The organism is Dickeya oryzae (genome assembly GCF_009372235.1).
Lineage (GTDB): Bacteria > Pseudomonadota > Gammaproteobacteria > Enterobacterales > Enterobacteriaceae > Dickeya > Dickeya oryzae.
In genome coordinates this window covers 57,672-387,993 of sequence record NZ_SULL01000006.1, presented here as the reverse complement: position 1 = coordinate 387,993, position 330,322 = coordinate 57,672, and the positions used below count along the sequence as shown (strand labels likewise).

Sequence of the window (330,322 nt, the reverse complement as noted above, 5' to 3'; positions counted from 1 at the left end):
TACGCTGATTTATACGCGAGCCTCTTCATCCGGGCATCGGTTCCACCGTCGCTTTCATACCTCATCGCTTCTCCTCTATATACCCCTGCTGTTTTATGCTGTGTGCATGAAAACATCTTCAGCGGACAGTGCTGTCCACCGAAGAGTATTTATCGCTGATTTTAATATGCAAAATGGGGACATAAAAAAGCCCGCACATCGTGGGCGGGCTGGGTCGTTGTGTATTGTGGGTATGCGGTGATCAGTGCAGGATTTGCGCCAGAAACGTTTGTGTGCGTTCTGAACGTGGGCTACCGAAGAAGATATCCGGTGGCGCTTGTTCAACGATCTCACCCTGATCCATAAAGATCACCCGGTTAGCTACCGTGCGAGCGAAGCCCATTTCATGGGTAACGCACAGCATGGTCATACCATCTTCTGCCAGACCTAGCATGGTATCCAGCACCTCTTTTACCATCTCCGGATCCAGTGCGGATGTCGGCTCGTCAAACAACATGATTTTCGGTTTCATGCACAGTGAGCGGGCAATCGCAACGCGCTGTTGCTGGCCGCCGGAAAGCTGGCCCGGATATTTATGGGCATGGGCGGCGATACGAACACGCTCCAGGTAATGCATTGCTAATGCTTCAGCTTCTTTTTTCGGCATATTACGCACCCAGCACGGGGCCAGCGTACAGTTTTGCAGAACCGTCAGATGCGGGAACAGGTTGAAATGCTGGAATACCATGCCGACTTCTGTTCTGACTTTCTCAATATTACGGCTGTCATGATTGAGTTCGATGCCGTCAACGACGATCCGACCTTGTTGGTGCTCTTCCAGATGGTTGATACAACGGATTGTGGTTGATTTACCAGAGCCAGACGGCCCACATAACACGATACGCTCGCCTTGGCTGACCTGCAGGTTAATGTCTTTCAGTACATGGAACTGCCCATACCACTTATTCACATTTTCCAGTGTAATCATGTGGTTGGATGAAGATGTCAATGTGTCCTGGTTCATGGATAACCTCAATGGGACTTATGTCCAGTATCAAAACGTTTTTCTAAATGCTGGCTATAGCGCGACATGCTAAAGCAGAAGATCCAATAGATAATGGCGGCAAAAACATAGCCTTCTGTGGACATCCCCAGCCAGGCCGGGTCAACGGTTGCCTGCTGAATACTGCTAAACAGGTCGAACAAACCGATGATGATTACCAGACTGGTGTCTTTGAACAGGGCGATAATGGTGTTGACCAGACCGGGGATCACCATTTTCAGCGCCTGGGGCAGAATGACCAATCCCTGCATACGCCAGTATCCCAGTGCCAGAGATTGCGCTGCTTCATATTGTCCTTTCGGGAGTGCCTGTAAGCCGCCACGCACCACTTCTGCGACATACGCGGACTGGAAAAGAATTACCCCCACCAAGGCACGCAGTAGTTTGTCGATGTTGGTGCCTTCCGTCAGGAACAACGGCAGCATGACTGAGGACATGAACAGCACTGTGATCAGGGGAACGCCGCGCCAGAACTCGATGAAAATCACGCAGAGCCCACGTAGCACCGGCATGTTGGAACGGCGTCCCAGTGCCAGCAATATTCCCAGCGGTAACGCACCTGCGATGCCGATCGCCGCGATGATGATAGTCAGTGTCAGACCACCCCACTGACGGGTTTCCACCCGACTCAGGCCACCAAAGCCGCCGAACAGCAACCACCAGGCAAGTAGCGGATAGACTACGCACCAGATGGCGATATAACGGCCACGGCGCGGCAGATTACGCCAGAACATCGGCAGGATGCTGATTAACGCCAGTACCAGCGCGAAGTTAATGCGCCAGAGCTCTTCCCGTGGATAAAGCCCGTACATGAATTGCTCGAAACGAGCATGGACGAATACCCAGCAGGCACCATCACTGGTGCAGTCTGCACGGGTTGAACCAACCCAATTGGCCTTGAAGATAGCCCAATTGAGTAACGGTGGGATCAGAGTCCACAGTAACCACAGGCAGACCAACGTCAACACGCTGTTGGTGACATTGGAGAACAGGTTCCGCCGCGCCCAGACGATGGCGTTGCTAATGGGCGTCGGATTGGATGGTGTGTGTGTTGTCATAGTCATCCTGTTCCTTTAACGCTCAATTAAGGCGATTTTCCGGTTATAGATGTTCATCAGTAATGAGATCAGCAGACTGATAATCAGGTAGACCGACATGGTGATGGCAATAGTCTCAATGGCTTGTCCGGTCTGGTTCAGTACCGTACCGGCGAACAGCGACACCATATCCGGGTAACCAATGGCAGCCGCCAGTGACGAGTTTTTCACGATGTTCAGATACTGACTGGTCAACGGCGGAATGATGACGCGCAGTGCCTGTGGCAGGATAACTTTGCGTAAGGTGACCGGTTTTGGCAGACCCAGCGACAGTGCCGCTTCATGCTGCCCGTGAGAAACAGACTGGATACCTGAGCGAATGATCTCGGCAATAAACGATGAGGTATACACCGATAACGCCAGCGCCAGCGCTGCCAGTTCCGGAATAAGCACCATGCCACCGCTAAAGTTAAATCCTTTCAGGACCGGGAAATCCCAGTGCAGTGCCCGGCCAAAAACCAGATGAGAGAGGCCCAGCAGTACCGCCAACATTGCGATAGGAATGGGCCAGTAGCGGCGTTGCTGACCGGTTAGCTCATGGTAGCGTTTATTCCGACGATGCAAGGCTATCGCACATCCCAGAGAGATGAGCAGCGCAAGCAAAGATGGGAGTGCGCCTGGGCCAAACTCCGCAGCCGGAATGTACAGGCCGCGGTTGCTGAGAAAAAAGGTATCGAACGCGCTGACAGCCTGACGAGGGCCGGGCAGATTGCGTAATACCGCGAAATACCAAAAGAAGATCTGCAGTAACGGTGGGATGTTACGAAACGTTTCGATATAGATCGTTGAAAGTTTACGCAGCAGCCAGTTATCAGACAGACGAGCCAGACCGACGATAAACCCCAGCAGTGAGGCGCAGATAATACAGATAGCTGAAACCAGCAACGTATTAAGCAGGCCAATAACAAAAACGCGGGCGTAGGAGTCATCCTGATCGTAGTCAATCAGGTGCTGAACGATACCAAAGCCAGCGTTGTTATTTAAAAAGGCAAAACCTGATGTAATTCCACGCTGTGAGAGGTTAGTGACGGTATTGTGCAGCAGGTAAGCGGCGGCAACCACCACGATGATGACAGCAAGGATTTGATACAACCAGGCGCGCACCGCTGGATTAGTCAGTGATAAATCACCTTTCACGGTTGGGCGTTGCAGCATGTTGGAGCCTCAGTGACGGATAAAGCAAGGGCACGGCTGGTTCGCAGCACGTGCCCGTTTTTGCATCAGGAATTAGCGAACAGCAGGGGCGTACTGGATACCGCCTTTGTTCCACAGTTCGTTCAGGCCGCGCTTGATTTTCAGCTCACTGCCCTGACCTACGTTACGCTCGAACACTTCACCGTAGTTACCGACCTGCTTAACGATTTTATACGCCCAGTCATTCGGCAATTTCAGATCTTTACCGAAGTTACCTTCTTTACCCAACAGGTGCGCCATGTCCGGAGTGGTCGGCTTGGCAGCCATCTGATCGACGTTTTGAGAGGTCACACCCATCTCTTCGGCGTCCAGCATGGCAAACAGCGTCCAGCGAACAATGGCAAACCAGTCTTCGTCACCACGACGTACAACCGGTCCCAACGGTTCTTTGGAGATAACCTCCGGCAACACGACGAAGTCTGCCGGTTTACCCAGTTTGATACGCAGAGCGTACAACTGAGACTGATCGGAAGCCAGCGTATCGCAACGGCCTGAGTCCAGTGCTTTGGCGCTTTCGTCAGAACGGTCAAACGTCACCGGGGTGTACTTCATATTGTGGGTCTTGAAGTAGTCGGCTACGTTCAGCTCGGTGTCAGTACCGGCCTGGATACACACGGTGGCACCGTCCAGTTCTTTGGCGCTTTTCAGTCCGGCTTTGTTATGAGCGAGGAAGCCGATACCGTCGTAGTAGGTCACGCCGGTGAACAGCAGGCCCATGCTACCGTCACGGGATGAGGTCCAGGTGGTGTTACGGGACAGCACATCCACTTCGCCAGACTGCAGGGCGGTGAAACGCTCTTTAGCTGTCAGTGGGGTGTATTTGACTTTGTTGGCATCACCAAAAATGGCAGCTGCGACGCCACGGCAGACGTCAACATCGATACCGGAGTATTTGCCGTTGGCATCGGCATACGAGAAACCAGGAAGCCCATCGCTGATACCACACTGTACGAAGCCTTTCTTCTGAATGGCATCAAGCGTTGCGCCCGCGTGTGCCTGATTGATGAAGGCAAACAGTGAAGCGCTGGCTACCAGCGTGGACATAATCACTTTTTTCATAATCATCGTATGTGCCTAATGTAATTGTAATGTGCTTGTTGTGTTGTGGCGCAGTCATGGCTGCGCCTGCTCTGTCTGTCAGTGGGCCGGCATGATGAACCGGACACCGTCATTAACAATAAGCAAAAACAGTGCCAGCTTGTCATGATGGTGAGATGGGCAGAAAACTAAATCCTATCCGTGGCGAATCGGGATAAATGGGTGGTATGGGGGGATAAAGCAAAGGCATAGGGTGCACCAAAATGGTGGAACTGTTCTTCTGTTGATCTAATTTGGTGCAACTTGTGTAAAAAACTGCGGTTAATGCGCTGCCGCTGCCTCAAGGAGAGCAATAGCCAGCGGTGGCGTTATCTGTTTTAGTGCAGCGCGTTCCGGCTGAAACAGGGTACCAACGAAAAAGGGATGATCGATTATTTCGACAGCACGAATATCGCCGTTGCCATCCACACCAGACACCCGGATACCGGCTGCGGTGAACGCATCCCGAAACGCTTCATTAATGCCGTAGCGGCAACGGTAGCCTTCGGTAATCGCCTCATGGCCGTAGGCGCGGGCGATACGTGAATCAGGCAACAGACGGATATCACCCTCTTTTTCCACCATTTCGCACTGTAACGGGGTAATTACCGATCGGCCTTCCTGTGTGACTTCCGCGTTGTTGGCGTCGTGCCATCCCAGCGCATGGCGGGCATATTCCAGCAGGGCGTACTGGCAACCGCCACAGGTGCCCAGAAAGGGGATAGGCGTTTCGCGGGCAAACCGAATGGCTTGCAGGATGTTGTCGTCGTGACGGTATGGGCTGGCAGGAACGCACCACATTGCATCGAAGGCGTGAAGCTGGGCGATCGACAACTGTTCACTGTCTATCCATTGGTAGTGCATCGTGAGATTTAACTGGCGGGCAGCAAGGGCAAGAGCAGGGGGAATAGCCTGATGGGCGGTGACGGTTGGGGTGTAATCACCTATCAGCGCGATATTGACAGTCTGTTTCATGACATTCTCCGGCTGGTAAAAAAGAAGGCTACAGAAAACCGGGGAGAATGTCGAGTTTGTCTGATGATGAGCGTGGCAGGCTGGACAGCCTGCCGAGCGAGGATTAATGCTCTCTACGCTGATTAATGCACGACGTGACGCTGGTAGTATTTTTCCAGTCGCGCCTGCAATTTACTCAATACCGTACTGAACATCAGGTAGATGAGTGCGGCTTCGATATACAGAATGAGTGGTTCATAGGTGACCGAGACGATCCGTTGCGCGGCCAGAAACATTTCAGGCACCGTGATCACGGCGGCCAGTGAGGTATCCTTGACCAGTGAAATAAAGGTGTTAGCCAGCGGTGGCAGTGATACGAATACCGACTGCGGCACAATCACCCAGCGAATAGCCTGTGCGCCGCTCATACCCAGCGAATAGGCCGCGTTCCACTGACCTTTGGGCACGGAAAGAATCGCACCACGTACTATCTCTGAGCTATAGGCACCCACGTTCAGGCTAAAGCCAATCAGCGCGGCCGGAAAGGCATCCAGCGTGATACCGGCACTGGGCAAGCCATAGAAAATCAGAAAGAGCTGGACCAGCAGCGGCGTACCGCGAATCACCCACACATAAAAGTCACAGATCTTTTTGAGCGGTGTGGCACCGTACAGGCGTAACAACGCCACCAATACGCCGATCATCAAACCGAGAATAAAGGAGAGAATCGCGAGAGGAACAGTGAAAGTCAGCCCGGCGGAAAGCAGACTCCAGAAGGAGTCTGCCATAAGTTGTAGCCATGATGGCATATCTACAATAGCTCCGATATCAATGCATTATTTGGAAACGTCTTGTCCAAAGTATCGCACAGAAATCGTCTTATAGGTGCCGTCTGCTTTGATTTGATCCAATGCTTTATTGAGTGCATCAACCAGTTGCGGCTGGTCTTTGCGTACCAGAATGGCGGACGGATCGCCGCTTTCTGCGGTGGCGACCACTTTCACATTGGCGTCAGGTTTGTGTTTTTTGAAGTCCAGGAACGACAGGTTATCGTTCAGGGTCGCTTCCGCTCGACCGCTCAGCACCAGCTCCAGCGACTGGTTAAAGCCATCGGTCGGGACGATTTCTGCACCGTAGCTGGTGGCCAGTTTAGAATAGTTACTGGTCAGGCTTTGGGCTGATTTATGACCTTTCAGATCGTTGAACGATTTGATGCTGGTGTTATCACCCCGTACGATCAGTACAGATTTAGCGTCAATGTACGGTTTGGAGAAGTCATATTTTACCTGGCGCTCTTTGGTGACACCCACCTGGTTGATGACGGCGTCATAACGTTTGGCGTCCACACCCGCGATAAGCCCATCCCAACGGCCTTCAACAAATTCCGCTTTTACGCCCAGTTTTTCTGCTACCGCACGGCCGACGTCTACGTCGAAACCCACTAACTTGCCGGAGGCATCGTGGTAAGTGTAAGGCGCGTAAGTGCCTTCCGTACCGAATTTAATCACACCGGCGGCTTTGATAGCGCTAAGGTCGTCCTGTGCCTGAGCCAGTACGCTGGTAACCAGTAAAGCGCCGGTAAGTAATGCTAAGCGAGATTTTTTCATCATTGTTCCTGCCAGATATGGGCTGTTGCCGTTGTGAGTCAGAAATGCTGCGAATTTACGTGATGTCGTGATGTTTGCCAAGTCCATAAAGACATGGCTTATATCTGCTATGAATATAGTGAGTACTAGTGAATATAGTGAGTAGCAGTATTTTTTACCACAGCGTGTCACAGGTCGGTGTGACGGGCGGTCGTGATATACGGTGGTAACAATTGATTGCCAGACTCGTTATTTCCCGCCATAGCCTGTTGCCTGAGGAGGAGCTATGAAGCTCAGACTTGCCAGCTATAACGTCGAAAACCTGTTTCATCGTACCGCGATTCTTAACCTGCCTGACCCCCAGCAAAGCAGTGAACTGCTTGAAAAAGTACGCCAGCTACAAACACTGCTGGAAAATGATAACTATGACGATGCCTTGAAAGAGCGGGTTTTTACCCTGACCAGTAATCTCCAGCCTTATATCGACCTGCGTGTTGATGGCGGCTCGCTGGGTAGCTGGAAAAGTGAAGCTGGCAAGACCGGCTTTCGGATTAACAAAAGCTGCCGGGGACGCGGTGATTGGTTAGGCGAGTTGGTTTTTCGTTCCGAGGCGTTTAGCGACCAGCAGCGAAAAAATACCGGGCTGGTGATCAACGCGCTGAAGGCTGACATCCTGTGTGCGGCCGAAGTGGAAAATATGGCGGTGCTGCATGATTTCAACCAGCAGATTCTGGCAGACCAGGCCTTTGCTCAGTATGTCATGATAGATAGCCCGAATGATCCGCGAGGCATTGATGTGGCCTGCCTGACGCGCCACCGCATTACCCAACTACGCACCCACATTTTTGATACCAGCGCGTCGTTTTCCCCGCTGTTTAGCCGTGATTGTCTGGAAGTAACGATCGACATTGGCCTGACGCAGCCGGTGCATGTGCTGTGTAACCACTTCAAAAGCCAGAACGGGCGTAACGATGAAGAACGCGAGCGGGCTGCCAGACGGCGGCTCGCCCAGGCGGAGCGTGTGGCCGATATCGTGCGCGGATACAACCTGCAGCAAGAGTATGTGGTGGTAATGGGAGATCTGAACGAGGATAGCGCCAACCCCTGGCACAGCCTGACGCCGCTGTTTTCCGTGCCGGATTTGCACCCGGTGGTCGATCCCGCTTTGCCGGAAACAGCACGCTATACCTATTATTTCTCCGGCGGTAAGTCTGGCGAACGTTTGAACCAACTGGACTATATTTTCATTTCCACGCCGTTACATCAGGCAAAGGTCGACTGGGGCATTGAACGGCGCGGTATCTATAACATCGATAAGATTGCCGCGAAAGAAGGGGCGGATCCGGTGACGCCGTTCCCGACGGTGACCTCCTGGGATACCGCCGCCTCGGATCACGCCGCTATCTGGGTGGAATGTGATCTGAACTGAGCAGGATGAGTACTGCGAAAGCAACGGGCTCGCTTTTTGGCAGGCCCGTTGTTCTTTGTCAGTGTCGTCTGTAGGTGTTCGCTGTGTTTTCTCTGTCAGTAAGGCTGTCCGATATTGATGATAGTGCTGATGGTATCGCCAAAGAATGTCACTCGACTCAGGAAGATACCCAGCAGCGCAATCACGACCGTTGCGACGGAGACGGCTGTTTTTTGTCGCTGGCAGGATAAGCCGAATGCAATGATAAAACAGACTAACCCACTCCAGAAAAATGGCGATGACCCCCATTGCTCTGATGTCATACGCATGATCGTTCCGCCACTACGCCAGATTAACGGTGCGGTGATCAGCGCCAGAATCAGCAACGTTAATCCGTGACGCAGGGGCGAAATGGCCGACGTTTTATCCAGTAGTGGGAGGGCTGCTGCGCCCATCACCCAGGCCGTCAGCAAATATAAAATCATCGGGAGTCCATTGTTGATAGCGACCATCGCAGGCGCTGCGTAGGTCAGCCCCTGCACAATCACCAGCACGATCCCCATCACGGCGGCGGCTATCACCGTCACCTGTTTTCCATCAGTCAACAGTGCCAGAGCGATAGTGGCAGCAAAGAGTACTGCCGCCAGAATTTCCCGACTAAGCCATGAATGCTTGAGATTGATAAAGGCGTTATAACCGTGCAGCGGGTCTGCCAGATGGAAGGTCGCGCCAATCAATGACACGGCTAGCACCACGCCGGTGATGAACCAGGCTTTGCGTTGTGGCACCGCGTGATCGCACAGACGCCGCCAGGCCAGAAACAGTGCCATGCCAACAGCGGTCTGGCTTAATGATGTAAAGAAAACCAAAGGTAGCTCATAGTGTTCCATGATTATTCTCCAGCCTGTTTTGGCGTGCGAGGCATGATGAAACGCGTTCCGGGGTTCAGCGATGGCATAACCGGGTAGCCCGGCGGGTATTGTACGGCGTTGGCGGGAACGGCCTGTTCGTCAAGGTCTATCATGGTTAATGCGCCCACCGGACAGGCTTCAACGCAGGCTGTCTGTAACCCCACATCCAACCGTTCATAGCACATGCTGCATTTTTCGGCTTTGTGGGTGACCTCGTTGAATTTAGGAGCCCCGTAGGGGCAGCTGCGCAGGCAGTTTTTGCAACCGATGCAGCGCGCCGGGTCGTGCACCACAATGCCGTCTTCACGTTTGGTATAGGCTTCGACCGGGCAGGCATCCAGACAGGCGGGATGCTCACAGTGATTGCACGCCAGAGAATAAAAAGCCCTCTCTTCGTGCGGGTAGATGGATTTCCCCAGTGGGTAGACATAGCGCCAGAACAGGTCCGGCTCTAACTGATTAAAACTTTTGCAGGCCATGGCGCAGCCACGGCACCCAATACATTTTTCACTATCGACCAGGAATGCGCGTCTCATGCTCGGGTTCCTCCCATCACTCTGCTTTGTGCCGGTGCCGACGTTAAGGCGATATCCGCGAACTGACAGTGAATGGCGGAGCCCGGCGCACCCGTCTTCATTTTTCCCATATCTGATGAGGTATCATCGACGACGTTTTGTACGTTAAACGCTTGTTTGTTAAACCAGGCCTCGTACATCAGCAGCATGTCTTGCGGTACGTTGGTAGTCAGTCTGGCTCTGACTGTGACTTCTCCGGTGCCATTAAAGACGCGTACCCAATCGAGTTCACGGATACCTTTTTGTTGCGCCGCTACCGGGTGGAGGTAGACAAAAGGTTCCGGGTAGAAGACCTGCATCCAGTCCAGATTGATGAACTGAGAATGCAGGCCGTATAGCGTGTGGGGGGTAAAGAGCTGAAACGGTAAGTTTTTCTCTCTTCCTGGCCGGTACTCGGGCAGCAGGGCGTGACCATTCTCTTTACACAATGCCGATGTAAATTCGTATTTGCCGGACGGTGTCTTGAACTTGCGGTCATGCCAGGCTGCCGGGTGTGGAAGTTTGGCTTTGACCGGACCATCCAGCAACGTTTCCCATGACGAGATACCAAACAGCTTGTAGATACTGTCGTTAAACTCTTTTGCCACCCATTCTTTGCCGTCAATATCCTGCGGGAAGGTGCAGGAGCCGGGAGATAACCGGTTCATGGTGCGCGAAAGCGCAGCCGCGATGTCCAGGTCGGATTTGCACTCGTACATCGGTTTAATCGCTGGCTGATTGATAGTCAGCCAGTAGTGCCAATACGATACCGAGATATTCCACTCTTCCATCTGTGTGGTCGCTGGTAACACGATATCGGCCTGCTCCACCGTCTGATTAAAGAATTGGTCTACGCAGACCACCATCTCCAGTTTATTGAAGGCTTTCAACATCTTGTTATGGTCGAAGTCCTGGGAGAGTGGGTTTTTGCAAGACACCCATAGCATGCGAATCGGCGGATCGTTGGTATCCAGTATCGATTGTGCGGTTTTATTGATATTCAGGCTGCGATCGGTATAGCTGGATGCTTCTTTAGCGCCGAAGTCGAACTCCCCTTTAGGCCCGCTCTGACCAGTAAAACCGACAGAACCGGCGGGTTGTTTCTGCATCATGGCGTGGTAGTTGAACCCCCAGGTGTAGAGGTGGCCGTAGCGAGCGCCACCGCCCTCCAGACCGATGTTGCCGCTCATGGCGACCAACGCGTCAATGGCTCGCACATTGGCACCGCCATTGATATGTCGCTGCATACCGTAGCCTATCCAGATTGTCGCAGGTTTGACGGCAGTAAATTCTTCTGCAAGCTGACGAATCGTCTGTGCAGGCAAGCCACATTGTTCAGATGCCCATTCAACCGTGACATTTTCCCGCAGGTATTGCGCAAACTCTGGGAACCCCAGCGAATATTGCGTGACAAATTCGTTATCAACCAGCCCGTTATCTAACAGATGCCGTGCCATACCCAGCGCCAGTGCGCCGTCGGAAGCGGGGCGAATCCGTAAGTACAGATCTGCTTTGGCGGCGGTCTGGGTCAAAATGGGGTCGATGACTACCACTTTGGCTCCGCGCTCCCGTGCCTGATAAAGGTATTTCATCGTGTGCAGAGAACACCAGGCCGGGTTAGCGCCCCAGACAATGATGTATTTGGATTTGGCCAAATCTTCAGGGTCGTTGCACCACATATCGCCCATGTCGTAACTCTGAGCATCAATACCAGCGGGCCAACACGGCGTACCGACAAAGCGGGTGGTATAGCCCAGCGAGGACATCATGCCTTCAACGCCATAGTTGAGGATGCCGAAGTTTCCTGAATACTTGGTGAGCGCCAGACCCAGTAATGAGCCGTCTTTCTTTTTGATTTCCAGGATCTTGTTGGCGATGCGCTCCATCGCTTCGTCCCAGGAGATGCGACGCCATTTTCCCGAGCCGCGGCCATCCTGAATCATCGGGTATTTGATCCGGTCAGGGCTGTAGACGCGGCGAGGGTAGGTGAGCCCTTTAAGGCAAGGCATTCCGTGGGTGAAGGTAGACTCTTTTGCGCCGTCAATGTAAGCGATAACGCCATCTTTCACATAGGTTTTCAGGCTGCACGTGTCATAGCAGTTTCGCGGACATGAGTTCCGGAAAATCGTATAGCTGTTCGGGTTGTAAGGAATAGGCGCTTGCGCACGAGCCTGACGAGGCAGTAACAAGCCACCGGGTAAGCTGGCCGCAACACCAGTAATGGCGAGTGTTTTTATAAATCGCCGTCTGTCGGGGGAATTGGGGGTGTCACGCATGTGATGTTCTCCGTTGCAAATCGAAAAACCAAAGCGATAGCACGTCGACCACCGATGAAATTACCGGTGTTGGCGCATGGTTGTTGATGCGATCGATAAAACGCGGTAACCACTGTCCCAGATGGTCATGGGCCAGCCAGTACAGGGCGTCATGCTGTGCTGGTGTGGGAGAGAGGCAGGAAAAGAGCAGTAAACAGGCGTCAATCTCGTAAGCGATATGGTCGTCAGGAAGGCCATTCTCCTGCGGTACTTCATACCCAAGTTGGTGGTACAGCTGGCGGACTTCCAGCGTACATTTCCCCATCACTTGCGGCTCTGCATGCAGATAAATAGCGGCATAAGGTGGCGCTGGCAGCGTCATTGGGCCGACGAACAACCGGTTAAAGTCATACTCGACTTCCAGCCAGTCATCCTGCGTCAGGTTAACTGGCAGCGTCACCTGGTGCTGGCAGAGGGGATGAAGCCGGGTACAGACCGAAGACAGCGAGCCAGATACCGGAAACGCAAAAAAATCACGCAGGCACATGCCGATTGTTACCCACTCCTCACGGGAGAAAGGCGCAAGCGGTATTGAAGACGGCACAGAAGGGTTCTCTTCGCTAAAGGAGGTAGTGTGCGCACTCATAACAGACGTTCTCATGTTCTGATGAATAATCACACTATAGAACTATGTGGATCGTTCATTTTTTGATTAACCACATGGTTTGTACTGATATTTGTTGGTGACGCGACAATAATCTGTTGATGCGATTGTGATCACAGTTTGCCGTTGGCAGGCGAAAAAAGGATGTGCGTTAAATAGTCCACCGCCTATCCAGGCTACCTGTGTGATGACAGGGGCGTTTTCTAATCGGCAGAGTGGAGAAAAGGGAATGACAAATCAGTATCGGGTGGAAGGTAAAACCGCGTTGGTGACGGGTGGTGCCCGTGGCATTGGAAAAGCGATTGTTGAACGATTGGCGGCGGAGGGTGCCGCTTTTATTGGTATTCATGATATTGACGATTCACACGCAGCACAGGAAACCGCACTAAGAGCGCGAGAACTGGGGGCGCAGGCTGTGGTGATACCTGCTGACTTCGCCGTTGATCCGAAGCAACAAAGCCGGGCGCTCTGGGCGCAATTCCACCAGGCACTTGAGCCGGCCGGGTACGGTGGTCTGGATATTTTGGTTAATAACGCTGGTATCTCCCCCCTGGCGACGGTGGAAGACACCTCAGATGATCTGTACGACAAGGTCATGGCAATTAACGTGACGGCCCCCTTTTTCTTGATCCAGTCTGCCGGGCCGCATCTGCGTTCAGGGGGGAGCATTATCAACATCTCTTCTGCCCGTACCCGAATTGCGGCGGCTAACCGGGCGGTATATGCCGCGTCAAAAGGTGCCATTAATGTCCTGACCCTTTCGCTGGCACCGGAATACGGCGCACGCCATATTACTGTTAATGCGATTGCCCCCGGTGTGACGGAAACCGAGATGGTGAAAACGATGCTGGAGGATGCGGCCATTCGCCAGAAAGCGGAGCGTTATTCCGTTTTCTCACGTCTTGGTCAACCGCAGGATGTCGCGGCAGTGGCGGTGTTTCTTGCCTCGGCGGATGCCCGTTGGATAACGGGGCAGGTATTGGATGCGTCAGGAGGCTCGTGTCTGTAAACCGCAGGCTACAGCGTGATACCGCCAATAAAAAAGGCGCTTACCGTGAGGGAAGCGCCTTTCTTCAGAGATGAACGGATGCGTATCAGTTCATGCCGTATTTTTTCAGTTTCTTACGCAGCGTACCGCGGTTGATACCCATCATCAGGGCAGCGCGGGTCTGGTTACCGCGGGTGTATTGCATCACCATGTCCAACAGCGGCTGTTCTACTTCAGCCAGTACCAGCTCATACAGGTCATTCACATCCTGACCATTCAGTTGAGCGAAATAGTTCTTCAGTGCCTGTTTAACCGAGTCGCGCAGGGGTTTTTGGGTTACCTGAGCCTGAGAGTTTACAGTGGAAACGGTCAGTACGTCAGAATTCACGCGTTGTTCGAACATAGTTCTGTCAGCTCTTTTTCTGTTTACGCAAGATTTTCAAAATATGCCTTCAACGCCTCCAGCTGTTCGCTGGCGTCCTCTATGGCGTTGAATGTGCGCCTAAACTGGTCGTTTGGGGCGTGCTCCTGGAGATACCAGGACACGTGCTTACGTGCTATACGAAATCCCTTGCCTGGACCATAAAAGTCGTGCAATTCCCGTATATGCCCGATCAACAAGTGCTTGACCTCTGCCAGTGGCAGGGGCGGCAGCAACTCCCCTGTGTCCAGATAATGCTGGATTTCCCGAAAGATCCAGGGTCTTCCCTGAGCAGCTCGTCCTATCATCAGGGCATCAGCCCCGGTGTAATCAAGAACCGCTCTGGCTTTGCGCGGGTCAGTAATGTCGCCATTCGCGATAACGGGAATGGAAACACTCTGCTTAACTGTCCGAATGCTGTCGTATTCCGCCTCGCCATTGAACAAACACGCACGCGTGCGTCCATGAACGGTCAGCGCCTGAATACCACAATCTTCAGCCAATTTGGCAATCTCTACACAGTTACGGTGCTCTGGTGCCCAGCCGGTACGAATCTTCAACGTGACCGGTACATCGACAGCGTTTACCACCGCTGTCAGGATCTGCTTGACCAACGCTGGATACTGCAACAGCGCGGAACCCGCCATCTTGCGGTTAACCTTTTTGGCCGGGCATCCCATGTTGATGTCGATGATCTGCGCACCGCTTTCGGCGTTGATTCTCGCCGCTTCCGCCATCTCATCCGGATCACCGCCGGCTATCTGTACTGCGCGGATACCGGGCTCATCACTATGCACCATGCGCAAGCGCGATTTGTCCGAACGCCACACCTCCGGATTGGAAGAGAGCATCTCGGAAACCGTCATTCCAGCGCCCATCGCGTAACAGAGAGCCCGGAAAGGGCGATCGCTTACGCCCGCCATCGGGGCGGCAATCAAACGATTGGGAAGCTGAAATTGTCCAATGCGCATAGACAAAGAGTGACCATACTGTGCCTGCAAGGGCGCGTATATTACGCATTTTTTACGCGATAGGAAAGGCCAAACTTTGAGCAATTGAGCGGAACAGATCAAGGAAATGTTGCATTGCTACTGCGCTATTTTTATTTTTCCTTTATTAACAAATGGTTATTTTTATTTCGCTGATTTTGTGTACATGCCGGAGAAATTAAACATCCGCCTGAATATGCTGTTTCACCGCATAGAAACAGTGATTGATGGCAGGGGGAGTCCGTTTGTCCAACGAAATATCCGTACGAATCACCTGACGCAACGGCGATGTTCCGTCAGGTGAATACCTCGGGATTAGAGTGGTTTACGCATACCGGTAATGCGGCACCACTCTTCTTTTTCTGCTACCGGGTCGAGCTGGAATTGCGCTTCATAGGCTTGCGCGACACTTTGTGCCTGTGAGGCCAGAATGCCGGACAGACCGAGATGGCCACCTGCTTTTGGCAACACGCTGATAAGCGGTGCCAGCTCGCGCAGCGGGCCCGCCAGGATATTGGCGACCACCACATCTGCAGATAAGTCTTTGGGCTGATCCTTTGGCAGGTACAGCTCCAGCCGTTCAGACACGCCGTTACGCTGCGCGTTATCACGGCTGGCCTGAATCGCCTGCGGGTCGATATCGATGCCGATAGCGTGCGCGGCACCGAGTTTTAGCGCGGCGATGGCCAGAATGCCGGAGCCGCAACCAAAATCGATGACGGTTTTGCCAGCCAGATCCAGCCCGTCGAGCCATTGCAGGCACAACGACGTCGTGGGATGGGTGCCGGTGCCGAATGCCAGACCGGGGTCCAGCATGACATTGACCGCATTCGGGTCCGGTACGTCACGCCAGCTTGGGCAAATCCACAGGCGCTTGCCGAACTGCATGGGATGAAAGTTTTCCATCCATTCCCGTTCCCAGTCTTTGTCTTCCAGTTGTTCGATTTTGTGCTGGAAACCGGCACCGAGCAGCGGCTCCTGCTCCAGCATAGCGACCACCTCTGCCATGTCGGTTTCGGCGTCGTACAGGCCAATCACGTCGGTATCGCCCCACAAACGGGTTTCACCCGGCAGGGGTTCAAACACCGGCGTGTCATGCGTGTCCTGAAACGTGACTGAGACAGCGCCGCTTTCAGACAGCGCGTCGCCTAATTGCTCCGCATGTGCGCCGGAGGTATTAATTTTCAGTTGAATCCACGGCATAGCAGCCTCTGACCTCAAAGTGATGAAGATGCGGCAACCGCTGATGCAGGCTGACGCCCTACGCGGTTACCCAGAATAAACGCCACCAGGCTTAACAGCAGCGATGGCACAATCGGATGAAAGCCCGCCAGCTGGATATTGAAGCTGGCGAGCAGGGTATAGCTGATAGCCCCACTGAACATCGAACTCAGCGCGCCTGCGGCGTTAGCGCGTTCCCAGTAGAGGCCCAGCACCAGCGGCCACAGGAATACCGCTTCCAGCCCGCCAAACGCCAGCAGGTTCAGCCAGATGATCATTTCCGGCGGTCGCCACGACGCCAGCAGTACCAGCAAGCCAAGCAGCAGGGTGGTCAGGCTGGATAGATGGCGGATATAACGCTCGTTGCTTATCTTCTGAGGATAGACGTTCAGGTAGAGATCTTTGACGATCGTGGCGGAAGCCTGGAGCAAATGCGCGTTAATGTTCGACATAATGGCTGCTGTCGGTGCGGCCAAAAAGATCCCGGCGGCCAGTGGCGGCAGCACGGTGAGCATCAGTTCCGGCAATACCTGATCCGGAATGGTCAGGTTCGGCAGGATAGCACGCCCCAGCGCACCAGCCAGATGCATCCCCAGCATCAGTACGCTGATAACCACCGTACCGATCAGGATACCGCGGTGTAGCGCCTTGCTATCGCGATAGGAAATGCAGCGCACGGCGGTATTGGGCAAGCCAATCACGCCAAAACACACCAGTATCCAGAACGAGGTCATGAACGGGGCGGACAGGATCTGGTTGCTGCCGTGTGGATCGACCAACGCCGGGTTGATCTGCGCCAGTTTTCCGACGGCGGCGGGCAATCCGCCTGCGGCGTAGATCACGCCAGCCAGCAGCAACAGCGTGCCTATCAGCATCACGATGCCCTGTAACGCGTCATTCAGTACGCTGGCACGAAAGCCGCCGAACGCGGTGTAGAGCAGGATGGTAATGCCGAAAATCAACAGTCCGATGTTATAGGGTACATGCGCCACGGTTTCCAGCAACCGGGCACCACCGATGAACTGCACCGCCATCGCGCCGATAAACGCCACCAGCAGGCTCAGGCTGGCAAACCAGACCAGTAAGCGGCTGCCGTAGCGGGCGTAGAGCATGTCATTCAGTGTGATGGCGTTATAGCGGCGGGCCAGAATCGCGAATTTCTTACCGAGAATGCTCAGTGACAATAGCATCGTCGGTACCTGAATCATCGACAACAGTACCCAGCCTAGCCCGTATTTATAGGCTGCGCCGGGGCCGCCGATAAACGAGCTGGCGCTGACATATGTACCTATCAGCGTCATCGCCAGTACGAAGCCGCCCATCGACCGGTTGCCGATAAAGTACTCGGTGAGAAAGTTACCCTGCTGGCGACGCCGCCAGGCATAAACGGACAGGCCGAATACCAATAACAGGTAAGCTATCAATGGCAGGATGACATCACTTTGCATCGTGATTCTCCAGTGATATGTCGCGGAAGATGACGCGTACCATCAGCCAGCACAGACCGATGAACAGTAGCGGCAGCAGCAGGCAGGCCAGCTCGAACCAGTGTGGCAGGCCCGTCAGGCCGGGATGGTTGTCGGGTAGATAGGCAAAGAGTACCCAGGCCACCAGATAGGCCAGCGTTAGCACCAGTGACCAGCGGGCTTCGCGGTGAGCCTGAAGAAAGCGTTTATCCATGATTTCCCCTCAAGTCCTGCAGGAATCAGTGTTATAGGTGACACAAAACAGGGGATTTTACGGCATGTTAGCCAATTGCCCAGCGAAAATTGGTGTAGTGGCGTAGAACGCGGTGAGTCGTGGGAAACAAAAACGGGCCGACGCAGGCCGACCCGTTTTATTGGTGCAGAGAATTACTGCAGACCGAGTTTCTTCTCCAGATAGTGGATGTTGGTCCCACCATGCTGGAAGTTTTCGTCGGACATGATGCGCATCTGCAATTCCACGTTGGTTTTGATGCCATCAATGATCAGCTCAGCCAACGCATTCTTCATACGGGAAATGGCGATGTCGCGGCTTTCACCGTAAGTGATCAGTTTGCCGATCATGGAATCGTAATGCGGCGGTACGGTATAGCCCGCATAAATGTGCGATTCCCAACGTACGCCAAAACCGCCCGGTGCGTGGAAACGGGTGATTTTACCTGGGCTTGGCATGAAGGTGTTCGGGTCTTCGGCGTTGATACGGCATTCCACCGCATGACCACGAACTTTCACTTCTTCCTGCTTGATGGACAGCGGCTGACCGGCAGCAATACGCAACTGCTCTTTGATCAGGTCCACACCGGTGATCATTTCGGTTACCGGGTGCTCTACCTGAATACGGGTGTTCATTTCAATGAAATAGAACTCGCCGTTTTCAAACAGGAACTCGAAGGTACCGGCACCACGGTAGTTGATGTCGACACACGCCTTGGCACAACGTTCACCGATATAGCGACGCAGATCGGAGGTAATACCCGGTGCTGGCGCTTCTTCCACCACTTTCTGGTGACGACGCTGCATGGAACAGTCGCGCTCCGCCAGATAAATGGCGTTGCCCTGACCATCGGCCAGTACCTGGATTTCCACGTGACGCGGGTTTTCCAGGTATTTTTCCATGTAGACCATGTCGTTGTTGAACGCCGCTTTCGCTTCCGCGCGGGTCATCGCGATCGATTGTTCCAGCTCTTTTTCGCTACGCACGACACGCATACCGCGACCGCCGCCGCCGCCAGAGGCTTTGATAATGACCGGATAACCGATGCGCTTACCGATAGCGCGGTTCTTATCCATGTCGTCGCCCAGCGGGCCGTCAGAACCCGGTACACAGGGAACACCGGCTTTTTTCATGGCGCTGATAGCAGACACTTTGTCGCCCATCAGACGGATGGTGTCAGCGCGCGGGCCGATGAAGATAAAACCGGAACGTTCAACCTGCTCAGCGAAGTCAGCGTTTTCAGACAGGAAACCGTAACCCGGGTGGATAGCCACTGCACCGGTGATTTCCGCTGCTGCGATAATAGCCGGAATATTCAGGTAGCTTTTTGTTGACGGAGCCGGACCGATACACACGGTTTCGTCCGCCAGCAATACGTGTTTCAGATCGCGGTCCGCAGTGGAATGCACGGCGACGGTTTTGATGCCCAGCTCTTTACAGGCACGCAAAATGCGCAACGCAATCTCACCACGGTTGGCGATGACAATTTTATCTAGCATGGTAAGCCTCGTTATTCGATGACAACCAATGGCTCGTCAAATTCAACCGGCTGGCCGCTTTCAACCAGAATGGCTTTCACCACACCCGCTTTGTCTGCTTCGATCTGGTTCATCATTTTCATGGCTTCAACGATGCATAGGGTATCGCCGACTTTGACCTGCTGGCCGACTTCCACGAACGGTTTCGCATCCGGGCTCGGCGTACGGTAGAAGGTACCTACCATCGGTGAGCGTACCACGTGACCGCTGATGGCAGCAGGTGCGGCGGCTTCAGCAGCAGCGGCTGGCGCGGCTGCCGGAGCGGCCGCTGGTGCGAACTGCTGCGGCATCGGTGCGTAGGCCTGTTGCATCATCGGGTAGCTACCCGGTGCCGGAGCACGACTGATGCGTACCGACTCTTCACCTTCGGAGATTTCCAGTTCGGCGATGCCGGATTCTTCAACCAGTTCGATCAGTTTCTTGATTTTACGAATATCCATGAATGTGGTTCCGTACTCTTGTTAATTGGAAATGGTTAATTGGACGTTGACAGGCGTTTTACCGCCGTCTGTAAACCATAATGGTATCCATCTGCCCCCAGACCGCAGATCACCCCAGCTGACACATCAGACAGGTAAGAGTGATGACGGAAAGGTTCACGTGCGTACACGTTAGTCAGGTGGATCTCGATAAACGGGATGGCGACCGCCAACAGAGCATCCCGTAGCGCCACACTGGTGTGGGTAAATGCTGCCGGGTTAATCAGAATGAAGTCAGTGTTTCCTCTGGCCTGATGGATACGGTCAATCAGCTCATGTTCCGCATTTGACTGCAGGTGGGAAAGCTGCACGTTCAGCGCTGCCGCATCTTGTTCCAATCGGCTCACGATCTCCGCCAGCGTCGTATGACCGTATTTATCCGGCTCACGGGTTCCCAGCAGATTCAGGTTTGGACCGTTAAGGAGCAAAATGTGAAACTTGTCTGCCATTGTGCTGCTATCTCCCTCGATTGGCTCAGTGGCGCACAACATAACGCGAAGCTATCCGTTTGTCACCCTTTGCGGAGCGAAAATGTCCCTTTCCATCCGCACAGTTTGAACATTATAGCTATATCGTAGCAGTTAGCAGCCAAATACTGGTCTTATCTGCGGAGTTACCCGCGACGCTATTGACAAAAATTTACGAAAATACGCGAAAAATACCGTCTTCTGGGTACAGATAGTGCTGATTAACGACGCCATCGACGCAACTTCTGGTAGCGAAAAAGCAGTAATATGACGGCAACGGAAGCGTACATGATCGGTAATGGCGATAGCGATTTTACCGACCAAAGATAATGAACAGGGGCTAAGATCGCGACAAGATAAATGAGATTGTGCAGCTTTTGCCAGCCTGATCCCAGTTTTTGCTGTGCTGACTGGGTGGAGGTCACGGTTAATGCCAGCAGTATCAGCCAACTGACCATGCCGAGCATCAGATAAGGACGCAGAAGAATCTCTTTTCCCAACAAATCGAGATGATTAACCCCTAACTCCAGCAGCGCATAGCTGAGCAGATGCAGGCAGGCCCAGGTGAAACACCACAACCCCAGCAGACGGCGGCAGCGGATCAGCAGCGGCTGTTTACCGTAGCGTGCCAGCGGTGTCACCATCAGTGTCGCCAGCAGCAGTTTCAGTGCCATCCGGCCGGTAAAATGCTGGATATCTTTTGCCGGATCGGCGCTGAATGCACCCTGATTAACGGCGAATACCAGCCAGAGTAGCGGCAGGAACGCCGCCAGATGCAGCACGACTTTCAGGGCGATGATGTGTCGGGAGGTCAGACGCATACCGTCATGTTCCTATATAGGGATGAATGCCCGCAGCGCGGCGGGAGTCATAGGTTGAGGCGATCAAAAGTTGGCCCGTAAATCCAGCCCCTGATACAGCGAGGCGACCTGATCGGCATAGCCGTTGAACAATAACGTCGGCTGACGCTGAACGTTCAGTAACCCACCGGCACCGATGACCCGTTCACTGGCTTGCGACCAGCGAGGATGATCGACATTAGGGTTAACGTTGGCATAAAACCCGTACTCATTAGGTGCCGCCAGATTCCAGGTTGAGGGCGGTTGTTGACGTGTCAGGCTGATATGCACGATGGACTTTATGTTCTTGAAGCCGTATTTCCACGGTGTGACCAGCCGTATCGGCGCACCGTTTTGCGGTGGCAGCGTCTTGCCGTAAACACCAACGGCCAGGAAGGCCAGCGGGTGCATGGCTTCGTCTAAACGCAACCCTTCGACATAGGGGTAATCGAGACCTCCCCCCATAAAGCTATCTTTTTGGCCGGGCATTTGTGCCGGGTCATACAGGGTTTGAAAAGCGACATAACGGGCATGGCTGGTCGGTTCAGCCAGTTTTATCAATTGAGATAACTCAAACCCGACCCACGGGATCACCATCGACCAGGCTTCGACGCAGCGAAAACGGTAGATGCGTTCTTCCAGCGGGAAACGGCGGCGAATATCGTCGATATCCAGCGTGATGGGTTTGGCGACTTCACCGTCGATCCGCACCGTCCATCCTTCAGTCTTGAGACCACCCGCGTTAGCGGCAGGGTCGGCTTTATCCAGACCGAATTCATAGAAATTGTTATAACCGGTGACTTTGTCTTCCGGCGTTAGCGCCAGATCAGGGGGCCACTGCGGTGGCTGGCTAAATGTCAGCGGCTTGCCGGGTGGGGCGGCAGGGGCTCGTTTTCCCTGGAACCAGTTGAGCAGGTCGGCGCGGGCGGCGGGCGACAGGCTCAGCGTAGCGGCGGTCAGCCCCAACGCCTTAAGAATGGTGCGGCGCTGATAGAACAGTGATTCTGGCGTCACGTCGGCGCCAGTCAGTTTGCGATGTCTGGACATGGTGAACTCCCGCTTTTGATTATTGGTGTCAGGCTGGGGATTCGCGTTAACGCTACGCCCTGCTGGTGAGTAATGGGCGTGGAAGCAGTATGCGGTGAAATAATGTGGCGGGGAATCGTTCTTTTTTAGCGGGCGGTATATTTTACCGGTTTTTACAAAATAGGAATAAAGACGGGCGAGAGATGGCCCGTCCTGAGGGGTTTCAGTGTGCGCTACTGATGCGCACCAGCGTACGGCCGGTTACCCGATTTTCCAATAGCGCAGCGGCGGTGGCGGGAACCTGCTCCAGCGAGATTTCCTGAGTCACCTGCTCGTAGAAGGAGGCTGGCAGCAGTGTTGCCAGACGACGCCAGGCTTCATGACGGCGTGCGCGTGGCGTCATCACCGAATCGACACCTTGCAGGCGCACGTTGCGCAGAATGAATGGCATCACCGTGGTGGGTAGTGAGACGCCAGCCGCCAGCCCGCAGGCGGCAACGGTGGCACCATAATGCATTTGGGCCAGCAGCGTTGCCAGTACCTGGTCGCCTGCCGTGTCGATAGCCCCTGCCCAACGCTGTTTTTCCAGTGGACGACCGGCTGCGGCGAATTCTGTACGGTCCAGTACCTGATGGGCACCAAGTTGCTGCAGATAGGCGCTATTGTCCGCCCGGCCGCTGATAGCTGTTACCTGATATCCCAACGCATGCAACAGCGCAATAGCCGTGCTGCCGACGCCGCCGCTGGCACCGCTGACGACCACATCGCCACTCGCCGGGGTGACGCCCCCTTCTTCCAGCGCCATCACGCACAGCATCGCGGTAAACCCGGCGGTGCCGATGATCATCGCCTGACGCGGTGTCAGGCCCTGTGGCAATGGCACCAGCCAGTCAGCCTGGACGCGAGCCTGTTCTGCCAGACCACCCCAATGATTTTCACCCACGCCCCAACCGGTCAGTACCACAGACTGCCCGGCCTGAAAATCCGGATGAGCGCTGTGACGCACGGTGCCAGCAAAATCGATGCCCGGCACCATCGGGAACTGGCGAATGATTTTACCTTTGCCAGTAATCGCCAATGCATCCTTATAATTAATGCCGGACCAATCGACGTCGACAGTGACATCGCCATCAGGTAATTGTGATGGTTCAATAGTGCTAACGTTGGCCACCGTCTGGCCATCTTGCTGCCCGAGCACGATTGCGCGCATAAAAACTCTCCTTATCGGGGACAAAAATAGAGGTAAATCATTTAAGGACTATATTTGTAACGGGTAGTATGCGAACTGATAAATCGCAAACAACACACAAAGTCTCTCATGAAAGCACTTTTCAATTCATTGATACGGAGTTAGGCGCAGGGATGGGGTTGACTGCCAGAATATCAATAGTAATGACGCTGCTGACGACACTGGCCGTGGGTCTGGTGTTGGCCAGTAGCATTTTTAGTTTTGTGTGTTATAGCCAGCAACGTATGGATCATCAGCTCAGGGCCGTGGCGGCGAGCATTGATCAGGCTCTGTTGGTTCAGGCCCCCGATAATATCCAGTTCTGGTTGCCCGCGGTGATGAAGGCGGCTGGCATTGTGGAACTGGAACTGCGCGACGGCCATGAACGGCTCTACTGGCTACGGTTACCAGAAATGATGTCTGAAGGTGGGGAGCGAGCCTTGCTGTACCGTCACACCAGCTTATCGCTGTTGCACCACGCGGACGTCAGGGTCAACGTCACCTACGTTGATCCGTTATTTGGCATGCCACGCTATCTTAAATCCACGTTGTCGATTGTGTTGACGATACTGCTGATTGCGATAATCGTCTTTCATGGCGTGCGCTGGCTGCGACGGCAGATGGCTGGGCAGGAACAGTTAGAGGCCCGCGCCCGGCGGATTCTGGCCGGTGAGCGCGATACCGTGATGCATGGCTCGGTGCATGAGTGGCCAGCGATGGCCAGTGGCGCGTTGGACCAGTTGCTGCTGGATTTGGCGGAAGCGCGTGAGGCCCGTAGCCGGGTCGATACTCTGATTCGATCATTCGCAGCGCAGGATTCCCAAACCGGCTTGAATAATCGGTTATTTTTTGAAAATCAGCTCGCTACGCAACTGGACGACACGGAAGATGTCGGCACCCATGGTGTGGTGATGATGATCCGCCTGCCAGACTTTGACACCTTGCAGGAAACACACGGTTATGGCGGTGTGCTGGATGAATATCGCAATACCCTGATTAACCTGTTGTCTACGTTTGTTTTACGCTACCCCGCTGCGCTGCTGGCGCGCTATTACCACAGCGATTTCACGGTACTGTTGCCGCATTGCAACCTGAAAGAAGCGGATAATATCGCCAGCCAACTGGTGAAAGCCATCGATATCTTGCCGACGACCTCGCTTATCGATCGGGAAGATATTTTGCACATTGGCATTTCCGCCTACCATGGCGGGCAAAGCACCGAACAGGTAATGGAAAGTGTGGAGGACGCGACCCGTAACGCGGTATTACAAGGGGGGAATGGATGGTGTGTGTATGACCGACGGGTGCCGGAAAAAGGCCGGGGTAGCGTGAGGTGGCGAACGCTACTGGAACACACCTTGTTGCGTGGCGGGCCGCGTCTGTATCAAAAACCGGCTATTACCCGTGAAGGCGAGGTACACCACCGGGAAATGTTTAGCAGAATTTATGATGGCACCCAGGAACTGCTGGAGGCTGAGTACATGCCGCTGGTGCGTCAGCTTGGCCTGACCTCCGGTTATGACCGGCAGTTGATCAGCCGGGTGATTGCCCTGACCGTCAGCTGGCAGGATTCGGTACTGGCTTTCCCTATTACGGTGGATTCGCTGTTGCAACGGCCGTTCCTGAGCTGGCTGCGCGAAACCTTACTCCAGTGTCCGAAAAAGCAACGTACGCGATTATTGTTTGAACTTGCCGAGGCGGATGTGTGTCAATATATCGGCCGTTTGCGTCCGATAGTGGCGATGATTACGGGTCTAGGTTGCCGACTGGCGGTGACTCAGGCCGGGCTGACGCTGGTCAGCACCGCCTACATCAAGTCGTTACAGGTGGAGGTGATCAAGCTCCATCCGGGGTTGGTGCGTAGTCTGGATAAGCGGCCGGAGAATCAGCTGTTTGTCAGCAGCCTGACCGAAGCGTGCAAGGGCACAAACGCCCATGTGTTTGCCTCTGGCGTGCGTACGTGTGAAGAGTGGCAGACGTTGCTGAATAAAGGCGTTTGCGGTGGACAGGGGGATCTGTTCGCGTTGTCGGAACCAGTGAGTAACACGCTGAAAAAATATTCACCACGCACACATGTTTGATGCCAAAATCCGAATAAACTAGCGTAGAATATCGGCGCCATAGCGTCGCTGACCGGTTTGCTGAACAGGCTGGCGTGCACGAAAATGTTAGATTTTATGTCGGTGGTTCGTGCAATTTTCGGGGGCAGCTCGTGAGAACTCCAGTCGCTGCCAGAAGGATCGCCGTTCTGCAGGCATTCATTATCATGGCAATTTACGTAAACATCATTTTTTCACCGTAGCAGAGCCGGTTAGCGCCTTGTCGCTGCTGCGTGTGGTTGGTACAGTAAGCGGATTTCATTTCCGCCCCCAGCTTGCAGGATTATCCTTTAGTTATGTTTAAGAAATTTCGTGGCATGTTTTCCAACGACTTGTCCATCGACCTGGGTACAGCCAATACCCTGATTTATGTAAAAGGACAAGGCATTGTACTGAACGAGCCTTCCGTGGTGGCTATTCGCCAGGATCGCGCTGGTTCTCCTAAAAGCGTGGCCGCCGTTGGTCATGACGCCAAACAAATGTTGGGCCGTACACCGGGTAATATTGCAGCCATTCGTCCGATGAAAGACGGTGTGATCGCAGATTTCTTCGTTACCGAAAAAATGCTGCAGCATTTCATCAAGCAGGTGCACAGCAACAGCTTTATGCGCCCGAGCCCGCGTGTGCTGGTGTGTGTGCCGGTAGGCGCAACCCAGGTTGAACGTCGTGCCATCCGCGAATCCGCTCAGGGCGCTGGTGCCCGTGAAGTGTTCCTGATCGAGGAACCGATGGCGGCCGCAATCGGTGCAGGGTTGCCGGTATCTGAAGCAACCGGGTCTATGGTGGTGGATATCGGTGGTGGTACGACCGAAGTCGCGGTGATCTCCCTGAACGGCGTGGTGTACTCCTCCTCTGTGCGTATCGGCGGTGACCGTTTCGATGAAGCCATCATCAACTATGTACGCCGTAACTACGGCTCGTTGATCGGTGAAGCGACCGCTGAACGTATTAAGCATGAAATCGGTTCTGCCTATCCGGGCGACGAAGTGCGCGAAATCGAAGTGCGCGGTCGTAACCTGGCAGAAGGCGTACCACGCGGTTTCAACCTCAACTCCAATGAAATTCTGGAAGCGTTGCAGGAACCGCTGACCGGTATCGTTAGCGCCGTCATGGTGGCACTGGAGCAGTGCCCGCCGGAACTGGCGTCCGATATTTCTGAGCGTGGTATGGTGTTGACCGGCGGTGGCGCGTTGCTGCGCAACCTCGATCGCCTGCTGATGGAAGAAACCGGCATTCCGGTCGTAGTGGCGGAAGACCCGTTGACCTGCGTAGCGCGCGGCGGTGGTAAAGCGTTGGAAATGATCGACATGCATGGCGGCGATTTGTTCAGCGAAGAATAAACCGGCCAGAATAAATAAGGGGGACCTATCGCATGGATGAAAATCTGTTGGATTCATCCCGCGTGGTAGCCCCCTTTTTATTGTCGAGGAATACGCAATTTTATGAAGCCGATTTTTAGCCGGGGCCCCTCCCTGCAACTGCGCCTTTTTCTTACTGTCATTACCGCAATTGTGATTATCTTTGCTGACAGTCGGCTCGGTACGTTTGTCAAAATCAGAACGTACATGGACACTGCCGTCAGCCCCTTCTATTTTCTGGCTAATGGCCCGCGTGCCATGCTGGATAAACTGTCTGCCGATCTGACCTCCCGCGAGCAACTGGAGCGTGAAAACACAGCGCTGCGCCAGGAATTGTTGCTGAAAAACAGCGATCTGTTGTTGATGGGGCAATTCCGTCAGGAAAACGCCCGTTTGCGTGAACTGCTGGGTTCCCCGCTGCGTCAGGAAGAGCAAAAGATGGTCACGCAGGTGCTCTCCTCGGGTACCGACCCTTACAGTGATCAAGTGGTGATCGACAAAGGGAATGTCAACGGTGTGTACGAAGGGCAGCCAGTCATCAGTGATAAAGGTGTGGTGGGGCAGGTTGTCGCCGTAGGGCAATTTACCAGCCGTGTACTGCTGATTTGTGACGCTTCTCATGCGTTGCCGATTCAGGTGCTGCGCAACGATATTCGCGTTATCGCCGCCGGTAATGGCTGCAACGAAGATTTGCAACTGGAACACCTGCCCAACAATACCGACATCCGGGTGGGCGATGTGCTGGTCACCTCCGGTTTGGGAGGACGTTTTCCTGAAGGGTACCCAGTCGCTGTGGTCTCGTCCGTGAAGGTGGATACTCAGCGTGCTTATACGGTGATTCAGGCACATCCGACCGCTGAATTGCAGCGTTTGCGTTATCTGTTGCTGATGTGGGGTGTAGACAGCAATTCCCGTGCTGCGTTGCCGCCAGATGAGGTGCATCAGGTGGCGAATGAGCGTCTGATGCAGATGATGCCGCACGTACTACCATCGCCGGAAGAAATGGGGCCACCTGCGCCGGCGTCAGCCAATACGTCAGCGCCTGATTTTGTCGGCCCGCCCGCACCGCCTGCGAAAGCTGCTCCAGCGAAAGCGTCACCGACGAGATCCTCATCCGTGAAAACGAATGGTAATGCGCCATCTAAACCGATGAATCAGGCGACGCTGCCACAGGGAACGACGCCTGCGCCCGCTACGTCGGGAGGAAACCGATGAGTAGCTATCATCGTCAAGGTTACTGGATTATCTGGCTCTCTTTTCTGGTCGCGATGGTCTTGCAGATCATGCCCTGGCCGGACGATCTTTACATGTACCGTCCTTCCTGGCTGACGCTGGTGTTGATTTACTGGGTGATGGCGTTGCCGCACCGGGTTAACGTCGGAACCGGGTTTGTTCTGGGCATGGTTACCGACCTGATTCTCGGTTCTACGCTGGGGGTTCGGGCGTTGGGGCTTAGCATCGTCGCCTATCTGGTGGCGTTCAAATTCCAGTTGTTCCGTAACATGGCGTTATGGCAGCAGGCGTTGATCGTTATGCTGCTGTCACTGGTACTGGATTTAGTGGTGTTCTGGGCTGAGTTCCTGGTGATCAATGTCTCTTTACGACCGGAAATTTTCTGGAATAGTGTGGTCGATGGGGTGTTGTGGCCGTGGCTGTTCCTGCTGATGCGCAAGATTCGTCGCCAGTTTGCTATTCAATAACCAGAAAATAATAAGAGAAATGTGATGATCGATCTGTATCTGGCTTCTGCGTCGCCCCGCCGTCGAGAGTTGCTAACCCTGCTGGAGTTGTCGTTCGATATCGTAAAGATTGATGTCGCCGAGCAACGTCAGCCCGGTGAAGCGCCAGAACAGTATGTCAGCCGTCTGGCGCACGACAAGGCGTCGGCTGGCGTCGCGGCGGCACCGCTGGATTTGCCAGTGCTGGGTGCGGATACGATTGTGGTGCTAAACGGTCAGGTGCTGGAAAAGCCCCGGGATGAAGACGATGCTGTTCGCATTCTGCGGTCGTTGTCGGGTCAGCGTCATCAGGTGATGACAGCGCTGACGCTGGCAGACCGCAGTGAGAGCGTATCGGCGCGTGTCGTCACCGAGGTGCAATTCCGCACGCTTGCCGATGACGAGATCAGACGCTATATCGCCAGCGGCGAACCGATGGATAAAGCGGGCGCTTACGGTATTCAGGGAAAAGGCGGATGTTTCGTTAAATCGATTTTCGGGAGTTACCACGCCGTGGTAGGGTTGCCATTGGTGGAAACGCTTGAATTGTTCACACATTTTTCTGCACAGCGTAAAGAACGAGGAACCCATGACCGCTGAATTGCTGGTAAATATTACCCCTTCAGAAACGCGTGTTGCCTATATTGACGGCGGCATCTTGCAGGAAATCCATATTGAACGTGAAGCCCGGCGCGGGATCGTCGGCAATATTTATAAAGGCCGCGTCAGCCGTGTGTTGCCGGGGATGCAGGCTGCCTTCGTCGATATCGGTCTGGATAAGGCGGCGTTTCTGCACGCGTCCGATATCATGCCGCATACCGAATGCGTAGCGGGTGACGAGCAGAAAAACTTTCATGTACGCGATATCGCCGAGCTGGTGCGTCAGGGGCAGGATTTGATGGTACAGGTGGTGAAAGACCCGCTTGGCACTAAGGGGGCGCGCCTGACCACCGATATCACGTTGCCGTCGCGTTATCTGGTTTTCATGCCGGGGGCTTCGCATGTCGGCGTTTCTCAGCGTATTGAAAGTGAAGCTGAGCGCGAGCGCCTGAAAAAGACGGTGGCCGATTACTGCGATGAGCAGGGCGGTTTTATCATCCGTACCGCCGCCGAAGGCGTGGGCGAAGAAGAACTGGCACAGGACGCGGCGTTCCTCAAGCGCCTGTGGACCAAGGTGATGGAGCGTAAAAAACGCAACCAGACCAAGTGCAAATTATATGGCGAGCTGGCGCTGGCGCACCGTATTTTGCGGGATTTTGCCGGTGCATCGCTGGATCGCATCCGCGTTGATTCGAAGCTGACGTACGATTCCCTGCTGGAATTCACCGCGGAATACATCCCGGAAATGACCAGCAAGCTGGAGCACTACAGCGGCAAACAGCCGATTTTCGACCTGTACGATGTCGAAAACGAGATTCAACGGGCGCTGGATCGCAAAGTGGAACTGAAATCCGGTGGCTACCTGATTATCGACCAGACGGAAGCGATGACTACCATCGACATCAATACCGGTGCGTTTGTAGGTCACCGCAATCTGGACGAAACCATTTTTAACACCAATATCGAAGCGACGCAGGCGATTGCTCGTCAGCTTCGGCTACGCAATCTGGGTGGCATTATCATCATCGATTTCATCGATATGGCGAATGAAGATCACCGCCGCCGCGTACTGCATTCGCTGGAGCAGGCACTCAGCAAGGATCGGGTCAAAACAGGTATCAGCGGCTTCTCTCAATTGGGACTGGTGGAGATGACGCGCAAGCGCACCCGTGAGAGCATAGAACATGTGTTATGCAGCGAGTGTCCAACCTGCCATGGTCGTGGGTCGGTCAAAACCGTGGAAACCGTGTGCTATGAAATCATGCGCGAAGTCGTGCGTGTGCATCATGCCTATGACTCTGATCGTTTCCTGGTCTACGCTTCACCTGCGGTGGGCGAGGCACTGAAAAGCGACGAATCACATGCGCTGGCGGAAGTGGAAATTTTCGTTGGCAAACAGGTCAAGGTTCAGATAGAACCCCTGTACAGTCAGGAACAGTTTGATGTGGTCATGATGTAACGTCATGCCGCCCGTCGCCGGATACCGGTTGACGGGTTTTCTCTGTGACGGTTTTCGCTCGTCGCCGGTGATGAATAATGAAGGAGACAGGTGTGAGGCGACTGCCCGGCATAAAGCGATTGCCTGGAATAGTAGCAGCGACGGGGGCCATTCTGGTTGTGCTGGCCGCGTTGCTGGTCAGCGGCCTGAGAATGGTGCTGCCGACGTTGGATACTTTCCGGCCACAGATCGTGGCCTGGGCGCAGTCTGCCACCGGTTTGCCGATGGAGGTGGATAGCCTCAGCGGCAGTTGGGAAACCTTTGGGCCGACGCTGGATATCACTAACCTGCGTATTCATCATCCCGATGCCGAGTGGCAATCCGAACGCATTTCAGTGGCGCTGGATGTCTGGCAGTCATTGCTGCATTTGAAGTGGAAATTCCGCGATCTTACGTTTTATCACCTGCAACTCGACCTCAAAAAAACGATCGACCCTGAGAGACAGCGCACCCGCAGCTGGGAGCCGGATCAACTTGGCTCACTGTTTCTGCGCCAGTTCGATCACTTCGATCTACGCAATAGCCGCATCCGCTTTCTGACTCCGGCGGGCACTCAGGCTGAGTTACAAATCCCCCAATTGACCTGGCTGAACGGTAAAAACCGGCACCGTGCGGAAGGGCAGATTAGTTTATCGAGTTTCAATGGCCAACACGGTGTGGTGCAGGTCCGCATGGATTTGCGCGATGAACAGGGCTGGCTGAATAACGGCGTGGTGTATCTGCAAGCCGATAACATCGATATGAAACCGTGGCTGGGCCGTTGGATCCGCAGTAACACCGGTCTGGAGAGTGCCAGGTTCAGTCTGGCCGCCTGGTTGCAGGTGCGAGAAGGCGATATCTACGGCGGCGATCTACTGCTCAATCAAGGGGATGCCAGTTGGCGCGATGGCGACACATTGCATCAGTTAGGGGTTAACGGCCTGGCGTTGCACGTCGGTCGTTACCAGAACGGCTGGCAGTTGGATGTACCGTCGCTGAATCTGTCCACCGACGGTGTCGCGTGGCCGAAAGGGCAACTGTCTGCGCTGTGGCTACCGGAAGATACCCAACTGCTGGGGCCTGATCGCTCCGCTGAGTTGCGTATTCGTGGTCGTCATCTGGCGCTGGAGCGTCTGGGGCCGTTGCTGCCACTGCTCAGTACCACCACGCCGGAGTTAAAAACCCGCTGGCAGGCGTTGCAACCGCAAGGGCAACTGACCACGCTAGCGTTGGATATTCCGTTACAACAGCCGGAGCAAACCCGTTTTCAGGTGAGCTGGCAGGATGTCGGTTGGAAAAACTGGCAATTGCTGCCAGGCGCGAATCATGTCTCTGGTGACGCAGCCGGGAGTCTGGCGCGTGGGCGCACGCAGGTGAGCCTGACGCAGAGCACGTTACCGTATCAGGACATGTTCCGTGCACCGCTGGATATTCAGCAGGCGAACGCCACACTGGACTGGCGTAATGATGCACAGGGCTGGGAATTGTGGGGGCAGGGGCTGGACGTGCGCTCCCATTCGCTGTGGGCCAATGGGGATTTCCATTATCGTCACCCGGCTCAGGGGGAACCCCGGCTGGATATTCTTGCCGGTATCCGGCTTGGTGATGCGGCTGACGCCTGGCGCTACTACCCCGAGTATTTTATGGGCAAAAGCCTGGTGGATTACCTGACCGGTGCTATCAAATCAGGTCAGGTGGACAACGCCACACTGGTATTCGCGGGGAATCCGGCGCAGTTTCCGTTCGAACATCAGGAAGGGCAATTTCAGGTTTGGGTGCCACTTGAGAAATCGCGCTTTGAGTTTCAGCCCGGCTGGCCTGCGCTGGATAACCTGAATATCACACTGAATTTCCTTAACAACGGCTTGTGGATGCTGGCGCCGCAAATAAAGCTGGGCGATGCCGATGGGCGCAACATCAACGCCATCATTCCGGATTACAGCAAAGAGAAGCTGTTGATCGACGGTGATATCAGCGGAAGCGGTAAAGAAGTGAGCGATTACTTCGCTCAAACACCCGTGAAGGATTCGATTGGCAGCGCGCTGACGCAAATTCAGATTGGCGGAGAGGTTCAGGGGAACCTGCATCTGGATATTCCGCTCAATGGTGGGCAGGTAAAAGCCAGTGGCGATGTTGCGTTAAATAATAACCCGCTGTTTATCAAGCCATTGGATGTCTCACTCCAGTCAGTCAGCGGGCGATTCCACTACGATAACGGTAATCTTGCCAGCCAGACGTTGCAGGCGCGCTGGCTTGATCAGCCGCTCACGTTCAACTTTTCGACCCAGGAGCAGGAAAAGGCGTTTCTGGTGAATGTCGGGTTACAGGGCAGTTGGGCGTTGTCCCGCCTGCCGGGGCTGCCCAAACCGGTAGCCGCATCGTTAGACGGCAATACCGGCTGGCAGAGCACCGTACAGGTCACTCTGCCACGTCGCGGCCCCGCCAGTTATGACGTTGCCGTGCAGGGTGATCTCAAAGAAGTAAGTAGCCACTTACCTTCGCCCTTGAATAAAGCGGGAGGCAGCGCACTGGGGCTGCAGGTGAATGCCAAAGGGGATGAGCGTGGCTTCTCGCTTGGCGGTACCCTGGGTAAAAAACAGTCCTTCAACAGCCAGTGGCTGCTGAAAGACAGCAAAGTCATGCTGGTGCGAGCCGCCTGGCAGGAAGGTGCGAAACCGCCTTCGCTGCCGGACGACTCATCGCTGACACTGGCATTGCCGCCGTTGGACGGCGAGCGCTGGCTGGCGCTGTTGCCCGGTGTGCGCAACGCCGCTGGCACGCAGGCAGGAGCCAGCCGTTTCCAGTGGCCGGAGCGGGTAGTGCTGACGACGCCGGAATTGAAGGTGCTGGGCCAGCAGTGGCATGACCTGATGTTTACCAGTCGTACCCAGAACGGCGGCCGTGAAATCACCGCTACTGGTAGGGAGATTGACGGCCGATTGCTGATTCCCGCTGCCGGGCAGTGGCGCAGCGATGTGCGCTATCTGTATTACAACCCGCAATGGCAAGGGGACGATACCACTAACCCAGCCGCGCTGGCGGAGAAAAAATCACCGCTCAACGATCCCAGTATTCGCTTTGAAGACCTACCGGCACTGCAGTTTGAGTGCCGTGAATGCTGGCTGATGGGGCAGAATATCGGGCAGGTGAGAGGCGCATTACAACCGGAACCCAACAAGCTGGTGCTGACCAATGGGGTAGTTGATAACGGCAAAGCCAAATTAACGCTGGATGGCAGCTGGCAGGAAAGCGGCGAAGGCACCCGCACGGCGATAAAAGGACAGTTGTCTGGCAACAACCTGAGTGATAACGCCGACTGGCTGGGGCTGGCAACACCGCTGCGCGCTGGGGCGTTCAAAATCGACTATGACCTGTACTGGCGCGGCTCGCCGTGGGCCCCGCATATCCCGAGCCTGAGCGGTATTTTGAAAACCGATATCGGCAAGGGTGAGATTGTTAACGTCGGCACCGGTCAGGCCGGGCAATTATTACGTCTGGTGAGTTTCGATGCACTGCTGCGTAAGCTACAGTTTGATTTCAGTGATACGTTCGGTAAAGGGTTTTACTTTGATTCGGTTCGCAGCACGGCGTGGATAAAAGATGGCGTGCTACACACCGATAATCTGCTGGTGGACGGCCTCGAAGCGGATATCGCCATGAAAGGTGATGTTGACCTGGTGAAGCGTGATATTTCGATGGAGGCGGTAGTGGCGCCGGAAATTTCCGCTACCGTCGGTGTGGCCACGGCCTTTGCGGTGAACCCGGTTATCGGGGCGGCGGTTTTTGCCGCCAGTAAAGTGCTGGGGCCGCTGTGGAGTAAAATTTCCCTGATTCGTTACCACATTTCCGGTAGTGTGGATCAACCGAAGATTCAGGAAGTAGTGCGTGAACCGCAAAAAGCCAACGCCGCCGGTGCGGCAGGCCAGTAACGGCGGTCTGGTTATCTGATGACATTGACAATAAGAGTGACATTCTATGAGTCTGACATTTGTCAGTGAGCAATTACTCACGGCCAATAAACTGAGCCATCAGGATTTACAGTCCATTCTGGGCACGTTGAGTGAGCGGCGTCTTGATTACGCCGATCTGTATTTTCAGTCGAGCTACCACGAGTCCTGGGTGCTGGAAGACCGCATTATCAAGGACGGTTCTTATCATATCGACCAAGGGGTCGGGATCCGCGCTATCAGCGGGGAAAAGACCGGTTTTGCCTACGCTGACCAGATAACGCTCAATGCGTTGCAGCAAAGCGCGCAGGCGGCACGCAGCATTGTGCGTGAGCAGGGCAACGGCACGGTGAAAACGCTGGGTGAGGTGCCGCATCGCGGCCTGTACCCACAGGCCAACCCACTGGATAGTCTGAGTCGTGAAGATAAGATTGCCCTGTTACAACGCGTTGACGCCACCGCCCGAGCGGCCGATTCGCGCGTACAGGAAGTCACCGCCAGTTTAACCGGCGTGTATGAACTGGTATTGGTGGCCGCTACCGACGGCACGCTGGCGGCGGATGTCCGTCCGTTGGTACGCTTATCCGTCAGTGTGTTGGTGGAAGAGGAAGGCCGTCGTGAACGTGGTTCGAGCGGCGGTGGTGCACGTACCGGTTACGATTATTTCTGGCAGCAGGCCGATGGTGAAGCGCGGGCGGAAGCCTGGGCTAAAGAAGCGGTGCGTATGGCGCTGGTCAATTTGTCGGCGGTCGCGGCACCTGCCGGGTCGATGCCGGTGGTGCTGGGCGCAGGCTGGCCGGGTGTGCTGTTGCACGAAGCGGTCGGGCACGGCCTGGAAGGCGATTTTAACCGTCGTGGTACCTCGGTGTTCAGCGGTCAGGTCGGTAAATTGGTGGCGTCCGAGCTGTGTACGGTGGTGGATGATGGCACGCTGGAAGGGCGTCGCGGTTCACTGGCGATGGATGATGAAGGCGTTCCCGGTCAATACAATGTGCTGATCGAAAACGGCATTCTCAAAGGCTACATGCAGGATAAACTGAATGCCCGTTTGATGGGTGTCGCGCCGACCGGCAACGGCCGCCGCGAGTCTTATGCACATCTGCCGATGCCAAGGATGACCAACACCTACATGCTGGCAGGTCAATCGACCCCCGAGGAGATTATCGCCAGCGTGGAATATGGCCTGTATGCGCCGAATTTTGGCGGTGGTCAGGTGGATATCACCTCCGGTAAATTTGTGTTCTCCACGTCTGAAGCGTATTTGATTGAGAAAGGACGCGTGACCACGCCGGTGAAAGGGGCGACGTTAATTGGCTCCGGTATTGAGGCCATGCAGCAGATCTCGATGGTCGGCAACGATCTGGCGCTGGATAGAGGCGTCGGGGTGTGCGGCAAAGAAGGGCAAAGCCTGCCGGTAGGCGTCGGTCAGCCAACGTTGAAGCTGGATAGCATTACGGTAGGCGGTACCGCCTGAGTGAAGCGATACAACCAGACGTGATGCAACCAGAAGTTATGTAACTAATAGTTATGTAGATAATGGTTATGCAAATAATAGTATGAATGCAGGCCGCCTTTGCGCGGCCTGCGTTATTTCTGCGGTAGCCCGGTTTGCGGGTGCTCCTGCCGGTATCCCTGATAAATCAGCGCCACCTTGTTGAAGTACTCAGTCAGGTAGTTGATGCACACTTGTACTTTTAGCGGCAGGTTGTCGCGGCGGGTATAAAGTGCGTATACCGGGCGTGGATCGGAGTGGTAGCGCGAAAAGAGGATCTCTATCTCTCCACGTTTGATCTCTTCAAATACCCACATTAACGGCATATAAGCGATGCCAGCGCCGTTTTTCAGCCAGCGAATCAGCGTAACCGGGTCATTGGTGACGAAGCGCCCTTGCGGCGTCAGCCGGGTGGTGATGCCCTCCGGGGCGATCAGTTCGAATTCGCTGTCCGGGCGAACGCTGTATTCGAGCCAGGACGCGTTGCTCACATCACCGGGCTTTTCTGGCGCGGCATGCTGCGCCAGATAGCTTTTGGCGGCGCACACCACCATCGGCATCGAACCAAGGCGAGTGCTATACAGGCTGGAGTCCTGTAACGCACCAACCCGAATAACGATATCCAGTCCATCGGCAATCAGGTCCGGCGCCGGAATGCCGCACACCAGATTAACCGATAAGCCGGGGTATTCCTTGAGCATTTCTGTGGTCATCGTAGCCAGTACGTTTTGCGCCATGGTGGAGGAACTGCCGATGCGTAAGGTACCGATTGGCGTGTTATTGAACGCGTATAACTGCTCATGGACTTCCTGTGCTTCGTGCAGCATACGTCGGCAGCCGTGATAATAGATCCTGCCCGCCTCTGTCAGCCCGATGCTACGGGTGCTGCGGTTGAGCAGTTTCACCTGTAGCTCATCTTCCAACCGGGTCACCGTCTGACTGACGGCGGAGACGCTCATTGCCAGTTGGCGTGCGGCGGCGGTGAACGAGCCGAACTCCACCACTTTGGCGAACACTGACATACTCTTTAATCGTTCCATTGTTAACCCTGGCTTAAAAGTGATTTAGATCACGCTGCGTAGATAACACAATAATAACGTTTCATAATATAGCTTGTCTGGCTACAACGCGTGGCCTCGATTACCCGTCTTCACTGCTGTGGTTGTTTCAAAGGGTTAAAAACGCTGATGTAGCATGGTAAGCGACACCCATTACATCAGAACCCACCATCGCAATTATTCAGTTAATGCTCTGTCTTTATGCGTCGGCAACCCTGTTGGTGGAAACGGACGTTCATTCTGTTTTCACTGTCTCCTCGTTGTTTTACCAGCGGGGCGAGAGCGGCGAATGTGGTAAGGGGGACATGGGGAATATAAGGAAAAGAGGATGAATTCACTCCCGGTTATGGTGCTGTTTGGTTTGTCGTTTCCACCGGTATTTTTTGTACTGCTGGTGACGCTGGCGTTATTTTTTGTCTGCATCCGGCTGCTGCACCCCACGGGGATTTATGACCTGGTGTGGCACCCTGCCTTGTTTAATACCGCACTGTTTGTCTGCCTGTTCTATCTGCTGTTCCGTTTCGGTCTTTGAGGTTGTTGTGAAAACATCTGTTGTGAAAGTGATGGTCAAAAAATTCAGCCGCATGGCAATAACACTGTTGCTGGTGTTGTTGGCGGCGGTAGCACTGGTGCGCGTATGGTCGTTTTACACCGAATCTCCCTGGACGCGTGACGCCCGTTTTAGCGCCGATGTCGTCGCGATAGCCCCCGATGTCAGCGGCCTGTTGACCGAGGTAAAAGTGCAGGATAACCAGCCGGTGAAACAAGGCGATGTGTTGTTCGTTATCGATCAACCACGTTACCAGCAGGCTCTGGAAGAGGCTCAGGCTGATGTGGGCTATTATCAGGCGCTGGTCGATGAGAAAAAACGAGAATCGGCGCGCCGTTTACACTTAGGCGTGCAGGCGATGTCGCGCGAAGAAATAGAACAATCCGGCAATGCGTTGCAGACCACACAGCACCAACTGGCGAAGGCACAGGCTGAACTGGAACAGGCGAAGCTCGATCTGGTGCGCACCGTGGTGAGAGCCCCGTCGGATGGCTGGGTTACTAATTTACATGTGCATGCCGGTGAGTTCATTACCCGTGGTTCTACGGCGGTGGCGCTGGTGAAGAAAGATTCGTTCTATCTGCTGGCCTACATGGAAGAAACCAAACTGGCGGGTGTACGCCCCGGTTATCGGGTGGAAATCACACCGCTGGGCAGCAACCAGATTTTGTTCGGCTCGGTGGACAGCATAGCGGCGGGGGTCACCAACAGCAGCAGTTCCTCTGATATCAAAGGCCTGGCGACGGTGGACTCCAATCTGGAATGGGTACGGCTGGCGCAACGGGTACCGGTAAAAATTCGCCTCGAACAGCAATGGGGCGACCTGTATCCGGCTGGAACCACCGCCACCGTGGTGGTGACCGGTGAACATACCCGCAACACCACGCCGATGTCGCCGCTGCTGCAACTGCTACACCGCCTGCGTGAGTTTGGCTAAGCGAGTCTTCTTATGATCAACAGACCCGCGTTTTTACGCCTGCGGTTTGCGTTCAAACTCAGTACCGCCGTCGTATTGTCGCTGGTGCTGGGTTTTCACCTGCAACTGGAAACCCCGCGCTGGGCGGTATTGACCGCTGCCATTGTGGCGGCGGGGCCGGCTTTTGCGGCTGGTGGAGACCCGTTTTCTGGTGCCATTCGTCACCGTGGCATGCTCAGGGTGATCGGTACGTTTATCGGCTGTATTGGCGCGTTGGTGATTATCATCGCCACTGTTCGGGCACCCGCATTGATGCTGCTGTTGTGCTGCTTGTGGGCCGGTGTCTGTGTATGGATTTCGTCGCTGGTAAAAGTAGAGAACGCCTATGTGTTTGCACTGGCAGGGTACACGACGCTGATTATTGTCGTGACCAGTCAGAGCGAGCCGTTGCGTATTTTGCAATTTGCGGTGGAGCGATGCAGCGAAATCGTGCTGGGTATCGTTTGTGCCATTCTGGCTGACCTGCTGTTTTCACCCCGATCGATCAAACAGGAGATCGACCGTGCGGTGGAAGAGCTGTTGATAGGGCAATATCACTTACTGCAACGTTGCGTGAATGGCATATCAAAAGAGGAACTGGACGCCGTCTGGAACGGTCTGGTGCGTAAAACGCATGCTATCAACGGAATGCGTAGTGTACTGATGATGGAATCGTCACGCTGGCAGGGTGCCAGCCGCCGCATAACCACGCTGTTGACCCAATCCTGGGTCATGATTACCCAGGCGTGCGAAACCCGCCTGACGCTGCAAGACCACCCAGACGCCGTCAAAGGGGCGATCGCCGTGATGCTGGAGCAACCGGCAGAGACCCCCGCCGACGTACAGCGGCGTTTACGGCAGTTACGCCACCTGGCAGCGGCGCACAGCCGCAGTCTGCCGCCAACACTGGTGAGCTGGCTGGGGGCGGCGGCACGCTACCAATTATTGGCGAAAGGCGTGAAAACTAACGTACGCATCAGCCAGAGTGAAGCGGCATTACTGGAGGCGGATATCCCGGTCAAGGCCAGTTCGGCGGAAACCCACCATGCCATGATCAACGGCGTGCGTACGACGGTCGCCACAGGACTTGGATGCTTGTTCTGGTTGTGGACCGGCTGGACATCAGGGAGCGTTTGTATGGTGATGCTGGCGGTGGTGACCTCGCTGGCGATGCGCTTACCCAATCCACTGGTGGCGGCGAAAGATTTTCTGATTGGTACGCTGGTGGCATTGCCGCTGGGTGCGCTGATGTTCATGCTGGTGTTGCCGTCTACCCAGCAAAGCCTGCTATTACTGTGTCTGAGCCTCGGTGGTGTCGCGTTTGTGATAGGCATTGAGGTACAGAAGCGACGTTTGGGGTCGTTGGGGGCGTTGGCCAGTACCATCAACATCATGGTACTCAGCAACCCGATGCAGTTTAATCTGTCCCAGTTTCTGGATAATGCGATTGGTCAGGTGATTGGCTGTATTCTGGCATTGAGCGTTATCCTGCTTATTCGTGACAATACCCGCGAGCAAACGGGCCGTACACTACTTAACCGGTTCGTGTTTGGTGCAGTATCGGCGTTGTCGACCCGACCGGCACGGCGTCAGGAGAACCACCTGCCCGCGCTGTACCAACACCTGTTTTTGTTGCTCAACCTGTTTCCCGGTGAAATCGGCAAATATCGCCTGGCGCTGTCGCTTATCATGATGCACCAGCGCCTGCGGACGCTGGTGCTGCCGGTCAGCCCGACACTGTCCGCATTTCACCGCCAGATGAGAGCGACGGCCGAGCAGGTCATCGGTGCTACTCGCGATCGTAGCCTGCATTTTTCCCGATTACTGGCACAAATGGATGAGTACCAGCAACTGTTGCGCGACCACCAGGTGTCGGATGAGGCGATTGATGCGGTTGGCCGGCTCACCGCGTTGTTGCATCGCCATCAACATGCGCTCGGCGACTAAACCGCATTACAGCGGATGGTAACCTTGCCACAGAGGTGGCGAAACCTGCCCGGCAGGGTTCGCGGTGAGGTGGATATACCAGCGGTCCAGCAGCGTGAGCGGCAGGCAGTCGTCCACATCGCACAGGTCGTCCTTGTGCTGCTGGAACACGTCGGTCAGTAGTACCGCTTTGGCCCGTTGTTTAGCCTGCTCCGCATTCGTTGCGACAAACAGCCCGAACTGATGCACCTCCGCCGGATTGTGCGGCAGATAGCCCCCCATATTGATGAACCAGAGTTTTTCTCTGCCCTGAAACGGCTGGCGGCTGAGCGTGATATCATAGCCGTCTGCCCAATGGCAGGGGGTATAGCTATCGACGTGGATCTGGTTCTTATCGCCGAACCAGTTGGCTTTTAAGAGGGGAAACCCATCTTGTGGGTGTTCCACCGCGGCGAACTGGATGTCATGCAATTCGATATTCGCACCCTGGGCGCGCCCGCCCACGTAATACATAAATAGCGTTGTCATGCGCCGTGGTTCCTCCTGGTTTGGGTCTGCTATTTTCGCTGTATTACTGATTGTGTAACAAAGCGGTTGAATTAACCGCTTGTAAAATAAATTGATATCAACGGAAAACAGGATAATGACACTGCATCTTTGGCTGGTTTACCTCGGTGTGATCACCGTGTTGATTGCGGTTCCGGGGCCATCGGCCTTACTCAGTATGACGCATGGTTTGCGCTACGGGCAACGACGTGCACTGGCGACTATATTGGGCGGCGCGACCGGTTCACTGTTGCTGATGACCGCGTCGGCACTGGGGTTGGGTGCAGTGCTGGCCGCATCGGCGACGGCGTTTCTGGTACTCAAAGTCGTGGGGGCGCTCTACCTGATTTGGCTCGGTATTTCCGCCTGGCGAACGCAGGAAAACACCCTGACGCCTTCCTCTGAGGTAGAAGAGAGTGCACCAGGGGCGCTGGGGTTGTATCGACGTGGTTTTATGGTGGGCGTCAGTAATCCCAAAGACATCCTGTTTTTTGCCGCACTGTTTCCCAATTTTATCGACACGGGTGCGCCGCAGGCGATGCAGTTTGCATTGCTGGCGTTGACCTGGGCGGTGCTGGATTGCAGCATCATGTTTACTTACGCCTGTATGGGGAACCGTGTCTCCACGCTGTTTACTCACCCACGACGCTTGCGGTTGTTTAACCGTGCGACCGGCACCCTGTTTATTTTTGCAGGCTCTGCACTGGTGGCATCAACCAAATAATTCCCCTACCCGGTGTCGGTGAGGCTGTTTGTCGGCAGCCTCACCGAGGCCGGTCTGAAATCACTCCGCTTCTGCCAGTTCGCGTAGATACTGGAAAATCTGCCGGGCTGATTTGGGGGGCTTGTTGGCCGCTTTTTCTTTTTGGGCGTTACGCACCAGCGAGCGCAGTTGCTGGCGGTCGGCCTGCGGGTAAAGCGCAAGGATGTCAGGAACTGCGCCATCACCTTCGGCTATCAATCTGTCGCGCAATTGTTCCAGCTTGTGGAATAGTGATACCTGCTGGTTATGGCGGTTACGCAGTTTGTCCAGTGCGGTCTGAATCGGCTCCGGGTCGCGGGCGCGCAGCATTTTGCCGATCAACTGCAACTGGCGACGGCGGCCTTCTTTGGTGATGCGCTGCGCCAGCTCAATCGCGGCGCGCAGATCATCATCCAGCGGAATGCGTTCCAGCGCGTTTTTACCCAGTTCGACCAATTCGGCACCCAGCGCTTTAAGGGCTTCGGCATCGCGTTTAATCTCGCTTTTGCTGACCCAGATTATCTCTTCGTCTTCATCGTCCTGGCTGGCGTCAGGGATCTCGTCCTGCCAGTCTTCGGGATGTTTGTTCATGGTAGCTCCCCAATAAAAGAGGCTGATCCTATCAGGTTATGGGCTTTGTGCGAAATTGTCCGCCGATCCTGTTAGACTCAATCTCAGGTTACCTCATGGTAAAACTGAGGTCAGGTAACGAATAGCAGGCGGACAGCATTCGTTGCATCATAGATTATCTGAATGTTTTCTTACTCATTATGGCAAATCGATGACAATAATCACTCAGGTTGCAGAACAGCGTAAAGTGCTGGAACAGGCGGTATCACAGGCGCTGGAACTGGCCCGTGCCGGTTCTGATGCGGCGGAAGTTGCCGTCACGAAAACAACCGGTATCAGCGTCAGCTCCCGGTATGGTGAAGTTGAAAACGTCGAATTCAACAGCGATGGCGCGCTTGGCATTACCGTTTACTATCAGCAGCGTAAAGGTAGCGCGTCATCCACGGATATGAGTCCGGACGCTATCGCACGCACAGTGCAGGCGGCGCTGGATATTGCTCGTTATACCTCGGTTGACCCTTTTGCCGGCCCGGCAGACAAGGAGCTACTGGCGTTTGACGCGCCAGACCTGGATTTATTCCACCCGGCTGAACTGGATGCCGATCGCGGTATCGAACTGGCCGCCGCCGCCGAGCAGGCGGCGCTGAAAGCCGATAAACGCATCACCAATACCGAAGGCGGCAGCTTCAACAGTCACTACGGTATCAAGGTATTCGGCAACAGCCACGGTATGTTGCAGAGCTACTGCTCCAGTCGCCATTCCATGTCGGTTAGCGTCATTGCTGAGCACAATGGCGATATGGAGCGCGATTACGCTTATACCATCGGTCGTGCGCTGGGCGACTTGCAATCTCCGGCATGGGTAGGGCAAGAGTGCGCGCGCCGCACACTGGCACGTCTGTCGCCGCGTAAGCTGGCGACGATGCAGGCTCCGGTGATGTTCGCCGCCGAGGTGGCAACCGGCCTGTTCGGTCATTTAGTCGGTGCTATCAGCGGTGGCAACGTCTACCGGAAATCCACTTTCCTGTTGGATAGCCTGGGCAAACAGATTTTGCCGGAATGGCTGACCATTCAGGAGTTACCGCATTTGCGCAAAGGGCTGGCCTCCACGCCGTTTGACAGCGAGGGCGTGCGTACCGAACAGCGGGATATAGTCAAAGACGGCGTGCTGCAAACCTGGTTGCTGACCACCTATGCGGGTCGGAAATTGGGCATGAAGAGCACCGGCCATGCGGGTGGCATTCATAACTGGCACATTGCCGGACGTGGGCTGGATTTTGACGGCATGCTCAAGGAGCTGGGTACCGGTCTGCTGGTCACCAGTTTGATGGGGCAAGGGGTCAGCGCGGTCACCGGGGATTATTCCCGCGGTGCTTCCGGTTTCTGGGTAGAAAACGGCGAGATTCAGTACCCGGTGAGTGAAATCACGATTGCCGGTAACCTGAAAGATATGCTGCGTAATATGGTGACCATCGGGGATGATATCGAAACGCGCAGTAATATCCAGTGCGGTTCGGTGTTACTGCCGTCGATGAAGATTGCTGGGGTATAACGTCTGGCTTTATTGATCGGCTGCCCGATATCAGGGCAGCCGTTTGGCAGATAACGGTTTGATTAGCGGTGGTACTCACCTGCTGCTTCCGGCTGGTAGAGCAGCTCAATCACTTCAATACGCGTTTCTTCGCCGTTAGGCAGCGGCCACGCAATGCTGTTGCCGACATGCATGCCGAGCAGTGCTGCCCCCAATGGTGCCATCACCGAAATTTGTTCCCGGCTGTCCTTCAGACTGGCCGGATAGACCAGCGTGCGGATATGTTCTTCTGCGGTGAGTAGATCGCGGAACCGGACTCTGCTGTTCATGGTGACGACATCAGCGGGCATCTCGACCGGCTGAACGATGTCCGCCCGATCCAGTTCCTCGCTCAGAGCCTGCGCAACCTCTGTATCGGCAAAAGCGGGTTGTTCCAGCAGCGCATCCAGGCGTTCGGCATCCAGCTCGCTAATCGTCAGGTGCGGTTTGTCCATATGTTTCTCCAGTTTTTGCAATAGCAGATAACAACACCCCCGCCGTGAAGGGCAGGGGCATAAGTTGGTATAAGTTAATCCGATGGTATCAGGGATGCAGGGAACTTACCGCATAAAAACGTACCGCATAAACAGGAATCGACAGGGATCACAGATGGCGACTTGCGCCATCGGAGGGGACAGCGGCAGATTAATCTTCGTCAAACCCGGCTTCAAACAGCTGAATGACAGCAGCCAGTGCTTGCTCTTCATCCGGGCCGGTGACTTCCACTTCGATATGGCGGCCTTTGGCGGAATCCAGCATCAGCATGGCAATGACACTACTGGCATCAGCCTCGGTGCCGCTTTCGTTGCGTAGCAACACCTCAGCATCAAAACTTTGCACCAGCTCGAACAGTTTCATGGCCGGGCGCGCGTGCATCCCTAAGCGGTTTTTCACTTCAACAGTTTGCCTGACGGTCATGATTTACGTTTTTCCAGCGTTCGGTGGCGTGACTGCACATTCTTGCCACGGGAGCGAAAGTAGTCCGCCAGTTGTTCCGCGATGTAGACGGAGCGGTGTTTACCGCCGGTACAACCGATAGCGACGGTAAGGTAGCTGCGATTGTTGGTTTCCAGCATCGGTAGCCACAGTTCCAGGTAGCTGCGGGTCTGATAAATGAAATTGTGGACCTCGGTGTGTCGGTCAAGAAATGCCGCCACCGGTTTATCCAGACCTGTCATCGGACGCAATTTGGGGTCCCAGTGCGGGTTTGGCAGGAAACGCACGTCAAACACGTAGTCGGCATCAATCGGAATGCCATGTTTGTAGCCAAATGACTCGAATACCATGGTCAGTTCACGCTCGCGCTTGCCGAGCAAACGGGTACGCAACATTTCCGCCAGTTCATGTACCGACATTTCCGACGTATCGATGATAAGGTCGGCACGGGAGCGCAGTGGCTCCAGCAGGTCATTTTCTTCGTCGATAGCGCTTTCCAGCGACAGGTTTTTGCTGGAAAGAGGATGCAGACGGCGGGTGTCGCTGTAACGCCGAATCAGCGTGTTGCGATCGGCATCCAGAAACAGCAATTGCGGTGAAAAGCTCTGTGGCAGGCGAGTCAGGGCATGTTCCAGCACTTCCGGCGTTTCCGGTAGGTTACGCACGTCAATGCTGACAGCGGCGGAAATATTCCGTTCCGCCAGCGTCTGCGCCAGCTCGGGCAACAGCACCACCGGCAGGTTATCTACACAATAGAAACCCATGTCTTCCAGCGCGCGCAACGCTACGGATTTTCCCGAGCCTGAGCGACCACTGACAATCATCAGCACCATCTGACGACTCCCCCCTGGCAGCGGGATGGTGAATGTCCACCGCCACAGTTAGCTAACTTCGTTTTCCCGGCCAGGCCGGCATCTGTCAGGCTTACACCTGAGCCATTCATACGTTGGATAACGTCCGAAGCCTGCCGTCAGGGCTGGTCGGGCAGATCATCCGCTTCGATCATGATCTGATAGAGCTCTTCATCGCTTTGGGCAGCGCGCAGGCGCTTACACACGGTTTTATCCGCCAGTCGTTTGGCGACAAGCGATAGCGTATGCAAATGGGTTTTACATTGTTCAGTGGGAACCAGCAAGGCAAAAAGCAGATCGACCGGCTGGTTATCGATGGCATCAAACGCTATCGGTTGTTCCAGCTGGATAAAGACGCCGACTGCACCGAGCGTATTGTCGTCCTCCAGCTTGCCGTGCGGAATGGCGATACCATTGCCGATTCCGGTACTGCCCATGCGCTCGCGGGTCAGAATGGCTTCAAACACCATCTGCGGCGGCAAATTGAGCTGTCTGGCGGCCAGTTCACTGATAATTTCCAGCGCGCGCTTTTTGCTCTGACAGTGGACGGCGCTACGCGTGCACTCCTTACGGAGGACGGTGCTAAGTTGCATAACGGGCTCGTTGTTCATGATGCGTTCACTTAACGACACGGTTGCCTTCGGTTACCAGCCTGCCATAGAGCAAGCAGGCTGGTTGCTGTCCCTGCACCTGAAACGGCAACATTAGTGCTGTTTCAGTTTATCCTTATGTTTGTTTAACTGTCTTGCCAGCTTGTCGATCAGCAGATCGATGGCGGCATACATATCACCCGCTTCCGATGTGGCATGCAGCTCACCTCCGTTGACATGGATCGTGGCATCTGCAATGTGCAGGATCTTTTCCACTTTCAGTACCACGTACACCTGATTGATACGATCAAAGTATTGCTCAAGTTTGGCGAATTTTGAGGTCACGAATTCGCGCATAGCATCCGTGATTTCGACGTGGTGTCCGGTAATGTTAAGCTGCATATCGTCTTCCTTCTCATGTAGGGGTCAAACCAGCTGTTTACGTTGGTTTGACGGCGGGATAGATAAAGACTCTCGATACTTGGCGACAGTACGGCGGGCCACAATGATTCCCTGTTCGGAAAGCAGAGTGGTCAGCTTGCTGTCGCTCAGCGGTTTAGCGGGATTTTCCGCTGCAATAAGTTTTTTTACCAGCGCACGGATAGCGGTGGAGGAGGCCTCGCCGCCGTTGTCGGTATTGACGTGGCTGGAAAAGAAATACTTCAGCTCAAAAATACCACGCGGACTGTGCAGAAATTTCTGGGTCGTCACGCGGGAAATGGTGGACTCATGCATATCCACAGCCTGGGCGATATCCGCCAGCACCATGGGTTTCATAAATTCTTCACCGTGTTCGAAGAACGCCTGTTGTTGCTCCACAATACAGCGGGTGACTTTCAACAAGGTATCGTTACGGCTTTCCAGACTCTTGATGAGCCAGCGCGCTTCTTGCAAATGACTGCGAATGAACTGCCCGTCGCTGTCGTTACGCGCACTGTTGCCAAGCGCGGCATACTGTTGGTTGATTTGCAGTCGTGGCACGCTGTCGGTGTTGAGTTCTACCGTCCAGTGACCCTGGACCTTGCGCACCAGGACGTCTGGTATGACATACTCGGATTCGCCGGTATTGATAGACTGCCCAGGGCGTGGATCCAGTGACTGAATCAGCGCCAACGCTTCTTTCAATACGTCTTCTTTGAGGCGACTGGTGCGGATCAGGGTGCGGAAGTCATGGTTGGCGAGTAAATCGAGATAGTCGCTGACAATCAGCCTGGCTTCGCTCAGGCGGGGAACATCGCTGTTGAACTGTGATAGCTGTACCAGCAGACATTCGCGCAAATCGCGTGCGGCCACGCCGACAGGGTCAAAGCGCTGCACACGTTTGAGCACCGCCTCTACTTCTTCCAGCGTCACCTCTTCATTGCCGATACTCTCACGGATGTCATCCAGCGATACCGTCAGGTAACCGGTGTTGTCTACCGCGTCGACGATGGACGTAGCGATAGCGGCATCGGTATCGGAAAACGGCGTCAGTTCCACCTGCCACATCAGGTAATCCTGCAGTGTCTGCGTGGTTTCACCCTGATAGACCGGTAATTCCTCATCACGGTAGTCAGTGCTGGTGCCGGAAGGCGTACCGGCGGTGTAGATTTCATCCCAGGCGGCGTCGAGCGGTAACTCGTCGGGCATCTCTTTTTGTTCCAGCGCCTCGCGGGTGTCCAGCGTTTCGCTGTCACTGATTTCCTGGGTTTCTACTTCGTCATGAATATCGGCCTGCTCCAGCAACGGGTTGCTTTCCAGCGCCTGTTGGATTTCCTGCTGGAGTTCAAGCGTGGACAACTGCAGCAGGCGGATGGCCTGCTGTAACTGCGGTGTCATAGCCAGTTGCTGGCTGAGCCTGAGTTGCAAACCTTGCTTCATAACGCGCGTTAACTTCCTTTTTGAATTATCAACCTAAAACATGACGTGGTCAGAGTCGGAAGCCTTCGCCCAGATAGACTCGTTTTACCTGCTCATTCGCCAGTATATCCATCGGGGAGCCGTGGGCAATAAGCTGGCCCTGACTCACGATATAGGCACGTTCACAGACATCGAGCGTTTCACGGACATTATGGTCGGTAATCAGTACGCCTAACCCACTATCGCGCAAATGCTCAATGATTTTCTTGATGTCGAGAACCGAAATCGGATCTACCCCCGCAAAGGGTTCGTCCAGCAGGATGAATTTGGGGTTGGCAGCCAGCGCCCGGGCGATTTCCACCCGACGGCGTTCACCACCGGACAACGATTGTCCCAGACTATCGCGCAGGTGAACAATATGAAACTCTTCCATCAGTTCGTTGGCGCGGTCTTGCTGTTGTTCTCGGGTCAGATCTTTTCTGATCTCTAGTACCGCCATCAGGTTGTTGTAGACGCTCAGTCGCCGGAAGATCGAGGCTTCCTGCGGCAGGTAACCAATACCGCGGCGAGCGCGATCGTGCAGCGGCAGCAGGCTGATGTCCTCATCGTCGATGACGATACGGCCTTCGTCGCGCGGGACGATACCGACAACCATATAGAAAGTGGTTGTCTTGCCGGCCCCATTAGGGCCAAGCAGCCCAACGATCTCGCCGGAATTGACATTCAGGCTGACGTTTTCCACCACTTTGCGGCCTTTATACGCCTTGGCCAGATTTTCGGCGATTAGTGTTGCCATGGGTTAGCGCGTTACTCACTGTTGTTTGGTGGGCTTGCCGGTGTTGCTGCCGGGCTTGGCGCCATTTTGCACGCCTTTGTCCTGCAATTGTGTTGGGACCAGCACGGTAGTGACTCGTTTGCCTTTGTCGCTGAACGCTTCCATCTGCTGTTGTTGTACCAGATAGGTGATGCGGTCGCCCTTGACGTTGCTGTCCAACTGTTCCAGATAAGCATCGCCGGTCAACGTGACCAGTTGCTTGTCCATTTCATAGCGTATTTTCTGTGCATGACCTTTAACGGGTTTACCGTTGTCCTGCATTTGGTAGAAGGTCGCCGGATTGCCGTAGCCTTCGATAATTTCATGGCCTTGCTGGCCGTTAGGACGGGTTACGACGACTTTGTCGGCCTGTGCTTTTATCGACCCCTGCGTGACGATAACGTTGCCGGTAAACGTCACGACATTGCCTTGCATATCCAGCGCCTGCTGGTCGGACGTAATGTGGATCGGTTGCTCGGTATCTCCGGTGAGTGCCAGTGCCGGAATACTGACGGCAAAAAGCGAGCTGGCGATCAGGATGCTGTGTAACACATTAATTTTTTGGTTGGATTTCATAATTGGATTGTACCTTATCGATCAACTCAGCGGTTTTGCTGCGCAGGTTTCCGCGCATTTTCAGTCCATTAGATGTAAAGTTTGTGCCGTACAGGGTGACCTCATCATCTGACGTCACGTCCTGCGTAACCAGATTAATCTGTGCATTGTCCGTTTTAATCCGCTTTAATTGCGAATCGTCTGTCAGGCTGGTGACCTCTACGTGGCCGTACAGATACAACATGCGATCTTTTGTCAACTTGGCGCGATCCGCGCGCACCGACCAGGTCGCGATAGCTTGTTCATTGAACATGGTCGCTACCGGTTGAGTAAACCAACTGACTTGTTCGGCGTTGTAGTGCTCGGCTTTTTCGGCTACCAGCCTGTAACTCAATTTCCCGGTCGGGTCATACACCATCGTGGTGTTTTGCTGCATGGTGTAGGCCGGGTCATTATTTTGTACTTCAGTCGGCCCGCTTCCTTCCCGTCGGGTCGTCAAATTTAACCCGATAAGCACCAGCGCAATCAATGCCAGCAACAACGTCAGCCAGCGTTTCGTTTTACTCATATCGACAGCCCTTTGGCGAAGTCCAGTTTACCCTGTGCCAGCAGAATAAGATCGCAAATCTCTCGTACTGCGCCATGGCCGCCGCCGATACGCGTGACGTAATGCGCTCGGGGTAGCAACAGTGGGTGGGCGTCCGCTACGGCGACGCTTAACCCTACCTCGGCCATTACCGGCCAGTCGATCAGATCGTCGCCGATATACGCCACCTGGCTGGCAGTGAGCGACAGTGTATCCAACAGCTCGCGGAAGGCCAAAATCTTATCTGATTGTCCCTGATATAAGTGGCGTATTCCCAATGTCTGGCAGCGGTCGATGAGTAACTGCGATGAGCGGCCGGTGATAATCGCCACGTCGATATCCGACGTCAGCAGGCAGCGAATGCCATAACCGTCGCGGACATGAAAGGTTTTCAGCTCTTCGCCCTGATTTCCCATGTAAATCAGGCCATCAGACAGGACACCGTCGACATCGCAGATTAACAGACGTATATCACGGGCACGCTGCATCACCAGGGTATCGACAGGCCCGTAACAGGTATCGGTTTGCGACCGGGTTTCACTCATTCACTCGTATCCTTGGTTTTTCATTCTCTGCGGCGTGCGCGCGTCAGGTTTATACCACACCTGCGCGCAGCATATCGTGCATGTGGACAATCCCCAGCAGGCGATCGCCCTCTGCGACCAGCAGCGAGGTAATATGGCGGGACTGCATCAGATTCAGGGCATCCACCGCCAGTGTGTGCGGCGTCACCCGAATACCACCGCGCGTCATCACATCGGCGATGCCGGCACTGTTGAGGTCGATATTCATATCGAACACCCGGCGCAAGTCACCGTCAGTAAAAATGCCTTCGATGCGATCATCCGGACCGCAAATGACCGTCATCCCCAGATTCTTGCGGGTAATCTCCAGCAGCGCGTCGCGCAGCGAGGCGTCGTGACCGACACGGGGGATTTCGTCGCCAGTGTGCATGATATCGTTGATTCGCAACAGCAGTTTGCGACCCAGTGCGCCGCCGGGGTGGGACAATGCAAAGTCTTCAGCCGTAAAGCCGCGCGCTTTCAATAGCGCCACCGCCAGCGCATCGCCCATCACCAGTGCCGCGGTGGTACTGGAGGTCGGTGCCAGACCCAGCGGGCAGGCTTCCTGGGATACGTGGACGCAAAGATGGATGTCGGCGGCTTTCGCCATGGTGCTTTCCGGGTTACCCGTCATGCAGATAAGACACACTTGCAGGCGTTTTAACACCGGGATGAGCGCCAGAATCTCATGAGATTCACCCGAGTTGGAAATGGCGATCACAATATCTTGCGCGGTGATCATCCCCAAATCACCGTGGCTGGCTTCGCCGGGGTGAACAAAGAAAGCCGGTGTGCCAGTACTGGCGAAGGTCGCGGCCATCTTGCAACCGATATGACCGGATTTCCCCATGCCCATCACCACGACTTTACCGTGGCAATAAAACATTTTCTCGCAGGCGCGGGAGAAATTGTCGTCAATGTACTGATCCAACTGCGCGAGGCTGTCGCGCTCGATGGATAAAACCTGCCGACCCGCACTCTGGAAGTCGAAACCCGGTTGTAACTCGAAATGTGACATGTAAAACATCCTGCGTTGCCAATGCTCTGGCTATGAGAACAAGAACAGCACCGAAAGGTACGCGATGAACGCACACAACAGCAATGCGCCAGCACCCTGACCGATGCGCCGTTTCTGGCGGAGACAGAGAACCGTCAGGAGCGCGCTGACACCCAGCATCACCCAGTAATCGCGTGTAAACGCGAGCGGATTTACCGCGCCAGGGGACAAGAGAGCGGGCACGCCCAGCACTATTACGATATTAAAGATATTCGAACCAATCAGGTTACCGAGCGCGATGTCGTCTTCTTTTTTTAATGTGCCGACGATAGCGGTCGCCAATTCTGGCAGGCTGGTGCCGACGGCCAACACGGTGAGCCCAATGGTCAGTTCGCTGATATTAAAGTAATTAGCGATAACTGTGGCGTTATCGATCACAATACGCGCCGACATCGGCAGAATAATCAGGCCGAGTAGCAACCATAACAACGCCACGGTTTGGTTGTTCTCTCTGGGCAACTCAGCCATTTGTTCGCGTGTCAGGCTGTCGTCACCGCGACGTTGAGCGGCGTGGGCCATACGTAACATCAACAGGATACAACCGCAGGCGGTCAGCAGCAGGATCACGCCGTCCAGGCGACTGAGGAAACTGTCATGCAACAGAACACCACACAGCAGCGTGACCACCAGCATCGGTGGGAGTTCCTGGCGCAGCAGCGTGGAATGCAACGTCAGCGGGCGGATTAGCACGGCGCTGCCGAGTATCAACAGGATATTGGCGATATTCGACCCTAATACATTGCCTACCGCCATGTCGGTCTGATGGTTGAGCGCGGCAGTCACCGAGACCATCAATTCGGGCAGCGAGGTTCCCATGCCGACTATCGTCATGCCGATAATCATCGGCGGTACACCCAGTGTGCGCGCCAGTACCGCCGCGCCATACACCACTCGGTCGGCGCCATACACCAGTAACACTAAACCAACAATTAACAGTACTGTCGCAAAAAGCATGCAGCGTCCTTTATTCAGGTATAATCACCGGTTTATTGGCGCAAAAGCCAGTATTTCTGGACAAATAATAAACAAAATCGCCATTTTCCCTCGTTGGCGCTAATTCTGACTGCGCAGGGCGAAAAAGTAAAACCAATGGCAATTTTGGTCACGAACCCGTGTCCTGATTCTGTAACAGTGAAGAGTAAGCGTAACACTCTGAAAAGCGATTTCAGGGCGTAACGGTGCGAAAATGTGAAAACGGGCGGCCACTATGGGTTACCGTTGAGGAATAGACCATGAACCACGAAAATCTGGTAGAAATTCGCGGGCTCAGTTTCCGGCGAGGCAGCAGGCCGATTTTTTCGGATGTCTCGCTGAATGTGCCAAAGCAAAAAATTACGGCCATCATGGGGCCGTCCGGTATCGGTAAAACCACGCTGTTGCGGTTGATTGGCGGTCAACTGCAACCAGACAGCGGCGAAATCTGGTTCGACGGGGAAAATATTCCGACACTTTCCCGCTCTCGTTTGTATGAAACGCGTAAGAAAATGAGCATGTTGTTTCAGTCCGGTGCCTTATTTACCGACCTGAATGTGTTTGACAATGTGGCCTGGCCGCTACGGGAGCACACGCAACTGCCTGAACCGTTGCTACAGAGCACGGTGATGATGAAGCTGGAAGCGGTGGGACTACGCGGCGCGGCGCAACTGATGCCGTCAGAGCTGTCTGGCGGTATGGCAAGGCGTGCCGCACTGGCGCGTGCGATTGCGCTGGACCCACAACTGATTATGTTTGATGAGCCTTTTGTCGGCCAGGACCCGATTACCATGGGGGTGCTGGTGAAGCTCATTGATGAGTTAAATCACGCGCTTGGTGTGACCTGTATCGTGGTGTCTCACGATGTGCCGGAAGTTTTGAGTATCGCCGATCATGCCTACATTATTGCCGATCAGCGTGTCGTGGCACAGGGCGCACCGGCTGAATTGCAGCAGAATGGTGATCCGCGTGTCAGGCAGTTTCTCGATGGCATCGCCGATGGCCCGGTACCGTTCCGCTATCCGGCGGGCGATTACCAACGCGGGCTGTTAGGTTTGGGGAGTAAGTAATTCATGCTAGTACAGGCATTAGCGTCGCTGGGACGTGTTGGCATTCAGGCTTGTGCCTCTTTCGGGCGTGCCGGGCTGATGTTGTTCAATGCGCTGGTGGGCAAGCCGGAACCGGCCAGACAGTGGCCGCTGTTGCATAAGCAACTCTATAACGTTGGCGTGCAATCATTGCTGATCATTATGGTCTCCGGTTTGTTTATCGGCATGGTATTGGGTCTTCAAGGCTATCTGGTCCTGACCACCTACAGTGCGGAAGCCAGCCTGGGCATGATGGTGGCGCTGTCATTGTTGCGTGAGCTGGGGCCGGTGGTGACGGCGTTGTTGTTCGCCGGGCGTGCCGGTTCTGCCCTGACGGCGGAAATCGGACTGATGAAGGCGACCGAGCAGTTATCCAGTATGGAAATGATGGCGGTAGACCCGTTGCGTCGTGTCGTCGCACCGCGGTTTTGGGCCGGGGTAATTTCCATGCCTTTGCTGACGGTGATTTTTGTCGCCGTTGGTATTTGGGGCGGCGCACTGGTTGGCGTGGACTGGAAAGGGATCGACAGCGGCTTTTTCTGGTCGGCGATGCAAAACGCGGTGGAATGGCAGAAAGACCTACTTAACTGTGTGATTAAGAGCCTGGTGTTTGCCATTACCGTGACCTGGATTGCGCTGTTTAACGGTTATGACGCGATTCCGACGTCAGAAGGCATCAGCCGCGCGACGACCCGCACGGTGGTGCACTCGTCGCTGGCGGTACTGGGATTGGATTTTGTGCTGACGGCACTGATGTTTGGGAAATAAGTCGATGCAAACAAAGAAACATGAAATAGGGGTTGGCGTGTTCATGCTGATCGCACTGTGCGCCATCATCTTTTTATGCCTGAAGGTGGCAGATCTGAAATCACTCGGGCAACAGCAGACTTACCGTTTGTATGCCACGTTCGACAATATTGGCGGCCTCAAGGTGCGTTCGCCGGTAAAAGTCGGCGGTGTGGTGATTGGTCGTGTTGTGGACATTTCGCTGGATACCAAGACCTATTTGCCGCGGGTGGCGATGGATATCGATAAACGTTACAACCACATTCCGGATACCAGTTCGCTGGCGGTTCGTACCTCCGGTCTGCTGGGGGAACAGTATCTGGCGCTGAATATTGGTTTTGAAGACGAGGACATGGGTACCTCGATTCTGCAGGACGGCGGGACAATTCAGGATACCAAGCCTGCTATGGTTCTGGAGGATCTTATCGGTCAATTCCTATATAAGAGCGGTGGCAACAATACTGACAATGCCAGCCAGAATAATGCGAATCAGGGGCATACCGAACCGGCCGCGCCTAAACCGGCTGAGAAAAACGGTGATACTGCAAAACCTGAAGCCAGCGAAAAACCGGCCCAACAGCCTTAAGAGGACACAGCATGTTAAAACGTTTATTGATGGTGGCTTTGTTGGTCGTGGCCCCGTTTGTCAGTGCAGCGGATCAAACCAATCCTTATAGCCTGATGCGCGATGCGGCGCAGAAAACCTTCGACCGTCTTAAAAACGAACAATCGCATATTCAGCAGGACCCTAACTATCTGCGCACCGTGGTACGCGAAGAGCTGCTGCCTTATGTGCAGATAAAATACGCCGGTGCGCTGGTGCTGGGGCAGTATTACAAGAGTGCCACGCCGGAACAGCGTGAAGCCTATTTCACGGCGTTTGGATCGTATCTGGAGCAAGCCTACGGTCAGGCGCTGGCGTCTTACCATGGCCAGACTTACGAGATTGCACCGGAGCAGCCGCTGGGCAATGCCGAGATTGTTTCTATCCGCGTCACTATTATTGACAATGGTGGTCGTCCGCCGATTCGTCTGGATTTTCAGTGGCGTAAAAACACCAAAACCGGCTACTGGCAGGCTTATGACATGATCGCCGAAGGGGTGAGCATGATTACCACTAAGCAGAACGAATGGGCATCCACGTTGCGCCAGAGTGGTGTGGATGGGTTGACGAAGCAACTGCAAGCGGCGGCTCAGCAGCCGATTACGCTGGATCAGAAAAATGGCTGATGCACTGCAGTGGCGACAGACTGACGGCACACTGTATCTGGAAGGCAGTCTGGATCGAAACAGTTTACTGCCGCTTTGGCAGCAGCGTAATGCGTTGCTGGCAGGTAGCCGGGTGCTGGATGTCGGCCAGGTAGAGCGGGTGGATTCCGCGGGACTGGCTTTGTTGGTGCATTTTTATCACCAGCAGGAACAACAGGGAACGCCGATGACGATTACCGGTGCCAGTGAGCGACTGCGTACGTTGATTCAACTGTATAACCTGAATGAAATCATTCCTGTCCATTGAGTCGACCTGTCGCTGTGCGCTTTCATGATTAAGGTTCCCCCTTGTCGCCTGTGCGCAAGGGGGATTTCTTTTGTTTAAGATAGCGACAGATTCATCTAAGATACCACCCTGTTTATCATCCCCCTGACGTAGAATCGAGAGCAATGGAAAACGACGAAATTAAAGACGTGCTGATGAAAGCGCTGGCGCTTGAAGACGCGCATGTTTCTGGCGATGGCAGCCACTTTCAGGTCATTGTGATAGGTGAGTTGTTCAAGGGTATGAGCCGCGTAAAACAGCAGCAGGCGGTCTATGCGCCGCTGATGGAATACATCGCGGATAATCGCATTCATGCGTTGTCGATCAAGGCTTATACCCCTGAAGAGTGGCAACGCGACCGTAAACTAAGCGGTCTGTAAGTTAGCGGCCATCCGGCCATGCTATTGAGTCTGAATATTGAGAAATCGTCACTATGGATAAATTTCGTGTGCAGGGGCCAACCCGGCTCGCTGGTGAAGTTACTATTTCTGGCGCAAAAAACGCCGCCCTGCCTATCCTGTTCGCCGCCTTGCTGGCTGAAGAGCCGGTAGAAATTCAAAACGTTCCCAAACTGCGTGATATCGACACCACCATGAAGTTGCTGAGCCAATTGGGCGCTCGTGTTGAGCGCAATGGTTCTGTGCATGTCGATGCCAGTTCGGTGAATGTGTTCTGTGCACCGTATGACCTGGTGAAAACCATGCGTGCTTCTATTTGGGCATTGGGCCCGCTGGTGGCGCGTTTTGGGCAAGGGCAGGTGTCGCTGCCGGGGGGGTGTGCTATTGGTGCCCGTCCGGTCGATTTGCACATCAATGGTCTGGAACAACTTGGCGCGCACATCACGCTGGAAGAAGGGTATGTGAAGGCGACGGTTGATGGCCGCTTGAAAGGCGCACACATCGTGATGGACAAAGTCAGCGTTGGTGCGACAGTGACCATCATGAGTGCCGCCACGCTGGCGGTGGGTAAAACCATTATTGAAAACGCGGCACGCGAGCCTGAAATTGTTGATACGGCGAACTTCCTGAATACGCTGGGTGCCAAAATCAGTGGCGCGGGTAGCGACAAGATCGTTATCGACGGTGTGGAACGTTTGGGGGGCGGGGTATACCGCGTACTGCCGGATCGTATTGAGACGGGCACGTTTTTGGTCGCGGCGGCGGTCTCCGGCGGCAAGGTCGTATGTCGTCACACTCGTCCGGATACGCTGGATGCCGTGTTGTCCAAATTGCGTGAGGCGGGGGCTGATATCGAAATTGGTGATGACTGGATAAGCCTGGATATGCATGGCCGTCGGCCGAAAGCGGTGAATGTGCGTACCGCTCCGCATCCGGGATTCCCGACCGACATGCAGGCACAGTTCAGCTTGCTGAACCTGGTGGCAGAAGGTACTGGCGTTATCACCGAAACCATTTTCGAAAACCGCTTTATGCATATCCCTGAACTGATTCGTATGGGAGCACAGGCGGAAATCGAGAGCAACACCGTGATTTGTCATGGTGTCAGCCGTCTCTCTGGTGCACAAGTGATGGCAACTGACCTGCGAGCATCGGCAAGTCTGGTGCTGGCGGGATGTCTTGCGCAGGGCACGACGCTGGTCGATCGCATCTATCATATCGATCGTGGCTATGAGAGTATCGAAGACAAGTTGCGTGCGTTGGGCGCTAATATTGAGCGCGTGAGCGCTAACGACTAATCGTTATAGCCGGGTGCTCTGCTATCGCATCACCCGGTTATTACATCACCCGGCGTACCCGGCGCGATTTAATCGCTGGGTGGGTGTTCCTGAATCGTGATATTCAGTTTTATTTCCTGATTATCACGGGAAATAACGACAGGAATCACTGAACCCGGCCGAATCTCCGCCACCTGATCCATGGTTTCTATGACGGAACGCGCGGGTTTATTGTTCACTTCCAGCAGCAGGTCACCTTTTTTAATCCCCGCTTTATCCGCAGGTCCGCCAGCATCGACCTCGTTGACGACGATACCTTGCAACCGCTCAAGGCCAGTGACTTGATTGCCCAGCCGTTCGCGTTGCGCTCCTCGGATACCGAAATAACCCCGAATCACACGTCCATCGCGGATCAGTTTATTCATGATCTTGGTTGCCAGCGCGACGGGAATCGCAAAACCGAGACCTTCCGGCGTGCCGCCATCATCGCTTTTATCAAATGACAAGGTGTTGATGCCAACCAGTTCGCCGAGTGTATTAACCAGCGCGCCACCTGAGTTGCCGTGGTTGATAGAAGCGTCAGTTTGCAGAAAATTCTGTCGGCCAGACGCACTTAATCCTACCCGACCGGTAGCACTGATGATCCCTTGTGTCACTGTCTGCCCCAGGTTGTAGGGATTGCCGATAGCCATCACGACATCGCCGACGTGGAATACCCGTTTCGGGTTGATGGGGATCTCGGGCAGATTCGCGCCTTCGATTTTCAGGACGGCGAGGTCAGTCAGGCTGTCTGAGCCCACCAGCAGCGCTTCGAAAATACGGCCATCTTGCAGGGTGACCACAATTTGTTCGGCATTGTTGATCACATGCTTGTTGGTGAGGATGTATCCTTTGCTATTCATGATCACGCCAGAACCCAGCGTGCGGATATTCAATTCGTTTTTGGCCGCAGGATCGTTAGCCTGATTGTATACGTTCACCACCGCCGGGGCCGCACGGCGTACACCCTGGTAATAGCTGACCGGGGTTTCCTGGCTGCTGTCGCTACTGGCGTGCGACCAGCCCTGACTGGAGCGCAGCGTCGGAATCGCCAATAACAGAATACCGGCGACGATGACACCGAACAGCACCGAACGTAACAGTTTGGTTAGCATGAGCGTTTTGGGTGTGAAAGAAGGTTGAATCGCAGAATATCAGAGAAGGGTGGACACCGCATCGCGCGGTGTCCACTTTTTCATAGCTTAACGCAACAGAAGATAGATACTTTCATCGCCACGGACAATATTCAGCGCCAGCACCGAAGGCTTGGCTTCCAGAATTTTGCGCAATTGGGTGATGTTTTCTACACGTTCGCGGTTCACGCCGACGATGATGTCGCCTTTTTGCAGACCGACTTTAGCGGCGGCGCTGTCTTTGGCTACGTTATCGATAGCCACACCTTTGCTGCCGTCCTTCAACTGCCCGTTATTGAGGGTAGCTCCCTGCAGTGCCGGGGTAAGTGTGTCAGCATTGGTTGTCACGTTGGCGCTATTATCCAGTACCACTGAGACTTCCTGCTGTTTACCGTCACGCAGCAGGCCGATGCGCACGGTTTTACCCGGTGCGGTTGTGCCAATTTTAGCGCGCAGTTCCGCAAAACTGCTGATAGGCTTGCCATCCAGTGAAACCAGTACGTCGCCAGCTTTAATACCGGCTTTAGCGGCGGCAGATTTAGGTATCACTTCGCTCACAAACGCGCCACGCTGGGCATCCACCTTGAAGGCTTTCGCTATCTCGGCGGTCATTTCGCTGCCCTTGATCCCCAGCAGGCCGCGTTTTACCTCGCCAAATTCCACCAATTGCTGAGCCAGGTTTTGCGCCATGTTGCTGGGAATGGCGAAGCCGATACCGACGTTACCGCCGCTTGGTGCCAGAATCGCGGTATTGATGCCGATAAGCTCGCCGCGCAGGTTGACCAGCGCCCCGCCGGAGTTACCGCGGTTGATGGAGGCATCAGTCTGGATGAAGTTTTCCAGCCCTTCCAGATTTAGACCACTACGACCCAGGGCGGAAATAATACCGGATGTCGCCGTTTGGCCAAGCCCGAATGGGTTGCCGACAGCAACAGCAAAGTCGCCGACCCGCAACTGATCGGAGTCTGCCATTTTGATTTCGGTGAGGTTTTTAGCGTCATTTAACTGCAACAACGCGATATCGGTTTGTTCGTCGCGACCGATCAGCTTGGCGTCATATTCACGGCCGTCATTCAACTGCACCTGAATTTTATCTGCATTGTTGACGACGTGATTGTTGGTGAGCACATAGCCTTTTTCGGCGTTAATGATGACGCCAGAGCCTAACCCTTCGAACGGACGTGAATTCTGTTTTTCCGACGGGGTGTTCGGGCCAAAGAAGAATTTGAACTCTTCCGGAATACGCTGACGCTGTACCTGTGTGCCTTCCACATGCACGCTCACGACAGCAGGCAACACTTTTTCCAGCATGGGGGCCAGGCTGGGCAGAGGCTGACCTTCAACAACGGCAGGCAACGCGGCGTTGGCCGGGGGCACTGAAGACAACGACAGTCCAATACCGAGTGCCAGTGCGCTATATAACAACGATGTTTTTTTCATTGATTGTTAACTCTCTCACGACCTGCTTATGAATAAAACGATGATATATAAACTCAAACTTGCGGTGAATACTCAGACCCGGAGCTATGTGTAAAGTTCGCTGATATTTCGTCAGCGAAATGTAACGACCGACCGTGTCATGGATACGGTGGAGAGGGTCAGCATGACCGGCAAGAAACGCCCTGACGACAAATGGTGTGCCATCAGGGCGGATAACAGTGGCAATGTCGGCTAAACGTAGCCGGTTATTTGCCTGTCGGGCGAGTGCCACGCAGCAGGCCGGAGGCACTGCCGGAATAGTCGCGTGGCGGCATATCTACCGGTGCCTGGTCATTGTCTGACTCGGCTTCGGTCAGGCGATAATGAAACGGGTTATCCTGCATCGGAACATCCGGCAGCAGGTTGTTGGAGCTTTTCACCATATGCTGATAAAGCTGACGATAATCACGCGCCATATTGTCGAGCAGTTCTGCACTGTGGGCAAAATGGCTGACTAATTCCTGACGGTATTCTTCCAGTTCTGTTTTGTTTTTCTCCAGTTCGTTTTGCAGTACCTGCTGCTGGCGCAGTTTACGGTTACCGAACCGCATCGCGACAGCGCCAATGATGACACCGATAACAAATCCAATCAGCGCAGACTCCCAGGTCATAAAACGACTCCTATTTTTGACTTCGTTGTCCCGTAGGGTTTTTTCACTTAATAATAGTCACTATAACCGCTAACCTCGCTGGAGTGGAGCCCTTGTATATCTGGTCTGATCGGGTAGGTGGGTACTGCGAAGCGGTAACGCTCACGATCACGGGCTGAACCGGCGTTAACGCACGATAAAATACAACGAAATTTTTCTCAGGGATTTTGTGCTATGCAGAGAACAACCCCTTTGGCACTTTATCAGCAGGCGTTGATGGCGCAGACCTATCAGCCGGATGAGGTGCAGCATCAGACGGTTGTCCGTTTGAACGCTATCCATCAGACGCTGACGGAGCAGGTATGGATACAACCCGAAAGCCGTACGCCGGGACTGATATCGAAATGGCGTAGTTGGTTGGGACAGAAAGAAAAAACGCCGACACCGGTGCAAGGTCTGTACATGTGGGGCGGGGTTGGGCGGGGTAAAACCTGGCTGATGGACCTGTTTTTCCACAGTCTGCCTTCGGAGCGGAAACTTCGACTGCATTTCCACCGTTTTATGCTGCGGGTGCATGAAGAGCTGAACCAGTTGCAAGGTCAGGAAAACCCGTTGGAAAAGGTGGCGGACGGCTTTAAAGCGCAGACAGACATTCTGTGTTTCGACGAGTTTTTCGTTTCGGATATTACCGACGCCATGTTGCTGGCGGAACTGTTGCGAGCATTGTTCTCGCGGGGGATTGCGCTGGTCGCGACGTCTAATATTCCTCCAGACGAGTTGTATCGCAATGGGTTGCAGCGTGCGCGCTTCCTGCCTGCTATTGAGCTTATCAAACGTCATTGTGATGTGCTCAATGTGGATGCGGGTATTGATTACCGGTTGCGTACGCTGACGCAGGCCCATCTGTACCTGACACCACTCAATGCCGCAACTGAGGCTGAAATGCAGGCGATGTTCCGTCGTCTGTCCGGGCGCGATATCACCCAGCCAGGCCCGGTACTGGAGGTGAATCATCGTCCGTTGGCAACACTGAGCGCGGGGGATGGTGTGCTGGCGGTGGATTTTGCCACGTTGTGTCTTGATGCGCGCAGTCAGAACGATTACATCGCCTTATCGCGGTTGTACCACACGGTGTTATTGCACCATGTGCCGGTGATGGCGGTAAAAGATGAGAACGCGGCACGCCGTTTTCTGGCGTTGGTAGACGAATTCTATGAGCGTCGGGTCAAGCTGATTATTTCTGCCCAGGTGCCGATGTTTGAGATTTATCAGGGCGAGCATCTGAAGTTTGAATATCAGCGCTGTCTGTCGCGTTTACAGGAAATGCAAAGTGAAGAGTACCTGCGCCAGCCGCATTTGCCGTAGCCGTGATTGACGGTGTCAGACGCTGTATGCTGTGCAGGAAATTATGAGAGAAAAAAGTCGACCTTTGGGATCGACTTCTCTATAATCTTGCGACCCCACGTTACAACAAAGTTTTTTCCCGAAACTTTAATCGCGCTGGCAATAGCTATTCGAAGGGGTAGGTTTGCTGGACTAGATAGCCGTGTGAACCTCAACACTATTTATTTAAGCGTTTGGGTGTTCACCAACGTGTAACTTAAATTGGGTAAGCTTTTAATGAAAACTTTTACAGCTAAACCAGAAACCGTAAAACGCGACTGGTACGTTGTTGACGCGAGCGGCAAAACTCTTGGCCGTCTTGCTACTGAACTGGCTCGTCGTCTGCGCGGCAAGCACAAAGCGGAATACACTCCGCACGTTGATACCGGTGACTACATCATCGTTCTGAACGCAGAAAAAGTTGCTGTAACCGGCAACAAACGTTCTGACAAGATGTACTACCATCACACCGGCCACATCGGTGGTATCAAAGAAGCGACCTTTGAAGAGATGATTGCCCGCCGTCCTGAGCGCGTAATTGAAATCGCGGTTAAAGGCATGCTGCCGAAGGGCCCGCTGGGTCGTGCTATGTACCGTAAACTGAAAGTTTACGCGGGTAACGAGCACAATCACGCGGCACAGCAACCGCAAGTTCTGGACATTTAATCGGGATTATAGGCAATGGCTGAAAATCAATACTACGGCACTGGTCGCCGCAAAAGCTCCGCCGCTCGTGTATTTATCAAACCGGGCAGTGGCAACATCGTTATCAACCAGCGTACTCTGGAACAGTACTTTGGCCGCGAAACCGCGCGCATGGTCGTTCGCCAGCCGCTGGAACTGGTCGATATGGTTGGTAAACTGGATCTGTACATCACCGTTAAAGGTGGTGGTATTTCCGGTCAGGCCGGTGCTATCCGTCATGGTATCACCCGCGCTCTGATGGAATACGACGAATCCCTGCGTTCTGAACTGCGTAAAGCTGGCTTCGTTACTCGTGACGCTCGTCAGGTTGAACGTAAGAAAGTGGGTCTGCGTAAAGCACGTCGTCGTCCGCAGTACTCCAAACGTTAATTTCTGTCTGCCTGGCAGCGAAATCAACGCAGAAAAGCCCGGTGCCTGTCACCGGGTTTTTTTTCGTCCTGACATCACCTGTGGAAAAAATATGCTGTGATTACCGTGGGTTAGCCATGAAAACACGCTTATCCCCCCACAAAACAAACAGAATCTGATACACTATTGGCCGGTTTTGTGCCTGTTCGCCAGCAAGTGATTTTAACAGAACGACGGATGTCGTCCGCTTTCTCCCCCTTGGGGAAGCCTAAACGCGGCAAGGCCAGCAGGATCATATTCGATCGGTTGTTCGCCGTATTTTTTCGATAACTTGGAGGTTTTCATGGCTGTCGCTGCCAACAAACGTTCGGTGATGACGCTGTTTTCTGGTCTGTCCGACATTTTTAGCCATCAGGTCCGCATTGTACTGGCCGAGAAAGGGGTAAGTGTCGAGATTGAACAGGTGGACATGGATAATCTGCCGCAGGATCTTATCGACCTTAATCCCTACGGCTCTGTGCCGACACTGGTTGACCGTGAACTGACGTTGTATGAATCACGTATCATCATGGAATACCTGGATGAGCGTTTCCCGCACCCGCCGCTGATGCCGGTTTATCCGGTGGCGCGTGGTAACAGCCGTCTGATGATGCACCGCATTGAGCAGGATTGGTATTCGCTGATGAAAACCATCCAGACTGGCAATGCTCAGGATGCGGAAGCGGCACGCAAGCAATTGCGTGAAGAACTGCTGGCTATCGCCCCGGTTTTCAACGAAGCACCTTATTTCATGAGTGAAGAGTTCAGCCTGGTGGATTGCTATCTGGCGCCGTTGTTGTGGCGTCTGCCGCTGCTGGGTATTGAGTTGAGTGGTTCTGGTGCCAAAGAACTGAAGGGTTATATGACCCGTGTGTTCGAACGTGATGCCTTCCTCGCGTCGTTGACTGAAGTTGAGCGCGAAATTCGGTTGCAGTCCAGAGGGTAATGGCATGACGTTGTCTCAGCTCTCTCCACGCCGTCCCTATTTATTACGGGCTTTTTATGACTGGTTGCTGGACAACCAATTAACGCCGCATCTGGTTGTCGATGTGACCGTTCCCGGCGTGCAGGTACCGATGGAGTTTGCCCGTGATGGGCAGATTGTCCTGAATATTGCACCGCGTGCGGTAGGCAATCTCGAACTGGCTGATGACAGCGTGCGCTTTAATGCGCGTTTTGGCGGCGTTCCCCGCCAGGTGTTTGTCCCGATGGCGTCGGTGATGGCTATCTATGCGCGTGAAAATGGCGCGGGTACGATGTTTGAACCCGAGCCTGCTTACGAAATTGTCGAAGAGTTTGGCGTGCAGCCCCATTCTGAAGAGGAATCCAGACCAACACTGATGTCGGTGGTGGACAATGAACCTTCTTCTCCCGCCGTTGAGAGCGAGCCGCAGCCAGATGACGAGCCGCCCTCGCCACCAAGAGGTGGTCGGCCTTCCCTGCGGGTGGTCAAATAATCGCACTGATAAAAAAGGCACGGTAACGTGCCTTTTTTAATGCCCGAATGAAAGTATTATCCGAATGAAAGGTCCATAAAGCCGATAAGGTCCATAATGTCTTTGCTGTCTGGTAACGGGTTTATCCATTGTCAGTCTCGTATTTAATCGAAGGAGAATGTGATGAAAACCAGTCAAGGCCGCTGTTTATGCGGTGCAGTAACGATAACGGTTCCTGAGTCATGTACGCATGATGTGTATGTCTGTCATTGCAGTATGTGCCGGACATGGGGAGGTGGGCCGTTGATGGCGATTGAAACTCAGCAAGGGGTGACTCTTGAGGGGGAAGAGCATATCGGACGGTACCGTTCTTCCGACTGGGCGGAGCGTGCTTTTTGCCGCACATGTGGAACCCACCTGTTTTATCGGCTGCTTAAACCGGAAATCTATTCAATTTCCGCCGGGCTATTCCCCAATGTCCCACAAAAGCTGGCTTCGCAGGTCTACATTGATAACAAGCCTGATTATTACGATTTCGTACAGCAAACCCCAACGATGACCGAACAGGACATCATTGATTTATATAAAAAGTAATACGAATTCCTGATGAGGGAAAACAACCAGCATTGGAAAGCATAAAGGCGGCCGTAGCCGCCTTTGATGTGTCAGAAAGTCATTACACTTCCAGATAGTTCATGATGCCATCAGCCGCTTTACGGCCTTCGGCTATCGCGGTTACCACCAGATCAGAACCACGTACCGCATCGCCACCGGCGAAGATTTTCGGGTTTGATGTCTGGAAGGCACTGTTGCTCTGTTCCGGAGCGATGATACGACCCTGAGTGTCCAGCTCCACGCCATGATCCGCCAGCCATGCCATTTTATGCGGGCGGAAACCAAACGCCATGATAACCGCATCGGCTTCCAGCACGTGCTCGGAACCTTCAACCGGTTCAGGACGACGACGGCCGTTAGCATCCGGTGCACCCAGCTCGGTACGGATCATGCGTACACCGCACACTTTACCAGCGCCGTTGATTTCAATACTGAGCGGCTGGAGGTTGAAGCGGAACTCTACACCTTCTTCGCGCGCATTTTTCACTTCGCGCTTGGAGCCCGGCATGTTTTCTTCATCACGACGATAGGCACAAGTGACATGCGTTGCTCCCTGACGAATCGAGGTACGCACACAGTCCATCGCCGTATCGCCGCCACCGAGGACGACGACACGTTTGCCCTGCATCGAGATATACGGTTCCTGTTCGCTGGTTTCGAAGCCCATCAGGTTCTTGGTATTGGCAATCAGGAACGGCAGAGCATCGTATACGCCCGGCGCGTCTTCGTTTTCCAGCCCGCCGCTCATTGACTGATAAGTACCGACACCCAGGAACACGGCGTCATATTCTGCCAGTAAGTCGTTCAACTGGACGTCTTTGCCGACTTCCGTATTCAGGTGAAAGTCGATGCCCATCTCCGTGAAGATTTCGCGGCGCTTGGTCATCACCTCTTTTTCCAGCTTGAATGCCGGGATACCGAAGGTCAGCAAGCCGCCGATTTCTGGATGACGATCATAGACCACCGCTTTCACGCCGTTACGGATCAGAACGTCGGCACAAGCCAGCCCGGCAGGACCAGCACCGATAATCGCCACACGCTTGCCGGTTGGCTGGACTGACGAAACATCCGGACGCCAGCCCATTTCGATGGCTTTATCGTTGATGTAGCGCTCGATGTTACCGATAGTGACGGCACCGAATTCGTCATTCAGTGTGCAAGAGCCTTCACACAGGCGATCCTGCGGGCAGACGCGGCCGCATACTTCCGGCAGGCTGTTCGTCTGGTGAGACAGCTCAGCGGCTTCAATAATCCGTCCCTCATTCGCCAGCTTCAGCCAGTTCGGGATGTAGTTATGGACCGGGCATTTCCATTCGCAGTAGGGGTTGCCGCAAGCCAGGCAGCGATCTGCCTGGGCTTTGGACTGGCTTTCCGAGAATGGCTCGTAAATTTCAACAAACTCGATTTTACGAATCTTCAGCGGTTTCTTGGGCGGATCAACGCGCTGTAAGTCGATAAACTGATAAACATTCTGACTCATGATGACCTCTTACTGCGCCTGTACCCGCAGCTCCGCTGCGGAACGACTACGATGACCCAACAACGCTTTCACATCACTTGACTTCGGTTTGACCAACGAAAACTTCGAAGCCCAGGTCGGCCAGTTGGCAAGAATTTCCTCACCACGCTGCGAACCGGTGTGCTGGACGTGCTCGGTAATCAGCCCGCGCAGGTGTTCTTCGTGAATCGCCAGGTTTTCCACATCCAGCACTTCAACCAGTTCAGGGTTGACGCGCTTACGGAATTCGCCGTCTTCATCCAGCACGTAGGCGAAGCCGCCGGTCATGCCTGCGCCAAAGTTGACGCCGGTGCGGCCAAGGATGCAGACGATACCGCCAGTCATGTATTCGCAGCCGTTATCACCGATACCTTCTACCACGGTGATGGCACCGGAGTTACGCACGGCGAAACGCTCGCCAGCACGACCAGCCGCGAACAGTTTGCCGCCGGTTGCGCCGTACAGGCAGGTGTTACCGATGATGCTGGCTTCGTGACTGCGGAAGGCTGAACCCACCGGCGGACGTACGGAGATAACACCACCCGCCATACCTTTACCCACATAGTCGTTAGCATCGCCGGTCAGGGCCAGCTCAACACCGCCTGCGTTCCAGACGCCGAAGCTCTGGCCTGCGGTACCGGTGAAATTGACTTTGATCGGGTCGCTCGCCAGGCCCTGGTCACCATGTTTTTCTGCGATCATGCCGGACAAGGTGGCCCCGACAGAGCGGTCGGTATTGCGGATGTCGAAATAGAGCGCTTTGCTCTGTCTGGCATCGACATGCGCCTGAGCCTGTGCGATCAGCTCTTTATTCAACAGCCCCTTGTCAAACGACGGGTTGCCTTCGGTGCAGTACAGTGCTTTGCCGGGTTGCGGTGCAACGGTGTGCAGCAACGGCGACAGATCCAGTTTGTTCTGCTTGGCGGTGATGCCATCCAGTTCGACCAGTAAATCGGTACGGCCGATCAGGTCTACCAGACGGCTTACGCCCAGTTCCGCCATCAACTCGCGGGTTTCGCGGGCGATGAAGGTGAAGTAGTTAACGACACGTTCCGGAAGGCCGTGATAGTGGTCGCGGCGCAGTTTGTCATCCTGTGTTGCCACGCCGGTAGCGCAGTTGTTCAGGTGACAGATACGCAGGTATTTACAACCCAGCGCCACCATCGGGCCAGTACCGAAGCCGAAGCTCTCCGCACCCAGAATCGCCGCTTTCACGATATCCAGACCGGTTTTCAGACCACCATCCACTTGCAGGCGAATCTTATGACGCAGGCCGTTAGCCACCAGCGCCTGCTGGGTTTCTACCAGGCCCAGTTCCCACGGACAACCGGCGTATTTCACCGACGTCAGCGGGCTGGCACCGGTACCACCGTCATAGCCAGCGATGGTGATAAGGTCAGCATAGGCTTTAGCCACGCCGGTAGCGATGGTGCCGACGCCCGGTTCGGACACCAGCTTGACTGAAATCATCGCCTTCGGGTTGACCTGTTTCAGGTCGAAAATCAACTGCGCCAGATCTTCGATAGAATAAATATCATGGTGCGGCGGTGGCGAAATCAGGGTCACGCCCGGTACGGAATAACGCAGACGTGCGATATACGGGGTGACTTTATCGCCTGGTAACTGACCACCTTCACCCGGTTTAGCACCTTGCGCCACTTTGATCTGAATAACGTCGGCATTGACCAGATAGGCTGGGGTCACACCAAAGCGACCGGAAGCCACCTGCTTGATACGAGACACTTTATTGGTGCCGTAGCGCGCCGGGTCTTCGCCGCCTTCACCGGAGTTGGAAAAGCCGCCCAGACTGTTCATGGCTTCTGCCAGCGATTCATGCGCTTCAGGGCTCAGGGCACCGATAGACATGGCGGCGGTGTCAAAGCGTTTAAACAGCTCAGAGTCCGGCTCAACCTGTTCCAGCGGAATTGCTGAGCCTGCCTGAGGTTGCACTGCCAGCAGGTCACGCAGCATCGATGCCGGACGCTCGTTAACCAGTTTGGCGTACTGCTGGTAATCCTGATAGTTGCCGCTGTGAACCGCGGTTTGCAGTGTTTTCACCACATCAGGGTTGTAGGCGTGGTATTCACCGCCATAGACGAATTTGAGCAGACCACCCTGATCGAGTTTTTGGCGCTTGAGCCAGGCACGTTTGGACAGGTTTTGCAGGTCCTGCTCAAAATCGCTGAAACTGGCACCGCCAATACGGCTCACTACGCCCTGGAAGCAACGGGATGACACATCCTGATGCAGACCCACCGCTTCGAACAGCTTCGAACAGCGGTAAGAGGCGATAGTGGAGATCCCCATCTTGGACATGATCTTGTACAGACCTTTGTTGATGCCGTTACGGTAGTTCTGCATCACGGTACGGTACGGTTTGTCGATGGTGTGGTTATCAACCAGACCAGCCAGTGTCTCATAGGCCAGATATGGGTAAACCGCCGTCGCGCCGAAGCCGAGTAATACGGCAAAGTGGTGCGGATCGCGTGCACTGCCGGTTTCCACGATGATGTTGGCATCGCAGCGCAGGCTTTTTTCCACCAGGCGAGCCTGAATCGCACCTACTGCCATGGGGGCTGGCACTGGCAGACGGTCTTGTGCGATACCGCGGTCGGTCAGCACCAGCAATACCGCACCGGCACGGACTTTGTATTCCGCTTCGTCACACAGTTTTTCCACGGTCTCTTGCAACGAACGCTGCTTAGGATCGAAAGTGATATCGATCTTCTCGGCGCGATAGTGCTCGGGATCCTGGTTGATCAATTGAATGAAATCGGAGTAGAGCAGGATCGGCGATTTGAAGCTCAGGCGATGAGCCTGCCCTTCGGCTTCGCAGAATACGTTCATTTCGCGACCGATACAGGTGGCGAGCGACATCACGTGCGATTCGCGCAGCGGGTCGATTGGTGGGTTGGTTACCTGCGCAAACTGCTGGCGGAAATAATCATAAATGATACGCGGACGGCTCGACAGCACGGCGAACGGGGTATCATCCCCCATCGAGCCAGTTGCTTCCTGACCGTTTTCACCCAGTACGCGAATGACCTGATCCAGCTCTTCAAAGCTATAACCAAACTGCTTCTGGTAGGTTTCCAGCAGCGCGTTGTCCAGTTCCCGGCTACCGACCTGATCGTCTGGTAATTCTTCGAACGGCACCAGCCGTTTAACGTTTTTCTCCATCCACTCTTTGTAGGGATGGCGGCTTTTCAGGTCGTCGTCGGTTTCGGTCGAATGCAGAATACGGCCGGTACGGGTATCGATGACCATCAGTTCGCCGGGGCCGACGCGGCCTTTTTCCACCACCTCGTCAGGCTGGTAATCCCAGATACCCACTTCGGAGGCACAGGTGATCAGCTTATCTTTGGTGATGACATAGCGCGCCGGGCGCAGGCCGTTACGGTCAAGGTTACAGGCTGCGTAACGTCCATCAGACAGCACCAGACCAGCCGGGCCGTCCCACGGCTCCATATGCATGGAGTTAAAATCGAAGAAAGCGCGCAGCTCTGGGTCCATGTTCGGGTTGTTCTGCCAGGCGGGTGGCACCAGCAGACGCATCGCACGTACGATGTCCATCCCACCGGCGAGGAACAGTTCCAGCATGTTATCCAGCGACATGGAGTCTGACCCGCTTTCGTCAACAAACGGTGCGGCATCCAACAGGTCAGGGATCAGCGGAGTTTTAAATTTGTAAGCGCGAGCGCGAGCCCACTGGCGGTTACCGGTGATGGTGTTTATTTCACCGTTGTGCGCCAGATAGCGGAACGGTTGGGCCAGACGCCAGCGTGGCACCGTGTTGGTGGAGAAGCGCTGATGGAACAGACAAATCGCTGATTCCATACGCAAGTCCGCCAGATCCAGATAAAATCGCGGCAAGTCTGTGGGCATGCACAGACCTTTATAGATATTCACCAGATTGGACAGGCTGCAAACGTAAAAGTCTTTATCCTGAACGCGCTTCTCGATACGGCGGCGTGCCATAAACAGACGGCGTTCCATATCACGTGGACGCCAGCCTGCCGGCGCGTTAACGAAAATCTGTTCGATGCACGGCAGGGAAGATAGGGCGATTTCACCCAGCACGTCTGGGTTGGTCGGGACTTCGCGCCAGCCCAGTACGGATAACGTCTCATTCTGCAGTTCTTCTTCTACAATCCGACGCGTGGCACGGGCTTTCTCTTCATCCCGGCTGAGGAACAACATACCGACCGCGTAATTGTTCGCTAACCGCCAGCCTTGCTCTTCGGCAACCAGACGGAAGAAACGATCGGGTTTCTGGAGTAATAAACCGCATCCATCGCCGGTCTTGCCATCGGCAAGAATCGCACCACGGTGCTGCATGCGTGCCAGGGCGTGGATTGCCGTGCGCACGACTTTATGGCTCGGTTCACCTTCTATATGGGCGATCAATCCGAAACCACAGTTGTCTCTTTCATGGGATGCATCGTACAACATATCTCAGTGAACCTCCCCAGGCTCTGTATGACGTCCTCAATCGACAACCTCACTGCCAGAATGGGCTGCGTAAATAACGCGTTAACCGCACGCTAACCGCGAGCGACCCCTTCACTGCGCCAATAAGACATCAGTGGTGTGCGCCGCTCTCTTTTATCTGGCCTCTCGTAAGGTATCACAAGTGATGTGACTTGCTTGATGAGGGAGTCTTCTTCTTACTGCATAAATATGACGAGACATTCACTCGTCAGGAAATCTTCCAGCGGATTCCCAAATTAGCGAGAAACCCTGTTCAGGTCAAATACCCATGGCGGGCAGGCACTTTAGGGATAATATTTGCTTATGCTCATGAAATAAAAGGATTTAATTAATAAAAAGAAGATGTTGGCAGGAGCAGGGGATAGGTTGAACTGTGAGCTGTATCACTATGCTAATAGCGGGTTTTTATGGCTGCATGCTGAGATAGTCTTAGTTTGTGGCATCTTATTCTGTTTCGTGTCTTTTTTTTACTTTATGACACTGTTTTCATTTTATGGTCATCTTTTAATGGAATGAACCTCGCGGATAAGAAAAATTAATCAGGAATAATGTGATTTTATTTTCATTAAAAACGAATAAACATGCAGCTGCATAAACCGGAGCGTATTGATCGGGGTCATCGCCGTTAACGGGCGAGAAAGGTAGGCTGATTTTTTGTGAAATGAAGAATCAGAATATGCAATTGCAAAAATTAATCAATATGTTTGGTGGGGATCTTCAGCGTCGTTATGGAGAAAAAATCCATAAATTGACGTTACACGGGGGATTTAGCTGTCCAAATCGCGACGGCACGCTGGGGCGGGGTGGTTGTACTTTCTGCAATGTGGCGTCATTTGCGGATGAACAGATGCAACAGCGCAGTATCGCCGAGCAATTAGCGACACAGGCTGGCAAGGTCAACCGTGCAAGCCGCTATCTGGCCTATTTTCAGGCGTATACCAGCACTTACGCCGAAGTGCAGGTACTGGCGTCCATGTACCGGCAGGCGCTGGCGCAGGCTGACATTGTGGGGTTATGCGTCGGCACCCGGCCGGATTGTGTACCGGATACGGTGCTGGACTTGCTGGCTGACTACCATGGGCAAGGGTATGAAGTCTGGCTGGAGTTGGGATTGCAAAGCGCCCATGACCGGACATTACGGCGCATCAATCGCGGGCATGATTTCGCCTGCTACCAACAGACGGCACAGCGTGCCCGTGCCAGAGGGCTGAAAGTGTGCAGCCACCTGATTGTCGGCCTGCCCGGTGAGCGCGACGAACATTGTCTGTCGACGTTGCAGCGCGTCGTTGAAACCGGTGTCGAGGGGATTAAATTGCATCCGCTGCATATTGTGACTGGCAGCGTGATGGCGAAAGCCTGGCAAGCGGGCCGACTGACAGCCTTGCCGCTGGAGCATTATGTGGCGATTGCCAGTGAGATGATTCGTCACACCCCGCCCGATATTGTTTACCACCGTATTTCTGCCAGCGCACGGCGTCCGACGCTACTGGCTCCATTGTGGTGCGAAAACCGTTGGACAGGCATGGTCGGCATTCACGATTACCTGCAACAGCATGGGACGCAAGGTTCCGCGTTGGGGCAGCCGTTTCATTATTTGACACGCTAAATTCGACACACGTATTACCAATATTCTCATTACCCGACACTCTCATCTTCGTGGCGGCTCGCAAATCGACCGCTCATTTACCACGCACATGATTTTTTTACGGTATGATTTGCGTGTTGACGACTAAGGAACACTGTTATGAGGCAAATCAGGCTGTTGGCGCAGTATTACGTTGATTTAATGGTCAAATTGGGGTTGGTCCGGTTTTCCCTGCTACTGGCCTCGGCGCTGGTTTTGCTGGCGCTGGTGGTACAAATGGCGGTGACGCTGTTGCTCACCGGCAAGGTGGAAAATATCGACGTAGTGCGTTCTATTTTCTTTGGTTTACTGATCACGCCCTGGGCGGTTTATTTTTTGTCGGTGGTGGTCGAACAGCTTGAAGAGTCTCGCCAGCGCCTGTCCCGGCTGGTGGCCAAACTGGAAGAAATGCGCCAGCGCGATCAGGAACTGAACGAACAGCTACAGGGTAACATCAGCCAGCTCAATCAGGAGATTAGCGATCGTATCAAGGCGGAAGAAGCCCGATTGCTGATGGTTTCCAGGTTGCGCGAAGAAATGGCGCGTCGTGAGCAGGCGCAGGTTGAACTGGAGCAGCAATCGGCGCTGCTGCGCTCCTTTCTTGATGCCTCGCCAGATCTGGTCTACTACCGTAATGAAAATAAAGAGTTTTCCGGCTGTAACCGGGCAATGGAACTGCTGCTAGGCAAAAGCCAGAAGCAACTGATTGGCCTGACGCCGAAAGATGTTTACCCCCCCGATATTGCTGAAAAAGTCATGGAAACGGATGAGAAGGTGTTTCGTCACAACGTTTCATTGACCTATGAACAGTGGCTGGTTTATCCGGATGGACGCAAAGCCTGTTTTGAACTGCGTAAGGTGCCGTTTTACGACCGAATGGGAAAACGGCATGGGCTCATGGGGTTTGGTCGCGATATTACGGAGCGTAAGCGCTATCAGGACGCGTTGGAGAACGCCAGCAGGGAAAAGACCACCTTCATCTCTACAATCAGCCACGAGCTGCGTACGCCGCTTAACGGCATTGTCGGTCTGAGTCGTATCCTGCTTGATACCCATTTGGATGCCGAGCAGCAGAAATACCTGAAAACCATCCACGTCAGCGCCATTACGCTTGGCAATATCTTCAACGACATCATCGAAATGGATAAACAGGAACGACGTAAGGTTCAACTGGATAATCAGCCGGTGGATTTTGTCGGTTTTGTGGTGGATCTGGAGAACCTCGGTGGATTGCTGGCCCAGCCGAAAGGCCTGCAACTTGAGATGGAGCTCCATCAGCCGTTGCCGAAGACCATCATTACTGACGGCACCCGGTTGCGTCAGATCCTGTGGAATCTGCTTAGCAACGCGGTGAAATTCACGCGAGAAGGCCGGGTGGTGGTCCGGGTCTGGCATGAACAAAGCAATCGGCTGCGCTTTGAGGTGGAGGACTCCGGTATGGGGATTCCAGCCGACGAGCTCGAGAAAATCTTCTCCATGTACTACCAGGTCAAAGATCAACATGGCGGTAAACCGGCTACTGGTACCGGTATCGGGCTGGCGGTGTCTAAACGCCTGGCGCAGAGCATGGGCGGCGATATCCACGTCACCAGTGAGCTGGGTAAAGGCTCCTGCTTTACGCTGACGGTAACGGCACCTGTGGGCGATAGTGATGAACCCGATGACGATGAGCAGGATGAACTGCCGCTGCCCGCGCTGCATGTGCTGTTGGTTGAAGATATCGAGCTGAACGTCGTAGTGGCGCGTTCGGTATTGGAAAAATTGGGTAGCAGCGTCGATGTGGCGATGACCGGGCAGGCCGCGCTCGACATGTTCGATCCCGATGAGTTCGATTTGGTGCTGTTGGATATCCAGTTGCCGGACATGACCGGGCTTGATGTGGCGCGCCGTCTGCGTGAGCGCTATGCCGGGCAGTCGATGCCGCCGCTGGTCGCGCTGACGGCGAACGTACTCAAAGATAAAAAAGAGTATCTGGATGCGGGCATGGACGACGTACTGAGTAAACCGCTGGCGGTGCCGGCGCTGACCGCCGTTATTCAGCAATACTGGGATCATCATGCGCAACCGGAACAGGAAGCCACGGTGGTGGATACCGGGTCGTTGCATGATCGTATTCTGGATGTGCCGATGCTGGAACAGTACCTGACGCTGGTGGGACCGAAACTGATTCACCAGAGCCTGGCCATGTTTGAACAGATGATGCCCGGTTATCTGGCGATACTGGACTCCAACATGACTGCCCGTGATCAGAAAGGCATCGCCGAAGAAGGGCACAAAATCAAAGGGGCCGCGGGTTCGGTAGGGCTTAAACATCTGCAACAGGTTGCGCAACAGATTCAGACCACGACATTACCTGCATGGTGGGACAACGTACAGGAATGGATTGACGAGTTGAAACACGACTGGCAACAGGATGTGCAGGTATTGAAAAACTGGGTTTCGGAGGCTGAAAAAAAATGACCCCGACCGAAGCCGGGGTGCGCGAATTATGCGCCAACACCAGGGAAAGTGGTACACCTGCGTTCGCTCTCAGATGTCATTGGTACGCAAGCGTTTTTGAAATCCCATCATCTGGCAACACACACCATAGCAAATATGGCGCTGTTTGTTACAAGAATCATTAAAATGTGTGATGTAGATTAGTGTTTGTCAATCAAAAAATCAATTAGTTGATGTAATGAAATGAGGAATAATTGATGAAAAAAGTGGGCGTCGTACTCTGTGGGTGTGGTGTTTATGATGGTTCAGAAATTCACGAAGCTGTCTTGACTCTGCTTGCAATCGATCGCGCTGGTGCAGAAGCTGTCTGCTTTGCGCCGGATAAAGAACAGCTGCACGTTGTTAATCACTTGAACGGTGAGGTGAGTGGTGAGAAACGCAATGTTTTAGCGGAGTCGGCGCGTATTGCACGCGGAAAAATCCATCCACTATCCAGTGCCGATCCCCAACAGCTTGATGCGCTGATTGTGCCTGGCGGATTCGGTGCAGCAAAAAATTTGAGTGATTTTGCCACCCGTGGGGCGGACTGCAAGATTGATAAAGAGCTGAAAATACTGACACGTGAAATTCATAAGAAAAATAAACCAATTGGCTTCATTTGCATCGCGCCGGCCATGTTACCAAAGCTACTCGATACCTCTGTGCGGCTTACAATTGGTAACGATATGGGAGCCGCTCAGGTGATAGAAGCGATGGGTGGTGTACATGTTGAATGCCCGGTGGATGACATTGTTGTTGACGTTGCACACAAGGTTGTGACGACGCCGGCCTATATGCTGGCTAACTCGATTAGCGAAGCGGCCAGCGGAATTGAGAAACTGGTGGCACGTGTTTTGGAACTGGCTGAATGAGGCAAGGCGGGCGTCCAGAGAAAGGGGGATTGGCACGCATGGCTGTTTCGATACGTCGCTGGGTGGGGCGTATCTTACTGGGTGTCGTCGCCATATGGCTGGCGGCAATTCTGCTGTTTGCGTTTTTGCCGGTCCCTTTTTCCGCCGTGATGGTCGACAGGCAACTTAGCGCCTGGTTGAGTGGTGATTTCAGCTATGTGGCCCATTCTGATTGGGTTGCGATGGATGACATTGCCGCTGTCGCGCCCCTGGCCGTGATTGCCGCAGAAGATCAGAAATTTCCCCAGCATTGGGGGTTCGATTTCGATGCGATTTCGGCGGCACTCAAACATAACGAGCAGTATGAAAACCGTATTCGCGGCGCATCGACGTTGTCGCAGCAGACAGTAAAAAATCTCTTGTTATGGGATGGGCGCAGTTGGTTGCGTAAAGGCCTTGAAGCTGGTTTGACGGTTGCGATGGAACTGGTGTGGACTAAGCGTCGTATTCTGACGGTTTACCTGAATATTGCTGAGTTCGGGCCTGGAATTTTTGGTATTGAAGCGGCCTCGCGGCAATTTTTTAATAAACCGGCGAGCCGGTTAACAGCGTCAGAAGCGGCGTTGTTGGCGGCAGTGTTGCCGAATCCTATCCGTTATCGCGTCAATAAGCCCACGGGTTATGTCATACGACGCCAGCAATGGATCTTGCGTCAAATGGGTCGGATCGGCGCAGAGCACTTTCTGGAAGCGAATAAACTCTATTAACAAACCTGATTAACCGGCAGGTGTTTTTCTCAGGCCGTTTCCGTTTTCAGGGGCCTGTTCGGAAATTATAACAGCCTGAATGGAGATAGAAGATGCGGTATGGCATGGCTTTTTTGATATCGCTGTTGCTGGGGGGACTGATGGTGTCTGCCGACGCCGCTTCTGTCAAAAACGATAATTCTGCTTATGTATTTTTGCATGCGGATAGTCTTGCTCAGGTAAAACAGCGATTGCGCAATCAGACGGTACCGGCACAGCGGCAACTTGCTTATCAGCAATTGTTGCGGGCAGCGGACAGCGCGATGAAAAAACCTGACCTGACGGTTACTCAAAAACTTTCAATACCGCCGGGGGGTGACCGTCACGACTATCTGAGTCTGGCGGCATACTGGTGGCCTTCTCCCCAGCAAAAGGACGGCCTGCCTTGGGTGCGACATGACGGTAAGGTGAATCCGGCGACCAAGGGTGAACAGACCGATGCTGTCCGTCTGGCGACGTTTACCGATAGGGTACATGTGCTGGCACTGGCCTGGTATTTCTCGGAACGACCTGAATATGCCAATAAAGCCATTTCCATGATTCGTACCTGGTTTATCACGCCTGATACGCGGATGAACCCTAACCTGAATTATGCACAAGCGATTCCGGGCAGGAATGAGGGGCGCGGCGCGGGTGTCCTTGATGGGCGTTTTTTCGCTACCCGTATTGTGGATGCGTTAGCCATCGTGCAGCAGGCTCCGGGGTGGAGTGCCAATGACGATAAGCTGATGCGTCAGTGGATGACGGAGTACCTGCACTGGCTGCTGACAAGCCATCACGGCAAGCAGGAAGCGGCAGCAAAGAATAATCACGGTAGCTGGTATGCGGTGCAGGTGGCGGGTATCGCGGCCTATCTGGGGCAGACGGAAACAGTAAAGGCCATGGTGGCATTACAGCGACAAAAGCTCGACCATCAATTGGCGGCTGGCGGGGCGCAACCAGAGGAACTGGCACGAACCCGGTCGTTCCATTATAGCGTGTTCAATTTGCAGGCTGTCAGTGGGATGGCGATCCTCGCAGAGAAATATGGCGAAAATCTGTGGCGGTATCAGACACCTCAAGGGGAGAGTCTGCTGTCTGCGCTCGATTTCGTGGCCCCTTATTTGGATGCGTCCAGATCCTGGCCTTATAAGACGATAGGACGTGAACGTCGCGACGGTAGTCCGTTAATTCCACTGATGCTGCAGGCCGAACGGGCTATCGGTGCTCTCCGTTATCGGGCTGTTATCCAACAGGCCGGGTTTACGCCATTGTTGACCGGCGACGCGGAGGCGAAAACCGATGTCCCCGCCAGTGTAGATGCCCGGCGAAGTCTTTGGTTATTGGCGTTGCCCCCTTTGGGAGACAGGTAATGACATCATCATTAAGCAAGAAAGAATGACTGACAAGAACGTGCTGTCAGCAGAATATCGAAGCGGTGTTTACCGAAGGTTTTATGTCGAATGGTCATGGCGGCCAGTACGTGGCCGCCATGTAAAGCGTTATGGGTTAGTCGAGATAGCTGAACGCGGTCGTTACATGTTTGACGCCACCGACCTTACTGGTTATCTGGGCGGCTGACGTCGCTTCACGGCGAGTCACCATACCCAGCAAAAAGACTTCGCCATTTTCGGTGGTGACCTTCACATTGGAGGATTTCACCAGGTCGCTGGTTAGCAACTGAGAGCGCACTTTGGTGGTTATCCAGGTATCCATGGAGGCGGTGCCCAGTGAGATCGGCGTACCCTTACGAATTTCGTTATACACTTCGACGGTACCTTCCACGCCCATCGCTATCTGTTTCGCTCTGCTTGCCAGTTCGGTAGTGGGTGCCTGACCGGTCAGCAGAACCTTGCCCTGATAAGCGGTGACGGAGACCCGCGCTTCTTTGCTTAATTGCGCATCCTTACTCAGCGCGTTAGATACCCTGACCTCCAGCGTTCCGTCGTCTACCTGGGTGCCGACAGTCCGGGGGTCGGTCGCGGATTTGGTTGCAACCGCCGCGCTACCAATCGCGACAGCACCAATACAGCCTTGCAGCATCAGACAAGCAGACAGCAGGGCAATACAAGGGTAGATCCTCATGGGGTGCTCCTTAATCGTTCTGGTGTGGAAAAAGCGTGTTATCAATCAAATCGCACAAACAATTGACAGTTAGCATATGCATTTCCTGAATACGGGCGCTACGGTGCGACGGGATGCGAATTTCCACATCCTGCTGCCCCAGTAAACCCGCCAGCTCACCACCATCGTAGCCGGTCAGCGCTACAATAGTCATGTCACGCGTAACGGCGGCTTCTACCGCTTTGACGATATCGCGGCTGTTGCCGCGCGTAGATATCGCCAGCAAGACATCGCCAGCCTGACCCAGCGCCCGCACCTGCTTGGCATAGACCTCTTCATGCAAGCGATCGTTGGCGATAGCGGTTAAGACCACGTTATCAGCATTAAGTGCAATCGCAGGCAGACTAGGCCGTTCGGTTTCAAAACGATTAATCATACTGGCGGCAAAATGCTGTGCGTTGGCGGCAGAGGTACCGTTACCACAGCACAGGATTTTGTTGCCATTGAGCAGTGATTGCACCATGGCCAGCGCCGCGCGTGAAATGGCGTCCGGCAGTGCTTCTGCCGCAGCAATCTGGGTTTGGATGCTTTCCGTGAAACAGACTTTAATTCTCTCCAGCACGTTCTGTTAACCTGTTTTGAAGTTGAAAATCGTGGTGTGTTGAACATTCATCGTGTGTTGAATATTCATGGTGTTAATCAGGTTGCCCAAACGCATTAGGCAACCATTCCACCTGCGAGCCGGTCACCGCCAGAACATCAAAGCGGCAATCCGTGGAGTCGAGACTGGTACCCTGACGGGCCAACCAGACTGACGCGGCGTGTAGCAACGATCGCTGTTTTTGCCGGGTGATACTGGCCGCTGCACCGCCAAAATTGCTGTTACGGCGATAACGCACCTCGACAAATACCCAACTGTTGCCATCGCGCATGATCAAATCCAGTTCGCCGCCGCGTACTGTCACGTTAGCGGCGACAAAAATCAGCCCGGCGCGTTCGAGGTGGCGTCGGGCTAATTGTTCGTAGCGATCGCCGGTGTTACGCCGATTCAGGAGGCGGGCACCAGTTGTCCCTGACGGAACTGCAGCCAGGTGAGTTTACGTTTGACGACACAATCCGGCGTGGTACTCAGTATACCGGTCGCACCGGAAATCGAACTTCCTGGCTGGTGCAACTGTGCAAAGTTGCTGGCCAGTTTCCAGGCATCCATCCCCATTGCGAACAGCCGTACCAGAGAATAGTCGTTACGGAACTGGGTGCTGACTTGTTGCATCAACGCTGGGCTGGCTCCGGTCAGCAACGGAATATCGCTAAATTGCAGCCCTTCCATTTCAAACCGGAAGTCTGGCCCCAGACCTGCCTGAAAGCTGCGTGAACTGGCGTAGAGTGCCGGGTGCAGCGCGCCTTTGTTACGCATGTCGATCATCGGCTTGATCAGGGTGAGTTCATCAGGTGTGGCGATGATGTAAACCGCATCCACGTTACCGTCGCTGGTGACGTTGGCTATTGGTGGTGCCTGATTCGGGATAGTCAGACCGCCAACGGTGGTAGACGATGACGGTGACGACGTGGCGGTTATCACTGGTTGTCCATTGAGCGGAAGGCCTGCGCCGCTATTGATCGCCTGTTTCAGGTCATACACGCCGCCAGTGCGCTGTTGCAGGACCACACTGCCTGACTGCTGTTGCCAGGATTTGGCGAAAGCCGCCACTACCCTGTCACCCAGATTACCGCGTGGGGCCAGAATCAGTGGGTGTTGCTTGCCCTGTTTGTGGATGAACTCGGCGGCATCGGCCGCTTCGTCTTCCGGTGACAGCGCGAAATAACAGATGTTGGCATTCGGCTGGACCTGTTCCGGCTGGTTAAGTGCCAGCACATTCAGTGATGGGTTGAGTCTCGGCAGTTGTTCCACTTCGTTTTTAAGCAGCGGACCGACGATAGTCGTCGCACCGTCTTTTTGCGCCTGGGCTATTACGTTGGCCAGCGGCTGATTGGAGGTGTCATAGACTTTCACCGGAATCGTGCTGGCTGACGCTGACGCTGACGCTGTCGTTGCCGTTGCCGTTGCCGTTGCCGTTGCCATTGGCATTGCGGTTGCCGTGGCGGTAGCAGCAGGTGCTGGCGCAGAGGTTGCCGGGGTAGACGGCATCGTGCCATTTGGGGTCACTGTGGCTGACGCTCCAGCAGTGGCGATATTCGCCGCTTGCGCGATCTGGGCGGGTTGTGCCGGCATTGCCAGCGATGCCTGGCCGCTTCTGGCCGCGCTAAAACCTTGCTGAATCGCATTCGCGAAGACCTGTGCCTGCCCGTTTAACGGCAGCAGCAGCGCGATAGCGTTACTGCCCGCAGGGGCGGTTTCTCCGGCAGGCGTTGCTGTCGCTGCTGGCGGGGTACCGCCTAACTGTGACGGCAGTTGTTTAGCCGCCGGGTGGCGTGGATAACGTTTCTTCCAGTCTGCGATGGCGGCTTGCAGGTCAGCCGGGACTTGTGCTTTGGTCTGCCAGAGGTTCAGCAGATCCAGCCAGCCTTGCAGGGTATATTCGTCGACGTTGATGACCATCGAACCGAGATCCTGCTGGGTTAGCTGGGTTAATGCCGTCCAGGTTTGGTCTATATTGCGCTGATGCGCATCCCCTTGTAGCAGCGGCTCCAGCCCGATATAAGCACGGATCAGCGTCAGAGACGAGTGACCCTGAGCGGCGTTGATTTGTGTCTGGTAGTAGCGTTCCTGCTGTTGGGGAGAGAGCGATTTCACGTCCAGCTGTGCCAGCGTGGTGTTCGCCGCGTTCATGTCGTTCTGCGCGACGGCCAGTTCAGCTGTCAGCAGACGTTGCTCCTGGCGCTGTTTGTCGCTTAACTGCGACGGCAATGCGCTTAACTGGTTGCCCGCTTGCGGGAGTTTGCCTTCCTGAATCAGGGCATGAATCGCAAGTAATTGCCAGTCAGCCTTGCTATCATCACCACTTTGCTGCATCTGCTGCAGGTAGTAGTCGGAAGATGCGCCGGCTTTGCTCTCCACGCGTTGTTGGGGCGCGGTGCCTTGTGGGGCCTGGCTGGGACAGCCAGCGAGAAACAGAGCCGCCAGCATAACAGGAACCAGACGACCTGCATGGGTACGGACAGAATTTAACGGAAGCATACTGTATCCAGTGATGTTTTAACGATGCTCAATATTAAATCGGCAAACCGGATGAAACAATGAATCAAGACCAACAAGCTCAGATTTCCGCCTCTACGCTGTACATTGTTCCCACGCCTATCGGCAATCTGGCGGATATCACGCAGCGAGCGTTGACGGTACTGCAACAGGTTGATCTTATTGCAGCAGAAGATACCCGGCATACTGGTTTATTGTTACAACATTTCGCAATTAATGCGCGCCTGTTCGCACTCCATGACCACAATGAGCAGCAAAAGGCAGAACAATTGCTAGCCAGATTGCAGCAAGGCATGAGTATTGCGCTGGTGTCGGATGCGGGGACGCCGTTGATTAACGACCCCGGTTACCATCTGGTTCGGCGATGCCGCGAGGCTGGCGTGCGCGTTGTGCCGTTGCCGGGGCCGTGTGCGGCTATCACAGCGCTGTCTGCCGCCGGTTTGCCATCGGACCGCTTTTGTTATGAAGGTTTCCTGCCAGCAAAAACTAAAGCGCGTAAAGACACATTGCGTGATTTGCAGGAAGAGACGCGCACGCTGATTTTCTACGAATCAACCCACCGGCTGCTGGATAGCTTGCAGGATATGGTTGAGGTGTGGGGGGCGGATCGCTACGTGGTGCTGGCACGGGAACTGACCAAAACCTGGGAATCGCTGTACGGCGCGCCGGTGGGGGCGTTGTTGGCCTGGGTACAGGAAGACGAGAACCGCCGTAAAGGTGAGATGGTATTGATTGTGGAAGGGCATCAGCCTGACGACGATGCCTTGCCTGCGGCGGTGTTGCGCACTCTGCAACTGTTGCGGGCAGAATTGCCGCTGAAGAAAGCGGCGGCGCTGGCGGCAGAGATTCACGGTGTGAAAAAGAACGCGCTTTACCGTTATGGGCTGGAACAAGAAAACGGTGACGGTGCATCGGAAGATGACAAGTAGGACAATTTGTCCTATTATCCGCGCCGAAGTTGACCAGACAGTCGCCGCTTCGTCGTCGTCCTCCGTTAGGGGGAGACGGGCGGAGGGGAGGAAAGTCCGGGCTCCATAGGGCAGGGTGCCAGGTAACGCCTGGGGGGGAAACCCACGACCAGTGCAACAGAGAGCAAACCGCCGATGGCCCGCGTAAGCGGGATCAGGTAAGGGTGAAAGGGTGCGGTAAGAGCGCACCGCGCGGCTGGTAACAGTCCGTGGCACGGTAAACTCCACCCGGAGCAAGGCCAAATAGGGGTTCACATGGTACGGCCCGTACTGAACCCGGGTAGGCTGCTTGAGCCAGCGCGCGAGCTCTGGCCTAGATGAATGACTGTCCACGACAGAACCCGGCTTATCGGTCAACTTCACTCTTTCAGAACCCTGCCAATCGGCGGGGTTTTTTTATGTCTTTCTCCGGTGATACAGCTAAATCGTCAAATTTATTGACAATCATCATCATGGTTATCCGACTGTATCGACGAAACAGGAGGGGTAAAGTAGTCACTATCGGTACTCGCTACCCATACTGTTACTAAGGATATCGTTATGAGTATTTCCCGGATGCCGGCACTGTTTCTGGGCCACGGGAGCCCGATGAATGCGCTGGAAGACAATGAACACACACAGGCCTGGCATAAACTGGGTGAAACCCTGCCACGTCCGAAGGCAATAGTAGCGGTATCCGCACACTGGTATACCCGCGTGACGGCGGTAACGGCGATGAGTCAGCCGCGAACGATTCATGATTTCGGTGGCTTCCCACAGGCATTGTTCGATACTCGCTACCCTGCACCTGGTGCCCCGGATGTGGCGAAACGGGTACAAGAGGTCCTGTCGCCGGTTGAGGTCTACGCGGATCATCAGGAATGGGGGTTGGACCACGGCACCTGGGGGGTACTGATCAAGGTGTATCCGCAAGCGGATATCCCGGTTGTACAGATCAGCGTCGATGGTACTAAGCCACCGGCTTACCACTATGAGTTGGGCCGTAAACTGGCTGCGTTGCGTGATGAAGGCATTATGATCGTCGCCAGCGGCAACGTGGTGCACAACCTGCGGATGATTAAGTGGAGCGGCGATGGTTCGCCTTATAGCTGGGCAACCTCGTTTAACGATTTTGTTCGCAGCAATCTGCGCTGGCAGGGGGATGAGGCGGAACACCCACTGGTGAATTTCATGCAACACAATGATGCCGCGCTGTCTAACCCGACGCCGGATCATTTTCTGCCATTGCTGTATGTTCTGGGCAGTTGGAATGGTCAGGAGCCGATATCGACGCCGACAGACGGTATTGTGATGGGGTCGCTCAGCATGATGTCGGTACAGGTGGGGTGAGTCACCAGTCGAAAACAGGTATCGCGTGTCAGGGCGATACCTGTGGTTGTGCAGCAGTGCTCTGGCGTTAATCCAGAATGATATGCGGATAGAAGCGGGATAAATCCTGAGTGATCAGCTCCCGGTCTTCCCGCAGTCCGATACCGCAAGGGGTATCGCCTACCAGCCAACTGCCGATAAGCGTATAGCTATCATTAAATCGCGGTAGTGGGTGGAATTGCTGCACGATGGAACCTTCTTCACCATAAGGGCCATCCACGGCGGCGATTTGCTGGCCTTGTCGATAAATCTGGATGTTGGCACCTTCGCGCGAAAACAGTGGCTTGACCACGTAGTCACTCATAGCCGGTGGATTGTCTTCGGTGAAATAGGCTGGCAGCAGATTGGGATGGTTAGGAAACATGTGCCATAACATCGGCAACAGCGCCTTGTTGGAAAGCACGCTTTTCCAGCCCGGTTCCAGCCAGCGTACCCCCGCATCCGCCAGTTTGGTGGAGAAGGTTTCGCGTAGCATGAACTCCCACGGATAGAGTTTGAACAGGTTACCGATGGTGTTGTCCTGCAAATCGGTAAATTGCCCACGATCGCCTAAGCCTATCTCGTCGATGTACAGGAATTGATTTGGAATACCCGCTTCCTGTGCACAATCCTGCAAATACTGCACCGTTCCCCGATCTTCCTCCGTATCCCGGCAGCAGGTGAAATACAGTGCACCGAAACCGTGGTGGGTTCGCAGGTATTCAAAACGCTCGATCAGTCTTTCCTGCAAGCTATTGTACTGATCCGCGTGCGACGGCAGCAGACCGGCCTGGATCTGATCTTCCAACCAGATCCACTGAAAGAATGCGGATTCGTACAATGACGTCGGGGTATCCGCATTGTTTTCCAGTAACCGGGCGGGGCTTTTGCCGTCGTAAGCCAGATCGAGACGTGCATAGAGCGCTGGCTGGCGCGATAGCCATGAACTGCGCACGAAGTCCCAGGTATGGCGGGGAATTCGAAATTTGGTCAACAGCGCTTCGCTGTTGACCACTTTATCGACGACCTGCAAACACATCTGGTTTAGCTCGGCGGTGGTCTCTTCCAGCTCTTCAATTTGCGCCAGCGTAAACTGGTAGCAAGCGTCTTCACACCAGTAGGGTTCGCCATACAAGGTATGGAACTGAAAACCATATTCGGCCGCTTTTTCCCGCCAGTTCGGGCGTTCGTTAATCGCAATACGTTTCATGGCTGGCGACCTTATCCCCCGAAGGAGCGGCGAATTGGGGTTTCACTACCGCCACTTGAGCGTGTACCGGTACCTGTCGCATAGCCCGCGGTGCTACTGGATTTATCCCGGTTGTCCGTCATGTTAGCCGCCGGTGCGTTGTTGAGTCGGTTCACGGTATCGCCAAAGCCGCCACGGGTGGTGGTAATGCTGGACGTCGGTTTGGGCGTCATGGCGTCTTTCGGAACGGTGATGGTGCGCCCGGTGGTGGAACCGTAACTCTTACCGCTGGCATCCACATAGCTGCCGTTGGCCGGGCTATTGGGGGTATTCGGGCGGAACACCGGCTGTTGGGCAAAATTATTGCCTCCCATCAGCTTACCCATCATGAATCCCGCCATGAGCGGCATCCAGAAACTGCCGCTTTGCTGTGGCGCTGCGCTGGCAGTCGTTGCCCCTGCACTTGACTGGGTGCACTGGCTTTCGCCGAACGCTGCTACGCATTCCTCACGGGTCGCGAATTTGGGTGCGGTTCTTTCCGCTTCTTTCCGCGCATTGTTATAGGTGGTGGTGCACTGGTCTTTCATGGACGGATTAGTGCGAGAGCAATCATCCGCGTTTTGGTAGAGCGAAACGGTTTCGTCGGTTTTCTCGCAACCAGAGAGAATAAACGTGGCGCTGACAGCCAGTGCGATTGGAGCAATACGGTAACTCCAGCGTTTACGAAAACGTGCGTGGTTAATGTCTGACGTTCTTTTCATCGGTGAATCCCAGGGAAACAGGGCATCATGCCCATCATGTTAATAATAAGTATGCAGATATAAGGTGTACTTAAGCATAGGAGAAGGGGGAATGGCTTGTAAAGCATCGGCGGCGGGTGCGCGCCCTGCAAAGAAGCAAAATCAGGGGAACCGTTCTGGTTCCCCTGATGATGTGATTACGGTCTGGCTTTGGTGGTGGTTTTAACGGCGACCGCAGGCGGAATGTCTTCGCTGACGCTCGCAGAGGTGGAGACCGGTTTGCCCAACATGGCGTTCAGTGTACGCAGGTCGTCTTCATTTAACGTACCGAGCGCTTGCTTGAGGTTCAGCTGGTTGACCAGGTAATCATAACGTGCACCGGACAACTGCTGCTTAGCGTTGTACAGGGTACTGGTGGCACTCAACACATCAACAATGGTCCGGGTACCCACCTGATAACCGGCTTCCATGGCATCCAACGAGCTTTGTGCTGATATCACCGCCTGCTTGTAAGCGTTGACGCTACTGATCGAGGCAGAAATATTGTTATGCGCAGAGCGTAGCGTCTGGATGACCGAGCGGTGAGCACTTTCCATACTCTCACTGGATGCTACAAATCCGTATTGCGCCTGTTTCACCTTGGATGAGGTACCGCCGCCGCTGTAAATCGGCAACGAGAAGCTCAGGCCAACCTGATTCTGGCCCACATAGGTATTGTTGAAATTGTCGCCTACAGCACGTGAACCAGAGTAGTTGGTATTGGTGACGCCGGTGGCCGCCGTCAGATTAAGGGTAGGCAGGTGACCACTTTCCGCCGAACGAATCTGCTCGCGCGCCAGGTCCTGGCTCAAACGGGCAGACAACAAGCTGAGGTTGCGGTTTTCTGCTTCTTTCAGCAGGCCATTCACGGCACCAGGCTGTTGCGGGGCGAAACGATCGATATTCAGCCCGGCGAGCTGCGGATAGAATTGCCCGGTCACCTGACGCAGGGTTTCCATCGCGTTATCCAGATTGTTGCGTGCGGTCACTTCATTTGCCAGCACGCTGTCATACTGGGCGCGGGCGTTTTGTACGTCGGTGATGGCAACCAGGCCAACATTGAAACGCTGTGTAGTCTGGTCCAGTTCACGGTAGATAGCCTGTTTCTGGGCACTAACGTAAGACAGCGAGTCAATGGCGCGTAGTACGTTGAAGTAGGCGGTCGCGGTATTGAGCAGCAAGGTTTGTTGGGAAGTCTGATAACTGACGTCCTGAATACCAGCCTGTTTTTCCTGCAGGGTCAGGGCACGCCACAACGACATATTGAAGATGGACTGGGTTAACTGCAATGAAGCACTGGTCACATTATTGTTAATGTCTTTGCGGTCACGATAGCCGTTATTGTAGGTATAGTCTGCACCTAGACCCAACTGGGGCAGCAAGGACGAACGGGCTTCATTAATTTTCTCGAAAGCGGCGTCTCGGTTGGCGGCAGCACTGCGTAAATCTGGATTGGTCGTTTTGGCCTGTTGGTAAACCTGTAGCAGGTCTTCGGCCTGACTTGTGGCGCTAAAGCCAACCAGACCCAGACTGATGAGAAGTGGTAGCAGTTTCTTCATTTTCATTCCTTGTTGTGCAGCAAAGTTTTTTGGTTGCGCCATCTTGAGACGATATATCTACCGATTCTATCAGAATTGGCTAATCGAATTAGGTGGCTGAACGTGCCATCTTTTCCTTGCGGTTATCCCCAAAGCCTATTTTACTTAACGCCTTGGGTTTGGGCTCGCTACCCGGCAATGTGTCAGACACTGCCTTGGCAGGAGCGCCGTTTCAGACGTGCAAAGACATTGCACTGAGGCCTGGAACGCCTCATCCTTGCTGGTAGACTTTCCCGCACCCGATTATCCGTATCGGGCTGGCACGATTGCACGATGAATATTGCACAAAATGGTGAGCACCTGTCCACGTTTTCACCACAGAAAAAATGGCTTACCTGTTTTGTTGTCCACAGGAGTTGAGTTTATGGCGTCCTCAGATACACATCCCGGTACTTTTGCCAAAGATGATGTAGAAATTATTGCACGTGAAACCCTCTACAAGGGTTTTTTTTCACTGCAGCGCTACCGCTTTCGTCATCGCCTGTTTAACGGCGGTATGAGCGATGAAGTCAGCCGGGAAATTCTGGAGCGCGGCCATGCCGTTGTGTTGCTGCCTTATGACCCGGTGCGCGACGAAGTGGTGTTGATAGAACAAATTCGCATTGCCGCTTATGACACCAGTCCGTCACCGTGGTTGTTCGAGCTGGTGGCTGGCATGATCGAACCTGGTGAAAGTCAGGAAGAGGTGGCGCGCCGGGAAGCGAAGGAAGAGGCCGGGCTGGTCGTGAAGCGCTGCCGTCCGGCGCTCAGTTATCTGGCAAGCCCTGGCGGCACCAGTGAACGTCTGGCTATTTGGGTTGGCGAGGTGGATGCCAGCGCTGCCAGCGGTATTCACGGCTTAGCAGAAGAAAACGAAGATATCCGCGTGCATGTCGTTAGCCGCGAGCAGAGCTACCAGTGGGTGGAACAGGGGATTATTGATAACGCCGCTTCTGTCATTGCCTTGCAATGGTTGGCATTGCACCATGATACATTGAAAAAAGCCTGGGTGGACGGACAATGAAGCGCTATACCCCGGATTTCCCGGAAATGATGCGGCTGAGCGAAATGAACTTCGCGCAGCTACGCCGTCTGCTGCCTCGCAATGAGGAAGTGGGCGCTGCGGTGGTGTATCAGGTCCATAACGCCAGTTACCGTTTAACTATTCTGGAGTCTACGCGGTATACGGCGCTGGTGGAGATCCAGCAGATAGCCCCGTCGGTCAGTTACTGGAGCCTGCCGACGCTGTCGGTACGGCTCTACTACGATGCGATGGTTGCGGAAGTGTGTTCCAGTCAGCAGATCTTCCGCTTTAAGGCACGTTATGATTATCCGAACAAGAAGTTACATCAACGTGACGAAAAGCATCAGATTAATCAGTTTCTTGCCGACTGGCTGAGATATTGCCTGGCGTGTGGTTCAATGTCGGTTCCTGTGTGTTAGACATATCCACCTTTAAAGTACAGAGCGTGAGCCGCTTTGCTGCAATCCTGGCTATTTAAGGGTGTGGATCGATTTGTTAGGCAGATTGCAAAGACCCAAGGACACTATTTGGAAAGCCTGTTGACACTTCCTGTGGCGTGTGGGGCCAGAGTCAGGATTTTACAAATAACAGATACCCACCTTTTTGCCGACGAGCAGGGGACCCTGCTCGGTGTGAATACTAACCGCAGCTATCAGGCGGTGCTGAATGCTATCGCAGCTCAGCAAATGAATGTCGATCTGATTACCGCTACCGGAGATTTGGCGCAGGACCATACGCAGGACGCGTACACGCATTTTGCGACGGGTATTCGTCGTCTTGGCGCACCTTGCGTCTGGTTGCCCGGCAACCATGACTTTCAGCCCGCGATGGTGGATGTGCTGGCCCGTTCGGGGATTGCACCGTCCAAACATGTGCTACTGGGTGAGCACTGGCAGGTTATTTTGCTGGATAGTCAGGTATTCGGCGTACCGCATGGCGAATTGAGTGAATACCAACTGGAGTGGCTGGATCGCAGCCTGCAAAGTCAGCCAGAACGCCATACATTGCTGATGCTGCATCATCATCCGTTATCATCGGGTTGTACCTGGCTTGATCAACACAGTCTGCGTAATGCTCACAGTCTGGATGCGTTGTTGTCCCGTTTCCCGCATGTGCGTACCGTGTTGTGCGGCCATATTCATCAGGAAATGGATCTGGACTGGAACGGCCGCCGCCTGCTGGCGACGCCGTCGACCTGCGTGCAATTCAAGCCGCACTGCACTAACTTTACCATTGATAATGTCGCGCCCGGCTGGCGCTATCTGGAATTGTTGCCGGATGGCGGAGTGGAAACCCGGGTCTGTCGCCTTGAAGGAAATGAATTCCTGCCAGATATGGATTCGGACGGTTACTGATGCCCACCCTGCTTTATCTTCACGGTTTCAATAGCTCGCCGTTGTCGGCGAAAGCCACGGCGTTGCAGCAGTGGCTGGCGCAGCACCATCCCCAGATTGATATGCTGGTGCCGCAATTGCCGCCTTACCCGGCACAAGCGGCGGAAATGATAGAACAACTGGTCATGGAGCGAGCTGGAAGGCCGCTCGGCCTGGTTGGTTCATCGCTGGGTGGCTATTACGCGACCTGGCTGTCACAGTGTTTTCGCCTGCCAGCGGTAGTGGTTAACCCCGCGGTACGGCCCTACGAATTGCTGCAGGATTTCCTGGGTGAACAGCAGAACCCCTACACCGGCGAGCAATATGTGTTAGAGTCTCGGCACATTTACGATCTCAAGGTGATGCAGGTCGAACCGCTGGAATCTCCGGATTTACTGTGGTGCCTGCTGCAGACTGGGGATGAGGTGCTGGATTACCGTCAGGCCGTCGCTTACTACACGGCCTGTCGTCAGACGGTAGAGTCCGGCGGTAATCATGCGTTTGTAGGGTTTGAGCACTATTTTGCGCCGATGATCGATTTTCTTGGATTAACGGTGGACTGACTCATCCTGGCGTCGCCGCGATGAACGGACGGCGCTCCTCATCACCCCTATCCCGTTTGTCAGGTTGGTCAAACCCGTGTTGATGGGGACTTTCACCCTGATAATCAACGCTTGGCGTGGTGCCTGCGCCACGTATAATCGCGGGATACTGTCTGACTTTCAAATTCTGACTTTCAAACAACGACAACATGCATTCTAACCATGACGCAATCAAGTTATAACGCTGATGCGATTGAAGTCCTCAGCGGGCTGGAGCCGGTGCGCCGCCGTCCGGGGATGTACACCGATACCACCCGTCCCAACCATCTGGGACAAGAGGTGATAGACAACAGCGTCGACGAAGCGTTGGCTGGCCACGCCCGTCGTATCGATGTGATCCTGCATCCTGATCAGTCACTAGAGGTGATTGATGATGGGCGCGGGATGCCGGTGGATATCCACCCGGAAGAGGGGGTTCCCGCTGTCGAGCTGATCCTCTGCCGTCTGCATGCCGGGGGGAAATTTTCTAACAAGAATTACCAGTTTTCCGGCGGTTTGCATGGCGTGGGGATTTCCGTGGTCAACGCGCTGTCCACTCGGGTGGAAGTGACGGTACGCCGCGACGGCCAGGTCTACGACATCGCGTTTGAAAACGGCGATAAAGTACAGGATTTGACGGTGACAGGCACCTGCGGTCGCCGTAACACCGGTACCCGTGTACGCTTCTGGCCTGATGTGACGTTCTTCGACAGCCCGCGTTTTTCCGTGTTATCCCTGACGCACCTGCTGAAAGCCAAGGCCGTGTTGTGCCCCGGCGTGGAAATTGTCTTTAAAGACGGCGTGAACGATACCGAGCAGCGCTGGTGTTATCAGGGCGGTCTGAGCGATTACCTGTGCGAAGCGGTCAACGGCTTGCCGACGCTGCCGGAAAAACCGTTCGTTGGCGCTATCCCCGGCGATACCGAAGCGGTGGAATGGGCGCTGCTGTGGTTGCCGGAAGGCGGCGAACTGCTGACCGAAAGTTACGTTAACCTGATCCCGACCATGCAAGGCGGTACTCACGTCAACGGCTTGCGGCAAGGGTTGCTGGATGCGATGCGCGAATTCTGCGAATTCCGCAATATATTGCCGCGTGGCGTTAAGCTCAGTGCCGAAGACATCTGGGAGCGTTGCGCTTATGTGTTATCGCTGAAGATGCAGGACCCCCAATTCGCTGGTCAGACGAAGGAGCGGCTGTCGTCACGTCAGTCGGCGGCATTCGTTTCCGGTGTGGTCAAAGATGCCTTCAGCCTGTGGCTGAATCAGAACGTACAGGCGGCGGAGCAACTGGCGGAGATGGCTATCTCCAGCGCCCAGCGTCGTATGCGCGCGGCCAAGAAAGTGGTGCGCAAGAAGCTGACCAGTGGTCCGGCGCTGCCCGGTAAGCTGGCGGACTGTACCTCGCAAGATTTGAGCAAAACTGAGCTGTTTCTGGTGGAAGGGGATTCAGCAGGCGGCTCCGCTAAACAGGCGCGCGATCGTGAATATCAGGCGATCATGCCGCTCAAGGGTAAGATCCTCAACACCTGGGAAGTCTCGTCGGATGAAGTGCTGGCATCGCAGGAAGTCCACGATATTTCGGTGGCGATCGGCATCGATCCTGACAGTGACGACCTGAGCCAGTTGCGTTACGGCAAGATCTGTATTCTGGCGGATGCGGATTCAGACGGGTTGCACATTGCCACGCTGTTGTGTGCGCTGTTTGTACGCCATTTCCGCGCACTGGTGCAGGGTGGTCATGTGTATGTCGCCATGCCGCCGCTATACCGCATCGACCTCGGAAAAGAGGTGTACTACGCGCTGGATGAAGAAGAGAAAGCCGGTATCCTCGAACAGCTCAAACGTAAGAAAGGCAAGCCTAACGTGCAGCGTTTTAAAGGGTTGGGTGAAATGAACCCGATGCAACTGCGTGAAACCACGTTGGATCCGAATACCCGGCGTCTGGTACAGCTTACGGTGAGTGAGCAGGACATTGAGCAGACTATGGCGACCATGGATATGCTGCTGGCGAAAAAACGTTCTGAAGATCGCCGCAACTGGTTGCAGGAGAAGGGCGACAAGGCCGAGCTTGACGTCTGACGCCCGGGTACGATGAAAGTCACGCTGGAAGAGATGCAGGCATTCGTGGTGGTGGTGGACTGTGGGTCTGTCACCGCCGCGGCTGGACAACTGGGGCAAACCACCTCGGGGATCAGCCGGGCGTTGAGTCGTCTGGAAAGCAAGCTCGGCATGACGCTGATGCACCGTACTACCCGTCGGCTGGCGTTGTCGGAAGAAGGGCAGATCTTTTTACAACATGCGCGTGACGCGCTGTATGCGGTCGAGCTGGCGGAAGAGCAAATGGCGTTGCGCCGCAGTAAACCCTGCGGGCGGTTACGCATTAACGCTGCCGCCTCGTTTATGCAGCATGTGATCGTGCCGATAATCCCGGAGTTTCGCCGCCGTTATCCCTGCATTTTGCTGGAATTAAATAGCGATGATCTGATTATCGATTTGCTGGAACAGCAAACCGATATCGCGATTCGCATCGGTGAATTGCGTGACTCCAGCATCCATGCCCGGCCGCTGGGTGCCACTCGGCTGCGTCTTCTGGCAAGTCCTGCCTACCTGAACCGTCACGGCACGCCACTGAGTGTGGACGCGCTGGTGGGCCACACTTTGCTGGGGTTTACCCAGTCCGAGTCGTTAAATCTCTGGCCGTTACGCAACGCATTTGGCGATGATTATCCTATTTCGCCGACGATCGCTGCGTCTAATGGTGAAATGTTGCGTCAACTGGCGTTGTGTGGGGAAGGCATTGTCCGGCTGTCGGATTTTATGACCCGGGATGATGTGGCGGCAGGTCGACTGGTGCAGGTGTTAGCGCAAGAGACGTTAGACCGGCGTCTGCCGGTGAATGCGGTGTACTACCGCAATACGGAACTGGCCAGCCGGATTGTCTGTTTTCTGGATTTTCTTAGCGAGAAAGTGGCGCAGCATCCACTGTAGTGGTGAAGTGAATGCCGCGCCGAGGGTAGCAAACCGTGAATCAGGCGAAAGCCTTGTCAAGGTGGGCGCGGTAGCGGGCAATGTCCCGCTCGACGTCCGGTTGTTTGATGACATCGTTGCAGATGAAGGTGGGCAGCGGTGCCAGACCGATGAACTGGTTGGCCTTGTGAAACGGCAGGTAGACGCCGTCTACGCCGACACCATGGAAGAACTGGTCCGGGTCGGTGAAGGCCTCCAGCGGGGCGTTCCAGGTCAGCGACAGCAGGTAGTGTTTGCCCTGTAATAAGCCGCCAGAACCGTATTTTTTGCTGGCGTCCGCGCGGGTGCGGCCATCACTGGCGTACAGAGAGCCGTGTCCGGCGGTGAAGACGTCGTCGATGTATTTTTTCAGGGTCCAGGGGGCACCCATCCACCAGCCTGGCATTTGGTAGATGATGGTGTCGGCCCACAGGATATTCTGTACTTCCTGTTCGATGTCGTAGCCGTCATCGACCGTGGTGACGCGGACCTGGCGACCTTTGTCACGCAGGAACGTGGCGGCGACATCCGTCAGGGTACGGTTGAGTTCCCCTTTGGAATGGCCGAAGGCTTTTCCAGCATTGATGATGAGTACGTTTTGCATGGCTGATGACCTCAAATGGTATAAACAGGCGTTGAAAGGCAGTCTAGCTGATAGCGTGATGGGGAAAAACGTGCTGTGACGCACAACACTGTTGCTGAGTAGTCAATAATCGCGGGTTTGGGATCGAACAATGCATTGCGCCAGCAGGATGCCGTGAAGAGAGATACAACTTGCGTTACTATCCGGTCAGTGTTGTCCGGTCGATTTGCCACGTTGTGGTTCATCGCGCAACAATAAGCGAGTTTTTTGAACATGGCGATACGCCACGGTTTAAGGATTATCAATGAGTGACATGACTCATGACGGCGCAGAGCGTCTTGCGCTGCACACATTTACTGAGAACGCCTACCTCAATTATTCCATGTACGTCATCATGGACCGGGCGCTTCCCTTTATTGGCGATGGCCTCAAGCCGGTTCAGCGTCGTATCGTGTATGCGATGTCCGAACTGGGGCTGAGCGCCAGTGCCAAATTCAAAAAATCCGCCCGTACGGTGGGTGACGTGCTGGGTAAATATCATCCGCACGGTGACGGTGCCTGTTACGAGGCGATGGTGCTGATGGCGCAGCCTTTCTCCTACCGCTACCCGTTGGTAGACGGTCAGGGGAACTGGGGGGCGCCGGATGATCCCAAATCGTTCGCCGCCATGCGTTATACCGAGTCCCGTTTGTCGAAGTATGCTGAGGTGCTGCTGGGCGAACTGGGGCAGGGTACGGTGGATTATGTGCCGAACTTTGACGGCACATTGCAGGAGCCGAAGATGCTGCCTGCCCGCCTGCCTAATATCCTGCTTAACGGCACCACCGGTATCGCTGTCGGTATGGCGACGGATATTCCGCCACATAACGTGCGTGAAGTGGCCGCGGCGGCCATGGCGTTGATCGATGAGCCGGAGACACCGCTGGAAGCGTTGCTGCGTTACGTGCAGGGGCCGGATTTCCCGACCGAAGCAGAAATCATCACCCCGCGTGATGAGATCCGCAAAATGTACGAAAGCGGTCGTGGCTCGGTGCGCATGCGTGCGGTGTGGAAGAAAGAAGATGGCAGCGTGGTGATCACCGCATTGCCGCATCAGGTCTCGGGGGCGCGCGTGTTGGAGCAGATAGCCAGTCAGATGCGGGCCAAAAAGTTACCGATGATCGACGATCTGCGTGATGAGTCCGACCATGAGAACCCGACCCGGCTGGTGCTGGTGCCGCGTTCCAACCGTATCGATCTGGATCAGGTGATGAACCATTTGTTCGCCACCACCGATCTGGAAAAGAGCTACCGCATCAACATGAACATGATCGGTCTGGATGGTCGCCCTGCGGTAAAAGGGCTACGGGAAATCCTGACTGAATGGCTGGCGTTTCGCCGCGATACGGTGCGCCGTCGGTTGAACTTCCGGCTGGATAAGGTTCTCAAGCGCCTGCATATCCTGGAAGGCTTGCTGATTGCGTTCCTGAATATCGATGAAGTCATCCATATCATCCGCAACGAAGATGAACCGAAGCCGGTTCTGATGGCGAAGTTCGGCCTGAGCGATACCCAGGCTGAAGCCATTCTGGAACTGAAACTGCGTCATTTGGCCAAACTGGAAGAGATGAAGATCCGTGGTGAGCAGGACGATCTGGCCAAAGAGCGCGATCAGATTCAGGCGTTGCTGGCCTCAGAGCGCAAGATGAACACCCTGCTGAAGAAAGAGATTCAGGAAGACGCCAAAGCCTATGGCGATGATCGCCGTTCGCCGCTGCATGAACGCGGTGAAGCTAAAGCCATGAGCGAACATGACCTGTCGCCGTCTGAACCCGTGACCATCGTGCTGTCGGAAATGGGCTGGGTGCGCAGTGCCAAGGGGCACGATATCGACCCGTCTGGCCTGAGTTACAAGGCAGGTGATGCCTATCGCGCCGCTGCCCGTGGCAAGAGCAACCAGCCGGTGGTGTTCATGGATTCGACCGGACGCAGCTATGCGCTCGACCCACTCACGCTGCCGTCGGCGCGTGGGCAAGGTGAACCGTTGACCGGTAAATTGACCTTGCCGCCAGGGGCTTCCATTGAACGGGTGTTGATGGCATCAGATAACCAGCGGCTACTGCTGGCCTCTGACGCCGGTTACGGTTTTATCTGTACCTTTGCCGATTTGGTTGCCCGTAACCGGGTGGGGAAAGCAGTGATAACCCTGCCAGATAATGCGCGTGTGTTGCCACCGCTGGAGTTGCAGCGTGACGATGACTTGCTGCTCACGATCACCGCAGCAGGACGCATGTTGTTGTTCCCGGTTGCTGACCTGCCAGCCTTATCAAAAGGCAAGGGCAATAAGATAGTCTCGATTCCGGCGGCGCAACTGGCTAGCGGTGACGATCGGATACTGTGGCTGATGGCGATTGCGCCGCAATCTTCCGTCACGCTATACGCCGGTAAGCGCAAGTACTCCTTGCGTCCGGAAGAACTGCAGAAGTATCAGGCCAGCCGAGGCTGTAAAGGCACATCGTTGCCGCGCGGTTTGCAACGGGTCGAGCGCATCGAGGTGGATGTGCCTGCTGGTATCGCAAACGTCGGTAGCAGCGAAGAGTAGTCGTGAAGAAGAATCGCGAAGAAGAGTGCCTTTAATGAAGGCAGACGGCCCGCCGTTGTGTGTGGAGGGTCGTCAACACGGTCCCTGCCTTGTCGGGGATGGGCGGATAAGCGTCATCCCCGAGACGATTCTCTTTTGTCATTTTTTCCTGTACGTCCGATGGCTGTTTTTGGGTGGGGCTGTACGGTTTGCTGCGGCAAGGTTCGCCGTGTGTTTTAACGCGAAGCCGCTATACTAGCGGCGGCTGTTGGCTAATGAGGTTGCTATGTTATTCATTCTCCGCTTTTTGGTGGTGATCATCTTTTCTGTCGTGGTGTCTCTGGTTGGCTTCGTGTACTGCCTGTTTAGTCCAAAAGACCCTCGCCATGTTTCCCGGTTTGGTCGTTTGTTTGGCCGTTTATCGGTGGTGTTTGGTCTTAAGGTGGACATTCGCTATCCCCAGGCGTCCCATTTTGAGGGCAACTGTATCTATATCGCCAACCATCAGAACAACTACGATATGGTGACGGCGGCTAAAGTGGTGATGCCGGGTACCGTCACGGTTGGTAAGAAGAGTCTGGTGTGGATCCCGTTTTTCGGCCCGCTGTACTGGCTGGCGGGGAATCTGTTGATTGATCGGGATAATAAAGCGAAGGCCCATGGCACCATCTCACAGGTGGTGGATCACATTAAAAAGCGCAACATTTCGGTGTGGATGTTTCCAGAAGGGACGCGCAGCCGCGGGCGCGGTCTGTTGCCGTTCAAAACCGGTGCGTTCCATGCCGCGATTGCCGCCGGGGTGCCGGTCGTCCCGATCTGTGTCTCCAGCACGCATAAAAAAGTGAAGCTGAACCGCTGGAACAATGGTCATGTGATTGTTGAAGTGTTGCCGCCGATCGACTGCAGCGGTTATGGCAAGGATCAGGTGCGTGAACTGGCTACTTATTGCCATGACCTGATGGCGGAGAAAATCGCCCAGTTGGATGCCGAAGTTGCACAACGCGAAGCGGCGGAAAAACGCTAACGTCAGCGCCAGGATGTGCTGTGTGGCCTTACGGGTGGCGGTACGACCCGGTGGGAGTAAGGGATTGGATCGGTTTTCGGAGTCGTTATGTCATTGAGTCGGCGTCAGTTTCTTCAGGCCTCTGGGGTTGCGCTCTGTGCGGGTGCAATGCCGTTGACGGCCAGAGCTGATAGCGGGAAGAATCCGCTGCCTGTGCCGCCACTGCTGGAGTCTCGTCGTGGACAGCCGGTTTTTCTGACCATGCAGCGGGCGCACTGGGCGTTTTCTGGTGAGCGTAAAAACCCGGTATGGGGATTTAATGGCCGTTATCTTGGCCCGACTGTGCGGGTGTTCAGTGATGGTGACGTGAAGCTGGTCTATAGCAACCGTCTTAGTGAGCCGGTGTCGATGACCGTGAGCGGCTTGCAGGTGCCGGGGTCGCTGATGGGCGGCGCGGGTCGCATGATTCAGCCGAATATGGACTGGTCGCCGGTGTTGCCGATGCGGCAGGCGGCAGCGACCTGCTGGTACCATGCCAATACGCCCAATCGTATGGCACCGCACGTCTATAATGGGCTGGCGGGCATGTGGCTGATAGAAGATAGTCTCAGTAAATCGCTGCCGATCCCCAACCACTATGGTGTGGATGATTTCCCACTGATTATTCAGGATAAACGGCTGGATAACTTCGGTGCGCCGCTGTACAGCCCGCCCAGCAGTGGTGGTTTCATCGGGGATACATTACTGGTGAATGGCGCACAGAACCCGTATGTGGAAGTGTCGCGCGGTTGGGTGCGTTTGCGCCTGCTCAACGCCTCTAACGCCCGTCGCTATGTGATGCGCATGAGTGATGGTCGCCCGTTGCATCTTATCGCCAACGATCAAGGTTTCCTGCCTGCGCCGATGGCATTGAATCAGCTTTCACTGGCACCCGGCGAACGCCGTGAGGTGCTGGTTGATATGTCGCAGGGCAATGAAGCGACGCTGACCGCAGGGGAGTCCGCGACCCTCATGCAGCGGTTACGCGGCTTGTTCGAGCCATCGACGATTTTGGTGTCATCGGTGGTGTTAACCCTGCGACCCACTGGTTTGTTGCCGCTGGTGACCAATACTCTGCCGATGCGCCTTTTGAGCGACAATATTATTGATGGCGCGGTCAGCCGGACGCGCGAATTCCGCCTGGGTGACAGCCTGCCCGGTATCAATGGTGCCATGTGGGATATCAACCGTGTGGATGTGCAAACGCAGGTCGGGCGTTATGAACGCTGGATAGTGCATGCTGATCAAGCGCAGCCCTTCCATATTCAAGGGGCGGCATTTCTGGTGCGCAGCGTGAACGGTGGCCTGACGCCGCCGGAAGACAGCGGCTGGAAAGACACGGTGTGGGTGGAAAATAATGTGGAACTGCTGGTGTATTTCGGCCAGTTCTCCACGCCACAATTTCCGTTCCTGTATTACAGCCACACACTGGAAATGGCGGATCGTGGTTCTACCGCCCAACTGGTGGTGCAGCCCTGACACCCGCGCCAGCGGTGCGGGAAGCCGGATACAGTGAAGATATGTCTGGTGAATATTAGTCTTTGCGCGGCGCGTCGGTACGCGGTTGGTCAGGGTCTGGCCCCAGCCGCTTGCCACAATCCAGCGTGGCGATGTCGCTCAGTTCCTCTTTTTCCAGCCTAAAATCAAACACTGCAAAATTTTCCCGGATACGCGCTGGCGTAACAGATTTGGGGATGACGATTAAACCACTGTCCAGATGCCAGCGAATCACAATCTGTGCCGGTGTCTTGCCGTATTTCTTCGCCAGCGTGTGGATAACCGGGTGGTCAAATACGCCTTCGCCTCCCTGCGCCAGCGGGCTCCAGGATTCGGTCTGGATATGATGGGTGGTATTCCAGGTTTGCAGCATGCGCTGCTGGAAAAGCGGGTGTAATTCCACCTGATTGATGACCGGCATCACCCCGGTTTCTTCTTTCAGGCGTTGCAGATGGTGTGGGTTGAAGTTGCACACACCGACGCTTTTTGCCAGCCCCTGCTCTCTGAGATTGAGTAACCCACGCCAGGCTTCAACGTAGGTGTTCTGTTCCGGCAGCGGCCAATGGATCAGATACAGGTCAACGTACTCCAGTTGTAGTTTTCGCAGGCTTTCTTCGAGCGCCTGACGCGGATGTGCCTGATCGCTGTTCCATAGCTTGGTGGTGATGAAGATATCACTGCGCGGGATGGCCGTTTCCTGCAAGGCCTTGCCGACACCCACTTCGTTTTTGTAGATAGCGGCAGTATCAATTGAACGGTAGCCGACATTCAGCGCTTCGGTCACTGCGGCAGTGGCTTGTTCATTGCTGGCTTGCCAGACGCCAAGCCCCAGTTGGGGCATGATAGTACCGTCAGCCAGTTTGACCAGAGGTTGCATCGTCATGTCATTCTCCTTATTGTGCGCCTCCAGCGCCCGGCCGTGGAGGATTCTGGCGGCATGGCGGCAAGGTAGCGATGAGACAACAACGCCGCCAGAACGGCGGCGTATCGGGACTGTTTTCACACCAAAATGATCTTTCATTCAAGACAGTGCCAGCACGCCTGTCGCGGCACTGTCTCAAGTGTAGTCGAAAAGTCAGTCTGGGGGATTAGCGGGCTGCTTCGTACACGCGTTTGCTGATGTCCAGCGTGATGTCTTTGTGTTCGCCCAACGCTGTCATGCCGTGCTCTTCGAGCTTCGCGACCAACGCCGGAATAGAGCTGCCGTCTAACTGGTAGTCTGACAGACGAGTCGGTACGCCCATTTGCTCGAAGAAGGCGCGGGTGGCGGCGATCGCACCATCAATACGCTGGTCTTCTGAACCGTCACGCAGGTTCCACACACGATCAGCGTATTGCAGCAATTTCTCACGCTTCTGGACACGGCGTTCATTGAGCATCGCCGGGAGTACGATAGCCAGCGTCTGCGCATGGTCCAGTTCGTGCATCGCCGTGATTTCATGGCCCAAGCAATGGGTTGACCAGTCTTGCGGCACCCCTGCGCCAATCAGGCCGTTGAGCGCCATGGTGGCACTCCACATCACGTTGGCACGAACATTGTAGTTATGCTGCTCTTTGAGGGCACGTGGGCCTTCTTCGATCAACGTCAGCAACAGCCCTTCGGCGAAGCGGTCCTGAACTTTGGCGTCAACCGGGTAGGTCAGATACTGCTCGACGGTATGGACGAAGGCATCGACCACGCCGTTGGCAATCTGACGTTCAGGTAGGGTATAGGTCACGACCGGGTCAAGCACGGCAAAGCGTGGGCATACCAGCGGGTTCATGAACACTTGTTTGTCGCCGGTGCTCTTACGGGTAATAACCGCACTGTTGTTGGATTCGGAACCGGTTGCAGGCAACGTCAGCACCACACCCAGAGGGAGGGCGTTTTCTACGTGTGCTCCCCAGGTTTGCAGAATATGCCACGGGTCTTCGGCTGCCTTGTAGTTCACCGCTGCCGCGATGAACTTGGTGCCATCGGCAACCGAACCACCACCGACCGCCAACAGAAAGTCGATGTTTTCCTTGCGCACTATCTCAACCGCTTTCATGAGCGTTTCGTAGGTGGGGTTAGGCTCAATACCTGAGAACTCCACGACGTTACGGCCTTTCAGCGCGTTAATGACCTGGTCGAGTACGCCGTTTTTCTTGATGCTGCCGCCGCCGTAGGTGATAAGAATGCGGGCGTCAGCGGGGATTTGGTCGGCCAGAGCCGCGATTTGCCCTTCGCCGAACAGGATTTTAGTCGGGGTGTGAAGCGTAAAGTTCTGCATGGTACGTTCCTTGATAGAGGGTTGCCGGGCCACCGAGGCATGATTGACCCGGATAAATGTTACTGATCCAGTTTAAAACCTTGCTGTAACAGCGCAGGCAGGACATAGGGGTAATAGACGCGTTGATAGTAGCTGGCGGTATTACTCCCCCAGGCCTCGCCATCGCTGCGTCCCGTTTGCTTCCAGTGGTTCATCAGAGTGTGGTTGTATTGTTCAATGGCAGCGGCCAGCGGTTCGGTATGGTAAACCTCTTCATGACGGAAGGTTTCCAGCGGCAGGCGTGGTTTTTGGTGCGCAGGGCTGTCGACATAACCCAGGACCAGCCCTGCCACCGGAAACGTCAGTGCTGGCAGTTCCAACAGGTCGATCATCGCTTGTGGATTACGGCGCACACCGCCTATCGGCACGATGCCCAGACCAAAGGAATGCGCTGCGGCGATCAACGTACCCAGCGCAATGCCCACATCGGTCGCGCCGGAAATAATGCTTTCAACACTTTCGTGCGCATGTTGGGTATTGCCGCTCATAGCAATGCCGGTTGCGCTTTTGTGCATATCCAGCACCAGCGTGAGGAATACCGGCGCCTGCGCAATCCAGGACTGCCCGCCCGCCAGTTCAGCGATACGAGCGCGGCGTGCCGGATCGCGGACGACGACGATGGAAACCTGCTGCGAATTTACCGAGGTGGGTGCCAGATGTGCACTGTCGATAATGGCGGACAGCACCTCTTCCGGGATAGGTTTATCCAGGTAACTGCGCTCGCTACGGTGCTGTTTAAGTAGCTCAATAGTGTGATTCATGCGGATTCCTTTTATATTCCCGTCGTCTTTCAGGTTGCTGCGGCGTTGGCTTGAGTACCGGCCCGTAACTGATGTTGCCTTGCGGGCCGCCGTGTTTTGTCCTGCAACGTGAATGACTCAGGGGATACATGGCAGAGGATAAACCATGCTGACCATGATGGTGTGGTGATGGACTTCATTCTCGGCTTCTCCCGGTACTCCAGCAATGCTTATTTCTCGCTGTGTATTGCCCGTTTCTGCAAAATTCAGGAGAAAAGGGTGATTCTGCTGCCTATCTATGTCACTTTATTTCCGTTGTCAGTAAGAGATAAATATTATGCAGAACCTCGATTCACGCCAGCGTCTGGTCAAACTGGCGATGCCGCACACCCGCGGCAGTGGCGTCAGCCAGACACCGATTGAGCAGGTGAGGGTGATTTATGCCGATCGACATACGGCGCGGGCTCCGGTGTTGTACGACCCGTGTATCGTGATCATTTTTCAGGGACATAAAGTGGGGTATGTGGGGGACAAAGTCTTTCAGTATGGCCCTGACAATTACCTGCTGATGACGGTGCCGATGCCGTTCGAGTGTGAAAATTTTGCCAGCCCGGAAAACCCGCTGGTGGGGATTTCCATTCGGGTGGATATCCCAATGCTGCAAGATCTGCTGATTGAGATGGGCGATGACAACGCGGGCGAGAAACGGCGGCCTGAAGCCGCCGGTATCAACAGCGTACCGTTGAACGAGGCCATCCTGTGTGCGACAGAGCGGTTGCTGGAAACGATGGAAAATGCCCGCGACGCGAGGGTACTGGGGCCGTGGATTGTGCGTGAAATCCTTTATTACGTGCTGTGCGGGCCGCGCGGTGATTCACTACAGGCATTGATGAACCGCTATAGCCATTTCAGCCAGATTGCCCGTGCGCTGCGCTATATCGAAAACCATTACGCGGATAATTTGAGTGTAGAGCGGCTGGCTATGGAAGTGAACATGAGTGTGTCAGCGTTTCACCATAACTTCAAAACTGTCACCAATACGTCACCGGTACAGTATCTGAAGTCTTATCGGTTGCATAAGGCGCGTTTGCTAATGGTGCATGACGGGTTGAAAGCGAATGCAGCGTCAATGCGGGTCGGTTATGAAAGCCCTTCTCAGTTCAGTCGGGAGTTTAAGCGCTTTTTTGGTGCAACACCGGGCGATGAGGTCGCTCGCTTGCGTTCAGGCGCTGAGGTGGTTGAGAGTAATTAAACCGAGTGGGCGGTATGCCCGCCCACTCAGGGAATTAATGGGGATAGATAAGATTTCTGGTGAGTTTCAGGCCATGGCCCGTCTTTTACGCCACAATACCAACAGCATTCCCACCAGCCCACTCACCAGCAGCACCAGCGGCAGGATACACAATACGGCCATGAACTGATCTTCATAACGTTTGACCAGTGGAATCTGGTTGAGCGCATAACCCATCGTGATGATACCGCTGACCCACAGAAAACCACTGAGCCAGTTGAAAATCTGAAAGCGGGTGCTGCTGAACCCGGAGATCCCAGCGATGGTGGGTAGCAGGGTGCGGACAAACGCCAGAAAACGGCCTACCAACAGTGCGGACAGCCCATGCTGGTGGAACAAATTGTGAGTGCGCTGGTGGTAGTGAGCGGGTAACTGATGCAGCCATTTCTTCACCAACTGGGTGTCGCCCAGCCAGCGCCCTTGCAGGTAGCTTAACCAGCAGCCAAGGCTTGCCGCTATCGTCAATAACACCGTGGCAGGAAGGAAGTTCATTACGCCTTTGGCGACCATCGCACCAGTCAGCAATAGCAGGCTATCACCTGGCAAAAAGGATGCGGGGAGCAGGCCATTTTCCAGAAACAGGGTGGTAAAAAGCATGCCATAGATCACCCATATTACCTGTGGATCGGACAGGACGCTGAAGTCCTGCTGCCACAGCGCCCGTATTATTTCATGAACAACACTCATATTGCATCCTGTCTGGTTTTGCTATAAACCCTGTGGCCGCGTAAATACACTGCGTGCGCTGAGCTTCAAAATACGAGCATCAGGATAGGGTAAAAAAGGTAAACGTTTTGTCATCGTTGTAACTGCTCATCATATACGCTTTGCCTGACTTACCACAGCAGCTTCACGGGGCCAGAGGGATAATGGCGTCACATTTCCTGCAATCTCCTAAAGCCGGCTTCCAAATCGGCTTCCAGGTCCTCAACATCTTCCAGACCGATGTGCAGTCGAACCAGCGTACCGGTCACGTCGACGCCACCTGTCGGACGAATCGCCGCCAGTTCTTGCGGTTGGTTCGCCAGAATCAATGATTCGAAGCCACCCCAGGAGTAAGCCATACGGAAGTGGCTGAAATGATCAAGGTAATGGGCCAGTTGTTGGCGACTGAGTGTTTCTTTTAGCACAAACGAGAACAGGCCGTTACTGCCGCTAAAATCCCGCACGAAAAATTCATGCCCTTTACAGCCGGGCAGTGCAGGGTGATTGACTGTCGCGACTTCCGGACGCTGCGCCAGCCAGCGTGCTACGCGCAGGCCGTTTTCCTGATGCTGCTGCAATCTGACACCGAGTGTGCGCAGTCCACGGCTGGCCAGATAGGCGCTGTCTGCGTCAGCCATCTGTCCCATCAGGTAGGATTGTTCGCGCAATTGATCCCAGCAACGTGCGTTGGCAACGGCGGTACCGATCATCGCATCGGAATGGCCGACGATATATTTGGTGCCGGACTGGATCGAAATATCCACGCCAAGATCAAGCGGACGGAACAACACACCGGCAGCCCAGGTGTTGTCGATCATGATGACAATATCCGGGTTAACGCGACGAACCGCCGCGACAATCGCTGGCACATCATGCACTTCCATGGTGATGGAGCCGGGCGATTCCAGGAAGACCACACGGGTGTTGGGTTGGATCAGGCTGGCGATATCACCGCCTATCATGGGATCAAAAAAGGTCGTGCTGATGTTCATCCGACTCAGCACTTTGTTACAAAAATCCTGCGTTGGTTCATAGGCTGAGCCGGTAACCAAAAGATGATCGCCTGCTGAGACAAACGAGGTAATGGCGTTGGCTATCGCGGCAGCACCACAGGGGTAGAGCGCACAGCCTGCGCCGCCTTCCAGTTCTGTCATCGCATCCTGAAACGCGAAATGGGTCAGCGTGCCGCGGCGGCCATAAAACAAGGCACCTTGGGTCCGGTTAACGGCGGCGTGATGTTTCTCTTGTACGCTATCGAATATCAATGAAGAAGCACGTTGGATAACCGGGTTTACCGCACCCTGGGTGACGCGTTTGCTGCGCCCTGCGGCCACCAGCGTGGTGGCGATTTTTTTACTCGTCATTCGGCGTTACCTGTAGCTCAAACATTCCTTGCGTTCATCCTTGTACGTTATCACGGCTGGGGGGGCAGGGGGCGGCTTTTCTTATCTGGATGAAGATGTCTCAGGATGGCACAGGAGTCACACGGCACGGCAGCGAGTCTGGACAGGGGTATCTCGAATAGCGAAGGTCATCAATACGCAAATAATAATGAGAACGACTATCAATTAATTTCAGGTTTGGTATCATTTTCGCCAGATTACGGTGGTGTAAGCATGAGGGTGGAGGCACAGCGTGTATACGGCTGAGAAGAAGAGTGACCTACGGGCGTCATCGGTCTGGCGTAAGTCTGTCGGGGTGTTCGGGGGCGTGATGTATCGCCTGATGGCGTTTGCGTTGTTGGGAATAACGGGGCGCACGCTGGCCGCACCGGCGTCAGTTGCGGCGGATACGGCATCGGCTGTTGCTACGCCGTCGGTACTGCCACCGACGGGTGCGGTCGGTGGCCTGATGAATTCCGACTTGTCCGTTCTGGGCATGTATCAGCACGCTGATGTCGTGGTAAAAACGGTAATGATTGGCCTGTTACTGGCATCCGTGGTCACCTGGGCGATTTTTTTCAGTAAGAGCGCGAGCCTGATGGGGGCGAAAAAGCGCATCCGCCGTGAATATCAGGCACTGGAAGACGCCCGCACACTGGATGATGCGGCGGATATCGCGGCGGTGTTCAAACCGGGTAGCGTGTCGCTACAACTGCTGACGGATGCCCGCAATGAGCAGGAACTGTCCGAACGCTCTGACGACAACGGTGGCATCAAAGAACGTACTGCGTTTCGCTTTGAGCGCCGTGTTGCCGCAACCGGGCGTCAAATGGGACGCGGAACCGGTTATCTGGCGACCGTCGGCGCTATCGCACCGTTTATCGGTCTGTTTGGTACGGTGTGGGGCATCATGAATAGCTTCATTGGCATTGCCCAATCGCAGACGACCAATCTGGCAGTAGTAGCCCCCGGTATCGCCGAAGCACTGCTGGCGACCGCCATCGGGTTGGTGGCGGCAATCCCTGCGGTGGTGATTTACAACGTGTTTGCACGCTGGACGGCCAGCTACAAGGCGATGGTTGGCGATGTGGCCGCACAGATTCTATTGCTGCAAAGCCGCGATCTGGATATTGCTGCCAGCGTCGGCAAGCCTTCTCCTTCACCGGCGCACCAACTGCGGGTAGGGTAAGTCGATGGCGATGCATCTGAACGACGGGCAGAGTGAAAACGGTGAAATGCACGACATTAACGTGACGCCGTTTATCGATGTCATGTTGGTGTTGTTAATCATCTTTATGGTTGCGGCACCGCTGGCGACAGTAGACGTGCGCGTTAACCTGCCTGCGTCCAGCGCCACGCCGCAGCCACGCCCGCAAAAGCCGGTGTTTTTGACGGTGAAGGCGGATAAGCAGTTGTATTTGGGTGACGATGCGGTAACCGAAGCGACGCTGGCGCAGGCGCTGGAAATCAAAACACAAGGTAATAAAGACACCACTGTCTTTTTCCAGGCAGATAAAAGCGTGGATTATGAAACCCTGATGCGGGTGATGGACTCGTTGCGTGATGCCGGGTATCTCAAAATCGGCCTGGTGGGGGCGGAGAAAGTACGCTGATAAACGGGGTACTAATAGCATCGAACTACCAATAAAGAACCACCGCGCAAACGGTGGTTTTTTATTGGTGAAAGGTTTTTTTATTGGTGGACGGTTTTTTTATTGGCGAAAAACCTCACCGGGCGTGATGGTCGATGCCGTATTCAGGCGCGGGAGTCGGGGTGACGCCAGTGCAGCCGGGTCGGCACGTACACGCGGCTTTCCGCGAGCGGTTGCCCTTCAATCAGCGCGTTGATCATCTCAAAGCTGTTGCGCGCCAGCGTTTCACAATCCTGCGCTACGGTATCGATTTTCATCGGCAGACAGTCGAACAGGTAGTGATCGTCAAAGCTGCACAACCGCATATCGCAGTCCATCAGGTTGTGTTGATTCAGGTAGCGTAGCACCCCTTCCAGCAGGCCGCAGGCCGCGGTAAATAAAGCGCGTGGGGGGCGACCCAGACGGGCGCATAACTGTGCGAACATTTCATAACCGGCGCTGGAATGGTAGTGGCCGTGGATAATCCACTCCGGGTTGCACGTCACACCGGCGCGCTCCAGCCCAAGCTGGAAACCGGCCAGCCGATCACGGGTCGGTGATATGCGCGATTGCCCGCCGATAAAATAGAACTCGTCCTGATGCTGACGGGCGATGTTTTCCACCAGCGTAGCGGTGGACTCCACCGCTTCAGACACCACCATCGGCAGGGTTGAATCACCAATCACCCGGTCGAACTGCAATACCGGTAACTGCTGGTTAATCTTCTGGTATTCGGCGTCGCTCAGCATACTGGACGCGACGATAAGGCCATCCACCTGACGCTGAATCAGGCTGTTGACCGCCATCATTTCCTGACTGGCGTTCTCATCAGTACAGGCGATCAGGAGCTGTAACCCGGCTTCCCGGCACAGACATTCCAGTTCACGGGAAATGACCGCGAAACCGTAGTTGGTCATTTCCGGCACCACCAACCCCAGCGTGTTGCTGCGGCTCGAACGTAACGAGCGAGCATGAATGCTCGGTTGATAGCGCTGCTGTTGCGCCAGCGCCAGCACCCGATCACGGGTTTCGTCCGAAACACGGAACTCTTTGCTGCGGCCATTGAGAACCAGACTGGCAGTGGATTTTGATACCCCTGCCAGTCGCGCGATGTCGCTGATTGTGACGCGTTTGGTTGGTTTCACCGTAATATCTTTAGAACGCCATGGCCGCTAACGGCATGAAAAGGAAACTCATTCTATCACGCACGTTGCCAACAACCAGTGCCGCAACGTGATGCGCCCGGAACCACTAAAATGCACCATCGCGTCGCTGGTGGGGAAGTAGCGTGATGACATCACCGCCTGGCCGTGGTTGATAAAGATTTCCACACTGGAACGGTCGCACAGAATTTGCAGATGGTGCAGCTTGCCTTCATGCCAGTAACGGTGTTCTGGCTCGTTGGTACGACGATTACGGCGGCTTAATGTCAGGCGCTCGCCGTCCCAACATAGCACCAGAATGTCGGCAAAATTGATCTGAAATTCGCCTTGTGTGTCCAGCCCCAGCTCTGTGCTGCTGGCGGGCAAGGTGGGCGCATAATCGGCGACGCCCTGCCACAGATGTTCCAGATGACGCAGGCTTTGCAGCTCGCGTGCGGGTTGTTGATACACGCGGTCATTGCAGAGCGTTAGCTCACGCGGACAGGTCATGGTGTGGATCCAGCCGTGAGAGAGTGTTGGCTGGAAAAACTCGTTCTGATCCGGTACGCCCATCCAGCCGAACAGCAACCGACGACCATCTTCGCTTTGCGTGGTCTGCGGCGCGTAAAATTCGAAGCCCAGATCCAGCTCATGGAACGCCTGATGAGGGAAACGGGCGTTGTCATAATCGAGCGAACCAACGAAATAACCGGACTGATAGGTATTCAGATAACGCTCTTCTTCAGCGGGCAACCCTTGCGGACAACAGATCAACACCTCACGGTTTTCCAGCGTGAACAAATCCGGGCATTCCCACATGTAACCGAAGTCGCCCAGTCCATTGAGGCGAGAACCGGCGATTTCGCCCAGCGCCTGCCATTGCAGCAGGTCAGGCGACCGGTACAACAGCACTTTGCCTTGCAAATCCAGATCCTGTGCGCCCAGCACCATGTACCAACTGTCCTGATAGCGCCAGACTTTCGGGTCGCGCACATGACCGGTGTACCCGTCCGGTAATGGCAGCACCGGGCCGAATTTATCGAATTCGCCCTCTTCGTTAGCGCGTGCCAGACATTGGTACGCCGTGCGTGTGCCGTTATCGTATTTCACATTGCCGGTGTAGATAAGCGTCAGGGTATCGTTGTCTGCCACGGCGGAACCGGAATAACAGCCATGACTTTCATAGCTTTCAGCCGGTACCAGCGCCACCGGCTCATGACGCCAGTGCACCAGGTCCGCCGAGCTCCAGTGCCCCCAGAATTTGGCACCATGAGCACAGGCAAGCGGATTCCACTGATAAAACAGATGGTAACGCCCTTTATGCTGGATGAACCCATTGGGGTCGTTCAGCAATCCGACGGGGGGCGACAGATGCCACTGTGGCCGGTGCGGATCATAAGTCTGTTTGGTGGAGGCAGACATCAGGGCACACGCCATGCGTTTTACCAGATGGATTTCCTTCATTATGCGTTATCCGTTTTGTATTTTAGCAACAGGGAAATGAGGAAGGCGGCGCCAAAGGCTATCACCATACCAATCAAATAGTTCAGGATAGACCCTGCCTGCACGATAGCCAGTCCTGGGATACCGGTCAGCCCGACTGCCGTCATGTTGACGTGATTGGCAACGACCCAGGCTCCCCCCAACGCGCCACCCGACAGCCCGGCCAGGAACGGTTTGATGAAGCGCAGGTTAATCCCGAAGATTGCTGCTTCGGTAATACCGAGCAGGCAGGACAACGCTGACGGCACGGCGATAGCCCGAATTTTGGCGTCGCGGGTTTTGAAATATACCGCCAGACAGGCACCGCCCTGCGCCACATTCGCCATTGCCCAGATAGGCAACAGGAAATTGACGCCAATGGCAGGGTTGCCCAACAACCCGGCTTCGATAGCATGGAAGCTGTGGTGTACGCCAGTAATGACGATGGCGGAATAAAGCCCACCAAACAGCAACCCGGCCAGCCAGCCTGCATGAGTAATCAGCGTACTCAGCACGAAGGAAATACCGTCACCTAACATGCGGCCCGCTGGGCCGATAACCAGCATGGCGACGAAACCGGAGATGATCACGGTCAGGAACGGCGTGACGATGATATCCAGCGCGTTTGGCACCACTTTACGCAGGCGCTTTTCCACCAGGCTCATGAACCATACCGCCAGCAACACCGGGAATACGGTGCCCTGATAGCCGATCATCGCGAATTCCAGACCAAACAAATGCATGGTCTTGAAGCCGCCTGCCACGCCCCAGGCGTTGGTGAGCGCTGGGTGGGTGAGAATGCCACCCAGCGTCGCGCCCAGATAAGGGTTACCGCCAAATTCGCGTGCGGCGGTAAACCCTATCAGGATTGGCAGAATGATGAACGCGGCGGAACTGAACATGTCCAGCATCACGAAAATGGCGCTACCGGCATCCACCCAGCCATAGGTCTTGATCATACCGAGCAGGCCCATCAGCAGGCCGGAGGCGACAATCGCCGGGATGATCGGAACGAAAATATTCGACAGCAACCGAGCCAGACGCTGCAGTGGATTGAGCTTTTGCGCTGCCAGCGTGGCCGCTTCGCTGGTGCTGGCTTCACTGATACCAGCGACAGTGATGAATTCGGCGTAAACCTTGTTCACCAGCCCGGAGCCAAAGATAACCTGCATCTGACCGGCGTTCTGGAAGCAGCCTTTAACACCCTCGACGCATTCAATGGCGGCTTTGTCCGCCAGGCTGTCGTCGTTAAGCACCAACCGCAGACGGGTGGCGCAGTGCGCGGCGCTGGCGATATTTTCCCTGCCGCCCAGCAAGGGGAGTAGTGATACCGCAATGGCACGAATGTCCATAATATTCCTCATTTATCAATAACAGGCAGGCGTCTTACCGCCACCGACTTTTATGTGTCATGTCGGTGACGGTAGCCTTCACTGTCAGAACCAGGTTTCCATCTGAACGCCGAAGGTCCATTGGCCACCGGATTTGAAACCGGTGGAGCCGAACGCATCGTTGCTACTATAACGATCCAGTCGTTTATCCCAGTCCATGTAACTGGCGTAGACGCGCAGTTCCGGACGGCTTAATAAATTGGCGATATCACCCACTTTGAACGTCGGGGCGAACGTCAGCTTGTAAAATCCGCCGCTTACCTGATTACGTGATAAGTATCCCTGAGGATCCAGATTCATATATTGATAGCTGCCTTCATATGCTAGCGCGAAATTTTCGGTGATTTCCTGAATGAAGCGCGCATTAAAGGTCACCCAACGGTAGTCATCGCCCTGAACATAACGATCTTTACTGCTTTGTGCCAAAATTGCCGGGGCGAAGCTCCAGGTGTGATTCAGCGGGGTAGTGCCGTAGGTTGCCAGACGCCAGGTATTGGCGTTTTGGGTCAGGTTGCCGTCGGAGCCGATGGCTTTCACTTCACCGCCCAAGCCGTGGCCGTAGAGCAACGCCACTTTGGATGTGCCGTCACGCAGGCCATAGAAACTATCACCGTGCCAGGCGACCAGTGCGTGATAGCCGCTGTCACCGGCGTTGGTGTTGGTGACATTGTTGCCGTTATTGCGCCCGGTATTTTCCTTCACGTCGTTGTTGCGTGCGCGCAGGCCACTCAGCATGAACTGGAATGGGCCGACGAAATTATTGCTGGTGACGATATAGTTCTGGATTTCGTTATCCAGCGCGGTGATTTCGCCGAGGCTGCGGCCATATAACGAGAGATTGGTTTTCCAGCCATCGACCGGTTTGACGTCGTAAATACCGCCGCCGGTTCCCGCCAGAAAGACCACGTCAGAATCGATCCAGTGGATGTCGAAATTATCGCGGTCAAAGCGTTTACCCGCCCACAATGTGGTGTCTTTGAATGCACCGGTGAACGTTGGCAACGATCCCAGTTCCACAAAGGCTTCACGCACATTGAACTGGCTGGTGGCGGCGGTCCAGTCGTTATAGCTACGCTGGCCGTCTGCCATCATCACTTTGAAACGGGTGGTGGCACCGTTGTCCAGTTTGGTGCGGTGCTCCAGTTTCAGCTCCAGATAGGTGTCATCTTCGTTACCCAGACGACCCACATTACCGCCAGTTTCACCAGCGGGCGTCATGCCCGGCCCGATATCCGCTTTCGAACTGGTGGTGGAGTTGTGAATGGCCAGACCGGAACGGGCATAAGCGTGGAATTGAAACCCATCGGCAATACTGCGCTTATTCGCCAGTGCGTCGGTTTTCTGCGCCACCTGCTGGGTCTGCTGCTCATTTTGAGTAGCACGTGCCGCCACCTGTTGGGTCTGCTGAGCGACCTGCTGGGTGGTTTGTTCCACCTGTTGGGCTTTCTGTTCAACCTGCGCTGTGCGTGCCGCCAGTTGTTTTGCTTGTTTTTCGGCGGCATCGGCACGGGCTTCTGCCTGTCTAGCGCGTTGCTCTGCCTGTAATAAGCGTTGTTCCAGCGCGTTCAGACGCGCTTCGATGCTGTCAGAAGACGCTGCCAATACGGGAGAGGCACAGAGTGCAACACCCACGGCGGCGGCAAGATAACCTGGCTTTATCATGGTAGGTTCCCTTGGATGGTAAGATGATTTTTTTGTTTTGCTAAATTGCTAAACCGGTTATGCAAAGAAAGCTAAATGGGGAGGGCACAAATTGACAAGGAATTTTGTTTTCTTGCTGTGCTAACTGTGATCGTGACAACAAAACCTATTCCCGACGGCGAAGTATGGTTGTCGGGAACGGTCTCGGTGGCGCTATAACGCGGAAGTGAGCTGATGAGTGAAGGGCAGGGCGGTCATCGCGCCTTTGGCGGTCGTTGCCAGTGCACCGCAGCGTTGTGCCTGCGCCAGTACGGCGTCCCAGTCATCAACCTGATACAGGCTATCGTAACCAGCCAGTGCTGCGAGCATACCGGCAACGAAGGCATCACCGGCACCGGTGGTGTCGATGGGGGTGACGCGCTGCGCCAGAAAGTGGTGCAACTGGTGGCCGTCATGCAGCCAGACGCCGTCGCCGCCCTGAGTAATCAGCAATCGCTTGATAGGGTAGCGGGCCATTAACGTGCTGCTACCCTGGCGGATATCATCGCTGCCGCTCAGAAATACAAATTCCTCTTGTGACAGCTTGACCACATCCGCCAGCGCCAGCACCTGATCCAGGCTCTCCCTCAGCGCCTGCTCGCTACTCCATAAATCGACGCGGATATTCGGGTCAAAACTCACCCAGCCTTGTGCTGCGCGTATTCGGTGTATCGCGTCGATCGCCGTGCTGCGTGAGGGCTCGCGAGACAGCGCGATAGAACACAGGTGCAGCCATTCACTTTGTTTAAATTCAGGCAGATCAGTGGGTTGAAGGAACAAGTCAGCACTTGGGCGCACCATAAAAGTGAAAGTACGCTCGCCTTGTGCATCCAGACTGACCACCACCGTGGAGGTGCGATGCTCCGTATCCGGCCGCATGTGGCGGATGTCCACCTGCTCACGAGCCAGTACATCTCGCAGGAAGTGACCAAATGCATCGTCACCGACACGGCCGATAAAGCCGCTGTGGCCGCCCAATCGGGCAACGCCTACGGCAACATTGGCAGGGGCACCACCCGGGCATTTCAGATAGCGGTCTTCGCCTTCTGGAATGAGATCGACCACTGCATCACCCATTACCCATACTTTGTGAGACATAGTTACACTCTTTCTCGGGGATTACTAAACTGCTAGCTAACATAGAAGAAACGGTTTAGCTAATCAACTTGTGGATAGATAATAATGCGCTAAAGTAAGACCAAGAGCGTTATGAGCAGGATGTCCGGTAGGCTTTATCAGTCAGGTGGATGAAACGGAAGCGTATTTGTGTCAAATAAACCCATACCACACTGAAATCTGGTACGGGTTTATCAACGTTGATCATATGGCAGGCTTTCTACTTAATAAGGGTTGTGTAGTGCTACGAGTATACAACGCTATTTAGGTAGCTTGAGGAGCGTCTGGTTTCGCTTCAGGTAACATCATTCTTCTATATAGAAAAAATCCTGCCCCTGAGGAAATAACGATGCCAATAGCCATTAAGAGATAAACAAACTGTGTTGAATCGCCTGCGATATATAAGATCAAACCTATAAGTGGGAGCACTGACTGGTTTAATAAAACAATCAATGACGATGTACTGGCAAACATGGCCGGATTGATAACTTCAATACGTATCATGCGACAAATATTTCCGGTAAAAACTTTACCTACAATTGATAATGCATAACAACCAATAAAGACGATAAACGATTCTTTAAATGCTATCAATGATATTGAGCTGGAAACTATAATCATAATAGCAAGTAGTAAAAGCACCTTTCTACCGATTAGTGGTCTTAAATAACTATAACAATAAGTGCCTAAAACGCCGCAGAGACCAGCAGCAACATCTATCAAACCGAAATATTTGACGGGAAGGTTCATCCCTCTTTCAATTAAGGCTGCACCGCTTGATTCCACCAGACCATCAAACATGTTATTACCTACTGCCAAAAAAATGGTAAAGATAAGTATCGGTGTTGAAAGCAGATAGAGTGCACAATCTTTTATGTTGTTTTTACTATCACTTGGTATAGTGTCATTCTGTTTAATATCAATGAATGAGGTCCTGAGGTTTTTCTTTTCAAAGAAAAAGAAAACTGCGTTCATAGTATAAAAAACACAGGGTAAGATAAGTGCTATCTTGAATCCGTAGTCAATTAATAACATACCCATCAACGGGCCGACTATCATGCCTAAAAAATCCATTCTTGAAATCAGGTTGGCGTGATGATCTTTAGTCTTACTGAGTGATGACACTAATTTTTCGTATGTGATAATCGTTTGTGAATTACCGATGGATATGATGCTCCCAATGATTCCAAATGAGACTGCTATCATCAAGTTGGACGAGAATTCTGTTAGTGCCAGAAAAATACACCCCGCTGATTTAATGACATCAGACATGATAGATAATGGACGAATGCCCAGTTTATCAATAAACGTCCCAACTAACGGAATAATAATCACCCTAGGTAACCACCATAGAGCATATGATAATCCTGAATATCCAATACTTCCGGTGAGTTGATAGACAATAACGGGAGTCAGAAAAACCATTAGTCCATCTGCTGTTAAAACCAAAAACAACATAAAAAAGAATGGGGCGTTCATAGGTGACCTTTATACTTTTTCCTTTAAGAGTACCTTAACATGCTTTCCTGAGCTTTCATCAAAAACAATGACAGACTTTGGCGTGTTATGTGTGGGTTTTTCACGAGCAATTTCTTTTTGTTGAGAAACCAGAAACTCATAGTACGCGGTATCAGCCTCTACATCATTCACGCTGTAGCTCATGTATTCTCTATTATTGATTGGCCAGTCAATAACATCATGACCGGGGATGTACTCTTTGTCGCGGCTGAGAAATATGATAGGCCGGTTGATGGTAATGATATTTGCCATGTTGAATAAGGCATGTGCAACCCCACAGGGTATGACTAATTCTACATTAGGGTGAGGTGTGAATGTTAACTCTTCTTCAACGAAAAGGGTATCAGAGCCTTTCCTCATATCAACCAGTTTTAATTTTATTTCATGCCCCATTTTTCCTAAAAAGGTTAGGTGGTCCTCCTGACCCAAATGTAGACCATAAGAATCAAAGTCATAATGCTCATTACCATGCTCAACAATATACATTGGGGATTTTCGGGTCAGCGGCACAATACAACTCTCTTTTCCCGTCTTTATCGATGGAATTTCTCTGAATTCTACACCAGTAATTTTTGATTGAGGAAGCTTTACTGTTGCACTACCATCAATTTTTTCTCTTATCCTCAGATTGATTTTACTTCCATCATCTAATATAAACTCTCTGGTTTCTGAGTGTTGGAATTTATGTTTTTTAAGGTTTTCCTCTTGAAACTCTCCGATACGATAATAGACAATGCTGGATGCTTCCTCGGTCATTGGGTGATAACCATGTACCTCTGCTGGAGAAATATCTTCAGGGATGTTAATCACGTCATTTCCTGGTGACCAGCTCAGGTTAGCACTGGATAAGATGTCAATATCTGGAAGGAAAAGTGTATATGAATTTAGCGTGAAGACATTTTCCAGATTATGGAAGGTATGGGCAACACCGGGTGGAATGATAAGGGTTTTTGAGGACGATGGATTGATGTTAAATGTTAAGGCTTGTCTGAATGTTGGCGAACTCTCTCGACAATCAATAAATTTGGCCAAAATGACCTGCTCTTCATGTCCCAGGAATGTGAGCGTATCTTGTTGTCCTAAGTGAATTCCATATTGTCCATATTTAAACTCACTCTCACCGTGAAATACAATATTTATTGGGTAGGTTGTTGCAAAAGGTACGACAAATGAATCCGACTTACCGTTGTTAACTCTCCAGCGAGGAACCCAACGAAGTCCATCGATAGTTATTTTCTGGTTAATCGCATCAATTTCATTGTTCATTTAACGGCCTCTCCAATAAAATTGGGGCAATCATAAAGATTGCCCCCCGGTCATTAGATACTTACGATCTCAACATCGTACCCGGCACTTTTAGCGCTCTCCATCAGTTCGCTGAGACTGCTGGTATTCAGTTGTGCATATTTATCGTCTGCAGGCGCATTTTTGATGCCAGCTAAATAAGCGAGTTTATCAAAAGCGGCCGATGCGGTTGCTTTCGTCTGTAAAAGCATATCGGTAAAGCTATTACCTTCTACATCGTTGCTATTAACCATTTTCGGTGTTTTATACAGACTCGCAATTTCGTTAGCTTTGCTCATAAAAAACCTCACTTCCTAGTTGAATGGTTTTAATAAATGCAGGTGAATTGTTAATGAGATGTATGTCAGCATCATCTCGATAACATAGTTATCATTGGTTAATCTAAACTGTCAATAAAGAAATTTATGAATAAGAAAAATGATTAGAAGCGGTTTTTAAGAGTTATGATGTGCAATTTCGTAATTAATTTATATGAAGTGGTTTTTTTTGTGATTATATTTCTTGTCGGTTTTATTACCATGAGTCTGATATGACGTTGTTCAGGAATGGCATTCTTTTAAAAGAACGTTTAAACAGCCTTTCTAATACTACTACACGTTAGTAAGCCTATTCTTTCCCAGAGGATGACCTGATGCCATCGTTTATAGGATTCACCCACAGAGAGCGAATCGGTTGATAAACAATCCTGGTTTTTGGGTTTATCTCTTGCCAATGCTGAGTTGGACCTTACTTGCTACCAGATGAGCAACATCAAAAATCGAGGGGGATCGTTTTGATAGTGGCAGGCAATGTGCTGTGGCATTAGCACTAAATTTTTTAGATAGCTCTCTGATCGAAGAGCCATATCTGTAAAACGAATAATGCAGTCAACGGAGCCGAGAAAAGAAGCGTGTAAAATATAACTTAAAGATATTATTTCTTCGCTAACTTAAATGACGGTGTTGTTAAGTCGCTTTTTTATTTATAAAAATTATCTTGTCACAGAAGATTAATTTTCCATACTTTATAGTAAATCACTCATCAGCCGATGAGGTATGCCATGCCTGAGGCAGTCCAGTTGGAACGGTTAACTGCGCCCTATTTTCATTATTGGGGTAAGGCACAATCGTCTTCTGAAAATGAAAACGATGCGCCGTATCATTTGTTGCCCTATCACTGTCTGGATGTGGCGGCTTGTGGGTATTGGCTGGTGAAACATAATCGTTTTCATGTCCGCGATCACATGCAGTCGCTCGGATTAGAGGAAGAGAGTGCGGCATTATGGCTGGCATGGTTTCTTGCCTGGCATGATATCGGTAAATTTGCCCGCAGTTTCCAACAGTTATACCAGAACCCTGATGCGCCGCTGGTGCGTGCCGCAGGGCAGGCATCGCCAGTGCGACATGATTCGTTAGGGTTATGGCTGTGGCGTTATCGACTTTATGAGCGTTGGGAGCATGACGCCAGTTGGTTACCTGAAGTTTCCCGCTCTGACAAATTTCATTATGTGATGGACCTGTGGTTACGGTTGATGTGTGGTCACCACGGACAGCCGCCGTTGGAAGACGATAACGGTGCGCTGGCGTTTCACCCGGACGACATTGTGGCCGCGCAGGCTTACCTGACCGATTTGCGCACAGTTTTCCCGCAATTAACCGCGTTTCCCGATGCATTTAGCGATAGAAGCTGGCGAGCCTTGCTGCAACAGCGGAGCTGGTCGTTGGCGGGTTGTGTGGTGCTGGCAGACTGGGGAGGCTCGTCCCAGGCCGATTTCCCTTATTGCTCACAGCCGATGGCACTGGCGGATTACTGGCGTGAATACGCCTTACCGCAGGCGGAAAACGCCGTATTGCGCCTGCCCGACGCCTGTGGTGTTGCGCCGTTTCAGGGAATGCAGGCCCTGTTTCCTTTTATTACCCAGCCAACACCGTTGCAGCAGCAGGCAATGACAGTGGATATCAGTACGCCCGGCCCACAGCTTTTTTTGCTGGAAGATGTCACGGGAGCAGGTAAGACCGAGGCGGCGCTAGTACTGACACACCGCTTATTAAGCGCCGGGTATGGTGACGGGCTGTATGTCGGCCTGCCGACCATGGCGACCGCTAACGCCATGTACCGACGGTTATCGAAAGCCTATCGCACCGTGTTTAGCGAATCCGGTTTGCCATCGCTAATGCTGGCGCACGGCGCGCGCGATATGGTGTCGGATTTCCGCTTGTCGCTATGGGGACCAGAGCAGAGCGGTCCGGTGCGCTATGGCTCGGATGAGCGTAGCGCCAGTGCCGCATGCAACCAGTGGTTTGCTGATTCGCGCAAGAAAGCGTTGTTGGCGGATGTGGGCGTCGGCACACTCGATCAGGCTTTGATGGCGGTGATGCCGTTTCGGCACCAGTCGCTGCGTTTGTTGGGGTTGAGCGGCAAAATCCTGCTGTTGGATGAGGTGCATGCGTACGACGCCTACACCAGCCGCTTGCTGGAAAACCTGCTGACTTTCCACGCCAGTCAGGGCGGCAGCGCGATCATTCTGACTGCCACGCTAGCGGCATCGCAGCGGGAGCGGTTAGTTCAGGCATTTTACCGGGGTATGCAGCAGCCCGCCGGTGAACTGGCCGGGCAAGCCGGTTATCCGTGGTTTACCCATGTTAATGCGCAGGCGTTGCATGAATGGCCAGTCGAAACCCGTGCAGAGGTTCGCCGTACCGTTGAGGTGGCGTGGTTATCCCACCGTACTGACGCCATTGAACGAATTCGTCAGGCGGTGGCGAGTGGGCAGTGCGTGTGTTGGATCCGCAACACGGTGGATGACGCGATAGCCGCCTGGCAACAACTGTGTCAGAACGGTGAGATAGCCGCAGACGACGTCTTGCTGTTCCACAGCCGGTTTGCGTTTTGTGACCGTATGGCGATTGAAGACACGGCGATTGAGCGTTTTGGCAAACACAGCGACGGCGAGACACGGCGTGGCAAGGTGCTGATTGCCACACAGGTGGTAGAACAGTCGCTGGATATTGATGTGGACGTGATGATAAGCGACCTGGCACCGGTGGATCTCTTGATCCAGCGTGCGGGACGGTTGCAACGGCATATTCGCCGGGCAGACGGTAGCGGTAAACAGCCGGGGGATGACGCGCCAGAGCGGGACGATCGCGCCGCGCCGGTGTTGTGGGTGCTGGCACCAGCGTGGCAACCAGATGCTGGGCGTGACTGGCTGGGAGCAGAACTACGTGGCACCGGCGCGGTGTACGCGCATCAGGCGGTGTTGTGGCGCACTCAGGCGATATTGCGTGAGCGAGGGGCGTTACGCATGCCGGACGAGGCGCGTTTGCTGATAGACAGTGTGTATGAGCAACGTATTGCGGCACCCATCGCATTGGAGGAGGGGGATTATCAGGCGCAAGGCAAGCAACTGGGTGATCGCACCGTTGCGGCGCAATCCTCGCTGACGTTTTCATTGGGGTACTGCGTGGCCGCAGCACAGCGCGGCTGGAGCGATGACGCTGAGCTGTTTACCCGCACAGGCGAGGAATCGCAGGATGTCTATCTGGCCTGGCGTGCTGAGAGTGATGATGCACTACCGCAGCCCTATGCTGGCGACGGCGAGTTTAGCTGGGAGAGAAGCCGCCTGTCGGTACGCAAGCGTTGGTGGCAGCAACACCAAAACGGGTGGCCGACGCTACAGGGCGATTTACTGGAACGTTTCCGGCAACAACTGCACCGCCCCGGCGCGGAGGTATTGCTGCTGACGCCGGGTGAGATGGTGCATTACTACCGTGCTGATACTGGGTTGGTTGCAGCAGATTTGATAGCACAGTAGTCAGGCCTATGGGCGTTTTTAAGGTTACACACAAGGCATGTTTCACCATTTCCGACATAGATTTGTTTTTATACCCATGGAACTGTTGGTCACAGCCTCAAAGTAACACAACTGTTCTTCAAGGATTTTTGCTGCTTCGGCAGTTTTTGTTCACCGGGAAACATCGGTGCCGCTGGCGCGGACTCTGGCCGCGCGGAGGCAGAAAACAATAACAGGAATCATGACGACCTCACGGATGAGGCCTTACTGAAGAGGTAGGTTCATGTTTTCACTGATTGACACTCTCTGGTTACCGGTAGTGGGCGCGGACGGGCACCGCACCCATATTTCTCCACGGCAACTGGCCGACGACCGGATTATCGATCTGGCGTGTCCACGGCCTGATTTTCAGGGCGCTGCCTGGCAGTTGCTGATCGGTTTGCTGCAAACCGCCTACCCGCCGCCGGATGATGAAGGCTGGGAGGATATCTGGCGAGAAGGACTGGGCGACGGCTGGATTCAGGCGCTGGATAGTCTGGCTCCGGCATTTCAGTTTGGCACGGATAAACCTGCGTTTATGCAGGATTTCTCATCGCTGGATGCCGATAACAGCCCGATTTCCGGTTTATTGATCGATGCGCCGGGCGGCAACACCCTCAAACTCAACAAAGACCACTTCGTCAAACGCGGCACGGTCAACGCCATCTGCCCGCACTGTGCTGCGCTGGCGCTTTACACGCTGCAAACCAACGCACCGTCGGGCGGTGTTGGTCATCGCGTCGGCTTACGTGGCGGCGGCCCGATTACCACCTTGCTGATGCCTTACGACGCTCACCGACCGGTGCCGCTGTGGCGCAAACTATGGGCCAACGTCATCCCCGGCGAGCCGGGGCGTTGCGATGCGTCGGTGTTCCCCTGGCTCAAGGCCACCCGCACCAGTGAAGGCGACAAAGATAAGGTGACGCCGGAGAACGCACACCCGTTGCAGGCGTTTTGGGGCATGCCGCGCCGCATCGAACTCGATTTTAGTCATACCGAATCCGGGTATTGCGACCTGTGTGGCGATCGCTCGGACCAGCTGTTGACGCAGTACCGCACCAAAAACTACGGCGTACAGTACGAACACTGGCTGCATCCGCTGACACCTTATCGCAAGTCACTGAAGGATGGCACGTTGCTATCGATCAAAGGTCAGCCAGGCGGGCTTTCCTACCGTGACTGGCTGGGGTTGGTTATCGGCACACAAGATGCGCTTAACCAGACGTTGCCTGCACGTGTAGTGAGCCTCAATCAGCAGCGCGTACCGCTGCGTTATAAAGTCGGGCTGTGGTGCTTTGGCTACGACATGGACAACATGAAAGCCCGTTGCTGGTACGAGCACCGGGTGCCGGTGTGGAAAGAGATTAACCCGGCAGTAAAAGACTACCTGCCACTGGGCTTGCAGATGGCACACGACGCCCAGCAACTGTTGCGTCAGTCGGTGAAAGCGGCCTGGTTTAGCCGCCCGAAAGACGTGGGGGGAGATTTCAGTTTCATCGATGTGTCGTTCTGGCAGGAGACCGAACAGTTTTTCCGGCAGCTTTATCGTTCTATCGCCGGGGGCGGTTGCCCCGTCGCGGCGCTTAATGCCTGGCGAAATCAACTCTACATGTACCTTATCGGCACCTTTGATCGACTGACATTCGGCAACCCGGACCAGCAAGGTGACCTGACGCGAGCGGTAGAAGCGCGCAGCAACATGGTGAAGCTCTTCCACGGCCAGAAATCAATGAAACAGCTCAAAGGATTGCAATCTCAAGAGGAACCGGCGAATGGATAAAGGGAGTAGGGAGAAAGATAACAAAGAGAACGGCAACAAGGAGAACGCTCGTAAGGAGAGTACCGCAACGCCGCTGGTGATTTTATCACCAGCGGCGGAGAAAATAGAGACCTGGTTTACGCAATTACAAAACCGGCATAACGACACCCATAATGGCCGCGCGGATCGGGCGGCGTTGCGCCGCGCCGCCGCGCCTTATTGCGCGCTGACCTGTCAGGGATTTATGCGGCTGTCGAATATGTTGGCCGGGGTGATTGGCGACAAACAGCATCGTCTGCTCGGTGTGGCGCTCTTCGCGGCGGTGGCGGCCCATGCCGATAAGAGTGACGACAAGAAAAGTTTCGCCGCGCAACTGGGTGAACCGGTCAGTGCGGGCAGTGACCGGCGTTACCTGTCTGCACTGCGTTTCGAACGGCTGCTGCGTGCGCAAACGCCGGAAGAACTGTGCCGCCTGTTGATTCGGGCGGTGACGATTCGCGGCGACGCAGGCGTGAATCTGCCGTCGCTGGCGGACGGCATCCTGCTGTGGATGGATGAATGGCATGCGCGGCAACACAACCTGCCTGCACAGCACAACCCACTGAAACGCAATGCGGTGCGCTGGGCGTGCGAATACAACCAGATAACGCAGGAACCCGCACCGGATGAGGCAGCCTCCGCCCCGCAAGACGCTAACGGAAACCACCCGACCAACAACAAGGAACCGGCATGACCACTTTTATTCAACTGCATTTTTTGACGGCTTACGCACCCGCTAACCTTAACCGCGACGACGCCGGTCGCCCGAAAACCGCGCTGGTCGGCGGCGTGGAGCGGTTGCGGGTATCATCCCAGAGCCTTAAGCGCGCCTGGCGCACCTCGGCGGTGTTTGAAAACGCGCTGGGCGAGCACATCGGCAAGCGCACCCGGCGGCTGGGGCGTGAGGTGTATCAGCAACTGATTGATGGTGGCGTAACCACCAAAACCGCCGAAGAGGCGGCGAAAGAGATTGCCGGGCAGTTTGGCAAACTGAAAAAAGAAGAAAAAAACAGCAAGGATCCGCTGGAAAAATACGACATCGAGCAACTGGCGCACATCAGCGTGCCGGAACGGGCGCGGATAGACCAACTGGTGGCGACGTTGATTGCCGAAAATCGCAAACCCAACAGCGAAGAGCTGAAACTGCTGCGCAAAGAGGTGGCGAGCGTCGATATCGCGCTGTTTGGCCGCATGCTGGCTTCCAGCCCGGAATTCAACGTAGAAGCGGCCTGTCAGGTGGCACATGCGCTGGGTGTCAGTGCGGTCACGGTGGAGGATGACTTTTTCACCGCGGTCGATGACCTTAACACTGGTGATGACAACAGCGGTTCTGGTCACATGGGCGAGCAGGGCTTTGCCTCGGCGTTGTTCTATCAGTACATCTGTATCGACCGCGATCGGTTGCTGGAAAACCTCAGCGGTGATGAAGCGCTGGTGCAGCGCACATTGCGGGCGCTGGGCGAAACGGCGCTTACCGTGTCGCCGACGGGCAAGCAGAATAGCTTTGCTTCCCGTGCCTATGCCTCTTACGTGCTGGCAGAGCGAGGCTCCGCACAGCCACGGGCGCTGTCGGTGGCGTTTTTCAAACCGGTGAGTGGCGATGAACCATTGGAAACCGCCATCACCGCGCTGAAAAGCCAACAGGAGAAGTTCAACCGTGCTTACGGCGCTGACGGCATGAGCGATTACGTGCTGAATGTTGAAGCCGGTGTTGGCAGCCTGCCGCAACTGTTGGATTTCATCAGCCAGTGAGGGTGGCATGACCGAGTATCTGGTATTTCAACTGTATGCGCCGCTGGCTTCCTGGGGGGAACCGGCGGTGGGTGAGGTGCGCCATACCTCACCCGTACCGAGCCGTTCTGCACTGCTGGGGTTGCTGGCAGCGGCACTCGGTATCCGCCGCGATGAAGAAGCGCGGTTGGTTCAATTTAACGCACACTACCGTTTTGCGGTGCGAGCACTTTCTCGCCGGGAAGGCTGGCTGCGTGATTACCATACCGTGCAGATGCCGCGTGAAGAGCGCAAACGGGTGCGCTATACCCGGCGTGATGAGCTGTGTTCTGACCCGGAACAAGGGCTGGAAACGCTGCTGACCGCCCGTGAATACCGCTGTGATGCGTATTACCACGTGGCGGTGAGTGCGACTGAGGGCGCACCCGTCACCCTTTCACAATTGTTGCAGGCGTTGCACACCCCGGTGTTCCCGCTCTATCTCGGCCGCAAAAGTTGCCCGCTGGCGTTGCCGCTGGCACCGCATCTGCTGTGTGGGTCTCTGGCCGAGGTGTGGCGACAGGTTGACGATACGCCATTGCTCAACGACCCGGCATTGGAGTTTATCAACCAACCTGACGGCAGTTGTTACTGGGAACCGGGTGAGGATGTTGCTGAAAGTGATGCGATGATGGCGGTGGAGCGTAGCGACCAGCCCACCAGCCGTCGGCGCTGGCAGTTCACCACTCGGGTACAGTGCCACGGCGTACTGAAAGGAGGTCAGTAATGTTCTTTTCCCGTGTCACGCTGCAACCGGCGGTGCTGCCGTCGGCGATGGCGGAGAAATGGCTGACATCGCCAGTGTATGCCAGCCACCAGTGGTTGTGGCAGTTGTTCCCGCAGGAGCAGCAGCGCCGCTTTTTGTTTCGGCAGGACGCCCATGCTGATGTCAGCCGCTATTACCTGCTCTCGGCCTGTGCACCCCGGCAGGATCACAACCTGTTCGAGGTGGAAACCAAACCGTGGCAACCGCAACTGAACGCCGGGATGCAACTGGCGTTTTCCCTGCGCGCTAACCCGGTGGTGACGCGCCAGAAAAAGCGTAGCGATGTGCTGATGGATGCCAAGTATCAGGCCAAAGCACAAGGAGCGGACGCGGTGGAGATTTGGCCGCGCCAGCAGCAGGCGGCAGCCGACTGGCTGGTGCGTCAGGGCGAGCAGTGGGGGTTTGAGGTCAATGCCTGTCGTGTTGACGGTTATCAGCGCCAGCGGTGGTATAAGCCGCAGCAGAGCGAGCCGGTCAGCTTCAGTTCGGTGGATTTTGACGGCCTGCTACGCATCACTGACGCTGAACGCTTTGCGCAGGCAGTCAGCGAGGGGTTGGGGAAAAGCCGCGCGTTGGGATGCGGGTTGTTGCTGTTGCGTCGGGCATAATCAGCGGGAGGCTGCTATGTCGTTCGTTCCGTTAAACCCGATCCCGCTCAAAGACCGCACCTCGATGATCTTCCTGCAATACGGGCAGATTGACGTGGTGGACGGCGCGTTTGTGCTGATCGATAAAACCGGCGTGCGTACCCACATTCCGGTTGGCTCGGTGGCCTGCATCATGCTGGAGCCGGGCACCCGCGTCTCCCACGCGGCGGCTAAGCTGGCGGCCACTGTCGGCACGCTGCTGGTGTGGGTGGGGGAGGCCGGGGTAAGGCTATACGCCGCCGGGCAACCGGGTGGTGCACGCTCTGACCGGTTGTTGTATCAGGCGAAGTTGGCATTGGATGAAGAACTGCGCCTGAAAGTGGTGCGGCGCATGTTCGAATTGCGCTTTGGCGAACCGGCACCCAGCCGCCGCTCTGTCGAGCAACTGCGCGGCATTGAAGGCGCGCGGGTGCGCCAGACTTACAATTTGCTGGCAAAACAGTACGGCGTGAAATGGGATGGCCGCCGCTACGACCCAAAAGACTGGGCGCACGGCGACAAGGTTAACCAGTGTATCAGCGCCGCCACTGCCTGCCTTTACGGTATTACCGAAGCGGCGATACTGGCGGCGGGCTACGCACCGGCTATCGGTTTTATCCATAGCGGCAAGCCGTTGTCGTTTGTGTACGACATTGCCGACATCATCAAGTTTGACGGTGTGGTGCCCAAAGCGTTCGAGATTGCCGCCCGCAACCCGCAGGAGCCGGATCGTGAAGTGCGGGTGGCCTGCCGTGATATTTTCCGCAGCCAGCAAACGCTGGCCAAACTGATCCCCCTGATTGAAGACGTGCTGGCCGCTGGCGAGATTGAGCCACCGCAGGCACCGCCAGACGCACAACCGCCCGCCATTCCCGAACCGACACCCTTTGGTGACGCCGGGCACCGGGGGCATGGCGGATGAGCATGCTGGTGGTGGTAACGGAAAACGTGCCGCCGCGCTTGCGCGGTCGGCTGGCGGTCTGGCTACTGGAAGTGCGCGCCGGGGTTTATGTGGGCGACACCTCGCGCCGGGTACGGGAGATGATCTGGCAGCAGGTGGTGGAACTGGCCGAACAGGGCAATGTGGTGATGGCCTGGGCCACCAACACCGAGTCCGGTTTTGAGTTCCAGACCTTCGGTGAAAACCGGCGGATGCCGGTGGATCTCGATGGTTTGCGGTTAGTCTCTTTTCACCCCGTTGAAAATCAGTGAGTTAGCGCTCTTTAACAACCGGGAAAAATCGGTAGAATTTTCCTGCCTTTAAAATGCCTTATAAAACAGGTATATACTTTTAGAGTGTTCCCCGCGCCAGCGGGGATAAACCGCACTACCCGCGCCCGGTCTACCAGCTCCATTTGTGTTCCCCGCGCCAGCGGGGATAAACCGATATAAACTCTGTCTATTTCTATGCTCCCTATGTGTTCCCCGCGCCAGCGGGGATAAACCGTCTGGCGCGGTTTAACTGACCGCCGCGCGGTGGTGTTCCCCGCGCCAGCGGGGATAAACCGTAATTGGCGTACATGAGTTCATAGATATTGTTGTGTTCCCCGCGCCAGCGGGGATAAACCGGTCAGGAACTGATCGATGCAACCCGAGGTGATGTGTTCCCCGCGCCAGCGGGGATAAACCGCAACAGGCGTTGTTACCGATGCACTGCTGATCGTGTTCCCCGCGCCAGCGGGGATAAACCGTGAGCCACCAACGGGTACACCAGTTGATACAGGGTGTTCCCCGCGCCAGCGGGGATAAACCGGCACAGGCGTCATGGGCGCTTCGTATGCGCTGGTGTTCCCCGCGCCAGCGGGGATAAACCGCAGGATCACGAGGTGACAGGTAAGGACGGCGGGTGTTCCCCGCGCCAGCGGGGATAAACCGTAAAGTGTATCGGCACGGAAAGGGGGCGCTGGCGTGTTCCCCGCGCCAGCGGGGATAAACCGTTGTATTGAGTAGCAGATAAAGAAAAACCCACGTGTTCCCCGCGCCAGCGGGGATAAACCGGGCCGCCTGTGACGCGGTTACTCGCCCCATCCGTGTTCCCCGCGCCAGCGGGGATAAACCGACAGCGCTTTAACCAGCTCCGGATGTTGGCCGGTGTTCCCCGCGCCAGCGGGGATAAACCGACATTCAATCTCGCATCGACGCGGCTGTAGAAGTGTTCCCCGCGCCAGCGGGGATAAACCGCCATCATTGCCCGCCTGGACAAGCTGGAAGGAGTGTTCCCCGCGCCAGCGGGGATAAACCGACAAATGCAAAAATCGGCAACGATTATTCAGAGTGTTCCCCGCGCCAGCGGGGATAAACCGTACCGAGAGGCAGAGAAACAACTGTCAGATTTGTGTTCCCCGCGCCAGCGGGGATAAACCGGCGAGCGACTTTGACGTTATACCGCTCTGCCCGTGTTCCCCGCGCCAGCGGGGATAAACCGATTCAGTTCTGGTCGTACTCGCAAGGCCAACAGTGTTCCCCGCGCCAGCGGGGATAAACCGGGCATCGACACCAGCAAATTTGAACCTGCTGGGTGTTCCCCGCGCCAGCGGGGATAAGGCATAAATAAATCGGGCACGCGGTGTGATTACGCGTGCCCGATGTTGGACCGTCAGACAGCGTTAAAACGACTGCCAGTCGTCTGCGCTGGCTGAGGTTTTGGCGGCGGCGGGTTTTTTGAGTGCCAGTGTTTTCGCGGCCGGTGCCGATGAAGGGGAAATCATCGGTCGGTTGCCTGCCAGATTGTAAGACCCGCCTCTTGCTTCTTCGAGATGGAAAATACTGACCACCTGTTTTAACTGTTCAGCCTGCTGTTGCAGGGATTGCGTGGCGTTGTAGCCTTCTCTGACCAGCGAAGCATTTTGCAGTGTGGTTTGTTCCATTTTATTAATCGCCTGGTTGACCTGCTCGATACCCAGTGACTGCTCCTGACTGGCGACGCTGATTTCGCCGACCAGTTCACTGACTTTGCGCACGCCATCCACAATCCCCTGAATGGAGACCCCGGCTTTTTCCACCAGCCGGTTCCCGGCGTCCACCGTTTCTACCGAATGGCCGATCAGTTCCTTGATTTCTCTGGCTGCGGAAGCACTGCGTTGCGCCAGGTTACGCACTTCGCTTGCTACCACCGCAAACCCGCGGCCTTGTTCACCAGCACGGGCGGCTTCAACCGCGGCGTTAAGCGCCAGAATATTGGTTTGAAACGCGATACTGTCGATAACACCGATGATGTCGACAATTTTCTTGGAGGAACTGTCGATAGCGCCCATGGTTTGCACCACTTCGCTAACCAGTTGCCCGCCGGCTTGCGCCTGACTGGCGGTATCCTGCGCCAGTTGGTTTGCCTGTCTGGCGTTATCGGCGTTTTGCCGAACGGTGGAGGTCAGCTGCTCTATCGATGCTGCGGTTTCCTGCAACGCACTGGACTGCTCGTCAGTACGGTTGGAGAGATCCTGATTGCCAGCAGCGAGCTGAGATGACGCCCCGGCAATGGCTTCAGCCCCTTCGCGTACTTCCCCGACGACGGTGCGTAACTGGCCGGTCATGTCCTGTAACGCGTGTTGCAACTGTGCCAGTTCATCACGGCCTTGTGGAGAAATCTCTGCGGTGAGATCCCCTCTGGCAACAGAATTTGTCACCTGTACTGAGGTTTGCAGCGGTCGCACAATACTGCGGGTTAGCATCCAGGCAAGCAGGGAGCCGACCAGGGTAATCAACAAGCCGAGCACGCCGAGGAACAGGTAACTGCTCTGCGCCCGTGCTGAAATCTCCTCCCGCATGCGGTCAATATTGGTACGTTGGTAGTCACGCAGGGTGGTCATGCTTTTTTGGTATTGAACGGAGAACGGCAATAATCTCTGCTCAAAGACCTGTTTGGCCTGTTCCGCGTTGCCCGAAGATTTCGCACTGAAAATTTCATCGCGCGCTTTGATATAGGCCTGACGGTCGGCGTTGAGTTGATCCAATAGCCCCTGTTCTTCTTTTGACGACACCAGCTCGGTAAATTTTGCCACACGTTCGTTGTTCTCTTTGGTGGCATTGGCGTTATCTGCCGCGAACACCTGTGCCAGCGAAGGGTCGCTGCTGCGTGCTGTGGCGGTGGTCCGCTGTATCCCGGCGGAGAGCGTCGCTGCCCAGTCGGCTACCAGTCGTTCTTTGCGCAGTGGTACCAGCATGATTTGTTCTGCGTTCCGGGTTATCTGGTTGAGTTGATAAATACCGCTGGCAAGCATAATCAACGAAAACGCGATAAGTATCCCAAACCCTATGGATAACCGAGTACCGATTTTGTAGTTTTTCATTTTTTCTCCCGGGTTTCTCTGCCACTGGTTGTCAGATTTTCCCTCTGTTCGACATAACGGATAGGTGAGTCACGTATTTTCGCAACGCGAATAATGTAAAAAGTACGGTGGGGTATTGTTTGCCGCCGTCCTGCAACTCGAATTATTTGGGGTATAGTTTAATTAACATTCAATGTATTCAGGTGCGTTGTTATTAACAATAGAAGGTTGTCATAACGTGGGTGCGCGCCAACGTAACTATTTGGTTATGCCCTCTTTTCTACTCTCGCATCATAATGCTATTTAGGATACAGACAGTAGTGGAAATCAAAGTTTTATTAGCAATATTTTATTTACCACACATTATTTTGAATAATTCGCTACCGGTTGCTCGCTATGGCAGGAGAAGCCAGTCTGGTAGCCAGAATAATTGTAGATGATTCCCGGTATATTACCGTGTGCAGGCGAGATAAGGATATTTCAATACCCCCGCTGGCGGTAGTGAGATACCAGCAAGAATGGCAAGAGGTATTGATGGGGCGAAAACAGCATAATTGTCGGTTTTAGGTGAGGGTATATGCCTCTTAACTGGTCAAACCACTAAAAATTTCCCTTTCTGTGAAGATGTTATCCGTTTTTTCTATTATCCCCAGGCAAAATACCGGCGCGACAGGTCTTTATTTTGCCCGGGAAGTGGCATTATGTGCAGTTCACAATGACAGGGACTGATGCTATCCGGTCAGGCAAGGATTAACGACGTTCCACCCGGAGAGAGGCCGTGGAAGCAGAGAATACCTTGGGAGTCATTTCCCGCTATCTGAAGAAGTTGCATGTGTTGACGCTGTGTGTCAGTGACGATGACGATTTATGGTGCGCCAACTGCTTTTATGTATTTGATGATGAAAAGATTGCTTTTTATCTGATGACGGAGCCGGATACGCGGCATGGCGAGATTATGCGACGCTGTCCGCGCGTGGCGGGTACGGTCAACGGCCAGCCTAAGAGTGTGCTGCTGATCAGAGGCGTGCAGTTTCTGGGGGAAATCAGCCGCTTAAGCGGTGAGGAAGAAGCACTGGCGCGTAATCGCTATAACGTTCGGTTTCCCATTGCGCGCAGTAGCGGCGCACCGGTTTGGAAACTGTCGCTCAACGAAATGAAAATGACCGACAACGCGTTGGGATTCGGAAAGAAACACCTCTGGCGTCGTGATGCCGTAGCGGAGGCGTGTTAACTATTCATCATTGAGGACGCATCATTGAGGACGCATCAATGAGAGTGCGTCAATAAAGGCGTGTTGATGTGGGTTCGTTGATATAGGGATATCGGTGCAGTGACCTCGGTTGCCGGTTGCCGGTTGCCGGTTGCCGGTGGCGCGAAGGCGCCACACGGTTTGCCTGCGCCGGTGCCTGCTATCAGCCCAGACGTCAGTTATTAGCGTAGATGCCAGTTATCAGCGTAGATGGTGAATCACCTGATTGCGGCTGCCGCGCCACACCAGCGTTAAATCCCGCTGTTCCTGGATAAAACGCCCGTCCACCAGTACGTTAATCAAATCAACGACCTGGTGCTGTTCTGGCGTCAGTTCATCCAACTGGTAGCCTGTCCACATCCAGATATCCTTGCCGGGACACTCATTATGTACCCGTTGTACCAGCCGTAGTACGTCAGGCACATTCTGCGGGTGCAGCGGATCGCCGCCTGACAGCGACAGCCCCTGTAGCGGCAGGTCGGTATTTTGCAGATCGGCGATGATGCGATCTTCCATTTCCTGTGTGAATGGGTGCCCTGAATTCAGACGCCAGGTACTCTGGTTATAACAACCGGGGCACTGGTGCTCGCAACCTGCCACAAACAGGGTGCAGCGTGTTCCCGGACCATTGACCACATCCACCGGGTAGTATTGATGGTAGTTCATAGCGATGACCGTCCAAAAGGCCGCCCGCCGGGCGGCATCAGCCTCAGGCTGCAGTCGCGAATAAGGCCGTGCGCTTAATCAGGCGCACGGCGCGGACTCATCAGCCCAGTTGCCCACTGGCAAGGTGTTTTACCCGGCGTTTGACTTCTTCCTGCTTACCGGCGTTAAACGGACGTGCATCCGGGCTACCCAGATAACCGCACACCCGACGTGTGACCGACACGCGTGCCGCGTCATGGTTACCGCACTGCGGGCAGGTAAAGCCTTTACTGGTGCAGGTGAATTCACCGGTATAGCCGCACTCGTAGCACTCGTCTATCGGTGTATTGGTGCCGTAATAAGGAACCCGGGTGTAGCTGTAGTCCCATACGTCTTCCAGCGCCTTGAGGTTGTGCTGCAAGTTAGGATACTCGCCGTAACAGATAAAACCGCCATTCGCCAGCGGCGGGTAAGGGGCCTCAAAATCGATCTTCTGGTACGGATTGACCTTTTTCTCCACGTCGAGATGGAAGCTGTTGGTGTAGTAACCTTTGTCAGTCACGCCAGCTACAACACCGAACTCAGCAGTATCCAGACGGCAGAAGCGGTCGCACAGGTTTTCGCTTGGCGTACTGTACAGGCTGAAACCGTAACCGGTCTCCTCTTTCCAGCTTTCGGTGGCGGCCTTCAAGCGGGCGACAATCTCCACCGCTTTCTGGCGCAGGGTTTCATCATCAAACACATGGACCTGATTGCTGAACAACGCGTTGATGGTTTCATGCACCCCGATATAACCCAGCGAAATAGACGCGCGGCCGTTCTTGAAAATCTCGGCGATATTGTCGTCCGCCTTCAGGCGTACTCCGCATGCCCCTTCCATGTAAAGTATAGGCGCTACACGCGCTTTTACATTTTCCAGCCGGGCAATTCGCGTCATCAGCGCTTTTTTAGCTAACAGTAAGCGCTGGTCCAGCAATTGCCAGAAACGCGCTTCGTCACCCTGGGCTTCCAGCGCGATGCGCGGCAGGTTGAGGCTGATCACGCCCAGATTATTACGCCCGTCGTGGACCTGCTCACCGTTTTCTTCGTATACGCCAAGGAAGCTGCGGCAACCCATCGGCGTTTTGAACGAACCGGTGACTTCCACCACCTGATCGTAATTGAGGATATCCGGGTACATGCGCTTGCTGGCACACTCCAGCGCCAGTTGCTTGATGTCGTAGTTCGCGTCACCCGGTTTGTGGTTGAGGCCGTCGCGGATGGCGAACACCAGTTTCGGGAACACCGCCGTTTTGTGGTTTTTACCCAGTCCGGCGATACGATTACGCAGGATGGACTGTTGAATCAGCCGCGATTGCCAACTGGTACCCAACCCGAAACCGAAGGTGACGAACGGCGTCTGGCCATTGGCGGTATGCAGCGTATTCACTTCATATTCCAGTGACTGGAAGGCGTCGTAGCACTCTTTTTCCGTACGGCTACGGGCATAACCTTCGGCATCGGGAATCTGCCATTCGCGAGCCACGGCGCAGTGTTTTTCATGGCTGGCGGTAACGAACGGTGCCAGAATTTCATCAATACGGTTGATGGTGGTGCCGCCGTAAATATGGCTGGCGACCTGCGCGATGATCTGCGCGGTAACCGCTGTGGCGGTGGAGATGGACTTCGGCGGCTCGATTTCCGCGTTACCCATCTTGAACCCTTGCGTCAGCATGCCGTTGAGGTCTATCAGCATGCAGTTGAACATTGGGAAGAACGGCGAATAGTCGAGGTCGTGGTAGTGAATCTCGCCGCGTTCGTGTGCCAGTACCACGTCGCGTGGCAGGATGTGCTGTTTGGCGTAATGCTTGGCGACGATCCCCGCCAGCAGATCGCGCTGGGTGGGAATAACCTTGCTGTCTTTATTGGCGTTTTCGTTGAGCAGCGCCATATTACTCTGTTCTACCAGCCCACGAATTTCCTGATTTAACCGGCCCTGACGCTCGCGAGCGACATCACGATCGTGGCGGTATTCGATATAGGTGCGCGCCAGTTGTTTGTATTGGCCGGCCATCAGCAGGTTTTCTACCGCGTTTTGGATCTCACGGATATCAACGCGCGCTTTTCCTTGCATTTGCTGAGCGACGGCAGCGGCGACGGTGGCACAGTAGTCTGCATCATCCACACCTGCAGCACTAGCCGCTTTGATGACCGCGTCATTGATTCGGTTTTCGTCAAAAGGTACCTGACATCCGTCCCGCTTAATCACTACTGGTTTCATGTTATTCCTCGGTGTGTTTCCTTTGTTGGGGTTATCCACAGGCAAAAACCACGTCTGACCACGGACGTGGAGGCTGTGGATGGTTTGTGGATAAACACAATATGTAGGTTTCTGTAAAAGGATAGACACTATATATTGAATTCACCTATAAGGTGGGGCAGTTTTATTGCGCTAAAATTGACCTGGCTCAAGGAAATTTGAGCATCGTAGAGAAATCAGTCTTGGTTAAATAATGATCAAAACTCGGTGGGGGGGCACAGTCCCGTCATCACTGCGTTGATGGCCGTCTGTATTTTTAGCTATCAAGGCATCTAGACATCCATATAGGCTTTTTGTATGGTGGCGGGAACTCTCTTTTATACGATGACCTGATTGAGGAAAGACAATGGCAGACAACGTTCTGATTTTGGACGGAGGAATGGGGCGTGAACTGGCACGCATCGGTGCTCCCTTTCGTCAGCCGGAGTGGTCGGCGCTGGCGCTGATGGAGTCGCCGCAGCATGTGCGCCAGGTGCATGACAGCTTTATTGCTGCCGGTGCACAGGTGATTACCACCAACAGTTATGCCGTGGTGCCTTTCCATATCGGTGAAGCGGTATTTAGCGCACGGGGCCAGGCTCTGGCCGAATTGGCCGGCCAACTGGCGCGTCAGGCGGCGGATACCGCCTCACATCCGGTGCGGGTTGCCGGTTCACTGCCGCCGGTATTGGGCTCATATCGTCCTGATCTTTTTAACGCCGAGGCGGCGACGCCGATCCTGAAAACGTTGATCGATGCCCTTAACCCTTATGTGGATGTCTGGCTGGCGGAAACCCAAAGCTCGCTGGCGGAAGTGGCGCTGGTGCGTGAACTGCTGGCGAATGACCCGCGTGAGCTGTGGCTGTCATTTACGTTGCAGGATGAACTGGATGCTGACGGTCATGCCCGACTGCGCTCCGGTGAAACCGTGGCTGCCGCCGCACAGGAGGCCGCTCGTCTGGGGGCTGCGAACCTGTTGTTCAACTGTAGCCGCCCGGAAGTGATGGCCCCTGCCGTGGCACAGGCCAGTGCGACGTTAAGTGCGTTGTCAGCACCGATTGGTGTGGGCGTGTACGCCAACGCGTTCGAGCCGGATGATAACCAGCGCGGTGCGAACGAAGGGTTGAGCCGACTGCGCACTGATACGCACCCGGAAGGCTACCTGCAATGGGCGCAAGAATGGGTATCGCAGGGAGCATCGCTGGTTGGGGGCTGTTGTGGTATCGGCCCGGAACATATTGCCCGTCTGGCACAGGCATTCCACCGTCAGTCCTGATGGTGGCGAAAAATATAACAATATGTCCCCTAAATAATTCGAGTTGCAGGAAGGCGGCGACGCAGCGAATCCCCAGGAGCTTACTTTAGTAAGTGACTGGGGTGAGCGAGGAAAGCCAACGCACCTGCAACTTGAAGTATGACGGGGATAATAACTATCCGTAACGGATAAGCACTCACGAAGGGAACACAACATGAATCGTCGTCATTTTATTAAAAGTGCCTGCGCCTTATCCGTCGCAGCGGCCGCTACCGGCTGGCCGTTGAGCGCCGCCTGGGGTGCCGATGCCGCAGAACAACCGAAAAAAGGCGGTCATTTGATAGTCGGGGTGGATAACGCCTCCAGCACCGACCGTCTCGACCCGGCATTCTGGTTTGAAACCTACATGTACTTCGTGGGGTCCCAGCTGTTTAATAACCTGCTGGAGCTGGATGAAAAAGGCGAGCTGGTGCCGTCACTGGCCGAATCCTGGGAGAGCAAAGACGGCGGGCGCACCTGGGTGCTGGCTATCCGCAAAGGTGTTCAGTTCCATGATGGCCGCACGCTCAGCGCGAAAGACGTTATTTATTCGCTCAATCACCACCGTGGTGAGAAATCCAGTTCATCGGTGAAAGGGTATCTCGACCCGGTCGTGGCGATGGACGCCACCGGTAGCCACGAAGTCACCATTCGCCTGAGCGAACCGAACGTAGAGTTCATCGCACTGCTGAGCGATGTGCACTTTGCTATTACCCCGGAAAACGAGAATTTCGACAAAGGTATCGGCACCGGTGCCTTTATTCTGGAGAGCTTCCAGCCTGGCGTGCGCACGTTAGTGAAACGCAATCCGAATCACTGGAACAGCGCACGCGGCCATGTCGACTCGGTTGAAACGCTGGCGATGAACGACTCTACTGCCCGTGTAGCAGCGCTGGTGAGTGGCTCCGCACACATTATCAACCGTGTGAACCCGCGTATTGTCGGGCGCATTCAGAACATGCCGACGCTGCAACTGCTGCGCTCGCGTGACAGCCAGATTTTCACCTTCCCAGGTTTGAGCAATGTCGCACCGTTTAATAACGAAGACGGCCGACTGGCGCTGAAATACGCGATCGATCGCCAGCAGATTATCGATACGGTGCTGGGTGGCTATGCCAGCGTGGCGAACGATAACCCGATTTTCCCGTCCAACCGCTATTTCGCCAAAGACATTCCCCAGCGCCCTTACGACCCAGAGAAAGCCAAATGGCACTGGCAGAAAGCCGGGTTCAGTGGCCCGCTGACTCTCTCTGTTGCTGATGCTGGTTTCCCCGGCGCGGTGGATGCCGGTCAGTTGTATCAGGCGTCTGCGCAGAAAGCGGGCATTACACTGAATGTCGAGCGTGTGCCGGACGACGCGTTCTGGGACAATGTGTGGATGAAAAAACCGTTTGTGTCCTCTAACTGGTCGGTGCGTCCTACCGCTGATGCGTTGTTGTCGCTGGTGTTCACCAGTCAGGCACCGTGGAACGAATCTGGCTGGAAGAGCGATGCCTTTGACCAGTTGGTGCGTGCGGCACGTGGTGAAGTCAACGAAGACAAGCGCCGTCAGATTTACCACGATATTCAGGTGATGTTGGTGGATAATAGCAGCGAAATCATTCCGCTGTACGCTGACGCGCTCGACGCCTGCAGTACCAAAGTGAAAGGATTGAATGCCATTCCAGGCTTCCCGCTCAGTGGCAACCGTGCAGCGGAAAAAGTGTGGCTGGCCTGAGAGAGATAAAGGGCGGGTAAGATGCGGGTAAAAGGCAGGTAATGTGACGATGTTTTGCCGAGGAATACTGTTTCGCCGATGGACGGTGCTTGAACAATGGGCTGATCGCTACCCGCTGCTGATGTTGATTCTGCGGCGTTTGCTGGCGGGGGTGGTGATGGTTGCCGTGGTATCGGTACTGATTTTTGCCGGTATTCAACTGCTGCCGGGCAATGCCGCTACCGCTATTCTGGGGCAGACGGCAACGCCGGAAGCAGTACGCGCGCTGAATGCCCAGTTAGGGCTGGATCAACCCGCGGTATCGCGTTATCTCAGCTGGCTATGGGGCATGATCGGCGGCGATTTCGGTCAGAGTTTTACCAGTCGTCAGGCGATTGCGCCGGTGCTGGCATGGCGGCTGGAAAATACGCTGTTTCTGGCCGGGTGCACCGCTGTGGTGGCGGTGCCGCTGGCGCTGCTGATAGGCTTTTTATCGGTGCGTTATCAGGGCAGTTGGCTTGACCGGCTGCTCAATCTGCTTGCCCGCGTCGCGGTGGCGTTGCCGGAGTTTTTCTCCGGCTACCTGCTGATTTTGATTTTTTCCATCAGCCTGTTCTGGCTGCCGAGCAACAGCAACGTGAGCGATCATATGCCGCTTGGGGCACATCTGACAGCCATCGCGCTACCCTGCCTGACGCTGGTGCTGGCCGTGCTGGGCCACATGAGCAATATGACCCGTGCGGCGTTGATAGGCGCGCAAAATGCTGCCTATGTCGACACGGCATTGCTGAAAGGGATGTCGCCTTCGGTTATCCTGCTGCGCCACGTGTTGCCCAACGCCTGGGGGCCAATCATCAACGTGATTGTTCTTAACCTGGCGTACCTGATGGTAGGCGTGGTGATTGTCGAAAGCGTGTTTGTTTACCCTGGGCTGGGTCAGTACATGGTCGATAGCATCAGTAAACGCGATATGCCGGTGATTCAGGGCTGCGCGCTGGTGCTGGCGACGATTTACATCCTGCTGAATTTGCTGGCAGATGTGGTCTCGCTGATGGCGAACCCGCGTCTGCGCCATGCCCGGCGGTAATGCCGTCAACCGAATGGATATCTGTACATGCCTGCTGTAAAACCTTCCGTGGTGCTCGGTCTGTTGGGGCTGGGGCTGTTTATTGGGGTGGCGCTGTTCGCCCCCTGGATTGCGCCTTATCCGGCCGATAAGGTGGTGGCGGGTGCCTGGTTGGGGCCCATGCCGCAGGCGTGGCTGGGTACCGACAATATCGGTCGCGACCTGTTTTCCCGCCTGATTTGGGGAACGCGTACCTCGCTGGCGGTGACTGCACTGGCGGCCGCGTTGGCGTTTGCGCTGGGAGCCGGGTTGGGTTTCCTGGCCGGGGTGTGCGGCGGTTGGGTGGACCAACTGATTTCCCGCGTTAATGACGTGCTGATGGCGATCCCGACGCTGATTCTGGCTTTGGTGGTATTGGCGATGCTGCCGAAAAGCACCTTCATCATCATTCTGGTTCTGGGCGTGTTGGAAGCTACTCGCGTGCTGCGGGTTGCGCGCTCGCTGGCGGTGGATATCGCCACGCAGGAATTCATTGAGGTTGCGCGACTGCGCGGTGAGTCGATGGGGTGGATCTTGTGGCGCGAGATTTTGCCGAATGCGCGCAACACGCTGGTGGCGGAATTCGCGCTGCGTTTCATCTTTATTTTGCTGTTCCTGTCGGCGTTGTCGTTTCTGGGGTTAGGGATCCAGCCGCCCACCGCCGACTGGGGTGGACTGGCCCGTGACAATAAAGACGGCATCCTGTTTGGGGTGTGGGCGGCGCTGGTGCCGGGGGCGGCCATCGCATTGCTGGCGGTGTCGCTCAATGTGGTGGCGGACTGGCTGCTAAGCCGTGACGGACGTAACTGGCGTGGAGGCCGTCATGAGTGAGTTGCTGCGGGTCGAACAGTTGTGCGTGACGGCAGGCGGTCGGGCGCTGGTAGAGGACATCAACTTTACCCTGCATAAAGGGGAAGTGTTGGGGCTGATTGGCGAGTCTGGCGCGGGGAAATCCACCATCGGTCAGGCGATTCTCGGGCACTGTCGCCACGGTATGCGTATTGAAAGCGGGCATATCTGGTTTCAGAACGGCGATAAGCGCAGTGACCTGGCCTCGCTCTCAGAGCGCCAGTTGCGCGCTGTTCGTGGCGCTCGCATTGCTTATGTGGCGCAATCCGCCAGTGCCTCGTTTAACCCGGCGCAGCGTATCGGCGAGCAGGTGATTGAAACGGCGGTGCGTCACGGTGTGTTGTCACGCCAGCAGGCGGTGTCACGGGCGATAGAACTGTTTACCCAGCTGTCGTTGCCGGAACCGCAAACCTTCTTCCAACGTTATCCGCATCAGGTATCCGGCGGTCAGTTGCAGCGGGCGATGATCGCGATGGCGATGTGCGCTGGCCCCGACCTGATCATTTTTGATGAACCGACTACCGCACTGGACGTGACCACCCAGCTCGGGGTACTCAACGCCATCGATGAGATTATCCGGCTGACGGGTGTGGCCGCATTGTATATCAGCCACGATCTGGCGGTGGTGGCGCAAATCAGCCACCGTATTATGGTGTTGCGGCATGGTCGTCAGGTAGAAACCGGCGACACCGCGTCATTGCTGGCTAGCCCTGTTGAAGCCTACACCTGTGACTTGTTACAGGCGCGTGGCGAACCCAAAGTACCGCAAGCGGTGACAGACGACATCCTGCTGGATATCCGTCATCTTGGTGCACGTTATCAGCAACAACCGGTATTGCAGGACGTGTCGCTGCAACTGGCGCGTGGACGCACGCTGGCGGTGATTGGCGAATCGGGGTCTGGCAAATCGACGCTGGGACGAACCCTGTGTGGGTTGCTGGCACCGGCAGGCGGCGAGATTCGGCTCAACGGTGATGCGCTGCCACCGAAACTGGTGCAGCGTAATCGTGCACAATTGCAATCGATCCAGATGATTCATCAGCACCCGGACACCGCGCTCAACCCGCGTTTACCCGTCGGCGTACAGATTGAGCGCTCAATGGTGTGCCTGACCCAACTGGATGCTGCCGCACGACGCCTGCGCGTCAGCGATTTGTTGCATCAGGTTGGGTTGCCCGCGGAGATGGCGCAGCGTTACCCCACCGCGCTGTCAGGTGGTCAAAAGCAACGCGTTTGTATTGCCCGCGCACTGGCGGCACAGCCGTCGCTTATTATCTGCGACGAGCCAACCTCGGCGCTGGACCCGCTGGTCGCCCGTGACGTGCTCGCACTGCTGCGTCAGATCCAGCAGGAAACCGGCGTGGCTTATCTGTTCATCACCCACGATTTACACGTGGTGCGCGAAGTGGCCGATAGCGTGGCGGTGCTGCGTCACGGCCATATTGTCCGGCAAGGCCCGGTGACGGAAGCCCTGTCACCGCCGCTGGATGACTACACGCAGCAACTGCTGCTGGCGGTGCCAGAAATGCGCTGCGGCTGGTTGCGGGATGTGATGGCGCGGGAGCGGTAATATCCGGTTTTGTTTGCTTTGCGCGCCATATATTGAAAGATATACTGGGGTAGTTTTCTTATTGTGGATTCTATACTTATCTAAGTAGACAAGGAGCGTTTGTATGTCACACCTTATTTATTTAACCTTGGAAGGAAGCCAACAGGGATTAATCTCTTCCGGTTGTTCAACCTTTGACTCTATTGGGAATCGCTATCAAAGTGGGCATGAGGACCAGATACAAGTATTAGGATTAAGCCACTCTATAACTAGAGAAGATAATATTGCTCATCATCCAATACAACTAACTAAACCGATAGATAAGTCATCACCATTACTCGGTATGTCTATTACCTCCAATGAGAAGCTTACTGCTAGTTTCTTTTTTTATAGAACGAATTCTGCCGGGCAGTTAGAGATTTTCTATGAGCTAAAGCTAATAGATGCAAGAATTGTTGATGTATCATCTTCCTACCCTCACTCTATTAATAGTAATGAAGCTTTACCATATGAAGTAGTTCGGTTGAAGTACAAATCAATAGAGTGGTCACATAAAACAGCAGGGACGTCCGGGTATAGTATATGGAATGATGATTATGAGTGATATCTAATAGAGTTAATTCCAGTTTTTTATAATTAATAGGGAATGTATAGGGAAATTAAATGGATATTAAAGAGGGGGCTTTTACCTTCAATGCCGAGGGGGATGATATCCCTGGTAGTCTCTATTTCTCAAGAAAAATCCATTGGCCAGGTAATCCATCTATTTGTAAGGATATTGCCTCTGGAGTGACAATAGGAAGAGGGTTCGATCTTGGTCAAAGAACTCAAACTGAGTCATACTATCATCTTGTGAGTGCTGGCGTTCCACAAAATAAGGCCATTGCGATCTCAGAAGGCGCAGGGATGCGTGGATGTGATGCCTCAGCATTTGTTATACAAAACAGAGATAAAGTTGGTGAAATAACACATTCTCAGCAAGCTAATCTGTTTAGACTATCATTTGCTATGTATATTACAAGAGCTAAGGGGTTTTATAATAAGTATAAAAACCCCAATGCTGTCTCTTGGGATGCTATGAATAGCAGAATGAAAGATATATTTATTGATATGATTTATCAAGGCGCAATGAGAGTGAGATATGTTCCTTCCTTTGAGAGGAATGCGCCTGAAGATGTTATTTTGCTGATAAAGAACACACCCAGTCTGGCTGCATATGATAAAAGTAGGAAAAGAATAGTCTATCTGAAGGAGGCGAAATGAGAGTGTTGATGTTTTTTATTTTATTTTTATCATTTTCATCTCAGGCAGATGAGATTCAATCCTGCTATGACAAAAAGGTGACAGCGTATATTCAGAGTTGTATGGAGCTGTTGTCTCATAAAGAGGCTGAAAAATATAATGATATATATCATGGCTTTATAAAAAGCATTCATCGTGAGGATTTGGCTAACTATGATGATTTTATTGCCTCCATTGATGAAGCGAAATTATACTGGGAGAAATATAATATTAGTGAATGTAAAGCGGAAGGGTTATTAAATATTAAAGATTCGCCAGCATACTCTATTGCATATAACGAGTGTATGATTAAAGCCTACAGGGAGAGAGTGACCTTTTATAACAAATACCCCTTCTGATATTTATAAAGAAATAAGACGTGCCTTGGGCGGTTTTATACCCTAACTCATTACGGTAACTCGAATGAGTTAGGGTAGCTATATCAGCTTAAGTGTCTACCGACGATGGCGTAGGTTTTACCCCTGCGCCGGAAACGGCGGCAACTGCCGAAAGGTATTCAGTAATCCTTCCGACCAGGCTTTGCGAATGGTGGCAAAGTAAGGGTCGTTTTCGGTGATGCGGTGCTGTTCGCTGATATCGAAACTGCCAGCACGGTATATCATCACATCCAGCGGCAAGCCGACCGACAGGTTGCTGCGCAATGTTGAGTCAATCGAAATCAGCGCACAGCACATGGCCTGCTCCAGTGGCGTATCCATCGTCAGCACCCGGTCGATAATCGGTTTACCGTATTTGCTCTCGCCTATCTGGAAGTACGGGGTATCGCCGGTCGCTTCGATAAAGTTACCTTCCGGGTAGATATGAAACAGTCGTGGAGCTTCGTCGCCAATCTGGCCGCCAAGCAGCAGGTTGCAGCCGAAATTGGTGCTGCTACCGTTCTGTTGGGCCAGACTGTCGCGGTGGATAACCTCGCGCACGGTTTCACCCACCAGTGTGGCGGCGTCGTACAAGGTACTGGTTTGCATCAGGTTGGGCGTATGCTGGGCATGGATACGCGCCTTGAGCAGGCTGATAATGCTTTGGGTGGTGGCAAGATTACCCGCCGACTGGATAACCAAGACGCGCTCACCTTCCTGATGGAATACGTGGAGCTTTCTGAAGGTTGCGATGTGATCAACCCCCGCATTGGTGCGGGAGTCGGAAGCAAAAACCAGCCCGTCAGACAGACGCATGGCCACACAATAGGTCATACAGTACCTTTTTACCGATTTTACCGACTAGACGAAAACAGGAGTCATCGCTCCTGTCATTGTTGCTGTTGCGCCTGTTGCTGGCGTTCGAACAGGCTCACTGCCGCTTCTGAAAACATCTCTTCACACCCGCCACCCAGACGGCTGCCGCGCACCGGGCAGGCATCCAGATAATCCATCCCTACCGCAAGGCGCAAATGCTGATTGAGCTTGCGGGTGTTGTTGGTGATGTCAAAACTGTGCCAGCGCTCGTTGAGCCACACCTCAGCCCAGGCATGCATGGCGACATGCGTAGTATCCCGGCTATACACATAACCGCTGACATAACGTGCCGGAATATGCAGGCTGCGGCAGCAGGCCAGAAACACATGGGTGTAATCCTGACAGACGCCTTTGCCTTTGGCAAAGGCCACGCAGGCGGTATCCTGCACCTGCGTTGCGCCGGGAGTATACGGCATTTTCAGTTGCAATTCTGCCATCAGGGTTTCCAGGCTGCCAATCGGGTCCTCTTCCTGATAATAGCGCAGGGCAAAGGTGCGGATGGCGTCGTCTGCTTCGGTCAGCGTGGTGCTGCGCAGGAAAATCAACGGCGACAATCCGTCTTCCTCTTCCGGCACCTCTTCCACGCCCTCGGCAATTTCCACCACCCCCTGTGCGTGGATCAGAATATCGTGGTGCGGGCTATCCAGCGTGAGCACATGCATCAGATTGCCATAGGCATCGGTGGTGGCGACAGCGGAGGTGGGCAAGGTCAGCTTCCATTCCCGAATGCGCTGGCGGGCAGAACTTTGCGGCGTCAGTCGCAGGTACTGGGTGCTGAACTTCACTTCTTCATCGTAACGGTAGTGGGTCAGGTGATTGATGGTCAGTTTCATAGCGCCTCCAGATAGGTGTGACGGATGCTGTCAGCCAGTTCGTTGATTTTGGTGAGGAAACGGTTGAGGTAGTGTTGCAGGTCGTCGGCGAGGATATCGTCGAGCGAGCCGAAGCGCAGTTCTACGTGGAGCAAATGCGCCAGACGTTGCGGAATACGCGCCCGTTCGCTGCCGATCATCTCCAGCTGTTGTACCAGATCGCCCACGCAGGCATGCAGCGATCGGGGGACGTCATTGCGCAGTACCAGCAGTTCGGTGACGGTTTCCCGGCTGATGGGCTGACGATAGAGGCTGTGGTAGGCTTCGCGGGCGCTCACCGCACGTAGCAAGGTATCGAGCCGGTAGTATTCGCGCACCGGGTCGAGGTCGTTATTGAGCTGCTGATCCTTGACGGTCAGCAACTGAGCGGTAGCGAACGATCGTTCGATCAAGGTGCCGATGCGAATAAAACATTGGGCGTCGTTACGCAGCAAGGTGCCGAACATGGCACCGCGAAACAGGTGGGCGCGCTCTTTCACCCAGTCAAAAAAGGCGTCGATACCAATTTTATCCACCCCGGACTGGCGCAGGTTACGAATATCAATACGGGTGGTATTGATGCACTCCCACACCTCGGACGACAGGCTACCGCGCACCGCGTGCGCATTGTTCCACGCCATTTCGATACAGCTGTAAATGCTACTGGGGTTGTGGCTATCCAGAGCAAAGAAATTCAGCAGGTTATTCATGGTGAAGCGGGCGTAGCGCTCCTGGAACAGTTCATGGGTGAACGTCAGGTTGAGCGGCAGCGCCAGGTCGTGCTGCTGCTGGCTGTGGCGCGGCATCATCGACAGTTTGTAGGTGACGTCCAGCACGCGGGCGACACTTTCCGCCCGTTCCAGATAACGGGCCATCCAATAAAGCTCGCTGGCGGTACGACTTAGCATGATTCATCCTCCTCCATCACCCAGGTGTCTTTGGTGCCGCCGCCTTGCGAGGAGTTCACCACCAGTGATCCTTCAGTCAGCGCGACGCGCGTCAGCCCGCCGGGAACCAGTCGAATCTCCTCGCCGTAGAGGACAAACGGGCGCAGGTCGATGTGGCGGGGCGCTAATCCCTCCTCGACGAAGGTGGGGCAGGTGGAGAGCGCCAGCGTGTCCTGGGCAATATAGTTACCGGGGTTAGCCAGCAGACGCTGACGAAAATCTTCGATTTGCTGGCGGGTGGATTTGGGGCCGACCAGCATGCCGTAGCCCCCGGCACCGTGTACTTCTTTCACCACCATGCTGGCGAGATTTGCCAGCACATAAGCGAGATCGTCGGGTTTGCGGCACTGCCAGGTCGGGATATTGCCGAGGATCGGCTCCTCAGACAGGTAAAAGCGGATCATCTCCGGCACGTAAGGGTAGATGGATTTGTCGTCCGCCACACCGGTGCCGATAGCGTTTGCCAGCACCACACCGCCAGCGCGGTATACCGACAGTAGCCCCGGAACTCCCAGCATGGAATCAGCGCGGAACGCCAGCGGGTCAAGGAAGGCGTCATCAATACGGCGGTAGATCACATCCACCCGGCACGGCCCTTCGGTGGTGCGCATATACACCGCGCCCTCTTTGACGAACAGGTCCGCGCTTTCGACCAGTTCCACCCCCATTTGTTGAGCGAGGAAGCTGTGTTCGAAATAAGCGCTGTTGAAGCGGCCCGGCGTCATCACCACTACGGTCGGGTCGTCAATGTGGGTGCTTTCGCGCAGGGTTTGTAACAGGTAGCTGGGGTAACGCTCTACCGGTGCGATGTGTTGGCTGGCGAACAAATCCGGATAAAGCCGCATCATCATTTTGCGGTTTTCCAGCATATAGGAGACCCCGGATGGCGTGCGCAGGTTGTCTTCCAGCACGTAATAGTGGCCGTTGCTATTGCGCACCATATCGATACCGGTGATGTGTGCATAAATATTGTTATGCAGATTGACACCCTGCATACAAGGCTGGTACTGCTCATTTGCCAGCACCTGTTCGCGGGGTACGATACCAGCGTTGAGGATGTGCTGCTGATGATAGATGTCGTAGAGGAAGGCGTTGAGCGCTTTGACGCGCTGGCGAATGCCGAGGTCCAGCATTTTCCATTCGTGGGCCGGGATAATACGCGGCACACTGTCAAACGGGATCAGACGTTCGGTGCCGCCTTCTTCGCCGTAGACATTAAAGGTAATTCCCACCCGGTGAAACAGTAACTCAGCCTGCTCTTTCTTCTGGCGGATGGCATGTTGGTCAGTCTGTTGCAACCATTGCCAATAAGCGTCGTAGTGCTGGCGCTGCTGGCCTTCTGCGTTGAGCATCTCATCGTAGTAAGGCGCGGTCGGAAGCGTCATTTTTATCATTGTCATCCCCTGCACTCCGCTTGATAGAAGATACAAGAGAAATGCAGAAAGCATGCCAGCGTGGTAAATGAGGTACTGATCGCAAGTGGGTGAGAAAAATTGCACTTCGTTGGTGCAAATGATGGCAAGTGGTGCGCTATGGCGGGGTTATGCAGCGAATAACGTGATAACGGATGGTGCGATAGCGTAAGGGAAGCACCAGCGTGAAACACTCAGCACAGTGAAGCACCTGATACAGTGAAATACCCGGCACGCGGTAGCGCGCAGCCGGGTGGTCTGGCTTAACCGCGAACGGCGATAGCTTCGATTTCGATTTTCACGTCTTTCGGCAGACGAGCCACTTCCACGCAGGAACGGGCCGGGAACGGCGCGTTGTGCTCGGTGAAGAAGGCTTCATAGGCAGCGTTCACCGTGGCGAAGTCGTTCAGGTCTTTCACGAATACCGTGGTTTTAACGATATTGCTCACTTTCAGACCTGCCGCTTCCACGATGGCTTTCACGTTTTCCAGTGACTGACGAGCCTGCGCGGTAACGTCGTCCGCCACCAGACCGGTTTTCGGATCTACCGGGATCTGACCGGAGGTGATTACCATGCTGCCCAGGTCAACACCCTGAACGTAAGGGCCGATAGCGGCCGGTGCCTGTTCCGTACTGATAATGCGTGACATGTTTTCTCCTGATTATGTCTGAAACGATGCGACTCCCGCATTATTCCAAAAAGCCCGCCGTCAGGCCAATGCTGCATACCACAGTCGGCGTTTTCCTGACGGCGTGTTGGCATCAATGACTGTTTAACACGGCCTGACGTTCGAATTCTTTCTCGCAGTATTTGCACTTCAGGTGCACGTCAGCGCCAACTTGCTTGATGCTGAAGGACGAATTGACCGGCTCGATGCGGCTGATGCAGTTGCTGTTAGGGCAGGTCAGCACACCTTCAATGTGCGACGGCAATTGCGGGTGCAGTTTGCGTACCACTTCGTAATTGTCGATTTGATTGACGGTGGCTTGCGGCGCATACATCGCCAGTTGGTTAGCCTGCTCTTCAGTCAGAAAGATATTTTCAATCTTGATCAGGTCCTTGCGGCCCAGATGGTTGGAAGGCAAATTCAGGCCGATGGTGATGCGCTGGTCGGTAGCGGTCAGTTTGAACAGTGTCAGTAATTTGAAGCCAACCTGTGCCGGAATATGGTCGATCACCGTACCGCGTTTGATGGCTTCTACCTGTAATTTGTTGTCGTGAGTCATGCTGTGTGCTCCTCTCTCACAGAACCAGTTCGCTGTTCAGAACCAACGCCAGCAGAGCCTGGCGCGCGTAAATGCCGTTACCTGCCTGCTGGAAGTAGTAGGCGTAAGGGGTGCTGTCCACATCGGTGGTGATTTCATCGATACGCGGCAGCGGGTGCAGAACTTTCAGGTTATCGCGGGCGTTGCCCAGGTCGGCGGCACGCAGGATAAACTGCGATTTGATGTTGATGTATTCCGACGGGTCCAGACGCTCTTTCTGAACGCGGGTCATGTACAGAATATCCAGTTGCGGTACCACTTCTTCAATGCTGGTGTGCAGGCTGTAGGGGATATTTTTCTCTTTCAGCATGTTGAGGATGTAGTCCGGCATCGCCAGCGCATCTGGTGAGATGAAGTAGAAGCGATTGCCGTCGAATTTGGCCAGCGCCTGGGTCAATGAATGGACGGTACGACCGTACTTCAGGTCGCCGACCATCGCGATATTGATGTTGCTTAAGCGGCCCTGCGTTTCCTGAATGGTGAACAGGTCCAGCAGTGTCTGCGAGGGATGCTGGTTGGCACCGTCGCCCGCGTTGAACACCGGCACACCGCCGGAGAACTCGGTCGCCAGCCGTGCTGCCCCTTCCTGCGGGTGGCGCATCACAATGGCGTCCACATAATTGCTGATGACGGAAATGGTGTCGGCCAGCGTTTCGCCTTTTTTACCGAGCGAGGTGTTGCTGCTGTCGGCAAAACCCACTACCGAAGCGCCCAGGCGGTGGATAGCGGTTTCAAACGACAGACGGGTGCGGGTAGACGCCTCAAAGAAACAGCTGGCGACTACTTTGTGCTTGAGCAGCTCCGGCTGGGGATGGGCTTTCAGGCTGGCTGCCACCTTGAGCGTCAGTTCCAGATCGTCCCGGCTGAGATCGTTGATTGAGATGATGTGTCTTTTATATAGTGGATTGACCATGTGTCTATGCTCCCCTCGGTTAGGCCCGGTAAACAAACGGATGGCTGGCGGCGACAGGCAAAAAAAAGCCCCTCAACGAGGGGCTTTTTTTATAAATCTGTCAGGCAGCGGAAGGAAAAACGCCGTCATGCTGCCAACAGGCAGTTGCGGTAAGACACCCACAAAAACAGCAGCGTTAGACATGTTCCCTCCCGGCAAATTGTCCGGAATTATACGCGCCGAAGAGGTGAATTCAAGCAGAAAAACGCTGTCTTTTCGCGGTGAGCAATCGGTTGCGGTTAGGTGTTTCACTATTCGCTCAAACGCACGGTTCGGATCACTTTTTTACGCTTGCTGGCTGGCAGCGTAATGCCGACAGGAGTATAAGGAATCAAAACATTGTTTCATTTTGTTTATTTATAGGAGCAGTCATGATTACCGGTAATGTCGACCATCTGGATCTATTCCCTTATCTGCCAGCCAAACTGCGCGAGGCGATTGAGTATGTGAAGCAGCATATCAACGCCGATACCCCGCTCGGCAAGCACGATATCGACGGCAATAAGGTGTTTGTGCTGGTGTCGAATGACAGTACGGAACCGTTTGAGAAACGCCGTGCCGAGTATCATGCCAAATACCTGGATATCCAGATTGTGCTAAACGGCACGGAAGGGATGACCTTCAGCAACCTGCCAGCAGGCAAACCGGATGTGGACTGGCTGGCGGATAAAGACATCGCCTTCCTGCCGTCTGGCGAGCAGGAAAAGCAGGTGATACTGCAGACCGGCGATTTTGTGGTGTTCTTCCCCGGTGAAGTACATAAACCGTTGTGTGCCGTTGGCGAGCCAGCGCATGTGCGCAAGGCGGTCGTGAAAATCGACGCCACGCTGGTGCGCTAACCCACCCAACGCAAGCCGTCATGCCTGCAACGGGATACCGGTAATGGGAGAGTGCGCCATGCGCTCTCCCTGGCTCATTGATTTCAATATCCTCAATTCCTCTGTCGTTGATTTTCTCGCCGTGCTGTTTCTTTCCTCCTTTGCCTGATCCTGCCCGGTATTGGCTCCTCTCTTCATCGTGACTCATGACTGAAACCGGTTGCAGTGGCGATAAAGTTGATGCACTCTGAAACCGGTTTCAGTTTCTGTGAGAGGAAAAGAGATGAGTCAATTACCCGCAGGCTTTTTATGGGGTGGTGCGGTAGCCGCGCATCAGTTGGAAGGTGGCTGGAATGCGGGCGGCAAAGGCCCCAGCGTGGTAGATGTGCTTACCGCCGGTGCACACGGCACACTGCGTCGTATTACCGATGGGGTGATCCCCGGCGAGTCCTACCCGAACCACGAAGCGATCGACTTTTATCATCGCTACAAGGATGACATTGCGCTGTTTGCAGAAATGGGCTTCAAGTGTTTTCGTACCAGCATTGCCTGGACGCGTATTTTTCCTCATGGTGATGAGGTTGAGCCGTGTGAGGCCGGGCTTCAGTTTTATGACGACCTGATCGACGAGTTACTCAAACACGGCATTGAGCCGGTACTCACTCTCAGCCACTTTGAGATGCCGTTGCATCTGGTGCAGCAGTACGACGGTTGGATGAGCCGCAAGACGCTGGATTGCTTTGTGCATTTCGCAGCCACGGTTATCGCGCGCTATCAGCACAAAGTGAAATACTGGATGACGTTCAACGAGATCAATAACCAGAAGAATGTATCGGCGGAGATTTTCGGCTGGATGTGTTCCGGGGTGAAATTCCCGCAGAAGGCGAAGCCGGAAGAAGCGATGTATCAGGCGGTGCATCACCAGTTCGTCGCCAGCGCGCAGATCGTCAAAAAAGCGCACGATATCAACCCGGATATCAAAGTGGGCTGCATGTGCGCCTTCGTGCCTTACTACCCGTATTCCTGCCATCCGCAGGACGTGATGCTGGCGACACGTGCGATGCACGATCGGTTCTATTTCACCGACGTGCAAGTGCGCGGCCACTACCCGGCCTATGCCCGGCGTGAGTGGGCGCTCAAGGGTTACCACATTCACATGGAGCCACAAGACGAGCAGATCCTTCGGGAAGGCAAGTCGGATTACATTGGGTTTAGCTACTACATGTCGAACGTGGTGAAGCACGATGTACATAATCACATTGCTGCCAGCATGGACGGCAGTTCCGAGCAGTCGATTGCCAATCCGCACCTGAAAGCCAGCGACTGGGGATGGCAGATTGACCCAACCGGGTTGCGCCATGCGCTGGTGACCTTGTATGAACGCTATGAAGTGCCGCTGTTTATTGTCGAAAACGGGCTGGGTGCTATCGACAAGCCGGACGCGAACGGCGTGTGCCAGGATGATTACCGCATCGATTACCTGCGCTCACATATTGAAGCCATGAAGGCGGCGGTATGGGAAGATGGCGTCAATCTGATGGGGTACACGCCGTGGGGCTGTATCGATCTGGTGTCGTTCACCACCGGCGAGATGGCGAAGCGTTACGGTTTTATCTACGTCGACAAGCACGATGACGGCACCGGAACGCTGGCGCGTACGCCGAAAAAATCTTTCTACTGGTATCAGCGGGTGATCGCCTCAAATGGCGAGGTGCTGTAAGTATTTCAGGATGTGCGTGTGGGCCGATAACTCAGGTTATTCGGCCCATTGTTGAGCCCATCGTCATTGGATGTGGCTCATTGTTTCCGCCGTTTACATCTCGACGCTCTGACTTAACGTCGCGACCATCACCGCTTTGATGGTGTGCATGCGATTTTCCGCTTGATCAAACACAATGCTGTGAGCTGATTCAAACACGTCGTTGGTGACTTCCATGCCATTGTGCAAGCCATACTGTTCGGCCATTTGCTTGCCAAGGGTGGTCTGGTCATCATGAAATGCTGGCAGGCAGTGCAGGAATTTCACTTGTGGATTGCCGGTGGCAGCAATCATCGCGGCATTGACCTGATACGGGCGCAGCAGGTCGATACGCTGTTGCCACACCTCTTTCGGTTCACCCATCGAAACCCACACGTCGGTGTAGATAAAGTCCACGCCGTTGACTCCGCTCACGACATCTTCCGTCAGCGTGATAGAACCACCGGTTTTGGTTGCCGCAGCCTGACATTCCGCCACCAGTCCCGCATCCGGCCAGCAGGCTTTCGGCGCGATCAATCTTAGTTCCAGCCCGGTGACGGCGGCCGCTTCCAGCATACTGTTGCCCATGTTATTGCGGGTATCGCCCACATAGGCCAGCTTCATGCCCGACAGCGGTTTACCCGGCAGGTGTTCCTGCATGGTCAGCAGATCCGCCAGCAACTGGGTTGGGTGAAATTCGTTGGTCAGCCCGTTCCACACCGGCACGCCGGAAAACTCCGCCAGCGTTTCCACCAGCACCTGACCGTAGCCACGATACTGGATGCCGTCATACATGCGGCCCAGCACCCGGGCGGTGTCTTTCATGGATTCTTTGTGGCCTATCTGGCTACCGCTCGGGCCGAGGTAAGTGACCTGCGCGCCCTGATCGTATGCAGCAACTTCGAAAGAGCAACGAGTGCGGGTCGAATCTTTTTCGAAGATGAGTGCGATGTTTTTACCTTGCAGGTGGCGAGTCTCGGAGCCGTTTTTCTTATTCGTTTTGAGGGTGGCGGCGAGGGTCAGCAGGCTGTTGATTTCAGCGGGGGTGAAATCCATCAACCGTAAAAAATGGCGTTTATAGAACGGGTTCATCGTTATCTTCTCCATATGGCTCAACACTTTGGTTGAATTAAAATTCACTTTATATGTGTAAATATTCAAATTCAAGTGTCGTGTTCAAACTTTCTGGTGGAGAGAGAGGCTGGCCTGTGGGAAAATGGTTGTCATCTTTGCCGCTTTGATGAGGACTGAGACATGGCAAACCGCGAACTGCTGGAAGAACAACGTGAAGAGACCCGCCTGATCATCGAAGAACTGCTGGAGGACGGCAGCGACCCCGATGCGCTCTACACCATTGAACACCATTTCTCAGCCGAGAAGTTTGAAGAACTGGAGAAAGTGGCGGTAGACGCATTCAAGCTGGGTTACGAAGTGACCGACGCTGAAGAGATGGAAATGGAAGACGGCGTGGTGCTGATGTGCTGCGACGCCATCAGCGAAGTGGCGCTGAACGCCGAGCTTATCGACCAGCAGGTGGAACAACTGCTGTCGCTGGCCGAACGTCATGGGGTCAACTATGACGGTTGGGGTACTTACTTTGAAGACCCGAACGGCGAAGACGATGAAGACGAGTTCGGTGAAGACGAAGATTTTTATGACGAGGACGATGACGGCAAACGTCATTAATACCTGGTCAATGACTATCTTGTGAACCTGTCGCCCGGTTTGTACCGGGCGATATGTTTTCTGCGTGCTGTGCCGTGATGCCACCTGCGTCTTTACCGCATTTTTGCTATTACAGTATTTTTAACATCACAGTATTTTTAACATCCTGACTTCACAGTCGACATGGCCGGTGTTGCCCATGGCATGCGGAATGTGTTGAAAACCCAACTTTTCATACAGCGTGATAGCACTGGTCAGGTGCGCGGTGGTTTCCAGATAACAGCGGCGAAACCCTTGCTCACGGCCAAATGCCAGCGCCTGCTCAGCCAATTGCCGGGCGATACCCCTACCACGCGCCAGCGGCAGGAAATACATTTTCTGTAATTCACAGACATCCGCTTCACCGCCTGACAACGGGGCCAGCCCGCCGCCACCGACCACTTCACCGTCACATTCCACCACCCAATAGGCACTGGCAGGACGACAATAGAGTTCGAACAGCTGGTCCAGGTTAGGGTCGGAGACGGTATACCCTTTGTCGGCAGTCAGGCCGAATTCAGCGGAAACCAGACGAATAACACGGGCAATCGCCGCGTTGTCGGTGGCCGTAATCGGGCGGGTCAGCAGGGAGATTGGCGCTGAAGTTGTCATGTTGCTCACTCTTATCGGCAGAATCCGGTCAGGTCGAAAACGTCGGCAACAGGCTGACGTGCTCCGATGTGATATGCATCGGCGATTATACGCACCGATGTGCCGCCTCAAAACCTGTTATTGGTAACGGCTGTTGTGAAAAGCGCAACCCGAGGGGGAAGCAACAGGTTGTCACCCGAGGGCTGCGGTTTGATGCGGTTTCTCTTCGTTCAGATCTTGATCCGAATTCTCATATGTGAGATTTTTTATCAAAATTGATATTCAGGATACGCGATGGAACCTTCTCTTTCTGAAACCGATCGCCTTTGCGAAACGGATCGTCGTCTGGCTGAACGGCTGGCGGCACTGCGCCGTGAGCGCGGCTGGTCACTGGACGAACTGTCGCAGCGCAGCGGCATCAGCCGGGCGACCTTGTCGCGCCTGGAGCGTCTGGAGTCGAGCCCGACGGCGGTATTGCTAGGCCGCCTGTGTGCGGTATACGGTTGTACGATGTCGGGTTTGCTGGCTGAAGTCGAACTCCCGTTGCCTCAGAAACTGAGCGTCACGCAGCAGCCGGTGTGGGTTGACCCGGAAACCGGGTTTATCCGTCGTGTCGTTTCCCCGCCTTCCGCTGGTTTTCGGGCCGAAATGATTCACGGCGAGTTACCGGCGGGTGCACGTATCGACTATAACGCGCCGCCACTCACGGGGCTGGAACACCACCTGTATGTGCTGGACGGTCAACTGACAATAACGCTGGAAGGGGTTATCCACACGCTTGGCCCACAAGACAGCCTGCGTTATCGCCTGTATGGCAGCTCGGGGTTTCATAATCCCGGCCCTGACCCGGTTCGTTACCTGATAGCGATTTGTACCCCTTGACCGTTTTGCTAAGGAGTTGAATGATGACAGTGACATCCCACCAGGAACCGCTGACGATTCGCATTGATGACCTGACCGGTGAGGCAACCCGAGCGCTGGTGGCCCTGCATCTGGCGGGAATGCACGATAATTCGCCGCCAGAAAGTGTGTTCGCACTGGATTTGTCTGGCCTGCAGTCGCCGGATATTACGTTCTGGAGCGTCTGGCGTGGCGAGCAGATAGCCGGTATCGGCGCGTTGAAAATGCTGACGGAGGGGAGCGGAGAACTGAAATCGATGCGCACCCATCCGCAGTGCTTACGTCAGGGCGTGGCAGGCTATCTGCTGGCGCACATTGTGGATGAGGCCCGCCGACGCGGCTTGCCACGCCTGAGTCTGGAAACGGGCCGCGGCCCGGCGTTTGAACCCGCGCTGACGCTGTATCGTAAACACGGTTTTGTTAATGGCGGTGCGTTTGCTGAGTATACGGCCAGCGAATTCAATCAGTTCCTGCATTTATCGCTGCAATAACAATTATCGCTGTAATAACAATTATCGCTGTGATAGCGGCGCTGTTTTGACGCCTGATTTCTGTACTTCTTTGTCCTCAGACGACAATATCGACAACCAGCAGGGAACGTCAGGCGCTCTTTATACTACCCATGATGTTATTCATCGGGTGCCTGAGCAGAACGGTGACACGGATTATTTTGTGATTATTCTTTAAGGTTAAATTATATACCGATATAAACAAAATAATTGGTATATAATTATTTTTTCAATCATTAGTCAGCGAGCGTTATTGGGATATTTTACGGGAAATATTAACATCGAAGCCCCTCGTCTATGATTACGGAAGCGTTGTTTTATGGTTAACCGCTTGTTGTCTCGGCTGGCTGCTCTGGTGTTGTTACTCGTTTTTTCCTCTTTTTCGACCGCACAAACATTACAGCCACAAGAAGGGAATTGGGTCGCACCTGAATTCCGATTCCATACCGGAGAAACTATCGATCATCTCCGTATCCATTATTACACCTTGGGTGACAGTAAGAAGCCGGCAGTTTTATTGCTGCACGGGACGAATCAGCCGGTGAGTGCATTATTGGCGGCGGGTTTTGGCGGTGAGTTATTCGGCCCCGGCCAACCGCTGGATGCCAGCAAGTATTTCATCATTATTCCCGAAAGCATCGGCTCCGGAAAATCCGCCAAACCGTCTGACGGCCTGCGCACAAAATTCCCGCAATACGACTACGACGATATGGTGCTGGCGCAATACCGGCTGTTGACCGAAGGTCTCGGTATTACCCATCTACGTCTGGTGATGGGGTACTCGATGGGCGGGATGCAAACCTGGATGTGGGGTGAAAAATACCCGGATATGATGGATGCGCTGGTGCCAATGGCCTCACAGCCGAATGAATTATCTGGCCGTAACTGGATGCTGCGCCGGATGTTAATTGAAACCATCAAGCGCGATCCGGCATGGAAAAACGGTGACTACACCACGCAGCCGCCGTCATTGCAGACAGCCAACATCATGTTCAGCATCGCTACTACGGGTGGTACGTTAGGCTATCAGAGCAAAGCTCCGACGCGAGCGCTGGCGGACAAGCTGGTCGATGAGCGTCTGGCTGCCCCTGTCACGGCCGATGCTAACGACTTTATTTACATCTGGAATTCCTCGGCGGATTACAACGCCTCACCGGAATTGGGCCGTATCAAAGCGCCATTGCTGGTGATTAACTCCGCTGATGATGAGCGTAATCCGGTGGAAACAGGAATATTAGAAAGCGAGTTGAAGAAAGTGAAACATGCCGAATTGTTTTTGATTCCGGCAAGTAAGGAAACCAGCGGTCATGCCACCATGATGTCGGCGAAGTTTTATAAAAATAAGTTGGGTGAATTTTTGGCCGCGGTACCCGCCCATAAGCAATAACAAAAAGTAACCGTCACGGGCCGACGCCTAAACATAATCATGTCGGCCCTTCCTTTCATGATATTTCCTTTTCATTTTTGTTGCGGTTTACGTGTGAGTTGAAGCTCATGGTTTTTCATTGACCAAACAGCAGGGACAATTATGTTTCGTAAGATCAAGATCCGCACAACACTCAGTATTATGGTGTTTTCTTTGGCAGTACTGTCGTTAATTGTCGGCGTGCTGGGACTGGTTGCCGTTCAGTCGGGGAATAAATCGTTCGCACATGTGGATACGGTGGTGCTGCCGGGGCTGGTCGCGTTAAATGAAAGCTCGGAATTGCTATTGCGCGCCCGCCTGGATTTACGGCTGTATGAATCCCTGATGGGAAAAGGGGATAAAGAGGCGGCCTCCGTGGCGCTCAAGCGTGCCAGAGGCAAAATTGATGATGCCGGTAAGAAGTGGCAGGAGTACCTGACTTACCCGCAGTCTGAACCGGAAAAAGTCATTTCTTCCGACATGGCTAACAAACGCGACACCCTGATGAATGAGTTCATCAATCCGGCGTTTACCGCGCTGGAAGCCGGGAATCTGGATGATTACCGGCAGCGTGCCGGGAAATCTACCACGCTGTACGCCGATTTTGACAACGCGTCGAAAAAGCTGGTGCAGTACAAACGTCAGAGCATTGACGAGGCTTACAGCGATTCTAACGAACGCGTCAGCCGCATGCAGGTTATTTTGTCGGTGGTGATCGTCTGTGCGTTGGTGCTGGCGGCGCTGGCCTGGTCGATTCTGACCAACCTGGTGGTGAAACCGCTCAATCAGGCGATTAGCGTGTTTGGTCGTATTGCGCAAGGTGACCTGCGCGCCAACATTGAGATTCGCGGCAATAACGAAATTGCTCAGTTGTTCGGTGCGGTACAGCATATGCGTGATGGGCTGGAAAACATGGTGCGGGCGGTACGTAACGGCACCGACGCCATCAGCGTCGGCGTTGAAGAGATTGCTTCCGGCAACATTGATCTCTCCAGCCGTACTGAGCAGCAGGCGGCATCGCTGGATGAAACGGCTTCCAGCATGGAGCAGATTCTGTCCACGGTCAGCAACAATGAAGACAACACGCGCAAAGCCAACGATTTGGCGCAGAAAGCGTCGGATTCCGCTTCTCGTGGTGGCAATGTGGTGACGGAAGTGGTCGATACCATGCGTTCTATCCAGCAGAGCTCGGCCCGTATTTCCGATATCGTCGGTGTGATTGACGGTATCGCCTTTCAGACCAACCTGCTGGCGCTGAACGCCGCGGTGGAAGCGGCACGGGCAGGGGAGCAGGGTAAAGGCTTTGCGGTGGTGGCGTCCGAAGTGCGTACCCTGGCGCAACGTAGTGCCACGGCGGCCAAAGAGATCGGTTCTATGATCGATAACTCGCTAAGCCGCATTGAAAAAGGTGCCGGGCTGGTGGAAATGGCCGGTAAGACTATGGATGAGATCCTGTCGGATGTCCGCAAAGTGGTGGATATCATGGGTGAGATCATGCTGTCTTCCGGCGAACAGAGCCGGGGGATTTCGCAGATCAATATCGCGATCACTCAGATGGACGGCGTGACCCAGCAGAACGCCAGCCTGGTGGCTGAGGTGGCGACGGCGGCAAGCTCGCTACAGGCACAGGTGACGCATTTGCAACAGTCGATAGCCAGTTTCCGGCTGGATAACGAGCCTCAACACCGACTGGGCGACAACCTCGGAGCACAGCCGCACGTTGCGCTGGTGGGTTCACGGTAAGCCACACCGGATAGCGGTCAGCGTTATATCAAATAGCAGCGCATGAAATAGCAACGCATGAAATAACCGCCCATCAAATAAAAAGCCCCGCGATAATACGCAGGGCTTTTTGCTTTTCATCAATCAGGCATTCATCAATCGAATGGCTATCAAGCAGGCTACTACCGAGTTTACCGGTGTTAGCCTGTCGCCTGATTACAGTGCAGCGATGGTGGCCTGTTGTTCCAGCAGTTTGGCTTTGGCAGCGGCGTAACCGTCGCGTTTTTCACGCTCTTTGGCAACCACAGCTTCTGGTGCGCGCGCGACAAAGCCTTCGTTGGACAGCTTGCTGTCGATGCGGCCGATTTCCACCTCGAGTTTCGCCACTTCTTTGGCCAGCCTGTCCAGTTCGGCTACTTTGTCGATAAGGCCTGCCATCGGGATCAGCAGCTCAGCGCCCTCTACCAGCTTGGTGACGGAGACCGGGCCTTTATCGCCAGCCGGTAACAGCGTGATGCTCTCCAGACGCGCCAGCGTCTGAATAAAGCCGAGGTTATCCTGCACACGGCGGGTGGCATCGGCGGACGCGTCGCGCAGCAGCAGCGCTAGCGGCTTGCTGGGCGCGATGTTCATTTCGGCACGAATGTTACGCACCGCGATGATCGCCTGCTTGATCCACTCCAGATCGTTAAACGCCTGCTCGTCTTCCAGCGCAGCATCAAAGGCCGGGAACGGCTGCAGCATAATCGTATCGGCGCTCACGCCTTTCAGTACCTTCACCCGTTGCCAGATGGTTTCGGTAATGAACGGGATGATCGGGTGAGCCAGACGCAACAGCGCTTCCAGTACCGTAACCAGCGTATGACGTGTGCCGCGCAGTTCAGCGTCGCTGCCGCCGTTCATCACCGGCTTGGTCAGCTCCAGATACCAGTCACAGAACTGGTTCCAGGTGAACTCATAGAGCACGTTGGCTGCCAGGTCGAAACGGTAGCTGTCCAGCGCTTCGCGGTAGGCTTTCACCGTGCGGTTGAATTCCGCCAGAATCCAACGGTCTGCCAGTGACAACACTTTGTCGCCACCGTTAAAACCGCAATCCTGCTCTTCGGTATTCATCAGCACGAAACGGCTGGCGTTCCACAGCTTATTACAGAAGTTGCGGTACCCTTCCAGACGTTTCATGTCCCAGTTGATGTCGCGGCCGGTGGAAGCCAGTGCCGCCAGCGTAAAGCGCAGGGCATCGGTGCCGTGCGGTTCGATACCGTTCGGGAACTGTTTTTCGGTGCGCTTGCGGATTTTCTCCGCCAGCTGCGGCTGCATCATGTTGCCGGTGCGTTTTTCCAGCAGCGCTTCCAGCGAAATACCGTCCACCATATCCAGCGGGTCGATCACGTTGCCCTTGGATTTAGACATCTTCTGGCCTTCCTCATCGCGGATGAGGCCGGTCATGTAGACGGTATGGAACGGCACCTGTGGCTTGCCGTCTTCATCTTTGATGAAGTGCATGGTCATCATGATCATGCGGGCTATCCAGAAGAAAATGATGTCAAAGCCGCTGACCATCACGCTGCTGGGGTGGAAGGCTTTCAGTTCCGGGGTTTGCTCCGGCCAGCCGAGCGTGGAGAAGGTCCACAGGGCGGAGGAGAACCAGGTATCCAGCACGTCGTCGTCCTGGCGCAACGCCACATCTGCCGCCAGATTATTTTCGCGGCGCACTTCTTCTTCATCACGGCCGACGTAGACCTTGCCGTTATCGTCGTACCATGCCGGAATGCGATGACCCCACCACAGCTGACGGGAGATACACCAGTCCTGAATGTCGCGCATCCAACTGAAGTACATGTTTTCGTATTGCTTCGGCACGAACTGGATACGGCCATCTTCCACCGCTTCCACCGCCGGTTTAGCCAGCACAGCGGCACGGACGTACCACTGGTCGGTCAGCATCGGCTCGATGACCACGCCGCCACGGTCGCCATAAGGAACGGTCAGGTCGTGTGCTTTAATTTCTTCCAGCAGGCCCAGCTCGTCAAACGCCGCGACCACTGCTTTACGGGCAGCAAAACGCTCCAGCCCGCGAAACGCGTCAGGAATGTCACTGCTGTAGACGGTGCTGGATTCGCCGTTGGTGTTGAAGACTTCCGCTTCCTGACGGATATCGCCGTCGAACGTCAGGATATTGATCATCGGCAACTGATGGCGTTTACCGACTTCGTAGTCGTTGAAGTCGTGCGCCGGGGTGATCTTCACGCAGCCGGTGCCTTTTTCCATATCGGCGTGTTCGTCACCGACGATCGGAATACGGCGACCAACCAGCGGCAGGATCAAAAACGTGCCGATCAGATCTTTATAGCGCGGATCTTCCGGGTTGACCGCCACACCGGTATCACCCAGCACGGTTTCCGGACGGGTGGTAGCGACCACCAGATAATCTTTACCGTCGGCGGTTTTCGCGCCGTCCGCCAGCGGGTAGCGCAGGTGCCACATCGAGCCTTTGACGTCGCGGTTTTCCACTTCTAAATCGGAGATGGCGGTGCGCAGTTTCGGGTCCCAGTTCACCAGACGTTTGCCACGGTAGATCAGGTCTTCCTGATACAAGCGCACAAATACTTCTTTCACCGCGTTGGACAAGCCGTCGTCCATGGTGAAACGCTCGCGCTCCCAGTCTACTGAGTTGCCCAGGCGACGCATCTGACGGGTAATGGTACCGCCGGATTCCGCCTTCCACTGCCAGATTTTATCGATGAAGGCATCACGGCCGTAATCATGACGGGTTTTGCCTTCTTCAGCGGCGATTTTACGTTCCACGACCATCTGGGTGGCGATACCGGCATGGTCGGTACCTGCCTGCCACAGGGTGTTTTTACCCTGCATGCGCTGGTAGCGGATCATCGTATCCATAATGGTTTGCTGGAAAGCATGGCCCATGTGCAGGCTGCCGGTCACGTTGGGCGGCGGGATCATGATGCTGAAACTTTCTTTGCTGGTGTCGCCGTTGGGTTTGAAGTAACCCTGTTGTTCCCAGTGCTCGTACAGCGGCTGCTCGATATCGTGCGGGTTGTATGTCTTTTCCATTATGCTCAAAAAGTCAGTGAGTTGGCGGCGTCGCCGTGGTCAATTGGAAGCCGACGCTGCGATAGGCTTTGTAGCGGTCGCGCGCCAACTGTTTCAGAGATTCGTCGTAAGGGACGAAGTCTATCACTTCATGGAAAGCGGTGGCAAAATCTGCGAACTGCGGCATTAGGCTAATCAACAGGTCGCGTGGTGCGTTGCCGCGTTTTTGCGGCCAGGCCAGCTCTACCGGCGAGCCTTGGCGCGGCCCTTCACCCGCCAGATTGTGCGGCACGAACGCGTGGGGTTCACGCTGCCACAACGCTTCGTCCAGCCTGAGTGCCTGTTGCTCGTCTTCACAGGCGATCAGTACACGCTGACCCGCACGCCAGCGCGCGGCAGCCAGCTCACAGGCCAGCACTTCACAGGCGTTCAGCTCACCGCTGGAGCGGTCGCTCTCAATGAGATAGAAGGTCGCGTTTTTCATGGTGCTCCGCATACCGATGAGGGTTACAGACAGAATAACAAATCCCCGCAAGCGCGGGGATCAGGCCGGAAGGGGATGAATGCGCCACCGGTGGGCGGCGGCGATTGCCGATGATTACTCGGCGTCATTCAACCCGGCGCGGTTTAACAGGAACTGCGACAGCAACGCCACCGGACGGCCGGTCGCGCCTTTCGCCTTGCCGGAACGCCAGGCGGTGCCAGCGATATCCAGATGCGCCCAACTGTACTTGCGGGTAAAGCGCGACAGGAAGCACGCCGCGGTAATAGCCCCACCCGGACGGCCGCCAATGTTCGCCATATCAGCGAAGTTGGAGTCCAACTGTTCCTGATATTCATCGCCTAGCGGCAGACGCCAGGCGCGGTCACCCGCTTGTTCCGAGGCTCCCAGCAGTTCGTGAGCCAGCGGATTATGGTTCGACATCAACCCGGTCAGGTGATGCCCCAGCGCGATGACGCAGGCACCGGTCAGGGTGGCGACGTCAATCACCACATCCGGCTCGAAACGCTCAACGTAGGTGAGGGTATCGCACAGCACCAGACGGCCTTCGGCGTCGGTATTCAGCACTTCCACGGTTTGGCCGGACATGGTGGTCAGAATGTCGCCGGGACGATAGGAGCGGCCATCCACCATGTTTTCGCAACCGGCCAGCACGCCAATGATGTTGAGCGGCAATGCCAGTTCCGCCGCCACACGCATGACACCATACACCGACGCGGCACCGCACATGTCGTACTTCATTTCGTCCATGCTGTCGGCGGGTTTGATGGAGATACCACCTGCATCAAACGTCAGGCCCTTGCCGACCAACACGATAGGCTTGCTGTTGCTGTCCGGCGCGCCTTTGTATTCGATAACCGACATCAGCGATTCATTTTGTGAACCTTGCCCGACAGCCAGATAGGCGTTCATTCCCAGCTCTTTCATCTGCTGTTCGCCGATGACGCGGGTGGTAACCTGGCTATAACCGTCGGCCAACTGGCGCGCCTGTGAGGCCAGGTAGGCGGCGTTGCAGATATTCGGCGGCATGTTGCCCAGATCTTTGGCTGCTTTGATGCCTGACGCAATCGCCAGACCATGCTGAATGGCACGCTCGCCGGAGGTCAGTTCACGGCGGGTCGGCACATTGAACACCATCTTGCGCAAGGGACGACGCAGCTCTACCTTGTTGGTCTTTAATTGATCAAAGGTATACAGCGTTTCTTTGGCGGTTTCGACCGCCTGACGCACTTTCCAATAGGTATTGCGGCCTTTTACATGCAGTTCGGTCAAAAAACAGACCGCTTCCATCGAGCCGGTTTCATTGAGGGCGTTGATGGTTTTCTGGATAACCTGCTTGTACTGGCGCTCATCGAGCTCGCGCTCTTTACCGCAGCCAATCAGCAAAATACGCTCGGAAAGGATATTGGGGACATGGTGCAACAGCAGGGATTGCCCCACCTTGCCTTCCAGCTCGCCACGGCGAAGTAACGCGCTGATGTAACCATCGCTGATTTTATCGAGTTGTTCTGCGATAGGGGACAGCCGACGCGGTTCAAACACGCCGACGACAATGCAGGCACTGCGTTGTTTTTCCGGGCTACCGCTTTTTACGCTGAACTCCATGAACTCTCCTGAATCTTTAAAGACAACGGTGGGATCTACGGCTAGAATGTGACATTCCGTAATATTTTCCCGCCGTTGCGTTAACATAACCTGTGTTAATCTAAACGACGTAGCGAATCTGTGCGAGGATACTCAGCAGGTTCTGATAAACATCCCACAAACAGAGATGTTTTAATAATGCTTTAGCTACGAAGGTTGCCACAAATGAGTGTAAATGGCGAGTTAGCGAAAAAACTATCGACTTTCCTGCAAAAATACAAGTTTTCACAGGCGTAATTAAGCGTGATCATCATTCGATATCTGGTACGGGAAACCTTCAAGAGCCAGGTGGCCATTCTGTTCATCCTGTTACTGATTTTTTTCTGTCAGAAACTGGTGCGGATACTGGGCGCTGCCGTGGACGGCGACATCCCGACCAATCTGGTTTTATCCTTGCTGGGGCTCGGTGTGCCGCAGATGGCGCAACTGATTTTGCCGCTGAGTCTTTTCCTCGGGCTGCTGATGACCTTCGGTCGGCTTTACGCTGAAAGTGAAATCACCGTGATGCATGCCTGCGGGCTCAGTAAAAACGTGTTGCTGAAAGCCGCACTGGTGCTGGCGTTGCTGACGGCGTCGCTGGCTACCGCCAACGTGCTGTGGCTAAGCCCCTGGTCGTCACGCCATCAGGACGAGGTGCTGGCAGAAGCGCGTGCCAACCCCGGCATGGCGTCGCTGGCGGAAGGCCAGTTCCGGCAGACGCAAGACGGCAACTCGGTGCTGTTTGTCGGCAAGGTCAATGGCGGCGATTTTGAGCGGGTTTTTCTGGCGCAACTGCACCCGCGTGAGAACACTCGCCCGTCGGTGGTTGTGGCGGATAAAGGTACGGTAGCGGCGCGTGGCGACGGTTCCCAGGTGGTAACGCTCAGCCAAGGCACCCGTTATGAAGGCACGGCGATGCTGCGTGATTTCCGTATCACCGATTTTATCAACTATCAGGCCATTGTCGGCTATCAACCGGTGGCGGTTGACCCCACTAACGTTGAGCAGATGAGCTTCAAAACACTGTGGCATTCATCCGATATTGCCGCCCGCGCTGAGTTCCACTGGCGATTGACGTTGATTTTCTCCGTGCTGATGATGGCAGTGATGGTGGTGCCGCTGAGTGTGGTGAACCCCCGTCAAGGGCGTGTGCTGAGTATGTTGCCGGCAATGCTGTTGTATCTGGTGTTTTTCCTGTTGCAGAGTTCGCTGCGCTCTAACGCGGGCAAGGGCAGGCTCGACCCGATGGTATGGATGTGGCTGACCAATCTGGTCTATCTGGCGCTGGCCGTCCTGCTGAACCTGTGGGAGAGCGTACCGGTGCGTAAAATCCGCGCCAGCCTGAAATCAGGTCATCGGCAGAACCTAGAAGGAGCGGCCTGATATGTTTCGCGTACTGGACCGCTATATCGGTAAAACCATTTTCAACACCATCATGATGACGCTGTTCATGCTGGTGTCACTCTCTGGCATCATCAAATTTGTCGAGCAGCTGCGCAAAGTGGGGCAGGGGGGGTACTCGGTGATGGGAGCCGGGGTATTCACTTTGCTCAGCGTACCGAAGGACATCGAGATCTTTTTCCCTATGGCGGCGCTGCTGGGTGCGCTGCTGGGGCTGGGCACGCTGGCCACCCGCAGCGAACTGGTGGTGATGCAGGCATCCGGTTTTACCCGGTTGCAAATTGCCGGCTCCGTCATGAAGACCGCCATTCCGTTGGTGCTGCTGACGATGGCCATCGGTGAATGGGGGGCGCCGGTAAGCGAACAAATGGCACGTAACTACCGTTCACAGATGATGTTCGGCGGTTCGGTGCTGTCAACCCAAAGCGGTCTGTGGGCTAAAGACGGCAACGACTTTGTCTATATCCAGCGTGTTGCGGGAGACAATCAGTTACAGGGCGTCAACCTTTATCACTTTGACAAAGACAGCAAACTGCTTTCAGTGCGCTATGCCGCCTCAGCTGTGTACGAGAACGGCAGTTGGAAACTGTCTCAGGTTGAAGAATCCGACCTGAACGACAGTAAACAGATTGGCGGCAGCCAGACGGTGAACGGCGAATGGAAAACCAACCTGACGCCGGACAAGCTCGGCGTGGTGGCGCTCGATCCTGACGCGCTCTCTATCCGTGGCTTGTACGACTACATTAAGTACCTGCGCCAGAGCGGGCAGGAAGCGAACCGTTACCAGCTCAACATGTGGAGCAAACTCTTTGCGCCGCTGTCTGTGGCGGTGATGATGCTGATGGCACTGTCGTTCATCTTCGGCCCGCTGCGAAGCGTACCGGCGGGTATGCGAATCGTCATCGGTATCAGCTTCGGCTTTCTGTTTTACGTGCTGGACCAGATCTTTGGTCCACTCAGTCTGGTGTACCATATGCCGCCAGTGCTGGGGGCGTTGTTGCCGAGCGCGTTGTTCTTGTTCATTAGCGTGATGCTGCTGCTGAAACGGCGCTAATCTCTCTTTTCACGAAACGGGCGGGCTATAACAGCGCGCCCGTTTTTTATCTGTATGACATATCCGACGCTGTAAAACTGCTGCCACGGCAACACATTACTGTGCTAAAAACACCCTAACGGTGATTTTTTCAGCGCTTGCAACGCCAGAAGACGGATTAGGGTTGCACCGAGCCCGCACAACGGTATAATCCACCACGTTCTCCGCAAAGTACTACTTCGTGCCGAAGTGGCGAAATCGGTAGACGCAGTTGATTCAAAATCAACCGTAGAAATACGTGCCGGTTCGAGTCCGGCCTTCGGCACCAAAATTCAAAAATCAAGCCACCTTCGGGTGGCTTTTTTTGTGTCCGTTATCGTCCAGTAACTTCCATATATCATTGTTAAATAAAGATTTAATCTGATTTTATTGTCTGGATGGATTGTGTGTTTTTTCCACAGCGGTCTTTTTGCATCCGTTGTAATCCAGCGGTTGTTGGGGGCATAATCGGGGGCATCTCCACTTCGATAAGATATGTGCCCCCAAAATGAAGCTCAATGCCCGTCAGGTCGAGACTGCCAAGCCCAAAGAGAAAACCTACAAGATGGCGGATGGGGGCGGCTTATACCTTGAGATTACCCCACGCGGTTCAAAATACTGGCGCATGAAGTATCGGCGTCCAGATGACAAGAAAGAAGACCGGCTGGCTTTTGGTGTTTGGCCGACAGTCACCCTGGCGGAGGCACGCGCTAAACGTGATGAAGCTAAAAAGCTGCTGGTGCAAGGTATTGACCCAAAGGCTGAACAAAAAGAGGCACAGGCTGAAACTGCGGGGGCGTATACCTTTGAGACTATCGCCCGGCAGTGGCACGCCAGCAACAAGCGCTGGGGCGATTATCATCGCGCACGGGTGATGCGTTATCTTGAACTGTACATTTTTCCGCATATTGGCACGGCAGATATCCGTAAACTCAAAACCAGCCATCTGTTAGCGCCGATAAAAGCGGTGGATGCCAGCGGCAAGCATGATGTAGCACAACGCCTGCAACAGCGTGTTACGGCGATTATGCGCTATGCCGTGCAGAACGATTATATTGACTCTAACCCGGCCAGTGACATGAGCGGGGCATTAACGACGACGAAAGCACGGCACTATCCAGCTTTGCCGCCGGAACGCCTCCATGAGTTCCTGTCACGGCTTGCTGCTTATCGTGGCCGCCAGATGACACGTATCGCAGTCGAACTCACGTTGCTGACGTTTGTACGTTCCAGCGAGCTTCGTTTTGCCCAATGGTGCGAGTTTGATTTTGATAAAGCTTACTGGCGGGTTCCGGCACAGCGGGAAGCGATCAAAGGTGTGCGTTACTCCTATCGTGGCATGAAGATGAAGGAAGAGCACATCGTGCCGCTCAGTCGTCAGGCCGTAGCGCTGCTGGAGCAGTTAAAGGCAATTAGCGGCGACAACAAATGCCTTTTCCCCGGTGATCATGACCCGGAAAAAGTGATGAGCGAAAACACGGTCAATAATGCGCTGCGAGCAATGGGTTACGATACGCAAACCGAAGTTTGCGGACACGGTTTCAGAACGATGGCGCGAGGCGCGTTAGGGGAATCTGGCCTGTGGAGTGACGACGCGATAGAGCGTCAGCTAAGTCATTCTGAGCGGAACAATGTCCGAGCGGCTTATACTCACACTTCTGAGTATCTGGATGAACGGCGGTTAATGGTGCAGTGGTGGGCGGATTATCTTGATGCAAATATTTATGAAGCAATAACACCCTTTGATTTTGCAAAAAGAAAAAATAAAGATTAGGTTGATGCTTATTAATGATTTACTTAAATAAATATAAAAGTTTACTTTAATTTGAATGCCGCGTGAGCAGCATTCTTAATTTAGTTAATGTGTTATATTTTTTCTGATATGGCTTTGCATATGGTTGCGTTTTTAAATAAAGTGGCAAGGAATTTGTCTTTGTAGTTTGTTTCTATTTCTGACATTAGCTTTTCAAGGGCGGATTTTGTAATTTTCAACCAGTCGATTGTGTTAATGTCAAAATCGAATTTATTTGCAGCTCTATGGATTTCCAGTGCTCTAAAAACTAAGAAAGCTAGCATTCTATTACCATGAACAAGGATACCATATTCTTTACCCGATTTTTTCGGTAAGTTCGCAATCATGATGTCAATGATTTCATCTGTTTTGCGCAAAGCAAACACTGTATTTCGAAGATAAATCCCATTGGTTTGTGGGTTAAAAATTGTTTTATATGGCGCTTTCTTAAGATTATCATAAAAACGACCAATTTCTCTTTTTGCTTGAACTGCTAGTCCTACTTGCGTAGATGCGCAGGCTAACGCAACGGTAGCTTCTGATAAATCAATCATTGCAGCGGAAGTTTTTATGTTTTCACTTCGAACGATATTGTATTCAATACCTTCTAGTGAAAGTTCTTTTTTTAACCTTATCTGTTCATCATCTAAAGAAACAAAATCTCTGCTCTCTATTCTATTCTGGCGGTTGTTAGTTTTTGTTACAGAAGCACCAAAGTCTTCTGGAGCGCCTTCTAATGAAATTAGCCGGATAGGTAAACGTAGCTTGGTAAGGTTTGCACCTCCTTCCTGTGCATGCTTACCAATTACGCTTACGGTCTGCGCGCCGTTAACGATACTGATATTGTTCGCTTTAAACGAACCGATATCTCTGCTATTTCCACCAACCATTGATTTTTTAATAGATTCAGCAACTACGGTAATGCCGTTATTATAATACCAAAAATTTTCGGGTTGCTCCTCGATTGTTCTTTTAACTTCATCATTAACTTCAGTAGCACCTAGCATTTGTCTAATATTTTTGGCGAATAGTCTTTTCCCTTTTTGTATCCACCAATTCGCAACCTCTTCACCCGCCACAATTCCAAAAAAACCTTGATGTGGTTCTTCAATTTTCCCCCATTGAGATAGGCCAATCTCAAGGTCGATTGGTTCACCATCCATTCCCGACGCAAGCCCACTATGAATTATAGCTTGATTAAGATGATGGAAGCTTACAACATCTTCGCTAGTACCATCACCAGCATCATTTAATTCATTAAGTATTGAATCCATCACTTGTTGATTATGTCTGCTTAGTGTATTTGAACCAGTATGAATTAAAACAAGATCGAATTTAGTATCAAATTCCCCTAAAGCGGTTTCGATCATTTGTTTTTTAATGTTAACTTTCTCATTAAACTTGTTAAGCTCTAAATTAATGAGATCCAAAATGCCATCCTTGAATTTTCTTAAATCACCATTATCAGGTTCTCCAGTCCCATCTTTTCTCCATTTAGATTGAACAATGATCATTCTTTTACTAGAAGATGAATAATGAATTGCATCTATACCATTATCATCAGCACCATCAACAACTGCTGATGCAGCTTCATCTATTGAAGTATCTCCAATGCAATAAATAGCGTAAGCGGCTAGAGAACGAGTTAAAATTTTAGTTTGAATTTCTTTATCTTGAGGGTTGAGATCATTTTTATCAATTTTATCGGCGAATAATGTGTTAATTTTACTACCAATTTGATTTACATGAATAATGCTCATTTTTTCATCCTTTAAGCGGAATACTTGGAGGAGCTAAAAATTTCATTTCTTTTTCTACGCGTTTTTGACTGGTGAATCAAATGCTTTAAACAGTACCCGCGCGCAGTGCTTTCCCCGCCTCGCCTGCCCGCTTAAGAGGGCGGTTTTAATGCAGGTGCATGAACAGGCTCAGGCCGCGCCGGTACAAGAGCGGGAAGGGTTAAAGAGGGTGGATAAACACATGCAAAACCATGCACCCTGTGGATGCATGGCTTAACTCAGGAAAAATAGCGGGATTTCCGGTGATTTTCAGGCAGGGTGTCGTGCGTATGCTGAAAGGGTGTATATTTTTCCTGATTATCACCCCAGTGAAGCCTCGCCAAGGCTGAATCCGGTAACTGTAAATTATCTACCCTGCATTGAGTATTTAATTGTACCAATGGCCGAGAAGTTCAGGTTTCACCCCCTTGAAATCCCACCAAAACTGTCGTAATTTTATCCACGCAACACCGCTGTCGATGACAGCCACCAATGTTTCCAGTATCAGGATGATACGTGTGACCTGTGAGAAACGCCTTCGGGTGGTCACAACGCCAAAGTCATAGGGAATGGAGCGTGGTCTGAGACTGACGCCTTCGGGCGACCACACCGGTACTGTTACTCTTCCATCGCCTGCAAGGAAGAGAGCGTGATGAAGAAGCGCGGTAAATCTGCCAGCCTTTGGGAGCAGATGTCGTCAGGTAGTTTGAGCGCCGTTATGAGCGTGACGATGAAGGCCAGTTAAACTAAACCATAGCCCATTGGGCCCTAAGTTTTACCCATAACCCGGTTTGCCGGGCGGCGTAAAATGCTTCACTTATACTATACCCAGCCAGAGCGCGGTTTTCCCGTACCGTAGGACACTGGCTTGTAGCTGCAACGTTTATCGTTGTAGTGATTTCACATACTAAGCGACTTAACTGGCGCTTACCCTCGTAAGTTCACGTTAGCGTGCAACTTCGATTTTACTCGTCCCAACGATTGCCGTCTGTACGTGTGAACGTGCGGGCTGTACCGCATGATGCCGTAATGCATCAGGCTGTATCCGCCTGTCACGCTTTCACCCGGCGTCACTTTTACCGCGCAAGCAGGTGAAAGTGACGCCGCGCACTGACGTCTTTCTCGACTTTACTCATGGCCGTTTGCGCTGCGTGTCAACATTCTGACACCACCGTTTTCGCGCCTCATTGTGTTTAAAAGCATTCTGGATCGATACCGAGGCAGGCGATTTGCCTGGGGGTATGACTGTGTGAACAGCGGTTGCACTGTGTGCATCACCGAACCCCCGATACCTCAACAAAACCCAAGCCCTCCGGCGCACAGGTATCGTTCAGGCAGAGCACTGACTCTGCATAGCAGCCATGCGCCGAAGGGCTGAAGTCGAGATAAGAGCATGACAAAACTCAGTCGTGAAATGAAAACATGGGCGAAACAGGCGGGTGGTAGCTATAAAACGGTTCATGATCGCCTCCGTATTGTTGAGCGTTTGTGCCGTCATTTGCTGGCACTCAACATTCAGGTGCGCAGCGTACAGCACGTTAAAGCCCGGCATATCGAAAGCTATGTGTCTGCCCGCCGCTCTCAGGGCATGGCTTTGCGCACGTTGCATAACGAGATGTCCGCCTTGCGCAGCGTGCTGCGTCTGGCAGGCCGGGGCAAACTGGTGGATGATCCCCGCCTGAGCAATCAGGCGCTGGGGCTGGGTGGTGCCAGCCGGGCAGGCACTAAATATGCCATCCCGGATGCGCGCTATCAGTCCGTGCTGGAGTCCGCCCGCCGGGAAGATGCCGGTCTGGCCTGTGCGCTCCAGCTTGCCCGGTTGCTGGGGTTGCGTTCGCAGGAAGCGGTGCAGTGTTGCGCCTCGCTAAAGCGCTGGGAGCAGCAACTGACCCGGCAGGTTGACCGGCTCACTGTCGTGTTTGGCACCAAAGGCGGGCGACCGCGTGAAACCCGCGTGCTGGACAGCGCAGCGGTGCTTGCTGCTGTGCGTGAGGCACTTGTCATCGCCGACAACCGCAACGGTAAACTCATCGATAAACCGGATTTGAAAACCGCCATGAATTTCTGGCGTGCCCGTACTACCCGCCTTGGCCTGACCGGCCATTACTCCCCCCACAGTCTGCGCTATGCATGGGCGCAGGATGCCATGCGTTTCTACCTTGCCGACGGGTTTAGCCGTCAGGAGGCACGGGCGCTGGTGTCGATGGATTTGGGTCATGGCGATGGCCGTGGCCGTTATGTTGAACGTGTCTACACCCGTCAGGAGGAGGCGTAATGATGTCCAATTTCACTCTGTTGCGTTTGCCCGATGTGATGAAAAAAACCAGCCTCAAAAAATCCTGGATCTATTACCTGATCGATCGTGGCGAGTTTCCCCAGCCGGTGAAGCTGGGCGCACGTTCTGTCGCCTGGGTGGAGAGTGAAATCAACGACTGGATTGCCGAGCGTATCCGTCAGCGGGCGGAGGGGCGCAAATGAGTCATTCAGCTTTTCTTCTGGCGGGCAAATTGGGCTATACTGCGCGGGCTACGGCAAAATCCGTAGCCGGAATTGGCGTTCCGAACAATAGTCTGGTGCCTGAATACGCACATTGTGCGTATTTTTTTGCAGGCAAGCGTCGAGCTGTACCTTCAATGGTGGCTCGTGCGGGGCTTCCGCAAGGAAGGCCGGTAGCCAGACTGTCCGGTAACGCCAACCTCGCACGGGCTACCACCCGCGAGATTGGCGTCTCTGGTGGTAGCTATCACAATTGCTACAGTCTGGAGGCTGCCTTATGGCTACGACCCTTAGCTATTCCTGCCTGCAATCTTTCACCTCTCTTGTGGAGGTGCGCTATGTATAACCCCACACCGTTGTTACTGGAAGAGATCGCCGATCACTGCCGGGTGCTGGCCTACGCCATCATTGAGCTGGAAAACCCCGTTGCCAAAGAGCTGCTGATGTTCATCTTATGGGAGCGGCTTAACCTGCTGAATGACGCGCTGGATGCGGAGGGGCCGGACAATGAGTAAGTTTGTCTCGGAAAGAGTTGCACAATCCCGCCACCGCTGGCCGTCGATTCTGGCGGCATTAGATATCTACTTTCCTGCCGGGGGCCAGCATGGCCCTTGCCCTGTCTGCGGTGGAAAAGATCGCTTCCGCTTTGATGATAAGCGTGGGCGTGGCACCTGGTTCTGCAATCATTGCGGCCACGGTGATGGTCTGGATCTGGTCGCCCGCGTCAGGCGGTGTGACATCGCGGAAGCGGCCAGAGTGGTGACGGCACTGGCGTCATCGGCCAGCGAAACACCGCCCGCCAGAGAAAAGGCGGTTGATCCCCGCCCGCTGGCAGAGCGCATCAAGGCGCTGATGGCTGCCACGAGCACCGGGGAAAGCCCGTATCTGAAAGCCCGAGGGCTGATGACACCAGCGATGCTGCTGACTGCCGCACAGGCGATGACCATCGGGCGTGTCCGGTTTGGCGAAGGATCGCTACTGTTGCCGATGTTCCGCACCTCCGGTGAACTGGCAGGGGCGCAACTGATCACGCCCGGCGGTGAAAAACGGTTGTATCCCGGCTCGCAGTTGAAAGGGGCGTTTATTCCGGTTAACCACGGCCCGGAGCCGTCGAAGCTGATTATCACCGAAGGGTATGCCACAGCGCTCACCCTGCAACAGTGCTCGTCATGCCATGTGGTGGCGGCGGTATCGGCTAATAACCTGCTGAACGTGGCGCAGGCATTCAGGGCGCGTTATCCCCAGTGCTGCCTGATTCTGGCCGGGGATAACGATATTCACCCGGATGGCGCGGCCAACACCGGCAAACTGATGGCGGAGAAAGCGGCGCTGGCCGTTGACGGCTGGGTGGCTCTGCCGCCGACCGATACCGCCTGTGACTGGGATGATTTTCGCCAGCGGCACGGCATGGAAGCCACCAAAGCCGCATTCCGGCGTCAGCTTACCCGGCCTGCCGTTATCAGCCCGGGCCCGTTGCCTGACGCCGGGCCGTCTCCTGTCACGGCATTTTCCTCCGCCCTGCCTTTGCGTAAAGGCTCGGAAGGGTTTGATACCCGGCAGGATTACCTGATCAAGGGCTACCTGCCGAGCGGTGCGGTTGCCAGTGCTTACGGTGCCAGCGGGTCGTATAAATCCTTTCTGGCTGTTTCCTGGGCGTGCCATATCGCCACCGGAAAGCCGTGGGCCAACCGACCGGTCACGCAGGGCGCAGTGATTTATGTGGTAGGTGAAGGTGGGATCGGCGTACCGCGCCGGATTCGGGCGTGGGAGGAAACGCTGAACGACCGTAGCCCGATTGATGCACTCTATCGCGTTGACTGCCCGGTATTCCCGGCCAGTCCCGACAGCGTGGAGCAGGTGATCAAGGCCGCCCATGACGTACAGGCCGCCACCGGGATGGCAGTACGGCTGATCATTCTGGATACACTGGCCCGCTGCTTTGGCGGTTCGGATGAAAACGCCGCTAAAGACATGGGGGCGTTTATTCAGGGTTGCGACTACATCAAGGCGGCCACGCAGGCCACGGTACTGATTATTCATCACTCCGGTAAAGATCAGGACAAAGGCGCTCGCGGCTCCAGCGCCTTCCGGGCTGCGCTGGACGTGGAGTTTAATGTGCGCCGCGAGGCCGACGGGCAGGCGCTGATCCTGACCTGCACCAAGATGAAGGACGCCGAAGAGCCGCCACGCCGGGCCTACGACCTGACGGCGGTGAATCTGTACGTGGACGATGACGGCGAGCCGGTTACATCGCTGGTTCTGCGGGATGAAGGCCGGGAAGTCCGCGATGACCCGACCGACGCTGACCCGGCGCTCAGTGGGATCACCCGGCTGACGGATAACCATGTAGCGCTGTGGGAAGCGATCCGCTCGCGTACGGCCAGTGGCGACGGCTGTACCCGCGCACTGGTGCGTGACGATATGCGGGCGATGGGGTTTGATGTCTCCAAAAAGTTTACCCGCTGGCTGGATAAACTCGTCAGGGATGACCTGATCGCGCTGGATGGTGAAAACATCGTGCCATTATCAAAACGCGGTAACGTGGGGGAATAAACGGGGGAAATGTGGGGGGCACCGGGTATCAGGCTATGGTATCCGGCGGCTTCCCCCACTTCCCGGATGCCTATATACCCTAAGTGGGGGAGAATAGTTAACTTACTGTATATCAATGATTTGTTGTTTTCCCCCTGTCATCCGGTGGGGGAAGCGTATTACGCGGGAAAGATGGGGGCATCAGCACAGAAAACCGCTTTATCAGCATGAATACTATTTACCCCTTTCCTGCCTGATACGGCGTTTTCTGTCAATCAATGTACCCGCTTCATCAAAATAGCGGCTGGGCCAGATTTCAGCGGGGTGTTTGTCCAGCGCGGTGGCAACCAGCCATTCCCCCTTCGGCCAGGGACGTACCAGCACATTCGCCAGTGTGGAAGAACTGAGTCCCGCAGAACGGGATAGCGCGGCCAGCGTGGTGCCTTTCTTGCGCAAGCCGGCGATGATATCCGCCTGATGCCAGTCGTTATACGTAGTCATACCTTCTTCCTTATTTATTAAGATGTCAGGTAACTATACGTACTAATTCTTCCGCATTTACTAAGAGTTACTTAGTGGTATGAAAGCCGGTTTTTATCGAGCGCTTAGGCATTTTTGCCGGGATAGACGAAGCGACAGCCAGCGCTCGCATGAATCAATATGAGCGTGGGATTCACACGCCGGATTTTGAGCTGGCGTGCCGACTGGCTGCTGTGCTGCATGTTCCTGCCTGTTATTTTTATACGGTAGAAGATGATTTGGCAGAAATGATCCTGTCGTTTTACGACACGAAGGAAAATCCATCTTCATAGAGCCACGGAGCGCCCGTCCCCTCCCCAAAAAGGGGGCGGGCGCGGTGCCAGAAGCTATCATGATTGGCAGACCATAAGATCTGGTCGCGACTAATAACGTTAATTAATTGGCCTTCGACTAATAGTGATGGGAAATGACGCCATTTATTTTAAATCAGCATGCTTAAATGTTTGCTCGCCAGCCTGGCTATTTGTCATTTTTAGCACGCCATTCTCTTCCGTATAAGTGATTAAGGCATCATTCGGGTTATCTCGCCAACGGCCTATGTAGTTAGGTTCTGAATCACTTCCAGCGCTTCGCCATAGCACTCGTGACCCTTCTATCATCTTGCACTGATATTTCCACAGGCTATTATCACTGGGCCTGTGATATTGCAAATTAACGAGATCCCCATTCACTTTTGTTTTCATTATTTTGGGTTCTTTTGCGAACTCCATTGATATGGCCGCTTTACAGATTTCAACATTCGAGAAAGGAGCTGAAAAAGCGGGAATAGCCATTAATGAGGTACTTAAAATCAGAGAGAACTTAATTAAATGCTTCATAAACCCTCTTTATTTTGATAAAAATTTATTACCATAACGATAATAATAAGGTGTGTTCCTGTATTTCTGACGGGACAAAACCCCAGTATTGGTAGAACGCTTTTGCCTCATCAGATAACGCATGTACCAATAACGCTTTGTTGCCTACCTGCTGCGCTACATTGCGGGAGCGGAGTACCGCATCTTTCAGAAGCCCGGCACCGATCCCCATACGTTGATAACGTTCATCAACGGCTAATCGGCCAAGTACCAGAACAGGAATGGGGTCAGGCATATTGCGCCGGAATGCGCCCGGCGCAACCTGACGCTGGATGCTACCCGACGCGAGGGCATAGAACCCCACCACACGCTGTGTACCGGCTTCACACACCACGAAGGTGCGTGAAGCGCCCAACGTCTGATTTTTTAACGCCTTGCGTTTCAGCCATTCATTTAATGACGGCTCGGAACAATGAAAATCCACAACCGCATGTTGAGGCAGCAATAATTCAGGTGCCGTTATTCCCACGGAGATTTCCTGTTCAGTAATGCATTCACACGCGGATTATCTGTGACAGGTGATTCCAGCACCTGAATGAAAGCATCATATTGTTCATCATTGACCAGAAACAGCCTTTGATCCAACAACACATCCTCAGCCTCACGGCAGGCAGCATCAAGGATAAACTCTGTTCTTGATTTCGACAGCAATTTAGCAGCGACATCAATCAGCTCCCGCTGTGATGCTTTAGCACGAATATTAATCGGCATTTCTTTTGTCTCTGTTCGCATCGTGACCTCTCTGTGTAGCGAATAGCTATACATCCAGTATAGTGAACGGTACAGAAAATAGCCATACGCCATTTATGAACAACATTTTCGTCATCGCGGGGTTGGGTTAGGATCTGTTGCCCGGAATCGAACCGGAACGGATAAGAATTAATCTTATTGAGAAAATGACGTGATATAGCTCATTGAAAACATGGGCTAAAAATGAAGTGGGGGCATAAAAGGGGGCACCTAAATTAGATTGTTGAGTATTAAATTTTATTATTCAATTAATTACATCATTTTGCGTGTCCGGCCTTCGCACCAACAGTATATAAATAGACGTCAACCGACGTCTTTTTTTATGCCTGAAATCCAGTGTTTACCCGTCTTTCCCGCTATATTCATTCTCTCAGGGTCAACCGACATCCATGTACATCTACCAACAGTTGTTGGTACAGATGATGGTATTTTCGGTTCGATAATGCTTGTACCAACGGGGAGGAGATAAGTATGGCGCTCACTGATATCAAAGTCAGAACAGCCAAGCCTTCGGATAAATGGTGGGCTGATTTCCTCGATGTGAACCGGGAGAAGGCGGTGAGTGTGTTTGATTTTGGGACGTTGAGTAATCAACTAAAATAGAAACTTTTCTTTTTCTGCCTCTGTTCTGAAAAATTTCACATAAATGGCATTTTCTACTGATTTTTGAATAGGTGGAAAATGCTGTTTATTTTTTGTCATGGTTGGTTTTCACCTCAGTATGCCGCTCTCGCCGAATACTTAGCGCTGCTAAGCCATGGCCCAATCTCAGTGTTCATTTATTTGCCCGTATCGTTTGCGGTAGCCTTCGTTGCAGGTATTATTTTGTGAATTACATTCTAAAACCGAATTTATACTTGAGCATCTTCGCGCTATGGCAGTGATCTCTTCTAAGGATTTTCATGACTAACACCAACTTTTCTCAAACGGCTGCCTTTATCTGGTCCGTCGCTGACTTGCTTCGCGGTGATTTTAAACAATCCCAGTATGGGCGCGTGATTTTGCCTTTTACGCTGCTGCGTCGCCTTGAGTGTGTGTTAGCCGCGAGTAAAGAAGCGGTGGTAGCGGAAGCCGAAAAACTAAAGGCCAGTCCCTTGCCGGAAGAAGGGAGAGAGAAGTTTTTATTACGCGCCACGAATGGCCTGTCATTCTTCAATACCTCGCCGATGGATCTCGGCAAGATGGGGCAGAACGACATTAAGGCGAATCTGGAGAATTACGTTCAGTGTTTCTCAAAGGACGCGCGTGAAATCTTTGAGCACTTCAAATTTAGTGAGTTTGTTGGCTTGCTGGATGATGCAAACCTGCTATTCAAAATCGTCAAAAAATTCGCGACGACGGACCTGAGCCCGAAGGCCATTTCCAACTATGAAATGGGGCTGGTGTTTGAAGAGCTCATCCGACGTTTTGCGGAAAGTTCGAATGAAACAGCAGGGGAGCACTTTACCCCGCGCGATATCGTACGCTTAACGACCTCGCTGGTGTTTATGGAAGATGATGCTGCGTTGTCTAAAGACGGCATCATTCGCACCATTTACGACCCGACGGCGGGAACGGGCGGCTTCCTTTCTGCTGGCATGGAGTATGTGCACGAGCTTAACCCGAATGCGGTGATGCGGGCTTTTGGTCAGGAATTGAACCCCGAGTCCTATGCCATCTGTAAAGCCGACATGCTGATTAAAGGACAAGATGTTAGCCGTATCAAACTGGGCAACACCCTTTCTAACGATCAGTTACCACAAGACCAGTTCGACTACATGCTGTCGAACCCGCCGTTTGGTGTGGACTGGAAAAAGATTGAAGGTGAAATTAACGATGAGCATCAACTGAAAGGCTTTAACGGCCGTTTTGGTCCGGGCTTGCCGCGCGTCTCTGATGGTTCTCTGTTGTTCCTTCTGCATCTGATCAGCAAAATGCGTGATACCCATAATCCAGATGGTTCAATCAATGGTGGTGGGCGTATCGGCATTATCCTCAACGGTTCTCCGTTGTTTACCGGTGGTGCGGGTAGCGGTGAGAGCGAAATCCGTCGCTATATTCTGGAAGCTGATTTGCTGGAAGGTATTGTCGCGCTGCCGACGGATATGTTCTACAACACCGGGATCGCCACTTACGTCTGGATTTTGTCGAATAAGAAAGCACCAGAGCGTAAAGGTAAGGTCCAACTGATTGATGGCACCAACTTGTGCGGCAAGATGCGTAAGTCTCTCGGTTCCAAGCGCAATTTGATGGGCGAGGATGACATCAAACTGATTACCCGCACGTTTGGTGATTTTGAGGCGGTTGAGGCGATTTCTCTGGAAGCCTTAGGCCTCGAAAAAGCAGCGGAGCAAAAATCCAACCGTGGGCGCCAGTCTGCAACGGCCAAAACGGAAGCCCCGAAAACCTTTGCCAGCAAAATCTTCAACAGTACCGATTTTGGTTACCGCCGTCTGACCATTGAGCGTCCGCTGCGTTTATCCGCACAGATTACTGATGAAGCAATTGCCACGCTGCGCTTTGCGCCGAAGCCGTTTAACGCGCCGATGGAACGTCTGTATGACGAATTCTCTGCGCAGTGGCAGGAATCTCACTACGGTGATTTTGCAGAAATTGAAGCGGAAGCCCGCGCGATTATCAAAGCGGAATTTGCTGAGCTGAAAGAGAAGCAAATTAAAGACTTGCTGGATAGCAAACTGTGGCTGGCGCAGCGCGAATTAATGGAAAAAGCACAGCAGATTCAAGCGGCGTTAGGCACACAAGCCGGTGGGAAAACGCAAGTTAGTGACGATTTTAACCAGTTCCAACTTACCCTGAAAGGGGCGATCAAAACCGCAGGCGTTAAGCTCGATACCAAAGAGAACAAACAGTTTATCGACGCGATTACCACGAAAAACCCGGATGCTGAGCCGGTGGTGAAAAAGGTGCTGAAAGAAGCCGCCCAGCCGCTGTACGGTGCGTTTGAGTACCAGGGGAAAGTGGTGGAGTTCGAGCAGGATGGCGATCTGCGTGATAACGAGAACGTGCCGTTGAACCCAGCGCGTTCTACCAGTGACCTTATCGAAAGCTACTTTAAAGCGGAGGTGCTGCCACATGTGGCCGATGCCTGGATTAATGCCGACAAGCGCGATGCCCAAGATGGTGAAATTGGGATTGTCGGCTATGAAATCCCGTTTAACCGCCATTTCTATGTGTATCAGCCGCCGCGCCCGCTGGAAGAAATTGATGCCGATCTGGATGCGGTAAGCGCCGAGATTATGAAGCTGCTGCAGGAGGTACATTCCTGATGGCTAAGTATAAGGCGTATCCGGAGTATAAGGATTCTGGGGTTCACTGGTTTGATGTGAAGCCGTTGAGTTGGAAAGTAACTCGCTTAAAACTTGAATCGTTCATGAATATGGGCCAATCTCCTAGCTCAGATGATTGTAATATTGAAGGGGATGGTTTGGCTTTCCTTCAAGGCAATGCTGAATTTGGTAAGGTAAATCCAGTAGAAAAACAATATTGTCCGGTGGCCAAAAAAATTGCTAATCCAGGTGATATATTGTTTTCTGTGCGAGCTCCTGTTGGAGCCATGAATTTCGCAGATAAGAAATATGGCATTGGGAGAGGACTATGTAGCATCGCTGCTTCAGCGAAAGTTACATCTCCTTTTTTATGGTGGTTACTTCCAACATATAAATACCAACTTGATGCTATAGCGACAGGTAGTACTTTTGAGGCTGTATCAGCAGAACAATTAGGTAACTTGTGTTTCGCTTTACCTTCTATTTCTGAGCAGCGTCAGATTGCAACTTTTCTCGATCACGAAACCGCAAAAATCGATAACCTTATCGAAAAACAACAACAACTGATTGAACTGCTGAAAGAAAAACGTCAGGCAGTAATAAGCCATGCCGTCACTAAAGGGTTAAACCCTGATGTGCCGATGAAAGATTCTGGTGTTGAGTGGTTGGGAGAAGTGCCTGAGCATTGGGTCTCTGTTCGAGTAAAGCAAATATCCTCATTTATTACTTCTGGCCCGAGAGGTTGGTCTGATTTTATTACTGATGAAGGAAATGAAATATTTCTTCAAAGTGGTGACTTAAATAATGAACTTGGTCTGAAACTCGATAAAGCAAAACGAGTATCACCACCTAAAAATGCTGAGGGAGTGCGCACCAAACTGGTCGCGGGAGATGTCGTCGTATGTATTACTGGTGCAAATACTGGACGGGTCGCTATTGTCCCTGAGCTTTCTCAATCAACCTACATTAATCAACATCTGAGTCTGATTCGTCCCAACACATCTATTATTAACTCTGCATTTCTGGGTTATAGCCTTGCATCATCTGTAGGGCGTTCATTCTTTGATGTTGCACAATATGGGCTAAAGGAAGGGTTGAGCTTGGGTAATGTAAGTGAAGCACCATTAGCGTTACCCCCAAAACATGAACAAGATGTAATCGTAAAATACCTAGAGTCCATCAGAAATAATTATGACAATCTGTCGAGATTATCAACAATCCAGATTGAGTTGCTTAAAGAACGCCGAACCGCCTTAATCTCCGCCGCCGTTACCGGAAAAATTGATGTACGCGACTGGGTCGCGCCAGATAGCAGCGAAATGGCAGACATTGAGGGATCACCGGAGGTGAACGCATGAGCATGGACGCTACCAAAGAAGCGATCTTCCAGAATGAAATGATTGCACAGATGGTTGAACATGGCTGGGTTGTCGGCAAGGGTGATGGCTACGATCGTGAACGTGCGCTGTATTCGCAAGATGTGCTGACTTTTGTTAAAACGACTCAGCCACAAGAATGGGAAAAGCTGGTTAAGGTTTTCCCTACCGACACCGAGCGCCATTTCCTCGATGCGCTGGTGGTACAGCTTAAGAAAGCCGATGTTAACGCCACCGACAAACTCTCACGTACTTACGGTACGTTGGGCGTATTGCGCAATGCGCTGAAGATCCGCAATGCCCGTTTTACGCTATGCCAGTTTAAACCCGAACATAATTTAAACCCGGAAACGCTGGCGCGTTATCAGCAGAATATCTGCCGTATTGTGCCGGAACTGGTTTATAGCCCGTATGCGTCGAACGCTGTGTTTGAAGAAACCGGTTCGAAGGCCAAAAAGTGGCGTATCGATCTGGTGCTGTTTGTTAACGGCCTGCCGGTGGCAACGCTGGAATTGAAATCCGAGTTTAAGCAGGCGGTACAAAACGCGATTAAACAATATAAGAAAACGCGTTTGCCGAAAGACCCGGTAACCAATAAGCCTGAACCGCTGCTGACCTTCAAACGTGGTGCGTTGGTGCACTTTGCCGTCAGCCAATATGACGTGTTTATGGCCACGAAATTGGCTGGTGATGACACCTTCTTCCTGCCTTTTAATAAAGGCACGACAGACGGCGGCGCAGGGAACGATATTCCCGAAGATGCAAACGAGTACGCCACCAGCTACCTGTGGAATGAAGTGCTGCTGCCGGACAATTTGCTGAACATTCTCGCTAGGTTTGTGCATCTGCAAATTGAGGAAAAAGAAGATTGGAATGGGCTGAAGGTTAAAAAAGAGAGTTTAATTTTCCCGCGTTATCACCAGTGGGATGTGGTGAATAAACTGATTCACGCCGCCACGGAAGAAGGCACCGGTAATAAATACCTTATTCAGCACAGCGCGGGTTCCGGTAAGTCCAATTCTATTGCCTGGACGGCTCACCAGCTTTCTACGCTCTATGATGAGAAGGGTGAGAAGCAGTTCCATTCAGTGATTGTTGTCACCGACCGAACGGTATTAGACGATCAGCTTCAGGATACGATTTACCAGTTTGAACATGCAGATGGTGTCGTCGGGCGCATTAATAATAAAGAAGGCGACGGCTCTAAATCAGAGAAACTCGCCAGTGCGCTGGAAAACTCCCAGCCGATTATTATCGTTACCATCCAGACTTTCCCGTTTGTGCTTAAAGCTATCGAAAACAGCGTCAGCCTCAAGCAACGCAAATATGCGGTGATTGCGGATGAAGCGCACTCTTCCCAAAGCGGTTCCACGGCGCGTCAGCTAAAAGAAGTACTGATGACCGAAGAAGCGGATGACGATGTGGTGCTGTCGTCGGAAGATATTTTGGGTGCCACCGTTGCCGCGCGAAAAGGCAGTAATAATCTTAATTTTTATGCGTTTACCGCCACGCCAAAAGCCAAAACGCTGGAGCTGTTTGGTCGCCTCCCTAATCCACTTGAACCTGCATCCAAGACGAATAAGCCGGAAGCATTCCACGTTTATTCAATGCGCCAGGCCATTGAAGAAGGCTTTATTCTTGATGTTCTGAAGAACTACACCAACTACAAAGTGGCGTATAAGTTGCTGCAAAAGCTGGATGACCCTGACAGGGAAGTGGACAGTAAAAAGGCCAAAATTAAGCTGAACCAGTGGGTGACGTTGCACGAACATAACGTTTCGCAAAAAGTAAAAGTGATTGTCGAGCACTACCGAAAAAACGTCATGCATTTACTCGGCGGACAGGCGAAGGCCATGGTGGTGACCAGCTCGCGTAAAGCGGCAGTGCGCTACAAGCTGGCGTTTGATCAATATATTGCTGAGAACCACTACCAGAAAATTAACGCGATGGTGGCGTTTTCAGGCGAAGTGGAATTTGCTGAAGGCGATCAAAATAGCCTTGCATTGTTGAACAAGAAATTCACTGAAATCAATATGAATCCAGGGCTGAAGGGCCGGGATATGCGCGAAGCCTTTGATAGTGATGATTATCAGGTGATGCTGGTCGCCAATAAATTTCAGACGGGTTTTGACCAGCCCAAGCTGTGTGCCATGTATGTGGATAAACCTCTTGGCGGGGTGGAGTGCGTACAAACACTCTCACGCCTGAACCGTATTTATCCGGGAAAAGCGCAGTCTGGCACCTTTGTTCTCGATTTTTACAACGAACCGGATGATATTCTGGGGGCCTTCCAGCCTTATTATCAGACCGCTGAGCTGACAGATGTCAGCGACCCGCAATTAGTCTTCGAACTATTCGAGAAGCTCCGCGCCAGCGGTATTTTTTTGTGGAAGGAAGTTGAGCAATTCTGCGACGCATTCTTTACCAAAAATAAATCCAACGCGGCAATTAGCAATATTTGCAAACCTGCTGTTGAGCGCTGGAAAAAACGATATAGCTCGGCCATTGATGCTTATGTGTTGGCAAAAGAAATTTTTGAGCGTACGAAAAAAACCAACGATGTGGTGCTGATTACCAATGCCAAAAACAGTTTTAAAGACTGTAAGTTGGAAAAAGACAAGTTGGACATCTTCAAGAAAGATCTCGGTAGTTTTGTCCGTTTCTACGAGTTTATGTCACAAATCGTGGAGTACGATGATAAGGAACTGGAGAAACTCAGTCTGTTTGCCCGTCATCTACGCCCCTTGTTGCATGAACAGAATGTTGAAGAAGATGAGATTGATTTAAGCAATGTGGAGATGAGCCATTACCGTTTGTCGAAAATTCACGAGCAACATCTGAAACTTCAGGAAGATGCCGAAGGATACAAAATAAAGCCGGGTAATGACATTGGCACCGCCAAGCCGAAGGATAAGAAAGAAGAATTTCTGTCGCATATTCTGGCGCGTCTTAACGAGCTATTTATTACTGATAATCTGACCGACAAAGATATGATTAATTATGCTTTTAGCGTGCGAGACAAGTTGTCAGAAAATCAGGCGGTGATGACACAGATTGCGAATAACACGCGTGAACAGGCCATGCTCGGTGATTTCCCTAAAGCCATTGATGATGCGGTATTGGACAGCAATGACGCGCAGCAGGACATGATGATGCAATATCTGTCTAACCCTGAACTGGCGAAAGGGTTTGCCCGAGTGGTGTTTGATATGTTGAAAGGGGCTTGAGTTTTTCACTGACCGAGTATCACCATTCGGCTTATGGACCATAAAACGGAGGCACCATGACAGATAAACACTTACCTCAGGCCCCAGTCGGTGAATTCATCATGTTTACCAGTCAGGATGGCAAAATACGTATTGAGTGCCGTTTCGAAAGCGATACGTTATGGCTATCGCAAGCGATGATTGGTGAGCTATATGGTAAAGCCAAAGCGACCATCAGCGAGCATATCAAAAACATCTTTGAAGACGGTGAATTGGATGCAAATTCAGTTGTTCGGTTTTACCGAACAACTGCCAGCGATGGAAAAAATTATCAGGTTCAATACTTTAATCTGTCATTGGTACTGGCCGTCGGTTACCGCGTCCGTTCACCCCGAGGCATCCAGTTCCGTCAATGGGCCACGCAAACCTTGCAGGAATACCTGATTAAAGGCTTTGTGATGGATGATGAGCGGCTGAAAAATCCACCGGTCGGCCCCTCAGTGGTGCCCGATTACTTTGGTGAGATGCTGGAGCGCATCCGTGATATTCGTGCCAGCGAACGGCGCGTCTATTTACGGGTACGGGAAATCTTTGCTCTTGCAGCGGATTATCAGCCCTCACTGAAAGAGACCACGCTCTTTTTCCAGACTATCCAGAATAAACTGCATTTTGCTTGCACCGGGAAAACGGCGGCTGAACTTATTCACCAACGCGCCGATGCCAGTCTTCCGCATATGGGGTTGACCAGCTTCAAGGGTGACGAAGTGCGTAAAGGGGATGTCACCGTCGCCAAAAATTATCTCAGTCAAAGCGAAGTTGATGAACTGAACCGCGTGGTCAATATGTGGTTGGATTTTGCTGAGGATCAGGCCAGACGTCGTCAGCAGATATTTTTACGCGACTGGCAGGAAAAATTAGATCAATTCCTGCAATTCAACGATCGTGATGTATTAAAAGGTGCTGGTACGATCAGCAAGAAAATGGCGGATGATAAGGCTCAGGCTGAATATGAACAGTTCGCCGAGCAACAGCGTCGTTTAAAAGAAGCTGAGGGTGAGCGAGATATCACTGAGCTATTACAGTGGCAAGCCAATCCAAAAACTAAGGATGCACCATGAGTATGCAACATGTGCCAAAATTCTAGGAAGAATACAGCGCTAAAATACCGGTACCGTCAAGAATGTCTGCCGCGAAGCAATCTGGCCAACCCCACCAAAAATCCCCGCAGAGAGCATGCAGTGGTTTGTGTTATGGACTAACTTCATTACCATGTCGGCATTTTGTATTCGTAGCTTCCGGCGATGGGCCGGCGGGCGTTAGCCAGAGGAACCGTGTTGTCTCCTTCTCACACTTCCCAGACCTATTGGATGAACAAAAAACGGGCGGCGATCCTGTTTTCCTGCATGTTGCTGAGTGCATTTTTGGTGATCAGCTGGAGCAGTTATCAGGTGGCGCGCCATTCGCTGTTCGATGAAATTTCAGAAAGCTCGCTGCCGCTGACCAGCGACAATGTCTATTCCGAAATTCAGCGCGACCTGCTTAATCCCATTTTTATTTCATCGCTGATGGCGCACGACACCTTCGTGAAAGACTGGGTGCTGTCCAATGAAACGGATCCGCAGGCGATGACTCGCTATCTTCGGGAGATCGATCGGCGTTTTAATACGGTGGTGTCCTTTTTCGTTTCCAATAATACCCACCGCTATTACGACCCGGAGAAGATAAGTCATACGCTTTTAGAAACCTCTCCTGAAGATAAGTGGTTTTTTGATATCAGGGATGAAAAGGATGGCGACCCTTACGATATTGAGATCGGTGTCGATCCGGAAAATCGCACCCGGATGGATATTTTTATCAATTATAAGGTATTCGATTATAGCGGTAACTTTATTGGGGTGACTGGCGTGGGTTTGCCGGTGCAGCGGGTTACCCAACTGATTGAAACCTACGAACAGCGCTATAACCGCACCATCTACCTTATTGATGAAAACGGCGATGTGATGTTGCACGGTCAGGCGTTTCATCGTGCATCGAATATTCACCAACAGCTAGGGTTGCAGTCGCTGGCAACTCAGGTGCTGACCTCGCCCGGCGGCAGCTATCGCTACTCGTTGAATGGCGAAAATATCTTTTTGAATACCCGCGTGATTCCGGAGTTCGGCTGGAAGTTGATGGTGGAGCAGAACAGCGGGCCGCACGACAGGCAGTTGTGGCTCATGTTGCTGAAAAATACCGGCATCAGTATTACGGCCAGCATCGCCATGTTGTTGCTGATCTGGCTGACTATTGGGACATACCAGCGGCGGCTTGAGCTGATGGCCACCACCGATAAACTGACCGGCCTGATGAACCGACAAGCGTTCGAATACATTTTTCGGACCCTGCGGATGAAACAATCGGCGCAGCAACGTACGTTCTCGATCATTCTGATCGACCTAGATTTTTTTAAGAAAATCAACGATCAGTACGGGCATCACATCGGTGATCGGGTGTTGGTGAGAACTGCACGATTGATCCAGCGGGCGATTCGTAAAACAGATTCCGCCTGCCGCTGGGGGGGCGAAGAGTTCGTGCTGCTGCTGGGCGATTGTTCGCTGCATCAGGCTCATCGCGTCGCCGAGAAGATTCGTCAGGCCGTTCACTTTGCGCTGGTGTCGCATCGCCATCAGGTGATTAACCTGACCATCAGTTGCGGTGTTGCGGAATCTAATCCCGGTGAAAGCATCGACCATCTGGTACAACGCGCCGACAAGGCGCTGTATCAGGCAAAGCGTCAGGGGCGTGATCAGGCGGTGATGGCCGAGTGAATAACCGGCTGAAAAATCAGGGGCTGTAATGGCAAACAGAGCCAGGCGTGATGGGGAGCTGTGCGGCCATTTCTTCCGTAATGCGCATGGCATTTGGCCCCATCATGGTGTCCAGAAGAAAAGCGCTGTCATAGCTATCAGTAAACGGAGTAGTTAATGGCGTCGTTATAGACATAATATTACCTATTAGCACTGCGATAATCAGCCGAGCCTGCAATGGCCGGTAGGCTGATTATCGGATGATGACATTCTCCAGCATCAACGCCTCGGTCTGACTCGGTAGAGTGGGAAGGGGGTTACGCCCTAAACGCTAACCTCTGCGGATGGTTAAAAAAGGCGTCCACAGCACAAAAATGTGATTTCAGGTAAGGTTACCCGGTGCGGTGTTGTCGCTCACCCTGCCATGTTGCGGCCCACTGGGGAGCGTTGCCATTATCGAATCAATGTAGAGAGGAAATTATGCGTACTGTCTCAGCCTGTCATGCGGCCTATCGGGATGACATCGCCGACCTGATAACCCGCCGTCCGGTGCCCGGCCCGGGCGTACCGCAGGTGGATCCTTTTTTGTTTTTGAATCACCACGGCCCACAAGTGTATTCCCCCAATAACCAGGGGTTACCGTTCGGGCCACATCCTCACCGTGGGTTTGAAACCGTCACCTTTATTCTGGAAGGGTGCCTGGCGCACCGTGACAGCGGTGGGCATGAAAGCATTATCAACGCGGGTGGCGTGCAGTGGATGACGGCAGGTTCCGGGCTGGTTCACTCTGAACTGTCGCCGGATGACTTCAAACGTCAGGGCGGAGCGATGGAGATCCTGCAACTGTGGGTGAATTTGCCCGCTCGCCTGAAAATGACCTCACCCCGTTATATCGGGCTGCAACGGGATGATATTCCCCGTGTGCCGCTGGCATCAGGGCAGGGGGATATGCAGTTGATTTCCGGGGTGTATGCCGGGGTGACCGGCCCTATCCCCTCGCTGACGGGGGTGTTTATGTCGGTGGTGCACTTGAATGCGGGGGCGGAGGTCGTGTTACCTGCACCACAGGGAAACAACGTGTTCTTATACGTGGTGCGCGGTGCGGTGAACATCGCCGGAACCCCGGTTTCACCGTGGAATTTGGTGGAAATGCATGATGATGGTGACGCCGTTGCCATCAACGCGACAGAAGAGGCGGTGCTGCTGTTTGGGTATGCGGAGCCGATAGAGGAACCTGTCGTCTCTTACGGGCCGTTCGTGATGAACACGCGTGAAGAGATCCAGCAAGCGATAGCGGATTACCACGCCGGTAAGTTTGATGGGGATATGGCTTGAATGGCCGCCTGATAACCCCAAACAACAGCTCGCAACCCGTTATGTGCCCTGCCAATAACAGCGGTGATGTTCCGATGCACCGCTGTATCAGAGTAAGCGATTAAGGTAAACGGCCCGGCATGGCGCTTGTTGGATGCCAGAGCCGTTACATCACGCAGGGCAGCAGACGCGCTGCAACGTTACGCGTGACATGCCGTTACACCGCGTAGAGCGGGACCGGTTCTTTTGCCAGCGGCACCGCGTGGGCGTGGCGTTCCGCCTGTTCACAGATTTCCAGCAGTGCCGGGATCAGGTGCGCGGCGGCATTCAGGCTGGCACCCAACTGGTAACGCTGTTCGGGGCTGATGTCAGCCCCGTCTTGCAGCCGGTCGCCAAGTTCACTCAGCCCGTGGCACAACCCGGAAACGGATTCCGCAGCGATAGCGCCAAGGTCACAAAGCTGGGCCTCATCAAGCTGATGGAGCGGCAGGCTGGCGATCAGCTCGCGGAAAAGGGTGATACTACTGTCAGTGGGAGTGATGTGGTTGTCCGTCATGATTAAGTCTTCCATTGCTAGATGTTTATGTCGCCACACCTTCAGGTTCCAAGCTAAAGTTGTGGCCCAGACAGGGTTGGAACACCGGATCTAGCGACCGGCCAACCTTGCGGTTGCCCTGCCTGAGCCACGGATAAAGAGTGTGCACGCAGCCCCTGAAAAAACAAAGTGTTTTCCAGTTCCAGATATTCGGGGTTCCACGCCCGGCTGCGGATGTTGCCGCAGCACAGACACTCTATGCCAGCCGCTAATCGGGTAAAAGAGGCTGGATGGATTTACAGTGGAGTTGCGGCACGTTTTGGAATCGCGCTCGCAAAACCTGCGGGTCATGCGACCGAAAGCGGTTGCTGGCCTTATGACAGAAGATGAAACGCAAAGTGAAGGTTCACGTAAAAACATATTATTCATTTTATTTCACAAGGATTAATTTATGATGAATTTTTAATTAATTTTATTTTTATCCGCAATTTATGTCGTGATTTTATCTTCCACTTCTGTTGCTTTTTTGTTATTAGAGAGAGGTGGATTTAAATGGTTATTAATTTCCATCATTTTTAATGATGGTGTGTCCTTATTTATGTTCTTCTTTGAATGCGAAAAGGGAATGGTATGAGTCATCTTGATATGTTCGACAGAATCCGCTTGCAGAATGGCTTTTTAACCATAGACCAGCTTGTGGAATTGTGTGAGAAAGGTAATGTAATTTATGATCCCTTCTCTGTTCTGATATCAAAGCATGCAGAGATTGGCACGGGTAATATCTTTTATTCGAATATCATTCTTTCTGCACCGAGTGGGCATATTCTGAAGGTCAGCAACAATAATATTTTTTACAGTAATACCGTTATTGAGGCATCTGCGGGTTCAGTCTGCGTTGGTTCTGAAAATCAGTTTGGTGAAGGTGGGGTAACGATTAAGGCGAACCGAGCGGGGGCGATGATAGAAATTGGTAACGATGGCCGTTATTTGGGCGGTGCATCAATATTCGGTGCTTGTCGGCTTGAATCCGGGAGCCAAATTCTTGGACAGATCACCGTTGATAGTTGCCATCTCTTAGCCGGGGGAAGTTGGCGTGAACCCAATCCAGATAACCGAGGCGGACTCCTCAAAGGATACGGAACGGCCAGAAATTTAACGGTAGGGAAGGGCCGAGTGGTTAATGGCGCAGGCGCTTTTGATGAATCGATGTTGGAATTACAGTCAACGTATCATCCCACTCAGAGTAAAGAAAAATAGAGTATATACCCTAAATAATTCAAGTTGCAGGAAGGCGGTAAGCGAGTGAATCCCGATGAGCTTACTCAGGTGAGTGATCCGGGTGAGCGAGCGTAGCCAACACACCTGCGACTTGAAGTATGACGGATATACATACCGGATAGCATGGTGCCATGTTATCCGCAATCCTATTATCTGAGAAATGGTTATACTAAAAATAGCGAAAAAATAAGCATGCCGTAATAATTTTGAAGCAACAACGGATAGTCAACATCGGTTACTTAAATGCGAATTCATAATGTTGAATATGGCTGCCGTAGCGATTAACTTGCGCGACAACATACATGCCATCCATTCCCTGCCTGCGGTTTTCACCGAGTTTGAGTTGTTCTTTTGATGAGCACAATTCCAGCCAGCGCCCGGTATATTGCTCTTTTATCCAAAGGCCAGCTTCACAGCGGTGTTTACCATTAGATGGACCGGGGAAAGTAACCTTATAGTCGGTGACGTAATCAATGACTTTTTCCGGGTAGAGATAGATATACACTTCAAACATATTAATCGCTAATGCGAATCCGAAAGCGGCGCTGAACGTAAAAAAAGACTCCATTGTTTGAGTTTCTCGATAATCCCTTTAGCTGGGCGAAAAAAATTGACTATAAAGGTAATGCTGATACCCGCGACCAGAGCAACCTTTAATGCGATGCTTTCTTTCGGTAAATCTGTGACCAGAATGGTATTCTGGCTGATGGCGGCAGACCAGAGTAAATAATATCCGATGGCGAGTATGACAGCATTAACAGCTATTATGAACAACATGCGCATGGAAAAAATGAGATGAGTAATATCTTTTATCGTCAATTCACGTATGGATTTCATCATCAGGAATACTGGCTATGCCGTTATGGTAACTATTGTGTGTACGGTGCACCGACAGAGAAGTTGAAGCGTACTGGAATTCTGTTATGTGCGCAATATTTATGTCTTTTTTGCTGTGTAGTGGCGCTCACCTAACTCCCCATTTTCCACCCGTTTTTCCCTATTTGCGACCGAGGGTATTTGACTGTATCGGATTATGGTCTGTATCTCTACACCACATACGGGAGAATGAACATGCACATTAAAGGGGTTTATTTTGATGGTAAGATTTGGGTAAGGGATGAACATTCCGATGCCGAAGCGGTATCAATGAAATATTTGCCGAAGTTGCTGGAGGTATTGGGTTTTTGCCCGGATATTTCATTGCCAGAGATAACTAGGGAAATTAATAAAGAGCTATACTTTGATATTCATTATCGGTGTGATTTCAACGCTCCAGAGAAACCTTCGGACTTAAACGATTCTCAGCCCTGTGCGTTTGAACCAAAGCAGGAAACAGGCTGTGACCTGGCATTTCCTGTCAAGTTTGAAAAGAGTGATAATAAAGTCTTTAAGGTAGAAAACTACTTTCTGCTGGGGTTAGATCCGTTTGCTGTAGTCGATGAGAAAAATAATATCCGTGTCGATAACGACTGGAGTAATAACCACCTCACTGGCAAAAATATGACTTCAAACTATTTCTTGAAGTGTAAGCCAAAACCTACTTTTTTATATGCAGGAGTGTTACACGGTAAAGATGGCGGATTGTTACCAATGGAAAAACTTAAGGAGTGGTGTGCAAAAATGGGGGCGCCAGATGAAAAGTCTGAGAATACATTTGTTGTATTGGCACCGGTTGCAGAGGGAGAGTCTATTAACTGGTTTGGCTTGTTTCAGCGTGGGAAAGGGACTGGTATCGGATTGCAATGGGAGCCTCTCACTAGATTAGTAAATGACGATAAATTCTGGGAGGCATTGAAAGAAACCGGCGCTGCCCGTAATACAGATATTGGTGGGGCTGGCGATGTGTTTGATGGGGGTAGCGGTATTTTTGATTAATCAAATTGTTGATTTTTATCAATATATTGCTGCTATCAGGTGAGTGCGCTTTGTGCCTGATGGGTTGCCATTTTTAGACAGCGCTTGAGGTTAGGCGCTGTCGACCCGATTTTTATTTCGCTTCACATGGTTAATTCATGTGTGAATCTCTGCAACTCCCCATTCCCCACCCGTTTTTCCCTATTTGCCGCCGGGGGGATTTTCCCGTGCCGAATTATGGTGTGAAGACATCTACTGTCGGGAGAACACCATGAAAGGATACCATGTAAAAGAACAGCATCGCCGTAAATCCTGGGTGCGTGACACCAACACCGATGCGGAAGTGGCATCACTGACTTATCTGCCTGAATTGCTGAGCGCATTGGGGTTGTCGATGCCGGTACCGCCGTCGGTGATTACCCGAGATATTGAGGGGGAAACCTTTTTCGATATTCTCTACCGGTGTGATTTCAATGCCCGGCAAAACATCCATCAAATTGAGAAGATCTTTTCGCTTAAAGAGGCGTTTACGCCGGAGTGGGTGCCGGGTGCTGACCTGGCGTTGCCGGTGCTGGCGCAGGAAAACCACCTGGTGTCTGACAACCATTATCTGTTGCTGGGGTTGGATTTATTTGCCGCCGTCGAGCAGGGCGAGCTTCGCCTTCCGCCGCAAGGCTGGGCTAAGACGGCCTATCGTGGGTAAGCCTATCGGGGGGAAATCGCCCCGACACTTTTCAGCGGTTTTTCTCAGCGGTTTTTCTTCCAGCAGGGGCATGCTGATCGCCCCGTCTTCAACGTTTGCGGTAGCGCTCCCCCTTCATCTAAACCGGTCAAATCCACAGAAACGGTCACATTCGGGCATGTTAATTTATTGATACATTTATTAGCGTGCTTATGTTAAGGCATGCAGGTGACCGGTAAACCGGCGCTTTTTTGTGACATTCATCACCGTTAATTTTATGGGTGATGCAAGTTTCATTTTTATTTTCCACCAGGATCACTGAATGCAGCCCCGTCATTTTCCTGCCCCCGGTCTTTTGCCCAGGGCACATTTTGTGTTCCCGCTATCCATTACCTTTATACCCACAGGAGGTCGCCATGTTGCCGATTGAGCGTCAACAGCGCATTGTCGAGCAATTAACCGTGCATGGTCGTGTCGTCGTTTCCGAGCTGGTGGTGTTATGCCAGGTGTCACAGGAAACTATCCGGCGAGATTTATCGCTGCTGGAAAAGAAAGGGGTGTTATTACGCAGTCACGGTGGTGCTGTTATTGTCCCGCGCAGTCAGGGAAATACGCCCACAATAAGTGCTGGACGCAGCGAGCAGGAAGCTACATTTCGTCAGCGCATGAATGAAAATGTGACGCCGAAAATGCAAATAGCAAAACGTGTGCTGGATTTTATTAGCCCCGGCGATTGTATTTTGCTCGACAGTAGCACCACCTGTTGGTTTTTAGCACGGCAATTGCCGGATATTGAATTAACCGTATTAACCAATTCGCTGCGCACCGTACAAACGCTGGCACCGAAAGGCAATATTCGCACTATTTGTCTGGGCGGAGAATATTCTGATCGCTATGAAGATTTTAGCGGTGTAGTGACGGAGCAACCCTTAAAAGAGTTTCTCATTAATAAGATTTTCTTTTCCTGTAGCAGTCTGGGAAATGACGGTTATTTACGTGAGGGTAATGAAAATAGTGCGCATTTAAAACAACAGATGCTGCTGGCGTCGGAAAGAAAATATTTATTAATGGACTCCAGTAAATTTTCTCACCCGTCGTTTGCGCGTATTTGTCATTACCGCGATGTGGATTTTCTGATTACCGATAGTTTGAAAGATAAAGCGCTTCAACAGGAACTGGCATGGAATGGCGTCAATATTATCGACTGTTCACAACGGCCGTCCGCCATGCAGTTAATTAATAACTCGATCGGAGAAGCATAATGAAAAGAACGTTACTCGCCTGTACCCTGCTGGCGCTGTTTGCGACTTCCACCCACGCCGCTGACAAGCTGCGCATGGGGGTGGTGGTAAAAATCGGCGGCATTCCGTGGTTTAACGCGATGGAAGCTGGCATCAAGAGTGAAGCGGCCAAACGCGGTATTGACGCCTGGCAGGTCGGCCCGACCTCGGCAGACCCGGCGTTGCAGGTGCGCGCCATCGAAGACCTGATCGCCCAGAAGGTGGACGTCATCGGCGTGGTGCCGAATGACCCGAAAGTACTGGAGCCGGTACTAAAACGTGCACAGGAAGCGGGCATCAAGGTGCTGGTGCATGAGTCGCCGGGGCAGAATTACGCTGATTGGGATTTTGAGCTGGTGGATGCCAAAACCCACGGTGAGAACCACATGAAAGCGCTGGCGGACTGCATGAAAGGCGAGGGTAAATACGCCGCCTATGTCGGCAGCCTGACGGTGCCGTTGCACAACGCCTGGGTCGATTCCGCTGTGGCGTGGCAAAAAGCCCACTATCCGAAGATGCAACTGGTGGCGGATAAGTTCGGCGTCGGTGAATCGCTGGATGATTCCATCCGTACCACTAACGAGCTGATGTCTAAATACCCTGATCTGAAAGGCATTCTCGCGTTTGGTTCGCAGGGGCCGATCGGAGCCGGACGTGCGGTTATGGCGCGTAACAAGATTGACCAGATCTGCGTTCTCGGTTCATTTAGCCCCGGTCAGGGCCAGTCGCTGGTGAACCGTGGTGCTATCAAGGGCGGCTATATCTGGAACCCGATGACGGCGGGCGAGGTGTTTGTGCGCCTGGCGGATATGCTCCAGAAGAAAGAAGCCATTACCGACGGTATGACTATCGAAGGGCTGGGCAAGGTGAAGGTGGATAGCCAGACCCACACCATCCTCGGTAACACCACCGAGAGCCTGGATAAAGCCAACCTGCCAAAACTGGTCAAGATGGGGCTGTAAGCGATGAACGCGGCGGAACCACAGACGCTGATTGCGCTGGATAACCTGTCGAAAACCTTCGGCGGCAACCGGGCGTTGAGCGATATCTCGCTGTCGCTGATGGCAGGCGAGGTGCACTGTCTGGCCGGCACCAATGGCTGTGGCAAGAGTACGTTGATCAAGGTGATATCCGGGGTGCATGCCCCGGATAGTGGCAGCCGTATACAACTGGGGGAAGGCGACGTTCTTGGTCGCCTGACCGCCCGGCAGGCACGTGATTTCGGCATTCAGGTGATTTATCAGGATCTGTCGCTGTTTCCCAACCTGAGCGTGGCGGAGAACATCGCCTTCGAGCACAACCTGAACGGGCTGTTCGGCTGGTACAGCGCCCGCCGGGTGAGGGAAACCGCACAGCGGATCATCAGCGAATTGCAGTTCGACCTGAAGCTGGATGCCACGGTGTCGACGTTGTCTATCGCGCAGCGTCAGCAGGTGGCGATCTGCCGGGCGCTGGTGGCGGAGGCTCGGCTGGTTGTCATGGACGAGCCGACCGCGTCGCTGACCCGCACCGAAGTCAACCAATTGCTGCGCACCGTGCGCTACCTGAAAGACAAAAACATCTGCGTGGTGTTCGTCAGCCACCGGCTGGATGAGGTGCTGGAGATTTCTGACCGGGTGACGGTGATCCGCGATGGCCGTAAGGTCGGTACCTGGCCTGCCAGTGATATGGACGGCGGCAGGCTGACCGAGCTGATGACCGGCCTGACGCTCGACTATCACCTGAAAACGCCTACCGGCGATCCGGATCGCATCTTGCTGGAAGTCGAGCGACTGAGCCGTGCCGGGCAGTACCACGACGTCAGCTTCCGTTTGCATCAAGGGGAAGTGCTGGGGTTGTGCGGGCTGTTGGGATCCGGGCGTACCGAGCTGGCGTTGTCGCTGTTCGGCATGACCCAGCCTGATAGCGGCAAAATCTGGCTCGATAGCAAACCGGTGCGCTTTCGCCACCATGAAGACGCCATCAAATCCGGTATTGGCTATGTCTCGGAAGACCGGCTGACGCTGGGGTTAATCCAACAGCAGTCGGTGGCGGACAACATGGTGTTGACCATCCTCGACCAACTGCGCAACCGCTTCCATCTGATCGACGAGTACCGCAAGAACAAGGTGATCCTGCGCTGGATCCAGCAATTGGGCGTGCGGGTGGCGGATCCAGAGCAGGCGATCTCCACGTTGTCTGGCGGCAACCAGCAAAAGATCGTGCTGGCGAAGTGGGTGCTGACCCAGCCGCGGATCCTGATCCTCGACTCGCCCACCGTTGGGGTGGATGTGGGGGCCAAAGCCAGCATTTATCAGTTGATCCACCAACTGGCCCGCGAGGGGCTTTCCATCATCCTGATTTCCGACGAAGTGCCGGAGGTCTACTACAACTGCGACCGGGTGCTGCATTTTCAGGATGGCACGGTTCATGCCGAATACCGGCCGCACGATATCGCGCAGCAGCAACTGGCGGAGGTGATCAATGCCTGACGTATCCTGGTTGAAACCGCAGTCGAGCCAGGGCTGGCTGGCCTGGGTGCTGCTGTTTTTCGTGGTGTTTTTCTCGCTTGCCAGTGATCAGTTCCTGACGTGGCAAAACCTGCTCGACCTGGCGGATACCTATGCTGTTACCGGTATTTTTGCGCTGGGGTTGTTCGTGGTGCTGGTGACCGGTGGCATCGACATTTCGTTTGCGGCGGTGGCTTCGGTAACGCAATACCTGATCGCGTCGCTGTTCGTGAATGCCGGTCTTGATAACCCCGTGGTCAGCATCGGGCTGGCGGTGCTGTGCGGCGCGCTGCTCGGCATGATCAACGCGGTGTTGATCTACTCGCTGCGTATCGTGTCGATCATCATCACCATCAGTATGCAGTCGCTGCTGTTTGGCTTGCTGATGTGGCTGACCAACGGCCACAGCCTGTACAGCCTGCCTGACTGGTGGGTGACGCTGCGCAGCGTGTTGCCGTTTACCGTTAACGGCCAGAGCTACCAGATAGGCCTGCCGTTAACGCTGATGCTGGTGATCGCGCTGTTCACCTGGATCCTGCTTAACAAAACCCACCTTGGCCGCCAGTTATACGCCACGGGCGGCGATCAGGAATCGGCGAGGCGCATCGGCATTCGTGTTGGGTTGATCCACCTGCTGGCTTACGGCTACCTCGGCGTGATGGCGGCAGTCGGCGGGCTGGTACAGGTCTACCGCGTCGGCGAAGTGGTGCCGAACGCGCTGGTCGGTGGCGAACTGGACGTGCTGGCGGCCACGGTGCTTGGCGGTGCCAGCCTGATGGGCGGCAAAGGCACTGTCACCGGCACGCTGATGGGCGTGTTTCTGATAGCCATCCTCAAGAACGGCCTCAATCTGATTGGCGTCTCCAGCTACTTCATGAACATCGTGATTGGCGCGGTGATCATGCTGGCGATAACCGTTACCCACTACAAGAAACGGAAGGAAACCGATGTCAGTTTTACCTGAACGACAGGCGTATTCCGCCATCAATACCGTTGCCCGGTTACGTGCCGCTGTCCGTCGTGCGGGTGGTGCACATCCTGGTCTGTTGCTGTTGATAGCCATCGCGGTTGCGGCTTTTACGCTGGCACTGCCGGGACGCTTTCTCACCGATTCGACCTTCATGAGCATGGCATTCCAGTTGCCAGAATTGGGGCTGTTCACGCTGGCGATGTTCGTCGCCATCCTGAGTGGTGGCCTGAATCTGTGCATTATTGCCACCGCCAACCTCACCAGTCTGTTTATCGCCTGGGTGTTGCTGAGTTATTTGCCGCCCGGTGCGGGCACGGCACTGCAACTGTTGTGGCTGGGCATCGGGGTGCTGGGCGCGGTAGCGATCGCGGTGCTGATTGGGGTGATTACCGGGCTGATGGTCACCAAAGTGGGCGCGCACCCGATTCTGGTGACGCTGGCGACCATGATGACAGTCAACGGCACCGGCATCTGGCTGACGCGCGGCGCGGCGGTGAGCGGCATGCCGGAGGTGGTGCGCACACTGGGCTCCGGCACGTTGCTCGGCGTACCGCTGCCGCTCTACCTGTTCTTGCTAGCGGCGGCGGTGATGGCGCTGTTTCTCGGTAAAACCCGTGCCGGTAAATGCATTTACATGGGCGGCAGCAACATCAATGCCACCTGGTTTAGCGGTATCAACACCCACCGCATGCTGGTGCTGGTGTACGTCATCTCCAGCCTGTTATGCGTACTGGCCGGGCTGGTGATGATGGCGCGTTTTAACTCGGCGCGTATCGGCTACGGCGATTCTTACCTGCTGCTGACGGTGCTGGCGATCATTCTTGGTGGTGCCGACCCTAACGGCGGTTTTGGCCGGGTCACCGGCGTGGTGCTGGCGCTGGTGGTATTACAGATCCTCTCCACCGGGTTCAACCTGCTGAATATTAGCCAGCATTTCAGCCTGGCGATGTGGGGCGCGGTACTCATCGTGGTGCTGTCGCTCAAATTTTTCAAAAACCAGTACCTCCATTACCGGGCTGTGCGCCGCAGTGTGCAACAGGCCCACCAGTCACCGTTAAACGATAAAAAGGACGTCTGATGCGTACTCAACTCTCCCCTTCTCTGATGTGTATGAATCTCATGGAGATTAAGCAGCAACTGGCGGTGCTGGATTCGCGGGCCGATTTTCTGCACGTGGACATCATGGACGGGCACTACGTCAAGAACATCACCCTGTCGCCGTTTTTTATTGAACAGATCCGGCCGTTTACCCGCGTGGCGATCGACGTACACCTGATGGTGGAGTCGCCGACCGACTTTATCGACGCGGTAGCGAAAGCCGGTGCAGACGTTATCTGCCCGCACGCCGAAACCATCAACCGCGACGCGTTCCGGGTCATCAACCAGATCCGCGCGCTCAATCGTAAGGTGGGCGTGGTGCTTAACCCGGCGACACCGGTATCGTATATCCATCACTACATCCACCTGCTGGATAAGATAACCGTGATGACGGTGGACCCCGGTTATGCCGGTCAGCCATTTATTCCTGAAATGGTGCGCAAAATCGAGGAACTGCGTGATCTGAAAGCCCGGCATGGCTACCCGTACCTGATAGAGGTGGACGGCTCCTGCAACCAGCGAACGTACGGTACGTTGCTGGCGGCGGGCGCTGAGGTGCTGATTGTCGGGTCTTCCGGCTTGTTCGGCCTGCATGGGCAACTGGAGCAGGCGTGGGACCTGATGCAAGGCCACATCGCGCAGGCGAAGGGCGCGCTAAGCGAGTCCGTGTGATGACTGGCTGGTTGGGTGTGGATATTGGCGGTACCAGCACCCGGTTGCTGGTGATGGATGCACAGCGGCGCTGGTCGGGGTTTCACAAAGTGCCGACCGCCAGTTGGGCCCGCGAGCCGGATGCGCTCGGCGCACTGGCGCAGGTGTTGCGCCCGGTGCTGGCGGCGGCGAGCTGTGCCATCGGCGGGGTGATGCTGGGGTTGCCGGGTATCCTCAGTCATGACCGCCAGCAGGTCGTGTCGCTGCCGTTTATTCCCGCGTTGGATGGTCAGCCGGTGGCACGCCAACTGGCGGAGCGGGTCGGCGTGCCGGTGGCGATGGATAAAGACGTCAACCACCTGATGCTGTGGGATTTACTGCAACTGGAGAGCCTGCCGCAACACGCCGTCGGGATATATCTTGGCACCGGTTTAGGCAACAGCCTGTGGATCAACGGCCAGTTTTACCACGGCCAGCACGGTGGCTCCGGCGAGTTGGGGCACATCCCGTGGCCGGATAATCCGCAGGCTTGTCCGTGTGGCAATGCAGGGTGTGTGGAAACCATCACCAGCGGCCATTGGCTTAGCCAGTGGGCGCAGACCCATTGCCCACAGACCCCGCTTGCCACGCTGTTTTCGGCGCAACGCGATCACCCGGATCTGTGCGCTTTTATCGACCGGCTGGCGCAAGCCATTGCGACGGAAATGAACATTCTGGACCCGGAGTACCTGATTTTGGGTGGCGGCGTACTGTCGATGGCGGACTTTCCGCTGCAACAGCTCCGGTCACGGCTCATGCAGCATTTGCGTCCACCGGTCACCCGACATGGGTTGAAACTGGTGGTGAGCGCCGCCACCGATCACACCGGGTGTCGCGGTGCCTGTCTGGCGGCAGAGCGGTATTTCGGGAAATAACGGCGTGCGGGTGGCGTGTCGCCGTCAAGATGGCGTGGAAGAAAGATCAACGGGAGAAGCGGTATGAAAGGCAAAGTGTGCGTGTTTGGCTCGTTCAATCTGGATATCGTTTCGCATATGCAGCGCTTCCCGGCACCCGGTGAGTCGTTGATTGCTCAGCACAGCATGATGGGGCCGGGTGGTAAAGGGGCGAATCAGGCGATGGCGGCGATGCGGGCAGGCGCACGGGTGCACTACATCGGCAAGGTCGGGCGGGATGACTTTGGTTCTTACGCCCGCCGCCATCTGGAGCACAGTGGTTTTGACGCTATCACCCTGTTTACCTGTAAGGAAAAACCGACCGGCAACGCGCTGATTTACGTGGCGGGTGATGACGCCGAAAACATGATTTCGGTCTATCCCGGCGCAAACCTGACGGTGACAGCGGCTGAAGTCGCCCGTTGTCGACCAACGGTGGCGGCGGCTGACATCCTGTTGATGCAACTGGAAAATAATCTGAACGCTATCCAGCGGATGATGGATACCGCACGTGACGCGGGCACTTACGTCATCGTCAACCCGGCACCGTGGCAGAAGGTCAGCAACGCGTTCTTGCGCCACGTCGATTTGCTCACCCCCAATAGTACGGAAGCCACCCAGCTCACCGGTGTGGCCGTCAGTGACTGGGAGAGCGCCGAACGTGCCGCCGAGGTGCTGCACGATAAAGGGGTGGCAAAACTGATGATTACGCTGGGTACTCAGGGGGCGCTCTTGTCTACCGGCGATAGTCTGGCACGTATTCCGGTTTTCCCGGCACAGCCGAAAGACACTACCGGTGCCGGGGATGCCTTTAATGGCGCACTGGCAGCCCGGCTGGCGGCGGGGGAAACCTTAGCCGAGGCGGCCCTGTTTGCCAGTGCCTATGCGGCTGTCTGCGTGGAGCGGGAAGGGGCGGCCAATGCTATGCCGCTTTATGCGGATGCACAAGCGCGACTACAGGCCTGGCCGACGAAGCGTATCGAGTGGCTGCGCGGTGACGCGAGCGCATCGGGTCGCGTTATCACTGGTACAGAAAGCGGCATAGCTGAAACGCCATAAAAATCATGTAGCAGCCGATCAGTGAGTCAATGATGCGCCAGGTGACGGGCCGGGCGAAATAACGCGAGCAGGCCGCGGCCGTGTAGCCGATGGTATAAAACCAGATCAACGAGGCGCTGACCGTCCCGGCCAGATAAAACGGCTTCAGGTCAGGGGCGATGCCGGAAGAAATACCACCGATAATCACCACCGTATCCAGATAGACATGCGGGTTTAGCAGGCTGACCGCCAGAGTGGCGCTGATCACCGTGCGTCGGCGCAGACCATCCGCTGGCGCGGTAACCGTCAGTTGGTGGTTGCCAAGCCAGGCGCTTTTCAGCGCGTTATAGCCATACCACAACAGAAACAGCACCCCGGCGAGCGTCAGCATGGTGATCGCCGGTTTACTGTCGTTAATGATTTTCCCCAGGCCCAGCACGCCGAGCGTCATCAGCACCAGGTCGCATAAAAAACACACTGTACTGACCCAAAATACATGCTCCCGACGCATCCCCTGACGTAACACAAAGGAGTTTTGCGCGCCGATCGCGACGATCAAACCGGCTCCGGTCATCAAGCCGGTAATAAAAACAGGTAACGGCATGGTTTCTCTTTCATCACAGATAAATCAAATAATAACAATAGGTTGAGCGGCATGGCCGCCCAGTCCTGTACTCGAGGGGGATAATGGATAACTTTCGGCGATAAGGCCAATGAATAGATTTAATCTGTAATTAGTCAGGCTAATACATTACATCTGTTCGTGTTTCCCGAAGAGATGTTTGCGGTGGTGGCGAATGTGCTCAAGTTTAGGGTGATGGTGTGGGTCTGTTGGCAAGTGTAATTGCTTGCCTTCGTATTGCTCGAACTGGTTTTGTACTATCTCGCTGCTCAGCATTTTGAGGCGTGGCGAGAGCATTAACTCCAGGTGGTCGTTAAATCCGATCAACCCTTTGTCAAAGGCTTTGTCGTGCAGCGCGGACAAGCACAGGCCGTTGCTGGGGTCTAAACGGTGCTCGGCGATGTCTTTCCATGGCCGAATATGGCTGGCAATCAATAAAATCGGTTCTTCCAGCCCGGTAATGCAGCAGCGTTCGTCGTAGGCTTTCAACACCCGTTTGCGAAACTGTTGCTGACCCACGCGCACGGTGGTGATGGCCATACGTTCGTGTCCGTAGTAGTCGGGCGGCGCGGCTTCAAGGGCGTGCTGCGAGGTGTCATCCGGCGCGGTTAACGCCGTGACAGCCTGTTGGCATTGCTGCTCAAAGGCTTGTGGGTCACGCTCCAGTTCCTGCCACAGTTCCCTGTCGGCTTTGGATACCTGGCTTAGCCCAGCTCGGCCTGATTTAATCACTACAGGATCAAGGCTAGCGAAGTTCCCCAACTTCATAACCAATGCTGCGGGGGTTCTACCGATTTTGGCCGCATAATACTTAATCAAATGGTTATTGGCGTCTTGTTTACCCGATGGCAATACGTCGTATAGCGTAAACGCGATCAATAATTCGTCTCGTGTCCAGAGTCTTCTTTCGGCCATATCAGCACTTGCTAGTAAGTTAACGCATCACGTTAGTTGATGCGTTAACTATGCCAGGTGGCGATATAAAAATCATGGGGTTCATCAGCAGCACGGAGCACGATTTGCCGAGTGCTTCAATTGCGCCTGCCAGCCAAACCCAGTAGGGTAACAGGTACAAAAAACGTGCGGCGGATAGCCTGCCGTGCCTGCCACGCTTTTCATCTTCGGGTATAACTTTGAACGCTGTTGTCACTTCTCAGGGTTCGGGATCCGTTACTGACGGATTACCGATGCCGGCGCGTCTCGGTGCCATTTTCGCGATTGCATGCGGTATTTCCATGGCGGTGCTGGATGGCGCGATCGTCAACGTAGCGTTGCCGACTATCGCGGGCGATTTCAACACCAGTCCGGCTTCTTCTATCTGGATCGTTAATGCGTATCAGCTGGCCGTCACCATGACGCTGCTGTCGCTGTCGTCGCTGGGCGATATCGTCGGTTACCGTCGGGTGTATCTGGTGGGGTTGGTGCTGTTTACGCTGATGTCGTTTGTCTGCGCGATGTCCGATTCACTGGCGACGCTGACGCTGGCGCGTATTCTGCAAGGGCTGGCGGCAGCTGCGTTGATGAGCGTCAACACGGCGTTGATCCGGCTTATCTACCCCAGAGATCGACTGGGGCGAGGTATGGCGATCAACTCGCTGGTGGTGGCGGTGTCCACCGCTGCCGGGCCGACCATCGCCGCCGGGATTCTGGGCGTGGCGTCGTGGCAATGGTTATTTGCCATTAATGTGCCGTTCGGCGTGGTGGCCATGATACTGGGCTGGCGTTTCCTGCCGCGTAACGATGGCATGAGAACACAACGCTTCGATACCCCAAGCGCGGTACTGAATGCGCTGACCTTCGGGCTGTTTTTCGTGGCGTTGGGGGGCTTTGCCCACCAACAGAATAGCTGGCTGGTGCTGGGCGAATTGTTGCTGACCCTGCTGGTCGGCGGCTATTTTTTCCGTCGTCAGCTACGCCAGCCTTATCCGCTGCTGCCGGTGGATCTGCTGCGTATTCCGGTGTTTGCGTTGTCGATGGGCACGTCGATCAGTTCGTTCTGCGCCCAGATGCTGGCGATGGTCTCGCTGCCGTTCTATTTCCAGAGCGCATTGGGGATGAATGAAATCGAGACCGGTTTGCTGCTGACACCCTGGCCGTTGGCGATCATGGCGGTGGCACCGCTGGCGGGGCGCTTGATTGAGCGTTTTAACGCTGGGATTTTGTGTACCATCGGGCTGGCGCTGTTCGCGCTGGGGCTGTTTTCTCTGGCCTGGTTACCGGCGAAGCCTGGCTATCTGGAGATCTGTCTGCGCATGATGTTGTGCGGCATTGGGTTTGGGCTGTTCCAGTCGCCGAATAATCACACCATCATCAGCGCGGCACCCCGTCATCGCAGCGGTGGTGCCAGCGGTATGTTGGGCACAGCCCGACTGGTGGGGCAGACCACCGGCGCGGCGCTGGTGGCACTGATGTTTAACCTGTTCGGCGGATTAGGGACCCATGCGGCGTTGATGACAGCTGGCACCTTCGCGACGCTGGCCGCCATTGTCAGCGGGCAGCGGATTTCGCGTCTGAAAACGGACTAGTCAGGTTGTTGCCTGATGGCGGGCAGGCGTTGAAACGACGGCAACGCGCAGAGGCGTTGCGTAAGCTGATGCGCCTGCTGCGCACTCACCAGATTGGTGAAACCAAGCAGTAATCCTTCCTCGTGGCCTGGCTGTTGCCGCCACTGGCTCAGTGCCTGAATGGATAACCCGGCACTGACCGCTTCTGCCGCGATATCCACATCGTGCGCGCTGCCCGGCAGCAAGCGGGCCAGCAGGTGCATGCCGCCCGCACTGGTGTGAAGCTGCAAACGGTGGTCGGCAAGCGTGGTAAGTGCGTCTTGCAGATAACGGCGACGCTCAGCGTAGAGTGTGCGCATTTTTCTGATGTGTCGGGCAAAATACCCGTGCTCCATAAAATCGGCGGCGGTGGCCTGCGGCAGGATAAACCCGTTACTGTGCAGGAGGGTGGCTGTTTGCCGAAAGACCCTGAGCTGTGCCTGTGGCACCACCAGATAAGCCAGCCTGAGACCGGGGAAAAACACCTTACTGAAGGTGCCGGTGTAAATAACCCGCTCGTCACTATCCAGACTTTTGAGTGCCGGCAGTGGCCGACCGTGATAGCGGAATTCACTGTCGTAATCATCTTCGATAATCCACGCCCCTCGGCGAGCCGCCCACGCCAGCAACGCCAGACGCCGCGGCAACGAGAGCGCGACGCCAAGCGGGCTTTGATGGGTTGGCGTGACAACGGCGAAGCGGGCATGCCCGGCGTATTGTTCGCCTGCGGCCACATCGATCCCCTCTTCATCCACCGATACCGGAGCCAGTTGCATACCCGCATGCAGCAGAAAGCGCCGCGCCAGCGGGTAGCCGGGGTCTTCATACCAACCCAGATCACCGGGTGTGAACAGCGATCGACAGATCAAATCCAGCGAGCAGTGATACCCGGCGGTGATAAAAACCTGATGCTCTGAGCAGGCGATACCGCGGGAAACACCGAGATAGGCGGCAATCGCACGGCGTAACGGCAGGTATCCCTGTGGGTCAGGGTAGGCGAGCGCCTCACCGGACAGCGTTCGCAGGCATTGTCCCGTCAGTCGGTTCCAGGTTTTGCGTGGAAAGGCATCCAGCGCCGGTAATCCCAACTGGAACGGCAGAATCGCCGGGGGCGGCGGTTCGGGTTGCTGTCGGGACGGCGACGGGGTGACGGGGGGATGACCCGGCGTCAGGTTGGTTAAGCCGGGGGAGACGATCGTCCCAGCCGGACCCTGCGGCAACAGGTAACCTTCGCTGGTGAGTCTCTGATAGGCCGTTTCCACCGTGCCGCGTGCCAGATTCAGCTCGCTGGCGAGGCTGCGCACCGAGGGAACACGCTCGCCGGGGCGCAATTGCCCGGAGGCGATGGCATCGCGGATCCGCTGGTAAAGCTGTTGATGGAGTGGCGTGGACGGTGCTGACGAAAACGGTCTGGTCAGAAAATCCATCGGCTATGTCCTTATCAAAATGACATTTCTTGCCCCTGTTGAGTAGGCCATTGTCGGCCTACAGTAACCCGCATTGCAACCCTCTTCATGGCGTAAGGATCGAAATGATGGCTGACATTCATCTGGCATGGGCCACGAGTCAGGCGGAACAACGGGCGTGTTTTAGTCTGATGCAGGCCTTGCGACCGCATTTAACCGACGGCGAGCAATTTGTTCGTCAGGTGCAACGGCAGGCACAGCATGGCTACCAGTTGCTGGTCGCCTGGCAGGCCGATGTTGCGCTTGGGCTGGCTGGGTACCGGGTGCAGGAAAATCTGGTGTATGGGCGCTTTCTGTACGTTGATGACCTGGTATGCCGGGACGAGGTGCGCGGGCAGGGCATTGGCGATCGGCTGATGCAGGCCATGTATCAGGAAGCGGCACGCGAACAGTGTGCCCAACTGGTGCTGGATTCTGCGTTATCCAATGCGTTAGCCCACCGTTTCTATTTTCGTCAGGGGCTGTTGGCGCGAGCCCTACGTTTTAACGCGCCGATCTACAGTGGAGAAACACGATGAGTACATTACGTTTGCCGTATGCCACGCTGTCGCCGGAAGCCTACCAGGGGCTGTTGACGACCAAAAAAGCGCTGGAGAAAAGCACGCTCGGTCTTGAACTGATCGAACTGGTTTATTTACGCATTTCGCAAATCAACGGCTGTGCCTTTTGTTTAAACATGCACGCCGGATGGTTGCGGCGCGCAGGCGTCAGCAATGAAAAAGTGGATAGTCTGGCAGGGTGGCGGGTGTGTTCGTTATACAGCCCGCGTGAGCAGGCCGCGCTGGCGTGGACGGAATCACTGGTCGACGTGGCGCAGACCCATGCACCGGATGCGGATTTCACACCGCTGCGCGACCACTTCACCGAGACGGAGATAGCCGATCTTTGCTTTGCCATCGCCCTGATGAGCGCGTTCAATCGGCTGGCTATCGGAGCACGCCAGTAGCCAGCGTACCACCGGGGGGGGGGCGCGAGCGTCCCGGTGGCAAGCCTCTGGTTGTCTGCGAAAGCGATTCCTGCGACCTGATGCTGCGGGTTCAGCTCGCCACCATCACCGTAACCCCCAGCGCTTCGAAGGCGTTGACGGCTTCCTGGCTGATGCCGGCATCGGTGATCAGGTAGTGGATGTTGCTCCAGTCGCACGGCAGGGCAAACATCGATACCTTGCCTATCTTGCTGGAGTCCGCCACCACATACACCGTTTTGGCGGAGCGGATCATCGCGCTTTTGACCTTGATGTCGGTTTCGCTGGGAAAGCTCAGTCCCATACGCGGGGAGATGGCGGCGGTGGCGAGGAACAGTTTTTCGGCCAGCACGTTTTCGAAAAAGCTGGCGGCCTTTTCACCCGAGGTGGAGAGCGTAGGAAACTTGAAGGTGCCGCCGGTGAGCAGGATATTGATGCCGGGTTCGCCGCCCAGTTTGAGCGCGATATTGACCGCGGTGGTAATCACCGACAGCCGGTGAATCGCCGTCATGTGTTCGACGATAGCGGTGGTGGTGGTACCGGAATCGAAAATCACCGTGTCGCCATTTTCTATCTGCGTGGCAGCCAGCCGACCAATGGCGTCTTTCTCTGCCAGATTGATCTGCCGTTCCAGCAGCAAGGCACCGGTATTTTGCTTGCCGGTCACCAGCGTGGCCCCGCCGTAATAACGTTGAACGTAACCCTCTTTTTGTAATTCACGCAGATCGGTGCGGATCGTGGCTTCGGTCAGCCCGAAGGTTTCGGTCAACATTTTCACGGTGACGGTGCCGTCTTCGCGCACCATCTCCAGAATTTTCTCCCTGCGTTGCTGCATATCCGCCAGTTGTTCACTTTTGCTTTTCAATCGAAACTCTCCTGTACCGAAACCGGTGACGATGTTCCGTCGTCAACCCGCTAATTGACATCAAGTTTACCCTTCACCTGCGTGGAATGCGAGGTGAAGGCGGCGAAAAAGCATGGACATTTTCGCTGACCCCGCCATGCGATCCTCCAGTTCTTGCGCTGTTTACGCCCGCAGTGTGGTGCTGATAGCCGATCGTTGCGCTCTGTGGGTGGTTTTATTTTGATCTGCTTTTGTTTGATATTTGATCTCGTCCACAGAATAGGCTAAATAGAGGGTGTATGTTTTCGATCGAAAATCAATTGAAAGTGATCGGGAGCGATTTGTCAGCGATCAGGAGGTATAGGGTGGACGTACAGACAATCAGACAGACAGCGCGACAAGCCCGGCGCTATGTGTTGCAGATGAATCATCGGGCGGGCAAAGGGCACACCGGCGCGGACCTGTCGGAGGTGGATATTATCTGCACCCTGTTTATGGCGGTGATGGATCGTTCGCAGGCGCGGCCGAATCAGGATCGTTTCATTTTGTCGAAAGGCCACGGCGCAGGCGGGCTGTATTGCAGTGCCGCGGCGATGGGGCTGATCGACCCGGCGATACTGGATCAGTTTATGGGTGACGACACGCTGCTGGCGGGCCATCCGATTCACCAGAAACTGCCGGATCTGGTGGAGATTAACTCCGGGGCGTTGGGGCATGGGTTGTCGATCGGTGCCGGGCTGGCGCTGGGTAACAAACTGGCAAGCCGTGCGCATCGTCGCGTCTTTGTGCTGATGGGCGACGGTGAACTGGCAGAAGGTTCCAACTGGGAAGCGGCGATGGCCGCCAGCAAATTCCGGCTGGATAACCTGGTCGCCATTGTCGATCGAAACCGTCTGCAACTGGCGGGCAAAACCGAAGACATCATGCCGCTGGAGCCGCTGGCAGATAAATGGCGCGCCTTTGGTTTTGAGGTGGTCGAGTGCGACGGCCATGACCCGGCGGCCATCATCGACGCGGTAAACGCGCCAACCGTTGGCAAGCCGCGGGTGATCCTCGCCAATACCGAAAAAGGGCACGGCATTTCGTTTATGGCCAACGTACCGGCCTGGCACCACGCGGTGCCGAATGATCAACAGCTGGCGCAGGGGCTGGCGGAGCTGGAGGAGTGATGATGCAAGACTTACGTGATGCCGTAATCGCCACGATGCTCGAAGAGCAAAACGCAGGCGCTAATCTGTGCGTTGTGGTGGCGGATTCCACCTCCACGTCGAAAATCGCACCGTTCGAGAAAGCCTTCCCTGAACGGGTGGTGAACGTCGGGATTGCCGAGCAAAACATGGTCGGGATGGCGACCGGTCTGTCGCTGAGCGGCCCGACGGTCTTTACCGCTAATGCGGCACCGTTCCTGCTGGCACGTTCTAACGAACAGGTGAAGAACGATATCTGTTATACCGACGCTAACGTCAAAATGCTGGGGCTGAACGCCGGGTTCGCCTACGGCCCGCTGGGGGCGACCCACCACTGTATGAACGATATCGCGATTGCCCGTTCGTTCGGCAATTTGCAGATTTTCGCGCCTGCGGATGCGGTGCAGGCCAGCGCGGTCGTGCGTTATGCCATTCATCATCGTGGGCCGGTGTATATCCGCATGGACAGCGACAAAGTGCCGGTGCTGCATGAGCCTGGCTGGTCGCTGACGCCGGGCAAACCGGAAGTGGTGCAGCAAGGGAGTGACGTGGTGGTGTTTTGCCTCGGCACTCTTGTCCATGAAGCGTTGGCCGCCGCGACGGATGCCACCATCATATCCTTACCTTCATTGTGGCCTTTAGATGAAATATCACTGTTGGAAATTATTAGTGAGCACCGGTATGTGATCTCGATGGAAGAACACGTACTCAGTGGTGGCCTTGGCAGCATCATTGGTGAATTGTTGCATAAACACCATGCGCGGCAGCGCTTCACCGCACTGGGTGTCCCACCTTATGAATTTACTCATAGCAGCAGCCGCAGCGCCTTGCGTCGTCAGTTTCATATCGACGCTGCCGGACTGCGCTTAACCCTGGAACAGCTTGCGTTACGCACCATTGCCTGAGGAGAACAACCTGATGAGTCATGACAACGAGTATGACGTGAATTTGCGTTATGGCGTGGATACCGGGCTCAGCCTGAACGACAAGGTGGCGGTGGTCACCGGTGGGCTGGGCGGTATCGCCATGGCGAGCAACGAAATGCTGCTGGAAAAAGGTGCGCGTCTGGCGCTGCTGTATCCCGCGTTTGAGCGTGACAAAGCGGCGCAGGCTGCCGAACAGTTTGACCCGACGCGGGTGCTGCTGGTCGAGTGCGACGTCACCGCGCCCGCCGACGTGGAAAACGCGTTTGCCACCGTCGCGGCGCACTACGGCCAGATAGACATCCTGGTCAACTGCGCGGGTTACGTGATGCTGCAACCGGTGCTGGAAACCGATTTCGACGAATGGCAAAAGCAGCTTGCCGTCAACCTGACCGGCCCGTTCCTGTGCTCGCAAGCGGCGGCGCGCCACATGGTGGCTGCCGGTCGCGGCGGCAAGATTATCAATATTGCCTCGCAAGCGGCGTCTATCGCTATCGACAACCACGTGGCCTACACCTCTGCCAAGGCGGGGTTGCTGGGCATGACCAAGGTGATGGCGAAAGAGCTGGCAGCGCACCACATCAACGTCAACACACTGTCGCCGACGGTGGTGCTGACGCCGATGGGCGAGAAAGCGTGGCGTGGTGAGAAAGGCGAAGCGATGAAAAAGCTGATCCCACTCGGGCGTTTTGCCTACACCGATGAAATTGCCGCGGCGGTGCTGTTTTTCGCCAGTAACGGCAGCGACATGATCACCGGCGCTGATTTGATGATCGACGGCGGATTCACCATCTGGTGATGGCCGAAACGCATTGCCCATAGATTTAAAAACAGATTTAAAAATAGATTCAAAAACAATTGATTACGCTGTTTCGCTGTACCCCGACAATAACGAAAGATAGAGAGATATCATCATGAAATTGCGTTCAATGCTGTTAACTGCTGCCATCACCAGTGCCTTATCGCTGACCGCCCACGCGGCGGAAAAAGGCACCATCATGATTCTGGTCAATTCACTGGATAACCCCTATTACGCGTCAGAGGCGAAAGGGGCAGACAAGAAAGCACAGGAGCTGGGGTATAAAACCACGGTGCTTTCCCACGGTGAAGACGTGAAGAAGCAAAGCGAGCTTATCGACGCGGCCATCGGCAAGAAAGTACAGGGTATCGTGCTGGATAACGCCGATTCTACCGCCAGCGTCGCGGCGATCAAAAAAGCGAAAGACGCCGGCATTCCGGTGGTGCTGATCAACCGCGAAATCCCGGTGGATGACGTGGCACTGGAGCAGATTACCCACAATAACTTCCAGGCGGGTTCCGATGTCGCCAACGTGTTCGTCGAAAAGATGGGCGAGAAAGGCAAGTACGCCGAGCTGACCTGTAGCCTGGCGGACAACAACTGTGTGACCCGTTCCAAATCCTTCCATCAGGTGCTGGATCAGTACCCCGGCATGGTGAGCATTGCCCGTCAGGATGCCAAAGGGACGTTGATCGACGGCAAACGCATCATGGACAGCATTTTGCAGGCGCACCCGGATGTGAAAGGGGTGATCTGCGGTAATGGCCCGGTGGCGCTGGGGGCGATTGCCGCGCTGAAAGCCGCCGGTCGTAATGATGTGGTGGTGGTCGGCATCGACGGCAGTAACGATGAACGCGACGCCGTGAAAGAAGGCTCGCTGAAGGCCACCGTGATGTTGCAGGCGCAGGCCATCGCCGCGCAGGGCGTGACCGACCTCGACAACTATCTCCAGAAGGGCGTGAAACCCGCCAAACAGCGCGTCATGTTCCGCGGCATCCTGATCCAACAGGGTAACGCGAGCAAGGTGCAAGACTTCAACTTCAAATCCTGAGTCCATGCTGTCGCGCCCCTGCGGGGGCGCAGAAGGAGAAGAGTATGTCCAGACAAGTCTGGCTGGCGCTGGCCATTCTTGGGTTGGGCGGATGCCGCATCGTGTCGCAGCAGGAACTGGCCGACCTGCGTCATCCCCCTAATCCCCATATGGCGAATATCGGGCAAACCTGGCAACAGAAGCTGGTGCCGCAACTGGTCAAAGAAGCGCGTCCGCTTGCCGCCTTGCTGAAAGACCTGCAAAGCAGCAGCGATATGGATGCTGCCTGTAAGCAGTTTGGTTACCGTTCGCAGGATGAAAACGCCTGTGTGTTCACGGTGCGTATCACCGGCACGGTGGAACAACTCGATACCGCTTCACGCAGCGGCAAAATGCTGATTAAAGACGCCGACGGCCAGAGCATTCCGGTGCAACTGGGGCCGACGTTGCGCGGTACTGACCTGCGCGACAGTTATAAAGGCGCGAGTTATCAGGACTTTAACGACCAGGTGTTGTACGGCGATTTTGGCCGCGCCATCAATCAGCAGGCCCTGACGATGATTCAGGCGGCGCACCCGAAAGTGGGCGACCGGCTCGACGTGGTGGGGGTGTTCAGTAGCTGGGATATCCCGCAGGCGGTGCCGGATATCACACCGGCGCAGATAACGCGTGACGGTAAGGGGGGATGATGGCGGATATGAGCATGCCGATGAGAGCGGTGATGATGCCGGTAACCCCGGTGGTCACCACGGCATCGCCGACGACGCAGGCTGAGACCGCGCCGGAGGTGATTATCGAAACCCGCGACCTGTCACGCGTTTATCCGGGGGTGACCGCGCTCGATCAGGTCAACTACCGGGTGTATCGCAATAAGGTCAACGTGCTGATCGGTGAGAACGGCGCGGGTAAATCCACCATGATGAAGATGCTGGCCGGGGTGGAAACGCCGTCCTCCGGGCAGATTCTGCTGGATGGCAAACCGGTGACGCTGGGCTCGACCCAGCAGGCGGAACAACAGGGTATCAGCATCATTTTTCAGGAACTGAACCTGTTCCCCAACATGAACGTGATGGACAACATTTTCATCGCCAATGAGTTTTTCCAGCGCGGCGTCATCAACGAAAAATTCCAGTACGCGCTGGCGAAAACCTTGCTGGAGCGACTGGAACTGGATATCGACCCCTACACCCCGCTGGGCGAGCTGGGCATCGGCCATCAGCAACTGGTGGAGATCGCCCGTGCGTTATCCAAAGACACCCGGGTGTTGATTATGGATGAGCCGACCTCGGCGCTGAGCCAGTCGGAGGTGAAGGTGCTGTTCGGCGTGATAGAACAGCTCAAACGGCGCGGCGTCACCATCATTTACATCTCCCACCGGCTGGAAGAGCTGATGGAGATTGGCGACCACATCACCATTTTCCGTGACGGTCGTTTCATCTGCGAGCGTGAAGTGCGCCACGCCAGCGTGCCCTGGATCATCGAACAGATGGTCGGCGACAAGAAAAAGCATTTTGACTACCAGCCTGCGCCGCAGGGCGACACCGTGCTGACGGTGAGCGGGCTGACGGCGCTGCACCAAAGTGGCGGTTATCGCCTGAACGACGTCTCGTTTAGCCTGCGCAAAGGCGAAGTGGTGGGGATTTACGGCCTGCTGGGCGCCGGGCGTACCGAACTGTTCAAAGGGCTGATCGGCCTGATGCCGTGCCAGCAGGGCAGCGTGCAACTGAACGACGACTGCCTCGACGGGTTGGGATTTCGCCAGCGGCTGGAAAAAGGCATCGCGCTGGTGCCGGAAGACCGGCAGGGCGAAGGCATGGTGCAGTTGATGTCTATTCGCGCCAACATGACGCTGTCGTCGTTTAGCCTGCGCGGCTTCTGGCGCGCCTGGACATGGCTGCGTGAACCGGATGAGGCCCGCCAGGTGGATGAGATGGTGCGCCAACTGGCTATCAAGGTCAGCGACGACGAACTGCCGATCACTTCGCTATCCGGCGGCAACCAGCAGAAGGTGGTGCTGGGCAAGGCGCTGATGACCCGGCCGCAGGTGGTACTGCTCGACGAGCCAACCCGCGGTATCGATGTGGGAGCCAAAACCGATGTCTACCACCTGATCGGGCGTATGGCGCAGCAGGGATTATCGGTGATGTTTTCGTCGTCCGAACTGGACGAAGTGATGGCGCTGGCGGACCGTATTCTGGTGATGGCTGACGGCCGCATCACCGCCGATCTGCCGCGCAGTCAGGTTACCCGCGAAATCCTCATCAGCGCTTCCACCCCTCACGACTAACCGGCCGGAGTTCATCATGAGTCAAAAATACACGTTGTATATGTACCTGCTGAAGGCCCGTACCTTCATCGCTTTGCTGATCGTGATTGTCTTCTTCAGCCTGATGGTGCCGAATTTCCTCACCCCATCCAACCTGCTGATCATGACCCAACATGTGGCTATCACCGGGCTGCTGGCTATCGGCATGACGCTGGTGATCCTCACCGGGGGTATCGATCTTTCCGTCGGTGCGGTCGCCGGTATCTGTGGCATGGTGGCCGGTGCGCTGCTCACTAACGGTATTCCACTGTGGGGCGGCAATATCCTGTTTCTCAATGTGCCGGAAGTGATCCTGGTCGTATCGGTGCTGGGGATGCTGATTGGGCTGGTCAACGGCGTGGTGATCACCCGGCTGGTGGTGGCACCGTTTATCTGTACGCTGGGCATGATGTATGTCGCCCGTGGTGCTGCGCTGCTGTTCAATGACGGCAGCACCTACGCCAATCTCAACGGCATGCCTGAGCTGGGCAACACCGGTTTTGCTTTCCTGGGTTCTGGCACGCTGCTCGGTATTTATCTGCCGATCTGGCTGATGCTGGCGTTTTTGCTGCTCGGCCTGTACCTGACGCGTAAAACCCCGCTGGGCCGCTATATCTATGCCATCGGCGGCAATGAGTCCGCCGCCCGTCTCGCCGGGGTGCCGATCGTCAACGTCAAAATCTTCGTCTACGCCTTTTCCGGCCTGTGTGCCGCGCTGGTGGGGTTGGTGGTGGCCTCGCAACTGCAAACCGCCCACCCGATGACCGGCAATATGTTCGAGATGGACGCCATCGGTGCCACCGTGCTGGGCGGCACCGCGCTGGCGGGCGGACGCGGTCGGGTTTCCGGTTCGATCATCGGTGCGTTTGTGATCGTGTTTCTGGCCGATGGCATGGTGATGATGGGCGTCAGCGACTTCTGGCAAATGGTGATCAAGGGGCTGGTGATCGTCACTGCGGTGGTGATCGACCAGTTCCAGCAGCGGCTGCAAAACAAGGTGGTCATGATGCGTCGCCATGAAAAAAAGCAGTCAGTTAACCCGTTGTCGGAGGTGAGCCATGTCTAGAGACGTGATCATCGCACTCGACGAAGGCACCAGTAACGTCAAGGCGGTGGCGATTGACGCGCTCGGTCAGGTGGTGGCGCGTGCGTCACGCCCGCTTGGCCTGATGACCCCGCATGCCGGTTGGGTGGAGCAGGACGGTGAGGCGCTGCTGGCCGGGTCATTCGTGGTGGTGCGCGAGGTGATAGCCCAGGTCGGGGCTGAACGGGTCGCGGCGCTGGCTATCAGCAACCAGCGGGAAACCGCTATCGGCTGGCGGCGTGATAACGGCCAGCCTATCTCCCCGGCGCTGACCTGGCAGTGTTCCCGCTCGGCACCGTTTTGCGAACAATTACGGCACAGCCAGCAGGAGGCCGCTATCCGCGCGGCGACCGGGTTGCCGGTGGCCCCGCTGTTCTCCGGCTCGAAAATGCGCTGGCTGCTGGACAACACGCCGGATGGTCACGCCCGAGCGGCGCGTGGTGAGATTTGCCTCGGCACCATTGATGCCTGGCTGCTGTGGCACCTGACCGGCGGGCGGCAGTTCCGTTGTGATCTCTCCAACGCTGCCCGTACTCAGTTGCTTAATCTGCACCACCTGCAATGGGATGACGGGATGCTGGCGTTGTTCGGCATTCCACGCGCCGCGTTGCCAGAGCTGATGCCGTCGGCCGGTGAGTTCGGCGTGACCTGCGGCGTGCCCGGCGTGGCGGACGGCATCCCGATTCTGGCGATGGTGGGCGATTCCCACGCCGCGCTGTACGGCCACGGGCTGGGGCGTGCGGGTGGGGTGAAAGCGACTTACGGCACCGGCTCGTCGGTGATGGCCCCGCTGGGCGTGCCGGATACACGTATCACCACCCTGGCGACCACTGTGGCCTGGCACGATGGTGAGCGGGCGGTCTATGCGCTGGAGGGGAATATTCCCCATACTGGCGATGGTGTGGCCTGGATGCTACAGGCCACCGGGCTGAACGCCCTGCCGGAGGCGGCACTGAGTGAGGCGTTGCAGACGTTGCCCACCAGTATCGAGTCCACCGACGGGGTGTATTTCGTCCCGGCGCTGACCGGTGCGGGTGCGCCCTGGTGGAGCGATCGCGCGCGTGGCCTGATGTGCGGACTCAGTCGCGGCAGTGGTCAGGCGCATCTGGTACGTGCCGCTCTGGAGGCGATCGCCTACCAGATAGCCGATGTGGTGACCGCAATGAAGCAACACCCGGATTTTCATCTGGCGCAGTTGATGGTGGATGGCGGGCCGACCCGCAACGGCTGGTTGATGCAGTTTCAGGCTGACCTGCTGGGTTGCCCGGTGGCGCGCAGCACCACCACCGAACTCTCAGCGCTGGGGGCCGGGTTACTGGCGCGGCGCACTCTGGGCCGGTTGAGCGATCAGCAACTGGAACCGTTACTGCCGACGCACGACAGTTGGCTACCGGACGAGGCGCGCCATCAGCGTTATCAGGCGAGCTGGCAGGGGTGGCAGGAGGCGGTACAACGTACCTTGTGGCAGGCGAATCATCCTGAGTGAGGAGCAGACGATGCAACGCGATTTTCATGGGAAGACGGTGGTGATTACCGGTGCCTGCCGCGGGATTGGCGCTGGCATCGCCGAACGGTTTGCCCGCGATGGCGCTCATCTGGTGATGGTGTCCAACTCGGAACGGGTGATGTCGACAGCAGCGGATATACAGCACCGTTATGGCACAGAGGTGTTGCCACGGGTGGTGGATGTCACCGATGAAGCACAGGTGCAGACGCTGTATCAGCAGGCGGCAGAGCGCTTCGGGCGGATTGACGTGTCGGTACAAAACGCCGGGGTCATCACCATCGATTATTTTGACCGGATGCCGAAAGTCGATTTCGAGCGGGTGCTGGCGGTGAATACCACCGGCGTGTGGCTGTGCTGCCGCGAGGCGGCGAAGTATATGGTGAAGCAGCAGCACGGTTGCCTGATCAATACCTCGTCCGGGCAGGGGCGCAAAGGGTTTATCTATACGCCGCACTATGCCGCCAGCAAGATGGGCGTCATCGGCATTACCCAGAGCCTGGCACAAGAACTGGCCCCGTGGAACATCACCGTCAACGCGTTTTGCCCCGGCATCATCGACAGTGACATGTGGGACTACAACGACCGGGTATGGGGTGAAATCCTCAGCACCGAGGAAAAACACTACGGCAAAGGGGAACTGATGGCAGAGTGGGTGCAAGGCATCCCGCTCAAACGTGCGGGCAAGCCGGAGGATGTGGCCGGGCTGGTGGCGTTCCTTGCATCAAGCGACGCACGCTACATCACCGGCCAGACGATCAATGTGGATGGCGGGTTGATCATGTCGTAGGGAGCCGACGGAATATCAATGCCCGCACCGGAGGTGCTCTCTGGTGCGGATGTGGGTATTTTACTCATGAGAGGATGCCCTCGTCGGATGACGGGGATTGGCAACAGCATCGACATCGCGTTCAGTTCAGCAGCGGTGGGATCCGGTATATCGCAGCATTTAGGCTGGCCCTCAGTTTCTGTAACGCGGTTCGCAAAATGCCCTGCAATACGGCGAAAAAAACTACCGGGCGCTTACTCCCTGCGTTTCCCTGCTTCGTTGTTCGGGATTAAACCTTCATGCTTGGTACTTTTTGAAGTTTACCGCCTGCTCCAGCACGCTCTTGTAGACCTCGTCGTTGGCCACCGGCGGAAAGTCGTAGCGGTGCAGCAGCAGGATAAGATCGACCTTCAGCTTGGCTTTGATATCGTCGCGGTTGCTCCAGTCGGGGTACTGGGCGGTGTTATCGACGATGACCTTCATCGCTTTGGCCAGCGCCAGCATCTTCTCCTCGTCGTAGGTGAACTGGTACTTCACGCACATGTGTTCGAGGATATCGAGAAACGCTTTTTCCTCCATGTCGATGCCAAGATCGCTAAACGACATCATCTCTGCCTTGATGTCGTAGATCATATCGGTCATCTGCTGGGTGAAGGTGTCAAACTCCTCGCCGTTGAGCACATCGTTCTCTTTGCGCTCGTTGTACTGTTCCACCAGCGCCTTAAAACGCTTGGAGAAGTTGATCCCCTGCAGTTGGTTGACTTTCTTAAAGTCGCTGATGGCTTTTTCCAGCATCTTCTGTAGCAACTGTACCCGGGTGTTGGGCAGTTTGATCTTGCTGACCCGCGCCAGATACTCGTCGTCGAAGATATCGATGGTCTCGGCCTGCTCGTCGCCCAGGGCGAAGATCTCCTCCACGCCATCGGCCCTGAGCGCTTCGGCGATCATTTCGCGCACTTTCTGGTTCATTTGCGCCGTATCGGGAGCATCCCCCTTGGTGAGCTTGTAGACGATGGAGCGCACTGCCAGATAGAAGTGAACCCATTCGCGCTCGGTTTGGGTGAGCTCCTCGCTGCCAACGCAGATGTCATAGGCGGCTTTCAAACGCTTCACCAGCCCCATAAATCGCAGCTCTATCTTCTTGGTCTGTTGGGCAAATTCAGCGGCGCGGTTAAGGCAGGCAAGCTGTAAGGTCGGCTCGCCTGAGAAGTAATCCCGGCTGTCGAAGGTGTGGAAGAGTTTGCCGAGTAAATCCAGATGATTGCGTACTTCGACAAGCGACTGGCGAATATCCTCGAAATTGGTCTCGTCGCTTTTGGAGTACATGGCCAGCGCCATGTTCATCCGGCTCTTGATGCCGATGTAGTCGACCACCAGCCCTTTCTGTTTGCCTGCAAACTTGCGGTTGACCCGCGAAATGGTCTGGATCAGGTTGTGCTTTTGCAGCGGCTTGTCGATGTAGAGGGTATCGAGTTCGGGCACGTCGAAACCGGTCAGCCACATATCCACCACGATGGCGATCTTGAAGTTGGATTTGGGGTTTTTGAACTGCTTGTCCAGCGCTTTGCGATACTCCTTGGTGCCGAGCAGTTCATACATCTCGGCCCCATCATCTTTACCCCGGGTCATCACCAGGTTAACCAACGGCAACGCCATCAACTCGTCTTTGTCTGTCGCGGTGAGGGTGACGCCGTCGATAGCCTGCTGGGCGACAAACCAGCCGGGGCGCTGTTCCTTGAGACACTGATGGAAGTCATAGGCGATCTCGCGGCTGGCGCAGACAAACATCGCCTTACCCTTGATGGTGGAACCCTCAGCGACCCGCTTGTCGTAGTGTTTGATAAAATCTTTCGCCAGTTCCTGGAGCCGGTCAGGGTCGCCCAATATGGCGTTCATATTGGCGCTGGCCTTCTTGCTCTCTTCAATCTGGTATTCGCTGGCGCCTTGTTGCTCGCACTCCTGGTAGTACCGTTCAATCTCGTTGAGCTTGTCGTTGTCGAGTACCACCTTCGCGGCGCGCCCCTCATAGACGATGCGTACCGTGATGTCGTCGTTGACCGCCTCGGTCATGGTGTAGCTGTCGATAGGTGCGCCAAACACATCAAGAGTGGCGTCGATGGGCGTGCCGGTAAAGCCGACATACGTGGCGTGAGGCAGTGAATCGTGCAGGTATTTGGCAAAACCGTAGGTTTTCTTGAGGACGCCGCGTTCCAGGTTCATCACCAACTTCTGGTCGAGGTTCACCTGGCTACGGTGCGCCTCGTCCGAGATACAGATGATGTTGCTGCGTGTCGACAGCAGTTGGATATCTTCGGTGAACTTGTGAATGGTGGTAAGAAATACCCCGCCGCTGGCGCGGCCGGCCAGTTTTTCCCGCAGATCCTGTCGGCTTGCCACCGGTTCGATGATGGCATCGCCGACAAAGGCGGTGGCGCTGCAAAATTGCTTGGCCAACTGCTCGTCGAGATCGGTACGGTCAGTGATAAGCACGATGGTCGGGCTTTCAAAATCGATGCTCTTCATCAGCAGGCGCGTTAAAAACAGCATGGTGTAGCTTTTGCCGCAGCCGGTAGCGCCAAAGTAGGTGCCGCCTTTACCGCTACCGCCCAGCAACTCGCCATCCGCGGCCACCTGTCGGCGCTCTTTTTTGATGTTGTAGTAGAGTTTGCGCGCTGCGTAGTACTGGGGGTAGCGGCAGCAGATCTTCACCTCATGCTTGGCGTTATCGGGGAAGAAGACAAAGTTCTTCAGCACATCGAGCAGCCGCAGAGGGTGGAACAGCCCCTGGATCAGGGTGTAGAGCGCGTTGATGCCGTGGGTCGCCTGGTCTTTCTCGGTGGATTCGCACCCGCTCACCTTGCGCCAGGCGTAGTAGAACTCGTAGGGGGCAAACAGGTTGCCGAGCTTGTTGTTGACCCCGTCGCTGATGATACAAAACGCGTTGTAGACGAAGAGCTTAGGGATATCGCGCCGATAGCGTACGCAGAGCTGACGCCAGGCGTCATAAAGGGTGGCGGCGTCTTCGCGCACCGCCGATTTGAACTCAAACACCACCAGCGGCAAGCCATTGAGGTACAAGATGGCATCGGGGATGCGCAGTTGCACCCCACCATCGCGGTTTTTCCCCTCAATCTCTAACTGATTGACCAGCCGAAAGCGGTTGCAATCGCTGAGATCCCACAGCTTCGCCTCTTCTGCCATGCGCGCCGTTGGATTGGCGGCATGTTGGTCGGCGTTGGCAAACAACCGAGCTAACAGGTCAGGCAGGGTGCGGCTATCGAACAGCTCGATATGCAGGTCTTTCTGGCTGCGATCTTCACGTTTGAGCAGAAAGCCGTTGCCGAGCCAGTGGCAGAAGGTCTTATTGCTTTGGTAAAGATCGCTGGCCGGCAGGGTGTCGAGCTGGCGCACGATCGACGTAATTTCCCCCGGCGTGATCCCCTCATCCTGATAGCGCTCTGCAAGATAAGCACTTAGATCGGCTGTGAGAAGAACGTCACTCTTGTCTTTTCGCGTTAAGTTGCAGCCGACAAAGTGGGGGTAGCAGGTATTACCCCTCTGATCACGGTATTCCCCCAGTAGGTCGATAATGGCTTGCTCCAATTTGCTTTCATTGAAATATGAGGTATTAGTCATCATCGTCATTTTCTTCCTCATTTTCAGTCGAGCTATATTGGAGCAGCATTTCCCTATACACTTCTAGGTCATTGTTAAAAAGCATTTTGCTCGCGGTGTAATTAATAATTACTTGGTCAGATAATTCCATTGAATAAGATTTGTATTGTCCATCAATCCAATCATTGAAATCAGGATAATCGTCATATTGGATTCGGTGATGATTTTCTGGTTCGAGAGTTTCTCGATGTTTCTGATAAAGAAATGCAGCTAAACCATCTACAGATGATGCTACAAACTCTACGTCGCCAATTGTAAGCCCACTATGATGATAACCATCATTGCCATGAGAAGCTGCTCCATACCTGTTTCTAAGCTCATTAGTTACATTGACTATAGAGCCTGCCAGTCGAGAGAGTTTATTCGCAACATCAACATTGTCACTAAATGCTAGGTTACTTTTAACGTCATTAAATAGAGGGAAGAAATCTTTCCGTAAATCAGGTTCCTCTAGCCGATCAGATATTATTGTCTTGAATATTGATTCGAGAAACGCTTTTGACAAATCAATAGAAAGGGCAGGGTCTTGTGCGTGAATAGCCCTTTCCAGACGGTCCTTTTGCGCTATAAGCTCGATAGCATTTTCTGTTTCTGCTATCGCTCTTGTACTCAATCTAAGGCGGAAAGAGTTATCACTCATGGATTAACCTCGAGTTCGCCACTGATTAGCTTAGGAAGCAAATAATCTCGAATTTTTTCTAGTTGTCTACACTCCGCAGCATTGGCACTGATCTTATCTAGATGAGAGGAAATAATATTTGATGCCAAATCAATTGGTTGGCTATCGGGAATAACTATGGGTATGGTTCGGAATGTCTTTTTACTGATTTCAGCAAAAGTTGTACCGCCAGACAAACTTTTTATTAGTTCAATATTTGAGTCTAACCAATATAGCACAAACGCTTGGGATAGGTGTTTGGTCTTTGTGACGGCAATATATCCTTGATTGATAGCTGTAGGTATTTTTGTGATAGCTAAATATCCTACAGGTGCGCGAGACGACATTAGTACAGTTTCTGGTGGTAGTAAACCTGACGTGATCTTATCTAATCCAGTTGAGGTTATTTTACGTTCAGTTGTGAGCAAAATTTTATCAGGATTGCCAGATAGATCTTTGGGAGATGTCCAATGAATATCACCATCTTCCCAGAAATTGGGATTGGTGGTGCTGGGGGTTGATCCACCTTTAACAGTAAATTCATCGCCGATTGTAGATATATTCCACCCCTTCGGTACCCAGCCTCCTAGGCCAAGAGAAGGCTCTGCGCACTGCACAAAGGCTGCGGGGAAGAGCTGGTGAGTGGAGTCTGGCATGGGTTTAAAGCCATCTTGTGCACGTACCGCCATGCGGGCTTCGGCGCGACGCAGCAGTTCGTTGGGGAGATCAATATTCTGCTCGAAGAAGCCCGCATCGAGCGCGTTATCCACCACCGGATCGAAATCCACAAACCAGGATTTAAATAGCGCCTGTGTCATTTGCTCTAGGGTTTGGTTAATTTGGCGGTTGAGGGCGACTTTGTCATCTAGAGTTTTGAGTATTCTGGCAATCTTGATCTGTTCATTTTTTGATGGATAAGATATCTCAAGACGACCGATCATTTCATTATTAAGACTAGCTCGCGTTGACATCGTTGAAAATGCGAGCATTGATTGTCGAAACTTTGGGCTGCGCAAATAATAACCAACATATTCTGGGGCTAATTCACTTTCCTTATGTGGGCGTAAACGCTTGCAAAAGCCGTTGAAAGTTGAATTTTCATAATCTTGGAGGGCTACACAGCTCATGCCGAGTTCATGCATTGTTTCGCTAGTTCTGGTTAGAAATACATCGCCACGTTTGACTGAGCCACTCGCTCGTTCTTTATCGTTAGATTGAACTAAATCACCCAATATGTCAGGAGTGAAATAATTATAGAAAACATCTTTAAACGTCAAAAATGGATAGCCAGAACCAAAGTCTTCTGCAGGTTTGGATAAGCCAGAACGAATATCATAGTGATCGAGGAGTTTCGTTGTTTTCCATTTACTCGCCATAACCCAGCGCCTCCATATTGTCACGGATCGCCTTATCAAGCTCTGCTGCCTCATTTAGCTGGCGATAGAGAGTTTGGGTCAGTTCCTGCATTTTGGTTTCAAAGGCGATGCCGTCATCTTCCACTTGCGCCGCGCCGACATAGCGCCCCGGCGTCAGCACAAAGTCGTTGGCTGCCATCTCAGCCAGTGTCGCGGCCTTGCAGAAGCCGGGCTGATCTTCATAACGCGCAATGCCGATCTCGTTAGCCGCGATGCGGCGCGCCAGCTCCGCGTCGCTACTGCGCCAGGCGTGGAAGGTATCGCTGATGCGGGCGATATCCTCGGTGGTGAGTTCCTTGGTGGTACGGCCGACCATGGTGCCGAGCTCGCGGGCGTCGATAAACAGGGTTTCACCCCGGCGGTCGCGGTAGCCGAGTGCAGGGTTGGCCGCTTTGTTTTTGCTCATAAACCACAGGCAGACTGGGATCTGGGTGGTGAAGAAGAGCTGGCCCGGCAGGGCGATCATGCATTCGATGCGGTCATCTTCAATCAGTTTTTGGCGAATTTCCCCTTCGCCGCTGGTGTTCGAGCTCATGGAGCCGTTAGCCAGCACAAAGCCGGCGGTGCCATCCTCCGAGAGTTTAGCGAGCATATGGAGGATCCAACCATAGTTGGCGTTGCCGGTAGGCGGGGTGCGAAAGCCGGCAAAGCGCGGATCGTCGGTGAGCTCCGCCTCGCCCCGCCACTCTTTTAAGTTAAACGGCGGGTTGGCCATGATGTAGTCGGCCTTGAGATCCGGGTGCTGGTCGTTAAAGAAGGTGTCGGCGGCGCGCTCGCCCAGGTTGCCGATAAGCCCGCGAATCGCCAGGTTCATCTTGGCCAGCTTGTAGGTGGTGCTGGTCAGCTCTTGCCCGTAGATGGCGATATCCTTGCTCTTGCCCTGATGGCTTTCGACGAATTTCAGCGATTGAACAAACATGCCGCCGGAACCGCAGCAGGGGTCGTAGATCTTGCCCTGATAGGGTTCGAGCATTTCGGCCAGCAGGGTGACGATGCATTTGGGGGTATAGAATTCACCGCCCCCCTTGCCTTCGGTGGCGGCAAACTTGCCGAGGAAGTATTCATAGACCCGGCCGACCAGATCGTCTTCGGTCAGGTGGCATTCATTGGCCAGGGTGTCGATGTTCTCGATGGTATCAATCAATGACGAGAGACGCGTCGGCTCCAGATCGAGGCGCGAGAAGTAGTTGTCGGGCAGAGCGCCGGCGAGCGCCTGGTTGCTGCTCTCGATGGTGGCGAGCGCGGTGTCGATAATCACGGCGATATCGTCCTGCTTGGCGCGGGCCTTCACATAGGACCAACGGGCCGCTTCGGGCAGGAAGAACACGTTGTCTTGCTGATAGAAAACATCCATCTCGACAAACGCTTCCTGGCCGTTATTGATCAGTTGGTTGCGCTTGGCCTCGAACTTGTCGCTGATGAATTTCAAAAAAACCAGGCTGAGTACCACATGTTTGTATTCAGAGGATTCCACGCTGCCGCGCAGCTGGTTGGCGGTATCCCAAAGGGTTTCTTCAAAGCCTTTGCCGGTTTTTTTGGCGGGTGTTTTGGCCATGTTAGTCTTCCAAAAAATAATCTGAATCCAGTGCCTTGATGGCGATAGTCTGACGGGGCGCAACGCCCACGCCGTATTCAATCATCAATGCCGTGAGACGGGGGCCGTCAATCAGTACGATACGCTTTTCAATCCGTTCCACATATTCCCATGCTTCTTGGCTAAACCCCGAGGTGGTGATAAAGACGCCTTTACGCGCCCGATGCGATTCCAGCGCGCCGACAAAGGATTGAATGTCGGGACGGCCGATTTTCTTCTCGGTGTAACGTTTCGCCTGCAGATAGATGGAATCGAGGCCCAGCCGGTCCTCTTTAATCACCCCGTCAACACCGCCGTCGTTGCTCGCTCGCGTTGTTTGGGCCGCATCCTTTTGGTTGCCGCCATACCCCATGGCGACCATCAAGTCGACCACGAGCTGTTCAAAGAAACGCGCCGACATGGCCAGGATCTCGGCCATCAGTTCATCGGCAAGAGAGCGGTTGAGGGAGGCTAACGCCTGCTCTATCTGCTCTTGGGGGGTTTGTGCCTGGGCGGGATCCGCCGAGATGAGGTTCGCGCCTTTGTCGGCCGGAGCGTGCTCAACGCTTTCATCGCCTTCGTTAGATGCGAGCGTGAACGCTACAAACTCATCAAATTGCGCCAGATAGTGATTGTCTATCTTTTGTCCTGATGCCAACGCGGCCAGGCCACGTTCGGTAATCAGACAAATGCCACGCTTGGGTTGCGCAATCAGCTTCGCTTTCACCAGATAGGTTTTCGCCCAGCCGACCCGGGAGCGAATCGTCGTTTGACGACCGCTGGGCAGGGTGTGGGCAAGTTGCTCGGAGCTAAACGCGTAATGCTGGCAAACGCGGTCAAATACGTCACGCAACGGCCTCGGGGCGCCATCGGCAATGGCTTGCAAGACCACGGGCATCATTGCTTCATAGCTGGGGATCGATTCGGTCATGTAGACAGTTGTTGTATGAGAAACGGTAATGGATCAAATCATCGCATAAAAAGGGCCTGATTTGAGGGGGTTTGGGTTCAAAAAAACGTGTATACCCTAAATAATTCGAGGTGCATGAAAATAGCAATGCAGTGAATGTTCGAGATTTTGTGCAAACCGTTTATTGAGGGAGCGGGGAGTAACAACGCGCTGTCAATTTGGTATAGCCAGTCTCACCGGCGGGTGTTTTGGCCTTGAGCCGTGTTCGACATTTTCGGGTATTCTGAGCTGTACCGGTTCACTCGCTGCGCTGTCCGCAAGGTTGGACCCATGCGTTGCCTGTTCAAGCAGCGCGGCGTGTTGTCTGTGTTCTGTCCTGGTCAGAACCACCTCGATGGGGAACGGCTCTAAATATATTGCGCTATCGTGATGTATTAAGACGCGGCGTATTAATTCGCTCCCGGTCTGTAAAGATGAATGATGATAGGCATCACCCGAATCGAATTGTGTTTATAGATACCGACCGACGCTGGGTAGAGCGGTAATACCGCTTTCACAAAAATAGAAATAACCTCTCCTTATTACGCATCACGCAAATGGTGCAGTCCGATTGTTTTTTGCACTGAAATAGACCCGTTACTGTCGAAATGGCACCGGGTGTGATTTGTCATGCTGTTTTTTTCATTCATTTTTATTATTGCCAGAGGTAATACATCCCCTGTTTATCAGCGCTTTCTCTTTTTGAGAAAGCATATCTCGAAAATCGGTAACGAGAATAATCCTTATTTGGCGCTGCTCTTGCAATATCACCAATGAATGCTTTGGGGTAGAGATCCTTTTTATTCATCCTTCTGGTGGTGGAGAACAGCATGGCTCGTAATCTGGCAAGACATATTCGGAAATTTGTTCGGAAATATGCATTAACCGCGTTACTGGCAGGTGTTTCCTGCACCAGCTATGCCAGCAAACAAAATGACACGCTGGTTTACGCCTCTGACAGTGAGGTGGAAAACGTCAGTCCGTACCACAATAACATGCGCGAAGGGGTAATTCTGGCGCACCTCGCCTGGGATACGCTGATTTATCGCGATCCGAAAACCGGGGAATATAAAGGCGAACTGGCGACCGACTGGCAATGGGAATCGCCCACGGTATTACTGCTGCATCTGCGTAAAGGCGTGACCTTCCATAATGGCGATGCCTTTAGCGCCGATGATGTGGTGTACACCTTCGACAATATCGCCGGGCCGAATACCGCCTCGGTGATTCCACAAAGCGTCGATTGGATCGATAAGGTGGAAAAAGTAGACGACTATACGGTGCGTCTGCATCTGAAAAAACCGTTCCCGGCGGCGCTGGAATATTTATCCGGCCCGACACCGATTTACCCCGCCCATTATTTTCAGCAGGTGAAACTGGAAGGTTTTAGCAAAGCACCGGTTGGCACCGGTCCGTACAAAATCGTCAAGGTCATGCCGGGGCAAGGCGTGATGATGGTGAAAAACCCGGACTATTTCAAAGACAGCCCCATCGGGCAGCCCAAAATCGGCAAGATACAGTTTGTGGTGATCCGCGACCCGGAAGCGCGTGTGGCCCAGTTGATGACCGGACAGGTGGACTGGATCTGGCGTGTGGCGTCGGATCAGGTCGATTCGTTGTCAGCCATGCCGAATATCGCGGTGAAAAGCGGTGAAACCATGCGTGTCGGCTTTTTGGCACTGAACACCAACGCCACCGGTCCGGAAGGGGTGCCGTTCAAAGACTTGCGCGTGCGTCAGGCGATCAACTACGCCATTAACCGTCAGGCGATGGTCGATAATCTGGTGCGTGGTGGCAGCAAACCGGTGTACTCCGCCTGTTTTCGTACCCAGACCGCCTGCGATACCAGTCAGGTGATCCAGTATCCCTATGACCCGGCCAAAGCGAAACAACTGCTGGCACAAGCGGGCTATGCCAACGGGTTTGATACCGATCTGTGGGCCTACCGCGAGCGCGATTACGCCGAGGCCATTATTGGCGATTTGCGCAAAGTTGGCATCCGTGCACGGCTGCATTTCGTGCAGTACCCGGTGATGGCGAGTGCGCTGGCGTCGGGTCAGGCACCGCTGGCGTTCAGTACCTGGGGCTCGTTTTCTATCAACGACGCGACCGCGTTCGTCACCCCCTATTTTGGCGGCAAAGGCAGTGATATCTGGAAAGACCCTGCTGTGATGGCCGAGCTGGCACAGGCGGATACCGTGATAGACCCGCAGCAGCGCCGCGCGCAGTATGCCGCGCTGTTGGGACACATTTCGGCGCAAGCCTACATGGCACCGCTGTTCTCTTATTCCACCCATTACGCGTTTACCGCCGACCTGAACTTTCAGGACTGGCCGGATGAACTACCACGTTTCGCCGAGGCGAGCTGGAAGTAAAGGTGGCCGGAACACTGACTGCACGTGAGGGGTAAGGAGTGGCTTATGGTGAAGTACGTTGTTCAACGGTTACTGGTGGCGCTGGCGGTGTTGTTTACCGTGGCGGCGGTCAGTTTTTCGCTGCTGCATCTCTCTGGTGATTTGGCGACCGCCATTGCCGGGCCGGATGCGAGCGCCGAAACCATCGCCCAGATTCGGGTGCAGAATGGGCTGGATAAACCCTTGCTGAGCCAGTTCTCTCACTGGATGTGGTCGGCGATGCAACTGGATTTTGGTCGCTCATTCTATTTTGAAAACACGGTGATGGAGCTGGTCGGCCAGCGTATGCCGGTCACCCTCACGCTGGGCGGCGTGTCGTTGCTGCTGGCGTTAACGGTGGCTATTCCGCTTGGGGTGTTGGCGGCGGTGTTTCGGGATACCTGGGTCGATCGTTTCGCCATGCTGGTCTCGGTGGTGGGGCAGGCGATGCCCAATTTCTGGTTCGCGCTGGTGCTGATCCTTATCTTTGCCGTCGGGCTGAAATGGCTGCCGGTAGCCGGTAACGGTAGCTGGCAACACTTTGTACTGCCTGCGGTGGCGCTGGGGTATTACGCCATGCCGTCGCTGATGCGTCTGACCCGCTCCGGCATGCTCGATGTACTGGGCTCCGACTACATCCGCACCGCACGGGCCAAAGGGCTGAGCGCCTTTAAGGTGGTGGTCAAGCATGGCTTGCGTAACGCCATCATCCCGGTAGTGGCGCTGGCGACGGTGGAACTGGGGTTCATGCTCGGTGGTTCGGTGGTGATTGAGTCGGTGTTTTCACTACAAGGGCTGGGACAACTGGCGTGGGATTCCATCGCCCGCAACGACTTCCCGGTGGTGCAGGCCATCGTGTTGATCATCGCCGTGTTTTACATCGGGTTGACGTTTCTGGCGGATGTACTCAACGCGCTACTCGACCCACGACTGCGCAGCAGATAAGGAGCCGTGATGAAAACAGCAATAGCACGACTGGCGGTGATAATGAAAACCGCGCCGCAGCCTGGCCTGTTACCGGAGCCTGGGCCGTGGCAGCGCTGGCAGCGCAAGATTCTGGGGCACCACGGTATGACGATTGGGCTGGTGATTCTGGGGGCGATTGTGCTGCTGGCGCTTCTGGCTCCGCTCATCAGCCCGCACGACCCCTATGCGCAGGATGTCAGCCGACGGTTGATCCCACCGGTGTGGCATGACAAAGGCAGTTGGGCGCATCTGCTCGGTACTGACAAGCTGGGGCGGGATTACCTGAGCCGCCTGCTGTTCGGTGCCCGGGTATCGCTCGCCATCGGGCTGGTATCGGTGATGCTGGCCGGCACCATCGGCATTGCGCTGGGAGTGCTGGCGGGGTATTTCGGCGGCCGGGTCGATGCGGTGGTGAGTTATCTGCTGACCGTGCGTTTGTCGATGCCGGTGATCCTGGTAGCGCTGGCGCTGGCCTCGCTGGTGGGCGGCTCGGTCAAGGTGGTGATTATGCTGCTGGGCTTACTGCTGTGGGACCGTTTTCTGATTGTCTCGCGCTCGGTAACGCGTCAGCTACGCGACGCGGAATTTATCGCGGCGGCGCAGACACTCGGCGCGTCATCGCTGTTCATCATGCTGCGGGAGATTCTGCCTAATCTGCTGGGGCCGCTGACCGTGGTGGCGACGCTTGAAATAGCCCACGCGATTTTGCTGGAGGCCACCTTGTCGTTTCTTGGTCTCGGCGTACAGCCGCCGATGCCCTCCTGGGGGCTGATGGTGGCGGAAGGCAAGGCCTACATGTTCTTTCAACCGTGGGTGATTGTGATCCCCGGCGTGGTGCTGGCGCTGTTGGTGTTGAGCATCAATCTGGTGGGTGACGGGTTGCGAGATGTGACCGCGCTGGATGGCCGCAATTGAGAGCCTTAGGCTCTGAGGAGAACGCTATGCATACAACGATTGAGACTACCGGTGGGGACAGGCTGACGGGCGAGGGGCAGGCCGAGATCGTGCTGGAGGTGAAAAACCTGCGGGTCGATTTGACGACGCCGCGCGGCACGTTGCACGCGGTGCGCGGCATCGATTTTTCGGTACGGCGCGGTGAAATGCTGTGTCTGGTCGGTGAGTCAGGGTGTGGCAAATCGATGACCTCGCTGGCATTGATGGACCTGCTGCCACGTAATGCTGAGCGTCGTGCTGAGACGTTGCGGTTTCGTGGCACTGACTTGTTGGCGCTGAGCCCACGTGAGCGCGCGGCGTTGCGAGGCAGCCAGATGGCGATGATCTTTCAGGAGCCGATGACCTCGTTAAACCCATCGTTCACGTTGGGGGATCAACTGTGTGAAACCTTGCTGGCGCACCGTAAGGTTTCTAAAGCCGAGGCGCGCGAGCGGGCGGTGTACCTAATGAATCGCGTCGGCATTCCGATGGCGGCGGAACGGCTACGGCAGTATCCGCATCAGCTCTCCGGCGGCCTGCGGCAACGCATCATGATCGCCATGGCGCTGATGTGCGGCCCGGAGTTGATCATCGCTGATGAACCGACCACTGCGCTGGATGTCACTATTCAGGCGCAGATCCTGCGGATGTTGCGCGAGCTGCAACAGGAATTTGGCACCGCGGTGGTGTTCATCACCCATGACCTTGGCGTGGTGGCACGTATCGCTGATCGGGTGGCGGTGATGTACGCCGGGCAGGTGGTGGAAACCGCTCCGGTGATGGAACTGTTCCACCAGCCTTGTCACCCCTATACCCGTGGCTTGCTGGAGTGTATTCCGGTGGCCGGACGTACCGTGCCGGGTGAGCCGTTGCAGGCTATCCCCGGCGTGGTGCCGAGCCTGATCGGCCCGCAACAGGGCTGCGCGTTTCGCAACCGTTGCCAGCAGTGTCGTCGCGATTGTGCGCAGGAGCCACCCTATGTGGCGCTGACAGAACACCATGCGGTGCGTTGTGTGGACGCGGTGATGACGGAGGTGGCGGTATGAACCCGATAACTGCAGTGGGCGGCCGCGTGTTACCGCCTATTCCGGGCAACGACGATATCGCGCTGGAGCTGTGCGCACTCAGCCGGGTGTTCCGACTCAACCGTGGGATGTTCTCACCGCCCGGTGAAATCCGCGCGGTGGATAATGTGTCTTTACGCATTCGCCGGGGGGAAACGCTGGGGCTGGTGGGCGAATCCGGCTGTGGCAAGAGTACGCTGGCGAAAATGCTGCTCGGCCTGCTGCCGCCCACATCCGGCAATGTGTTGATTGAAGGGCGTGAGATAGACGCGGGCGATCGCCGTGAGTTGGCCTGCCGCATGCAGCCTATCTTTCAGGACCCTTATTCCTCGCTCAACCCACGCCGCACGGTGGCGGATATCGTGGAGGTGGCGTTACGGCTGCACCACATCGGCACACCGGCGGAACGTAAACAGCGGGTACGCGAGATGCTCGACAGGGTGGGGATGCCTGAGCGTACCCACGGTCAGTACCCCGGACAGCTTTCTGGTGGTCAGCGTCAGCGGGTGGCGATTGCCCGGGTATTAATCCTGCAACCGGCGATCCTGATTTGCGACGAGCCGACCTCGGCGCTGGATGTATCAGTACAGGCGCAGATCCTCAACCTGCTGTTGACGCTGAAAAAAGAGCTGGGCCTGACCTATCTGTTTATCAGCCATAACCTGTCGGTGGTGGAATATCTGGTGGATCACGTGGCGGTGATGCGTAAAGGCGCGATTGTCGAACAGGGCACCCGCGAGCAGGTATTTGGCGCGCCGCAGCACCCTTATACCCGCGCGTTGCTGGCATCGGTTCTGACGCCAGAACCTGGGCTGGGGATTCCGACGATTGAGGTGGCGTAACCCGCGCAACCCGCAGGACGTGAACAGAAAAAAGGACCAACGATGACACGTGAAGAGATGATGCAACATGCGGCGGCGTATTTTGACTCCGGCGTATTTCGTAACGTGCTGGCACGCCGGGTGGCCTGCCAGACGGAAAGTCAGAACGCGGAACGCGCCCCGGTACTGATGGGCTACCTGACCGACGAGATGATCCCGTTGCTGGAAGCCATGGGGTTTGAGTGCCTGATTGTGCCGAATCCGGTGGCGGATCGCGGGCCTTTTCTGCTGGCGCGCCGCATGGAGCCAGCGGCGGCACTGACGGTGCTGACCTACGGCCACGGCGACGTGGTGATGGGGGATGCAGCACGCTGGCGCAGCGGATTATCACCGTGGACGCTGACGCCGGACGGTAACCGCTGGTACGGGCGCGGCACCGCCGACAACAAAGGCCAGCACAGCATCAATCTGGCGGCGCTGGCTGTGGTACTGAGCGCCTGTGAGGGCCGGCTGGGCTACAACGTGAAGCTGATTCTGGAAATGGGCGAAGAGTGTGGATCGCCCGGTCTGGATGCTGTGTGCCAGCAATACCGTGACTGGCTGGCGGCGGACCTGTTCATCGCCTCGGACGGCCCGCGCGTCAGTGCGGAACGGCCCACCCTGTTTCTGGGTTCTCGCGGTGTATTCAACTTCGGCCTGCAACTGACGCTGCGTGACGGCGCGCACCATTCCGGCAACTGGGGCGGGTTGCTCAGTAACCCCGGTATTCGGTTAGCGCACGCGATCGGCTGTCTGGTGGATGCCAATGGCCGCATTCTGGTGCCGGAACTGCTGCCGCCACCGCTGTCCGCCTCGATGCGCCACGCCTTGTCCGGTCTGGAACTGGCCGGTGCGCCGGGTGACCCGGCTATCGATCCACACTGGGGGGAGCCGGGGTTGAGCGCTGCCGAAAAGGTGTATGGCTGGAATACGCTGGATGTGCTGGCGTATGTCACCGGCAATCCGGATAAACCGGCGCACGCCATCCCGCCGACGGCCCGCGCCCAGTGCCATATGCGTTATGTACCGGGCAGCGATGTGGAACACTTTGCCGAACACCTGCGTCGCCGTCTTGACGCCTGCGGGTTTGAGGATGTGGACATCATCGACCCGGAGAACTGTTTTGAAGCCACCCGCATCGACCCTGACGACCCGTGGGTACATTGGGGTGTCGCCTCTATCGAACGCTCGGTCGGCAAACAGGCCGCGGTGTTACCCAATTTCGGCGGCGGCCTGCCCAATGCCTGTTTCCTGCGCACGCTCGGCTTGCCAACGCTGTGGGTCCCGCACTCGTACCCCGCCTGCTCCCAGCACGCCCCCAACGAACACCTGCTGGCGGACGTCGCGCGCGAAGCCCTGCACATCATGTGCGGCCTGTTTTGGGATTTAGCAAAAGAGGGCAACAGTGTGTTGCAATCCCGACAGCAAGTTACAGAAATTTAAGTTTCTTAGGCCGACTACAAACTCGTTAAGTACAGGATTAAGGTGGTTTTCGGGCGTCAAAACTGTGCTGAGGTGGGCGACTTCGCCGGGTGAGCGGCATGGATGCCGCGAAAGCCCGTGCCGTGCCGGGAGCACGTCACGGGCGGCCCGATTAGCGAAGTCGAACACCGAAGGGACCGCGCAGCGGCACAGTTTAGCCTTTAGCCAGTGGTCAAGGAGAGGCGGCGTTTGAGCCTCTCCTTGTCGTGCGTGCGGTGGTGTAGCAAATAAATAATTTGGCTTATTCCGCACGAAATTATGCACTGTACTTTTATAAGCCCATCCTCGTGTCCCAATAAGCTGCTACCGACCACAGAGAGTAATTCACGCCCATCGTATGGGGAGGGTATCTATGCATAACAGTGAAATTCGTTACTTTATGGCGGTGGTGAATACCGGCTCCATTAGCGCCGCCAGTCAGCAGTTGTTTGTGGCGGTGTCCGCCATCAGTCGGCAAATTCAGCGGCTGGAGACCCGGTTGGGAATGCCGCTGTTTGAACGTAGTACCCGCGGCATGGTGCTCAACCATGCCGGACATATTCTGGCGAATCACGTGCGGCGCAGTATGGCCGACATGGAACTGGCGATAGCGGAAATGGAAGGGATGAAGTCGGCACGCCAGACCACATTGCGGGTGGCTTGTACCGATGGGCTGGCCCTTCACCTGCTGCCAACCTTGCTGGCGCGTTTTCGTGAACAACATCCCCACGTCAATTTTTATCTGACGGTCGGCAGCGCCCGGCAGGTACCGGAGTGGTTGCGTAACGGCGAGTGCGACGTGGCCCTCAAGTTCTGCCTGGCACCGGAGCAGGGCGTGGACGTGCTGGCGTCGTTTCCGGCACCGGTACTGGTGTTTATGGCGCAAGACCATCCGCTGGCCAACCGGGATTTTCAACTGGCGGATCTCAACGCCTGGCCGGTGGCACTGCCGGATCCCTCCTCGACCATTCGGCAACTGTTTGATCTCTCGTGTCGAATGAACAATGTGTTTATCGAACCCGCGTTTACCTGTAACCACTTTTCCAGCCTGTATGACTATGTGCGCACCACGCCGGAAGCGGTCAGTGTGTGCAGCCATTTCTCCATTCTGTGCCGCGCCAGACATGATGGACTGACGATGAAAGCGGTCAATCTGGATCAACTGAGTCAGCGCACCTTGCAATTACACACCGAGATGGGCAGGCCCCGTACCGCGCTTCTGGAGAGCTTTTTTGCTTTCCTCAAACAGGCGCTACAGCAGCACGACCAACATTGCCGGGTGGATTTTGGGCTGCCGTTACGTTGAACGCTGTGTAGGATTATTGCTTTCTCTTGAGTGAAATTTTATTTCTTTTTATCGGATTTATTTTGAATTTAAGTTTTCATTTTTGATTTATAGTTTAATTTTTTATAAAAAATAAAGAGAAAAACGCAATTTAAATTAAGTGGTTTTTCTGTAGTATCGAAGGTCAGCGATGAGGTGTTTTCCCTGCGAAAAACGTTCATCTGATGCCTGTTCAATCTACGTTAGCTACCCCGGAGCCTGACCATGAATCTGGAAAAATTCCCGCGTTATCCTTTAACTTTCGGACCTTCGCCGATTACCCCGATGAAACGCCTGAGTGAATACCTGGGCGGTGATGTGGAGATTTATGCCAAGCGTGAAGACTGCAACAGCGGGCTGGCATTCGGTGGCAACAAAACCCGTAAGCTGGAGTACCTGATCCCGGAAGCGCTGGCGCAGGGCTGTGACACGCTGGTGTCGATTGGCGGCGTCCAGTCCAACCAGACTCGTCAGGTGGCAGCGGTGGCGGCACACCTGGGGATGAAATGTATTCTGGTGCAGGAAAACTGGGTGAACTATGCCGACGCGGTGTACGACCGGGTGGGCAATATCGAGTTATCGCGCATTATGGGGGCGGATGTCCGTCTTGACCCGGCCGGTTTTGATATCGGTATTCGCGAAAGCTGGAAGCAGGCGATGGAAGAAGCCTCACAAAATGGCGGTAAACCGTTCCCGATCCCGGCCGGTTGTTCTGAGCACCCGTACGGTGGGTTGGGGTTTGTTGGCTTTGCCGAAGAAGTACGCCAGCAGGAAAAAGAACTGGGTTTTAAATTTGACTATATCGTGGTGTGCTCGGTCACCGGCAGTACTCAGGCCGGGATGGTGGTAGGCTTTGCCGCCGATGGTCGCGCCCGTAACGTTATCGGTATTGATGCGTCCGCCAAACCGGAAAAGACCAAAGCGCAAATCCTGCGTATCGCGCAGCACACCGCCGGTCTGGTTGAGTTAGGTCGCGAGATTACCGAAGAGGACGTGGTGCTGGATACCCGCTACGGCGGCCCGGAATACGGCCTGCCGAATGACGGCACGCTGGAAGCCATCCGCCTGTGCGCCCGTCTGGAAGGGGTGCTGACCGACCCGGTGTACGAAGGCAAATCCATGCACGGTATGATAGACATGGTGCGCAACGGTGAATTCCCGAAAGGCGCTAAAGTGCTCTATGCCCACCTCGGCGGCGCACCGGCGCTGAGTGCGTACAGCTATATTTTCCGTAATGGCTGAGTGTGGTGGTGTCGTGCTGCCTACGCCGGGGATCCCCCCGGCGTGATTGCTTGCAACACGCGTCCTTAAAACACCAATTGCGTTGTCGAGAGCACTTCCCGCAAGCCGATAAAGGAGCGGATCTGACGCACACCCGGCAGGAACAGCAACTGTTCAGCGTGCAGTTTATTGAAGCTCTGGTTGTCTTTGGTGCGGATCATCAGGATGTAGTCGAACTCGCCGGTGACCACGTGGCACTCCATGCAACCGCTGATCTTCTGCACCGCGGCTTCAAAATCTTCAAAACTTTTCGGGGTGGAGCGATCAAGTACGACACCGATTAATACCACCATGCCGACATTCAATGCCTGTGGATTCAGCAGCGCGACATAGCCTTTGATTAACCCTATCTGCTTCAGGCGTTCCACACGCCGCAGACAGGCGGGGGCGCTGAGCTTGACCTTTTCCGCCAGCGCTACATTGGAAATAGAGGAATCAGACTGGAGATAACGCAGAATCGCCAGATCAAATCGGTCAAGATTGAGGCCTTTGTCGTCTGGGCTGTCGGCTGTCGCGTTGGTTTTCATGATGGTCGAGTCTCAGTAAGAATCTGTCTTAATGTTGGTGAATGGCGCAGTAAAATTGCGCATAAAATGAGTATGACGCAATGTATTCAACATGGCACGGGACTTTATCGTCAGAGATTCGATGGGGCGACAGGTTTCTGTGGCGTGTGAGCTAAAGACAAGGGGACGGGAGGAGGAAAGCAGGAAGAGAGCGGCGCGCACAACGGGCACGCCGCCAGAGATTATTTCTGCAATTTGGCTTGTTTCAGGGCGTTGTACAAACGCGCCTTGTCGTGCTCGCTGAGGTTCTTCTGCGTAACGGCGTGCATAAACGCCGTGTGATTCAACTGGCTCAGGCTGCCGCCTTGTTTGTGCAGTGTACCGGCGAGTTGTTGCAGCAGGACACCGTTCAGTTTAGCGATTTGGGCGCGCACTTCGTCTAACGGACGCGGCTGCCAATCTTTCTCCGGCACGGCCAGCCAGTCAGCGCGGTAACGATACTGAATCGCCTTGGCGGCATCCATCTGCGCTTGAATAAAAGGGGTAACGGAATCGGCATCCAGCCCATACTGCGTAGCCTGCTGTCGGCTGGCTTTCAGTACGTTATCCTCTTGTTGCAGGTCCTCAATCGCCAGATGATGAGCCGCTTTGTAGCCAGCCACATCTTTCATGTAGCTGAGGCGTTGGTTAACCAGTGAGGCTAAATCGGCGCTTTCCGCTGCCAGTGCACTGGTGCTGATCAGGCAGGCTGCCAGACACATTGTCCGTAACATATTGTCTCCAGGTGGTTGAGAGTAAAAAGATAAAGCTGTTGTACTGGCTTTGTCATCGCTGTAGTTGCCGGTAGCGGCACGGCAATTGCGCAGTTTATCTTACGTGCATAACCACCTATTATGTGTCATGCGGTGGAGAGGGATTCGTAACCAGACGTACACTGATTTTGCATTTTGTGCGGTAATCACCAACGGTGATTGTATGTATTCGTGTTATTGAATAGGCGCTCAGCCCTGACGGCATGCGCTCTGGCGTGGCGGCTTGCTCTGCATACGCAGACGTCGGCTTGCGAAACGGACAGCGGAAGTCGCTTCATGTTTATAAATTTTTTATACTTTTTGACATACGCTGAAATGCCCTGCCCAGAATGTTGCCGCAGGAGGCGGGTGAGTTTATCGCCAGACATTGAGAGAGCGCATCATCGTGACCATACTTTAATATTGCTGATGTGATGGCCTGATTGCCCGAACCATGAATATTGTTTTGCTCCGATACGTACCTGACGTGTTGTTGGGGTTTAAACGTGAGCGTTTTTTCTTTCTGCCGAAGTATGCCGGTGTAACCCCTTGCAGTAAGGGCATGTAATGATTACAACAAGCCAGCTTATGGTAATTACGCGTCTCTGTAGCTTTCTCATCATGCTTTATAGTCTTTCGATGCTGCCACCATCACTGGTCGCGCTCTGGTTTAGGGAAAAGAGTTTTTTCGCTTTTTTATATACATTTTTGCTGGTATTTCCGATAGGGGTCGTGGGGTGGAGGTATACCCGACAGCAATTTTCACGGGTATTTCCCCGTGAAGGATTTCTGATCATCGTGATTTTCTGGTTGTTATTCTCATTGATTAGCGCACTGCCTCTGACGATTAGTAGTGATCTGAATATTTCATTCACTGATGCCATGTTTGAAGGTGTGTCCGGCATTACCACGACGGGCGGCTCGGTGCTGAGTAATATCGACAATTTGCCTAAATCAATATTGTTTTACCGTTCCCAACTGAATTTCATTGGTGGATTAGGCGTGATTGTTGTCGCTGTCGCTTTGTTGCCAATGTTGGGTATCGGGGGGGCCAGGTTGTACCAGTCTGAAACGCCGGGACCATTTAAAGAAGAAAGATTAACTCCCCGGCTGGCCGATACCTCACGACAACTCTGGGGCGTTTATTCGCTGCTGGCTATAGCCTGTGCATTGGCTTACTGGCTGGCTGGCATGTCCTGGTTCGATGCCTTATGTCACGCACTCTCTACCGTATCGCTGGGGGGATTCTCCAGTAAAACGGATAGCCTCGGTTATTATGCGAATAGCTATATTGAAATGGTCGGTGGGGTGTTTTCTCTGTTGGCCGGTGTGAACTTTATTCTGTATTACGTGGCATTATATCGGCGTAGCCTGAAACCTCTCTTCTATAACCCTGAACTGCGTTTTTACCTGCTGATATTTGCACTGGTGGCGGCGGTGGTGTGCGGTGAGTTGTATCGTCTGAATGTATTCGATGCACAAGATGCTTTCGTGCACGGTTTTTTCATGACGGCGTCAGTCATGACTGACAATGGTCTGGCAACCAGTGGTTACGCCAAATGGCCGGAGCATGTGGTGATTTTTCTCATGGCTTCCAGTTTTTTCGGCGGCTGTATTGGCTCTACTTGCGGTGGTATCAAGGCATTACGACTGTTGATTCTTTATAAGCAAAGCAAACGCGAACTGGAACAACTGGTTCGTCCTAATGCTATTTGCACGGTAAAAATCAACAATGTCACCTTACAGGAAAATGTCATCCGTTCAGTATGGAGCTTTTTCTTTCTCTACATTTTTTTCAGTTGTGTGTTTATTTTTTCGCTAAATCAGATGGGGTATGACCTGGTAACGTCATTTTCAACCGTAGCGGCGTGTATTAATAATATGGGCCTGGGGCTGGGGGCAACGGCTGATGGTTTTGGCGGCCTGAGTAACGGTGCCAAGTGGTTAATGTGCCTGGCGATGATAATGGGACGTCTGGAGATTTACCCAATTCTGGTACTGTTTTCTTCATCTTTCTGGCGTAGCTGAATAGTCAGCACAGATCAGAGGTCATCATGTCTTCGATGGTTGCGGGGAATAGGATGGCCTGCTGACGCCTTGCCACCCTCATCGGATACGCAGACCGGTTACTCGCAGGATGGAGAGGGCGTCTCTTGCTGAGGGGGGGCCTGCCTACGCCGCAGGCCAATCAACAACCCGATGCCTGCCAGTAGCGAGAGCGTGATAGCGATATGCATAAATCGGGTCAGCGGCCAGCCTTCGTGCTCGGACAAATACAGAAAGACCCCCATCAACGGCAGCACTGACTGGTTCAACAGCACAATGAGCGATGAGGTGCTGGCCAGTCGCTCGTAGGGGATGAGCGTCAGGCGCAGTGTTCGCATGATATTGCCGGTAAATACCTTGCCGACAATACCCAGTGAATAGAAGGTCAGGAAAGGCCCTAACTGGTCGAGCGTCGTGGTCAGCAGCAGCGACGCGATGACGATAAGGCCCAGTCCGATCGCCAGCAGCGTTTCCCGGCTCAGACGCTTGAGGGCGGCACCATAAACCAGCGTGGATAAAAATCCTGCCGCACCGGCGCAGATATCAATGAAACCAAAATATTTCACTGATAATCCCATTCGGTTTTCAATCAATGCCGCACCGCTAGACTCCACTAACCCATCAAACATATTATTTCCTAGCGCCAGTACGATCATCAAAATAATAAATGGACTTTTGATGATCGTTAGTAACGGAAATGAATTTATTTTGGTAGGTTGTGGTGTATTCATTTTATTTTCTGATACATCGTCTGATGTGAAAGTAAACAGGCGAGAAGTCAGAAAATAATATGCATTGCATAAATAGAGTGTAGCGGCAATATACAGCAGCGTCAGAAAACCGTATTCGTATAACACCATACCGATCAGCGGCCCCAGCACCATGCCGAGTAAATCTAATCGGGTCAATATATTAGCATCACGGTCAATATGACGGCTGTGGGCGGCGATCAGCTTTTCCACGGCAGTAATGGTTTGTGCGTTACCGATGGAAACTCCCGCACCCAGCAACCCACAGGTTAAGGCCAGGATCAACGGTTGCTCGTTAAAATTCAGTACCAGGCACAGCAGCAGGCAACCGAATGCCTTGAGCGCATCGGAAGCGATGGATACAGGGCGCACCCCCAAACGGTCAATCAATACGCCGAGCGCCGGGGTTATCACGATACGTGGCAGCCACCATAGCATATAAGACAAGCCGGAATAGGTCAGGCTTTGGGTTTCGGCATAGACCAGTACCGGAATAAGGAACACCATCAAGCCATCGGCGATAAACACCAATGTGAGGAAAAATAGCAAAACCGGACTCATGGGATAAATACCCCTGACAGCATCCCCGTCATGTTCAGGTGGCGGATACGCCGGTTTTTTTCGCCATCCTTGCCGATTGCTTTATCAGCGTTGCTCGTTCTATCAGCATCGATTGTCTTATCAGCATCGATTGCTCTATCAGCCGCTGAGGATGTGCTGCACCGTCGAGTCCTGCTACCCGAATTATTTAGGGTATATCAGGTCATGTTTTGTAAATTAAAAAAATGACGTAAGCGGGAAGTGGAAAATAAACGCTACGGCATCGTGTAAGACGGTAAATATAATAATGTGTTGCTGAGAAAGTAAATGTTTATTTATTGACAAAACGAGTAATAAACATTTTTTGTTTAAATAATTTCATCGCTTATTATCAAATTTGCAGAAAAACACTGAATGTATCAGTCATGTTGTTGTCATGACTTTCTGGCTATTCTGTCACAGTAGGCAGAGGAACACAGGAGTACAGCATGGATTTACCCGGTTTTGAGCAGGAACTCAGTCAATACGTCACCCGGCATTTGGCGGACTCCACCGATGGTGCGCATGATCACCACCATCTGGTGCGGGTGGCTAATAGTGCCCGTCACATTCAACAAAAAGAAGGGGGCGATCTGCGGGTGATTATCGCTGCGGCGTATTTGCATGACATTGTGCTGGTGCCGAAAAATCATCCAGATCGCAGCCGGGCATCACGTATGGCGGCGGAAGAAGCGGTGCGTATTGTGTCGCGTGATTTTCCTGATTTCCCCCGCGAGCTGCATTCGGCGCTGTTCCATGCGGTTGAAGCGCACAGTTTTAGCGCCGGTATCCCCGCCGAAACGCTGGAAGCTAAAATCGTGCAGGATGCCGACCGGCTGGATTCACTCGGTGCGCTGGGTCTGGCGCGGGTGTTTTATGTGGCAGGCATGATGGGGCGTCCGTTATTTGACGCGCAAGACTTGTTTGCCTGCGAACGTGAGCTGGACGATCGCCACTACACGCTGGATCACTTCCGCGTCAAACTGATGCGCCTGCCAGAAACCATGAATACGGCAGAGGGGAAACGCATTGCTGAAGTGAATGCCTCCTGGCTGGTGGATTTTCTTGCCAAACTGTCGGGGGAAGTGAACGGTGACCCAACGCAGCCTGACCCGCAGGTGCGTGAACGCTTTAACGCCTGGCACCCCTGGCTGGTCTGACAACGGCCTGTTCGGGCGCTGCGTCGACGGTTTTTGGCTGTCCCGGTAATCGTTGGGCTGTCATCGGTGATGAAAAATGGCGGTGATGTACACGCAGAGCGGCTGGGATCACGTCATATAATGTCGAATCATGCTATCGATAAGCGAAACTATTCAGTCAGAGGGACGGATGGATGGGAGCGTTGTCGCACAGTCATGAGAAACCGGCGGGTAATCAGAGCCTGTTACGGGGATTTCTACTGCTTGAGATTTTAAGCAATTACCCGAATGGTTGCCCGCTGGCCCACCTGGCAGGCTTGGCCCAGCTTAATAAAAGTACCGTGCATCGCTTGTTGCAGGGGTTGCAGGCCTGCGGCTACGTGACCCCGGCACCTGCGGCGGGCAGCTATCGTTTGACCACCCGGTTTATTACCGTCGGGCAGACATCACTGGCACCGCCAGAGGTGCTGCGACTGATTGCACCGCCGTTGCAGGCATTGAACGCGGCGACCGGTGAGACCGTCAATTTTTCCAGACGTGAAGGCGATTACTGCATTTTGATCCATAAGCAGGAGCCGACTATCGGTATGTTGCGTACCCTCGCCTATCTGGGGCAGCAGATGACGTTATTCAGCTCGGCGATGGGGAAGCTATTCTTAGCCGATGATACGGACGACGCGCTCTTTGCCTACTGGAACAAGCATCAGACGCCTATTCGCAAGCTGACCCCCTCTACCATTACCGATCCGTGGCACATGCAGCGGGAACTGGAAGACGTGCGTCGGCGTGGGGTCGCGTTCGACAGGGAAGAGCATGAAGTCGGCGTATCCTGCATGGCGGCACCGGTATTTGATGCGGATCAGCGGGTGAAGTACGCCATTTCGCTGTCACTCTCTTCGGCCAAGTTACGCCAAATCGATGAAGAAACGTTGTTAACGCCGTTACGCCAGACCGCACAGGCGCTCTCCCTGGCACTGAAAACCCTGCCTGATGAGCAGTGAAACGCATCCCTTCGGGTAGCGGGGGATAACGGTCAGGAGAAAAGGGGATTGAGCGCAGTAGAAGAACCGGGTGGAGCGGATAAGGTAGAACAAACGGGCTGTCGTAGGACGGCCCGTTTGTTTGTATCGGTTAGTTAAGACGCAGTGCGGATTGCTGAGCCTGCGCGTTTAACTGGAAGAAGCGAACTGAGTCGCGCAACTGCTCGCCTTGTTCCGTCATGGACTGTGCGGCAGTCGCGGCTTGCTCGACCAGCGCCGCGTTCTGCTGGGTGACGCGATCCATCTGATCGATGGCGACGCTGATTTCCTTAATCCCCTGATGCTGTTCGTTGGACGCCATCGAGATTTCAGCCACGATGTCGGTGACTTTGTTGACTGAACTGACGATGTCCTCCATCGCCTGATTGGCGGTATCCGCATGGCGGGAGCCATCGGTAATTTTCTCGACCGTACCTTCGATCAGCGTTTTGATCTCTTTGGCGGCGTTGGCACTCTTTTGCGCCAGGTTACGCACTTCACCGGCCACAACAGCAAATCCCTTACCTTGCTCACCGGCACGGGCCGCTTCCACCGCCGCGTTGAGCGCCAGAATATTGGTCTGGAAGGCGATGCCTTCAATCACCGAGATAATATCGACGATCTTCTGCGAACTGTGGGAGATTTCATGCATCCGCTTGAGCATGTCATCCACCACGTTGCCGCCGTGCACCGCCGTCTGCGAGGTTTGCCGTGCCAGCTCGCTGGCCTGATGGGCGTTGTCCGCGTTACGTTTTACCGTTTCGGTAATCTGCTGCATGTTGGAGGAGGTTTGCACCAGCGATGCGGCCTGCTCTTCGGTACGCTGTGACAAGTCGCTGTTACCCTGCGCTATTTCGCTGGCGGCCAGTGAAATAGACTCGCTGCCATCAACAATACCCCGGATGATTTCCGCCAGCTTGTCGTTCATTAACTTCATGGTCGCCAGTAAGCTGGTGGTGTCGCCGTGGCGAAGCGCAATCGGCACGCACAGATTGCCTGATGCCACCTGGTTCATGATTGAGGCGGCATAATCCGGCTCGCCACCCAATTGGCGCGACAGACTACGGGTGATCAGTGTCGTGATAACCGCGGTGGCGATAAGTGCCAGCACCAGCAGACCGGAGAGCATATACAGCGCATGCTGATAGCCTTCCTCTGACGCTGCCCCGGCCTGATCGCCAGTGGCAATTTCCATATCCACCAATTGCGCCAGATCTTTCATTAACTGGGTGCGGTATTTGGAGGAAACGGCACCGCTGATTTTGCTGGCTTCGTCCAGCTTCCCACCGTTAACAGCCTCGATGACCTTGGCATTAACATCGACAAAGTTCTTAAAGTTATCCACCACCTGATTGAATAAGGCTTGTTTTTCCTGTGGTGCATTCTTCAGCAGGCTGGCGTAGTTAGCCTGCGCCTTAAGAAACAGATCCTGATCCTGTAGTAATTCAACCCGATGGCCTTCGACTTCTTGCGGGGTTTTTGAGGCGATATATTGCACCTGCTGCAGTCGAATTTCCGACAGCATGCCGCGCATTTCCAGTGTATAACGCACCCCCGGCATACGGCTGTCTTTAAACGTGACCACATTATTATCACTGGCGTTGAGCTGGTAGATAGCCACAACCCCCAACAACAACATCATGACAATGAGCACAGAGAAACCGAGCAGGAGTTTGGAGAAGACAGTTAATTGTGAGAGTTTTTTCATCGCTGCTTTCTTTTATTAACGGACGGTATCTTTAATAACGGCATGGTAATTCAAAAATTTATTCCCGTGATAGGTTCTGGTCATCATTTTGGCAAATTGTTTTTTATTTTTGGAACGGCGTTTTTGTGACAACGATGGGTGATTTTTTATCGTTTTTATGGGTCAGAAAATATTGATGACGTGATGTCATGATGGGGCGGCGTTATTCTGTGAATCACGCCGTTTCACACAAAAAAAATAATAGTATGAATGGATGTCGGTGACGACCGCCACGCGGTGGCTCACCCGGCGAAGGCGTCCACCTCAGCACTGTTTGGGACGCCAGAAAACCCTACTTACCGATAATCAAGGTGTTTGCCAGCGATCTAATAGCAAATTAGTCAAGATAGAAAACCGGTGCGAGTTCTGCGCTGACGGGGCTGTTGTCCGGGTTGGCGGGCATCACCTCTGTCATGTATTTCCACCAGCGCTGGCAGACGTCAGTCTGAGCGATGGCATTCCAGCGTTCCTCTGATTCGATTTCCACATACGCGAACAGCAGGTGGCGAGTCGGGTCGAGGAAAATACTGTAATGGTGTGCGCCGTGGGCTTTTAACTCGGCCTCCAATTCCGGCCAGATAGGTGTGTGGCGACGTTGGTATTCGCCGTGGCATTCCGCAAAGACCTGCATCACAAAGGCTTTTCTCAACATGATGGTCATCCTGTGGCGAGTGATCGCTAAAACGGTTATCCCGCATGAAGCGGGGGAAAACGTCCCTGTGTCCCAGGCGGGCGGCGTGCAATAACCCGGTTTCACCCGCTGTCACCTGACGGTGAACCCGGCGGTTGTTGCTGCCCACCGGGTGTCCTGAAGACTGAGGCGAGCCTGCCTGTTATGCGAGGGGGTGCAAAGCAGCCGCCATTGGCGTAACCCCAAAGCGCTGGCCAAGGGCGATCAGCTCCTCGGTCGAGATGGTCTGTTTTTTCCCACCCATCGAACGCACCTTGACCATTACTTCTGCTGATTTCTCAGCGGTGTCGATCAGGCCGAAGGCATCATCCAGCGAGGGGCCGGTGCCGAAAATACCGTGGAACGGCCACAATACCAGCGAGTGGTGCCGCATTTGTTCTGCTGTCGCATCGCCGATGGCGTCCGTTCCCGGCACCATCCACGGGACAATCCCTACGCCGTCTGGGAATACCACCAGACATTCGGTACTGCCTTCCCACAGTTCACGGGTGAAGGTGGCGCTCTTCAGTTCCAGCACATAGCTCAGTGCGATCAGGTTGGTGGCGTGGCAATGCATGATCACCCGATCCCGTCCGCCGCTGACCTTCATACGCACACTGTGCGACTGGAAATGGGCCGCCAGCTCGGAAGTCGGCAGGCCACCGTGGGTCAGCCCCCAGAAAATACGATAACCACGACCGTCGCCATCTACCTGCAATAGCACCAGATTGTCCGCCGGGTCCAGTTGCACATTGCGAAAGAACTTGCCGGACCCGGTGACGATAAACCAACAGCCAGCCAGTTCCGGCATGGGCTGAGACAGCGTTTCATGGCGCGGGTGTGGATAGAAATCGCTTTCAAATGGCGTCACATCGTTTGTGGTCAGGCGCAGGCTGATGTTGCCGCCGTTGCGCTCATCCCAGCCTTTGAGCCACATGTCGCTGGTGGCTTTGATCATTCCCTGTACAAACCAGGAGGAGAGAATTGATTGCATGGTGAATCCTTAACGTTGACCGATTAACGTTGACAGAGAACGGTGTTTTCGTAGTGACGTACTGATTGCAGCCAGTCGCTGCCGGGCATGACGTCATGTTGCTGGCAGTAGTGCTCCCACACCGCCTGCCACGGCAGCGATTTCTGTTCTTCCAACAGTGCCAGACGCGCGGTGTAGTCACCGTTTTGTTCCAGCGTGCGCAGCGTGTCAGTCGGTTCCAGCAACGCGCGCAGCAAGGCTTTTTTCATGTTGCGGGTGCCGATAACCCAGGCGGCGATGCGGTTGATGGAGGCGTCGAAGAAATCCAGCCCGATATGCACCCGGTTAAACAGGTGATGGCGCACGATTTCATGGGCGATGGCCTGGGTTTCGTCATCCAGCAGCACCACGTGGTCGCTGTCCCAACGTACCGGGCGGCTGACGTGCAGCAGCAGGCGTGGCACAAACAGGCTGGCGCTGGAGATCTTGTCGGAAATCACTTCGGTGGGGTGGAAGTGCCCGGCGTCCAGACAGAGCGCTGTCTGGCGACTGGTGGCGTATCCCATGTAAAACTCGCCGGAGCCGACGGTAAAACTTTCCGCCCCTAACCCGAACAGCTTGCTCTCTACCGCATCGATATGGTGGGCCGGATCCAGTTTTTCTGCGATCACCTCGTCCAGTGACGCCAGCAACCGTTGGCGGAATGCCAGCCTGTCTACCGTCAGGTCTTTCATCCCGTCCGGGATCCAGATATTCATGACTGAGGCTGTCCCCAGCTCGCGGCCGAACCAGGCGGAAATGCGGCGGCTGGCCTGACAGTGTTCTATCCAGAAGCGACGTATTTTTTCGTCCGGGTGTGACAGGGTAAAGCCGTCGCTGCTAAAGGGGTGTGAAAAACAGGTTGGGTTAAAATCCAGCCCCAGATGTTGTTCTTTGGCCCACGCGACCCAGTTGCTGAAATGCTGTGGTTCGATGGCATTACGCGCCACTGGCGTCTCCGATTCCAGATAGATCGCATGCAGATTAAGGCGTTTCGGGCCGGGAATGTGGCGAAAGGCTTGCTCCAGGTCGGCGCGTAATTCGCTGGCGTCGCGTGCCTTGCCGGGGTAGTTACCGGTTGCCTGAATACCGCCGGTCAACGCCCCGCCGTTGTGTTCGAAGCCGGTGACGTCGTCGCCCTGCCAGCAGTGGATGGAAACCGGAATCTGATCGAGCTGGCGCAGTGCGGCATCCACATCGATGTTCAGGCGGGCGTAACGTTCCTGGGCCAGACGCCAGGCTGTTTCTAGTGCGGTATTCATACGGTGAGCTCCTCATTAATCTGACACAGCGCCTGAAAACGACGCCAGTGGTCAGCAAAATCACTATCCTGTCGGGGGATAAACGGTTGTAGCGGGATGTTGTCGGTGAGAAGACGGCGAAACGCCTCCAGGTCTGCCACGTCGCCCTGGGCTATCAACTGACAGCCGATATTGCCGAGGGTAGAGGCCTCAACCGGACCGGCCAGCACCGGCACCTGACAGACGTCAGCACACAGTTGGTTGAGCAGGTGGTTGCGGCTACCGCCGCCGACAACATGCAAATGGCGTAACGGCGTGCCGCACAGCGCACCGAGTGTCAGCAGCCCTTGGCGGTAGGACAACGCCAGGCTATCCAGAATGCAGCGCACCAGCGCCACAGTGCTGACGGGGTGTGGCTGGTCGTGTTCACGGCAGAGTTCGCGCAGGGCATCGCTCATGGAAGGCGGGTTAATCAGCCGTTCGTCGTTTGGGTTTATCAGGCTGACAAAACCCGGTTGTGCTGCCGCCGCGTCGAGCAAAGCGGGCAGGTCGGTGACCTGTTGTTCCTGACATACCCGTTGTAATAGCCAGAGCCCCATAATATTTTTCAGTACCCGATAGCGGCCGCCGACACCCCCTTCATTAGTGAGGTTCGCGGCCAGCGCCGCCGGGCCGGTCAGCGGCGTCTGGCTTTCAATGCCGATAAGCGACCAGGTACCGGAGCTGAGATAAGCACTGTCTGCATCGGTTAGCGGGGTGGCGACCACCGCACTGGCGGTATCGTGGGTCGCCACGCTCACGACCGGTACCGCGCGGCCGCTGGGTGCGACCCACTCGCCGAGCCGCTGGCCCGGTTGATGCGGGGTGGCGAGCCAGTTGGGATGTATGCCCAGATAATCCAGCAGGCCGTGGTCCCAGTCACCGCTGTCCAGATTCAGCAACTGTGTGGTGCTGGCGTTGGTGTATTCGCAGGCTATCTGGCCGGTTAACCGATAGTGAAAATAATCCGGGATCAGCAGCAGATGTGCCACCTGCCCCCAAACGTCCGGTTCCTGCTGGCGCAGCGCCCGCAGTTGGTAGAGGGTATTGAACGGCAAAAACTGAATACCGGTCTGGCGGTAGAGGCGCTCGCGGCCCAGTTCGGCGGTGACCTGCGCCATCTGGCCATCGGTGCGATGGTCACGGTAAGAGTAGGTCAGGCCCAGCCGGTTACCTTGCTTATCCAGCGCGACCATATCCACCCCCCAGCTGTCGATACCGATGCTGACCGGGTGAATGCCGCGAGCGTCGATGGTTTCAAGCCCGTGTCTAATCTGGCGTTCCAGTTCGTCCAAATCCCACAGGTGATGCCCCTGCCAGTGACGCAGCGGGTTGCTGAAACGGTGAATTTCCTCCAGCGTTAACCGGCGGGTTTCGGTTTCCAGCGATGCCAGCATGACCCGTCCGCTGGAAGCACCAAGATCGACCGCCACATAATGCCTGACCGCCATTGCTGTTCTCTCCGTTATCGATAAGGTGTGGGTGACTGTGTTTGGCAGTGTAGGAAAGTTGCGGCGGCGGCACCTTTGGGTGAGTGCCACCTGAAAAATGGGGATGGCAAAATGGCAAAGTTGGCTGTGAAGCGGTTCACGATTTGCGGTGATAGCTGGTGAGTGACCCGCGTTGGACGAGCGATAAACGCCTGTGATCCTGACCACATTTCAGTGATTTAACGGCTGAATCTTGAAAAAATGACCTCGCGAGGGCCATGTCGCGGCGCTATTTTAAGGCGCAGGGGCCGCCCTTCTGACTACGCTATCTGACAGGCGAATCAGTCAGGTGGAAGGGGAAGATGACATGACACAACTTCATGGCGAGGAGTTTTTTGTTTCACCCGCGGCGACAGTCGCCGTAGAACCCCGGATGCCGCAGCACGCCTTTCCCGAGCACTATCACGACTTTTGGGAGATAGTGCTGGTCGAGCAAGGTGCCGGTGTACACGTGTTCAACGATCAACCCTTCGCGCTCTGTAGCGGGGCGGTGTTTTTCGTGCGCGACAACGATCGCCATCTGTTTGAACAGGTGGAGGAACTGCACCTGACCAATGTGTTGTATCGCTCGCCGCGTGGGTTCCGTTTTCTGTCGGACATCGCGCCGTTTCTGCCGTATGGCGCTAATGGCGAGTGGCTGGGGCAATGGCAATTGAATGCCGGGACGCAGCAGCAGGTCAAGCAGTTGATTCTGCAACTGGCGGCGCTGGCGCGCCATGAGCGACCGGAAGATATTGCGACCAGCGAAAGCCTGTTCCTGCAAATTCTGGTGCTGCTGCGGCAAAAGAGCTTTCAGACGCAGGGGGACGGCAGCGAGCGGCTGGGGATTCAGGCGTTGCTGGGCTGGTTGCAGCATAACTTCTGCGAAGAGGTGGACTGGGACACGCTGGCGGACCGTTTTTCGCTGTCGTTGCGTACGCTACACCGACAGGTAAAACAGCGCACCGGCATGACGCCGCAGCGTTACCTGAACCGGTTGCGTCTGCTGGAAGCGCGGCGTCGGTTGCAGCACAGTGATGACTCGATTACCACCATCGCCCATGATTGTGGTTTCAGTGACAGTAATCACTTCTCCACCCAGTTCCGCAAAGCCTTTTCGCTGGCCCCGAAAGCGTTGCGCCATCAGGCGCTGTGTGAGGACTAAGAGCCCTAATGGGATAGGCTCTAACGTGACAGGGGCGACAGGCTGTGCCATCCCGCGGGTTAAAGCTACGAACGGAAGATTACTTTCTTACCGATAAAAATACGGTCACGGTGGCGGAGCGCAGCCCGCAGCCTGCGTTTCCGTTGCATCACCACGACTTTGACGAGCTGGTGATTGTCTGGCGCGGCAATGGCCTGCACCTGTGGAATGATGTGCCTTATCGCATCACCTGCGGCGATCTGTTTTATGTCTCCGCCCGTGATCGTCACAGTTATGAATCGGTGCACGATCTGGAGCTGGACAATATTCTCTATATCCGCGAGCGCCTGACGCTGCCTGCCGACTGGCAAAATTTGTTGCCCGGCGGTGAGGTCTCGCAGCAGCAACGTTACTGGCGGCTGGCGACCCAGAGCATGGATCTCCTGCGCGACAAAGTGGAAAACCTGGCGCAGGAGTGCATGAAATCAGACCTGCTGTCGTTACAGCTTAGCGAAGTACTGCTGTTGCAGATTGCACTACTGGCGATGCGGTATCGTTACGCACCGGAAAGCACCCAACTGGCGGATGCCCAGCAACTGGATTTGCTGATGAATGCGCTGCGCGCCAGCATTGCCCGACCGTTTCGGCTGGAAGATTTCTGCCAGTTGCACGGCATCAGCATGCGTAGCCTGCGTAGTCGCTTCAAACAACAGACCGGTATGAGCGTGGCGCAATACCTGCGCCAGTTGCGGCTTTGTCGGGCGATGGAATTGCTGCGCCACAACCGGCAAACCATCAGTGAGGTGGCGGCTGAATGCGGTTTTGACGACAGCAATTATTTTTCCGTGGTATTTCATCAGGCGTTTGGTGTCACACCCAGCGGTTACCGGCAGCGCTTTCAGTCTGGCGCTAAAGTGTGAGCCAGTGGCGGCTCATTATTTCGAGGAAGGTTACCGTGCTGAGCGTGAGGTGCGGTAATAGCGCCAGAGTTTTATGATGGCGCGCTGAAATAACGTCAGGCGTGAATCGCGTTATGTTGTTGGTTAATTTCTACCGGGGCGACGGTGGACAGTAATTGCCGGGTATAAGGGTGCTGTGGTTGATTGAATATCTGTTCCACGGTGCCGTGTTCCACCACGTCGCCGTCTTTCATCACCGCAATTCGATGGCTCATGTGCTGTACCACGCCAAGATCGTGGGAGATAAACACCATCGACAGGTGTAAACGGTGCTGCAACGCCACCAGCAGGTCCAACACCTGTGCTTGCGTGGTGACATCCAGCGCGGATACCGGCTCGTCGCAAATCAGCACCTCTGGCTCTGCCGCCAGCGCTTGTGCGATGGAGATCCGCTGGCGTTGCCCGCCGGATAACGATTGTGGCCGTCTGGCGAGCAATGTGGGTGATAACCCCACCAGTTCCAGCAGGGCGAGAATGCGCTGCTGGCGGGCTTGTGGGCTGAGATCGTGTCGCAGCCGCAACGGTTGCAGCAGGATCTGCTCAATCGTGAACTGCGGGTCGAACGAGCTGAGCGGATCCTGGGTGATGGTTTGAATACGGGCGCGCAGCGGGCGGCGCTCTCGCTCCGCCAGCCTGTTCCACGGTTGGCCGGACAGGCGAACTTCACCGCTGTCCGGTGATTGTAACGCCAGTATCACCTTTCCGAGCGTGGTCTTGCCGGAGCCGGATTCGCCCACAATGCCCAGCGTTTCCCCCCGTTCTACCGCCAGCGAAATATTATTCACTGCGGTCATCCGGCTACCATCCGGGCGCTTAAAGGAAACGGAGATACCATCGACCTGCAACGCCAGCCCGCTCTTTTCTCCTGACTCGCCGACGGAAGAGAGCAGGGTTGAGGCCTGCGCACTGAGCGGGTTTTCCCCCGCCAGCCAGTGACCACGGGTTGCGGCAGTGGGAATAGCGGCCAGCAGACGGCGGGTATACGGGTGCTGTGGAGCGGATAGCACCTGCTGCGCCGGGCCGTGTTCCACCAGCGCGCCGGTTTGCATCACCATCACCCGGTCGGCGACCTGAGCGACAACCGCCAGATCATGGGTTATCAGCAATACTCCGTGGCCGGCCTGCGCCAGCGCGGTAAACAGTTTGAGGATCTGTTGCTGGACGGTGGCATCCAGCGCGGTGGTCGGCTCGTCGGCGATCAGCAGTGTCGGCCCTGCGGCCAGAGCGGAGGCGATCAGTGCCCGCTGGCGCAGACCGCCCGACAGTTCATGCGGGTATTGTGCCGCCCGGTTAGCCGGGTCGGGAATACCGACCTGCGCCAGCAGATCAGCAACGCGAACGGCCACATCGCTGCGTGCTGCCAGCTTATGGGTCAGTAGCGGTTCCGCCACTTCCTGCCCGATGCGCCGTAATGGGTCGAGCGATACCAGCGCATCTTGCAACACAAAGCCTATCTCCCGGCCGCGCACCTGTTGCCATTGCCGGGCGCTCAGGTGTTGCAGGTCGCACCGGCTGCCGTCGTGGCGTACCAGTTCGATGGCGTTCGCCTCAATCTGTGCCCGTTCACCTGCCAGCCCGACCAGTGTGCGGGCGGTGACCGATTTACCGGAGCCGGATTCGCCCACCAGCGCCAGAATTTCCCCCGGATTAACCTGAAACGACAGGTTACGCACCGATTCCACCGGCCCATGCGGGCTGGGGAAGGTCACGTTTAACCCTTCGACGCGTAATAACGGCTGCGAAGCAGACTGACTCATGCCGCCCCCTTAGCCAGAATGGCCTGTAAACGTCGGCCCAGCAGGGTGATGACGATGACCGACAGCGCCACTACGCTTGCCGGGAACAGGCTGACCCAGGGTGCGATATCCAAAAAGTTGCGGCCATCGGCCAGCAGTGCGCCCCATTCAGCGGTCGGTGGCACCACGCCAAGGCCGAGGAAACTGAGCGCGGAGGCGGACAACACCGCATTACCGACGCCGATGGTGGCGAGAATCAACAGCGGCCGCAGGGTGTTGGGAATGATGTGACGCACCACGATGTAGAGTGGGTGTTCGCCCAGTGCGATGGCGTGCTCCACGTAGCCGGAGAGTTTCACCTGCAACACCTGCGAGCGTACCAGTCGGGCATAGCCGGCGACGCCTGAAAGCCCGACCGCCAGGAGTGTGTTTTCCGGGCCACGGCCCAGCACGGCAATCACCAGCAATGCCAGTAACATTTCCGGGAACGCCAGCATGATGTCCAACAGTCGCACCAGTACACGGCGTACTGGCAACGGTGCCAGCGCCGACAGTGTTCCCAGCAGCACACCGCCGACACAGGCAATGAGCATTGCGCCGACGCCGATGCTCAGTGATAGCGACGTACCGTAGACCACACGGGTAAACACATCGCGACCGAGTGGGTCGGTGCCGAACCAGTGACCTGCGCTGGGAGGCTGGAGCACCGCGCCCATGTCCATTTCATCCGGCAGACGGTGCGTGAACAGCGACGGGAAAAATACCGCCAGTAGCAACAGCAACACGGCCAGCGCTGGCAGCACGGTTGCTGGTGCCAGCCAGGGGCGGCGATCAGTGATATCTCTTAAACGGCGTATCCGCATCCGTAGTCCGTTGTCAGTGACAGGCTGGGGGGAGAACGGTTTATAGGTTAACGGTTCACTGCTCATGAGCGTTCGCCTTTTTTCTTAAACGGGGGTCGATCAGTAGATAGAGCGCATCCACCAGCAGGTTGATGACCACAAATAACAGCGCGGATAACATCACCAGTCCCAGCACCAGCGGCATATCGCGGCTTTCGATGGCATGCAGGGTAATCTGGCCGATGCCGGCGCGGCCAAACACAGTTTCGGTCAGCACCGAACCGCTCAGCACTCCCGCCAGCAGCGTTCCGGTCAGTGTAGAGGCGGCCAGTGCGCCGTGGCGCAGGCCGTGGCGAAGGCGCAACCAGGTTTCGCTGACGCCTCGGGTGCGCACCGTCAGTGCAAACGGCTGTGACAACGCCTCTTCCAGACCATCACGCAGTACCTGGCTTAGCAACGCCGCCAGCGGCAGACTCAGGGTAACGACCGGCAGCACCAGTGATATCAGCCCGTCGTTGCCCATCACCGGGAACCATTGCAAGCGGAAGCTGAACACGCTGAGCAGCACGATACCGACCCAGTAGACCGGCGTGCTGAGTAGCGTCAGTTCCAGCCAGGACATCAGCGCCCGTAGCCGGGCATGACGACCGGCGGTCAGCAAGGCATTCACGACAGAGAGCAGCAAGGCCAGTACCAGAGCGCTTATCGCCAGTTGAACCGTTTCCTGCATGGCGTCGCCAATCAAGGCGATGACCGGTTGCCGGTACTGATAGCTGACGCCGAAGTCGCCTTGCAGCGCTTGCCCGCAATAACGCAGGTATTGCATCCACAGCGGCTGATCGAGCCCAAACTGCTTGATCAGCGCGGCACGGTAGGCTCCATCCACCACGTTATCGCCGCCGCTCAGGATAGCGACCGGATCACCAGGGATCAGTTTGACGGCAATAAACGTCAGCGTGGCGGCACCCCAGAGTACCGCCACAATGGTGAAGAGTCGCTGGAGCGCCGTGACGGCCAGGTTACGGTTTAATCCAGACATCATAGAAGTTCGGTTTGGCGTTGGTGGCCCAGCTAATGCCCTGTACTTTCTTCGACAGACCTAATTGGTAGGCCGGGATGAACAGCGGTACCGCGTAAGCCTGATCAAGCAATTCATGCTGGATAGCGCTGTAAAGCTGCTGACGTTCGGCATCGCTGGCACCGATGGCTTTTCTCAGCTTGTCATCCAGTGCGTGGATGCGGCTGAAATTATTACCGTTAGGCGGAATATAGTTGGAATCGAACACGGTGCGCAGGATATCCGGCTCGGCGCGTACGAAGTAGTTGGAGGCGATATCGTAGTCGTTATCGTTGGTGCGGCTGATGAAGCCCCCACCGTCGACCGGATTAAGCTGGACGTCGATACCCGCCTGTTTCACCTGATACTGCACAGCCTGGAACAGGGTGATTTCAGCCGCTTCCGACGAGCCGGTGCTGTAGACGAACTGTACCGTCAGGCGTTTACCGTCTTTGGTGCGATAACCGTCGCTATCTTTGGTTTTCCAGCCCGCGTCGTCCAGCAACTGGTTGGCTTTTTTCAGGTCAAAGCCCCCCAGTGCGGCGGCGGATGGGTCGTAATACAGGGTCGATGGGCCCAGTACGCTGTCGGCTGCTTTTAAGGTACCGAAGAACGCCACTTTGGTCGCTGAAGGGGCATCCACGGCGTGCAGGAAGGCGCGGCGTACGTTGATGTCCTGGAACGGGCCCTTAGACGTATTCAGATAAAGTACACGGTTAACGCCTGGGTTCTCGCGGGTGATCAATTCCAGACGGGTGTCTTTTTTCAAGGCGGTGGCGTTGGCCGGTGGTACGGCGTCAATCGCCTGTACCTGACCGCTGCTCAGAGCGCCGAGACGCACCGACGATTCCGGCAGGTACTTGAATTCGATTCTATCCAGATAAGCTGGACCCGAGTGCGCGGCATAACCAGGCCCCCAGTGGTAATCCGGGCGTTTTTTCAGACGGCTGCCGCTACCTTTGACGAACGATTCCAGAATAAACGGACCGGAACCCACGATAGTGTTGCTGGTATTCGGGGTGTTTTTCAGGTACGTCGGCGACTGAATGCCCAAATACGGTAGGCTCAGCCCCTGCAACAGTGCGGAGAACGGACTCTTGTAACTAATAACCACGGTATAGTCGTCTGGCGTAGTAATACTGTCGATCGGCCCCAACAGCGATTTGGCGTAGCTGGAGGTGGTTTTCGGGTCGAGAATACGGTCCAGATTGTATTTCACGGCGGCGGCGTCCAGTTTGGTGCCGTCACTGAAGGTCACGTCTTTGCGCAGGTGAAAGGTATAGCGGGTATTGTTGTCGCTGATTTCCCAGCGTTCAGCCAGCCAGGGGGTAAAACGGTTGTCTTGCGCCTGTCCGACCAGCGAATCCACCACGTTACGTGCCACCAGCGCGGCCACGGAGTAGGCAGTAATCGAGGGGTCGATAACCGGGGTGTCACTGCCAAGCCCGATATTGAGCGTACCGCCTTGTACCGGGGCCGTCGCGTCTGCTGCTGTTGCGAAAGGCGATGTACTTACCGCCAGAGAGAGCAATCCTGCACTGAGCAAGGATATCCGTGATACTTTGCCTGTCTGAAATCGTATTGCCATTCCCTGAGTCCTCAACAATCTGCATCGTCTGCATGGAAAAAATCTGGTAATAGCCCGGTACTCTAGGAGATCGTCATATAAGTGTAAAAGTATAAAAAATTATTTTTAATGTTCAAAAAGGCATAAAAAGAACAGCAGGACATGAGGAAAGACAGCAGGCCGGACGTCGACATGCAGGTGGTTGTATTATAAAGGATTATATAAAGAGTTGCATAAAAAAGAGGGGGGGCGTGTTGCCAGCAATACGAAAACGCGGAGAGTAGAAGAAATGCAAGAGGAAGTTTTTGTTATAACGTGCTGTTTTTCTTCTGGCGGATTATGTTGCTAATCCCTTGCTGGGGATCTATTGGGGGAGTAGTGACTCTTTTCTTTGAAACAAAAATCTTAAAGTATTAATGAGTGCGATATTATTTATCGTTTGTTATTTGTTTTTATTTTACTTTTCTGTTTCCATTGTTTTTTCTCTATGTAAATATACTGCTTTCTGGTTGTTGTTATTGTTTTTTTCTATCTTATAGTTAATTTAATTTCAAAGGTTGATTACTGTATTTTATTTCTTTGATGATGAATATTTTTTATTTTATATCCCAAATATTCGAATTGTAGGCCAACACGCTCGTGTGTTGAACAACGCAACGTGTTGGCCCTTTAAGGCAAGTCCAGTTAGAGCCTTTTAACACGGCAAGCGAGTGACAAATTCGTTGGAAACGAATTTATTATCAGCCAATGGCTGGCCTTCGGTGAGAGACAACTCTGTCGGTAGCAGAGTTGAGCACAGCTTGCTACGGCCTGAAAAGGGCGATGCTTAGGGATGGCCGAGTAATGAAGCCAACGCACCTACAACTCGAAGTATGAAGGGAATATCCGAATTAATTGTATCCTTTTAAGACAGGAGGTGGGGTGGAATACTCTATTCTTCGTGGTGTGTTTTCTGGTCTGCCCGATTTAAATGATCCTCGCTTTTCAGTGTTTAATGATTTTTATTTGAATAATAAGGTGACGGTGCTGGCATCGTTACCTTGGGTGGTATCAGAAATTATCGAGAATGATGGTTTTGATAAAATGATTGAATTCATTATCAATCATGGCGGAGGACGCATTTATGTCAGCCGGGACTATCCTCTTTTTCTGCAAAGAGTCGGCATGCATCTGTCAAAAAAGACACATGACAAGATGCTATTCCACTCCATGCCCGATAATGTTCTGGATATTCCCTCTTCCTGGGGGATCTATTTAAAATTGCGGAATGTCGTTGTCAGGTTGTTGTTAAGCCAGGGGGTGAGCCAGGAGCGGATTGCACGTGACTTCGGTATAACCAGTCGTGCATTACGCAAGATAGTGGCCGTGAAAGAGTAAGCACCACGGCCACACCGCTATTACTATTAATGGGTAATATAATTACTATTAATGAGTGGTGTTATTACTATCATGCTATTTCATTTGCATTGATGCATTCCGTTTTTCTGTCATTACATTATTTTTTGTTTTTTTATTTATCTCGCTACCATTTTATCTGTCTTGTATGGGGGCCCGTTGATAACGGTGGTGAATAATTCCAGGAGAAAAATAATGACACCACGCCGCGATGAAATAACGAACCAGCATAATGCTCAGCAGCACTGCGGCAAAAAAGAGATAAATATGCTCTCCGGCAGACAGCAGCGTGAAGGTGAGGATCACATTTGCCATCAGCCACCCCAGGAGGAGGTGATCCCGCGATCGTTTCCAGCGTGCTGAAAGATTATTGGGTGTGGCATGGGTGAGCCCTTTTGTTCCCCAACTGATATCGCTGAACTGGGCGAGGGAATAGGTCGTCAGATATAGCGGGAAAAATAACAGGCTGGGTAGGTAATAAAGCGCTATCCGCCACCCTGCATTCGGGCTGTCAGGTGAGGCAAGAGCAATCAGTAAGAGCGGCAGTATAAATAACAGGATTATCGCCAGCGGATAAACCAGCAAGCTGCTGAGGGTGAGTAAGATAGCGGTGAACCCCATCAGCGTCATGGCGATTTGATGAAGTCGAAGCCCGGTCGCGGTGTTGATGCTACATGAACGGCTAAGGACTATCACGCCACACCACAGTAGCAAGATGCTGCCCACCCAGAGGTATTGCACCATGCCCGGTGAGTCGGTAACTAACAGCGATGGTACGACGAGCGCAGCCGAGAGACTCAGCAGCGTGGGGGAAAACAATAACGTGAATAACGGCGTGCAATGCCATAGCATCGCTAGCGTTACCTGGCATTTGCGGCGGTACGAGAGCGCAGCCTCGCGCCAGAGCGCAGGCAGTTCCAGCAAAGCGGAAAAGCGGGCGGCCAGGGTGCTGTTGATCCAGCGACGGCGCTGGCGCATCAATTCTCTCAGTGTGGTGCAGGCATCGGTTTCCAGTCTGGCTGGGGGCAGGTACGTTGTGGTGGCTGGGGTCTCTTTAATCAGCTCAAACCCCAATACCCGGTCTTCCGCCAGGAACTGGTTATGCTCCAGCAACCCTTCCGGATGCAGACCGCGTAAGTAGCGTGTCAGGGGGGATGACCCCTGCGGACCCGGAGCTATCAGCGCGGCATAGCGCATCAGGCTACACTGACCGGGAAGCACATCCATATAGCCAAGGCATTGACTCACTGGCCAGTCGGTGATCTTTTCCCAAATAAAATCAGCATATTGCCAGTTGGTTATCAGGCTGGCGTCAGTCGGTATGGCGGTGGTGGTGTGTGTCGCCAGTGCCGCACAGTCATGGTGTTGTTCCAGATACAGGTACAGGTGGTACAGGCAGTCGTTGTCAGGAATCGAACCGCTATCGATTTGCAACACATAACGCGGGGTGATCACCCGGCAAAGGTGGCGGAAAAACCAGTTGTGCGAATCCAGTTTACCCCGATTGTCGCGTTTCTCTGCCAGCAGCAGTGGTGAGTAGCGGCAGCTTCCTTCCGGTTCGGACGATACCGGCATCAAACCAAACGGTGGCGGATCAGCCAGCGCACTGCGCTGGACGTGCAGGCGGTTGTGAGTCGTGTGGCCCGTATTGGTGGTATCCGACAGGGTAAAACCGGACGATACCAGCCAGCGTCGTGTGTCAGGATGGAGTGCCTCGTCACCGTCGGTGATGAGGCAAATCATCAGGGAAGGGGGTGCGTGGTCATCGCTGTAAGGTGAGGTATGACGGCGCAATACGGCATGGCTGCGTGATAGTGCCGCCAGCGTATCATTGAGTGCTGTCGGCGGCTCGTTATACAGGGTGACGCATACCAACAGGTCACAGGTGCCGGGCAGCGAGGCGTCGTATATAAAATCACCTTCTGATACCCGCTCGTGAATCACGCTGTCGGGTTCTGCGTGGGTGAGTACAGGTTTTTTGATGTGTGGCAGGGGCATGGCGTTATTCATGATTGTCATCCTTGTTATCATCATGAGGTTAGGTGCGAAAGCGCAAAGGTAGAGGTGAAAAACCTTCTTGCTGCAATGGGTTATGCGGTAAGCGCCAGAACTGCGTCACGATGCTGGAATAAAGCTGGCGAAAGTCGGTGGTAAAGGTCGGGTTACCGACGTCATCGAGCCTGTCCAGGTCGGTACGTGAGCCATAGAGGCCGCCGCTCAGTGCACCGCCCAACAGGAATGCCACCCCGCTGGAGCCATGATCCGTGCCACCAGACGCATTCTCCTGCGGTCGGCGACCAAATTCTGACTGCACCAGAATCATGCTGTCCTGCCAGACGCCGATGTCTATCAGGCCCTGACGCAACCCTGTCAGTAGTCTGGCGACCTGTTGCAACAGTGGGCGATGTTGCTCTCGCATCAGCGAGTGCAGATCAAACCCGGATGTGCCTAATTTCAGCACCGGGGTATCCACGCCACAGGCTATCAGCCACAGCAGTTGTGCGCCCTGAATGTAGACCGGCGGCATATAGCCTGATGGCTCGGGGTTGAATAATCGCGCAAATGGATTGGGGCGATTGAGCTTTTGCCGAATGCGCTGATGGATAGTGTGGGTATTTTCTATCAGTGAACGCAGATAATGTGAGGCGTTGTTATCTGTCGGCATCGCTGCCCGTAATGCCATATCGTCGCCAGACCGCAGTGCGTCGGCATCCTGAAGCTCAAGGGCGAAGACCCCCTCCTGATGTATGAAATCGGGCGAGCCGGAGAAAACAATGCCATCGGTATCGTAGCGTCTGGCGGGGTCTTGATTGGCCGCCAGCGTACGGCCTACCCAGCCTGAGCGCGAGCTGAGGTCGGTATTGGCAGTATTCCAGATGGCGGTGGCATCGAAATGCGACAGCGTCGGATGGGGATAGCCGATATCCGAAAAGATGGCCAATTCCCCACGCTGATAAATCTCCTCCAGCTCGACAAGCCCAGGGTTAAAGGCGAAATCATCATTGAGCGGCAGCCATTCGTTGGCCGGAACCGCCAGCGTAGGGCGATAGTGACGATAAAGCGGATCACGATAAGGGATCAGCGTATTGAGGGCGTCGTTGCCACCAAACAGCTCAATGATAATCAACCTGCGCTGGCCGGTTTGCTGGCGTAACGCCTGAAGGTTTTCCGCTAACAACGGCGCAGGCAGCAGCGAGACCAGTGGCAGCGAGCCGAATAATTTCAGCAGGTTTCTGCGGGTGTAATCAGGTGCGGTCATCATAGGTCACTCCCTATCATTTCAGGTTGTAGGCCGGATCGAGGCTCATAATCCGGTACATCTGTTGCTGCAATTCCCTAAGCTGGCTGGTGGATGACGCTTGCATGGGCATCGCGGCCTCATTAGAAAGTACGGGCATCAGCGGCGGCAACGGTGCCTGAGGACGCGGTGATGACGCCGCGTGGGCCTGGGACGCGCGTGGTGCTAACTGCAATCTCGCTGTGCCGTATTCCAGGTTGAAATTCAGAGGGGTTTGTAAGTCTTTCAGTGATGCCTGATCGGCACTGTCCGTGTCATCTAACGAGAACTCCAGCTCGGCGTGGCAATAAAACGATCCGAGTGGCACCCCAATCGGACAAAGGCCTGCGGTGGTATTTACCCAACGCGCCCGGGATGGGTTATAGCGTTGACCATTCAGCGCTATCCAGTTGATAAACAGGTGAGTATCGACGTCCGTTAGCGTAAAACTGACCGTGACGGTTTTGGGGTGTGGCGGCAGTGCGGTACTGGGAATAACGGTGTTTTCCCACATCGGCTTCATGGCGGCGGATTCGTTCGAGGCTTTTTCAATGCCTTGCGTATGCAAACCGGCATTGGCGGTGATCGTGGCAACAGGCTGCTGATTGACGCTCACGCGGAATGTCGCTGGGACGCGGCGATATTCGGAACTAAAGCGAATATGTAATCCGTCGACAGGCTTGTCCGCCAGCAGAGCGGACTGGCCGACAGCCACCCACAGCCGCTCGATAATGCGTTTGCGGTTCGTGATTTGTCCGCTGGTTAACCAACTCAGCCCCCCTTTCCAGCCAGAGACATCCGGGGCGTTGAACGGTTCTTGCCCCAGCACAGCGGCGTAGTCGGTGAGGATACGGTAATCAGGCAGGCGCAGACGAAAGGTGCGGGCAAATCCGACTATCATATCCAGCGGCGATTTGACTAAATTGCCACGATTTTCCTCGGCCCAGAATGCATCGCTTAATAGCAACGCGTTGAGTAGTGCCCGCAAATCATAATGATTGTCACGCAAGATTGCGGCCAGCCGGTGTATTTCCGCCTCATTGGGGGTGAGGGAGACGAACTCGTAATACAGCTTGCCGGCAATACGTTCAGCGGTGCTGGGCTGGCGCAATAATATGTCGACGAGCTGATCAAGTTCATCACTGGCACTTCCCTGTACCGATTGGCCGAGGATCGTTTTTTCCCCGGTATCGCGCTCGTGTTCGTTGACCTGATAGCGCCAGCCGCCTTCCTGGGCGACGGTATGCCCAGCCAGCAGGCGGGAAACTTGCTTCACATCTTGCTCACTGTAATGGCCGATACCCAGCGTGAATAACTCCATCAGTTCTCGCGCCAGGTTTTCATTCGGGTGGGTACGTGTGTTTTTAACGTTATCCAGCCCGCTTAACATCATGGGGTCACGCAAAATACCGCGCAGTAATTCCCGAAAATTGGTGGTGCCGGCATGTCGAAATAGCTGCAACTGGTCATAAAACGGGGCGGAAACGCGGGTGTTCTGAAAGCGCGAAACAAAATGATTGTGCCAGAAGAGTGTCAGGCGTTCGGCAAAGGGCGCAGGCGTTTCAATCATCTCCTGCATCCACCAATCCTGTAACTGGCGCAATTCGTTGATGCGCTGAAACATGACGGATTCTTTCTCCCAGTCTTTATCCCAGTAATTCGGGCGTGGCTGGGAAATATAAAAGGGCAGCTGAAGCGTCTGGGGCGTGTCCAGCGATGCCAGCACGTGTGACACAGCCTGCTCTCTGGAAAGCGGCAACAGTGCTTCGATATCGGACTTACTGGCACCGAAACTGGTGCGTTCAAGTAAATGCCGGGCATCATCAGGTGTGAGTGCATGTGCGTTGCTGCAAAGCAGAAATAACACACCCGCGATGTGAAGATAACTGACAGTGTAACCAAAGAGCCGGTGTAGGAAAGACGTAAGAAAATAGATGGGCATCATGTCGGTGTCCTTAATTGTTAATAATATGTTGCTTCCTGCGACATGATGTGACTGTAAGCTATTTAGGTTTGTGTACCAGGTGGAACTGTTCCCCTGGTCTGCATGAAGGGCGGATGTGATATCTGAAATGGAATGTAGCGGTCGGAACGGCGGTCGAGCGTAAGAGGCAAAAACAGAACGCCCCTAATAGCCATCAGGGGCGGGTAACCGTAATGCGAGTGATAAATCAGTGCGCGTGTTGAGTCGTCAGCGAATCTTCTGACTGGTGGGTGATGCGGTTACGCAAGTCACGACGCGCCAGCTCCGCTACCCAGAAACAGAACATGTGGCCGAAGATTTCTGAGAAGTGCTCAGCGAACGGCTGATCCCAAGGGGCAGGTACAGTACCGAACAGCGGCAGCAGTACAACGTGGAACACCACCCACAGAACCAGACCGTAGAACGCACCCTGCCACAGTTTGATGCGCGGCCAGAATTCTGCGGCTACGCAGTAAAGCACGGTAAACGTAATCGAAAAGCCGAAGTGCATGATGAAACTCATGATCGGTCGCGGGTTGCCATTGAACAGATAGGTCAGATGCGAAAGATCAAACGACATGCCAAGCTGCTGCAGTAATTGCTGGGGCGGGTTGGTCAGATCCCGTTCTGGGGTCCGGGGTGGGAAAGGAATTTCCCAGCCAAATTTGGCTATCGCGCAAATGATGCCGGCAATAATGCCAATCAGCACCGCCAGTATGATCTTTTCCTTTACAGTACGAGCTTGCATGCTATTTCTCCTTGGGAATAAAAAAGAAAAGACGAACAGTGAATGAAACCCCATAGCAGGTTGGTACATGGATAAACCATGACACCTGAATTAGGTTTCGATGCACTTTCCTTTAAATGATTACAATCGCCTTTGTGAAAATCATACGCCTTTATATTTCGATATTCGAGTATTACTCATTCGTGCTATCTCCTTGATGGGGTAATTGTTTTTCTAATTATGAAAAATGTATTCGCTCATTGGTGTGATATGACTATCAATGGGTTATTGTGACGAAAATGTATATTAAATAGCGTATTAAACAGATTGTGATGTTCGTAAAAATCAGTGTGCAATAAATGAATTATATTTTTCTTTGGTTCGGATAATTTCAATTTAAAATAATTAAATGATGTCTGATTAATGGGAGGTAATTGGTTTCATTTATTTTTGAATATATTCATAGTGGCCGTTATCTGATATTCAGAGTGTCGCGATTCAAGAAAACGTCATTCAAGAAAACATCACGCAGGGAAAGGGAAAACAAGGCAGGTATATTGGACGACGGGCTGCGCCATCCTCAATGCTCGCAGCCCGGTTATTGTTAGCTTATCCGGCGTGATCCAGCCATTCAGGCAGGTCGTTAAGTCCCATGGCCTGACGTACCAGCGTTGGCTTGATGCCCGGCAGTGTATCCGCCAGCTTCAGGCCGATATCACGCAGCAGGCTGCCAACCGGGTGAGAACCGGCGAACAGGGTACGAAAGCCCTGCATACTCGCCAGCATCATGGCGGCGCTGTGCTTACGACGCCGCTCGTAACGCCGCAGATACAGATGCTGACCGATGTCTTTCCCTTGTGCCTGTAGCCGTTTCAGCTCGGCGATCAGTTCCGCCACATCCATGAAACCGAGGTTGACGCCCTGGCCTGCCAGTGGATGAATCGTGTGCGCGGCATCGCCCGTCAGCACCAGCCGGTGGGCGGCAAAGCTGCGGGCATAACGTGCGGTAAGCGGGAAGGTCTGGCGCTCGCTCTCCAACTGGCACAAGCCCAAACGCATATCGAAGGTGATAGCCAGTTGTCTGGCAAAGGCATCAGCGGGCAGCTCGCGCAGGTGCTGAGCACGCTCTGGCGGCAGCGACCAGACGATGGAACTCAGATGTGGATCGCTCAGCGGCAGAAACGCCAGAATACCCTCACCGTGGAACACCTGGCTGGCAATCGCGTTATGCGGCTGTTCCGTGCGGATATTGGCGACTAGCGCATGGTGGCCGTAATCCCAAAACGTCAGCGGAATGTCGGCGTGTTGGCGCAGCCAGGAGTGTGCGCCGTCGGCACCGACAACCAGCCGGGCGGTGAGCATGCCGCCGTCTTCCAGCGTAATAAAGGCTTCGTTCTCACCCCAGGCGACCTGACGCAATGTGGCAGGAGCCATGAGAGTGATATCCCGCGACTGGGCCGCCTGTTGCCACAACGCCCACTGGATAACCTCGTTTTCGATAATGTGGCCGAGGTGGGAAAAACCGAACTCCTCGCCGCAAAAACGAATATTACCGAAGCTGTCTTTATCCCAGACATACATGTCGTTGTAAGGGCTGAGTCGCTGTGCGGCAATCCCCGGCCAGACGTTGAGCTTGCGCAGTAACGCTTCACTGGCGGCATTGATGGCGGATACGCGAAGGGCGTGTGGGCCGTTGACCGACGGTTCGGTGGCGGCCTGCTTATCCAGCACTGCGACGCTCAGGCCGCTACCTTGCAGGCCGCAGGCCAGCGCCAGTCCGACCATGCCTCCACCCGCGATAACCACATCAAATGATTGCATAGAGCATGAATTCCTGTCTGTATTAACGTTCTACCCAGCCCAATGTACGCCGCGCCAGTACGTCACGCAGCAGCGGCAAGCTGTTCATGGCCATCAGCCCCAGATTCCGCCCAACTTCCATCGCGAACAGAGAGTTGGAGAAGACGCGCACCAGCCCATCCGTCAGGGCGACGGTGGTGTGCTGATCCGGCTCACGGCGGCGTTGATAGCGTTGTAGTACGGCCTGACTGCCCGGATCCTCACCTTGTGCGGCGGCTGCTACCAGGGTTTCCGCCAGGGTCATCACGTCGCGCAGGCCAAGGTTGAATCCTTGTCCGGCAATGGGGTGCAGGGTTTGTGCCGCATTACCCACCAGCGCCAGCCGATGGCTGATATGCCGACTGGCGGTCGACAGCGCCAGCGGATAGCTATGGCGCTCACCGACGTGGGTGATGGCACCGAGCCGCCAGCCGAACGCCCGCTGTAACCGCTGGCGGAATTGCTCATCGCTCCAGCTATCGACTTCAGCCTGCTGCGATAAGGGATGGCACCACACCAGCGAGCTGCGACCCCGACTCATTGGCAGTAGTGCCAGTGGGCCGTGTTCGGTAAAGCGCTCATAGGCGCGGCCCTGATGCGCTTGCGCGGTAACGACATTCGCGATGATCGCCACCTGTTCATACGGCGTGTGTTGCCACTGGATCCCCGCATGTTGTGCCAGCTGGGAACGTGAACCGTCGGCCGCCACCAGTAACTGCCCTTCAAGGCGCGTGCCGTTGTCCAGCAGCAGCGAGGCGCTATCCGTCTCCCGCTGCAGGCTGACCACCGTGGCCGGGCAATGTAACCGCACGCCTGGCGCATGCTGTAATAACGCGAACAGGCGCTTGCCGACATCGTGCAATTCGACCACATGACCTAACGCGGGGACCCGGTAATCACCTGCCTGCAATTGTACCCGGCCCGCATGGCCCCGATCGCTAACATGTATATGGGTGATAGGCGTCGCGACCGGCGACAGCGTTTGCCAGACGCCAATGGCATCCAGTTGCATACTGGTGCCCTGCGCCAGTGCGATGGCGCGAGCGTCAAAACCGGGATGTTGGCTTTCCTCTGGCGAGCGGGTTTCGACCAGATCGACCGCAAGTTTCCCGCCAGACAGATGGGAGATAGCCAGCGCCAGTGTCGCGCCAGCCATGCCACCGCCGACAATCATGATGGTCATGAAACGCGTCCTGCCGCCCTTGCCATCAGAGCTTCGATCGCATCGGGGTCTTTGACGACGCCGCTGGTCAGCACTTCATTGCCGGTGGTGGTGATCACGATGTCGTCTTCGATTCGGATACCGATGCCGCGATAGGCCGCAGGTACATCGGCGTCCGGTGCGATATACAGACCCGGCTCTACCGTTAGCACCATACCCGGCTCCAGCGTCCGGCCGCGATCGGCGGTGCCGTAATCGCCGACGTCATGGACGTCCATACCCAGCCAATGGCTCAGGCCGTGCATGAAGAACTGACGGTGGGCCTGTTCCGCGAACAGTGTATCGACATCGCCATGCAGGATGCCGAGTTTAATCAGGCCGCGCAGCATGATACGCACCACTTCTTCATTGACTTCGCGGATGCTGCGGCCCGGCGCGAACATCTCTATCGCACGCACCTCAGACTCCAGCACGATATCGTAAATAGCGCGTTGTGCCGGGCTGAATTTGCCGTTGACCGGGAACGTGCGAGTGATGTCACCCGCGTAGCCCTGGTACTCACACCCGGCGTCGATCAACACCAGGTCGCCGTCGCGCATCTGGCTTTCATTTTCGGTGTAATGCAGGATACAGGCGTTCTCGCCGCTGCCGACAATGGTGTTATAAGACGGGTAACGCGCGCCGTGGCGGTTGAACTCGTGGTGGATTTCGCCTTCCAACTGATATTCGAACATACCGGGGCGGCATTTTTCCATCGCACGGGTGTGGGCCAGTGCGCTGATTTCCCCTGCGCGGCGCAGGATGTCGATTTCCGCCGGAGACTTGAACAGACGCATTTCGTGTACCCACGGACGCCAGTCCGTCAGGGTTGCCGGTGCGTTAAAGCCTTTGCGTTTACCGCCGGTACGCAACGTCTCGAGCGCGGCGAACACCAGTTTATCGGCGTGGGCGTATTCGCCCTGCGCGTGGTAGACCACGTCCAGGCCATTGAGCAACAAGTGCAGTTGTTCGCCGATTTCGTTAAATGGCAGAGCCCGGTCCACGCCCAGTTTGGCGGGGGCGGCTTCCTGACCAAGACGACGACCAAACCAGATTTCAGCGGTGACATCACGTACCCGGTTGAACAATACGGTATGGTGATGATTTTCATCGCTTTTAATCAGTAAAAGCGCGGCTTCCGGCTCATTGAAGCCGGTGAAATACCAGAAGTCGCTGTTCTGGCGGTACGGATAGTCGCTGTCCGCGTTACGCTGAGCTTCTGGCGCAGCGAACAGGATCGCCGCGCTGCCGGGTGCCATTTTGTCCAGCAGAGCCAGACGACGGCGAAGGTATTCTTGTGAATTCATTACCTGCTCCTGAAAAGGGCATCAATGCAGCCTGTGTATTAATGCAGCGTCGGTTTTTTTTGCTCCGGCACTGTGCGTACCGGGCGGGTGAATTCGTTATGACACATGATGGCCGCCACCCGCACGTATTCGATCACTTCTTCCAGCGACTGCTCCAGTTCGTCCTTGTCTTCATCTTCGTCGTAACCGAGCTGGGCGATATTACGCAGGTCATCAATCGCTTCTTTGAGTTCCCCCTGCGCTTTGCTAAGACGGGGCTGGACAACACCAAGACCGAGCAGGAAATGGTTGACCCAGCCCGCCAGTGCATCGGCGCGGTCAAAGACGCTAACGTCTTCCTGCGTGTCGTCCGGCAGGTACAACTGGAACATGAAACCGTCGTCTTCCAGCGTATCGCGGGTCACCTGATACAATTGCTGTAACGGCTGGGCCAGCGTTTGCGGGAAAGCCATACCGTCGTTAGTCAATTCAAATGTCAGTGTTTTCCAGCTGTCATCGTGGTTGCCGCCACACAGCATGCCGCTTAACAGGCCGTGCATTTCGGCGGCGGTCAGGGCAACCTGATGCTGGTGCAAAAGCTGGTCGATAGCATCGTAACCGGGGAGTGTATTCTGTATAGACATGAGCATTCATCGTCGTTGGCAGGTCGTTCGTGTTATGCTACCACCAAGCTCCGTTGCTATACCAGCAAGCTCCGTCAGCAGACGTATACCCAATGGATTCAAGCGGCAGGACAACGGGCTTTCGTTTTGAGCAACGCCTCTGCCACTGACAATCTTATGGGTATAATAAAGGGCTTGTATCTTCTATTTTGGATATATATAGTAGCGCCCGCTTTTTCAAGGCCCCGTCACGGGCCGCGCAGCGGATGTCCCTCATGCGGGCGTGAAACGAAATAAGGCAGGAAGGTGACATGTCTGCACAACCGGTAGATATTCAGATTTTTGGCCGTTCGTTAAGAGTTAATTGTCCGCCAGAACAGCAGGATGCGCTGAATCAGGCTGCGGAGGATCTTAACCAGCGGTTGCAGGACCTCAAGGTGCGTACCCGGGTGACGAACACCGAGCAACTGGTGTTTATTGCTGCGCTTAACGTGTGTCATGAGCTGGCGCAGGAACGGCTGAAAACCCGTGACTATGCCGCGAATATGGAACAGCGTATTCGCATGTTGCAGCAGACGATTGAGCAGGCCTTGCTGGAGCAAGGGCGAATTACTGAACGTCAGGGCGCGCAATTTGAGTAGCGTGTCTCGTTTTGACAAAAGTCCGATTTTTTTGGGTAACACATCGCTACCAGACGTGATAAGGTAGCTTTGAAAGAACAAAATTTCTCTGAGATGTTCGCCAGCGGGCAAGTCCCCTGAGCCGATATTTCAACCAACAGAATGTAACGATCCGTAGTTGGTGAGCACGCTCGGTTCGGCCGAGAAGCCTTAAGATTGCGACGTTGCGTTCACCTTGAACCAAGGGTTCAAGGGTTACAGCCTGCGGCGGCATCTCGGAGATTCCCTCTCGTTTATCCCCTGTTAATGGCATGGCAGTGACTGCGCATGAACCTAGCCAGTGCGTCTTCCGATCTCTCTTGTATTACCTCGTTACGCCAGCATATTCGTCAGCAGGTTCGCCAGCGTCGTCGTGCGTTAACGCCTTTGCAGCAAGCCACCTTTGCCCAGCAGGCCGCTGAGCGGGTGATGACGAATCCGCGTCTGGTCGGTGCCAAACGCGTCGCGGTGTTTTTGTCGTTTGACGGCGAGCTGAATACCCAACCGTTGATAGCCGCACTCTGGCAGCACCAAAAACAGGTCTATCTGCCGGTGCTGCACCCTTTTTGTTGCGGGCATCTGCTGTTTTTACGTTATGCGCCGGATACGGTACTGGTGTGGAATCGGCTGAAGATTCAGGAACCGCAGTTGGATGTGCGCGACGTATTGCCGGTTGAGCAACTCGATGTGCTGTTGACGCCGCTGGTGGCGTTCGATGCCACCGGGCAGCGGTTGGGGATGGGCGGTGGGTTTTATGACCGCACGTTGCAACACTGGCAGTCGCGCGGCCCTTATCCTATCGGACTGGCGCATGATTGCCAGCAGGTAGAGGCGTTACCGGTAGCAAGCTGGGACGTGCCGCTGCCGGAAATCATCACGCCTTCTCATCACTGGCACTGGTAGCCCCCGACTGACAGCGGGGGGTTAGCCCGCCGCTGTCATGATCGGTGGCTGGCGGTCATGCCCCAGCATCTGTTGCACCAGTTCCACACAGCGCAGAAAGCGGCTGTCGTAGTCGGATTCGGTGACATGAACGTAAGGGACGTTATTTTCTGCCAGCATGCTTTTGAGCACATCCTGAAACGCTTTGCGATCCGCCGCACTGCCGAGGCTGCGCAAGCCATCTGCCACCCACGGGGTGTTATTTTCCAGCAAAATCACCAGATCAAAGCGGTACTCTTCAATCAACGCCTGCACGAACGGGTGTTCACGGCCTTCGTATTTTTTACAAAACGCCTGCGTGGTGATGAAGTCGGTGTCGATAAACGCCACTTTATTGGCGTATTTCACCGCAAAATCGATGTACTGGGCCTGACCGAGCGCGATTTTGTCGTAATCGGAATACTGTAGCGCCATTTCATCCCCCCCCAGGTGGGAGAACACGTAGTCACGGCCATATTCCCAGGCGCTGGTGGTGTTGAAGATATTCGCCAGCTTGTTGACCAGCGTAGATTTACCGCTGGATTCCCCGCCCAGAATCGCCACGGTGCGCACGAAAAACGGCTTCACTTCGGTGGGGATATATTCCCAGTAGCGAAACGGATCCTGGCGGATCTGCGCGCCGCTGATGCTCATGAAGGAGCGTTTCGGGTCGACCAGCACGGTGTCGATACCGAGGTGTTCTTTGTATTGCGCGGCGTCCTGCTCTTCACTGGTATAGACGTATTGCGGGTCGATACCTTTTTCCGCCATAAACTGTTTGATACCGCAGCTCCACACATCCCAGCCATGCGGATAGGGTTCCATGCCCTGTTCGTTGAAGGCATGAATATGGATATTTTTTTGGTACTTGAAGGTTTGCAACAACCAGCGCAGACGGTCACTGACGGTGGGTTGCTGCGACATGGAACTGTGTTCAAACAACAGGCGATCGCGCGGTTCGTCGTAGCCAAGAATCACGTGCAGCTCGTCTACCTGACTACAGGCGCGTTGAATCAGGTAAATGTGGCCGGTGTGCAGCGGGTAGAACTTACCAAACACCACACCGATACTTTTTTGCTGATAGGGGAATTCCAGCTCCAGAAAACGGTGCAGCGATTCCAGCTTCTGCGCGCTGGGGCTTTTGATTTTGGCATTGAGCAACTGGCTCAGATAGCCTTTGGTCATACCCGCGGCGTCGGCGACCTGTTGCAGGGTACAGCCTTTTTGTCTGATGGCTGTTTTCAGGTAATCGTAGGGAGACATGGTCTGATACTCCGATGTGGCGGATAACGCACTGCCATATTACTGTTCCGGCAAGTAAAGCCTAATGGAAATTACAGATCATCCAGAATCGCCAGCGCGTCCGATAGCTTTTTCGCGCCCATCACCTGCATATTGGCAGGGGGTTTCTTCGGCATATTGGCAAACGGCACGATGGCGCGTTTAAACCCATGCTTGGCCGCTTCGATAATACGCTCCTGACCGCTTGGCACCGGGCGAATTTCTCCCGCCAGACCGACTTCACCGAACACCACCACATCCTGCGGCAGCGGTCGGTCGCGGAAGCTGGACACCAGCGATAACAGCAACGCCAGATCGGCGCTGGTTTCTGTGACCTTGACGCCACCGACCACGTTGACGAACACGTCCTGATCCGACATCTGCAACCCGCCGTGGCGATGCAATACGGCCAGCAGAATCGCCAGCCGGTTTTGTTCCAGCCCAACAGCGACCCGGCGCGGGTTCGCCATCATCGATTGGTCCACCAGCGCCTGAATTTCAACCAGCAGCGGTCGGGTGCCTTCCCATACCACCATCACGGAACTGCCCGATGTGATTTCATCACCCCGGCTCAGGAAGATGGCAGACGGATTATTCACTTCCCGCAGCCCCTGTTCCGTCATGGCGAATACACCCAGTTCGTTGACGGCACCAAAACGGTTTTTGTGGCTGCGCAGGGTGCGAAAACGGGAGTCGGCGTCGCCATCGAGTAATACCGAACAGTCGATACAATGCTCCAGTACCTTTGGGCCAGCAAGCGAGCCGTCTTTGGTGACGTGACCGACCATGATGATGGCAACACCACGGGTTTTCGCAAAGCGTGTCAGGTAGGCGGCGGTTTCGCGCACCTGCGCCACGCTGCCGGGAGACGATTGAATATCGGCCAGATGCATCACCTGGATAGAGTCGATCACCATCAGCTTCGGTTGTTCCTGCTCGGCAATCAGGCAGATTTGCTCGATGCTGGTTTCCGACAGCATATTAATATGTTGAGCGGGCAGACCGAGGCGGTGGGCGCGCATCGCCACCTGCTGGAGAGATTCCTCGCCGGTGACGTACAGGGTTTTCATTTGTTCGGACAATTTGCACAGGGTTTGCAGCAGCAGGGTACTTTTACCCGCACCTGGGTTACCGCCGATCAGAATGGCGCTGCCGGGGACCACGCCACCGCCCAATACCCGGTCAAACTCCAAAAAGCCGGTGGAGAAACGCGGCAGCGCCTCCAGGCTGATGTCGGAGAGTTTCTGCACCCGACTGACACTGCCGCTGTCCCCGGCGTAACCGGAGAAGCGATCGTTGCGTGATGGGGAGGACGCGGCGGCCAGACGCACCTCGGTGATGGTGTTCCAGGCGTGGCAGGCGCTGCATTGCCCCTGCCAGCGTGGGTAGTCAGCCCCGCATTCATTACAGACAAAAGCACGTTTGACGGCTTTGGCCATGAATTCCCTCCTGTTTGACTGCGCTTTCTTTTTACTGCCTGGTGAATCGCACTGCACTGTGATAGCGCGTTATCTATCACCTGTCGCTCATAACAAATGGTCTGTGAACGGGTGTACGGTTCAGCTTTTTTCGTGTCGCAGGCTACCGCTGAGAATACACAATACGCCGGTCAGGTCCGCATGGCGGATAGTGACGGCACTTTGCTGGTTCACCTTCGGTTTGGCGTGATACGCGATGCCCAGCCCCGCGGCTTTAATCATCAGCAGGTCGTTGGCACCGTCGCCGATGGCGACCGTCTGGTGTACCGGGATAGCCAGTTTCTCGGCCAGTTGTTGCAGCGTATCGGCTTTATATTTCGCATCGATGATGGGGCCGACCACTTCACCGGTCAGTTTACCGTCGCGCATGCCCATTTCGTTGGCGACTGCTGCTACCAGACCAAGCTCGTCACGCAGGTAGTCAGCGAAATAGGTGAAACCGCCGGATGCGATAGCCAGGTACCAGCCAGCCTCTTGTAACTGTTTGACCATGTTTTTCAAGCCAGGCATCAGCGGCAATGTTTCCCGCACCTGTCGCAGAATGTTGGCATCAGCACCTTTGAGGGTGCCGACACGCTGGCGCAGGCTGGCGGCGAAATCCAGTTCGCCACGCATGGCGCGCTCGGTCACTTCCGCGACCTGTTCACCGGTACCGGCCAGTTTGGCGATTTCATCGATACATTCGATCTGAATGGCGGTGGAATCCATGTCCATCACCAACAGGCCGGGCGAGCGCAAACTCGGCGTATTGCCCATCGGTGTGACATCCAGACCCAGTTCGTGGGCAACTTTGGTGATGCGTGGTGTTAAGGTACCCGCCAGGCGTACAACCTGATAGTCGTCCACGCTCCAGGCACTGACTATCACCAGCGGTTCATCCAGACGACGCTGGATGCGGGATAGCAGATATTTGTCGAGCACATCGCCGTACATCAGCCAGCCGGTATTACCGGCGCGATAGTCGAGCGGCATGACCTCGTCGTCACTCAGCGACAAGGGTAAATTTGGCCAGCAGTTGATCTCATCGGGCAGATCGCTATAGGTCAAACGGTTCGACATGGGTTAAATATCCTTTCCTGCGGGTAGTGAGCATTGACGGGGTGGACGGCCACAAATTAACGCAACAAGCTATCCTATCGCTAACGCTTCTGGCAACATGAAAGTATCCAAATCGCGCAGGTATTCCCATGGTTCGGGCCCGGATTAAATTTCGCTTACATCGCACCGCCATTGTGCTGATCTGTCTGGCTCTGTTGGTGGTCTTATTGCAAGGCGCGTCTTATTTCAGCCTCAGCCATCAGATGGCCCGTTCCGAGCAGGTAGAAGAGCTGGCGCGCACGCTGACACGCCAGGTGGCATTCAATCTGACCCCGTTGCTGGAGAGTAACAACGATAACAGCAGCAAAATTGAAGAGATGTTGCAGCAGTTAACGGATCACAGCCGTATTCTGGATGCCGCCGTGTACCTGCAGGACGGCACGCTGGTGGCGCGGTCAGGTGAGCAGGTGGCTGTACGTGACCGGCTGGCGCTCGATGGCAGCCGCGCCGGTAGTTACTTCAATCACCAGATGGTGGAGCCGCTCAACACTAAAGACGGCCCGATCGGTTTTTTGCGCATCACGCTGGACACCCATGTGCTGGCGACGGAAGCCCGTCAGGTGGATAACACCACCAACATCCTGCGGTTGATGATCATGATGGCGCTGGCCATTGGCATTATTCTGGCCCGTACCTTGTTGCAGCACCGTCGTTCCCGCTGGCAACAGTCGCCTTACCTGCTGACCGCGAATGCCTCGTCGCAGGATGATGAACTGGCGAATGATGACGGCGCTTCCGTGCCGGATAGCGATAAAACCCACAAACCCTAAACAAGCGATTTATTACCGGCGTCGCGTCGCCACCATAAACAGACGCGGGTAGATAAGCAGGCTGTTGCCATCGGCCTGAGTCGGGTAAGCCGCTTGCAGGCCGCTCTGGTAGCGTTGCAAAAAGTCCTGCTGTTCCTGCGCGTTCAACGGTGCCAGGAATGGGCGCAAACCCGTGCCTTTCAACCACTCGATAATCGCCTGTGCACTCCCCATGATGTGATAATAGGTGGTTTGCCAGATATCCACGTCGCAACCGTGACTGACCAACACGTCGTAATACTGCCCGGGGCTGAGCAGCGAGTGTCGGATCTGGTCTATGTCGCCAAATCGATCCATCCACGGCCCCTCGGCGGCGACGCTACGCATCAGTTGGTGTGTGGGCTGGCTCAATGTGTCTGGCATTTGCACCGCCAGTACACCACCCGGTGCCAGATGCGCCACCAATGCCGATAGCAGGCGCTCATGATCCGTCAACCATTGCAGCGAGGCGTTAGCGTAGATGACGTCCTGCGGGGTATCCGGTTGCCAGTCGGTGATGTCGGCCTGCTGGAATGCACAACCCGGCAGGCGTTGCCGCGCTTGTTGCAGCATTGCGGCTGAGTTATCCACGCCGGTGACGTGCGCCTGCGGCCATGCCTGATGCAGCAACTCGGTGCTGTTGCCAGGGCCACAGCCCAGATCGGTGACACGGGTAGGGTGGGGATGCGAAATACGGGATAACAGTTCGAGGGCCGGACGGGTACGTTCATTGGCAAAACGCAGGTAAAGCTCAGGGTTCCAGTCTTGCATGGCTATCTCCTTGGCAGGTGGGAGCGATGGGGAAACCGGGTCAGGGAGTAGCAGCATAAGAACCAGGCGGGATTTTTTCCATCCATGGCGGTGCATTTCCGGGGGATGACGGGGAATACAGCACAATTAATCCTAATTAAAGTGATCCCAATAAAGTGATCCCAGGAAGACGATCCCTGAGGGGCGATCGGTGACTGTCGTGTGTTGAGAATTGCTCTCTGACAGTCACTCCCCGATTGTGCTGTAGCTGCGCCGTTATTCCCCCAAAATTACCCCAGACGTTGCTGGAACTGCTGCCATTGCTGCTGCAATGCATTGATGTTGTGTTGCTCCCAGTCGCTGGGTGATGAGGTGGGTTGCAGATACGTGCGGAAACGATCGAACCAGCCATCGACGTCATTACCGCTTGCCAGCGCAAAAACCTGCTGGCGTTTGAGCTGCATGTCGCTGGTGCCAGTGTCGTATTTCTGTCGCTGGCTTTGCGCCCATGCCGCGCGGGCGGTATCGCCCGTTTCGAGGCCAATGCGGTATTCCCCTTCCATCAGGGCTTTATTGATGGTGTCTTGTGTCGCGATTTTCTGGCTGGCAAATGTGTCGATAGCGGCCTGAGCCTGCTGTTGGTAGTCGCTGTTCAGGTACTTGTCTTTGATAGCGGTCAGTTCGGCTTTTTTCACGCTCAGTTGCATCGCGCTGGTGGTATCGCTTTGCTGTTCGGCAAAACCGTAGGCCAGCACGTTGTGAACCAGTGTCAGGAGGTCCTCTTTACTGATATCGCTGTCGGCTTTGAGGTTGTTTGCCCAGCTACTGAAGGTCAGCCCGTCGCTGGCGGTCACAGGGTCCTTGAACAGCGGATTGTCCAGACTGACACCGGAAGACGTGCGGGAGAGCGCCTCATTGCGCAGGTCGCGAATCGCATTCGTCAGTTTTTCCTGCTCTTCCTTGCTCAGCGTGTTGCTGGATGATGAGGCCTGACGCCAGCGTGCCAGCGTTTCTTCGGAAACCTTGATGCTGGTCGGCATCGTGATGGTTTTCCCGGTAATAGGGTCGCGCTGTTCTATGTTGGTGTCAGACGGCGTAGCGGTCTGGGACTGGGGTTGGCTATATCCCGTAATGCTGTTAACAGACAGGTTCATGCTCTCTCCTTAAAATCGGTAAGCGTTAGCCTGTCTGTTATCGGTAAATGTAAGTCAGATCTTTACAAGTGTGTCTAAATGTTATTTTCGACGGTGTATTGAATGCAGGGTTTAGGTGATGAGCGATTGTGCCCGGCCGGTAAATCGGAGAAAATGATCGGCTTATCCATCTGTCGCTACGATGCCTGTCACTTAAGCCTGTGTGGGGGAAAACGCGTGTAAAAGTGCTTAGAGGAATCTTTCAGCCGTGCGGCTGCGCTTAGCGCGAGCCCTGATGGCTTAATTGATTGGCATCAGACAGCTTTATCTGTCTTTATTTTCTATTTTGTCTGGTGCGACATCTCTGCGTGTAGAGGTGTCGGCGCCTCACTGTTAAAGAAGCCTGAATAACATGTCTCCAAGTGAATACGCACGCGAAGTCTCGAAACGTCGGACATTCGCTATTATCTCTCACCCTGACGCCGGTAAAACCACCATTACGGAAAAGGTATTGCTGTTCGGACAGGCGATCCAGGTTGCCGGTACGGTAAAAGGGCGTGGCTCCAACCAGCATGCTAAATCTGACTGGATGGAGATGGAAAAACAGCGTGGTATCTCGATTACCACCTCGGTGATGCAGTTCCCGTATCGCGAAAGTCTGGTCAACCTGCTCGATACACCGGGGCACGAAGACTTCTCTGAAGATACCTACCGCACGCTGACCGCCGTCGACTGCTGTTTGATGGTGATCGATGCCGCCAAAGGCGTTGAGGACCGGACCCGTAAGCTGATGGAAGTGACCCGTCTGCGCGATACACCGATCCTGACCTTTATGAACAAACTCGACCGCGATATCCGTGATCCGATGGAATTGCTGGACGAGGTAGAAAACGAACTGAACATCGCCTGTGCGCCGATTACCTGGCCGATTGGCTGCGGTAAGCTGTTTAAAGGTGTCTACCACCTGTACAAAGACGAAACCTATCTTTACCAGAGCGGTATGGGTCATACCATTCAGGCCGTTCGTATCGTCAAAGGGCTGGATAACCCGGAACTGGATCAGGCGGTCGGTGACGATCTGGCGGCGCAATTGCGTGAAGAGCTGGAACTGGTCAAAGGCGCGTCGCACGAATTCGAGCAGGAAGCGTTCCTGAATGGGGAACTGACGCCGGTATTCTTCGGTACGGCGCTGGGTAACTTCGGTGTCGATCACATGCTGGATGGTCTGGTGGCCTGGGCACCCGCGCCGATGCCGCGTAAGACCGATGCGCGTGTGGTGAGTGCCGACGAAGAGAAATTCAGCGGTTTTGTGTTCAAGATTCAGGCCAACATGGACCCGAAACACCGCGACCGCGTGGCATTCATGCGGGTGGTGTCTGGCCGCTATGAAAAAGGAATGAAGTTGCGTCAGGTGCGCACCGGCAAAGACGTGGTGATCTCTGATGCGCTGACGTTCATGGCGGGCGATCGCTCTCATGTGGAGGAAGCCTGGCCGGGCGACATTATCGGTTTGCACAACCACGGCACGATTCAGATTGGCGATACCTTTACTCAGGGTGAAGATCTGAAATTCACCGGTATCCCCAACTTCGCCCCGGAACTGTTCCGCCGTATCCGCCTGCGTGATCCGCTCAAGCAGAAGCAGTTGCTCAAAGGGCTGGTGCAGTTGTCCGAAGAGGGTGCGGTGCAGGTGTTCCGTCCGCTGATGAACAACGATTTGATCGTGGGTGCGGTCGGGGTGCTGCAGTTTGACGTGGTGGTAGCCCGCCTGAAAACTGAATACAACGTAGAAGCGGTGTACGAATCGGTGAACGTTTCCACCGCCCGTTGGGTTGAGTGCGGCGACGTGAAGAAATTCGAGGATTTCAAACGTAAGAACGAGTCAAACCTGGCGTTGGATGGCGGCGATAATCTCACGTATATCGCACCGACTATGGTGAACCTCAACCTCGCTCAGGAACGTTATCCTGACGTGAAGTTCTATAAAACCCGCGAGCATTAATCGTTGGTTTGCAGCCCACTCCAGCCGGAGTGGGCTTTTTATTTTATTCCTTAATTATCATCGTATTATTGCTGTATTCCCGCCATTTCTCGCATCACGGACAAATCTGAAATCACGACCTGTCGGCCATCCGGTGCTGGGCTTTTCCCTGCGATTGTCTATAGTTAACGGTGTGTTACTTTTCTGGTTTATTTGACTTTTAATGCATTGAGTGATGGTTCGTTATTTTTATTTTATTTGTTTATTTGAATAAATAATCTGATGACGTGTAGCGAATCGTTCCGGCCTGAGGGGAATCCCCTGCGGTAAAACAGGCGATAACGATAAGGAAGGTTGCGATGAAAAAGACCACGATTGCATTTTCGCTGGCGGCGGTATTTTCGCTGACGACGATAGTACTGGTGAGCGCCAACGCGCAGGCTGAGCAGGAAACGCTGGCGCAGCAGGCGCAGCGTATCGCGCAGACCGCCGGTAAAACCATCGACAATTCCTTACAACAAGCCACAGACTATGTGGATGACAGCACGCTCACTGCCAGAGTAAAAAGCGCATTACTGAAAGATGAAACGCTCGACAGCAATGACATCTCCGTTTCTACCCACGATGGGGTGGTGACACTCAGTGGGTTCATTGCCAGCCAGCAGATGGCGACCGGTGCGGTGAAAATTGCTGCCCAGACTGAAGGGGTGAAATCAGTCAGCGATAAATTGCAGGTTAAAGATGGCAGCGGTGTGCAGTCGGTGGGCGGGTACGCTGACGATGCACTGACCACCAGCACTGTCAAAGCCAAACTCCTGGCCGATGACATCGTGCCTTCCCGCCATATCAAGGTGATAACCCAGGATGGCGTGGTGTTGCTGACCGGCCAGGTCGCTAACCGGGCGCAAGCGGAACGGGCGGAATCCATCGCTAAAGCGGTCAGCGGTGTGAAGAGCGTCAAGAACGAGTTGACGGTGAAGTCCTAAGCCACACATGTCCCCCGGCAGCGCAAGCGAACGAAGTCCACACGTTTGTCATATTGTTTCGTCACACTGGCGGCGTAGTTTTTTATCTGACTTTTTGTTCTGTACTTGCTGGGGGTCATCATGATGAATCTGGATGTCGCTATAGGCAGATGGAAGCAGTTGAAGGGATGCCTGTGGGAACTGTGGGCAGAATATGTGGACAGCGACGATGCCTGGGTATCGGGAAACCACGATTTTCTGGCCGGTGTGATGCAGGAATATTACGGAAAAGAGCAGGACGAGGTATCCTCAGGGCATGACAGCCTGCACTGAGAGAGCGCCGTTGCCTACTGCCTTTTTTACTGATTCGTTATCTGGCTCGATATCTGATGACCCGATGGCGACGTCCGTCGGGTTTATTGATACCCATTGTCACTTTGATTTTCCCCTGTTTGCGGATGATGCCGCAGGTAGTCTGGCGCAAGCCGGGCAGGCGGGGGTCCACCGTCTTATCATTCCTGCCGTTGCGGCTGAACATTTTGAACGGGTCTTGTCGCTCAGTCAGCGCTGGCCTGCGCTTTACGCCGCACTGGGGTTGCATCCGTTGTATATCGCCGGGCATCAGGAGTCGCATCTCGCCGAGCTGGCGTCCGTGCTTGAGCAGGCCCCGCCTCGTCTGGTGGCGGTGGGGGAGATTGGCCTGGATCTGTACATGTCGGATCCTCAATTTGAGCGGCAGAAAGCGTTTCTGGGGGCACAGCTTAAGCTGGCCGCCCGCCACGACTTGCCGGTTATCCTTCATTCCCGCCGTAGCCACGACCAACTGGCGCAAATGCTGCGTCGTTACCCGGTTCCTGGTACTGGTGTAGTGCATGGTTTTGCCGGTAGTTACGATCAGGCGATGACGTTTATTCGTCTGGGTTACTACATTGGCGTTGGCGGCACTATCACTTATCCCAGAGCTAACAAGACGCGTCAGGCGATCGCGCGCTTGCCGCTCGACCGGTTGCTGCTGGAGACCGATGCGCCGGATATGCCGGTGTGTGGATTTCAAGGGCAGCCGAATCGCCCGGAGCGTTTGGTTTGTGTGTTCAACACGCTGTGTGAACTGCGTTCTGAGCCGCCGCAGGTGATTGCGGACACCCTTTTTGCCAATACCCGACGACTGTTTCCTGCACTGCGGTGATCAGCATCGGCGTTTATTGCCTACATTGCGCGACTTAACGCTATACTTGGCGGCATAAGGGATGGGTTTAATGACCCTTATTAATCAAGGGAAGTGATTGGGGGACGGTTTTTATTACCGGTTTCTCTTTGATGCGGGTGTAACAGTAGTCGGTGTTTTGCCACAGGCGTTCACGTTCAAGCTGATGAAACATCGCTTATTTACTGGATAGCCAGACCGTTAACGGCGTATATCTGGTTGCAGAGTGCAGTGACATGCTTTCTTCATTTATTAACCATATCGAATGGTTGACCGTTTATCAGGCCGGAAGTGCGGCTGCTTACCCTGGACATTGTGCCCGCTGTCATTTTGAGTTGTCGGCGTATCGCGATGATCTGTTCTCGCGGGCGGGTATTCCTGTTCCGGCGGATATTGCCCGCTCGGTGCCGAAACGACGAGCTGAATATCTGGCGGGGCGTTATCTGGCGCAAAACGTCATGTCACGCCTGGGGGTGGAGGGCTATGTACTCACCAGCGCGCCTGATCGTTCGCCGCAGTGGCCTGCGGGGATTGTCGGTTCCCTGAGTCACAACGTTGACAGCGTGCTGTGTGCCGCGCATCGATGTGGTCAGGATATGACGTGCGTTGGGCTGGATATTGAAACCCGGATGAGTGGCGAGCGTGCCGATAATCTGTGGCCTGGCATCGCCGATGAGATTGAATACGACTGGTTGCATTCCCACGATCCCATTCCTTTCGCCAGTATGCTGACGCTCAGTTTTTCAGCCAAAGAGAGCCTGTTTAAAGCGTTGTACCCACAGGTGAAACGCTACTTCGACTTTCTGGATGTGCGCATGGTCGGGCTGGATACCACACAGCGGACGTTCACGCTGCAACTGCTGACTGACCTGTCTGCCGATTATCCACAGGGGCGTCGCTTCTGTGGGTCTTACCAATTGCGTGACAACGACATCACCACCTTTCTGTTTAACTGAGCCGGATGGCACCACCACAACAGGGAATGACCACGATGAACATGACGGGAAATACGATACTGATCACCGGCGGAGGGTCCGGTATCGGGTTGGGGCTGGCGGCGGCGTTTCATCAGCGGGGTAATCAGGTGATTATCGCCGGGCGACACGCGACGACATTGCAGCAGGCGGCGGCGTCTTTTCCCGGTATGGCCTGGCAGGTGCTGGATCAGCGAGATCCTGACGCCATCAGTGCGTTTGTCACGCAGTTGCTACAGGATCATCCCACGCTTAATGTGGTAATCAATAACGCGGGGATCCAACGGCGTGAAGACCTGACCGCGGTGGATCCGCCGTTGATCACCGACACCGTATCGACCAACCTGCTGGGGCCGTTGTGGTTAACCGGTGCGTTGATACCTCACTTGCTGCGTCAGACGCAGGCGGCGGTGCTGAATGTGACATCGGAACTGGCTTTTTTGCCGCAGGCTATCACCCCTACCTATTGCGCCACTAAAGCGGCGTTGCATGCCTACACCGAGGCGTTGCGCTGTCAGCTTCGCCAGACGTCAGTACAGGTCATCGAAATTATCCCTCCCTGGGTGCAAACCGGGTTACAAGGCGAGCAGGGCTATGATCCGCGGGCGATGCCGCTGCCTGATTTTATTGATGAAACGCTGGCGTTACTCTCACAGCAGCCACAAGCCGATGAGATTGTCGTCGACAGGGCCCGTGCGTTGCGGTTTGCTGAACGTGAAGGGGCATACGCTGAGCGTTTTCGGGCTTTCAATACTGAGGTGTAAAACCCGATTGCCTCGGCAGAGCCGGTTAAGCAGGCAACTGACGCTGAATACCGCCAGACGACACCGTTGGGGGGACACCCGCCAATGGTGTAGTGGTGATATTGTATCTAAATGTAATATTCAATGTTTTTTGATGTATTTTGGTTTGTGCGCCTGCCAAAAATTTAATGCGCGCGTAGCGATCATTTTCCTTCAATACCACAGTGTATTTATTTTTATGATTTAAAATCAGTTAATTGATTTTTTTACCACTGTTCTTTTTCTCACCGAAAATCATATCTTTCCGCTTCGTTTTAATTCGCATTGATTAATCCCAGAGATTAACACGCCGATAACTAATGCAATGTTTTGTATAACTTTTGTGTTCACTGTGCTCTGAAAGGAAAAAATGATGAATACCGCTACTCTGTCTTCTTCGTCGCCCGGAGTGAGTTTCTGGCACCATTGGCGGCTGATGCCGATGTTCAGTTCCATTATCGGCGTTATCCTGCTTTTGTTCGCACTGGCTATCGGATTTTCCGTCCATTTTCTGGTACGCAGCAACAGTTCCCTCAACGATGTCACCGCAGAAATCCAGGTCCGTCTGGGGGTGTCGAACAGTTCTAACCATCTGCGTACCGCCGTCTGATGCTGATTCAGGCGGCGGCCGCCGCTAAAGACGGTGATAAAGACACCGCCAGCAGCAGTATTCAACAAGCCGAAGGTCGCCTGAAACAGTCAGCGGATAGCTTTACCGCTTATCAAAGTCGTGAAGTCAAAACACCGGCAGACCTGGCGTTGGATGACGCGCTGCAACAGCGTTACAACGAGTACGTTAACACTGGCGTCAGGCCGATGCTGGATGCCGTGAAAGCCGGGCGTTACGACGATGTGCTCGCCATTGAATGGAAACAGACCCGTAAACTTGACCTTGCCTACAATGATGTGTTGCTGAAAGTGGTGGCTATCCGCACCCAGCGGGCAGAAGCGCTCAACCGCGAGGCACAGCAGGAGTCGGTATTTGGCTATAGCGTCATGGCCGTCAGTTTTGTGGTGGCCGTGCTGGTCTCGCTGTTTACCTACCTGTGTCTGCGCCGGGTGATTATCACGCCGATGCGTTCGCTGGTTGAGCGTATCGAGCGCATCGCCTCCGGTGATCTCACCATGCCGCTGGCACAATGGGGGCGGGGTGAAGTCGGCCAGTTGGGCCACTATCTGCAAAATATGCAGCAGTCGCTGGCTCGGACCGTCAGCAATGTACGCCACGGGGTTGAGGCTATTTATCAGGGCATTACCGAGATTTCCGCCGGTAACAGCGATCTCTCCTCCCGTACCGAAGAGCAGGCTTCCGCGCTGGAACAGACTGCTGCCAGTATGGAAGAACTGACCTCTACCGTGCGTCATAACGCCGAGAACGCCAACCATGCCAGCCAACTGGCGGGGAATGCCTCGGGCAAGGCACGGCAAGGCGGCGAACTGGTGGATGGCGTAGTACAAACCATGGGGAATATTCATCAGAGTTCGAAGAAGATTTCTGAAATCACCAACATCATCAACGGGATCGCTTTCCAGACAAACATTCTGGCGCTAAACGCGGCGGTAGAAGCGGCGCGAGCGGGTGAACAAGGGCGAGGTTTTGCGGTGGTGGCAGGTGAGGTGCGTTCGCTGGCACAGCGCAGTGCGCAGGCTGCCAAAGAAATCGAAGGGCTCATTACCGAATCGGTCGCGCTGGTGGAAACGGGGTCTGATCAGGTTAGCCGAGCCGGGGAAACCATGCAGGATATCGTCAACGCCGTGACCAGCGTAACGGATATTATGGCGGAAATTTCAGTCGCGTCGCAGGAACAGAGCAAGGGTATCGATCAGGTCGGTCAGGCGATTAACTCGATTGATAACGTTACTCAACAGAATGCGGCCTTGGTTGAGCAGGCGACGGCGGCAGCGACGTCACTGGCCGGGCAGGCCGCCGGGCTTAACGAGGCGGTATCGGCGTTCCGTATCGACAGTGTGGAACAACGACCTGCCGTTGGAGCATCATCGTCAGCTCGTGCGGTTGGCGCACAAACTGCATTACCTAAAACACTCCCGGGTGTGAAAAAGACAAAAGTCAGCAACGATGACTGGGAAACGTTCTGAGTAAACGCGATGAAATCGTGCTGAGATAAAAGTGGGTAGCCAGCGGCTACCCGTTTTTTTCAGAGAATGTTTTTTCAGTGAAAAACCGTCGATAAAGCGTTATGCCCGGCTGAAATAAAACCGCACTGACTTTTTCTCAATACCCACAAACTTGTCTGGCGGAATAAAAACGGTGCTGGCAACCAGAGCGTGACTCGAATTATTTCAGAGATCGTTTATTATTTAATAAAGGCAGCAAGTAGTCTGGCGACGTTTTTCAACATCATTTATAGCCGTGTTCCTTTGATGGCTGTGTCTTGTTTATCACTCTGCTTTGTTTATAACTATGTCGTGTTTATAACTATGTCGTGCTTATAACTGCGTCGCATTGATAACGGTATCCCGTTGATGGCTATTCCCCGTATAGGGGGAGGGCGGGTCTGGTTTGATGATGGGGCCGGTTTGATAATGGGGCAAGTTTGATAATGATGTTGCAACGATATCTCGCCAGACATTGACTCCTTTTGAGGAGCGGAAAAATGACACTGATTGAACGAGCCCGAGAATTTGCTACCGAGGCGCATGCCGCCTGCGAGCAAAAACGGAAATATACCGGTGAGCCTTATATTGTTCATCCGGCGGCGGTCGTCACGTTGCTGATGCAAATTGAGCCGTCACCGGAGATGATTGCTGCTGCCTGGTTGCATGATACGGTGGAGGATACCCCCGTGACACTCGAACAGGTGACCCGGTTATTTGGCTCGCAGGTGGCCCGTTACGTCGAAATGCTGACGGATGTTCGCACCCGTCAGGACGGTGGCGAGCGTATTCACCGCAAGAACGCCAATTTGCTGCACAGTGCGGCCGCTTGTCCGCAAGCACAGAGCATCAAGCTGTGCGATCTGATTGATAACAGTCGCAATGTTCTGGAACAGGACCCGGTGTTCGCCCGCCCGTACATGGTGGAAATGCGCCGTCTGCTGGCGGTGCTGACACAAGGTGACCCTCGGTTGTATGCCGCAGCAACCCGCCAGTGCGACCACACGATATTGTGTATTCATCGCTCGCTGGGGAATGAGCGCTGGTATCAACAGCTTTGGCAGCAATACGAAGCGCACCTGCCGTTGAGTAGTGTGCTGGAGCGGGCACAGGAATGGGTGTGAGCCGGCAAATTGTACGTCTTGATGCATTGCCTGACGCGCTGGCGGTGCTGGTGGCTGAAAGTCAGCAGCAAGGGTTTCGATTTTTATACCGGTTGCAGACGGAGTTTCAGTCTGGCGCTAATGATTTCCGCTCACCCGGTGAAGGGCTATTTGCCGCGTTTGAGGCTGAGCGTCTGGTGGCGATTGGCGGCGTTAATCAGCAAACGGGCATGCCGTACACCGGGCGGTTGCGGCGTTTTTATGTTGCAGCAGATTATCGTCGGCAGGGTGTGGGGCGTGAGTTGTTAACCGTTATCGAACAGGCGGCGGCGAGCTATTTTCGCGAATTATCTCTTTTTACCGACACCCTTGAGGCGGCGCAGTTTTACCAGCGCCAGGGATATGTAGCGGTCAGCCTTCCCGATGTTAGTCATCGTAAAACCCTGGCTGGTGTTTCGTCATGACCTTGTTTCACCATGACGAACGGTTAACGGCCAATACTTCTCAACTGGGTGCAAAACGGGCAGTTGCAACCGCTCACTGAGGTGGCATCACAGATGCCCAACGGACTGCTGGCGACATGACCGTTACTGAATGCGGTTTCCATCTGCGCCAGCTTCGCGGCGTCATTCGGATTGACTGGCGTTAATCTGGCCTGAAACGCCGACGCGTTGGCTGCCGCAAACGAGAGAAAAACCAGCGACATTCTGAGTTTCATTACCCACCACCTGTAGGTTGCCAGGCAACCGTATTGAAAAGAACTGTATTTAAAAGAACAAACCGTGGCTTGTTATAACATACCCTTTTCTGCTTCGCATCCTTCGCACTTATCCAATAATCGTACAGTTTGTAAGCGTTCATGACGGGCATGAAGCCCATGACATCTCATTCTCCATCCTGCCTTCCATCCACTCTTCATCCACCCTCATGATGACCGTGTTTTGGTCTCTCTTATTTGTTATGTTATAACATAACAAATTGAGGTATTGGATGTGGGAGGGTGCTGACATGTGGCAGACCATGCCGCCTTTGTTACGGGTAGAGCATTTGAATGCAGTACACACGACCGGTCAACGGGTTCTGACCGATATTCACTTTTCCGTCGGGAGCAGGGAGTGTCTGGCGATTGTCGGCCCGAACGGCAGCGGTAAATCCACGCTATTACGCGCCTTATTGCATGACTCGCCGCCCGCAGGCGGGGGCGTCTGGCTGGGAGATAAACCGCTGGCGCAGTTGTCTCGCCAGCAACGGGCACGGCATATGGCGCTGATGAGCCAGCATGATACCCCCAGCCTGTCGCTCACGGTGGAAGAGTACGTGTCACTAGGTTGCCTGCCGCATGCGGATGCCCTGTCACCAGCGGCACAGCAGGATACGGTGGCGCACGTGCTGGAGGAAACCGGCTTGTCGCCGCTACGACAACGCAGGCTGGCGGTGCTGTCGGGAGGCGAGCGTCAGCGGGCATTTCTGGCGCGCGCACTGGCGCAACGCCCGGAGATTTTGCTTCTGGATGAGCCGACCAACCATTTAGACCCACGTGGACGGGCGGCGTTGCTGGCGCTGGTCCGGCAACGCGGCATCGCAGTGGTCGCGGTGTTGCACGATTTGTCGTTGGTAGAGGCGTTTGCCGATCGGGTGTTGGTGTTGTTTCAGGGGCGGCAGGTGTGTTGGGACGAGCCCGCACGGGCACTGGACAATGAGACTGTCTACCCGGTGTTTGGTGTTCACAGCTTTACGGTATCTCATCCTCAAACCGGCTTGCCGTTACGCCTTTTTGATGTGCCTGCATGAGCGATGAGCGAATTGATAACCAGAGGAAACCTATGAATAAAGTCGGTAATGGCGGGCGGCGGGTTAGTGCCTTTGCCAGCGTGATGTGTGTCTTGTTGGGATGTAGCACTATGGCAGCGCAGGCGTCGGGGTTCCCGGTGACGGTGCACAGTTGTGGTAAACCGCTGACCTTCACACAAGCGCCGCAGCGGGCCATCATCAATGACCTGAACATGGCGGAAATGGCGTTCGCGCTGCACCTGCAACCGCAGATTGTCGGCCTGACCGGTATCAGCGGTTGGTACAAAATGACGCCGGAATTTCGCCAGCAAATGGGGACGATTCCCGAGCTGTCGCCGAAATACCCGTCTCTGGAAACCCTGCTGGGTGCCAATCCGGATTTTTTCTTTGCGGGCTGGAATTACGGTATGAAGGTGGGGGGAGAGGTCACGCCAGATACGCTGGCGACCTACGGCATCAAGACGCTGGTGCTGAGTGAAAGCTGTATTTTTGAAGACGCGCATCGCCCGCACGCCAGCATGGCATTGCTGTATGACGACGTATTAACGCTGGGGAAAATTTTTGGCCGTGCGGAACAGGCACAGGCGCTGGTTGAACAATGGAAAGCGCGGCTGGCGGCCTTACCCAAACCGCCGACAGGGCAGGCTGCGCCGACGGTGTTTGTGTATGACTCCGGTGAGGATAAGCCTTTTACCAGTGGGAAATACGCCATGCCGACCGCCATTATCGAAGCAGCAGGGGGCCGTAATGTGATGGACGGCATGGCGGCGAGTTGGGCCACCACCTCCTGGGAGACGGTCGCGGCGGCGCAACCGGACCTGATCATTTTACTCGACTACCAGAATGGTGGCGGCGCAGCGGCGTTGCAGCATTTTCTGCAGACGCACCCGCTGATGAAGCATACCCCGGCGGTGGAACACCAGCGCTACCTGAAATTGCAGTATGCCGAGCTGACGCCGGGACCGGCCAATATCGCGGCGATTGAAAAACTCGCTCATGCGCTTTACCCGGCTGCGGCACAATATCCAACTGCGATACAATATCCGGCTACGTCGCAATGAGATCGTGCCGCCACTATACGGTGGTCTGCCTGCTTACGCTGTTGGTGTTGCTGGTGGTGATGCTCTTTAGCACTGCGGTGGGGGCCATTCGGATCCCGCTGACGCAGGTACTGGCGGCACTGACGCCGGAGCACCCTGGCGTACCGGAGACGGTGCGCCGCATCGTGCTGGAGCTGCGTGTGCCGCGTACGCTGCTGGCGGTCATCACCGGTGCCGGGTTGGCGATGGTCGGCGCGTTGCTACAAACCACCACCCGTAATGATCTGGCCGATCCCTTTCTGTTTGGGTTGTCCTCCGGCGCGTCGGCGGGGGCTGTGCTGGTGATAACCCGCTTTGGCGAATGGTTTGGTGCCTTCACGCTACCGGTTGCGGCGTTTGGCGGGGGGATTTGCTCGGCGCTGTCGGTGACGTTGCTGTTTTTTCTGCGTCAGGGGCGACAGGCGGAGCATCTGGTAATCTGCGGGCTGGCGATTTCCTTTCTGTTTGGGGCGTTAACCAGCTATCTGGTGTTTTCCGGTGACCAACGCGCTGCCAGTGCGGTGCTGTTCTGGTCTCTGGGCGGGCTGGGGCTGGCACGTTGGGATAATCTGCCAATAGCGCTGTGCAGCCTGTTGATATTGATTGGGGTTGTGATGGCGCGCTGGCGGGCGCTGGACAGCTTGCTGGCTGGTGAACAGACGGCGACATCGATGGGGGTTAATGTCAACCGGCTGCGCCTTGAGGTGTTCCTGTGTTGTGCGCTGGCGACGGCATTGTTGGTGTCACTGACCGGGGTGATCGGATTTGTCGGGCTGATGGTGCCGCATTTGTGCCGTCCGCTGGTTGGTACGCGCCATCGCCAGTTGCTGGTGCTGTGCGGCTTGCTGGGTGCGGTTTTGCTGGGTATCGGCGATACCCTAAGCCGTGTATTGCTGGCGTCGCAGGAGCTCCCGGTGGGGATTGTGACCGCCGGGTTAGGCGGTATTTTTGTGATTGTGCTACTGGCAAAACGTTAGGTATCACTTATCGATTTGATACGGACAACGCATTAGCGGCATCCGTCACATTTTTGTACCTTAGCTTCCAAGCCAAACACATTGGAACACATGAGGAAACAGAGATGTCCGTTATCAATACTAAAGTTAAACCGTTTAAAAACCAGGCCTTCAAAGATGGTCAGTTCATCGAAGTCACCGAGCAGAACATCGAAGGTAAATGGAGCGTGTTCTTCTTCTATCCGGCTGACTTTACGTTTGTCTGCCCGACCGAACTGGGCGACGTTGCGGACTACTACGACGAGTTTCAGAAAATCGGCGTCGATATCTACTCTGTATCCACCGATACCCACTTTACTCACAAAGCCTGGCACAGCAGCTCTGAAACCATCGCTAAAATCAAATACGCGATGATCGGCGACCCGACTGGCGCGCTGACCCGTAACTTCGAAAACATGCGTGAAGATCAAGGCCTGGCCGACCGCGGTACTTTCATTGTCGACCCGCAGGGCATCATCCAGGCTGTGGAAATCACCGCTGAAGGCATTGGTCGTGACGCGTCTGACCTGCTGCGTAAAGTAAAAGCGGCTCAGTACGTGGCCTCTCACCCTGGTGAAGTGTGCCCGGCTAAATGGAAAGAAGGTGATGCCACACTGGCACCGTCTCTGGACCTGGTTGGCAAGATCTAAGACTGATTTTCCCTCTCCCTCTGATGTTTTTTATCGGGTGCTCCGCACCCGATTTTTTACGCCAACGCCAAGGATAATCTATGCTCGACAATAACGTGCAACTCCAGTTGAAAACCTACCTGGAAAAATTAACCAAACCTGTTGAGTTAGTGGCGACACTGGACGACTCAGCGAAATCTGCTGAAGTCCGGGCATTGCTGACTGACATCGCCGGGTTGTCCGACAAAGTCAGTTTCTTTGAAAATAACGATCTGCCGGTGCGTAAACCGTCGTTTCTGGTGACCAACCCAGGGGCTGCCAACGGGCCGCGCTTTGCCGGTGCGCCGATGGGGCACGAATTCACCTCGCTGGTGCTGGCGTTACTGCAAACTGGTGGACATCCGTCGAAAGAAGCGAAAGAACTCCTCGATCAAATCCGCGACCTGGACGGTAAATTCCACTTTGAAACCTATTATTCGCTGACCTGTCATAACTGCCCGGATGTGGTACAGGCGCTGAATTTAATGTCCATCCTGAATCCGAACGTGACCCATACCGCGATCGACGGCGGTGTGTTTCAGGATGAGATCAAAGATCGCAATATCATGGGCGTTCCCACGGTATTCCTGAACGGCGAACACTTCAGCCAGGGCCGCATGAGCCTGGCGGAAATCGTCGGCAAAATTGACACCGGTGCCAATGCCCGCGTGGTCGATAAGCTCAATAGCCGCCCGGTGTATGACGTGCTGATTGTCGGCAGTGGCCCGGCAGGGGCAGCCGCAGCGGTGTATGCGGCCCGTAAAGGCATCCGCACCGGTTTGATGGGCGAGCGTTTCGGCGGCCAGATTCTGGATACCGTCGATATTGAAAACTACATTTCGGTACCGAAAACCGAAGGTGCCAAACTGGCGACAGCGCTGAAAACGCATGTGGATGACTACGACGTTGACGTCATCGATTTGCAGAGCGCGCAAAAACTGATCCCCGCTTCTGAACCGGGTCAGCCGCACCAGATCGAAACCGCGTCGGGTGCAGTGCTGAAATCCCGTAGCATTATCATTGCTACCGGTGCGCGCTGGCGCAACATGAACGTGCCGGGTGAAGAACAATACCGTACCCGTGGCGTCACCTATTGTCCGCATTGCGACGGCCCGCTGTTCAAAGGCAAGCATGTGGCGGTGATTGGCGGCGGTAACTCCGGCGTGGAAGCAGCGATTGATCTGGCTGGCGTGGTGAAGCATGTGACCTTGCTGGAATTCGCACCGGAACTGAAAGCAGACTCCGTGTTACAAGACAAGCTGCGTAGCCTGCCGAACGTCGATGTGATCGTCAACGCACAGACCACCGAAGTGCTAGGTGACGGCCAGAAAGTCACTGGTTTGCAGTATAAAGATCGCACCACCGACAGCGTTCATAAGCTGGCGCTGGAAGGGATTTTCGTACAAATCGGCCTGCTGCCGAATACCAACTGGCTGGACGGTGCCATTGAACGCAACCGCATTGGCGAAATTGAGATAGACGCTCGCTGCGAAACCAGCGTGAAAGGTGTGTTTGCCGCCGGTGACTGCACCACCGTGCCTTACAAGCAGATTATTATCGCCACGGGCGAAGGCGCTAAAGCCTCCCTGAGTGCGTTTGATTACTTGATCAGAACGCAGGCGTAACCTGATTCTGACTGACCCTATTCCATCCTGTGACCTGTGGTCACTTTCGGGCTGCAACCCTCATGCATTAACCTGATCTTTTAGGCGACCCGACCCCTTCAGTTCACTGAAGGGGTTTTTTTATGCGCTATGGCGGGCACCCCGACGAGGGGGATGGCGCGTTACCACCGTCAATGCCGTTTTTTTCGCCATCGGGTTTCACCCCACTCAGGCGTTTAGCGGCACGGTGGTGACAGGCTGGCCGATGTTGAACTGGGTATCGAAAGCAAACATATCGTTGAAGACGCAAAACTCCGGCACGCCTAGTTCCAGCACCGGTACCTGTTGTTGCAGGTAATGCAGGCAGGCCTGTTGGGCTTTCAGGTAAGTCTCTGATTCGTCTTCCGTCATCCAGCGCACCAGATACCCCAACGTTACATGAAAGCCGTAGGTGTCATGGTCCGGTGCGCGTATCCCCAATTGTTCGGATAACCGGTCTCGTAGTGTGCGCAGTTTGCGCTCCTCGTTATCGTCCACGGGGGTCAGACGCACGGTCACGCCGGAATCCTGATGGGCGTTGAAATCGGTGATCCGCATTTTAAACGGCAGTGTGGCCTGCAACTCGAACCCTGCCAGTTTGCGTGCCAGATAATCGCTACAGACCGACAAGGGAGCATCAATTGGCAGGCCTGCGGGCCAGAACGGCAAACGGCGTTTCGATTCTGTCACGCCTTCAAATACCGTCATGTGGTAACTGGATGGGGGAGTAAAGGTCAGGCAGTGGCTGAAATCCTGTTGTTTGAGCGTATCGCGCACGGCCATAAACGCACCCGAGGCGGCAGAATCCAGCGGAATGTGGGAAATAATGGTGTTGCCGGGAAAGCGCCTGACGCTGCCGTCGGGGTTGAATTTGCCGCCGATGTCGCGTGGTGTCGGCACCAGAGAGCCGGATGGACGCATGGTGCTGAACGTATCGTCGGCTCTGGCGTTGGCGAATAGCGACATCCCGTAAGCCAGGAGCGGTAATTGCAGGACAAAGCGGCGGCGTAACGGGTTCATGACTCCTCCCAGTAGCATGGATTGATGGATGTAAATGAATAAATAAACGGTTTATACGCCTAGGTTAGGCGTACTTTGGTGACGGGTAAATTTCATACTGACATGGAGTTGTAAGCGGATCTTAATCGTGTCGGGGCTGACATGCTGTTGTCATCGCCCAGTGACAGGATGGATGGGCTTCTTATGTCGTTACGCGCGTTATGCGTTATGTCACGTGCTGTGTTTTCACGCATGACGTGTGCCAACGCGTATTGTTTTGATGGGAATACTGTTTTAACGCCTATCACGTGTCAACGAACCAGGAAACCGATTATGAGTCCTCAATCGCCATCACCGGTCCTTAGCCCGGAACCCCGTATTGCCAACGACGTACAAGCCTACCACATCGAATTAGGGCGCTGGACGGAAGTCGCCGACCGCACTGTGCTCAATCATGTCGCGTTGGGGGATTACAGCTACATCATGAATGATTGCGACCTGATGTTTACCCGCATTGGCAAATTTACCTCGATTGCCTCGCACGTTCGTATCAACCCCAGCAACCACCCGTGGTGGCGGCCGACGCTGCATCATTTCACCTATCGTCCCGGCAAATACCGATTGAGCGACAACCCGGCGGCGGTTGACGAGGAGATTTTCAACTGGCGTCAGCAAGATGAGGTCGTGATCGGTCATGATGTCTGGATAGGTCACGGTGCGATTGTGTTGCCGGGGGTGACTATCGGCAATGGCGCTATCATCGGTGCGGGCAGTATTGTGACTAAACCGGTTCCCGCCTGGACCATTGTTGTCGGTAACCCGGCGCGGGTGTTGCGCCCGCGTTTTCAGGACCCCACGGTGGCGGAAAAACTGGAACAGTTATGTTGGTGGGATTGGCCGGATGAAAAAATTCGCCAGCATTTGCACCTGTTCCAGCAGGATGTGACCGAGTTCGTGAGTTATTTCTATCGTGACGGATCACGCCCGCCATTGTCTGAGCCGCCGATGTGATAGACCGACAGACGGATAAACCGATAAACCGCCGGGCGGTATCCCACAGGTGTTGGGGTTCCGCCGGGTAACGAGATGCTTTTCAGCCATTTCAGTGTGTTAGCCGGTATCACCCGCCGTTTATTCGCCGATCATGCTTTCCAGCCTGAGCAGGGTAATCTGGCGCAGTTGTTCCAGCGCTTCCGCCACTTCTTGCCGGTCATCGTTTTGCAGCCGTCGATGCAGGATACGCAAAATTTCTTCCCCGCTACGGCCTTTGGCGTGGATCAGAAATACCCGACCAAAGCGGGATTCGTAACGGGCATTGCCTGCGCGCAGTGCGTTAGCCAGCGTATTCTCGCTGCTGTGCGCCATCGCCGGCTCCTGACTGGGGCGGGCGGTGCCCGATACACTCACGGCTGGTTCGCCGATACGCGGGTGGATACGTAGCGCCTGCACCAGCTCTTCTTCCTGCCAGCCCTGGGTTGCCTGTAGCCCGGTGGCCAGAAGGGCGGCACGGTTGCCGTAGGGGCGCCCTGCGGTGACCTGTTTGGCCCAGCCAGGCAACGCCACGCACGGCGTTATCAGCGTCACCGCTTCGCTAACGCTGAGCAGATTAAACTGTTCCAACGTAATCATCGTCGCTCCTTGTTCGGTTGTATTGACGCAATACGACGTGAATTCCCTGTTGTCACGCCGGTTTTATAGGATAGGATTTTGTCTTTGCAATTCACATGCCAGTTGTTGCCAGAGCGCCAGATCAGAATCCGGTGTTGCTCAGGACAGACAACCGATTCACGGTAGCGCATAAAATTGCACTTTCATGGTGCAATTATAGCGTGGTGCAGGGTGTTCGGGGGTATTGACTGCGGTGGGTATGAGGTTGTCAGTGCCTGATGGTGCGGCCATCTGGTCAGTGAAGTGAGTAATCACTAATTTTATCGGCAGGCTATAATGCGGGGCGGTTGTCGGCGAAAAGGCGGGCGGTGAGTCGCCCGCCTGATACCCGACGCCATAAATACCAGACGCTATAAAAAGTGAGTGAGTACTTATTTACTATTAAGCGAGCACCGGTCTTAAGCCTCATTTTGTCATCAGTCACCTGTCGGTCGCCGATACCTCGCGGAGTAAGGCCCCACAGGTGGGGCCACGGCGATATCGAGCCTGCGGCGGAGTCCCTTGCACCTGCCGGGTGTCGGGTTACGCCGATTGAGGTTGGTGTGTACTCACTGCTGCCTGACGCAGCAGCCGCAGACCATTACCGACCACCAGCAAACTGGCCCCGACATCGGCAAAGACCGCCATCCACATTGTTCCCATGCCCAGCAACGTGAGCGTCAGGAACACCGCTTTGATGCCGAGTGCCAGTACGATGTTTTGAATTAAGATGGCGCGGGTGGCTTTAGAAATGCGCACAAATTCCGGGATCTTGCGCAAATCATCGTTCATCAGCGCCACATCGGCGGTTTCGATGGCACTGTCGGCCCCCATGGCACCCATGGCGAAACCGATATCGGCACGCGCCAGCGCCGGGGTGTCATTGATGCCGTCACCAACCATCCCGGTGACGCCCTGCGCCGATAGCCGTTCAATCTGCGACAGTTTATCTTCCGGCAACAGGTTGCCACGAGCTTCATCAATCCCGACGTCGCGGGCGATAGCCTGCGCCACGTACTGGTTATCGCCGGTGAGCATCAGGGTTTTGATACCCGCCTGATGCAGCGCGTTGATGGCCTCCTGACTGGAGGGTTTTACGGTATCGGCTACCGTCATCAGCGCCAGAATCCGCTGTTCGTCACCCAGTATGATCACCGTGTTACCGGCCTGCTCCAGCGCTGTCAGCCGCTCGCTGATTGCCGCCGCTGCATCACCCAGCCATTGCCGGGCCAGGCGCAGGTTGCCGAGGAAATAGCGCTGCCCTTGCAGGGTACCGATGACGCCTTGTCCGGCAACGGCACTGAAGTTATCGACCTCCAGCAATGGCGTACCGGCTTCCTGTGCCGCTGTTGCCACAGCCTGTGACACCGGGTGGTCTGAACGACTGGCCAGACTGGCAGCCAGTTGCCGACAACGGGCGTCATCCGCGTCAGCGACCGGTTCAAAACCGGTTTGTACCGGTTTGCCGTGGGTCAGCGTGCCGGTTTTATCCAGCGCTAGCCAGGAGAGCGCATGCCCTTTTTCCAGGAACACCCCGCCTTTTATCAAAATACCGCGTCGTGCCGCTGCCGCCAGCCCGCTGACGATGGTGACCGGGGTAGAAATCACCAGCGCGCACGGGCAGGCGATCACCAGCAATACCAGCGCTTTGTACGTCCATTCCAGCCAACCACCGCCAGTCAGCAACGGCGGCAGGATCGCTACCAGTAACGCTCCCAGAAAGACCAGCGGGGTGTAAACGCGGGCAAACTGATCGACAAACCGTTGTGTCGGTGCCCGGGTGCCTTGCGCCTGTTCTACCGCGTGAATAATTCGTGCCAGTGTGGTGTTGGCCGCCGCCGCCGTTACCCGATATTCAAATGAACCGCTTTCATTGATGGTACCGGCAAATACGCTGTCGCCGACGCGCTTATCCACCGGCAGGCTTTCGCCGGTAATCGGTGCCTGATTAACCGCGGAATGACCACGGGTGATGTCGCCATCCAGCGCGATGCGTTCGCCGGGGCGAACCCGCACGATGCTGCCGGGTGTAATGGTGTTGGCTTCCACGTCGCGCCAACTGCCATCCGGTTGTTGTACGGTGGCGGTCTCCGGTGCCAGATTCATCAGCCCGGCGATGGCGTTACGGGCGCGGTCCAGCGAACGCGCTTCGATGTGCTCGGCGAGGGTAAACAACACCATGACCATTGCAGCTTCCGGCCATTGTTGCAGGATAAGCGCACCGGTCACTGCGATACTCATCAGCGCATTAATGTTCAGGTTGCCAGTGCGAAGGGCCGTCCAGCCTTTGCGATAGGTGGTCAATCCACTGACGGCCACCGCAAGGATCGCCAGCACCGCCGCCCACGATTCAGGCAGTGCGCTCCATTCCACGGCTTCGGCTGCACCGGCGGCGAGCACCGCCAGCCCCAACGGCCACCAGGATTTTTTCGGCTCAGGCGGCAGGGCGGAGTGGTCATTTGCGGCACGCACTTCAGGCTCAAACCCTAACGCGCGGATAGCGGCCAGAACGGTGTCCAGCGCATCGTAACGGTGGGTGACGGTCATCACCCGCTGCATCAGGTTGAATTCCAGCGCACTGACCTCCGGCAGCGTATCGAGCTTTTTACGCAGCATCGTTTCTTCCGTCGGGCAGTCCATCTGCATGATGCGGATCGGTGTCCGTTGCTGATCGCCGGTACGCTCGGCGCTCGCCAGCGCACTGACAGGTTGTACCGCATGGTGTTGCATCGGATTGTGTTGCACCGCACTGTCGCAGCAGTGATGAGCGCAAGTCTGTTCCGATTGCCGGGCGGCATGAACTGTCTGGCATGACCCGGTTGGCGTCTGATGATGTGGACGGAACAGGGTCTTGCCCGGTTTTTCCGGTGCGACAGGCCGGAGCTGGCGCACAGATGCAGGGGAATGTTTTTCTGACATGGTTGATTCCTGTTCGGGATTTTGTTGTAGTAAAAACCCTGTAGCAACTACAGAGTCAAGGGGAGTCACATGAAAATTGGCGATCTGTCGAAAGCGACCAACACCACACCGGAAACCATTCGTTTTTATGAGAAGAAAGGGCTACTGCCCGAACCGGAACGTACCGAAGGGAATTATCGTCACTATCATCAGTTTCATGCAGACAGGCTGCGGTTTATCCGTAACTGCCGCTCGCTGGACATGAACCACGATGAAATTCGCGCGCTGATTGCGCTTAGCGAGCAACCGGCCGCCAGTTGTGAAGGGGTTAACGCGTTGCTGAATGAACATCTGGGGCATGTCGAAGCACGCCTGGCGCAGTTACAGCAACTGAAAGCGCAATTGATGGATATCAGCCAGCGCTGTCAGGTGACGCAAACAGTGGATGGCTGTGGCATTTTGCACGGGTTGTCCGAGCTGGAGCCTGAAGACAGTAGCATCGGTCATACGCATTTAGGCTGAGCCAGCCCCAACGCGATGCTCACATCTCTGATGTGGGGGCGTGTAGGGCCGGTAAAGGGTAGCGCCATGGCTACCCATCGGCTATGTCGATTCCCGCTCGATAAGTTTGAAGCCGATATCAATAATCGTGTCGCTGGGGGTATGCCCTGCAATATGGTCTGCCAGTAAGGCGGCCGCCCGGCGGCCCATCTCTTGTCTGTCGACAGCTATCGTCGTGAGGGAAGGCCGGTTGCTGGCAGCAAAATCCAGGTCGCCGAACCCCATCACCGCCAGGTCATGTGGAACGTGCAGACCACGGCTTTCCGCTTCCATGATGGCACCCTGTGCCAGCGTGTCTGAACTGCACAGGATGATGTCGGGAGACATCGTATCCAATAACTGAACGACCCCGTGGCGACCCAACGCCAGCGTGGCAGGCAGTGGGGTATCGACACAGTGCATCGGGGTCAACTGATAGCGGCTCAGTGCGTCATATAAACCGGCTTTGCGCCTTGCTGCGCGCGGGTCCGTCGTCCAGATAAGCCCGGGGCGCTGATACCCTTTGCGATGAATATACTCCCCGATCGCCAACCCGACTTTTTCATGAGAAAACCCCACCAGCATATCCAGCGGTGTTGGCGTGAGATCCCAGATTTCCACCACCGGAACCGCCGCGTTCAGCAGAATTTTTTTGAGTGAAGGCGAGTGATGGATGCCGGTCAGCACAACGCCATCAGGGCGGCGTGACAGCAGCGTCGCCACCAGCTCTTCCTCCGTCTGCGGGGTATAGCCTGCCACACACAGCAGCATGTGATAACCACGCTGCGCCAGCTCATCGCTAATAGCCTGAATCGTATCGACAAACATATTGTTGTTGATTTGCGGCACCACAACGGCGATCAACTTACTGCGCCGGGAGGCCAATCCACCCGCCAGGGCGTTCGGGATATACCCGGTAGCACGCACCGCTTCCTGCACTTTTTCGATGGTGGAGGAACGGACCAGCGCCGGGTTGTTGAGGGCGCGGCTGACCGTCATGGACGACAGCCCCGCCGCTTTGGCAACGTCATCTAACGTGGGGGCACGTGTCACAGCAGCATGTCGCGTTGTTTTTTGGGTGCTCACAATCGGCCTGACTCTTGGGTTATCGGGTGGTGTCTGGGCGTGGATTATTGGTGAAGTCGTGTCTTTTTACCAGTCGGTCGCAGCAGTGCCCGCGGGATAATCGCGCTACCCGGTATGGTGCGGATACATTGTATGTTTGCGCTATCATTTTTCATCGTGCAATTTCCCAAAAATATCCGGATCGTGATCGTCAGTACAAACTGCATTCAATAGGGTGGTGTGTTGTCGATATCTTCGCTAGTAATGTTAGCGCAAACATTTTACCTGATGAGGACCCTATCATGTCGTTAAGCGTGAACTCCGATGCCGTCTCCTATGCCCATGTCAGCGGTGTCAAAACTGCGCAAGAAACCGGCGATCGTATTGTGTGGGCTAAGTTGTCGCTGGCGTTTCTGCCGCTGGCAACACCGGTGAGTGATGCCAAAGTACTGACCGGGCGTCAGAAACCGTTGACTGAAGTGGCGATTATTATTGCGGAGATTCGCTCCCGTGACGGCTTTGAAGGGGTGGGTTTCAGTTATTCCAAGCGCGCTGGCGGGCAGGGCATTTACGCTCATGCGAAAGAGATTGCCGATAATCTGCTCGGGGAAGACCCGAATGATATCGATAAAATCTACAACAAGCTGTTGTGGGCTGGCGCGTCGGTGGGGCGAAGCGGCATGGCGGTGCAGGCGATTTCACCTATCGATATCGCGCTGTGGGACATGAAAGCCAAACGTGCCGGGTTGCCGCTGGCCAAATTACTGGGCGCACATCGGGATTCGGTTCAGTGCTACAACACCTCCGGGGGGTTCTTGCATACGCCGCTGGATCAGGTGTTGAAGAATGTGGTGCTCTCACGGGAAAGCGGGATTGGTGGCATCAAGCTGAAAGTCGGGCAGCCCAACACTGCTGAGGATATTCGACGTGTGAGCGCGGTTCGCGAAGCGTTGGGCGAGGATTTCCCGTTAATGGTGGATGCTAACCAACAGTGGGATCGGGAAACGGCGATCCGTATGGGGCGTAAGCTGGAGGCTTTTAATCTGGTCTGGATTGAAGAGCCGCTGGATGCCTACGACGTGGAAGGGCACGCACAGCTGGCGACGGCACTCGATACGCCGATTGCTACCGGGGAAATGCTTACCAGTTTCCGGGAACATGAGCAGTTAATCCTGGGCAATGCCAGCGACGTTGTACAGCCAGATGCGCCGCGTGTGGGGGGGATATCTCCGTTTCTGAAGATTATGGACCTGGCCGCCAGACACGGGCGCAAACTGGCACCGCATTTTGCGATGGAGGTGCATTTGCATCTGGCGGCGGCCTATCCGCTGGAGCCCTGGCTGGAACACTTTGAATGGCTTAACCCGTTGTTTAACGAGCAGCTTGAGTTGCGCGACGGGCGCATGTGGGTATCGGATCGTCATGGGCTGGGCTTCACGCTGAGTGAACAGGCCCGCCGATGGACGCAACTCAGCCATGAATGCGGTCAATACAACGGGTAGCCTCTGACCCGGCGTGGGAACAGGGTATTGTCGCTGCAAGCAGTTGCGTAAACCGTCGCCAGCGCTGGCGGCGGATATTGCGAACGGCGTAGCGCAAGCCTTCAATCTCCCGCTTTACAATTGCATGCGCCACTCTGGCGACTTTTGTTGCTACAGCCGTCATCGCTTTTCTTTTCTGATCTGGCTTATCTCCATTTTCCCGAATATAACGTTCATATTTGTAGCGGAAGCTGTTTTCTCTCGTTCTTACGGCTACGGTGGCGGCAAGCCAGAAGGCATATCTTAACCGCGCATTTCCACGTTTCGACAATCTGTAACTGACCTCCCCCCAATATCCGTACCAGGCTAAATCAGAGATCCGGGCCTTTTTGGTGACTTCGGGCAAATTCTGCCGGAGTCAGGTTATTCAGGGATTCATGAGGCCGCTCGCTGTTGTATTCCGTCAGCCAGCGCTCTGTGATTTCCCGTGCTTCATTCAATGTTCTGAACAGATAAAAATCCAGTATCTCTGTCCGGTACGTCCGGTTAAAACGTTCGATGAAGGCATTTTGCGTGGGTTTTCCCGGTTTGATAAATTCCAGCATGACACCATGCTCTTCTGCCCACTGCGCCAGAGTCAGTGATATTAGGCCGTGTCCCTTAACTTAACAACCGCTTTAAAAATAACCTGATCGCTCCAAGTTTTAGCATACTCAGGTAGTTTCTGGCTGTTTTCTCCGAGCGGGTGGCAATACGGCGATTTTCTTTAAGTATCGCAAAGCAACGCTCCACGACATTGCGTTTTTTGTACAGGCGCGTGTCGAGGGGGCGACGTCCGTCCTGACTGGCCTTCTCATTCGATTTAAACGGAACAACCGCTTTTATTCCTTTCATTTTCAAATGAATACGAAGGTTTTTACCTAAATAACCCTTATCCGCCAGCACCGCTTTCGGACGTGATTTCAGGTGCCCGCTTTTTCGGATAATCCCGACCCGGTTGAGCAACCTTTCCGCGTATCGGCTTTCGTGGGCCTGTCCACCGCTCAGGCAAAAACTCAGCGGTAATCCTGTGCCATCTGTCGCCAGATGGATTTTGGTGCCAAAGCCGCCGCGAGAGCGACCCAGCCCATGGTCCTCGCATTCATCGGGATGTTTTTTTTCGCACCGGCAGACGCTTTCAGGGCGCGAACGTTACTGCCATCCAGCGCGAGAACATCCCTGTCAATCAGCGCTTTTTCATCCAGAATCTGGAGTAATTTATTGAAAATTCTGTTCATTATTCCGGCTTTAGACCACCGATTGAAGCGGTTGTAAATGGTTTTCCATTGACCATAACGCTCAGGTAAATCCCGCCAGGGTGCGCCAGAGCAAAGTACCCAAAATATGCCATTCATGACATGTCTGTGCGCAAAGTAAGGACGCCCGACTCGGGAAGAACCTCTTTCAGGTAGTAGCATGGGAAAAATCAGCGCCCAGGCGTCATCGGGAAAATCGTAACGAGCCAAATTAAAGGACTTTTTGTGGTGAAATCATGTCCCTGATTGTACAAAAAATAGTTACGGGACACACCCTAACACTCTGAACCCCTCTCAAATCCCCCAAAACATAAGATTGATAGCATCCTTGATCTCATCCGCATAGTCGCCAAGATCCGCGATCTCTTCACCCATGACTTCAACGGGAACGCTCGATAGCTCAGTGGTCATCAGTCGATAGCTCTCGCCGTCGATGCTGATTAGAGGGAACAATGTTTTATTCACTTTATCAGACAGGTGATGTGCTTCGATAAGCGGAATGACCATTCGTCGCCCTGGCGTATCGACAATATCACTTTGTACATCGATAAACATTTTGTAGTGGCTGGCGCGCTTGTATTGATAAACAATGAATTGCATGATCACCAGTTCCTGTTTTCATCCGCAAAGGAGCCATGCTGTGCGATAAATCGGGCGACTTCTTCCATCCCTTCGCGGTTTTCCTTCTTCCACTCCTCAGCCTTGATGCGGCGGGCTTCCTTGCCAATGGCGTCATTCACCAGCCCGGAAATATTGACTCCGGCAGCACTCAGAACCTGATAATTGTCTTTGTCCACGGTAACGCTAACGCGGTGTTTCATGATGGTGCTCCTCTTCTATGCATACTTTCAGTATATACCCCGCGTTGTTGTTCAGCAATTAGCCAAAATTCAATGCCAACTTACTCGACTCCTCAAAACGTATAAACCTGAAAAACGTGTCGGTGCCGCGCTTCCAGCGGGGTTCGCGATGACGTGTTTGATGCTATTGAGCAGCAGTTTAATAGCCCGTTTTTTCTGTGGGTCTGGCACTATGTAGAAAACATAAGTGCAGCGTTGTTGAGTGCGCATCAGTAAATGGCTGGTGATAATTGAAAGGTAAGCGAGTTTTAGTTGGCAGGTAGTATCGGTTTCAGTCGCAATTGCTGCGCTGACACGTCACGAACTTCAAAGAAGCGAGTCATCGAACGCATTCGATGGAGAGTCCGTAAGCTGAAAAGCAAAAAACCAGCCCGTAGGCTGGTTTTTCTGAATAAGTGGTGCCCGGACTCGGAATCGAACCAAGGACACGGGGATTTTCAATCCCCTGCTCTACCGACTGAGCTATCCGGGCAACGGGGCGCATTAAACCGGATTCAGGCGTCTGCGTCAACGTGAATTCACCCACTTTTTGACGGTTTGGCTGCTTTTTCAGCGTTTATGCGGTTTTTGCGTAAATAAACAACAACATCCGGCGCGGTGCCATGCTTTCAGAGGACGTCGGGCGTGAAAACATTACGCCAGCGCGCCGTGTTTACGGCACATGGCGACCCGCAGTACGTCTTCTGCCAGCCGTTTTGCCACGGTGACATCGGATAACTGGCGTTTTACCAGTAACTTGCTCAGGCAGCCTTCCAGAATCAGTTCCAGTTGTAGGGCCACCATGTCGGTGTCGTCGGTTTCCAGCTCTTCGAGCAGGGCTTTGGTGTACTGGTACGAGGCCTGCTTTTGTTGCTCGGCAATCTGATGGATAGGGTGGAGTGGGTCAGGATAGGCGCTGCAGGCCGCAATAAATAGACAGCCGGGAAAACGGTGCTGGCTGACGGCGTCCTGTAAACGTTGGTAGCGCTCCAGCAGTTTTTGTTCGGGGCTGAGGTGTTCATCCAACTGCACCTGCTTGCGCCAGATACTGATTTGCTGGCTGTGGTAACGCAGGCTGTCATACAACAGCGCCTCGCGGTCAGGCCAGAAGGGCAGGAGTTCGGCGGGAGAAACGCCCAATTGGTCTGCCAGCATCTCCAGCGTTGTGTCGGCGAATCCACGCTGCTCCAGTAACGCCAGCGCCTGTTCCAATACTTCTTCGCGTTGCATCATGCTTCTCCTGCTTGTTCACTGTCACTAACCAGTGTGGTTTATCCCCGCTATCTTTCAAGCCCAGTGCCGACGGCACGCTATCGTCCGGGTTAGCGTTTTAGCGTTTGCAAATGTGCGGCAAAGGCGGCGGCATCCATGAAGCCGGTGACGCGTGAGCCGGGAATTTCCTGGCCGCTGGCATCAAAAAACAGAATCGTCGGCAGCCCCAGTACGTTTAACTGTTGCAGCAGCGTTCGCTGTGCTTCGTTGTTGGCGGTGACGTTCGCCTGTAGCCGCTGCAGGGTAGACAGTGACTGCTGCACGGCCGCATCACGGAAGGTGTATTTCTCGAACTCCTTGCAGGCCACGCACCAGTCGGCATAGAGATCAAGCATGGTGATACGGTTATTGTTGTGATTCAGCGCGCTCGTCAGTTCCGCCAGCGTATTGGTCGGCGTAAAACTCAGCTGGCTGGTGTGGGTTGGCTCTGCCTGCACCGGTGTGAAGAGCCAATCCTGTAACGGCCGGGCTGCCAGTAGCGCCCCCAGTAACAACAGAATCTGTACCACACGCATGACACCGGCATGACTGCGCAGGCTAAGGGCAAACGCCCAGCCGAAAAATGCCACGCCAAGCAGCGCCCACAGTCGCCACTCCCAGGTATCGCCCAGCACCCTTCCCAGCAGAAAGACCGGTAATGCCAGAATGACAAACCCAAACCCCTCTTTGACGTGATTCATCCAGGGGCCGCGTTTGGGCAATAACCGGTTGCCGAACAGGGTAATCGCCATCAGCGGCAGGCCCATACCCAGTGCGTACAAATACAGTGAACCGCCACCCGCCAGCAGGTTGCCACTCTGCGCAATATACAGCAGCAGTGCGCTAAGCGGCGCGGTGGTACAGGGCGAGCAAATCAACCCAGCCAGTGCACCCATCGCGAATACCCCGACAACGGAACCGCTTTGCTGGCGGTTGCTCCACAACGTCAGGCGTGTCTGCAACGATGACGGCAACTGCAGGCTATAGACGCCGAACATGGATAGCGCCAGCGCCGCGAACATGACCGATAAGCCTGTCAACACATAAGGGTGTTGCAACGCCGCCTGAAAGCGCAGCCCGGCGGCGGCCACGATCAGGCCGAGCAGGGTGTAGGTCAACGCCATGCCCTGCACGTACACCAGCGTCAGCAGCAGTGTGCGACCGGTCGATAAACGTTGCTGGCGACCGAGAATCAGCCCGGAGATCAGCGGATACATCGGCAATACGCAAGGTGTGAACGCCACGCCGATACCAATCAACAACGCCCATAACGGCGAAAACGGCAGCGTCGGCGTATGCGTGGCGTCTGGCTGCGGCACGATGGCGGCCTGCGTTGCAGGCGTGTTGGTGTGTGTCGTACTGGCGTTTGTAGAACTGGCGTTTGTTGCACTCAGTGGTATCGAACGGGTTTCCGGCGGGTAGCAGAAACCCGCGTCGGCACAGCCCTGATAGGTGATGCTCAGCGTGGCACCGGACGGCACATTACGCAGGGGGACGTTGAGCGTCAGCGACTGGCGGTAAATAGAAACATCACCAAAGAATTCGTCACGGTGTGATTCGCCTGGTGGCAGCGTCACACCCAGTGGCGCGATAAGCGTGCTATCCAGCTTGATTTGCTGGCGATACAGGTAGTAGCCAGGGTGAATCTGCCAACTGACGGTCAGTTGATCGCCATGCTGTTGAAAATCCAGTGCGAAGGCTTGGTCGACCGTCAGAAACTGAGACTGGGCGCTGCGCCCGAACGGGTTTTGCGCCGGGGCCAGAGGGCTGAAAAACAGGCTGAGGCACAGGAGCGTCAGCGTAAGGATGCGTTGAGCCATGAGAGATAGTCGCTGTCGCCACCCTCGACCGGCAGCACCAGCAGTTCTGGTGTCTGGTAAGGATGCTGTTGTTTCAGGTGAGTCAGCAGGGCGGACTGGTGTTCCCTGTCGCTTTTAAGCAGCAGTTGAATCTCCGTCTGCTGTTCCAGTTTGCCTTCCCAATGGTAGAGGGAGATTGCGCCGGGCAGTAAGGTGACACAGGCGGCCAGATGCGCTTGCAGCGCCGATTGGGCCAGTTGTCGGGCGCTGTGCTCATCGGGAGCGGTGCACAATACCACCACGGCACTGTTGGGTAACGTTTCGTTATTTAACGATTTTTCGCTATTCGACCGTTGTTCATTATTTAACAACGGGTCGCTATTTAACAGCGGAGTGTCGCTGGAATCAGACATCGTGACCTCGATAACGGTAACGGTGGACACACTATACCGTGTGAGGTGGGGAAGCGTAAGGTTGGATCGGCGCCAGCACGCCGATCCGCAAAAACTTTACGAAAGGAAGGCGGGTTACAACACCATGTTACCCACGATAAAGCCGAAGGCGACCGACAACGAAATCGCTACCACACCGGGGATCAAAAACGCATGGTTGAATACATATTTACCGATGCGAGTAGAACCGGTGTCATCCATTTCTACCGCCGCCAACAGTGTGGGGTAGGTAGGCAGGACGAACAGTGCTGATACGGCAGCGAACGAGGCGATGGCAGTTACCGGGCTCACACCCAACATCAGTGCTGCTGGCATCAGCGCCTTGGCGGTAGCCGCCTGTGAATAGAGCAGCGTTGCGGCGAAGAACAGCACGACGGCCAGCATCCACGGATGGCTCTGCAACAGTGTGCCCGCAGTGCTCTGAATATCGGTGATATGTGCTTTAACGAATGTGTCGCCCAGCCAGGCTACGCCCATAACGCACACACAAGCGCTCATACCGGATTTAAAGGTACTGGCGCTGAGGATCTGCGCGGTATCAACGCGGCAGGTGACACAGATAAGCGTGGCGATTGTCAGCATAAAGACGACGATCGCTTCATTACGCGGCAGCACCGGGTTTTGAATCAGCCCAACGGTGTCGCTGATGGCGGTCGCGTATAACACCACGGCGATAATACCGATAAGAAACAGTCCAACGGAGAGTTTGGCACCGGGTTTCAGTTCCTGATGGCCGTGACCACGCAGTGTGACTTCACCTTTACGCAAACGTTCCTGATAGATCTCATCATCTTTCAGCTCTTTGCCGAGGAAATTGGTGAGGATAGCGGTCAGCAGAACGGCAATCAGCGTACTGGGGATGCAGATACCAAGCAGTGCCAGATAGCTCACACCTTTCGGTTCGAGCAGGCCTGCGACGAAAACCACCGCTGCAGAGATAGGTGAGGCGGTGATCGCGATTTGTGACGCGACAACCGCTATCGACAGCGGACGAGACGGGCGGATGCCTTGTTCTTTTGCCACCTCAGCGATAACTGGCAGCGTAGAGAACGCGGTGTGACCGGTACCGGCCAGCAGCGTCATGAAATAGGTCACCAACGGAGCGAGAAAGGTGACGTAACGCGGCTGACGGCGCAGCAGTTTTTCCGCCAGACTGACCAGATAGTCCATACCACCGGCTATCTGCATGGCAGCGATAGCGGCGATAACTGCCATGATGATTTCGATGACATCGAACGGGATAGCACCCGGTTTAATGTGAAGCCCTAGCGTTAAAACCAGTACGCCCAACCCACCGGCAAAACCGATACCGATGCCACCGAGCCTGGCGCCCAGATAAATAGCGAGGAGTACTATAAATAGTTCCAGAATAAGCATGTTGATGTTCCTTCTGATTTTGTTGCCCGTGACATTGCAAAACGTCTTTCCATATCTTTTTCTTATGATTATGGTTGCAGGTCGGCCTTTTGCGGCGTGGAAAGAAGAGTGGATAGAACAAAGGCACGCAGTCCTGATGGACTGACGTGCCTTACAGAAAAGACGGTACGGAATTAGGACGCGTCTTGGTCTTCGGTGTAGCGTTTGGCCTTGTAAGCCGGGTGCATCAGGTTCTGCACAGAGAAGATGTCATCCAGCTCAGCTTCGGTCAGCAGACCGCGCTCCAGCACCACTTCACGCACGCTCTTACCGGTTTCGGCGCAAATCTTACCGACGATATCGCCGTTGTGATGGCCGATGAACGGGTTCAGGTAGGTGACGATACCGATAGAGTTGAACACGTAGGACTCGCACACGTCTTTATTGGCGGTGATGCCTTCGACGCATTTTTCCAGCAGGTTGTAGCAGGCATTGGTCAGAATCTGGGTAGATTCGAACATAGCCTGACCGATTACGGGTTCCATCACGTTCAGCTGCAACTGACCGGCTTCGGCTGCCATGGTGACGCAGGTGTCGTTGCCAATCACTTTGAAGCACACCTGATTGACGACTTCCGGCACAACCGGGTTGACCTTGGCTGGCATAATGGACGAGCCCGCCTGCAGTTCCGGCAGGTTGATTTCGTTCAGACCGGCACGCGGACCAGAAGAGAGCAGACGCAGGTCGTTACAGATCTTGGACAGTTTCACCGCCAGGCGTTTCAGCGCGCCGTGTACCATGACGTAAGCACCGCAGTCAGAGGTCGCTTCGATCAGGTCTTCGGCCGGTACGCATGCCAGTTTGCTGACTTCGGCCAGTTTCTGCACCGCCAGTTGCTGGTAGCCTTCCGGTGTGTTCAGACGTGTACCAATAGCGGTCGCGCCCAGGTTCACTTCCAGCAGCAGTTCTGCGGTGCGCAGCAGGTTTTTGTTCTCTTCTTTCAACAGCACGTTGAAAGCATGGAACTCCTGGCCCAGCGTCATCGGTACCGCATCCTGCAACTGGGTACGGCCCATTTTCAGGATGTTTTCGAATGCTTTCGCTTTTTGTTCAAAGCCGTCGCCCAGTACGGTGACCGCTTCGACCAGTTTCAGAATGCTGGTGTATACCGCGATACGGAAACCGGTAGGGTAGGCATCGTTGGTAGACTGGCATTTGTTGACGTGGTCATTGGGGTTCAGGTACTGGTATTCCCCCTTTTTGTGGCCCATCAGTTCCAGACCGATGTTGGCCAGCACTTCGTTGGTGTTCATATTGACGGATGTACCCGCGCCGCCTTGGAAAACATCGACCGGGAATTGATCCAGACATTTGCCGTTGACCAACACTTCGTCACAGGCTTTGATGATGGTGTCGGCAATCTTGCGCGGTATGGTTTGGAGTTCACGGTTGGCCATGGCAGCGGCTTTTTTCACCATCACCATGCCGCGTACAAATTCTGGCACGTCACTGATTTTCTGGTTGCTGATATAGAAGTTTTCTATAGCACGCAGTGTGTGAACGCCGTAGTACGCATCAGCCGGAACTTCTCTGGTACCTAACAGATCTTCTTCAATACGAATGTTATCTGACATGAGAGCCTTCTCTTATACTTCTGTCGATTAGAATTTATAGGGTGTATCGTCTTACCGTGGAGTACAGCAGCAGAATGTTTAACCACCATGCTTGCTGTTGCTATTATGATATTCTGTTGGTTAACCGAATTTCCGTTGCCCGGATCACATATGGGCAGTCATTTCTCTCCTGGCGCATGATCTGTGATGATGGTCATGACCTCGTAAAGAAATAGTTAGATACCTCATCAACGTGGTTGAAAAAAGGCGACTGCACTACCATCTCCTTGATTAGCGCCCGCCAATAATGGGTAAATGGCGTGTACGAGTATAAGGTACTGTACCACGCCGACAGGTCGTATCTTCATACCTGATCATGATGACAGCGCGAGGTGTTCTGTATCACCGCGTGATGTTGAGTAAACATTTTTATCAATGAGTTAGCTATTAACCACAGGAGCTTTGGGTGCGCTGGTTACCGCTTTTACTGATTTTTCTGTTCGTTTACATCGAAGTCTCCATCTTTATTCGGGTGGCCGAAGTGCTGGGCGTTGCGGTCACGCTGCTGTTGGTCGTGATGACGTCCTGCATTGGGATCTCCATGGTGCGCAATCAGGGAGTGAAGAACATTATGCTGATGCAGCAGCGTCTGCAGGCGGGAGAAAGCCCGGCGGCTGAGCTGGTTAAGAGCGTGTCGTTGATCCTGGCCGGTTTCCTGCTGGTGGTACCGGGGTTTTTCACCGATTTTCTTGGCTTATTGCTGTTGCTGCCGCCGATACAAAAACACCTGACGCTTAAACTGATGCCGCATCTGCAAGTCTGGGGTGGTCGCCCCGGGCCGAATAACCGCGGTGGTCAGGGCAATGTGTTTGAAGGTGAGTTTCAGCGTAAAGATGAGCATGAGCGGCTGGATCAATCCGACAACGATCACCACAACGACCATAACAACGATAATCACCACAACGACAACCCACCGGGCGGTTCCTCGCAGCGTTAAATCTGGCCCCTGTGGGGCGTTGACTGGTGTCGGGCGCGTTTGTCGCCGGGGTTTGGCAGAAAAATTTCATTTAATGCAAAAAAAATTTCTTTCCTCCCTTGAAGCGTCGTGAAACGTCCCCACTTAGTTCACCACAAGGCCGGATGTCAGATGCATCCGGCATTTAACCTAAGCTGATATGGACTTTCTCAAAGGAGAGCTATCAATGAAAATTCGTCCATTGCATGACCGTGTAATCGTCAAGCGTAAAGAAGTTGAGTCAAAATCTGCTGGCGGCATCGTTCTGACCGGTTCTGCAGCGGGTAAATCCACCCGTGGTGAAGTCCTGGCTGTTGGCCATGGCCGTATCCTGGAAAACGGTGAAGTGAAACCGCTGGACGTGAAAGTAGGCGATATCGTCATTTTCAATGATGGCTATGGCGTGAAGACTGAGAAGATCGACAACGAAGAGGTGTTGATCATGTCTGAAAGCGACATTCTGGCGATTGTTGAAGCCTAATCTTACGTAATCATCTGTGAACTGAACGAAACGAATTCAAGGGAAACTACCAATGGCAGCTAAAGACGTAAAATTCGGTAATGACGCTCGAGTAAAAATGTTGCGTGGCGTTAATGTGCTGGCTGATGCAGTAAAAGTTACGCTGGGCCCGAAAGGCCGTAACGTAGTACTGGACAAATCCTTCGGCTCGCCGACCATCACCAAAGACGGCGTGTCCGTTGCGCGTGAAATCGAACTGGAAGACAAGTTCGAAAACATGGGCGCTCAGATGGTGAAAGAAGTTGCCTCTAAAGCTAACGATGCAGCTGGCGACGGCACCACCACAGCGACAGTACTGGCTCAGGCTATTGTTAACGAAGGTCTGAAAGCCGTTGCTGCGGGCATGAACCCGATGGATCTGAAACGCGGTATCGACAAAGCGGTTGTCGCTGCTGTAGAAGAACTGAAGAAACTGTCCGTTCCTTGCGCGGATACCAAAGCTATCGCTCAGGTAGGTACCATCTCCGCCAACTCCGACGAAACCGTGGGCAAGCTGATTGCTGAAGCCATGGAAAAAGTCGGTAAAGAAGGCGTGATCACCGTAGAAGAAGGCTCTGGTCTGCAAGACGAGCTGGACGTGGTTGAAGGTATGCAGTTCGATCGCGGCTACCTGTCTCCGTACTTCATCAACAAACCGGAAACCGGTTCTGTTGAACTGGAAAGCCCGTTCATCCTGCTGGCTGACAAAAAAATCTCCAACATCCGCGAAATGTTGCCGGTGCTGGAAGCTGTTGCCAAAGCGGGCAAACCGCTGCTGATCATCGCTGAAGACGTAGAAGGCGAAGCGCTGGCAACGCTGGTGGTTAACACCATGCGCGGTATCGTGAAAGTGGCTGCGGTGAAAGCACCGGGCTTCGGCGACCGTCGTAAAGCTATGCTGCAGGACATCGCTACCCTGACTGCCGGTACTGTGATTTCTGAAGAAATCGGTCTGGAGCTGGAAAAAGCGACCCTGGAAGATCTGGGCCAGGCTAAACGTGTGGTTATCAACAAAGACACCACCACCATCATCGATGGCGTGGGTGACGAAGCCACTATTCAGGGCCGTGTTACCCAGATTCGCCAGCAGATCGAAGAAGCGACTTCCGACTACGATCGTGAAAAACTGCAGGAGCGCGTGGCTAAACTGGCTGGCGGTGTTGCGGTTATCAAAGTCGGTGCTGCAACCGAAGTTGAAATGAAAGAGAAGAAAGCCCGCGTTGAAGATGCGTTGCACGCGACCCGTGCTGCCGTAGAAGAAGGCGTGGTTGCTGGCGGCGGCGTGGCGCTGATCCGCGTTGCTACTGCTATCAGTGGCCTGAAAGGCGATAACGAAGAGCAGAATGTCGGTATCAAAGTTGCTCAGCGTGCGATGGAAGCACCGCTGCGTCAGATCGTTTCCAACGCCGGTGAAGAGCCATCTGTGGTTGCTAACAACGTGAAAGCGGGTGAAGGTAACTACGGTTACAACGCGGCCACCGAGCAGTATGGCAACATGATCGACATGGGTATTCTGGATCCGACCAAGGTAACCCGTTCTGCTCTGCAGTACGCGGCTTCCGTTGCGGGCCTGATGATCACCACCGAATGTATGGTGACCGAGCTGCCGAAAGGCGACGCGCCTGATTTAGGTGCTGCTGGCGGCATGGGCGGCATGGGTGGTATGGGCGGCATGATGTAATCAGCCGCGCTGTCGCAGCGATATCTTCGCTACGATACCCGTCGCACAAGAAACTACCCGGCTTTGGCCGGGTAGTTTTTTTATGGGGCCAGCACTCTGGTGTGTTGCGCTCGCCCGTAGCGTCTTTACAGCGCATCTTTTTACAACGCGTCTATTTACAACGCATCTGTGCGTGACGCCGCACCATGCATTTGCAACAGGCTGTGAGCCGGATAGCTATCCTGACACTTACCACTTGTGTGAAAATCGCTCAAATCGTTAACGCGGGGTTCGGAACCTGTTATCAGCGCACGCTTCTTCGCTACAATGAGCTTCTGCGTTACAATAAGCGCGTTTTATTTATTAAACACCGGGTGGAATGGAAGAGATGTCTGATGAGGCGTTGGCTAGCCTGCACTCGGTTGAGTGGTGCGCGCCTGAAGAATTACCTGCGTCGGTGATGGACTGGCTGGTTTACCACGAGTCTATGACGCGCCGTCTTGAACGGCATTGTTTACGCCTGACGGTACACGTCAGGCAGGAGCTATTTGTCTCGTCGCCAGAGGTGGCGGGTGAAATGGCGTTGTTGCCGCTGAGTGAGCGCTATTGGCTACGTGAGGTTACGCTGTCAGGTGACGGCAAGCCCTGGTTATTCGGCCGCACTGTGATACCGGAGCAGACGCTGGAAGAGGCTGATATTGACCTGACGCAGATTGGCAATACGCCTCTGGGGCGTTATTTGTTTCTACAAGGGCCACCGCCGCGTGATGTGATTCAAACTGGTCGATGTGGCGCGCTGTGGGTGCGGCGTGCGCGTTTGCTTTTGTCGGGCAATCCGTTGCTGATTACCGAGCTATTTTTGCCGGATGCCCCCGTTTATTTCCCCGACGCCCATCAGGGCTGAATGCAAAAGGAGAATCAGGCGTTGGAAAGATTGTTAACGTCAGAACGCTGGGGTGCGTACTTCCGTTTGATGCGTATCAATAAGCCGATTGGCACGTTATTGCTGTTATGGCCAACGCTGTGGGCATTATGGCTGGCAGGACGTGGCGCACCGGCGCTCTGGACGTTACTGGTGTTTGTGGCTGGAGTATTTTTGATGCGTGCCGCAGGGTGTGTGATTAATGACTACGCCGATCGCCATTTCGATGGGCACGTCAAACGTACCGCCGCACGACCGTTACCCGCCGGGTTAGTGAGCGAACACTCAGCCAAGGTGCTGTTTGTTGTTCTGGTATTGCTGGCGTTTGGTCTGGTACTGACCATGAACCCGCTGACCATCTGGCTATCGGTTGCCGCGCTGGCATTGGCGTGGGTCTATCCATTCATGAAACGCGTTAGCCATCTGCCACAACTGGTTTTAGGGGCGGCGTTTGGCTGGTCTATCCCGATGGCGTATGCCGCCGTTAGCGAATCCTTGCCTGCCGCCTGCTGGCTGATGTTTTTTGCCTACATTTGCTGGACTGTCGCGTATGACACCGAATACGCGATGGTAGATCGCGATGATGATCTCAAGATTGGGATAAAATCCACCGCCATCTTGTTTGGCCGTCATGACACCTTGATTATCGGCGTACTGCAACTGATGACGCTGGTAGCGATGCTGGCACTAGGAAGGATGATGGGGTTGAGCCAGATCTTCTACTGGTCAGTGCTGGTGGCGGCTGCCTTGTTTGCTTATCAGCAACGGCTGATTGCCGGGCGTGAACGTGATGACTGCTTCCGGGCATTCAACAATAACAATTATGTCGGCATGGTGCTGTTCTTCGGCATCCTGTTTGGTTTGTAGCCGGTTTTCTGGCGCAGGCTGTTTGTAGCAGATTGTTTTGTAAGAGAAAGATGGTTTTATAAAAGAACGGTTGATTTATAAAAGCAAGATAGTTTTGTAAAGGCAAAATAGCTTTGGGGCTGGCTGTTTTATCGCAACAGGGCGGTCTTAAGTGGTAAAACAGCCCTGCGCGCCTGCGCAGGGCTTCATCGTTACTCGACGTCTTCCTTTTCTTTTTCCTTTTCAGCCAGACTCACAGCGGGTTCGCCCTCGCTGCTTTCCTGCGCCAGGCTGGCGCTTTCAATGGTGAGTTTGACTTCTGGTGTGAGCAGTTCACCCAGTATGGCGTAAATCGCCTGCACATGTTCCAGCACGGCTTCACCCGTATCGCTGACGTACCCTTCGTTACGCAATGTGTTGACCAGCGTTGAGAAGACCGCCTTGTCGAAAAACTCTGGCGCATTGATACCGTGCAATACAGACAGACGCTGCGCCATGCTGCGGCTTTCTTTCTCCAGCGCACCACGGCTGATGGACGGGTTAGCGTTCAACAACGCCAGCGTAATGGCATAACGCTGCAGCGTTTCACGCACACCCGCGGCCAGCAATTGTAACGTACGGATACGCGCAGGGTTCAGTTCCAGCACATCATCTCGGGTCTGAATCAGTTGCTGATTTGCCAGCTCTGCGACCAGATCATTCAGTACCTCCGCCAGTGCGGTTTTCTCGTAATGCAGGAACAACTCAGCCTGTAGCAGCGGATAAATCAGTGTTATCTGGCGCAGCAGCTCGGCGGTTGTAATACGACGGCAGTGCATCACGATGCAGGCAACCAACGACGGCAGCACCAGCATATGCTGGATGTTATTGCGATAGTACGTCATCAACACCGCCTGCTCGCGTGGCAGGATGATAATATCGCCGACGTTATCCTTCTCCACTTCGAACTTGTCCATACCCAGCGCGTGATCCAACAGCTCGGTAGCGGTCCGATTCGGCACGGTGATATCCTGGTTGTAAGGGACATTACGCAGCAGTTGCAGGTAACACTCCAGTTGCTCTTCCATCTGCTCACGGGTTAACGCCCGCTGGCGGGAGGCGAGCAGCGCAGTACAACACAGGTTCATTGCGTTGGCCGCCGCGGCATTGTTGATACGCACCATGATGTTATCGGCGATATCCTGCACGGTTGGCGTCAGCCAGGCCGGTCGTTGCGGATCGATAGGATCGATGGCATCACGCCACTGCGGTACGTGGTGGTTGAGGTACGTGGTCAACGACAGCGGTTCGCCGATGTTCACGTATCCCTGACCGAGATTACGCAGTTTGCGTAACCCGCGCACCATTTGCAGGAAACCCTCTTTTTCTTTGGTCGCGCCGCGCAGCTCTTTCGCGTAGGTGCCCACCTCCATCACATGCTCATAGCCGATGTAAATCGGCACCAATGTGATAGGGCGAGTCCCGCCACGCAGCATCGCCTGAATGGTCATGGCCAGCGTGCCGGTCTTAGGCTCCAGCAAACGGCCGGTACGAGAACGACCGCCTTCGACAAAGTATTCCACCGAATAACCCCGGGTGAACAACTCACCCAGATACTCGCGAAACAGCGTGGAATAGAGTTTGTTGCCCTTGAACGTGCGGCGGATGAAGAACGCGCCGAGGCGACGGAAAATGGGGCCAGCCGGCCAGAAGTTGAGGTTGATGCCGGCAGCGATATGCGGCGGCACCAGCCCCTGATGGTACAACACGTAGGAGAGCAGCAGATAGTCCATGTGGCTGCGGTGGCAGGGAACATAGACGATTTCGTGCCCATCTTGTGCCAGCTGACGCACCCGTTCGGCATTATGCACGTTGATGCCCTGGTACAAGCGGTTCCAGGTCCAGCTCAGTATTCGGTCTGATAACCGCACGGCTTCATAAGAAAAGTCGGCAGCAATCTCTTCCAGCAGCGTAATGGCGTTTTGCTGTGCTTTATCATGCGAAATCTTTTTAACCCGGGCTTCATCGTCAATCGCTTTGGCGATTGCGCGGGAAGACAGCAACTTATTAAACAGCTCCTGGCGGACCGGCAAACGCGGGCCGACTGCCGCCAGCCGCAGACGAGAAAAGTGCATCCGTGCTACGCGGGCCAGCTTGTGGGCGATAGTCTTATCGGTGCCGTGCTCGGTTGCCATGTAACGCAGTGATACGGGGACGGAGAAACGTACAAAGCTGTCGCGTCCCAGCCATAACACGGCGAAGAATTTTTCAATACCGTTCAACAGGCGCAGATGTGGTGTGTCCTGATTCTGCCCTTCGCGCCCAGGCGAACGACCGAACATGACGGATACCGGCACCATCTGTATATCGAGTTGCGGATTGTTGCGATGCAGATCCAGATAATCGTGGAACAGTTTGATCGACTGCTGTTTAGGCACGTAATAACGGAACAGACGCGGGCCATCATTAACGAAAACGTAGCTCGGTAAGGTTTTTCCATCGATCTGCAGTGGTTGCAACGGATCGGGCAGGCCTTGCTCCAGACATGTCGTGCGCAGAGTCAGCAAATCCGCCCTGGAGTTGTAAGGCAGGACATAGAAAATGGGCCGCGCCGGATCCAACCGTTGTTCATTAACGGGATCATGTGGAATGACCTTACTTTTAACCAGTAATTTTAGTGGGAAATTCAGTAGTTTATAGTAAATTATACGCCAACCTGACATAACAACCAGAAGCCTCTTGTTAGCAATTCGGGCCAAGGATACCAGAAACCAGACAGGATATCTGTGGTGATGAAACCAGGGCTGCGCGTTAAAATTATGGTCAGTCACAAATTAAAGGCGGAGTACGCATGAACAAAGCAACCGGAATGACCCGCATCATCAAAGCGACGGGTTATTCGCTGCAAGGATTGAAACAGGCATGGCAGTATGAGGCGGCGTTTCGACAGGAACTCCTGCTTACGCTGGTCGCGGCGGTGGTTGCCTGCTGGTTGCCGGTTTCCATGGTGGAACGACTGCTGTTGATTGGTGCAGTCGTGCTGATCGTACTGTTTGAACTGGTTAATAGTGCTATTGAGGCGGTGGTGGATCGCGTCGGTACGGATTACCACGAATTGTCAGGCCGGGCCAAAGACATCGGCTCGGCGGCGGTATTCGTCGCCTGTCTGCTGGCGGCAGTCGTGTGGGGCGGGATACTGTGGAGCCGTTTTGCGTGACGCTCTGCATAATCACAGAAAAATCCGTGCAATAGCGATCTCGCGGTTCCCATAGGCACTTTCCCTGTATATACTCACAGCGAAACTGTATAAACAAACAGGGGGCGGAATGAAAGCGCTAACTACCAGACAACAGCAGGTTTATGATCTGATTCGCGATCATATTTCACAAACCGGTATGCCGCCCACCCGGGCCGAAATTGCCAGTCAGTTGGGCTTCCGCTCGCCCAATGCAGCCGAAGAACACCTCAAGGCGCTCGCACGTAAAGGCGTCATTGAAATCGTGACGGGCGCTTCTCGCGGAATCCGCCTGTTGATGGAAGAAGAAGACCAGGGTCTGCCGTTAATTGGCCGTGTCGCTGCCGGTGAGCCGCTGCTGGCTCAGCAGCATATCGAATGTCACTATCAGGTCGATCCCGCCATGTTTAAGCCCAGCGCTGATTTTCTGCTGCGGGTGAGTGGGATGTCGATGAAAGACATCGGTATTCTGGATGGCGACCTGCTGGCGGTACATAAAACGCAGGATGTGCGTAACGGTCAGGTTGTTGTCGCGCGCATTGAAGATGAAGTGACGGTTAAACGCTTGAAAAAGCAGGGCAACATTGTGCAGTTGCTGGCAGAAAATAAAGAGTTTTCACCGATCGTTGTCGATTTGCGCGAGCAAAACTTCTCCATTGAAGGGTTGGCGGTAGGTGTTATCCGCAACAGCGACTGGAGCTGACGCCCCTGTTCCAGTCCGCCCTTGATGGGTGATACGCATTGTCCATACTGGTGTCCAGTGTGTCTGGATGGGCACCTTTATCCCCCGGTTTGATCTCCGGTTTGCGTCAGGGATGGCCGATGAGTCACATCATAGCGTCAGGGAAGGGCGATGAATTCAGAAGAAGCATCAGAAGAAGCAATAGATTCAAGAGACATCAGGATAAAACAGTGTGAAGCAACGCTTCACACTCGGCACTGCGTGGTTGGTTTTCGCTGTTCAGCGTTTTTTCACGGGGATGCTGTGATCGTGATGACAACTGTCCCGATTTTCGCAAGATTCAACCTGTTGGCACTCGCCGCACAAACCATGCGCTTCCACCACGCTGTGACGCAAGGCAAAACCTGCCTGTTTGGCTAACTGGTGCAGGGTTTCTTCCACCCCTTCCGTCTGGCGCTCTGTCACTTGTCCGCACCGATCGCAGATAAACAGCGCCGACGTATGGCTGTGCTCCTCAAAATGATGGCACAGCACATAACTGTTGGTGGATTCCACCTTATGGATAAAACCTTGTTCCAGCAGAAAATCCAGTGCGCGATAGACGGTGGGGGGCTTGGCCTGCGGTTCGGAAACACGGAGCAGATCCAGCAGATCATACGCGCTGATCGCACCAGGCTGCAGGGCCATCAAACGCAACACCTCCTGACGTTGAGGCGTCAGACGTACATTGCGTTGCTGACAAAGCTGTTCAGCCTGGGCAACAAGTTTGTCCGGATTGGTTGAATCCATTGCAGTAACCCTGAAGCGAGTGTGAAATTATCCCGGCATAGTATCATGACTGGACAAAAACGCCGAGATAGCGACATCGAGGTTACTTGGGTGGCTCCTGCATTAAAGGGGGCGTCGTCTGGTGAGCCCGAAGGCACTTAGACCACCAGGTCTATCAGTAATGCACGTGCGGCGGTTTCTGCCCGAATGATAATGCTCTTTTCCTGCTGAACAAACGCACCGTCGCCACAACGTAATACGCTCGGTATCGGCGCGCTATTCCCATTAATATGCAGAGTGCCGTAAATCGACTGCAGATAAGCCCGGTTGCCGTTCAGTGTCAGGTGATGTTGTTCACCGGCGGCCAGATTCACATGGTGGATCCAGACCTGCTGACGCAGATGGAGGGCATCGGCCGATTCATCTGGCGATGCAATTAACTGATAAGGCTGCTGCTCTTCCACCCGCAGCCGTTGCAGACACTGGTTTTCCCGGGTAGGGCAAGCGTCCAGCCACAGCTGTAGCCGGGTCAGTGGCGTCTCACTGCCAGTATTGTGCTCGCTATAGCTGATATTGGGTTGCGTGGCGAGCAACAAGGCCTCGCCAGCTTTGGCCCGGGTATGGTTGCCGTTGCTGTCACGATATTCTGCTTGACCCTGCAAGATGATATTCAGGATATCCACGCGGGGATAGGAGCGTGGCTGAAAGGAGGCGCCGGGGGCCAGTACTTCCTGATTGAGCACCCGCAGCGAGGCAAAGCCCAGCAGATCAGGATCAAAGTAATGACCGAAAGAAAAGGTATAGCGCGCCTGCAACCAGCCATAGTCAGCCTTGCCGCATTGTTCAGCTGCTCTGCTAATGATCATGGTATTCGACCCTGAGAATTATTGATGAAGCGATAGTAATTGTCTGGACGATGGATTGTTAGCCAGTTAATCTGGTCGGTACGTTCAAAAATCCTGAATGAGTGAATAAATGGCAAAGGAACGGGCACTAACACTGGAAGCCTTGAGAGTCATGGATGCTATCGATCGCCGGGGAAGTTTTGCCGCCGCTGCAGATGAGCTAGGGCGTGTACCTTCTGCCCTGAGTTATACCATGCAGAAACTGGAAGATGAATTGGATGTCGTGTTGTTTGACCGTTCAGGACATCGTACGAAGTTTACCAATGTGGGGCGTATGCTGCTGGAGCGTGGGCGCATCTTGCTGGAAGCTGCCGACAAGTTGACGACGGATGCCGAAGCCCTGGCGCGTGGATGGGAAACCCATCTGACCATTGTGATGGAAGCATTGGTGCCGACTGAGCGTTTTTTCCCTTTGCTGGATAAGCTGTCGCTTAAAGCCAATACTCAGGTGTCATTATTGACGGAGGTGCTGGCAGGGGCATGGGAACGGCTTGAGCAAGGACGGGCAGATATCGTTATCGCGCCGGACATGCATTTTCGCTCGTCTTCGGAAATCAACACCCGCAAGCTTTATTCCATGAAGAGCGTGTATGTGGCAAGCCCGGACCACCCTATTCACGATGAACCGGAGCCGTTATCGGAAGTGACGCGGGTTAAATATCGCGGTATCGCGATTGCCGACACTGCCCGCGAGCGCCCTGTATTAACGGTGCAATTGCTGGACAAGCAGCCGCGTTTGACCGTGAGTTCGATGGATGACAAGCGACGGGCGTTGCTGGCCGGACTGGGGGTGGCGACAATGCCCTATGAACGGGTGGCTCAGGATATTGCCGAAGGCAGGCTGCGAGTTGTCAGTCCGGAAAACATCATCGAAGTCCAAATCATCATGGCATGGCGGCGTGATAGCATGGGCGAAGCCAAGGCGTGGTTTTTACGGGAAATCCCCCGCATATTCAACGCAAATTGAATATGGCGTAACACCGTCGCTGATGTTAATCACGCGACGGTGTTACGCCATAAAGCCTGCTCGCGACGGACAGTATGGGATTACGGGTAACGCCTGTCCCGACCGTGCGGCATATCCAGATTCATCTCCGGCCCGACGGAAATAATACCGTGAGGGTTGATGGTGCCATGACTGCGGTAGTAATGGTGGCGGATATGCTCCAGATTGACCGTCTCGGCTATCCCCGGTAGTTGATAGATGTCACGCAGGTAACCATACAGGTTGGGGTAATCGCTTATCCGGCGTTTGTCGCATTTGAAATGGGTATGGTAGACCGGATCAAAGCGGATCAAGGTTGTCCACAACCGGATATCGGCCTCAGTGAGGTGCTCACCAGTCAGATAACGCTGCCTGTCGAGGTGTGTTTCCAGTCTCTCCAGGGCGCTGAATACCAAACCGACCGACTCGTCATAAGCCTGTTGCGTTGTGGCAAAACCCGCTTTATACACCCCATTGTTGACCTGATGGTAAATCCACTCATTAAGCTCGTCGATCTGCCCACGTAGCGCCAGCGGATAGTAATCACCAGGTACCGCACCGCAACTGTCGAAGGCGCTGTTAAGCATACGAATGATATCTGCTGATTCATTGCTGACGATGGTGTGCTGCCGGGTATCCCACAATACGGGGACGGTAACACGCCCGCTGTAATCAGCTTTTGCGTGCAGATAAAGCTGATACAGGAATTCGTGTTGATAAAGTGTGTCGCCGGTGGCGTGTGGGAAGTCAGTGTCAAAGGTCCAGCCCTGATCCAGCATCAGTGGGTGTACCACGGAAACACCGATGTGTTGTTCCAACCCTTTGAGTTTGCGCATCATCAAGGTGCGATGAGCCCACGGGCACGCCAGGGATACATACAAATGGTAACGGCCCGTTTCCGCGTTGAATCCGCCGCTGCCGGTGGGGCCGGGTTCCCCCTCGGTGGTGACCCAGTTGCGAAAGAATGTTTGCGGCCGTTTGAAATGCCCACCAGATGACTGGGTTTCATACCAGGTATCGTGCCATACGCCGTCAACCAATAATCCCATAATCGGTTCCTCCCAGGATGATGACAATGGCGGCCAACAGCATGCTGTTGACCGCCATGAGATAATCAGGTGGTGTTACTCCGCTGGTAATTCAGACTGCTATTACCATTTTTTGTTCAGCAGGCGGTCGATACTGAATGCGCCCGGACCGCTCACAAACAGCAGGATGTAGCCGCCAGCGATAGACAGGTTTTTCATGAACATCAGTTGGTTGGCGCCCTGAGCAAAATCAGTGTGGAAGATGAATGCGGTCAACAGGGTAAAAATCGCGGTAATGATCGCGGTAGTACGTGTCAGGAAACCGAACAGCACCGCCAGTCCACCACCCAGTTCCAGCAGGATAGTCAGTGGCAGCAGCGCCCCCGGAACACCCATTGCTTGCATATATTGCTGGGTTGCGGCGTAAGAGGCACCCAGTTTACCGTAACCAGCAACGATAAACAGAATGGGAAGCAGGATACGGGCTACAACCAGCAATGCGCTTTCAAAATTTTTCATCAATATCTCCAGTAGTGTGTTTGTGGCCGGAGCAAAATTGATAGGGGGCGCATCCGGCAGTAGCTTGTCTAAGTGTTTGTGTAACTGATGGAAGAATACTAGAGGTGTAAACGTGCAGACACCAGCGAGTAAAATTGTTGTTTTTTGTCAGAAAAATTGATCATGTAGCGAACTAACTGACAAAAATCGTGAGGGAAGATAAGCCCTGTTGCATACAAAAATACGGATTTGGAGGAAAAAGGCGGCGTTTGATAGGCGAACAGTTGGCAACAGCGAGAAAACGGGCTTAACGACGTGGTGGCGATATGAGGGAGCGAACGAGTTTCACTGTGCTCCAGACGGTAGCGGCCCGACGTGCAAATCCGAGCAGCCGCTGTGGATGGCGTATTCCCAGAATGGCGATGGCCGGTGGGAGCAACACCAGATAGCGACGAATCCGCGCCCATTTTTGCCAGCACTTATCGTAGGGCGCGGTCAGGTCCAGCCAGTGGTTTCTCTCGGCGGCCAGATCTAACCGCTGTTGCTGGATGCGGCGCAACAATTGCCGCTTTTCGGCAGCCAGACGTTGCTGGCGGTTCATTTGGTTTCGTCCTCCAGCAGTGAGCGGTCCGCCGCCAGTTCTTTACGGGTGTCGCGCAACAGCGAGGAGCGACGCGCGAGGTTGAGCGTCCACACCACGCCGCATAAGGCCAGTCCAAGCAAGGTGGCGGTAATCCAGCACAATGCTGTCAGGCGCGACGCTGGGTCGATACTCAAGATGATCAGTACAATCAGGCTCATCAGGCCAAAGGCGGTAAACAGCAACGTCATGCCTACCATCAGCAACAACTGAATCAGTAGGTTTTTTTCCTGTTCCAGCTCAATGACCGCCAGCCTGAGCCGCGTTTCCGCCATGCCAATAAGCAGGGCGAAAATGCGTTGTACCGTAGAAACGGCGGAACGGCCGGGGCCCTGATGTGGTGACTCCGTCGCCATAGATTAGCGGCGTGCCAGCAACAGGCCCAGCACGACACCCACGGCGGCACCGATGCCTATACCGGCCCAAGGGTTTTTATGCACAAACTCATCAGCACACTGTGTGGCTTCACGGGCTTGCGCGCTAATACGATCACCGGTGTCGTTCAGGCGTTCGCGAGATTCTTTCAGCACGCTTTCTGCTTTGTCGCGCAGTTTTTCCAGTTCAGCTTTGGACTTATCGCCAGAGGAACGTAACACCTCTTCCAGAGTATCTCCCAAAGAGCGCAGTTCCGCCCGCAACTGTTCGGTATCGGATTCTTGTGCCATATGAACACTCCTTATAGTTGATGAATCATAGTGTTAACTAATCGTCGTATTAACTATAGTGCAGATTTTCATCTTTGTTAGCGCAATGGCGACGGATAATTCTGATAACCCGCAACAGAGCGGCGTCGAATGTCAGGAAAAACAAAGAGGAGTGGGGACGATTGAACAGCAAGATGGAAAGTGAAAAAGATGAAGAACGAAAGAGAGAAATAACACAGCAGACGAAGAACAAAAGAGAAGCAAACCGGTTAAGGTGGATGACAGGAGGAAGACCTCAATCAGCTTCTGACAACCCGTGTCGTTCCATGAGTAGTACGCTGGGCGATAACAACGGTATTCGGCAATGCGATGCTCAGTATTTCTCTGGCCGCGCTGCTTTGGTCCGGTGAAGACAGGCGCACAATAATGCTGTTGTTTTCCGGGGTAATGCTCTTGATGGCGATACCCCGTTCATTAAGGCGTTGATAGATGTAGAAACCATCTGGCAACGTCATGCCTTGATGCAGCGGGGTGATGTGCAGCATCACTTCGTCCGGCAGGCGTGGCGATGACATCGACAACAGCACTGCCAGCAGTGGAAACAGCAGCAACAGCAGACGCCAGATGGAGGGCTTCCTGAGCCCAGACGAGTTCATCAATCAATTCCTTTTTTCACGTGACATCATGCGTTTTTTACGCCAGAGCACCAGTACCGAGCCAGCTAACCCGACGCACAGTAAAACCAGCGGCAGCAGCATCAGACAGGACATCAACAGCTCTTCGTATTTGCGGAATAATGGTGTATTGCCCAGTGCAAAACCGAGAGAAACCAAACTGGTGACCCACAAAAAGCCGCTCATCCAGTTAAAGAACTGAAAGCGGGTATTGTTCAGCCCGGATAACCCGGCAATGGTCGGCAACAGGGTACGCACAAAAGCCAGAAAACGACCGATTAATAACGCCGATAACCCATGACGATGAAATAACTGGTGAGCCCGCTCATGGTAGTGTGACGGAAGATGCGACAGCCATCTCTGAACAAGTCGTGTATTTCCAAGCCATTTCCCTTGTAGGTAGCCGACCCAGCAGCCGAGGCTGGCGGCCGTGGTTAACAAGGCGATGGTAAACGGATAGTTCATGGTGCCTTTGGCGATCAATACTCCAACCAGAATCAACAGACTGTCACCCGGCAGGAAGGCGGCAGGCAGCAGGCCATTTTCCAGAAATAGAATCAAAAACAACAACAGGTAAATCATCCAGACGAGTTTGGGATTGGCCAGAACGGTGAAGTCCTGATGCCAGAGTGCATACAAAAGTTCTTTCATTATATCCATCTGGTGTTCCTGTACTGCGGCGTTGGAGAAACCACGCTGCGAACCTGATGCCAGTCAGCGGCAGTCTGACAAGTCAGGTATGCAGGGCGGTGCATGACTGCACATTATTGCGTATTCCTTCACAGGTCTGTCCTATGCTTTTTCTGCCAGCGGTTTGTGCACCGGACGTACTTATTTCTTTATCCGTGTATTTTTCACGCCCGGTATTATTCCTTTTCGTTTTTTGCCGGTCAGGTCGTTCTGCCAGTCATTAAACGTAAAAAAAGTGCCCTAACTGTAACAAAAGCCATGCAGACGAGATAGGAAAATATCACGTTCTGAAAGCGTATAACGAGACGTTTAGTGGGAAAGCTGTGTGATTACCGCCATATTTTACACTTGCTGACAGAACTCGACGTTGGATGACTTTTTTTGCCCCCGAAGTATGGGGGCGAACGGTGCTAACGCGTGGGGAAAGTCAGGATTTGCCGCTGGTGATATGGTCGAGGTGGACAACCGGGTTTTCGGCAAACATATAGCGGTCGACGTTAAATTCAAAATCGTCGGTAGTGGCGCGAAATAGCATCTGTTTGGTGTTTTCCAGGTGCTGCCACATCGCCAGCTTAGCTGCGTAAGGATCTTTACGGATCAACGCTTTGAGGATCTGGTCATGATCTTCGCACCAGCTTTCAATCGACTTGTCGTCGATGTGTTCATGCAGTTTGCGCCAGTATGGGTTGTGAATGCGCTGGCTCCACATTTTTTCCACGATGGTCGCCATGGCTGAGTTCTGCGTTGCCAGCGCCACTTGTACGTGGAATTTCAGATCCCACTCTGAGTCGCGAAAGCGATCTTCCTGACGGGCATTCTCCTGAATTTCCATCAGTTGGATAATGTCCTGACGAGTCACCTGGGTGGCGGCGAATTCCGCAATATTGCTCTCTATCAGCTGACGCGCCTGCAACAACTCAAACGGTCCGGCGGTGAGAAAATCGGCATCACTGCTGTTAGCGGCCAGCAGGTGGCGCTGTTGATTGGAGATCACGTGAATACCCGAACCTTTGCGGACTTCCACGTAACCTTCCACTTCCAGCATGATGATCGCTTCGCGTACAACAGTACGGCTGACATTCATCTCTTCGGAAATATTGCGCTCGGCCGGTAGCTTGTCACCAACCGGATAAACGCCGTTTTCAATGCGTTGTTTCAATTCTGCGGCCAGTTGCTGGTAAAGCCGCCTGGATTCTGTCAGTGCCATGATGCCTGCTCTTAAGATAGATGACGCTCCCTGAGGTAAGCTGCGTCACTGCGTCTATCCCGTTATGGTGTGTCGTTAATATCCCCGTCATGCTTCCCGTTGCTGGTGTACTGGCTTTCTGGCTCTGTCCGTCAACGCGTCCTACGTCATGGTCAGCTTTCAATGTGCGAGCGGGTTGTCCTGCAACTCGAATGACCTGGGGTATTAGAATGATAATCAGAATAGATTTGTTATACCACCTACAATAGATGGCGACCAACGCCCATGTCACAGTTAGTGGCTAGGGTTCGCCCAGAGGAAAGGATTCATCCGGTACCCTATGATACCGGATGAATGACGTGAGGCTGAAATTTCTCTTTTAGTGCTGCTGCGCGGCTTTCAGGTCCGCACCTTTGTCACCCTCTTCGGAAGCCGGGTTGTTTTTCAGTACCGTCCAGATAACGACCGCGCCCAGCAGGTCAAAAATAGCCAGTACGGCGAACAGGGGACTAAAGCCGATGGTGTCAGCCAGTGCACCGACTACCAGAGCAAACAGCGTACTGGCAGTCCAGGCAGCCATCCCGGTCAAACCGTTGGCGGTGGCGACTTCATTACGACCGAAGACATCGGAAGACAGCGTAATCAGCGCGCCAGACAAGGACTGGTGAGCAAAACCGCCGACGCACAACAGCGCGATGGCAATATACGGGCTGGTGAACAGGCCGATGGTACCGGGGCCAATCATCAGCAGCGCGCCCAGCGTCACAACCAGTTTACGGGAAACGATCAGGTTAACCTTAAAGTACTTCTGGAACAGCATCGGCATGTAGCCGCCGAGGATACAGCCGAGGTCGGCAAACAGCATCGGCATCCAGGCAAACATGGCGATTTCTTTCAGGTTAAAGCCATAGACTTTAAACATGAACAGCGGGATCCAGGCGTTAAACGTCCCCCAGGCTGGTTCAGCCAGGAAACGCGGCAGGGCGATACCCCAGAACTGACGGTTGCGCAGGATCTGCCAGGCGGACATTTTCCTGGCGTTGCCAGCCTGATGCTGTGCTTCCTGACCACTCAGAATATAGTCGCGTTCTTCTTTGCTGAGTTTTTTCTGATCTTTCGGATGTTTATAGAAATACAACCAGCCGATTGCCCACAACATGCTCAATGCACCGGTGACCAGGAATGCCATCTGCCAGCTGTGCGCCATGATAGCCCAGACAACCAACGGTGGAGCCAGCATGCCGCCGATTGATGAACCAACGTTGAAATAGCCAACCGCCACAGAACGTTCTTTGGCCGGGAACCATTCGCTACTGGCTTTCAGACCGGCGGGAATCATCGCTGCTTCCGCTGCGCCGACTGCGCCGCGCGCTACTGCCAGACCACCCCAACTGCTCGCCAACGCTGTACCGGCGCAGAACAACGCCCACAGGATGGCGAACATGGCGTAACCCACTTTGGTACCCAGTAAATCCAGTACATAACCGGCAACAGGTTGCATCACGGTATAACAGGCTGAGTAAGCCGCGATGATATAGGAGTACTGCTGAGTACTGATGTGGAGCTGTTCTTGCAGTGTCGGTGCCGCTGCGGCAATTGCGTTACGCGTCAGGTAGCCCAGAACGGTACCGATGGTCACCAGTCCGATCATGTACCAGCGCAAGCCTTTGATCTTGAACATGTTAAATATCTCTCCGAGTGTAATTACCGCAACGAATACCGTTATCAGTCTGCTGCGATAGGTGTCGACCACGCTGAAAGTGACGGGCGCTTCTATGCACTCCGGTCAAAACCTGCGGGAGTTGCCGCCTGGCCGGTTGCCCTGCCGCCGGGCACAGCTGGCGGGCTGCGACGGCGATCCCGCCGTACGCGTTTATTGTTTTCCGGTGGGGTTCAACCTGGTTGACGATAAATATTGAGATTGAATCCCCTCATCAGGCAGCGCTACAATAATTTGTCATACCAATTTAAAAGTTGAGTGATATCACAAAACCATTATTTTGCTGGGGAATAAAATAATCAGGCTGATGAGGGCATTCTGGTGCGGTGAAAGCGTAAAAATGGTGTAATTGAAAGCGATTTCTGTCATTTTTGAGATCATGACCTCACTAATGATGTAGGTTATTGCAGATAATTGGTGTGATATCTTTGTAATCGTGACCGCGTTTTTGTTGGCAAATGTAGTGTGAGGAAGCGAACATGCCCCAGTTTTTAAGTGAAGATTTTTTGTTGGATACTGAGTTTGCCCGTCGGCTGTATCATGAATTTGCAGCGGATCAGCCTATTTTTGATTACCACTGCCATTTGCCGCCTGCGCAGATTGCCGAGAATTATCGCTTTAAAAACCTGTATGACATCTGGTTGAAAGGTGACCATTACAAATGGCGTGCCATGCGTACCAATGGTGTACCAGAGCGTTTTTGTACTGGCGATGCCAGCGACTGGGAGAAATTCGAAGCCTGGGCTGCTACCGTCCCGCACACCATTGGTAACCCGCTGTATCACTGGACGCACCTGGAACTGCGCCGTCCATTCGGCATCACCGGCACACTGTTGTCGCCGTCTACCGCTAAAGACATCTGGAATCGCGCCAATGCCTTGCTGGAGCGCGATGAGTTCAGCGCACGCGGCATCATGCAGCAGATGAACGTCAAAATGGTCGGCACCACGGATGACCCGATTGACGACCTGCAGCATCACAAAGCGGTGGCTGAAGATAAAACCTTCTCCATCAAAGTGCTGCCGAGCTGGCGTCCGGACAAAGCCTTCAATATTGAACAGGCGACGTTTAACGACTATATGGCGAAGCTCGGTGAAGTGTCTGATACCGATATCCGTCGTTTCAGCGATTTGCAGGCCGCGCTGACCAAACGTCTGGACCACTTCGCCGCACACGGCTGTAAAGTGTCCGACCACGCGCTGGACGTGGTGCTGTACGCCGACGCGGATGAAGCCACGCTGGATAGCATTCTGGCTCGCCGCCTGTCCGGCGCGACCCTGAGCGAACACGAAGTGGCGCAGTTCAAAACCGCGGTACTGGTATGGCTGGGGGCTGAATATGCCCGTCGCGGCTGGGTTCAGCAGTATCACATCGGTGCGCTGCGCAACAACAACCTGCGCCAGTTCAACCTGCTGGGGCCGGATGTGGGTTTCGACTCCATCAACGACCGTCCGCTGGCGCAAGAACTATCACGCCTGCTCAGTAAGCAGAATGAAGAAAACCTGCTGCCGAAAACCATCCTGTACTGCCTGAACCCTCGTGATAACGAAGTGCTGGGCACCATGATCGGCAACTTCCAGGGTGAAGGGATGCCGGGCAAGATGCAGTTCGGTTCCGGCTGGTGGTTCAACGACCAGAAAGACGGTATGCAGCGTCAGATGACGCAACTGGCGCAACTGGGTCT

The 330,322-nt window shown here is 54.4% G+C and carries 297 protein-coding genes, 2 tRNA genes, 2 other RNA genes, 5 pseudogenes and 1 CRISPR repeat array (1 of these 307 running past the window's edge); of the genes and pseudogenes, 156 read left to right on the top strand and 150 right to left on the bottom strand.

All coding sequences use genetic code 11. The features are described 5' to 3' along the window. Positions 1 to 241: 241 nt before the first annotated feature. The 7 genes from FAZ14_RS13685 to FAZ14_RS13655 form a co-directional block, all read right to left on the bottom strand. The gene (locus FAZ14_RS13685) at positions 242 to 1,003 is read right to left on the bottom strand and encodes an amino acid ABC transporter ATP-binding protein (protein WP_012882989.1); all 762 of its coding nucleotides are present in this window, start codon (positions 1,001 to 1,003) and stop codon (positions 242 to 244) included. A gap of 8 nt (positions 1,004 to 1,011) precedes the next feature. After that, complete coding sequence (locus tag FAZ14_RS13680) at positions 1,012 to 2,106, bottom strand: amino acid ABC transporter permease (protein ID WP_016943141.1); 1,095 nt, start codon at positions 2,104 to 2,106, stop codon at positions 1,012 to 1,014. A 9-nt stretch (positions 2,107 to 2,115) separates the two neighbouring features. Continuing rightward, a complete protein-coding gene (locus FAZ14_RS13675) occupies positions 2,116 to 3,294 on the bottom strand; it encodes an amino acid ABC transporter permease (protein ID WP_153508699.1) in 1,179 nt (392 codons plus the stop codon). A 72-nt stretch (positions 3,295 to 3,366) separates the two neighbouring features. Continuing rightward, positions 3,367 to 4,392 (bottom strand): amino acid ABC transporter substrate-binding protein, encoded by a 1,026-nt coding sequence (locus FAZ14_RS13670; protein WP_023638688.1) that lies wholly within the window; start codon positions 4,390 to 4,392, stop codon positions 3,367 to 3,369. Between the two features lie 300 nt (positions 4,393 to 4,692). Continuing rightward, positions 4,693 to 5,385 carry a CTP synthase C-terminal region-related (seleno)protein gene (locus tag FAZ14_RS13665; protein ID WP_038926458.1) on the bottom strand — a complete coding sequence of 231 codons (693 nt, stop codon included), beginning with the start codon at positions 5,383 to 5,385 and terminating at the stop codon, positions 4,693 to 4,695. Positions 5,386 to 5,507: 122 nt separating this feature from the next. After that, a complete protein-coding gene (locus FAZ14_RS13660; RefSeq protein WP_016943138.1) occupies positions 5,508 to 6,173 on the bottom strand; it encodes an amino acid ABC transporter permease in 666 nt (221 codons plus the stop codon). A 27-nt stretch (positions 6,174 to 6,200) separates the two neighbouring features. Then, positions 6,201 to 6,971 (bottom strand): amino acid ABC transporter substrate-binding protein, encoded by a 771-nt coding sequence (locus FAZ14_RS13655; protein WP_029456546.1) that lies wholly within the window; start codon positions 6,969 to 6,971, stop codon positions 6,201 to 6,203. 265 nt (positions 6,972 to 7,236) lie between these two features. Between FAZ14_RS13655 and FAZ14_RS13650 the strand changes: the two genes are divergently transcribed. Next, entirely contained in the window at positions 7,237 to 8,379 is a 1,143-nt protein-coding gene (locus FAZ14_RS13650; protein ID WP_153508698.1) for an endonuclease/exonuclease/phosphatase family protein, read from the top strand. Positions 8,380 to 8,474: 95 nt separating this feature from the next. Here FAZ14_RS13650 and FAZ14_RS13645 read toward each other — a convergent pair whose 3' ends face one another. The 4 genes from FAZ14_RS13645 to FAZ14_RS13630 are packed head-to-tail and all read right to left on the bottom strand — an operon-like array spanning position 8,475 to position 12,724. Further along, on the bottom strand, positions 8,475 to 9,248 hold the full coding sequence (locus tag FAZ14_RS13645; RefSeq protein ID WP_153508697.1) for a dimethyl sulfoxide reductase anchor subunit family protein: 774 nt from the start codon (positions 9,246 to 9,248) through the stop codon (positions 8,475 to 8,477). A gap of 2 nt (positions 9,249 to 9,250) precedes the next feature. After that, positions 9,251 to 9,805: a 4Fe-4S dicluster domain-containing protein gene (locus FAZ14_RS13640; protein WP_016943134.1), complete on the bottom strand. Its 555-nt coding sequence runs from the start codon at positions 9,803 to 9,805 to the stop codon at positions 9,251 to 9,253. Next, a complete protein-coding gene (locus FAZ14_RS13635; RefSeq protein WP_153508696.1) occupies positions 9,802 to 12,099 on the bottom strand; it encodes a molybdopterin-dependent oxidoreductase in 2,298 nt (765 codons plus the stop codon). Before FAZ14_RS13635 ends, FAZ14_RS13640 begins: the two co-directional genes overlap by 4 nt. Next, positions 12,092 to 12,724 carry a TorD/DmsD family molecular chaperone gene (locus tag FAZ14_RS13630; RefSeq protein WP_235914534.1) on the bottom strand — a complete coding sequence of 211 codons (633 nt, stop codon included), beginning with the start codon at positions 12,722 to 12,724 and terminating at the stop codon, positions 12,092 to 12,094. Before FAZ14_RS13630 ends, FAZ14_RS13635 begins: the two co-directional genes overlap by 8 nt. Before the next feature lie 247 nt (positions 12,725 to 12,971). Between FAZ14_RS13630 and FAZ14_RS13625 the strand changes: the two genes are divergently transcribed. Continuing rightward, complete coding sequence (locus FAZ14_RS13625) at positions 12,972 to 13,751, top strand: SDR family NAD(P)-dependent oxidoreductase (protein WP_153508695.1); 780 nt, start codon at positions 12,972 to 12,974, stop codon at positions 13,749 to 13,751. Between the two features lie 85 nt (positions 13,752 to 13,836). On the opposite strand, the gene fis is transcribed toward FAZ14_RS13625, so the two are convergent. The 11 genes from fis to acuI all read right to left on the bottom strand — a co-directional run bounded on the left by fis (position 13,837) and on the right by acuI (position 23,618). Next, a complete protein-coding gene (fis, locus tag FAZ14_RS13620; RefSeq protein ID WP_012883002.1) occupies positions 13,837 to 14,133 on the bottom strand; it encodes a DNA-binding transcriptional regulator Fis in 297 nt (98 codons plus the stop codon). Between the two features lie 23 nt (positions 14,134 to 14,156). After that, entirely contained in the window at positions 14,157 to 15,122 is a 966-nt protein-coding gene (gene dusB / locus FAZ14_RS13615; RefSeq protein WP_016943130.1) for a tRNA dihydrouridine synthase DusB, read from the bottom strand. 333 nt (positions 15,123 to 15,455) lie between these two features. Continuing rightward, entirely contained in the window at positions 15,456 to 16,343 is an 888-nt protein-coding gene (gene prmA, locus FAZ14_RS13610) for a 50S ribosomal protein L11 methyltransferase (protein WP_016943129.1), read from the bottom strand. Positions 16,344 to 16,357: 14 nt separating this feature from the next. Continuing rightward, the gene (gene panF, locus FAZ14_RS13605; protein ID WP_016943128.1) at positions 16,358 to 17,809 is read right to left on the bottom strand and encodes a sodium/pantothenate symporter; all 1,452 of its coding nucleotides are present in this window, start codon (positions 17,807 to 17,809) and stop codon (positions 16,358 to 16,360) included. Continuing rightward, the gene (locus tag FAZ14_RS13600) at positions 17,799 to 18,041 is read right to left on the bottom strand and encodes a YhdT family protein (RefSeq protein ID WP_016943127.1); all 243 of its coding nucleotides are present in this window, start codon (positions 18,039 to 18,041) and stop codon (positions 17,799 to 17,801) included. Before FAZ14_RS13600 ends, panF begins: the two co-directional genes overlap by 11 nt. Positions 18,042 to 18,214: 173 nt before the next feature. Beyond that, on the bottom strand, positions 18,215 to 19,558 hold the full coding sequence (gene accC / locus FAZ14_RS13595; protein WP_012883007.1) for an acetyl-CoA carboxylase biotin carboxylase subunit: 1,344 nt from the start codon (positions 19,556 to 19,558) through the stop codon (positions 18,215 to 18,217). Positions 19,559 to 19,569: 11 nt separating this feature from the next. Further along, positions 19,570 to 20,037: an acetyl-CoA carboxylase biotin carboxyl carrier protein gene (gene accB / locus FAZ14_RS13590; RefSeq protein WP_016943126.1), complete on the bottom strand. Its 468-nt coding sequence runs from the start codon at positions 20,035 to 20,037 to the stop codon at positions 19,570 to 19,572. Positions 20,038 to 20,072: 35 nt separating this feature from the next. Further along, the gene (gene aroQ / locus FAZ14_RS13585) at positions 20,073 to 20,525 is read right to left on the bottom strand and encodes a type II 3-dehydroquinate dehydratase (RefSeq protein WP_029456545.1); all 453 of its coding nucleotides are present in this window, start codon (positions 20,523 to 20,525) and stop codon (positions 20,073 to 20,075) included. A gap of 239 nt (positions 20,526 to 20,764) precedes the next feature. Further along, positions 20,765 to 21,364, bottom strand: coding sequence for a protein-methionine-sulfoxide reductase heme-binding subunit MsrQ (msrQ, locus tag FAZ14_RS13580; protein WP_016943125.1), 600 nt, complete (start codon positions 21,362 to 21,364; stop codon positions 20,765 to 20,767). 63 nt (positions 21,365 to 21,427) lie between these two features. Next, entirely contained in the window at positions 21,428 to 22,429 is a 1,002-nt protein-coding gene (msrP, locus tag FAZ14_RS13575; RefSeq protein WP_153508694.1) for a protein-methionine-sulfoxide reductase catalytic subunit MsrP, read from the bottom strand. Positions 22,430 to 22,631: 202 nt separating this feature from the next. Beyond that, complete coding sequence (acuI, locus tag FAZ14_RS13570) at positions 22,632 to 23,618, bottom strand: acrylyl-CoA reductase (NADPH) (protein ID WP_016943123.1); 987 nt, start codon at positions 23,616 to 23,618, stop codon at positions 22,632 to 22,634. A 152-nt stretch (positions 23,619 to 23,770) separates the two neighbouring features. Between acuI and csrD the strand changes: the two genes are divergently transcribed. The 8 genes from csrD to tldD all read left to right on the top strand — a co-directional run bounded on the left by csrD (position 23,771) and on the right by tldD (position 36,309). After that, positions 23,771 to 25,717: an RNase E specificity factor CsrD gene (gene csrD, locus FAZ14_RS13565; RefSeq protein ID WP_016943122.1), complete on the top strand. Its 1,947-nt coding sequence runs from the start codon at positions 23,771 to 23,773 to the stop codon at positions 25,715 to 25,717. Between the two features lie 314 nt (positions 25,718 to 26,031). Next, positions 26,032 to 27,075: a rod shape-determining protein MreB gene (gene mreB, locus FAZ14_RS13560; RefSeq protein ID WP_016943121.1), complete on the top strand. Its 1,044-nt coding sequence runs from the start codon at positions 26,032 to 26,034 to the stop codon at positions 27,073 to 27,075. Positions 27,076 to 27,177: 102 nt separating this feature from the next. Then, positions 27,178 to 28,308: a rod shape-determining protein MreC gene (gene mreC, locus FAZ14_RS13555; RefSeq protein WP_153508693.1), complete on the top strand. Its 1,131-nt coding sequence runs from the start codon at positions 27,178 to 27,180 to the stop codon at positions 28,306 to 28,308. Continuing rightward, positions 28,305 to 28,793: a rod shape-determining protein MreD gene (gene mreD / locus FAZ14_RS13550; protein WP_016943119.1), complete on the top strand. Its 489-nt coding sequence runs from the start codon at positions 28,305 to 28,307 to the stop codon at positions 28,791 to 28,793. Before mreC ends, mreD begins: the two co-directional genes overlap by 4 nt. 24 nt (positions 28,794 to 28,817) lie before the next feature. Further along, positions 28,818 to 29,411, top strand: a complete 594-nt coding sequence (locus FAZ14_RS13545) for a Maf family protein (protein WP_023638705.1) — start codon at positions 28,818 to 28,820, stop codon at positions 29,409 to 29,411. Beyond that, complete coding sequence (rng, locus tag FAZ14_RS13540; RefSeq protein WP_012883018.1) at positions 29,401 to 30,870, top strand: ribonuclease G; 1,470 nt, start codon at positions 29,401 to 29,403, stop codon at positions 30,868 to 30,870. Before FAZ14_RS13545 ends, rng begins: the two co-directional genes overlap by 11 nt. 110 nt (positions 30,871 to 30,980) lie before the next feature. Continuing rightward, positions 30,981 to 34,817, top strand: coding sequence for an AsmA2 domain-containing protein YhdP (gene yhdP / locus FAZ14_RS13535; RefSeq protein ID WP_194287078.1), 3,837 nt, complete (start codon positions 30,981 to 30,983; stop codon positions 34,815 to 34,817). A 46-nt stretch (positions 34,818 to 34,863) separates the two neighbouring features. Then, a complete protein-coding gene (tldD, locus tag FAZ14_RS13530; RefSeq protein ID WP_016943116.1) occupies positions 34,864 to 36,309 on the top strand; it encodes a metalloprotease TldD in 1,446 nt (481 codons plus the stop codon). Between the two features lie 113 nt (positions 36,310 to 36,422). Here tldD and aaeR read toward each other — a convergent pair whose 3' ends face one another. Then, positions 36,423 to 37,367: an HTH-type transcriptional activator AaeR gene (gene aaeR / locus FAZ14_RS13525; protein WP_016943115.1), complete on the bottom strand. Its 945-nt coding sequence runs from the start codon at positions 37,365 to 37,367 to the stop codon at positions 36,423 to 36,425. Positions 37,368 to 37,713: 346 nt separating this feature from the next. Between aaeR and aaeX the strand changes: the two genes are divergently transcribed. From aaeX to aaeB, 3 genes are read left to right on the top strand one after another with little or no spacing between them, the layout of a single operon-like run. Continuing rightward, the gene (gene aaeX, locus FAZ14_RS13520) at positions 37,714 to 37,917 is read left to right on the top strand and encodes a p-hydroxybenzoic acid efflux pump operon protein AaeX (RefSeq protein ID WP_016943114.1); all 204 of its coding nucleotides are present in this window, start codon (positions 37,714 to 37,716) and stop codon (positions 37,915 to 37,917) included. Between the two features lie 31 nt (positions 37,918 to 37,948). Then, positions 37,949 to 38,872, top strand: a complete 924-nt coding sequence (gene aaeA, locus FAZ14_RS13515; RefSeq protein WP_016943113.1) for a p-hydroxybenzoic acid efflux pump subunit AaeA — start codon at positions 37,949 to 37,951, stop codon at positions 38,870 to 38,872. A gap of 12 nt (positions 38,873 to 38,884) precedes the next feature. Then, entirely contained in the window at positions 38,885 to 40,837 is a 1,953-nt protein-coding gene (gene aaeB, locus FAZ14_RS13510; RefSeq protein ID WP_038926452.1) for a p-hydroxybenzoic acid efflux pump subunit AaeB, read from the top strand. A gap of 6 nt (positions 40,838 to 40,843) precedes the next feature. Here the strand turns inward: aaeB and FAZ14_RS13505 are convergent, their stop codons facing one another. After that, the gene (locus FAZ14_RS13505) at positions 40,844 to 41,344 is read right to left on the bottom strand and encodes a DUF1543 domain-containing protein (RefSeq protein WP_016943112.1); all 501 of its coding nucleotides are present in this window, start codon (positions 41,342 to 41,344) and stop codon (positions 40,844 to 40,846) included. 115 nt (positions 41,345 to 41,459) lie between these two features. Here FAZ14_RS13505 and FAZ14_RS13500 point away from each other — a divergent pair, with 115 nt between their 5' ends. Next, positions 41,460 to 42,086, top strand: coding sequence for a LysE family translocator (locus tag FAZ14_RS13500; RefSeq protein WP_016943111.1), 627 nt, complete (start codon positions 41,460 to 41,462; stop codon positions 42,084 to 42,086). A gap of 60 nt (positions 42,087 to 42,146) precedes the next feature. Here the strand turns inward: FAZ14_RS13500 and yjgA are convergent, their stop codons facing one another. Beyond that, positions 42,147 to 42,695, bottom strand: coding sequence for a ribosome biogenesis factor YjgA (yjgA, locus tag FAZ14_RS13495; protein WP_016943110.1), 549 nt, complete (start codon positions 42,693 to 42,695; stop codon positions 42,147 to 42,149). Between the two features lie 190 nt (positions 42,696 to 42,885). Here yjgA and pmbA point away from each other — a divergent pair, with 190 nt between their 5' ends. Then, on the top strand, positions 42,886 to 44,226 hold the full coding sequence (gene pmbA / locus FAZ14_RS13490) for a metalloprotease PmbA (RefSeq protein WP_029456542.1): 1,341 nt from the start codon (positions 42,886 to 42,888) through the stop codon (positions 44,224 to 44,226). Positions 44,227 to 44,288: 62 nt separating this feature from the next. On the opposite strand, the gene rnk is transcribed toward pmbA, so the two are convergent. The 12 genes from rnk to FAZ14_RS13430 all read right to left on the bottom strand — a co-directional run bounded on the left by rnk (position 44,289) and on the right by FAZ14_RS13430 (position 52,989). Further along, complete coding sequence (rnk, locus tag FAZ14_RS13485; RefSeq protein ID WP_016943108.1) at positions 44,289 to 44,699, bottom strand: nucleoside diphosphate kinase regulator; 411 nt, start codon at positions 44,697 to 44,699, stop codon at positions 44,289 to 44,291. Between the two features lie 190 nt (positions 44,700 to 44,889). Further along, the gene (npr, locus tag FAZ14_RS13480; protein ID WP_015848125.1) at positions 44,890 to 45,162 is read right to left on the bottom strand and encodes a PTS phosphocarrier protein NPr; all 273 of its coding nucleotides are present in this window, start codon (positions 45,160 to 45,162) and stop codon (positions 44,890 to 44,892) included. Next, complete coding sequence (rapZ, locus tag FAZ14_RS13475) at positions 45,159 to 46,013, bottom strand: RNase adapter RapZ (protein ID WP_012883031.1); 855 nt, start codon at positions 46,011 to 46,013, stop codon at positions 45,159 to 45,161. The genes npr and rapZ overlap by 4 nt, the downstream gene beginning before the upstream one ends. Positions 46,014 to 46,150: 137 nt before the next feature. Beyond that, on the bottom strand, positions 46,151 to 46,642 hold the full coding sequence (gene ptsN / locus FAZ14_RS13470) for a PTS IIA-like nitrogen regulatory protein PtsN (protein ID WP_016943107.1): 492 nt from the start codon (positions 46,640 to 46,642) through the stop codon (positions 46,151 to 46,153). A gap of 93 nt (positions 46,643 to 46,735) precedes the next feature. Continuing rightward, positions 46,736 to 47,023: a ribosome hibernation promoting factor gene (gene hpf / locus FAZ14_RS13465; RefSeq protein ID WP_016943105.1), complete on the bottom strand. Its 288-nt coding sequence runs from the start codon at positions 47,021 to 47,023 to the stop codon at positions 46,736 to 46,738. 24 nt (positions 47,024 to 47,047) lie between these two features. Continuing rightward, positions 47,048 to 48,481, bottom strand: coding sequence for an RNA polymerase factor sigma-54 (gene rpoN, locus FAZ14_RS13460; protein WP_038926449.1), 1,434 nt, complete (start codon positions 48,479 to 48,481; stop codon positions 47,048 to 47,050). 49 nt (positions 48,482 to 48,530) lie between these two features. Further along, positions 48,531 to 49,256, bottom strand: coding sequence for an LPS export ABC transporter ATP-binding protein (lptB, locus tag FAZ14_RS13455; protein WP_016943103.1), 726 nt, complete (start codon positions 49,254 to 49,256; stop codon positions 48,531 to 48,533). Between the two features lie 15 nt (positions 49,257 to 49,271). Further along, positions 49,272 to 49,850 carry a lipopolysaccharide ABC transporter substrate-binding protein LptA gene (gene lptA, locus FAZ14_RS13450; protein WP_016943102.1) on the bottom strand — a complete coding sequence of 193 codons (579 nt, stop codon included), beginning with the start codon at positions 49,848 to 49,850 and terminating at the stop codon, positions 49,272 to 49,274. After that, the gene (gene lptC, locus FAZ14_RS13445; protein ID WP_016943101.1) at positions 49,828 to 50,397 is read right to left on the bottom strand and encodes an LPS export ABC transporter periplasmic protein LptC; all 570 of its coding nucleotides are present in this window, start codon (positions 50,395 to 50,397) and stop codon (positions 49,828 to 49,830) included. Before lptC ends, lptA begins: the two co-directional genes overlap by 23 nt. After that, positions 50,394 to 50,960 carry a 3-deoxy-manno-octulosonate-8-phosphatase KdsC gene (gene kdsC, locus FAZ14_RS13440; protein WP_016943100.1) on the bottom strand — a complete coding sequence of 189 codons (567 nt, stop codon included), beginning with the start codon at positions 50,958 to 50,960 and terminating at the stop codon, positions 50,394 to 50,396. Before kdsC ends, lptC begins: the two co-directional genes overlap by 4 nt. Positions 50,961 to 51,009: 49 nt before the next feature. Then, complete coding sequence (gene kdsD / locus FAZ14_RS13435) at positions 51,010 to 51,996, bottom strand: arabinose-5-phosphate isomerase KdsD (protein WP_016943099.1); 987 nt, start codon at positions 51,994 to 51,996, stop codon at positions 51,010 to 51,012. A 30-nt stretch (positions 51,997 to 52,026) separates the two neighbouring features. Further along, positions 52,027 to 52,989 (bottom strand): calcium/sodium antiporter, encoded by a 963-nt coding sequence (locus FAZ14_RS13430; RefSeq protein ID WP_038903080.1) that lies wholly within the window; start codon positions 52,987 to 52,989, stop codon positions 52,027 to 52,029. 278 nt (positions 52,990 to 53,267) lie between these two features. Between FAZ14_RS13430 and mlaF the strand changes: the two genes are divergently transcribed. From mlaF to murA, 7 genes are all read left to right on the top strand, one after another. Beyond that, positions 53,268 to 54,077, top strand: a complete 810-nt coding sequence (mlaF, locus tag FAZ14_RS13425) for a phospholipid ABC transporter ATP-binding protein MlaF (RefSeq protein WP_016943097.1) — start codon at positions 53,268 to 53,270, stop codon at positions 54,075 to 54,077. A 3-nt stretch (positions 54,078 to 54,080) separates the two neighbouring features. Continuing rightward, positions 54,081 to 54,863 carry a lipid asymmetry maintenance ABC transporter permease subunit MlaE gene (mlaE, locus tag FAZ14_RS13420; RefSeq protein ID WP_016943096.1) on the top strand — a complete coding sequence of 261 codons (783 nt, stop codon included), beginning with the start codon at positions 54,081 to 54,083 and terminating at the stop codon, positions 54,861 to 54,863. Between the two features lie 4 nt (positions 54,864 to 54,867). Next, positions 54,868 to 55,467 carry an outer membrane lipid asymmetry maintenance protein MlaD gene (gene mlaD / locus FAZ14_RS13415; RefSeq protein ID WP_029456541.1) on the top strand — a complete coding sequence of 200 codons (600 nt, stop codon included), beginning with the start codon at positions 54,868 to 54,870 and terminating at the stop codon, positions 55,465 to 55,467. 11 nt (positions 55,468 to 55,478) lie between these two features. Continuing rightward, positions 55,479 to 56,111, top strand: coding sequence for a phospholipid-binding protein MlaC (gene mlaC / locus FAZ14_RS13410; protein WP_012883044.1), 633 nt, complete (start codon positions 55,479 to 55,481; stop codon positions 56,109 to 56,111). Next, positions 56,104 to 56,397 (top strand): lipid asymmetry maintenance protein MlaB, encoded by a 294-nt coding sequence (mlaB, locus tag FAZ14_RS13405; RefSeq protein WP_016943094.1) that lies wholly within the window; start codon positions 56,104 to 56,106, stop codon positions 56,395 to 56,397. Before mlaC ends, mlaB begins: the two co-directional genes overlap by 8 nt. A gap of 143 nt (positions 56,398 to 56,540) precedes the next feature. After that, entirely contained in the window at positions 56,541 to 56,795 is a 255-nt protein-coding gene (gene ibaG, locus FAZ14_RS13400) for a BolA family iron metabolism protein IbaG (protein WP_012883046.1), read from the top strand. Between the two features lie 53 nt (positions 56,796 to 56,848). Next, entirely contained in the window at positions 56,849 to 58,111 is a 1,263-nt protein-coding gene (murA, locus tag FAZ14_RS13395; protein WP_153508691.1) for a UDP-N-acetylglucosamine 1-carboxyvinyltransferase, read from the top strand. Positions 58,112 to 58,179: 68 nt separating this feature from the next. Here murA and degS read toward each other — a convergent pair whose 3' ends face one another. The 3 genes from degS to zapG form a co-directional block, all read right to left on the bottom strand. Next, positions 58,180 to 59,244, bottom strand: a complete 1,065-nt coding sequence (gene degS, locus FAZ14_RS13390; RefSeq protein ID WP_016943093.1) for an outer membrane-stress sensor serine endopeptidase DegS — start codon at positions 59,242 to 59,244, stop codon at positions 58,180 to 58,182. An 87-nt stretch (positions 59,245 to 59,331) separates the two neighbouring features. Beyond that, the gene (gene degQ / locus FAZ14_RS13385; RefSeq protein WP_016943092.1) at positions 59,332 to 60,702 is read right to left on the bottom strand and encodes a serine endoprotease DegQ; all 1,371 of its coding nucleotides are present in this window, start codon (positions 60,700 to 60,702) and stop codon (positions 59,332 to 59,334) included. 245 nt (positions 60,703 to 60,947) lie between these two features. Further along, positions 60,948 to 61,352 carry a Z-ring associated protein ZapG gene (gene zapG / locus FAZ14_RS13380; protein WP_016943091.1) on the bottom strand — a complete coding sequence of 135 codons (405 nt, stop codon included), beginning with the start codon at positions 61,350 to 61,352 and terminating at the stop codon, positions 60,948 to 60,950. Between the two features lie 213 nt (positions 61,353 to 61,565). Between zapG and zapE the strand changes: the two genes are divergently transcribed. The 6 genes from zapE (at position 61,566) to FAZ14_RS13350 (ending at position 65,836) form a co-directional block, all read left to right on the top strand. Further along, entirely contained in the window at positions 61,566 to 62,696 is a 1,131-nt protein-coding gene (zapE, locus tag FAZ14_RS13375) for a cell division protein ZapE (protein ID WP_038926447.1), read from the top strand. A 255-nt stretch (positions 62,697 to 62,951) separates the two neighbouring features. After that, entirely contained in the window at positions 62,952 to 63,380 is a 429-nt protein-coding gene (rplM, locus tag FAZ14_RS13370) for a 50S ribosomal protein L13 (protein ID WP_012883052.1), read from the top strand. A 15-nt stretch (positions 63,381 to 63,395) separates the two neighbouring features. Then, positions 63,396 to 63,788: a 30S ribosomal protein S9 gene (rpsI, locus tag FAZ14_RS13365; protein ID WP_012883053.1), complete on the top strand. Its 393-nt coding sequence runs from the start codon at positions 63,396 to 63,398 to the stop codon at positions 63,786 to 63,788. A gap of 322 nt (positions 63,789 to 64,110) precedes the next feature. Next, positions 64,111 to 64,752, top strand: a complete 642-nt coding sequence (gene sspA, locus FAZ14_RS13360; protein WP_012883054.1) for a stringent starvation protein SspA — start codon at positions 64,111 to 64,113, stop codon at positions 64,750 to 64,752. A 4-nt stretch (positions 64,753 to 64,756) separates the two neighbouring features. Next, positions 64,757 to 65,263, top strand: a complete 507-nt coding sequence (sspB, locus tag FAZ14_RS13355; protein WP_153508690.1) for a ClpXP protease specificity-enhancing factor — start codon at positions 64,757 to 64,759, stop codon at positions 65,261 to 65,263. Positions 65,264 to 65,425: 162 nt separating this feature from the next. Then, entirely contained in the window at positions 65,426 to 65,836 is a 411-nt protein-coding gene (locus FAZ14_RS13350) for a GFA family protein (RefSeq protein ID WP_029456540.1), read from the top strand. An 82-nt stretch (positions 65,837 to 65,918) separates the two neighbouring features. Here FAZ14_RS13350 and FAZ14_RS13345 read toward each other — a convergent pair whose 3' ends face one another. Together FAZ14_RS13345 and gltB are read right to left on the bottom strand one after the other, a co-directional pair. After that, positions 65,919 to 67,337 (bottom strand): glutamate synthase small subunit, encoded by a 1,419-nt coding sequence (locus FAZ14_RS13345; RefSeq protein WP_153508689.1) that lies wholly within the window; start codon positions 67,335 to 67,337, stop codon positions 65,919 to 65,921. Between the two features lie 9 nt (positions 67,338 to 67,346). Beyond that, positions 67,347 to 71,807: a glutamate synthase large subunit gene (gene gltB, locus FAZ14_RS13340; protein ID WP_153508688.1), complete on the bottom strand. Its 4,461-nt coding sequence runs from the start codon at positions 71,805 to 71,807 to the stop codon at positions 67,347 to 67,349. A 715-nt stretch (positions 71,808 to 72,522) separates the two neighbouring features. On the opposite strand from gltB, the gene mnmL reads away from it, so the two are divergent. The 5 genes from mnmL to FAZ14_RS13315 all read left to right on the top strand — a co-directional run bounded on the left by mnmL (position 72,523) and on the right by FAZ14_RS13315 (position 78,957). Beyond that, positions 72,523 to 73,452 carry a tRNA modification radical SAM protein MnmL/YtqA gene (gene mnmL / locus FAZ14_RS13335; RefSeq protein ID WP_153508687.1) on the top strand — a complete coding sequence of 310 codons (930 nt, stop codon included), beginning with the start codon at positions 72,523 to 72,525 and terminating at the stop codon, positions 73,450 to 73,452. A gap of 138 nt (positions 73,453 to 73,590) precedes the next feature. Further along, the gene (gene arcB / locus FAZ14_RS13330) at positions 73,591 to 75,930 is read left to right on the top strand and encodes an aerobic respiration two-component sensor histidine kinase ArcB (protein ID WP_038926444.1); all 2,340 of its coding nucleotides are present in this window, start codon (positions 73,591 to 73,593) and stop codon (positions 75,928 to 75,930) included. Positions 75,931 to 76,166: 236 nt separating this feature from the next. After that, positions 76,167 to 76,820: an isoprenoid biosynthesis glyoxalase ElbB gene (elbB, locus tag FAZ14_RS13325; RefSeq protein ID WP_016943083.1), complete on the top strand. Its 654-nt coding sequence runs from the start codon at positions 76,167 to 76,169 to the stop codon at positions 76,818 to 76,820. Positions 76,821 to 76,858: 38 nt separating this feature from the next. Further along, positions 76,859 to 77,566, top strand: coding sequence for a monofunctional biosynthetic peptidoglycan transglycosylase (mtgA, locus tag FAZ14_RS13320; protein ID WP_420890251.1), 708 nt, complete (start codon positions 76,859 to 76,861; stop codon positions 77,564 to 77,566). A gap of 92 nt (positions 77,567 to 77,658) precedes the next feature. Then, positions 77,659 to 78,957 (top strand): alginate lyase family protein, encoded by a 1,299-nt coding sequence (locus FAZ14_RS13315; RefSeq protein WP_153508685.1) that lies wholly within the window; start codon positions 77,659 to 77,661, stop codon positions 78,955 to 78,957. A 136-nt stretch (positions 78,958 to 79,093) separates the two neighbouring features. Here the strand turns inward: FAZ14_RS13315 and dolP are convergent, their stop codons facing one another. The 4 genes from dolP to FAZ14_RS13295 form a co-directional block, all read right to left on the bottom strand. Continuing rightward, the gene (gene dolP, locus FAZ14_RS13310; RefSeq protein WP_016943080.1) at positions 79,094 to 79,669 is read right to left on the bottom strand and encodes a division/outer membrane stress-associated lipid-binding lipoprotein; all 576 of its coding nucleotides are present in this window, start codon (positions 79,667 to 79,669) and stop codon (positions 79,094 to 79,096) included. Positions 79,670 to 79,679: 10 nt separating this feature from the next. After that, positions 79,680 to 80,270 (bottom strand): DnaA initiator-associating protein DiaA, encoded by a 591-nt coding sequence (diaA, locus tag FAZ14_RS13305; RefSeq protein ID WP_013316039.1) that lies wholly within the window; start codon positions 80,268 to 80,270, stop codon positions 79,680 to 79,682. 73 nt (positions 80,271 to 80,343) lie between these two features. Beyond that, positions 80,344 to 80,700, bottom strand: a complete 357-nt coding sequence (locus FAZ14_RS13300) for a YraN family protein (RefSeq protein WP_029456538.1) — start codon at positions 80,698 to 80,700, stop codon at positions 80,344 to 80,346. Beyond that, the gene (locus tag FAZ14_RS13295; protein WP_153508684.1) at positions 80,697 to 82,787 is read right to left on the bottom strand and encodes a penicillin-binding protein activator; all 2,091 of its coding nucleotides are present in this window, start codon (positions 82,785 to 82,787) and stop codon (positions 80,697 to 80,699) included. The genes FAZ14_RS13300 and FAZ14_RS13295 overlap by 4 nt, the downstream gene beginning before the upstream one ends. Before the next feature lie 59 nt (positions 82,788 to 82,846). On the opposite strand from FAZ14_RS13295, the gene rsmI reads away from it, so the two are divergent. From rsmI to ygiD, 3 genes are all read left to right on the top strand, one after another. Beyond that, positions 82,847 to 83,734 (top strand): 16S rRNA (cytidine(1402)-2'-O)-methyltransferase, encoded by an 888-nt coding sequence (rsmI, locus tag FAZ14_RS13290; RefSeq protein WP_016943077.1) that lies wholly within the window; start codon positions 82,847 to 82,849, stop codon positions 83,732 to 83,734. A 25-nt stretch (positions 83,735 to 83,759) separates the two neighbouring features. Next, positions 83,760 to 84,138, top strand: an RNA gene (gene rnpB, locus FAZ14_RS13285) — RNase P RNA component class A. A 175-nt stretch (positions 84,139 to 84,313) separates the two neighbouring features. Then, entirely contained in the window at positions 84,314 to 85,102 is a 789-nt protein-coding gene (ygiD, locus tag FAZ14_RS13280; protein WP_016943076.1) for a 4,5-DOPA-extradiol-dioxygenase, read from the top strand. A 67-nt stretch (positions 85,103 to 85,169) separates the two neighbouring features. Here ygiD and FAZ14_RS13275 read toward each other — a convergent pair whose 3' ends face one another. From FAZ14_RS13275 to tolC, 3 genes are all read right to left on the bottom strand, one after another. Then, positions 85,170 to 86,330 carry a glutathionylspermidine synthase family protein gene (locus FAZ14_RS13275; RefSeq protein ID WP_016943075.1) on the bottom strand — a complete coding sequence of 387 codons (1,161 nt, stop codon included), beginning with the start codon at positions 86,328 to 86,330 and terminating at the stop codon, positions 85,170 to 85,172. Positions 86,331 to 86,341: 11 nt separating this feature from the next. Continuing rightward, positions 86,342 to 87,070, bottom strand: a complete 729-nt coding sequence (locus tag FAZ14_RS13270) for a DUF1190 family protein (RefSeq protein ID WP_016943074.1) — start codon at positions 87,068 to 87,070, stop codon at positions 86,342 to 86,344. Positions 87,071 to 87,246: 176 nt separating this feature from the next. Further along, positions 87,247 to 88,647: an outer membrane channel protein TolC gene (gene tolC, locus FAZ14_RS13265; RefSeq protein WP_016943073.1), complete on the bottom strand. Its 1,401-nt coding sequence runs from the start codon at positions 88,645 to 88,647 to the stop codon at positions 87,247 to 87,249. A gap of 403 nt (positions 88,648 to 89,050) precedes the next feature. On the opposite strand from tolC, the gene nudF reads away from it, so the two are divergent. The 6 genes from nudF to FAZ14_RS13235 all read left to right on the top strand — a co-directional run bounded on the left by nudF (position 89,051) and on the right by FAZ14_RS13235 (position 94,631). Next, positions 89,051 to 89,689 (top strand): ADP-ribose diphosphatase, encoded by a 639-nt coding sequence (nudF, locus tag FAZ14_RS13260; protein WP_016943072.1) that lies wholly within the window; start codon positions 89,051 to 89,053, stop codon positions 89,687 to 89,689. Further along, complete coding sequence (locus tag FAZ14_RS13255; RefSeq protein WP_016943071.1) at positions 89,686 to 90,108, top strand: DUF1249 family protein; 423 nt, start codon at positions 89,686 to 89,688, stop codon at positions 90,106 to 90,108. The genes nudF and FAZ14_RS13255 overlap by 4 nt, the downstream gene beginning before the upstream one ends. A gap of 108 nt (positions 90,109 to 90,216) precedes the next feature. Further along, positions 90,217 to 91,044 (top strand): 3',5'-cyclic-AMP phosphodiesterase, encoded by an 828-nt coding sequence (gene cpdA / locus FAZ14_RS13250; protein ID WP_016943070.1) that lies wholly within the window; start codon positions 90,217 to 90,219, stop codon positions 91,042 to 91,044. Next, entirely contained in the window at positions 91,044 to 91,625 is a 582-nt protein-coding gene (yqiA, locus tag FAZ14_RS13245; protein ID WP_016943069.1) for an esterase YqiA, read from the top strand. The genes cpdA and yqiA overlap by 1 nt, the downstream gene beginning before the upstream one ends. Before the next feature lie 201 nt (positions 91,626 to 91,826). Next, positions 91,827 to 93,722 carry a DNA topoisomerase IV subunit B gene (gene parE, locus FAZ14_RS13240; RefSeq protein WP_016943068.1) on the top strand — a complete coding sequence of 632 codons (1,896 nt, stop codon included), beginning with the start codon at positions 91,827 to 91,829 and terminating at the stop codon, positions 93,720 to 93,722. A 12-nt stretch (positions 93,723 to 93,734) separates the two neighbouring features. Continuing rightward, positions 93,735 to 94,631, top strand: a complete 897-nt coding sequence (locus tag FAZ14_RS13235) for a LysR family transcriptional regulator (protein WP_016943067.1) — start codon at positions 93,735 to 93,737, stop codon at positions 94,629 to 94,631. A gap of 40 nt (positions 94,632 to 94,671) precedes the next feature. Here the strand turns inward: FAZ14_RS13235 and FAZ14_RS13230 are convergent, their stop codons facing one another. Further along, positions 94,672 to 95,253 carry an NAD(P)H-dependent oxidoreductase gene (locus FAZ14_RS13230; protein WP_038925970.1) on the bottom strand — a complete coding sequence of 194 codons (582 nt, stop codon included), beginning with the start codon at positions 95,251 to 95,253 and terminating at the stop codon, positions 94,672 to 94,674. A gap of 283 nt (positions 95,254 to 95,536) precedes the next feature. Here FAZ14_RS13230 and parC point away from each other — a divergent pair, with 283 nt between their 5' ends. The 3 genes from parC (at position 95,537) to ftsP (ending at position 100,313) form a co-directional block, all read left to right on the top strand. Next, complete coding sequence (parC, locus tag FAZ14_RS13225; RefSeq protein WP_038925969.1) at positions 95,537 to 97,813, top strand: DNA topoisomerase IV subunit A; 2,277 nt, start codon at positions 95,537 to 95,539, stop codon at positions 97,811 to 97,813. A gap of 265 nt (positions 97,814 to 98,078) precedes the next feature. Beyond that, entirely contained in the window at positions 98,079 to 98,816 is a 738-nt protein-coding gene (locus FAZ14_RS13220) for a 1-acylglycerol-3-phosphate O-acyltransferase (protein WP_038925968.1), read from the top strand. 87 nt (positions 98,817 to 98,903) lie between these two features. After that, on the top strand, positions 98,904 to 100,313 hold the full coding sequence (ftsP, locus tag FAZ14_RS13215) for a cell division protein FtsP (RefSeq protein WP_153508683.1): 1,410 nt from the start codon (positions 98,904 to 98,906) through the stop codon (positions 100,311 to 100,313). A gap of 55 nt (positions 100,314 to 100,368) precedes the next feature. Here ftsP and dkgA read toward each other — a convergent pair whose 3' ends face one another. From dkgA to FAZ14_RS13200, 3 genes are all read right to left on the bottom strand, one after another. Further along, positions 100,369 to 101,214 (bottom strand): 2,5-didehydrogluconate reductase DkgA, encoded by an 846-nt coding sequence (dkgA, locus tag FAZ14_RS13210; protein WP_016943062.1) that lies wholly within the window; start codon positions 101,212 to 101,214, stop codon positions 100,369 to 100,371. Positions 101,215 to 101,419: 205 nt separating this feature from the next. Continuing rightward, positions 101,420 to 102,583: an alcohol dehydrogenase gene (yqhD, locus tag FAZ14_RS13205; RefSeq protein WP_016943061.1), complete on the bottom strand. Its 1,164-nt coding sequence runs from the start codon at positions 102,581 to 102,583 to the stop codon at positions 101,420 to 101,422. 59 nt (positions 102,584 to 102,642) lie between these two features. After that, positions 102,643 to 103,383 carry an NADPH-dependent oxidoreductase gene (locus FAZ14_RS13200; RefSeq protein WP_038925967.1) on the bottom strand — a complete coding sequence of 247 codons (741 nt, stop codon included), beginning with the start codon at positions 103,381 to 103,383 and terminating at the stop codon, positions 102,643 to 102,645. Between the two features lie 316 nt (positions 103,384 to 103,699). On the opposite strand from FAZ14_RS13200, the gene FAZ14_RS13195 reads away from it, so the two are divergent. Beyond that, positions 103,700 to 104,614: an AraC family transcriptional regulator gene (locus tag FAZ14_RS13195; RefSeq protein WP_029456537.1), complete on the top strand. Its 915-nt coding sequence runs from the start codon at positions 103,700 to 103,702 to the stop codon at positions 104,612 to 104,614. Positions 104,615 to 104,680: 66 nt separating this feature from the next. Here FAZ14_RS13195 and FAZ14_RS13190 read toward each other — a convergent pair whose 3' ends face one another. Next, positions 104,681 to 105,340 (bottom strand): DedA family protein, encoded by a 660-nt coding sequence (locus tag FAZ14_RS13190; RefSeq protein WP_016943059.1) that lies wholly within the window; start codon positions 105,338 to 105,340, stop codon positions 104,681 to 104,683. A gap of 188 nt (positions 105,341 to 105,528) precedes the next feature. After that, positions 105,529 to 106,722: a cystathionine beta-lyase gene (metC, locus tag FAZ14_RS13185; protein WP_153508682.1), complete on the bottom strand. Its 1,194-nt coding sequence runs from the start codon at positions 106,720 to 106,722 to the stop codon at positions 105,529 to 105,531. 487 nt (positions 106,723 to 107,209) lie between these two features. Between metC and exbB the strand changes: the two genes are divergently transcribed. Then, positions 107,210 to 107,929 (top strand): tol-pal system-associated acyl-CoA thioesterase, encoded by a 720-nt coding sequence (gene exbB, locus FAZ14_RS13180; RefSeq protein WP_029456536.1) that lies wholly within the window; start codon positions 107,210 to 107,212, stop codon positions 107,927 to 107,929. A 4-nt stretch (positions 107,930 to 107,933) separates the two neighbouring features. Continuing rightward, a complete protein-coding gene (gene exbD / locus FAZ14_RS13175) occupies positions 107,934 to 108,353 on the top strand; it encodes a TonB system transport protein ExbD (RefSeq protein ID WP_012883090.1) in 420 nt (139 codons plus the stop codon). A gap of 143 nt (positions 108,354 to 108,496) precedes the next feature. On the opposite strand, the gene FAZ14_RS13170 is transcribed toward exbD, so the two are convergent. The 8 genes from FAZ14_RS13170 to FAZ14_RS13135 form a co-directional block, all read right to left on the bottom strand. Beyond that, positions 108,497 to 109,516 (bottom strand): substrate-binding domain-containing protein, encoded by a 1,020-nt coding sequence (locus tag FAZ14_RS13170; protein ID WP_016943056.1) that lies wholly within the window; start codon positions 109,514 to 109,516, stop codon positions 108,497 to 108,499. Between the two features lie 48 nt (positions 109,517 to 109,564). Beyond that, positions 109,565 to 110,977: a glycoside hydrolase family 32 protein gene (locus FAZ14_RS13165; RefSeq protein ID WP_153508681.1), complete on the bottom strand. Its 1,413-nt coding sequence runs from the start codon at positions 110,975 to 110,977 to the stop codon at positions 109,565 to 109,567. Then, on the bottom strand, positions 110,977 to 112,347 hold the full coding sequence (locus FAZ14_RS13160; RefSeq protein ID WP_016943054.1) for a sucrose-specific PTS transporter subunit IIBC: 1,371 nt from the start codon (positions 112,345 to 112,347) through the stop codon (positions 110,977 to 110,979). Before FAZ14_RS13160 ends, FAZ14_RS13165 begins: the two co-directional genes overlap by 1 nt. Positions 112,348 to 112,431: 84 nt before the next feature. Beyond that, positions 112,432 to 114,048: a carbohydrate porin gene (locus FAZ14_RS13155; protein ID WP_016943053.1), complete on the bottom strand. Its 1,617-nt coding sequence runs from the start codon at positions 114,046 to 114,048 to the stop codon at positions 112,432 to 112,434. A 192-nt stretch (positions 114,049 to 114,240) separates the two neighbouring features. Beyond that, positions 114,241 to 115,164 carry an aminoimidazole riboside kinase gene (locus FAZ14_RS13150; RefSeq protein WP_016943052.1) on the bottom strand — a complete coding sequence of 308 codons (924 nt, stop codon included), beginning with the start codon at positions 115,162 to 115,164 and terminating at the stop codon, positions 114,241 to 114,243. Positions 115,165 to 115,446: 282 nt separating this feature from the next. Beyond that, on the bottom strand, positions 115,447 to 116,661 hold the full coding sequence (locus FAZ14_RS13145) for an MFS transporter (RefSeq protein WP_153508680.1): 1,215 nt from the start codon (positions 116,659 to 116,661) through the stop codon (positions 115,447 to 115,449). A gap of 9 nt (positions 116,662 to 116,670) precedes the next feature. Beyond that, positions 116,671 to 117,966 carry a dTDP-4-dehydrorhamnose 3,5-epimerase family protein gene (locus tag FAZ14_RS13140; protein WP_153508679.1) on the bottom strand — a complete coding sequence of 432 codons (1,296 nt, stop codon included), beginning with the start codon at positions 117,964 to 117,966 and terminating at the stop codon, positions 116,671 to 116,673. A 53-nt stretch (positions 117,967 to 118,019) separates the two neighbouring features. Further along, entirely contained in the window at positions 118,020 to 118,283 is a 264-nt protein-coding gene (locus FAZ14_RS13135; protein ID WP_038925962.1) for a hypothetical protein, read from the bottom strand. Positions 118,284 to 119,044: 761 nt separating this feature from the next. Here FAZ14_RS13135 and cas3 point away from each other — a divergent pair. The 8 genes from cas3 (at position 119,045) to cas2e (ending at position 127,988) form a co-directional block, all read left to right on the top strand. Then, positions 119,045 to 121,798 carry a CRISPR-associated helicase Cas3' gene (gene cas3, locus FAZ14_RS13130; RefSeq protein ID WP_153508678.1) on the top strand — a complete coding sequence of 918 codons (2,754 nt, stop codon included), beginning with the start codon at positions 119,045 to 119,047 and terminating at the stop codon, positions 121,796 to 121,798. A 262-nt stretch (positions 121,799 to 122,060) separates the two neighbouring features. Beyond that, a complete protein-coding gene (gene casA / locus FAZ14_RS13125; RefSeq protein WP_153508677.1) occupies positions 122,061 to 123,596 on the top strand; it encodes a type I-E CRISPR-associated protein Cse1/CasA in 1,536 nt (511 codons plus the stop codon). Further along, positions 123,589 to 124,308: a type I-E CRISPR-associated protein Cse2/CasB gene (gene casB / locus FAZ14_RS13120; RefSeq protein ID WP_153508676.1), complete on the top strand. Its 720-nt coding sequence runs from the start codon at positions 123,589 to 123,591 to the stop codon at positions 124,306 to 124,308. Before casA ends, casB begins: the two co-directional genes overlap by 8 nt. Beyond that, the gene (gene cas7e / locus FAZ14_RS13115) at positions 124,305 to 125,366 is read left to right on the top strand and encodes a type I-E CRISPR-associated protein Cas7/Cse4/CasC (RefSeq protein WP_153508675.1); all 1,062 of its coding nucleotides are present in this window, start codon (positions 124,305 to 124,307) and stop codon (positions 125,364 to 125,366) included. The genes casB and cas7e overlap by 4 nt, the downstream gene beginning before the upstream one ends. A gap of 7 nt (positions 125,367 to 125,373) precedes the next feature. Next, a complete protein-coding gene (gene cas5e, locus FAZ14_RS13110) occupies positions 125,374 to 126,111 on the top strand; it encodes a type I-E CRISPR-associated protein Cas5/CasD (RefSeq protein WP_153508674.1) in 738 nt (245 codons plus the stop codon). Next, positions 126,111 to 126,758: a type I-E CRISPR-associated protein Cas6/Cse3/CasE gene (gene cas6e / locus FAZ14_RS13105; RefSeq protein WP_153508673.1), complete on the top strand. Its 648-nt coding sequence runs from the start codon at positions 126,111 to 126,113 to the stop codon at positions 126,756 to 126,758. Before cas5e ends, cas6e begins: the two co-directional genes overlap by 1 nt. 16 nt (positions 126,759 to 126,774) lie before the next feature. After that, complete coding sequence (cas1e, locus tag FAZ14_RS13100; RefSeq protein WP_016943042.1) at positions 126,775 to 127,698, top strand: type I-E CRISPR-associated endonuclease Cas1e; 924 nt, start codon at positions 126,775 to 126,777, stop codon at positions 127,696 to 127,698. After that, positions 127,695 to 127,988 (top strand): type I-E CRISPR-associated endoribonuclease Cas2e, encoded by a 294-nt coding sequence (cas2e, locus tag FAZ14_RS13095; RefSeq protein ID WP_012883104.1) that lies wholly within the window; start codon positions 127,695 to 127,697, stop codon positions 127,986 to 127,988. The genes cas1e and cas2e overlap by 4 nt, the downstream gene beginning before the upstream one ends. An 84-nt stretch (positions 127,989 to 128,072) precedes the next feature. Next, a CRISPR array of direct repeats spans positions 128,073 to 129,323; the repeat unit is 29 nt; unit sequence GTGTTCCCCGCGCCAGCGGGGATAAACCG. A 59-nt stretch (positions 129,324 to 129,382) separates the two neighbouring features. Here the strand turns inward: cas2e and FAZ14_RS13090 are convergent. Beyond that, a complete protein-coding gene (locus FAZ14_RS13090; RefSeq protein ID WP_153508672.1) occupies positions 129,383 to 131,062 on the bottom strand; it encodes a methyl-accepting chemotaxis protein in 1,680 nt (559 codons plus the stop codon). Positions 131,063 to 131,819: 757 nt separating this feature from the next. Here FAZ14_RS13090 and FAZ14_RS13085 point away from each other — a divergent pair. After that, positions 131,820 to 132,272, top strand: a complete 453-nt coding sequence (locus FAZ14_RS13085) for a YhbP family protein (protein ID WP_016943040.1) — start codon at positions 131,820 to 131,822, stop codon at positions 132,270 to 132,272. A 219-nt stretch (positions 132,273 to 132,491) separates the two neighbouring features. Here the strand turns inward: FAZ14_RS13085 and nrdG are convergent, their stop codons facing one another. Then, positions 132,492 to 132,956 (bottom strand): anaerobic ribonucleoside-triphosphate reductase-activating protein, encoded by a 465-nt coding sequence (nrdG, locus tag FAZ14_RS13080; protein ID WP_038906180.1) that lies wholly within the window; start codon positions 132,954 to 132,956, stop codon positions 132,492 to 132,494. Positions 132,957 to 133,056: 100 nt separating this feature from the next. Beyond that, the gene (gene nrdD, locus FAZ14_RS13075; RefSeq protein ID WP_016943038.1) at positions 133,057 to 135,195 is read right to left on the bottom strand and encodes an anaerobic ribonucleoside-triphosphate reductase; all 2,139 of its coding nucleotides are present in this window, start codon (positions 135,193 to 135,195) and stop codon (positions 133,057 to 133,059) included. A gap of 385 nt (positions 135,196 to 135,580) precedes the next feature. Here nrdD and FAZ14_RS13070 point away from each other — a divergent pair, with 385 nt between their 5' ends. The 8 genes from FAZ14_RS13070 (at position 135,581) to FAZ14_RS13035 (ending at position 143,346) form a co-directional block, all read left to right on the top strand. Continuing rightward, complete coding sequence (locus FAZ14_RS13070) at positions 135,581 to 136,489, top strand: homocysteine S-methyltransferase family protein (RefSeq protein WP_153508671.1); 909 nt, start codon at positions 135,581 to 135,583, stop codon at positions 136,487 to 136,489. A gap of 193 nt (positions 136,490 to 136,682) precedes the next feature. Further along, on the top strand, positions 136,683 to 138,224 hold the full coding sequence (locus FAZ14_RS13065) for an ABC transporter substrate-binding protein (RefSeq protein WP_016943036.1): 1,542 nt from the start codon (positions 136,683 to 136,685) through the stop codon (positions 138,222 to 138,224). A gap of 49 nt (positions 138,225 to 138,273) precedes the next feature. Continuing rightward, complete coding sequence (locus FAZ14_RS13060; protein WP_153508703.1) at positions 138,274 to 139,290, top strand: ABC transporter permease; 1,017 nt, start codon at positions 138,274 to 138,276, stop codon at positions 139,288 to 139,290. A 27-nt stretch (positions 139,291 to 139,317) separates the two neighbouring features. Then, positions 139,318 to 140,139: an ABC transporter permease gene (locus tag FAZ14_RS13055; protein ID WP_012883113.1), complete on the top strand. Its 822-nt coding sequence runs from the start codon at positions 139,318 to 139,320 to the stop codon at positions 140,137 to 140,139. Further along, positions 140,132 to 141,727, top strand: coding sequence for an ABC transporter ATP-binding protein (locus FAZ14_RS13050; RefSeq protein ID WP_153508670.1), 1,596 nt, complete (start codon positions 140,132 to 140,134; stop codon positions 141,725 to 141,727). Before FAZ14_RS13055 ends, FAZ14_RS13050 begins: the two co-directional genes overlap by 8 nt. Positions 141,728 to 141,830: 103 nt before the next feature. Next, positions 141,831 to 142,310: an Hcp family type VI secretion system effector gene (locus FAZ14_RS13045; RefSeq protein WP_016943032.1), complete on the top strand. Its 480-nt coding sequence runs from the start codon at positions 141,831 to 141,833 to the stop codon at positions 142,308 to 142,310. Positions 142,311 to 142,369: 59 nt separating this feature from the next. After that, a complete protein-coding gene (locus FAZ14_RS13040; protein ID WP_016943031.1) occupies positions 142,370 to 142,969 on the top strand; it encodes a pesticin C-terminus-like muramidase in 600 nt (199 codons plus the stop codon). Further along, on the top strand, positions 142,966 to 143,346 hold the full coding sequence (locus FAZ14_RS13035; protein WP_153508669.1) for a lysozyme inhibitor LprI family protein: 381 nt from the start codon (positions 142,966 to 142,968) through the stop codon (positions 143,344 to 143,346). Before FAZ14_RS13040 ends, FAZ14_RS13035 begins: the two co-directional genes overlap by 4 nt. Positions 143,347 to 143,463: 117 nt before the next feature. On the opposite strand, the gene FAZ14_RS13030 is transcribed toward FAZ14_RS13035, so the two are convergent. The 7 genes from FAZ14_RS13030 to pyrB all read right to left on the bottom strand — a co-directional run bounded on the left by FAZ14_RS13030 (position 143,464) and on the right by pyrB (position 149,629). Continuing rightward, positions 143,464 to 144,198, bottom strand: coding sequence for a proteasome-type protease (locus tag FAZ14_RS13030; RefSeq protein ID WP_016943029.1), 735 nt, complete (start codon positions 144,196 to 144,198; stop codon positions 143,464 to 143,466). A gap of 56 nt (positions 144,199 to 144,254) precedes the next feature. After that, complete coding sequence (locus FAZ14_RS13025; protein WP_153508668.1) at positions 144,255 to 145,073, bottom strand: transglutaminase family protein; 819 nt, start codon at positions 145,071 to 145,073, stop codon at positions 144,255 to 144,257. Further along, positions 145,070 to 145,999, bottom strand: coding sequence for an alpha-E domain-containing protein (locus FAZ14_RS13020; RefSeq protein ID WP_016943027.1), 930 nt, complete (start codon positions 145,997 to 145,999; stop codon positions 145,070 to 145,072). Before FAZ14_RS13020 ends, FAZ14_RS13025 begins: the two co-directional genes overlap by 4 nt. Next, positions 145,993 to 147,432, bottom strand: coding sequence for a circularly permuted type 2 ATP-grasp protein (locus FAZ14_RS13015; protein WP_016943026.1), 1,440 nt, complete (start codon positions 147,430 to 147,432; stop codon positions 145,993 to 145,995). The genes FAZ14_RS13020 and FAZ14_RS13015 overlap by 7 nt, the downstream gene beginning before the upstream one ends. A gap of 281 nt (positions 147,433 to 147,713) precedes the next feature. Continuing rightward, the gene (gene ridA / locus FAZ14_RS13010; protein ID WP_016943025.1) at positions 147,714 to 148,100 is read right to left on the bottom strand and encodes a 2-iminobutanoate/2-iminopropanoate deaminase; all 387 of its coding nucleotides are present in this window, start codon (positions 148,098 to 148,100) and stop codon (positions 147,714 to 147,716) included. Between the two features lie 112 nt (positions 148,101 to 148,212). Beyond that, positions 148,213 to 148,677 carry an aspartate carbamoyltransferase regulatory subunit gene (gene pyrI, locus FAZ14_RS13005; protein WP_012883122.1) on the bottom strand — a complete coding sequence of 155 codons (465 nt, stop codon included), beginning with the start codon at positions 148,675 to 148,677 and terminating at the stop codon, positions 148,213 to 148,215. 16 nt (positions 148,678 to 148,693) lie between these two features. Further along, positions 148,694 to 149,629: an aspartate carbamoyltransferase gene (pyrB, locus tag FAZ14_RS13000; protein WP_016943024.1), complete on the bottom strand. Its 936-nt coding sequence runs from the start codon at positions 149,627 to 149,629 to the stop codon at positions 148,694 to 148,696. A gap of 410 nt (positions 149,630 to 150,039) precedes the next feature. Between pyrB and FAZ14_RS12995 the strand changes: the two genes are divergently transcribed. Both FAZ14_RS12995 and FAZ14_RS12990 read left to right on the top strand, forming a co-directional pair. Next, entirely contained in the window at positions 150,040 to 150,507 is a 468-nt protein-coding gene (locus FAZ14_RS12995) for a NanQ anomerase/TabA/YiaL family protein (RefSeq protein ID WP_016943023.1), read from the top strand. 262 nt (positions 150,508 to 150,769) lie between these two features. Further along, complete coding sequence (locus tag FAZ14_RS12990; protein WP_153508667.1) at positions 150,770 to 152,206, top strand: 6-phospho-beta-glucosidase; 1,437 nt, start codon at positions 150,770 to 150,772, stop codon at positions 152,204 to 152,206. A gap of 93 nt (positions 152,207 to 152,299) precedes the next feature. Here the strand turns inward: FAZ14_RS12990 and argF are convergent, their stop codons facing one another. Next, the gene (gene argF, locus FAZ14_RS12985) at positions 152,300 to 153,316 is read right to left on the bottom strand and encodes an ornithine carbamoyltransferase (RefSeq protein WP_038925050.1); all 1,017 of its coding nucleotides are present in this window, start codon (positions 153,314 to 153,316) and stop codon (positions 152,300 to 152,302) included. A gap of 162 nt (positions 153,317 to 153,478) precedes the next feature. Here argF and rraB point away from each other — a divergent pair, with 162 nt between their 5' ends. After that, positions 153,479 to 153,910, top strand: a complete 432-nt coding sequence (gene rraB / locus FAZ14_RS12980) for a ribonuclease E inhibitor RraB (RefSeq protein WP_012883127.1) — start codon at positions 153,479 to 153,481, stop codon at positions 153,908 to 153,910. 126 nt (positions 153,911 to 154,036) lie between these two features. Here rraB and FAZ14_RS12975 read toward each other — a convergent pair whose 3' ends face one another. Then, positions 154,037 to 154,540 (bottom strand): GNAT family N-acetyltransferase, encoded by a 504-nt coding sequence (locus FAZ14_RS12975; RefSeq protein ID WP_153508666.1) that lies wholly within the window; start codon positions 154,538 to 154,540, stop codon positions 154,037 to 154,039. Between the two features lie 273 nt (positions 154,541 to 154,813). On the opposite strand from FAZ14_RS12975, the gene FAZ14_RS12970 reads away from it, so the two are divergent. The 4 genes from FAZ14_RS12970 to FAZ14_RS12955 all read left to right on the top strand — a co-directional run bounded on the left by FAZ14_RS12970 (position 154,814) and on the right by FAZ14_RS12955 (position 159,076). Further along, positions 154,814 to 155,401 carry a helix-turn-helix domain-containing protein gene (locus tag FAZ14_RS12970; RefSeq protein WP_016943019.1) on the top strand — a complete coding sequence of 196 codons (588 nt, stop codon included), beginning with the start codon at positions 154,814 to 154,816 and terminating at the stop codon, positions 155,399 to 155,401. Positions 155,402 to 155,424: 23 nt separating this feature from the next. Next, positions 155,425 to 155,910, top strand: coding sequence for a GNAT family N-acetyltransferase (locus FAZ14_RS12965; RefSeq protein ID WP_153508665.1), 486 nt, complete (start codon positions 155,425 to 155,427; stop codon positions 155,908 to 155,910). A 337-nt stretch (positions 155,911 to 156,247) separates the two neighbouring features. Next, positions 156,248 to 157,315: an alpha/beta fold hydrolase gene (locus FAZ14_RS12960; RefSeq protein ID WP_016943017.1), complete on the top strand. Its 1,068-nt coding sequence runs from the start codon at positions 156,248 to 156,250 to the stop codon at positions 157,313 to 157,315. A 141-nt stretch (positions 157,316 to 157,456) separates the two neighbouring features. Continuing rightward, on the top strand, positions 157,457 to 159,076 hold the full coding sequence (locus FAZ14_RS12955; RefSeq protein ID WP_016943016.1) for a methyl-accepting chemotaxis protein: 1,620 nt from the start codon (positions 157,457 to 157,459) through the stop codon (positions 159,074 to 159,076). A 195-nt stretch (positions 159,077 to 159,271) separates the two neighbouring features. Here the strand turns inward: FAZ14_RS12955 and FAZ14_RS12950 are convergent, their stop codons facing one another. The 3 genes from FAZ14_RS12950 to pepA form a co-directional block, all read right to left on the bottom strand. Beyond that, the gene (locus FAZ14_RS12950) at positions 159,272 to 162,127 is read right to left on the bottom strand and encodes a valine--tRNA ligase (RefSeq protein WP_038925048.1); all 2,856 of its coding nucleotides are present in this window, start codon (positions 162,125 to 162,127) and stop codon (positions 159,272 to 159,274) included. A 13-nt stretch (positions 162,128 to 162,140) separates the two neighbouring features. Continuing rightward, positions 162,141 to 162,590: a DNA polymerase III subunit chi gene (locus tag FAZ14_RS12945; protein ID WP_012883138.1), complete on the bottom strand. Its 450-nt coding sequence runs from the start codon at positions 162,588 to 162,590 to the stop codon at positions 162,141 to 162,143. Between the two features lie 114 nt (positions 162,591 to 162,704). Beyond that, complete coding sequence (pepA, locus tag FAZ14_RS12940; protein WP_016943014.1) at positions 162,705 to 164,213, bottom strand: leucyl aminopeptidase; 1,509 nt, start codon at positions 164,211 to 164,213, stop codon at positions 162,705 to 162,707. A gap of 282 nt (positions 164,214 to 164,495) precedes the next feature. Between pepA and lptF the strand changes: the two genes are divergently transcribed. The 4 genes from lptF (at position 164,496) to FAZ14_RS12920 (ending at position 168,478) form a co-directional block, all read left to right on the top strand. Next, complete coding sequence (gene lptF / locus FAZ14_RS12935) at positions 164,496 to 165,614, top strand: LPS export ABC transporter permease LptF (RefSeq protein ID WP_038925047.1); 1,119 nt, start codon at positions 164,496 to 164,498, stop codon at positions 165,612 to 165,614. A 1-nt stretch (position 165,615) separates the two neighbouring features. Next, entirely contained in the window at positions 165,616 to 166,686 is a 1,071-nt protein-coding gene (gene lptG, locus FAZ14_RS12930; RefSeq protein WP_016943012.1) for an LPS export ABC transporter permease LptG, read from the top strand. Positions 166,687 to 166,908: 222 nt separating this feature from the next. Beyond that, positions 166,909 to 166,993: transfer RNA gene (locus FAZ14_RS12925), tRNA-Leu, on the top strand. Between the two features lie 219 nt (positions 166,994 to 167,212). Beyond that, the gene (locus FAZ14_RS12920) at positions 167,213 to 168,478 is read left to right on the top strand and encodes a tyrosine-type recombinase/integrase (RefSeq protein ID WP_153508664.1); all 1,266 of its coding nucleotides are present in this window, start codon (positions 167,213 to 167,215) and stop codon (positions 168,476 to 168,478) included. Positions 168,479 to 168,570: 92 nt separating this feature from the next. Here FAZ14_RS12920 and FAZ14_RS12915 read toward each other — a convergent pair whose 3' ends face one another. Beyond that, the gene (locus FAZ14_RS12915; protein ID WP_153508663.1) at positions 168,571 to 170,256 is read right to left on the bottom strand and encodes an AIPR family protein; all 1,686 of its coding nucleotides are present in this window, start codon (positions 170,254 to 170,256) and stop codon (positions 168,571 to 168,573) included. 1,411 nt (positions 170,257 to 171,667) lie between these two features. On the opposite strand from FAZ14_RS12915, the gene FAZ14_RS12910 reads away from it, so the two are divergent. The 5 genes and pseudogenes from FAZ14_RS12910 to FAZ14_RS20310 all read left to right on the top strand — a co-directional run bounded on the left by FAZ14_RS12910 (position 171,668) and on the right by FAZ14_RS20310 (position 175,323). Then, positions 171,668 to 172,549 carry an integrase domain-containing protein gene (locus tag FAZ14_RS12910; protein WP_153508662.1) on the top strand — a complete coding sequence of 294 codons (882 nt, stop codon included), beginning with the start codon at positions 171,668 to 171,670 and terminating at the stop codon, positions 172,547 to 172,549. A 2-nt stretch (positions 172,550 to 172,551) separates the two neighbouring features. Next, on the top strand, positions 172,552 to 172,752 hold the full coding sequence (locus FAZ14_RS12905) for a helix-turn-helix transcriptional regulator (RefSeq protein WP_194287077.1): 201 nt from the start codon (positions 172,552 to 172,554) through the stop codon (positions 172,750 to 172,752). Beyond that, positions 172,749 to 173,285 (top strand): ash family protein, encoded by a 537-nt coding sequence (locus FAZ14_RS12900; RefSeq protein ID WP_153508660.1) that lies wholly within the window; start codon positions 172,749 to 172,751, stop codon positions 173,283 to 173,285. Before FAZ14_RS12905 ends, FAZ14_RS12900 begins: the two co-directional genes overlap by 4 nt. Further along, positions 173,248 to 174,168, top strand: a pseudogene (locus FAZ14_RS20315) (primase-helicase zinc-binding domain-containing protein); the annotation flags it as partial. The gene FAZ14_RS12900 and the pseudogene FAZ14_RS20315, both read left to right, overlap by 38 nt. Positions 174,169 to 174,243: 75 nt before the next feature. Further along, on the top strand, positions 174,244 to 175,323 hold the full coding sequence (locus FAZ14_RS20310; RefSeq protein WP_235914538.1) for a helicase RepA family protein: 1,080 nt from the start codon (positions 174,244 to 174,246) through the stop codon (positions 175,321 to 175,323). A gap of 213 nt (positions 175,324 to 175,536) precedes the next feature. On the opposite strand, the gene FAZ14_RS12890 is transcribed toward FAZ14_RS20310, so the two are convergent. Then, complete coding sequence (locus FAZ14_RS12890) at positions 175,537 to 175,803, bottom strand: helix-turn-helix domain-containing protein (protein ID WP_015848023.1); 267 nt, start codon at positions 175,801 to 175,803, stop codon at positions 175,537 to 175,539. A 95-nt stretch (positions 175,804 to 175,898) separates the two neighbouring features. On the opposite strand from FAZ14_RS12890, the gene FAZ14_RS12885 reads away from it, so the two are divergent. Beyond that, positions 175,899 to 176,114 (top strand): helix-turn-helix domain-containing protein, encoded by a 216-nt coding sequence (locus FAZ14_RS12885; protein WP_153508658.1) that lies wholly within the window; start codon positions 175,899 to 175,901, stop codon positions 176,112 to 176,114. Positions 176,115 to 176,258: 144 nt separating this feature from the next. On the opposite strand, the gene FAZ14_RS12880 is transcribed toward FAZ14_RS12885, so the two are convergent. Genes FAZ14_RS12880 through FAZ14_RS12870 form a run of 3 tightly spaced genes read right to left on the bottom strand, consistent with a single transcriptional unit; the run spans position 176,259 to position 177,431 of the window. Further along, positions 176,259 to 176,660, bottom strand: a complete 402-nt coding sequence (locus FAZ14_RS12880; protein ID WP_019843649.1) for a hypothetical protein — start codon at positions 176,658 to 176,660, stop codon at positions 176,259 to 176,261. 28 nt (positions 176,661 to 176,688) lie between these two features. Next, positions 176,689 to 177,168, bottom strand: coding sequence for a GNAT family N-acetyltransferase (locus FAZ14_RS12875; RefSeq protein WP_013316117.1), 480 nt, complete (start codon positions 177,166 to 177,168; stop codon positions 176,689 to 176,691). After that, positions 177,159 to 177,431 carry a type II toxin-antitoxin system TacA family antitoxin gene (locus FAZ14_RS12870; protein WP_019843650.1) on the bottom strand — a complete coding sequence of 91 codons (273 nt, stop codon included), beginning with the start codon at positions 177,429 to 177,431 and terminating at the stop codon, positions 177,159 to 177,161. Before FAZ14_RS12870 ends, FAZ14_RS12875 begins: the two co-directional genes overlap by 10 nt. 489 nt (positions 177,432 to 177,920) lie before the next feature. Here FAZ14_RS12870 and FAZ14_RS20385 point away from each other — a divergent pair, with 489 nt between their 5' ends. From FAZ14_RS20385 to FAZ14_RS12845, 6 genes are all read left to right on the top strand, one after another. Next, a complete protein-coding gene (locus FAZ14_RS20385) occupies positions 177,921 to 178,052 on the top strand; it encodes a hypothetical protein (protein WP_258570053.1) in 132 nt (43 codons plus the stop codon). Positions 178,053 to 178,351: 299 nt separating this feature from the next. After that, positions 178,352 to 180,715, top strand: a complete 2,364-nt coding sequence (locus FAZ14_RS12865; RefSeq protein WP_153508657.1) for a type I restriction-modification system subunit M — start codon at positions 178,352 to 178,354, stop codon at positions 180,713 to 180,715. Further along, complete coding sequence (locus FAZ14_RS12860; RefSeq protein ID WP_153508656.1) at positions 180,715 to 182,073, top strand: restriction endonuclease subunit S; 1,359 nt, start codon at positions 180,715 to 180,717, stop codon at positions 182,071 to 182,073. The genes FAZ14_RS12865 and FAZ14_RS12860 overlap by 1 nt, the downstream gene beginning before the upstream one ends. Further along, entirely contained in the window at positions 182,070 to 185,318 is a 3,249-nt protein-coding gene (locus FAZ14_RS12855) for a type I restriction endonuclease subunit R (protein WP_153508655.1), read from the top strand. The genes FAZ14_RS12860 and FAZ14_RS12855 overlap by 4 nt, the downstream gene beginning before the upstream one ends. A gap of 56 nt (positions 185,319 to 185,374) precedes the next feature. Beyond that, the gene (locus tag FAZ14_RS12850; protein ID WP_153508654.1) at positions 185,375 to 186,415 is read left to right on the top strand and encodes a virulence RhuM family protein; all 1,041 of its coding nucleotides are present in this window, start codon (positions 185,375 to 185,377) and stop codon (positions 186,413 to 186,415) included. A 249-nt stretch (positions 186,416 to 186,664) separates the two neighbouring features. Further along, positions 186,665 to 188,104 (top strand): sensor domain-containing diguanylate cyclase, encoded by a 1,440-nt coding sequence (locus FAZ14_RS12845; RefSeq protein WP_016943278.1) that lies wholly within the window; start codon positions 186,665 to 186,667, stop codon positions 188,102 to 188,104. Positions 188,105 to 188,120: 16 nt separating this feature from the next. Here FAZ14_RS12845 and FAZ14_RS12840 read toward each other — a convergent pair whose 3' ends face one another. Then, complete coding sequence (locus tag FAZ14_RS12840; protein ID WP_235914531.1) at positions 188,121 to 188,279, bottom strand: hypothetical protein; 159 nt, start codon at positions 188,277 to 188,279, stop codon at positions 188,121 to 188,123. Between the two features lie 284 nt (positions 188,280 to 188,563). On the opposite strand from FAZ14_RS12840, the gene FAZ14_RS12835 reads away from it, so the two are divergent. Then, entirely contained in the window at positions 188,564 to 189,418 is an 855-nt protein-coding gene (locus FAZ14_RS12835) for a pirin family protein (RefSeq protein WP_016943277.1), read from the top strand. Positions 189,419 to 189,614: 196 nt separating this feature from the next. On the opposite strand, the gene FAZ14_RS12830 is transcribed toward FAZ14_RS12835, so the two are convergent. After that, positions 189,615 to 189,953, bottom strand: coding sequence for a hypothetical protein (locus FAZ14_RS12830; protein WP_029456566.1), 339 nt, complete (start codon positions 189,951 to 189,953; stop codon positions 189,615 to 189,617). 609 nt (positions 189,954 to 190,562) lie between these two features. On the opposite strand from FAZ14_RS12830, the gene FAZ14_RS12825 reads away from it, so the two are divergent. Beyond that, positions 190,563 to 191,189: a hypothetical protein gene (locus FAZ14_RS12825; protein ID WP_020477070.1), complete on the top strand. Its 627-nt coding sequence runs from the start codon at positions 190,563 to 190,565 to the stop codon at positions 191,187 to 191,189. Between the two features lie 256 nt (positions 191,190 to 191,445). Here FAZ14_RS12825 and FAZ14_RS12820 read toward each other — a convergent pair whose 3' ends face one another. Further along, a complete protein-coding gene (locus FAZ14_RS12820) occupies positions 191,446 to 191,778 on the bottom strand; it encodes a hypothetical protein (protein WP_020477069.1) in 333 nt (110 codons plus the stop codon). Next, positions 191,733 to 192,050 carry a hypothetical protein gene (locus FAZ14_RS12815; protein ID WP_016943272.1) on the bottom strand — a complete coding sequence of 106 codons (318 nt, stop codon included), beginning with the start codon at positions 192,048 to 192,050 and terminating at the stop codon, positions 191,733 to 191,735. The genes FAZ14_RS12820 and FAZ14_RS12815 overlap by 46 nt, the downstream gene beginning before the upstream one ends. A gap of 231 nt (positions 192,051 to 192,281) precedes the next feature. Between FAZ14_RS12815 and FAZ14_RS12810 the strand changes: the two genes are divergently transcribed. The 10 genes from FAZ14_RS12810 to FAZ14_RS12765 all read left to right on the top strand — a co-directional run bounded on the left by FAZ14_RS12810 (position 192,282) and on the right by FAZ14_RS12765 (position 202,225). Continuing rightward, positions 192,282 to 193,085, top strand: coding sequence for a hypothetical protein (locus FAZ14_RS12810; RefSeq protein WP_153508653.1), 804 nt, complete (start codon positions 192,282 to 192,284; stop codon positions 193,083 to 193,085). Between the two features lie 250 nt (positions 193,086 to 193,335). Beyond that, positions 193,336 to 193,767 (top strand): hypothetical protein, encoded by a 432-nt coding sequence (locus tag FAZ14_RS12805; protein WP_016943270.1) that lies wholly within the window; start codon positions 193,336 to 193,338, stop codon positions 193,765 to 193,767. A 395-nt stretch (positions 193,768 to 194,162) separates the two neighbouring features. Next, positions 194,163 to 195,008 (top strand): DeoR/GlpR family DNA-binding transcription regulator, encoded by an 846-nt coding sequence (locus FAZ14_RS12800; RefSeq protein WP_016943269.1) that lies wholly within the window; start codon positions 194,163 to 194,165, stop codon positions 195,006 to 195,008. After that, positions 195,008 to 195,988: a substrate-binding domain-containing protein gene (locus FAZ14_RS12795; RefSeq protein WP_153508652.1), complete on the top strand. Its 981-nt coding sequence runs from the start codon at positions 195,008 to 195,010 to the stop codon at positions 195,986 to 195,988. Before FAZ14_RS12800 ends, FAZ14_RS12795 begins: the two co-directional genes overlap by 1 nt. A gap of 3 nt (positions 195,989 to 195,991) precedes the next feature. Beyond that, the gene (locus tag FAZ14_RS12790) at positions 195,992 to 197,497 is read left to right on the top strand and encodes a sugar ABC transporter ATP-binding protein (RefSeq protein ID WP_153508651.1); all 1,506 of its coding nucleotides are present in this window, start codon (positions 195,992 to 195,994) and stop codon (positions 197,495 to 197,497) included. Then, positions 197,490 to 198,479, top strand: a complete 990-nt coding sequence (locus FAZ14_RS12785) for an ABC transporter permease (protein ID WP_038925042.1) — start codon at positions 197,490 to 197,492, stop codon at positions 198,477 to 198,479. The genes FAZ14_RS12790 and FAZ14_RS12785 overlap by 8 nt, the downstream gene beginning before the upstream one ends. After that, positions 198,463 to 199,563 (top strand): ABC transporter permease, encoded by a 1,101-nt coding sequence (locus FAZ14_RS12780; protein WP_235914529.1) that lies wholly within the window; start codon positions 198,463 to 198,465, stop codon positions 199,561 to 199,563. Before FAZ14_RS12785 ends, FAZ14_RS12780 begins: the two co-directional genes overlap by 17 nt. Beyond that, positions 199,563 to 200,255 (top strand): D-allulose 6-phosphate 3-epimerase, encoded by a 693-nt coding sequence (alsE, locus tag FAZ14_RS12775; protein WP_016943264.1) that lies wholly within the window; start codon positions 199,563 to 199,565, stop codon positions 200,253 to 200,255. The genes FAZ14_RS12780 and alsE overlap by 1 nt, the downstream gene beginning before the upstream one ends. After that, entirely contained in the window at positions 200,252 to 201,148 is an 897-nt protein-coding gene (alsK, locus tag FAZ14_RS12770; protein WP_153508650.1) for an allose kinase, read from the top strand. Before alsE ends, alsK begins: the two co-directional genes overlap by 4 nt. 63 nt (positions 201,149 to 201,211) lie before the next feature. Then, positions 201,212 to 202,225, top strand: coding sequence for a ribokinase (locus FAZ14_RS12765; RefSeq protein ID WP_153508649.1), 1,014 nt, complete (start codon positions 201,212 to 201,214; stop codon positions 202,223 to 202,225). On the opposite strand, the gene FAZ14_RS12760 is transcribed toward FAZ14_RS12765, so the two are convergent. Next, positions 202,188 to 202,808 (bottom strand): LysE/ArgO family amino acid transporter, encoded by a 621-nt coding sequence (locus FAZ14_RS12760; RefSeq protein WP_153508648.1) that lies wholly within the window; start codon positions 202,806 to 202,808, stop codon positions 202,188 to 202,190. The two genes, FAZ14_RS12765 and FAZ14_RS12760, sit on opposite strands and share 38 nt — an antisense overlap. Positions 202,809 to 202,955: 147 nt before the next feature. Then, positions 202,956 to 203,741, bottom strand: coding sequence for an HNH endonuclease (locus tag FAZ14_RS12755; RefSeq protein ID WP_153508647.1), 786 nt, complete (start codon positions 203,739 to 203,741; stop codon positions 202,956 to 202,958). 218 nt (positions 203,742 to 203,959) lie between these two features. Here FAZ14_RS12755 and FAZ14_RS12750 point away from each other — a divergent pair, with 218 nt between their 5' ends. Beyond that, complete coding sequence (locus FAZ14_RS12750) at positions 203,960 to 205,351, top strand: MFS transporter (protein ID WP_038925039.1); 1,392 nt, start codon at positions 203,960 to 203,962, stop codon at positions 205,349 to 205,351. Here the strand turns inward: FAZ14_RS12750 and pdxR are convergent. Further along, positions 205,348 to 206,796 carry a MocR-like pyridoxine biosynthesis transcription factor PdxR gene (gene pdxR / locus FAZ14_RS12745; RefSeq protein ID WP_153508646.1) on the bottom strand — a complete coding sequence of 483 codons (1,449 nt, stop codon included), beginning with the start codon at positions 206,794 to 206,796 and terminating at the stop codon, positions 205,348 to 205,350. The genes FAZ14_RS12750 and pdxR overlap by 4 nt on opposite strands. A 107-nt stretch (positions 206,797 to 206,903) precedes the next feature. Between pdxR and FAZ14_RS12740 the strand changes: the two genes are divergently transcribed. Next, positions 206,904 to 207,353 carry a GNAT family N-acetyltransferase gene (locus FAZ14_RS12740; protein WP_153508645.1) on the top strand — a complete coding sequence of 150 codons (450 nt, stop codon included), beginning with the start codon at positions 206,904 to 206,906 and terminating at the stop codon, positions 207,351 to 207,353. Then, positions 207,350 to 207,781 carry a carboxymuconolactone decarboxylase family protein gene (locus tag FAZ14_RS12735; protein ID WP_153508644.1) on the top strand — a complete coding sequence of 144 codons (432 nt, stop codon included), beginning with the start codon at positions 207,350 to 207,352 and terminating at the stop codon, positions 207,779 to 207,781. The genes FAZ14_RS12740 and FAZ14_RS12735 overlap by 4 nt, the downstream gene beginning before the upstream one ends. A gap of 91 nt (positions 207,782 to 207,872) precedes the next feature. On the opposite strand, the gene FAZ14_RS12730 is transcribed toward FAZ14_RS12735, so the two are convergent. Further along, positions 207,873 to 208,664: a DeoR/GlpR family DNA-binding transcription regulator gene (locus FAZ14_RS12730; RefSeq protein WP_038925036.1), complete on the bottom strand. Its 792-nt coding sequence runs from the start codon at positions 208,662 to 208,664 to the stop codon at positions 207,873 to 207,875. Between the two features lie 344 nt (positions 208,665 to 209,008). Here FAZ14_RS12730 and FAZ14_RS12725 point away from each other — a divergent pair, with 344 nt between their 5' ends. From FAZ14_RS12725 to FAZ14_RS12685, 9 genes are all read left to right on the top strand, one after another. Beyond that, positions 209,009 to 209,812, top strand: a complete 804-nt coding sequence (locus FAZ14_RS12725; RefSeq protein WP_016943255.1) for a transketolase — start codon at positions 209,009 to 209,011, stop codon at positions 209,810 to 209,812. Then, complete coding sequence (locus tag FAZ14_RS12720; protein ID WP_193744073.1) at positions 209,812 to 210,735, top strand: transketolase family protein; 924 nt, start codon at positions 209,812 to 209,814, stop codon at positions 210,733 to 210,735. The genes FAZ14_RS12725 and FAZ14_RS12720 overlap by 1 nt, the downstream gene beginning before the upstream one ends. Before the next feature lie 13 nt (positions 210,736 to 210,748). Continuing rightward, positions 210,749 to 211,552, top strand: a complete 804-nt coding sequence (locus FAZ14_RS12715; protein ID WP_033581477.1) for a GolD/DthD family dehydrogenase — start codon at positions 210,749 to 210,751, stop codon at positions 211,550 to 211,552. Positions 211,553 to 211,667: 115 nt separating this feature from the next. After that, positions 211,668 to 212,603 (top strand): D-ribose ABC transporter substrate-binding protein, encoded by a 936-nt coding sequence (locus FAZ14_RS12710; protein ID WP_015847963.1) that lies wholly within the window; start codon positions 211,668 to 211,670, stop codon positions 212,601 to 212,603. Positions 212,604 to 212,647: 44 nt separating this feature from the next. Beyond that, complete coding sequence (locus FAZ14_RS12705) at positions 212,648 to 213,271, top strand: DUF2291 family protein (protein WP_153508643.1); 624 nt, start codon at positions 212,648 to 212,650, stop codon at positions 213,269 to 213,271. Beyond that, positions 213,271 to 214,869, top strand: coding sequence for a sugar ABC transporter ATP-binding protein (locus tag FAZ14_RS12700; RefSeq protein ID WP_153508642.1), 1,599 nt, complete (start codon positions 213,271 to 213,273; stop codon positions 214,867 to 214,869). Before FAZ14_RS12705 ends, FAZ14_RS12700 begins: the two co-directional genes overlap by 1 nt. Positions 214,870 to 214,885: 16 nt before the next feature. Beyond that, entirely contained in the window at positions 214,886 to 215,953 is a 1,068-nt protein-coding gene (locus FAZ14_RS12695; RefSeq protein WP_153508641.1) for an ABC transporter permease, read from the top strand. After that, positions 215,946 to 217,457, top strand: a complete 1,512-nt coding sequence (locus tag FAZ14_RS12690; RefSeq protein WP_153508640.1) for an FGGY family carbohydrate kinase — start codon at positions 215,946 to 215,948, stop codon at positions 217,455 to 217,457. The genes FAZ14_RS12695 and FAZ14_RS12690 overlap by 8 nt, the downstream gene beginning before the upstream one ends. A 10-nt stretch (positions 217,458 to 217,467) precedes the next feature. Continuing rightward, on the top strand, positions 217,468 to 218,265 hold the full coding sequence (locus FAZ14_RS12685) for an SDR family oxidoreductase (protein WP_153508639.1): 798 nt from the start codon (positions 217,468 to 217,470) through the stop codon (positions 218,263 to 218,265). A gap of 276 nt (positions 218,266 to 218,541) precedes the next feature. On the opposite strand, the gene FAZ14_RS12680 is transcribed toward FAZ14_RS12685, so the two are convergent. The 5 genes from FAZ14_RS12680 to FAZ14_RS12660 are packed head-to-tail and all read right to left on the bottom strand — an operon-like array spanning position 218,542 to position 226,496. Continuing rightward, entirely contained in the window at positions 218,542 to 221,880 is a 3,339-nt protein-coding gene (locus FAZ14_RS12680; RefSeq protein WP_153508701.1) for a type I restriction endonuclease subunit R, read from the bottom strand. Beyond that, complete coding sequence (locus FAZ14_RS12675) at positions 221,873 to 222,559, bottom strand: abortive infection family protein (protein WP_153508638.1); 687 nt, start codon at positions 222,557 to 222,559, stop codon at positions 221,873 to 221,875. Before FAZ14_RS12675 ends, FAZ14_RS12680 begins: the two co-directional genes overlap by 8 nt. Next, positions 222,556 to 223,953, bottom strand: coding sequence for a restriction endonuclease subunit S (locus tag FAZ14_RS12670; protein WP_153508637.1), 1,398 nt, complete (start codon positions 223,951 to 223,953; stop codon positions 222,556 to 222,558). Before FAZ14_RS12670 ends, FAZ14_RS12675 begins: the two co-directional genes overlap by 4 nt. Beyond that, positions 223,943 to 225,547, bottom strand: coding sequence for a class I SAM-dependent DNA methyltransferase (locus FAZ14_RS12665; RefSeq protein ID WP_153508636.1), 1,605 nt, complete (start codon positions 225,545 to 225,547; stop codon positions 223,943 to 223,945). The genes FAZ14_RS12670 and FAZ14_RS12665 overlap by 11 nt, the downstream gene beginning before the upstream one ends. Before the next feature lies 1 nt (position 225,548). Continuing rightward, positions 225,549 to 226,496, bottom strand: coding sequence for a restriction endonuclease (locus FAZ14_RS12660; protein ID WP_153508635.1), 948 nt, complete (start codon positions 226,494 to 226,496; stop codon positions 225,549 to 225,551). 848 nt (positions 226,497 to 227,344) lie between these two features. On the opposite strand from FAZ14_RS12660, the gene FAZ14_RS12655 reads away from it, so the two are divergent. From FAZ14_RS12655 to FAZ14_RS12620, 8 genes are all read left to right on the top strand, one after another. Further along, on the top strand, positions 227,345 to 228,889 hold the full coding sequence (locus FAZ14_RS12655) for an ABC transporter substrate-binding protein (protein ID WP_153508634.1): 1,545 nt from the start codon (positions 227,345 to 227,347) through the stop codon (positions 228,887 to 228,889). A gap of 45 nt (positions 228,890 to 228,934) precedes the next feature. Further along, positions 228,935 to 229,852, top strand: coding sequence for an ABC transporter permease (locus tag FAZ14_RS12650; RefSeq protein ID WP_016943241.1), 918 nt, complete (start codon positions 228,935 to 228,937; stop codon positions 229,850 to 229,852). Between the two features lie 9 nt (positions 229,853 to 229,861). Further along, the gene (locus FAZ14_RS12645; RefSeq protein WP_029456560.1) at positions 229,862 to 230,788 is read left to right on the top strand and encodes an ABC transporter permease; all 927 of its coding nucleotides are present in this window, start codon (positions 229,862 to 229,864) and stop codon (positions 230,786 to 230,788) included. A 26-nt stretch (positions 230,789 to 230,814) separates the two neighbouring features. Beyond that, entirely contained in the window at positions 230,815 to 231,852 is a 1,038-nt protein-coding gene (locus FAZ14_RS12640; protein ID WP_153508633.1) for an ABC transporter ATP-binding protein, read from the top strand. Then, positions 231,849 to 232,712 (top strand): ATP-binding cassette domain-containing protein, encoded by an 864-nt coding sequence (locus FAZ14_RS12635; protein WP_153508632.1) that lies wholly within the window; start codon positions 231,849 to 231,851, stop codon positions 232,710 to 232,712. The genes FAZ14_RS12640 and FAZ14_RS12635 overlap by 4 nt, the downstream gene beginning before the upstream one ends. A 42-nt stretch (positions 232,713 to 232,754) precedes the next feature. Next, positions 232,755 to 234,173 carry a M20 family metallopeptidase gene (locus FAZ14_RS12630; protein WP_153508631.1) on the top strand — a complete coding sequence of 473 codons (1,419 nt, stop codon included), beginning with the start codon at positions 232,755 to 232,757 and terminating at the stop codon, positions 234,171 to 234,173. A gap of 391 nt (positions 234,174 to 234,564) precedes the next feature. After that, entirely contained in the window at positions 234,565 to 235,497 is a 933-nt protein-coding gene (locus FAZ14_RS12625) for a LysR family transcriptional regulator (RefSeq protein ID WP_038906940.1), read from the top strand. Positions 235,498 to 235,740: 243 nt separating this feature from the next. Then, a complete protein-coding gene (locus tag FAZ14_RS12620) occupies positions 235,741 to 236,757 on the top strand; it encodes a 1-aminocyclopropane-1-carboxylate deaminase (protein ID WP_038906941.1) in 1,017 nt (338 codons plus the stop codon). Between the two features lie 65 nt (positions 236,758 to 236,822). Here FAZ14_RS12620 and FAZ14_RS12615 read toward each other — a convergent pair whose 3' ends face one another. Continuing rightward, positions 236,823 to 237,323 carry an Lrp/AsnC family transcriptional regulator gene (locus tag FAZ14_RS12615; protein WP_016943234.1) on the bottom strand — a complete coding sequence of 167 codons (501 nt, stop codon included), beginning with the start codon at positions 237,321 to 237,323 and terminating at the stop codon, positions 236,823 to 236,825. A gap of 221 nt (positions 237,324 to 237,544) precedes the next feature. Then, on the bottom strand, positions 237,545 to 238,075 hold the full coding sequence (locus FAZ14_RS12610; RefSeq protein WP_029456558.1) for a chorismate mutase: 531 nt from the start codon (positions 238,073 to 238,075) through the stop codon (positions 237,545 to 237,547). Positions 238,076 to 238,660: 585 nt separating this feature from the next. Between FAZ14_RS12610 and FAZ14_RS12605 the strand changes: the two genes are divergently transcribed. Then, positions 238,661 to 240,121 (top strand): TrkH family potassium uptake protein, encoded by a 1,461-nt coding sequence (locus FAZ14_RS12605; RefSeq protein ID WP_029456557.1) that lies wholly within the window; start codon positions 238,661 to 238,663, stop codon positions 240,119 to 240,121. A gap of 98 nt (positions 240,122 to 240,219) precedes the next feature. Here the strand turns inward: FAZ14_RS12605 and FAZ14_RS12600 are convergent, their stop codons facing one another. Then, entirely contained in the window at positions 240,220 to 241,449 is a 1,230-nt protein-coding gene (locus FAZ14_RS12600; protein ID WP_153508630.1) for an MFS transporter, read from the bottom strand. A 467-nt stretch (positions 241,450 to 241,916) separates the two neighbouring features. Here FAZ14_RS12600 and FAZ14_RS12595 point away from each other — a divergent pair, with 467 nt between their 5' ends. Both FAZ14_RS12595 and FAZ14_RS12590 read left to right on the top strand, forming a co-directional pair. Next, positions 241,917 to 242,627, top strand: a complete 711-nt coding sequence (locus FAZ14_RS12595; protein WP_016943230.1) for a phosphohydrolase — start codon at positions 241,917 to 241,919, stop codon at positions 242,625 to 242,627. Between the two features lie 173 nt (positions 242,628 to 242,800). Beyond that, complete coding sequence (locus tag FAZ14_RS12590; protein ID WP_016943229.1) at positions 242,801 to 243,607, top strand: IclR family transcriptional regulator; 807 nt, start codon at positions 242,801 to 242,803, stop codon at positions 243,605 to 243,607. Between the two features lie 130 nt (positions 243,608 to 243,737). Here the strand turns inward: FAZ14_RS12590 and FAZ14_RS12585 are convergent, their stop codons facing one another. The 5 genes from FAZ14_RS12585 to rhaB form a co-directional block, all read right to left on the bottom strand. Beyond that, entirely contained in the window at positions 243,738 to 245,333 is a 1,596-nt protein-coding gene (locus FAZ14_RS12585) for a methyl-accepting chemotaxis protein (RefSeq protein WP_153508629.1), read from the bottom strand. A 376-nt stretch (positions 245,334 to 245,709) separates the two neighbouring features. After that, entirely contained in the window at positions 245,710 to 246,024 is a 315-nt protein-coding gene (gene rhaM / locus FAZ14_RS12580; RefSeq protein ID WP_016943227.1) for an L-rhamnose mutarotase, read from the bottom strand. Positions 246,025 to 246,205: 181 nt separating this feature from the next. Next, on the bottom strand, positions 246,206 to 247,036 hold the full coding sequence (gene rhaD, locus FAZ14_RS12575) for a rhamnulose-1-phosphate aldolase (RefSeq protein ID WP_153508628.1): 831 nt from the start codon (positions 247,034 to 247,036) through the stop codon (positions 246,206 to 246,208). A gap of 23 nt (positions 247,037 to 247,059) precedes the next feature. Further along, positions 247,060 to 248,316 carry an L-rhamnose isomerase gene (locus FAZ14_RS12570; RefSeq protein ID WP_038925014.1) on the bottom strand — a complete coding sequence of 419 codons (1,257 nt, stop codon included), beginning with the start codon at positions 248,314 to 248,316 and terminating at the stop codon, positions 247,060 to 247,062. After that, positions 248,313 to 249,785 carry a rhamnulokinase gene (gene rhaB / locus FAZ14_RS12565; RefSeq protein WP_153508627.1) on the bottom strand — a complete coding sequence of 491 codons (1,473 nt, stop codon included), beginning with the start codon at positions 249,783 to 249,785 and terminating at the stop codon, positions 248,313 to 248,315. The genes FAZ14_RS12570 and rhaB overlap by 4 nt, the downstream gene beginning before the upstream one ends. 346 nt (positions 249,786 to 250,131) lie before the next feature. Here rhaB and rhaS point away from each other — a divergent pair, with 346 nt between their 5' ends. Together rhaS and rhaR are read left to right on the top strand one after the other, a co-directional pair. Then, entirely contained in the window at positions 250,132 to 250,968 is an 837-nt protein-coding gene (rhaS, locus tag FAZ14_RS12560) for an HTH-type transcriptional activator RhaS (RefSeq protein WP_012883212.1), read from the top strand. Positions 250,969 to 251,012: 44 nt separating this feature from the next. Beyond that, positions 251,013 to 251,867 (top strand): HTH-type transcriptional activator RhaR, encoded by an 855-nt coding sequence (gene rhaR / locus FAZ14_RS12555; protein ID WP_153508626.1) that lies wholly within the window; start codon positions 251,013 to 251,015, stop codon positions 251,865 to 251,867. Between the two features lie 95 nt (positions 251,868 to 251,962). Here the strand turns inward: rhaR and FAZ14_RS12550 are convergent, their stop codons facing one another. The 4 genes from FAZ14_RS12550 to FAZ14_RS12535 are packed head-to-tail and all read right to left on the bottom strand — an operon-like array spanning position 251,963 to position 257,129. Then, the gene (locus FAZ14_RS12550) at positions 251,963 to 253,663 is read right to left on the bottom strand and encodes a dipeptide ABC transporter ATP-binding protein (protein ID WP_016943218.1); all 1,701 of its coding nucleotides are present in this window, start codon (positions 253,661 to 253,663) and stop codon (positions 251,963 to 251,965) included. After that, positions 253,660 to 254,571, bottom strand: coding sequence for an ABC transporter permease (locus FAZ14_RS12545; protein WP_012883217.1), 912 nt, complete (start codon positions 254,569 to 254,571; stop codon positions 253,660 to 253,662). The genes FAZ14_RS12550 and FAZ14_RS12545 overlap by 4 nt, the downstream gene beginning before the upstream one ends. Then, positions 254,561 to 255,526 (bottom strand): ABC transporter permease, encoded by a 966-nt coding sequence (locus FAZ14_RS12540; RefSeq protein ID WP_016943217.1) that lies wholly within the window; start codon positions 255,524 to 255,526, stop codon positions 254,561 to 254,563. The genes FAZ14_RS12545 and FAZ14_RS12540 overlap by 11 nt, the downstream gene beginning before the upstream one ends. Then, a complete protein-coding gene (locus FAZ14_RS12535; protein WP_016943216.1) occupies positions 255,504 to 257,129 on the bottom strand; it encodes an ABC transporter substrate-binding protein in 1,626 nt (541 codons plus the stop codon). The genes FAZ14_RS12540 and FAZ14_RS12535 overlap by 23 nt, the downstream gene beginning before the upstream one ends. A 900-nt stretch (positions 257,130 to 258,029) precedes the next feature. Here FAZ14_RS12535 and FAZ14_RS12530 point away from each other — a divergent pair. Next, a complete protein-coding gene (locus FAZ14_RS12530) occupies positions 258,030 to 258,485 on the top strand; it encodes a hypothetical protein (RefSeq protein WP_016943215.1) in 456 nt (151 codons plus the stop codon). Positions 258,486 to 258,638: 153 nt separating this feature from the next. On the opposite strand, the gene FAZ14_RS12525 is transcribed toward FAZ14_RS12530, so the two are convergent. The 8 genes from FAZ14_RS12525 to FAZ14_RS12490 all read right to left on the bottom strand — a co-directional run bounded on the left by FAZ14_RS12525 (position 258,639) and on the right by FAZ14_RS12490 (position 269,440). After that, positions 258,639 to 260,513, bottom strand: coding sequence for a glycosyltransferase family protein (locus tag FAZ14_RS12525; RefSeq protein ID WP_016943214.1), 1,875 nt, complete (start codon positions 260,511 to 260,513; stop codon positions 258,639 to 258,641). A 28-nt stretch (positions 260,514 to 260,541) separates the two neighbouring features. After that, positions 260,542 to 261,765 (bottom strand): DUF1501 domain-containing protein, encoded by a 1,224-nt coding sequence (locus FAZ14_RS12520; protein ID WP_016943213.1) that lies wholly within the window; start codon positions 261,763 to 261,765, stop codon positions 260,542 to 260,544. A gap of 13 nt (positions 261,766 to 261,778) precedes the next feature. Continuing rightward, positions 261,779 to 263,725, bottom strand: coding sequence for a DUF1800 domain-containing protein (locus FAZ14_RS12515; RefSeq protein WP_016943212.1), 1,947 nt, complete (start codon positions 263,723 to 263,725; stop codon positions 261,779 to 261,781). Between the two features lie 226 nt (positions 263,726 to 263,951). Beyond that, positions 263,952 to 264,491 (bottom strand): YagU family protein, encoded by a 540-nt coding sequence (locus FAZ14_RS12510; protein ID WP_016943211.1) that lies wholly within the window; start codon positions 264,489 to 264,491, stop codon positions 263,952 to 263,954. 588 nt (positions 264,492 to 265,079) lie between these two features. Continuing rightward, complete coding sequence (ubiI, locus tag FAZ14_RS12505; RefSeq protein WP_016943210.1) at positions 265,080 to 266,291, bottom strand: FAD-dependent 2-octaprenylphenol hydroxylase; 1,212 nt, start codon at positions 266,289 to 266,291, stop codon at positions 265,080 to 265,082. A 22-nt stretch (positions 266,292 to 266,313) separates the two neighbouring features. Then, the gene (gene ubiH / locus FAZ14_RS12500) at positions 266,314 to 267,492 is read right to left on the bottom strand and encodes a 2-octaprenyl-6-methoxyphenyl hydroxylase (protein ID WP_016943209.1); all 1,179 of its coding nucleotides are present in this window, start codon (positions 267,490 to 267,492) and stop codon (positions 266,314 to 266,316) included. Beyond that, a complete protein-coding gene (gene pepP / locus FAZ14_RS12495) occupies positions 267,489 to 268,817 on the bottom strand; it encodes a Xaa-Pro aminopeptidase (protein ID WP_153508625.1) in 1,329 nt (442 codons plus the stop codon). The genes ubiH and pepP overlap by 4 nt, the downstream gene beginning before the upstream one ends. 38 nt (positions 268,818 to 268,855) lie before the next feature. Next, positions 268,856 to 269,440, bottom strand: a complete 585-nt coding sequence (locus tag FAZ14_RS12490; RefSeq protein WP_038924998.1) for a YecA/YgfB family protein — start codon at positions 269,438 to 269,440, stop codon at positions 268,856 to 268,858. 290 nt (positions 269,441 to 269,730) lie between these two features. Here FAZ14_RS12490 and zapA point away from each other — a divergent pair, with 290 nt between their 5' ends. The 3 genes from zapA to FAZ14_RS12475 all read left to right on the top strand — a co-directional run bounded on the left by zapA (position 269,731) and on the right by FAZ14_RS12475 (position 270,981). Further along, positions 269,731 to 270,060: a cell division protein ZapA gene (gene zapA, locus FAZ14_RS12485; protein WP_012883229.1), complete on the top strand. Its 330-nt coding sequence runs from the start codon at positions 269,731 to 269,733 to the stop codon at positions 270,058 to 270,060. 82 nt (positions 270,061 to 270,142) lie between these two features. Continuing rightward, positions 270,143 to 270,325: non-coding RNA, 6S RNA (ssrS, locus tag FAZ14_RS12480), on the top strand. Between the two features lie 41 nt (positions 270,326 to 270,366). Beyond that, a complete protein-coding gene (locus tag FAZ14_RS12475) occupies positions 270,367 to 270,981 on the top strand; it encodes a 5-formyltetrahydrofolate cyclo-ligase (protein WP_153508624.1) in 615 nt (204 codons plus the stop codon). Positions 270,982 to 271,002: 21 nt separating this feature from the next. On the opposite strand, the gene nadR is transcribed toward FAZ14_RS12475, so the two are convergent. The 3 genes from nadR to serB all read right to left on the bottom strand — a co-directional run bounded on the left by nadR (position 271,003) and on the right by serB (position 274,817). After that, complete coding sequence (gene nadR / locus FAZ14_RS12470) at positions 271,003 to 272,262, bottom strand: multifunctional transcriptional regulator/nicotinamide-nucleotide adenylyltransferase/ribosylnicotinamide kinase NadR (protein ID WP_153508623.1); 1,260 nt, start codon at positions 272,260 to 272,262, stop codon at positions 271,003 to 271,005. Between the two features lie 71 nt (positions 272,263 to 272,333). Continuing rightward, a complete protein-coding gene (radA, locus tag FAZ14_RS12465; protein WP_016943204.1) occupies positions 272,334 to 273,719 on the bottom strand; it encodes a DNA repair protein RadA in 1,386 nt (461 codons plus the stop codon). A 120-nt stretch (positions 273,720 to 273,839) separates the two neighbouring features. Beyond that, on the bottom strand, positions 273,840 to 274,817 hold the full coding sequence (gene serB / locus FAZ14_RS12460) for a phosphoserine phosphatase (protein ID WP_016943203.1): 978 nt from the start codon (positions 274,815 to 274,817) through the stop codon (positions 273,840 to 273,842). A 128-nt stretch (positions 274,818 to 274,945) separates the two neighbouring features. Between serB and FAZ14_RS12455 the strand changes: the two genes are divergently transcribed. Continuing rightward, positions 274,946 to 275,626, top strand: coding sequence for a YtjB family periplasmic protein (locus FAZ14_RS12455; protein WP_153508622.1), 681 nt, complete (start codon positions 274,946 to 274,948; stop codon positions 275,624 to 275,626). A 12-nt stretch (positions 275,627 to 275,638) separates the two neighbouring features. On the opposite strand, the gene tam is transcribed toward FAZ14_RS12455, so the two are convergent. Next, positions 275,639 to 276,415 carry a trans-aconitate 2-methyltransferase gene (gene tam, locus FAZ14_RS12450; protein WP_153508621.1) on the bottom strand — a complete coding sequence of 259 codons (777 nt, stop codon included), beginning with the start codon at positions 276,413 to 276,415 and terminating at the stop codon, positions 275,639 to 275,641. A gap of 269 nt (positions 276,416 to 276,684) precedes the next feature. After that, the gene (locus FAZ14_RS12445; protein ID WP_016943200.1) at positions 276,685 to 277,548 is read right to left on the bottom strand and encodes a hypothetical protein; all 864 of its coding nucleotides are present in this window, start codon (positions 277,546 to 277,548) and stop codon (positions 276,685 to 276,687) included. A gap of 391 nt (positions 277,549 to 277,939) precedes the next feature. Here FAZ14_RS12445 and prfC point away from each other — a divergent pair, with 391 nt between their 5' ends. From prfC to FAZ14_RS12400, 9 genes and pseudogenes are all read left to right on the top strand, one after another. Then, a complete protein-coding gene (gene prfC, locus FAZ14_RS12440; protein ID WP_016943199.1) occupies positions 277,940 to 279,529 on the top strand; it encodes a peptide chain release factor 3 in 1,590 nt (529 codons plus the stop codon). Positions 279,530 to 279,867: 338 nt separating this feature from the next. Beyond that, positions 279,868 to 280,494 carry a molecular chaperone OsmY gene (osmY, locus tag FAZ14_RS12435; protein ID WP_153508620.1) on the top strand — a complete coding sequence of 209 codons (627 nt, stop codon included), beginning with the start codon at positions 279,868 to 279,870 and terminating at the stop codon, positions 280,492 to 280,494. A 120-nt stretch (positions 280,495 to 280,614) separates the two neighbouring features. Next, a complete protein-coding gene (locus tag FAZ14_RS12430) occupies positions 280,615 to 280,806 on the top strand; it encodes a CsbD family protein (RefSeq protein ID WP_016943197.1) in 192 nt (63 codons plus the stop codon). Positions 280,807 to 280,870: 64 nt separating this feature from the next. Beyond that, positions 280,871 to 281,659 (top strand): TatD family hydrolase, encoded by a 789-nt coding sequence (locus tag FAZ14_RS12425; protein ID WP_153508700.1) that lies wholly within the window; start codon positions 280,871 to 280,873, stop codon positions 281,657 to 281,659. A gap of 254 nt (positions 281,660 to 281,913) precedes the next feature. Beyond that, positions 281,914 to 282,633, top strand: coding sequence for a 4'-phosphopantetheinyl transferase family protein (locus FAZ14_RS12420; protein ID WP_038924990.1), 720 nt, complete (start codon positions 281,914 to 281,916; stop codon positions 282,631 to 282,633). Positions 282,634 to 282,668: 35 nt separating this feature from the next. Next, the gene (locus FAZ14_RS12415; protein WP_038924989.1) at positions 282,669 to 283,415 is read left to right on the top strand and encodes an SDR family oxidoreductase; all 747 of its coding nucleotides are present in this window, start codon (positions 282,669 to 282,671) and stop codon (positions 283,413 to 283,415) included. Positions 283,416 to 283,806: 391 nt separating this feature from the next. After that, positions 283,807 to 285,530, top strand: a pseudogene (locus FAZ14_RS12410) (methyl-accepting chemotaxis protein). A 518-nt stretch (positions 285,531 to 286,048) separates the two neighbouring features. Continuing rightward, positions 286,049 to 286,672, top strand: a complete 624-nt coding sequence (locus tag FAZ14_RS12405; protein WP_153508619.1) for an HD domain-containing protein — start codon at positions 286,049 to 286,051, stop codon at positions 286,670 to 286,672. Then, complete coding sequence (locus FAZ14_RS12400) at positions 286,663 to 287,115, top strand: GNAT family N-acetyltransferase (RefSeq protein WP_050567002.1); 453 nt, start codon at positions 286,663 to 286,665, stop codon at positions 287,113 to 287,115. The genes FAZ14_RS12405 and FAZ14_RS12400 overlap by 10 nt, the downstream gene beginning before the upstream one ends. Before the next feature lie 23 nt (positions 287,116 to 287,138). On the opposite strand, the gene FAZ14_RS12395 is transcribed toward FAZ14_RS12400, so the two are convergent. Further along, positions 287,139 to 287,369 (bottom strand): hypothetical protein, encoded by a 231-nt coding sequence (locus tag FAZ14_RS12395; RefSeq protein WP_016943191.1) that lies wholly within the window; start codon positions 287,367 to 287,369, stop codon positions 287,139 to 287,141. A gap of 290 nt (positions 287,370 to 287,659) precedes the next feature. Here FAZ14_RS12395 and FAZ14_RS12390 point away from each other — a divergent pair, with 290 nt between their 5' ends. The 5 genes from FAZ14_RS12390 to ahpF all read left to right on the top strand — a co-directional run bounded on the left by FAZ14_RS12390 (position 287,660) and on the right by ahpF (position 292,809). Next, positions 287,660 to 288,442, top strand: a complete 783-nt coding sequence (locus FAZ14_RS12390) for an ABC transporter ATP-binding protein (RefSeq protein WP_153508618.1) — start codon at positions 287,660 to 287,662, stop codon at positions 288,440 to 288,442. 83 nt (positions 288,443 to 288,525) lie between these two features. Next, a complete protein-coding gene (locus FAZ14_RS12385) occupies positions 288,526 to 289,503 on the top strand; it encodes an ABC transporter substrate-binding protein (RefSeq protein ID WP_050567007.1) in 978 nt (325 codons plus the stop codon). Beyond that, entirely contained in the window at positions 289,500 to 290,498 is a 999-nt protein-coding gene (locus FAZ14_RS12380) for a FecCD family ABC transporter permease (RefSeq protein WP_016943188.1), read from the top strand. Before FAZ14_RS12385 ends, FAZ14_RS12380 begins: the two co-directional genes overlap by 4 nt. 104 nt (positions 290,499 to 290,602) lie before the next feature. Next, complete coding sequence (ahpC, locus tag FAZ14_RS12375) at positions 290,603 to 291,166, top strand: alkyl hydroperoxide reductase subunit C (protein WP_012883250.1); 564 nt, start codon at positions 290,603 to 290,605, stop codon at positions 291,164 to 291,166. Positions 291,167 to 291,246: 80 nt separating this feature from the next. Further along, positions 291,247 to 292,809: an alkyl hydroperoxide reductase subunit F gene (ahpF, locus tag FAZ14_RS12370; protein ID WP_016943187.1), complete on the top strand. Its 1,563-nt coding sequence runs from the start codon at positions 291,247 to 291,249 to the stop codon at positions 292,807 to 292,809. A 207-nt stretch (positions 292,810 to 293,016) separates the two neighbouring features. Here ahpF and FAZ14_RS12365 read toward each other — a convergent pair whose 3' ends face one another. Continuing rightward, a complete protein-coding gene (locus FAZ14_RS12365; protein ID WP_153508617.1) occupies positions 293,017 to 293,847 on the bottom strand; it encodes a DUF1868 domain-containing protein in 831 nt (276 codons plus the stop codon). A 312-nt stretch (positions 293,848 to 294,159) separates the two neighbouring features. Between FAZ14_RS12365 and FAZ14_RS12360 the strand changes: the two genes are divergently transcribed. Then, positions 294,160 to 294,837 (top strand): DapH/DapD/GlmU-related protein, encoded by a 678-nt coding sequence (locus tag FAZ14_RS12360; protein ID WP_016943185.1) that lies wholly within the window; start codon positions 294,160 to 294,162, stop codon positions 294,835 to 294,837. 120 nt (positions 294,838 to 294,957) lie between these two features. On the opposite strand, the gene uraD is transcribed toward FAZ14_RS12360, so the two are convergent. Both uraD and FAZ14_RS12350 read right to left on the bottom strand, forming a co-directional pair. Further along, positions 294,958 to 295,455 carry a 2-oxo-4-hydroxy-4-carboxy-5-ureidoimidazoline decarboxylase gene (gene uraD / locus FAZ14_RS12355; protein ID WP_153508616.1) on the bottom strand — a complete coding sequence of 166 codons (498 nt, stop codon included), beginning with the start codon at positions 295,453 to 295,455 and terminating at the stop codon, positions 294,958 to 294,960. Positions 295,456 to 296,016: 561 nt separating this feature from the next. Further along, a complete protein-coding gene (locus FAZ14_RS12350; RefSeq protein WP_235914525.1) occupies positions 296,017 to 298,392 on the bottom strand; it encodes a heavy metal translocating P-type ATPase in 2,376 nt (791 codons plus the stop codon). 69 nt (positions 298,393 to 298,461) lie between these two features. Here FAZ14_RS12350 and cadR point away from each other — a divergent pair, with 69 nt between their 5' ends. Beyond that, positions 298,462 to 298,893, top strand: coding sequence for a Cd(II)/Pb(II)-responsive transcriptional regulator (gene cadR / locus FAZ14_RS12345; RefSeq protein WP_016943182.1), 432 nt, complete (start codon positions 298,462 to 298,464; stop codon positions 298,891 to 298,893). Between the two features lie 81 nt (positions 298,894 to 298,974). On the opposite strand, the gene FAZ14_RS12340 is transcribed toward cadR, so the two are convergent. Continuing rightward, positions 298,975 to 299,997, bottom strand: coding sequence for a LacI family DNA-binding transcriptional regulator (locus tag FAZ14_RS12340; protein ID WP_153508614.1), 1,023 nt, complete (start codon positions 299,995 to 299,997; stop codon positions 298,975 to 298,977). 281 nt (positions 299,998 to 300,278) lie between these two features. Between FAZ14_RS12340 and FAZ14_RS12335 the strand changes: the two genes are divergently transcribed. After that, a complete protein-coding gene (locus FAZ14_RS12335; RefSeq protein ID WP_153508613.1) occupies positions 300,279 to 301,478 on the top strand; it encodes an L-talarate/galactarate dehydratase in 1,200 nt (399 codons plus the stop codon). Between the two features lie 100 nt (positions 301,479 to 301,578). Here FAZ14_RS12335 and FAZ14_RS12330 read toward each other — a convergent pair. The 12 genes and pseudogenes from FAZ14_RS12330 to aspA form a co-directional block, all read right to left on the bottom strand. Beyond that, positions 301,579 to 301,794: pseudogene (locus tag FAZ14_RS12330) on the bottom strand (transposase); the annotation flags it as partial. Positions 301,795 to 301,828: 34 nt separating this feature from the next. Further along, positions 301,829 to 302,116, bottom strand: a pseudogene (locus tag FAZ14_RS12325) (integrase core domain-containing protein); the annotation flags it as partial. Position 302,117: 1 nt separating this feature from the next. Beyond that, positions 302,118 to 302,962 (bottom strand): IS5 family transposase gene (locus tag FAZ14_RS12320; protein WP_153508612.1). Its coding sequence is split into 2 segments (ribosomal slippage): positions 302,118 to 302,617 and positions 302,617 to 302,962, totalling 846 coding nucleotides; the frame shifts between segments, so codons are not numbered across the junction. Positions 302,963 to 303,046: 84 nt separating this feature from the next. After that, positions 303,047 to 303,352, bottom strand: coding sequence for a type II toxin-antitoxin system toxin CcdB (gene ccdB, locus FAZ14_RS12315; RefSeq protein ID WP_016943176.1), 306 nt, complete (start codon positions 303,350 to 303,352; stop codon positions 303,047 to 303,049). Positions 303,353 to 303,354: 2 nt separating this feature from the next. After that, on the bottom strand, positions 303,355 to 303,573 hold the full coding sequence (gene ccdA, locus FAZ14_RS12310) for a type II toxin-antitoxin system antitoxin CcdA (RefSeq protein WP_012773205.1): 219 nt from the start codon (positions 303,571 to 303,573) through the stop codon (positions 303,355 to 303,357). A 58-nt stretch (positions 303,574 to 303,631) separates the two neighbouring features. Next, positions 303,632 to 303,894 (bottom strand): annotated as a pseudogene (locus FAZ14_RS20300) (MobC family replication-relaxation protein); the annotation flags it as partial. 114 nt (positions 303,895 to 304,008) lie between these two features. After that, positions 304,009 to 304,084: transfer RNA gene (locus FAZ14_RS12305), tRNA-Phe, on the bottom strand. Positions 304,085 to 304,245: 161 nt separating this feature from the next. Beyond that, entirely contained in the window at positions 304,246 to 304,821 is a 576-nt protein-coding gene (gene dicD / locus FAZ14_RS12300; protein WP_038903254.1) for a division control transcriptional repressor DicD, read from the bottom strand. Between the two features lie 92 nt (positions 304,822 to 304,913). Then, positions 304,914 to 306,662, bottom strand: a complete 1,749-nt coding sequence (locus FAZ14_RS12295; RefSeq protein ID WP_153508611.1) for a protein-disulfide reductase DsbD — start codon at positions 306,660 to 306,662, stop codon at positions 304,914 to 304,916. Beyond that, positions 306,638 to 306,943 (bottom strand): divalent cation tolerance protein CutA, encoded by a 306-nt coding sequence (gene cutA, locus FAZ14_RS12290; RefSeq protein ID WP_033581479.1) that lies wholly within the window; start codon positions 306,941 to 306,943, stop codon positions 306,638 to 306,640. Before cutA ends, FAZ14_RS12295 begins: the two co-directional genes overlap by 25 nt. Positions 306,944 to 307,168: 225 nt before the next feature. Further along, a complete protein-coding gene (locus FAZ14_RS12285) occupies positions 307,169 to 308,470 on the bottom strand; it encodes an anaerobic C4-dicarboxylate transporter (protein WP_016943171.1) in 1,302 nt (433 codons plus the stop codon). Positions 308,471 to 308,643: 173 nt separating this feature from the next. Continuing rightward, the gene (aspA, locus tag FAZ14_RS12280; RefSeq protein WP_016943169.1) at positions 308,644 to 310,083 is read right to left on the bottom strand and encodes an aspartate ammonia-lyase; all 1,440 of its coding nucleotides are present in this window, start codon (positions 310,081 to 310,083) and stop codon (positions 308,644 to 308,646) included. 445 nt (positions 310,084 to 310,528) lie between these two features. Between aspA and FAZ14_RS12275 the strand changes: the two genes are divergently transcribed. From FAZ14_RS12275 to ubiA, 5 genes are all read left to right on the top strand, one after another. Continuing rightward, positions 310,529 to 311,059, top strand: a complete 531-nt coding sequence (locus tag FAZ14_RS12275) for an FxsA family protein (RefSeq protein WP_016943168.1) — start codon at positions 310,529 to 310,531, stop codon at positions 311,057 to 311,059. Between the two features lie 205 nt (positions 311,060 to 311,264). Further along, positions 311,265 to 311,558 carry a co-chaperone GroES gene (locus FAZ14_RS12270; RefSeq protein WP_013316258.1) on the top strand — a complete coding sequence of 98 codons (294 nt, stop codon included), beginning with the start codon at positions 311,265 to 311,267 and terminating at the stop codon, positions 311,556 to 311,558. A gap of 52 nt (positions 311,559 to 311,610) precedes the next feature. Beyond that, complete coding sequence (gene groL, locus FAZ14_RS12265) at positions 311,611 to 313,257, top strand: chaperonin GroEL (protein WP_016943167.1); 1,647 nt, start codon at positions 311,611 to 311,613, stop codon at positions 313,255 to 313,257. 367 nt (positions 313,258 to 313,624) lie between these two features. Further along, positions 313,625 to 314,140, top strand: coding sequence for a chorismate lyase (ubiC, locus tag FAZ14_RS12260; protein ID WP_016943166.1), 516 nt, complete (start codon positions 313,625 to 313,627; stop codon positions 314,138 to 314,140). Then, positions 314,141 to 315,025: a 4-hydroxybenzoate octaprenyltransferase gene (ubiA, locus tag FAZ14_RS12255; protein WP_016943165.1), complete on the top strand. Its 885-nt coding sequence runs from the start codon at positions 314,141 to 314,143 to the stop codon at positions 315,023 to 315,025. It begins immediately after the preceding gene. Positions 315,026 to 315,216: 191 nt separating this feature from the next. On the opposite strand, the gene plsB is transcribed toward ubiA, so the two are convergent. Continuing rightward, positions 315,217 to 317,706 (bottom strand): glycerol-3-phosphate 1-O-acyltransferase PlsB, encoded by a 2,490-nt coding sequence (gene plsB / locus FAZ14_RS12250; protein WP_016943164.1) that lies wholly within the window; start codon positions 317,704 to 317,706, stop codon positions 315,217 to 315,219. Positions 317,707 to 317,834: 128 nt separating this feature from the next. On the opposite strand from plsB, the gene FAZ14_RS12245 reads away from it, so the two are divergent. Beyond that, complete coding sequence (locus FAZ14_RS12245; protein WP_016943163.1) at positions 317,835 to 318,200, top strand: diacylglycerol kinase; 366 nt, start codon at positions 317,835 to 317,837, stop codon at positions 318,198 to 318,200. Positions 318,201 to 318,309: 109 nt separating this feature from the next. After that, on the top strand, positions 318,310 to 318,921 hold the full coding sequence (gene lexA / locus FAZ14_RS12240) for a transcriptional repressor LexA (protein WP_012883286.1): 612 nt from the start codon (positions 318,310 to 318,312) through the stop codon (positions 318,919 to 318,921). A 258-nt stretch (positions 318,922 to 319,179) separates the two neighbouring features. Here lexA and zur read toward each other — a convergent pair whose 3' ends face one another. Together zur and FAZ14_RS12230 are read right to left on the bottom strand one after the other, a co-directional pair. Then, the gene (zur, locus tag FAZ14_RS12235) at positions 319,180 to 319,689 is read right to left on the bottom strand and encodes a zinc uptake transcriptional repressor Zur (protein WP_153508610.1); all 510 of its coding nucleotides are present in this window, start codon (positions 319,687 to 319,689) and stop codon (positions 319,180 to 319,182) included. A 137-nt stretch (positions 319,690 to 319,826) separates the two neighbouring features. After that, on the bottom strand, positions 319,827 to 320,534 hold the full coding sequence (locus tag FAZ14_RS12230; RefSeq protein ID WP_016943160.1) for a pirin family protein: 708 nt from the start codon (positions 320,532 to 320,534) through the stop codon (positions 319,827 to 319,829). 109 nt (positions 320,535 to 320,643) lie between these two features. Here FAZ14_RS12230 and FAZ14_RS12225 point away from each other — a divergent pair, with 109 nt between their 5' ends. Then, positions 320,644 to 321,540: a LysR family transcriptional regulator gene (locus tag FAZ14_RS12225; protein ID WP_016943159.1), complete on the top strand. Its 897-nt coding sequence runs from the start codon at positions 320,644 to 320,646 to the stop codon at positions 321,538 to 321,540. An 80-nt stretch (positions 321,541 to 321,620) separates the two neighbouring features. Here the strand turns inward: FAZ14_RS12225 and FAZ14_RS12220 are convergent, their stop codons facing one another. The 9 genes from FAZ14_RS12220 to FAZ14_RS12180 form a co-directional block, all read right to left on the bottom strand. After that, the gene (locus FAZ14_RS12220; RefSeq protein WP_016943158.1) at positions 321,621 to 322,607 is read right to left on the bottom strand and encodes a glutathione S-transferase family protein; all 987 of its coding nucleotides are present in this window, start codon (positions 322,605 to 322,607) and stop codon (positions 321,621 to 321,623) included. A 102-nt stretch (positions 322,608 to 322,709) separates the two neighbouring features. Beyond that, complete coding sequence (locus FAZ14_RS12215; protein ID WP_153508609.1) at positions 322,710 to 323,105, bottom strand: DoxX family protein; 396 nt, start codon at positions 323,103 to 323,105, stop codon at positions 322,710 to 322,712. A gap of 286 nt (positions 323,106 to 323,391) precedes the next feature. After that, positions 323,392 to 323,685, bottom strand: coding sequence for a YqjK-like family protein (locus tag FAZ14_RS12210; RefSeq protein WP_016943157.1), 294 nt, complete (start codon positions 323,683 to 323,685; stop codon positions 323,392 to 323,394). Next, on the bottom strand, positions 323,682 to 324,080 hold the full coding sequence (locus FAZ14_RS12205; protein ID WP_016943156.1) for a phage holin family protein: 399 nt from the start codon (positions 324,078 to 324,080) through the stop codon (positions 323,682 to 323,684). Before FAZ14_RS12205 ends, FAZ14_RS12210 begins: the two co-directional genes overlap by 4 nt. 3 nt (positions 324,081 to 324,083) lie before the next feature. Continuing rightward, positions 324,084 to 324,389 carry an ElaB/YgaM/YqjD family protein gene (locus FAZ14_RS12200; protein WP_016943155.1) on the bottom strand — a complete coding sequence of 102 codons (306 nt, stop codon included), beginning with the start codon at positions 324,387 to 324,389 and terminating at the stop codon, positions 324,084 to 324,086. Positions 324,390 to 324,667: 278 nt separating this feature from the next. Beyond that, positions 324,668 to 325,024 carry an EnvZ/OmpR regulon moderator MzrA gene (mzrA, locus tag FAZ14_RS12195; RefSeq protein ID WP_016943154.1) on the bottom strand — a complete coding sequence of 119 codons (357 nt, stop codon included), beginning with the start codon at positions 325,022 to 325,024 and terminating at the stop codon, positions 324,668 to 324,670. Between the two features lie 3 nt (positions 325,025 to 325,027). Next, positions 325,028 to 325,702, bottom strand: a complete 675-nt coding sequence (locus FAZ14_RS12190) for a DedA family protein (RefSeq protein WP_016943153.1) — start codon at positions 325,700 to 325,702, stop codon at positions 325,028 to 325,030. A 457-nt stretch (positions 325,703 to 326,159) separates the two neighbouring features. Then, complete coding sequence (gene exuR / locus FAZ14_RS12185) at positions 326,160 to 326,939, bottom strand: transcriptional regulator ExuR (RefSeq protein WP_016943152.1); 780 nt, start codon at positions 326,937 to 326,939, stop codon at positions 326,160 to 326,162. A gap of 358 nt (positions 326,940 to 327,297) precedes the next feature. Then, positions 327,298 to 328,599 (bottom strand): MFS transporter, encoded by a 1,302-nt coding sequence (locus FAZ14_RS12180; protein ID WP_016943151.1) that lies wholly within the window; start codon positions 328,597 to 328,599, stop codon positions 327,298 to 327,300. 518 nt (positions 328,600 to 329,117) lie between these two features. On the opposite strand from FAZ14_RS12180, the gene uxaC reads away from it, so the two are divergent. Further along, positions 329,118 to 330,322 carry the 5' portion of a glucuronate isomerase gene (gene uxaC / locus FAZ14_RS12175; protein ID WP_038903272.1) on the top strand. 205 nt of this gene lie beyond the right edge of the window, so 1,205 of the gene's 1,410 nt are visible here — the first part of the coding sequence; it begins with the start codon at positions 329,118 to 329,120; its stop codon lies off the right edge, out of view.

Coding starts and splice junctions, on each gene's coding strand:
- FAZ14_RS12945 (WP_012883138.1), bottom strand. CDS start 162,590: ATGAAAAACGCGACCTTCTATCTCATTGAGAGCGACCGCTCCAGCGGT.
- FAZ14_RS12900 (WP_153508660.1), top strand. CDS start 172,749: ATGAGTCATTCAGCTTTTCTTCTGGCGGGCAAATTGGGCTATACTGCG.
- FAZ14_RS13255 (WP_016943071.1), top strand. CDS start 89,686: ATGAAGCGCTATACCCCGGATTTCCCGGAAATGATGCGGCTGAGCGAA.
- FAZ14_RS13090 (WP_153508672.1), bottom strand. CDS start 131,062: ATGAAAAACTACAAAATCGGTACTCGGTTATCCATAGGGTTTGGGATA.
- lptC (WP_016943101.1), bottom strand. CDS start 50,397: ATGAGTAAAACGAAACGCTGGCTGACGTTGTTGCTGGCATTGATTGCG.
- FAZ14_RS12590 (WP_016943229.1), top strand. CDS start 242,801: ATGGGAGCGTTGTCGCACAGTCATGAGAAACCGGCGGGTAATCAGAGC.
- FAZ14_RS13045 (WP_016943032.1), top strand. CDS start 141,831: ATGTCACACCTTATTTATTTAACCTTGGAAGGAAGCCAACAGGGATTA.
- FAZ14_RS12690 (WP_153508640.1), top strand. CDS start 215,946: ATGTCTAGAGACGTGATCATCGCACTCGACGAAGGCACCAGTAACGTC.
- mreD (WP_016943119.1), top strand. CDS start 28,305: ATGAGTAGCTATCATCGTCAAGGTTACTGGATTATCTGGCTCTCTTTT.
- FAZ14_RS12455 (WP_153508622.1), top strand. CDS start 274,946: ATGGTTCGGGCCCGGATTAAATTTCGCTTACATCGCACCGCCATTGTG.
- dolP (WP_016943080.1), bottom strand. CDS start 79,669: ATGAGGATCTACCCTTGTATTGCCCTGCTGTCTGCTTGTCTGATGCTG.
- ridA (WP_016943025.1), bottom strand. CDS start 148,100: ATGTCACGCATTATCAGTACGGAACAGGCACCGGCCGCTATCGGCCCT.
- gltB (WP_153508688.1), bottom strand. CDS start 71,807: ATGTTGTACGATGCATCCCATGAAAGAGACAACTGTGGTTTCGGATTG.
- FAZ14_RS13145 (WP_153508680.1), bottom strand. CDS start 116,661: ATGAACGCCCCATTCTTTTTTATGTTGTTTTTGGTTTTAACAGCAGAT.
- FAZ14_RS12975 (WP_153508666.1), bottom strand. CDS start 154,540: ATGACAACTTCAGCGCCAATCTCCCTGCTGACCCGCCCGATTACGGCC.
- sspA (WP_012883054.1), top strand. CDS start 64,111: ATGGCTGTCGCTGCCAACAAACGTTCGGTGATGACGCTGTTTTCTGGT.
- ibaG (WP_012883046.1), top strand. CDS start 56,541: ATGGAAAACGACGAAATTAAAGACGTGCTGATGAAAGCGCTGGCGCTT.
- FAZ14_RS13640 (WP_016943134.1), bottom strand. CDS start 9,805: ATGAGACGCGCATTCCTGGTCGATAGTGAAAAATGTATTGGGTGCCGT.
- FAZ14_RS13635 (WP_153508696.1), bottom strand. CDS start 12,099: ATGCGTGACACCCCCAATTCCCCCGACAGACGGCGATTTATAAAAACA.
- FAZ14_RS12610 (WP_029456558.1), bottom strand. CDS start 238,075: ATGTTACGGACAATGTGTCTGGCAGCCTGCCTGATCAGCACCAGTGCA.
- FAZ14_RS12390 (WP_153508618.1), top strand. CDS start 287,660: ATGTGGCAGACCATGCCGCCTTTGTTACGGGTAGAGCATTTGAATGCA.
- FAZ14_RS12800 (WP_016943269.1), top strand. CDS start 194,163: ATGTTGCCGATTGAGCGTCAACAGCGCATTGTCGAGCAATTAACCGTG.
- aaeX (WP_016943114.1), top strand. CDS start 37,714: ATGAATTCACTCCCGGTTATGGTGCTGTTTGGTTTGTCGTTTCCACCG.
- nadR (WP_153508623.1), bottom strand. CDS start 272,262: ATGTCTCCCTACGATTACCTGAAAACAGCCATCAGACAAAAAGGCTGT.
- FAZ14_RS13295 (WP_153508684.1), bottom strand. CDS start 82,787: ATGCTTCCGTTAAATTCTGTCCGTACCCATGCAGGTCGTCTGGTTCCT.
- cas3 (WP_153508678.1), top strand. CDS start 119,045: ATGCCTGAGGCAGTCCAGTTGGAACGGTTAACTGCGCCCTATTTTCAT.
- FAZ14_RS13235 (WP_016943067.1), top strand. CDS start 93,735: ATGAAAGTCACGCTGGAAGAGATGCAGGCATTCGTGGTGGTGGTGGAC.
- FAZ14_RS12535 (WP_016943216.1), bottom strand. CDS start 257,129: ATGGCAATACGATTTCAGACAGGCAAAGTATCACGGATATCCTTGCTC.
- FAZ14_RS12815 (WP_016943272.1), bottom strand. CDS start 192,050: ATGATGAAATCCATACGTGAATTGACGATAAAAGATATTACTCATCTC.
- exbB (WP_029456536.1), top strand. CDS start 107,210: ATGAATTCCGACTTGTCCGTTCTGGGCATGTATCAGCACGCTGATGTC.
- FAZ14_RS13140 (WP_153508679.1), bottom strand. CDS start 117,966: ATGAACAATGAAATTGATGCGATTAACCAGAAAATAACTATCGATGGA.
- FAZ14_RS13350 (WP_029456540.1), top strand. CDS start 65,426: ATGAAAACCAGTCAAGGCCGCTGTTTATGCGGTGCAGTAACGATAACG.
- FAZ14_RS13150 (WP_016943052.1), bottom strand. CDS start 115,164: ATGTCTCACAAAGTATGGGTAATGGGTGATGCAGTGGTCGATCTCATT.
- pyrB (WP_016943024.1), bottom strand. CDS start 149,629: ATGGTCAATCCACTATATAAAAGACACATCATCTCAATCAACGATCTC.
- exuR (WP_016943152.1), bottom strand. CDS start 326,939: ATGGCACTGACAGAATCCAGGCGGCTTTACCAGCAACTGGCCGCAGAA.
- FAZ14_RS12855 (WP_153508655.1), top strand. CDS start 182,070: ATGAGCATGGACGCTACCAAAGAAGCGATCTTCCAGAATGAAATGATT.
- FAZ14_RS12870 (WP_019843650.1), bottom strand. CDS start 177,431: ATGCGAACAGAGACAAAAGAAATGCCGATTAATATTCGTGCTAAAGCA.
- mzrA (WP_016943154.1), bottom strand. CDS start 325,024: ATGAACTCGTCTGGGCTCAGGAAGCCCTCCATCTGGCGTCTGCTGTTG.
- cas1e (WP_016943042.1), top strand. CDS start 126,775: ATGTCGTTCGTTCCGTTAAACCCGATCCCGCTCAAAGACCGCACCTCG.
- rplM (WP_012883052.1), top strand. CDS start 62,952: ATGAAAACTTTTACAGCTAAACCAGAAACCGTAAAACGCGACTGGTAC.
- FAZ14_RS12540 (WP_016943217.1), bottom strand. CDS start 255,526: ATGATGTCTGGATTAAACCGTAACCTGGCCGTCACGGCGCTCCAGCGA.
- FAZ14_RS12950 (WP_038925048.1), bottom strand. CDS start 162,127: ATGGAAAAGACATACAACCCGCACGATATCGAGCAGCCGCTGTACGAG.
- aaeR (WP_016943115.1), bottom strand. CDS start 37,367: ATGGAACGATTAAAGAGTATGTCAGTGTTCGCCAAAGTGGTGGAGTTC.
- rnk (WP_016943108.1), bottom strand. CDS start 44,699: ATGGACAAACCGCACCTGACGATTAGCGAGCTGGATGCCGAACGCCTG.
- FAZ14_RS12910 (WP_153508662.1), top strand. CDS start 171,668: ATGACAAAACTCAGTCGTGAAATGAAAACATGGGCGAAACAGGCGGGT.
- FAZ14_RS13050 (WP_153508670.1), top strand. CDS start 140,132: ATGAGTGAGTTGCTGCGGGTCGAACAGTTGTGCGTGACGGCAGGCGGT.
- FAZ14_RS13275 (WP_016943075.1), bottom strand. CDS start 86,330: ATGAAACGTATTGCGATTAACGAACGCCCGAACTGGCGGGAAAAAGCG.
- FAZ14_RS12810 (WP_153508653.1), top strand. CDS start 192,282: ATGCACATTAAAGGGGTTTATTTTGATGGTAAGATTTGGGTAAGGGAT.
- pmbA (WP_029456542.1), top strand. CDS start 42,886: ATGACAATAATCACTCAGGTTGCAGAACAGCGTAAAGTGCTGGAACAG.
- FAZ14_RS13165 (WP_153508681.1), bottom strand. CDS start 110,977: ATGAAGGAAATCCATCTGGTAAAACGCATGGCGTGTGCCCTGATGTCT.
- FAZ14_RS13505 (WP_016943112.1), bottom strand. CDS start 41,344: ATGACAACGCTATTTATGTATTACGTGGGCGGGCGCGCCCAGGGTGCG.
- FAZ14_RS12415 (WP_038924989.1), top strand. CDS start 282,669: ATGAACATGACGGGAAATACGATACTGATCACCGGCGGAGGGTCCGGT.
- FAZ14_RS12650 (WP_016943241.1), top strand. CDS start 228,935: ATGGTGAAGTACGTTGTTCAACGGTTACTGGTGGCGCTGGCGGTGTTG.
- FAZ14_RS12400 (WP_050567002.1), top strand. CDS start 286,663: ATGGGTGTGAGCCGGCAAATTGTACGTCTTGATGCATTGCCTGACGCG.
- ubiA (WP_016943165.1), top strand. CDS start 314,141: ATGCAAAAGGAGAATCAGGCGTTGGAAAGATTGTTAACGTCAGAACGC.
- FAZ14_RS12705 (WP_153508643.1), top strand. CDS start 212,648: ATGTCCAGACAAGTCTGGCTGGCGCTGGCCATTCTTGGGTTGGGCGGA.
- FAZ14_RS12835 (WP_016943277.1), top strand. CDS start 188,564: ATGCGTACTGTCTCAGCCTGTCATGCGGCCTATCGGGATGACATCGCC.
- lexA (WP_012883286.1), top strand. CDS start 318,310: ATGAAAGCGCTAACTACCAGACAACAGCAGGTTTATGATCTGATTCGC.
- pepA (WP_016943014.1), bottom strand. CDS start 164,213: ATGGAGTTCAGCGTAAAAAGCGGTAGCCCGGAAAAACAACGCAGTGCC.
- FAZ14_RS12880 (WP_019843649.1), bottom strand. CDS start 176,660: ATGAAGCATTTAATTAAGTTCTCTCTGATTTTAAGTACCTCATTAATG.
- exbD (WP_012883090.1), top strand. CDS start 107,934: ATGGCGATGCATCTGAACGACGGGCAGAGTGAAAACGGTGAAATGCAC.
- FAZ14_RS13545 (WP_023638705.1), top strand. CDS start 28,818: ATGATCGATCTGTATCTGGCTTCTGCGTCGCCCCGCCGTCGAGAGTTG.
- FAZ14_RS13190 (WP_016943059.1), bottom strand. CDS start 105,340: ATGAGTGTTGTTCATGAAATAATACGGGCGCTGTGGCAGCAGGACTTC.
- FAZ14_RS12585 (WP_153508629.1), bottom strand. CDS start 245,333: ATGAAAAAACTCTCACAATTAACTGTCTTCTCCAAACTCCTGCTCGGT.
- FAZ14_RS13015 (WP_016943026.1), bottom strand. CDS start 147,432: ATGATAAAAATGACGCTTCCGACCGCGCCTTACTACGATGAGATGCTC.
- ahpC (WP_012883250.1), top strand. CDS start 290,603: ATGTCCGTTATCAATACTAAAGTTAAACCGTTTAAAAACCAGGCCTTC.
- nudF (WP_016943072.1), top strand. CDS start 89,051: ATGGCGTCCTCAGATACACATCCCGGTACTTTTGCCAAAGATGATGTA.
- cas7e (WP_153508675.1), top strand. CDS start 124,305: ATGACCACTTTTATTCAACTGCATTTTTTGACGGCTTACGCACCCGCT.
- plsB (WP_016943164.1), bottom strand. CDS start 317,706: ATGTCAGGTTGGCGTATAATTTACTATAAACTACTGAATTTCCCACTA.
- FAZ14_RS12890 (WP_015848023.1), bottom strand. CDS start 175,803: ATGACTACGTATAACGACTGGCATCAGGCGGATATCATCGCCGGCTTG.
- FAZ14_RS12420 (WP_038924990.1), top strand. CDS start 281,914: ATGCTTTCTTCATTTATTAACCATATCGAATGGTTGACCGTTTATCAG.
- FAZ14_RS12600 (WP_153508630.1), bottom strand. CDS start 241,449: ATGAGTCCGGTTTTGCTATTTTTCCTCACATTGGTGTTTATCGCCGAT.
- FAZ14_RS12395 (WP_016943191.1), bottom strand. CDS start 287,369: ATGAAACTCAGAATGTCGCTGGTTTTTCTCTCGTTTGCGGCAGCCAAC.
- panF (WP_016943128.1), bottom strand. CDS start 17,809: ATGCAAAGTGATGTCATCCTGCCATTGATAGCTTACCTGTTATTGGTA.
- msrQ (WP_016943125.1), bottom strand. CDS start 21,364: ATGCGTCTGACCTCCCGACACATCATCGCCCTGAAAGTCGTGCTGCAT.
- FAZ14_RS12365 (WP_153508617.1), bottom strand. CDS start 293,847: ATGAACCCGTTACGCCGCCGCTTTGTCCTGCAATTACCGCTCCTGGCT.
- aaeB (WP_038926452.1), top strand. CDS start 38,885: ATGATCAACAGACCCGCGTTTTTACGCCTGCGGTTTGCGTTCAAACTC.
- sspB (WP_153508690.1), top strand. CDS start 64,757: ATGACGTTGTCTCAGCTCTCTCCACGCCGTCCCTATTTATTACGGGCT.
- FAZ14_RS12995 (WP_016943023.1), top strand. CDS start 150,040: ATGATTACCGGTAATGTCGACCATCTGGATCTATTCCCTTATCTGCCA.
- FAZ14_RS12350 (WP_235914525.1), bottom strand. CDS start 298,392: ATGTCAGAAAAACATTCCCCTGCATCTGTGCGCCAGCTCCGGCCTGTC.
- FAZ14_RS13220 (WP_038925968.1), top strand. CDS start 98,079: ATGTTATTCATTCTCCGCTTTTTGGTGGTGATCATCTTTTCTGTCGTG.
- FAZ14_RS12225 (WP_016943159.1), top strand. CDS start 320,644: ATGGCAAAGGAACGGGCACTAACACTGGAAGCCTTGAGAGTCATGGAT.
- FAZ14_RS12845 (WP_016943278.1), top strand. CDS start 186,665: ATGAACAAAAAACGGGCGGCGATCCTGTTTTCCTGCATGTTGCTGAGT.
- FAZ14_RS13035 (WP_153508669.1), top strand. CDS start 142,966: ATGAGAGTGTTGATGTTTTTTATTTTATTTTTATCATTTTCATCTCAG.
- rhaB (WP_153508627.1), bottom strand. CDS start 249,785: ATGGCGGTCAGGCATTATGTGGCGGTCGATCTTGGTGCTTCCAGCGGA.
- cas6e (WP_153508673.1), top strand. CDS start 126,111: ATGTTCTTTTCCCGTGTCACGCTGCAACCGGCGGTGCTGCCGTCGGCG.
- FAZ14_RS12660 (WP_153508635.1), bottom strand. CDS start 226,496: ATGACCGAATCGATCCCCAGCTATGAAGCAATGATGCCCGTGGTCTTG.
- FAZ14_RS13230 (WP_038925970.1), bottom strand. CDS start 95,253: ATGCAAAACGTACTCATCATCAATGCTGGAAAAGCCTTCGGCCATTCC.
- FAZ14_RS13680 (WP_016943141.1), bottom strand. CDS start 2,106: ATGACTATGACAACACACACACCATCCAATCCGACGCCCATTAGCAAC.
- FAZ14_RS12615 (WP_016943234.1), bottom strand. CDS start 237,323: ATGAAAACCAACGCGACAGCCGACAGCCCAGACGACAAAGGCCTCAAT.
- yjgA (WP_016943110.1), bottom strand. CDS start 42,695: ATGAACAAACATCCCGAAGACTGGCAGGACGAGATCCCTGACGCCAGC.
- FAZ14_RS12285 (WP_016943171.1), bottom strand. CDS start 308,470: ATGCTTATTCTGGAACTATTTATAGTACTCCTCGCTATTTATCTGGGC.
- FAZ14_RS12245 (WP_016943163.1), top strand. CDS start 317,835: ATGAACAAAGCAACCGGAATGACCCGCATCATCAAAGCGACGGGTTAT.
- argF (WP_038925050.1), bottom strand. CDS start 153,316: ATGAACCCGTTCTATAAACGCCATTTTTTACGGTTGATGGATTTCACC.
- FAZ14_RS12430 (WP_016943197.1), top strand. CDS start 280,615: ATGATGAATCTGGATGTCGCTATAGGCAGATGGAAGCAGTTGAAGGGA.
- FAZ14_RS12545 (WP_012883217.1), bottom strand. CDS start 254,571: ATGAGCAGTGAACCGTTAACCTATAAACCGTTCTCCCCCCAGCCTGTC.
- FAZ14_RS12970 (WP_016943019.1), top strand. CDS start 154,814: ATGGAACCTTCTCTTTCTGAAACCGATCGCCTTTGCGAAACGGATCGT.
- pepP (WP_153508625.1), bottom strand. CDS start 268,817: ATGAATTCACAAGAATACCTTCGCCGTCGTCTGGCTCTGCTGGACAAA.
- cas5e (WP_153508674.1), top strand. CDS start 125,374: ATGACCGAGTATCTGGTATTTCAACTGTATGCGCCGCTGGCTTCCTGG.
- FAZ14_RS12190 (WP_016943153.1), bottom strand. CDS start 325,702: ATGGATATAATGAAAGAACTTTTGTATGCACTCTGGCATCAGGACTTC.
- groL (WP_016943167.1), top strand. CDS start 311,611: ATGGCAGCTAAAGACGTAAAATTCGGTAATGACGCTCGAGTAAAAATG.
- FAZ14_RS12335 (WP_153508613.1), top strand. CDS start 300,279: ATGTCGTTAAGCGTGAACTCCGATGCCGTCTCCTATGCCCATGTCAGC.
- FAZ14_RS12790 (WP_153508651.1), top strand. CDS start 195,992: ATGAACGCGGCGGAACCACAGACGCTGATTGCGCTGGATAACCTGTCG.
- FAZ14_RS12605 (WP_029456557.1), top strand. CDS start 238,661: ATGATTACAACAAGCCAGCTTATGGTAATTACGCGTCTCTGTAGCTTT.
- pdxR (WP_153508646.1), bottom strand. CDS start 206,796: ATGGATTTTCTGACCAGACCGTTTTCGTCAGCACCGTCCACGCCACTC.
- FAZ14_RS12695 (WP_153508641.1), top strand. CDS start 214,886: ATGAGTCAAAAATACACGTTGTATATGTACCTGCTGAAGGCCCGTACC.
- FAZ14_RS12475 (WP_153508624.1), top strand. CDS start 270,367: ATGAACCTAGCCAGTGCGTCTTCCGATCTCTCTTGTATTACCTCGTTA.
- arcB (WP_038926444.1), top strand. CDS start 73,591: ATGAGGCAAATCAGGCTGTTGGCGCAGTATTACGTTGATTTAATGGTC.
- FAZ14_RS12525 (WP_016943214.1), bottom strand. CDS start 260,513: ATGAATAACGCCATGCCCCTGCCACACATCAAAAAACCTGTACTCACC.
- cas2e (WP_012883104.1), top strand. CDS start 127,695: ATGAGCATGCTGGTGGTGGTAACGGAAAACGTGCCGCCGCGCTTGCGC.
- FAZ14_RS13030 (WP_016943029.1), bottom strand. CDS start 144,198: ATGACCTATTGTGTGGCCATGCGTCTGTCTGACGGGCTGGTTTTTGCT.
- accC (WP_012883007.1), bottom strand. CDS start 19,558: ATGCTAGATAAAATTGTCATCGCCAACCGTGGTGAGATTGCGTTGCGC.
- accB (WP_016943126.1), bottom strand. CDS start 20,037: ATGGATATTCGTAAAATCAAGAAACTGATCGAACTGGTTGAAGAATCC.
- FAZ14_RS12270 (WP_013316258.1), top strand. CDS start 311,265: ATGAAAATTCGTCCATTGCATGACCGTGTAATCGTCAAGCGTAAAGAA.
- elbB (WP_016943083.1), top strand. CDS start 76,167: ATGAAAAAAGTGGGCGTCGTACTCTGTGGGTGTGGTGTTTATGATGGT.
- FAZ14_RS12720 (WP_193744073.1), top strand. CDS start 209,812: ATGATGCAAGACTTACGTGATGCCGTAATCGCCACGATGCTCGAAGAG.
- ubiH (WP_016943209.1), bottom strand. CDS start 267,492: ATGACCATCATGATTGTCGGCGGTGGCATGGCTGGCGCGACACTGGCG.
- FAZ14_RS12760 (WP_153508648.1), bottom strand. CDS start 202,808: ATGCCGTTACCTGTTTTTATTACCGGCTTGATGACCGGAGCCGGTTTG.
- nrdD (WP_016943038.1), bottom strand. CDS start 135,195: ATGAAACCAGTAGTGATTAAGCGGGACGGATGTCAGGTACCTTTTGAC.
- serB (WP_016943203.1), bottom strand. CDS start 274,817: ATGTCGAACCGTTTGACCTATAGCGATCTGCCCGATGAGATCAACTGC.
- FAZ14_RS12680 (WP_153508701.1), bottom strand. CDS start 221,880: ATGACTAATACCTCATATTTCAATGAAAGCAAATTGGAGCAAGCCATT.
- FAZ14_RS12645 (WP_029456560.1), top strand. CDS start 229,862: ATGAAAACAGCAATAGCACGACTGGCGGTGATAATGAAAACCGCGCCG.
- FAZ14_RS13040 (WP_016943031.1), top strand. CDS start 142,370: ATGGATATTAAAGAGGGGGCTTTTACCTTCAATGCCGAGGGGGATGAT.
- rng (WP_012883018.1), top strand. CDS start 29,401: ATGACCGCTGAATTGCTGGTAAATATTACCCCTTCAGAAACGCGTGTT.
- FAZ14_RS12510 (WP_016943211.1), bottom strand. CDS start 264,491: ATGCAAGCTCGTACTGTAAAGGAAAAGATCATACTGGCGGTGCTGATT.
- FAZ14_RS12210 (WP_016943157.1), bottom strand. CDS start 323,685: ATGAACCGCCAGCAACGTCTGGCTGCCGAAAAGCGGCAATTGTTGCGC.
- FAZ14_RS12710 (WP_015847963.1), top strand. CDS start 211,668: ATGAAATTGCGTTCAATGCTGTTAACTGCTGCCATCACCAGTGCCTTA.
- murA (WP_153508691.1), top strand. CDS start 56,849: ATGGATAAATTTCGTGTGCAGGGGCCAACCCGGCTCGCTGGTGAAGTT.
- FAZ14_RS12905 (WP_194287077.1), top strand. CDS start 172,552: ATGTCCAATTTCACTCTGTTGCGTTTGCCCGATGTGATGAAAAAAACC.
- FAZ14_RS12630 (WP_153508631.1), top strand. CDS start 232,755: ATGACACGTGAAGAGATGATGCAACATGCGGCGGCGTATTTTGACTCC.
- FAZ14_RS12380 (WP_016943188.1), top strand. CDS start 289,500: ATGAGATCGTGCCGCCACTATACGGTGGTCTGCCTGCTTACGCTGTTG.
- FAZ14_RS13630 (WP_235914534.1), bottom strand. CDS start 12,724: ATGAGTGCGCACACTACCTCCTTTAGCGAAGAGAACCCTTCTGTGCCG.
- mlaC (WP_012883044.1), top strand. CDS start 55,479: ATGTTAAAACGTTTATTGATGGTGGCTTTGTTGGTCGTGGCCCCGTTT.
- FAZ14_RS13020 (WP_016943027.1), bottom strand. CDS start 145,999: ATGCTAAGTCGTACCGCCAGCGAGCTTTATTGGATGGCCCGTTATCTG.
- ubiI (WP_016943210.1), bottom strand. CDS start 266,291: ATGCAATCATTTGATGTGGTTATCGCGGGTGGAGGCATGGTCGGACTG.
- lptG (WP_016943012.1), top strand. CDS start 165,616: ATGTTTCGCGTACTGGACCGCTATATCGGTAAAACCATTTTCAACACC.
- rsmI (WP_016943077.1), top strand. CDS start 82,847: ATGAATCAAGACCAACAAGCTCAGATTTCCGCCTCTACGCTGTACATT.
- FAZ14_RS12385 (WP_050567007.1), top strand. CDS start 288,526: ATGTGTGTCTTGTTGGGATGTAGCACTATGGCAGCGCAGGCGTCGGGG.
- acuI (WP_016943123.1), bottom strand. CDS start 23,618: ATGCGCGCAATCGTGCTCGGGCAGCAAGATGGCCAGACGGTGGCCAAC.
- FAZ14_RS12735 (WP_153508644.1), top strand. CDS start 207,350: ATGAGTACATTACGTTTGCCGTATGCCACGCTGTCGCCGGAAGCCTAC.
- FAZ14_RS13660 (WP_016943138.1), bottom strand. CDS start 6,173: ATGCCATCATGGCTACAACTTATGGCAGACTCCTTCTGGAGTCTGCTT.
- FAZ14_RS13160 (WP_016943054.1), bottom strand. CDS start 112,347: ATGGACATTCGTGCCATTGCGGTATCACTACTCCCCTTGCTGGGCGGC.
- mlaD (WP_029456541.1), top strand. CDS start 54,868: ATGCAAACAAAGAAACATGAAATAGGGGTTGGCGTGTTCATGCTGATC.
- dusB (WP_016943130.1), bottom strand. CDS start 15,122: ATGCGCATTGGACAATTTCAGCTTCCCAATCGTTTGATTGCCGCCCCG.
- mnmL (WP_153508687.1), top strand. CDS start 72,523: ATGCAATTGCAAAAATTAATCAATATGTTTGGTGGGGATCTTCAGCGT.
- FAZ14_RS12180 (WP_016943151.1), bottom strand. CDS start 328,599: ATGTTCAAGATCAAAGGCTTGCGCTGGTACATGATCGGACTGGTGACC.
- mtgA (WP_420890251.1), top strand. CDS start 76,859: ATGGCTGTTTCGATACGTCGCTGGGTGGGGCGTATCTTACTGGGTGTC.
- kdsC (WP_016943100.1), bottom strand. CDS start 50,960: ATGAGTGAAACCCGGTCGCAAACCGATACCTGTTACGGGCCTGTCGAT.
- FAZ14_RS13655 (WP_029456546.1), bottom strand. CDS start 6,971: ATGAAAAAATCTCGCTTAGCATTACTTACCGGCGCTTTACTGGTTACC.
- FAZ14_RS12205 (WP_016943156.1), bottom strand. CDS start 324,080: ATGGCGACGGAGTCACCACATCAGGGCCCCGGCCGTTCCGCCGTTTCT.
- yqiA (WP_016943069.1), top strand. CDS start 91,044: ATGCCCACCCTGCTTTATCTTCACGGTTTCAATAGCTCGCCGTTGTCG.
- FAZ14_RS13195 (WP_029456537.1), top strand. CDS start 103,700: ATGCAGAACCTCGATTCACGCCAGCGTCTGGTCAAACTGGCGATGCCG.
- FAZ14_RS12640 (WP_153508633.1), top strand. CDS start 230,815: ATGCATACAACGATTGAGACTACCGGTGGGGACAGGCTGACGGGCGAG.
- FAZ14_RS13315 (WP_153508685.1), top strand. CDS start 77,659: ATGCGGTATGGCATGGCTTTTTTGATATCGCTGTTGCTGGGGGGACTG.
- zapG (WP_016943091.1), bottom strand. CDS start 61,352: ATGACCTGGGAGTCTGCGCTGATTGGATTTGTTATCGGTGTCATCATT.
- rhaD (WP_153508628.1), bottom strand. CDS start 247,036: ATGCAATCAATTCTCTCCTCCTGGTTTGTACAGGGAATGATCAAAGCC.
- FAZ14_RS12670 (WP_153508637.1), bottom strand. CDS start 223,953: ATGGCGAGTAAATGGAAAACAACGAAACTCCTCGATCACTATGATATT.
- rapZ (WP_012883031.1), bottom strand. CDS start 46,013: ATGGTGCTGATGATTGTCAGTGGTCGCTCAGGCTCGGGAAAATCCGTA.
- dicD (WP_038903254.1), bottom strand. CDS start 304,821: ATGCAACGCGAAGAAGTATTGGAACAGGCGCTGGCGTTACTGGAGCAG.
- FAZ14_RS13600 (WP_016943127.1), bottom strand. CDS start 18,041: ATGGATAAACGCTTTCTTCAGGCTCACCGCGAAGCCCGCTGGTCACTG.
- FAZ14_RS12635 (WP_153508632.1), top strand. CDS start 231,849: ATGAACCCGATAACTGCAGTGGGCGGCCGCGTGTTACCGCCTATTCCG.
- FAZ14_RS13135 (WP_038925962.1), bottom strand. CDS start 118,283: ATGAGCAAAGCTAACGAAATTGCGAGTCTGTATAAAACACCGAAAATG.
- FAZ14_RS12820 (WP_020477069.1), bottom strand. CDS start 191,778: ATGGAGTCTTTTTTTACGTTCAGCGCCGCTTTCGGATTCGCATTAGCG.
- FAZ14_RS13060 (WP_153508703.1), top strand. CDS start 138,274: ATGTTTTGCCGAGGAATACTGTTTCGCCGATGGACGGTGCTTGAACAA.
- FAZ14_RS13645 (WP_153508697.1), bottom strand. CDS start 9,248: ATGGAACACTATGAGCTACCTTTGGTTTTCTTTACATCATTAAGCCAG.
- FAZ14_RS20385 (WP_258570053.1), top strand. CDS start 177,921: ATGGCGCTCACTGATATCAAAGTCAGAACAGCCAAGCCTTCGGATAAA.
- FAZ14_RS12955 (WP_016943016.1), top strand. CDS start 157,457: ATGTTTCGTAAGATCAAGATCCGCACAACACTCAGTATTATGGTGTTT.
- FAZ14_RS12570 (WP_038925014.1), bottom strand. CDS start 248,316: ATGAATACCGCACTAGAAACAGCCTGGCGTCTGGCCCAGGAACGTTAC.
- FAZ14_RS12825 (WP_020477070.1), top strand. CDS start 190,563: ATGAGTCATCTTGATATGTTCGACAGAATCCGCTTGCAGAATGGCTTT.
- FAZ14_RS12960 (WP_016943017.1), top strand. CDS start 156,248: ATGGTTAACCGCTTGTTGTCTCGGCTGGCTGCTCTGGTGTTGTTACTC.
- mreC (WP_153508693.1), top strand. CDS start 27,178: ATGAAGCCGATTTTTAGCCGGGGCCCCTCCCTGCAACTGCGCCTTTTT.
- npr (WP_015848125.1), bottom strand. CDS start 45,162: ATGACCGTCAGGCAAACTGTTGAAGTGAAAAACCGCTTAGGGATGCAC.
- tldD (WP_016943116.1), top strand. CDS start 34,864: ATGAGTCTGACATTTGTCAGTGAGCAATTACTCACGGCCAATAAACTG.
- FAZ14_RS13500 (WP_016943111.1), top strand. CDS start 41,460: ATGACACTGCATCTTTGGCTGGTTTACCTCGGTGTGATCACCGTGTTG.
- FAZ14_RS12220 (WP_016943158.1), bottom strand. CDS start 322,607: ATGGGATTATTGGTTGACGGCGTATGGCACGATACCTGGTATGAAACC.
- mlaF (WP_016943097.1), top strand. CDS start 53,268: ATGAACCACGAAAATCTGGTAGAAATTCGCGGGCTCAGTTTCCGGCGA.
- csrD (WP_016943122.1), top strand. CDS start 23,771: ATGGGGTTGACTGCCAGAATATCAATAGTAATGACGCTGCTGACGACA.
- FAZ14_RS12295 (WP_153508611.1), bottom strand. CDS start 306,662: ATGGCTCAACGCATCCTTACGCTGACGCTCCTGTGCCTCAGCCTGTTT.
- FAZ14_RS13055 (WP_012883113.1), top strand. CDS start 139,318: ATGCCTGCTGTAAAACCTTCCGTGGTGCTCGGTCTGTTGGGGCTGGGG.
- FAZ14_RS13650 (WP_153508698.1), top strand. CDS start 7,237: ATGAAGCTCAGACTTGCCAGCTATAACGTCGAAAACCTGTTTCATCGT.
- FAZ14_RS12850 (WP_153508654.1), top strand. CDS start 185,375: ATGACAGATAAACACTTACCTCAGGCCCCAGTCGGTGAATTCATCATG.
- ftsP (WP_153508683.1), top strand. CDS start 98,904: ATGTCATTGAGTCGGCGTCAGTTTCTTCAGGCCTCTGGGGTTGCGCTC.
- ubiC (WP_016943166.1), top strand. CDS start 313,625: ATGTCTGATGAGGCGTTGGCTAGCCTGCACTCGGTTGAGTGGTGCGCG.
- mreB (WP_016943121.1), top strand. CDS start 26,032: ATGTTTAAGAAATTTCGTGGCATGTTTTCCAACGACTTGTCCATCGAC.
- FAZ14_RS12620 (WP_038906941.1), top strand. CDS start 235,741: ATGAATCTGGAAAAATTCCCGCGTTATCCTTTAACTTTCGGACCTTCG.
- FAZ14_RS12715 (WP_033581477.1), top strand. CDS start 210,749: ATGAGTCATGACAACGAGTATGACGTGAATTTGCGTTATGGCGTGGAT.
- FAZ14_RS12990 (WP_153508667.1), top strand. CDS start 150,770: ATGAGTCAATTACCCGCAGGCTTTTTATGGGGTGGTGCGGTAGCCGCG.
- mlaE (WP_016943096.1), top strand. CDS start 54,081: ATGCTAGTACAGGCATTAGCGTCGCTGGGACGTGTTGGCATTCAGGCT.
- osmY (WP_153508620.1), top strand. CDS start 279,868: ATGAAAAAGACCACGATTGCATTTTCGCTGGCGGCGGTATTTTCGCTG.
- tolC (WP_016943073.1), bottom strand. CDS start 88,647: ATGAAGAAACTGCTACCACTTCTCATCAGTCTGGGTCTGGTTGGCTTT.
- kdsD (WP_016943099.1), bottom strand. CDS start 51,996: ATGTCACATTTCGAGTTACAACCGGGTTTCGACTTCCAGAGTGCGGGT.
- FAZ14_RS12805 (WP_016943270.1), top strand. CDS start 193,336: ATGAAAGGATACCATGTAAAAGAACAGCATCGCCGTAAATCCTGGGTG.
- FAZ14_RS12675 (WP_153508638.1), bottom strand. CDS start 222,559: ATGAGTGATAACTCTTTCCGCCTTAGATTGAGTACAAGAGCGATAGCA.
- FAZ14_RS12655 (WP_153508634.1), top strand. CDS start 227,345: ATGGCTCGTAATCTGGCAAGACATATTCGGAAATTTGTTCGGAAATAT.
- ptsN (WP_016943107.1), bottom strand. CDS start 46,642: ATGAACAACGAGCCCGTTATGCAACTTAGCACCGTCCTCCGTAAGGAG.
- pyrI (WP_012883122.1), bottom strand. CDS start 148,677: ATGACTCACGACAACAAATTACAGGTAGAAGCCATCAAACGCGGTACG.
- rhaS (WP_012883212.1), top strand. CDS start 250,132: ATGACACAACTTCATGGCGAGGAGTTTTTTGTTTCACCCGCGGCGACA.
- prmA (WP_016943129.1), bottom strand. CDS start 16,343: ATGCCGTGGATTCAACTGAAAATTAATACCTCCGGCGCACATGCGGAG.
- ccdA (WP_012773205.1), bottom strand. CDS start 303,573: ATGAAACACCGCGTTAGCGTTACCGTGGACAAAGACAATTATCAGGTT.
- FAZ14_RS12200 (WP_016943155.1), bottom strand. CDS start 324,389: ATGGCACAAGAATCCGATACCGAACAGTTGCGGGCGGAACTGCGCTCT.
- FAZ14_RS13200 (WP_038925967.1), bottom strand. CDS start 103,383: ATGAATCACACTATTGAGCTACTTAAACAGCACCGTAGCGAGCGCAGT.
- FAZ14_RS12685 (WP_153508639.1), top strand. CDS start 217,468: ATGCAACGCGATTTTCATGGGAAGACGGTGGTGATTACCGGTGCCTGC.
- ahpF (WP_016943187.1), top strand. CDS start 291,247: ATGCTCGACAATAACGTGCAACTCCAGTTGAAAACCTACCTGGAAAAA.
- lptB (WP_016943103.1), bottom strand. CDS start 49,256: ATGGCAACACTAATCGCCGAAAATCTGGCCAAGGCGTATAAAGGCCGC.
- FAZ14_RS12515 (WP_016943212.1), bottom strand. CDS start 263,725: ATGATGCCCATCTATTTTCTTACGTCTTTCCTACACCGGCTCTTTGGT.
- rraB (WP_012883127.1), top strand. CDS start 153,479: ATGGCAAACCGCGAACTGCTGGAAGAACAACGTGAAGAGACCCGCCTG.
- FAZ14_RS13665 (WP_038926458.1), bottom strand. CDS start 5,385: ATGAAACAGACTGTCAATATCGCGCTGATAGGTGATTACACCCCAACC.
- FAZ14_RS13270 (WP_016943074.1), bottom strand. CDS start 87,070: ATGAAAAGAACGTCAGACATTAACCACGCACGTTTTCGTAAACGCTGG.
- radA (WP_016943204.1), bottom strand. CDS start 273,719: ATGGCCAAAGCCGTCAAACGTGCTTTTGTCTGTAATGAATGCGGGGCT.
- nrdG (WP_038906180.1), bottom strand. CDS start 132,956: ATGAACTACCATCAATACTACCCGGTGGATGTGGTCAATGGTCCGGGA.
- FAZ14_RS12700 (WP_153508642.1), top strand. CDS start 213,271: ATGGCGGATATGAGCATGCCGATGAGAGCGGTGATGATGCCGGTAACC.
- mlaB (WP_016943094.1), top strand. CDS start 56,104: ATGGCTGATGCACTGCAGTGGCGACAGACTGACGGCACACTGTATCTG.
- parE (WP_016943068.1), top strand. CDS start 91,827: ATGACGCAATCAAGTTATAACGCTGATGCGATTGAAGTCCTCAGCGGG.
- hpf (WP_016943105.1), bottom strand. CDS start 47,023: ATGCAGCTTAACATTACCGGACACCACGTCGAAATCACGGATGCTATG.
- FAZ14_RS12445 (WP_016943200.1), bottom strand. CDS start 277,548: ATGAACCTGTCTGTTAACAGCATTACGGGATATAGCCAACCCCAGTCC.
- alsE (WP_016943264.1), top strand. CDS start 199,563: ATGCGTACTCAACTCTCCCCTTCTCTGATGTGTATGAATCTCATGGAG.
- FAZ14_RS13155 (WP_016943053.1), bottom strand. CDS start 114,048: ATGATAAAGCCAGGTTATCTTGCCGCCGCCGTGGGTGTTGCACTCTGT.
- casB (WP_153508676.1), top strand. CDS start 123,589: ATGGATAAAGGGAGTAGGGAGAAAGATAACAAAGAGAACGGCAACAAG.
- FAZ14_RS12915 (WP_153508663.1), bottom strand. CDS start 170,256: ATGAGCATTATTCATGTAAATCAAATTGGTAGTAAAATTAACACATTA.
- FAZ14_RS13025 (WP_153508668.1), bottom strand. CDS start 145,073: ATGAAACTGACCATCAATCACCTGACCCACTACCGTTACGATGAAGAA.
- FAZ14_RS12665 (WP_153508636.1), bottom strand. CDS start 225,547: ATGGCCAAAACACCCGCCAAAAAAACCGGCAAAGGCTTTGAAGAAACC.
- FAZ14_RS12625 (WP_038906940.1), top strand. CDS start 234,565: ATGCATAACAGTGAAATTCGTTACTTTATGGCGGTGGTGAATACCGGC.
- parC (WP_038925969.1), top strand. CDS start 95,537: ATGAGTGACATGACTCATGACGGCGCAGAGCGTCTTGCGCTGCACACA.
- lptA (WP_016943102.1), bottom strand. CDS start 49,850: ATGAAATCCAACCAAAAAATTAATGTGTTACACAGCATCCTGATCGCC.
- dkgA (WP_016943062.1), bottom strand. CDS start 101,214: ATGACGATGCAACCTCTGGTCAAACTGGCTGACGGTACTATCATGCCC.
- FAZ14_RS12425 (WP_153508700.1), top strand. CDS start 280,871: ATGGCGACGTCCGTCGGGTTTATTGATACCCATTGTCACTTTGATTTT.
- FAZ14_RS13430 (WP_038903080.1), bottom strand. CDS start 52,989: ATGCTTTTTGCGACAGTACTGTTAATTGTTGGTTTAGTGTTACTGGTG.
- yqhD (WP_016943061.1), bottom strand. CDS start 102,583: ATGCAGAACTTTACGCTTCACACCCCGACTAAAATCCTGTTCGGCGAA.
- aroQ (WP_029456545.1), bottom strand. CDS start 20,525: ATGGCAGACAAGTTTCACATTTTGCTCCTTAACGGTCCAAACCTGAAT.
- FAZ14_RS12215 (WP_153508609.1), bottom strand. CDS start 323,105: ATGAAAAATTTTGAAAGCGCATTGCTGGTTGTAGCCCGTATCCTGCTT.
- FAZ14_RS13670 (WP_023638688.1), bottom strand. CDS start 4,392: ATGAAAAAAGTGATTATGTCCACGCTGGTAGCCAGCGCTTCACTGTTT.
- FAZ14_RS12490 (WP_038924998.1), bottom strand. CDS start 269,440: ATGTCTATACAGAATACACTCCCCGGTTACGATGCTATCGACCAGCTT.
- FAZ14_RS12765 (WP_153508649.1), top strand. CDS start 201,212: ATGAAAGGCAAAGTGTGCGTGTTTGGCTCGTTCAATCTGGATATCGTT.
- uraD (WP_153508616.1), bottom strand. CDS start 295,455: ATGATTACGTTGGAACAGTTTAATCTGCTCAGCGTTAGCGAAGCGGTG.
- ccdB (WP_016943176.1), bottom strand. CDS start 303,352: ATGCAATTCATTGTTTATCAATACAAGCGCGCCAGCCACTACAAAATG.
- FAZ14_RS12360 (WP_016943185.1), top strand. CDS start 294,160: ATGAGTCCTCAATCGCCATCACCGGTCCTTAGCCCGGAACCCCGTATT.
- FAZ14_RS13685 (WP_012882989.1), bottom strand. CDS start 1,003: ATGAACCAGGACACATTGACATCTTCATCCAACCACATGATTACACTG.
- FAZ14_RS12830 (WP_029456566.1), bottom strand. CDS start 189,953: ATGACGGACAACCACATCACTCCCACTGACAGTAGTATCACCCTTTTC.
- FAZ14_RS12550 (WP_016943218.1), bottom strand. CDS start 253,663: ATGAGTCAGTCTGCTTCGCAGCCGTTATTACGCGTCGAAGGGTTAAAC.
- rpsI (WP_012883053.1), top strand. CDS start 63,396: ATGGCTGAAAATCAATACTACGGCACTGGTCGCCGCAAAAGCTCCGCC.
- zur (WP_153508610.1), bottom strand. CDS start 319,689: ATGGATTCAACCAATCCGGACAAACTTGTTGCCCAGGCTGAACAGCTT.
- cadR (WP_016943182.1), top strand. CDS start 298,462: ATGAAAATTGGCGATCTGTCGAAAGCGACCAACACCACACCGGAAACC.
- ygiD (WP_016943076.1), top strand. CDS start 84,314: ATGAGTATTTCCCGGATGCCGGCACTGTTTCTGGGCCACGGGAGCCCG.
- casA (WP_153508677.1), top strand. CDS start 122,061: ATGTTTTCACTGATTGACACTCTCTGGTTACCGGTAGTGGGCGCGGAC.
- rhaM (WP_016943227.1), bottom strand. CDS start 246,024: ATGTTGAGAAAAGCCTTTGTGATGCAGGTCTTTGCGGAATGCCACGGC.
- FAZ14_RS12920 (WP_153508664.1), top strand. CDS start 167,213: ATGAAGCTCAATGCCCGTCAGGTCGAGACTGCCAAGCCCAAAGAGAAA.
- degS (WP_016943093.1), bottom strand. CDS start 59,244: ATGCTAACCAAACTGTTACGTTCGGTGCTGTTCGGTGTCATCGTCGCC.
- FAZ14_RS12595 (WP_016943230.1), top strand. CDS start 241,917: ATGGATTTACCCGGTTTTGAGCAGGAACTCAGTCAATACGTCACCCGG.
- FAZ14_RS12740 (WP_153508645.1), top strand. CDS start 206,904: ATGGCTGACATTCATCTGGCATGGGCCACGAGTCAGGCGGAACAACGG.
- FAZ14_RS12520 (WP_016943213.1), bottom strand. CDS start 261,765: ATGATGACCGCACCTGATTACACCCGCAGAAACCTGCTGAAATTATTC.
- zapE (WP_038926447.1), top strand. CDS start 61,566: ATGCAGAGAACAACCCCTTTGGCACTTTATCAGCAGGCGTTGATGGCG.
- FAZ14_RS13625 (WP_153508695.1), top strand. CDS start 12,972: ATGACAAATCAGTATCGGGTGGAAGGTAAAACCGCGTTGGTGACGGGT.
- FAZ14_RS13070 (WP_153508671.1), top strand. CDS start 135,581: ATGGCAGACAACGTTCTGATTTTGGACGGAGGAATGGGGCGTGAACTG.
- FAZ14_RS13675 (WP_153508699.1), bottom strand. CDS start 3,294: ATGCTGCAACGCCCAACCGTGAAAGGTGATTTATCACTGACTAATCCA.
- FAZ14_RS12860 (WP_153508656.1), top strand. CDS start 180,715: ATGGCTAAGTATAAGGCGTATCCGGAGTATAAGGATTCTGGGGTTCAC.
- FAZ14_RS12755 (WP_153508647.1), bottom strand. CDS start 203,741: ATGGCCGAAAGAAGACTCTGGACACGAGACGAATTATTGATCGCGTTT.
- msrP (WP_153508694.1), bottom strand. CDS start 22,429: ATGTCCAGACATCGCAAACTGACTGGCGCCGACGTGACGCCAGAATCA.
- FAZ14_RS12780 (WP_235914529.1), top strand. CDS start 198,463: ATGTCAGTTTTACCTGAACGACAGGCGTATTCCGCCATCAATACCGTT.
- FAZ14_RS12840 (WP_235914531.1), bottom strand. CDS start 188,279: ATGTCTATAACGACGCCATTAACTACTCCGTTTACTGATAGCTATGAC.
- prfC (WP_016943199.1), top strand. CDS start 277,940: ATGTCTCCAAGTGAATACGCACGCGAAGTCTCGAAACGTCGGACATTC.
- FAZ14_RS12230 (WP_016943160.1), bottom strand. CDS start 320,534: ATGATCATTAGCAGAGCAGCTGAACAATGCGGCAAGGCTGACTATGGC.
- FAZ14_RS13345 (WP_153508689.1), bottom strand. CDS start 67,337: ATGAGTCAGAATGTTTATCAGTTTATCGACTTACAGCGCGTTGATCCG.
- fis (WP_012883002.1), bottom strand. CDS start 14,133: ATGTTCGAACAACGCGTGAATTCTGACGTACTGACCGTTTCCACTGTA.
- aaeA (WP_016943113.1), top strand. CDS start 37,949: ATGGTCAAAAAATTCAGCCGCATGGCAATAACACTGTTGCTGGTGTTG.
- metC (WP_153508682.1), bottom strand. CDS start 106,722: ATGACGAGTAAAAAAATCGCCACCACGCTGGTGGCCGCAGGGCGCAGC.
- FAZ14_RS12795 (WP_153508652.1), top strand. CDS start 195,008: ATGAAAAGAACGTTACTCGCCTGTACCCTGCTGGCGCTGTTTGCGACT.
- FAZ14_RS13065 (WP_016943036.1), top strand. CDS start 136,683: ATGAATCGTCGTCATTTTATTAAAAGTGCCTGCGCCTTATCCGTCGCA.
- aspA (WP_016943169.1), bottom strand. CDS start 310,083: ATGTCAGATAACATTCGTATTGAAGAAGATCTGTTAGGTACCAGAGAA.
- tam (WP_153508621.1), bottom strand. CDS start 276,415: ATGCAAGACTGGAACCCTGAGCTTTACCTGCGTTTTGCCAATGAACGT.
- FAZ14_RS12965 (WP_153508665.1), top strand. CDS start 155,425: ATGACAGTGACATCCCACCAGGAACCGCTGACGATTCGCATTGATGAC.
- FAZ14_RS12785 (WP_038925042.1), top strand. CDS start 197,490: ATGCCTGACGTATCCTGGTTGAAACCGCAGTCGAGCCAGGGCTGGCTG.
- FAZ14_RS12865 (WP_153508657.1), top strand. CDS start 178,352: ATGACTAACACCAACTTTTCTCAAACGGCTGCCTTTATCTGGTCCGTC.
- FAZ14_RS12405 (WP_153508619.1), top strand. CDS start 286,049: ATGACACTGATTGAACGAGCCCGAGAATTTGCTACCGAGGCGCATGCC.
- zapA (WP_012883229.1), top strand. CDS start 269,731: ATGTCTGCACAACCGGTAGATATTCAGATTTTTGGCCGTTCGTTAAGA.
- rpoN (WP_038926449.1), bottom strand. CDS start 48,481: ATGAAGCAAGGTTTGCAACTCAGGCTCAGCCAGCAACTGGCTATGACA.
- degQ (WP_016943092.1), bottom strand. CDS start 60,702: ATGAAAAAAACATCGTTGTTATATAGCGCACTGGCACTCGGTATTGGA.